The following is a 444,354-nucleotide window of genomic DNA, read 5'->3' on the forward strand; positions in this document are numbered from 1 at the left end:
CTTGCCCGGGTCGCCCCGCTCGCGATCCCGGCCCCGCACGGGACGATCCCCGCGCGCATCTACGTGCCGAAGCAGCCGCGCCAGCACGACGGTCTGTCGCCCGCTTTGGTGTTCTTCCATGGCGGCGGCTGGGTCATCGGCGATCTCGACTCCCACGATGTCGTCTGCCGCCAGCTCGCCGACGCAGGCGCCCTGGTCGTGATCTCGGTCGATTACCGCCTCGGCCCCGAGCACAAGTTTCCTGCCGCCGCCGATGACGCGGTCGCCGCAACCCAATGGATCGCCGAGAACGCACGCAAGCTCGGCATCGACGCGTCGCGCCTGTCGATCGGCGGCGACAGCGCCGGCGGCAATCTCGCCGCCGTCGTGGCACTCGCTGCGCGTGACACCGGCGGCCCGGCGATCGCCGGCCAGGTGCTGATCTATCCCGCGACCGATTTCGCCATGACGCACGGCTCGCACCGCGAGCCCGAGACCAGTGTGCTGCTGACGCATTCGGTGATCCGCTGGTTCCGCGATCACTATCTCAATGGCACCACCGACATCCACGACTGGCGCGCCTCGCCGGCGCGCGCGCAAGATCTTGCCGGCCTGCCGCCCGCCTACGTGCTGACAGCCGGCGCCGATCCGCTGCGCGACGAAGGCGACGAATATGCCGCGCGCCTGAAACAGGCCGGCGTGCCCGTGGCCTACAAGCACTTCCCCGGCCAGTTCCACGGCTTTTTCACCATGGGCAAGCTGCTGCCACAGGCCAATGTCGCAGTGAACGAGATCGGCGCGTGGTTGAGGACCCTGTAGCCCGCATGAGCGATAGCGAACTGCGGGACCGCTCTCGCCATCCGCAAACATTCGTCCCGGATATCGCTGCGCTCATCCGGGCTACGGACCTTCACTGACGCTAGATCGAGATGCCGTCCTTCCTCAACACCGCCTTCGCCCTCCCACTGCGCGCTCTCACCTGGCTCGGCAGCCAGGGTACGCGCGGAGTGGCCGCTATCGTGTTCGTCGCGGCCGCCGTGCCGCCGCTCGGCGCATTGCTGCGTCCCTATCTCACCGAGGCGATCCTCTGCCTGCTCTGCATCTCCTTCATGCGGGTCGATCTGGCCGCGCTCTACAGCCATCTGCGACGGCCGGCGCTGGTCGCGACCGCGACGGCCTGGACGACGATCGGCGTGCCGCTGATCGTCGGGCTGATCGCGCACGCAACGGGCCTGACGACACGCGCGCCCGGGCTTTCGCTCGCCCTGATGCTCCAGAGCATGGCCTCACCGATGATGGCCTCGCCGGCCCTCGCCGCGCTGATGGGGCTCGATGCCACGCTCGTGCTGATCACGCTGGTGACCTCGACCGCGCTGGTACCCTTCACGGCCTCGCTGTTCGCGGGTCTCTTCCTTGGCGACATGCTCAGCATCACGCCGCTGACGCTGGGCCTGAAGCTGCTCGGCATTCTCGCAGCATCGCTGCTGGCCGCGACCGCCATCCGATGGATCTTCGGCGCGGCGGCGATCCAGCGTCACAAGGCGCCGATCGACGGCCTCAACATCATCATCCTCTTCGCCTTCGCTGCGGCGATCATGGGCGACGTCGTCAGCGACCTCCTGGCCCAGCCGGTGTTCACCATCAGCCTCGCGGCCCTGTCCTTCGCGATCTATTTCGCGCTGCTCGCCATCACCACGCTGCTGTTCCGCCGCATCGGCTATGAGCGCGCGCTGGCGCTTGGGCTGATGGTGTCACAGCGCAATCTCGGCCTGATGCTGGCGGCAACCGCCGGCGTGCTGCCGCCTACCACCTGGCTCTATTTCGCGATGACGCAGTTTCCGATCCACCTTGCGCCCTACATGCTGACGCCGATCGCACGGCGGCTAAGGGCGCGCGGCGACACGTCTGCCGCGACGGCGGCGGGCAGCACGAACTAGGGCGCTCTCATGCCTTCGCACCGGCAGGTTTCGACGCCCTGAAGATGTAGCGGCTGGTGCTGAAGAAATATTGCCCCGCCGCGGTTAGACGCTCGAACTCGCCGTGCCACTCCCGGAGATCGTCGGCTGGGATGCCGCCGGTGCGGCTGAGGAAATCTCGGATCCCCTGCGCCAGTCCCTTGCTGTAGCCCTCGTCATCGTAGCGCAAATTCAGGATCGGAAAGACGGATGCGCCGTCCAGATGAAATCCGCACCTGATCAATCTGGAGGCCATCGATCTGGGCAGGCGCGGATGGGCGCAATGCGCCTCCCATGCTGTCATGACGGCGGCCATGCGCGCCCGGTTATCGGAATGCCAGACCACGCCGTCCCAATCCGTCGCAACGAAGATTGTCCGGCCGCCCGGTTTGAGGACACGAAATGCCTCACTGAGGACACGGTCGACATCTGGGATGTACTCGGCGACCTGGGTGCACACGACTGCGTCGAACGATGCATCGCTCGGGCCCAACTCCGTCGCGTTGCCGATGGCATAGGAAATCCACGCATGAGCCTTCTGCCGGTTGCAGAAAGCGATCAGGTCGGTCGACACATCGATACCGACGACAGCTCCATCCGGCCCGACGAGCTCGGCCATGCTTTCGCAGAGATAGCCCGGTCCGCATCCGATATCGAGAACGCGCTCGCCGGCGGACAGGTCGAGCTGCCGGATCGTCTCCGCACGTTGGGCCTTCACGTCGCCCGTGAGATAGAGCCGCTGCAGCCGCTTGGCGTTCTCATCGCTGTAATCCCATCCGCTCATCGCCGCCTCCATGGTCGCATGGCAACTGAGATGCCCTACCCCGCCCGCGCCGCGCGCCGCAGCGCCTGTGGCGGCTGACCGTAGGCGCGAATGAAGGCGCGCCGCATCCGCTCGGGGTCGCGGAATCCGGTCGTTTCAGCAACGAGCTCGATCGCCTCGCGCGAGGACTGCACGCGCTCGCGCGCGACCTCCAGTCGGAGCCGCTCGATCGCCTTGGAGGGCGTCGTGCCGGTCTCGGCGGCAAAGGCGCGGGCGAAGTGCCGCGCGCTCATGCCGGCGCGATCGGCGAGGTCCTCCACCGTGAGCGGCGCGTCGAGATTTTCGCGCGCCCAGGACAGCAGCGCGCCGAAGCGGCCGTTCGGCGTCTTCAGCTCCAGCAGCGAGGAGAATTGCGACTGGCCGCCGCTGCGGCGATGATACAGCACGAGATGGCGCGCGGCCTCTTGCGCGATCTCCTCGCCGTGATCCTCGGTGACCATTGCGAGCGCGAGGTCGATGCCAGCGGTGATACCGGCCGAGGTCCACACATTGCCGTCGCGGGTAAAAATCTGGTCCGGCTCGAACTTGACCCTGGGATAGCGCGCGACGAAATCACGCGTGCGCCCCCAATGCGTGGTGGCGCGGCGGCCGTCGAGCAGGCCCGCTTCGGCCAGCACATACGCGCCGGAGCAGACGCTCGCGACGCGCACGCCGCGCTTTGCCAGCCGCTGCACGAAGGCGCGCGTTGCCTCGCAGCGCGCGGCGTCGGTCACGCCTGCGCCGCCCGCGATGACCAGCGTCGTGATCGCATTCGCCGACTTGAAATCTCGCGCCATCATCTCGACGCCCGACGAGCTGCGCACGGGTCCCGCATTCAGCGCCAGCACCCGCAGCGCAAGCGGCTTGCCGGCACAGCGCGCGGCGACCTCGAACACCGAGATCGGGCCGGACGCATCGAGCAACTGGAAATCCGGGAAGATCAGGATGCCGATCATGGGCCAGGTCCTTTTGAGATGTCCGAAAGTGAGGGAATTACGCCATTTTGGACAGCAGGGCATCATGCCAGTTTGCCGGCGTCAAGCTCTTCATTGGAGGTTCTCATGTCGGCACCGCTCCAGATCGGTCTCTTGGTGTTCCCGCGCGTCACCCAGCTCGACTTCACCGGCCCCCTGCAGGTATTCGCCATGCTTCCCGGCGCCCAGCTGCACCTGATCTGGAAGCGGATCGAACCTGTGCCGAGCGATTCCGTGCTCACGCTGACGCCGACCACGACCTTTGCCGATTGCCCGCAGCTCGACGTGATCTGCGTGCCCGGTGGCGGCGGCACCAACGACCTGCTCAATGACGAGGAAGTGCTCGGCTTCCTGCGGCGGCAGGCCGAAGGCGCGCAATATGTCACCTCGGTCTGCACGGGATCGCTGGCGCTGGGTGCCGCCGGCCTGCTCAGAGGTTATCGCGCCGCCACCCATTGGAGCGCGATGGAGATGCTCACCCAGTTCGGCGCGACGCCGACCAAGACGCGCGTCTGTATCGATCGCAATCGCATCACCGGCGGCGGCGTCACGGCAGGCATCGACTTCGCGCTGACGCTGGTGTCGATCCTGCGCGACCGCACCACCGCCGAAGCGATCCAGCTCCAGATGGAATACAACCCCGCTCCGCCGTTCAATTCCGGCTCGCCCGACACCGCGTCCCCCGAGGTGCTGGCGCTGCTGCGAGAGCGCGGCGCCCAGAATCAGGCCCGGCGGCTCGAAGCTGTGAAACGCGCGGCCGAGAGGGTCGCGTAATCCCCGCATCCGTGTCCCGGACGCGGTGCGGCACGCGGTGACGCTCCGCAGAGCCGGGACCCAGGAGGCTACACGGATCACTGCACCATGGGCCCCGGCTCTGCAGCGCACCGCTGAAGCGCTGCGCTGCGTCCGGGGCACGAGACTCCGCGCCACAACAGAAAAAGGCCGCTCGGTTTCCCAAGCGGCCTTTCCTGTCTTACGGCGGCTGCACATTCACATCGGGCGATTTCGGAGCTTCCAGACCGGGGGCCTATCTCCCGATCGAGTCCTTATCGGCGGCCGCTGCATTTCGGGACAGTCGCGAACTGTTGCCCGAACCGAACGCGATGGTTTCCCATCTCCGTAAGATGCGATCATTGAGCCGCATCGCCCTGATCGGCGCAACGGACGCGCAAGCGCGATCCCCGCTGTTCCCGTTGTCCACAGCGGCGTGAGCGGATGCGGATGCATCCAGTCGAAGAAGGGACGGTGGCTAGCCGGGCGTCCAGGGCTGGTAGTCGCCGGTCGCCTTGGGACGCTTGCCGCTGGCAAGCGTCGAGCCCGAGGGCCGGTAGGCCATGGCCGTGCCGGTGAGATTCGGCTGGTGCGGCTTCTCCCACTCGCGGGGCTGGTAGTTGGTCTCGGTCGGCGGGGTGTCGACGACGTGGTGGATCCAGCCGTGCCAGGCCGGCGGGATGCGGCTCGCCTCGGCGTAGCCGTTATAGACCACCCAGCGCCGCTCGAAGCCGAGTGTCGGGTCGATCGCACCGCCGCGGGTGCGATAATAGAGGTTGCCCTGCTCGTCCTGGCCGACCAGCTCGCCATAGCGCTTGGTCCAGAGCTGGGTGCCAAACGTCTGGCCATTCCACCAGGTGAAGAACTTCAGAAAGAACTGTTTCATGCGGCAAGGGCCCTGCTTCGTGGGGTCCTGATGCCATCCGGGCGGCAAAATGTCCAGTTCGCCGGGGTCCGGCTGCGCCTTCCATAAACGCAGGGCCGCAGGCGGCCTGCCCGCCGCAAATCGGACGTGATCCGTTCATGCCGGGTACAGCGGTCCGGTGAGACCGTGCGATCACGCAACGCAAACCGGCGTGATCCAGGAACCACCACGCCGTCGTCGTGTTGGCTTCCGGGAAAAGGAGTTTGATCATGAAAAGTCTGAAAGTTTTGAGTGCCGCGGCTGCGATGGCGCTGGTTCTCCCGTTGGCGACACCGAGCTTCGCCCAGGGCCATGGCGGCCGTGGTGGCGGCGGCGGTGCGCATTTCGGCGGCGGCGGTGGCGGCGCTCACTTTGGTGGCGGCGGCGGCGCGCATTTCGGTGGCGGCGGCGCAGCGTTCCGGGGCGGCGGCGGCAATTTTGCCGCAGGTGCCGTGGCCCGTCCGAGCGGCGGCGGTTTCGCCGCAGGCGCGGTGGCCCGTCCCGCCCTCTCCCCGTCCTTCAGCGGGACCCGTAGCGTCGCAACGGCTGGCAACTGGCAGGGCGGTGGCGGCAATTGGAGCGGTCGCCACTGGCGCGGCCACCGTGGCGGCTTCTGGCCCGGCTTTGCGGCCGGCGCCGCGATCGGCGGTCTCGGCTCCTACGCCTATTACGGCGGCGGCGACTACTATGACGACCCCTACTACTACGGCGACAGCTACTATGATGAGCCGTCAGTGGCGGTGGTGCCGGACGGCGGCGGCGACTCCGCGGCCTACTGCGCGCAGCGCTACAGGTCCTATGACCCGGCCTCGGGCACGTATCTCGGCTATGACGGCCAGCGCCATCCCTGCCCGTAAGCCGACCTGACACGTCACAGGAAAAGGCGTCGCAGCGATGCGGCGCCTTTTTTTCGCGAGTGTCATACCCGTCACCTGTTTGGCGTGTATCGGCATGTCGCCGTCAAACGTTGTGTACAATTTGAGGTAACCGGACCCCAATTCACCGCACCGTGCATATCTACCCTGATCCAATCCAAAATTGACCCGACCCACGATTCGCGGATATCACCAATGCGGGGACTTCGATCTACTGGGAAATGTCATGCCGCGTATCCTCGTGGTAGATGACGATCCGATGGTCGGCGCGACCATCGAGGTCCTCCTCCAACGTCAGGGCTTCGACGTCACGCTGGCTGACGGCGGCGAAACGGGATTGGCTGCACTGGAAACGCAAGCCTATGACGTGATGCTGGTCGACATCTTCATGCCGCACATGCGCGGCTTCGAATCCATCCGCATCTTTCACGAGCGCGCGCCGGCGATCCCGCTGATCGCGATGTCCGGCTATGCCTTCGCCTCGTCCGCCTCGCCCTCTCCCGATTTCCTGCGCATGGCGCTGGAGCTCGGCGCGACGCGCTGCCTGCGCAAGCCATTCACGCCGGACGCGCTGCTGACCGCGATCCGGGACTGCCTCGGCGAGGCCGCACTGCCGAAGGACAAGAAAGAAGCCCCTTGATTCCCACGCAGCGCGTCATTCTCGGTGCTGGACTTGCAATCCTCCTGATCATCACCGCCGCCTCGATCGGGCTCGACGTCAAGTCGCGGTCCGACACGGCCTGGATCAACCACACCGTCCAGGTCCAGAAGAAGATCTCCGATCTGCGTGTCCTGCTGCGCCGTGCCGAGAGCGCCGCGCGCGGCTACGAGATCTATCGCAGCGCCGCCTTCAGCGAGGAATTCCAGGCGGCTCACGCCCAGATCGCGCCGGCCCTCGCCGACCTCAAGCGCGGCGTGCGCGACAATCCCGATCAGGTGATGCTGCTGGAGGGCACCGAGTCGCTGGCGCTGCGCCGGGTCGAGATCGCCGCCGAAGCGATGCGCCTGCGGGCCGCGAACGACGAGGCCGGCATCGCCGCACTCCAGGGCAAGGCCGAGGGCCGCGGCCTGATGGACACGGTGATGGGCAATCTCGACCGCCTGAGCGAGGAGGAAGAACGCCTGCTCGCCGCGCGCTCCCAGGATTCGCGCCGCACCAGCATCGTGCTGCTAGGTATCGATGTCGCCGGCGCGCTGGTGATCCTGCTGCTGCTCGTGATGGTGATGCGCGAGAGCCAGCGCGCGCAGACCGCGCTCAAGAGCACGCTGATGGAGGCCACGGCCGCCAAGGCGCAGCTCGAGGCCGCGGTCGCCGAGGGCACCGAGCACCTGGTGACCGCCCATGACGAGCTGCGCCTGTCGATCAACGTGCTCCAGAGCACCTTTCGCAGCATGGCGGAGGCGGTGCTGGTCATCGACGCCGAAGGCACCGTCCTGCTGTCCAATCCGGCCGCCGAGCGCATGCTGCTGCATCGTGCCGGCATGAACCTCCGCAATCTTCGCGCGCTGTCGGATGTCTTCCATGGCGACGGCGTGACACCGCTGCGGACCGACGAGCTGCCGTCGGTGCGAGTCTTGCGCGGCGACCAGTTCGAAGACCTCGAGATGATCGTCCGCCCGCACAGCGGCAATTCTCCCCGTCATCTCATGATCAGCGGCCGGCCGATGCTGGACGGGCAAGGCCGGATCTCGGGTGCGGTGCTGGTCTATCACGACGCGACCACTTCGCGCGAAACCGAACGCCAGCTGCACCAGTCGCAGAAGTTGGACGCGATCGGCAAGCTGACCGGCGGCGTCGCGCACGACTTCAACAACATGCTGACCGTGATCTCAGGCAACACGGAAACGCTTGTGGCCGAGCTGAAGCAGCAGCCGGAGCTGCAGCGCGTGGCGCGCCTGATCGACGATGCCGCCGAGCGCTGCGCCGAGCTGATCCAGCATCTGCTCGCCTTTGCGCGCAGGCAGCCGCTGCAGCCGCGCGACGTCGAGATCAACGCGGCGATCTCGGACATCGCAAAGCTGCTGCGCCCCACCCTCGGCGAGCAGATCCAGATCGAGACTGTGCTGCAACAGGGGCCGATGACGGCGCATATCGATCCGTCCCGGCTCACCAATGCCGTGCTCAACATGGCCATCAACGCCCGCGACGCCATGCCGAACGGCGGCAAGCTGCTGCTGGAGACCCATCGCGTCGTGCTCGATGAAGCCTATGCGCAGGCCAACGCGGACGTGAGGCCCGGCGCCTACGTGATGCTGGCGGTCAGCGACAGCGGTACCGGCATGTCGGCCGATACCCAGCAGATGGCGTTCGAGCCGTTCTTCACCACCAAGGAGGTCGGCAAGGGATCCGGCCTCGGCCTCTCCATGGTCTATGGCTTCGTCAAGCAGTCCGGCGGCCACATCAAGATCTACAGCGAGGAAGGCCACGGCACCACGATCAAGCTCTACCTGCCGCCGGGCGAAGGCGCGAGCGAGGTGGCGGCCAGCGTAGCGCCGCAGGCCGAAGGCGGCGCCGAGACCATTTTCGTGGTCGAGGACGATCCGCTGGTGCGCAGCTTCGTCACCGCGCAATTGCAGAGCCTCGGCTACCAGACCATCGCCGCGCCCGACAGCAAGGTTGCACTGGAGCTGATCGAGGCCGGCCAGGAATTCGACCTGCTGTTCACCGACGTCGTCATCCCCGGCGGGATGAGCGGGCGCGAGCTCGCCGACAAGGTGGCGACGCTCCGCCCCGGGCTGAAGGTGCTCTACACCTCCGGCTACACCGACAACGCCATCGTCCACCACGGCAAGCTCGACGACGGCGTGCTGCTGCTGACCAAGCCGTACCGGCGCAACCAGCTCGCGGAGATGATCCGGAAGGCGCTGGGCGGCTGAGATCGTAGGATGGGTAGAGCGAAGCGAAACCCATCGTCTCGCCGCGCGGCCAGGATTGATGGGTTTCGCTGCGCTCTACCCATCCTACGCGCTGTCGCGCCTCATCGCGTCGCCAGCACCACCGCGGTCAGCGTGAACACCAGCGCGGCGATTTGCCCTGCCCCGAGCGGCTCGCCGAGCGCGATCGCCGAAGCCACCACGCCGATGACGGGCACCGCCATGGTGCCGATCGCGGCGACGGAGGCCGGCAGGCGCGCCAGCGCTGCGAACCAGCTGACATAGGCGATGCAGAACTGCACCACGGTCGAATAGACCAGCAGCCACCAGCCGACCGGCGTCACCTTGTCCAGATGCGTGGTCTCGATCAGGAGGCCGATGAGCGAGATCGGCAGGCAGCCGATCCCGATCTGCCAGGCCGCGGCCGTGATCGGCGGCAGATGGATCGGGTACTTCTTGGAGAACACCGTGCCGACGGCAAAGCCGAGCGCGCCGGCGAGCGCCATGACGATTCCCGGCAGCTTCTCGGCGCTCGCGGCGATGCCGTTGCCGCCCATGATCGAGGCGAGGCCGGCAAAGGCCATCACCAGCCCCAGCGTGCGCAGCACGGTCGGCCGCTCGCCCAGCACCGGCCAGGCGATGATCGAGGCCCAGACCGGCATGGTGTAGGCGATCAGCGCCGCCTCGCTCGCCGGCAGCCAGAGCAGCGCCAGCCCCATCAGCACCATCCAGCCGGTGACGTTGAGCATGGCGGCGGTGACAAGGCGCGGCCAGATCGCCGGATCGACCTTCAGGCTCTGGCGGCGGATGACCGCCAGCGCCGCCAGCAGCAACGCCCCGAGCACGCCGGTGACGCCGCGCAGGGTCAGCGGCGGCAGCTCGGCGAGCAGGAATTTCGTGACGGGCCAGTTGAAGCCCCAGCCGATCGAGGTGATCGCAAGGAACATCAGGCCGGCCGGGGCGATGCGCGATCGCTGCACCGGCCGAGTCGAATCAAGCATGTGGGTGTCCGGCAAAATCAGGCGTCAGCTTGGCCCGGATTCGCCCCCCAGACCACCACCTCGGCGGGCATGCCAGCCCTCACCTTCCGTAGGGCTACGTGAGTCTTGCTGACGCAATCCCGTCGCCCAAAAATATACCTGCCCTGTGAACAGCGGGATGAAGGGTCCGCATCCACACAAGATGCAAATTTTTTCGGTTGGGAATCCCTGAGGACTCACTGATACTTGGCTCAACAACAGGTGATGGCTTGCCCCCTGTTATCCCCCGCAATCCACCATATTTAGTATTTGATTCAGGAACTCGCACTAGTTCTTGACGGGCGCAACGGAGAGTCCTAGCTTTCGGACCGTTCGGCGCGAGTGAGTTTGCGTCCCGCCGGCACTCCCCCAAAGGGTCCGCAGAACTGCACTCCGCCAGGCCAGACGAAGGCAGCGGGATGTGGGCTTGTCTGCCCGCGAAAGCGGACTTTTTGGGGCGCCAGAACGGGCCGGCAAAAGGCTCGAATGGCATCGGTAAAAAGTGACGTTGTGGGGCGTTGAACGCATGTCGCGCACATCCCGTTGGGGCGGATGGGTGTGGACATGCCGGCGGATGATCGATGCACGCATCGAATAGTCGCGTCGGGAGAACAAGGGCCGGGTCCACCGGCTGAACTGCGTCGCCCGAGGGCTCTGATGGCCGGACGGCAACGCGAAGCGAAATGACGACCCGGAACGCCTGAACGGAGGCGGGACCGGTCAAAGAAAAGGACGGGGCAAGACCATGCGGATTGAGCGGCGCCACACCACTTCGGGACAGTCACCTTACGCCGGGATCGAGTTCCGGCTGACCACGTCGGAGATTCGCAATCCCGACGGCTCGGTCGTGTTCAAGCTGGATAACGTCGAGGTCCCGACCGAATGGTCGCAGGTCGCCTCCGACGTGCTCGCCCAGAAGTATTTCCGCAAGGCCGGCGTTGCCGCGCGCCTGAAGAAGGTCGAGGAGGAATCCGTCCCCTCCTTCCTGTGGCGCTCCGTGCCCGACACCGATGCCCTTAGCCAGCTCCCTGAGAAAGAGCGCTTCGTCAGCGAACTCAGCGCAAAGCAGGTGTTCGACCGCCTCGCCGGCTGCTGGACCTATTGGGGCTGGAAGGGCAAGTACTTCACGACCGACGAAGACGCCCAGGCCTTCTACGACGAGCTCCGCTACATGCTCGCCATGCAGATGGTCGCGCCGAACTCGCCGCAATGGTTCAACACCGGCCTGCACTGGGCCTATGGCATCGACGGCCCCGGCCAGGGCCACTATTACGTCGACCCCTTCACCGGCAAGCTGACCAAGTCCAAGTCGGCCTACGAGCATCCGCAGCCGCACGCCTGCTTCATCCAGGGCGTCGGTGACGACCTCGTCAACGAAGGCGGCATCATGGACCTCTGGGTCCGCGAAGCCCGCCTGTTCAAGTACGGCTCCGGCACTGGCTCCAACTTCTCGCGCCTGCGCGGTGAAGGCGAGAAGCTGTCCGGCGGCGGCCGCTCGAGCGGCCTGATGAGCTTCCTCAAGATCGGCGACCGCGCCGCGGGCGCAATCAAGTCGGGCGGCACCACGCGCCGCGCCGCCAAGATGGTCGTCGTCGACGTCGATCACCCCGACATCGAGACCTATATCGACTGGAAGGTGAAGGAGGAGCAGAAGGTTGCTGCGCTCGTCACCGGCTCCAAGATCAACCAGAAGCACCTCAAGGCGGTGCTGAAGGCCTGCGTGAACTGCGAAGGCTCGGGCGACGACTGCTTCGACCCCGAGAAGAACCCTGCCCTGCGCCGCGAGATCAAGCTCGCGCGCCGTAGCCTCGTGCCTGACAACTACATCAAGCGCGTCATCCAGTTCGCCAAGCAGGGCTACAAGGACATCCAGTTCGACACCTACGACACCGACTGGGACAGCGAAGCCTACCTCACGGTTTCCGGCCAGAACTCCAACAACTCGGTCTCGCTGAGGGACGACTTCCTGCGCGCCGTGGAAACGGATGGCGACTGGAACCTGAACGCCCGCACCTCCAAGAAGGTGACGAAGACGCTGAAGGCGCGCGACCTCTGGGAAAAGATCGGCTACGCCGCCTGGGCGTCGGCCGACCCGGGCCTGCACTTCAACACCACCATGAACGACTGGCACACCTGCAAGGCGTCCGGCGACATCCGCGCGTCGAACCCGTGCTCGGAATACATGTTCCTGGACGACACCGCCTGTAACCTGGCGTCCGCGAACCTGCTGACCTTCTACAACACCGAGACCAAGCGCTTCGACGTCGAAGGCTACGAGCACCTCTGCCAGCTCTGGACCATCGTGCTCGAAATCTCCGTGATGATGGCGCAGTTCCCGTCGCGCGCGATCGCCGAGCTCTCCTACGAGTTCCGCACGCTGGGCCTCGGCTACGCCAATATCGGCGGCCTGCTGATGACCATGGGCCTGCCTTATGACTCCAAGGAAGGCCGTGCGCTCTGCGGCGCGCTGACCTCGGTCATGACCGGCATCACCTACAAGACCTCGGCCGAGATCGCCGCCGAGCTCGGCACCTTCCCCGGCTACAAGAAGAACGCCGCGCACATGCTGCGCGTCATCCGCAACCATCGCCGCGCCGCGCACGGCGAGGCTAGCGGCTACGAGGCGCTCTCCGTCAACCCGGTGCCGATGGACCTCGTCTCCTGCCCGCAGGCTGATCTCGTCAGCCACGCCCAGGCGGCCTGGGATGCGGCGCTCCAGCTCGGCGAGCAGCACGGCTATCGCAACGCCCAGACCACGGTGATCGCGCCCACCGGCACGATCGGCCTCGTCATGGATTGCGACACCACCGGCATCGAGCCCGACTTCGCGCTGGTCAAATTCAAGAAGCTCGCCGGCGGCGGCTACTTCAAGATCATCAACCGTGCGGTGCCCGCAGCGCTGCGTGCGCTCGGCTATCGCGAGAGCGAGATCGCGGAGATCGAAGCCTACGCCGTCGGCCACGGCTCGCTCTCCAACGCGCCCGGCATCAACGCCTCGACCCTCAAGGCCAAGGGCTTCACCGATGAAGCCATCGCCAAGGTCGAGAAGGCGCTGCCGACCGCCTTCGACATCAAGTTCGCCTTCAACAAGTGGACCTTTGGCGAAGACTTCATCCGCGACCAGCTCGGCATCGGTGCCGAGGCGATCGCGGCCCCCGGCTTCGACCTGCTCCAGGCCGTGGGCTTCACCAAGCGCGAGATCGAGGCGGCCAACGTCCACATCTGCGGCGCGATGACGGTGGAAGGTGCCCCGCACCTCAAGGCGGAGCACTATCCGGTGTTCGACTGCGCCAATCCCTGCGGCAAGATCGGCAAGCGCTATCTGTCGGTCGAGAGCCACATCCGCATGATGGCGGCGGCCCAGCCCTTCATCTCGGGTGCGATCTCCAAGACCATCAACATGCCGAACGACGCCACGGTCGAGGACTGCAAGTCCGCCTACATGCTGTCGTGGAAGCTCGCGCTGAAGGCCAACGCGCTCTATCGCGACGGCTCCAAGCTCTCCCAGCCGCTCAACTCGCAGCTCATCAGCGACGATGAGGACGAGGACGATGCGGTCGAGAGCCTCTACGAGAAGCCGATGGCGGCGCGCGCCACCCAGGTTTCCGAAAAGATCGTCGAGAAGCTCGTCGAGCGCATCATCGTGATGCGCGAGCGCGAGAAGATGCCGGATCGCCGCAAAGGCTACACCCAGAAGGCGGTCGTCGGCGGACATAAAGTCTATCTCCGCACCGGCGAGTATGACGACGGCCGTCTCGGCGAGATCTTCATCGACATGCACAAGGAAGGCGCGGCGCTCCGCTCCTTCATCAACAACTTCGCGATCGCGGTCTCCCTCGGTCTGCAATACGGCGTGCCGCTCGACGAATATGTCGACGCCTTCACCTTCACCCGCTTCGAACCGGCGGGCCCCGTGCAGGGCAACGACAGCATCAAGTACGCGACCTCGATCCTCGACTACGTCTTCCGCGAGCTCGCGGTGAGCTACATGTCGCGCTTCGATCTCGCCCACGTCGATCCCAACGAGACCGGCTTCGACGCGCTCGGCAAGGGCGTCGAGGAAGGCAAGGAGCCGGACGAGCATGACCACTCGCACACGACCGCAAGGTTCGTTTCGAAAGGTCTCACTCGCTCTCGAACTGACCGATTAAGTGTGGTCGCACGCGCACCTGGCGCTCCAGCCGTAGCACATGCGGTAGCTTCTGCAGTAGCCGAACCCGAGACTTCTCCGGTCAAGCTCGGATTCACACGCCTAGATACTAAAACGGCAGCTCGAGAAGAAGCTCGGGCTAGAGGCTACGTCGGAGAAAGCTGCAGCGAGTGTCAAAATTTCACGATGGTGAGAAACGGCACTTGCCTCAAATGTGAGACTTGCGGAAGCACCACCGGCTGCTCCTAACAGGATGGTAAATGGAGTTTACCGACCATAAGGTACCGTTCCGAAGCGAGGATTTCATCGCGGCAATTGCGATGAAGTGCTGGCACATCGGAACGGTGCCTGGGTCGAAGCAAGTCGACTTAAAGGTCATCCTAACTGAACTCGAAGCACACGGCGTAGAAAGCCTCGTCCAAATCCGCGGAATGAAGCGGAAAGGCCGCCTGCGCATCGAGATAATTGACGACGACGCCGGAAAGTATCCGGCGTATGTCACGTTCAGCCCGCGCTTGACTCTGCATGTTAAGCGCACCGTCTGGACAAGATTCCAGCAGGGCTACAGCGAGGAGCGGGTCATAATTGCTCACGAGATCGGGCACATCTTACTTCACAGCGATGACGCAAAGCCGTTCTTGAGAGACCCAAGCCTACAGATTCAATTTGCCGAGAACGAAGATTCGGCGGAAGGCCAGGCAAACCTCCTTGCTGACCACCTGTTAATCCCCAATCACATCGGGCGGTCAATTCCAGACCCAGCCCGACTCGCGTTCGCGTGCAACGTTCCCGACCGCTTCGCATTTGAACGGCTAGATTCGATCGGGCGCATCAAAGAGCGACTTTCCGTCGTCGACAATTGCGAACCATGCCCCGCCTGCGGCGACTTCGCCGTCACCACCGAAGGCGGAAGAAAGAAATGCAAATCCTGCGAACGACAGCGAACCCCGCACGATCGCTTCGGCCAATAACAATATCGGCACAGCAAGCACAGCCCCGAATGAGCGCGCGGACATAGAAGCTTTCGGTGGATAACTGCCGCTTGGACTGCCGACCTAGGTTACGCTACTGCCCTCCAAGATGATTCGCCAATTTGGAACTCCGGTGATGGCCATAGCTGCGCTGACTTGCGCCTCTCGAAGGCAAACGGCACGACGCTCTGTCCTGAGTCGCGCAACTAAAACCACATGGTGGAAGCGTCCAAATGTCGCCCCCTCGCTCACTCGCAAGAAATGACGCGACCCTTCTCGACTGGTCCCTGGTCGAGAAAGGCATTTCGAATCGGCTCGACTCATCCCCAAGTCGCGAACACGCGTTTCATAGCTATTTGCTAGAGAACGTCTTCAACATACTTCCCGACGCTGCCGATGACTACATTATAGACGGCGGCTTCGACCGTGGGATCGACTTCATAATTGTCGACCACGAGAGTCGAACAATTGATTTAGCGTCAACCAAGGTTGTCGCAAGCTTCAAGAAATCTCAAAACAACTTTCCCGGCGCAACAATCGACAAGGTCATCTCTTTCGTTGACGACCTACTCCACCGCCGTGACACACTGCTCACCGATTGCAATCCTCTTCTCCGCCTCAAGGTGGAGGAGATTTGGGATGCGCTTGAGCACGACACTTACGAAATTCGGGTTCATCTTTTTTCGAATCAGCGACCGTTGGGTGGCCCCGAAAGGGAACGGCTAGAGACTCACCTATCCCGCTGCAATGTTGGACTCTTTGAGAGGCACCTCTACGAACTCTCTCACGGAGCGATTCGCGCATCGAAACCTCGCCTTGTAAAAACCATCAAGGCGAATGCCGAGAATAGCTTCGAATATAAGGAGGAGCGTGCCCGCGCATTCGTCGCCAGACTTGACCTTACAGAGCTGCACGAATTTCTCACCGACCCCAACGGTAAAAACTTCGACGAACGCTTGGTTGCTCAGAACGTACGTTACTTTCTGGGTAGCAGCATTCCAGTTAATCGCGAGATTCGAGAAACTCTTGTTGGCGGACGGGCGAGCGAATTTTCCCTTCTAAACAACGGCATGACCATAGTCTGCGATCAAATGATCATGACCGCAGGAGGGTGCTTCCCAATAAGGTTAGTAAACCCTCAGATCGTCAACGGTGGACAGACCGCGGTTGTGATTCACTCTGTCGGAACGTCTCCTCCTCGAAACTTCGCTGAAGGCTCGATAAACATCAAGATTGTTGAGACCTCAGATGCGGATCTCATCGAACGGATCGCGATCGGAAGCAATACACAAAATCGAATATTCGGGCGCGACTTGCGCGCAAATGACGATGTCCAGCTACGGCTCGCTTCGTCGCTTAGCGCTCACGGATATTTCTATCGACGCAAACGCGGTGAGCAAGCACCCCATCCACGCATGCGAATAATCGACGCGATAAGGGCTGGCCAACTTATCTTGGCTTACGCGATCGGCGAGCCATCAAAAGCGAAGACAGGCACGAATGAGCTTTTTGGAGATTTGTATGAGGCGATATTCAATCCGAACAAGATTTCGGCCGATCTCGTAAAAGCTGCCTACGTTTGCTTCGAGAAGATTCAAGATCGAAAGCGGACCGCGCTGGCATATCAGCGGCAGATCACTCGCCGTTCATTTGACGAGGCTTGGATCATCGAGGGCGCATTTCATGTCCTGTTCGTCGTTGGTGAATTGATCCGCCGCAAAGGGCTAGACCTAGCTGACGCCGACTTGGCGATAGCGGAGATCGATTTCGCATTCGATGTAGTCGAGCAGTTGGTGCAACTTCACCCGAAGACTTCTGCCTATCGGCTATTTCGGCTTGCCTCGTCAAAAGAGCATCTTTTGGCTCTGCTGCCTAATATCCATGGCCGGCCAATTGTGCCACATCAAATGAACCTACCGTTGTAGAAGTCCCGACCCTAGTGAACGGACCAGATGACTCTTGATCAAATACTAACGATAGGCGTGGTCGGATTTTCTATTGCAGCGGGTGGGGCGTGGCTGCGTTCGGCAACCGGAAAGATCAAAGCACCGCGAGCGGAGGACGGAGCGGTGAGCTTCCAAGCGTCGCTTGGAGATGGGCCCCGCGAATACCAAATGATAGTCGATGGCGTCGATCTATTGCCAACTATTGCACTGCAATCTCGCTGGAACGCACGCGCCGCCGCGGCGGCGTGCGCGGCTGCGCTTCTCCAAGCTTGCCAAGCAACTATGCACTGGATCTGACCTGTGGGCTCGAGCCCGTACCCCATCACCCGTTGCATGCTGAATTTCGCAAGGGTACGACGCTCGACCTAGTCTCCAAGCTCCATGCCAAGCAAACGCAGACGCCTTCTCCGTACCCTTCGCAGCGTTCGACGAGGTATTCGATGGGCACGAAGAAAGTTCGCGCAAGGTCCGCGCGTGGTTGGGATGGCGACAAGCGCCGCGACTTTGCTCGCAGCCGTCTCCCTCCTGAACATCACCTATCACTTCATCCGCAAACCAACCGAACTCTTCGTCCTCCTCGGCAACGCTCTCGACAAGGAGCCCGCCGAGACCTGGCGACAATACGCCCCCCTCTTCCGCACCTATTCCACCGCGACGATCTCGCCCGAATTGCTGGCCGCGCTGACGCAGGTGGAGAGTTCTGGCAATCCGGTGGCGCGGACCTATTGGCGCTGGCGGTGGAGTTTCAATCCGCTGGCGATTTACAAGCCCGCCTCCAGCGCTGTCGGGCTCTTTCAGATGACCGATCCGGCCTTTGCCGAGGCCGCGCGGTTCTGTGTCCGTGGCAATGCGGTCACGCAGACCGGCTGCGGGTCGAGCTTCCTCTACATCCGCGTGATCCCGAGCCATGCCGTCGAGCTGGCCTCGGTGTATCTGGACCGACAGGTGGCCATGGTTCTCACGCTCGCGGGCGACGTGAAGGCGGGCGCGCAGCAGAAGCAGGATCTGGCGACCTTCATCCATCTCTGCGGTGCCGGTCCCGCGGCGGCCTATGCGCGGCGCAAGTTTCAGATGATCGCGGGCGAACGCTGCGGCGATCACCTTGTCGCGGCCTATGTCGCCAGGGTCAACACGATGAAGCGGCAGTTTGTGCGGCTGGCGGCGGAGGATTCGTAGGGTGGGTTAGTCCGGCAGATGCGCGAAGCGCGTCTGGCGGCGTAACCCACCTCTTTCGTTTCTGCAGAAACAGAAGTGGTGGGTTACGCCTTCGGCTAACCCACCCTACGCGCTTTCGCGCAGTCGCGGGGCTAACCCACCCTACGTGCTGCGCCGCGCAGCAAACACCTCCTTGGCGGCGAACAGGCCATTCAGCGCCGCGGGGAAGCCCGCATAGACGGCCATCTGCATCATGATCTCGGTGATCTCGTCCCTGGTCAGCCCGACATTCAGTCCCGCCTCGATATGGACTTTCAGTTGCGGCGTTGCGGTCCCCATCGCCGTCAGCGCTGCGATGGTTGCGATTTCGCGGGCGCGCAGGTCGAGGCCGGGGCGGCTATAGATGTCGCCGAACGAAAACTCGAAAATGTAATTGGCGAAATCGGGGGCGATGTCCGCCAGCGCGGCGATGACGTTGTGGCCGGCCTGGCCGTCGATGTCAGCGAGCGCCCGCTTGCCGCGTTCCAGCCGGCTTTCGCCGGCGCTCGGGGATTGATGCGTCATAGTCCTTCATCCTCATTTTCACGCCGGCGTATCCGGCGATCTTGGTGTCGAGGACGACAAGGCAGGCTTGCAGATCGGCCAATTGAGCGCGAACGCGCTCGCGGTGCTGCTCGAGCAAGACGCGGCGTTTCGCTTCCGTGCCGGCGCCACGCTCCCGCAGGGCCGCATATTGCAGCATGTCCCGAATGGGCATTCCGGTCGTCTTGAGACGGCCGAGAAATTCCATCCAGGTCAGGATCGATGCGTCGTAGTCGCGTTGGCCCGATGGGTCCCTGTCGGCGTGGGGAAGCAACCCGATCCGCTCATAGTATCGGATGGTGTAGGTCGTCAGTCCCGAACGCTTTGCCAGTTCGCCGATCTTCATGAACGCCCTTCTTTCGTCACGACGCACGGGAAGCTACTGGTTAGAGCGCACTCTAAGTCAATAGGGAAAAATGCTGCGGCTCGCGAGCGTTTGCGGCGGACGATGACAACTCAAACGTGAGGAAGGAGCGTAGCCCGGATGGAGCGAAGCGAAATCCGGGGTCGTGCCTCGAGCGGCGCTGGTCCGGATTGCGCTTCGCTTCATCCGGGCTACAGGCGTCTCCCCTCCCCGCCATAATTTTACCTCTGCACACGCGTTGTGTCTGATGGCGGCGAGACCTATCCTTCCCAAGATCGGACTGCCTCTCATTGACGCCCGACCGGATGGAGAGCGCATCGGTGCCTGAGACGAACGACCCTAAAGCTGATGCCGGCAAACCTGATGCAGGCAAGCCCGAGACCCCCAAGCCGGACGAGACGCGCGCCGACGGCGCGCTGGCGCGGGCCCTGGACCGGATCAAGAGCACTCAGGAAGACCTGGCGCGGCTGGACCGGCTGGTTTCCGGCATGGAACACGACAGCGAAAGCAAACCGGCTGCGCATGCAGGTGCCGGCGCAACGGCTGCCGCCGCTTCCGCGCAGAAAGACACCAGACTTCCGGATACCAAGCTCGTGGCCGTCCGCGCTCGCGATCAAGGCTTGCGGAAAGATCCGGCCATGATGCGCGCACTGGTCATTCTCGTGCTCGCGATCGGCCTGCTCGGCGCCGCCGTCGCGTCGCAATATCGCGACGAGGCCAAGTCGATCTTCGCGCGATTGGCTCCGCCGCCCGCGAGCGAGCCCCCAAAAGCCACCGCGGTGGAAACCCCGGCGCAGCCGCAGGCCGTGCTGCTGGCTGCCGCGGACGGGCCGAGCCCGGTGCCGGCGCCCCCGGTCGCCAAGGACACCGACGCCGCTCCGAAGCCTGCCGCCACCGCGCCCGACCCGTCATCGTCCGAGCTCGCGCAATCGCTCAAGGCCATCACGGGCGAGCTTGCCAACATCAACGGCAAGCTCGAGCAGCTGAAGAGCCGCAACGAGCAGACCCAGCGCGAGCAGGCCGACACCATCCAGCAGCTCAAGGCGGCGCAGGAGAAGGAAGCAGCGGACAATGCCCGCCTCGCCGCGCAGGTGCAGTCGCTGCAAACCCAGCTCACCAAATCACCCGCGCCTGCAGCAGCGGCCGCGCCTGCAGCGGCCGCAAAACCCGTCGTGCGCAGCGTGAACAGCGAACCGGCCGCGCGGCCCCGGCCGCCGCCGTACATCCCGGAGGCCGCCCCCCGTCGTCCCAGGCCGCCGCCGCGCTGGATGCCGCCGCCCTATATGGGCGACCCCTACGAGGATTGGTGAGCCCGCGAGGCTCGGGCGTTGAACGCGCGCCTCCTCCTTCGAGACGACCGCGGGGCCTGTCATCGGGCCGCGCTTAGCGCGGACCCGGTGGCGGTCTCCTCAGGATGGGGCCAAGCGGCATCGGCGCTCGTTGAAACTGCTGCCGCGAACTAAGTCCTCATCCTGAGGGCCCGCCAACGGCGGGCGTCTCGAAGGATGGCCACAGCCAGCGTAGCCTGGATTACGCTTCGCTTATCCGGGCTACGGGCATTAACGGCGACGCGTGCCGAGATGCCGTAGGGTGGGCAAAGGCGCGCCAGCGCCGTGCCCACGAAATCGTCCCGATTTAGCTTTGGTGGGCACGCTTCGCTTTGCCCACCCTACGATTTCTGAATCTGAACTGCCGCTGGATGCAGGGCTACCGCACGTGACATTTTGCGCCACTTGAACGCGCGCCTCGTCCTTCGAGACGACCGCTTTGCGGTCTCCTCAGGATGAGGCTAAGTGGCATCGTCGTTCGTCGAAACTGGTGCCGCGAACTCGACCCTCATCCTGAGGGCCCGCCAACGGCGGGCGTCTCGAAGGATGGCCACAGCCACCTGGTCAGCTCACCACCAATACGGCCAGCGCCACGCTTCGTAGCGGATATACGACGGCACCAGCGGCGGGCCGTTGGGATCGACGCGGTCGTCCTCGGGGCGATAGCGATAGCGCGGAACGATGTAGTAATCCCACGGCGTCGGCCGCAGCACGGGCGCCGTGACGATGAGCCTCTCCTGCGGTGCGCGAACGACGACGACCTTCCGCGTCCGGGCTTCGGCACCTGACGTTACGAGGCTGCTCAGCGCCAGGGCCGTTCCGAGCGCACAGGCGAGCGTGAGTTTTGTCATGCTTCGGTCTCCTTCGCCGAAAGAGTGCTCAAGGAAGCCTTGTTAGGCAAGTCATTTCGTTTTCGATTTGCCTGAATGAACGCTGCCGGCTTCATGCGGATGCGCCCGCCGCGCAATCCGCCAATGCGCTACTCGCGCTGAACTTTTTTGGTCCCCGGCCGTTCTCTGTGACAATGGAGGACGGCGACAATGTTCGATCTGCGGGCTGTGGTGATCGCGGCAAGTTTCATCCTGGCGTCCATCGCGGTGGCGGCCGCCGACAGCGCGCAGGACCAGCCCGCGAGGGTGAGCGTACCCGCGGCCGGCACGCCCAGCGAGGCGCGCCCGATCCGCGTCGTGCTGCCGGCGCCCTGGGAGCCGGCCCCGGCCTCGTCAGGCACGCAGGCGATGGTTCAGAAATAAGCTCTGCGCTTACTCGCCGCGCTCCTCCCCGAGCAGCGCGAGCGCGCGCGGAACCTGATCGCGGTCCGCAACCAGCACATATTCCTGCTTCGCAAGGCTGGCGCCGCTCGCGACCACGACCGCCCGTTTCGGGCAAAGTCCAAAACACCCGGTCATGACAAGCTTGGCCGGCTTGGTGCCGTCGCGCCGCGCCGCCTTCAGTTCGGACTTCAGCGCGCGCCTGACATCGCTGCCTTCGTCGCTGCGCTTGAGGCACTTCCGGCACACCAGGACCGGCGCCGCGCGGCGCGGGCGCACGACCATGGGACTTCCAGTCTTCGGGGACTTTTTGGGCATCGCGGACCTATATGGGATTGCTCTCATATAGGGATGGAACCGCGATCCTGCCGCCGCGTGCGACGCCGCAGCGTGAATGAACATGCCTTACGGGCGCCTTACGCGCGCGACTTGCGCAGCGCCTGCTCGAGCTTCGTCCTTTGCTTGTCCCAACGCGCCTGCTCGGCCTCGGCGCGGTCATCGAGCGCGGCGCGCGCGGCCTCGATCGCCTCCGCCCGCATCTCGTGCTCCCGCCTCGCCTTGTCCAGCGCAGCCTGCGCTGTCGCGACCGCCTTGTCCCGGCGCGCGCGCTCTGTCGCGCGGGTGGCCTCCTCCTTCCGGCGCTCGGCCTCGCGGCGCCGCTCTTCCTTCTCGAACGCAGCGGCGGCCTCGCGCGCCTGCTTGCCGTCGGTCTTGCGCGATGCTTGCGGTGCGGGCTTGGCCGCCCGCCGCTTCGCGCGCGGCCGGGCATCGCCCTCGGCGAGATCGGTCGGCAGCTCCGCGCTCTCGGTGAACGCCTTGTTCGACCCGACCGGACGCCTCAGCACGATTCCGGGCTTGGCCATGGTCGCGGCGACCACGTCGGGATCGTCGGTCTCCTTCGCAACGCCCTGGTGAAACAGATTGGAGCTGGCGCCCCAGGCCGCAAGCGCCGCCTTCATCGAGGGCGCGGCGACGGCCTGGTCGTAGAAGCCGAGCGAGGTCTGGTAGGTCTTCAGCTGTCTCGTGGATGTCTTCGGCATCTCGCCCCGCGGCCCAGCGACGCTGTCTGCTCCCCGCCGTCGCACGGGCGCCATCCTGTCAACATACCCCTGTTTTGCCCGACAGCGCAAATGCCGTTCGGTATCGCCGAAGTCGGCCCGACGGGCAGGCGCGACTCCCCGGGATTCCGACTGACCCGACGGGTCACCATTTCGGACTCGCCGAACTTTGAAATCCCTGGGGTTTTCTACTGTGCATGGGGTTGTTTTCGACGTTTTGGTTTGGACGGTACCTTCGCACTACGCCGGAAATATCTTGCAGCATCGCCCGATACCTTCCGCGGAACTTTCGCTTGCTTTGCGCCGCAACGAACCTACGGTGCGGCGCGCTCCGGACGGCGGGGCAACGAAGGCGAAGCGATGACCGATGCGATGAAATGCCCTGCGTGCAGCTCCGAGCACGCCTATCAGGACCGCGGCCTCTGGGTCTGCCCGGAATGCGGCCACGAATGGAGCGGAGCGGCGGAGCTGGCTGCCGACGCGGCGCAGGAGGCCGGCGTGCGCGATGCCAACGGCAATGCGCTCACCGACGGCGACAGCGTCATCGTGATCAAGGATCTTAAGATCAAGGGCTCGTCCTCGGTGGTGAAGGGCGGCACCAAGGTACGCAACATCCGCCTCCAGGACGCCAGCGACGGCCACAACATCGCCTGCAAGATCGACGGCATCGGCGCCATGAACCTTAAGTCGGAGTTCGTGCGGAAGGCCTGAGCCGAGGGGTTAACCAGGCGAGGTAACTCTAATTCGCTGTTCCTGTCCCGGAACACAGAATTCATTTTGTCGATCGGGAAAAATATGCAAGGCTGTCTTTGCCGGGCTCGCCTTTGTAGTGCGTAGCAATTGTATCAACCCGGGGCTGGCTTATTTGAAGACGCGTTTGATTGCATCACACCTTGAGACTTGAATGGCCGCCCTTCGGGGCGGCCTTTCGTCTTCTGGGGCGGCCTAACGCTGCCGCTGCGCCAGGTAGAAGCCGCACAGCACCGTCACGAGGCCAGCCGTCTGCAACAGCGTCGGCGCCTCGCCGAGCAGCACCCAGCCGGTCAGCAGCGTCAGCGCCGGCACGCAGGCCGGGAACACCGCCGCGCGCGCGACGCCGAGGCGCTGCACCGAAACCGCGAACAGATAGAGCGCGGCGGGACCTGCGAGCACGCCCTGCGCCAGAGCCTGGATCGCATTCTCCCACACGCCGATCGCCGCGACATGCGCAAGGCCGACGATCGCGATGTAGAGCGGCAGCAGCAGCAGCGACAGCACGTTGATGACGAGCGCGGCCGACACCGCGGAGACGCGCCAGTGCCGCAGCGCCGCGCCGAAGCCTGCGAACATCAATCCGGTCAGCACGAAGATCAGGTCGCCCTGCACGCCCTCGGCGCCGATATGCCCGATCGATTCCGCGCCGATCACGCCGAGACCGCCGACGATGACGAGCGCGCCGATCAGCCGCGAGGCCGAGATCTTCTCCTTCAGGACGATCGCTGCGAGCAGCAGCCCGCCGAGCGTGGCGCAGGAGGGCTGGATCACGCTGCCATGGCCGAGCGGCACGAACAGGAAGCCGGTGTAGGAGATCAGCGACATCACGGGGCCGCCGAGCACCATCAGCACGAGGCCCCTGCTCCAGCCGATGCCGCAGAGGTCGGAGATTCCGGCGCGCAGCACCAGCGGCAGGAACGCGATCCCCGACCAGACGTAGCGATGCACCAGGAGATCGACCGGCGTGAAGCCGACCTTCAGCCCGTGCCGCGTGCCGGCAAAGCCGAGCGCCCAGAACAGCGCCGCCGACAGGCCGCAGACGACGCCGAGAAGCGCCGGTGCAGAATCGTTCTTGTGAATGAGAGCGTCAGCGCCGCTCGTCCGCTGATCCATGGATCAAGCCTTATGTCAGGGCGCGCATCGCCTCAACCCACGCCGCCGCAGGGCTGGCACGCGGGCTCATGCCCCCTCCCCGAACACCATCCGCCATCCCTTGCGCGTGTCCATGTATTCCCTGACCTCGCGGATCCGGTCGCCCGCCACCGTGAACACGAAACAATAATCGTTCTCGTATGGCTTGCCGCCGGGCAGCGTCGCGCGCATCCGCTCCTCCACGATCACGACATCGCCGTCGGCATGGACGCCGCGGAAGGCGATGTCGATCTCGGAAAACAGCCTGTGCATCTCCTGTGCGATGAAGCGCGCGATCTGCGTTGCTCCGACCATGTGATCGGTGTGATCGAGCGCGACCGCGGTGGCGTTGCCCTTCGGCGCGATCCATTCGGCATCGTCCGTGAACAGCGCGGCGATGCGCGCGGCATCGCGCGACGAAAAGGTCTTCCAGGCGTTAAGTACGATATCCCTCGGGCTGGTCACGGCAGGCTCTCCGGTTGCGTTGGATTGAGAGCCGCGTTCTAGGCTGCGATGCGAATTGCGGCTCGCCGCATTCGGACTCGGTCATCCCGCGGCTCTTCCGCATCCCCGGCTCTGCGCTATCATCAGGCCATGCTGAGCTTCGAGACTTGCAACGCCGCCCGCCTGCGCCGCGATCCCCGCTATGACGGTCGCTTCTTCACCGCGGTGAGGACGACCGGCATCTATTGCCGCCCGGTGTGTCCGGCCAAGCAACCGCTGACGCGCAACGTCGCCTATTATCCGACCGCTGCGGCGGCGGAGGCTGCGGGCTTCCGGCCCTGCCTGCGCTGCCGTCCCGAGACCGCGCCGTTCTGCCCGGCCTGGAACGGCACGCGCTCGACCGTGGCGCGCGCGGTGAAGCTGATCAACGGCGGCGCGCTCGATGAATGCTCGGTGGTGACGCTCGCAACGCGCCTCGGCATCTCCTCGCGGCATCTGGCGCGGCTGTTCGAGCGGCATGTCGGCGCGAGCCCGCAGCAGCTCGCCAAGACGCTGCGCGTCCAGCGCGCCAAGCGCCTGCTCGATGCCGGCGATCACAACATGACGGAGATCGCGTTCCAGGCCGGTTTCGGCAGCCTGCGCCGTTTCAACGCCGCCTTCGCCGAGCTCTACGGCCGATCGCCGTCGAGCCTGCGCGCGAGACGCGCATAGTCCTCAGAAGAATCCGGGGCTGAGATCGAGGCCGTAGGTCAGGCTGAGCACGAACACGAACAGCGCGGCGGCGGCGAACAATGCGAGATGCCTGACGATGAATTCACGCGGCGACGTAGTGGCAACAACGGCTTTTTGTGCAACGGGCATGACGGCTCCGGTTATGATTCCAGAATTGGCCGCTCAATATGCGGCCCGCGCATCAGGCGCCGCGATCTGCAAAACAACTATTAAGAGGATCACACTCGTCTTGAACGGCCGTACATAACGCGCAGCGTTCGCGATTCTTTTTTGCTTCCGGATTCTCGTTCCGCGCACACAAGGAAAAACCGCGCTCCGAATGGGAACGCGGTTCGAGAATGACGCGAATTCGCAAGCGGCGAATTCACGCCAACGTTCGGTATCGCTGGCTTAGCGGGCCGAGCCCACGGTCGCGGTCTTCACCTTGCGCGGGGCGAGGACGCTGGCCTGCAGCGCGGTCACGCTGGTGGCGGGCGCCGAGACCTGCTGCTCGACATGGGCGGCACCGAGCACGCGGACCTGCAGGGGCGATGCCGGAATGCCGTTGGCCTCATAGGCCGGCAGCTCGGCGGCGAAGGCGGCAGTCGAGCCCGCGATGACGAGGGCGGCTGCGATCGACAAAGTCTTCTTGTTCATTGGTGATGCTCCAGAAGGAAGGTTCGGAGCACATCTAAGCCTGATTTGCTGCATTGCGATATGCACTACCGCAACGCAACATCGCGCCCCGCGCATGGCGATATGTTTAACGCGCCCAAGGTCTTGGCTGGATTCCCTGATTCCGGGCGGGTCAGCCGCCGAGAACGTTGCCCCACCCGTCGAAGACATAGGTCTTCCAGGCCACGGTTCCATCGCCCCGCAACCGGCCGGTGCGGCGATAGTCGTCGGCCTGCTCGGCGGTCCAGGTGATGATCCTGCCGGAAACACGATCGTGCAGGATGGCGGGCTCGGTGGGGTCGAAGGCGTCCATCGGACGCAGCGAGGAATGCGTGGTCATGGCCCACCCAACGCGCCGCCGCCGGCGAAGGTTGCCGCGGCGCGCAGAATTCTCCTTTACCGAATAATGAGCTCCGGAACCCCTTTGGAACCCGCGTTGCCCGCAGGCCACACTCCTCGGAAAAGCCGATTTTCGCCGATTTGCGCCATTGCGCCGCCACACGGTCCCCCGAACAATTGACGCGCTGCGTGCCTTTCTGTGCAAGACTGTTCCAACGAGACTGGTTCGAACAGAACCGTTTGGAGGCAGGGATCATGAACGATCGGCGGTCTCTTCTGGTGGCAGTCTCCTGCCCTTCGGCTGTGATGGCCGGCTGGCTCGCGCTCTCTCTCTCCGCTTACGCCCCGGCCCTGATCGAGAACAGCGGCGCCAATGCGGCCGCCGTCACGCGTGCAAAGGATCTCGGCCGTCTCGAGCTCGCCGACGTCCCGCGCGCGGTGACCACCGAGGACGGCATCGCGCTGACCGCTGAAATCGCCGCCGCTGTTGCTGCCACCCCGGTTCCGGCGCCAGTTGAGGCCGCGGCGCCTGAGGTGCCTTCCATCAAGCTTGCTTCCGCCGATCCGGCCGAGATCCTGCCGGCCGAGCCGCCGCGCACGCCGCAACTGCTCCCTGAACCAGCGCCCGTCGCCAGCGAGGCTGCGCCGGCAGCGGAACCCGTCAAGCCCGAACCCGTCAAGCTCGCCTCCGCCGATCCCGCCGAGATCGTGACCACCGACGCCTTGTCGCCCGCGTCCCTCGCGACCGGGCCGGCGCCCGCGGTGAGCAAGGCCTCGCCCCCCGCCGACACCGTTGCCGTACTCGACGAGTGCTTCATCGTGGACGCCTGCATCGACCGCTATCTCTGGGCGCTCTATCAACGCACGCCGAAGGAGGACTCGATCAAGGTGCAGGAGCGCCGCGCCGTTACCATCAAGCGCAGGGGCAAGATGGTGACCGTGATGCGCAGCTTCACCAAGCTGGTCGACGAGGATTTCGGCTGGAAGGACCCGAAGGCCGCCGAGCACGCCAACATGTCGATGATGGACTACGTCATCGGCGGCATGGACAAGAGCTTCAAGCGCAAGCTGTTCCGCACCCTGCTCGCCGCCGAGGCTGCAGGCCTTTCGCCGGGCATCACCAGCGCGTTCCGCGACGACTATCGCCAGTCGATCGCGAGCGGTCTGAAAGCGGCGTCCGATCGCTCCTATCACGGCGGCAGCACGCGCGGCGGTTATGGCCACGGCATGGCCGCGGACATCGTCTCTACCGCCGGCAACAACCGCGCGCAGCGCTGGGTCTCGACCGAAGTGCTTTGGAAGTGGGTAGACGCGAACGGCAAGGCGCTCGGCATCGGCCGGCCCTATCTCGGCCGCGATCCGCCGCATGTCGGCCCGATCGACGGCGCGGAATACGTCTCCAAGCGCGGCACCTCCGATCGCAAGGACGTCGCCAGCGCCAAGCCGAAGAAGCCGCGGGCGGTTGCCAGCAGCAAGCCCCCAAAAGCGCAGGCCGCGCGCGAGCAGAAGAGTTCGGCCAGGCCGCAGAAATCGGCGCAGTCGACCAGCAAGCGCGCCACCTGACCGGTTACGGCTTGCGTCCCGCCGTCGGTAGCGGCACGAGCCGCATCTCGGCCGTACCGGCCTCTTGCGTACGCACCAGCACGGCAAAGATGGTCTCGACCGCGAGCCGCACCGCCGCCTCCATCGCCGCACCCTTGGCCAGATGCGCCGCGATCAGGCCGGTAAGCAGATCACCAGTCCCATAGGGTCGGATCGGCAGGCGTGGCGTCGCAAAGCGCGACAGCAGGCCGTCCGCGCACAGGATCGTCTCCACCTGCCCGTCAGGCGTGTCGGAGAGCGTGCAGCCGGTCGCAACGACGTCGATGCGGCCCTCGCCCGCGAGCGCCGAGCAAGCCGCGCGCAGCCCCTGCGTATCCGCAATCTTGATGCCGGACAGCAGCTCGAGCTCGAACTGGTTCGGCGTCGTCAGGTTCGCGGCCGGCAGCAGGCGGTGCCGCACCACGTCCAGGATGCCGTCGGCAACGTAGACGCGGCCGTCATCGCCGATCACGGGATCGCAGAGATAGACGAGCTTCGAATTCCGCGTCAGCGACCGCTCGACGAAATCGGCGACGACAGCCGCATTGCCGGGCGAGCCGAGATAGCCGGTGACCAGCACCGCAGCCTCGTCGACGAGGTCGCGCTCCTCGACGCCCCTGAGCAGATCGGCCACGAGCTCGGTCTCCAGCACCCGCCCGCGCAGGCTCGGATAGCGCGGATGGTTCGACAGCAGCGTCGTCGGCACCGCCGCGACGTTCACGCCCTCCGCCTGCATCGCATAGGCGGCCGCGCTGTTGCCGACATGGCCGTGGACCACCTGGCTTTGAATGGAGATGACGAGCATGGGGAGGTCCGTAAGGTCAATCGCGGCGCAAGGCAAGCATAGCGCGCTATCCTGGCTACGGGACCTCGTAATTGAGTCCCGGCCGCAATGCCTGCATCTTCCGCGCCAGCCGCCGGTGCCCGCTCTCCTCCGAGCGCGCAAGGCGGCCCGCGACTGCGACGTGATCCGCATCGCTCTTGTGCTGGTTGAGCTTGGCTTGCCCCTCGACGCTATCGACCATGAGATCGATGACTCGGATCGCCGCCAGCATGCTCTCGCGCTTGCCCGGCTCCATCTGCGCGAGGTCCCATGGCGGCTTCGGCAGCCGCGCCTCGGCGACCGCGAGCAGCGCATCGCCATGGCCGCGGTTCTGGTCCATGTCCCTGAGATGAGCGACGCCCGACAGATGCACGGCGTCGTAGAGCCAGGTCGAGACGTTGTCGCGCGAGGCGTACCAGTCATTGGAGATGTAAGCATCGTCGCCGGCGACGATCAGCAGAAAGCGCCGCGAGCCGTCGGCGAGCGGCACCAATGGATTCTTGGCTGTGAGATGGATCTGCACCATGGCGCGGCCGTCGCGTTCGCCCAGCACGAACGGCACATGCGAGGCGCGCGGCCCGCGCTCGTCCGCCGCCACGATCGTGCCGAAGCCGCGTTGGCCGGCGAATTCCAGTGCGCGCTGCTCCTCGATATGAAACTGGGGCCGAAGAACATGCATGCGCGGCGCTCGATGGCTGGACGATGGACGGATTGAAGCTAGCGCATCATGCGCCGGAATCGGAACGATATCGGCCTGCAAAGGCGGATGTCAGGAATGTTTCCGGCGCCGCGCAAGCGCACCGAGATAGGCGCAGAGCATGTCGGCCAGCCCGTCGGCATGGCGAGCGATCTCCGCCTCGCTGCGCGGCGTCTCCGAAAACCGCTTGCCGACCTCGCTCAGCGTCGTCGTGATCAGCTCGGAGGCTAGGACGCGCGTGGCATCCGGGGCTCTCGGCAGTGCCTCCCGCATGAAGGCCGCGACGATCCCCTTGCCGGCTGCCCGGGCCTCCTGCGCCTCGGGCGCATCGCGGTAAAGCGGCGCAGCGTCGTCGAGCGCGGTGCGGATCGCAGCCTCCTCGCATTCGGAGCGGACGAAGGCATGAACCAGCGCGCGCAGCCGCGCCGGCGGCGGCCTGGCACCATCAGCGAGAATTCCGCGCAGCATATCGCTGGTGCGCCGCCATTCGTCGCTTTGAAGGCGGAACAGGATCGCCGCCTTGTTCGGAAAATATTGATAGAGCGATCCGACGCTCACCCCGGCCCGCTCGGCGACGCGCGCGGTGGTGAAGCGCTGCGCGCCCTCCTTCGCCAGGACCTGAATAGCCGCGTCGAGAATGGCCGCAACCAGCTCGGTGGAGCGCGCCTGCTGCGGCTGTTTTCGTGAGGAAACTGAACGGCTTCGACGGTCGGCCATGGCGTCCCCGGGGGATGTGAAGGGAATGCGAATAGGAAATGCGACGAATTAGTCGTATTTCAGAATCCGCGCAAGCCCGCGCTTCTTCGCGACCGCTTGTAGACTTCTTGGAGACCTCACATGACCACCCCGACCATCACATCGCTTGCGCCGCTGCTGGAGCGCCTCTTTGACGAAGCCGAGGCTGCGAATGGCGCAATCCACGCCGCAATCGCCGACCTGTCCGACGCCGAGCGGGCACGGATGATGCGGAGCAAGACCGCTTACCGCGATCTCTATGGGCGCCTGAAGGACGTCCCGCTCGCGGTCTCGCGCGAGACCGGCCTGCTGCTCTACATGCTGGCGCGCAGCTCCCGCGCCAAAGCGATTGTCGAGTTCGGCACCTCGTTCGGCATTTCGACCCTGCATCTTGCCGCAGGCTTGCGCGACAATGGCGGCGGCCGTCTCATCACCAGCGAGTTCGAGCCGTCCAAGGCGGCACGGGCGCGCGACAACCTCTCGGCAGCCGGGTTGATCGATCTCGTCGACATCCGCGAGGGAGACGCGCTGAAGACGCTGAGCACGGATCTGCCCGATACGGTCGATCTCGTGCTGCTCGACGGTGCCAAGGCGCTCTACCCCGAGATCCTCGATCTGGTCGAAGGCCATCTCCGTCCAGGCGCGATTATCGTCGCCGACAACGCCGACGACAGCCCCGACTATCTGGCGCGGGTGCGGGCGCCCGGCAGCGGCTACATGTCGACGCCCTTTGCCGAAGACGTCGAACTCTCTGTCCGAATCAGCTAGCGCGGCATTGGAACCTGCGACAATCGAAGCCGCCGTGCGATTCATCGCATGGCGGCTTCCTGCTGCGGTCCGGCCTGTCGCAGGCTCGTCACCGATACGTGATAGCAGCGTCTGGCAAAGGCCATGTTCGGCGTGCTAAACATACCTACCGCGCGGTATCTTTCGCGCCTATATGAGCTTGCCATGACGTCCGCCTTCAACGCCTACGCCGCGCTCGCCCTCGCCATCGTGCTCGAGGTCACCGCATCCGCCTTCCTGCAGCAATCCGCGCAGTTCACGCGGCCGTGGCCGACGCTCGCCATGGTGCTGTTCTATGTCGCCTCGTTCTATGCGCTGTCGGTCGCGATCCGGGTCATTCCCCTCAGCATCGCCTATGCGATCTGGGGCGGGGTCGGCATCATCCTGACGGCGACCGTCTCCTTCGTGCTGTTTCGCCAGATGCTGGATGCGGCAGCGTTCGTCGGCATCGGCTTGATCGTGTCGGGGGTCGTGGTCATCAACCTGTTCTCGCAGACGACGGCGCATTGATGCCGGCGAGCGCCTATACCCGCGCCAAGCAGCCCGAGCAGGTGCGGCGCGCCCTGCTCGACCACGCCGCGGCCATTGCCATGGACCACGGCGTCTCCGGCGTCACGGTGCAGGCCGTGGCGGCGGCGGCCGGCGTCACCAAGGGCGGACTGTTTCATCACTTCGGCAGCAAGCAGGCCCTGATCGAGGGCCTGTTCGCCGATCTGCTCGGCCGCGTCGATGCCGAGATCGACGCCGCCATCGAGGCCGATCCAAAGCCGCGCGGCAGCTTCACGCGGGCCTATGTCAACGCCGTGTTCACCGGCAAGGCTTTCGGCTTTACGACGCCCTGGGCGGCGCTCAGTATGGTCGTCGTCACCGATCCGTCATTGCGGCAGCTCTGGAACGACTGGATCAAGGCCCGGCTCAAGCGCCACCGCGCAACCGACGCGACGCCCGAGCTTCATGTCGTCCGCCTCGCCGCCGACGGAGCCTGGCTGACCTTCGTCACGACGGGACAGACGCGCATGAGCGCCGAGCTGCGCACCGTGCACGACCGGCTGATCGCGCAGACCTATCGGCGCGGTAGCTGACCGCCGCTCCGTAGCCCGGATGAAGCGAAGCGCAATCCGGGGCAACTGCCGCCGCGGCCAGAGATGTCCCGGATTTTGCTGCGCTCCATCCGGGTTACGAGCTCTACGAACTACGGCGCCGTTCTGATCTTCGCGCGCAGCGATGCCGGCTCCACGATTCCCGGCAGGAAGCTGAAATTCGCCGAGGTCTTGCCATCGACCAGCGTCGCGAAATTGTGGCAGCTGACGCATGAGCCCGGACCCGCGGCCCCATTGCTCAGATAGTTCTGGATGTAGGTCTCGAGCGTCATGTTGGAGAGCATGCCCGGCACGGCGTTGGACGGAACAGGATTTGGCGGGGTCGGCGGCTCGACATTGCCGCCCCATTGCGTGCCGACCAGCATGTAATTCTGGAACACGCTCTTGAGCGACCCAAGCGCCATTCGCCATTGCGCGTTGAGCACCTCCGTCGTCGGATAGATCCGCCAGCAGCGCACCGCCTGCGGCTGCGCCGTCGCGCTCGTCGTGCTGCCCTGCGCGTACGGCTTGCGCGGATTCCAGGGAAACGCCGTCTTGGTGCCGCCGGGCGATTGCGGCGAGATATTGGTACCGAGGCCCGACGTGGTGGGGTTGAAGAACGAGAAATGCGCGCCCGGCGCCGGGCTCGCCGGTCCGCAGCTCGGCTGGTTGATCCAGTTCGTGGCCTTGTCGGTGCCGCAGCCATCCGCGACGTTGCAGGGCGCGTTCGCGAGCGGCGCGTTGTCGACATGCTCGAAGGTCGCCCATATCCATTGCGGCCGCAGCGCGGGATTGGTCTTGTCCAGCGGATTGCGCTGGAGAATGTGCATGCCGACCAGCCCTACCCGCTCGCTGCGGCAGAACGGGCGGCCGTCGCGCACGAGATCGCCGGATACCGCGAGCAGGATGTTCTGCGTGAAGAATTTCGACGGATCGTCCTTCGACGGGTCGAGGATGCGCCAGGATGCCTTGATCTCGATCGAACCGTTGGCGCCGTCGGGCACCGTGGCCGACGATGTGAACGCGGCACCTCCAGGGTTGTTCTTGATGAACTCGAGCTGGCCCGCCCTGGTCGTCAGCGTCTGCGACTTCTGGCCGCCCGGCGCCCTCAGATATTGCGCCTCGATGTCGTTGACGCGCCGCTCGAACAGCGTCCAGTTGCCGTTGATGTCGATCAGCGGCTTGTTGGTCGCCGCCTGCAGATATTCCTCATTGTTCGGCATCGGCTGGCCCTTGCCGTTCGAGCCGATATGGAAGATGGGGAGAGCCAGCGCCTGCGGGCAGCCGGCGACGACTGGCGCGTTGCCGAACAGCGACGAGACGGTCGGATAGGTCTGCCAGACCCGCCGTCCCGGCTGCGTCAAACCTTGCGCCGCCGGATCCTTGACACCGCTCGCCACCCAATTGAGCGCGACGAACATCTGCCACGACATGTTGTCGAACGGCGATTGAACGTCTTCCTTCTCGTTCTGCGGCGGCTGGCCATAAAGGCCGTTATAGCCCTGGGTTTGCGCCAGGCCCTGATCGGGACCGATATAGGCCGGCACGATGGAGCACAGTCCGCCCGTGCCATTGGCGCAGAACTTTGCCTGCGGAAGATAGGGCGGTGCTGCCGGCTGCGATTGCTGCGCCTGCGCCTGCCGATGTGGCGGCACTGCCAGCACGACCGCGGCGAACGCCAGCGACGTCAGGGCCAAAGACGTCCAATGCTTCATGGGAGGTCCTCACTGGATGCGAGCTCAACCGCCCCGTCCTCGCCCGAGCTCAAAATGAGATGTTCGACAAAATCCCGAAACCTGCCCGACAGGACATCTCGGTTGCTTTCCAGATCAAAGCTACTTTAGGTTTAATACCACCTCACGACGGATCGTACAATCATTCTATTTCTGATTGAGACGATGGGCGAGGAAACGGGACGCAGCAGATCGCCGCGACCGCGACTAGTTGCTCGTCACCGGCTTGGGCGGACGCGGCGCTGATTTGGAGGGCTTTGCACCTGGCTTGGCCGCGGCGCGCGGCGGCGGCGTATCGACGGACACCAGATACGCGGCGAGCGCCTTGGCGGAGTCGGAACTGGTGGCGTAATGGTCTTTCAGGAACCAGGACAGCGTCAGGCTGAAGCGCCCCTTGGCAAGGCCGCGCGGGCTGCGGTGGCAGGTCGCGCAGCCGTCGGCAAACAGCCGCTCGGCCGACTTGCCGGCATCGAGATTCTGCGCGAACGCGACCGTTGCCGTCAGCGCGGCGGCCGCCACGATCATCAGGGGCGCGATCAGGCCGCGCCCCGGTCGGAATAGCGATATCAACGTCATCCCCCGGAGCGTTTTCGAGCGAAGCGGATAGACCGCCTCGCGTCAAGAATACGCCTCAAACCAGAGCCTGTCGTGCGGTCAAGCCGCCAGCAACTGATCGAATTCGGGCGGCGCGTAGGCCTTGCCGTCCTGGTCGGTGATGACGACCTGCCATCCCTCGCTCGCCCACACCCTGGCCTTCGCCACAATCAGCAGCCGGCTCTCGCGGTTGAAACTGTACTTCTCATTGTCGCGTTCTGCGACCATCTTGTAGGCCAATGCGCATCCCCTTGCGTCGCCCGCACCCACATTCCCAGTGGCAGCGGGCTTTGGCGGCAATTCGCCGGGAGCGTGGCAATTTGGTGCCATCCGAGGCAGCATTGTGCTGGGCTCCGGCCGAACCACGGAGGTCGATCTTGCGCCCGATCATGAATACGATTCAGCTTGTCGCGGGCTTGCTTGGCATCGCTTTGCTTGGCATCGCTCTGGCCGGCGCGCCCGCAGCGGCGCAGACCTACGACCCCCGCTATCCCGTCTGCATCGAGGTCTACACGATCGACGGCAGCTCGATCGATTGCAGCTTCACCTCGATCGCGCAATGCGCTGCGACCGCGTCCGGTCAATCCGCGCAGTGCTATGCCAATCCCTATGCCGCGCAGGGCCGGCAGCAAGGCCTGGCCTCGTCGCCGCCGCGACGAAACCGATAGCCGGAGCGTCCGATCAGTGGACGCGGATAACGTGGGGACGGCCGAGATCGATCAGCCCCTGCACTGCCGAGAGGCGGTCGTCGAGGGCCGCGATCGTCAGCAGAAGATTGTTGCGGCGCTCGTCGAGCATTCCCATTTCAGCGCCGGAAAGTTTCGTGCTCGTCCGTTCCTTTTGGATCCCTTCGAGGGATTTGCGCAGTCCGGCAATCAGGCCGGACAGTTGCTTGGCCTCTTTGGTCATTGACCGCTTCGCGACATTTTGGCGGCGCGTCTCCGCCTGGCTCTGTCTCATCACATCCTCCCGTGCCCCGCTGCCCCGAGTGGATGCTTACATCTTTGGGTACACATCTTACGATCGATGAAATCTGCCGGCGAAGAACTTTCTTAAATTGTACGCGCAGGGAACCGGAACCGGCCGCAGTGAAAAGCCCGGCGCGAAGGCCGGGCTTTTCTTGGGATCTTAGTGCTTCTCGTGGCCGCCGCCGGGGCCACCAGCGGGCGCGCCACCACCGCGCGGCGCGGCATTCATGTGCGGAGCGCCGCCGCCACCACCGTGCGGCATCGCAGGCGCGGCGGCACGCGGCGCCGGCATCTGCGCGCGGGCGTTCATCGGCGAGCCGTGGCTCACATTGGGCTGCGCAACATGCGGCATCGCAGGCCGTGCGGCAGGTGCAGCGGACACGCGCGGTGCTTCATGCGCACGTGCCATCGGCGGCGCATGCGCGGCCGCGCGGTTCGCAGGCTGCTCGCGCATCATCCGTGCCTGGGCATCGCGCGGATTGCGGATCTGCGCATTGGTCCGCTCATGAGCGATGCGCTCGCTCCGGCCCGCACGGGTCCGGTCGGCTGCAACAGCAGCATCGCGCTTGGTGATCGCTGCGTCACGCTTCGTGATCGCTGCGTCGCGTTTCGCGATCGCTGCGTCGCGTTTGGTGGTCACAGCATCACGGTTCGTGATCGCTGCATCACGTCCGGAGATCGCAGCGGGACCCTTGCCACGCACGCCTTCGCGGCCCAGCGCGATCGCCGCATCACGCGTCGCCGCGCGGCCGATACGGGCCGCACGCGGATCAATCGTCATCCGCGTCGCGACGTTCTGATGCGAGGTCCAGTAATTATTCCAGTAGGCGTGGCGGCGATACCAGGGCCGTCCCTCGTAATAGCTCGACCAGTACGAAGTCAGCACGAAGGGGACGACGGGCACGTCGATCTCGTCGACATAGTCCGGGAGATAGACGTAGTGATTGCGGTAGAGGTATTCGAGATATTGCGACGACACCCAGCCGCGATCATCAGAGAAGCTCACGTCGCACCAGGCATTGCCGCGCAGGCAGCCATGGATGTTGACGCGGGCGCCTTCGGGGATGCGATCGACCATTGGAAACCCCGAACCCGGTCCGGCGCGCAGGCCGGTCGAGACGGTGACGATGCCCGGCGCGGCCAGTGCGGCCGTCGGGGCGAGCAGCAATGCTGCAACCAGAACGCTTTTGAGTCTCATTGTGTGTTCCTCCTCTGCGAGTCGGAACGCGCAGGCGGAACGAGCGTTCCGCGTGCAGAGGTCGCATCCGTCGAAAGATTGAGATGCAACCCGCACACGGTTCAATATTCATTCGCCGTTCATCGGCGCGGCGCGCAGAAGCACTGCGAGCGCGTCAATTCGCCGGCTGCATGAAGCCGTCGAAATACGACGCAAGCGCAGCAAACTCGCCAATCGGCAGCACGCATGCGACGTACTGATCCGGCCGCACCACGACCACGCAGCCGGCGGCGCGATCGATGCCGCGCATCGCAAAGACGTCGTCGCCGCCCTTGAGGTCCGGACAGAACATCTTCTCGTAGTCGATGAGGCCATAGCGGCCCTTGCGCGGCAGCAGCAGCGCGGGCATCGCCTCGACGGCGAGCGCGCGATGATCCTGCTGGAAGACCGCGCGCAGATCGATCACGCTGTCGATGTCGGCGCCGGCGGGCGTGTAGCGCCGGAGCGGCGATCCCCTCGCCTCGCTGAGGAAATCGCACAGCGCGCGGATGGCCGAGCCCGAGGCAGCAGGATCTTCCGCCGGCGCGAACGCGTAGATGCGGAAGCGGCCATCGGCCTGCGATGAGTGGCCGAGATGGACCGGCTTGGCATCCCCGAGCCGGATGACCGGCGCGGAATGGAAGCGCTTGCCGATGACGAAGCCTTCGGCGAGATGCTGATGAGTCGTCACACCGGTAAGCAGCGATGGCTTATAGTGCGTCGCCGTGCCCGCGGTGTAGCGGCCGTGCCGGACGAAATAGTCCTGCGTCCTCGCCGCATCGGCGCCACCGGCCTTGGCGGCCGACGCCAATATCCCCGCCCACTCCCGATCGAAATCGATCAGCTCCTTCGCGACCGCCTGGCGCTCCGCCGAATAGGAATGCAGAAGGCTCGGCGCGCACCGCCCCCGCAGCACGGCCGCGAGCTTCCAGCCGAGATTGAAGGCGTCCTGCATCGAGACGTTCATGCCCTGCCCGGCCTTCGGGCTGTGGGTGTGGCAGGCATCGCCGGCGATGAAGATGCGCGGCTGGCGCGAGACGATCTCGGCTTCCGGCACATCGTCGAACTTGTCGGTCAGTCGCTGCCCGATCTCGTAGACCGACCACCAGGCGATCTCCTTCACGTCGAGCGTATGCGGCTTCAGTATCCGCTGCGCCTTCGCGATCACGTCGTCGGCGGTGATATTGCGATTGGCGACGCGCTCACCGACATCGAGCTTGGCGAGCTCGACATAGATGCGGACCATGTAGCCGCCTTCGCGGGGAATGATCAGCAGGCTGCCGTCCTTCGCCGACTGGATCAGGGCCTTGAAGCGGATATCGGGAAAATCGGTCACCGCCAGCACGTCCATCACGCCCCAGGCGTGGTTGGCGGAATCGCCATGCAGCTCGCGGCCGATCGATTTGCGCACCGTGCTGCGCGCGCCGTCGCAGCCGACGACGTAGCGCGCCTTGATCGTCTCGACCTTGCCCTCGTGTCCGGCATCGACGCGATCGAGCCGCACAGTCACGGCATGGTCGGAAGGGCCTGCGGCCGGATCGACCTGGAGGTCCAGCAGGCGGCGGCTGTAATAGGGCTCGAGCTTGGCAGGCGCCTTGCGCATGACGTCGAGAAAGCCGTCATGGATGCGCGCCTGGTTGAGGATGACATGCGGGAATTCGGACAGCCCGTCCTCGACGTCCTGCACCCGGCCGCTGCGCACGATCCTGTCCGGCGCCGCTTCGTCCGGCTTCCAGAACGTCGTCTCGTTGACCCAATAGGCCTCCTTCAGCACGCGCTCGCTGAAGCCATAGGCGTGAAACATCTCCATGGTGCGGCAGGCGATGCCGTCGGCCTGCCCGACCTGCAGCCGGCCCGGCTTCTGCTCGACGATGCAGGTCTTGATGTCGCCGAACTGCGCGAGCTGTGCCGCGTGCGTGAGGCCCGCGGGCCCGCAACCGACGATGAGGACATCGACCTCGGCCGGGACAGTGCCCGCCGCGCCGGAAGCCTGAACGCGCTCCGCGGGATCGGCGATCTCGGGGTCGCCGGGCTGAAATCCATTCAGATGGAATTGCATGAGCACCTCTCCCGTCAACGTCTTCTTCGATATTGCTCAGTATGCTGACTATCAGTATACTTGTCAATAATTCCCGCCGTCCCCGCTTGCTGAGGAGAATTCGGTGAAAGACAACAACGACATGCCCGGGCACCTGGCGCGCCGGTTCCAGCAGATCGCAGTCGCGGTGTTCCTGGCCGAGGTCGGTGACGCCGGCTTCGACCTGACGCCGGTGCAATACGCCGCGCTTGCGACCATCAAGGCCAATCCGGGGCTCGACCAGGTGACGCTGGCCGGCCTGATCGCCTACGACCGCACCACCATCACAGGCGTGATCGACCGCCTGGCGCAGAAGGGTCTGATCGAGCGCCGCGCCAGTCCGCGCGACCGCCGCGCCCGCGAGCTCGAAATCACCGACGAGGGCCGGCGCACGCTGCGCAAGATCACGCCCGCGGTCGAGTCCGCCCAGCGCCTCATGGTGCGCGGGCTCAGCGCGAAGGAAGCCGAGGATCTGATGCGGCTGCTGCGCAAGGCCATCGCCGCCGGTAACGAGCTGAGCCGCGCGCCGCTGCGCGAATAGGCGTGTTTTGTCCGTAATTGCCGCAGGCCCGCGAAACCTGGAACTAACCTTCGGCTGTTACGGTCGGCAACATTCGGCGCTTAACGCGCGATTAACTTTGCCGTTTCGGGAGTTTTGGATGTCCAGATTCATCATTGCCGCGGCGGCCATCGCGCTCTCGGCCGTCCCTGCGCTCGCGAACGGCCATGGCGGCGGCGATGCCCCTCCTCCGCCCAAGCCGGAAGCTACGACCGCGCCGGCCAAGGTGGTCCTGACCAAGCAGGGTCCCAAGCTGGTCGATCTCAAGGGCATGACGCTCTACACTTACGAGCGCGACACCACCGGCAAGTCATCGAACTGCAACGGCAAGTGCACCGAGGCCTGGGTGCCGCTGCCCGCGACCGCCGACGCCAAGGCCGTCGGCGACTTCACCGTGATCAGCCGCAACGACGGCAGCAAGATGTGGGCCTATCGCTACCGCCCGCTCTACACCTCGCCCGCCGACAAGGCGCCGGGCGATGCCAACGGCAACGCGACGACGCTGCAATGGCGCATTGCACGGCCCGAGGAGTGAGCAAGGCGCGGCGCGCGAGCTAGCCGCGCCAGTTCCTGCTTGCCGAGACCTGCGCGCTCTGTCCGGGCGGCAGCACCACGACGGTCGAATTGAGCTTCACCCGGTCGTAGAGATCGATCACGTCCTCGTTGCGCATCCGGATGCAGCCTGACGAGATCGCCTGCCCGATATATTCGGGCTGGTTGGTGCCGTGGATGCGGTAGAGCGTGTCCTTGTTGCCGGCATAGAGATAGATGCCGCGTGCGCCGAGCGGATTGGCGGGACCGCCGGGAACGCGTGCCGGATAAGGTCCGAGCCGCGCCTGGATGTCCGCCGTCGGCACCCAGTCCGGCCATTCCGCAAGGCGGCCGACGCGCGCGACGCCGGAGAAGGCCATCGCCTCCTCGCCGACCGCGACGCCATAGCGGATCGCCTTGCCGTCAGGCAGCACGAAATAGAGATAGCGCGCATCGGTATCGACCAGGATCGTGCCCGGCATCTCCTTGCGCGGATAATCGACGATGTGACGCAGATATTGCTCGGGCACGCTCGCCTGGGCGTAAGGCGTATGCGCGAGCAACTGCCGGTCGCGCGGCGTCATGCTCGCGTCCGTAGATGGCGAAAGCGTCGTCTGCATGCAGCCGCCGAGCGGCAACAAGGCAACGACGAAAAAAGCGAGAACAGATTTTGGCACCACCGGCCCCCCGATAGCGGATAGCAGCGCCCCCAGCGCTTCGAGATACTGCCCAAATCGTGCTGAAAAAAAGGCAGGCTGGAACACGTGCCCGTGTTCGATAATCCCGGTTCCATCACCACAAACGGCGGAAGAGCGTCGCACCATCTCCATCCTCGCGCCTTGCTTTGGTCAAACGCGGCTGGACTCGTGCGTCATTCGCCCGATGACGGGGCTTCACCTGGCTCGCGCCAATGCGAACGACCAGTCTCGAAACACCTGGGCTTCAACACCCGGGCCTCTAAAGGAGCTGCGATGCTCGCCACGCTGAACAGCAAGCAAATCGTCGATGAGATCGTGAAGGACACGGTCAAGGACAACGATCCGCACGACGCGATACAGATTTCGCCGGAGATCGTGCTGGCCTCGCGCCCGATCAGCGTCGCGCCCGCGCTGGCGCCCGAGATCACGCCACGTCCGGAGCCGAAGTTCGCGCCGGAGCCGAAAATCGATTCCGAGCCCAAGATCGATTCCGAGCCAAAGCTCAGTTCCGAGCCGCGGTTCAGCCCCGAGCCGAAATTCAGCCCGCATGCGGAGCCACCCGCTTCAGTGTCCTCGGTGGCCACCGAAGTGCGCGTCACGGCCGACGATGGTCACGGTCGAAAGAAGCGCTCCTCTGCCGGCAGATGGATGCGCGGCGCCTTCGTCACGTTCCTGTTTGCGGGCACCAGCGCGGCCGCCACGGTTGCGTGGGAGAAGCACGGTGATACCGCAAGGCAGAAGCTCGCGGAATGGACGCCGGTATTGGCTTCGCTGCTGCCGTCGACATCGCAGACTGCGCCGGTCGCCGCTGCACAGGCCGCCCCGCCCGCGCCGCAAGCCGCAGCGGATCAGCCGATCGATCAACCCGCGGCGCAGGCCATGGCCGATCAACCTGCGAGCCCGCCTGCGGTTCAGGTTGCAGCCGCCGCGCCCGTGGCAACGCAGACCGATGCAACGCAGTCCGTGCAGTCGATGACGCGCGATATCGCGGCGATGGCGCAGCAGATCGAAGCGCTCAAGGCCAACATCGCCGAGCTGAAGGCCGGGCAAGAGCAGATGGCGCGCGAGATGGCGAAGCCGCCCGCACCGAAGCCGGTCGTCGAAGCAAAGCCGCCCGTCGATCCGCGCGCACGCGTGTCTGCGCTGCCGCCGCGCGCACCGGTGCCGACACCGTCGCCGGTTCGCAAGCCGAAGCCGGTCGTGTCGCACACCTACATGCCGGCCTATTCGCCCGCGCAGGTCGCACCTCCGCCGCCGCCATCGCAGGCTGCGGCGGTCCCGCCGCCTCCGCCGGTCACGACGACACAAGCGGTTGCGGATGACGACGGACCTGTCGTGCGTCCGCCGATGCCGCTGCGCTAGAGCGTGACGCGGAGCCGAAGGGCCGCGTTGGCGCAAAGCGCGACGCGGTCTTTCGCAAAGATCATCCGAGTCGATGTGATGCGTTGAGTCCGGGTGACTACGGGAAGCGATGCTTCGATCGCTTTCTTCAATGAGAAAAGGCCGTCGGGATCTAAGCCGCCGGCCTTCTCTTGCAGCTGCCGGTTCCCGGAGCCCGGTTCTGCTGCAATTCCATGCCTTATGATCACGCCGGTATATTTAATAAACTCTTAACGAGCTTTCATGCTGCACATCATTTCTGCGCCATAGGCACAGAGATTGTGCGGCTCGTTCATTCGATAAAGACAGACTCAGTGGTATCATCCGCGATGTGTCGGGACTTCCGTTGAAGACTTGATTTCAAGATTTGAAATGAGACTTGAAATAGAGACTTGCAACTGAAACTTGGGTCGTCACACCGGGGAATTCGGATGCCTTACTACTCCTTCGATCTTGTGGTCGGTGAAGAGTTCAAGAACCAGGGTGGAATCATCCTCGAGGACATTGAGGTTGCTTCCGACCGTGCCGATCAGCTGGCGTGCGAGCTGTCGCAGGTGAAGCCGGAACTGCAGCAGAAGGGCTGCGCCGTGCGCGTCACCGACCGCGATCAGAATGAGGTCTATCGCACCCCGCTCGATCCCGTGCCGGCCTGGCAGCGCTAGCTACTCATCGAGCACCGGCGCTTCGAACCAGTTCGTCAGCGACAAGCCGCCGTCGACGACGAAGGCTGCGCCGGTGACGTAACCCGAGATCTTGTTCGACAACACGCTCAGCGCCATCGGAGCGAGGTCGTTCGCCTCGCCGAGCCGTCCGAGCGGAATGTGCCGCGCCAGCGAGGCGTCGGCGACGAACCCGCCCGCTGCGATCGCACCCGGCACCAGCGCGTTGACGCGGATGTTGTGGCGGCCAAAGCTCTTCGCAAGCTCCTTCACCAGCATCGCCATGCCCGCCTTTGCCGTCGAGTAGTGCGGCAGGTTACGCGGCGTGCCGGCGTGCAGCGAGGTGAGGAACAGGAACGAGCCGGGTCGCTTCGCTGCGATCAGTCCTTTGGCAAGCTCGCGCGCCAGGTGAAAGCCGGCATCGAGATTGACCGCATGCATCTCCTGCCAGGTCCTGCGATCGACCGCGAGCGCATGATCGGCCTCGCGCCGCGGCGGCGAGGCGCTGTGCACGAAATGCGTCACCCCGCCCAGCGCCGCGCGCGAGGCGGCCAGCAGCGCATCGCAGGCTTCCAGCTTCGCGAGATCGCCAACCCAGGGCACGGCCAGCTCGGGCCTCGCGCTCGCGGCGATCGCGGCACTCACCCGTTCCGCACTGACATCGGCGAACACGGTCCGGACGCCCTCGCCGACCAGCGCCTGCGCGATGGCGCGGCCGATGCCGTTGCCCGCGCCGGTGACGAGCGCGGTGTCGGCTGCGGGATCGAACGGGGCGCTGAACAGGCTCATGTCGTTCTCCGGGGTCCTCTGGCGCCAGTCTAGTGCACCGCACCGCGATGCGACAATTGCGTCCCGGCACCATTGCGGAGCAGCGCCCTGGACGCTAGCCTCCGCAAAAATCGAGGAGGATACCAAGGATGCGCACCGGTTTTCTGATTGCGGGCCTGCTGCTGCTGACCGCGCCGGCCCAGGCGGGCGACGCGCCCATACGTTCGACCTACGTGACGATGGTCCTGCAGGCCTTCGCCGCCAAGGTCGAATGCCCGGGCACCGATCTCGTCTATCAGGACCTCGTGCAGAAGGCCCAGCAGATGCAGCTGCCCGACGGCACCACCGAGAAGGTGCGCAAGGCGATCGCATGGATGCACACCGGCGGCAAGATGGGCGAAAAGCAGGACGACGATCTGATGGCCGAGGTCGCGGTCGCGACCCAGGCCACCGACATGGACCAGCGTCGTCTCGGCATGCCCGGCTGGTGCGAGGCGCAAAAGACCAACCTCGCCGGCCTGATCCGCAGCAAGGGCGGCTAACCCGGTCTTTCCAATCGGGCGTTAAGCACGCCGCGGCGGAACCGACGCCGTGGCAAATAATCGTCACATTCCTCGCGAGCATGCGGCTCTTCGAACAGGAGACCTCCATGCGGATTGCGCATTTCGTCTTGGCCGCCGCGCTTGCGGCGAGCGCCGCGATGGCCGCCCCGGCCCTCGCCAGGAACAACGACGCCCAGAAAGGCGAGGACAAATCGATCTCGTCCTCCACCTGCAGCGCCTATCAGCAGGCGGCAGACGGATCGTGGGAACAGCTTCCCTGCAAGGAGACGGGCGAGCGCGGCCAGCCGCAGACGCAGCAAAAGAGCGGCCGGCAAGGCACCGATCAGGGCGAGCACTGAGCCGCCGAGGAAACGGGAACCTTCGGGTTCCATCCGCGTTGAGCGGGTGGCATTGGTGGGATGCCCATTGGATTGGCATGGGCGGGACCGCCAAGGCGGCCTCTGGAAACGCAAACCCTGCGAGCGGGCGTGGCTTCGATCGAGTTTGATGACCTTCAACACCGTCTGAAGGCGCTGGAGGAGGAAAACGCACGCCTTCGCGCGCTCGGGATGGCTGACCAGACCGGGCGCCGCAGGGCAGAATCCGCACTGGCCGAGAGCGAGGAGCGCTACCGCACGCTGTTCAACTCGATCGACGAAGGCTTCTGCATCATCGAGTTCTTCGACGGCCCGCACGGCCCGCTCAGCGACTACGTCCACGTCGAGGCCAATCCCGCCTACACCCAGCACGCCGGCATTCCCAACGTGGTCGGCCAGAAGGTCCGCGAGATGGTCCCGGCCGAGGCCGACGGTTGGGTCGAGCTCTATGGTGGCGTGCTCAGGACCGGCCAGCCGATCCGCTTCGAGCGCGAGCTGGTCGCGACCGGCCGGCATCTGGAGCTCGCCGCCTTCCGTGTCGAACCCGCCAGCCGCAAGCAGGTCGCCGTGCTGTTCCAGGACATCACGTCGCGCAAGCGCGCCGAGCGGGAATTGCAGCAGCTCAACGAGACGCTGGAAGCGCGCGTGATCGCCGCCCTGGCGGAGCGCAAGCTGATGGCCGACCTCGTCGAGGGGACCGACGCCTTCGTCCAGGTCGTCGCCCCCGATTTCCGCTGGCTTGCGATCAACGGCGCCTCGGCGCGGGAATTCCACCGCATCTACGGCATCTTGCCCAAAGTCGGTGACAACATGCTCGAACTGCTTGAGGATCAACCCGAGCATCGCGACGCCATTCGCGCCGTCTGGTCGCGGGCCCTCTCCGGTGAGGCCTTCGTTGAAATCGCCGAGTTCGGCGAGCCCGGCCGGTCCCGCCGCTGCTACGAGATGCGTTTCAACGGCCTGCGCGACGGCGAGGGCCGGTTGCTCGGCGCCTACCAGTTCTCCTACGACGTCACCGATCGCCTGAGGGAACAACAGCGGCTGCGGGAGGCCGAAGAAGCGCTGCGCCAGTCGCAGAAGATGGAAGCCGTCGGGCAGCTCACCGGCGGCATCGCGCACGACTTCAACAACCTGCTCACCGGGATCATCGGCTCGCTGGAATTGCTGCAGACCCGGCTCGGCCAGGGCCGCGTCAAGGAGATCGACCGCTACGTGACGGTGGCGCAAGGCGCCGCCAAGCGTGCCGCGGCGCTGACGCACCGGCTGCTGGCATTCTCCCGGCGGCAGACGCTCGATCCCAAGCCGACCGACCTGAACCGGCTCGTCATGGGGATGGAGGACCTGATCCGCCGCACCGTCGGCCCCGAGATCGCGCTGGAGGTCGTCACCGCCGGTGGCCTGTGGCCGACCCTGATCGACGCCTCGCAGCTGGAGAACGCCCTCCTCAACCTCTGCATCAACGCGCGCGACGCGATGCCGACCGGCGGCCGGCTCACGATCGAGACCGCCAACCGCTGGCTCGACGATCATGGCGCCGGCGAGCGCGATCTGGAGCCCGGCCAATACGTCTCGCTCTGCGTCACCGATACCGGGACCGGCATGCCCCCCGACGTGGTCGAGCGCGCGTTCGAGCCCTTCTTCACCACCAAGCCGATCGGCCAGGGCACCGGGCTCGGCCTCTCGATGGTCTACGGCTTCGTCCGCCAGTCCGGCGGCCAGGTCCGGATCTATTCCGAGGTCGGCCAGGGCACGACCATGTGCCTCTATCTGCCTCGGCATTACGGCAAGGACGCTGACAAGCCGTCCGCGCTGACCACGAGGAGCGCGGCGCGGCAGAAGGCGAGCCACACCATCCTCGTCGTCGACGACGAGCCGTCGATCCGCATGCTGCTGACGGATGCACTGGAGGAGCTCGGCTTCAGCGTGCTCGAGGCACATGACGGCCCGACCGGCCTGAAGATCATGCAGTCGGATGCGACCATCGACCTGCTGGTGACCGATGTCGGCCTGCCCGGCGGCATGAACGGCCGCCAGCTCGCGGACGCCGCGCGCACGACGCGGCCTGCGCTGAAAGTGCTGTTCATTACCGGCTACGCGGAAAACGCCATCATCGGTAACGGCCAGCTGTCCCCCGGCATGCAGGTGCTGACAAAGCCGTTCGTTGTCGAGGCGCTGGCGAGCCGCGTCCTCGACATGATCAAGGATGGAACCGGACGAAGCTAAGCGCGCGTCAGCTGAGGGCCGGCCCGCGCATGATCTTCATGGCATCCTCAATGTGACGCCATTCCTTGGCCTCATCGGCCTCGCCGCGCCCCTCGCAGGCCTGCGCCTGTTCGGCCGCCTTCGCGATCGCCGCAAAACCGTGCCGCTCCAGCATCTGGCGCGCAACGGTGTGGACCTGCAGCTCGGACATCATGGGCGCTCTCCCTTTATGAGGACACCGCGGCGCCCGGCTCGGCGCTTCCCGCGGCTCCGGGATAACGATCTCGCCGTGATCCCCGTTCCGGCCGATGCCGATCACATCCGCAGCCCCTGGAACTTGAGCCGCCAAAACGAAGAAGGCGGCCCGCCATGCCCGGCGGACCGCCTTCTCACCCACCCCAAAGCTGAAATTCGCTAGCCGCGTCCCCTACGCGACCGCCGCTTTCTTGCGCTCGAAGTCATTGGGCACCTCGATATCGACCTCGAGGGTCGAGACCTCGTCGCCGCGCTCGAGCCGGACGATGACCTTGGTCGGGTCCAGCGTCACATGCTTGGACACGACGGCGAGAATTTCCTCACGCAGCACGCCGAGCAGATCGGGCTGGCCGCGCATTCCGCGCTCATGGGCCAACAGGATCTGCAGCCGTTCGCGCGCGACCGGTGCAGTGGCCTTGTTGCCACGGAGAAGCCGGAGCAGACCCATGCTCATGCAGCCCTCCGTCGCAGCAGACGATCCATGAAGCCCTTGCGCTCGGTCGGCACCTGCATGGCGATGGTCTCGCCGCACAGCCGCCGCGCCGCGTCCATATAGGCCCGCGCGGGCGCACCGTCCGCGTTGGACAGCGTGACGGGCGTGCCGACGTTGGAGGCCTTCAGCACGTCCTGGCTCTCGGGGATGATGCCGAGCAAGGGCGTTGCGAGGATCTCAAGGATGTCGTCGATGGTCAGCATCTCGCCGCGCGCGGCGCGGGAGGGATCGTAGCGGGTGATGAGGATGTGCTTCTCGACCCGCTCGCCCTTCTCGGCCCGCACGGTCTTGGAATCGAGCATGCCGATGATGCGGTCGGAATCGCGCACCGAGGAGACTTCCGGATTGGTGACGATCACGGCCTCGTCGGCGAAGCGCATCGCCATGGAGGCGCCGCGCTCGATGCCGGCCGGGCTGTCGCAGATCACCCAGTCGAAGCGGCCGCGCAAGTCGTCGATGACCTTGCCGACGCCCTCTTCCGTCAGCGCGTCCTTGTCGCGGGTTTGTGAGGCCGGCAGCAGCCAGAGATTCTCGAGCCGCTTGTCCTTGATCAGCGCCTGCGGGAGCTTTGCCACGCCCTGCACCACGTTGATGAGGTCGAACACGACGCGGCGTTCGGCGCCCATCACGAGGTCGAGGTTGCGCAGGCCGACGTCGAAATCGACGACGACGACCTTGTCGCCGCGTTGCGCCAGCGCGGCCCCCAGTGCGGCGGTCGTCGTCGTCTTGCCGACGCCGCCCTTGCCTGATGTCACGACCAGTACCTTGGCCATCTCAAATATCTCCTTCTGGTCAGTTCAGCGCGGTAATTCGCATGGTGTTGCCTTGCAGCCAGGCCTGCGCAGGCCGGCCGCGAAGCGCGGCGTCGATATCGTCGGCGGTCTGGTAAAACCCATCGATTGCAAGCAGTTCAGCTTCGATCTTCTGGCAATAGATGCGCGCGCTGGTGTGACCGTTCACGCCGGCCATGGCGCGGCCGCGCAGCGCGCCGTAGATGTGGATGGAGCCGCCGGCAACGACCTCGGCGCCGGAGCCGACCGAACCGAGAATGGTGACGTCGCCTTCCGGGAAGATCACGGTCTGGCCGGAGCGCACGGGCGCCTCGAGCAGCAGCGAGGTCGGCTTGGCCTCGACCTTCGCTTCGGACTTCTTGGGCGCGGTCGGCTCGACCACGCAGCTGCGGCCGCCCGAGAGCAGCGGCGGCATCATCGGCGTCAGCCGTCCCTCTTCCACGCCCTCGATGCCGAGCACGCGGATGTTGCGGTCCTGCAGGCTGGTGAGCAGATGACCGATGCCGGCCTGGCTGAGGTCGACCGAGGACAGGTCGATCACCACGGGACGGCCGGCGAAGAAGCCCGGCGAGCGGGCAATCGTGGCGTCGATCTCGGCCAGCCAGTCCTGGATCGGAACCGTCGGCACGAACACGAAGGCCACGTAGGATCGCCCGCGCAGGCGCACCATCTGGCGTTGGACTTTTGCTGCAGCCTCCATAGCGGCCGACTCGTTCCCTGTTATTGAATGGTTAACGATGCGGCGGATATGGTTAACGGCCGGTTAATTTCTCCGTGGGGTTACGTAAGCGCGTGGATGAGCCTGGCTGGCCCTGCTCTCGTGTCGCGGACGCGGTGTGGCGCGAAGCGCCGCTCCGCAGAGCCCGGACCCAGGAGCGGCACGGACAACGCGGAGAGATGGGCCCCGACTCTGCAGCGCACCGCCGAAGGGACGCTGCGCTGCGTCCGGGGCACGAGAGCGGAGCGAGTCGCGCCCCCTCACCCCACCCTCCTTGTGATCGCAGTCCCGATTGACACCGTCGCGCCAACTGGTTTCGATCCGCCTCCCCTGAGGACGGAGCCGATCATGTCAATTCAGTCGTCCATCAAGCGCAAGACTGCGCCGGACATCCGGGCGCGCAAGCGCGGCGAGCCGATCGTCATGCTGACCTCGTATCATGCGCACACGGCGGCGCTGGTGGATCGACATTGCGACGTGATTCTGGTCGGCGATTCCCTCGGCAACGTCATGCACGGCTTCGAGACGACGGTGCCTGTTACGCTCGACATGATGATTCTCCAGGGCGCTGCCGTGATGCGCGGCTCCAGGCAGGCGCTGGTCGTGGTCGATATGCCGTTCGGATCGTATGAAGCCTCCAGGGAGCAAGCGTTCAACGCCGCAGTACGGATCATGAAGGAAACCCAATGCGGCGCGGTCAAGCTTGAAGGCGGCGTCCGCATGGCCGAGACGATCGCATTCCTGTCCGGGCGCGGCATTCCGGTGATGGGCCATATCGGCCTCACGCCGCAATCCATCAACACGCTCGGTTCGTTTCGTGCCCAAGGGCGCAATGAGGCGGATTGGGGTCCGATCGTCGACGACGCCAAGGCCGTCGCCGAGGCCGGTGCCTTCTCGGTCGTGGTCGAGGCCGTGGCCGAACCGCTGGCGCGCAAGATCACGGAGACGATCGCGATTCCCACCATCGGCATCGGCGCGAGCGGGGCCTGCGACGGCCAGGTGCTCGTGCTCGAAGACATGCTCGGGCTGTCGCCCCGAACTCCGAAATTCGTCCGGCGGTACGGCAATCTCGGTCCGGCCATTGAAGCCGCGATCGAAAGCTACGCCGCCGACGTCCGGTCACGCGCCTTTCCCGGCCCCGAACACGTCTACGACATGAAGAAGAACTGACGGCAGCAAGCCGTCAGGCGCCGCTGACCTCACCGCTACTTCTTCACCTTGCTCGCATCCATCTTGATGGCGGGATCGAGCATCTTCGTCGTGAACGCCGTGGTCACGTCGAACGGCTTCTCCATGCCGAGATAGGTCTGGACCAGGTCGTAGTCCTTCTTCATCCGCTCGCCGTCGATCCAGCCGAGGCCCTTGGTGGTGGTGAACTCGTCAGTCATCAGGAACTTGATGCGCTCCCACTGCCGCTCCTGGTTCTCCTTGTCGAGGCCGGAGACCTGGTCGAGCAGCGCCTTCAGGCACGGCGCGGCATCGGCGACGCAGGCCGCGAAGGCCTTCTGCGTGACCCGGACGAAATCCTCGACCACCTTCGGGTTCTTCTGCAAATACGCGCCGTTGACGATCAGCGAGTTGCCGTACGGATTGAGGCCGATGTCCTTCCAGTTGACGTAGCCGAGGTCCTGGCCGAACTCGATCACCTTGAGATCGTGCTCGTTGTAGAAGTCGCTGATGATGTCGACGGTGTGGCTCTTCAGCGCCGCGATCTTCGCGGTCGGTCCGACATTGACGAAGCCGACCGCATCGGGTGCGATCCCCGCGGCCTTGGCGAAGGCCGGCCACATCACGCGCGAGGCATCGCCCGGCGGATTGCCGATCTTGTGGTTCGGGAAGTCCTTCACCCCGTTCACGCCGTAGCTCTTCAGCCAGTAGAACGTCTGCCCGGTGTTGGCGTAGACGCTCATCACCGCGACCGTGTCGGCGCCCTTGCTCTTGGCCACCAGCATGGTGGCGAGGTCGGCGACGCCGAACGGCGAGCCCCCGGACCCGACCTTGGCCGCGGAGACGCCGGAGCCCTTGCCGGTCTCGATCGTGAGGTCGATCCCCGCCTTCTCGTACCAGCCCTGCGCCTTGGCGTAATAGTACGGCGAATGGTCGGCCGTCGGCGTCCAGTTCAGGATCAGGTTGACCGCCTCGCCCGCGCTCGCCGGCACCGCCGGCAAACCGAGCGCCAACGCCACAACAGCCGCCTGCAAATGCTTCATCGCATCTCTCCTCATTCCCGCGACCCGGCTTGTCGCTCTCCCCTTGTGAGGATACCAATGCAACAAGCCTGCCCTCCACTTGTCAACTGTTTGGTTGGAAATGCCCGCAAAGCGATCTGGCGACACCGTGCCGCAGCGCCGCGATCCCGTCGCGACCCGCAAGAAGCTGCTCACCGCGGCGCGCCTGGAATTCGCCCGGCACGGCCTTGCCGGCGCCCGCGTCGACGAGATCGCGGAGCGCGCCGCCGTCAACAAGCAGCTGGTCTACCACTATTTCGGCGACAAGGACGCGCTGTACCTTGCCGTGCTCGAATGGGTCTATGAGGACATCCGCGAGCAGGAGCGGAAGCTCAATCTCGAAGGCCTGCCGCCGGACAAGGCGATCCGCAGGCTGATCGAGGCCTCGTTCGACCACCTGGCGGCAAACCCTGATTTCATCGTGCTTCTGAACGACGAGAACCGCGGCGGCGCGCCTCATGTCCGCGGTTCCACGCGGCTCGAGGCGATGCATTCCCCGCTGGTCAAGAGCGTCTCCCACATTCTGCACGAGGGCGTGCGCAGCGGGCTGTTCCGCAAGGGGATCGACCCCGTGCAGCTCTATATCTCCATTGCAGGCCTTTCCTATTTCTTCTTCTCCAACACGCCGACGCTGTCGGCGATCTTCGGTAAGGACCTGTCGAGCCGCGCCCAGCGCCGCGCCCGCCGCCGCCATGTCGTCGATCTCGTGCTGCAGTCGCTCCGGCCGTAATCAACCAACTGGTTGAAACTTGCCCCGGAGGCGTCTAGGCTGACCGCGGCGGCAGAGAGGCCGCGGGCAACAGGGAGCAGACGGTGGCAGCTGACGGCGCAGGCACTGCACGCAGTTTTGCGATCATCCTGATCGCGCACCTCGCCGTGCTCGTGCTCTGGCAGGTCCTCGTCGACGCCTTCCACGTCCCGAAATTCATCCTGCCCTCGCCGCTGGCGACGGTGCAGACGCTGGGCACCGCGAGCTATGCCTGGGGCGCCAACACGCTGGTGACGGCGATCGAGATCCTCGGGGGCTTTGCCCTCGGCGCCTTCGTCGGCGTCACGCTGGCCGTGATCTTCAGCTGGGCGCCCCTGCTCAGCCTCGTGCTGCTGCCGCTGTTCGTGACGCTGAACATGATCCCGAAGGTCGCGCTCGGGCCGCTCTTCATCGTCTGGTTCTCCTACGGCATCGTGCCGAACATCCTGATCGCCTTCAGCATCTGCTTCTTCCCGATCCTGCTTACCACCGCGCGCGGCCTGCGCGAGGTCGAGCCTGATCTGCTCGACCTCGTGAAATCGCTGCGCGGCTCGCGCTGGACGCTGTTCCGCAAGATACAGCTGCCGGGATCGCTGCCTTACGTCTTCTCGGGCATGAAGGTCGGCGCCATCCTCGCGGTCGCCGGCGCCATCGTCGGCGAGTTCATCGCCTCCGAGCGCGGGCTCGGCTACCTCATGATCCAGGTGCAGTCCTCGCTCGACACGCCCGCGATGGTGATGGCCGTGGTGCTGCTGACCCTGCTCGGCGTCGCCCTCTACGGCCTCGTGCTCGCCCTCGAACGCACGTTCGTGGTCGGCGATGCGAGACAGACCTGAAGACCAAGGACGAAATCCATGCTCCTCACCCGCCAGACCCTGCCGAAGACGATCCCCGATATCGCGGCGCTCGACGATCTCCTGTGCCGGCCGACCCAGGCGCTGATCGACGACCTCAAGAAGGTCGAGGGCGACATCATGATCCTCGGCGTCGGTGGCAAGATGGGCCCGACGCTGGCGGGCCTTGCGAAGGCGGCCGTGCCCGATCGCCGCGTCATCGGCGTCGCCCGCTTCAGCGAACCCGGCGTGAAGGACCGGCTGCACGCGCGCGGCGTCGAAACCATCAACTGCGATCTGATGGACGAGAAGGCGATTCAGGCGCTGCCGAAGGCGCCGAACATCGTCTTCATGGCCGGCCGCAAATTCGGCGCCGAAGGCGATCTGTCGCTGACCTGGGCCATGAACGCGCATGTGCCGGCGCTGGTCGCGCAGGCCTTCCCGTCCTCGCGCATCGTGGCGTTCTCGACCGGCTGCGTCTATCCCTTCGTGCCCGTCGACGGCAAGGGCTCGACCGAGGACATGGCGCCGAACCCGCCCGGCGAATACGCCCAGTCCTGTGTCGGCCGCGAACGCATGTTCGAGTATTTTTCGCGCAAGTCCGGAACGCCCGGCCGGCTGTTCCGGCTCAATTACGCGATCGACATGCGCTATGGCGTCCTGCACGACATCGCGACCAAGGTGCTCACCGGCGCGCCGATCGACGTCAGCCTCGGCCATGTCAATTTCATCTGGCAGGGCGATGCATCCGCACAGGCGTTGCGGTGCCTGGCGCATTGCACGGCGCCGACCTCGCCGATCAACGTCAGCGGCCACGAGATCCTTGCGGTGCGCGATCTCGCGCAGAAATTCGGCGCAAGGTTCGGCCGCGCACCGGTGCTGGTCGGCAAGGAGGAGCCGACCGCGTGGCTCACCGACACGTCCCAGGCCGTCGCGCTGTTCGGCCTGCCGGTGGTCGACACCGAGCAGTTGATCGCCTGGACCGCGGACTGGGTCTCCCGCGCCATGCCGAGCCTCGGCAAGCCCACCAAATACGAGGTGCGCGATGGACGATACTGACACAACGCTCATCCTCAAGCTCGGCGCCAGCGACGCGATTGCCGGGCTCGCGCTATCGACGGAGGCGCACTGGAACCAGACCGAGGAGGACTGGCGCATCTTCCTGCGCGACGGCGTCGTGTTCGGCATCCGTGACGGCATGCGGCTGGTCGCGACCGCGGCGCTGCTGCCCTATTCCGGCAACAACGCCTGGATCAGCATGGTGCTGGTCTCGGCCACGCACCGCCGCCGCGGCTTCGCCACCCGCCTCGTCGATACCTGCCTGGAGACCGCAAGCAAGAACGGCCTGACGAGCTGGCTCGACGCCACGCCCGACGGCGCCGCCGTCTACGGGCCGCTCGGCTTCACGCCGACGCTGCAATTGCGCCGGCTGAAGCTGGCGAAGCCCGCGCAGACCGCGGCGCCGGCGCCCGCAATCGCTACGCTCGAGGCCCTGCGCGCGCGGGACCGGCGCGTCACCGGTTTCGACCGCACGGCCCTGCTCACCGCCTTCGCGCAGCGCTCAGGCTCGCGCCTCGTCACCGCGAACGGCAGCATCGCGCTGATCCGCGACGGCCGCACCGCGCGCCATATCGGCCCCTTGTTTGCCGACAATGCCGCTGAAGCGCTGAGCCTCGTTCACGCCGTTGCGCGCTCCGAGACCCGCCCCCTCCTGCTCGATGCGATCGCCTCGCAAGGTCCGTTCCTGGAGGGATTGACCGCATCAGGCTGGACCGTCGAGCGCCCGTTCCAGCGCATGCGGTTCGGCCCCGCCACGAGCGCGGGCGACGAATTGCCGTTCGCCGTCGCCGGTCCCGAATTCGGATAGGACATCATGCACCACAGCCAGATCAATGCCGACATCCGCAAGCTGATCGCCGACGGCACCGTGCTGCCGGCGCATCCGCTCGCGCTCACCGCCGAACGCCAGCTCGACAAGACGCATCAGCGCGCCCTGACGCGCTATTACATCGACGCGGGCTCGGGCGGCCTCGCCGTCGGCGTCCACACCACGCAATTCGCGATCCGCGATGTCGGCCTTTACCGGCCGGTGCTGGAGCTCGCGGCCGAGACCGCCGCGAACTGGACCAAGCGTCCGCTGGCGATGGTTGCGGGCCTCGCCGGCCCGACCCGGCAGGCCGTCACCGAGGCCCGCACCGCGCGTGACATCGGCTATCACGCCGGCCTGCTCAGCCTTGCCGCGATGAAGAGCGCCTCCGAGGACGAGATCATCGCGCATTGCACGGCGGTCGCCGCCGAGATTCCTCTGGTCGGCTTCTATCTCCAGCCGGCCGTCGGCGGCGTCATCCTGTCGAGCCGGTTCTGGCAGCGCTTTGCGTCGATCGACAACGTCATCGCGATCAAGATCGCGCCGTTCAACCGCTACCGCACGCTCGACGTGCTGCGCGGCGTCGCGGCTGCCGGCGCGCTCGACCGCGTCGCGCTCTACACCGGCAATGACGACCACATCCTGCTCGACCTGATGCTGCCGTTCGACCTGCGCGACAAGGGCGTCACGACGCGCACCTATTTCAAAGGTGGTCTGCTCGGCCATTGGTCAGTCTGGACCGCGAGCGCCATCAAGCAGTTCGAGCGCTGCAAGCAGGCGCGACACAAGGACAGCGTGCCGGCCGATCTGCTCGCGCTCGATGCCCGCGTCACCGACTGCAACAGCGCCTTCTTCGACGTCGCCAACAATTTTCACGGCTGCATCGCCGGTTGCCACGAGATCCTGCGGCGCCAGGGCCTGATGCAGGGCCTGTGGTGCCTCGATCCCAACGAAGGCCTCAGCCCTGGGCAGAAGGACGAGATCGACCGCGTCTGCCGCGAGCATGCCGACCTCAGCGACGATGACTTCGTCGCCGCCAATTTGAGCAAATGGCTGGCATGACGGACGAGCCCTTCATCAGCCTGCGCGGCGTCCGCAAGGTCTATGGCAGCGGCGGCACGGAGTTTCTCGCCGTGTCCGACGTCACCATGGACGTGCAGGAAGGCGAGCTGGTCTCGCTGGTCGGTCCCTCCGGCTGCGGCAAGACCACGGTGATGAAGATCCTGGCCGGCCTGCACGGCGCCGACGGCGGCACCGTCAAGATCGGCAACGCCAAAAGCCCGTTCGATCCGACCCGCGACATCGGCATGGTGTTCCAGCAGGCGCTGCTCTTGAAGTGGCGCACCATCCTGGACAACGTGCTGCTGCCGGCGGAGATCGTCGGCCTTCCCATGAAAGCCGCACGCGAGCGCGCGCGCGACCTGTTGAGGCTGGTCGGGCTTGCCGGCTATGAGCAGAAATATCCGCAGCAGCTCTCCGGCGGCATGCAACAGCGCACCGCCATCGCACGCGCCTTCATCCACGATCCCAAGCTGATCCTGATGGACGAACCGTTCGGCGCGCTGGACGCGCTGACGCGCGAGCAGATGAACCTTGAGATGCTCAGGATCTGGCGCGAGAGCGGCAAGACCATCATCTTCGTCACGCATTCGATCCAGGAAGCGGTGTTCCTGTCCTCGCATTGCGCGGTGCTGACGGCGGGTCCTGCGAAGATGGCCGACTACTTCCCGATCGACCTGCCCTTCCCGCGCGACCTGCCGCTGAAGACGACGGACGCGTTCGGTGCCTATGCCAGGCGCATCTATGCAAGGCTGGGGCTTGCTTCGTAGCCCGGATAAAGCGAAGCGCAATCCGGGCTACGCACCACGAACTCAGGTCCCGTAGGGTGGGCAAAGCGCAAGCGTGCCCACCATCTGCCCATGAAGCGAGAGAACGTGGGCACGGCGCGAGGGCGCCTTTGCCGCCCCTACGAGAGCCGGGCGCGGCGTGAACACCGCGCCCTCCTCGTCATCAGGTCTTGTTGCGCATCTTGCTGAGCAGATAGTTGTCGTAGAAGTTTTCCGCGATCTGCGTGTAGAACAGCAGCTCCTTCATATACGCGTCGTGGCTTTCCTTGGTGCGCTTGAACAGGTCGCTCTTGGCGGCGAGCTCGTTCAGATGCTCCTGGGTCGCGTTGTAGCAGGCTTCCATCACCGGCTGCGGGAATGCCTTGAGCTCCGCGCCGTTGGCGATCAGCCGCTTCAACGCCGCCGGGTTCACGCTGTCGTACTTCTCGAGCATCCAGGCGCCTGCCGCGGACGCAGCCTGGTTGACGACCGCCTGGTACTGCTTGGGCAGGCTCGCCCATTTCTCGTCGTTGACGATCATGTGCAGCATGGCGCCGCCTTCCCACCAGCCGGGGAAGTAGTAGTACTTGGCGACCTTCTGGAAGCCGAGCTTCTCGTCGTCATAGGGGCCGACGAACTCGGCGGCGTCGATCGAGCCCTTCTCCAGCGCCGCATAGACGTCGCCGCCGGCGAGCTGCTGCGGCACGATGCCGAGCTTGGCCAGCACATGGCCCCCCATGCCGGCGATGCGGAATTTCAGGCCCTTGAGGTCGTCGACGGTCTTGATCTCCTTGCGGAACCAGCCGCCCATCTGGGTGCCGGAATTGCCGCAGAGGATGGCGTGCGTCTTGAACGGCTTCAGCGCCTCGTTGGTCAGCTCGGCGCCGCCGCCGAAGTACCACCAGGACTCCTGATGACGATGGTTCATGCCGAACGGCGCGCCGGTGGCGTAGGCCAGCGCCGGCTCCTTGCCGATGTAGAAATACAGCGGCGTCTGCGCCATCTCGACCGAGGCGACGCTGACGGCATCGAGCGCCTGCAGGCCCGGGACGAGCTCGCCGGCCGCGAAGGTCTGGATCTGGAACTTGTTGTCGGTGGCCTCGGCCACGTATTTCGCGAAGGTCTGCGCCGTGCCGTAGATGGTGTCGAGCGACTTCGGGAAGCTCGACGTCAGGCGCCATTTGATCTCGGGCGCGCTCTGCGCGATCGCAGGTGCAGCAACCAGCGTCGTCGCGCCGGCGACCGCGCCGCCCTTGAGGAATGTACGGCGTTTCATGATCGGGTCTCTCCCTTGATGCAAAGCTTCGAAACGGGTGGCTCTGTGACCCGGCTGGCCACGGCCTTGGCCGACCGTTTGCCTGTTCCCGGCGCAGAGTTCAAGTTACGAGAACGCATGGCGCCGCTTCCATCGGCCGCCAAAAGGGCTTAACCAACCAAGGGCTTGATCAAAGACCTGCGAAAGGCGGCTCAGGCGTCCTGGAGAAAGACCGACAACGCCCGCTGCAGCTCCTTGAACGCGCGCGGTCCGATCTTGGCCGCGAGCGTCTTCTCGCTCTCGGCGATCGCCGGGCGGAGGCGGCCGAGCAGCGCGGCGCCGGCCTCCGTCAGATACAGCACGTAATAGCGGCGGTTGATCGCTGAGGCCGAACGCTGCACCAGCCCCCGCCGCTCCAGATGATCCACGAGGCGCCCGAGCCCGGCCCGCTCGATCGAGAGGGATTGCGCAATGGCGAGCTGATTGACGCCCGGGTTGGCATCGATCACCGACAAGACCGAGAACTGCGCCGCGCTGATATCGAAGGCGGCGAGCCGGCGGCTGACGTCCTTGAAGACCCAGAGCTGGGCCCGCCGGATGCGATAGCCGAGCGAACGGGACAGGTCGTCGGAGGCGAGCAGCCTGGGCCGGCCGGTCTTTGCGGCCGGCGCGGGGCGCGGCGCGGATCGCTGCGGCTTCGTGGCGGGTGCCCGGCGCTGTGCGCCCTTGGACGATCGCTTCCTGACGCCCGCCTTCTTCGGCTCCATCGACGATGATCTCTCGCAAGCCGGCGCTGCGGCATCCACCCCGGCCATCCGGGATTCGAACATCGAGACTATCGCAGCCGGCCCGGATCGAGAAGCCGGGCCGCCCCGCGCGCTTCGCGAGCACAGCTTCTACGACAGGTTGCACCGCATGATCGCGTGCCGCGTCATGTTGACACGGCAACATCGCGCGCCCTAGGATCGCGACATCCCGCCGCAACACGAGCGGGACCAAGGGGGATGACGTCCGTGCTTCCATCAGAGATGGGCAACGAGCCGCGCGCGCTTGCGCGTCGCGGCGCGATCTATGCGCGCAGTAGGCCGGCGCGCGATTGGCGTCCCGCCCCCCGCTTCGGCAACGACATCGTCAACGACACGATCTGAACGAACGCGCCTCCGCGGCGCGCTTTCGCTCGACCATGGTGGATGAAACTGGGAGGGACTGACATGAAACGCCTATTTCTCGCATCGACGATCATGGCCGGCTGTGCCGCTGTGGGCACGCAGGCCATCGCGCACGGATTTCCGCCGAGCGGGGTCGCGCCGCGCGCGTCCTGCACGGCCCTCACCGGCCTCACGCTGCCGAACACGCAGATCCTGAGCGCGACGCAGAAGTCGGGCTATTGCAACGTGATCGGCATCATCAACAAGCGCGTGTCGACGCAGGACCCCGATCATTTCACCTACGGCATCGGCTTCGCGCTCAACCTGCCCAACACCTGGCACGGCCGGTTCGAGATGATGGGCGGCGGCGGCACCGACGGCAGCCTCAATGCCGATCCGCAAGGCGCCGCCGGTGTCGAACTCGGCCAGGGCTGGGCCGTCGCGGCCAATGACGGCGGGCACGAGGACAACGCCAACAATGTTGTCGGCGGACATCAGGACGACGATGTCAATGCCGGCGGCTCCGCGCATTTCGCGATCGACGCGCAGGCGCGCAGGGACTACGGCTACAACGGCATCGAGAAGACCGCGACGATCTCCCAGAAGATCATCTCCTATTTCTACGGGCTCGACACGGTCTATTCCTACATCATGGGCTGCTCGAACGGCGGCCGCGACGCCATGATGGCCTCGCAGCGCTTCCCCTGGCTGTTCGACGGCGTCATCTCGCAAAATCCTGGTTTCAACCTGCCGCAGGCGGGCCTTGCGGAAGCCTGGAACGAGCAGGTGCTCGGCACGCTCTCGACCAGCACGGACGTCAACGGCCAGCCGTTCATTCCCGACACGTTTCCCGTGCAGGACCTCCAGGTGGCCTCGGCCGCGATCCTGAGCGCCTGCGATGCCCTCGACGGATTGGTCGACGGCATCATCGACAATTATCACGCCTGCACGGCGAAGAAGGTGTATCCGGCGCTCGCCAAGTACACATGCGGCACCGGCTCGCACGGCAACACGCCGCATGGCGGCACTTGCCTCACCACCGGGCAAGTGGACGCGCTCAAAAAGATCTATGCCGGCCCGGTCAACTCCAGGGGACAACGGCTCTATTCGAACTGGTTCTGGGACGCCGGCATCTGGACGCCGCCGACCGCGCCGGGCGCGGGCTGGCAACTCTGGAACGTCGTCACCGCGCCGGTGCCTGGGGTCAACACCGCGATCAACCTGACGCTCGGCGCGGGCGCTATCCCGATGATCTTCCAGACCCCGCCGGTCGTCACGCCCGTGAACGGGCCGAACGGCCAGGAAGCCTTCGTGTTCAAATTCAACTTCGACACCGACGCGCCGAAGATCTTCACGAAGACGGCCGCCTATCCCGAGAGCAGCATGGACTTCATGGCGGCGACCTCGACCGATCTGCGTCCGTTCAAGTCGCGCGGCGGCAAGCTGATCATCTCCTCCTCGGTCAATGACGGTATCTTCTCTGGCGCTGCGATCGCCCGCTGGTACCGCAACATGGACCGGCGCATGAGCGGACGCGCCGAGGATTTCGCGCGGCTGTTCATGGTGCCGAACATGGCCCATTGCGGCGGCGGCGCGGCCACCGCGAGCTTCGCCGGAAACGAGCTCAAGGCCCTCACCGACTGGGTCGAGAAAGGCATCGCGCCGGAGCGCATCGTCGCGGCCAACACCAATGCCACCTCGCCCTATCCGGCCGGCGGGCTGTTCGATCCGCGCATTGCCCAGAACTTCCCGGCCAGCGGCACGCGGCCGCTCTGCGTCTATCCGAAGATCGCGGCCTACAAGGGCAGCGGACTGACCAACGACGCCGGCAGTTTCGCCTGCATCGACCCCGGCTTCAGGCCGGGCGGCGACCACGACTTCCACGATGACGACGACGGGCGCGGCGACGACAGGCATTGAGGCGTCGTCTGTCCCTCTCGTGCCCCGGACGCAGCGCAGCGCCCTCTTCGGCGGTGCGCTGCAGAGCCGGGGCCCATGCTTCCACGTTGTACCGTGCTCGCTCTGGGTCCCGGCCCTGCGCGGCAGCGCAAGAGCGCTGCAGCGCGTCCGGGACACGAGATCGATCACGCGCGTGCGCTCATCTGTCCTTGCGAAATGTCCTAAGCCCTCACGCGTCGTCGGCCCGCGCGTACAGCCCGGCCATGAACTCGCCGAACGTCGGCGCCAGCGGCAGCACGTAGCCCCATTGGTCCGACATCGCCTGCGCGAGCGTCCAGCCCTCGTCGTAGCTGGCGACCTCGTGATCGATGAACCAGATCCTGCCGAAATGCGCCTCGTCGATCGTCATGCAGATCGGGTTGCCGCCATGATCGCTCATGATCCACAGCAACTCGTCGATCGTCGGCCATTGCGGCGTCTTGCGCGTGCGGACCAGCGAGCAGACGTCGCGCCGCAATCCCAGCACCTCCTGGACCGCGCCGGCCCAGTGCCCTTGCGGCCAGTTGAACCGGGCCCAGCCCTGGAAATAGCCGCCGGCGCAGGCCAGCAGGAACGAACGATACTCGTCCGGCAAGCGGCAGCCGATCGACTTCTCAAACGACTCAAGCGCCGCTGGCGTCGGCCGCTTGGTGCCGGCGCGATCGACGCCGGCAATGAATTCCGGGATATCCATGCGATCCTGTGTCCTTCGCGCGAAACGCGTCCAGGCTTGGTCGCAGCCCAGTAAGGACAGGTTCGGTGAGATGGCCGGAGCCCGGATGGAGCAAAGCGCAATGCCGGACGGACTATCGCGCAGTGAAAGCTACCAGAGCGCTGCTCAGAGCAGCTTCGCGCTCACGAACAGCGCGCGCACGGCGTTGGTTGCCTGCACTGCCAGCATGGCGTTTCCGGCCGCGCCCTCGAGGGCCGCAACCGCGTCCTCATGCAGCGAGCGGAATTCCATCCACTCCACCGATTTGAAATTGGTCAGGAATTGATAGGCCTGGCCGACGGTCGCAATCGCCAGCGTGTCTCCGTTCAGCTTGATCTTGAACGTCGTGCGCAGCGGGGTTTCGGAGTTTGCTGGATCACTCATGAGCTGCTTCTGGACGATGACGACTTAACGAAGGGGAAACGGCAGCCCCGCCGCAGCAGGCAAATGTCGAACATCGAATATCAGGAGTCGGTGCTGGCGCGCTGCGAGGCGGTCGCCGATCCGCTCAGGCTCGGCACCACGACCAGGCGGTTGAACTCGCCATTGTCGTAGGACTTCAGGAAGCGATCATAGTCCTTGATCGAGACGCAGCCGTTGGAATCGCCGCGCGGGCCGAGCATGTAATTGTGGGTGAGCAGGCCGACGCGGCCGAGAGCGCTGGTGCCGTCGGTCGGGGTCATGCGCAGCGCGCGGACGCCATGGAACGGCTTTTCGCGGGGCTTCAAATCGTAGGTCGCCGGCGGGGTCGCACCGACCATGCGCTGGTCCACATGCTGCGGGTCGTCCATCAGCGCGCCCATGCCCGAATGGGCTTCCAGCGCGATTCCGCTCGGCAGGTAGAGCGCCTTGGCCGAGATGTCGTAGACCGCGGTACGCGAATCATAGCCGAGCGCGGCGAGATCAGGCGCCTTGGCGAACAGGCCGTCACCGGGCGTCAGCGAGGCCAGCTTGATCTTGTCGGTGAATTTCTCGAAGAAGTTGCGGTTGTCGACCCTGGGATTGGTCTCGGCATAGGACTGGCTCGAGGCGATCTGGGCGGAGAAGTCGGCCTGGACCGGACGCGAGCGCGGCATCGGGACAGCGGCGTCGGCGCGCTGCGAGGGCTTCGCCTCCTCGGCCACATGGCGGTCGTCCTCGGTCAGGGTCGAGCGCCACTCGTCGCCCTGGAGCTTCTGGGCCAGCATCGCCTTGGCATCGCGCAGCTTGAGCTGGACCGCGTTCACGGCGGAGCGCTCCAGCGACCGCAGGCCGAGCTCGCGGGCGGGCGGGTTGGCCGACGCCGACGCGAAACGGTCCTCGAAGGACGGTGAATTGGCAGGCGGCAGCGCGGCGGTGACGAGCGGGGTCGAATCGCCGATATCGGCGACCCAGGCGGCAGCGCCGAGCGCCAGCGCGACGGCCGCCAAGGACAGCATTATCGTCTCCGCTCGCCCAATACGGCGGCGCGACAACAGCCTCTCGGCGCGTGCGCGGTCGGAAACCATCAGATCCCCAAATCGACCCCCGGGGGGCCCAACCCCCGCCCGGAGACTCTATACCAGCTACCACATTGGGAGCCAAAAGTTAGGCATAATCGCGGCCGGATAGGCGGCACCAAGGTATCCCATGACCGATCCTTTCGACCTAGATCGCTTCGTCCGGGCCCAAGACCCGGTTTTTCGCGACGTCCAGGGGGAGCTGGCAAGGGGCCGGAAGCAGAGCCACTGGATGTGGTTCGTTTTCCCGCAGATCGCCGGCCTCGGCTTCAGCACCATGTCGCAGCGCTATGCCATCGGCTCCCGCGCAGAGGCCGTGGCCTACCTCGCCCACCCCCTCCTCGGCCCGCGGCTGATCGAGTGCACGCGACTCGTGCTTGGGGTCGATGGCCGGACCATCAACGCGATCCTCGGCGCGCCCGACGACGCCAAGTTCCGCTCGTCGATGACGCTGTTCGGCGCCGTGTCCAATGAGCCCGTTTTCGATGAGGCGCTCGCCCGGTATTTCGCGAGCGAGCGTGACGCCGCGACGCTGGAGATCCTCGCAAGGCTCGATCGGCCGGCGTAGCGCCTGCGATCAGCGCCCCTGGAAGACGGCCGCGCGACGCTCGATGAAGGACTGGATGCCCTCCTTCGCGTCCGCGCTGCCCAGCACGCGATCGCGGATTTTCGGGATATGGGCGATCGCAGCCGCCTCGCCGGCTTCGACATATTTCGCTGCCGCTTCCTTCGTCACCTGGATGCCGAGCGGTGCGTTGCGCGCGATGATGGCGGCGAGCGCCATCGCCCGTTCGATCTGCTCACCCGCCGGCACGACCTCCTGCACGAGGCCGATCGCATGCGCGCGCGGCGCCGAGAACTCGTCGCACAGGAACAGATGATACATCGCATCGCCCCAGCCGGCGCGCGACAGGAAGCGGAAATGCGCACCGCCGAGCGGCGCGATCCCGCGCTTGGCTTCCATCTGGCAGAAGCGTGAATCGTCGGCCGCGATCACGATGTCGCCGGCGAGCATCAGCTCGATGCCGATGGTGAAGACGATGCCCTGCACCGCCGTGACAACGGGCTTTCGGCAACGCTTGTTCAGCCCGAACGGATCGACATTGCCCGCCTTGATGTTGCGCTTTTCCGCGGTGGGTCCGAAGAATTTCGGCATGTCGAGACCGGCGGTGAAATCCTTGCCTTCGGCGCAGATCACGCCGACGCGGTAGGCCTCGTTGTCGTGCAGCTCGGTGAGTGCATCGGACAATCGCTCCATCATCGCCGGGGTGAACGCGTTCTTCTTCGCGGCATTGTCGATGATGATCTTGAAGACGTGGCCGTGCACCTCGGTGCGGATCTGACCTTCGCTCATGTGTTTCTCTCCGGATTGTTGGTGTTGGCAGAACGTCAGGCCGGCGACTTGATCGCCGCGCGGATCGCATCGGTCCGCGCCGGCGTGAATACGCCGGAGTCCAGAAGCTGAAGGATCGAGAGCACCCCGCCGCGCGATCCCCAGCTTCCCTCATCGATGATCTCGAAATTGACCCACCAGGTCGGCGACGGCGCCGGCATGCAGCAGGCCTCCGCAAGCCGCGCCAGCACGTTGCGGATCACCTCCGCACGCAGCTGCGCGGGCCACGCCGCGTTCATCACCGCGATATTCACCGTGATGATGTCGCGTGGTGGATCCTGGTCGCACAGCAACCGGCCGCCGATCGCCATGCAGTCGGCCGGCAGGTCATGGAAGTGCACCTGAAAACCCATTCGCGCCGCCGGCGCGTGCTGGCCGACCTCCGGCTCGAGCACGGCGTCGGTCAGGCTTTCCGCGAGACGCCGGCGCTGCGGCAGGCCGAGCCGCCCGGCCGGCGCGGTCACGGTGATGATGGTCAAATCGGCCCTCCTCCGCGGATATGACGATCGTCATATTTCAGGACGACTTGCCTATGTCAAGCGTCATAGTCTAGATGGAGGCAACCAATCGTGGGACTTCCGATGACCGCCACCACACGCGACAAGATGATCGCCGGCGCTGCCGACCTGATGAGCCGCCGCGGCGTCAACGCCACCAGCATGCGCGACGTCGTCCGCCACACCGCGACGCCGCGCGGCTCGATCAGCCACCACTTCCCGGACGGCAAACCGCAATTGATCGCCGAAGCCGTGACCTTCGCCGGCCGGCAGGTGTCCATCCCCCTGGAGAGAGCCATGAACGAACGCGGCGTGATCGGCGGTCTCAAGGCTTTCGTCGCATCGTGGCGCCGCCAGTTGGCCGCAACCGGCTTCGAGGCCGGCTGCCCCGTGCTCGCCGTCGCCGTCGACCGCTATGTCGGCGAGCCCGGCGACAAGGACGACGCGGCTGCGCAGCAGCATTTGCTCGATCTCGCCGACGGCGTGTTCGCCGATTGGCGGCAGATCATGCACGCAGCCTTGTTGCGCGAAGGACTGGCTGCCGGCCGCGCCGAGCGGCTTGCAACGCTCGTCGTCGCCTCGATCGAGGGCACGGTCGCGATGTGCCGCGCCAGCCGCAGCGCCGATGCGCTCGATCAGGTTCAGGAGGAGCTCGAGACAATCCTGTCCGCCGCCCTCGCCCATACCGCCAAATAGATTGGATGCACGCCGATGGATCTGTCCCGACAGCGCGAACTCGCGCGCCATCTCGCCAGCCTGCGCCGCGAGAGCCGGCAGCAAAGCGGTCTTGATGCGCATCTTGTGCCGCCGGATGCCGACACCGCGTATCGCGTCGCGCAGATGGTGGAAGAGGAACTGGGTTGGGATGTCGTCGGCTGGAAGATCGCCGGCATGAAGCCTGGGCTGCAGCGCCAGCTCCGCACCTCCTCGCCGATCTACGGGCGGGTGTTCGCGCCGCTGATCGAGGTCTCGCCCGCGACTGTCGAGCACGCCAGGCAGTGCAGCCCGATTCCGGAGGTCGAGTATCAGGCACGGCTCGGCGCAGACCTGCCGCCACGCGCCCTGCCCTACACCGTCGAAGAGATCGGCGATGCCGTTGCCTCGCTGCACCCCGGCATCGAGCTTGCCGAATGCCGCTTCGTCCACGACGCGGCGTTTCCACCGATGGCGGCGATCCTGGCCGACGGCGCGGGATCGGGGACCATCGTCCTCGGCGAGGCGATCGCCGACTGGCGCAGCCGCGACATCGCGAATCAGGCGGTGGTGTTGAACTGCAACGGCGTGGAAAGGCGCCGCGGCAGCGCCGCCGAGGCCATCGATCACCCGCTGGTGCCGCTGACCTGGCTCGCCAACGAGCTGTCGCGGACCGGCATCGGTCTCAAGGCCGGGCAAACCATCAGCACGGGCACCCTGACCGGCATGCTGCGGCCGAAGGCCGGCGAAACCTACCTCGCCGATTTCGGTCCGTTCGGAACCGTAAGCGCGACCTACGCCTAGACGAATGGACGCATGCAGGCGGGGCATGCCGGGCGGCAGCGTAAACCCCCGATTAATACCGGCTGCCTATCGTTCGCGCAGAATAATTTTCTCCCGCGCCAATTGCCGGACAGATCATGAAAATCGGAACGCTGCTGACCACCGCCATCGTCTCGCTCTCGACCGTGGGCGGCGGCCTCGCCGTCTACGTCGCCGTGACGAAGTACCAGACCATGGAGCGGATCACCGAGGCGCAGGGCAGGCTCGCGATCGTCCGCGCCGTCAGCGACATCCCGCGCTATCTCAATCCCGAACGCGGCTTCTCCACCAACATCCTCTACGGGCCCGCAACCATCGACCCCACACTGATTGCCGAGCAGAACAAGCTGCGTGGGCAGACCGACGGTGCCCGCGACAAGATGAATGCGCTGCGCAAGGAGCTGCCCGGCCCGTTCGACGACGGCACCACCATCGGCAGCAACATCGACGGCATCAATGCGAAGTTCGCGGCGCTGCGCGAGGCCATCGACAAGGCCTTGTCCGGGCCGGCCGAGGCGCGCAAGGACGCAGCCAAGAAGATCGTTTCCGACAATGCCGTGCTCAACGGCGGCGTGACCGCCCTGCTCAACGAGCAGGTCCGCCGCATGGCGATCCTCAACGGCGATGCCTACCGGCAGGCCAGCTACGCCAACATCGCCATGACGCTGCGCGACGTCGGCGGCTTCAACTCCAGCCTCCACAAGAACCTCGTCGGCGGCAAGAAGCCGGCGACCGATACCGAGAAGGCCGACATCAGCCGCTCGCAGGGCCGCAACGACCAGATCGTGATGTCGCTGCAGGAATTGCGCGGCAATCCGGCAACTCCGGCGAATGTCGCCGCCGCGCTTGAGAAGTTCAACGCGATCTATGTCGAGGAGTTCGGCCGCGAGCTCAAGCTGGTCAAGGACGGCGCGGTCACCGGCAAGTACGAACACGACATGGACACCTACTACGCCTCGACGCAGCGTGGTCTCAGCACCATCATCGAGGTCCGTGACGCCTTCTACGACAATGCCGAGCAGATCCTCGCCGGCGCATCCTCCGCCGCGCGCACCAGCTTCACGATCGCGCTTGTCGGCCTCCTCGCCGTGCTGATCGCCAGCGCCGGCCTCATCGTCATGGTCCGCCGCCGTGTCTGCGCCCCGATCGTCGGCCTGACGAACCGGATGTCGCGGCTGGCCGACGGCGACCTCGCCGACGAGATTCCCGGCGCCGAACGCTCCGACGAGATCGGCGCGATGGCCGCGGCCGTCCAGGTCTTCAAGGACAACATGATCCGGGCCGACCGCCTTGCGGCGGAGAAGCAGGCCGAGAACGACGGCAAGATGCGCCGCGCACAGGCGCTCGACGAGCTCACCCGCGCCTTCGAGGCCAAGGTTACCGAACTGGTCGGCGGGCTGTCCCGCGCCTCCTCCACCATGGAAAGCACGGCGCAGTCGATGACCTCGACGGCGGCCCAGACCAACAGCCAGGCCGCGGTCGTCGCCGCCGCCTCGGAGCAGACCTCGACCAACGTGCAGACCGTCGCCAGCGCCACCGAGGAGCTGACCTCGTCGATCGCCGAGATCGGCCGTCAGGTCGCGCAGAGCACCGAGATCGCGGCCCGCGCAGTCGACAATGCCCGCCGCACCGGCGACACCGCGCGCGCCCTCGCCGATGGCGCGCAGAAGATCGGCGACGTCGTCACGCTGATCCAGAGCATCGCGGAGCAGACCAACCTCTTGGCGCTGAACGCAACCATCGAGGCCGCGCGCGCCGGCGATGCCGGCCGCGGCTTCGCCGTCGTCGCGTCCGAAGTGAAGTCGCTGGCCGGCCAGACCGCCAAGGCGACGACCGAGATCTCCGAGCAGATCACCGCGATTCAGTCGGCGAGCGACGAGACCGTGGCCGCGATCCGCAACGTCGCCGACGTCATCGCCGAGATCGACCAGATCGGCACCGCCATTGCGGCCGCGATCGAGGAGCAGGGTTCGGCGACGCGAGAGATCTCCCGCAGCGTCCAGGAAGCCGCCCGCGGCACCCAGGAGGTCAACAGCAACATCACCGGCGTGCAGCGCGCCGCCGACGACACCGGAGCCGCCGCGAGGGAGGTGCTGGGCGCAGCCGAGCAGCTCTCAACCCAGTCACGCGATCTCGCCGGACAGTTCGACCGGTTCCTCGGCGAGGTCAGGGCGGCGTAAGCGGAAATTCGTAGCCCGGATGAAGCGAAGCGAAATCCGGGAAAGTCTCACCGCGGATGCACCGCCCCGGATTGCGCTACGCTTCATCCGGGCTACGGGACTGTCCTTGCGGTAACGGATCTCAATACGGCGGCGCCTTCCGCGCCCGCTGCGCCTTCGCCGCCTCGATCCACCACAACAGATCATCCGCAAAGCGCGGGAACGCGCGCTCCAGCGCCTTGCCCCCCTCGCCGATCGGCTCACCCTCCGCAGACAAGGTCTGCGCGATCGGGCCGACGCCGATGGTGCTCGACACCACCACCATGCCCATCTCCGACAACGTGCCGTGCCAGGCGGTCGCCGCGCGTGCGCCCGAGAAGCGGCCGGCGGAATAGCTCACGATCGCGGCCGGGCGCCAGAACCATTCTTCGAGGAAATGGTCGGTCAGGTTCTTCAAGCCGGGCTGAATGCCCCAATTGTACTCGCCGGTGACGAAGATGAAACCGTCGGCGCCGCGGATCTGCTCCGCCAGCTTCTCGAGCGCCTCGGGCGCGGCGCCCTTGGGATGTTCCTTGTACATGCGATCGAGCATCGGCAGGCCGATCGCCTTGGCGTCGATGAACTCGACGTCCTCGCCGCGGCTGCGCAGGCGATTGATGACGAAATTCGCAAGGCGGATGCCCATGCGGTCGGAACGGTAGGAACCGTAGAGGACGAGGATGCGATTGCTCATGGCGGCAGGCTAGCACGAAAGCCGGCGGCGAATCCTGTCGATTTATCGCGTTAGCGCCCGCGGCCGCGGTCGAGCGTTTGCGACGGCGCCTCGCCGAACTGGTCCCGGTAGCTTCTGGAGAAGTCGCTGAGATGCCAGAAGCCGAAGGCGAGCGCGACCGCCTTGACGCTGTCGGCGCCGGCGAGCAGGCGCTGGCGCACCAGCCAGAGCCGGCGCAGCCGCAAATAGCGATGCAGGCTCATGCCGCGATAGCGGCGCACGACGTCGTGCAGGGTGCGCACGGACAGGCCGAGCTTGCGTGCGATCTCCTCGCTGTAGATCGGCTGCGAGAGATCCTCGGACAGCAGCGCGCGGATGTCCTGGAACACCCTGAACTGCCGCCCGTCGTTCGGCCGCCTGGTCCATCGCGCGGCGACCAGATTGGCAAAGACGTCGTCGACCGCGCCGAACAGCGACTCCTTCATCGCAGCGCCCTTCAACGGCACCTCGGCCGGCTCGATCGGCCCGGACGCGGCCGCTACCACCTCCCGAACCAACTTCCGCAGCCGGAGCAGTGCCGGCATGCTGGTCTCGAAGATCTTGAAGCTGGACTGCGTCTCGGGCCAGCCGCGGCCCTTCACTTCGGGGTGAAACACGATCGAGGCGATCTGCCGCTGGACCTCCTCGATGGTGTTGTAGGCCGCGCCGTTGCTGCCGATGACGATGACCGCGCGGTCGCGCTGGGCACCGTTGAAGCGGATGGGAACCTCGAGATCGTCCATCGCAAAGCCAACGGCCGTGCAATCGGCCACCAGTTGCGCGTCCACCACGCGCGGAAACGCACGCGTGACGTTCACGTCGCAGCCGGGCAGGCGCAGGATCACCTGCTCGGCCGCGATGCGTCGCACGAACGGCGTAAACTCGACGTTCAACCCGCGTATCGAACTGCGAAACTCGTCGACATCGGAGAAACGAAATATCTTTGGCGCCAACCCCGGCGCATCATCAATGTTGCTCATGACAAATAAAAAGCCGCGTCGCGAAATGACGCGTCCGGCAAATCTGCCGATCTCAATATCCCCCTTTCGGTAGCGCCTGGACCGAAAGAATCACCCTAGCCTGTTCGGGCCAGTTGGCGAGGGTCTGTTGCAAAGGACAAGCTGACGGTTCGCGTCCTGCCAAATTTCGATAGCGTTTCAAATGCGAACGACGGTGTGGTGATACCCGAGACGCCTCGCCCAGAATCCCGCGCCGGCGCTTCCAGAGAGTTCCACTGGGATCGCAGTCGCACAAGTCACGGCAGATGATGACTGCGAAGGCCCTGTCTTCGCCGGCGGGTCGACGATGTGGTCGCGCCCTCGACAGGAACGCGGCGGTCTAATGCGTCGCGCGGTATCTGGCGCGGCGCGGCATCGAGCGGCATGCCAGACCTTCGGCCAGCAGCTTCATGTCCTCGGGTCTGCCGCTTCGGATCAGCCGGCCGAACTCATCAGGTGTGAAAGGAAGATTGGGATCATCGTCGATCGGGCGCCGCGCTCGCGGGCCGAACAACCGTCGCACCAGGCTAGCCAGCCGCCGCATATCAATTCCCTCGCGCCAGCAACAAACCTTTCAGTCCGCATATTGTTCCTCCCGCACGTTGGAGATTGCAAGAGGCCGCCAGCCGGTCCGCACCAAAAATTTCGGGAATAGAATTTTCTCCTCCGCGCAGCGCCGATCGACTTACACGCGCTAATCGGCAAAGCCGACATAGCGCACGAAATCGTCGTTGTGCTCGCGATCCGAGCGCACCGCGTTCGCGGCGAAGTCGTCGTCGGGATAGCCCATCGCGACGCAGGTCATGATCACCTCGTCCTCCGGAATCTTCGCGACCTCGCGCACGATGTCGGAGCGCATGATGCCTTGGCCGTTGATGACGGAGCCGAGGCCACGGTCCCACGCCGCGAGCACGATGCCGTAGCAGAGCGCGCCGAGATCGAAATGACAGACCGCGCCAGGATCGAGCACGCGATCATAGGTCAACACCAGCGAGACCGGCGCGTCGAACTGGCGGAAGCCGCGCAGCACCCAGTCCTGCCGCATCGGCTTGTCGTCGCGCGCGATCCCCATCGCGCCGAACAGCTTCTTGGCGATGTCGACCTGCCGCGTGCGATGCACGCCCTGATACTCGCCGTGGCTGATGATGTCGCGCTTGACCTTGGCGCCGCCGATCATCTCCTCCATGTTGCGGCGGCGCACCTCTTCAAGAGGATGACCGGTGAGCACGTGGACATGCCAGGGCTGGGTGTTCATCGACGACGGCGCGCGCTTGGCGCTTTCGATGATCGCCTCGATCACCGTGCGCGGCACCGGCTTCTGCTTGAAGCCGCGCACGCTGCGGCGCGACTGGATCAGCGTTTCGAATTCCACCTGTTTGGCCTCCCTGCCCGTTTATTTCGTAGCATCGCACCACGGTTGCCGGTGCGGCGCGCAAAATCTATGCTAACCCGCAAGCAAGACCAAGAACCCTGGAGGACTGCCCATGGCCGCGCCGCTCGATCCCGTCATCGCCCAGATCATTCCGCTGATGCCGATGCGGGATACCACCACGATGACGCCACAGAGCGCCCGCGATTCCTTGCGCGCACTGGCTGCCTCTCGCGCGGCCATTCCCCCGCCGCCGGTCGATAGCGTGCAGGATATCAAGGTGAAAGGCGGTGCGGGCCCGCTCGATGCGCGCGTCTATCGGGTCGGCGCCACGCCCGCGCCGACCGTCGTGTTCTTCCATGGCGGCGGCTGGGTCGCGGGCGATCTCGAAACCCATGACAGGCAGGCGCGCAATCTCGCGATCGAGACAGGCGCGGTCGTCGTCTCCGTCGACTACCGCCGTCCGCCGGAGACGCGCTTTCCCGGCGCCTTCGAGGATGCCTTTGCGGCGGTGCGCGACATCTTTGGCCGTGTCGCGGAATTTGGCGGCGACGCAAAGCGCTTCGGCGTTGCCGGCGACAGCGCCGGCGGCAATCTCGCGGCAACGACGGCGCTCGCCTGCCGCGACGCCGGCATCAAGCTCGCCGCGCAGCTCCTGGTCTATCCCGTCACCGACGTCGTCGGCGGTTACGCCGATGCGGGCGAGAACGCGCGCTTTCCTTCACGCGCCGAGAATGCCGATGGCTACTTCCTGACCCGCGCCACGATGGAATGGTTTTGCGGCCACTACCTCGCCGACCCCGCTCACGCCGGCGACTGGCGTGCTTCGCCGCTGCGTGCGCCGTCGCTCGAAGGCCTTGCACCCGCGATCGTCACCACCGCCTGGTTCGATCCCCTCCGCGACGAGGGCGCCGCCTATGCGCGGGCGCTGGAGGCGGCCGGCGTGCGGGTCAAGCACCATGAAGGCCCCGGCCTGATCCACGGCTATTTCGGCATGGGCGACGCCTCGGACGTCGCGCGCGCCGAGGCGCAGCGCGCGCGGGCCGACTTCAAGGCACTGCTCATGCGAGGGGTGTAACGGCCAGCTAGGCGCCGGGCGCCCGCTGCGCGGCCGTGTGCCCCCAGGCCTCGTCCCAGTCCTGACCGGAGGCATCGACCACGCGGCCGTCGGCCTCGAAGAACTTGTTCGGCACCTGGAAGATCGCAAGGATCAGCGCGCCGTCGGGGCACCAGGCGGCGTGCCGGCTCCCCGCCTCGCGCCAGATGAATTCGCCGGCCTTGCAGGCGATGCCGCGGGCGGGCCCCTCCTTGTCGACGAGCGCACCTTCGATCACGTAGCTCTGCTCGATGCCGACATGCTCGTGGTCGGGCAGCACCGATCCCGGTGCGAAGCGCATCAGGGCCGTCATCAGGCCGGTGCTGCGATCGAACAGCAGGGTCTTGGCCTCGCAGCCGGGAAAGCGCGTCTTCTGCCATTCCATCGCCTGGGGTTGAACCAGATGGGAATGCTGGTCGGCGGCCTCAGGGTTCGTCACGGCGTCCATGGCAACGCTCCGTTCCTGCTGCAATGGGATCAGCCTAACAGGTTCGCATCGCACGGTCTGCGCGCAGTGCAGCAAGCGCCCGCGAATCCTGAAGCAGCCCGCGGGCTGCGTGCGCGTCAAGGTAAGACGCATTCAGCGCATGCGGGAAAATTTGCGCAGGCCGGGCCCGCCACGCTGCGATCCTGCTTGATTGCGCCACGATTTGCGGCTCCAATCCGCCCGCCATTTCTGGTTTAGGAGACACCCATGATGAAGCGGATTTTCCTGGCTGCGATCGTTGCCACCTTTGCAGCCGGCTCGGCCTTCGCAGAGGACACCTGCGAGAGCAAGGCGGTCGGCAAGGACGGCAAGCCGCTGGCCGGCGCCGCCAAGACCTCGTTCATGAAGAAGTGCAAGGCCGACGCCTGCGCGCCCAAGGCCGTCAGCGCGGACGGCAAGCCGCTCGCCGGTGCCGCCAAGAACAGCTTTATGAAGAAGTGCGAAGTCAGCGCGTAAGGCGCGGCAATTTCGTTGCCCCTTTGCCGAAGCATCGCTCCACGAATTCGTCATGCCCGGGCTTGTCCCGGGCATCCACGTTCTTCGTGGGCGTGTGACAAGATCGTGGATGGCCGGGACAAGCCCGGCCATGACGGCAGAGAACCTCACTCCCGCCTGAACCGATAATCGAACGCCGCACCAAGCGGCTTGATCACCCCTACCGTCGGCGCCGGAAAATGAACCGGCAGGATTAGCGTGTCCGTGTCCGCCACGGACGCAAAGAACTTTCGCCGTGAGGTCGCCGACTGCTTCGGATCCCAGTCCGGCTTTGCCGACCAGTCCGGCTCGCGGCACTGGATCTGGTGATGCATGAGGTCGCCGGCGACGACCGCGCGCTGCCCCTTCGAGACGATGTTCACGCAGCAATGGCAGGGCGAATGGCCCGGCGTCGGCGTCAGCGTCACGGTGTCGTCGAGCGCGTAATCGTCGTCGACCAGCAGCGCCTGCCCGGCTTCGACGACCGGCAGGCAATTGTCGCGAAACACGGTGCCGGGCGGGTTGCTGCCCTTGGCATGCTCGGCCTCCCAGGCCGCATACTCGCCCTTGTGGAAGACGTATTTCGCGTTCGGGAACGTCGGCACCCAGCGCCCGTCGCGCAAGATTGTGTTCCAGCCGGTGTGGTCGATGTGCAGATGGGTGCAGAACACGTAGTCGACCTGCTCGAAGCCGATGCCGAGCGCGAACAATTCGTTGCGCCAGCGCTCCTTGCCGGGGAAATCGAACGGCGGCGGGTGGCCCTTGTCCTCGCCGGTGCAGGTGTCGACCAGGATGGTGTAGCGCGGCGTGCGCACCACGAAGGTCTGGTAGGTGATCACCATCATGCCGCGCGCGGTATCGAACACCTCGGGCTCCATCGTCGGCAAATGGCGCTTGAAGACGCTGTCGTCATAAGCCGGGAAAAAATCTTGCGGCCGCCGCCACGGCCCCTCCCGCTCGATCACCGCATCGATGGTGATGTCGCCGATCCTGAGCTGCTTCACGCATCTCCTCCTGGTTTTTCTCAAGCGTAGCGAACGAGTTCGCACCGTTCAAGGCGCATGAGCGCGTGCATGCACTGGTGCGAGTTCCCAGCGCGAGCGCGACTGCTCGTCATTCGGACTCCGGCGACAGCATTCCACGGCTGCGCACATGCGTCGTTCAAGCGTCACACGCGCGTCGTCAGCCGCGCTCGATAATCTCCGTGTCATCTCGGGTTAAGCGCGCACAGATTGCGCAACAAAAATCATGGGGCATTCACGTGAAAAAGCTCTTCTCCCTGATCTCTTCGCTGTCACTCGCCGCAACGCTGACCGGTGTTGCAGCGACGGCATACGCCGATCAGGATGACAACGGCCGCGACCGCGGCTCCGACAATTTCCGCGATCGCGATGATCGGGGCCATCACCACGGCCGCAAATCGCCCGTCATCCTCATCTCGCTCGACGGCGCAAAGCCCGATTTCATCCAGCAATTCATCGACGAAGGCGTGCTACCGCGCGATGGCGGGCTGGCGCGGCTGAGCCGCCATGGCGCCGTGGCCTTGCAGAACATCACGGCCTCGCCGTCGCTCACCGCGGTCTCTCATATCGAGATCGCCACCGGCTCGACCTCCGTTCACAACGACATCCCCTCCAACACCTTCCAGGCGATCGTCGGCCCGATCACATCGAGCCTCAGCGGGTTTGCAGCGCCGATCGGCGGCTATCGCGAGAGCCCGCTTGGACCCTCGCCGCGGCCCTCGGCATTGCCGCTCTGGGTGCAGCTGCGCCAGCAGGGCAAGAAGGTCGTCACCGCGACATGGCCGGGCGGCGACGGCGCCGATATCTCGATCAACGGCACCGTGGTGCAGCCGGCGCAGCCGATCCGCGTCACCGACTACACGGTGCCGTTCGGCGCGTTCGGCGGGCTTAGCGCGCAGGGCTTCTCGTTCACGCAGTCCAATTTCATCCCCGATCCGGCGGTGGGCGCGGCGCTGCAGGCCGCGGGCCGCTTCTCGTTCAGCCCGGTGATGGCAACGCCCACGGCGATCGAGACGTTCTCATGCGCATCGGTGCCGACCGCGACCTGCACCAATGCGGCGACACAGGACGTCAAATACGCGATCCGCGTCGCGGCGCTCGACACCACCAACGACAACAAGGTCAATTACGACACCCTCGTCTTCTTCGACGCCACGCGCGGCATCGCGGCCGGCCCGTTCGCGCCGCCGTCGACTGGCCCCGCCTACGCGAAGATCGGCGGCGAGAATGCCCCGTTCTTCTTCGAGGGCAGCGGCGCCAAGGTCGGCGCGGCCTATTTCGTCTCGCAGCTCGCGCCCGACCTGTCGGTGGTGCACTTTGCCCGCTACGGCGCCAACTATATCCCGCGCAACACGCCGGTTCTTGCCGACGTCGACGACATCAACAACAGCGTCGGGTTCTGGCGCCCGCAGGCCGACTTCCGCATTCCGGAGCGGCTCAGCCCGGGTTTCACGGGCTTCCCCGACATCGAGATCGAGGCGATGTTCGAGGACATGGTCAAGACCTTCGTGCGCTACCAGGCCGATATCGGCGAGCGCGCCATCAAGAACAATCCCGATGCCGATCTCGTCATGATCTACATCGAGCAGCCGGACGGCTCCGAGCATCAGTTCCTGCTCACCGATCCCCGCCAGGGCACCAATCCCAGGGATCCGAACTCGATCGGCGCCGGCCAGGACGCCGCCAAGGTCGCCCGCTACAAATCCTACATCCGCTTCGCCTACCAGACCGCCGACAAGGCGGTGAAGCGGATTGCGGACGCGGCCGGGCCGGACAGCAATATCATCGTGGTGTCAGACCACGGCTTCGCGCCGTTCCACACCTCGGTCAGCATGACCAACATCCTGAAGAATGCCGGCATCGACACCAGCAAGGTGGCGATCCGCACCTCGGGCCCGGCGGTCAACATCTACGTCAATCTGCAGCAGCGCGAACAGGGCGGCACCGTCGATCCCGCCACCTACACCGCGCTGGTGACGCAGATCACCGATGCGGTGAAGAACGCGGTCGATCCCAACCCGAAATTCAACGGCTCGCTCGAGGGTAGCAGGCTCTTCACCGTGGTGGAGACCCGTCCGCTCCAGTGCGAGGCCGGGATCGGGCAATGCACCAGCAAGACCATCGGCCAGGATTTCGGCGATGTGTTCGCGCTGATGGCCCCGGGCTACAATTTCGACGGCATCCAGAACCCCGGCGTCGCACGCCTCGGCGACGCCCCGTTCAACGCCACGACCACCACGCTGTCGATGCCGAACTTCTACGGCGCCCACGGCCACGATCCGAAGCTGCCGGTGATGAGCGCGACCTTCATCGCCGCCGGCCCGCAGATCCGCAACAACACCACGATCCGCCGCATGCGCAATCTCGACGTCGCCCCGACCGTCATGCAGATCCTCGGCGTCAGGCCGCACCAGGTCGACGGCGAGGTGCTGCGCGAGATTTTGCGGTAGCGACCGAAGGCTCTGACGGATGGGCGCCAGTTTGGTGCCCATCCCGGCTCGTAAGCTTGTGGCTCAGGGCCGCTAACATCTTTGGGGATTGCGCCGCTTGGCAAATTCCATACGAAGGCTACCATGGCGCAACTCCTCGGAGAGATGCTGTGGTGATGACGGTCGAATTGGTAGCCCGGTTGATCGGCTCGCTACCGGCAAGCAAGGACACCGAGGCGGCTCTTGGTTTCCTGAAACAGCCCGACATCATCAGAATCGCTCCGTCGGGAAGCGAAGTCAGCTTCGGGCCGGCAGAAGCGTCCTTGCGAATTTGCCGAATTAGGCAGCAGGTCACCACGGAGGCCGGCGTTACCACATACGGCTTTCCCTCACTGTTATCCGCACTTGCGAAATTGCATCCCGCAGAGCTCGTGACCGCCGCGGCATTCACCACCGCTGACTGGTACGGCACCTTCTTGTTAGACAACACCGATCGGCTTGTGGGATTTGTGCTCGTGAAGCGCCGATCTCCCGAGGAAGAGCAGGAGCGCCTGGACTGGTTTCGGCGAAACCTGACGTAGCTGACTACGACCGCAACCCCGGCGCCTCCTGCCCGGTGCGGGCGACGTACTCCGTGTAGCCGCCGCCGTACTGGTGGATGCCTTCCGGCGTCAGCTCGAGCACGCGGTTCGACAGCGTCGCAAGGAAGTGGCGGTCATGCGAGACGAACAGCATGGTGCCCTCGAAATCCGACAGCGCCGTGATCAGCATTTCCTTGGTGGCGAGGTCGAGATGGTTGGTCGGCTCGTCCAGCACCAGAAAGTTCGGCGGATCGAACAGCATCTTGGCCATCACGAGCCGCGCCTTCTCGCCGCCCGACAGCACGCGGCAGCGCTTCTCGACGTCGTCGCCGGAGAAGCCGAAGCAGCCGGCGAGCGCGCGCAAGGACCCCTGCCCCGCGGTCGGAAACTGGTCCTCCAGCGACTGAAACACGGTGCGCTCGCCGTCGAGCAGGTCCATCGCGTGCTGGGCGAAATAGCCCATCTTGACGCTGCCCCCCAGGGCCACCGTGCCCTGGTCCGGCTCGCTCGCGCCGGCAATGAGCTTCAACAGCGTCGACTTGCCGGCGCCGTTGACGCCCATCACGCACCAGCGCTCCCGGCGGCGGATCATGAAGTCGAGGCCGTCATAGATCCGCTTGCTGCCATAGCCCTTGTGGACACCCTTGAGCGCGACGACGTCCTCGCCCGAGCGCGGTGCCGGCAGGAAGTCGAAGGCGACGCTCTGGCGGCGGCGCGGCGGCTCGACGCGCTCGATCTTGTCGAGCTTCTTGACCCGGCTCTGCACCTGCGCGGCGTGCGAGGCGCGCGCCTTGAAGCGCTCGATGAACTTGATCTCCTTGGCGAGCATGGCCTGCTGGCGCTCGAACTGCGCCTGCTGCTGCTTCTCGTTCTGCGCGCGCTGCTGCTCGTAGAACTCGTAGTCGCCGGTGTAGGTGGTGAGCGAGCCTGAATCGATCTCTATCACCTTGGAGATGACGCGGTTGATGAACTCGCGGTCATGCGAGGTCATCAGCAGCGTGCCTTCGTAATCGTGCAGGAACTTTTCCAGCCAGATCAGGCTTTCGAGGTCGAGATGGTTGCTCGGCTCGTCGAGCAGCATGACGTCGGGACGCATCAGGAGGATGCGGGCCAGCGCCACGCGCATCTTCCAGCCGCCGGAGAGCTTGCCGACGTCGCCGTCCATCATCTCCTGGCTGAAGCCGAGGCCGGACAGCGCCTCGCGCGCACGGCCGTCGAGCGCGTAGCCGTCCAGCTCCTCGAACCGGTGCTGCACCTCGCCGTAGCGGGCGATGATCTCGTCCATCTGGTCGGCCTTGTCGGGGTCGGCCATATCGGCCTCGAGCGCGCGCAGCTCGGCCGCGACCTCGCTGACGGGACCGGCGCCGTTCATCACCTCGGCCACGGCGCTGCGGCCAGACATCTCGCCGACGTCCTGGTTGAAATAGCCGATGGTGATGCCGCGATCGGTCGAGACCTGCCCCTCGTCGGGCAGCTCCTCGCCGGCGATCATCCGGAACAGGGTGGTTTTGCCGGCGCCGTTCGGCCCGACCAGGCCGATCTTCTCGCCCTTGTTGAGGGCGGCGGAGGCTTCGATGAACAGGATCTGGTGGCCGGCTTGCTTGCTGACGTTGTCGAGGCGGATCATGGGGTCATTTTGGGGGATTTTTGCGTTGCAGCGTCATAGGCCATGCGGGCCGCCAGGGGAAGCCCGGCGGGGTACGGACTGCCCCGCCAAGCGCAGATTCCTCCCGATTGGCCCGATGTTTACGCCCGTGCAGGGCTTCTGCGGGCCGGTGGCCGGCTCGCTGCCCATCCCCTGGAGCCTTGGCGACCCAATGCGAGCTGTTTCCCTGAAGGCAGCCTAGGCGAAGAAGGGATGCGGCGCGTCGCCGGTTCCCTTCGCCTTCATCACGGCGACGCACGCGTCGATCTCCTGATCGGACAGGTTGAGCCCGAATTCGCCGCGCAGCACGTCCCTGAATTCGTTCTCCGTCGCCAGCCGGCGTTTCTCCGCGTGTCCGTCCGCGTCGCGGACGGTGACACGCGCATTGTACATGGTGATCCGGCTTCTGTTCGGTCCCGGCTTCGCCACGATGATGTTGCCCTGATAGGGCGTATCCGGATGGGTCGCGGTGTACCAATTGGTGATCTCGTATTCGCCGTCGTAGCGGGGATATGGGATCACCCGGTAGATGTGCTGCCAGCCATGCCTGAGCCGTGCCTGGAGCGTCAGCTCGCCGCCGACATCGATGAAGCGCATGACCTCATGGGGCGTCTCCTGCTCGATCTCGGGCACGAGCATGAGCGCGGAGGTCGGCGCCAGATTGCCGAAGCCGACATCCGCAAGATAAGTGCCCTCCGGCAAGTCCACCTTCAGCAACATGTGGATCGCCGGGCGCGGTGCGTCGATCTCCAGTCCGCGGACGACCCGCCCCTGCAGGCTTGTGATGCTGTAGCCGAGCGAGCGAAGTCCGGCCCGGAACAGCATGTTCTGTTCGAAGCAGTATCCGCCACGCCTCCTCTCGATCATCTTCCGCTGAAGCGTCGGCACGTCGAGCCTGGGCGGCCGCCCGAGCATGATGTCGAGCGTCTCGTAGGCGATCGCATGCGCGTGCGCGAAGATCAGTTGGTTCAGCGTATCGAGCGTTGGCGTGAGCGGCCCGGCATAGCCAATGCGCGAGAGCCAGGCCTTCCGATCGAATTGCGTGTCGGACATCTCACCCGCTCCAGACGACCAGGGCCGACCATATTGCCATTCTCCCGCCCGGCGTCCAGCGCCCGCCGGGGTGCGCCCGACCGGCGTTTTGGGTGGCGACATCAGGCGTATTGATCTTGATCAAAGCTCTTCGATGATCATGGCGGAGCCTGTGGCGTCGGCTTGAATTTGGGCTGCTTGGCCCCGGCGCTGCGCGCGCAGCAAAACCGTGCAATGAAACATTGCGCACCTCAGGACGATTGACTGCAGATTGCCGGAAACGGCGCCGCGTGCGGGAGTGACGTTTGATGAAGCAATGGCTGCCCGGACTGGATACGCTTCGTCGCTATGAAGCCGCCTGGCTTCCGCACGACGTCTTCGCCGGCGTGGTGCTGGCGACGATGCTGGTGCCGGTTGGAATTGCCTATTCCGTCGCATCGGGATTGCCCGGCATCTATGGCCTGTACGCCACCATCGTGCCGCTGCTGGCTTACGCCTTGTTCGGCCCGAGCCGCATCCTCGTGCTCGGCCCGGATTCCGCGCTGGCGGGAATATTGCTCGGCGTCATCACGCCGCTGGCTGCCGGCGATCCCATGCGCGCCGTGACGCTCGCCGGCATGATGGCGATCGTCTCAGGGCTGGCTTGCATCCTGGCCGGTGTCGCGCGTCTCGGCTTTGTCACCGAGCTTCTGTCCAAGCCGATACGCTATGGCTACATGAACGGAATTGCGTTGACCGTGCTGATCAGCCAATTGCCAAAGCTCTTGGGTTTCTCCATCGAGGGCGAAGGACCGCTGCGAAGCCTGTGGGCGATCGCCAAGGCGATCCTTGACGGGCAGATCAATTGGGTCGCGTTCGCGATCGGCTTCGCGACGCTGGCCACGATCATCCTTCTCAAGAACACCAAACTGCCGGGCATCCTGATTGCCGTCGTTGCGGCGACCATCGTCGTCGGGATGCTCGGCCTCGGGACGGGATACGGCGTCAAGGTGTTGGGCCCGCTGCCGCAGGGGCTGCCGGGTTTCGCGGTCCCATGGATCACCCAAAGCGACATCATCCCGGTGCTGCTCGGCGGCTGCGCGATCGCAATGGTGTCGTTCGCCGATACGAGCGTGCTGTCACGCTCCTACGCCGCGCGACTGGGGATGCGGGTCGATCCCAACCAGGAGATGGTGGGGCTCGGCGCCGCCAATCTGGCGACCGGCTTTTTCCAGGGCTTTCCGATCAGCAGCAGCAGCTCCCGCACGCCCGTGGCCGAAGCCGCCGGCGCCCGCACCCAGCTCACGAGCGTCATCGGCGCGCTGGCCATCGCCCTGCTCCTGCTGGTTGCGCCAAGCCTGCTGGAGCATCTGCCCACCGCCGCATTGGCCGCCGTCGTCATTGCCTCGGCGATCGGCCTGTTCGAGGTTGCCGACCTCAAGCGGATCTATCGCATCCAGCGCTGGGAGTTCTGGCTCTCGATCGTCTGCTTCGTCGGTGTGGCAGTGCTCGGCGTCATTCCGGGGATCGGCCTTGCGATCGCGCTCGCGATCATCGAGTTCCTGTGGGACGGCTGGCGGCCGCACTCCGCGATCCTGGGGCGCGCCCAGGGCGTCAAGGGTTACCACGACATCACCCGATATCCGGCTGCGCGCCGCGTGCCGGGACTGGTCCTGTTCCGGTGGGATGCGCCGCTGTTCTTCGCCAACGCGGAATTCTTCCGGGAGCGTGTGTTGGATGCCATCTCGACATCGCCGACGCCCGTGCGCTGGCTGGTCGTCGCCGCCGAGCCGGTGACGAGCGTGGACGTCACCGCCTGCGATGTGGTCGCCGAACTCGACCAGACGCTGACCGCGCAGGGCATCGAGTTCTGCTTTGCCGAGCTCAAGGACCCCGTGAAGGACAAGCTGAAGCGATTTGGCCTGTTCGCGCAGCTTGGCGAACATTATTTTTTCCCGACCATCGGCGTGGCCGTCTCCCGCTATCTCGAGATCAACAACGTCGAGTGGAACGATTGGGAGGATCAAGCCGAGGACGGCATCGAACCGCTCGCGGGCCGAAATCTCAAGGCTGGCCCCTAGGCGGGATTTCAATCTCGCTTCCCGACATAAGCCGACGCGGCGTCGATGAGCCCAGGCTTGCGCCCTTCACGTCAAAATCCTGCACGATCGCCAAACCGCATGTCGCCTTGCTACCTCACCGCAAACGGCGCCTGATAAGGCCGGCCGAACGGCACGCCGTTGATGACCGTCTGGACCGGCTTGAGCTGGGCCTTTCCGTCTCGCTTGTTGTTGCGGGTGTCGAGGAAGCTGACCGGCCCCTCCACCAGCTCCATGATGGCGACGTCGCCGGGCGCACCGACCTGCAGCGTGCCGATCTTCGGCGCGCGACTGATGATCTTCGCCGGGGCTGTCGTGGCCATGGCCACCACCTGCTCCAGCGTGAAGCCGAGCACCATGAACTTGCTCATCACGTTGGGCAGGAACGGAATGCCGGGCGAATTGCCGGAGAAGACGTGGATGTCGGACGAAATGGTGTCCGGCGTGCATCCACCGGGAATCGCCACTTCCGCCACGGTGAAATCGAAGCTGCCGCCGCCATGACCGACATCGAACAGGACGCCGCGCTGCTTGGCCGCCAGGGCCGCGGGCAGCAGCTTGCCCTCCTGGACGATATTGGTGAAGACGTTGGACATGTTCGGGGCGCCCGAATAGGCATGCGTCAGCACGTCGCCCGGGCGGAGCAGATCGAGGATCTGCGACATCAGCTCCTTGGACTCGACGCCACCGATATGCACCATCATCTTCGCCGGCCAGCCGCACATCTCGCAGGCCTGGATGCCGCGCTTCAGCGGCTCGAGCCCGTGCTTGTAGATCACGTTCTCCGACATCCGCACCTTGACCCCGAGGAGGAAGTCCTGGTTCTCGGCGAGCGCCATCGCGCAGGCTTCGGTTTGCGCGGAGTCGATATTGTAGAGCTCGGCGACGGGGAATGCCGAAAGGCCGTTGTTGGCGATGTGGACAAAGGCGTACATCCGCGCCCGCGTCTGGGCCACGATGAAGCGGCGCAGCGCCGCCAGATTGTTGACGCCGGCATCGCCGGCCGACACGACGGTCGTCGTGCCCTGGAATTGCACCAGCTCGTCGGCGGGAATGCCGATGGCCGAGCCATAGGGATAGACGTGACAATGCAGATCGATGAGGCCGGGCATCACGAGCTTGCCCGACGCGTCGATGCTCTTCAGGGCGCGCTCGGCGGGGATCGTCTCCTGGACGGTTTCGATCACGCCCCAGCGGATGCCGATATCGCGTTTGGCGCGCAGCGACTGGCTGGGGTCGAGGACCTCTCCCCCGCGGATCACCAGATCGTACTTGTCATTCGGTCCCATCGCGGCGCGCGCCGGCGCGGCGAGGCTGATGGCTGCGGCTGATGTGGACAATGCAAGGAAATCGCGGCGTGACAACGCGGACATGATAACCCCCCTGTGCTTTTATTCGCCGGTGCGGCCGGCTTTGACGAGCGATCCTACGGCGCCACTTCCGCGTTCAAAACGAACACGTTGAAACTGACGCCCGTTCGCTCGGGTGATCCGATCCTATGACGACAAACGCACGCTGAGAAGTCGCGAAATCATTCCAGCGTCGGTGGACCTTCCGGGACAAGCGCCGACCAGGCGAGCCCCGGGCCCTTGCTTCGAATGCCGATCAGCTCGGGGGTCACTCGGGCAACCCCGCCTTCCGGAGACCCTCGATCAATCGCTTCGCCTTGGCCTGACCACCGCGGCCGATATAGGTCGATATCGTAAAGGTGGGATCGTGCTCGATCACGCCGGCCGCCGCCTCGCGCGCCTGCGCGTCATGGCCGAGATGCGCAAAAGCGCTCGCCAGGCACCGGTACGACGCCGCATGAGCGGGATTCTGACGAACAGCTTTCTTTGCTGCCATGACCGCCTCGTCAAAACGGCCGAGTTCGATAAGGGCCATCGCCATTCCGATGAGCGACCGGTGCAGTTGCGGATCGACCGGGCTCAAGCGAAAGGCATGTTCGAAGTTTCTGATCGCCTCTTCCGGCTGCCCCGCAATCCGGTACACCCAGCCTCTGGCATGCCATGCGACAAATGAGTTCGGGTTGAGTGCGACCGCACGATCCGCCATCTCGATCTCGCTTTCCCAATCGCCGACCATGAAGGCCGAGACGACGGCAGCGTGAGCCAGCGTTGCCGGGTCGCTGTCGTCGATATTCAGCGCCAGGCGAAAATGGCGAATGGCTTCCCTGCGATCGAATTGAGGATCGACGGAGTAGCCCATGGTCACATTGAGCGAGTGGCAGGAAGCTGCCAAACCAGCCGCCAAGGCGAACCGGGGGTCCTGCTCCAGGGCATTGTGCGTGAGCCTTATCGCCTCTGCGATCCCTTCGCGGGTGGAGGCGGAATAATGCGGCAAAGCCCGCAGATAGAAATCATAGGCCGTAAGGTTCTCCGGCCGCCGCCGCGTCGCCAACGCGATTTCAGTTTGAAGCAATTTCGGCTCGATGGCCGAGACCACGGCAACGGCGACCTCGTCCTGAAGGGCGAACACGTCCGTCAGGTCGCGCTCGAACCTGTCGGCCCAGATGTGTGCGCCCGTCACCGCATCGATCAACTGCCCGGTGATGCGAACCTTGCCCGGCGACTTGCGAACAGACCCCTCGAGAACATAACGCACGCCGAGGCTGCGGCCGACCTCCTTGATGTCGACTGCCCTGCCCTTGAACGTGAAGCTCGAGTTACGCGCGATGACGAACAGCCATTTGAACCGCGACAGCGCGGTGGTGATCTCTTCGACCATGCCATCGGCAAAGTACTGCTGCTCGGGATCGCCGCTCATGTTCTCGAAGGACAATACGGCGATCGAAGGCTTGTCTGGCAGCGCAAGCGCGGCCTTTGACGAATCCGCGTCACCGGAGTGAGCCGTGGCGGCAGGCGGCCTGTCCTCCTCGCGAACCACGCCGACGAAACGAAAGCCCTTTCGCGGCAGCGTCTTGATCAGGCGTTGCTCCTCGCCGGAATCGCCGATCGCGCTCCGGGCCGCGTTGAGGCGGGTCGTCAGGGCGACGTCGGACACGATACGTCCGCTCCAGATGGCGTTGACCAAATCGTCTTTGCTGACGACGCGCTCCCTTTGCCGGATCAGGTAACCGAGCAGGTCGAAAACCTGCGGTGCGGTCGGGACGATATGGGACCCACGGCGGAGCTCGCATCGGTCGGTGTCGAGATCGTAGTCCTCGAAGAAATAGCGCACGCTACCGCTCCCTCGTCACCTCACGGGTCGCCTCACACGCTCCGGCACTGTCGGGAAACGAAAGAATATGCCGCCGGTAAGGAAAATGTAAGCCGGATGTCAAGCGCATCCCGGAGCGTCCGGGCATCCTTGCCTTGTCGAGGCAGATACCGGGGAGATTTCAGATGGCTACAACCTTCGATATGTCCACGTCGCGCCGGACGCTCACGCCAGTTCGACTTGGGTCGGCTCGCTTTGGGCTGGTTCGCTTTGGGCTGGACCTGCTCACCAATTGCCGCGCTGCTCTTCGCGAAAGGCACGAACGCCGGCGGGTCACGGCCCGGCTGGACGGCCTGAGCGACATGGCGCTCCACGATATCGGCATCTCGCGCGGCGAGATCGACTACGTCGCCGCGAACCGGGCTGTCGATCCAAGAGGCGCCCGATCCGCTCCCTAAGCCCGCCGCATCAGCTTGAGCGAAGCCGCAAGGCGCAGGCTGCGCTTGCCGGCGAGCGCGATGCCTTCGAGCTCGCCGCTGTCTTCCGTGCAGGTCCCGGAGAAGCCGATCCCGACCTCGAAGCCGCCGAACACGGGGTTCTCGCCTTTGGCCGGCGTGTGCTCCTGGTTCAGCATCTCGCCCTTCCAGCGGCCGTCCGCCGAGGAATAGGAGCCGAGATAGTAGAAGAACGCATCGCCGCCGAGGATGCGGCCGTCGATCAGCAGCATCACGCCGGACAGCCCGGCATCGACCCCGTCGAGCGCCCGCAGGCTCATCCCGTAGAGCCCGTTGGCGATGCCGCCCTGCCCGATCGCGCCGCGCGGCGGCAGCGCCCCATCGTCGAGCCGGGTCAAATTGGCCCAGAAATGGGCGCCCGGCATCGTGTTCGCACCGCCCTGCAGGCGGATCTCGTTGCCGTGCAGCCGGCCCCGCGCCCCGATCGAGGCGACGTCCGCTCCCATCAGCGGCTTGTAGCCGGGATCGAGGTTATGCCGCTCGGTGATGACCTCGGCGACGATCTCGCCATCCTGCTCGGAATAGGTACCGAGATGCGCAAAGCCCGAATTGCCGCCCAGCATCTTGCCGTCGTGCAGGCACATGATGCTGCGGCCGAACGCATCGTTGACGCCGTATTCAACCTTGTAGAGTCCGTCCAGCAATGCAATGCGCCCGCAAATCCAAAAAGAATCGCCGGCTACCTAGCATTGCTGCCGCAGCGATTCCACCCGGCTTTTCCGCGCAGGGCCCTTCAGGGCTCGCTTCGAGGCTCCCTAGGGCCGCGCTCTGCCACCTCGCCATTATGCCCCTGTTTTGCCCGACGGGTCAAATCGGCTTCGTAAAATCAGCAGAACGGGATTTCGCTGTAATGTCAGGGCCCCGGCTACTGTGCATGGGGTTGTTTTCGGCATTTTGTTTTGGCGGGCCGTCCGGGCGCTTCAGTGCCGCTTGAAATACTGCACCTCACGCTCGTGCTTCTCGGCCGCCGCGCGGCTCCTGAAGGTGCCGAGGTTTCGGCGCTTGCCGGTCTTCGGGTTCACCTTGCGTGAGTAAAGGCGGTACTCGCCGGATGCCAGCTTGCGGATCATGGTCACCTCTCCCGCTTGTCGGGGTTCAACGGTCCTTGCTGGAGCTGGTTCCTCCTCCCCGAGGCGGCTTCGAACCATCAGGCGCAGGCGCGCGACCAAGGGGCATGAACCAGACGTCGAACCAGACAGAGCCATCCCCCGAAGAGCAGATCGCGGAATTCGTCGCGAGCGCAGCGAAGCAGCCGCTGCTCGATGCCGCCTTCGAACTCTGGCGCTGGCGCTACCGATTGAATTCGATCGAGGGACGCCCGACCGCCGAGGAGGTCCGCATCAATCGCACCCTCACGCCGCAGCAGATGGGCGAGAAATACCGCTATGACCGCGACCACGCCCATGAGGGGCCGATGTTCGGCTATCTCAAGCGCGCCCATCCCCGCGCCGATGACGATGCGATCCGCAAGGCCATCATCACCGCCGTCAAGTTCGAGGGCGCGACTGAGGCGCATTTCAAATGGGATGGCGACTTCTGGGCCTGTGTCGTGCGCGCCGTCTCGCAGGCCGCCGCGGAGTATCCGGACTTCCTCGAGACGACCTATCGCGACGCCCGCAACAATCTCGCCTACTACATGAAGTGAGCTGAGACAGCGTCGCCCTCGCCTCTGTCGAAGCGAGAGCCGGCTCAGAAGCACAGCGTGGTGACGAGCTTGCCCTGCTTGTCCTTGATCGCATAGGGGCAGCGAAGCCGCTCCAGCGCCTTCTTGGCGTCCTCGTCGCCGAGCGCAGCGGCGCGCTCGTAATAGGCCTTCGCGGCGTCCTTGTCCTTGGGACCGCCGCGGCCTTCCTGCGTGAAGGCGCCCATCCGCTCCAGCGCAGCGGGATGGTTCTGCGCCGCCGCCTTCTCGAACAGCGCGCGTGCCGCGACGTCGTCCTTGGCGCCGCCAGTGCCTTCGGACAGCATCAGGCCGAGCTGATATTGCGCCTCCGCGTTGGTTTCTGCGGCTTTGCCGAGCAGCGCACGGGCCTGCGCGGGATCGGCCGGTGCCGCGCCACCTGCGCCGCCGAGCGCGGCAAGGTTGCTGACGCCGCGGGGATTGCCCGACTGCGCCGCCTTCTCGAACAATTTGCGCGCCTGCGCTTCGTCCTTGGCAACGCCGGCGCCGGTGCCGTAGAGCACGCCGAGCTCGACCATCGCCGCGCTCGATCCCTTGTCGGCCGCCTTGCGCCAGGCGGCGATCGCCTCCGCCGTCTGCCGGTTCGCCGCGTAAGCGCGCCCCAGCTCGAACATCGCACGGCGCGAGGATGATGCTGCCTGCTTGCAGAACTTGATGGCGGTCGCAACGTCGGACGCCGCGATCTCCGCAACGCCTCTCACGTCGGCCGGCTTGTCGGGATCGCTGGGGTCGGCGGCGACCCGGTCGCACAGGACGAGGTCGGCCGATTGCGCATGCGCCGCGAGGGGCGCGGCGAGCGCGAAGACGATGGCAAGGAGATAAGTCCGCATGGCCGCCACGTTGCGTCCCCGCTCCGGCAAATTCAAGGCTCGAGTCCCGATTGGCGCAGCACGGGCACGACGTCCGGAGATGCGAGGTAGCGCAGCAGCCGATCGGCCGCGTCGGCATGCTTCGCATTCGCCATGCGCCCGGCGGAGAACACCGCCGGCGTCTGCAGCTCGTGCGGGACCGGGCCCACCACCTCAATGCCACCGACCTGCTTCAGCTCGCTGATCTGCTGCACGGCAAGGTCGGCCTCGCCGCTGACCAGCCGCTCGGCCGTAAATCCCTGCTCGACGACGGTGGCCTTCGCGTTGATCTCGGCCGCGATCCCCATCCGCACGATCAACTGGGCGAAGTACACGCCGCTCGCACCAAGCCGCGAATAGGCGACGGACCGCGCCGCAAGCAGCGTCTGGCGCAACGCGGCCTCCGTCGCGATATCGGGATGCGCCTGCCCCGCAAGCACGGCGATGCCGACATAGGAGCGCGCGAGGTCGGCCGCGCCGTCCGCGATCACGCGGCGCTCGGCGATCATCTCATCTAACCCCTCGCGGGTGAGGATGACGAGATCGGCGGCCTCCTCCGCGCGTAGCCGCTTGAGCAGCGCCAGAGTCGGCGCGTAGTCCGCATCGACACGAATGCCGCTGGCGGCCTCGAACGCGGAGGACAGGCTCCGCATCGCGCCCATCAGGCCGAGCGTCGAGAGCATGCGAATGGTGTTGGTCATGTGGATTCCCGAAAGTGCGATCAGGCGCGGTGGATCAGCTTGAGCGCGGCAGTGAGGCGCAAGGATCGCTTGCCGGCCAGCGCCGTCGCCTCCAGCACCGCCTCCTCCGCATCATACGAGCCGGAGAAGCCGATGCCGACCTCGTGGCCGCCGAAGATCGGATCGTCCTTGGCCGGCGTGTGCTCCTGGTTGAGGATCTGGCCCTTCCAGCGGCCCTTCGCGGCGGTGTAGCTGCCGAGATAGTAGAACGCCGCATCGCCGCCGAGGATGCGGCCCTGGTTGAGCAGCATCACGCCGCTGAGGCCGCCGTCGACGCCGTCGAGCATGCGCAGGTGGATCGAGTAGAGGCCGTCGGCAATGCCGTCCGCACCGACGCTGCCGGCGATCGGCACTTCGTCTTCGGTGATCGGCGTCATCAGCGACTGGAACGGCACGCCCGGCAGCTCCTTCAACTCGCCCTTGAGGCGATAGAGATCGCCGTCGGCCCAGCCCTTTGCGATCAAGGTCGCATCATCCGTGCCGGCCATGGCGCGGTAATTCGGATCGGGGTTGTGGCGGACGGTCTTGATGACGATGTCGACGCCGGCTTCGGTTCGCTCATAGGTGCCGATATGGGCGAACGCCGTATTGCCGCCCAGCAGCTTGCCGTTCGCCACATGCATCACGCTCCGGCCGACCGCGTTGCCGAGCTGAAATCTCGTCTTGTAGAAACCCTCAAACACCAGCCGTCCCCGGCCCCGCGCGTATCCTGGCAGCACTCTATCCCGCTTTGGGCGGCGATGGACAGGCTTTGGGCCAGCATGGCCGGCAGACCCACAACAACGGCTGTCACCAGAATGCAAAAATCCGCCGGAGCGTTGCCGCTCCGGCGGATTGAGATCCAACCCAGGCCAGCCCCCCAGCCCGGGCCGGGAGGATCTTAGGCCGCGGCCTTCTTGTCAGCCGGGACCGACGCGATCGTCTTCAGGATCTGCGAAGCGATCTGGTATGGGTCGCCTTGCGAGTTCGGACGGCGGTCTTCCAGATAGCCCTTGTAGCCGTTGTTGACGAAGGAGTGCGGAACGCGGATCGAGGCGCCGCGATCGGCAACGCCGTAGCTGAACTTGTTCCACGGCGCGGTCTCGTGCTTGCCGGTCAGACGCTTGTCGTTGTCCGGGCCGTAGACGGCGATGTGGTCCATCAGGTTCTTGTCGAAGGCGGCCATCAGGGCCTCGAAGTACTCCTTGCCGCCGACCGTACGCATGTACTCGGTGGAGAAGTTGGCGTGCATGCCCGAGCCGTTCCAGTCGGTGTCGCCGAGCGGCTTGCAGTGGAACTCGATGTCGATGCCGTACTTCTCGGTGAGGCGCAGCATCAGGTAGCGGGCCATCCACATTTCGTCAGCGGCCTTCTTGGAGCCCTTGCCGAAGATCTGGAATTCCCACTGGCCCTTCGCGACTTCCGCGTTGATGCCTTCGTGGTTGATGCCGGCCGCGAGGCAGAGGTCGAGATGCTCTTCGACGATCTTGCGGGCGACGTCGCCGACGTTCGAATAGCCGACGCCGGTGTAGTACGGACCCTGCGGGGCCGGATAGCCGGCCTCGGGGAAGCCGAGCGGACGGCCGTTCTTGTAGAAGAAGTATTCCTGCTCGAAGCCGAACCAGGCGCCGGCATCGTCGAGGATGGTGGCGCGCTTGTTGGAGGCGTGCGGGGTCTTGCCGTCGGGCATCATGACTTCGCACATCACCAGCACGCCGTTGGTGCGCGCGCCGTCCGGGAACACGGCGACGGGCTTCAGCACGCAATCGGAGCTGTGGCCTTCGGCCTGCTGGGTGGAGGAGCCATCGAAGCCCCAGAGCGGAAGCTGCTCGAGCGTCGGGAACGACGCGAATTCCTTGATCTGAGTTTTGCCGCGCAAGTTCGGAGTCGGCGTATATCCGTCGAGCCAGATGTACTCGAGCTTATACTTGGTCATTGAGCCTCTCTGTAGATGATGCGAAAGGTGGGGTTGAGAGCCCCGCACGTTTGTACCCGGCCATCATCGGCCAGCCCCCTACAAGCATTTTACGTGCCAAAAGGACGCAGCCTGGGAGGTTTTCCACCGCGGCCGATCCGGCCGGCTCACGGCCGATCGTCCACAGCGGCCTGCGTCATAGCCGCGCACCTTCGCGTGAAGCTGCACCGCAAAAATCCCGCGGAAAACGCCTGATTCTGGAGCAGGCCAGCGGGTGCCGGAAGTTGCCGATGAAACGCGCATCAACGTCCGGCAATTTTCGCAAAGCATCCGCCCCCTGCCTAGCAACCTTTGGAATGGCCCAGGCGTTAGCCACTCAGGCGGTGCCTTGGGGGGTGCAGCCACTCGCTTGCTCAAAAATTGGGCGGAAACTGATTTCCTTTTCAGCACTTCCCAATCCGGGAGCCGCGGCCGATATGGGGATTCCAGTAACCACAATCGAACGAGTCGAGCGCACCATGGAGGCCAAGGCGCTTCGACCAAGGAGAATCGCAATGATGAACAATGGTCTGAGTCACGGATCTGCGAAGATCTACCAATTCCCCGTCGGGGGCCGCGCGGCTCTCGCCGGACGCCGCTATGGCGAGACCCGCCTTCCCGCCGATCAGCTTTCGCTTCCCGCGAACGTCTCGATCTGCAGCGATAGCTGGTACCACCAAGACGCGGTCGACGAAGCCAAGCCCAAATGGGAACGATGATGCCAGTTGCCGGTTTGGTACCGCCCCGCGCTCGCAAGCGGCCGGCGGCAGTTTGAAAAAGGGTCGAAACAACGGTGTTTCGGCCCTTTTTGATTCCAGGATTCCCTCCCGGCTAGATCCCGGGCTTCTCGACCGTCGTACAGGTCGTGACCGGCCGCTTCAGGTGCTTCACCGTGATGGGCCCGGTCTTGGGAATCCTCAGCGTGACCCCCGCCCCCGAATAGCGCGCACCTGAGACCGCCAGCCGCTTGGCGAGCGTGACAGGCTCGCCGTCGATCTGGAGGAACGCGCGCTTGTCGTAGTCATAAAACCCCACGATGAACTGCGTACCATCGGCACAGCGGTAGGTCTTGAAGGTCTGCGCATCGGCCTGCCACGCACCGGAAATTCCGCCCGCCAGCATGATGGTCGCTAAAACAATGGCCTTGTGCCGGCCCATGATCGCCCCCTGTAATAGACCTCAAGGACGCCAGACGTGCGTCCGGTGGAACCATAACCCAAGCTGAGCCCATGCAAGACTCTTCCCTGAAAGACTCCCCTGCCCGTCATCTCGCCCTTCAAGGCGCCAGCAATTTCCGCGACCTCGGCGGCTACAAGACCGTCGACGGCCGCACCACGCGCTGGCGGCACATCTTCCGCTCCAACCATCTCGGCCAGCTCACCGCAGCCGATGTCGAGATCGTTCGCGCGCTCGGCGTGCGTAGCGCCTTCGATTTCCGTGGCGTCGAGGAGCGCACGTCCGGCGTCTGTGTCGTGAACGAGATCACCGTGCATTCGCTGCCGATCGAGCCGACGGTGGTGGTGGCGCTGCGCGCCGAGCTCGCCGGGGGGACGCTGACCGCAGCGGTCGCGCTCGAGCTCATGCGCGAGTCCTATCGCAACTATGTCCGCCACAACACGCACAGCTTCCGCATGCTGTTCGGCCATCTGCTGGAGGACCGCGCGCCGCTTGTGATCCACTGCACCGCCGGCAAGGACCGCACCGGCTTTGCCAGCGCGCTGATCCTGCATGCGCTCGGTGTGCCCGATGACGTCATTGCCGAGGACTATCTGCTGACCAACCGGCACTACAAGCGCGACGCGACGGCGGCCACCGACCTTCCCGAGGACGTCCGCAACGCCATCGGCAATGTCGAGGCGTCGTATCTTGCGGCCGCATTCGAGGCCGTCGGCAAGGAGTATGGCGATCTCGAAACCTATCTGCGCGACGGGCTCAAGCTCGGCACCGCGGAGCGGACCGCGCTGAAGGAGCGTTACCTGCAGGCGTGATCCGCGGCGGCAGCCTCAGGCCATCGGCCCGAGGGCCTTGATGATGGTGTTCTTGAGCGCCAGGGACACTTGTTGGGTGCTCCAATCGTTCTGGTGCAGCTTGTCGGGATCACCCGTGTCGATCAATTGCTCGAACGAGACATTGTTCTGCACGTGCCAATGCCGCATCAGCGACCAGCGCTGAAACAAATTCACTTCGGCCTCGTTGGCGGCTTCGCGGATCAGCCGGACCATCTTGTCAGCGAGCTCAGCGCGGTCGTCCCAAAGCATCTTCGTCACATATTGCGGATCGATCATCAGAACCTCGAAGCCGCGCGCGCGTAGTTGCGCCAGGCCCTTCCTGATGTTCCCGGCGACCACATCCACGTCGTATTTGTCGTTGTGAAAGACCGCGTTGGTTCCGACCTGCCAGATGACCAATGCCGGATCGTCACGAAAAATATCGGCCTCGAAGCGTCCGAGCTCCTCGTTTGCCTCTTCGCCGCCCTTGCCCCGGTTCAGCACGTCGATCCGGATGTCCGGCCGCTGCACCACGTCCTTGAAGTACTGCCGCAAATACATCTCCAGCCGATACGGATACGGGACGACATCGGCCCGTCCAGCCGTTGACGACGAGCCCATGGCGACGATGCGCACGGGTCCCTTGCCGTCCAACGCCTGTCGAAGCCGCATCAGCGGATATTTGAGGTCGACGATCGCAGCGGGAAATTCGATGGTCGGCAAATTGTCGGGCATGAAATGGCCTCCTCGACGATCTAAAGTTGCATTTATAGCCCAGTCCTGGAGTTGCCGCCATTGCAAGCGCAATTCACCCCGCGCAATAGTCGGTGAAGGTTCAAATGACGGAGAGCACCGTGCAGGGAAAAGTCATTGTCGTGACCGGCGCGCTCGGCGCGCTCGGCAAGGTGGTCGCCGAGACCGCGCAGGCACGCGGCGCGCGCATCGCCGGTATCGACCATGCGCCCTCGCAAATCCCCGCAACGACAGAGCGCATCGAAATCGGCGGTGTCAACCTGTCCGATGCAATACAGGCGAAGAACGCCGTCGATGCGGCCGCAAAGCATTTCGGTCGGCTCGACGCATTGATCAACATCGCCGGCGGCTTTGCCTTCGAGACGGTCGGCGACGGCGACATCAAGACGTGGCAACGCATGCATGCGCTGAACGTGCTCACCGCGCTCAACGCCTCGCACGCGGCACTGCCGCACCTCGCCGCCTCCAAGGCCGGCCGCATCGTCAATATCGGCGCCATGGGTGCGCTTCAGGCCGGCTCCGGCATGGGTCCCTATGCGGCTTCGAAGGCCGGCGTGCACCGCCTCACCGAGGCATTGGCGAGCGAGTGGAAGGGCAAGGTCACGGTCAACGCCGTGCTGCCGTCGATCATCGACACCAAGGCCAACCGCGCCGACATGCCGAAAACCGACTTTTCCAAATGGGTGACGCCGCAGGAGCTCGCCGAGGTCATCCTGTTTCTTGTCAGCGACGCCGCAAGCGGCATCACGGGCGCGCTGATCCCGGTCGGCGGGCGGGTGTAATCAATCCGGCACCAGCAGCCGTAGATTACCCTTGAAACGAATGCTCTGCTTGCCCGCGAGCGCAATGCCTTCGCCGTACGCGGTCTCGTCATTGTAGGTGCCGCTGAAGCCGATGGTCACGACCTTGCGGCCCCATACCGGGCGCTCGTCGAACGAAGGCGAGTGCTCCTCGTTGGTCAGTTCGCCTTTCCATTTGCCGTCGGCCGAGGTGTAGCTGCCGTAGGCGAAGAAGAATGAATCGCCGCCCCGCATGGTACCGTCGCGCAGCACCATGACGCCCTGGTTGCCGCCCTGGACGGCGTCCAGCATCTCGATGCGGATGTGATAGAGCCCATTCCTGATCGTCATCTTTGCAAGGTGCCCGACTGTCCCGTTCGCAGGATAGCCGCACCATCGGTTCCCGGGCAAATGCCGGGGGAGCCCGAAGTCCGATCCGGGCTAGACTGCCCGCAACTGATTCTCCGATCGGACCACCCGTGGAAACCGCGCTTTATCTACCCGTCAAACGCTTCCTCGAAGAGCTCGGCTTCACCGTGAAAGGCGAGATCGGCGGCTGCGATCTCGTTGGGCTCAGCGCAGGCGATCCGCCCGTCGTGGTGATCGGCGAGCTCAAGCTCGCCTTCAATCTCGAGCTGATCCTGCAGGCGGTCGACCGCGCGCCGGCCGGCGACGAGGTCTGGATCGCCGCGAAAATGTCCGTGCGCGGCAAGGGACGCGAGAGCGACGCGCGCTACCGCAATCTCTGCCGGCGGCTCGGCTTCGGGATGCTCGGGGTCACCGACCGCGGCCAGGTTGAGGTGCTGGTGAAACCGCCGACGGCGGCCCCGCGCCGCGAGCCGAAGATTCGCTCGCGACTCGTGGCCGAACACCAGCGCCGCCAGGGCGATCCGGCGCTCGGCGGCAGCACCCGGGCACCGATCATGACGGCCTACCGGCAGCAGGCGCTCGCCTGCGCCGCGGCACTCGCCGAGGGACCGCAGCGCGTGCGCGATCTGCGCGAGCGCTGTCCCGATGCCGGCAAGATCTTGCTTAACAATGTGTATGGTTGGTTCGAGCGGGCCGAGCGGGGAATTTACGGGCTGACCGCGGCCGGACATGCCGCCCTGAAACGCTGGCCGCAACAAAGCGTTGCGATCGCTGCGGGTGCGGCGTCACCGCCCTGACACCCGACCGGTGCATAGCTGTGATGCCACATTGATTTCATATTGCAATGCAACATCTCCAGCACTAGGTATCCCGGCATCGAAACGAGGCCGTTATGAGCGCAGACTGGAATACCAAATATGGCACGCGGCGCGTGCGTCACGATCCGCCCACCCTGGACGAGGCGATCTTCGCCGCCGTCGGTATCACCGACGACCAGGAGCAGCAGGCCGAGATCGCCGCAGCCCTGATGGGCATGCCGCTCGATGTCGTCCAGGCCGAGGTCAAGAAGCAGGCCCGCACCAACAGCCGCATCACCGCGACGCGCGTGATCGCCGGCGAACAGGGCGCCCAGCGCTCGGTGGTGGTGGAGCGCCGCGTCGTCCGCCGCTTCAGCACCGCGACGCGCACCGGCACCTGAGCTCTCATTTCGCGATCCCAATACAAAAGCGGACCGGTTTTGCCGGTCCGCTTTTTGATTCCAATATCCGCTTCTGAATTCAGGCGGCGCGATTGCCGTACATGCTGGAGATGATCTTCCAGCACGTTGAGTTGAAGCTGAGCAGAGCACGACCAGCCTTGAAGGGCGAGGCCGCGAGATCGGCGAGCTCGTCTTCGGTGGTCTTGACCAGATCGATCGTGCCGGTCGATTCGCCATGCCGGAACTGCAGGTGCGCTCCGAACTTCCTGGCGAGCGCCCGCATCGCGTGGTTCTCGGCGCCGGTGGTGATGCGCAGGCGCTTGTAGCCCTTCCAGCGCGCTTCCGCGATCAGCCGGCTGAACAACACGGTGCCGACGTTCTGGCGGCGCGCGGAGGCTTCCACGCTGAAGGCCACCTCGGGCAGCGAATCGCCCTCCGGCGGATGCAGCTCGGCCGCACCGCGGACCACGCCGTCGACGATATAGGCGACGATTACGGTGCCGTCCTCGGCGCAACGCGCGGCGTAGCGCTCGATGAAGCTGTCGTCGAGAAAGCCGTTGAAACGGTCGTGCCGGCTTTCGGCATCGAGTCTGAGCAGGTGATCGCGCAGAAGCGGCAACTCTTCCTGCTGGCTCAGGGTCCGCACATAGCCCTGGACGGACGGCGCGCGAACGGTGTCTTCAAGTACCACGTCAAAACTCCTCTTGGTGTCCCTCGAGGAGGCGTTCGAATCCCTAGGCTCCCTATATTGTGCATCGCAACAAGGTTTTCAAGGCGGGAGCCTGCCCAACTTAGCGGCACCGGAAGCGACTAATTCGTTAACAAAATCAAAGCCCCGTAATCTTACAGGACCAGCTGCGTCTGGGTCACGACGGCGACCAGCTTGCCGTCCTCGGTCTCCAGCCGGGTGGTCCAGACCTGGGTCCGCCGGCCCCGGTGGACCGGGGTTGCAGTGGCGATCACGGTGGTTCCCTCCTTGGCGCCGCCGATGAAGTTGGTCTTGCTCTCCAGCGTTGTCGTGCCCTTGGCGTCCTCCGGCAGGTTGATCACGGTCGCCGCCGCGCCGACGGAGTCGGCCAAGGCCATCACCGCGCCGCCATGGATGGTGTGGTGAAGGGTACAGAGGTCCGGCCGGACCATCATCCGCGCCACCACGCGGTCCTTCCCGGCCTCGACGAATTCGACGCCCTTGAGCTCGGCGAACGGCATCTTCATCGCTTTAAGTTTCTCGAGCGGCGTCATCGGATCTCCTCCCAAATCATTGTTGTCTCAACGTGAATGGCTTCGCGCCGCAAAGCAATGACGTCCGAGGTAATGCTCGCCGTGACATCCGCCGCGGCATCAGCGCATATGGTCCATCATGCGCCACTACCCGCCCCGCCGCATCGTCTGCCTGACCGAAGAGACGGTCGAGACACTCTATCTGCTCGGCGAGCAGGACCGCATCGTCGGCGTCTCCGGCTACGCCGTGCGCCCGCCGCAAGTGCGGCGTGAGAAGCCGCGGGTGTCGGCCTTCGTTTCAGCAGATATCCCAAAGGTCCTGGCGCTGGAGCCTGACCTGGTGCTGGCCTTCTCGGACCTGCAGGCCGGGATTGTCGCAGACCTCGTGCGCGCCGGCGTCGACGTCCACGTCTTCAACCAGCGCGACGTCGCTGGAATTCTTGCAATGATCCGAACGCTGGGCGCACTGATCGGTGCCGCCGGGCGCGCGGAGGAACTCGCTCAAGGCTTGGAGACGCATCTCGCCGCGATCGCGGCAACACCACGCCCCTCGCCGCGCCCAAGAGTCTATTTCGAGGAATGGGACGATCCGCTGATCTCGGGCATCGGCTGGGTCTCCGAGTTGATCGAGATTGCCGGCGGTGAGGACGTGTTTCCGGAGTTGCGACATCGGCAGGCGGCAAAGGATCGCATCATCCCGGCGGAGGCGGTGCGCGAGGTCGCACCCGACGTAATCCTCGCCTCCTGGTGCGGCAAGAAGGTCGTCCCTGCCCGCATCCGCGCGCGCGACGGCTGGAGCGAGATTCCCGCCGTCCGCGCGGACCGCATCATCGAGATCAAGTCACCGATCATCCTGCAGCCGGGACCGGCAGCGCTCACGGACGGGCTCGATGCAATCGTTGCGGCTTTGTGGGGATAGCACTCCCGATCTCTCCGCCGTCATTGCGAGCAAAGCGAAGCAATCCAGACGGCCTCTGCAGAGAGATTCTGGATTGCTTCGTCGCAAGGGCTCCTCGCAATGACGCCGCGAGAAATTGCCTTCCTCACGTCACGGCGTTCACGACCTGATACTCCGGCCTACGCCATATCTCGTCTTTGATCACCTCCTCGATGATCTCCGCCGCCCGCACGATCTCGGCTTCGCCGATGTACAGCGGCGTAATGCCGAACCGCATGATGTCGGGCGCGCGGAAATCGCCGATGACGCCGCGGGCGATCAGGGCCTGCATCGCGGCGTAGCCGCCCTCGAAGGCGAAGGAGACCTGCGAGCCGCGGCGCTCATGGGCGCGCGGGGTGACGAGCTTCAAGGACGGGCAGCGGCGCTCGAGCTCGGCGATCAGGAGATCGCCGAGCGCCAGCGATCGCGCCCGGACTTCCGCGATATCGACGTGGTCCCAGATGTCGAGCGAGGCCTCCAGCGCCGCCATGGCCAGCACCGGCGGGGTGCCGACGCGCATGCGCTCGACGCCGCCGGCGGCGGCATAGGCAAGCTCGAACGCAAAGGGTTTTGCGTGGCCCATCCAGCCCGACAGCGCGGCGCGTGCGGTATCGGCATGGCGCGGCGCGACGTAGAGGAAGGCCGGCGCGCCGGGACCGGCGTTGATATATTTGTAGGTGCAGCCTGCGGCGAAATCGGCGCCGCAGCCGGCGAGATCGACCGGCAGCGCGCCGGCCGAATGCGCGAGGTCCCAGACGGTGACGATGCCGAGCGCATGCGCTTTCGCCGTCAACTTCGCCATGTCGTGGCGGCGGCCGGTGCGGTAGTCGACCTCGGTGATGTACAGGACAGCGACCTCCTCCGACAGCGCAGCCTCGATCTCCTCCGGTGCCACCAGGCGCAATTGATGGCCGCGCCCCAGCGTCTCGATCAGACCCTCTGCCATGTAGAGATCGGTCGGGAAATTGCCGGTGTCCGACAGCACGACCTTGCGCGATGCGTTCATGTCGAGCGCAGCCGCCAGCGCCTGGTAGACCTTCAGCGACAGCGTGTCGCCGACCATCACGGAGCCGACTTCCGCCCCGATCAGCCGGGCGATGCGGTCGCCGACATGGCGGGGCTGCGCGTACCAGCCTGCGGTGTTCCAGGCGCGGATCAGCTCGTTGCCCCACTCGGTGGTGATGACGCGGCTGACGCGCTCGGCAACGCCCAGCGGCAGCGCGCCGAGCGAATTGCCGTCGAGATAGATCACGCCGTCAGGCAGATGGAACAGGGCCTTGGTGTCGTCATAGACGCGATATCTGGTCATGGACATTTCTACAGGATGGTGCGGACGCGCCAGAGCTCGGGAAACAGCTCGACCTCGAGCATGCGCTTGAGATAGCTGACACCGCCGGTGCCGCCGGTACCGCGCTTGAAGCCGATGACACGCTCCACCGTCGTCACGTGGTTGAACCGCCAGCGCCGGAAATAATCTTCGAAATCGACGAGCTTCTCGGCGAGCTCGTAGAGCATCCAGTGCGTCTCCGGCGCCTCGTAGACAATACGCCAGGCCTGCAGCACGCCCTCGTTGAAGCTGTGGGTCTCGCGGACGTCACGCGCGAGCACGGCCGCCGGCATCTTGAGCCCGTTGCGGTCGGCAAGCCTGAGCACCTCGTCATAGAGGCTGGGCGTCGCCAGCTCCGCCTCGAGCAGTTTTGTCGTTTCCGCATCGTGCGCGTGCGGCTTGAGCATCGCATGATTGCGATTGCCGAGCAGAAATTCGATCAGCCGGTACTGGCGCGACTGGAAACCCGAGGACTGGCCGAGCTGAGAGCGGAAGCGCGTGTACTCGCTCGGCGTCATCGTGCGCAGCACGTCCCAGGCGTTGTTGAGTTGCTCGAAGATGCGCGACATCCGCGCCAGCATCTTCATCGCGGGGGCAACCTCGTCTTTGGCGATGGCGCGGCGCGCGGCGCTGAGCTCGTGGATGGCGAGCCGCATCCACAGCTCCGTGGTCTGATGCTGGATGATGAACAGCATCTCGTCATGCGCTTCCGACAGTGGATGCTGCGCGCCGAGGATCGCATCCAGCGCCAGATAATCGCCGTAAGACATGCGCCGGGCGAAATCGGTCTCGGCGCCTTCTTTGGTGGGATCGTAATCGCTGGACGTCATGGCTGGCCCTTTCGATCGATCGTACCGTGCCTAGTCGAGGCCGATCAGGCGCGCGGTGATCGGCGACGACGGATCCTTCAGTCCGTCGATGACGGTGAAATGGTTCAGCCCGGGATCGACGACCAGACTCGTCGGCACGTCGAAACCGGTCCAGACATTGGCCATCAGGTCGGACTGGCGGATGAATTCGGGCCGCTCGCTGCCGCCGACCCAGGCGGTCACGGGCGAATGTCCGCGCGGCAGATGCAGCGCGGCGCTTTCGAGCGTCGCCTCCTCCATGGTCATGCGCAGCGTCTCGTTCATCTTCGTCTTCAGCAGCGGCCGCAAATCGTGCAGGCCGCTGATCGAGAGCGTGCCGGCAACGCGGTTGAACACGGCAGGCTCGAGCCGGCTGTCGTCGCACAGCATGCGCGTCACGAGATGGCCGCCGGCGGAGTGTCCGGCGAGCCGGATCGGGCCGGCGGAGATCGCGGCCGCCTTCGCGATGGCGGCCGCGATCTCCGCCGTGATGTCGGAGATGCGTGCGCCAGGCGTCAACGTGTAACTCGGCAACGCCACCGTCCAGCCATGGTGCCGGGCGCCTTCGGCCAGATCGGTCCAGGTCGATTTGTCGAAGCGCATCCAGTAGCCGCCATGGACGAACACGACCAGCCCCTTGCTGTCGCCGTCGGGCAGGACCAGGTCGAGCCGCTGCCGCTCACCGGAGCCGTAGGCGATGTCGGCGCGAAGATCCTCCAGCCCGGCACGGTAGGCCGCCGCCCGCTCCGCCCATTGCGCGGGCATCTTGTCCGAGCCCGGGATATGGGCCGAATTGGCGTAAGCATCATCCCAATCGCGCATCGTTCATTCCTCGGCGGACTCAAGGCCCCGCGACCACGCGCCAGTCTGCCACCGGGAGGGCCGGCATCCTAGTCTTTATTTTAAGCTTAAAGGATTTGGCGAGCCGGTGGATTGGGCAGCGGAGCGGCAAGATATTTCCGCCGTCATCGCGAGGAGCGCACCGACGAAGCAATCCAGGCTTCTCCTGCGGAGGAAGCTGGATTGCTTCGCTGCGCTCGCAATGACGACGGATACAGTGCCGTAGGGTGGGCAAAGCGAAGCGTGCCAACGCATCTGGTCATGTCGGAGAAAAATCGTGGGCACGGCGCAAGCGCGCCTTTGCCCACCCTACGGCACCGCGGACGGAGCGCCCCTTACGCCTTCTCCACCCCGCACCATTCCGCGATGAACAGCGCCATCGCCTTGGTGCTCTTCTTCAGCGAGTCCAGGTCGACATACTCGTTGAAGCCGTGCATCTCGCCGCCGCTGGCGCCGAAGCAGAGGCTCGGGATGCCGTGGTTCAGGCCGTAGAAGCGGGTATCAGTCAGCGCGGTGAAGACGAGATCCTCCGGCATGCCGCCATAGACCTTGTTGAAGGCCTTGCCGAACGCCGCCTCAGGCTCCGCCGCATTGGTCAGCTCATAGCCTTCCGACAGAAAGCCCGACCATTCGATCTCGGGCGGATTGTTGGCAAGGAAGCGGTGATTGCGCGAGGCCGCCGCGACGCACGCCGCAATCTCCTTCTGGTGATCGGCGACCGACCAGCCCGGCAACACGGCGATGCGGCAATCGACGTCGCACCAGGCCGGCACGCTGGAGGCCCAGTCGCCGCCCTTGATGATTCCGGGGTTGAAGTTGATGGGATGGTTCAGCGTCTTGAAATGCTTGTCGGCCTTGGCGCGCTCGTTCCATTCGATCTCGAGCTTCTGCAGCGCGTGGACCAGATGATAGGCCGCCATGATCGCATTGGAGCCCGAGCCGGCAAAGGCGACATGGGTCGGATGCCCCTTCACGCGCAGGCGGAACCAGATCACGCCGACCTGCGAGCGCACCATCTTGCCGCCCGTCGGCTCCGGGATGAAGCAGGCATCGGCGCGATAGCCGCGCTGCAGCGTCGAGAGCGCGCCGACGCCGGTGCTCTCCTCCTCGATCACGGACTGGAAGTGAATCCGCGCCGTCGGCTTGAGGCCCGCGGCCTTGATCGCATCGAGCGCATAGAGCGCGCCGATGGTGCCCGACTTCATGTCGCAGGCACCGCGGCCGAACATCTTGCCGTCCTTGATCACGGGCGAGAACGGCGGCGTCTCCCACAATTCCAGCGGACCCGCCGGCACCACGTCGCAATGGCCCTGGAGGATCAGCGATTTGCCGGCCTCGGTCGCGGGACGGTAGGTGCCCACTACGCTGCGCGCCTTCGAGAAATCGTGCTCGATCGGGCCGAAGCCGCGCAAATCCTTGAGATCGTCGACCTTGATGTGCCAGTCGTCGACCTCGTAGCCGCGCGCGCGCAGGAGGTCGCCGATCATGTCCTGGCACGGCCCCTCCGCCCCGCGGGTCGAGGGGATCGCGACGAAATCGCGTGTGGTCGCAAGCTGGGCTTCGAAGCCGGCGTCGACGGCGTCCAGAATCCTTTGCTGCGTTTCGGCATTCATCAGGGCAACTCCAGGCATTTCATTCCTCAGGGAGCGCGCAAGCTAGCCGATTTCAGCCGTTCGGGTACTCCACAAAATAAGCATCCCGCAATGCATCTTCGAGCAGGCGGCCTTCGGAATAGCCATCGAGCGTCGCAGGCCGGCGCACGCCGTCGAGCAGGCGCGTGCAAGGTTCCGGCGCGCCGAGCACGGTGCGCACCGGAATGCGCTCGGCATAGATCGGCAACGCGTAATCCTCGTCGTCGTCGGCCACACCCTTGGCGCGGATTTTTGCCGAGGCCTCCTCGATCTCCATGGCGATAAAGGAGGTCGCCTTGATCTCCTGCGTGCTGCTCGCCCGCAGGCTCGCGGTGCGGTCCGGGAAGAAGCGGTCGACCATGGCGATCACCGCCCGCTCCTTCTCGGCGGGGTCGGTGACGAGATAGGCGGTGCCGAACGCCATCACCGCGCGATAGTCGGCGGAATGATTGAAGCCGCAGCGCGCCAGCACCAGGCTGTCGAGATGGGCGACCGTCAGGCAGACGCGCTCGCCTTTGGTCTGGTTGCGCAGCATGCGGCTGGCGCTCGAGCCGTGCCAGTAGAGCCGCGTGCCCTCGCGCCAGAAGAAGGTCGGCGTGCAATAGGGCTGGCCGTCGATCGCATAGGAGACGTGGCACAGCATCGAGGAATCCAGGATGCGGTGAACCGTCTCATGATCGTAGAAGCCCCGGTCGTGACGGCGCTTGACCTGGTTGCGCGCTGAGGTCGGATAGGAATTTGGGCTCTCGGTCTGGCTCACGGCCGCTCCTGTCGGGATTGGAACAATTCCTGAGCAGTTGTAGCCATGGATTTGGTCTGCGATAGTTCCAATTCCATGCGAAAAATTCCGACCAATTCTCCGGCCAAATCGCCCGCGCCCGCCAAGGCCGAGCTGCCGCTCGATCTCAGCGGCCCGCACATCACCGCCGGCGCCTCTTCGGCGCATCGCCTCTATCAGGCGCTGTGCGAGACGATCGTCTCCGGCCTCGTCAAACCCGGCGAGCCGCTGCCGCCGTCGCGGACGCTGGCAGCGCAAACCGGCTTTCGGCGCAACGCCGTCGTCACCGCCTATGAGCGCCTCATCGCCGACGGCTTTGCCGACGCTACGGTCGGCTCCGGAACATTCGTCGCCGCGCGGATTCCGGCGCGCACGGCCGGGCCGAAGCAGGCGAAGGTCGTGGTCGACGCGCCCCGGCAAGGCGCGTTCTCGCTCGGCTGCACCCATATCGACGAGCGCGCAGTGCAGCGCTTTCGCGCCTTCGTCGGCCGCCGCATGCGCGCGTTCGGCTCCGAGCACCTGCACTATGGCGATCCGCGCGGCAGCCGCGAGCTGCGCGCGGCGATCGCCGACCACCTGCTGTCGGCGCGCGGCCTGCGCTGCGATCCCGATCAGATCATGCTGACGTCAGGCACCCTGCATGCGCTGCGCATCGTGCTGAGTGCGATCCTGAAGCCCAACGATCAAGTGTGGTGCGAGGACCCCGGTTACCCTGCCGCGCGAAAAACCATCGCGCATTGCGGCTACCGTGCCGTGCCCGTTCCCGTCGACGAGCACGGCATGCGCGTCGCCAAAGGACGAACTGCGGGGCCGAATGCCCGCGCGGCCTATGTGACACCGTCGCATCAGTTCCCGCTGGGCGTGCAGATGTCGATGCCGCGGCGGCTGGAGCTCTTGGACTGGGCGAGGCAAGCCGGCGCCTTCGTGCTGGAGGACGATTACGACAGCGAGTTCCGCTATGACGGCGCGCCGCTGATGTCGCTCGCCGGCATCGATCATCTCCAGCGCGTGATCTACATGGGCACCTTCGCCAAGACCCTGTTTCCGGGCCTGCGCATCGGCTATTGCGCCCTGCCCGAGCGGCTGATCGGCGACGTCACCGACGCGCGCGCCGCGCTCGACCGCTTTCCCGGCACGCTGATGGAGGGCGCGGTCGCCGACATGCTCAATTCCGGCGCGTTCGCCGCAAACCTGAAGCGCGTCCGGAAGCTCTATCGCGAGGCGCGCGATGCGCTGGCCGGAACGCTGGAAGCGGTATCCGACGGCGCGCTGTCCGTGCCGGTGCCGTCACAAGGCCTGCATCTTGTCGCCCGGTTCGATCCATCGGTCGAACTGTCGGTCGCGGCAGAGGCCAAGCGGGCCGCGGGCGCTGAGGGCTGGCTGCTCGCCGACACCTATTCGCGGACGCGCCCACTGCCCGGCTTCGTGTTGGGATTTTCGGGGCATGCGGTTCCCGGGCTCGTGGCTTCCGCCCAGCGGCTCGCGCGGGAATCGCGGATCGCGTTGCGCGCGAAAGGCAGGCCGGCCCGGCGGGCGTAACCAACTTCCCTATCAGAATCGCCGATCGCTCCCTACATTGCGGCATCCAGTTCGGGAGCCTTCACGATGTCACTGCGCCGCGCGGCCTGCCTTTCGCTTCTGATCTCCATCGCGCTTGCCTCGACGGCGGGCGCAGCCACTATCGGGCGCGAGCAGGACATCGTGGATCTGAAGCTCGGCCAGCGCGTGCTCGTGGATGACGGGACCTGCCCTGCCGGTCAGGTCAAGGAAGTGCGCGGCGCGAAGATGACCGACAAGGGCGTTGCGCGCACGGCCTCCTGCGTGCCGCGGCACGGGCCGAAAACGAAATGATGATCTGAGAAGTTACTTCGCCGGATCGAACATGCACTGAAGCGTCGGCTTGGCGATCTTGGTGAAGGTCGGGCCGATCTCGCTCTGCTTTGAGGTCGGCACCCAATCGGTCTCGATCGTGGGCACGCCGGTCTCGCTGATGCCGCGCAGCAGCGCTTCGCGCAGGTCGCGGTCCTCGACGACGGCGGCGGCGTGGTCATGCAGGCAGCCGCACACCTCTTCCGGGTGCTCCCAGCGCCCGAGCATGCGCGGCGCACATTGACGGACGAATTCGCTGCGTGGATCGGGCAGACGCGAGGGCGCGCGTACCTGCGCCTGCACGGAATTGAATGTCAGAAGGCAGATGAACGCTGCGGCGCTGAAACGAAGCGACATGATGGTGCTTGCCGGCTGATTTCTTGCGGGATCAGAAACGCGCGGCGACGACGATCGGCTGCTGCGCCGGCGTCATGACCGGCGTACCGCTGTACTGGAAGGTGCCGACACCCGGCAGATTGCCGTCGGGCATGCCCGCGAACGAGGAACCGGCCAGCACGAAGCCGAAAGCAAGGATGAAGCTGAGCGCGCGCATGGTCTTGTCCCTCAATTCCGCAGCCGACGATCCGCCGTCGTCGTTGCGAAGCTGATAACCATGGGCGGTTTCGCGCGTGATGCGCCAAAAGCCGAAAATGGTTTCATCTTCCTGCGAATTGTTTCGTCCGCCTCGAGCCGACGAAACAATTCTCGGAAAATGCCAATCATTTCAGAGAGGGGACCCGACGGCTCAAAACCGCCCGCCGGGTCCGGATCAGCGCGAAACGGCGCCGGCGCGCAGGCGCCGTCATGCGCCCGCCTTACACGCTTCACATGCGTTTTACGTTTTTCTGCTGAAGAGAAGCCAAACGAAGGCTGGATCCTGTCGAACCGGGAACGCTTCGGCCGCGACCCAAGCCATCGAAACCGAGACGCCTGGGATCACCGGGCGCATTCACGTGAGGAATGGCCATCATGATGGCACGAGATCGCGCAACGCCGCGCGAGGCGGACCAGCGGACGGACCGCGGAGATCAACCGCCGGTTCGCAGCGGCGCCACTTCGGGGAGCGAAATGGCGCTGCAATCGAGTCGCGGCTATGAGGCCACGCCGCAAATGTTCGTACGGTTGACCGGCTCGCATCTTGCGACACCGCGCGCCGGTCGCACCGTCGTTACTGAGTGAACGGAAGCGCGTCACTGAGTAAAGAACTCACCGCATTTCTGGACGTTGGCGTCGGTCGGCCCCCACGGCATGATTGGCACGGTCGAGGTCGAATTCTTTGGCGAGCCTTCGATCAGCTTGTCCGAATAGACCATGTAGACCAGCACGTTGCGCTTGGCGTCGCAGCCGCGCACGATCTGCATCTTCTTGAAGAACAGCGAGCGGCGCTGACGGAACATGTCGTCGCCCTGCTCCATCTTGTTCTTGAACTTGATCGGGCCGACCTGGCGGCAGGCGAGCGAGATGTCCGAGACCTCCTCGGCAAGGCCGAGCCAGCCCTTGAACCCGCCCTTCTCCGGCACCGTGAAATGACAGGCGACGCCCTCGACCTCGGGGTCGTCGAGGCCATAGGTCGCAAGCTTGTCGTTCGGGCTCATCCATTTGAACACGGTGGAGCGGCGGAAGATCAGATCGGGCTCGTCGGCAGCTTGGGCAGACATTGTGGGCAGAGCCACGGCCAGGAGGAATAAAGCGAGGCCTTTCAAGCGGATGCCCGAAAGACCGGGGAAACGAGATGACATGAAGTTCTCCGGTAACAAGTCCTGGCAATGTAGGTATCGTCTGGCGGGTCAGGAAGACGACGGGGAGCCGGGCACGGCCGCCGTTTACCGCTCCGTGAGGCTTTTTTGCTACGTCTTGGACAAAAGTAGCTGATGGCAGAACCGCCTTGCTGGTGAACGCGTATCCCCTCTGCGAGACTAACGTCTGATTTGGATTATGGATTCGAGGATGAACAGCGTGAACGGGTCCGGTTTTGCTGCCAAGCCGACGCGGCTCTGGCAGGTCGCCATTCTGACGGCGGCGGGTGTGCTCGGTACGGCGAGCCAGGCGGACGCGGCGTTCTACTACTGGACGGATTATTCCGACGGGTCCTACGCCTCCCGGCAGGATCGGCATCCCGACTTCCCGCGCCAGAAGCCGCCGCAAAAGCGCGGCGCAGCGGGCAAGAAGGCGATCGTCCCCGAGAAGGAAGCCGGCACCAAGCCGCAAGGCCCCCTCGTCATCGTCGTCTCGATCGAGCGGCAGAAGGTCACTGTCTACGATACCAACGGCGTGTTCGCGGAATCCCCGGTGTCGACCGGCATGAAGGGCCATTCGACGCCGATGGGTGTGTTCAGCGTCATCCAGAAGCACAAATTCCACCACTCCAACATCTACAGCGGCGCGCCGATGCCGTACATGCAGCGGATCACCTGGTCCGGCGTCGCCATGCATGCCGGCGTGCTGCCGGGCTATCCCGCCTCGCACGGCTGCATCCGCATGCCGATGGCATTCGCGGTGAAGATGTGGAATTGGACCAAGATGGGCGCGCGCGTCATCGTCTCACCCGGCGAGATGACGCCGCACAGCTTCCAGCATCCGCTGCTCGCTTCGGTGCGCGTGCCGCCGCAGCCCGCGGCGAGCCTCGAGCCGCAGACCAATGTCGACGACAAGAGCGACAAGGGTGCCCCCGCCAAGGTCACTGAGGGCAAGCCAGTCGAGACCAAGACCGCCAGCGCCGACGCGGTGCTGGAACTGCGCTCGTCGGTCGGCCACACCGTGATGTCGGACGTGACCACGGGTAACGCGCCGGCGCGCGATGACGTGGCCGCAACGGCTGACAAGGTTGACGCGCCCGCGAAGTCCGAGTTGAAGACCGCCGAGGCATTGGACGCGGCCAAGCCGGCGAACGCCGAAGCCAAGCCCAGCGAGACCGCGGAAGCGCCCAAGGCGCCCACACAGACCGATGACAAGGTCGAGACGGCCAAGAGCGACACGCCGAAGTCTGACGCGCCAAAATCGGAGCCTGCGAAGACTGAAGCTGCCGATGCCGCCAGGAAGCCCGATGCGGCAACTGCCTCGCCCGACCCGAAGAAAGACGAGACGCGCATCGCCGATCCCGCGCCGGCGGCAAAGCCGGACGCCCCCAAGCGGGCCGGCCAGATCGCCGTCTTCATCAGCCGCAAGGATTCCAAGGTCTATGTGCGGCAGAACTTCGCGCCGCTGTTCGAGGCGCCCGTGACGATCGCCGCCAGCGACCGCCCGCTGGGCACGCATGTCTTCACCGCCGAGATCGACAAGGCCGACGCCAATGCGCTGCACTGGTCGGTGGTGTCACTGCCCGTCACCGCCCGCTCCGCTGCGCGCGAGGACGACGGCCGCGTGACGCGCCGCAAGGGCGGCGCCGCCGTGATCCCGGTCGCCGCAAAGCCGGTGGTGACGCCGGACAGCCCGGCCGAAGCGCTCGACCGCATCTCCGTGCCCGCCGACACCATGGCGAAGATCAACGAGATGCTGACCACCGGCGGGTCGATCATCGTCTCCGACCAGGGCATCAACCAGGGTGAGACCGGCGAAGGCACCGATTTCATCGTCCGTCTGTACTAACCGTTTTCGAGCGACGTCAGCACTGACGTCCCATCGCTCCCGATAACGCGGTGTTGACGAGGCAGGTCGCAGCCGCGGAGTAACATGCGCCCCGGATCATTTCGGGGGACACCGTCATGATGAATCGCAGGACCATGCTCGTCGCAGCGCTCGCAGGCACTGTCGCGCCGGTGACGCGCGCATTCGCCGATGGCGGCATGAGCCGGGTCTCGGCCTACGCCTTCTCCTTCCCCGCGCTGTCAGGCGACGACATCCGCCTCGCCGCATTCACCGGCAAGCCGCTATTGGTGGTGAACACCGCATCGCTCTGCGGCTACACCCCGCAATATGCGGGCCTGCAGGAGCTCTGGGGCGAGTTTCGCGCGCGCGGGCTTACCGTGATCGGCGTGCCCTCCAATGATTTCGGCGGACAAGAGCCCGGCGGCACGAGCGAGATCACGGAGACCGCACACCACCAATATGGCGTGACCTTCCCCATCGCAGCCAAGGCCGTCGTGGTCGGCGCGAAGGCGCATCCGTTCTACAAATGGGCGGCAGAGGCGCGCCCACGGGAAGTTCCGCGCTGGAACTTCCACAAATACCTGATCGGCCGTGACGGCTATATCGCCGAGGTATTTCCGTCCGCGGTCGAGCCGGCCGACACACGGATCAAGACGGCCGTTGCCAAAACCCTCGCCGATACGTGACGCACGCTGGCCCAATCCGGTTGGGCACAATTGTGGCGGGATGCCAAACAGGCGTTGCCATGGCGATGGCCCACCATCTAGGCTAGGATCGTTTGGGGCAGGACGGTTTTGCCGGAGGCAAAAAGCCACGGCGGAACAACGGGATCAATCTCGAGGACAACACCATGCGTGTGGCGGCAGGACTGATTTTGGCAAGCGCGATGTCCGTTGCGATGACGGGCGCCGCATGGTCGCAGACCCCGGCCGCAAAGCCCGCGGCCGCAACGCAAGCCGCACCTGCGGCAGCGCCGGCCGCCGCCGCACCGCCCGCTGCAGCTCCGGCAGCTGCGCCCGCCGCCGCTGCCGCCGCGCCGGCAGGCTTCGTCAATCCGCCCCCGCCGAAGCAGGCGCCGCAGCCGGCGCGCGCGGCCTGCAACACGCAAGGTGCGCTCGGCGTTGCCCGCACCGTCGAGATCGACACCACGGGCGGCCCGGGCTTCGGCTTCGAGCATTTCAAGGAGCTCGACTTCCTGCGCGACAAGGAGGTGGTGCTGACCTTCGACGACGGCCCCTGGCCGAAGAACACGCCCGCCGTGCTGAAGGCGCTCGCCGACGAATGCACCACCGGCATCTTCTTCTCGATCGGCAAGCACGCGACCTACGAGCCCGAGATCCTGAAGCAGGTCTACGCGGCCGGCCACACGGTCGGCACCCACACCTGGTCGCACGCCAATCTCAACAACAAGAAGCTCACCGAAGCCCAGCGCAAGGAAGAGATCGAGAAAGGTCTTTCCGCGGTGAAATGGGCGCTCGGCGGCATCTCGCCCTCGCCGTTCTTCCGCTTCCCGGCGCTGCAGCACCCGCCGGAGATGGTCACCTATCTCGGCAACCGCAACACGGCGATCTTCTCCTGCGACATCGACTCCTTCGACTTCAAGGCCTCCAAGCCCGAGAAGGTGGTGGAGACCGTGATGAAGAAGCTCGACAGCAAGGGCAAGGGCATCATCCTGATGCACGACTTCCAGAAGCACACGGCCGAAGCCCTGCCCGAACTGCTCAAGCGCCTGAAGGCCGGCGGCTACAAGGTGGTGGCGATGCGCGCAAAATTCCCGGCCTCGACACTGCCCGAATACGACCAGGAGCTGATGAAGGACATCAAGCTGCCGACGGTGAGCAGCCGCCCGGTCAATTCCGTGGTGACGACCGTTTCCGAATAGCCGGCACTTGTCTCTTCGTCTCGAAGGCTACGTCATCGTCTCTGCGGACGGCATGCTCGCCGACGCGAGCCATGTCATGCCCGACACCCTGAAGTTCGAAGGCGACAAGCTGTTCTTCGAGCAGGCGCTCGATCGCGCCGCATTGATCGTGCACGGCCGTCGCTCGCACGAGCAGCAGCCGAACTCGCCGAAGCGCAGGCGCCTGATCCTGACGCGCAAGATCAAGGCCCTCACCGTCGATCCCGAAATGCCCAATGCGACGTTGTGGAATCCGGATCACGCGAGCTTCGAGGAGGCCTGTGCCTTCGCCGACGTCGCGTCCGGCATGGTCGCGATCATCGGCGGCCCCGTCGTGTTCGACATGTTCATGGACCGCTACGACACGTTCTGGCTGTCGGAAGCCCCGCACCTGCGCCTGCCCGGCGGCGAAGGCTGCTTCGTCGGCGTTCCCGAGCGAACGCCGCATGAGGTGCTGGCCTCACATGGAATGAAGCCGGGCGAACCATACCTGCTCGATGCGGCGCATGAGGTCACCGTGACGCCGTGGCGGGCGGCGCGAGGCGCCACCTGAACTTCTAAAACAACCCCATGCACAATACGGGTATCAAATTACCCATTTCTATCGCCTCGTCTACCACGCATATCGGACGACGCCTTTTCCCGTATAGGCCCGCGTCACGCTCGAAAACTCGCCCTCGAGGGTCGCCGCGGCTGACCAGCCGCTCTGCCATCGCTTTTCAAGAGCGGCCGTGAGAAGCGCGGAGTCCGCGGCCTGCGCAGCGCCGTTGACGACGAAGCTGGCATCCGGCAGCGCCTGAAAGGTCGCAGCGATCGCCCGGTTCGGATTGAAATCATGCGCCCAGGCGAGACGTCCGCGCAGCGTGAGGACGCCATTGGTCGCGGCAACCACTCTGTCGGCGCGGAAGCCGAGCTCGGCACGGGGATCGGTGACGCTCTTCGAACCATAGGCGAGCGCAAACGCGTTGCTTCCCGACAGCACAGCCTCGGCATAGCCGGGCAGCGCGATGGTGGTGAACTGCCCCGCCGCGTAGGGCGTCAAGCCGACATTCATCCATGGCGGCGCGAAGCGATGGCCGGTCTCGACCCGACCCGACCAGGCGTTGGCATTGAACTCGGCCCGCAACCGGTCCGAGCCGGAGATGGTCACCGTGCGGTCTGTGGTGACGTCCTGCCAGCCATAAGCCAGCGCCGCGGCGACATAGGCCGGGCCGTTCACGTGGCGCAGATACGCGCCGGCCTGGAACAGGTCGGAGCGTCCTCTGCCAAGCCCGTTCACGGCAAAATTGGTCCCGCCGCCGGCCAGCGCAAAGCCGGCTAGCGTATCGGCCGAGAACCGGTAATCGGCCCCGACGGCGGTCCCAAACACGCGACTCGTCGCATCGTTCGATCCGAGCGCGGCGTGTCCGTTACTTTCCTGCGCCCCGCCAAAGCCGGACGCCCACACCGACCAACGTGCAGCCTCAGGGCACAGGCGCGGCTTGCCGCGCTGCTCCGGCACGGCGCAATCCGGTACGCTGCGATCGGCGAGCAAGTTGACGAACTGCCCCATCGCCTCGAACGTCGTCTGCTGCACGCGCGTTGCAAGCTCGCCGGAGGCTTGCGTCAGGCCTCCAGCCGACAATGCGGCATAGACGCCGGGAATGCCGCCATTCCGGTTGAACGAGTTCGTCAGCCCGTTACCGACATTGCGCTGGTTGACGTTGAGGTGCGGCGCGATCGCGAAATCGAGCGCGAGGTTGAGATAGACGTTGTTGGCGTCGTAGCTCAGGCTGCTGTGGACGTTCGACGGCAGACCCGTGTTGAGGAGCGACGCAAACGTTCCGGACACACCGCCCGCTGCGCTGAGGATCGTATAGGTCTTCGAGACGTAGCTGCCCGCAGCAAACACCGCCTTCACGGTGGCACCGCCGAGATCCGCCGTTCCCGTGACCGTCGTCGAGGCGGCAACGGACGGGTTCACCTGCACGAGGTAGAACGCGCCGGACGCGAAGGCGAGACTGCCGTCGAGCGTCAGCACCGTGCCGGCGCTGCCATTGCCCGGCGCCAGCGTGCCGCCGCTGTCGACCGAGACGATCGGCGAGACGATGCTGCCAGTCCCCATCAGCACCGCGCCGGACTGCACGGTCGCCGACGAGGTCCCGTTGAGGGAGCCTTCGACGTCGAGCACGCCGCCGGCAACGATGGTCCCGCCGGTGTAGGTGCTCGTGCCGGTCAGGACGAGCGTGCCCGTGCCGACCTTGGTCAGCGAGCCGCCCGAGCCCTCGCCACTCCCGCCGTCCTGCAACACGCCGGCATAGGCGGTCGAGAGATTGTTGCCGCCAACCTCGAGATTCGTCGAACCGAGATAGATCGTGCCGGAGCCCTCGATCGAGCCCATCGTGACGCTGGGCGCGGTGCTGGACGATATGTCGACATAGGCATTGTTGATGAAGCGCGCCGTACCGCCGCTGCTGCTGTCCTGGAGGTAGATGATGCCCGAGCCGGAATTGGTGATCGTGGCATTGCCGGCCGTAGCCCCGCTCATGAACGTGACGGTGCCGAAATTGTTGATGCTGGAATTGCCGGCGGTGCTGGTGTTCTTGAACGAGATATCGCTGTCGCTGTCGTTGTTGATCACGGCGCTGCCGGCCGTGGCACTCTGGGTGAAGGAGAGCGAACCATTGTTGACGTTGATGGTCGCGGTCCCCGCGGTACTGCTGTTTCCGAACCTGACACCGCTGACATCGATGTTGAGGACAACGCTGCCACCGTTGACGACAATGCCGGCGCCGAGAAATCGCAATGACACCTCACCATCAACGGTGATGACGTAGTTTCCCGCGTCGGAGTTGAAGGTCCATCCGCCGACCGATTGAATCGTCATAATGCTGAGATTTGTGATGGTGGACGCCCCGAACGAGGCGGTGCCGTCAGGAACGCTGCCGCCGCTCCAGTTCGATCCCGCCGCATAGACGTCCGAGCCGGGCGTGGCGAGCCAGGTCGCATCGATCGCTTTCGCGGGGGATGCGACCATCACCAGCGCCGCCGTCACCAGAGCCGAAGTGCCGAGCAAGGTGGTCAACGACCGCGCCGATGCACGCACCCACCCGTCAGCGGACCGGGCTCCGAAGACCGTCCCGAGATCACCACGCAACACCATTCCAGCCCTTAACCCCGCCTTCGGCATCATGCCGTCGTGGACCCGGTCTCCCGCTGCCCTGGGGCGCTATTCGAGCCTCCACGAGGTAGCGTCAATGCGAGCAAGCGGCCTGGAAACGCCGCATCAATAGACTGAGACAAACGAGCAAGAGCCCCGGGGGCTTCGGGGCGTGACGGGCACGCGGATCGGACGCTGAGTACCCAACGATACCGGCGGGATTCGCATACAAATGATCCGCTTTCCCTCTGCCGGAGATCGCCCTATACCCCGGAGCCGGCTTCCCCGGCTGCCCCTCCCAAGACGATCGATACGCGACCACGACCACCATGAGCGACAACGGCACAACCACACGTCCGAAGGACGCCTCCGGACTGACGGGCGATGCTGCCCCGGCCTCATCCCAGCTCCCGGCCTTCGGCTTCACGGCCGACCTGATGGATCCAAGCGCGAACATCGCGGCCTGGCGGGAGGCCATCGCGACGCTGTTCGACGTCGACGAATTGGCTGCCGACGAGCCCGGCCCGTTCCGTGCCGACGTCAGTTCCTACGCCATGGGGCCGGTGCTGATCGGGCTGAGCCGTGCCAGCGGCCAGCGTTTCCGCCGCACCCCCGAGACGATTGCGCGCAGCGGCGTGGACCACATCATCCTCCAGCTCTATGTGGCGGGTGGCTTTGACGGCGTTGCCGGCGCCCGGCCGGTTCGCGTGCGCGCCGGCGACATCTGCCTGTTCGACCTTGCCCAGACGCTGGAGACCAGGGCGACCGCCTTCGAGAATGTCACCTTGGTCGTGCCGCGCCCGATGTTCGGCACGCATCTGCTGCGGGTCGACGATTTGCACGGCCTCGTCCTGCCCGCGAGCGGCGTGATCGCAAGGCTGCTTGCGGGGCACCTCAGCGCCCTGTTCGAATTTGCGCCGCGCATGACGCTCGACGAATGCCAGTCGGTGGTCGAGGGCACGGTCTCGCTCCTTGCTGCATGCTTGCGCAACGAGCTCGAACGCGTCGAGGCCGACGCGGAGCAGCCCGTCACCGCGGGACCGTCCCTGATGCGCATCCGCCAGCATATCGAGGCCAGCCTTGGCAGCGACGATCTGTCGGCCAGTTCGATCGCAACCCGCTTCGGCTTGTCACGGGCCTCGCTGTACCGGCTGTTCGCGCCGGTCGGCGGCATCGCCGATTACATCCGCAGCCGCCGGCTGCACCGCGCCTTCTTCGACCTCGCCAATTCCGATGCGCGCAACTTGAGGATCAGCGAGGTCGCGCGGCGCTGGCAGCTCGGCACCGACGCGCATTTCACGCGCTCCTTCAAGGCAGCCTATGGCATCACGCCGCGGGCAGCCCGCGAGGCCGCACTGCTCGGCGTGCAGCGCGGCAGTGATGGAGCGGGCGGCGCGACAATTTCCCGCTGGATGCGCGAGATCGCGCCACCGAGCCCGGACTGATCGCTCGTCCTCCCCGCGCAACAGGACCTACGGCGTCGGCAAATGATAGACCAGCGATCCGCGCAGCGTGTGGATCGTGCCGCCCGCGCTGACGCTGGTGAACAAGCTGTCCGTCAGATCGTCGCGCGTCTCGACATGCGTCAAGCGATATTCGGCACGGGCCGAGATCCTGTCGCTGAAGAAGCGCTCGAAACCGCCGCCAACAGTCGCGCCGTGATATTCACGCTCGGGGCTGGTGCTGACAAATCCCAGCAGATTGTAGGTGACGCCGCGTGCGGTCGACCCGCTATAGCCGCCCAGCACATAGACCAGCGTCTCTGGCGAGACGAGATAGCCGGCGCGCCCACCGACGGTCCAGGCCCACTTCACCGACGCGAGATCCGACGTGATCGTCGCGCCTCCGCCCGTTGCCGTGACGCTGGCCCCGCCGTTCGTCGCAAGATCGATCAGGCCGAACGCACCAATCACCCATTTCGGTGCGATCTGTCGATCATAGCCGATGGTGAAAGTGCCGCCCACATCGGCGCCGCCGAGACCCTCGGCGTTGAAATCCAGTGCCCCGGGAATCGATGCCGCCACATGCGGCGTGATGGCATCGCCACCGATGCCTGCGCCGACATAGACACCCGTCCAGGCCGGATTGAGCGCCGGCGCGGCAGCCGTGGTCGCAGGACCGCCGAATTGACCAAAGCGGTAGGCCGCACCGATCCGGATCACGTGCTCCGACAGGTCGGTGGTCCAGACCGCGCCGAGCGGATCGACCGTCGTGTTGCGGCCGAGCCCGACATAGCGATACTCACCGCGCAGCGACACGTTGCCGGCAAGACGATACTCCACGCCCGCGCCGACCGTATAACCATGCGAGGTCTGTGCCGGCTCCTGCACCGTTAGGGAGGGGCCGCCCCCGAGGATCACGTAGCTCAGATTCCAGTTGTTGATGCGCATCTGGCTGTAGCCGGCGAGCCCGTAGAGCAGGATATCGGGTGTCGCCAGAAATCCGGCGCGGCCGCCGATGGTCCAGCCCTGGTCGAGCGACGGCATGCCTGCGGTCACGTTCAGCCCCAGGCCATTGCCCCCGACGTTCACAATCGTCCGCTGCCGCGACCAGTCGTAATCGACGAAGCCGCCGACCACGAAGCGCGGCGCAACCTGGACGTCGAAGCCGGCGAACGCCGACAATCCAAGATCAGCACCCTGCAAGCCGTCGAGGCCGAACAACGAAGGGCCGCCGCCGACCGGCGTCAGGTTCGAGCGCCCCGACATGAAGTCGAAACCAAGTCCTGCGCCGATATAGAACTGGGTCCAGTTCGCCACCGGAGCAAGTCGTGACGGCGCCTTCACGGGCAAGTCGGCTGCGCGTGCGGCCGTTACGGCAAAGGCGGCGACCTGCGCGGCTCCGAGCAAGGTCACCGCACGTACCAGCCGTCGCTTCGAATGTACCAAGTCTCGCCCCTGTCGCCCCGTGCCGGTCGCGCCCATGCAACCGGTCGAGCCGTCGTATTCGGTTCCGGGAGAGTCCGACAAGGCTAGAAACGCGCGCGCTCCTCAACGCCCGCCATTTTGCGGAACCGCTGTGATCTCAAAGCCATAACGTGTGAATGAAGGTTCACGCCACGCGCATCTGCGCGTGCGGAGGATGCCTCGTCGGCTACACGTCGCCGTAAGCCGCCTCGGCCGGACGCGTGGTGCGGCCATAGCCGATGATCATGCAGAGCGCACCGATGATCGAGAGGTTCTTGAGCGCGTCGACCAGCATCTTGGCGTTGTCGGGCGGCACCTGATTCCAGAAATCGTAGAACAGGACAGTCGCAACGGCGACGTAGACGATCAGCAGCATCGCGAAGAAGCGCGCGCCGAAATTCAGCGCGATCATCAGCCCGGCGATGATCTCGAGCCCGCCGACCGCAATCGCCAGCAGCTGCGGCGTGGTCATGGCGGTCGCCGTCTCGACCTGCTTGGCGTAGGGCGCGATCGCGTCGGGCACCACGACCTTGGTGGCGATGTAATCGGCCGTTGCCTGGATGGTGAAGAGCTTGGTGGCGCCCGTGTAGATGAACAGCACGGCGAACAGGATCCGCCCGAAAGTCACGAACGCTGGCATGATCGGCCTCTTGGCTCAGGCTTTTTGAAATCGGAACTTGGACTACGCGATTATGGAGAGTCCGTTTGCGGTTTTCAAACGGGGAAATGGAAAACTGCGAGCAATTCAAAAGTTGGCGGCGCGGGTGTGTCCCTCTCCCCTTGTGGGAGAGGGTGGATCGCCGCGAAGCGGCGAGACGGGTGAGGGGTTTCTATCGGCATGGGCAACTCTCGCGATCGCGGCTCGCGGAGAGATACCCCTCATCCGGCGCTACGCGCCACCTTCTCCCACAAGGGGAGAAGGATTTGCACCTCCCGCGCGGCGACAGCTCGCCCTTACGTGAACAACGTCGGCTGCTGCCTCGCCGCGCGCTCCTGCGCTTCCACGACTGCCACCGCGGTCATGTTGAGGATGCCGCGCGCGGTCACCGAGGGGGTGAGGATGTGCGCCGGGCGCGCCGGGCCGACCAGGATCGGACCGACGGGCAGCGCGTCCGCCAGCGACTTGATCATCTGGTAGGCGACGTTGGCGGTGTCGAGCGTCGGCATGATCAAGATGTTGGCCTCGCCCTCGAGCTTGGAGTGCGGCAACACCATGCGGCGCGCGGCGGCGGAGAGCGCGGTGTCGCCCTGCATTTCGCCGTCGGCCTCGATCTCCGGGTGCTTCTCCTTCAGGAGCTGCGTCGCCCGGCGCATCTTGCGCGAGGATTCAGTGTCGTAGCTGCCGAAATCGGAGTGCGAGACGAAGGCGATCTTCGGTTTGATGTTGAAGCGCTGGACGTGGACCGCGGCGAGCGAGGCGATCTCGGCGAGCTCCTCCGCGCTCGGATTGGGGCGGACCTGCGTATCGGCGATGAAGAAGGCGCCCTTGCTGGTGATCAGCAGAGCCAGCGCGGCGTAGTCGCTGATCCCCGGCGAGAAGCCGACGATCTCGCGGACGTGGCGCAGATGGCTCATGTAGCGCCCCTCGACGCCGCAGAGCATCGCATCCGCCTCCCCGCGCGTCACCGCGAGCGCAGCGATGACCGTGTTGTTGGTGCGCACCACCGTGCGCGCCGCATCCGGCGTCACGCCGCGGCGGCCGGCGACCTCGACATAGGACTGCACGTAGGAGCGGTAGCGCGGATCGTCCTCGGGATTGACCAGATCAAAATCCTTGCCCGCCTTGATCGACAGGCCGAAGCGCTTGATGCGCGCCTCGACCACGGAGGGACGGCCGACCAGGATCGGGCGCGCCAGCTTCTCCTCCAGCACGACTTGCGTCGCGCGCAGCACGCGCTCGTCCTCGCCTTCGGCATAGATCACGCGGACCGGCTGGGTCTTGGCCTTGGCGAACATCGGCTTCATGACGAGGCCGGAGCGGAAGGCGAAGCGCTCGAGCAGCGCGGTGTACTCGTCGAAATTGGTGATGGGCCTCGTCGCGACGCCCGATTCCATCGCAGCCTTCGCCACGGCCGGCGCGATGCGGAGGATCAACCTGGGATCAAAGGGGCTTGGGATCAGCGAGCCCGGGCCGAAGCCCTGCGTCTCGCCGGTGTCAAACCCTTGCGCGACCGCATCGGACGGGGCCTCGCGCGCGAGCTGCGCGATGGCTTCGACCGCGGCATGCTTCATCTCCTCGTTGATAGCGCTGGCGCCGACGTCGAGCGCACCGCGGAAGATGAAGGGGAAGCAGAGGACGTTGTTGACCTGGTTCGGATAGTCGGAGCGGCCGGTGCAGATCATCGCGTCGGGGCGGACCTTGCGCGCCTCCTCCGGCATGATCTCCGGCGTCGGGTTGGCGAGCGCCATGATCAGCGGCTTGTCGCCCATCGCCTGCGCCATCTCCGGCTTGAGCACGCCCGGTGCCGACAGCCCGATGAAGATGTCTGCGCCGCCGATGACGTCGGCGAGCGTGCGCTTGTCGGTCTTCTGCGCATAGACCGCCTTCCAGCGGTCCATCGAGGTGTTGCGGCCCTCATGGACGAGGCCGTCGATGTCGCAGACCCAGATGTTCTTGCGCTGCGCGCCCATCGACACCAGCAGGTTCAGCGTCGCGATCGCCGCGGCCCCCGCCCCCGATGCCACGATCTTGACGTCGGACAGCTTCTTGCCGTTCAGCCGGAGGCCGTTGGTGATGGCGGCGGCGACGATGATGGCGGTGCCGTGCTGGTCATCATGGAAGACCGGGATCTTCATGCGCTCCTTCAGCCGCGCCTCGATCTCGAAGCACTCCGGCCCGCGGATGTCTTCCAGATTGATGCCGCCGAAGGTCGGCTCGAGCGCCGCCACGGTCTCGACCACGCGGTCGATGGTGTCGGCTGCGATCTCGATGTCGAACACGTCGATGCCGGCGAATTTCTTGAACAGGACGGCCTTGCCCTCCATCACCGGCTTGGAGGCCAGCGGGCCGATATTGCCGAGGCCGAGCACCGCGGTGCCGTTCGAGACCACGGCGACCAGATTGGCGCGGGTGGTCAGCGTGGCGGCCTCGGCCGGGTTCTTGGCGATCTCGGTGCAGGCGGCGGCGACGCCGGGAGAATAGGCAAGCGCGAGGTCGCGCTGGTTGGCAAGCGGCTTGCTTGCCTGGATCTCGAGTTTTCCGGGGCGCGGCAGACGATGGTAGGCGAGCGCCGCCTGGTGGAGATCATCAGAATAGGACGACATGCGGTGTCTCGCTTCGCGTTACCGGCCTCAAAATGCACGATCCGGAGCGGTCGTCCAAGCGGGCGATATTTCCGGGTCGTGGAAACGGGATGAAGCACGGCCGCAGGCCCGGTGGCAACATCCGATTGCGCCCCCATCAACAGGGCGCATGGTCAAATATCTGATAGCGCTAGCTTTCCGCTAGCTTTCTCTGGACCGCGCCGCGCTTCCCGAATATGGCAGGTTGCGCGGTGCGAAACGAGCAACTGGAGCTGGGAATGAAGCGGATCCTGATCGGCCTGGTCGTGGCAGCCGCGCTCGCCGCCGGCGGATGGTTCGGCTTCAACCTCTACGTCCAGCACCGCGCCACGGCCGAGGTCGAGGCCGCCTTCGAGCGGATGCGCAGCGGTGGCGGCAAGGCAAGCCATGGCAAGATCACGTTCGAGCTCGCCACCCGGACGCTGACGATCGAGGATATCGCGGTCGAGCCGACCCAGCCCGAGCTGGCCAACGTCAAGGTCGCAAAGGTCACGGCCGTCGGCATACGTCAGCCGGACGAGGCCCATTTCTCGGCCGACAGCATCGAGCTATCCGGGGTGGAAGCCGCCTTCACATACACAGAGCGGACGAAGCTGAAGGCGAGCTACAAGATCCCCGAGATCACCGCGCGCGACTTTTCCGGTCCCACCCGTGCGGCCAGCGCTCCGCTGTCCGGCACGGTCATCGACATGTACCGCTTCATCCTCGCCCAATACGCGACCATCTCGGCGTCCTCGATCGTGGCGCCGACCATCGCGGCGACCGTCGATGCGGGCGCCGGCAAAGCCGGCAGCGGAGACTTCCTCTATTCCGGTCTGGAGGTCCGGAACATCAATCGCGGGAAGGTCGAAACGGCGAAGACGGACCGTATCACCTACTCGCTCGATGTGACCCAGCCGGGCAAGCCCGAGAAAATGAAGGGCGAGCTGTCCGGTCTGGCTGTCTACGATTTCGACGGCCACACATTGGCGGCTGCGCTCGATCCGCAAGGGTCGAGCGACGACAGTTTCCGCAGGATCTATCGACGCGTCGCGGCCGCTTCCTACGCGGTGACAATGGCGGCAGGCGTGCGCGTTCAAATCGCCGATGTCGGCATCGACGACATCGCGATCCGGCCCTCGAAATTCCGGCCGGCTGAAATCATGGCGCTGGTGCCGGCTGACGGCTCGATCCCGACGCCGGCGCAGTCGCGCGACATGATCGAGAAGGTGGCCGAATTCTTCGACGGCTTTCAGGTCGGCAAGGCCGAAATCGGCAAGCAAACCATCGAGACGCCGCAAGGGACGGCGAGGCTCAACGCCGTCAAATACGATCCGGAGAAGATCGCGCTGGAAGGCCTCGACATGCCGATGCCGCAGGGGCAGCTCAGGATGGAGCGCTTCGCGCTGAAGTCCTTCAGCGCGGCCAATCTGATGCGCTGGGCGGCAAGCCTCAGGACATCCGGCCAGACGCCCTCTCCGGACCAGATGATGGGCCTGTTCCGCGTGCTCGAAGGCGCCGAGATCAAGGGTGTGGTCTCGCCTTACAAGAACACCCGGCAGCTCATCACCATCGACACGATCAGCCTGAATTGGGGGCAGCTGGTCGGCTCGGTCCCGACCAAGGCCAACCTCGTCGTGAAGATGGTGACGCCCACCGATCCCGCCAATCCGGCGCAGCGGCCGCTGATCATGGCCGGCGTGGACAAGCTCGCGATCGACCTCGATCTCGGCGCCGCATGGACGGAGTCATCGGGCGCTTTCGCGCTCGCGCCGGCCACGCTCGATCTCGGCAATCTTGCGCGGGCGCAGGCGAGCCTGGCGCTCGCCAACGTGCCGCGCGGCCTATTCACCACGACAGATCCGCGGGAGGCCATGGGTCATTTGGCGGAGGCCGAGACCGGCGCGATCGAGCTCTCGCTGCACGACAGTGGCGTGGTCGATCTCGTGGTGTCGCAGTTCTCGCGGATGCAGAACCTCAGTCGCGACGCCGCGCGCAGCAAGATCGTCGAGATGATCCGCGCCCAGGGCGAAAGGATCGCCGCCTCCAATCCCGACACCAGGGTTGCGGTGGACGCGCTCGCCGGCTTCGTCGAGACCCCGGGGCAGAAGCTGACCATCAGGCTGACGCCGCTCGGCAAGGTGCCGGTGATCCAGCTCTTGGACGCGCTGAGCGACGAGCCGATCGTGGCGCTGGCGCAGTTCCGGATCGAGGCGTCGACGGGGCTCTAGGGAGAACGGCCTCGTGTCCCGGACGCGCTGCGGCACGCAGTGACGCTGCGCAGAGCCGGGACCCAGAAAGCTGGTTGCTCGCGGAGACATGGGCCCCGGCTCAGCAGCGCACCACTAACGTGCTGCGCTGCGTCCGGGGCACGAGCAACCGGCTCGCCTCACTTCTGCGGCAGATTCACCCGCACATGCAGCTCGCGGAGCTGCTTTGCCGTGGCTTCCGACGGCGCGCCCATCAGCAGGTCCATCGCCTGCTGGTTCATCGGGAACAGCGAGATCTCGCGCAGGTTCGTGGTGCCGCAGAGCAGCATCACGATGCGGTCGACACCCGCGGCCATGCCGCCATGCGGCGGCGCGCCATACTGGAACGCGCGGTACATGCCGCCGAAGCGGTCGACGACTTCCTGCTCGCCGTAGCCGGCGATCTCGAACGCCTTCACCATGGCTTCCGGCACGTGGTTGCGGATGCCGCCCGAGGCGATCTCGTAGCCGTTGCAGGTGATGTCGTACTGGAACGCCTTGATGGTCAGCGGATCCTGGCCCTTCAGCGCGTCCAGGCCGCCCTGCGGCATCGAGAACGGGTTGTGCGAGAAGTCGACCTTCTTGTCGTCCTCGTTGTACTCGTACATCGGGAAGTCGACGATCCAGGCGAGCTCGAACCGCTCCTTGTCGGTGAGGTTCAATTCCTCGCCGACCTTGTTGCGGGCAAGCCCTGAGAACTTCCAGAACTTGTCGGGATCGCCGGCGACGAAGAAGGCGGCATCGCCTTCCTTGGTGCCGATCTGCGCGCGGATCGCCGCGGTGCGCTCCGGCCCGATGTTGTTCGCAAGGGGACCGGCGCCCTCGCCGCCCTCGCGCCACATGATGTAGCCGAGGCCGGGCTGGCCTTCGCCCTGCGCCCACGAGTTCATGCGGTCGCAGAACGCGCGGCTGCCGCCGCCCGTGGCCGGGATCGCCCAGACCTGGTTCTTGGGATCTTCGAGCATGCGCGCGAACACCTTGAAGCCGCTTCCGCGGAAGTGCTCGGAGACGTCCTGCATCTCGATGGGATTGCGCAGGTCCGGCTTGTCGCTGCCATACTTGCGCAGCGCCTCGGCGAACGGAATGCGGCGCCAGTTCTTGCTCACCGGCTTGCCCTTGGCGAACTCCTCGAACACGCCGGTGATCACGGGCTCCATCGCCGCGAACACGTCTTCCTGCGTGACAAAGCTCATCTCGACGTCGAGCTGGTAGAACTCGCCCGGCAGACGGTCGGCGCGCGGGTCCTCGTCGCGGAAGCACGGCGCGATCTGGAAGTAGCGGTCGAAGCCGGACATCATCAGCAGCTGCTTGTACTGCTGCGGCGCCTGCGGCAGCGCGTAGAACTTGCCGGGATGGATGCGCGAGGGCACCAGGAAGTCGCGCGCGCCTTCCGGCGAGGACGCGGTCAGGATCGGCGTGTTGAACTCGAAGAAGCCCTGCCCCTCCATGCGCCGGCGCATCGACTTGATGATCTCGACGCGGGTCATGATGTTCTGGTGCAGCTTCTCGCGACGCAGGTCGAGGAAGCGGTACTTCAGGCGGATGTCCTCGGGGTATTCCTGGTCGCCGAACACCGGCAGCGGCAAATCGCCGGCCGGGCCCAGCACCTCGATCTCGCTGACATAGATCTCGATCTTGCCGGTCGGCAGCTCGTCATTGTCGGTGCCGTCGGGCCGGCGGCGGACCTTGCCGTCCATCTTGACCACGAATTCCGAGCGCAGCTTTTCGGCCAGCGAGAACGCCGGCGAGTCCGGGTCGACCACGCACTGGGTCAGGCCGTAATGGTCGCGCAGGTCGATGAACAGCACGCCGCCATGGTCGCGAACGCGATGGACCCAGCCCGAGAGGCGGATGGTCTCGCCGATGTTGCTCTCGCGGAGCGCGCCGCATGTATGTGACCGGTAGCGATGCATGGTCGTCCCAAAATCAATGTCGGAGGAAGCGAATCGGACGGCCTGAAACGACCGGTCCGAAGTTGCGGCAGGGTTTACCCGACGAGGCGGGGGGCGGCAACCAAGGGAACGGCCCGATTTGGGCTAGAAGCGCCCATTTTTGGCCGATCTGGCCTCAAGGCTTTGCCATCAGGTGTTCCCCGCCTATCTTTACCTCCATGACCGTCCATTTCCCCTTCCAGAACTCGTATTCGGCCCTGCCGGACAGCTTCTTTGCCCGCGTCGCGCCGACCCCCGTCGCCGCCCCCCGGCTGATCAAGCTGAACCGCCCGCTCGCGGTCCAGCTCGGGCTCGATCCCGACCTCCTGGAGACCCCGGAGGGGGCCGGGATCCTGGCCGGCAAGACGGTCCCTGCCGGGGCCGATCCCATCGCCATGGCCTATGCCGGCCACCAGTTCGGCCAGTTCGTGCCCCAGCTCGGTGACGGCCGCGCCATCCTGCTCGGCGAGGTCATCGACCGGGACGGCGTCCGCCGCGACATCCAGCTCAAGGGAGGCGGCCCCACCCCGTTCTCCCGCCGCGGCGATGGCCGCGCGGCGCTCGGACCGGTCCTGCGCGAATACATCGTCAGCGAGGCGATGTTCGCATTGGGCATCCCGACCACGCGCTCGCTCGCCGCCGTCGTCACCGGCGAGCACGTCATCCGCGAGACCGCCCTGCCCGGCGCGGTCCTGACCCGCGTCGCCTCCAGCCACATCCGCGTCGGCACCTTCCAGTTCTTCGCCGTCCGCCGCGACACCGGGGCGATCCGCCGCCTCGCCGATCACGTCATCGCCCGTCACTATCCGCACCTGCTGCATGCGGCGCGGCCCTATCACGACCTGCTCGCGGCCGTCGTCGCGCGCCAGGCCGATCTCGTCGCGCGTTGGCTCTTGGTCGGCTTCATCCACGGCGTGATGAACACTGACAACTCGTCGATCTCGGGCGAGACCATCGATTACGGTCCCTGCGCCTTCATGGACGCCTACAACCCTTCGCAGGTGTTCTCCTCGATCGACGAGATGGGCCGCTACGCCTACGCCAACCAGCCGCGCATCGCCCTGTGGAACCTGACGCGGCTCGCCGAATGCCTGCTGCCGCTGTTCTCGGACGATCAGGAGAAGGCGATCGCCGAAGCCCAGGACATTCTCGGCGCCTTCGGCGAAATCTTCAGCGACTCCTATCAGGCCGGTCTGCGCAGGAAAGTCGGCCTGTTCACGGAGCGCGACGGCGACGAGGCGCTGATCCAGGACCTGCTCGATGCCATGGCGAAGAACCACGCGGACTTCACCCTCACCTTCCGCAGGCTCGGCGACGCCGCGGCCGATGACGGCACTGATGTGCGCGCGCAGTTCATGGAGCCCGCCGCCTTCGACGAATGGGCCGGCCGCTGGCGCGCGCGCATCGCGCTGGAGCCGCAGGGCGCAACCGAGCGGCAGGCCGCCATGCACGCCGTCAACCCGGTCTTCATCCCGCGCAACCACCGCGTCGAGGCCGTGATCCAGGCCGCGGTGAACAACGACGACTACGCGCCGTTCGAGGAGTTGGTGAAGGTGCTGGCGAAGCCGTACGAGGACCAGCCGGACTACGCCGCCTACGCCGATCCGCCGCTGCCGGACCAGCGGGTGTTGCAGACGTTTTGTGGGACGTGAGCCACAAGCGCAGTGCGTAGGGTGGATTAGCCGAAGGCGTAATCCACCACCTCTCTCAACCAGCGGAAAGTGACGTGGTGGATTACGCTCCGCTAATCCACCCTACGGACCGGCGCAACCTTCACGCCCGCTCGCCAAACTCGCCGACAGCCTTCACGTCGCCGCCCCAATCCGCCGGAAACAATCCCGCGCGGACGTCGCGGTGAAACGACGAGTACGGCCAGTCGCCTACCTTCGAGACATAACCGTGCTTGACGGGATTGTAGTAGCAATACTCGACATGGCGCGCATAGTCGGCTTCGTCACGAATGAGATGCTCCCAAAACCGACGTTGCCAGATGCCGCGCTCGTTGCGTGCTGCACGAACCGCGCTCAGCCGTTCGGTCGACGGTAGCGACTTGGCGAAGCGTGTCTTGATCAAGCGCCAACGCACCGAAAAATTGGAGTCGCCTGGCGGCAATTGCCAAATCGCGTGGAGATGGTCCGGAAGAACCACGAAAGCGTCGATCTCGAAGGAATAGCTTTGACGTGTTGCGGCGACTGCGGCCCGCAAGATTTCGATCTGGTCGGTCAAGAGAGCCTTGCGCCGATCGAGCAGATTCACGGTGAAGAACCAGCATCCTCCGGGGACGAATACTCGGCGATAATCGGACATCTGCAACCGATAGCACAACTTGAAGTTGGCTCACAGTGGTGGATTACGCTTCGCTAATCCACCCTACGGACCTCCTCCTACTTCGTCGCCTTCCTCACCCCGCCGAATGAGCTGCATCGAACTTCTGGGGATCGACGGGCTCGTATCGCGACCACTCCATGCCGGGCACGCCGGCGCAGCGCTCTGTCCACACCCTAGGACCGCCCGCGGGAACCGCTGTCATCAAACTGAAACACACGCGCTCTAACGGGCTGGCAGGGCCGCCTTGCCGGAGGCGCCCATCCTCCAACTGTCCCGACAAAGCGTGCCATGCCCTTCAAATTCATCCACATCACCGACACGCATCTCGCGAACCCCGGGCTGAAGCTCTATGGGCTCGATCCGCGCGCCCGGCTGGATGCGGCGATCGCCGACATCAACAAGCACCAGTCCGATGCCGCCTTCACAGTCGTGACCGGCGATCTCACCCATTGGGGCGAGGCTGAATCCTACGCCAATTTCGCCGACGCGATGGCCGCGCTGAAAATCCCGTACATCGCCATGGTCGGCAATCACGACAAGCGCGTCGCCTGCCTCGACGGTCTCAAGTCCGCGCCGCGCGATCCCAACGGCTTCGTGCAGGGCACCCGCACCACCGAGCACGGCCTGTTCGTCTTCCTGGACACGCTGGACGAGACCAGCCACGCCGGCGAGATGTGCGGAAAGCGCCTCGGCTGGCTCGCGAGCACGCTGGCTGCCGCGTCCGCCGACCAGCAATTCGTCGTGTTCATGCACCACCCGCCCTTCCCGGTCGGCGTCCACGCCATGGATGAGATCGCGCTGAAGCAGAGCGCCGAATTCGCCGAAGTGATCGCGCCCTATCGCGCCCGCATCCGCCACCTCTTCTTCGGCCATGTGCACCGGCCGATCTTCGGCAGCTACGGCAAGATCCCGTTCTCGACTCTGCGCGGCACCAACCACCAGGTCTGGTTCGAGCTCGACGCCAAGGTCACCGATCATCTGGCGAGCCATGAGCCGCCGGCCTATGGCGTCGTCCTGATCGACGATCAGAACCTCGTCGTGCACAGCCACGATTTCCTCGACACCAGTCTGCGCTTCCCCTTCGAGCCACCGGCAGGAGTGGATGGCCGCGACTATGCGCTCAATTTCCCGGCGCGATGAGATGAGCCTCGCTGAACCCGCGGCTCTCCCGGTCGCGGCATCAGTGGCACCGCGTCTGCACGTCCTGAAGCGGTTTTCGAGCCGATTCAAAACCTCGCTGCCGGCCTATCTGCTGCTCCTGCCCTCGCTGATCTTCCTCGCGCTGTTCACCTATGGCGCGATGGGGCGCGTGTTCATCGATGCGCTCTACCAGCGCGCCACGCCCAAAGCGCCGGTTCGCTTCGTCGGCCTCGACAACATCAACGCCGTGCTCGCCGACCCCGCCTTCATCGGCGCCGTCGTCAACAATTTGATCTATGCCGTCGGCACGGCGATCCCGAGCATCGGACTTGCGCTGCTGTTTGCGCTGGCGCTGTCACGCACCCATGCCGTGAACAGTGCGCTGCGCGCCGCTCTGTTCCTGCCGGTACTGATCCCGATGGTCGCGGCGTCGTCGCTGTTCCTGTTCATCTTCCTGCCCAATGTCGGCCTGCTCGACCACTACATCGGCCGGCTGCTTCCGGTGCTGCCGAACTGGCTCGGCGATCCCGACATCGCGCTCTATGCGATCATGGTCATCACGATCTGGAAGAATGCCGGCTATTACATGCTGTTCTTCCTCGCCGGCCTCCAGGCCGTGCCCGAGGACGTGATGGAAGCCGCGCATCTCGACGGCGCGGGGCCGTATCCGCGCTTCCGCCACATCATCCTGCCCGAGCTCAAGCCCACCTTCCTGTTCGTCATCGTGGTCGCCACGCTCAACGCGGTGACGCAGGTCGACCACGTCTTCGTCATGACCAAGGGCGGCCCGTCCAACTCGACCAACCTGGTGCTGTTCTACATCTACCAGCAGGCGGTCGAGCACTACGACATCGGCAAGGCGTCCGCGGCGACGCTGCTGACGCTTGCCGCGCTGATGGGCCTCACCGCGCTCTCCTTCCGCACCATGGCCAACCGCGAGGGCGGGCCATGAAGCTGCTCGATGCGCTCTGGAAGGACGCCCCGCTCGCCACGCGCGGCGAGATCACGCCCAAGCTCGGCTTCCTGCTGACCGTGCTGCTCGCGATCGTCTGGCTGATCCCGCTCCTCTGGATGGGCGTTGCGACGCTGCGCCCGGCCTCGGACGGCATCAACGCCATGGCCGAGCTGATGCCGAGCCTGAAGCCGACGCTCGACAATGTCAGGGATGCCTGGGAGATCGGCGACTTCCCGCGCTACGCCCTCGACACCACGTTCATCTGCGCGGGCATTCTCCTCGTGCAGTTCGTCACGATCACGCTGGCGGGTTTTGCGTTCGCGCGCCTGAGCTTCGCCGGCAAGACGCTGATCTTCTACATGTTCCTGATGCAGCTGATGCTGGTGCCGGTGCTGCTGATCGTGCCGAACCTGAAGCTGGTCGCGCAGCTCGGCCTCTACGACACGCTGACCGGCGTGATGATGCCGTTCTTCGCCTCGGCCTTCGGCACCTTCCTGATGCGCCAGGCGTTCGAGGCGATCCCGACCGAGCTGGAAGACGCCGCGCTGATCGACGGCGCCAGCCTGTTCCAGCGCATCCGCCACATCTACGTGCCGCTGTCGATGCCGAGCTTCTCGGCCTTCGCCATCATCTCCGTCACCAGCCACTGGAACGACTTCCTGTGGCCGCTGATGGTGATCAATTCGCCGGACAAGCGGCCGCTCACGGTCGGGCTCTCGGTGTTCACCGCGACCGCGGAGGGCACCCAGGCCTGGGGCACCATCGCCGCGGGCACGCTGATGGTGATCGCGCCCCTGCTCGTCACCTTCCTGATCTTCCAGAAGCGTTTCATCAGTTCTTTCGTCACCTCAGGCATCAAATAGGAGAATTTTCGATGCTGTTTACCCGCAGGCTCATGCTTGGCCTCGCCATGGCCGGCTCAATGGCAGGCGCCCTCGCCGTCCCCGCGATGGCCGAAGGTCCGACCGAGATCGACCTGTTCTTCCCCGTTCCCGTCGACGGCAAGCTCGCCCGCGACATGGGCACCTTGATCAAGGAGTTCAACGAGACCCATCCCGCGATCAAGGCGACCGCCGTCTACACCGGCTCCTATGACGACACGCTGATCAAGACGCGCGCATCGATCAAGGCCGGCAAGCCGCCGGCCGCCGTGATCATGTCAGCCAACTTCCTGCTCGACATGCAGATCGAGAACGAGCTCACCAATCTCGATCCCCTGATCGCCGCCGACGGCACCACCAAGGACCAGTTCCTGGGCCAGTTCTTCCCGGCGCTGCAGGGCAACGCGGTGATCAACCGCTCGGTCTACGGCGTACCCTTCCACAATTCGACGCCGCTGCTCTACATCAACGCCGACAAGGCCAAGGAAGCCGGCCTCGATCCGAACAAGCCGCCGCAGACATGGGCCGAGCTCACCGACTGGGCCAAGAAGCTCACCAAGCGCGACGGCGACAAGGTGACCCAATGGGGCATCGCGATCCCCTGCGCCTATGATTATTGCGGCTGGATGATGGAAACGCTCACCATGAGCAATGGCGGGCGCTACTACAACGAGGAGTTCGGCGGCGAAGTCTACTACGACACGCCCTCGATGCTCGGCGCGCTGACCTGGTGGAACGACCTCGTCACCAAGCACAAGGTGCATGCGCCCGGCGCCACGCCCGGCCCGGCCGTCAGCACCTCCTTCATCTCCGGCAATGCCGCGATGATGATGCTGTCCACGGGCTCGCTGACCTATGTGCGCGACAACGCCAAGTTCAACTACAAGGTCGCCTTCATCCCGCGCAACGTCCGCAACGCGGTGCCGATCGGCGGCGCCTCGCTGATCGTGCCGGCAGGCCTCGAGGCCGACAAGCAAAAGGCCGCCTGGACGCTGATCAAGTGGATGACCTCGCCCGAGAAGAGCGGCTGGTGGAGCCGCGCCACCGGCTATTTCGCGCCCAACATGGCCGCATACAAGACGCCCGAGATGGTCGACTTCCTGAACAAGAACCCGGACGCCAAGACCGCCGTCGAGCAGCTTGACGTCGCAAAGCCCTGGTTCGCGACCTACAAGACCGTCCCCGTCCGCAAGACCCTCGAGGACGAGGTGATGCTGGTCCTCAACGGCAAGAAGCAGCCGAAGGAAGCCCTCGTCGCCGCCCAGAAGGCCGCAGATGAGACGCTGAAGCCGTACAATGCGGAGACGTCGCTGAAGCTGCCGTAAGGCCTCCAGCTCATCGCATGAACGACCATCGGCGCTCCGCCATGCGGGGCGCCGAAATCGTTTGAGCCCCCAAATCCATTAACCCCTCGTCCACCATTCCACCCGCCCCTCCGCCGGTAACCATCGCAATTAACAGACCATCAACGCCCCGCCGACAAATCTACCGATGTTTCTGGAGATTTCCGCCGTGGATCTGTTGGTTTTCGAGTTCCTGGGGCTGGCACTTGTGGCCATGTGCGTGGTCGTGGTGGCGCTGCCCTGCGCCCGCAAATCCTCGCACCGGATCCGCTACGAATAGGAATTTCGTCGGAAACAGGCGATTCCGGCCCGATGCAAGGCTCGAATTCGCTTAGAGCCCCTTGACATCACAGCACTTTCGGCAGAACGGCTGATACCAAGTGTCATGGGCCGTTCATGGATTTGATTACCACCACCGCTGACCTCGCGGCTGCCTGCAGCCGGCTGGCCAAGCACCCCGTCATAACAGTCGATACCGAGTTCCTCCGCGAAACCACCTACTACCCGCTGCTATGCGTGGTGCAGATGGCGAGCGCCGAGGAAGCGATCGTCATTGACGCCCTCGCCGAGGGCATCGACCTCAAGCCGTTCTTCGAGCTGATGGCCAACGAGGGCGTGCTGAAGGTATTCCACGCCGCCCGCCAGGACATCGAGATCATCTGGCACCAGGCCAACATCATCCCGCACCCGGTGTTCGACACCCAGGTCGCCGCCATGGTGCTCGGCTATGGCGACAGCATCGCCTACGACCAGCTGGTCGAGAAGGTGACCGGTCACCGCCCCGACAAGACCCACCGCTTCACCGACTGGTCCCGCCGGCCGCTGACCAAGGAGCAGATGCATTACGCGGTGTCCGATGTCACGCATTTGCGCGATGTTTTCGCCGCCCTCGACGCCGACCTGAAGAAGCGCCGCCGCAGCGAGTGGGTCTCCATCGAGATGGAGATCCTGACCTCGCCGCGAACCTACGACTTCCACCCCGAGCGGGCCTGGGAGCGGCTGAAGACGCGCGTGCGCAAGCCCAAGGACCTCGCCGTCCTGATGGAGGTCGCCGCCTGGCGCGAGCAGGAAGCGCAGAGCCGCGACGTGCCGCGCGGCCGCGTGCTGCGCGACGAGGCGATCACCGACATCGCCACCCACGCGCCAAACACGCTGGAGAAGCTCGCGAACCTGCGCTCCGTGCCGAAGGGTTTCGAGAAGTCCAAATGGGGCGCGGACATCGTCGCCGCGGTCGAGCGCGGCCTGGCGCGGGATTTCTCGACGCTGCCGAAGCTGGAGAAGCCGCGCAACAATTCCAACGGCGCGGCCATCGTCGAGCTCCTGAAGGTGCTGCTGCGGATGACCGCCGAGCGCCACGCGGTGGCAAGCAAGGTGATCGCCACCGTCGACGACCTCGAAGAGATCGCAGCCGACGATGCCGCCGACGTCCCCGCCTTGCGCGGCTGGCGCCGCGAGCTGTTCGGCGAGGCCGCCCTGAAGCTCAAGCGCGGCGAGTTGGCGCTCGCGATCGAGAAGGGTCGCGTGATCGGGGTTCAGCGGGCCTAGGTCCGCGATCCCTCCCCGGCGTCGTCCCGGCCTAGTGCGCAATTGCGCACGGGGGCCGGGACCCATAACCCCAGGGACAGGTTTGACGAAGATCCGTCGTTCGGTACTCCGACCGCCACCAACCGACAGATCACGCGGTATGGGTCCCGGCCTTCGCCGGGACGACACCGAAGATGTGGCGGCAGGTCCGCCTGGAATGCCCCCTACGCCGGCGTCAGCTTCGCCACTTCCGGCTTCATGTCGTTCAGCACGCCCGCGATCGCGGCGACCAGATCGTCGATCTGGGCCTTGGTGGTGATCAGCGGCGGGCAGATGGCGATGGCATCCAGCATGTTGCGCGAGATCACGCCGCGCTCCTGCAGCATGCGGCTGGCCATGCCGCCGACGGCGCCGGGCGTCGCCGCGGCCGTCTTGCGGGTCTTGTCGAGCACGAGCTCGAGCGCTGCGATCATGCCGACGCCGCGGACCTCGCCGACCAGCGGGTGGCTGGTGAGCTCGCGCAGCTTGCCCTGCATGTAGCCGCCGAGCTCGGCGGCATGCGCGACCAGGCCGCGCTCCTCGATGATCTTGAGGTTTTCCAGCGCGATCGCCGAGCCGACCGGATGGCCGCCGGCGGTGAAGCCATGGCCGAGCACGCCGATCTTGTTGCTCTCGTCCGCGATCGGCTCGAACATGCGGTCGTTCATGATGATCGCCGAGAGCGGGAAATAGCTCGAGGTGATCTGCTTGGAGACCACGATCGCGTCCGGCTTGATGCCGTAGGTCTCGCAGCCGAACATCTTGCCGGTGCGGCCGAAGCCGCAGATCACCTCGTCGGCGACCAGCAGGATGTCGTACTTCTTCAGGACCGCCTGGATCTTGTCCCAATAGGTCGCCGGCGGCACGATGACGCCGCCCGCCCCCATCACCGGCTCGCCGAAGAACGCGGCGATCGTATCCGGCCCTTCCTTCTGGATCAGCGCATCGAGCTCCTCGGCCCGGCGCGTGGCGAACGCCTCCTCGCTCTCACCGGGCGCGCCGTCCTTGTAGAAATGCGGCGAGCCCGTGTGCAGGATGTTCGGCAGCGGCAGGTCGAACGAGCGGTGGTTGTTCGGCAGGCCGGTGAGGCTCGCCGAGGCGATGGTGACGCCGTGATAGGCGCGCATCCGGCTGATGATCTTCTTGCGCTGCGGCTGACCGAGCGCATTCGAACGATAGGCGATCAGCTTCAGCACGGTGTCGTTGGCTTCCGAGCCGGAATTGGTGAAGAAGACCTTGCTCATCGGCACCGGCGCGAGCGCCACCAGCTTCTCGGCGAGATCGATCGAGGGACCGTGCGATTTGGCGGAGAACGTGTGGTAGAACGGCAGCGCCTGCATCTGCTTGTGCGCCGCTTCGACCAGGCGCTTCTCGTTGAAGCCGAGCCCGACGCTCCACAGCCCCGCCATCGCCTCGAAATAGCGCTTGCCCGCTGCGTCGAACACGTACGGACCATCGCCGCGCTCGATCACCAGGGGACCGGCCTGCTGATGGGTACGGGCATTGGTGTAGGGATGGAGCTGGTAGGCCACATCCCGGGCCTCTTGCGAATTGGGCAGCATGGACATTGCGGGATTCCTTGAAGTCGTCACGTCGCAGGCACAGCCAGCGATCATCACGCGATGATCGGATTGCTTGGGTAGTTACTTGGCTATTGCGACAGCGCAGAACTTGCAACGTCAATTCGTCGGCAGCAAGCGCTCGGCAGCGTTGCACAAAGCCGCATGCGGGGCCGGCCCTCAGGCCGCGCTGTCGTCGTCCCCGTCATCGGAGGCGGCTACGGCCTCCCTCACCTCGACCAGCGCCATCGAAAGCAGGTAGACCGTCGTGGGCAAGCCGACGCGGCGCGCCGCTTCGACGGCACGCGACAGGTCGCTCGCCAGCTCCTTGAGCTTGTCTCCCCGTGACAATGTCCAACCCCATCCGCCGGTCGCGGCCGCCTACACCGCGACGGCGCCGCTGGTTCTGATCAGTTCGGCGCTGGATTGGATTGTAGCAAAATTCCCGACGACATTCACTACCGCCTGCTTGTAGGCGGCAGCATCGCCCACGCCCGGTTTCCGGCAGGCCACGGCATCGGCAGCCATCTGGTAGCGATGGCTGCGGTGAAACCCGTCAACGGCGGTGGCCAGGATGGTTTCGTCCAGAGAGAAGCCGATCAGCACGCAGCGCACGTTACGGATGTTGGACATGTAGTCCACGAACCGGGACGAGCTATAGGCCGAGGGCAGCGGATGTTCGAACGTCATCTCGCCCGGCCGCGGCTTCGCCTCGGCGATCCAATCGGTCAGCCTGGATGCCGGATTGAACCAGGCCGCCTGCGCGATGCGCTTCAGATGCATCACCGGCCAGAGATTCTGGCGCCACATTGCAAGGAGTTCCAGGCAGCGCACGGTGGCCGCCTCGCCGTCGAGGATGACGTGGCGGCGACCAGGGGTCAGATATTCGGCCTGGAGATCCGCACAAACCAGGATCGGCGGATCATCGGTGATGGATGCCAGCATTATCTTGCGTTTGACTGCACCAGTTTCAACGATCGGCGAGCGCGAGGTCCCGCAGCGGCGAAGTCACCGCCCGCCCCGCGGAGGCATCGAGCACGCCCGGCCGGTCCCAATCGCCCTCGGGACGGATGATCACGTAAGGATCGCTGTCCAGCGTGATGGCATCCGGCCCCGGCTCGATCTCCAGCAGCATCTCCGTGTAGGAGAAATCCGAGAAGGTGATCTTGCGGTTGTGGCCGAGCGGCTTGGCGCCGAAATGTGCCCAAAAATCGACCAGCCGGTCCTGCGCCTGGCCGTAGATCTTGCGAAACCCCTTGCGCTTCACGTAGTCGACGCTCGCCTGCACCAGCTTGAACGAGACCCGCGAGCGCCGGTACTGGTGCCGCACCGCGAGCCGTTCCACCTTGGCGAAATCGCCGAAGAAGCGCACCCGCAGGCAGCCGGCCGGCTCGTTGCCGACATAGCCGATGAAGTGCGCGGCAACCATGTCGTTGCCGTCGAACTCCTCCTCGAACGGACAATCCTGCTCGGCGAGATAGACTGCCGAGCGGATGGCGGTCACCAGCATGAGATCGCTGGGATCGCGCGCGAGGCGGATGGTGATGGCGCGGGAGTCGGGCTTCGCGAGAGGAATCCTAGTACCGTGCATCTGCAAAACTCCTTGCTTGGATCATCACGCCCGGCATGCGCATCGGCTGCCGGTGCCAGGGGCGCTCGTAGCACCACAGGTCGGGTTGGAAGCTCGGGACCGGTTCGAACCCGGTCGCTCTCATGATCTCGCGTCCGGCCACGGTTGATGGCTGCGCATAGCAATCCGCGCCGCGAAATCTTACCTGCCGCAGATGAGCCGCCGCCTTGCCGAGACCTGCGATGCCCCGCCCCGTTGCGGCGATCGCCCAGATGTAGATGGCTGCAACGTCTTCCCTCGCGGAAGCGAGGTACTCAGTCTCGGGCGCGGTGAGGCAGATCTCGTCGAGCAGCAGCGCATCGTGCCCGCGGTCGTTGAGGAACAGGAAGGCCATGCCGCCGAGCAGACGGCCCTTCCGGCTGAATGTCAGGATGCTCTCGGGATCGAATGTGTAGTATTTCGCGAGGTCCGCCGTCCCGATCCGCACGCCCGGCACCAGCCGGCGCGCCATGTCGGAAAGCGTCGCAATTTCGGAAAATTGCGCACAGCGGACATCGACCTCCGGACTGAGCGGCAACGCGTCGAAATCATGCCTTGCGGCAAACGAGCCCCTTTCCATACCCGGATCGCCCCTCTATCGTTCGCGGCTTTCATGCCCCGCTATATCGAGCTTAGCGGCTGGGGATCAGGAGTATGCAGCAGTTATTGCACCGGGGTGCTGCGATGATGCAGCACCGTGAAGAAGCCCTGGGCGCGTCCTGGGATGATTTGAAGCTGTTTTTAGCGTGCGCAAAATATAAAAGTTTCCGCAACGCTGCCGAAGAACTCGGCCTCACCTCGACGACGCTGATGCGCCGGATCGACCGGCTAGAGGAGAGCATCGGCTGCAAGCTGTTCTTGCGGGACCAGAGCGGGCTCACGCTCAGCGACGAAGGCACCGCGATGATTGCCGACGTCGCGCACATGGAGCGTCACGCCTTCAACGTCTTCCGCCGCGCCTCGCGCTCGTCGAACGATACGTCGGGCACCGTGCGCGTCGCGGTGACGGAAGGTCCCGGCAATTTCTGGATCCTGCCGCGGCTGATCGATTTCCAGAAGACCTATCGCAAGATCACCGTCGACCTGCGCTGCGCGATGGAGCAGGCCGATGTCGCACGCCTGGAGTCGGACATCGCGATCCAGCTCGAGCCGCCGACCAATCCCGACCTGATCGTGGCCAAGCTCGGCCGCCTGCACATCTATCCGTTCGTCTCCAAGGAGTACGAGAACCTTTACGGCCTGCCCGCAAACCTCGCCGACTTGAAGAACCATCGCATCATCAAGCAGAGCGCGCCGCAGGTCGACGATAGCGCCTATGCCCGCGTGCTCGGGCTGAAATCGCTCGAGGGCATCGTCGGCATCAAGACCAACTCGTCGGTCGGCGTCCTCTATGCGGTGGAGCGCGGCGCGGGCATCGGCTTCCTGCCGACCGTCTCGATCGCGCTCGGCGCGCCGCTCGTCGCCGTCGATCTCGGCGTGAGCCATCACGCCGATCTCTGGCTCACCTATCACAAGGAGTTTCGCGGCTCGGAGCGCCACAAGATCGTGGTCGATTGGCTGAAGAAGATCTTCGATCCAAGGGTCCATCCCTGCTTCCGGGACGAATTCATCCATCCAAACGAGCTGGTGTCGATGATGACCGCCGCGCGCGAGGGTTTTGGATTGACCGGCTACGTCGCGGCAACGCCGGTTTAACCTGGTTCGCCGGACGGGTCCGGCTGCATGCGATGCATCAGCCGAAGCGCACGCCGATCCGCTTCGGCTTGCGCCAGACCACGGTGCAGTGCCGCTCCGCCGATTCCATTTCGATCACCAGACGGAAATTGTCGGGAACCAGCGCAAGATTTGCATCCTCGATGGAAGCGCCGCCGGCGGAAATATCGCGGACCATGCAGGTCAGCCTCTTCCCGGGAAAACTGATCTTGGCAGCACGTCTCACGGCGCGCCGCGGTAACCCGCGATTGTCGCGCGCGCTGGTCGCCTCCCTCTTGCCTCGCGCGCAGTTCGATGCGGCGATGTCCGGCTGCTTCGCGGCCTCGCTCGACCTGATCAGGCCCGAGAAGACAGTCGTGGCCTGCATCTTGAAATCGCCGACCACCTGGCGACGCGTGTTGACGTTGGTCAGCTGCAGCGACGCCAGGATTTGTTCGACGACGCCATCACGACCAAACGGCAGCAACAGCCGGTGACAATCCACGCGTTGACCGTTGGGGCCAATGGTCGAGATGATCGCGTAAACGGCGCCCCCCTTGCTCGTGCAATGCTTCGCGGCATCCAGTGTCACGCGCCGCAGCGACATCGGCACGACCTCTTCCATCGTCTTGCCGGCCCAATCCGAGTTGAAAGCCTGCGATACGTTCTCGCCCTGATACAACGCGCGGAATTTCTGGCGAGGCCGCTGGCCCTCGACATTCCAGACGACGAGTTGCTTTGGATCGTGCGGCAACGCCATTGCGTCGAGCTCAGTGAAAGCCGGAAAACGCCGGCCGTCCGCCAGCCGATCCCAATAATCGGTGAGCGCGCGCTGGGAGGGCGATTTGATCGCCCCAGGCGAAATGAGCTTGAGCGTCATCCGGTTGATCCGACCTGCGTGAGGCTTAAACACTGCAGGAAGTGACTTAAGGATGGCTGAAAACGGCCCTCGAACCGCTCGTCATGCCGATACCGTTTCCCGATCCTAGGGAGCCAGTCGACCTACCAAGATACCGCGCCGAGGCCGCTACGCTCTTGCCGTCTTCTTTAGGCGCGTGCGGATGATGCTTCGCCTCACCATCGGTATTCGAAGCCGAGCGTGCCTTGGTGCGACGTCAGCTCGTTGCGGAACTTGCCGTCGTAGTTGACGTAGAGCCGCGCGGTGTTGGTCAGGCTGAGCGAGGCCGAGGCGCCGGCATCCATGCCGTAGCGGCTCTCGCCGATGCCGGGGACGATGATGCTCTGGGTCCCGAGACTGACCTGCACCGATCCAAGGTCCTGATAGAAATTGTCGACGAACTTGCCATAGGCCGACAGGTCCAGGATCTTCTGGTCGAAGATGAAATAGCGCCCGATCTCGGCACCGACCATGACACGTGCGCGCGCGAGCGTCGTCGAGCCGACGTTGAGCGGATCGAGCCCACCGGCCTCCTGGAACGCGACGCTGGTGGCGCGCACATATTCGAGCGCGCCCTTGGGCACGACGCGCATCTGGTCCTTGGTCCAGTAATAGCTGATCTCGGTCAGCGCGCCGTCGACGGCGGCACGATAGCCGGCGGTCGCGAGGCCAAAGCCGGTATCGCGGCTGGAGTGGACCTTGCCGAAGCCATGAACCACCGCGAAGGCCCATGTCCACGGCCCCTTGTCGACCGAGCCGTTGAAGCCGAGCTGGGTCAGGTCGAGCGTGGCCGACTGCAGCGCCAGCGGCACGTCGATGTCGGTGTGGCTCTGATCGATCGAGAAACCGAGATTGACGCCGGGCGCAACCCGCGCGCCGAAACCGGCGACGCCGCCGAACGTCCTGCGCTTGTCGCCGACGAAGTCGCCCTGGGCGTCGGTGCGGACCGAGATGCCATAGCCCTCGAACCAGGTCCGGTAGCGAGGATCTTCGGTGGCGGCGGCCGCACCACCGCCGCCGGGGTTGGTCCGGAACGACCGGTCGAAACCATTGGAGGCCTGGTTGCCGAGCCGCTCCAGGAATCCCGACCCGAAATTGAGCATGCTGTTGCCGGCCGACTGATTGAAGTTGGTCGAGGTGGGCATCGGGATAGGGGTCGGCGACGGCGTGGGCGTCGGGGTCGGAGTGGGCGTCGGGCTTTGAGCAAGGACGGGCGCAGCCGCAGCCATCGTCACGACCAGCGCAAGCGCGATGACTGCAAAAGTCCTCGCGACCGCAGCCCTCACCCGGACGCGGCCCAGCCCGATCATCTGCCGTGTCCCGAAGGGCTGCGAGGCGCAGCGCATGACGACCAATCCCGAAGCAAATCGCGGCCCGCAAAAATGCAACATGGGCGGCTCGCGCATGCGGCGATTTGTGCCGAACTGCCACGGAGGGTCAACCGGTTGGCACGCCATCACCGAGGCTATTGCCTCGATTGTGGTTCCTCGGCCACAGGTCGCAAATAGCAGACGATGGCACCCGCCCCGGTCTTGAAATTCGCGCGCTGCTTGCTAACGCGCGATTTTCGTGTTGCAATATCCGACACAATCGGAATTGGCCGCTCGACTGTGCGTTTCGCGACGATGAGACTCGAACAGACTTCCGGAAGCCCGTTTGTGGCGTGGCACGCGAAAAAGCGGCCGCGTCTTTTTTCTGTCTAGTGGAGGAGACTGAGGATGCCACAAAAGGGCACCGTCAAATGGTTCAACCCGACCAAGGGCTATGGGTTCATCAAGCCGAACGGCGGCGACAAGGACGTGTTCGTCCATATCTCGGCCGTCGAGCGCGCCGGACTCTCGACCCTCAACGAAAATCAGGTGGTTGAATACGACCTCGTGGAGAACCGCGGCAAGTCGTCCGCGGAGAACCTCAAGGTCTCCTGATTTTCTCTCAACGACACGCGAGAGATCATGACGTTGCCCCCGGCTCTGCCGGGGGATTTTGTTTGGGGAGACGAAACGTTTCGGCGCTTCAGCTCACGACAGGCGCAACCAGAAAATTCTCCGACGCTGCGCTCCCCGCCGTCCTGCACACATCGCCCTCGATGCGGATCTTGCCGGTGGCCAGCAGCCGCAACGCTTCGGGATAGATGCGGTGCTCGACTTCGAGAATGCGCTCCGACAGCGTGTCCGCGGTGTCGTGGTCGCCGACGGGAACCGCGCCCTGCATCACGATCGGGCCGGCATCGGTCTCGGGGATCACGAAGTGCACCGTCGCGCCGGACAATTTCACGCCGGCGCGCAGGGCCTGGCCGTGCGGGTCAAGGCCCGGGAACGAAGGCAACAGCGAGGGATGGATGTTGAGCATCCGCCCGTACCAGGCCATCGTGAACTCGGCCGTGAACAGGCGCATGAAGCCGCCGAGACAAATCAGCTCGATGCCGTGCTGGTCGAGGGCTGCCTGCAGCACCTTCTCGAAGCCGGCACGATCCTTGCCGAACGGCTTGCTCTCGATCACCAGCGTGTTGACGCCGCTCGCCCTGGCCCGTTCGAGCCCGAGCGCGTCGGCCTTGTTCGAGATGACGAGCGAGATCTCCGCCGGGAAATCCGCGGCAGCGGCGGCCTTGATCAGCGCGGCCATGTTGGAGCCGCGGCCGGAGATCAGGATGGCGACACGGCGCTTCATCACAGCGCCAGTCATCACAATGCCATGTCGAGATGGCCGTTGTAGACGACGCGATGCTCGCCCTCGGCCGGAATCACGGTGCCGAGCTGCGCCACGGTCTCGCCGGCGTCGGTGAAGACCCGGACGACCTCGTCGACCTTGTCAGGCTCGACGATCGCGATCATGCCGATGCCGCAGTTGAAGGTCCTGAGCATCTCGAGCTCGGCGATGCCGGCCTGCGCCGCCAGCCATTTGAACACCGGCAGCACCGGCAGGCGCGCCAGATCGATGCCGACGCCCAGATCCTTCGGCAGCACGCGCGGGATGTTGTCGGTGAAGCCGCCGCCGGTGATGTGGGCGAGCCCCTTCACCGCCCCTGTCTCGCGGATCGCGCGCAGGCAGGATTTGACATAGAGCTTCGTCGGCGTCAGCAGCGCGCCGCCGAGCGTCATGACCGGCGCGAACGGCGCAGGTGCCTCGAAGCCGAGGCCGGACTGTTCCACGATCTTGCGCACCAGCGAGAAGCCGTTGGAGTGCACTCCCGACGAGGCCAGGCCAATCACGGCATCGCCCGCGGCGATGTCCTTGCGCGGCAACAGCGTGCCGCGCTCGGCGGCACCGACGGCAAAGCCGCCGAGATCGTAATCGCCATCCTTGTAGAGGCCGGGCATCTCGGCGGTCTCGCCGCCGATCAGCGCGCAGCCGGACTCGCGGCAGCCCTCGGCAACGCCGGCGACGATCGAGGCCGTGGCCTCCGGATCGAGCTTGCCGCAGGCGAAATAGTCCAGGAAGAACAGCGGCTCGGCGCCCTGCACCACGAGGTCGTTGACGCTCATGGCGACGAGGTCGATGCCGATCCCGCCATGCAGGCCGGTCTCGATCGCGATCTTCACTTTGGTTCCGACGCCGTCGGTGGCGGCAACCAGGACAGGGTCCTTGAATCCGGCCGCCTTGAGGTCGAACAGGCCGCCGAAACCGCCGATTTCGGCATCGGCGCCCGGCCGCGCGGTGGCGCGCACCATCGGCTTGATCAGGTCGACCAGGCGGTTGCCCGCGTCGATATCGACGCCTGAATCGGCGTAGGTAAGGCCGTTTTTGCGGTCGGTCATGCCGGATTTCCAGTGGGTTTGCGGCTGGTTACGTCGAATTCCGGGGATGCGCAATGGCTCGCATGGCGCTCCCGGCCGTACTATGTAGATATCAACCGGTTCAGCCTCCCAGGGGGCCGGATTCGAGGTCAGACCGGGTGCCGGGAAGCGCTTTCGTGAGTATTCCGAACATCATCACGCTGGGCCGCATCATGCTGGTCCCGATCATCGTCTGGGCCATCGTGTCGAGCCAAATGGAGGTGGCATTTGCCGTCTTCCTGATCGCGGGCATCAGCGACGCCGTCGACGGCTTCCTGGCCAAGCGCTTCAACATGCGCAGCGAGCTCGGCGCCCTCCTGGATCCGCTCGCCGACAAGGCGCTTCTGGTCTCGATCTACCTGGCGCTCGGCATCTGGGGCGACATCCCGCGCTGGGTCGTGATCCTGGTGGTGTCGCGGGACATCATGATCGTCACGGCCGTGATCGTGTCCTGGCTGTTCGACAAGCCGGTCGAGATGAAGCCGTCGAAAGTATCCAAGCTAAACACAGCCGCCCAGGTCGCCTACGCCGCCCTGGTGCTGGCGTCTCTTGCCTTCGGCTTCAAGCCCGCGCCCTATGATATTATCCTGATGGGCTTCGTCACGGTCTTCACGCTCTCCTCCGTGTCGCTCTACCTCGTCGAGTGGCTGCGGCACATGAGCACCATCGAGGCCAAATGAGAGGCGACGCGGCCCCGCAAAAGGCCAACTCCCGCTCGATACGTCCGATCTCTTCAAACGAGCCGGCCCGCCGGCATGGAGCACAGCAAGCGTGGCAGGCCGCGTTCATCCCCGACAATTGGCGTTCGCGCTTCCGCATGCGGAGAGCCTCAGCCGGGACAATTTCCTTGAAGGCCCCGCCAACGCGGCCGGTCTCGGCCTGATCGAAGGCTGGCCGGAATGGCCGAACCGGATCATGTGGCTGGCCGGCCCCGAAGGCAGCGGCAAGAGCCATCTCGCCGCGATCTGGGCCGAGATATCGGGCGCCCGCTCGACCACGGCCAATGCGCTGACCGCCGCCGGCGTGCCCGGCGCACTCGCAACCGGCGCTCTGGTGGTCGAGGACCTCAAGGCCGGGGATTTCGACGAGCGCGCCCTCTTCCACCTGATGAACCTCGCCCGCGAGGACGGCGCCTACATCCTGTTCACCGGCCGCGAGGTCCCGGCCTCGCTCGAGATCGACCTCCGCGACCTGCGCTCGCGCCTGCGCGCCGTGCCTGTGGTGACGCTGCTGCCGCCGGACGACCAGCTGTTCCGCGGCCTGATCGTCAAATTCTGCGCCGACCGTCAGCTTGCGGTGGACGAGAGCGTGGTCGGCTACCTCGCCACCCGCCTGGAACGGTCCTCGGCCGCCGCGCGGCAGGCCGTGGAGCGGCTCGACAGCGAAGCCCTGCGGCTCGGCCGCCCCGTCACGAGGGCGCTGGCCGCCGAGTTGCTGCGGGACGCCTGACCCCCGTCCGCGCCGATCCAGCAACGCCGCTTGACGCCGCACGGCGGCGGAACATCAATGTCATCGAAACGTCATCGCTCTAACACATGCTCCCGCCGATTTTGCGCGTAAGCCGCAAAAGGGGGTGAACTGGATGGATCGACTTCTCATGGACTCCGCGCAAGCTGTTGAAATCAAAGACAAAGCCCCGGAGACCGAGGTGCTGCCGGCGATCGCATCGAGCCCGGAGCGATTCATCAACCGCGAGCTCTCCTGGCTGCATTTCAACCGCCGTGTCCTGGAGGAATCGGTCAATCCCAGCCATCCCGTGCTGGAGCGGGTCCGATTCCTGTCGATTTCGGCAAACAACCTCGACGAATTCTTCATGGTCCGCGTCGCCGGCATCAAGGCCCAGGTGCGCGAGGGCATTGCCGAGCGCGCCCCCGATGGCCTGACGCCGTCCGAGCAGCTGGCACTGATCAACCGCACCGTCTCCCAGCTCGCCTCCGACCAGCAGGCGATCTGGCGCGACCTGCGCGGCACGCTGGCCGACGTCGGCATCGTGCTGGTGGACGGCAAGGACGTCACCAAGGCCGAGCGGACCTGGATCGAGGAATACTTCCTCAACAACGTGTTCCCGCTGCTGACGCCGCTTGCGATCGACCCGGCGCACCCCTTCCCGTTCATCCCGAGCCTCGGCTTCACCATCGCGCTCCAGCTGACGCGCGCCGCCGACGGCAAGCAGATGAACGCGCTGATCCGCATGCCCGGCAAGATCGACCGCTTCATCCGGTTGCCGTCCGAGGGCAAGGTGGTGCGCCTGATCACGCTGGAGCAGGCGACCGGCCTGTTCATCAATCGCCTGTTCCCCGGTTATAACCTCCATGGCCAGGGCGCCTTCCGCATTATCCGCGACTCCGAGCTCGAAATTGAGGAAGAGGCCGAAGACCTCGTCCGCCTGTTCGAGACCGCGCTGAAGCGCCGCCGCCGCGGATCGGTGATCCGCCTCGAGATCGACGCCAAGATGCCGGAGGAGCTGCGCAGCTTCGTGCAGCACGCGCTGTCGGCTGCCGACGACGAAGTGTTCCTCGTCGACGGCGTGCTCGCCATGAACGAGCTCTCGCAGCTCACCCGGCTGGATCGTCCCGATCTCGAATTCACCCCCTACGTGCCGCGCCATCCCGAGCGCGTGCGCGAGCATGGCGGCGACATCTTCGCCGCGATCCGGCAGAAGGACCTCGTCGTCCACCACCCCTACGAATCCTTCGACGTCGTCGTGCAGTTCCTGCAGCAGGCCGCACGCGACCCTGATGTCGTCGCGATCAAGCAGACGCTGTACCGCACCTCCAACAACTCGCCGATCGTGCGCACGCTGGCGGAGGCCGCGGAAGCCGGCAAATCCGTCACCGCGCTCATCGAGTTGAAGGCGCGCTTCGACGAAGAGGCCAACATCCGCTGGGCCCGCGACCTCGAACGCGCCGGCGTGCAGGTCGTCTACGGCTTCCTCGAGTTGAAGACGCACGCCAAGCTGTCGATGGTGGTGCGCCGCGAGGGCGGCAACCTCACCACCTACGTCCACACCGGCACCGGCAACTATCACCCGGTCACCGCGCGTATTTACACGGACCTCTCCTACTTCACCTCGGACCCGACCATCGGCCGCGACGCGGCGCGCGTGTTCAACTTCATCACGGGCTACGCGGCGCCGAGCGATCTGGAGAAGATGGCGGTGTCGCCGCTGACCCTGCGCAAGCGCATCATCGAGCACATCCAGGGCGAGACCGCGCATGCGCGGCACGGCCGTCCCGGCGCAGTCTGGATGAAGATGAACGCGCTGGTCGACCCCGACATCATCGATGCGCTGTACGAGGCCTCGCAGGCCGGCGTGCAGGTCGAGCTCGTGGTGCGCGGTATCTGCTGCCTCCGTCCGGGCATCCCCGGCCTCTCCGAGAACATCCGCGTCAAGTCGATCATCGGCCGTTTCCTGGAACACGGCCGAATCTACTGCTTCGGCATGGGCCAGGGCCTGCCGAGCGCGAAAGCGGCTGTGTATATCTCCTCGGCCGACATGATGCCCCGCAACCTCGACCGCCGCGTCGAGGTACTCTGCCCGCTGCAAAATCCCACGGTGCATCAGCAGGTTCTCGAGCAGATCATGGTCGCGAACCTCAAGGACAATGAGCAGAGCTGGCAATTGTTGCCGGACGGGTCCTCAACGCGTATGAAGGCCGCGAAGGGCGAGGAGCCTTTCAACGTCCACAACTACTTCATGACAAATCCGAGTCTGTCTGGCCGTGGAAAGTCGCTCAAGGAATCCTCGCCGCGTCGTCTCACGCGCCGGAATGAACGTCACCAGTCCTGATCAGGGATCTGCGACGTGACGCGGCCGCGCAAGCGCGGCGCCAGCGTCGCGGTCATCGACATCGGTTCCAACTCGGTTCGTCTCGTCGTTTACGAAGGGCTGGCGCGGAGCCTCATTCCGATCTTCAACGAGAAGACGCTGTGCGGCCTCGGGCGCGAGGTGCAGAGCACGGGCCTGCTCGCGCCCGATGCCGTCGACAAGGCGCTGACCTCGCTCAAGCGTTTTCGCGCGCTGTGCCGCGTCATGCAGGTCGGTCGTGTGTTCGCGATCGCGACCGCGGCCTGCCGCGACGCCTCCAACGGCCCCGACTTCATCGCCAGGGCCGAGCGCATCTGCGCGGTCAAGATCGAGATCCTGTCGGGCCCGCGCGAGGCACGGCTGTCGGCGCTCGGCGTGATCTCCGGCATCCATCATCCCGACGGCATCGTCGGCGACCTCGGCGGCGGATCGCTGGAGCTGATCGACGTGCGCCGGAACAGCGTGCGCAGCGGCGTGACGCTGCCGCTCGGCGGCCTCGCGCTGCAGGACCTCGCGCATAAATCGCTCAAGCGCGCCGACCGCATCGTGCGCGAGGAGATCGACGAGGTCGAGCTGCTCGCCGCCGGCCGCGGCCGCACCTTCTACGCCGTCGGCGGCACCTGGCGCGCGCTCGCGCGCATCCACATCATCCAGAGCGGCTACCCGCTCCAGGTCATGCACGGCTATTCGATTTCCGCGGCCGAGGCGCTCGACTTCTCACGTCGGTTGCGACGCCTCGCTGCCGCCGACATGCTCGCCGACATCGAGATCGTCGCCGATGCCCGCCGCCCGCTCCTCACCTATGCGGCGCTGGTGCTCGAGCACATCATCCGCGTCGCCAAGCCGAAGACCATCGTGTTCTCGACCTTCGGCGTGCGCGAGGGCCTGCTGCACGAGAAGCTGCCGGAATCCGAGCGCAACAAGGACGGCCTGATCTGCGCCGCCGAAGAGCTCAACCAGCTGCTGTCACGTTCGGCCAAGCACGCCCGCGAGCTGATCGCCTGGACCGACCGCCTGGTGCGCGTGGTGAAGCTGCGCGAGACCGAGGAGGATCGCCGCCTGCGCCATGCCGCCTGCCTGCTCTCCGACATCGGCTGGCGCGTGCATCCCGATCATCGCGGCGAGCAGACGCTGAGCCTCGTCGTCAACGGCAATTTCGGTGCGATCACCCACACCGAGCGCGCCTTCGTCGGCCTGTCCGTATTCTATCGCTATGCGGGCCTCAGCGAGGAAAACCAGCCGCCGGTCACCATGCAGGAGCTGCTGACGCCGGCGCAGCTCGAGCGCGCCCGCCTGCTTGGCGCTGCGTTCCGTGTCGCTCATCTGATCTCGGCGGCGCGGCCGGGCGTCCTGCCCGCCACGCATTTCCGCAGCCAGGGCCGCAAATTGATGCTGGTGTTCGAGCACCGGCTCGTCGATCTCGTCGCCGACCGCGTCGGCAGCCGCTTCAAGCAGCTCGCCCGCCTCGTCGGCCGCGCCGGCTCGATCGTCCGGCGCTAAAGCCCATCCGCAAAACGGCGCCGCGATTTTCCCGCGCGGATCGCTTGCGTAGTGATCGCGCTTGAACAGCAAACTGAAGTGCGCTGACGTTTGAACCGATCGCGCCGCGACAGTTGCGAGCACGAGGCATTTGCATCGACATCTACTTTGCGACGAACCGGCTGCCATTCCAGCGCAACGTTCGGCTGCTGCCATGGCCATCGAGCAGCTCGACGAAAGCCTGATTGTTGGCGGACGACAATCGAATGTCATGGGCGCGCACGGCGAGCACGCGGCGGTATCGACCGCCCGTCGCGATATACACTTCGTGCGGACATCCCGCGGAATCGCAATGAACGGCCCCGCTGCGGCATTGAAACTCGTCGAAGTGAAGGGCCACGAACTCCGCGCCCGGCACGGTCAGATAGAGCGCAAAATACCGAGCGGCCGCAATGGAGCCTCCGCACGCGGCGCTCCATTTCTGCACGTCTGCACGGATTTCGGCCGGGAGCATGTCAATGCGCGCCCGGCTCCAAGGATGCTGCGCCGTTCCGCTATAGGAAAGCGCTGGCTGCAAGAGAACGAGCGAGGCCATCACACCGCCTAGCAGCGTGCATGTGAGTTTGCTCAATTTCACGACCCTGCTCCTGCATATTCCACGACCGCCGGAGGCCATCGCGCCCGGCAGTCACCTCCGACGGCCGAACAAAAATATGCTCCGCAAGCGAGGCGCACTTGATGCACATCAACCCACCGGCGTCGCGCCGGGGTATTTGAAGCATCGAAAGCGGCGCTTCGGACGACTTCCGCCATGCAACTGCACCATGGGATTTTCCTTCTGAGCCACGCTCGGAACACGACTGCCCGTGTTCTGCTTGCGCTCGCGTTGACCTCGTGGCCGTCTGCACCGAACGCACAGGATGAAGTAAAGCTAAGCGATGCTCAGGCGCGCAATCTCGGCGTGCGCGTGGTCCATCCGGTCGCGAGCCGAACCGATCTCACGCTGCCCTATCCCGTTCAAATCGTGATCCCCACGCAGCAATTGTGGGTCGTCAGCGCGCCGGTCGCCGGCATGGTCGCCAATCTCCTGGTTGGGCGCGGTGACCGTGTCTCGGCCGGCCAACCTCTGGTCACCCTGGAGAGTCCAAGCTTCGTCTCGCAGCAGCGCGACTATTTGCACGCGATCGCGCAGGAGCTTCTCACCGGCCAGCAGCTCAAGCGGAACGTCGATCTGTTCGAGGGCAAGGCCGTGCCGCAGCGCGTGCTGGAGGCCAGCCAGGCCGAAGCGCGACAGGCTGCTCTCGTGGTCGCCGAACGGCGACAGATGCTGCATCTGAGCGGGATGTCGGACGAGGCAATTTCCCGGCTGGCCCAGGAAGCTGCGATCAGCGCGACGCTCACGGTCAATGCGCCGCAAACCGCATCAGTGGTCGACATCACGGTATCGCCGGGGCAGCGGCTCGAACAATCCGCACCGCTCGTCAAGCTCGCGCGGCTCTCGCCGCTATGGGCCGAAATCGCGGTTCCCGCGGACAATATCCGGGTGATCCGGACCGGTGCGAAAGTGGAGATCGAAGGCTATTCCACGCCCGGCAAGGTCGTGCTGGTTTCCGAGACGATCGACCCTGCCACCCAGACCATTCTGGTTCGCGCGGAAGTCCCCAACGACGGCGGGCTGCATCCCGGCCAGACGGCGGCTGCCCGCATCGGCTTTCTTTCCGCCGGCGAAAGCGCCTGGGAGATTCCCTACAGCGGGCTGGTACGGCGGGGCGAGCAAACCTCGGTCTTCGTCGCCGTCGACGGCGGCTTCCGGCTGGTACCGGTCAAGCTCCTCGCCGAGGATCAGGACCACGTCGTCGTGTCGGGTCCCATCACAGACCAGGACGATATCGCGATTGGCGGCATCTCGGCGCTTCGCGGCATTCTCTCCGGACTGGGGCAGTAGATGCTCCGGCGCCTGGTTGCGTTCGCGTTGTCGCAGCGACCGTTCGTCATGCTGGGCGTGTTGCTGGTGATCGGCGCTGGCGCCGTTCTCCTGCCGAGCCTGCCGATCGACGCGTTTCCCGACGTCTCGCCGATTCAGGTGAAGATCATCATGAAGGCGCCGGGCCTCACTCCCGAAGAGGTCGAGCAGCGCATCACGGTCCCCGTCGAGCTCGAGCTGCTTGGATTGCCAAACAAGAAGGTGCTTCGTTCGACCACCAAGTACGCCTTGGCCGATATCACCGTGGATTTCGAAGACGGCACCGACATCTACTGGGCACGTAACCAGGTCTCGGAGCGACTATCGAATATCTCGCGTGATTTCCCCGACGGGGTGAGCGGCGGTCTTGCGCCGATCACAAGCCCTCTCGGCGAAATGTTCATGTTCACGATCGACAGTCCCGAGCTTTCGCTCGCAGAGCGCCGTACCCTCCTCGATTGGGTGATCCGTCCTGCCCTGCGCACGGTCGCCGGCGTTGCGGACGTCAATGCGCTCGGCGGTTACGTACGCGCCTTCGAGATCGTGCCGCGCAACGATGCACTTGCCGCCCGCGGTATTTCCTACGACCTGTTTCGCCGGGCTATCGAAGCCAACAGCCGCAATGACGGCGCCGGACGGGTGAACCAGGGCGAGGACAGCGCCCTGGTTCGGATCGAAGGCAGCATCCGTTCGATCGAGGACATCAAGGCCATCGTCATCGATACCCGCGAGGGCGTGCCGATCCTGGTCAACGACGTGGCGAGCGTCAAAGTCGGTACGCTGACGCGCTATGGTGCAGTGACGTCGGACGGCCACGGCGAAACCGTCGAGGGGCTCGTGCTCGGCTTGCGCGGCGCGAATGCGGGCCAGCTCGTCCGCGACGTGCGGGCTCGGCTTGCCGAACTGCAATCCTCGCTGCCCAAGAGCGTTTCGATCAACGTGTTCTATGACCGCAGCCGCCTGGTCAATCGCGCCGTCGGTACCGTGGTGCGAGCGCTCGGTGAGGCCAGCGTCCTCGTCATCGTTCTTCTCCTGCTCTTCCTCGGCAACTGGCGCGCCTCGCTGGTGATTGCGCTCAGCCTGCCGCTCGCCATCGTCATCGCACTGATCGTCATGCGCGTCGTGGGGATGTCGGCCAACCTCATGAGCCTCGGTGGACTTGCGATCGCCATCGGCATGCTGATCGACGCACTGGTTGTCGTGGTCGAGAACATCGTCGGCAACCTGAGCAAGCACGAATCGAGCCAGGCGCTTCCGCCGATCCATCTGGTGTATCGTTCGGTTTGCGAAGTCCTGGAGCCGGTCGCCTCGGGCGTCCTCATCATCATCATCGTGTTCGTCCCGCTGCTGACGCTGCAGGGGCTGGAAGGCAAGCTGTTCATCCCCGTCGCGCTGGCAATCATTTTCGCGCTGGCCGGCTCTCTGCTGCTCGCGCTCACGGTGATCCCGGTCGCAACGTCCTACGTGCTCGCGTCTGCGTCCCATCGCGAGCCGCTGCTGGTTCGCGCGGCACAACGGGTCTATGCGCCTGCACTGGACTGGGCCCTCAACAACGAGCGCAAGGTGATGGCTGCGGCACTCATCGGCCTGCTCGCCGCGGGCTTCGCCTATACGAAGCTCGGCAAGACGTTCATGCCTACCATGGACGAAGGCGATGTCATCGTCAGCGTCGAGACGCTTCCGTCCGTCAACCTCGACGAGTCGCTTGCCATGAATGCAAGGCTCCAGGCGGCGCTCCTGGCCGTGCCTGATATCGCCGGCATCGTCGCGCGCACCGGATCGGACGAACTCGGCCTCGACCCCATGGGGCCCAACCAGACCGACACGTTCCTCGTGCTCAAGCCGGCCTCTGAGAGACAGACGGATAATCGCGAGGCGCTGCTGCAGAATCTGCGCGAGGTCCTGGCCGGTTTTCCCGGTATCTCGCTCAGCTTCACCCAACCCATCGACATGCGCGTGCAGGAGATGATCAGCGGCGTTCGCGGCGACGTCGCCGTCAAGATTTTCGGCCCCGACATCGCCAAGCTGAACGAAACCGCCGCGAGGCTGTCGGCCATCCTCTCGAGCATCGATGGGGCCGAGGACGTCTACACCACGCTCAACGAAGGCGCGCAATACTACACGGTGGCCGTCAACCGGATGGAGGCTGGCCGCCTCGGCCTGACGGTGGACTCCATCGCCAGCTCGCTCCGCACCCAGATCGAGGGCCGAACGATCGGGACCGCCCTCGAGGCAGGACGCCGCACGCCGATTCTCGTCCGGGGCAGCAACACGACACGCGAGGCGCCGACGCTTCTGGCGAGCCTGCCGCTGACCCTCGCTTCCGGACAGCACGTTGCGTTGTCGCAGGTCGCCCGGATCCAGCGCGTGGATGGCCCGGTGAAGATCGACCGCGAAGACGGCGCACGAATGAGCGTGGTGCGCGCCAACGTCCGGGGGCGCGACATGGTCGGCTTCGTCGAAGCGGCCCGCCAGAAAGTCATCGCCGGCCTCCCGCTTCCCGAAGGCTACCGTCTGACCTGGGGCGGGCAGTTCGAGAACCAGCAACGTGCCGCCACGCGCCTGTCCGTCGTGGTGCCCGTTGCGATCGGCCTGATCTTCGTGCTGCTCTTCACCACGTTCGGCGCCATCCGGCAGGCCTTGCTGGTGCTCGTCAACATTCCCTTCGCCCTGATCGGGGGCGTCTTCGCGCTGGTCCTGACTGGTGAGTATCTGTCGGTGCCGGCGTCGGTCGGATTCATCGCGCTGCTGGGCATCGCCGTCCTCAACGGCGTCGTCCTGGTCTCTTACTTCAACCAGCTCCGGGCCCATGGCCTGAGCCAGGATCAGATCGTCGTCGAAGGCGCCATGCGCAGGCTTCGGCCGGTGCTGATGACCGCGAGTATCACCGCCCTGGGCCTGATCCCGCTGCTGTTCGCCTCGGGCCCCGGGTCCGAAGTTCAGCGCCCCCTCGCCGTCGTCGTGATCGGAGGGCTCGTGTCCTCCACCGTGCTCACCCTGATTCTCCTGCCGATCCTGTATCGCCGCTATGGCGGACCGCCGAAGGGAGCCAAATGATCGAGCAGCCGGTCTGCCTCACGCTCATCGTGCCGCGCCAGCTCCGCGACGAGGTATTCGATTATCTCGCCGAGCGGGCCGACCTGATTTCGGGATTCTCGGCGTCGGCCGGTACCGGTCACGGCGCCGACGTCCGATTGCACACGGCCGCCGAGCGCGTGAAGGGTCATGCCGACCAGGCCATCGTGCAGGTTATCCTGACGGGAAGCGATGCCGGCCGCTTGCTTGAAGGTCTGCGGGTCTCGTTCGCCGGCACCAGGCTCGTCTATTGGACGACGCCGGTTACGGAATTCGGCAGGATCGATTGATCCTATTCCGCCGAGGCCTTGGCGTGATGCTCGGAGGACTCGAGCGCGGCCGCGCTCAGGCTGCGCCGGCGCCAGATGGTGCCGACGACCAGCACCACGACGACACCGAGCGCCGCGCAGAGATATTCGCCGCCCGAGCCGCCATGGCCGAACTGCAGCGGGATGTGCAGGCCTGACAGCATCTTGTCCAGGGAGACGCCGAGCGGGCCGTCGAACAGCGTGTGCAGCCTGGGCGCGACGCCGGGATCGGTCGCGATCACTTCGCCCGCGATCCAGCCGAGCAGCGCCGCACCGGCCCACACCAGCACCGGCAGCTTGGCGAGCAGCGCCATGATCAGCGCCGCACCGGCAACGATCAAGGGAACGCTGATGGCGAGGCCGAGGATCAGCAGCGGCACGCTGCCATTGGCGGCGGCGGCCACCGCAATGACGTTGTCGAGGCTCATGACGATGTCGGCGACGACGACGATCTGCACCGCCTGCCACAGATGCGAGGCGGACTCGACGTCGTCCTCGTTCTCGTTTTCCGGCACCAGCAGCTTGGCCGCGATCACGATCAGCGCGAGACCGCCGACGAGCTTCAGATACGGCAGCTCCATCAGGCTCGCGACGATGCCGGTGAAGATGATCCGCAGCAGCACGGCTGCGCCGGCGCCGAAGATCATGCCCCACAGCCGATGCCGCGGCTTGAGGCCGCGGCAGGCGAGCGCAATCACCAGCGCGTTGTCGCCGGAGAGGAGGATGTTGATCCAGATGATCTTGCCGACCGCGATCCAGAAGGTCGGCTCGGCCATCTCATTGCGGAACTGGGTGAAGAATGCCCCGATCGTAGCGGGATCGAAGATCTGCCAGAGCCAGTTCACAATGAGTCCTTTCCCCCGTCGGTATTAACTGATCGGCTGACGGATCAGCCGACGATCTCGTTACCCGAGAAGAACTGCGCGATCTCGATCGCGGCGGTCTCCGGCGCATCCGAGCCGTGAGCCGAGTTCTCGCCGATCGACTTTGCGTAGAGCTTGCGGATGGTGCCCTCGGCCGCCTTGGACGGATCGGTCGCGCCCATCGCGTCGCGGTACTTGGCGATGGCGTTCTCGGCTTCCAGCACCTGGACCACGACCGGGCCCGAGGTCATGAACTCGACCAGTTCGCCGAAGAACGGGCGGGCCTTGTGGACCGCGTAGAAGGTCTCGGCCTGTTCCTTGGTCATGCGGATGCGCTTCTGCGCGACGATGCGCAGGCCCGCCTTCTCGATCACGGCGTTGACCGCACCGGTCAGGTTACGCGCGGTCGCGTCGGGCTTGATGATCGAGAAAGTGCGTTCGATGGCCATAATCTTGTCCTTGGAAGAAAGCGGTGGTTCGGAGTTGCGGCGCTTATATCGGCGCCTACGCGCTACGGCAAGCGACCCCCGAAACGGCCCGCACAGGCGCTTCGCCGCAGGCCGGCCCGCCCTGCCCCGGCATGGATTACCGAGATTTCACCCAGATGAACCCAATCTGAAGGCCCCATTCAGCCTTTGGTTCAGCCTTGGCGGCGTAAGGTCGGGTCCATCGAAACCGAAGCCCGATCATCAGGCGGACCGTTTCGGCGGCCTTTCCATCGACGCGATAGCCCCGCGCCGGCAGTTTTGAGGAGATCACCATGTTGAGGAAACTTTCGCTTGCCGCTGTCGCCGCGGTTGCGCTGGGTGCCGCGCTGGCCCCGACCTCGGCCTCCGCGCACTGGCATGGCGGCGGTTGGGGCTGGCACGGTGGTGGCGGCTGGCACGGCGGCGGCTACCGCTGGGGCGGACCGCGCTTCTACGCCCCCGTCGCCTACGGTTATGGCGGCTGCTACGTGCGCCGGCTGGTCCCGACCCCCTGGGGACCCCGCTGGCGGCTGATCAACCGCTGCTACTGAGCCCGACAGCACATTTCCAAGGGTACCTATGCCCCCCAAAGGTACCTTCCAAGCGAAGCCCCGGCGTTCCCCTGCGCCGGGGCTTTGTCTTTGGGCGGAAGCGGCCATTTCATACAATTTTTACTAGAATGCCGGGCGTTCCCCACGGTCAGCGAAACCATTTTGGGGGGCAAAGACTTGGTACCGTGTCTTTACTTTGAGAACACGGAACCCAGCGATGGCCGGCCTTTTTGCCAATGACAGCGAACAGATCGACCGGCGCACGAGCCGCTCCATCTGCGATGCCGTGGGCGAACGGCTGCAGCAGAGCCTCCGCCCCGAATCCCGCCTCCCGACCCATCTGGAATCTCTCCTGAACGAGCTCAGGAAGCGCGATCGGGATGGCGATGCGCACTGACTGAGGCACACAAAAACGGGTTGCGTTCGAGGCGCCTTGCGGTGACAAGGCCGCATGCTGTCCATTACCGACCTCTCCATCCGCCTCGCCGGACGCCTTCTCATTGACCAGAGTTCCGTGCAGATCACGCCGGGCTCGCGCGTCGGCATGGTCGGACGCAACGGCACCGGCAAATCGACCCTGTTCAAGGTGATCCGGGGCGAGCTGGCGGCTGAGCATGGAACGGTGACCCTGCCGCCGCGCTGGCGCGTCGGCAGCCTCGCGCAGGAAGCCCCGAACGGCCCCGAAAGCCTGATCTCGGTCGTGCTCAAGGCCGACCTCGAGCGCGACGCATTGCTTCACGAAGCGGAGAGCGCGACCGATCCGCATCGCATCGCCGAGATCCAGACCCGGCTGGTCGACATCGACGCGCATTCGGCGCCCGCGCGCGCGGCGGCGATTCTCTCCGGCCTCGGCTTCTCCGCAGCGGATCAGCTGCGCCCCTGCGCCGAGTTCTCCGGCGGCTGGCGCATGCGCGTCGCGCTGGCTGCGACGCTGTTCGCAGCCCCCGACCTTCTGCTGCTCGACGAGCCCACCAACTATCTCGACCTCGAAGGCACGCTGTGGCTGGAGGATCATCTCGCGCATTATCCGCGCACGGTGATCGTGATCAGCCACGACCGCGACCTCCTGGAAAGCTCGGTCGATCAGATCCTGCACCTCGAGCGCGGCAAGCTCACGCTCTATAAGGGCAGCTATTCCTCCTTCGAGGAGCAGCGCGCCGCGCGCGAGCTGCTCGATGCCAAGGCGGTCAAGCGGCAGGAAGCCGAACGCGCCCGCTTGCAGGCCTTCGTCGACCGCTTCAAGGCCAAGGCTTCGAAGGCGCGGCAGGCACAATCACGTGTGAAGATGCTGGAGCGGCTGAAACCGATTACCGCGCTGGTCACCGAGGACGTGCGCGAGATCAGCTTTCCCGCGCCCGAAAAGATCCTGTCGCCGCCGATCATCGCGGTCGACAACGCCGCCGTCGGCTACGATCCGGCAACCCCGGTGCTCGGCCGTGTCACGCTTCGCATCGACAACGACGACCGCATCGCGCTGCTCGGCGCCAACGGCAATGGCAAGTCCACGCTGGTCAAGCTGCTGGCCGGACGCCTCGCGCCCTTCTCCGGCAAGGTGACGCGCGCGGACAAGCTGTCGATCGCCTATTTCGCGCAGCACCAGCTCGACGAACTGAACGAGGATGCCTCGGCCTACGACCATGTCCGCAAGCTGATGGGCGATGCGCCTGAAGCAAAGGTACGGGCGCGCGCCGGCGCGATCGGCTTCTCCGGCAAGGCCGCCGACACCAAGGTCGGAAAACTGTCGGGCGGCGAAAAGGCGCGCCTCCTGCTGGGGCTTGCGACCTTCTTCGGCCCCAACATGATCATCCTGGACGAGCCGACCAACCATCTCGACATCGACAGCCGCGCCGCGCTTGCGGAGGCGATCAACGAATTCCCCGGCGCCGTCATCATGGTCTCGCACGACCGCTATCTGATCGAGGCCTGCGCCGATCGGCTCTGGATCGTCGCCGACCGCACCGTCACCAATTACGACGGCGACCTCGACGAGTATCGCCGCCTGGTGCTGTCCACGCGCAACGCCGAAGCGCCGCGCGAGCGAAGTGCGCCAAGCGAAAAACCGCAGCGCCCGAAGTCCGACAACCGCGGCTCGCTCAGGAAGCGCATCGCCGAAGCCGAGGCCGAGATCGCCCGCGTCACCGACATCATCGCCAAGATCGATACCGCGCTCGCCCTGCCCGACATTTTTGCCCGCGATCCCAAGCAAGCCGCGCAACTGTCAAAGGCCCGCGCCAATGCCGCCGACGCGCTGACGCGCGCAGAGGAGCAATGGCTGGAGGCGAGCACGCAGTTCGACGAGGCGGCGGGTTAGTTCTGGGGCCGAGACGTCCATCAGAAACAACCCCACGCCTTGTACCGGTATTATATAACCATCTTCCATCATATGACGTTCTCTGATGTAAATCCCGTCCGTGACCGTTGCGCGACGGTCACGCCCCGATCGGATTGAAGACCTCGCGAGTCCGCTGGCGGGTGATGCGTACGCCGCGCCGGGTCAGATCGCGCAGCTGCACGAACATCATCGCGGTCATCAACGCGTCGTTGAAGGCATCATGCTGCCCGAGGGGCGGAATGCTGAGGTCGCGGAGAATCGCGGCGAATGACAGATCGACCGAGGTGTTTGGAGGCGCATCGCCGTATTTGCGGTCGTAGTAAAGGCGCGACACTTCGATGCGTTCGTTGGGCAGCTCGATTCCCACCAGCGGCAGAATGTACTTATCCAGCATGGCGACGTCGAAATCGACATAGTAGCCGATCAACGGGCGCGGCCCGATGAAGTGCAGAAAGCTCGGCAGCACCTTCCAGACGATCGGCGCAGCCTCGACGTCGGAGCGGCGCAAGCGATGAATTCTGATCGCCTCTGCCGCCAGTTCGCGGTCAGGGTGGATGATGGCTTCGAAACGCGCGCTGGTCAGAATCCGGTTGCCGCGGATCTTGATGGCGGCAATGGCGACAACGTCGTCCGTTCGCACGTTCAGACCGGTGGTCTCGCAATCAATGACGACGAACTCGTCGTCAGGCGCGCGGCCGAACATAAAGCGGTAGGACTGGTCGCTCAGGGTTGCCTGGTGCAACAGTCGCTTGAACGCGCGAGGCAGCATTCTAGAACATGCCCAGCTTGAAATGATGACCGACGATCTCGCGAAGCTTCTTCACCACCTGGAGTGCATCGCGCAGGAGATGGCGTTCCATGCTGGACAAGTGCGCCGGTCTCACCAGCGTCCCCGATGCGCCGGCGGACGCCGCCAGTTGCCCGTCGAGGCGAAGCATCAGTAGGAACCGGAAGGCCTGTTTCAGGTCGCGTCCGAAATCCGCTTGCAGCACGCCGAGGTCACATAGCCGGGAGATGCGCTTGTCGGTAGAGGTCTCGCGCAGCCCCTGCTCGAGCGCCAGGCTGCGAAGGCCGTGCACGATCGGAAAGATGCCCCCCTTCTTGAGGTCAAGCGCGTCGCCCGTGCCTTCGGACGTGATCAAATTGTTGAACAGGCCGATCGGCGTCTCGAACGCGTCGACCGCGCGCGCGAAATGCGCCATGAACGCCTGCTCGCCCCGGGTCATGTCGATCAGCGCCGTCTTGGCGTCGTCCAGGAGCTGCTGATCGCCCGCGATCGCCTGTGCATCGTAGATGATGGCCACATTCATGTGTCCGGCCTGGTCGGGAAGCACGATCCAACGGCGCAGGTCTGCGAGATAGTCGGAGAGCGGCCTGGACCACGCCGGATTGCGCACCATGATATCGCCGGGACAGGGTGGAAAGCCGAAGCTCTGGAGAGCGTCGAAGAAATCGTGACGGAACACCTCCACGACTTCGCCCTGCAGCGGGCCGGCCAGGATGAGGCCGTTGTCCTGGTCGGTACGGACGGTCTGCTCCCCTCGTCCCTCGCTTCCCATCACGATCAGACAGCTGCCGGTGCGCAGCTCGGCCGGCGCGACCATGTCGAACAACCGCGACAGCAGGCGACGGTTGAGATCGGAGACGATCTCCGCAATGACTTCCACCTTGACGCCTTGCCGCCGCAGCACGCGCGTCTGCGTCTCGATCTCGCGCGCCGCGGTGGCAAGATCCTGCCGGCTCGAGGCGCGGTCGATGCGACCGGCCGTGACCTGGGCGCTTCCCGCCAGGAACCCCAGCAGATCGATCTCCTCCAGGATTCCGACGAATTCCTCATCTTCACGTACGACAAGCCGCCGCTTGTTGTGCTTCGTCATCAGCAGGAGAGCGGAGGATACGAAATCTTCGCGTCGCAAGGACACGATATCGTAATTCGCAAGCGTGCCCACCGGGGTCTGGATCGACTGGCGCCTCAGCACCACCGCCTTGGACAGATTCATGCCTGTCACGATGCCGACCCGCTCACCGTCCCGGACGAACAGCGCGTTGCTGTTGATCTCGCGCATCAGGTGACCGGCGGCCTCGATCGTATCGCTGGCCGCCAGAAATACCGGCGGATGCAGGAACAATTCGCCGACCTTGGCGTGCATCAACGAGCCGTAGCGTTGCGCCTCCTCGTCGTTGGCGAGCTCGTCCAGCTTCTGGGATATCTCGCGGTAGAAGAACGCGGCAAAGCGCGGATTTGCCTTGATCAGATCGAGGGCGACCTTCTTGGGGATCACATAGCAGAGCGTCTCCTCGCGGGCGACAAACCGGTGGCCGTTGTGATCGTGAACGAGCGCGCGACTGTCGAACGTGTCCTTGGGGCCCAGCAATGCGAGCAGGTCGAGCTCGCTCCGCTCCTCGACGATGCCCTTGATCACGACATAGAGCGCCTCCGCCGGAGCGTCCCGCCTGATGATCGCTTCTCCCGGACTGAAGTAGGCGATGTCTAGCGCGGCCCGCAACGTCTCGGCCTCGCTCGGCGTCAGGCGGTCGAACGGCGGATTGCTGATATCGAACGCCTTCGGCATTTCGACCTTTCGAAGATGCGGATGATCCAGGCCCCCGTCGATCGACCATCGAACGAGTAGGCACCGGCAGGGCCAACTGACCCGGCCGGTGCCGAACCGACGTCCCTGGACCCTCGTTCAGTGAGCCGTAGCCGAAGCAGCTCCGATACCAGTCTGGGACCGGACATATTGCGCATCGAAGCCATCGCGGTCGACCGCGGCACGCTTGCTGCGATCCAGGATCGAGACCAGCCAGATCCCCGCAAAGGCGATCGCCATCGAGAACAGCGCCGGATTGTCCAGCTTGACCGGAGCAGACCCCTTGGCGAAGCCGAGCGTCACCTCCCAGACGGCCGGCGAGAGCACCACACCCACGACCGCGCTGAGCAAACCGAGGAAGCCGCCGACCACGGCTCCCCGCGTCGTCAGGCCCCTCCAGAAGATCGACATCACCAGCACGGGGAAATTGCAGGACGCCGCGATGGCAAAGGCAAGGCCCACCATGAAGGCGACGTTTTGGTTCTCGAACACGATGCCGAGGAAGATCGCGAGCACGCCAAGCACCAGTGTCGCAATTTTCGACACGCGGATCTCGTCCTGCTCATTCGCGTTCCCGCCCTTGATCACCATGCCGTAGAGATCGTGGCTAATGGACGATGCTCCCGCCAGGGCCAGGCCAGAGACGACGGCGAGGATCGTGGCGAAGGCAACGGCCGAGATGAAGCCAAGGAACAGATTGCCGCCCACGGCGTTCGCGAGATGAATCGCCGCCATGTTGGAACCGCCCTTGATCGCCGCGATTCCGCTCTTGGTCTTCTCGAGGATGCTCCCGTCCAGGAACATCGCGTCGGTCGAAACCAGCGTGATCGCGCCGAAGCCGATGATGAAGGTCAGGATGTAAAAATAGCCGATGAAACCCGTGGCGTAGAAGACCGACTTGCGGGCGGCCTGGGCATCTTTCACGGTGAAGAAGCGCATCAGGATGTGAGGCAGGCCCGCCGTTCCGAACATCAGCGCCAGGCCGAGCGAGATCGCCGAGAGCGGATTGGAGATCAGCGTTCCGGGCTCCATGATCGCGAGCTTCTTGGGATGCACTTCGGTCGCCTTGGCGAACAGAGCCTCCGGGCTGAATCCGAACTTGTAGAGGACGGCGCCGGCCATGAACGTCGCCCCCGAGAGCAACAGCACCGCCTTGATGATCTGCACCCACGTCGTCGCTTTCATGCCGCCGAACGTCACGTAGATCATCATCAGGCCGCCGACCAGGACGACCGCGATCCAGTAATCAAGACCGAACAACAGTTGGATCAGCTTGCCGGCCCCGACCATCTGCGCGATGAGGTAGAATGCAACGGTCACCAGCGAGCCGCATGCCGCCAGGATACGGATCTCGGTCTGCCCTAACCGAAACGACGTGACGTCGGCAAAGGTGAACTTTCCGAGATTGCGCAACTGCTCGGCGATCAGGAAGGTGACAATCGGCCATCCCACGAGCCAGCCGACCGAGTAGATCAGGCCGTCGTAGCCCGAGGTGTAGACGAGGCCCGAGATGCCGAGGAACGATGCTGCCGACATGTAGTCGCCGGCGATCGCAAGCCCGTTCTGGAAGCCCGTGATTCCGCCACCTGCCGAGTAAAAGTCCGCGGCCGACGCGGTCCGTTTGGCGGCCCAATAGGTGATGACGAGCGTCAGGCCGACGAACCCGACGAACATGCCGATCGCTGACCAGTTGGTCGCCTGCTTCGAGCCACCCTCGACGGCGCCTGCGGCAAGCGCGATGGTGGGTAGGCTTGCGAGCAGAATTGCCGATAACCAGGCGAATTTCTTCACGAGCGGTTCTCCTCGACGATTTTGCGGATGAGTACGTCGTAGCTAGAATTCGCCCGGCGGACGTAGATTCCCGTCAGCACGAAGGCGAGCACGATGACGGACAGTCCGACCGGAATGCCGATCGTCGTCACACCGCTGCCCAGCGGTATTCCCAGAAACTTGGGAGCGTAGGCTACCAGCAGGATGAAGCCGAAATAGATGACAAGCATGACCGCCGACAGCAGCCAGCCCAGCGACGATCGTCGGCGCACGAGTTCCTGGTAATTCGGATCGCGTTCAATCTTTGCGAGGCTGCTCACATCAATCATCCCTGGAATGTTTCTCTGAAATTCTTGCCATGACGGCAGCCCCTTCTCTCGGGGAACTGATCTAGGATGCCCGCACGGCCGACGGAGCTCCATGATCCAGATCAAGAACGATCAATCCCGCACGAATGTCGTGCGGGGCCGAACGGCGATGGCCTGAGGCGAGCACACACCTGACGCGCAGATTGCAGCGGCACGCGCAAAGCTATCAGCGCGGTCGAAACCACCGAGCTGGTCGTTGAACGAGCGTTCGCGATTTCCGATGACTACTGGCCGTCGACGGTCGTCACCAGCTTGGCCTGCGTATTGGCAAAGCTGTCGGAGACCGAGAGCGCGGAGCTCAAGCGCCGGATGCAAGATTGCCGGCGAGCGCGTGCGGAGAGATCATGGTTCATACCGCCGCCACCGCAATCAAGGGACGCAAAGCCGCTTGATGATCCGGCTGCTCACGAGCGGCTGACCGTATTGACAGCCGCGACCGGCTCCAGGGCGGAAGGCCGACGACGTGTTACGCCTGCTTCTTCTTCGGCTTCGGCTTGGTCGCCTTCGGCACCACCTGCGGCTCGGGATTGCCCTCGATCGAGGACAAGCGGCCGGACGTGAAGGTGTAGATGCCGGCACGCGGACCGGTGCTCCAGGTGACCACCGCGACACGTCGGCCGGCAGGATCATTGGAGAGGTTGACGTTCGAGGGCGCGCCGATGCCGCGCACCACGTCGCATTCGGTGTGGCCGAGCGCGACCGTGCCGCCCACCGGCGCTTGTGCCGTGGTCGACGCATTGGCATCGGCCGGCCCGGGCGACGGCGCCATGCCGGGGCAAGCGCCATCGGCGCTGACGAGATCCTCAGCTGCCACAGGCTTGTCCGGGGTCAGCGGCGGCGATTCGATCGAGATGTTTCTGATGAAGACCCGGCCCGGCCGCTGGAACCATTCGGTGTCCTTCGACAGCAGATCGGGGGCACCGCCCGAGCAGCCCGCGACCAGCGGTGCTACGGCAGCCAACGCAACTATGAGCGAGCTGGGAAGCTTTTGATGTCGCACGATAAACTAAATTCCCCGCATGAAGGACGAGCCCTAAGCGTTTGTCCCAACACCACTTTGCGGCACGAAGGTGACAGAAGCCAGCATCGCCCGAAAAGTGCAAATTATCATTAATTGCGGTCGGCCGCTAATTCCGGCGCTGCCACCGCCCCCGCTCGTCGGCCTGCCAATAGGTGACATCAAATCCCCGCGCCTTGCAATCCGTCCAGGCGCTCCGGGCCAGTGCCAGCGCATCCGGATCGTCGCCGTTGAACAAAAGCACCATGCGCTCATAGCCCTGCGCGTCCGGCGGCAGTGCGGCGTTGTCGACCAGGAACCGCACATTGGCGCCGTTGGGATTGCCCTCCTCGATCGCCAGCACGATCGGCTGATCGGCCGCGTCGTTCACCCGCCACGTCGCGTGCGGCAGGAAGGAATCGTCGCGGTAGGTCCACAAGTGCGCGTCGAGCGCATCGGCGCGCTCCTCCGACGTCGACTGCACCACGACGCGCCAGCCGCGCTCGAGCGATTTCTCGAGAAGCGGCGGCAACACGTTCTCCACCGTCATGTTTTGCAGATGGTAGAACAGGACTTCAGTCATCTCGGCTCATTTGCGCTCGTAGTGATCTGCGACCAGACGATCAAGAAGCCGGACGCCGTAGCCGCTGCCCCAGCTCTGGTTGATGTCCGTCTTCGGCGCGCCCATGGCGGTGCCAGCGATGTCGAGATGCGCCCAGGGCGTGCCGTCGACGAAACGCTGCAGGAACTGCGCCGCCGTGATCGAGCCACCATGACGCCCGCCGGTGTTCTTCATGTCGGCGAACTGGGAATCGATCAGCTTGTCGTATTCGGGACCGAGCGGCATGCGCCAGACCTTCTCGCCGCTCTCGATGCCGGCCGCCAGCAGGCGCTCGGCCAGCTCGTCATTGTTGGAGAACATGCCGGCATGATCGGTGCCGAGCGCGACAACGATCGCGCCGGTCAGCGTCGCCAGATCCACCATGAATTTCGGCTTGGCCTTCTTGGCGACGTACCAGAGCACGTCGGCGAGCACGAGGCGGCCTTCGGCGTCGGTGTTGATGATCTCGATGGTCTGGCCCGACATCGAAGTGACGATGTCGCCCGGCCGCTGCGCATTGCCGTCGGGCATGTTCTCGACGAGACCGATGGCGCCGACCACGTTGGCCTTGGCCTTGCGGGCTGCGAGCGCGTGCATCAGGCCGACGACGCAGGCGGCACCGCCCATGTCGCCCTTCATGTCCTCCATGCTGCCGGCCGGCTTGATCGAGATGCCGCCGGTGTCGAAGCAGACGCCCTTGCCGACGAAGGCGACCGGGGCCTCGCCCTTCTTGCCGCCGTCCCAGCGCATGATGACGGTGCGGCTCGGCCGCGCCGAGCCCTGGCCGACACCGAGCAGTGCGCCCATGCCGAGCTTGTCCATCGCCTTGACGTCGAGCACCTCGACCTTGACGCCGAGCTTGCGGAGCTGGCCAGCGCGGCGCGCGAACTCCTCGGGGAACAGCACGTTCGGCGGCTCGTTGACGAGATCGCGCGCGATGATGACGCCGTCGACGACGTGGCCGGCCGAGGCAAACGCCTTCCTCGCCGCCGTGGGATCACCAACTGCCAATGAGATGTCGGCGCGCGAGCCGCCCTCCTCGCCGTCCTTCTTCTTGGTCTTGTAGCGGTCGAACTTGTAGGCGCGCAGGCGCAGGCCCGAAGCGATCTCGACCACCTGCTCGCTCGTCATGGCCCCATTGGGGAGTTCCGCCATGATGGTCATGGCCGCGGCTCCCGCGGTGAGCTTGCTCGCCGCCACGCCGCCGAATTTGAGGAAATCGTTCGCTTTCAGGTTCGCGGCCTTGCCGGCCCCGATCACGATCAGGCGAGTCGCCTTCACCCCCTCCGGCGCCAGGATGTCCAGCGCCGCCCCGCTTTTGCCCTTGAAGGCGGCCGCCGAGGCCGCGCGCTTCACCAGGTCGATGGCGCCGCCCAGCGCCTTGGCGGTCGCCGGGCCGACCTTCAGGCTGTCGTCACAGAACACAACCAGAATGCCACGGGCGGCGGCAGACAACGGGACGAAGCCGACCTTGATGGCATCGGACATGGCTAACTCCTCAAAAACATGGGGCTTTCCGTCATTCGGCGGTCCCGGCCATGGGCCGGAGCTGAACGGCGATTCACTGGACTTCCCCTACTATGGGCCACCGGCCCGGCAGATGCCAAGCACCGCCCGTGGCCGCGAGGCCACAAGAGGGAAATATTAACCATATATTGATGGTGCCACGGGGCAGCCATTTTGTTGACGGATCAAAGGGATGGTAGTGAGAAAGTAAGCTGGCGGACGAGGTGTTCGCCCGACCTTGGGGATCCCATATCGGGATTGGTTGGGCAGCTGGAGTTCCGGCTGGGATTTGGGACTTGGTGGGATTCGTGCGGTAGCGCATGGGGTCAATCGATAGGTATATCTTCCGCACGACGCTGGCGTCGTTTGCGCTCGTCCTGGTCAGCCTCACCGGCGTGATCTGGATTACGCAGGCGTTGCGCGGCATCGACCTGATGACGAGCCAGGGTCAGACCATTCTCACCTTCCTCGGCATCACCAGCCTCGTCATTCCCGCGCTCGTCCTGATCATCTCGCCGATCGCGCTGATGATCGCTATCTCGCACACGCTGAACAAGCTCGCGACCGATTCCGAGATCATCGTGATGAATGCCGCCGGCTTCTCGCCGTTCCGGCTGTTCTATCCGTTTTTCTACGCCACCTGCGTGGTGGCGGCGCTGGTCGCCTTCATCGCGGCCTATCTGGCGCCCGACGGCATGCGGCGCATCAAGCAGTGGGACGCCGAGATCACCGCGGACGTGCTCACCAACATCCTCCAGCCCGGCCGCTTCGCCCAGCTCGACAAGAACCTGACCATCCGGATCCGCGAGCGTCAGCCCGGCGGCATCCTCGCCGGCATCTTCATCGACGACCGCCGCGACCCCAACGAGCGCGTCTCGATCGTCGCCGAGCATGGCGAGGTCGTGAAGAACGAGACCGGATCTTTCCTGGTGCTGGAGACCGGCAATCTCCAGCGCTTCGAGGCGGGCAAGCGCGATCCTGCGCTGGTGGCGTTCGGCCGCTACGGCTTCGACATGTCGAAATTCTCCGGCCAGGGCCGCGACGTCACGCTGGGAATTCGCGAGCGCTATCTCTGGGAGCTGTTCTCGCCGGCCGAGGACGATCCCGTCTACAAGCAGATCCCCGGGCAGTTCCGCTCGGCCCTGCATGACAGCCTCCTGGCTCCGATTTATCCGTTTGCCTTTGCCGTGCTGACCTTCGCCTTCCTCGGCGCGCCGCGCACCACCCGCCAGAGCCGCAACTTCTCGATCGGCGGCTCGGTGCTCGCCGTGTTCGGCCTGCGCATGGCCGGCTTTGCCTGTTCGGTGATGGCAGTGAAGTCGCCGGGGGCCGTGCTGGTCCAGTACGCGATGGTGTTCGGCGCCATCGGCGTCGGGCTGTGGATGATCATCGGCGGCATCGTGGTCGAGCCGCCGCCCCGCCTCATGGAGGCCATCAACAGGTCCAACGCGCGCATCGCGCGGCTGTTCGGACGGCCGGCCACCGCATGAGCATGCTCACCAACACACTCGGGCGCTATTTCGCCGGCCGCTTTGTGGTCGCGGCGCTTGGCGTGTTCGCCAGCATCTTCCTGCTGCTGGTGCTGGTCGACTACATCGAGATGGTGCGCAAGACCTCCGGCCTCGCATCCGCCTCCGCGATCATGGTGGCCGAGACCTCGCTGTTCCGGGTGCCGCAGCTGCTGGAGAAGCTGACGCCGTTCTGCATGCTGATCGGCGCCATGACCTGCTATCTCGCCCTCTCCCGCCGGCTCGAGCTCGTGGTGGCGCGCGCCGCCGGCATCTCCGCCTGGCAGTTCATCTCGCCGGCGCTCGGCAGCGCGTTGCTGATCGGGGTCATCGCCACCGTCGCCTACAATCCGATGTCGGCGAACCTGCGCGAGCTCTCCAAGCGCATGGAGGCCGAGCTGTTCGGCTCGGCGCCCGGCGGCGGCATCCAGGATGCCTCCGGCTTCTGGCTCAATCAGGTGACCAGCGACGGCCAGACCATCATCAATGCGGCGCGCAGCGAGCAGCAGGGCATCCGCCTCACCGGGCTGACGTTGTTCCGCTTTGATACAGAGCAGCACTTCGTGGAACGCGTCGAGGCGCGCGAGGCCGAGCTCGAACCCGGCCAGTGGATCTTCAGGGGCGTCCGCCGCTACACGCTCAACGGTCCGCCGGTGGAGCAGGCCGGCTTCTCGATTCCGACCACGCTGACCGAGGCGCAGGTCCGCAACAGCTTTTCCACACCCGAGACTGTGTCCTTTTGGCAACTACCGAGCTACATCCGCTCGTCCGAGAGCTCAGGCTTCGCGACAGCCGGATATCGACTCCAGTATCACAAGCTGTTGGCACAGCCGTTTTTGCTGGCCGCCATGGTGATGCTCGCGGCCTCCGTGTCGTTGCGCTTCTTCCGGATGGGCGGCGTGCAGAAGATGGTTTTGAGTGGCGTGGGCGCAGGCTTTCTGCTCTACGTTCTGTCGAAAGTGACTGAAGACTTGAGCAAGGCTGAGTTGATGCATCCGATCGCTGCGGCGTGGTTGCCCGTGGTGGTGGGCGGCCTCACCGGCTTTTTGGCCTTGTTGTACCAGGAGGACGGTTAGTGACTGCCGTCCGTCGAGGACCCGTGTCTCGTTTGGCGCGGCGCACCGTGGTGCGCGCGAACGGGTGCGGCTTGTCTGTTCGCAGGCTCCTGCTGGCCGTGGCCGCCGTGGCATCGCTCGGCGCCGTGATTGACGTTGCGGCGGTGACGCCCGCCTCCGCCCAGAGCTTCACCTACAATCCGCTGCCGCCGCGTCCGAAGCCGCCGAAGGTCGCCAACGACAACCAGATGCTGGTTCAGGCGACCGAGGTCGATTACGACTACAACAATTCGCGTGTCTCTGCGGTCGGCAACGTCCAGCTGTTCTACAACGGCACCAGCGTCGAGGCCGACCGGGTCATCTACGACCAGAAGACCAAGCGGCTGCATGCCGAGGGCAACATCCGCATGACGGATGCCGACGGCAAGATCACCTATGCCGAGATCATGGATCTCTCCGACGACTACCGCGACGGTTTCGTCGATTCGCTGCGCGTGGACACCGCCGACCAAACCCGCATGGCCGCGAGCCGCGCCGACCGCTCCAGCGGCAACTACACGGTGTTCGAGAACGGCGTCTACACGGCCTGCGCGCCCTGTAAGGACGATCCGAAGAAGCCGCCGCTGTGGCAGGTCAAGGGTGCCCGCATCATCCACGACCAGCAGGAGAAGATGCTGTACTTCGAGACGGCGCAGCTCGAATTCTTCGGCGTGCCGCTCGCCTACATGCCCTATTTCTCGACGCCCGACCCGACCGTGAAGCGCAAGACCGGCTTCCTGATGCCCGGCTTCACGTCCTACACGACGTTCGGCTATGGCGTCGAAGTCCCGTTCTACTGGGCGATCGCGCCCGACATGGATATGACCTTCAGCCCGCGCATCACCTCCCAGCAGGGCGTGCTGTTCCAGACCGAGTTCCGCCAGCGCCTGATGGACGGCGCCTACCAGATCCGCCTCTACGGCATCGACCAGCTCGACCAGAAGCAGTTCGCGGGCCTGCCCGGCGACCGCCAGTTCCGCGGCGGCGTCGAGACCAAGGGCCAGTTCGCGCTCAACGACAAATGGGTCTGGGGCTGGGACGGCGTCCTGCTCTCCGACTATTACTTCATGTCGGACTACCGCCTCGCGCAGTACCGCGATCCGCTCGGCTCGTTCCTGAACCTGCCGACCGACGCGCTGTCGCAGCTCTATCTGACCGGTGTCGGCAACCGCAGCTTCTTCGACGCGCGGACGATGTACTGGCTGAGCTTCTCCGGCAACCAGGACAAGGTCCCGGTCGTCTACCCCGTGATCGACTACTCGAACGTGCTGAACTATCCGGTGTTCGGCGGCGAGTTCAGCTACAAGACCAATTTCGTGAATCTGTCGCGTGAAAACGCGGTGTTCGATCCGATCACGACGCTGGCCAACACCAACAGCCTGTGCGCCACCGCATCGGCCGATCCGCTCGCGCGCACGCCGTCGCAGTGCCTGCTGCGCGGCTTCCCCGGCACCTATACCCGCCTCACCGCCGAGGGGCAGTGGCGCAAGTCCTTCACCGATCCGCTCGGCCAGATCTGGACGCCGTTCGCGAGCCTGCGCGCCGACGCGATCAACTCCTCGGTTTCCAACCAGCCGGGCGTGTCGAACTATCTGCCGGTCGGCGACACTCAGGCGTTCCGCCTGATGCCGACCGTCGGCCTCGAATATCGCTACCCCTTCATCAACGTTCAGCCGTGGGGCTCGACCACGGTCGAGCCGATCGCGCAGATCATCATCCGCCCGAACGAGACCTATGCCGGCAAGCTGCCGAACGAGGACGCGCAGAGCCTGGTGTTCGACGCCTCGAACCTGTTCAACGTCGACAAGTTCTCCGGCTACGACCGCGTCGAGGGCGGCGGCCGCGCCAATGTCGGCGTGCAGTCCACCACGCAGTTCGACAAGGGCGGCGCCGTCAAGGTGCTGTTCGGCCAGTCCTACCAGCTGTTCGGCATGAACTCCTTCGCGGTCCAGGACTCCATCAACACCGGCCTCGATTCCGGCCTGGACAAGCCGCGCTCCGACTACGTGGCGGGCGCCAGCTACTCGCCCAACCGCACCTATACGTTCAGCGTCCGCTCCCGCATGGACGAGCAGACCTGGAACGTGCAGCGCTTCGAGGCTGAAGGCCGCGCCAATTTCGATCGCTGGTCGGTCAGCATGATGTACGGCAATTACGCGCCGCAGCCGGAACTCGGCTATCTGACGCGCCGCGAGGGCATCCTGACCTCCGGCTCGCTGAAGGTCGCCACCAACTGGGTGGTCACCGGCTCGGCGCGCTGGGACCTCGAGGCCAACAAGCTGAACCAATATGTGCTCGGCGCCGGCTATGTCGACGATTGCTTCGTGCTGGCCGCTAACTATGTAACCTCGTATAGCTACTCAGCGGGCTCGACCCCGCCCGTGCTGAGCCATGCGTTCATGTTCCAGATCGGCCTGCGCACGCTGGCGACCTCGTCGACGACCAGCAGTTCAGCCGGCCTCCAGTAAACGGTTTGAAGTGTCGGCCGCTCGTTCCCGATCGCAGGTTCACCGCGGCTGACATCCGAGCGATAAATCCATGACGATTGCCTTGTCCTCGTTCCGCCTCCTCCTCGTCCTCGCCGCCCTGGCCCTCGCCGGCGCGCCGGTGCACGCACAGAACATCGTCGTCATGGTCAACGGCGATCCCATCACCGACTACGACATCGAGCAGCGCTCCAAGCTCGACCAGCTGACCACGCAGAAGACCCCGAGCCGCCAGGAGGTCATCAACGAGCTGATCGACGACAAGGTGAAGCTGAAGGAAGGCAAGAAGTACGGCGTCGACCCCGGTGTCACCGACATCAACCAGTCCTTCGAGGGCATGGCGCAGCGCATGCGCATCACGCCGGACCAGCTCGCCAAGTCGCTGGAATCCAAGGGCGTGCGTCCCGAGACCCTGAAGGGACGCATGAAGTCCGAGATGGTCTGGACCAGCCTCGTGCGCGGCCGCTTCAAGGAGAAGCTGCTGGTCGGCGAGCGCGACGTCGCGCAGGCCGTGCAGGCCCAGACCGGCGACAAGCTCCAGATCGAGGGCACCGAGTACAAGATGCAGCCGATCGTGCTGATCGTGCCGCGCGGCTCGTCCTCGGCCTTCCAGGAGACGCGGATGAAGGAAGCCGAGCAATATCGCTCCCGTGTCGGAAGCTGCGAGGAAGCCAATTCGCTGTTCCGCTCGACGCCGAACGCCACCATCCGCGAGAGCGTCACCAAGACCACGGCGGACCTGCCCGAGGCGCTGCGCAAGGTGCTCGACGACACCCCGATCGGCCATCTGACCGCGCCTGAAGTGACCAAGGCCGGCATCGAGATGGTCGTGCTGTGCTCGCGCAAGCCGACCATGATCGACACGCCGAAGAAGCGCGAGGTCCGCGAGAAGATGTACCAGGAGAAGTACGAGAAGACCCAGAAGGCCTATCTCGACGAGCTCCGCAAGGCGGCGATGATCGAATATCGCAACCGCTGATGGCCAACGCCCCGATAAAGCCCCTCGCCCTGACTCTGGGAGAGCCCGCCGGCATCGGCCCCGACATCACCATCGCAGCGTGGCTCCGCCGCCGCGAGCTGAACCTGCCCGCCTTCTACCTGCTCGGCGACGAAGCCTTCATCGCGCAGCGCGCCAAGGCGATCGGCGCCGATGTCAGGATCGCCGCGGTGAGCGCGAGCGAAGCCGTCTCCGCCTTCGCCGAGGCCCTGCCGGTGGTCGCAACCGGCGAGCGCGCGACGGCCGGGCCCGCCAAGCCTGATGCATCCAGCGCGCCGGCCGCACTCGCCTCGATCCGCCAGGCGGTCGATGACGTACGCATGGGCCGCGCCGGCGCCGTCGTCACCAATCCGATCGCCAAGAGCGTGCTCTACCGCGCCGGCTTCCGCCATCCCGGCCACACCGAATTCCTCGCCGAGCTGGCCGCACAAAACGGCCGCGTGCCGCAGCCGGTGATGATGCTGTGGTCGCCGCGGCTCGCCGTGGTGCCGGTGACCATCCACGTCTCCTTGCGCGAGGCGCTGAACCAGCTCACCAGCGATCTGATCGTCTCGACCGTGCGCATCGTCGCGGCCGAGCTGAAGGCGCGCTTCGGCATCGCGCGGCCGCGCATCGCGATCTCCGGCCTCAACCCGCATGCCGGCGAGGACGGCTCGCTCGGCCATGAGGAGCAGACGGTGATCGCACCGGCGCTCAAGGTTCTGCGCAATGACGGCATCGAGGCGAAGGGCCCGCTGCCCGCCGACACCATGTTCCACGAGGCCGCGCGCGCCGGCTATGATTGCGCGGTCTGCATGTATCACGACCAGGCGCTGATCCCGATCAAGACGGTCGCCTTCGACGACGCGGTCAACGTCACGCTCGGCCTGCCCTTCATCCGCACCTCGCCCGACCACGGCACCGCCTTCGACATCGCCGGCACCGGCAAGGCGAACCCGTCGAGCCTGATTGCCGCGCTCCAGCTCGCGGGCCGCATGGCCGCGACCCAAAGCTGATGAGCGCGATCGACGACCTCCCGCCGCTGCGCGAGGTCATTCGCCAGCACGCGCTGTCGGCCCGCAAATCGCTCGGCCAGAATTTCCTGCTCGACCTCAATCTCACCGCGCGCATCGCGCGTGCGGCCGCGCCGCTAGACGACTCCACCATCGTCGAGATCGGCCCCGGCCCCGGCGGACTGACGCGCGCCCTGCTCGCGCTCGGCGCCCGGCGCGTCATCGCCATCGAGCATGACGAGCGCACGATCCCGGCCCTGCAGGATATTTCCGCGCGCTACCCCGGCCGGCTCGAGATCGTGCACGGCGACGCCATGACCTTCGATCCAGGGCCGCTGCTCGCCGGCGAGCGTGCCAAGATCGTCGCCAACCTGCCCTACAACATCGCGACCCAGCTGCTCATCAACTGGCTCACGACCGAGCCCTGGCCGCCCTGGTACGACATGATGGTCCTGATGTTCCAGCGCGAGGTAGGCGAGCGCATCGTCGCGCACGAGGACGAGGAAGCCTATGGCCGTCTCGGCGTGCTCGCCAACTGGCGCTGCGAGACGAAGATCCTGTTCGACATTGCGCCGTCCGCTTTCGTGCCGCCGCCGAAGGTCACCTCCTCCGTGGTGCGCCTCAAGCCGCGCGCAGAGCCGCTTCGTTGCGATCGCAGGCTGCTCGAGCAGGTCGCAGCCAGCGCCTTCGGCCAGCGCCGCAAGATGCTGCGCCAGAGCCTGAAATCGCTGGGCGTCGATCCCGCGCGGCTCGCGCAAGCAGCCGGCGTCGATGCGACGCGGCGCGCGGAGACCATTCCGATCTCGGGCTTTGTTGCCATGGCGCGTGAATTGGCGGATATACGCAAGCAAGCTGAGTAGAGCATGATCCGGAAAGGTGTGAAGCGGTTTTCCGACGAGATCATGCTCAAATAACAAAACCAAAGCGCGCTAATGGCGCTTTGGTACAAATTTCGGAGGAAGGAATATGGCGTTGATGCGTCGGCAGTCCCTGGTCAAGTTCGATGCGCCGCTGTGCGAGACCATCGTCGACACGCCCAAGCCGCAAGGCCGCGAAGTCCTCGTCCGCATCGAGCGCTGCGGCCTCTGCCATTCCGACCTCCACATCCAGGACGGCTACGCCGATCTCGGCGGCGGCAAGAAGCTCGACACCACGCGCGGCATGACGCTGCCCTTCACGCTCGGCCACGAGATTGCCGGCGTCGTCGACGAGGTCGGCTCCGACGTTCCGACGAGCCTCGTCGGCACGAAGAAGGCGGTGTTTCCCTGGATCGGCTGCGGCCAGTGCCGCGACTGCAAGAACGGTGACGAGAACCTCTGCGCCAAGCAGCGCTTCCTCGGCGTCTCCATCGACGGCGGTTTTGCAACGCACGTGCTGGTCCCCGACGCCAAGTATCTGCTCGACTACGATCCGCTGCCCGTCAACCAGGCCGCGACGCTGATGTGCTCCGGCGTCACCGCCTATGGCGCGCTCAAGCGCCTGGTCGACCGTCCGCGCCAGCGCAATCTGCTGCTGGTCGGCCTCGGCGGCGTCGGCATGATGGGCCTGTCGTTCGCGCAGGCCATGTTCAAGCAGCCGATCACGGTCGCCGATCTCTCGCCGGCCGCGCGCGAGACCGCGCTGAAGAACGGCGCGTCCGCCGCCTACGACCCGTCCGAGCCAGACGTGATCAAGCGCATCCTGAAGGAAACCGACGGCGGCTTCGACGAGGTCGTCGATTTCGCCGGCAACGAGAAGTCGATGGCCTTCGCGGTCGCCGTTGCCGCGCGCGGCGGCAAGGTCGTGGTCTCCGGCCTGATGGGCGGCCAGTTCACGCTGCCGATGGTGCAGTGGGTCTACAAGCGCCTGACCGTCGAAGGCTTCATGGTCGGCACGCTCACGGAGGCTCACGAGCTGATGGCGCTCGCCCGCGCCGGCAAGATCAAGCCGACGCCGATGCGCGAAGAGCCGATGGGCGATGTCCAGAAATGGATCGACGAGCTGCGCGCCGGCAAGGTCGTCGGCCGCATCGTGCTGAAGAACTGATACGCGAGGAACCGGTCAGCGCCGGCGAGATCGCAAGATCTTGCCGGCGTTCGTTCTCGCAATCCGGTGCGGAACGCCGGAGGGCTGCGCTGCGTTGGCAGCGCATGTCGATACGTTGCACCGTCGAGAGCGCTTTCTTCATCGCCTGGAGCTGCCTTGAGCAGGGCGGCGAGCTCGGCGATCCCGACCAGACCGCGAACTTCCTTCTCGACGCCATCGAAGCCCAGCTCAGGCGCGGCGAACGCCGGCAGTTGATGCTCGCGAACCGGGCGATCGACGCCTGGCGCGCGCACGCCGCCGTGAGCCGACCCTCGCGGGACGCCCGCTTCGGATAACCCGGCGAAGCCCTCGGACCCGCCGGCCCGGCGGCGTTGGTGATCGTATGGGCCGGCGGTCGTCGGGCGGAGCGCACGGGGTGCGCGCTTTCGCAAGGCAGACGTTACGCCGATCCGCTGCCTCTTGTGTTCACTCCTGAACAGAGCGCGGCACGCCCGCCCCGCCGACTTTTCGACGCTCCGCAATTCCTTGTGTGCACTTTGGAACCGTCGGTTCCGCCGCGGAAACGTAGGGTCTCGCCTGGCGCCGATTCCCGGCAAAGACCAAGCGACAAGAGAAAACGACGTGACCGGTCGGCCCCAGAACGATCTTCTCCAGCAGCTCAACGCCGCCGATTTCGAATTGCTTGCCCCGCATCTTCAGCCGGTCGACCTCGCGGCGGGGCACATCCTGCATCATGCCGGCGACGAGGTGACGGCCGTTCATTTCCCCTGCGGCCCGGCATTGGTGTCGTTCGCCGTGCCGGTCGAGGACGACCGCGAGGTCGAGAGCCTGCTGGTGGGCCGCGAAGGCGCCGTGGGCATCGCCGCCGGCCGCCGCCCTTCGCCGGCCTATACGCGCATCGTCGTCAAGCTCGGCGGCACGCTCGTCCGCCTGCCGCTGCGCGCGCTCGAGCAAGCGCAGCAGAGGTCGCCCACGCTGCAAGAGGTCCTGTCGCGCTATGCCGACTGCCAGTTCGCACAGCTGCTGCAGACCGCGGCCTGCAACGCCGCGCATTCCATCGAGCAGCGCGCGGCCAAATGGATTCTCTCCGCGCATGAGCATCTCGGTGAAGTCGAGATTCCCCTCACCCACGAGCAGCTCGCCGGCATGCTCGGCGTCTCGCGCAGCTATGCCAGCCGCGTCATCCAGATGTTCAAGGCAAGGCGCATCCTTGCCACCCGCCGCGGCGCGATCCTGATCCTCGACACGCCGGCGCTTGAGGCCAGATCCTGCTCCTGCAACGACTCCATCAGGAAGCATTTCGGCGAAGCGCTGGGCGGCGCGGCCGACGGATAGCCTCGAGCCCCGTGCGCTGCTCCGTCGGAACATTCTCCCGCACGCCGCATTGCCCGACATGCCGCAGTACTTCTTCCATTTCGAAGGCCACAAGCCACACACCGACACGACCGGTGAGATACTGGCCGGTGACGAGGCCGCCTGGCGCGAAGCGGTGCGGCTCTCCCGCGACGTCGAGCACGCGCTCCGCCCCGGCGACAGTTGGACGCTGGGCGTCTACGAGGAGGACAAGCCCGTGTTCGTGCTGGCCATGGTGACGCGGCGGTTTCGCTGACCCGTCCACGGGCCGGCTCCGCGCCGGATGACACCAACGATCCCGCGCCCTTGGACCTGCCGAATTCCGATAGTGATTTCGTCGCGCGTCTCTCGACACTGTCCGTCGGGACAATCTTGCATCGGCCTGCGAATGGCCGTTCAATGCCGGTTTGGATCGGCTCCGCGTTATTTTGTGATTCTTTGGAATGCGAACCTTTTTCATTATTCTTGGCATCTGGCTGCTGATCAACGTCCTCTTCGTCGTCGTCATGATGCCGCCGCGCAAGCCGCGGAAGCCCGACCATCCGCGCTCATCGGCCGGACTTGCACCGGCAGCCATCGAGCCCGGCGCCTATCGTCCCGTCGAGGACGAGAATGTCTCGTTTCGCCACGCCATCATCGCCATCGCGATGGGCGCGCTGCTCTCGCTGACACCGCCGCTGCTCGAAGCGATCGATGACGTCAAACGTCTGATCGGGAAGTACCGCAGGTCCGGGCCACCGCCTGAAGCCGAGGGCGACGAACGAGCAAGGCCTCCCCAGGACATCGGCACGCGCGAGAAACGTCAGCCGGACGTTGCCCGCTCGTCCGATGAGAGCAACGCACCGAAGCGCTAGCGCCCGGATTCTCCCCGCAAGTTCCGCCTCTTGCGAGACGTTGGAACGTCGCGCGCCTTCCGCGCGTTGGCTTTCCGTCACGGCAACGACAGGGGGGATCGAACAGAGGAGAAGCGCGTTGATCAATCTGGGCAAGTGGTACGATCCCATCTCCGAGCGCTGGATCACACCGCGCGAACCGCGCAGGGAGACATCAGCGTCGCAGATGAGCGCGAACCACGTGCTGGAGTTCGAAAGGACAGTCGAGATCCAGCGCATCTGGCGAGCATTACTCGATTGCTGCGCACGCGATTGATGTTTCTCCGCCCGCGCGCAAACTGGAACGAGCGGCCGGCAGCTCCGTTCTCAATCGCATGAGCGATCCCGCACTCCCCACAAGACCAATCGCAACCGCGCTACGCTATCTCGCAATCATCGTCGGCTGCGCCTGCCTGCTTCTCGCCGCCTTTTGCTTGGCCATCGCGGCACAGGTTTTTGTGCAGACCGGCGTTTTTGCGCAGTCATACGCAATGGTGGGTCTCATCAGTGCCGTTCTGGGTGTCCTGGCGCTGATGCTGGCGTGGAAATAGGTCGCCCCATCAGCCGTCCGCGAACAAAATCACCACCACAGCAGGCGCGACCCGTCGGGCAAAACACCGTCAACCCCATACGGCAAAAATATTCCACTTTCCCGAATTTCGGATTTGTGGCATACCCCGCGCATCCCGGCCCTGCCAAAGGGGCGTTCGCGACCGTCACGAGATGCGGGCCGGGTGGCGGTGGACGCGGCAGCGCCGGCGCGCAACGTGTGGGACAGGGCGGGAAACCGTGAGTCCTGCGCGACGCGGTACGACACGGCGCGGTCACAGCGGTTGGGTTGGTCGTCGTGGGCGAGCACACGCAAGCCCGTGATGATCCGGCAAAGCCGTCCGCGGACGGAGAAGTCGTGTGGTCCTGACGCCCGGGGTTTGTGCGTCAAGGCTTGCGGTGGTGCGGCGGCCAACCGGCGCGCGCATCGATCATCTGCAAGGCGACGGGGGCAATAGTGCATCGCTCCCCGGGGAGAGCACGAAGGACACCGTTAAAACCATCCGCGCAGGGAAGGCCAAGCGATCGGCATCACCTGTGATCCACCCCGTGTGCATTCTTCGCAAGCGCACGGATCTGCGGGTGCCGCCGGCGCCCGGCCTTCCCTGCGCCCTTTGGCATCCAACGGGGCGACGAGCGACAGCAAGCCACGGGCAGAACCTGCCGCGGGAAGGATAATGCGTGGTCTCTCGCCTGATAGCTTGACGACTTGGGTCCCATTGTTTCCGCACCGTCATGGCCGGGCTTGTCCCGGCCATCCACGCCTTGCCGGGTCGCACGAAGAACGTAGATGCCCGGGACAAGCCCGGGCATGACGATCTCGCGGAATACCAATAGCCAGACCGTGGCACCGCTTTTCGGCCGCGCACCTAGCTGGTAGATTAGCGCCATTATTTTGGGGAATTTTTGATGCGCGCGAGGTTTTTCAATCGCGTTGTGGGGCTGGCGGCGCTGATCGCGGCCGCTGCCGTGACGCAGCCTGCATCGGCCGAGAAGCGCATCGCGCTGGTGGTCGGCAACTCCGCCTACAAGAACATCACGCCGCTGGACAACCCGTCCAAGGACGCCAGCCTGATGGCGGAGACGCTTGGGCTCCTCGGCTTCGCGCTGGTCGGCGGACGCGCCCAGCTCGATCTCGACAAGGCCGCGATGGACATCGCGGTGCAGAGCTTCGGCCGGCAGGTCCAGGGCGCCGACGTCGCGCTGTTCTATTATGCCGGCCACGGCGTGCAGGTCGCGGGCTCCAACTATCTGGTGCCGGTCGGCGCCAACCCGACGCGCGAGGCCGATGTCGATTTCCAGATGACCGACGTCAACCTCGTGCTGCGCCAGATGCAGGGATCGGGCACGCGGCTCAACCTCGTGATCCTCGATGCCTGCCGCAACAATCCCTTTGGCTCACGCGGCCTGCGATCCTCCGACGGCGGCCTCGCGCAGATGCGCGCGCCCGAGGGCACGCTGATCTCCTACGCGACGCAGCCCGGCAACGTCGCCCAGGACGGCAGCGACGGCCACAGCCCCTACACCAAGGCGCTGGCGACGACGATCCGGGTCGCCGGCCTCGACGTGTTCCAGACCTTCAACCAGGTCGGCCTCGCCGTGAAGCGCGCCACCGCAGGCGCACAACAGCCCTGGGTGTCGTCCTCGCCGATCGACGGCACTTTCTATTTCGTGCCGCCGACGCAAGCAGCGCCGCCGCAGGTCGCGGCGATGCAGCCCGATCCCGTCCCTGCGGATCGCCTGCGCGCCGATCCCGACCGCGTGCCGCTGCGCGATGCCGCGCTGCTCAGCGAGCTGAGCGAGCGGCTCTACGAGCTCAATTTCGATCCCGACACGCCCGACGGCCTCACCCGCGCGATCACGAAGCTCCAGCAGCGCATCGCCATGGCGCCGACTGGAGAGCCGACCGAAGGCCTGCTGCTGCGGATGCGCAAGATGGAGGATCTGAAGCCATGGGGCTCGATCGTCTACGGGCCGGACGGCAGCAAATGGGGCATGTCGTGGAATCACGCCTCGCGGCGCGCGGCGGTGGCCGATGCGCGCGGCAATTGCGGCGGCGCCAAGTGCCCGATCGAGCTGTCCTTCTACGGCAAGAGCTGCGGCGCCTTCGCGATCTCGGACAAATCCTGGTCGCTGGTCCAGCGCGAGGGCGTGCAGCGCGCCAGGGACGCCGCGCTTGACGAATGCGGCAAGGCTGGCAAAGCTTGCCGCATTATCGGAGCTGTCTGCGCCGACGGCTCCGGCCGCTGACATCCTTTTTCATTTTCGGATTTTTGCCCATGCCCAAATCCGCTCACGCGATTGCCCTCGCCTTGCTCCTCAACATCGCCCTCGCCGCATCGCCCGCCGTCGCGCAGTCCGGCAGCGCCGGCGGCTCGATCGGCAACGACGAGAAGTCGCTGTCCGGCTCACGCCAGGATTCCTCGTCGGGCCGTTCGGCGGAGCCCGCACCCTCGGCGCGCCGGAGCAAGCCGGCGGCGGAGGAGCGCTCGGCGCTGCGGCGAAACGGCGGCGGTGGTGGAGGCGGCGGTAGTTTTGACGGCGCCTGGGTGGTCACCAGCATCGGCTGCGGCGGCACGACCACTGGCGCAACCGTGGTCACCTCGGGCCGCGTGATTGCCGAAGGCGTCACGGGGACCGTCAGCGCGAACGGCGCGGTGCGCACGTTCGGCCGTGGCGAGGGCGGCATTACCTACACCGGCGCCGGCCGGCTCGGAACCCGCAGCGGTTCCGGAACGTTCCGCCGCTCCGACGGCTGTGGTGGAACCTGGACCTCGGTCAAGCAATAGGAGGCGACATAGCCTGATAACGCGGCGGAACGAACGTGCCGCAGGCCCAATTCAAGCCACATCCTCTCCGGAATTGCGGCTCATTGCCACCCAAGTCTTTGACGAGAAAGGGCTGGTTAAGAGTTGCGTTGTGCGTAACCGGGAGACCAGGATGGGCAACCGAACCGCGAAATTCGTATCTGCGCTTGTTGGCAGCATCATTGCCGGCGCGCCACTCGCCGCCGTATCGCAGAACGCGCCGAGCGTATCCAGCACCGCCGCGAGCGATTGCCTGCCCTCGCCGAAGGGCGCCGCCCCGCAAGGGCAGCACTGGTACTATCGACTCGATCGCGCCAGCAAGCGGCAGTGCTGGTATCTGCGTGCCGAAGGTGGCAAGGTCACGCAGACCGCGCAGGCCACCGGCGATGCGCAAAGTGCCGATACTCCGGCGCAGCCCTCCGTGCAGAATGCGCATGCCGAATACATCGCGCCGCAGACTACCGCCGCACCGGCCATGACTGCGCCCGCCCCGGCTGCAGCGAACGCAGCGCCGGCCGCACAACGGCCGTCGATCAGGATTGCCGACGCCAGCCCGCAGCCCGCCGTCGCCGCGCCCTGGCCCGATGCCTCGACTGACACCGCCTCGCCTGCACCACAAGCCGCGCCCGCGCCTGTCGCTGCAGCCCCGCAGCCGGGCGCCAAGCCGGCGAAGCCGCAGGCTCCGGGGGCGCTCGCCGCGGCTGAAGCTCCCGCCGACAAGCCGACCGGCTCGCTGCAGACGCTCATGCTCGTCATCGGCGGCGCGCTGACGCTCGCCGGCCTCCTCGCGAGCGTCATCTACCGCTTCGCCGGCGCGCGCGCTCGCGTCAGGACGAACGACCATCGTCACGTGAACTGGGACGACCGGGAGCCCCACGAGCAGGATCGCGCTCCATGGCTCAACGAGATGCCGAACACGCCGCGCACCCAGCAGCCGGGCCCGATCGACTTCGACGCCATCCGTCCGCAGCCGCCGCGTCCAGAAGCCCCGCAACTCGCAGCCTTCAGCAGCGAGATCGGCCGGATCGCGGCACAGTCCCGTTCAACGCGCAACGAGATCGCGGATCTCGACGAGGCCGACATCTTCAACGGTGAATTCGAAATCGAGGCAGCGGCTCCGCGGCTCGCGGTCAACGATGCCGGCAACGATAGCGCTGAGAAGGATGAAGAGCCGGCTGCGCGCGTCGAGGACAGCGTCGACATCGACGTCATCACGGCGATGCTGGAACGGCTGGCGCAGGAAGGGCCGCGGCTGGCGCAGCCTAGCCCTGAAGCTGAGCTTGCAGACCTCGCACGAAGCCGACGAGGCCAGTCCGCCGCTCGCGCTTGAGGCGCTCGGCCTTCAGGATCGACTGCACCTCGGCGAAGGCGTCATCGACATTGTGGTTGATGACGATGTAGTCGTACTCGGCCCAGTGGCTCATCTCGTGGCTGGCCCGGCTCATGCGCTTGCGGATCACCTCGTCGGAATCCTGCGCGCGCGAATGCAGCCGCTTCTCGAGATCGGCGGCTGACGGCGGCAGGATGAAGACGCGAACCACGTCGATGCTTGCTTTCTGGTGCAGCTGCTGCGTGCCCTGCCAGTCGATGTCGAAAAGCACGTCCTGCCCGGCCGATAGCGCCGCTTCCACCGGCGCACGCGGCGTTCCGTAAAGATTGTCAAATACGGTGGCCCATTCGAGCAGTTCGTCCTGCTTCACCATCGTCTCGAACTTGGGCTTGGTCACGAAAAAATAGTCGCGCCCCTCGACTTCGCCCGGCCGCATCTGTCGCGTCGTCGCCGATACCGACATCTTGAGGCCCGGCTCCCGCTCGAGCAACATCCGCGACAGCGTCGTCTTGCCTGCGCCCGAGGGCGAGGACAGCACGAACATCAGGCCGCGCCGCTCGACACCGTCAGTTCCGTGACCGCCCGTCGTCATCGATCACTCCAGATTCTGGACCTGTTCGCGGAACTGCTCGACCACGTTTTTCATGGCGAGTCCCGTATTGGTCAGCTCGATGTCGTTCGACTTCGAGCAGCAGGTGTTGACCTCGCGGTGAAACTCCTGCGCCAGGAAGTCGAGCTTGCGCCCGATCGGGCCGCCCTTGCCGATCAGCTCGCGGGCCTGCGCGACGTGCGAGGCGATGCGGTCGAGCTCCTCGCGGATGTCGGCCTTGGTGGCGATCAGGATCGCCTCCTGCATCAGACGGTCGGAATCGAAACGGTCGGAAGTGTCGAGCAGCGCGGCAATCTGGTCGGCGAGCCTCGCCTTGATCGCCTCCGGCTTGCGGCCGGGCGAGCTTTCAGCTTTTTTCGCGAGCTGCTCGATCTCGTCGACCCGCTGGGTCAGGATCTGCCCGAGCGACGTCCCCTCGCGCTTGCGCATCGCGACCAGCTCGTCGAGCGCCTTGTCGAAGGCCTCGGCTGCGGCGGCACGGGCGGCCTTGTCCTCTTCCTCGTCGCCCTCGGGCTCGGCGACCTCGACGACGCCCTTAATGGCGAGCAGGCCGTCGATGCTCGGCGCAACCGCGTCGACCTTGCCCGCGATCACCGCGGCGGCCTTCAGCACGGCGTTGAGCACGTCCTCGTTGACGCGGACGGTGGCGGCCGCATTGGCGCGCTTGACGTTGAGATTGGCGTAGACGGTGCCGCGCGACAGAAGCTCGCCGGCGCGTTTCTTGGCATGGGCCTCGAGCTCGTCAAACCCCTGCGGCAGCCGCACCCTGAGATCGAAGCCCTTGGCGTTGACCGACTTCAATTCCCATTCGAACGTATACGGCCCGCTCGCGCCGTGGCTTCGAGCAAAGCCGGTCATGGACGACAGCGCCATCAGGTCAGATTCTCCAGGAACAAAAGGATTCGCGAGGCATCAAGCCACGCGAATCTTAAGACTATTTTGCAGGAAAGTGGAATCCGCAAAGTCCCGTAGGCAGGTCTGGGCTGCGCTAGCGCTGGACCACCGGCGGCGACGACTGCACTGCGCCCTGCCGGGCCGGCGGCGGATTGGCGGGATTGGCCGGGCGCGCCGCCGGCGGCTTTTTCTGCTGGTTCGGGCGGGCCGGCGTGGTCGCGGTCGGCGTATCGGCGGCGCCCGGCGCGGCGGCAGCCGGCGGCGGCGCGTCCTCGGCCGGCTCGACCGTGTCGTTCTGGATCTGCTTTTCCATCGCGCGCAGCTTGGCGACGTTTTTCTGATGCGCGTCGTAGGTCTCGGTGAAGGCGTGCCCGCCGGTGCCGTCGGCGACGAAATAGAGGTCGCGGGTGCGGGCCGGGTTGGCGGCGGCCTCCAGCGAGGCGCGGCCGGGGTTGGAGATCGGGCCCGGCGGCAGGCCCTCGATCACATAGGTGTTGTAGGGCGAGGGCTGCGTGATCTCGCTGCGCTTGATCGGACGGCCGAGCGTGCCCTTGCCCCCGACGAGGCCGTAGATGATCGTGGGATCCGACTGCAGCTTGATGCGCTGCTTGAGGCGGTTGACGAACACGGCGGCGACGCGGCTGCGCTCGTCCGGCTTGCCCGTTTCCTTTTCGACGATCGACGCCAGCGTCACCAGCTGCTCCGGAGATTTGACCGGAATGTCCTGGCTGCGGCGCTCCCAGATCTCCGCCAGCACGCGCTTGTGCGCCTGCTGCATGCGCTGGATCACCTGCTCGCGCGTGGTGCCGCGCGGGAATTTGTAGGTCTCGGGCAGCAGCGTGCCCTCGCGCGGCAGCTCGCGCACGCTGCCGGTGAAGATGTCGTTGTCGGACAGCCGCGCCACGATCTGCTCGGAGGTCAGGCCCTCCGGAATCGTCACGGCGTGCTGCACCACCTTGCCCTCGACAATGGTGGCGATGACGTCGCGCAAGGAAGCATTTTTCTGGAAGGCGTATTCACCCGGCTTCAGGTCCGAGCTCGCCTTCAGCGCCGCGACGCTGGCGATGAACACCCACGGATTGACGTCGGTGACGCCTTCCTTGTTCAGCGTCTCGGCGATGTCGCGCTTGCCGGCGCGCTGAGGGATGTTGACGATCTTGTCTTCCTTCAGCGGCCCCGGCGCTTCCAGCACCTGCCGGCCGTAATAATACACGCCGCCCGCGCCGAGCATGGCGATCAGCAGGAGGGTGATGATGGCATTGCCGACGACCACAAAGGGATTGCGCGCGCGGTCCGATCGCTTCGGCGGCGGCGGAACCTGCTCGGGCTCGAGCGCTGCCCGCGGGCTCCGGGGCGAAATGGGCGGCCTTTCACTCATCGAAGCAACCTGAATCCTGCCGGTTCAATCGCGGCCTGACAATCGCTTGCCACGCCAAATGCACGCGCCCACTTCTATGACTATCGCCGAATACGGCAAAACGGTGGATTCGTCTCAAACGCAAACTAACTGGCCAAACGCCGGACGATTACCGACGCATTGGTGCCGCCAAAACCAAAAGAGTTCGACAGGGCGACGTTGACCTCGCGCTTCTTCGCCTTGTGCGGCACGAGATCGATCGCAGTCTCGACCGACGGGTTGTCCAGGTTGATGGTCGGCGGCACGACGTTATCGCGAATCGCGAGGATGGCGAAGATCGCCTCGATCGCGCCGGCCGCACCGAGGAGATGGCCGGTCGACGACTTGGTCGAGGACATCGCGACCTTGGAGGCGGCGTTGCCGAGCAGGCGTTCCACTGCGCCGAGCTCGATCTCGTCGCCGAGCGGCGTCGAGGTGCCGTGGGCGTTGATGTAGTCGAGATCGGACGCCGTGAGGCCGGCGCGCTTCAGCGCCGCCGACATGCTGCGGAAACCGCCATCGCCATCGGGCGACGGCGACGTGATGTGATAGGCGTCACCCGACAGGCCATAGCCGATCACCTCGGCATAGATCTTCGCGCCGCGGCGCTGCGCGTGCTCGAGCTCCTCGAGCACCAGGACGCCGGCGCCCTCGCCCATGACAAAACCGTCGCGGTCCTTGTCGTAGGGACGCGAGGCCTTCTCGGGCGTGTCGTTGAAGCCGGTGGAGAGCGCGCGTGCGGCGTTGAAGCCGGCAATGCCGATGCGGCTGATCGGCGATTCAGCACCGCCGGCGACCATGACGTCGGCATCGCCGAGCGCGATCAGGCGGGCGGCGTCGCCGACCGCATGCGCGCCGGTCGAGCAGGCCGTGACGACCGAATGGTTCGGCCCCTTCAGCCCATGCGCGATCGAGACGTAGCCGGAGGCAAGATTGATCAGGCGGCCCGGAATGAAGAACGGCGACACCCGGCGCGGTCCGCGCTCCTTGAGCAGGATCGCGGTGTCGGCGATGCCGTTGAGGCCGCCGATGCCGGACCCGATCATGGTGCCGGTCGCGCATTTGTCCTCTTCGGTCTCGGGATGCCAGTTGGCATCGTCGAGCGCCTGGCCGGCCGCGGCCATGCCGAAGATGATGAAGTCGTCGACCTTGCGCTGGTCCTTCGGCTCCATCCACTTGTCGGGATTGAACGTATCGTTGCTGCCATCGCCGCGCACGACGGTGCAGGCGTATTTGGTCTGCAGATCGGAGACATCGAAGCTCTCGATCGGGCGCGCACCGCTCTCACCGTTGAGGATGCGCTTCCAGGTCGGCTCGACACCGCAGCCGAGTGGCGACACCATGCCGAGACCAGTGACGACGACCCGTCTCATATCCGAAAACTCCGCATCGAAAGATTCACGGCCAATAACAAGAAACCGGCTGACCGCCAGTCAGCGGCCCGTCCGGTTTCAATGTTGTCCCCGCGAAAATGAAGAGCCTTAGCTCTTCGCGTTCTTCTCGAGAAACTTCGTGGCGTCGCCGACGGTGAGAATCGTTTCCGCGGCGTCGTCCGGAATCTCGCAACCGAATTCTTCTTCGAACGCCATCACCAGTTCGACGGTGTCCAGACTGTCGGCGCCGAGGTCGTCGATGAAGCTCGCAGCGTCGACAACCTTCTCGGGCTCAACACCAAGGTGTTCGACCACGATCTTCTTAACCCGCTCGCCAATGTCACTCATTGCATAACCTCGTGTTGTTCCCTGTAGACCCGACCCCCCGGGACGATACGAGCCGTCGTGGTCGTTTAGTGCCTTCGCTTACGAACTTTGATTTGGCCCCATCCTAACCGATGCAGGGCCCGGCGAACGACGGCCAAGGCTCCGCATCGCCAATATACAGGGTTTCAAAAACCTGCAATGGCGTTCTTTGCCCATCCGTTGAGGGTCCGGTTATCACACTTCAACTGCCTTGACTACAAGCCTCATTTCGCTCCGGAAACGGCCGTTTGCCGCATCCCGCGCCGCCGCTGTGGGCAGTGCGGGACGGGGGCCTCAGATCATGGCCATGCCGCCGTTGACGTGGATAGTCTGGCCGGTGACGTAGGCTGCTTCGTTCGAGCTGAGATAAACGGCGGCGGCCGCGATGTCCTCGGGCGTCCCCAGGCGGGCGGCCGGAACCTTGGTCAGAATCGTCTCGCGCTGCTTGTCGTTCAGTGCATCCGTCATCGGCGTCTTGATGAAGCCGGGCGCGATGCAGTTCGCGGTGACGCCGCGCTTGGCGTATTCGGCACCCAGGGTCTTGATCATGCCGATCAGGCCCGCCTTCGAGGCGGTGTAATTGCCCTGCCCGGGATTGCCGGTGACGCCGACCACCGAGGTGATCGCGATGATGCGGCCGAAGCGCTTGCGCATCATCAATTTGGTCGCGGCGCGCGCGAGGCGGAAGGTCGAGGTCAGGTTGATGTTGATGACCTCCTCCCAGTCCTCGTCGCGGAGCTGGACGAAGAGATTGTCGCGGGTGATGCCGGCATTGGCGACGAGGATGTCGACCTGGCCCATCGCGGCTTCCGCGGCGGGCACCAGCGCCTCGACCTCGTCGGCCTTGGAGAGATTGCAGGGCAGCACGTGAGTGCGCTCGCCGAGCTTGCCGGCCAGCTCATCCAGCACTTCCTTGCGCGTTCCGGAAATCGAAACGGTGGCGCCCTGCGCATGCAGCGCCTGTGCGATCGCGCCGCCGATGCCGCCGGTCGCGCCGGTGACGAGCGCCTTTTTGCCAGTCAGATCGAACATCGAAAAACTCCTCCAAGGCACGATCCGGAAAAGTGCGCAGCGGCTGTCCGAAAGATCGTGCGTAAACTGAAAAACTCAAGCGCGACGAGAACTCATCGCGCTTCAGGCCTGCTTTGCAGCGGCCAATGCATCCTTGGCGGCGGCGATATCGTTCGGACCGCCAACCGATACGCCGACGGCGCCGTCAGCAATGCGCTTGACGAGACCAGAGAGCACCTTGCCGGCGCCGATCTCGAAGAAGCGGGTGACACCCTGCCCGGCCATGTAGGCCACCGACTCGCGCCAGCGTACGGTGCCGGTGACCTGCTCGACCAGACGGCGGCGGATCTCGTCGGGATCGGTGATGGCGCTCGCCAGCACGTTCGACACCAGCGGCGCCGCCGGCGCCTTGATCGTCACCTTGGCCAGCGCTTCCGCCATGGCGTCAGCCGCGGGCTGCATCAGCTTGCAGTGGAACGGTGCGGACACCGGCAGCAGCATCGCGCGCTTGGCACCCTTGGTCTTGGCAATCTCCACGGCGCGATCGACCGCCGCCTTGTCGCCCGAGACCACCACCTGCCCGCCGCCATTGTCGTTGGCAGCCTGGCAGACCTGGCCCTGGGCCGCCTCGGCGGCGACCTCCATGGCGGCTTCATAATCGAGGCCGAGGAGCGCAGCCATTGCACCGGCGCCCACGGGTACGGCCTTCTGCATCGCGAGACCGCGGGTGCGAAGCAACCGCGCGGTGTCGGAAATCGTCAGGCTGCCGGCCGCGGCCAGCGCCGAATACTCACCGAGCGAGTGCCCGGCAACGAAGGCGGCATCCCGCGCCACGGAAAAACCGGCTTCCGCCTCCAGCACACGCAGGGTGGCGATGGACACCGCCATGAGCGCCGGCTGTGCGTTCTCGGTGAGCTGGAGGGTCTCGGCCGGGCCGTCCCAGATGGTGGCCGTCAGCTTCTCCCCAAGCGCGGCATCGACCTCGTCGAACACCGCACGCGCCACCGGAAAGGCGTCCGCGAGGGCTTTGCCCATGCCGACGGCCTGGGACCCCTGCCCCGGAAATGTGAATGCTGCCGTCATCGGCGCTCCCCTGGATCGCGTGAGCCGTTGTGTCGAGAGCCGGCAGCCGACTACGTCCGGCACAAGCCTTGGTTCCCGATCAAGCTTCAAAGGGGGCCGTAGACAACGACCGGGGCTGCGCTGTCAAGCCGCGATGGGTATGTCGGGACAGGTAACCCGCCTCAGAACCCGCTCGCTGCCCTGCAGCAATCGGGTTGGCGGCGCCGCTTCGCTGCAAAGCGTTTACGCTATCGGGAACTCGGTTCCCGAACKTAAGCGGCCTTAAATGCCGTCCACCTAGGTTGCGGCCATGGCAACAATGGTCCCACAGAGATTGACGGCCTCAACGTCTGCCGGGCGCACAGGGCAACCGTGGGCTCCATTGCAGGCCTGCGTCGACTGGCTGCTCGCGGGACCACGCCCCCAGCCTGACGACATCCACAACGAATTACTGCAGCAGCGGACCAACAAGACCAGGACGCTGGTGGTGGCCGTGGCCGCCTCCCTGCTGATCGCGTCGCTGTCCGCCGCTCTCACCGGCGCGCCCTGGGCCTATGCCTGGGTGCTCGCCGAAATCGTGCTCGGCAGCACGCGCATCTGCCTGATGATGAAGGCGCTCGCGAGGGCGAAGCGAGACCGGCGGGCGCCGGTGAACGTTTCGCCGATCTGGGCCGGGCTCGCCTCGGTCGTGCTGATTTCCGCAGGCTGCTATCAATGCGTCGCCTCCGGCGTCATGCCGCTGATCCTGATGGCCGGCATTGGCCTCGCCAACCTCGTCGGCGGCATCGCCTCGCGCAATGCGGGGACGCCGCGCTACGGCATTCTCCTGATCTGCATTCTCACGCTGCCCTTTGCCGCGGCCACGATCCTGTCGCCGGTGCCGTTCCTGTTCATCATCGGCCTGCAAACCCCCGTCTACACGGCCGGAATGATCTTCCTGCTGCTGGAGAACCACAAAATCCTGCTCGACCTCCATCATTCCGAGCGCAACAACCGCCTGATGGCGCATCACGACCTGCTCACGGGCCTGCCCAACCGCGCCCTCAACCAGAAACTGTTTGCCGAGATGCTCGACGGTCCTTGGCCGGATGCGGCGTCGGGTCCCTCGAAGCTCACGGTGTTCTGCGTCGATCTCGACGGCTTCAAGGGCGTCAACGACAGGTTCGGGCATGCGACGGGTGACGCCGTTCTCGTCACCGTGGCGAAGCGCCTCTGCGCAAGCGTGCGGGACGCCGATGTCGTGTGTCGCATTGGCGGCGATGAGTTTGTCATCCTGCTGCCGGACATCACCGACGGCGGGGCTGCTGCCGTGGCGCGACGCATCATCGCGCGCGTGGCGGAGCCGTTCGAATTCGAGCCGGCGGCGCGGGTCGGCGCCAGCATCGGACTTGCGTCGGCACCGCGCGACGGCGTCACCGCCGACGAATTGCTGAGCGCCGCCGATCGCGCCATGTATGAAGCCAAGCGCCGCGGCAAGGGCGCCTTCGTGATCCACCGTGGCGCAGCCGATGCCGCCACGCTCGTCCCCGATGCGGCCGCCTTCCTTCCCGCGCCGCGTGTTACCGCACTGGCCGGCTAGAAACCGCCCGCCTTCTGGTCCGCACCGACCTCGGCGCCGGCCCGCGCCCGGCGGGCGCTGCTTGCCAACTGGCCCGGCCGGTCGTCGTGGTTCGGCTTTGCCGTGGCAAGCCGCAGCACGGCGGCATAATTCGGCTGCACCTCCATGCGGCCGGCGTGCCGGCTCTCGCTGAGCAGGCGATGCACCTTCGGCAAATTGTAGCAGGGCACGTAGAACAGCAGATGATGCTCGAGGTGATAGTTCACGTAATACGGCGCGATGAACAGGCGCTCGAGGAAATTCGCGTGCGTGGTGCGGGTGTTGCGCAGCGGATCGCTGCTGTCGGGGACGACGGCGTGCTCCGCGATGTTGCGGATGCGGGTGATGACCATCTGCCAGGTGAGCAGCGGTACCAGCCATAGCAGCGGATAGGCCCACCACACGCCGACCGCCGCTAGCGCGGCAAACATCGCGGCATTGGTGAGACATTGCGGGCCGAGCTTCTCCCAGAAATGCGCGGCGCGCTGCCGCCATGGCCAGTCCTTCGGCCCGAGCGCATTGAGCAATTGCGCCTTGCGCTGCTGGTAGCCGGTCTGTCCGGTAATGTCGCGAATGAACTTGCGGCGGTAGCTCAGCCCTGTGATCGGAAACGGCGCGGACAGCACCAGATCGGGATCGTCCTCCTGCTGGGTGCGCGCGTGATGCTGCAGATGATAGCGGCGATAGGCGCGCGTCTCCGCAAAGATGGGATAGGCGCAGAGCCATTGGCTCAGCGTCAGATTGGTCTTCTCGTCGGCGGACAGGCAACCATGCGCGCCGTCATGCATGAGGATCGCAAGCCCGAGCTGGCGCGAGCCGATGGTGGCGACCGCAAGAATGTAGGTCAGCGGATTGGGCCACATCGCGACCAGCGCAACCGCAGCGACGATCAGCGCCCAGGCATGTGCGATCAGCGCAACGCCCTTCCAGGTCACACGCTGGCGGACGTCGGCCAATTGGTCGTCGGTCAGGAAATCACGGGCACGCATGCGAAGCGCGGTCATGGCCTAACTCTCCTCGTCCGAAGGGGGCGATGCATTGCGGTCATCGACAAGACGCAGGCGCGCGGCCTCGCCGCCGGACTTCGCCTGCTCACCAAGCACACGAAGCATCTCGCCGCAGAGTTCATCCGGCGATCGGCCCATGGCATAGCCTTCGAGGATGACGCCGATGGCGACAGCCCAGAACCGCCGCGAGCTTTCGTCGGGAGCGCGCAGGGAGCGCCAACCGTGGCGCGCGACCTGGCTGGCATAGGCGCGTGCGCCCTCGCTGTGGAGGCGTTCGATGGTGCGCTCGACCAGCGGCGCGAGATCCTGGCGCCGCCGCGTCAGGGTCAGGGCTTCGGCGAAGAAGGCGACCGAATCGCTCGCCGTGACCGTCTCGGCCAGCGCGTGGGTGTAGTCCCCCGGCGTGCGCGCCTTCAGCGCGGCCTGCTCGGTCGTGCGCGCCAGATACAGCAGCTCGCGGCAGGCGCACTCGACGAACAGCGCCTCCTTGGTGCGGAAGTAATAGGTGATCTGGCTCGGGAAGGCGTTCGCGGCGGCCGCGATGTCGGTGATCGAAGCACCCGACAGTCCCCGCTCCCGGAACAGCGGGCTTGCCGCATCCAGCAGCAGCGAGCGCATCTTGCGGCCCGCCGAGCGCGTGGCGCGCGCCGCATGCTTGGGGTCGCCGGCGCCCGGTTCCGATGCCGCATGGGCAGGCTTTTCTGCCATTGGATGCTCCCGTTGATTTATTTGTATGCTATACAAACAAATAAATCAAGCCGGTACCCCGAGACGGTCGGTCCTGGCCATGCCCCGCAGGCACCCAAGGGCCGAAAATTGGCCCCCAACCTTGCAAAGCCGGTCAAAATCCGTATAAGGCGCGCATCCGCAGACCCCGGCCGGGAGCTGAACGGACGGTCTCAACAAATCATTCGTGATTTTGGTGTGGCAGGGCCAGTCGGCCCGTCGTCCCGTGTTTCCGCCTTCTGAGCTTAATCCCAGAGTCCTTTCCGAAGGCCTCTTAAGGGCTTGACGCCGGGCGATGCGCCAACATGAGGAAAGGACCACCATGGCTCTCTATGAGCATGTCTTTCTCGCGCGTCAGGACGCGAGCCCGCAGCAGGTCGAAGAGCTGACTGCGCAGATGACCGGTATCGTCGAGGGTCTCGGCGGCAAGGTCACCAAGACCGAGAATTGGGGCGTACGCTCCCTCACCTACCGCATGAACAAGAACCGCAAGGCGCACTTCGTGCTGCTCAACATCGACGCGCCCGCTGCGGCGATCGCCGAGATCGAGCGCCAGGAGCGCATCAGCGAAGACGTGATCCGCTATCTCAGCGTCCGCGTCGAAGAGCTCGAGGAAGGCCCGTCCGCGATGATGCGCAAGGCGGATCGTGATCGCGAGCGTGACGACCGTGGCGGCGGCTTCCGTGATCGCGAAGGCGGCGGCGGTTTCCGTGGCGACCGTGAAGGCGGTTTCCGTGGTGGAGATCGTGACGGTGGCGGCTTCCGCGGTGATCGCGGCCCGCGCCGTCCGCGCGAAGACGCAGAAACCACCACGACGGATGGGGAGTAAGATCAATGGCTGAAGCTGGTGCACGCCGTCCGTTTTTCCGTCGTCGCAAGAGCTGCCCGTTCACGGGCGCCAATGCTCCGAAGATCGACTACAAGGACTCCAAGCTGCTGATGCGCTACGTCTCCGAGCGCGGCAAGATCGTGCCGAGCCGCATCACCGCGGTGTCCGCGAAGAAGCAGCGTGAGCTCGCCCGCGCCATCAAGCGCGCGCGGTTCCTGGGCCTGCTGCCCTACGTCATTCGCTAAGACGAATTTCGACCGGCGGCGGTGACGTCGCCGGTCGTGACTTTCTGAACTCATAAGGCTTCCGGGTCGTCCGGTCGCCGATGGTTGGGGCGAGACGCCTCTAACCGCTCGAAGGGAGCGGGACAGCTGATGATGGCATTTGCACTCATAGCCTTGATCGCCGGCGCTGCGTCGGCCCTGATGTTCGCCTCGATCGTGTCGGGCGCGCTTATCTCGCTCGTCCTGTTCTATCTCGCTCCGCTCCCCCTGATGGTCGCCGCGATCGGCTGGGGACCGCTCTGCGCAAGCGTCGGCGGCATCGCTGCTGCGATCGGCCTCGGCGCCCTGTTCGGCCTGCCCTACTGCATCGCCTTCGCCGTCACCGTCGCACTCCCGGCCTGGTGGCTCGGCCATCTCGTCCTGCTCAGCCGGCCGGTATCGGCCGCCGCGCCAGCCTCCGCCACCGAGCCGCCAGTCGAACCCGAGCTCGAATGGTATCCGGTCGGCCGCCTGCTGCTATGGATCGCCGGTTTCGCCACGCTGACCACGATCGCCGCCCTGCTCACACTCGGCACCGATGCCGAGACCATCACCGGCATGCTGAAGCGCGGCCTGATGCGCATCCTGCGCAGCACCGATCCGCAGACCTCCGGTGAAACAGGCCAGTTCGTCGATGCGCTGGTGCGCATCGCTCCGGCCGCCGCCACCATCGTCGCCATGATGACGCTGACGCTCAATCTCTGGCTCAGCGCCAAGGTCACGGCGACGTCGGGCCGGCTCCGCCGTCCCTGGCCGGATCTGATGACCGCGGAGCTGCCGCCGATGACGCTGGTGGCGCTCTGTGTCGCGCTCGCCTTCTGCTTCACCGGCGGATTGCTCGCGATCGTGGCGCAGATCACCACGGCCGCGCTGATGATGGGCTACGCGCTCACCGGCTTTGCCGTGCTGCATACGCTGACGCTGGCACTGAAGAGCCGCACTTTCTGGCTTGGCTCGACCTATGCCGTCGTGGTCGTGTTCGGATGGCCCGTCATCGCGATGATCATCCTCGGCCTTGCGGACGCCGTGTTCGGCTTCCGCGAGCGCTTCCTGCGCAGCCGCCAGCCACCGCCGCTGCCAACCCCTTAAGTCCAACCCCGAAACCGAAACTCAAGAGCACTTCAAAGGAGAACGAATATGGAAGTCATTTTGCTGGAACGCGTCAACAAGCTCGGCCAGATGGGCGAAGTCGTGAAGGTTCGCGACGGCTATGCCCGCAATTTCCTGCTCAAGCGCGGCAAGGCGCTGCGCGCCACCGCCGACAACCGCGCCAAGTACGACGGCATGAAGGCCGATCTCGAGGCTCGCAACCTCGCCTCCAAGGCCGAGGCGTCCAAGGTCGCCGAGAAGATCGAGGGCAAGAACATCGTCGTGATCCGTCAGGCGTCGGAAGCCGGCCAGCTGTTCGGCTCGGTCAACGTGCGTGACATCGTCGTCGCGTTCGAAGCCGACGGCGTTTCGCTGGCCCGCCCGCAGATCCAGCTCGACGCGCCGATCAAGACCATCGGCAAGCACGCGATCACCGTTGCCGTGCACCCCGAGGTCGAGGTCGAGATCACCGTCACCGTCGCCCGCAGCCAGGACGAGGCGGAGCGCATCAACCGCGGCGAGGACATCTCGACCCGCAACGAGGACCGCGACGCGGCCGCCGAGGCGATCGCCGCCGCCGGCGAGTTCTTCGATCCGGAAGCCCAGCACGACGACGTCGAGCCGGCTCCGGCTGCGGAAGAGAAGTAAGCCTCGCACTCATACGCGAAGCGAAGCCCGGTCGCTTCAGGCGGCCGGGCTTTTCGTTTTGGCGCCGACGTCCTCGCTCAGCATCGCGATCGAGGCGAGCGCCGTTGCCGTATGCTTCTCGACACCGTCGCTGACACAGAACACGTCGGCGGCGACCACCGAGACCTGGCGGCCCGGCTTGATCACACGGGCACGGCAGATCAGCTTCTCGCCGACCGCGGGCGACAACAGGTTGAGCTTGTATTCCGCCGTGAGCGCCGGCTGGCCGCGTGACGTTGCCGCGGCGATGGTCGTGGCGTTGTCGACCAGGAAGGCGGTGACGCCGCCGTGGAAGAAGCCGTGCTGCTGCAACAGCTCCGGCCGGCGCTCCACCGCGATGGTGCAGGTGCCGCGCGTTAGCTCTGAGAGCTCGGCACCGACCAAATTCATGAAGCCCTGGCGGCCGACATTGGCGTGAATGTGCGCGGCGATCGGCTCAAACTCGGGATCGGATTCGGCTCGCATGAAACCTCCTCTCATTGCTTGTTGATGCGATCGGGCGGCACCAGCGCGCGAATGGCGCAGGCGATCAGCGTAGCGCTCTCGGCCCGCGGATCGGCGCGGTCGCGGCCCGACAGGAAGGCCCGGCAAAAAATCTGCGCCGGGCCGATCAGCTGGCTGACGAACATCACCGGCGTCATCGGCAACAGCTCCCCGCGCGCGACCAGCGGCGCGCGCCAGCGTTCGATACCTTCGGCAAGCCGTGCATTCTGCGCGCGCTGGGCATCGCGGACGTCGTCGCCCCATTCGCTGCGCGAGATCTCGAAGAGATAGCGAGCCTCGCGGCGGCTCGAGACGACCCAGTCCAGATGCGCGTGGATCAGTCTTCCGATGCCCTGCTCTGCATCAGGGACCGGATCGAGCACGGCCAGCACGGCGGCGTGATAGTGCCTGAGCACTTCCAGGAACAGCGCGCCGGCGAGCTCCTTCTTCGAGCCGAAGGCGTGAAAGAAGCTGCCGTTGGACGCCCGCGCCCGGGTGCGGATCGCGGCCACCGTCGCAGCTTCGAAGCCGACGCGGTCGAACACGGCCAGACCCGCCGCCAACAGATCGTCACGCACACTCGCCGCCATCGACACCTCCTAGAGCGTTACTCTAGAGCATCACTCTAATTGAGGTCAAGACGACGCGGAGGCCGCGATGAACGCGGCCTCCGCAGGTCGATCAGGACAATACGGGATTTACCGAGAGATCGGCGGCGTCGGCGGGCCTGAGGATTCCGCCGGTGACGGGGCCGCAGCGGTCGCGGGCGCCGGCTCCTGCGGCTTGGCCGCCGGTTCGGAGCTTGCGGCCGGAGCAGCGGGCTTGGGCGCCGGTTCTTCCACCACCTTCGGAGCGGCCGGCTCGGCAGGCTTTGCTGCGGCCGGCGGCGGGGCCGGCGTCACCTGCGGCACCGGGTCGGACCGCAGCGCCGGAGCTTCGCTGCCGCGCGGCTCGACCTTGGCGCTCTCCGGCTTGGCCTCGGCGGGCTTCTCCGATGCCTTGCCGTTGTCGGGTTTGGTCTCGGGCTCGGCCTTGGCGCTGTCGGGCCGCGACTCCGCCTTCAGCTCGGTCTTCTTGTCTTCAGTCGCCGGCGCTGCGGCATCAACCTTCGGCGCCTCTTCGGTCCCGGGCTTGGCGCGACGCTTTCCCTTGCGCCCTTCGGGGGCTGCCTGGCCCTCGGGCCTCGCGCCCTCTTCGCTCGGACGCGCCGCGCGCTTTTGGCGACCCTCGGCCGGCGGCGCTGCGCCCTCGGCCTCCGGCTTAGCCTCCTGCGAGCGCTGGCGGCGGCCCTGGTGCTCGGGGGTTTGGCCGGGCGCCGTGGCAGCTTCCTTTTCCTTGGCGCCGTCCTTCTTGCCGTCCTTGGCCTGATAGCGCGTGTCGGTGGCGCCGTTGGAGACGAGATAGGAGGCGAGAATGCCCGCCATGTCCGAGCTGGTGGTGTAGTGCTGGCGCAGGTAGCCCGGCAGCGAGCCCGGCGCCACGGACTTCAGCAATCCGCGGGGGCTCTTGTGGCAGGCATTGCAGGTCTGCGCGAAGAGCTGGGACGGGCTTTTGCCGGCTTCGAGGTTTGTCGCCTGCGCAAGAACGGTGTCGGCCGCGCCGAAGCCGATCAGAAGCAATACCGTCGCGAGGCTGAGCGCTCGGCTCGACATTCCCATCATCTCCATTGATTTTCCGCGCATGCAGCCGGCATCCGGGTGCGGCGGCGGGTCACCTTTTAGCGGATTGAGCCGCGAATGGAAGCAGGCTCCACGCGCAAGGATGTGATTAAGCGCTTTTGGAATATCCGCTTTGAACACAGCGCAATAGCGGCGCCGGAGCGCCGTTCCTAGATTTAGATGCAAACGCATAGGAACCGGAGCGGGACCTGAGCGTCAGATGTGGAGGCCGGGTTAGTCGCATCTCTTCGGGTTCGCTCGAGAGGAAGGTGGCGATGGACCGATTGTTACGTCGATTTCTGTCTCACTTCGTCCGCCGCGGGTCGCTGACGGTGACCACCGCAGCGGGATCGAGGTTCACCGTCGGAGACGGCTCGGGTGAACCGGTCGCAGTCCGTTTCGTCACGGCGGACGCCGAACGAAAGATCCTCGTCAATCCCGAGCTGGGGCTTGGCGAGGCCTATATGGACGGCGAGTTCGTGGTCGAACGCGGCACCATAGCTGATGCCCTCGCGATCCTGCTCGATCAACCCGACCTATTGCCGCAGTGGGCAAAACCCTGGTGGCACCTGCGCTACCTCACGCGGCGCCTGAAGCAGTTCAACCCACGCTCGCGCTCCCGCGCCAATGTCTCCCATCACTACGATCTCGACGCGCGGCTCTATTCGCTCTTCCTCGACGCCGACAAGCAATATAGCTGCGCCTATTTCGAGACGCCGGACACGACGCTCGACGACGCGCAGCTCGCCAAGAAGCGGCACATCGCCGCAAAGCTGCTCGTCAAGCGCGGCCAGCGCGTGCTCGACATCGGCTCGGGCTGGGGCGGGCTCGGGCTCTATCTCGCGGAGGTCGCGGGCGCCGACGTCACCGGCGTCACGCTGTCGACCGAGCAGTTGCAGATCGCCAATGCGCGCGCAGCCGAAAAGAGGCTGAGCCGAACTGCCAGATTCCTGCTGCAGGACTATCGCGACATCGACGGGCCGTTCGACCGTATCGTTTCGGTCGGCATGTTCGAACATGTCGGCGCGCGGTTCTATGATGCCTACTTCCAGCGCTGCGCCGAGCTCCTGACGGATGACGGCGTCATGCTGTTGCACTCGATCGGCCGTTCGCAAGGGCCGGATTCGACCAATCCCTGGATCGCCAAATACATATTCCCGGGCGGCTACATCCCTGCACTCTCGGAGGTGCTGCCGGCGATCGAGCGTGCGGGCCTCTTGGTCTGCGACATCGAGATCCTGCGCCTGCATTACGCCGAGACGCTGAAAGGCTGGCGCGAACGCTTCATGGCCCGCCGCGAGGAGGCGGTGCAGCTTTATGACGAGCGCTTCGCGCTGATGTGGGAATTCTATCTGGCGGCCTGCGAGATGACGTTCCGCAAGCAGGCCATGATGAACTTCCAGATCCAGCTCACCAGGCGTCAGGGCGTGGTGCCGATCACCCGCGACTACATCGCGCGGAGCGAGACCCGCCTGCGGGCCATCGAAGGCGGCGCCAGGACGAGGCTGAAGCTTGCAGGTGAATAGGTTCTAGTGACGCAGCGTCGATATCGGGGACGTGCGGTAAGACGCCGTTAACGCCAGTTGCGCCCGCACTTCGGCCAGAATCTCGGGTGCAATCGGCTGGCGACGTATTTCGGGGCGCTCGGCATGCTGCATGGCCGCGATCAGCCCGGACAGCCAAAGCCGGCTGCCTGCCTCGCTCCGCCAAATCTGCTGCTGCCGTTCTGGCCGCATCGCCTGCCTCGTCTTCCCGTTGCGGGTTGGGACAATCCCCTGCCCGCCTGCCTGTTCCCGCCCTACCCCGAAAGAATCCGGGGAGATGTGATCTGCTTCACATAAGTCTGGTCGGGCCTGGCTTAGACCGTCGCCATGAGCAAAGAGACCCGAACCTCATTCGACGTGCAGGACGACCTCCGCACCGATTACGCCCTGATCGTCACGGGCGTTGGGGCGGCGCTGGCTGCGCTGGTCTACCTCCTGCTGGTCTGAAACCGAGCCGAAAGCGGCCGGCGTGCGTCATTTCGCGCGCCTCCAGATGAGTCTGCGCGCCAATCCATTAGGTTCACAGTTTCCGGATTTTTCCGCGGCGCGGCCGAAGCCAAAGTTGGCGCGGACGAGTTCCGCGAAAATCCGTCAAGCGCGGCGCATGCTGCGGCTGCTAATCATCCACCATTTTAACTGAGCGGTTGATAGCGGTCAGCTTTTGCTTCCGCTTTGGAGCGAGGCGGCGCTTTATCCCGGCCCCGCATCTGCCAAAGAAAATTGCTAAGCACGTCCGACCATGGCCCTGACTGATTCGAACGTCCTCAAACTCGCGCCCGAGCCCGGAACTCCTGCCTACCGGAGTGCGCCGCATAATATCGAGGCGGAACAGAGCCTTCTGGGCGCGATCCTGGTCAACAACGATGCCTTCTACCGTGTCTCCGACTTCCTGGAGCCGAAGCATTATTTCGAGCCGCTGCACCAGACCATCTACGAGACCGCCGGCAGCCTGATCCGGATGGGCAAGATCGCGACGCCCGTCACGCTGAAGACCTTCCTGCCCGCCGATACCGACGTCGGCGGCATGACCATCGGGCAATATCTTGCGCGACTCGCGGCCGAAGCGACGACCATCATCAACGCCCAGGACTACGGCCGCACTGTCTATGACCTCGCACTGCGCCGCGACCTCATCGGCATCGGCGAGGACATGGTCAATGTCGCCTATGACGCGCCGGTCGACTTCGCCCCGCGCGCGCAGATCGAGGATGCCGAGCGCCGCCTCTACGAGCTCGCCGAATCCGGCCGCTATGACGGCGGCTTCCAGAAATTCTCGCAGGCGTTGGCGGTCGCGGTCGATCTCGCGGCCAAGGCGTTCCAGCGCGACGGAAAGCTGTCGGGCATCTCGACCGGCATGCGCGACCTCGACACCAAGATGGGCGGCCTGCAGCACTCCGATCTCATCATCGTCGCGGGACGTCCCGGCATGGGCAAGACGTCGCTGGCGACCAACATCGCCTACAACGTCGCCAAGGCCTATATTCCCGAGGTCCAGGCCGACGGCACCACGAAGGCCGCCAACGGCGGCGTGATCGGCTTCTTCTCCTGCGAAATGTCGGCCGATCAGCTCGCCACGCGTATCGTGGCCGAGCGCACCGGCGTTCCCTCCTCCCACATCCGCCGCGGCGGCATCTCGGAGGCCGATTTCGACAAGATCCGGGAGGTCTCGATCGAGCTGCAATCGCTACCGTTCTATGTCGACGCGACCGGCGGCCTGTCGATCGCGCAGCTGATGGCGCGCGCGCGCCGGCTCAAGCGCCAGAAGGGTCTCGATCTGCTCGTGATCGACTACATCCAGCTGCTGTCAGGCTCGGGCAAGCGCGCCAGCGACAGCCGCGTACAGGAAATCACGGAGATCACGACCAGCCTGAAGGCACTCGCCAAGGAACTCAACGTTCCCGTGATCGCGCTGTCCCAGCTCTCACGCCAAGTTGAGTCCCGCGACGACAAGCGGCCACAGCTATCCGACTTGCGTGAATCCGGATCAATCGAGCAGGACGCCGACGTCGTGCTGTTCGTGTATCGCGAGGAATATTACCTCGCGATGAAGGAGCCGCGCCCGGGCACGCCTGAACACGAGAAGTGGCAGCTCGACATGAGCCTTGCGCACGGCAAGGCCGAAGTCATCATCGGCAAGCAGCGCCACGGCCCGACCGGCACCGTGGACCTCGCCTTCGAAGCCTCGGTCACGCGGTTCGGCGACCTCGCGCCTGACAGCCAGATGCCGGCGCGCAGCAGCAACGATTACTGACTTCCTTGAACCAAGGCTGCCTCTTGCGTAAAACGGCGCCATGACAATGGCGTCCGACCCGAAAATGATCCCGCAATCAGGCCTTCTCTCCGCGGAGGCCAATCAGGCTGCCGCACTTGCTGCCTTCGGCGGCGTGCTCACCGTCGATCTCGACGCGATCATCGCCAATTGGCGCAAGCTCGAGAAGACGGCGGTGCCGGCCGAATGCTCGGCGGTGATCAAGGCCGACGCCTATGGCTGCGGTGCCGAGCAGGTCGCGCGCGCACTGAGCAAGGCCGGCTGCAAGACCTTCTTCGTCGCCACCATCGAGGAAGCGCGCAAGGTGCGCGCGGCCGTGCCGGAGCCGACGATCTACGTGCTCGGCGGCTATTTCCAGAACACCGGCGAGCACTACGCCCAGATCAACTGCCGGCCCGTGATCGGCGATCTCAACGAGCTCGCCGAATGGGACGTGTTCTGCCGCCGGACGGGGTGGAACGGCGGCGCCGCCATCCACATCGACACCGGCATGAACCGGCTCGGCCTGACGCTGCAAGAAGCTCAGGCGATCATCCCCCGCATCAACGCCGGCGATCACGGCATCACGCTGGTGATGAGCCATCTGGTCTCGGCCGAGCAGCTCAACAGCCCGGTCAATGCCAAGCAGCTCGCCGCCTTCCGCGGCATCGCCAGCGAATTCTCCGGCGTGCCGGCCGCGCTCGCCAATTCGTCCGGCATCTTCCTCGGCGCGCCGTTCCAGTTCGACCTGGTGCGGCCGGGCGCGGCGCTCTACGGCGTCAACCCGACGCCGGAGGCCGACAATCCGATGCAGCCGGTGGTCGATCTCAAGGCACGCATCGTGCAGATCCGCAATGTCGAGCGCGGCGAGAGCGTCGGCTATGGCGGCACCTGGACCGCGCGGCGGCCGACCAAGCTCGCGCTCATCGCGGTCGGCTATGCCGACGGCTATTTCCGCGCTGCCAGCTCGAACGACGGCACGCGCGGCGCCGAGGTGATCGTCGCCGGCAAGCGCTGCCCGGTCGCGGGCCGCGTCTCCATGGATCTGATCGCGATCGACATCACCGATCTGCCGCCGAACGCCGTGCGGCGCGGCCACATGGTGACGCTGCTCGGCGAAGGCATCACCGTCGACGAGCTCGCGCATCATTTCGGCACCATCGGCTACGAGGTGCTGACCAGCCTCGGCCACCGCTACGCCCGCGTCTACAAGGGCGGCAATGTGGTCGAGCCGCTGACGAAGCCGGAGCCGGCATCGAGCGCCGCCCAGCCGCCCTCGCCGCCGCCGGCCGAGGAGCCCGCGGCCCCGCCGCCGCTGCCGGGCTAAGGGACCACTCTCGTGCCCCGGACACAGCGCGGTGCGCCGCGCTTCGCGGCGTCATGCGCTGCTGAGCCGGGGCCCATTTCTCCAAACTGTCCCCCGTCGCCTTCTGGGTCCCGGCTCTGCAGCGCACCGCTTACGCGCTGCGCCGCGTCCGGGACACGAGCGAAGGACTACTTCTTCTTCCGGCTGTCCAGCGCTGCCTTGCAGGTGGTGCTGAGCTGGTCGCGCTTGGCGTTGAGGCAGGCGACGATGCCGCCGCCGGGCGCGATGCCGGCGCAGAATTTGTCGTAATCCGCCTTGCATGCGCCGCGCGTATCGGCTGACTGTGCCGAAGTGGCCCCGGAGAACGCGACGACGAACGCAATAGCGGCAAAGCTCAATCTGGACATTGTATCTCCGGAAGACGAAAGGCGAGAGCCGGTAGCTCTACATGAAGATCGCGACATTCAACATCAACAACGTCAACCGCCGCCTGCCCAATCTGTTGGCATGGCTGCGCGCCGCAAAGCCCGATGTGGTCGCGCTTCAGGAGTTGAAGGCAAGTGATGGCGAATTTCCGGCGGCGGCGATCGAAAAGGCCGGCTATGGCGCGGTGTGGTGTGGACAGAAGACGTGGAACGGCGTCGCCCTCCTCGCGCGCAACGCCGAGCCCATCCTCACTCGCGACCGCCTGCCGGGAAAGCCTGGCGATCACGAAGCCCGCTATATCGAGGCCGCCGTGCGCGGCATCATCGTCACCAGCATCTACCTGCCGAACGGCAACCCGCAGCCGGGGCCGAAATTCGACTACAAGCTCGACTGGTTCGCGCGGCTCAGGCGCCACGCCAAGACTTTCATCAAGCAGGACCTGCCCGTGGTGCTCGCCGGCGACTACAACGTCGCGCCGACCGGGATCGACATCTATCCGACGCGCTCATGGGACAAGGATGCGCTGATTCAGCCGAAGAGCCGCGCGGCCTTTGCTTCCCTGGTCGAACAGGGCTGGTGCGATGCGATCCGCGAGCTGCATCCGGAGAAACGCATCTACACGTTCTGGGACTACAAGCGAAACCGCTGGCCGCGCGATGCGGGACTGCGGCTCGACCATCTCCTGCTCAGCCCTGCCCTCGTCTCGCGGCTGGCAAAGGTCGGGGTAGACAAGAAGGTCCGCGGCGAGGACGGCGCGAGCGATCACGCGCCGGCGTGGGTGGTGTTGAAATAGCCTCGATGACGGTGCCGTAGGATGGGTAGAGCGTAGCGAAACCCATCGCTGTTCGCGCGTGTGATGATGGGTTTCGCTACGCTCTACCCATCCTACAAGATCAGCGCCCGTAATAGTCCTGCACCGTGTCCCACGCCGCTTTCTGCAGCAGCTCCACTGTCGGTGCATCCAGCCCCGTCGTGTAGGTATTGCCGACGGGCGAGCGCCCCGTCAGCGCGGCGAATGTCACGCAGGCCGCCAGATACGTGCCCGCCAGACTCGGGTGCCGCTTGTCCGGCGCATAGAGATTGAGCTCGGGCTGGAGCTTGCGCACGCGCGCGAAGGCGAGACCGGCGGGAATAACGAGCGCGTCGTTGGCGTTGCCGGCGACCGTATAGGCCTCGGCCAGTTGCTCGGTCATTTCCGGCTTGTCGGCATAGGCCCACGACATGAAGAACACCGGCCGCATGCCATGGGCGCGGACGATCTCGCTGTCCTTCTTCGCGAAGGTCGCGAACGCGTCCTTCAATTGCGGATGGATCGGGCACTGGCTGCAATCCATCATCACGACCACGTCGTACTGCCTCCCGGGCTTGTTGAAGATCACGACGTTCTGCTCGTCAAAGGAATAGGCGCCAAGGCCGCCCGGCCGCAGCAGGTTCTCCATGTCGTGCCAGTCGAGGCCGGAGCCGCCGATGGTCGCCATGGTGTTGCGATAGGCCGCCTTGTTCTCGGGGTCGGCCGCCCGCTCCATGAAGGTGAGATGCCCGGGCATGCCGTTGTTGAAGTAGAAGAAGCTGTTGCCGACGAACAGCGAGGCCTTGGGGAAATCCGGTCCGAGCGAGGTGACCTTCGGCCTGGTCTGCGCCTGTGCATTGAAGCCGATTGCAACGGCCAGACACATCGCGACCATCACTCGCGCAAAAAGACGCATCATGGGTTTCCTCCCCTTTTTCTAGGCCGGAAACAAATCAGCTTTTCAAAATGGCCTCAAGAGGACGAGCGTGCTGCAGCCAAGCGCGCGCCCTCATCGCTCACCACAAATTCCTGCCGTCGATCATGTTCACCGGCACCGCTTCGAGATCGAAGTCGTCGAACAGGCGCGCGTTGACCGCGACCTTGGGATTGTCGAAGTCCGGCTTGCCGCTCGACCAGTCCGGCGATTCCGAATAGGTGCCGCAGCCACAGCTGGCGCAGAAATGATGTTTGACCGTGCGGCTGCCCCAGAGATAGGTCGCGACGTTGTCCGGCGGTGACAGCAGGCGAAACTGCGCCGGCCTGTAATAGGCCCACAGCGCGCCGCGCTTGGAGCAGAGCGTGCAGGTGCAGCGTGTCACGCTGGCGGGCGCCTCCGTCACCTCGAACACCGTCTCACCGCAATGACAACTCGCCTCGATCCGCATGTCCCGTTCTCCCCGTTTGTCAGGAGATGGTCGTAGCCAGCCCCTGCTGCCAACATGCTGTCAGCAGCGCGTTCGTACGCAACGTCGGCGGACGACGTTCCAGGGTCGCCCAAACAAAAACACCAAAAAACAACCCCATGCACAGTAGCCGGCCCTAATCGATTCAAGACCTTAGCGGACGCCCCGCCGAAGACGCCTTTGCCCTCCCCAGTCGGACCCATCTGAGCCCCCTTGACCTCCGCGTCTTGGTTAGCATACTGGTCTGACCAAGATCAGACCAAGCGGGACAGGGATGGAGCTCAAGCGCACAGCCGACGGCGAAAAAGGCTTCGAGAAGGTGTTCGCCTTCCTGCGCGAGCGCCTGCTCGCGGGCTCGCTGAAGCCGGGCGACCGCCTGATCTCCGAGCGCGAGCTCGCCACCCTCCTCGGCGTCAGCCGGCCGATCGTCCGCGAGGCGCTGCGTGCCCTCACCGTGCTCGGCATCGTCGAGATCCGCGACCGCATCGGCACCGTGGTGACGCGGCCGGATGTCTCGGTGCTGAACGACTTCTTCACCTTCGCGCTGGCCCAGCAGGCCGACATGCTCGACGACGTCATGCAGGCGCGCGTCGCGATCGAATGCCAGGCGATCCGCCTCGCCTGCGAACGCGCCAACATCACCGATTTCGAGCGCCTGCAGCGGGCACTGGCCAGGATCGGCGAGACGATCGACGAGGCCGACGCCGGCGGCATGGCCGATTTCGACTTCCACCGCGCCATCGTCGTGGCCTCGCATTCGGAGACGCTGACGGTGCTGCACTCATCGATGGCGGGCCTGCTGACGCATTCCCATCGCAGCCGCCGCGAGCTGGTGCAGGCCTTCCCCTCGATGAAGACCTATCTGATCGACGACCACCGCCGCATCTTCGAAGCCGTCATCGCGCGCGATCCGGAGCGCGCGGACGCGACGCTGCGCAAGCATTTTGCCATCGGCGACGAATACCGCAGGCGCGCCCTCGTCGGCGATATCGACAGGACCAGCGCCTCGGGCTGATCACGGCACACCAGACACCAAGACGCCAATCAATCAAGAAACGGACTGATCGCATGGGACGGAATGACAAGGGCAGCGTCGGCTTCATCGGCATCGGCACGATGGGCCGCGAGATGGTGCGCAACCTGCTGAAGGCCGGCCACGCGGTACGCGTGTTCGATCTCGACGAGGCGGCATTGAGCACCAGCGTCAACGAAGGTGCGGTTCGCGCCAAGAGCCCCGCCGAAGCCGCGCAAGGCGCGGACATCGTCATCACCATGCTGCCCGACACGCCCCATGTCGAAGCGACCATCTACGGCGAGCAGGGACTGCTGAAGTCTCCCCCATCAGGCAAGCTCATCGTCGACATGAGCACGATCTCGCCGGTGGCGGTCCGCCGCATCCATGCCGACCTGCACAAGATCGGCGTCGGCTTCATCGACGCGCCGGTTTCGGGCGGTCCCGTCGGCGCCAAGAATGCCGCGCTCTCGATCATGGCCGGCGGCGATGCCGAGGCCTTCGCGCGGGCCGAGCCGTTCTTCCGCGCGATGGGCACGACCATCACCCATGTCGGCGCGGCCGGCGCGGGCCAGACCGTCAAGCTCTGCAATCAGCTGATCTGCGGCATCAACATCCAGGCAATCTGCGAGGCTCTGGCGCTCGGACGCGCGTTCGGCCTCGATCTCAATCTGCTGCGCCGCGTTCTGCTCGGCGGTTCCGCCGCCTCCTGGATGCTCGACAAGCTCGGCCCCGCGATGATCGCGGGCGATGCCTCCGCCGGCTTCCGGATCGACCTCCAGCTCAAGGACCTCCGCCTGGTGCAGGAGCAAGCGCAGGCGCTGAGCGTGCCGCTGCCGGCCACCGCGCTCGTCACCAGCCAGTACGTCGATGCGCGCGCCCATGGCGAAGGCAGCAACGGCAACCAGGCGCTGTTCCGCGTCTATGACCGCATGACCAACCAGACCACGGGCTGAAGACGCGGCGATGAGCCTCCAACTCGACTTTCCCGCAGTGCTGGAGCGTTGGCCGAGCTTTCTCGCCGGCGCCGTCCTCACGCTGGAGCTTGCGGCCTTCGCGACTGTGCTGGGCGCCCTGCTCGGCACGCTCGCGGCGGTCGGGCGCGGCACGCACAATTCGCTGATCGCGGGCGCCTGCAAGATCTATGTCGAGACCATCCGCAACACGCCCCTCCTGGTGCAGATCTTCCTGGTCTATTTCGGCCTCGCCAGCCTCGGGCTGAAATTCTCCGCCTTCACGGTGGCAGTGACCGCGCTGACCATCAATGTCGGCGCCTACACGGCCGAGATCATGCGCGCCGGTTTCGAGGCGATCCCGCGCGGACAGATCGAGGCGGCCGAAGGGCTGGCGCTGTCGCGGCTCCAGATCTACTGGCACATCATCCTGCTGCCGGCGGTCGAGAAGGTCTATCCGGCGCTGACCAGCCAGTTCGTGCTCCTGATGCTGGCGTCCTCGGTCTGCTCGCAGATCTCGGCCGAGGAGCTCACCGCGGTCGCCAACTACATCCAGTCGGACACCTATCGCGCGTTCGAGACCTACATCATCGTCGCCGTGCTCTACGTCATCCTGTCGCTGGTGATGCGCGCCGGCTTCTGGGGCCTCGGCCTCGTGCTGTTTCCGCGCCGGCGCCGGCTCGGCACACCGCTGTGAGATGAGCATGGGCGGACATCTCAACATCAACCATCTCATGTTCCTCGGCCAGGGCGCGCTGTGGACCATCGGCCTGTCGGTGATCGCGCTGATCGGCGGCGGCATCGTCGGCTTCGTGATCGCGCTCGCGCGGATCTCGCCGCTCAAATCCGTGCGGCTCGCCAGCGCGGTCTATGTCCAGCTCATCCAGGGCACGCCGCTGCTGGTGATCCTGTTCCTCGGCTATTTCGGCCTCGCCGCCATCGGCCTCAAGGTCTCGCCGCTCACGGCCGCAAGCGCCTCGCTGACGCTCTACGTCGCCGCCTATCTCGGCGAGATCTGGCGCGGCTGCATCCAGTCCGTGCCGAAGCCGCAATGGGAGGCCGCCGAAGGCCTCGCGCTGACCCGGACCCAGCGCATGATCAAGGTGATCCTGCCGCAGGCGATCCGCATCGCGACGCCGCCGACCGTCGGCTTCATGGTGCAGATCATCAAGAACACCTCGCTCGCCTCGGTGGTCGGCTTCGTCGAGCTGATGCGTTCGGGCCAGATCGTCAACAACTCGCTGTTCGAGCCGTTCGCCATCTACGCCATCATCGCCGTCACCTATTTCGCCATGTGCTATCCGCTGTCGCTGTTCAGCCAGCGGCTGGAGCGGCGGATGGGGCGCGGCAGGTCCAACCTCGCACCGGCCTGACATGCAGCAGAACTCCTCCTCCGAACCGATCGTGTCGCTCCGCAACGTGCGGAAGAGCTTCGGCCCGCTCGTCGTGCTCGATGGCGTCTCCTTTGCGGTCGAGCGCGGCGAAGTGTTGGCGCTGATCGGCCGTTCCGGCTCCGGCAAGAGCACGGCGCTGCGCTGCATCGACCGCTTCGAGAAGGTCGACGACGGCGAGATCGTCGTCTGCGGTCACCGCGTCGATCGCCCCGACGTCGATCTGCGCGCGCTGCGCCAGGACGTCGGCATCGTGTTCCAGAGCTACAATCTGTTTCCGCATCTCACGATCGAGCAGAACATCACCCTCGCCCCCTGCGCGGTGAAGGGCATGGCCACAGCCGAAGCGAAGGACCTCGCGCGAAAAGTGCTGGTGCAGGTCGGGCTCGAGGAGAAGCTGCACGCCTATCCCGAGCAGCTCTCGGGCGGCCAGCAGCAGCGCGCCGCCATCGCGCGCTCGCTGGCGATGCAGCCGAAGGTCATGCTGTTCGACGAGGTCACCTCCGCGCTCGATCCCGAGCTCACCGCGGAGGTGCTGAAGGTGATCGAGCAATTGGCGGCGGACGGCATGACCATGGTGATGGTCACGCACGAGATGGGCTTCGCCAAAGGCATCGCCGACCGGATCGTGTTCATGCATCGCGGCAAGGTCCACGAGACCGGACCCGCCTCGATCCTGACGTCGCCGACCACACCCGAGCTCACCCAATTCGTGGGAACGGGAAACTTAAAATCATAACAGGGAGAGGAGAACCAAGAATGACCAACAAGACATTGCTGGGCACCGCCGCCGCGCTTTGCGGTCTGATGATGATGGCAATCACGCCGGCATCGGCCGATCTGCTCGACGATATCACGCAGGCCAAGAAGATCCGCATCTCGACCGACCTCGCCATCCCGCCCTCGGGCATGATGGATTCGAGCATGAAGCCGACCGGCTCCGACGTCGAGGTCGCGCAGCTGCTCGCCAAGGATTGGGGGCTCGAGCTCGAGTTCGTCCAGACCACCGGCGCGACCCGCATCCCCAACGTCCTTACCGGCAAGGCCGACATCATCATCTCGACCCTGTCGGTGACGCCCGAGCGCGCCAAGGTGATCGACTTCACCAAGCGCTACGCGACGCTGCAATCCGACATCGGCTGCCTGAAATCGCTCAACGTCAAGGACTGGCCCGACCTCAAGGACAAGGCGATCGGCGTCTCACGCGGCACCACGCAAGACACCACCCTGTCCAATATGAAGGACAAGGAGCTGAAGATCTCCCGCTATGACGACGACGCCACGGAAGTGACGGCGGCCGTGTCCGGCCAGGTCGATTGTGTCGGCACCTCGGCGACGATCATCAACCAGATCGGCGTCAAGAATCCGGCCCGCATCTTCGAGTCCAAAATTCCGCTGGCGACCTTCGACCTCGCCATCGGCCTGAAGAAGGGCGAGCAGCGGTTGATGGACAAGCTCAACGCCTGGATCGCCGAGAATGTCAAGAACGGCAAGCTCAACGCCATCTACAAGAAATTCCACGGCGTCGACCTGCCGGCGGACATGCGTAGCTGAACAGAAGAACGCCGTGACAGTCGCACGCGACTGTCACGGCTATTGCCACATCAAGAAGGACATCACATGCGTCTCGTCATCGGATCCGACCACGCCGGCTGGCCGCTCAAGCAGACCGTCATCGACCACATCCGCAAGCTCGGCCACGACGTCATCGACGTCGGCTCCCATGACGACAAGCCGGTGGACTTCCCCGACATCGCGCGCGCGGTGGCGCAGAAGGTGACCTCGGGCGAAGCGGCGCGCGGCATCATGGTTTGCGGCACCGGCGTCGGTGCCTCGATCGCCGCCAACAAGATGAAGGGCATCCGCGCCGCGGTGTGCCACGACGTGCATTCGGCGCATCAGAGCGTCGAGCATGACGACGTCAACGTCATGTGCATCGGCGCGCAGATCGTCGGCGCCTGGCTCGCCGTGGACCTGGTCTCGTCCTACCTCTCCGCAGAATTCTCCACCGACGAGGATTTCCGCCGCCGCGTCGAGAAGCTGCGCGTCATGGACGAGCACGGCTGACGTCCCGCCCATGATCCTGGTGTTCGGGTCACTCAATATCGATCTGGTCGCACAGGTCCCGGTCATTCCGGGGCCCGGCCGGACCGTGCTCGCCCCGTCCTACCAGACGCATTTCGGCGGCAAGGGCGCCAATCAGGCCGTCGCCGCCGCACGCATCGCCGGACCAGGCCAGGTCCGCATGGCCGGCCGCGTCGGCCGCGATGGATTTGGCGACAGCGCGATCGAGAACCTGCGAGCCAACGGCGTCGATGCGGGCCTGGTTGTCAGGGCCGACGAGCCGACCGGCTGCGCTTTCATCACGGTCGATCAGGCCGGCGAGAATGCAATCACCGTGGCCAGCGGCGCCAATCTGGCGGCGAGCGCGGGTGACCTGCCCGCTTCGCTGTTCGGCGCCGACACGGTGCTGGTGCTGCAGATGGAAGTGCCCTTTGCGCAGGCGCTGGACGCGGCGCGCCGAACGACCGCGGCCTCCGGCACCGTCATCTGGAATCTCGCACCGGTGCCGGCGAGGATGAACAGCGAGATGGTGACCGAGCTTCTCGCCGCCACCAGCTATCTTCTCGTCAACGAGCATGAGGCGCTGGACGCCGCCGCCGCCATCGACTTCGCCGCGTCGGACTATGAAGCAGCGGCTGCGGCACTCGCGAAGGCCGGCAACCTCGTCTGCATCGTCACCGCGGGCGCACATGGCGCAGTGGCCGTCACTGCGGACGGAACCCGTTTGCGCGCGCCCGCGCCACAGATCACGCCGGTCGACACGACCGGGGCCGGCGACACCTTTGCCGGAGCGCTCGCGGCGATGATCCACGAGAAGGTTCCGCTGCAAACCGCTCTTGAGGTCGGATGCGAGGCCGCGGCGCAAAAGTGTCTCAAGCCGGGTGCGCAGGCCGGTATGCCGCTGCGGGGCGCGATCGCTGCGTTGGCGGGGACAGCTTAAGCATCGCCTTCCGCCGTCGTCCCGGCCTTCGCCGGGACGACGGCGGAACAAGTCGCACCACACCGTTCCTCCGGCTACACTTGTCCGATTCCCGGAGCCCCTGCCCTTGGCCTTTGTCTTCGTCCTCACCGTCGGCCTGATCGCGGGCACGATTTCCGGCATCGTCGGCACGGGGTCGTCGATCATGCTGATGCCGGTGCTGGTCTATGCCTACGGGCCGAAGGAGGCCGTGCCGATCATGGCGGTCGCCTCGGTGATGGCGAATTTTTCGCGCATTTTGGCGTGGTGGCGCGAGGTCGACTGGCGGGCCTGCGCGGCCTATTCGATCACGGGCATTCCGGCGGCCGCGCTCGGCGCGCGGACGCTGCTGGCGCTGCCCTCGCATGCCGTGGATCTCGCCATCGGCAGCTTCCTGATCGTGATGGTGCCCGTGCGGCACTGGCTGGCCAGGCACGACCTCAAGGCCAATCTCTGGCATCTCGCCGTCGGCGGCGCCGTCATCGGCTATCTCACGGGCATCGTGGTCTCGACCGGCCCGCTCAGCGTGCCGCTGTTTTTGTTTTACGGCCTGTCGAAGGGCGCTTTCCTCGCCACCGAAGCCGCCTCCTCGCTTGGCCTCTATTTCGCGAAGTCGGTGACGTTCGAACGCTTCGGCGCGCTCACCGGCGACGTGTTCATCAAGGGACTGATCGCGGGTGCCTCGCTGATGTCAGGCGCGTTCATTGCCAAGCGCTTCGTGCTGCACCTGAAGCCGGACGTGTTCCGCCTCTTGATGGACGCGATCATGATCGCGGCCGGGCTGTCGATGCTCTGGAACGCGGCGCAGCCGTAGTTCGCCGCGCTCAGGCGGCGAATTCGGGCGCGATCGACGGACTTTCCGCAACGACGCGGCTCTCGGGCACAGCCTGCCCTTCGAGCCATTGCAGCACGTCCCTAAGCGGCTGCGGCCGATGGTAGAGATAGCCCTGCCCCAGCGTCACGCCCATCTCGCGCATGGCCGCGGCCTGCTCGGCCCGCTCGATGCCTTCGGCGACCAGCGTCAGGCCCAGCGTGCCGGCGAGCGATGCGATGACGCCGACGATCGCCTTGTCTTCCGCGCTATCGGGGATCTCGCTGATGAAGGCCTTGTCGATCTTGACCCTGTCGAGCGGAAACCGCCTGAGATGCGCCAGCGAAGAGTAGCCCGTGCCGAAATCGTCGAGCGCGATGGTGGCGCCGAGCCGGCGCAGGCGCTGCAGCGTCTCGGAAGCGCTGGCGATGTTGTTGATCAGCGAGCCCTCGGTGATCTCGAGCTCCAGTGACGAGGCCGCGACGTCGAAGCGCGCGCAGGTCGCGCGCAGCTCGGCCGCAAGCGAATGATCGGCGAGCTCGGACGGCGGCAGGTTGATCGCAATCCTGATGTCCGGCCTGCCGGCGGCCGCCAGATGCTGCAGCGCGCGGCAGGCGTCGGTCAGCACATAGCGCGTCAGCCGTGCATTGTTGCCGCTGCGCTCGACCAGCGGCAGGAATTCGCCGGGACCGATCACGCCATGTTCGGGGTGACGCCAACGGATCAGCGCCTCGAGGCCGACGACGCCCTGACTCTCGAGGTCGATCTGGCCCTGATACCAGACCTCGAACTGCCCCTCGGCGAAGCCTGCGGGAATGGCCAGCTCGAGATCCCTGCGGCGGCGGTAGTCGCGCTGCAGCGCTTCGTCCAGCACCGCGACCGTACCGGGCGCCTTGCTCTTGGCATGGTAGAGCGCGATGTCGGCCAGCGCCGGCAGATGCGACAATTCGGGATCGCCGGCGCGGCGCACGGCAAGGCCGATGCTGGCCCGCGGCGCGACCTGCTTGTCGTGCAGCCGGATCGGCTCGGAAATCGCATCCAGCAGCTCGCGCGCGAAAGCCTGCGCGGCGGCCGCGTTGCTGACCTCGGGACGGATCACGACGAACTCGTCGCCGCCGAGCCGCGCGACCCAGTCCTGCGGCTCGACCGCTTCGCGCAGGCGTTCGGAAATGTGGACCAGGAAGCGGTCGCCGGCGTCGTGGCCGAAGGTGTCGTTGATGCCCTTGAAGTCGTCGAGGTCGATGAAGCAGAAGGCGATCAGGGAGTCCGGCGAGCCGGCATCGCCGCTCAGGGTCACGAGGCGCTCCGACAGCGAGCGCCGGTTGGGCAGGCCCGTGAGCGGATCGTGCGAGGCCATGTGCCCGAGCCGGTCGAGCGCGCCCGAGGTCGTGTGCTGCATGGCGTTGAAGGCCTGCGCGAGCTGGCCGAATTCGTTGGGCGAGCTGATCTCGGCCGGATAGGCGCGGCCGTCCTGCTTGCTGCGCTGGATCGCCGACATGATCGCCGCGAGCGGCTTGCCGATGAAGATGTTGGCCGAGATGCGCAGCGCCACCACGGTGGCGAGCGTTGCCAGCACGCCGACGACGAGAAGCAGCATCAGCCGGCCGCCGGTGTCGGCATAGACGGGCGCATAGGAATAGGCGATGGCGATGCGTCCGGCCTGCACGGCGATGTTGCCGTTGCTGTACCGGATCGGACGCGAGATTTCCGCGACCTGATCCGAGGGGCGCGCCACCACGCGGGCGATCGCCGCGCCCGTGTCGTCATAGACGGCCGCCGCCGCGATGGTCTCGTCGTGCATGATCTCGTTGAGCACGCCCGTGACCTGGTCGTAACGCATCTTCCAGAGCGGCTCTGCGATCAGCTCGGCGCGGCTCTCGGCGGTGCGGGCAATGCGGGCATCGAGCTGGCGGATCTGCGACCAGAAGCTCGTGGCCTCGACGCCGGCGGAGGCGAGCAATTGCACCAGCAGCAGCACCGGCACCGTGGCCCAGATCATCGCGCGGACGACCGAGCGCAAGCGCCGAGGCGCAGCCTGCGCGTCGCGATCGGGTGTCATTGGCTCACCCTCACGCATCATTCGCCGGCACCGTCAGCACGAGCCAGCGACGAGATGAGCGCATCGAGGGAGAAATCATAGCGGCCGCAGCGCCCCGCTTTGGCCCTGAACCGCGTGAAGTCGATCCGGTCGAAGCGGCGCGTCTTGATGAGGTCGCCCACCGACGCGAGGTTGTCGCGCGTGATCGCGGACGTCCTGGCCTCGACGCGGGGCGAGGCATCGGCGAAATCGCAGCCGTCGGCGTAGTCGCGAAGCAGGACGATGGACCAGCCGCCTAGCAGGAAGTGCCCGCCATCGCTCAGCAGCAGGCGGCCGGCCTTGATCTCGCGCAGCGCATCTTCCGACCAGTTCAGCCCGACCACCTCGATGTTGCGGCCCGGCACGAGGCCGGCCGCGGTGATCGCGCGCAGCGCACCGAGCGCCATCGGATCGTTTCCGGCCCAGACACCTGCGGGGCGGATCTCCTTGCGGGCAGCCCAGCTCAGATAATTCGCGGTGACCTGCTCGGCCTCGGACTGCGTCCAGTTGGCGTACAGCATCCGGTCCACCACGACGTCGGGCGCGGCGTCGACCGCAAGCTTGAGGCCGGCATTGCGCGCGATCGAAGCCGGCGTGATCTCGTCGCCGCCGATGCCGAGAATGTGGATCTTGCCGTCCGGGCTCTGCCATTTCTCGGCGCGCGCCGTGGCGATCAGGGCGTTCGCCATCCGCGCGCCCGCGGTCTGAAGATCGGTCGTGATGTCGCCGAGCCAGGTCGCGAGCTTCGCGCGCGGCGGCCCGAGACGCTTCGCGTCCTCGCCGATCAGCGTGTTCGACAGCAGCAGCGTCTTCACCCCGGCGGCCTCGGCCGCCTCCAGGATCGGAACGGCGGCGGATTCCTCGTTCGAGAGGATGAGGAAGTCGGGCTTGTCGGCGCGTGCCACCACGCCGTACCCGAGCTCCTGCATGATGCGGTAGTTGCGCTCGCTGGTCAGCACCTCGACATGCGCATCGAGCTTGCGGCCGGCGGCCTGCATGGTCTGCGCGACCATGTCCCAGTAGACCTCGCCGGTCTTGCCGGGGCTGACGAAGACGATGTTGAGGGCTTTGGCGTCGGCCGCGACGATATGGCCGGGCGGCGCCAGGACGGCGCAAGCCATGCCCGCGGCGAGCCAAATCCGCAAAAATATCGTCATTAATCGCGCCATCCCGTATCGGTTCCGAAACTGGACCCGTGTCCGCTAACATTTGGCAAAGTCCGGCGGGGCACTGCGACCTAGAGCTAACAAAGGGTGTATCGGCTGCGATGAATTGGGGGCGGCGCCGGGCCGAGGGGCCTCGGGGCGCGCCATTCCATGCTATCAGCGAAGCCCTGAAACCCCCGACTCAACCGTCCCCATGGCCAAGAACACGCTTTCCTTCGTCTGCCAGAACTGCGGCGCGGCCTATAACCGCTGGCAGGGCAAGTGCGAGTCCTGCGGCGAGTGGAACACGCTCGCCGAAGAAGACACCAGCGGCAGCGTGCCGGTCTCGATCCGCTCCAAGCGCAAGGGGCGGACCTTCGCGCTGGAGAGCCTCGCCGGAAAGAGCCCGGATGCGCCACGGCTGTCGTCGGGCATGACCGAGCTCGACCGCGTCACCGGCGGCGGCTTCGTGCGCGGCTCGGTGCTGCTGGTCGGCGGCGATCCCGGCATCGGCAAGTCGACGCTGCTGACGCAGGCCACCAGCATGATGGCACGCGCCGGCCACCGCATCGTCTACATCTCCGGCGAAGAGGCGGTTGCGCAGGTGCGGCTGCGCGCCGAGCGGCTCGGCCTGTCGGATGCGCCGGTGCAGCTTGCCGCCGAGACCTCGGTCGAGGACATCGTCTCGACGCTGTCGGAGGGCGCGGTGCCGCGCCTGATGGTGATCGACTCGATTCAGACCATGTGGACCGACACGGTGGAATCCGCGCCCGGCACGGTGACGCAGGTGCGCGCCTCGGCGCAGGCGCTCATTCGTTTTGCCAAGAAGACCGGCGCGGCGATCATCCTGGTCGGTCATGTCACCAAGGACGGCCAGATCGCCGGTCCCCGCGTGGTCGAGCACATGGTCGACGCCGTGCTGTCGTTCGAGGGTGAAGGCTCGCAGCAATTCCGCATCCTGCGCGCGGTGAAGAACCGCTTCGGCCCGACCGACGAGATCGGCGTGTTCGAGATGACGGGCCTGGGCCTGCGCGAAGTCACCAATCCGTCCGAGCTGTTCCTGTCCGAGCGCGACCTCGGCACGCCCGGCACCGCAGTCTTTGCGGGCATCGAGGGCACGCGGCCCGTCCTGGTCGAATTGCAGGCTCTGGTGGCCCCGACCTCGCTCGGCACCCCGCGCCGCGCCGTGGTGGGCTGGGATCAGAGCCGGCTCTCGATGGTGCTGGCGGTGCTGGAGGCCCATTGCGGGGTCAAGCTGTCCGGCCACGACGTCTATCTGAACGTCGCCGGCGGCCTGCGCATCCACGAGCCGGCCGCCGACATGGCCGCCGCGGCCGCGCTGGTGTCGTCCCTGGTTAATGCACAGTTACCCACCGATGCGGTCTATTTCGGCGAGATTTCGCTGTCCGGCGTGATCCGCCCGGTGGCGCAGACCCCGGCCCGGCTCAAGGAAGCGGTCAAGCTCGGCTTCAAGCGCGCCGTGCTGCCCGAATCGGCCCGGGGCGATGCCGGCGGTGACGCCGGGCTGTCCCTGAACGCGGTCAACAGCCTGACGACATTGGTGGCCGAAATCGCCGCCAAGGGCTCCCGCCGCGGCGAATCCAGCGCGCCGGCGGAGAAAAATGCCACACCGGCAAGATTCCGCCGTGGAGAGGGTTAGCTGGAGGTGACGTTTCCGGCCCCTACCGCTATACAGCCGTCACAAAAGCAGCATGGGATTGCGTGGTTGCGGCCTTGCCGGGAACGCCGTCTGCCCCTCTTTTAGGGCGGCGGCCAAACACCGATTCGCTGAGCACCTTTGAAGTACGAGCGGACCAGACCAGCCGATGCCAGTAACACTCCTCGACCTGATCCTGCTCGGTGTGATGCTGATCTCGGGCCTGCTCGCGATGGTTCGCGGCTTCATGCGCGAGATCCTGTCGATCGCGGCCTGGGGCGCCGCCGCGATCGTGACGCTGTACTCGTTCTCGAAGCTGCTGCCGACCGCAAAGACCTATTTCAACAACGACACCGTGGCGAGCGTGGTCGTGGTCGCCGGCGTGTTCGTCGGCACCCTCGTCGTGGTCTCCGTGATCACGGTCCGGATCTCCGACATGATCCTGGATTCGCGGATCGGCGCGCTGGACCGCACCCTCGGCTTCCTGTTCGGCCTCGCTCGCGGGCTTTTGATCGTCGTGGTCGCCTTCCTGTTCTTCACCTGGCTGGTGCCGGACAAGCAGCGCCCGGACTGGGTCACGGGGGCCAAGTCCCGCGTGGTGCTCCAGGGAACCGGGGATTGGCTGATGGCCCTCTTGCCTGACGACCCCGAGAACACCATCTTGAAGAGATTCAAGAAAAACAAACCAGATGATGACCAAGCTGATTCCGAGCAGCAGCCTTCGGGCAGTGGCGACGGATACAGTAAACCGGCTCGTGACAGTTTGAAGAAACTGATCGAGAAACCCGCGGCACGTTGACTTGGGCTCTAAAGGACTTGAGCCCTAAAGAGAGGCGCGAACGAGATGCGAAACCCTGACCAGGACGCTGAACTTGATCTCGACGCCAGGGCCGGTTCGGGCCCGTCCGCGCTAGAGCTTCAGGACGACCTGGAAGGGGACACGCTACGCGAGGAATGCGGCGTGTTCGGCATCTACGGTCACCCCGATGCTGCCGCCATCACCGCACTCGGTCTCCACGCCCTTCAGCATCGCGGCCAGGAGGCCGCCGGCATCGTCTCCTACGACGGCAGCCGCTTTCACTCGGAACGCCGCCTCGGTCTCGTCGGCGACACCTTCTCCCGCCGCGAGGTGATCGACCGCCTGCCCGGCAACATGGCCGTAGGCCATGTCCGCTACTCCACCACCGGCGCCACCATCCTGCGCAACGTGCAGCCGCTGTTTGCCGAGCTCAATGCCGGCGGCCTCGCGGTCGCCCATAACGGCAACCTCACCAATGGCCTGACGCTGCGCCGCGAGCTCGTGAAGCACGGCGCGATGATGCAGTCGACCACCGACACCGAGGTGATCCTGCACCTGGTCGCGCGCTCCAAGCGCGCCCGTTTCATCGAGCGCTATATCGACGCGCTGCGCGAGATCGAGGGCGCCTATGCGCTGGTCTCGCTGACCAACAAGAAGCTGGTCGGCGCGCGCGATCCGCGCGGCATCCGCCCGCTCGTGCTCGGCGAGCTCGACGGCTGCCCGATCCTGACCTCGGAGACCTGCGCGCTCGACATCATCGGCGCGCGCTTCGTGCGCGACATCGAGCCCGGCGAAGTCATCGTGTTCGACGAGAACGGCCAGGACATCCACAAGCCGTTCCCGCCGATGGCGCCGCGCCCCTGCATCTTCGAATACATCTACTTCTCCCGGCCGGATTCCATCGTCCATGGCCGCTCGGTCTACGAGGTGCGCAAGGCCTTCGGCGCGCAGCTCGCGCGCGAGAGCCACGTGCCGATCGACGTGGTGGTGCCGGTGCCGGATTCCGGCGTGCCCGCCGCGGTCGGCTACAGCCAGTATTCCGGCGTGCCGTTCGAGCTCGGCATCATCCGCAACCATTATGTCGGCCGCACCTTCATCCAGCCGACGCAGGCGATCCGCGAATCCGGCGTGCGCATGAAGCACTCGGCCAACCGCGCCGCGATCGAAGGCAAGCGCATCATCCTGATCGACGACTCGCTGGTGCGCGGCACCACCTCGAAGAAGATCGTGCGCATGATGCGCGATGCCGGCGCCAAGGAAGTCCACTTCCGCCTCGCCTCGCCCCCGATCCTCTATCCCGATTATTACGGCATCGACCTGCCGGATCGCGGCGGCCTGCTGGCCGCGACACATTCGCTGGAAGAGATGCGCGAGATCATCGGCGCCGACTCGCTCGCCTTCCTGTCGATCGACGGCATGTACCGCGCCATGGGCGAGCCCGGCCGCGACCCCGCCAATCCCAAGTTCTCGGACCACTGCTTCACCGGGGCCTATCCGACCCACCTCACCGACCAGACCCAGACCGAGCAGCAGCCGCGGCAGCTGTCGCTGCTGGCGGAGGCGAGCTGACGAGGGATCGTCCCCGCCGGCCCGTCCCAGTCAGAGGCTGCCTTTTTCGTCATGGCCGGGCTTGTCCCGGCCATCCACGTCTGTAATACCCGCCACAAAGAACGTGGATGCCCGGGGCAAGCCCGGGCATGACGGAAGTATTCGACGATGACAAAACCCCTCACCTCCCGCATCGCTCTCGTCACCGGCGCCTCGCGCGGCATCGGCTACGCCACCGCCATCGCGCTGGCGAAGGCCGGCGCACATATCGTTGCGACCGCGCGCACGCAGGGCGGGCTCGAGGAGCTCGACGACGAGATCCGCAAAGTCGGCGGCAGCGCTACCCTGGTGCCGCTCAACCTCACCGATTCCGACGGCATCGCGCGGCTGGGCGCCGGCCTGCACGAACGTTACGGCAAGCTCGACATCCTCGTGGGCAATGCCGGCGTGCTCGGCCCCTCCTCGCCGATCGGTCATATCGAGCTGAAGGCCTTCAACGACGTGATGGCCGTGAACGTCTCCGCGAACTTCCAGCTGATCCGCTGCATGGAGCCGCTGTTGAAGCAGTCCGACGCGGGCCGCGCCGTGTTCGTCACCTCGGGCGCCGCCAACAAGGCGACCGCCTATGTCAGCCCCTACGCTGCGTCCAAGGCCGCGCTGGAAACGCTGGCGCGCGCCTGGGCGCAGGAGACCGCGAACACGCCGTTGCGCGTCAATCTGTTCAACCCGGGCCCGATCCGCACCCGCATGCGCGCGACGCTGATGCCGGGCGAGGATCCAGCGACGCTCGACACGCCCGAGCAGGTCGCCGAGTTCATCGTGCCGCTCTGCGCGCCCGACTGGACCGAGACCGGCAAGTTCTACGACTACAAGACCCGCAGCCTGATGAGCTTCCGCTCGCCAGCGTAACTGCCTTGTCTGATTGCCTTGCCTGATTGACTCGGGTGCCTCCCCGCGATTGACTGCCGCTGCTCAAGCGGCAGCAAGCCGCAAGCCAACAAAATGGGAGGTTGCCATGGCGCCATGGCCTGATCGCGCAGGGTTTTCGCGTGCACTCGCAAACGTCTCTCACGTCTTCTCCATCCTGATCGCGGCCACCGCATTCGCGCTTCCGGGCGCAGCGAGCGCCGGCGACGTCCCGACTTTCGCAGTCGATTCCTCCTGGCCAAAGCAACTGCCGAACAACTGGATCCTCGGCCAGGTCGGCGGCATCACCGTCGACTGGCAGGGCCATATCTGGGTGATCCATCGCCCCCGTTCGCTCACCGACGACGAGAAGGGTGCGAGCCTCACCCCGCCGCGCTCGAAATGCTGCGTGTCGGCCCCGCCCGTGCTCGAATTCGACAGCGACGGCAATTTGCTGCGCTCATGGGGTGGTCCCGGCGAAGGCTATGAATGGGTCGGCCGCGAGCACGGCATCGAGGTCGACGAGCGCGGCTTCGTCTGGGTCGGCGGCAATGCCGACAACGACAACGCGATCCTGAAGTTCACGCTCGACGGCAAGTTCGTCGCCCAGATCGGCAAGATCGCGCCGAGCCTCGGCAGCAACGACACGACGCAGCTCGGCAAGCCCGCGGAGACCGCACTCGACAAGGCGGCGAACGAAATCTACGTCGCCGACGGCTATGGCAACCGCCGCGTCATCGTGTTCGATGCGACGACGCTCGCCTACAAGCGGCACTGGGGCGCCTATGGCAACAAGCCCAACGACGACAAGCAAGGTCCCTACGATCCCAAGGCGCCGGTGTCGCAGCAATTCGGCAACCCGGTCCACTGCGTGAAGCTCGCCAATGACGGTCTCGTCTATGTCTGCGACCGCATCAACAACCGCATCCAGGTGTTCAAGAAGGACGGCAGCTTCGTGAAGGAGTTCTTCTTCGAGAAGAACACGCTCGGCAACGGTGCGGTGTGGGACATCGCGATCTGGCCCGATCCGAAGCAGACGTACCTGCTCAGCGCCGACGGCGAGAACAACGAGATCAGGGTCATCAAGCGCGACGACGGCAGCGTGGTCGGCAGCTTCGGGCACAACGGCCGCAACGCCGGGCAGTTCCACTGGGTGCACGCCATGGCGATCGACGCCAAGGGTAACGTCTATACCGCCGAGGTCGATACCGGAAAGCGCATCCAGAAATTCAAGCTGACGTCGGACGCGCTCAAATAGCGTCTCAACGCATTTTGCCCAAAAGTTAACCGACGGATGACGCTACGACGCAGCGTCATCCGGCTTTAGGTGCATTGCCGACGGCCGTGGGACACGGTAGAGCCATCACCGGAACAAGGCTCCGCAAGAGAGCTGTCCGCATATTTGACAATGGAGGAAACCTTTTATGACGACGACGTTCGCGCGCCGCTCCGCGGCCCTTCTGGCCTGTGCCGCTTTCGGTTTTGCCACATCCGCCTACGCCCAGGACAAGACCGTCACGATCGGCGTGCTCAACGACATGTCCAGCCTCTACGCCGATATCGGTGGGCCCGGCTCCGTGCTGGCGGTCAAGATGGCCGTGGAAGATTCCGGTCTGGCTGCCAAGGGCTGGAAGATCGAGGTCGTCAGCGGCGATCACCAGAACAAGCCCGACGTCGGCGTCAACATCGCCCGGCAGTGGATCGACACCCAGAAGGTGGACATGATCACCGACACGCCGAACTCCGGCGTCGCCCTGGCGGTCAGCAACGTCGCCAAGGAAAAGAACGTCGTCCTGCTCAATAATGGCGGGGCCAGCGCCGACCTTACCGGCAAGGCCTGCAACGCCAACACCATCTCCTACACCTACGACACCTACATGCTCGCCAACGGCACCGGCAAGGCGCTGACCAAGGCCGGCGGCGACACCTGGTTCTTCCTGACCGCCGACTACGCCTTCGGCGCGGCGCTCGAGCGTGACACCAGCGCGGTCGTCACCGCGAGCGGCGGCAAGGTGCTCGGCGGCGTCAAGCATCCGCTCAACACCTCGGACTTCTCGTCGTTCCTGCTGCAGGCCCAGAACTCCAAGGCCAAGATCGTCGGTCTCGCCAACGCTGGCGGCGACACCACCAACTCGATCAAGCAGGCGGCCGAATTCGGCATCGTCGAGGGCGGCCAGAAGCTTGCAGCCCTCCTGCTCTTCATCAACGACGTTCACTCGCTCGGCCTGAAGACGGCGCATGGCCTGACCTTCACCGAGTCCTTTTACTGGGACCTGAACGACAGCACCCGCGCCTGGTCCAAGCGTTTCCAGGAAAAGATGGCCAACAAGGCGATGCCGTCGATGACGCAGGCGGGCAACTATGCCGGCGTGCTGCATTATCTGAAGGCGCTCGAGGCCCTCGGCGGCAATCCCCATGACGGCGCAAAGGTCGTCGCCAAGATGAAGGAAATCCCGACCGACGACCCGCTGTTCGGCAAGGGCCCGCTGCGCGAGGACGGCCGCCGCATCATCCCGGCCTATCTGTTCGAGGTGAAGAAGCCCGAGGAATCGAAGGGCCCGTGGGACTATTACAAGAAGATCGCCACGATCTCGGCGGAAGACGCGGCCAAACCGCTCAAGGACAGCGATTGCCCGCTGGTGAAGAAGTAAGCGCGTAGCGGCTTCACACGGCCTCAAGAGCGTGATGCCCGGGCTTGGCCCGGGCATTTGCGTTCTGGGCTCGGGAAACAGGTGTCGTCGGGTGGGCAAAGCGAAGCGTGCCCCCATTTCTTCGTGTCATCGACCGATCGTGGGCTCGGCGCTAACGCGCCTTTGCCCACCCTACGAGGCCGTCCTTGTGGCCGCGAGCGCGCGCAGCGCAATCGCCACGCATATCACCATCAGCACCGCCGCGAGCAGGAACGGTGCGCCGGGCAGATGCAGCGGCGCGCCGGCGCTGATGAAATATGAAAACGTCAGCGTGAACAGGAACGGGCCGACGAGCTGCGACACGCTCTGCACGCTCGCGGTTGCGCCCTGCAATTGGCCCTGCTGATCGGGCGCGACCAGCCGCGTCATCAGCGACTGCATGGCGGCGCCCGAGATGCCCCACAGCGACATCACGGGAATGCCGATCCAGAACAGCGGCCCGGTCGGCGCGGCCCCGAAGATTACAAAGCCGATCGCGCCACAGCACAGGCCGAGCATCAGGGCCTTTCGTTCGCCGAGCACGCGCACGATCGGGCCGATGGCGAGCCCCTGCACCACCATGGCGCAGATGCCGACCATCGCGAGCGTCAGTCCGACCGTCTTGGAATCCCAGCCGTAGCGATAGGTGGCATAGAGCACGAAGGTCGAGGGCAGCACGACATGCGCGACCTGCGCGATGAAGTTGACGATCGAGAGCCCGGCCAGCACCGCGTTGCTGCGGAGCAGACGCAGTGCGCCGATTGGATGGGCGCTGGCCCAGCGGAACGGCGCACGCCTCTCCTGCGCCAGCGATTCCGGCAGCACCAGCAATCCATAGAGCGCATTGGCGAAGCTCAACGCCGCCGCTGCCCAGAACGGCAGGCGCGGATCGATGTCCCCCAAAAGGCCGCCGAGCGCCGGACCCAGGATGAATCCGGCGCCGAAGGCTGCGCCGATCCTGCCGAAGATCGCCGCACGCCGCTCCGGCGGCGTGATGTCCGCGATATAGGCAAAGGCGGTCGAGATGCTGGCCGAGGTGATGCCGGAGATGACGCGGCCGATGAACAGCCAGACAAGCGAGGGCGCCAGCGCCATCAGCACGTAGTCGGCGGCGAGCCCGAAATTCGACAGCAGCACCACCGGCCGCCGTCCGAAGCGATCGGAGAGCGCACCCAGCACCGGCGAGAACACGAACTGCATCAGCGCCCAGGCGGTGCCGAACAGGCCGAAGATACGGGCCGCGTGCGCGGTGTCGTTGTCGACGAAGCCCTCGATCAGCTTCGGCAGGACCGGCATGATGACGCCGAGCGCGACCATGTCGAGCAGGATCGTGACGAAGATGAAGGCCACCGCGCCGCGCCGGACCGGCGCAGCGCCCTGCGCCACCGCCTCGCCGGCGCCGTCGCTCATGACGGGCGCTTGCGCTTGTGCGCGAAGGGATTGGCCTTCTCGCGCAAGGTGATGCGCACCGGCGTGCCCGGCAGGTCGAAAGTCTCGCGCATCGAATTGGTCAGATAGCGCAAGTAAGACTGCGGCACCGCATCCGCCCGCGAGCAGAAGAGAACAAAACTCGGCGGACGCGCCTTGTTCTGCGTGATGTAGTTCAGCTTCAGCCTGCGGCCGGACACCGCCGGCGGCGGATTGGCCTGGATCGCCTGCTCGAACCAGCGATTGAGCGCGGAGGTCGGCACGCGCCTGTTCCAGACCGCGTAGGCGTCCTGGATCGCCTGCATCAGGCGGTCAATGCCCTCGCCCATCAGGCCCGACACGGCGACGATCGGCACGCCCTTGACCTGCGGCAGCCAGTGATCGGCGTCGCGGCGCAGGTTCGAGATCGCGCCGCCGCCCTTGGTCTCCATCAGGTCCCATTTGTTGGCGGCAAGCACGATCGCCCGGCCCTCGCGCTCGATCAGGTCGGCGATGCGCAGGTCCTGCTCCTCGAAGCGGTTCTGCGTGTCCATCATCAGCACGACGACTTCGGCAAAGCGCACCGCGCGCAGCGCGTCGGCGACCGAGAGCTTTTCCAGCTTCTCCTCGATGCGCGAGCGCCGGCGCAGGCCCGCGGTATCGAACACGCGGAAATCGCGGCCCTTCCAGTTGATCTCGACCGCGATGGAATCGCGCGTGGTGCCGGCCTCCGGGCTGGTCAGCAAGCGCTCCTCGCCGAGCAGATGGTTGATCAGCGTCGACTTGCCGGCATTGGGCCGGCCGACGATGGCGACCCGGATCGGGCGCGTCGCGGCCTCTTCCTCGGTCAGCGGCGCGTCGTCCTCGTCCTCGTCGTCCTCGACGGGCTCCGGCATCAAGGGGGCGAGCGCATCGTAGAGCTCGCCCATGCCCTCGCCGTGCTCGGCCGAAATCTGGATGGGATCGCCGAGGCCGAGCGCAAAGGATTCCATCGCGCCGATGTCGCCATGCTTGCCTTCGCTCTTGTTCGCGACCAGCAGCACCGGCTTGTTGGCCTTGCGGGCGAAATCGGCGAAGGCGCGGTCGTTTGGCGTCAGGCCCGCGCGCGCATCAATCACGAAGAACAGCGCGTCGGCCTGCGCGATCGCGGCCTCCGTTTGCTCCTGCATGCGCGCGGTCAGGGAGCCCCTGGGGCCCTCGTCGAGGCCGGCGGTATCGATGATTGTGAATTCGAGATCGCCGAGCCTGGCCTCACCCTCGCGGCGGTCGCGGGTGACACCCGGCAGGTCATCGACGAGCGCGAGCTTTTGCCCAACCAGTCGGTTGAACAGCGTCGATTTGCCGACATTGGGCCGGCCGATGATGGCGATCGTGAAGGACATCGGTCATTCGTGCGCTGCGAAGGCTGCGCCTGTCAATGTAGTGGAAAAATCAGCGCGAGAAGCCGCCGCTCGGGAGCGGCGCCGGGAAAGCGCCCTGCGATTGCTGCTGCGTGGTCTGGGTCGGTTGCGCCTGCTGGACCGGCTGGTCCGGCGGCGGCGCGGTGGTACGCCTGCGTACGATCTTCTGCTTGGGCGCGGGAGCCGCCGTGGGCGGCGCGGCCTCGGGCTGAGCCTCGCCATCAACCTCGCCGGCGGGGGCTTCAGCCGGTGCTGCCGCAGCGGCCGGCTGCTTGGTCTTCTTCGCCTTGGCACCCTTGGCCGGGTGTGCCGGCTCGGGCGGCGGCTCGGCGGGCAGCGCCGCGACGGCAGGCGTATTCGGATCCGGCTGCTGCGCGCCCTTGTACATCTCCCTCGGGACACCCTGCTCCAGGCCCGGCACGCCCTCGGGGAAGACCGGCTTGCGGTCGCCGGGCAGCTTCTTCTTGGTATCGAGGAAGTCGAGCATGTCGCTTGGATCGAAGCTCGAGCAGCCGCCCAGCACGCCCGTGAAGGCGATCAGGACGGCGGCTGCGATCAAGCGTGGCGTACGGCGCATATCGTGTCTCGTCAGGTCAGAGAGCCCGAAGGTCCAGCTCTTGGTCAGCTTTTCGCAACGGGCGGCAGCAAAGCGGCGAGCGCCTCGGCGCGCGAGCGCAGGCCGGGCGGCGTCTCGCCGTCCTCGGCGATCGCGTCGAGCCATTTGCGGGCCGCGGTCGTGTCGTTGTTGCGCCAGGCCGACAGCGCCAGCAGCTCGCGGGCGGTATGGCGGAACGTCGATTTGGGAGCGGCGGAGGCTTCCAGCCGCTGCAGCATGTCGGCATAGGACGCGCTGTCGACCAGGAGGCCGGCGGCGCGGATCCGGGCCAGATCCTGCCACTCGCCACCCACGCTGCGGTCGGCGGCCAAGTCGTCATACAGCTTGGCAGCCGCCTTGGGGTCGCGGCTGGCGGCCTCGGCCGCAGCGCGCAGCCGCGCCAGCGTGCGATAGCCGGAGGGAGCCTTGGCGGCGAGGTCGGTGAAGGCCGTCTCGGCCTCCGCGTGCTTGCCCTGCTCGGACAGCTCGACGGCCTTCTCGAAGGCGGCGCCGGCCTCGGCGGCCTTCTTGGCCTCGAAATACTGGTAGCCGCGCCAGCCGCCGACGGCGGCCACGATCAGCACCATCAGGGCGATGAAGTAGATCGAATACTTGTCCCACAGTTTCTTGAACTGTTCGCGACGTACTTCCTCGTCGACTTCGTCAAATAATTCAGACACTTATGCTAATCCCATGCCCGTCCGGGTGCGCGCGCCAAGGCGTCCGCGTCAGGAATCCCGTCCCCCGTGTGGCGGCGAGGTACCCTAACGATATGGCGCTGGCAAGGCAAAGCGAGCCCGATCAAGGCGTTAACGACCCGGCAGAAGCCCGGGGGCCGCCTGCCCGGCTCAGGTTCCCAGCAGCTCCCGCAACTGCCGCTTCAGCACCTTGCCGTTGGCGTTGCGAGGCAGCGGCTCCGATGTGATCGCCATGGTCTCGGGCACCTTGTAGTCGGACAGCCGCTCGGCGCACCACGCCCGCAGATCGGTGTCGGCAACGGGTGCGCGCGTCACCACCACGGCGTGGACGCGCTCGCCCAGCACCGGGCAGGCCCTGGCGATGATCGCGCTCTCGATCACGGCGGGATGGCCCGCGAGCACGGATTCGACCTCGGCCGAATAGATCTTCAGGCCGCCGCGATTGATCATGTCCTTCTGCCGGTCGAACACGCGGACGAAGCCTTGCGCGTCCACCGAGCCGAGATCGCCGGAGTGCCAGAAACCGCCCGTGAAGCTCTCGGCGGTGGCCTTCGGGTTATTCCAATAGCCCTTGATGACGGAGGCGCTCTGGATCCAGAGCTCGCCGATCTCGCCGGGGGCAAGCTCCTGCCCGTCCGCTCCCACCGCCATGATGCGCGCGCCGGGACACGGCAGGCCGACGCTGTCGATATGGCTCGCGGTCAGCTCGCCCGGCATGATCGTCGAGGGCGACGTCGTCTCGGTCGCGCCGTAGCAGTTCGCAAGCTTCAGGCCGGGGATCGTCGCCTTGAGCTTCTCGATGGTGGCGACCGGCATCGGCGCGCCGCCGAAGCCGCCGATGCGCCAGCTCGACAGGTCGTAGCTGTCGAAATCGGGCTGCAGCAGGCACAGATTGTACATCGCCGGCACCATCACCGTGTAGGTGACGCGCTCGCGCGCGGCGAGCTTGAGATACTCGGCGGCCTTGAACTCCGGCATGATGATCAGCGCGCCGGCACAGCGGATCATAGTGGTGATGTTGGCGACGACGCCGGTGACATGGCCGAGCGGCACGGCCGCGATCGAACGGTCGGCCTCCGTCAATTGCAGGCAGGACACGAACACCATCGAGGAATGCACGATGTTGCAATGGGCCAGCATCGCGCCCTTCGGCTTGCCCGTCGTGCCGGACGTATAGAGGATCATCGCGGTGTCCTCCTCGCTCGTCTCGACCGGCGCCGAAGCCGGTGCGTGATCTGCGAGCACGGCGAAGCGCGAGCTAAGTGGATCGTCGTCGACGGCGATGCGGTGAACGAGGTCGGGAACGTCCGGCGTCTCGGGCAGCCGCTCCGCGAGCGCCGCTTCATGGATCAGGATCTTCGCACCGCAATCGGCGAGGACATAGGCGATCTCGGGCTTCTGCTGGCGCGTGCTCAGCAGCACCGTGACGAGGCCTTCATGCGCGGCAGCGAACAGCAGCAGCGGAAATTCGATGCGGTTGCCGAGCAGGATCGCGACGCGATCGCCGCGCTGCAGGCCGAGCTTGCGAAAGCCCGCTGCGATCCGCGCGGCCTGCTCCACCGCCTGCCGCCAGCTCAGCCGGGCATGGCCTGCGATCAGCGCTTCGCCCTCGGGGTTGCGGGCACAGGCGTCCGCGATCATCGCCCATAGGTTCGCCGGCCGGTCGGAGAACGCCGGGACCACCCGATCGCCGAAGCGGGCCTCGAGGCGCATCGGCGGGATCTGAGATTGCGACCAGTCCATCGGAATGCCTCGGCTTCTTGCTCTTGTTACTTTCCGCGCACGGACATGCTGAGCCGTCTTGCGCCGATCGGCTAGACTCCCACGACGGGAACCCCGATCACGACGGGATGGAACGCAAAGGCCAGCGCCAGATAAGCGACGATTCCCACCGCGACCGCGATCAAATCGTTGGTGACGCCGCCCACGGGGATCGGTGGTCCGCCGCCGTCGGTGCGATGCTTCAGCGAGATGCGATCATACACCGCCCAGCCCAGGAACGAGCCGAACAGGATGATGGAGCCGAGATCGCCGTTGGCGAGCAGATGCGCCGCCGCCCACAGCTTGATGCCGGCCAGCATCGGGTGCTTCAGCGTCGCATAGATGCGGCCACGCAGATAGGACGCCACCACCAGGATGACGGCGGGCAGCATCAAGGCGAGCGTGATGTGCTTGAGCGCCTTGGGCGGATACCAGACATCGATCCAGCCGGAGCTGCGATAATGAACAAAGCCCCAGATGATCAGCGCCAGCCCGGCCAGCGAGACCGCGGAGTAGAGGAGCTTGTAGGTCCCCTCGCCCAGCCGCGCGATCGCATCCGCGCGCGCCTTCCGTTTCGTCGTGAAAACATGGGCCGCAAAGAACAGCACCAGCCCCAGGATCATGACCAGCAGACCCACGACATCCTCCCCGCAAAGCAGCCCCTGCCTCTGAGGTATCATCGATTGGCCGCGGGTCGCAACTCCATCCCCTCATCCTGAGGAGCGCGTTCTTCACGCGCGTCTCGAAGGATCAGGGCCGGTCCGCAAGACGCGGGCCTGCATGGTTCGAGACGCGCGCAAAAGCGCGCTCCTCACCATGAGGGGACAGAGGAGCCCGCGCAGCTACTTGCCCAAATCCCTGTTGTCGACATAGCGGATCGCGATCGGCCGCCCGGCCAATGCGCCGCCGAGACCGCCAGTAAATTTCAGCGGCAGGCAGGCTTTCAGCGACGAATTAATCGCATTGAGATAGGTGGTCCGGATGTCTGCCGGCACGCCTGAGGTTGCGTAGGTCAGGCGCGGCGGGCCGATCAGGCCGCCCGCCTTGTTGAAGCTGAAGCGCACCGACATCTGCATGCCCGCCCGCGCGTTGTCAGACGGCGGCGACCAGCAGCTGCGCAGCTCGGCGAAGAGGTCGCCGATCGTGTCGAGGTCGTGATCCGGCCTCTGATATTTGGCGCGATCGGCCTCGGACGGAACGCTCTCGATGGTGAGCTGGAGATTCTGGCCGTACGGGTAGTCCATCTCGGGAATGCAGGGACCGGGCTCGAGCGGGCTGCAATAGGACGGCGTGCAGGGCCGGCCGTCGAGCACGCTGCACGGCTCGTGCGAAAATGGAATCGGGTTGATCTGCCGGCGCTGCGCATCGGCAGCGATGGTTGATACCGCCAGCAGGATGAAAACGAGAAGGCCGCGCCACATGATGCGAGCTCGCAAGGTCACTTCAGGGAACGTGGCACGGCCTCGAACAAGATCAAGCCTGCGATCGTTCACATGCTTGCGTTCAGCCCCGCTGTCGTCGTCCGGCTTGACCGGGCGACCCAGTATTCCGTGACGGTTGCGATTGAATCGATGGGCTGCGGCGTACTGGATGCCCCGCCCCCGTGCGCAATTGCGCACTAGGCGGGGCATGACGGCTGAGGGCGGCGACGCGCGGAGAACGCCCCGCCTACCCCTTCTTCTTGACGTCCTTGACGTTGGTGAACTCGATGCCCTCGGCACGTTCCCTGGTGTAGCCGAGATAGAACTCGTTTCGCGCCAGATACACGGGATCGCCGTCGACGTCGTCGGCGATGCTCGACGTGTTCGCGGCAAGGAAGGTGTCGAGCTTCTTGCGATCCTCCGACGAGACCCAGCGCGCCAGTTGGAATTCGCTGACCTCGAACTCGACCGGCAGCGAATATTCGGCGTCGAGGCGCGCCTTCAGCACGTCGAGCTGCAGCGCACCGACCACGCCGACCAGCGCCGGGGCGCCGTCGCGCGGCCGGAATACCTGCACGACGCCTTCTTCCGACATCTGCTGCAGCGCTTCCTTCAGCTTCTTCGCCTTCATCGCGTCGGTGAGACGCACGCGGCGGACGATTTCCGGCGCAAAGCTCGGCACACCGACGAAGGTGAAATCCTCGCCCTCGGTCAGCGTGTCGCCGATGCGCAGCGTGCCGTGGTTGGGAATGCCGACGACGTCGCCGGCGAAGGCTTCGTCCGCGACCGAGCGGTCCTGCGCGAAGAAGAATTGCGGGCTCGACAGCGGCATGCTCTTGCCGGTGCGCACGAGCTTGGCCTTCATGCCGCGGCTGAGCTTGCCGGAGCAGAGGCGCGCAAACGCGATGCGATCGCGATGGTTCGGATCCATATTGGCCTGGATCTTGAACACGAAGGCGCTCATGCGCGGATCGATGGCCTCGACCTTGCGCTGGTCGCTGTCCTGCGCGCGCGGTTCGGGCGCGAACTTACCGAGGCCTTCGAGCAAATCGCCGACGCCGAAATTGCGCAGCGCGCTGCCGAAATAGACCGGCGTCAGGTGTCCCTCGCGGAACGCGCCGAGCTCGAACGGCTTTGACGCTGCGGTGACGAGCTCGAGCTCGTCCTTCACGGCAGATGCATCGAGATTGGCGTTCAGCTTGGCGAGCTCCGCGATCTCGATCTGCTGCGCAGCGCCGGTCTTGGCGCCGCCGCCTTCGAGCAGGCGGACGCCGCCGTTGATGACGTCATAGGTGCCGAGGAAGTCGCGGCCGCGCCCGACCGGCCAGGTCATCGGCGTGGTGTCGAGCGCCAGCGTCTTCTCGATCTCGTCGAGCAGCTCGAACACGTCGCGGCTCTCGCGGTCCATCTTGTTGATGAAGGTGATGATCGGGATGTCGCGAAGACGACACACCTCGAACAGCTTGCGGGTGCGCGCCTCGATGCCCTTGGCGGCGTCGATCACCATCACGGCGGAATCGACCGCCGTCAGCGTGCGGTAGGTGTCTTCCGAGAAGTCCTCGTGGCCCGGCGTGTCCAGGAGGTTGAAGACCAGGCCCTCGAACTCGAAGGTCATGACCGAGGTCACGACCGAGATGCCGCGCTCGCGCTCGATCTTCATCCAGTCCGAACGCGTGTTGCGCCGCTCGCCCTTGGCCTTGACCTGGCCGGCGAGGTTGATGGCGCCGCCGAACAGCAGCAGCTTCTCGGTCAGCGTGGTCTTGCCGGCGTCGGGGTGGGAGATGATCGCAAAGGTCCGCCGCCGCGCCACTTCGGTGGCAAGCGGGGAACGGGCCGGCGATTCGGCTGCGGTGGTGGCGATGTCGGACATGGCGGGAGCGTTTGGCAGGGAAAATGGGCCTGATCAAGCCTCATTTGGTGATTGCGGAGCCCCTCGGCCAGCCCCATATCGCCCAACGGGAGGGACGGCCCTCCTATCCACCAGCATATCTGCCCGCGGGGACGACCCTGCCTTGAATGGAGGGTCGTCATGGCCTGGAGCATCCTGTTCGTCGCCGGTCTTCTCGAGATCACCTGGGCGATCGGCCTGAAATACACCGAGGGTTTTAGCCGGCTTGTTCCCTCGGTGATCACGCTGGCGGCCATGGCCGGCAGCGTCATCCTGCTCGGGATCGCGCTCAAATCGCTGCCGGTCGGGACCGCCTATGCGGTCTGGACCGGGATCGGGGCGGTCGGCACCGCCACGCTCGGCATCTTCCTGTTCGGCGAGCCGGCCACCGCGTTCCGCCTCGCCAGCATCGGACTGATCGTCGCCGGCATCGCCGGGCTGAAATTCGTCACCTGACGAAAATCTGGACCGCCCACCAGGTCAGCGCCGCCACGATCGCCGAGGCCGGGATCGTGATCACCCAGGCATAGACGATCGAGCTCGCCACGTTCCAGCGCACCGCCGAGACGCGGCGGGCGGCGCCGACGCCGACGATGGCGCCGGTGATGGTGTGGGTGGTCGAGACGGGAACCCCGAGGAAGGTGGCCATGAACAGGGTCGCCGCGCCCCCGGTCTCGGCGCAGAACCCCTGCATCGGCGTCAGCTTGGTGATGCGCAGGCCCATGGTGCGGACGATGCGCCAGCCGCCCATCAGCGTGCCCAGCGCCATGGCCGCCTGGCACGACAGCACCACCCAGAACGGCACCGAGAATTCGCCGCCGAGATGGCCCTGCGAATAGAGCAGCACGGCGATGATGCCCATGGTCTTCTGCGCGTCGTTGCCGCCATGGCCGAGCGAATAGAGCGAGGCGGAGGCGAATTGCAGGATGCGGAAGGCGCGATCCACGGCAAAGGGCGTCGAGCGCACCGACAGCCACGACACGATGGCCACCAGCATCATCGCCAGCAGGAAGCCCACCAGCGGCGAGAGCACGATCGCCAGCACCGCCTTCGACAGGCCGCTCCACACCGCCGCCGAAATGCCCGCCTTGGCCATGCCGCCGCCGACGAGGCCGCCGATCAGCGCATGTGAGGACGACGAGGGAATGCCGAGCGCCCAGGTCACGAGGTTCCAGACGATCGCACCGACGAGCGCCGCGAAGATCACTTGCGCATCGACGACGGCGGGATCGATGATGCCCGTGCCGATGGTCTGGGCGACGTGCAGGCCGAACACCATGAAGGCGATGAAATTGAAGAACGCGGCCCAGAACACCGCGAATTGCGGCCGCAGCACGCGGGTCGAGACGATGGTCGCGATCGAATTGGCGGCGTCGTGCAGGCCGTTCAGGAAGTCGAACAGCAGCGCGACGGCGATCAAGCCGACCAGGACGGGAAGACCCAACGCAGCATCCACGGCGCGGCCCTGCCCTAAACTTGCTCGATGACGATGCTGTTGATCTCGTTCGCCACGTCGTCGAAGCGGTCGGCGACCTTCTCGAGGTGGTCGTAGATCTCGACGCCGACGATGAAGTCCATCGCGCTGCCGTCGCGATGCTTGAGGAACAGCTCCTTCAGCCCGATGTCGTGGAGATCGTCGACGCGGCCCTCGAGCTTGCCAAGCTCTTCCGTGATCGCCGTCAGCATGGCGACGTTCTTGCCGATCTCCTGCATCAGGGGCAGCGCACGGCCGACCAGATTGGCGCATTCGATCAGCAGCCCGCCGATCTCGCGCATCGGCGGCTCGAAGGCGCGGACCTCGAACAGCATCACCGCCTTGGCGGTCTGCTGCATCTGGTCGATGGCGTCGTCGAGCGAGGTGATCAGGTTCTTGATGTCGCCGCGGTCGAACGGGGTGATGAAGGTGCGGCGCACCGCCGTCAGCACCTCGCGGGTGATGTTGTCGGCATCGTTCTCGAACTGGTTGACGCGCTGGCAATAGACCGGCGTCTCCTCACCCCCGTTCAGCATGCCCTGGAGTGCGACCGCGCCCTGGATCACGGTCTGGGCGTGGCGGTCGAACAGGTCGAAGAACCGTTCTTCCTTGGGCAGGAAAGCGCGAAACCATCGCATCATGGGGAAAGGCTACCGGTTGGAAAATGGTCTGGCCCGGACGGGCCGTCATGAAACTGTCATAGACCATTTTCGATCCGCGCGCGTGTCATCTCCCGCGCGCGGAGCCGGATCATCCACCGCTTTCACGCACCAATGAAATTGGTGCGATATCAATGATTTACAGCGACCGCCGGAAGTAATGGGCGATTTCGCCGATGACGCCTCGGCGGAAGGCGAGCACGCAGAACACGAAGATCGAGCCCTGGATCACCGTCACCCATTGGCCAAACCCGGCCAGATATTGCTGCATGGCGATGATCACGAAGGCGCCGACTACGGGGCCGAAGATGGTGCCGAGACCGCCGACCAGCGTCATCAGCACGACCTCGCCCGACATCGACCAGTGCACGTCGGTGAGCGAGGCGTTCTGCGCCACGAACACCTTGAGCGACCCGGCAAAGCCGGCCAGCGTGCCCGACAGCACGAAGGCCAGGAACTTGTACTGGTCGGTCCGGTAGCCGAGCGAGATGGCGCGCTGCTCGTTCTCGCGGATCGACTTCAGCACTTCGCCGAACGGCGAATTGATGATGCGGAAGATCAGCAGGAAGCCGGCGAGGAAGCCGACCAGCACGACGTAGTAAAGGATCGTCGGCTTGGAGAGATCGAGGACGCCGAACATGCGTCCCTGCGGAATGCCCTGGATGCCGTCCTCGCCGTGGGTGAACGGCGCCTGGAGGTAGATGAAGTACAGCAGCTGCGACAGCGCCAGCGTGATCATCGAGAAATAGATGCCCTGGCGGCGGATCGAGATGTAGCCGGTGATGATCGAGAGCCCGAACGCGGCGACGACGCCGACGAGGATGCCGAGCTCCGGCGGCAGCGCCCACACTTTCAGGGCATGCGCGCTGCAATAGCCCGCCGTCCCCAGGAACATCGCGTGGCCGAACGACAGCAGGCCGCCGTAGCCGATCAGAAGATTGAAGGCGCAGGCGAGCAGCGCGAAGCACAGTGCCTGCATCACGAAGAACGGATAGACGCCCGTGAATGGCACCGAGGCCAGCAGCAGCGCCATTATCACGAATACGATCATCTCGTCGCGCACCGCGCGCGGGGTCGCAGGCAGCGTATCGTCTGTCAGGGTTGTCATATCAGGCCGCCCTTCCCGTCAATCCCGTTGGCTTCACCAGCAGCACCAGCACCATCAGCACGAACACGACGGTGTTGGAGGCCTCGGGGTAGAAATACTTGGTCAGGCCCTCGATCACCCCAAGCGCGAAGCCGGTGATGATGGAGCCCATGATCGATCCCATGCCGCCGATCACGACGACCGCGAACACCACGATGATGAGGTCGGCGCCCATCAGCGGCCGGACCTGGTTGATCGGCGCCGAGAGCACGCCGGCGAGCGCGGCAAGGCCGACGCCGAGACCGTAGGTCAGCGTGATCATGCGCGGCACGTTGATGCCGAAGGCGCGCACCAGCGTTGGGTTTTCAGTGGCGGCGCGCAAATAAGCGCCGAGCTGCGTCTTCTCGATCAGGAACCAGGTGGCAAGACACACCACCAGCGAGAACACGACGACCCAGCCGCGATAGATCGGCAGGAACATGAAGCCGAGATTCATGCCGCCCTTGAGCTGGTCCGGAATGGCGTAAGGCAGGCCGGAGGAGCCGAAATAGTTCTGAAACACGCCCTGCACGATCAGCGCGATGCCGAAGGTGAGCAGCAGGCCGTAGAGATGATCGAGGCCGGTCAGGAACTTCAGCATGGTCCGTTCCAGGATCATACCGAAGATGCCGACGATGATCGGCGCCAGCAGCAGCGCCCACCAGTAATTGATGCCGCCGAGGTTGAGCAGGAAATAGGCGACGAAGGCGCCCATCATGTAGAGCGCGCCATGGGCGAAATTGATGATGTTGAGCATGCCGAAGATCACGGCGAGCCCGAGACTGAGCAGCGCGTAGAACGAGCCGTTGATCAATCCCACCAGTAGCTGAGCGTAAAGAGCCTGCATCGATCCCGCACCCGGTCCCTTCGGCGTTCCCCTGAAAGTCACCCGCAGGCCTCATCGGCCTGCGGGCCGTTATCTTACTTCTTCAACAGCGCGCACTTGCTTTCGGACAGCGGCGTGAAGGCCTGGTCGCCCGGCACCGTGCCGACCAGCTTGTAGAAGTCCCACGGGCCCTTGGACTCCGAGGGCTTCTTCACCTCGAACAGATAGGCGTTGTGGATGGTACGGCCGTTGGGCTGGATCTCGCCCTTGCCGAACAGATCGTCCTCGGTCGGCATCGACTTCATCTTCTCGACGACCTTGACGCCGTCATGAGGATTGCCGCCCAGCGCTTCCAGCGACTTGAGATAGTGGCGCACGCCCGAGTAGACGCCCGCCTGCACCATGGTCGGCATCGCGCCGTTCTTCATCTTCTCCGAGAACCGCTTGGAGAAGGCCCGGGTCTTGTCGTCCATGTCCCAGTAGAAGGTCTCGGTGAAGTTGAGGCCCTGCGCCGTCTCCAGACCGATCGCCTTGACGTCGGTGAGGAACAGCAGCAGCGCCGCGAGCTTCTGGCCGCCCTTGACGATGCCGAACTCGGCCGCTTGCTTGATCGAGTTGGTGGTGTCGCCGCCGGCATTGGCAAGGCCGATGATCTTGGCCTTGGAGGCCTGCGCCTGCAGCAGGAAGGACGAGAAGTCCGGCGTGTTCAAGGGATGCTTGACGCCGCCGACCACCTTGCCGCCGTTGGCGGTGATGACGGAGGTGGTGTCACGCTCGAGCGCGGCGCCGAAGGCGTAGTCCGCGGTCAGGAAGAACCAGGTGTCGCCGCCGGCCTTCACCAGCGCCTGGCCCGTGGTGTGGGCCAGCATGTAGGTGTCGTAGGTCCAGTGCACCGTGTTGGGCGAGCACTGCGCGTTGGTGAGATCCGAGGTCGCCGCGCCCGAGTTGATGTAGACGCCGTTCTTTTCCTTGATGACGTTGTTGACGGCGAGCGCCACGCCGGAATTCGGCACGTCGACGATGACGTCGACCTTGTCCACGTCGAACCACTGCCGCGCGATCGCGGTGCCGATGTCGGGCTTGTTCTGGTGATCGCCGGAAATGATGTCGATCTTCCAGCCCTTCGCCGCCAGGCCGGAATCTTCCACGGCCATCTGCGCGGCGAGCGTCGAGCCGGGGCCGCCGAGGTCGGCGTACAGGCCCGACTGATCGGACAGCGCGCCGATCTTGACGGTCTTGTCCTGCGCGGACGCAACGCCTGCTGCGGCGAAGGTGAGCGCGGTGGTCAGCAGCAATGACGCAATCGACCTGGTCTTCATGCAACTTTCCTTTTTCAATTTTCTCGTTGGCAGTTCGTCAGCTCGAGCACGATCTCTTCGGAAAACCGACGATGCCCTAAACGCCGAGATAGGTGTGGAGCTTATCCATATTGGCGGCAAGCTCCGAGTTGGAAAATCCGTCAATGATCTTGCCGTGCTCGACCACGTAATAGCGATCGGCGACGGTCGAGGCGAAGCGGAAGTTCTGCTCGACCAGGAGGATCGTGAAGCCTTCCTTCTTCAGCCGCGCAATGGTGTGGCCGATCTGCTGGATGATGACCGGAGCAAGGCCCTCGGTCGGCTCGTCCAGCATCAGGAAGCTTGCGCCGGTGCGCAGGATGCGCGCGATCGCGAGCATCTGCTGCTCGCCGCCGGACAGCTTTGTGCCCTGGCTGTTGAGCCGCTCCTTCAGGTTCGGAAACAGGTCGAAGATCTGCTCGAGCGGCAGCCCGCCTGCGCGGACCACCGGCGGCAGCATCAGATTCTCCCGCACGTCGAGGCTGGAGAATATCCCCCGCTCTTCCGGGCAGAACGCAATGCCCATGCGCGCGATCTTGTCGGAGGTCGCGCGGATGATCTCCTGGTTGTTGAACTTCACCGAGCCGGTACGCTTGCCGATGATGCCCATGATCGACTTCAGCGTGGTCGTCTTGCCTGCGCCGTTGCGCCCGAGCAGGGTGACGACCTCGCCCGCGTTCACGTCGAAATTGATCCCGTGCAGGATGTGGGACTCGCCGTACCAGGCCTCGAGGTTGCGGACCTGGAGGATGTTGCCGCCGGTCGCGGCCTTTGCCGGAGCCTCGGCGATCGCAGTGTCAGGCATGACCGGCTCCCAGGTAAGCTTCCTTGACGCGCTCGTCCTTGGTGAGCTCGCTGTAATGACCTTGCGCGAGCACCTGCCCGCGCGTCAGCACCGTGATGATGTCCGAGAGATTGGCCACGACGCTCAAATTATGCTCGACCATCAGGATGGTGTATTTCGCGGAGATGCGCTTGATCAGCGCCGCGATCTTGTCGATGTCCTCGTGACCCATGCCGGCCATCGGCTCGTCCAGCAGCATCATCTCAGGGTCGAGCGCGAGCGTGGTTGCGATCTCAAGTGCACGTTTGCGCCCATAGGGCATCTCGACCGCGGGCGTATTGGCAAACTCGCTGAGGCCGACATCGTTCAGCAATTCACGCGCGCGATCGTTGAAGCGGTTGAGCACCGTTTTCGAGCGCCAGAAATCGAACGAAGAACCGTGCTGGCGCTGGAGCGCGACACGGACGTTTTCCAGCGCGGTGAGATGCGGAAATACCGCCGAAATCTGGAACGAGCGAACCAGCCCCAGGCGGGCCACGTCGGCCGGCGCCATCGCGGTGATGTCCTGTCCCTTGTACAGGATTTTTCCGGCGGACGGCTTCAGGAACTTGGTCAGAAGATTGAAGCACGTAGTCTTGCCGGCGCCATTCGGGCCGATCAACGCGTGAATGCTCCCACGGCGAACCTTGAGCGCAACGTCGCGGACGGCGAAGAAGCCCGCGAACTCCTTGGTCAAGCCTTCCGTTTCGAGAATGAACTCATCGGCCAAACAGATTTCCCCCTGCCCGCGACGCGCGTGGCTATCCTTGTTGCTTCGGCTTTCCGGAGGCCCTGGAGCCCGTCCGGAACGCCGCCTCCGGGCGCGGAATATGCCGGAGGTGACGGGGGTTAGGCAAGGCGGAAAGCTGAGCAGATCAGGTCTCCGGCTGGGATACAAATGCTCCCTTAGTCGGAGATGTTTCGATGTCACGCCTGCCCGGCCTCCCGGCTCGCACAAGCACCGGTCATCAAGCCGTCGTTAACGGTCTTTGGTCCCTCGCGCCAGCCTTCATAGAAAATTTTCCCGCAAGCGGCATGATGCGCGGGTTCGGTCTGCCGGGAATATTGTTTTGGATTTCGCAAGCGCCGCTCCCTCCGTCGTCAAGTCGATCAGGCAGCGTGATCTGCTGAACACGTGGCTGCGACTTTATGCGCGCGAGCAGATCGTACCGGCGATCTGGGAGTACCAGCCGGCACGGCTCGAGGAAGAGCTGTCGGATCTCATCTATTATACCGTGGACAATTCGGCGCAGATCCCGCGGCTCGTCATCCAGAGCGAAGGCACGCGAATCTCCCGCGCTTACGGGCACACCGGCAAGGGCGTGCCGCTGGACGACTATATCGGGCCGCGGCTCGCGCCCCTTGTCATGCCCGTCTATCATGAATGCGTCGCGCGCGGGCTTCCGGTCTACAGCGTTGCCGACGTCGACGACATCTATGGGCGCGTCGTCGCCTATGAGCGTCTGCTGCTGCCGTTCCTGACCGACGGCAAGGTCTGTCATGTCATCGCCTCGCTCAAGACCTTCTGCGAGGACGGCGGCTTCGAGATCAAGAATCTGATGCGCGGAAATGACGCGCTACCGCGTCCCAAACTGTGCGCCGTGATCGACCGCGACCTCTTTCATCGCGCGCCCGGCCGCATCGCGGCCGCCGACGTCGTCGAGTTTGCCGACCAGCCCGACATCCCCACCGAGACCATCGAGCTGAACTAGCGTCCCGGCCTACTTGGTCTTGACTTCCTTGGCATAGATGTCCGGCTTGAAGCCGACCAGCAGCTTGCCGCCCATTTCCAGCACCGGCCGCTTGATCATCGATGGTTGCGCTAGCATCAACGCCAGCGCCTTCTTCTCGGTGAGCCCTTCCTTGTCGGACTCCGGGAGCTTCTTGAAGGTGGTGCCGGCGCGATTGAGCAGCGTCTCCCAGCCGACCTTGTCGCTCCAGTGCTTGAGCTTGTCCTTCTCGACGCCCACGGCCTTGTAATCGTGAAACTCGTAAGCCACGCCGTGGCTGTCGAGCCATGTGCGCGCCTTCTTCATGGTGTCGCAGTTCTTGATGCCGTAGATGATGTTGGGCAAGACAACTCCTCGCGCATGCGTGCTGCTTCGGCTGCGGCGTTGTACGAAACTCTCCTTCGCGCGACAATATTGCAAACGAAGCCCGCTCTCCAAAACGGTCACATCATGCACGTTACCCACGACCCCGCCGCGGCGGCCTCGCCGACCATCGACTTCAACAGCTTCCTCGCCGTCGACATCCGCGTCGGCACCATCGTCGACGCCAAGCCGTTCCCCAAGGCGCGCAAGCCGGCATGGCGCCTGTGGATCGACTTCGGGCCTGCGATCGGCGTGCGCAAGAGTTCGGCGCAGATCACCGAGAACCATCCGCTCGAGACGCTGGTGGGGCAACAGGTCGCCGCGGTCGTCAATTTCCCGCCGCGGCAGATCGGGCCTGTCGTCTCGGAGGTGCTCACGCTCGGCTTCCCAGATGCCGACGGCAAGGTCGTGCTGGTGCAGCCGAGCAAGCCCGTGCCGAACGGCGGGCGGCTGTTCTAGCCTCGGGCGGTACGCAGCGACACTCCTCGACCGCGCCTCCAACGGCCAGGACTTGACCAGAATCCGCTTTGGCAATAAAACTGACTGACTGATCGTTTTTTATTTTCACGGGCCAGATTGCGGCCGCAACATGCCCTGATTTGAAAACGATCGACCGGTCAGCTATTTAGGGACAGCCGAATGCCCAAGATCAGCGACAAGCAGCGTGAAGGCCGGCGGCAGCAGATCCTCGAGGCCGCCCTCGCCTGCTTCGCCGAGAACGGATTTCACCAGACCGGCATGGCCGACATCGTGAAACGATCGGGGCTCAGCCACGGCGCGGTCTATCTTTATTTCCAGAGCAAGGACGATCTGATCGAGGCGCTCGCCGACGACCGGCATCGGCGCGAGGCCGTGCTGAACTCGGTTGCGCAGGGATCGGGCGATCCGATCGAGGGACTTCACGCGCTGGTCCGCGTCTATGCGCAATGGCTCACCGATCCCGCCGGGGAAGCGCGGCGGCGCGTCGGCATCCATGGTTGGGCCGAAGCGCTGCGCAACCGCCGCGTCCGCACCAACGTCGTCGAGGGCATCGATATGCCGCGCGCGCTGATCGTGGCGCTCGTGGAGCGTGGCCAGCATGACGGCCTGATCCGGCAAGCCCCCGGCGCCGAAGCGATCGCGCGCATGCTGATCGCGATCTTCCAGGGCTTCGTGCTGCAGAAGTCCTGGGGCGAGGATTTTGACGTCGCCGCCTGCATGGCGGCCGTCGATGCCGTGATCGACGGACTGCGCACGTCGAAGCCGGGCGTGAAGCGACGGACCAGGACGGAACGATGACCTGGATTCATGACATCCTCGCCGGCGCCGGCGTCGGTCTTGTCGCGGGGTTGGCATCGGGCTTCACGGGCACGAGCCCGGGTGGCGGCCTCGTCATCTTCTCCGTGCTGCTGCTCGGGGCCGAACAGCACGTCGCGCAGGGCACCTCGCTAATCACGCAGATCCCTCCGACCGGCCTTGCCGGCGCGCGCCGCTACTGGCAGAGCGGCAATCGCAGCCCGTTGCCGTGGATCGTCTGGATCGGTCTCGGATTTCTCCTCGGCGGCGCGGGTGGCGGGTACGCCGCGGCCGCGGTGTCCGATGCCGTGCTGCGCTGGACCTATGTCGTCTATCTCGTCGCGCTGATCGCGATGTTGCTTCTGCGCAGCGAGCGCAAGGACGCAGGCACCGAGGCCGCCAGTCGAGACGAGCTGCCCTGGCCGCCGCTTGTCCTCATCGGCACGCTGGCCGGATTTTCCTCGGGCTTCATGGGCATCGGCGGCGGGCTCGCCATCACCGTCGGCCTCGCCGCGGGCCTGCGCGTGCCGCAGCATCAGGCGCAGCTCGTCAGCCTGATCTTCTCGGTGATCCCGACCAACATTCCGGCCGCCTGGATCTACTGGAGCAAGGGGCTGATGGTCGGCTGGCCGGCCATCCTCGGGATTCTCGCCGGCCTGTGGATCGGCACCGACCTCGGTGCGCGCGCGGCCAATGGCGTCAGCAAATCGGCGCTGCGCAAGGCCATGATCGCCCTCGTCTCGCTGATGGCGCTCTACATGACCACGAAGGCGCTGAGCTGATCTTACGGCCGCGCCGGAATGTTCAGCCCGCGCTGCACCGCCGGCCGTGCCAATCCGCGCTCGAGCCAGGCACCGACGGACTTGAACTGGCTGAACTCGACGAGATCGCCCGCGCCGTAGAAGCCGATGAGGTTGCGCACCCAGCCGAGCATGGAGATGTCGGCGATGGTGTAGTCGTTATCCATGAACCACTGGCGGCCGGAGAGATGCGCCTCCATCACGCCGAGCAAGCGCTTGGCTTCGGCGACGTAGCGATCGCGCGGCCGCTTGTCCTCGAAATCCTTGCCGGCGAATTTGTGGAAGAAGCCGACCTGGCCGAACATCGGCCCGATGCCGCCCATCTGGAAATGCACCCACTGGATGGTTTGATAGCGGCGCGCAGCATCCTGCGGCAGCAGCTTGCCGGTCTTCTCCGCAAGATATTGCAGGATAGCGCCGGACTCGAACAGCGGCAGCGGACGGCCGCCGGGACCGTTGGGGTCGAGCATCGCCGGGATCTTGCCGTTGGGATTGAGCGACAGGAATTCCGGCGTCTTCTGGTCGTCCTTGCCGAAATCGACGAGGTGAACTTCGTAAGGCAGCCCGATCTCTTCCAGCATGATCGAGACCTTGACGCCGTTCGGCGTCGGCAACGAATAGAGCTGGAGCAGCTCGGGATGCTTGGCCGGCCAGCGCTTGGTGATGGGAAAGGCGGACAGATCGGACATTAGGACCCCGGCTGCGTTCGTGAGATTCGCCCTAATCTAGGGGAGCAGGCGAACGACGCAAGGCCGGGCACTCTTCACGCATCATCTGCGGCTAGATCGGCCGGAGCAAGTGCGTGGTGGCGTACACGATATCGCGCTGGGCGCGCTGCTCGATGAAGAGCTGCCCGGTGACGAGCAGGCCTCCGGTGAAAACAAGCGCGAGCATCGCGGTCGCGAATTGACTGGTATCGTACATCGCGGAAGCATCCCTCTGATCGGTTCGCACGGGGAACGCGGGGCGACCATCGGCAGTTCCTGCAACCCTCAAATATTTTGCCGTTTTTTCCCGAACTGAAGTTCGCTGGGCCACGACCTCAATAGTTGATCTCCATGCGCAATCCGCGCGGATCGATCTCGTCGCCACCGACCCGCTGCACGCTATCGCGTGCCGCGATCGCGCAGGCGCAGGCATCGACGAGATCGTCGCGGCCGATCCCGGTGCCGTGACGCAGCGTCAGCCAACGCTCGATCCCGGTGAAGCCACGCGCGCGCAGCAGCTCGATGCGCTGCCCGCGGCCTTGCGCCGACGTCTTCTTTGCCAACCGCACGCGCCCGGCGAGATTCCAGAAGATCAACTCCGGATGCGCTTCGCCGATCGTCGCCTGCCGCGCCGGCGTCATGATCTCGTCGGCCTCTCTCATCTTGTCCCTGATATTCCAGAGCTGCGCCGACACGCCCCTGCCCTTGCCCTCGCGCTCCCAGTAATGACGATTGGCCGCGGCCATGTCCGGGAACGTCCAGAGGTCGCGGCGCGCACCGAGAAACACCGCGGGCCCGATCAATTCGCGCGCACGCAGATCGCATTCGCGATAGCCACTGTGCTTCAATCCGATCGGCATGTCGATCATCGCGCGCGCATGCGGCATCGCGAGCAGGCGCGTTAGGCCCGGCGAATAGTCGAAGCCGTGATCGCCGCGCGCGTCGATCCAGGCAGCGACCCAGCCGAAACGAAATCCGTCGAGACCGAGATAGTTCGGCACGTCATGCATCCGTCATTTCAACTTTCGTGCGCGTGCCGCTTGACACCCGCAAGTTGCAGGCGTATTTCCCGCGGCCTCACGAACACTTCCGTTCGCGACAGAGACCATGAACCGAGCGATGTCGCACTGCTACGAAAGATTTGCCCGCATGCCGAATAGCTACAAGCTATTCGATGTCGCATGCCCGGCTCATGGGAGCGATCTTGCCTGACCGCAAGATCGACAGTCCGCTTCTCACGGACCCTCCCGAGCCTGCCGCTCCGGAGGGTTTTTTGTTGCCTTCCGCGCGGCCCCATCGAACGACCCGGCCATGGCCGGAACGAGAGACCCGGATCTCGGGGCTCGCGCAGACGATGCGCGCGCCCAAGCGCGCGGGGCCTGCCGGAGGGAACGAGGCGATGAGCCGGACACCGATGGCAGAGCGAACCCCGATGGTTCGCAAGATGCGGCGCGTCGACAGCGCCGCGATAGAATTTTTCCAACTCGGTTTGCCGCGATGATCGCGGCTCAACCGACGCTGGTGGTGAGAATATCGAATACTTCGCACGATGGAAGAGCGGGTTCGAATTCCGCCTTTGACGAACGCGCCTTGCGCGGCTGTCAGTGGTGGAAGGAGACTTGGTTGCCATCCCAGAAAGCCGATATCGCCCGTTCCCCAGCGTACCCATCAACGGCCGCTGCGAAAGCGTCGGCCTGGCGGTGGTGAAGATGTCTGTTACTTCGGACCGCGCAGGTTCGACTCCTGCAAGTGCAAGGAACGGTCGGTCGCCCGCGAGGGCAGCAACAGCATCGCTCGTTCCCCGCCACCCCCATCACGGTCCGTGGTGAAGATAGCTGCTACTTCGAATCATAATCGAGAGGTCGCGGGTTCGAATCCCGCCCGGTGTACCGTGCACCGGTAGCTCAGCGGATAGAGCGCTACCTGGCCTGCAGGGTAAGCTGCTGGCCGGGGTCTCAGCATCGCCTGTTCCCGGATCGTGTCTGTCTCGTCCCCACCGCCGGTGGTGAAGAGCGCTGTTACTTCGTGATCGCAACAGCAGCGTCTCGACTCTCTTCGGAGGTTGGGCCCGCTCTGCGAAGCCCCGAGAGGGGCGGTGCAGCCTCGCCTGTTCCCCGGCACCGATTTTCATTTCCCCACCACCACAGAGGAGGCCGTCATGGTCAGGCTCAACAAGATCGTTCGCGCCTTCACGCATGAGGGTGCCCGCGCCGTTCGCTTCACGCCCGAGATGGAGCTGAAGCGCGCGCTGATGAACTGCCTTCTCTGGGAGAAGCAGTTCTACGAGGACGGCGTCGCCATCGCCGACCGCATCGCGGCGCTCGTGCCCAAGGTCGCTCCCGCCCGCGTGGCGCAGCTCGCGATCGAGGCGCGCGAGGTGATGAAGCTGCGGCACGCGCCGCTGCTCGTCATCCGCGAGATGGCGCGGAGCGAGAAGCACCGCGCCCTCGTTGCCGATACCCTCGCCCAGGTGATCCAGCGTCCCGACGAGATGACGGAGCTGCTCGCGATCTACTGGGCGGATGCGCTCGGCCCGCAGCAGCAGCGCAAGCTTCAGCCGGTCTCCGCGCAGGTCAAGAAGGGTCTTGCCCGTGCGCTGACCAAGTTCGACGCCTATCAGCTCGCCAAGTACGACCGCGACGGCGCGGTGCGGATCAGGGACGTGCTGTTCCTGGTTCACGCCAAGCCCAGGGATGCCGACCAGGCCAAGGTGTGGAAGCAGCTCGTCGACGGCGAGCTCGCCTCCCCCGACACCTGGGAGGTTTCGCTCTCGGCGGGCAAGTGCAAGCGCGAGACCTTCGAGCGGCTGATCGCCGAGAAGAAGCTCGGCGGCCTGGCGCTCCTGCGCAATCTGCGGCTGATGCAGACTGCGCAGGTCCCGCGCGAGACCATCGCAGGCGCGATCGAGGCGATGCGGACGGATCGTATCCTTCCCTATCGCTTCATCACGGCGGCGCGCTATGCGCCGGACTTCGAGCCCGAGCTCGAGGCTGCGATGCTCAAGTCGGTCAAGGACCACGTTCGGTTTTCGGGCCGTACGCGGCTCCTGATCGACGTGTCGGGCTCGATGTTCACGGCCCTCTCCGCGCAGTCGGAAATGACGCGCGCGGAGGCGGCGTGTGGCCTTGCCATCCTCGCGCGCGAGATCTGCGACGAGGTCGAGATCTTCACCTTCAGCAATGAGGTCGTGAAGGTCCCGCCCCGCCGCGGCTTCGCGCTCAGGGATGCGATCATCAACTCGCAGCCGCATGGCGGAACGTATCTCGGCAAGGCGGTGGCGGAGATCGACCGCAAGGGCGATCGCCTCGTCGTCTTCACCGACGAGCAGAGCCACGACCAGGTGCCCGAGCCCAGGGCGCGCGGTACCATGGTGAACGTGGCCTCGTATCAGCACGGTGTCGGTCACGGCGCCTGGACCCGCGTCAACGGCTTCTCCGAGGCCGTGGTCGCGTGGATCGCGGCGTCGGAGACGGCATTGAACTGACGCGCAACGACAACGGCCCCGGACGCGAAGCGCGCCCGGGGCCCTCAAACTCTTTGAAATGTTCCGCCCGCGCCTTCTATGGTGCGGGCGGAATGCAACGCAGGACATACGACCATGCGACGATCCGATCCCTACATGGAACGCGCCCGCGAGCTCTGCCTCGCCGCCGGCGTCGATCCCGAATCGCGCGTCGGCGAAGGACGCGGCCAGCCGGCCTGGTGCCTGTACAAGGACGCCGCGCGCAAGGAGCACCTCGCCCGCGAGGCCGAAGCGACCGCAAGCGCGATCGCCCAGCTCCGTCCGCAGGACGCCCGCTTCCAGAATGCGCCGCTGAAGATCTTCGGCCCGCATGAGGACGCCACCATCGCGCAGATGCGTAACTGCATGGCGGTCGGCAACGTCGTCTCCGGCGTGATCTGCGCCGACGGCCATCTCGGTTACGCCCAGCCGGTTGGCGGGGTCATTGCCTATGAGAAGCAGATCAGCATCTCGGGCGTCGGCTTCGACATCGGTTGCGGCAACATGGCAGCTCGGCTCGACACCCGCTTCGACGACATTGCGGCGATCGTGCCCACGATCATCCGCGACGTCGCCAAGGTGATCTCGTTCGGTGTCGGCCGAGCCAACGCCGAACGGGCCGAGCACGCGCTGTTCGACGACGGCGATGCCTGGCGCGAGAGCGACATGGAGGCCTACCGCCAGAAGGCGGTGAGCCAGCTCGGCACGGTCGGGTCGGGAAACCACTATGTCGACCTCATGCGCGACGAGGAAGGCTTTGTCTGGATCGGCGTCCACTTCGGAAGCCGCGGTCTCGGACACACCTCCGCGACGCGCTACCTCAAGGCCGCCGGCGGCAAGGACGGCATGAACGTCCCGCCCGCCGTGGTCGATGAGGATTCCGAGCTCGGCCGCCGCTACATCGCGGCGATGCAGCTCGCCGGGCGTTATGCCTATGCGGGCCGCGAGTGGGTCGTCGAACGCGTCCGCCAGATCATCGGCGGCAGCGTGACCGAGAGCGTGCACAACCACCACAACTATGCCTGGCGTGAGACCCACGACGGGCGGGATCTGTGGGTGGTGCGCAAGGGCGCGACGCCGGCGTTTCCCGGCCAGAAGGGATTCGTCGGCGGCTCGATGGGCGACGACGCCGTCATTCTCGAAGGCGTCGACAGTCCGGAGGCCAAGGCTTCGCTCTACTCGACCGTGCACGGCGCAGGCCGCATGTTCGGACGAAAGGAGGCGAAGCGGCGCTTCTCGCGCGCGGAGATGGACCGCTGGCTCAACGAGCGTGGCGTCACCTTGATCGGTGCCGACCTCGACGAGAGCCCGATGGCCTATCGCCGCCTGCCCGACGTGCTTGCCCAGCACGCCGGCACCGTGCGGGTGCTGCACACGCTGCGGCCGTTCGCCGTCGCCATGGCCGGCGAAGGCGAGTTCGATCCGTGGAAGGACTGATGCAAACAGCGGGCGGGAGGTCATGCCTCCCGCCCGCAACTCCTATGTCTCTGTCGCGCCGCGATGCCGCTCGAACAGTCGCTGTGCCAGCAGCGCGTGGCCGAGCGTGCCGCCGGCGCGCACGGCTGCCGCAATCAATGCGGCCTCTGCCACTTCTTCGCGCGTCGCTCCGGCCCTCGCCGCCTGCGCGGTATGGACATCGAGGCAATAGGCACATTGCGTGGTGAGCGCGACCGCGAGCGAGATCAGCTCGCGATATTTCGGCGGGATCAAGCCGTCCTTGCGTTCGACCGCATGGTTGAACGCAAGGAACGCGTTGGCTTCGACCGGCGCGAGCGTAATCAGGGCCGGGATCGCTTTCAGATCGTCAGGGCTTTGATAGTCGCTCACGGCTCACCTCATGAGATATTCGCGCATCAGGGCGCGGGCGCGATGCAGGCGCGCCTTCACGGTCTGCCTGGTCGCGCCGAGTGCCTCGGCGATCTCGTCGATGGTCATTTCCTTGACATCGCGCATCAACGCGACATCGCGATAATGCGGCGGCAGCGCCTCGAAGGCGGCGGCCACGTCGAGCCGGAGGTCAGCTTCGGGGCGCGCAAGCAATGCGCCCTCCGCCTCGCTCTCATCGACATCAGGCGCGAGGCCCGCCTTGCGCGCGAGCCGCAGGCATTCGCGGCGGACCACGCTGAACAGCCAGGCCGACAGCGCCAGCAGCGAGCGTATCGTGCCGACATGGCGGGAGAGGATCCACAGCGCTTCCTGCGCCGCATCCTCGGCGTCCGCCGAGCTGCGGCAGGTCGCGCGGGCGTAGCGGCAGATATCCGGCTGGGCCGTGGCGAGCAACGAGGCGATCGCCTTGGGATCGCCGAGCCGCGCCGCCTCGAACAGGTTTGGCGAGAGCGCGGCCGCGTTCACGACACGCCCCCGCGGCCGATTCCGGCCATCGCGCACATCGGGCAATAGCCGACGAGGCCCGTCAGCGCGAAGCCGGCGCCGCTGAGCGCCACCAGCCACGCCGTGGCACCGGCGAGATAGACGAATGCCGCAATCGCCACCGCAATCCCCGCGGCAAGCCGCACCGCCTGGTGCAGGCCGCCGATATTCTTCCTGTAAAATGCCATAGCATCCTCCGAGATGAGCCGAGGCTGATTGCCTCGACCACAAAGAGGACGCGACGGCCGGAAAGGATTCGCGGTCGCGCGCAATTTTTTCGCGGTCAGCTCCCGACCGCCTGATAGGCCAGACGCTTGAACTCGAAGAAGAATGGGTTCCAGAAACCCATATGGCGCTGGGCCATCAGCACGCCTGCGGTATTGGCTTGCGGGCAAACCCACCAATGGGTACCCGCAAGGCCACCCCACTGGAACTCGCCAGTCGAGTTCGGCGGATCAAGCGGCGTCGGCGCGAAGGTGACCGCGCCGCCAAGGCCAAAACCCTTGCCGGGCATCGGCCCGAGATTGGCAAATCGGATGGTCCCGCCCGCGGGCAGCTGGTTCGTCATCATCTGCCGCAGCGTGTCGGGCTTGAGGAGCACATCCGATCCCGGCACCAGGGCCCGCGCAAGCGCCAGCATGTCAGGCAAGGTCGAGACCAGACCACCGCCGCCCGACTGGCGCGGGAATGGCTGACGATACGCTCCCGGATAGGGCAGATTGTCGGCGCGCTTGAGACCCGGCTTCATGGGATCGAGCACATCGGTGCCGGTGTAGAGCGCAACCAGCCTGCCCTGCTGCGCTTCCGGCACATAGAAGCCGGTATCGGTCATGCCGAGCGGATCGAAGATGCGCGCCTTGAAGAAGGCATCGAGGGTCTTGCCCGAGACGACTTCGACGACGCGGCCGAGCACGTCGGTGGCCACCGAATATTCCCAGGACGTGCCGGGATGATAGGACAGCGGCAGATCGGCGAGCTTGTCGATCATGTCGGTGAGCGGCGTCAGCGGATTGAGCACGCGCGCTTCATTATAGCCTTTGAACAGCACCGTGCCGGGATCGAAGATGCCGTAGCTGAGACCCGAGGTGTGCGTCAGAAGCTGGCGGATCGTGATCGGGCCTTTCGCCGGCTCGACATCGGCAAGGCTGGAGGCGCCCTGCTTGAGCACCTTGCGATTGCCGAGCTGCGGCAGGAATCTCTCGATCGCGTCATCGAGCCCGATGCGGCCCTCCTCGACCAGCAGCATGATCGAGCATGTGACGAAGATCTTGGTGTTCGAATAGGCGCGGAAGATGTGGTCGGGCTGGAGCGCCGTCTTCGCCTCGCGGTCGGCAAAGCCGACGCATTGCTGATCGACCACCTCCCGCCCGCGCAGCACCGCCCAGGACACGCCCGGAATGATCTCCTGATCGACGTAGCGCTGCATCGCCGTCCGCGCGGCGGAAAAATCTGTCACTCTGGCGTCCATGTGTTTCCCCCAATTATGGTTGGGATCGATATAGCGCGAATTCACGGGATATGAAGCCCGCCGCGCAGCCTACCCCTGCTTCATGAACGCCGTCACATGCAGGCGGCGCCGGATCGTCATGCCCTGCCGCTGATACAGCGCGATCGCGGACGTATTGTGCGAGAACACGTGCAGGAATGGAATTTCGCCCCGCGCCTCGATCCGGCGCGCGACCGCCGCAAGCAGCGCCTGCGCATAGCCGCGCCCGCGATAGTCCGGATGCACGCAGACGGCCGTCATCTCGACGAACTTTCCCGGTTTCATCCGCTCACCCGTCATCGCGACCAGCTCGCCGCCGACGCGGATGCCGAGAAACGTGCCGAGCTGATGCGTCCGCGCGGCAAAGGGCCCGGGCTTGGTCAGCTCCGTCAACGCCATCATCGCGGGCACGTCGGCCGCTCCGAGCGTGACAATCTCGGCGTCGCGAAGCGGACTGTCGGCGGGCGAGCCGATCATCTGCTCGCCCGTGTCGGCAAGAACGACCTTGAAGCCCGCGGGCACGTTGACCGGCTCCGGCGTGAACAGCGCCGCGACCTGCGAGGGCTGCAGCAAATCGCCGAGCGTCGCAAAGCTTGCCGCGGACATGTCGACCATGTCGGCAAAGGGCGTCATGTCCACGGGATAGCGCAGCGCGACCGGGCCCCCCTCAGCCAGATGCTTCTGGCTCGTTGTCAACGCGCTCCAGATCGGACGATCCAGCAGCGCCACATCGCTGTCGGACACCGCACTAGTCCTTGTCGAAGCTGACGATGACGGCGGCGTTGGCGATGAGGATGGGATCGTTCGCCACTTCCGTGGCCGAAGGAATCTCCAGCCCGCCCTTGACCGCTGTCACGGTCACCGTGCCGTAAGGCAGCTCCTTCGCGACCGCTTCCTTGTCCACCGCCTCGGGGTTGGGCACGCCGATCGTCACATCGACGAACATGTCGTTCGCGGTCTTGCCGATCATCCGGAAGAAGCCGAGACTGGAATGCCTGATGGCATCGGATACCGCGCGCTTCGCCGCCTTGGTGGCGTCCCTGCCGTGGACGTCGACGCCCATGCCCATCTCGGTGACACAACGAACGCGAGTCATATTTTATTCCTGTGGTTGTTAGGTGAGAGAGTGTGGGCGATCGGGGAGCGCGACACAAGTTTTTGTCGTGATCGTGATGAGCATAGAGCACGGGCTGCCCATGGCCCGCATGAAGATCAGCCCGACATCGGTCTGAGCCGCGTTGGCCAACCGATCCTGACAAGTGTCTCGTCCGGCCCGTTGAGTGCGAACTCGTACATGCCCCAAGGCTTGTCTGTCGGACCTTCGGGTTCGATCATCTCCCCCGCAAACGCCGTCGCAAGCTCATCGACATCTTCGCGGTAGAGATATAACCCGAAGGGGTTTCGGCCCGGCACCAGCCAGCCGTCCACCGCCGCCTGGAGATGAATGTCGCCACCGCGGCCGTCACTCATCATGCGGTAGTCATCCGGCCCGCCATCGACCTTGAAGCCGAGTCGCTCAAAGAACCTTTGGGCAGCATCCAGATCGTTGCAGGGCAGGATGGCTGTAAGGCGTTGATTCATCCGCGCACCGATTCCAATTGCTCCGCCTCTCCTATTTCTGCCGCGCGCGCAGCTCGTCCACGAGCACCCGCACGTTCTCCGAATAGTCGATCGGGATCGAGACCAGATGCACGCCGCCCTCCCCAAAGGCCGCATCGAGCGTCGGCGCAAAACGGTCGATGCTCTCGATGCGATGTCCCTTCGCCCCGTAGGCCTTCGCGTACATGACGAAATCGGGATTGCCAAACGTCATGCCGAAATCCGCAAAATGGTCGACGGCCTGCTTCCAGCGGATCATGCCGTAGGCGTTGTCCTCCAGCACCAGCACGACCAGATTGAGCTTGAGGCGGACGGCGGTTTCCATCTCCTGGCTGTTCATCATGAAGCCACCGTCGCCGGCGACCGCGAGCACGCGGCGGTCGGGATAGAGCATCGCGGCCATCATCGCCGACGGCAGGCCGGCGCCCATGGTCGCCAGCGCGTTGTCGAGCAGCAGCGTGTTGGCGACACGGGTGCGGTAGTTCCGCGCGAACCAGATCTTGTACATGCCGTTGTCGAGCGCGACGATGCCGTTCTCCGGGATCACCTGGCGGATGTCGTGCACGATGCGCTGCGGCGTCGGCGGCCAGCGCGCCTCGGTGGCGCGGTCGGCGATATGGCCGAGAATTTCATCGCGGAGCGGCAACAGCGCCGCAGCATGCGGCAGCTTGCCTTCGAGGCGGTCGGCGAGCAGCTCCAGGCTCGGGCCGACGTCGCCGAGGACCTCGGCGTCGGGGAAATAGACCTGCTCGACGCTGGCCGAGGTGTAGCTGACGTGAATGACCTTCGGCCCCGACGGTCCCATGATGAAGGGCGGCTTCTCGATCGGGTCATGACCGATCGCCACGATCAGATCGGCGGCGTCGATCGCGTCATGGACATAGTCGCGCTCGGACAGCGCAGCGGTGCCCATATAGAGATTGGTGCCGCCGGGCACGGTGCCCTTGCCCATCTGCGTGGTGAAGAAGGGAATGCCGGTGCGCCGAACGAAGCTCGCGATGCCGTGCGTCGAGCGCGGCCGGCTGGTTGCAGCGCCCATCATCACCAGCGGGTGCCGTGCGGCCAAAATCATCTCGGCTGCGCGGTCGAGCGCGGCGCGATGGGCGACCGGGATCTCGATCGGATGGATCGGAATCACGGGAACCGCGGGCACCTCGTCGCCGGCGATGTCCTCGGGCAGTTCGAGATGCACCGGACCCGGCCGTTCCTCCATCGCCACGCGAAACGCATCGCGCACCACGGTCGGGATGCTGGAGGCGCTGACGATCTGCCGCGACAGTTTTGTCAGCGGCTTCATGGTCGCAACCACGTCCACGATCTGGAAGCGCGCCTGCCGGCTGCTCATGATCGCCTTCTGCCCGGTGATCAGGATCATCGGCATCGCGCCGAGATGCGCATAGGCAGCGCCGGTTGACAGATTGAGCGCGCCGGGACCGAGCGTCGACAGGCAGACGCCCGGCTTGCCGGTCAGCCGCCCGTGTGTCGCCGCCATGAAAGCGGCGGCCTGCTCGTGACGGGTCAGGACCAGCTCGATCCGGGAGTTGCGCAGCGACTCCACGAGATCGAGGTTTTCTTCGCCGGGCACGCCGAAAATGCGGTCGACACCCTCGTTCTCAAGCGCCGCGACGAACAGGTCCGATGCTTTGACTTTCCGTTCCTGCCCGCTCATGTCGCCTCCCGGTCGATGCTGGCTCCCGTGTGCCGGGAGCACGCGCATGGTAGCGGTCTGCGGCGCAGGTACAACTCACAAAGAGGGGGGCGACTGCATCATTCTCGTCATTGCGAGCGCAGCGAAGCAATCCAGAATCCTTCCGCGGATGCAGTTATGGATTGCTCATCGCATCAGCGCAAAATTGCTACGCAACTTTGTCGCGAGCTCCTCGCACTGACGGAGTGCGAGACGACGGCATCGCAGCCCGTTACAGCTTCGCCTCGGCAAAAATTCCTGCGACCCAGTCGAGGAAGACGCGCAGGCGCAGCGCGAGCTGGCGGTTTTGCGGATAGAGCGCCGAGAGCGGCGTCGGCGACGGCGGGTGGTCGGCCAGGACTTCGACCAGTGCGCCGTTGGCGAGATCGTCGGCAAAGCGATAGCGCGGCGCCTGCACGAGGCCGAAGCCGAGTCGGGCGAGATCGGCCATTGTGTCGGAATTGTTCACGCGCAGGCGGCTCGGCAGCACGATGTGGCGCAGCTTGCCTGCGACGGAGAATTCCAGCGGCAGCACATCGCCGGTTCGCGAGGAGACGAAGGCCACCATCTGGTGGCCGTCGAGCGCATCCGGCGTCGCCGGCATGCCGTGCCTGGCGAGATAGGCCGGGCTTGCCACCGTGATCTCCGCGATGGTGCCGAGCCGGCGCAGGATCATGCCGCTGTCTTCCGGCTCGCCCGACCGGATCACGCAGTCAATGCCCTCGCGCACGAGATCGACGAGGCGGTCGCCCTGCCCGATCTGCAAATCGAGCTCGGGATAGCGCGCGAGGAATTTTGGCAGATGCGGCAGGATGAAGGTGCGGGTCAGCAAGGGATGCGCGTCGATGCGCAAAAGGCCGCGCGGCCTTGCATCGCGCATCGAGGCCTCCGCTTCCTCGACCTCGGCGAGGATGGCGACGCAGCGGCGATAATAATCCTCGCCGTCGAGCGTTGCCGTGACATGACGCGTGGTCCGTTCCAGCAGCCGCGCGCCGAGATGGGCCTCGAGGCCGCGCAAGACCTCGCTGGCGGTCGAGCGGGGAATGCCGAGGTCGGCCGCCGCGGCCGTAAAGCTGCGCCGCTCCACGAGGCGGACAAACAGGCGCATGGCGTCAAAGCGATCCATCGTCGATTGTTCAGCATAGCCGACAAGTGATGGCAAGCCCTGCTCGATTATCCGGCCATGGCGATCAGCTATGTCTGGGGTCGTCCAACACCAAGGAGACCCCGCCATGACCACCCAATCCCAACGCGCCGCCATCGTGACAGGTGGTTCCCGCGGCATTGGCGCCGCCATCACCCGCCGACTGGCGCAGGACGGAATTGCGGTTGCGATCAACTATGCCAGCGGCCGCGACGCCGCCGACGCGCTCGTGGCCGAGATCGAGGCTGCCGGCGGACACGCCATCGCGGTGCAGGCCGACCTTGCCGATCCCGCCACCCCGGCCCGGCTGTTCGATGCGGCCGAGCGCGCCTTTGGCGGGGTCGACATCCTCGTCAACAATGCCGGCGTGATGGAGCTGGGCCCGCTCGCTGAGGTGACCGATGAGGCGTTCGCGCGGCAGACGTCGATCAACCTCGACAGCGTGTTCCGGTCGTTGCGCGAAGCGGCGCGGCGCCTGCGCGACGGCGGCCGCATCGTCAGCTTCTCGTCGAGCGTGATCGGCCTCTATCAGCCCGGCTACGGCGTCTACGCCGCGACCAAGGCCGCGATCGAAGCCATGACCCATATCCTCGCGAAGGAGCTCGGCAGCCGGGGCATCACCGTCAATGCGGTCGCACCCGGGCCGGTCGAGACCCGGCTGTTCCTCGAGGGCAAGAGCGAGCAGCAAGTGCGCGCCATTGCCGCCATGAATCCGTTCGGCCGGCTCGGCCAGCCCGGCGACATCGCCGGCATCGTCGCCTTCCTCGCCGGCAGCGAGAGCGGCTGGGTCAACGGCCAGATCATCCGCGCCAATGGCGGCGTGGTCTGACGCATCACACGGAGAGAACCACCATGCCATTCGTCAACATCAAGATCCCGCAGGGCGCGCTGTCGCGGGCGCAAAAGGCCGAGATCGTGCATAGTATCACCGGGCTGTTCGTCCACTATTTTGGCGAAGCCGCGCGTCCGCACACGATGGTGCTGATCGAGGAAGTCGGCGACGGCGGCTATGGCCGCGCCGACGAGGTGTTCGTCGTCCCCGACGCCTATCGCGCCAGGGACTCCCTCACCTGACCTTGAGGCTGAGCTCGGTGCCGCGCTTGATCGGCAGCGTCATCGAGACGAAGCCGTTTTGGGGATCGCGGATGAAGGCGAGATAGTCGGGCTCGGCGTTGTCGTTCATGACGTAGCCGCCGACCAGCAATTGCGGGGCGACGATCTCGATCACCTCGCGCGCCAGCGAAGGCCCCTCCTCGCGCGGCCAGCCGTCGACCAGGATGAAGTCGACGGGACCGCCGAGATCGCGCAACGTCTGCCGGGCGTCGCCCTCGCGGATCTCGGCGTAGTCGACAAGGCCGGCTTCGGCAAGATTGCGTTTGGCGGCCTCGACCTTGGCCGGCACGATTTCCGAGCCGATCACGGTGCCGCCGCCATTGTCGCGCAGCGCCGCCGCGAAATAGAGCGTGGACATGCCGACCGAGGTCGCAAATTCCGCGACGCGCGTGGCGCGCAGGCCGCGGCAGAGCAGATAGATCAACTCGCCCTGCTCGGGATGGATCGAGAATCCCTGCTCGGCGTAAGCGTGGGGATCGCGGCCGTCGAAAGCGCCGCGCGACCCGGCCGGCCGCTGCCGCGCGCCTTGCAGGCGCGCGATCACGGCGTTGACGCGGGGATCCTGGATCGGACCGTGGGGCCGATCATTCATGCGTTGCGCCCTCCGTCACTTGCCGAGGATTTCCGCAGCGGCGCGATCCAGGATCGCAGCGATGCGGCGCGTCTCGGCGGAGTCGCCGCTGTGCCTGGATCGCAACGCGCGCTTGAGGTTGTGTCGGGCACGGTGCAGCTCGTCGGAAGCATCCGCATCGAGATCGCTGACGCCGGCGAAAGCCTCGCGCACCTCGTCCATGCGGCGGCCGATCCGCGACAGCGCCTGCAGGATCGCATCCGCGGTGGCGCGGTGCTCGGCAAGATGCGCCTTGCCCTCGGGCGTGATGCTGTAGAGCTTCCTGCCGCCATCCTGCTCGACGCGCGCCTGGCCGACCTCTTCGAGATAGGTCAGCGCCGGATAGATCACGCCGGGGCTCGGCGTGTAGAAGCCGTCGGAGCGCTCCTCGATGATCTTGATCAGCTCGTAGCCGTGCGCCGGCTTTTCGGCGAGCAGCGCCAGGATCACCAGCTGGAGATCCTGCGACGACAGCCGCCGCGCGCCCGGGAAATCGCCGCCCGGGCCGCGCCCGAAAAAGCCATGCCCGCCGCGGCCGAAGCGCCGTCCCCCGCCGTGCCGGCCCATCGCGAAATGGGCAAAGTGCCCAAAATGGAAGTCTTTGTGGTCTCGTCCGTGGTGCATATCGTAAGTTCCTCTGTAAGACATATCGTACGATATAATTTGCGATAGTTCCGGCGCAACCCACTATTCCGTGATTGGCCCCAAGGGCCCCGTCCCCGTCCGCGATGGATCTGCCGGCCGCTACTCGGCGGCCTGGCTCTGCGGCACGCCCTGCTCGACCTCGAGCTGAAGGATGTCATTGAAGCGGTTGAAGGCCCCGCACAGCGCGATGCGCCAGGTCAGCTCGACGATCTGGGCTTCCGAGAAGTGCGCGCCGAGGCGGGCAAAGATCTCGTCGCGCGTCTTGTTCCAGTTGTTGGTGACGGCAATGGAGTATTCGACCACCAGCTTGTCGAGCTCATCGAGCTCGGGGTGATCCTTGTAGTCGACGAGACGCGCGGCGCCCTCTTCCGAGACGCCCTGCACCGCCAGCTTTGGCGCATGATGGGAAACGCAATAGTCGCATTTGTTGAGCAACGAGACCGTGACCAGCGCGAGCTCGAGATGGCGCTTCGACAAATTGCCGTCCTGGGCGAGATCGACCAGCAGCGACCACATGTGCTTGAAGATCGGCAGGCGGTGCGCCATGACACCGGCCTGGTTCTCGAACGCACCATAGGTGGTCATCTTGTCCCACAGCGGTCTCAGCGCCTCCGGCAGGTCGTCCCTGGTCTTGATCGAAACGCGCGACATGGCCATTCATCCCTGGTTGGAGCGCGCATGCTGCCACAAAGGTCCGGCCCGCGCCTCGGGTGCGATCGCATGACACCCAAGACATTTGAAGCGCGCTGCCTGCGCCTGCCCGCCGCCACCAAGGTGGTGCAGTGGGAGGGCACCTCGGTGTTCAAGGTCGGTGGCAAGATGTTCGCGCTCAGCGGCGGCTATACGGCCGAAAGCGGCGGCTACATGTTCAAGGTCTCGGACATGGCCTATGGAATGCTGATCGAGCACGGCTTGGCGCGACCCGCGCCGTATCTTGCGCGCGCCAAATGGGTGCAGCTCGTTGGCAACAACGCGCTGCCGGACGCCGAGCTCACGGCCTATCTCGTGCAGGCGCATGCGCTGATCGTGGCGAAACTTTCGAAGAAGCTGCGCAAGGAGCTTGGGCTGGCGTCGCCGCAGGCTGGCCCGGCATGATGATCTCCGCGTGCAGCCGATCGGCGGCGCGCGGCGACATTGAGCTTTCATCCTGCCCCGATATACTGACCATCCTGGATTCGAATTAGGAAGCCGGCGTGGCGATTGATCTGAAGGCGGTCGAGCAACTCGCTACCGATCAATCCTCGCTCAAGGCGGCCGCTGGGCTCGCCAAGCCCGCGAAATGGTCCGGCGTCGGCGGCAGCGAGGATGGCGCGCTGATCTGGGGCGAATGCGCGGGCTCCGGCGCGAACCCTTACAGGGTGATGGCGGACCTGCGCGACCTCGGCAACAAGTGCACCTGCCCGTCGCGCAAATTCCCCTGCAAGCACGTGCTCGGCCTGTTGTGGCTCAACGCGGAATCGATCGTGCCGTTCGCGCCGGCCACGACGCCCGCCTGGGTCAGCGATTGGCTCGGTCGCCGGCGCGGCACATCCGCCGGCAAACCGGCAAGCCCCGCCGCGCCGGCCGGCGAGAAGGATCTGCGCGCCGCGCGCGCCACCGAGCCCGAAGCCATCGAGGATCCAAAGGACGCCGCACGCCGCGAGGCACAGGCTGCCAAGCGCAACGAGGAGACCGAGCGCGCCATCCTCGATGCGCTCGACGCGCTCGAGCAATGGATCGGCGATCAGCTCCGCCTCGGCTTGTCCGGTTTCATCGACGATGCGACCGCGCGATGCCGGCGCATCGCCGCGCGGCTGGTCGACGGCAAGGCTGCAGTGCTGGCAGGACGCATCGATGAACTGCCGGCCCGTCTGCTCGCGCTCGCCGCAGGCGACCGCGCGCGCGGCGCAGCCGTGGAGCTCGGCAAGCTGGTTCTGCTGGCGCGCGCCTTTCGCGCGACGCCACGCGATGCCGAGATCCGGCGCGCCGTCGCCACATCCGAGACGCGCGAGACCGTCCTCGCCGATCCGCAGGCACCGCGCGTGAACGGACATTGGGAAGTGCTGGCCGAGCAAGTGCAGACGCGGCGCGATGGCCTCGTCTCGCAAACGACCTGGCTGCTCAATCTCACCGCACACGGTCCGCGCTTTGCCATGCTGCTCGACTTCTTACCCGCGAGTGCCGGACGGCGTGGCTCGGTGTTCACGCCCGGCGAGCGCTTCCAGGCCGAGCTCGTTTTCTATCCGTCGCAGCAGCCGCTGCGCGCCCTGCTCTTGCGGCGCGACGCCGCCGACGAGACGCTGACCGACGAATGGCCTGCGCCGGACGGGCCAATTTCCGATGCGTTGACGCGCCCCCTGCTGACAGAGCCCTGGACGATCGACATTCCGCTGCTGCTGCCGCGGGGACGGATCGCACGCGATGATGCCGGGCACGCATGGTGGCGCGCGGCCGATGACACGGCCACGCTGCCCATCGCCGGCAGCGTGGAGGGCCTGCTGGCCGGCACGGAGGTGATGGGCGCCGCCGCGATCTGGTCGGGCAACCGCCTCACCATCCTCGCCGCGCAGACCCCTTGGGGCAGGATCGCCGGCCATGACTGAAATCATCGAGCCCAATGCGATCAAGCCCGAAGCGATCTTCGATGCGATGGGCGCGGTCGTGACGCGCTGGACCATGGGCGCGGCCGCCGCCTCCGCCGCCTCGTTCTGGCGCGCCGAGCTTGGCGACGATCCCGTCGAGGCCGAGCTGCGGCTGCTCGCTTTGTCGAGCCAGTTCCTCGGCGCGACCGTGATGACCGAGCCGCCGTCCGCGCTGCGTGTGCTGCCCGACATTCCCGCGCTCGCGCTGCCGATCGTGCCGGAGACATTGCGGCCGCTGGTTCGCCGGATCCTTGCGGCGGGCAAGGACGCGGCTTCCAAAGCCGAGCTTGTCCACTTCCTCGCCGCGCGCGGCTGGACCACGCATCCCGCCGACTGGATGCCGGATGCGAGCGACGAAGACGCGCCCGACGTCTATGCCGCCTGGCGCGATTGGGCCGCGTTCGCCGCAGCCGGCGAGCTGACGCCGCGGCAGAGCAGCGATCAGCTCACCCAAGGCAATTGGGATGATTTCTGGCCGGCCGCGCGCAAGGCCGCGTTGATCGGGCTGAGGCGGCGCGATCCATCGGCGGCTCGTGCACTGCTCGAAGCAAAGTTCGGCGGCGAGAACGCCGATGCGCGGCTGCGCCTGTTATCCCTTCTTTCGGAGCGACTGTCCGGCGACGATGTCGCCTTTCTCGAAGGTCTGGTGGCGAACGACCGCGCACCGAAAGTCAAGGCGCTCGCAACATCGATGCTCGCACGCCTCGGCCGCGGTCCCGCCGCCGGCGAGGACATCGCGGAGCTCGCCGGCTTCTTCGCGGTGAAGACGAAAGGATTGCTGCGCCGCTCCCGCGTGGTCCAGATCGAAACGCCGAAGACGCCGGCACAATGGCAACGGCGGAAAGCCCTGCTCGACGGCACCGACCTGACGTCGTTCGCGAGCGCACTCGGCCTTGCCCCACAGGACCTGATCGCGGCCTGGGACTGGAACGTGGACCCGGCCGCCGATGCAGCGCTGATCAGGCTGATCTCGGAGACCGGCACCGATGCGCAGCTTGCGCAGGCAGCCGGGATCATCAGCGAGCATGATGCGACCGGTCTCATCGTGGCGCTCGCACCGCGGCTTGCGCCCGCCGAACGCACGAGGTTTGCCGCCGCAGGTTTGCGCGCGCACGGCATCGGCTTCGAGATGGCGCAACTGATCGCCGGCCCGGCCGCGCGCCTCGACGATCCGCTGTCGGCCCCTGCGGGCGCCAAGCTGCTGGCCGAGCTTCGGCGCGACGATGCAAAGCCCTCCGACTATGCCGCGGAATTGCATGCACTGGGCCTGCTCGCCGCGCAAACGGCGGCACGGCAGGCTTTGCAGGGCCTGACCGGCGCGGGCCTTCTGCAGGGCGATCCGCGCCTCGACATGCTGCGGCTCAACGCCGCGTTGGACGACAAGGGAGAGAAGCCATGAGCGAGAAACTGCGGTTGCCCGCCGAGGACAACTTTGCGTCCGAGCTGAAGGCGCTCGCTGCCGGCGACGGACACCGCCCGCCGGGCTGGGCGCTCACGCCGCGCCAGGTCGTGACCTACCTGATGGGCGGCAAGGCGGCCGACGGCACCGCGATCACGCCCAAATATGTCGGCGACAAGCGGCTGATCGAGACCGCCGTGGCGACGCTAGCGACCGATCGCGCGCTGCTCCTGCTCGGCGTACCCGGCACGGCCAAGTCGTGGGTGTCCGAGCATCTTGCCGCCGGCATCACCGGCGACTCCACGCTCGTCATCCAGTGCACCGCCGGGACCGACGAGAACCAGATCCGCTACGGCTGGAACTATGCGCAATTGCTCGCCCACGGCCCGAGCCGCGAGGCGCTGGTGGCGACACCCCTGATGCGTGCGATGGAAGGCGGCAAGCTCTGCCGGTTCGAGGAGCTGACGCGGATGGGCAGCGACGTGCAGGATACGCTGATCACCGTGCTGTCCGAAAAGATGATGCCGATCCCGGAGCTCAACACCGCGGTCTATGCACAGCGCGGCTTCAACATCATCGCGACCGCCAACAATCGCGACAAGGGCGTCAACGAACTGTCCTCCGCGCTCAAGCGCCGCTTCAACGTCGTCGTGCTGCCGCTGCCCGACAGCGCCGCCGAAGAGGTGTCGATCGTGGTCAAGCGCGTCGGCGAGATGGCGCAGAATCTCGATCTGCCGGCGCCGAAGAACGTCGCCGACGAGGTGGTGCGGGTGGTCGCGATCTTCCGCGAGCTGCGCTCCGGCTCGACCGAGGACGGCAAGGTCGCGCTGAAATCTCCGTCCGGCGGTCTGTCGACCGCCGAGGCCATCGCGGTGATGGTCGGCGGCATCAGCCAGGCGACCTTCTTCAACGACGGCAAGCTGACGCCGGAGACGCTCGCCAGCAACATGATCGGCGCGGTGATCAAGGATCCCGTGCAGGACACCGCCGTGCTCGGCGAATATTTGGAGACCGTGCTGAAGAAGAAGCGCGGCTTCGAAGGCTATTATGCTTCCCTCACCGATCTGATCTGACGCCATGCCCGGCGACGTTCATCTGTTCGGCATCCGGCACCACGGGCCGGGATCGGCGCGGCGGCTGGTCGAGGCGCTCGACGCGCTGAACCCGGTCGCGGTGCTGATCGAAGGGCCCTCGGATGCGTCCGAACTGCTGCCCATGCTCGCCGACCCCGAGATGGTGACGCCGGTGGCGCTGCTGACCTATGCCGAGGACAATCCGGCCAATGCCAGCTTCTTTCCCTTTGCGGAGTATTCGCCGGAATATCAGGCCGCGCGCTGGGCGGTTCGTCACGGCGCAGCACTGCGGTTCATCGACCTGCCGGCGTCCGACCGGCTGGGCGTCGCGGCGAGCGAGATCGCGGAGGAGACCGCGACGAAAGCCGAAGACGATCCCATCAGCTACGACCCGATCGGTGCGCTCGCGACCGCTGCCGGCTATGACGACGGCGAGTCCTGGTGGTCCGACGTCATCGAGGAAAATCCTGCATCGGGACCGGTGTTCACCGCCGTCGCGGACGCGATGACTGCGTTGCGCGCCGAGACGAAGCTGCTCACCGCCCGCGAGGCCGCGCGCGAAGCCCATATGCGGATCGAGATCGCCAAAGCGGCGAAGGATTGCGAAGGTGCTGTCGCCGTCGTCTGCGGCGCATGGCACGTACCGGCGCTCCTTGAGCGTCGCAGCCTTGCGGCCGACCGCGAATTGCTCAAGGGCCGGCCGAAGACGAAGATCAAGGCGACATGGGCGCCATGGACTGCGCCGCGCCTGGCGCGCGCCAGCGGATACGGCGCGGGCGTGGTCGCGCCCGGCTGGTGCGCGCATCTGTGGGAAACGCGCGAGGGTGACCGCATCGCGCTCTGGCTTGCCAAAGTGACGCGTGTGCTGCGCGAGCGCGGCCATTTCGTCTCGACCGCCTCGGTGATCGAGGCGCAGCGTCTCGGCATCGCGCTCGCGGCGCTACGCGAACGGCCCTCGCCCGGCTTCGAGGAGCTGCGCGAGGCGGCGATCGCCTGCCTGTGCAACGGCGAGCGCGCGATGTGGAACGATGTCGCCGCCGAACTGCTGGTCGGTGCGGGTGTCGGCTCGATCCCGTCGGCGACGCCGCTGGCGCCGCTGCTGGAAGATCTCCAGCGCCAGCAGAAAGCGACGCGATTGAAGCCGGAAGCGCTGGAGCGGCCGCTGACGCTTGATCTGCGCAGCGAGAGCGGGCTGATGCGCTCCACACTCCTGCACCGGCTCAATGCGCTCGACGTGCCCTGGGGGCGGTTGACCGACGCGGGCCGCAGCCGCGGGACGTTCCGCGAGAACTGGCAGCTCCGCTGGGAGCCGGAATTCGCGGTGCGGCTGGTCGAGAACCTGCTCTACGGCTCGACCATCGCGGAAGCCGCCGCCGGCCGCCTGATCGAGGCGATGGGCAAGGAGACGGAGCTCGGCGCGCTGGCGGGCCTCGTGCGCAATGCCATGATCGCCGATCTGCCGCGCGCAACCGAGACCGGCATCGCGGCGCTGGAGACCAAGGCCGCTCTCACCAGTGACGGCCAGTCGCTGCTCGAAGCGCTGCCGCCGATGGCGGACATCCTGCGCTATGGCGAGGCACGTGCCGGCACCGTGGAGCATCTGGCTGCCCTCATGCCGCGGATCGTGGTGCAGGCCGCACTCGCTTTGCCCTATGCCGCGCGCAACCTGGATGTGCCGGCAGCAGCCAAGCTGCGCGGGGCGATCCTCGCTGCCGATGCCGCCATCCAGCTCGCTCAGCTCGAGGCTGACATCGTCGCCAAATGGCGCGAGGCGCTGACGGCCCTGCTGCACGACGACCAGGCCACTCGATTGATCGCCGGCACGGCCGCGCGTCTGCTTTACGAGGCCGAGCTGCTGGCCGCTGATCACACCGCCGATCTGCTCGCACGCATGCTGTCGCCCGGCACGCCGGTCGCCGAGGCCGCGGGGTTCTTCGAAGGCTTCTTCGAGGGCGCAGGCCAGCGGCTGATCCATGACGCCGCTTTGCGCGGCGCGGTGGATGCCTGGCTGCTGTCGCTCGACGACGAGGCCTTTACCGGCAGCCTGCCGCTGTTCCGTCGCGTGTTCTCGGCACTGGACCGCCACGAGCGCAGGCGGTTGATGGATGCGCTGTTCGCGCGCAGCACCGGCGCGAAGGGATATCGGTTGATCGCAGATGCTGCCGCGATCTGGCCGGAGCACCAGGCGCGCGTGCTCGCGCTGCTCAACGCAGGGAGCGCGCGATGAGCGAGACCGACGAGCGCAACCGCCGCTGGACGCTGGCTCTTGGCGTCGATACCGAAGACGGCGGAGCCGGTGCATCCTTGTCCGACAGCGACCGCCGCATGTCCGAGGCCCTGACGGCGCTCTATGGCAACGGCGACGAGGCGCCCAAGAAGGGCCGCGGCGGTCTCGGCGGCTCGGCGCCGCGCGTTGCGAAATGGCTCGGCGACATCAGGGAGTTCTTCTCTGCCCCCGTCGTGCAGGTGATCCAGAAGGACGCTTTCGAGCGCAAGGGATTGCGCCAGATGCTGCTCGAGCCCGAATTCCTTGCGACCGTCGAAGCCGACGTGAACCTGATCGCCGATCTTGTCGCGCTGCGCGGCGTGATGCCGGAGAAGACCAAGGACACCGCACGGATCGTGATCGCCAAGGTCGTGGCCGAACTGATGGAGCGGCTCGAGCGGCGCACGGCAGACGCGGTCCGCGGCGCGCTGAACCGCTCGCTGCGCACCAATCGTCCGCGCTTTGCCGACATCGACTGGCCGCGCACCATCAAGGCCAATCTGCGCCATTACCAGCCGGAGCATCGCACCGTGGTGCCGGAGCGGCTGATCGGCTTCCTGCGCCAGCAGCGCCGCATCGTCGATCTCGACGAGGTGATCCTGTGCGTCGACCAATCGGGATCGATGGCGACTTCCGTCGTCTACGCTTCGATCTTCGCGGCGGTGATGGCCTCGCTGCCTGTTGTCGCGACCAAGCTCGTCTGCTTCGACACCGCGATTGTCGACCTCACCGAGGAGCTCGCCGACCCCGTCGAGGTGCTGTTCGGCGTCCAGCTCGGCGGCGGCACCGACATCAACAGCGCAGTTGCGTATTGCGAGGAGCGCATCGAGCGCCCCTCCAAGGCGCATCTGATCCTGATCACCGACCTCTACGAAGGCGGCAATGCGGATGCGCTGGTGGACCGGCTGGCCCGGCTCGCGACGCGCGGGATCAACGTGATCGTGCTGCTGGCCCTGACCGACACCGGCCGCCCCTCCTACGACCCCGTGCTGTCGGCGAAGGTCGCGAGCCTCGGTATTCCCGTCTTTGCCTGCACGCCGGACCAGTTTCCGGATCTGATGGCGACCGCGCTGAAGCGCGAGGACGTCGCCGGATGGGCCGCCGACCGCGACATCAAGCTGGTCCGGCCCGAAACCTAGTCCGACCGCAGCGCAAGGCCTCTCCGCAACGTGATGAGATGATCGTCATCCTCCCACTGGCGCTTTGCTGCACCGCACCTAACTCAATGGAAAGTTCATATCAGATGGAGACTTTCCATGACCAAGTCCAACACTGCATCCGTCAAGACTTATCGCTATGAACTCGTGCACGGCGAAGGCGCTGATTTCGTCGCCTACCAGCGTCGGCGCGACGACGGGAACTGGCAGACCTTTTCGACGTGGATGATTCCGCGCGCAGTCTGCTAGGTCGCCACGTCCCCTCTCCCATCCACGCGTCGGAGGCAATCACTGCCTCCGACCGCGCGTGGTGATCAGCGCTTCTTCTCGTCGCCCGCTTGCGTGTTGCGCAGCAGATTGTCGCGCAGACGGCTGACGGTCTTCTGCACAACCGGAAACTCGTCGCCGAGACCGCTTGCCTCGCGCAAAGACTCACCGAGATCCTGCTCGATCAGCTTGCGCCCTGCCGGCGTCAGGCTAATTCGCACCTGCCGCTCGTCGGCGGGATCGCGGTGGCGCTTGAGATAGCCCGTCTGCTCGAGCTTCTTCAGGATTGGCGTCAGCGTGTTGGATTCCAGGAACAGCTTCTCGCCGAGCGCACTGACGGTCTGCTCGTCCTCGTCCGACAGCGCCACCAGGGCGATGTACTGGGTGTAGGTCAGCCCGACCTTGTCCAGCAGGGGCTTGTAGGCCCGACCGAAGGCGAGATTGGCCGAGTAGACTGCAAAGCACAGGAAATTCGAGAGATTTCGCCCCTTGTCGGCAGCTTTGAGGGAACGGGCCACGGGAACCTCCGCAATTCGTGATCTCGCCATCTATATAAATCGCATCCGATTAAATCGGAAGAGCTTGACCGGTGGGCTCGGCAGGATTACTAAAAACGCATCCGATTAGATCGGATACGATTTATTTTCTGCCAAATGGGATACGATCATGACCTCCGCTGCCAAGCTTCTCTTCACCGGCAAGACCCACGTCACGTCGGGCGCCGACGGTGCCGCGCACTCGGCCGACGGCTCGCTCGACATCAAGCTGGCCCAGCCGCATCCGGCCGCCGAAAACCTGTTCGCCGCCGCCTGGTCGGCTTGCTACCTCGGCGCGCTCGGCCTCGCGGCCGCCCAGCGCAAGGTCAAGCTGCCGAGCGAGCCGTCGGTCGACACCGCGATCGACCTCAACAATGCCGGCGGCGCCTTCTTCCTTCGCGCCCGTCTCGACGTCAGCGTCCCCGGCGTCGACCGCGCGGTCGCACAGGAGTTGATCGAAGCCGCGCATGGCATCTGCCCCTACTCCAAGGCGGTGCACGGCAACATCGAGGTGACCACCACCCTCGCCTGAAACCGCACGACGCGGACCGGCCGGCATCGGCCGGGCCCGCGGCGCGGACAAGCCAACGACCACAAGGAGCCGACCATGAGCCCTCGTCATCTGCGAACCCTGCGCGTGCTGTCGAGCGCAGTGCTGCTCGCGGCGAACCTGTTCACACTGCCTGCCGCGGCGGCGCAGACGGGCGTTACGCGCACCGACCTGCAGCGCCATGATCTCAGCGCGCCTGGGCGTGAGGCTGTGCAGGTACGCGTCGACCTCGCCCCGGGCGTCGCGTTCGGCCGCCACAGCCATCCGGGCGAAGAGATCATCTACGTGCTGGCGGGCGCCATCGAATACGATGTCGAAGGCAAGCCGCCGGTGACGCTGAAGGCCGGCGACGTGCTGTTCATCCCCGCCGGCACGGTGCACGCGGCGAAGAACGTAGGAAACGAGGCCGCCAGCGAGCTTGCGACCTATATCGTCGCCAAGGACAAGCCACTGCTGACTCTGGCGAAGTGAAGACGGTCCCTCGGATTGACTTGCAGATGATATCTGACTAAAGTCAGACATCATGCTCGATCCCGTTTCCCGCGTCCGCCGCTTCAACCGTGCCGTCACCTCCGCCGTCGGAGCGCTCGACAATTCGTTTCTTGGGCGCGGACGGCCGCTGGGCGCGGCGCGTGTGCTCAATGCGATCGGGCACGGGCGTTCGGACGTTGCCGAGATCCGCGACTATCTCGGGCTCGATTCCGGACTGATGAGCCGGCTGCTGCGCACCCTCGAGGACGAAGGACTGGTCGAGACCACTGCGCATGCGGACGATGCCCGCCGCCGCGTGGCGAAGTTGACGCGCACGGGCCGGCGCGAATTCGCCGCCTATGAGGCGCTGTCGAACGCGCAGGCCGAGGGCTTCCTCGCCCGGAATGCGCAAGCCGAGGCCTTGCTGGCAGCAATGGACATGGTCGCCTCCGCGCTGACGCGCGAACGTGTCGTACTGGACGAGATGGATCCGCAATCCGAAGAAGCGCGCTACTGCCTCGGCGAATATTATGCCGAGCTCGGCCGCCGCTTCAAACAAGGTTTTGACGTTTCGCTGTCGCGCGACCCCGACGCCAAGGACATGCGCCGCCCACGCGGCACATTCATCGTCGCGATGTCGGACACGTTGCCGATCGGATGTGTCGGGCTCAAGGGAACCGATCGCGGCTATGCCGAGATCAAGCGTCTCTGGGTCGCGCCCGCCGCGCGCGGGCTACGGCTCGGCCGGCGCCTGATGGACGCAGCCGAGGCCGCAGCGCGCGAGCTCGGCATCGCGCTGCTGAGGCTCGACACCAACAGCGCTCTGCCCGAAGCCGGCCAGCTCTACCGCACCACCGGCTGGCGCGAGATCCCCCGCTTCAACGACGACCCCTATCCGGATTTGTTCTTCGAGAAACGCATCTGATGCGGCAGGCCGTCGTCATCTCGTTCGTGTCGGTCGCACTACGATCTCGTTGACGTCGACATCGTCGGACTGCTCGACGGCGAAGCGCACGGCGCGCGCGATCGCGTCGGGCAGAAGCGCAATGGCGCGATAGGTCTTCATCGCCTCCGCGGCCACGGGGTCGGTGATGGTATCGGCGAGCTCGCTCTCGACCACGCCGGGATGGATGCAGGTGCCGCGAATGTTGTCGTGCTCCTGGCGCAGGCCGTCTGAGATCGCCCGCACCGCATATTTCGTCGCGCAATAGACCGCCGCCGTCGGCGACACGCTCAGGGCGCCGATCGAGGCGATGTTGATGATGTGGCCCGACCCGCGAGCCACCATGTCCGGCAGCACCGCCGCGATGCCGTAGAGCACGCCCTTGATGTTGACGTCCACCATCCGGTCCCACTCCGCGACCTTGAGCGAGGCCATCAGCGACAGCGGCATCACGCCGGCATTGTTGACGATCACGTCCACGCGGCCCCAGACGCCGCGTGCGGCATCGGCGAAGGCGGCGACGCCGGCGCGGTCGGTGACGTCGAGCGGGTGCGCGAGCGCCGCTCCGCCGGCGCTGTTCAGCTCGGCGGCGAGATCCTTGAGGCGATCGGTGCGGCGCGCGCCGAGCAGGACCTTCGCGCCGGCCGCCGCCAGCTCGCGCGCGATGCCGGCACCGATGCCGCTGGAGGCGCCGGTGATGAGAATGACCTTGTCGATTGGCATGAAGACCTTCCCGCTGCTTTCGCTGTGATTGCGGGAAGATGGACCGGCGCCATCGTCGTGATAAGACGACGATCCCTTACCAATCCGGCAAGCTGATCTAACCAATGGAACCCGACCTCAACGCCCTCGCCGTCTTTGCGCTGGTCGCCGAAGAGCGGAATTTCCGGGCCGCCGCCGAACGTCTCGGTGTGACGCGCTCGGCCGTAAGCCAGACCATCCGGCGGCTGGAGCAAACGCTTGGCATCGCACTGGTCCAGCGCACGACCCGCAGCGTCAGCCTGACCGAGGCCGGCGAGCGACTGCATGCGGAGATCGCCCCCGCCATTGCCGACATGCGCGCGGCGCTCGGCAACACAGAGGCATTGGGCGGTCGGCCGCGTGGCGTGTTGCGGCTCGCGGTCTCCTCGATCGCCGAGCGTTTCCTGTCCGGCTCGTTTCTCGCCGCCTTTGCGGAGGCCAATCCGGAGGTGCACCTCGACATAACCGTCACCGACGCCGAGTTCGACATCGTCGCCGCCGGCTATGATGCCGGGGTGCGGCTCGGCGAGGTGATCGAGCAGGACATGATCGCGCTTCCGATCGCCGGCGACGAACGGCAGCTCGCGGTCTGCGCGCCGGCCTTTCGTGACCGTTTCGGCGTTCCCTCGCACCCGTCCGAGCTGGCATCGTTTCGCTGCATCGGCTGGCGGCCGGCACCGAACGTCGTGCCTTATCGCTGGGAGTTTTCCGACGGCGGCAAGGAATTCAGCGTCGCGGTGGCGCCTGAGATCACGACCAACGACATGGCGCTGATGATCAAGCTGGCGGTCGCCGGTGCTGGCATCACCTTCGGCATGGAGGCGAGCTTCCGGCCCGCAATCGCGCGCGGCGAGCTGGTTCCCATCCTGGAAGACTATTGCCCGTTCTTCGCCGGCTTCTATCTCTACTATCCGAGCCGCCGCAACGTTGCGCCGAAACTGCGCGCGCTGATCGAGCACGTGCAGCGGCGCGTGTAAGCCGCAAGGAATTTGCCGTGACCGGAGACGACCTCGCCAATCTCTACCGCGCTTACATCGCCTGCCTGAACCGGCAGGACTGGCCGGCGCTTGGGCAGTTCGTGCATCACGACGTCGCCCACAATGCGCGGCCGCTCGGGCTCGCCGGCTATCGCACGATGCTGGAGCAGGATTTTCGCGAGATTCCGGATCTGCGGTTCAACATCGAGCTGTTGATCTCCGAATCGCCCCGTATTGCCGCCCGGCTGAAATTCGATTGCACGCCGGTGGGGACGTTTCTGGGACTCGCCGTGAACGGAAGACGGGTGTCGTTCTGCGAGAACGTGTTCTACGAATTTCGCGAGGGAAAAATCCGGCAGGTGTGGTCGGTGATCGACAAGGCCGCGATCGAGGCGCAGCTCTGACGCTGCGCCTCGCTTCTTGTCCTCACGCCGCCACCGGCGCCGCCTCGCCTTGCGGCTTGGCGAACGGCCTGAACGTCATCGCCATCAGGAAGGCGCCGAGCCCCATCGCCCACGAGACGATGTAGAGCCAGGCGTAGCTGGAGAACGCGTCGTAGATCAGCCCGCCGGCGAGCGGACCGGTCGCCATGCCGAGGCTGCCGGCCATCGCCGTGCCGCCGATCACCGTGCCCATCATCTTGAGCGGAAAGTTCTCGCGGATCAGCACGGCATAGAGCGGCATGGTGCCGGCATAGATGAAGCCGAACACGGCACCGACTGCGTAGAAGGTCGCAAGCTGGTGCGCGAAGACATAGGCCAGCGCGCCGAACGCCTGCAGCAGCAGGCCCGACACCAGCACCCGCTTGGCGCCGAAGCGGTCGCCCATCAGGCCGAAGGCGATGCGTCCGCCGAGGCCGGCAAAACCCTCGATGCTGTAGATCGTGACCGCCGCGACCAACGGGATGCCGCAGCTCACGGCATAGGAGACGGTGTGAATGATCGGGCCGGAATGGGTGGCGCAGCAGAAGAAGTTGGTGGCAAGCAGGATGAAGAATTGCGGCGAGCGCAGCGCCTCGCCCATCGACATCTCGCCCTGCGCAGGCCCTGCCTGCACTGGCGCGGCCGCGGCCTGCGCAAGCGCGGGCGGACGGCGCACCAGCAGCGAGACCGGGATCATGATGGCGCCGACCACCAGCGCGATGATCTGCATCGAGGTGCGCCAGTCATGGCCCGAGACCAGCCAGGCCGCGAGCGGCGACATCGTCATCGGGGCCATGCCCATGCCCGCGGAGACCAGCGACACCGCAAGGCTGCGGTTGGTGTCGAACCAGCCGGTGACGGTCGCCATCATCGGCGCGAAGATCGCCGCGCAGGAGGCGCCGACCAAGAGGCCAAACACGAACTGGAACACGATGAGCGAGGTCGCATGGCTCGCGGCGAACAGGCTGAGCGACAACACGGTCGATCCGGTCAGCACCACCGGGAGCGGCCCGAACCGGTCCGACGCCGTGCCCCAGGCCATGCTGGTGAAGGCCATCGCCAGAAAGCCGATCGTCATCGCGCTGGAGATACCGGTCACGGACCAGCCGGTGTCCTTGGTGATCGGCTGCAGGAACACCGGCAGCGAAAACATGCCGCCGATCGCGACGCAGCCGAGCAGGCCGCCGGCGGCGACGATCACCCAGCGATAGTTGGAACGAAGCATCTTTTGGTCTCCCGTCAGATCTGTCTGGGTGGAAGACGAACAGGAACTGCGCCAGCCGACAGCAGCGCGTCATTTTTGCCGCACGTATTTGTGACCCGCCAGTCGAAAGTGCGAAAACAACCCCATGCACAGTAGCCGGCCGCAGCGGGATCAATGACTTGCGAGGCCGGCGGCCGGCGTGGCCCGGAAACGGTTGCTCCGTCGGGCAAAACACTGGCAGAATGGCATCATCCCACCAAACACGAACTCGTCACGGCCTCGGTCTGTCGATCGCGGTACGCGACCGATCCATGGCCGCGTCGCTCAGGCTTCGGCCAGAGCTGGCATCGGACTGGGGCGTCGATCAGCTCGCGACGCAAGGCGAGACAAGGGCGGAAGCCGAAGCTTGTGCGGCCTTACTCACATCGAGAAGATCGACGCTCCAGTTCTCTAAACCCTCAAAGCAAGCGCACCGGAGTTTAGTGCGGGCCTCGCTTGCACCATCGAGCAGGGCTGGATGGCAACACGTGGCAGCTACATCCGGCTACTGGCTCCGGGCCAAGGTCGGCTCGAACAATCGAGCCAAGCTTGCACTACCAGCAGACGTTCACTGGCACGACCCGCCAATTCCAGCCGGTCCAGACCCGACGCCATCGCGTGCAATCATCCCAGCTGGCATAGCTCCAGCCGGGAGCACCCCAGCCGGGCCCCCACCCTGGGCCCCAGCCGGGTCGTCCCCATGCCGCCGCGCTGGCGATCCCGAGGCCGATACCGAGGCCCACCGCTGGTGCTCCCCAGCCGCCGCCCCGCCAGCCGCCACCGCGCCAACCACCTCCCCAGCCGCCACCGTGCCATCCTCCGTGAAAGCCGCGTTGGGCGGACGCTGCACCAGGCGCCAGGGCGAGCGCCGCTGCAATGCCGAGAGCGAAAAACGCCTTCTTGATCATGACAACCTCCAGTTCGAGCTGCGCGACCTAAACGTTTTGCGGTCCCCTTGGTTCTTGTTGAGCCCATCACGATGCACGAGCCGTTCGACGTACGCCGTGGGTCCTGGTGGATGAAGGAACCCATCCGGCCTGTTTCTTTAGAAATTGATTTTCGTTCTTTAGCAGCCGGGACCCACGCGAGGCCCGGGCGCTTTGCCAAATGCGTCCGCAAGTTAATTCGAAGGGTCCCACATCTGTCGGCGTCCCGATTGAGTTGGAGGCGGAGGATATGCACGCTGGCTTGCCGCCGAGCCGGCAGAGCGGTCGCCGTCTCTCGGCCAGTCCCGCTGCCGAGCAGCGGGAAGCAATCTCCGCTGGCACAGCCGGCCTGCCCCACATAGGTTCGACATGAAATTCTCGGGGACGCGTCCATGCCAAAGATCGACATCGCCATTGTCCCGGCCCGCAAGGGCGCGCCCTACCCCGCACCTTTCGACGCCCCGTGCGCCGAGCGCATCCGCAAGAGGCTCGGCAATGCCGGCGGCCTTGCCGATTTCGGCGTCAATCTGATGCGCCTGCCGCCGGGCAACTGGTCGAGCCAGCGGCACTGGCATTCGCATGAGGATGAGTTCGTCTATCTGCTCGAAGGCGAAGTGGTGCTGGTCGAGGACGGCGGCGAGACCGTGCTGCGCGCCGGCGATTGCGCCGCCTTCCCGAAGGGCAGCGGCAACGGCCATCACATGATCAACCGGTCGGATGCTGTGGCCGTCTATCTCGAAGTCGGCTCGCGCGCTCCGGACGATCTCACGACATGCTCTGACATCGACATGATGAGCGCCAACTCCGACGGCCGGTTCGTGCACAAGGACGGCACGCCCTATCCGGACGGCTAGTTCGCGTCCGCATCAATCTGCGCCGATGTCCGGTTACCGCGACACTGGCTCATGGAGCGCCCCTCGGCAGCTCCTGCTGCGCAACGATCCGCACCGGAGGAAACATGACGCAATCGACCACGTCGAAAACGGTTTCAATGCGGCGGTCGAACGACTGTGCAAATGCGATGGCGTCCTGGCTTCGTTCATTGGCAATGCGTGTGCCGAGCGTGCAATGGGGCGTCCAGGCGCCGGGGCGATAATGTGGCCGGCAATGAATCGGGTCGATGGCCGCGCTGATCGAAGCGTGCCATCGTCCGAGAATCTCGTTCGTTTCAGGCTCAGCCCACAGGATCAGCGGCGGGCCTGCGAACCACCGAATTCGCTTGAAGGCCAGGGTCAACCGTGTTGCGCCCTCCGTTGCGCGCAGCATTGCTTTCCAGGCGATCTCCTGCTCGATTTGAGGCGAGTCATAGATCGCAAAGGTCAGGTGTGGCCGGTACGCCAGAACGCGCATTGACGGCTCGTCTTCAAACGCCGCAACCTGGTCCCACAACCGTTCGATCTCGTGTGCGGAAGCGTTGTCGGCTCGGATATTGATCGCGATCGCCATCGGCGCCCTGTTCAAGCCTCGAGAGTTCGCCATTGTGATCAGTCGGGCAAGCGTCTGCAATGGATCGTTTTCGACGGCTTCAGCGGAGATGGCCGGCTGGCAATATCCGGGTCATCCCGACGCCGATCGCCCTTGTGCACCATGCAGCCGATGAAAAAGGAGGGGTCGCCTTGCGAATGCCCCCTCCTGCGTGCGCGGCAATACAATTCGGAGCGCACTGGCGGTCTGGGCCGCCCTTAAACCTCGCTTGCGCCGGTTATCGGAAATCAGCAGGCTTGCTACCATCTTGTCATCGTCGGCACGTTGCGCGGTATTGTCGTGCCGCGAGCCGCGGCCGTCGACTCAGCCTAAGCCGAACGAACTACGGATGGGGCAACAACCAACTGATCTATCCGCTCCCGGGCGGTCTCGATCAGCGCCTTGATCTCGTGTGATTGCTTGATCAATTGGTTGATCGCCGGCTCTTTGCCGAAATCCGACAAGACGATCCGAATACACGCGTTGGCGGTATCGAAAACCCGCAAAATTCTTTCCATCTCATCCGGGGTGAGATGTTCCAGCTGCATACGAGAAACAAAGCTCTCGACTTCGGTCGAGATACCGCGCAAGCGCTCCATTGCGACAGCGACGGTCGGCGCTGCGCATTTGTTGAACGGCACAACGTTGGACATCCGGCGTTTCCCTCTTCAACGAATATATTGATAGTATGCTGTCAATCATATAAACGACAACGAACGCGCTTATCGGAATTCGGTCGAAATTGATCCCGCTCTACAGCCCAGTGCAAACTCGTGCCATTTTCGAAGCTGAAGCAATCCGCTCATCTCAGACTGCAACGCGTCTCGAGCCCCGACGAATTTAGGGCAATCGGATTCTTGGAGCTGGAGCGCTACGCTTTGCTCGGTCCGTATTTCTACGGCCGCGCGATTACCGCGCTGCCTGGCATGCTACTGATGCTCGAGCAGACATCGCCTCGCAACCTTTCGGGAATGATGAATGCGATGGGTTGCACCGTGGTCGTGCCGATGAGCAACGAGACACACGCCGTCTTCAACGGAAGCACCTGGAGCTCGTCCGAGATCGGATTGCTGCGAAAGGAGGTCCTGGTCGACCTTCGAGAGCCGTCGCCCAACACGTTCGCTGTCATCCGGTTTTCTTCCGACATGCAGAATCGTGGATGGAACGAGTCGGAAGGGAGATTGCATTTGCACAATACGAGCGGCGAGCACCTTTCACGCCTGCAGCATGCTATTCGAAATGCCTTGGCGTTGTCGTCCGCGCCAATGCATCATCAGCAATTTGCGTTTGCTGCCGAATCGCTTCGGCATGAGTTGATAGATGCCTTGGATGATGTGCTGACTCCCAGAAGCGCGCGACCTTCGGGCTCACGCGCTTTCGAAGGGTATCGCAAGCTGGTTTCGAAGCTGGATGATTTTGCGCATTCGCATCCCGAGATTCCTCTATACAGCGAGGCCCTGGCTCGAGAGCTGGGAACGTCGGTCCGAACACTGCAACTTGCCGTCCAGGCCGTTCACGGAGCGAGCTTGCATCAGCATCTCCGCAGCAAGAGGCTTTGGTGCTTGCGCGCACAGCTCGCGAAGGGCAAACCGGCGACGTCCGTATCATCCGCCGCTTTCGCAAACGGCTTTACGCACATGGGGGAACTGTCGCAACTCTATAAGGTCACGTTTGGCGAACTGCCATCGGAGACGCTTTTGCGCAGTAGGAGCGCCTGAAAAGAGCGGACATCAGGCAGCCAGCCGCTAACGAGTCCGCGGCCCCAGTCTCCTCCCCCGCTGCCCGATCCAGTCGTGACTAGCCTGGCGGCGTCGTCCGGATTGCAGCCCATGAAAAAGAGAGGTCGCCTTGCGAGCGACCCCTCCTGCGTGTCCGGCAACGTCAGCTGATTGCGATCAGCGCTTTTGAACGGCAGCGACAGCCTTGCGGATGACGTCGATGACAAGGTCAGGCTGCGAGAGCATGATCACATGGCTGCTGTCGGCCTCGATCGTGATCGCCTTCATGCGCTTCGAAAGGAAGCGCTGAAGGTCAGGGTGCACGGTCTGGTCATTCTTTGCGAGAATGTACCAGCTCGGCTTCGACTTCCAGGCGACCTCATCGAGGTTTTGCTGCTCGAGCAGTTGGGCCGCGGGCGGATAGTGGGTCGCCCACACCAGCTTTTGCTCCTGCTCGGAAAGGTCTCCCGCGAAATACTTGACGCCCTCCGGCTTGATCCAGATGCGCCGGCCGGCGACCTCGATCTGCGAGAAGATCTCGGTGGGATATTTGTCCAGCTCGCTCTGAACGGTCTCATGAACGTCCGGAACGACAGCGGCGATATAAACCAGGGCAGCAACACGCGGGTCGGTGCCGGCGCCGGTGATGGTGGCTCCGCCGTAGGAGTGACCGACGAGGATGGCCGGGCTGTTGACCCGACCCAACGTGCGCCTCACGGTCTCGACGTCGTCCCCGTAGCTGTTGAGTCCGTATTGAACGGCGATCACTTCATGGCCATCGGCTTGCAAGGTCGGGATTACCTTGCTGAAGCACGAACCATCAGCCCAGAGGCCGTGGCAGAAAACGATCGCCGGTTTGGTTTGCGCAGACATACTGCATTCCTTTTTTGTAGCAGGTTGAGCGCCGGCGGCATGTTGGAAGCCTCAACCCGGCTCCAGCGACCCCCATTGCTCGGCACAACCTATTCGGTCATAAATGGCCGAATAGCCGTATTCCGTTCGGTTCTTTCGTTCTTGGAAGTCGCGAATGACAACGATCCTGGAAAGAACAGCCGGCCTGCTGGCCTTCGTGCGGACGGTCGATACGGGCTCCTTCGCCGGCGCCGCGAGGCTGATCGGCGCCAGCCCGTCGGCCGTATCGAAAAGCGTGGCGCGCCTCGAACATCGCCTCGGCGTCCGCCTTCTGCAGCGCTCGACCCGCACTCTCAGCCCGACGTCGGAAGGCGCCGCTTACTATGAGCACGTGGCGCCCCATCTGCGCGCGATCGAGGAAGCCGATGACGTCGTTCAGGCTCCGGGCAACGTCCGCGGCGTGCTTCGCGTCACCGTGCCGAGCACGTTCGGGCGCCCGTTGATCTCGGCATGGGCGGGCTCGTTCCTTAAGCGCTACCCCGACGTCAAGCTCGATCTCAGCGTCACGGACCGCCGTGTCGATCTCATTCGCGAGGGCTTCGACCTCGCCGTCAGGATTGGCGAACTGGAAGACACGAACCTGATCGGCCGCTCGTTAGGCGTCCTGCAATATGTTCTGGGCGCATCGCCGGACTACCTTCAGCGCCACGGAATTCCGCGATCGATCGACGATCTCAAGCAGCATGCCTGCCTCCGCCATTTGCTTGGCGGCCGCCCGCAGGCCTTCACCTTTGCGGACGGCACCCGGGTCATCCCCAATGGCCCATTCGACAGCGACGATGCTCAGTCGTTGATCGAGGCCGTCGTCAAGGGCGTCGGCATCACGCAGTTCATGCGCATCGCCATCGAGGACGATCTCGCCGCCGGACGACTAAATGTCGTGCTGCCGGAGATACCGATGTTCACCACGCCGGTCTATGTCCTGCACGCGTTCGGACGGCAGCTTCCCCTGCGAGCGCGCCTGTTCATCGATTTTCTGGTCGAGACCCTGGGCGTGCCGCGAACCCTGTGCGATGAATTCCGGACGTGACGAAAATGAGTGTCTTCGTGCCACCTCTTCCCCGAACGCATCAGGTGGCGTAGAATGTCACTGCCCTGAAAGCGGGACGTGCCGAAATCACCGTCCGGGCAAACAAGCAGCGCTGGCGCTATCGGCAGGCACGTGCTCTCTTGACCGTTATTTTTTCGGTTTCATACCCACCGTTCACCACGAAGTTTGCGCGCTGCTTATGTGGCCGCTCGTTCGGTAATGTCGGGAGAAAGCGATGAGCAAGGTCGATCGAAGGTCCGCACTGGGAATCGGGTTGGCAGCGGCTTCAGCTGCCTTGATCAAGCCAGCCGCCGCTCAAACCACGGGCTACAAGGATACGACGCCTTGGCCAGGTGTCGTGGTGCGTGAATACGAAGGCGAGACACCATCCCTGATCCCAGGCTTCAAGACCGTCTCAATGCGCGATGTCATTATACAGCCGGGGTCGAAGACCATGGGGCCGCCGATGATGAATGCCATGGTCTGCCATGTCACCGAAGGAGAGCTTCGACTTGAGCAAGACGGAAAGTCCTTTACGGGCAAGAAGAATTTCGTGTGGACCTGCAACAAGGAGACAAAAGAACAGGCGTACAACGACGGCAATGTGGTCGCGATCATGCGGATCACGGACCTGAAGGCTTAAGGCTCGTTGCTTGATGGGATGTCGGTTTTAGGAGCGGGTCGCGCACGCGACAACGCGCCCTCCGCGCGCGACACGGCCGTTGAAAATCGGGACGGCGAATCTGCCTCTAGAGAGGCGGTCGCGGCATGCCGAGTGACCTGCTCTGCGAAGCGCTTCGTGTGAGCAGATCTAGACCTACCGGTTCCTCAGCTGTGGCAGGCGATCTGCAGGGGCGACCAAACCGCCATCAACAATGAAAAATTCGCCGTCCGCCGCACCGTCTCTGTGCTGCTTTGCCGTTTGATAAGCCGGACTTTCGTACCAAGCCCTGGCTGCTGCCATATCAGGAAATTCAATCAGAACGATACCTTGCAGCGGCCCCATTCCAGTGCGGTGAACGGAGTATAGACGGAAAGAACTTTGGCACCCCGGCCCGCAAGTGTCGGGCCGGACGCCTTCCAGTACTCTTCGCCCCCCCGTCCCGCATCCTAGTTCTCCAGCCCCTGCTTCCCGATCCAGTCGTTGACCAGCTTCGCGACATCGTCCGAATTGCGGTCCATCATCAGCATGTGGGTGTTGCCCTTGATCCCCATCTTCGGCAGCTCGAACGTATCGACCTTGCCGCCGGCGGCCGCGACCGCCTGGCTCCACTTGGTCGGATTGACCACGAGCTTCGACCACACCGGGACCTTGTCGATGAAATCGCCCCACACGATCAGGTGCGGCACGCCCTTGAGCCTGGCTGCATCGGCCTTGCCGGGATCGGGCGCGCCCGACGGCTCGACGGCGATCAGCGCCTTGACCTTGTCGGGTGCATTGAGCGCGGCGGTGAAGCCGAAATTGCCGCCCTGGCTGTGAACGATGATGATGCACGGGCAGACCTTCTGCACCAGCGCGTCATAGGCCTTTTGCGTAGCGGCGTCGTTCGTCGCCCAGCGTGGAATGCCCTGCTTGGCGAACTGATCGAACGCCTCGATAGGGAATTGCTCGCCCTCGAACGCCTCGCGCTTGCCGCCAACCTCGTAAGCAGGCCCGATCCGGAACAGCTCCCAGGCCTCCTTCTTGGGCCGGAAGAACGGCTCGCTCTTGAAGATTTCTGGATAGCGCGCCCAGGACGCACGGCCGCGCTCGACGGCATCCGAAACGTAGACGTCATAGCCGGCGTTGAGGAAGAACTGCTGCCAGCCCGGCTTGCCGTCGGGCTTGGTCTCCCAGGTGACGCCGGACAGACCGCCGCCATGCCAGAGCAGCAGCGGCAGCTTCGACTTCGGCGCGGCCTGCTTGACGAACTGGACGTACATCTGCTCGACCTCGAACTCGCCGTTCGGATCGACCTTGATCGGCGGCGCGCCGGGCGAGAACACGATCTCCTTGGACGGAAGCCCATTCAGTGTCTCGGTGTGTCCGCCGACGTGAAAGCTGCCGACCTCCTTGACGAGGTAGTCGGCCGCGGCGGGCGTTGCCGCCGCAAGAGTTGCCACCAGGGCGATTGCGATCGTGCGCATGTAGTTGTCCTCCGCCTTCGACTTTTGTTGTTGGCGGCAACGTTAGGCCACGCATCGATGCAGGGCAATCGCCAGAGCGTAATTTGACTGGCCGGGCACGACACCGGGATGATGTCATCATCCCGGCATTGCCGTCGCATCATCCGAGCTGAGCACTTCTGGCGCGCTGGCGCCATTGACTGACCGTGAGCCAGATGGCGGAGACCAGGAAGTAGAGTGCTCCGACCCCGGCATAGCCCGTGACAGTTGCGATGGATGGAGACATCGGCGTCGTGGCCTGAAAGACGAAGAAGCCGCCGGCCAGGGCCGACTGGCCACCGCTGAGCACCATCGCCCATTGCGCGCCATAGCTTTTCCAGCGCCGCACCGCCGTGCCCAACTGGAGCAGCCCCGCAAGAATTGCCCAGGCGCCGAACACGCCAAGCACCCAGTTCATACTCACTTGCAACGCAAGGAGGACCGCGACGGCGGTCACAAGACTGGCCACAACGTTCAACGCCTGCGTACGATTTTGGTTGAGTCCGCCGCTACGCAAGCCGTCGACAAAATTGGCCGCGGCGTCCCATGCCGGATAGAGCACGAGCAGGACGCCGGCAATCGCCGCGGACGACCGCCCGGCCGCAAGCGCGGCAACGACCCAGGCGACGGAGAATGCCGCGCGCAGGAAATAGTATTGCTTCAGCCATCGTTCGCGATCGGCACGAACCAGATCCAGTTGATGTTGCGCCATTGCCGTCTCCTTTACCTACTAGTTGGTAGTTTACGCACACAGCAAGCCGCCCTCGCCCGGCTCGCCTGCGCGGGCGGTCATCGTCTCGCCGATGTCTTCAGTGCTTCGTGGAAAGCCGGTCCAGCAGCGGGCCGGTGATCACGCCGAACATTTTGGGATCGCCATAAGCGCGCGCCGACAGCATCGCGCCGTGAATCGTTGCCATGAATGCTTCAGCTTCGACCTTGGCAGAGCTGGAGACGTGAAGCCGCCCCTTCCGTTTTCCCCGTTCCATCACCGATGTCAGCCAGGACGCGAGCGCGCGGAAATGCGCGCGGACCTCGAGGGCCACCTCCTCCGGAAGCATCGGAAGCTCGCTGGCAAGCAGCGCGCAGACGCAAAACGGCGCGGTTGCGTCCGCAATGCACGCCTCCCAATACGCAACGTAGCTTTTGAGCTGGTCGCGCGGATCGGGGACATTGCGCTCCAGCGCAGCCAGTCCCGCCTCGGCCTCTTCGCGATAGCGCGACACGAGGGTGCGGACCAGATCGACCTTGCTGGCGAAATGGTGGTGGATGCTCGGCTTGCGGATGCCGACGACGTCGGCGATGTCGGCATAGCTGAAGCCGTTATAGCCGCCCGCAATGATCAGGCCGCGCGCGCAGGCCAGAATGTCGTCGGCGGTCGAGGAAACGTTGGTCATGGCCAGCTAACTACCTTCCAGTTGGTAGATCGTCAAGAATGGGGTGCTTCAACCATCCGTGAGTGATAGGAGGCCTGCCATGACCATTCGTCCGATCGTCCGCTTCCCCGACCGCCGCCTCGCAATGCCGGCCCGCCCGGTCACCGCCTTCGACGATTCCTTGCGCGAGCTGGCGGCAGATCTGCTCGACACCATGCGCGCGGCGCCCGGCATCGGCATCACCGCGCCGCATATCGGCGTGCCCTTGCGCGTCGTCGTGCTCGAGCTCGATGCCAAGGACGGACCGAAGACTTACGTCAATCCGGCGATCGAATGGGCCTCGCCGGAGATGATCATGCACAGGGAAGGCAGCGTCTCGATGCCCGGCGTCAACGACGAGGTGCAGCGTCACGCCCGCGTGCGCATCAGCTACCACGATCTCGACGGCAACATGCAGACCGAGGAGTCGGAGGCTTTGCGCGCCGTCTGCCACCAGCACGAGATCGACCAGCTCGACGGGATGTTCTGGATCCAGCGGCTGTCGCGGCTGAAGCGCGAGCGGCTGGTGAAGAAGTTCGAGAAGATGTCGCGGAATTCGTAGGGTGGGCAAAGGCGCGCTTGCGCCGCGCCCACGATCTCTCTCGGTCGCGAAAGATGCGTGGGCACCCTTCGCTTTGCCCACCCTACGAGGCAGTGCCTCCCCTTCGCGCAGCCGCGGACTAATCCACCCTACGCCCTCTTCCCGCCCCGCTTGGTGATCGGCGCGTTGCGGCGCTCGCGCTTGCCGCGCGCGATCTCGGTCGCGAGCGCGTCGAGCTTCGGCTCCCAGAAACTCCTGAACCGGCCGATCCACGCATCCACCGCCTGCAGCCCCGCGGCGTCGACCGAATAGAGGCGCCGTTGTGCCTCGGCGCGGACCGTCGCAAAGCCGCTCTCGCGCAGCACCTTGAGGTGCTGCGACACGGCGGCCTGGGTGATCCCGAACTCGGCCCCGATCACCTCGACGACCTCGCCGGACGCCATCTCCCCGGGCGCGAGCAGCTCGAGGATGCGGCGGCGCACGGGATCGGCGAGGACCTCGAAGGCGTGCATCAGCTGCCCGTGCCCGGATGCGCGACGCCGGGCGGCATCTCGCCGCGATAGAACGCGATGGTGCGGTCGGACCGCTCCTTCGCCGAAGCCGGGTCCACCCCGCTCGCCACATGCGCCGCGCGCCAATATTCGCCGCTTGTCGTCATGAAGTCCTTGCCCTCTGGCGAGACCATCCAGGCCTCGGCCGTCTCGTGGTCGACCGATGCTCCGGTCGCAACGTATCGCTCGAGCCCCGCAAGAGCGAGGTCCCAACCGATCCCCACCGCGCCCGGGCCGAACTGATTCCAATGATCCTCGATGAGGGCGGTGTGCTCAAGCGTCAAGCGCGCCTGGTTTCGCTCCGCCGCCAGCTTGACGTCGATCCAGCTCGTCGCGCCACCGAATTCCCAGGTCGCGGCAAACCGGGTCGGCGGCGTGCACGCCGTGATGGTGCCGCCGGCATTGCCCTTGACCTGGTACCGTCCCCCGAGCTCGAGCTCGCCCTCGATCGGCGCAAACCAGCGCGGAATACGCTGCTTGCTCGTCACGGCGTCCCAGAGATCGTCGACATCGGTCTCGTAGAGACGCGTCAGCGTCACCGTGCTGGCCGGTCTTCCGTCCTTCTCGAAATTCTTCACCGACCGCGCGACAAGCCCCAGGACCCTGGCGACATCGATCTGCATTGCAGTCCTCCCTTTTGTTTGCGCTGGGAGAAATATCGGCCTTCACTAATATAAGTCAACTCTTATATTCAGGCAGGCGTTCGGCGGCGGCCGGTGCGTTTCTTCGCACGGGCCGCCGCCGGAAGTCGTCACTTCAGCGGCAGGAAAAGTTCCGCGACCGTCTCGTGCTCCGGAACTTCCGGAAAGAAGCTCAGCCGCTGGCAGTAGATCGGGAAGTCACGCACCTCCTCGCCGCTGGCCGGAAGCCAGTCGCGGTAGAGATAGAGCGCGGCCGGCTCCAGATTGTCGGTGTAGCCGACGACGCGCAGCACGGCACAGCGCCCGCCGGGGATCTCGCCGGACTTGATGTCTTCGCCGTTGGCCACGATCGGCTGATCGGTCCCGACACAGAGGTCCGCGCTGTAATCGGCGGGCTGCGCCGGTCGCCGTTCCGAGCGCCAGACATTGAAGGTCGGGCTCGTGCTGGGATGAAGACCGGCGGATTTGCGCCAGGCGATGAAGCGCTGGATGGTGGCGCCAAGCATCGCGGGGTCGCCGCGGTGCTCCATGATCGCCACCTTGATGGTGGGCACGTTGCGGATCGTCACGTCGTCAGGGGTAAAATTCGTCTGCATGAGCTTGCTCCTCGCGATATCGAGAGGCCCGAAGGCCGCAAGCCACGGTTCCCACACGGGCGATTTCCGGAACGACGACGGCGATTGCCCGAACCGTTGCCGAAAGGCGCGGGCGAAGGCATCCGGTGCGTCATAGCCGGCGTCCATCGCAATGTCCGTGACGCTTTGCGCGTCACTGTAAGCCAGCCGGTAGGAAGCGCGCTTCATACGGGCGAGCTGGACATAACGAAGCACCGACAACCCGAAGGTCGCCGAAAACTGCCGATGGAAATGGAATTTCGAGAAGGCCGCGACACCGCTCAAGCTGTCCAGGTCCAGATCCGTGTCGAGATGCCGGTCGATATGCTCCAGCACCCGCCGCATCCGCGCCTGATAGTTTTGCAGTGCCGCCGTCATCGTCCCTCCTCCGTGGCGGCTGCAGTTAGGCGAAGGCGGCGACGATGCGCTCGACCGATCTTGCGGTTTGGCGGTCCGTAGGATGGGTAGAGCGAAGCGAAACCCATCGCGTTCGTGTGGAGGAGCGATGATGGGTTTCGCTGCGCTCTACCCATCCTACGGCTGCCTCAACCGCCCGCCATCAGCGCCTTCGCCAACGCCATGTAGGCGGGCAGCGTCACGGGATCGTTGGCGGCATTGCCCGCCATGGGATGCGAGGCGTAGCGCGCGATCACCATCTCGGCCCTGGGATCGATGTAGATGCCCTGGCCGTGAACGCCGCGCGCCATGTAGGCGCCGTGCGCGTTGTGCGTGACCCACCATTGATTGCGGTAGGAGGCACCCGGCAGCGTGGTGTAGCCGGCCGGCTTGAATTTCTCGGGATCGCCGCCGCGCGCGATGTCCTCGACCACCTGCGACGGCACGATCTGGCGGCCGTTGAAGCGGCCGTGATTGCGCATGGTCTCGCCGAAGCGGGCGAGATCGCGCAAGGTGGTGGAGAGGCCGCCGCCGCCGCTTTCGGTGCCGATGCGGTCGACATGGTAATGCGCGTCCTCTTCCGCGCCGATCTGCGTCCAGATGCGCTCGGAGAGCAGGTCCGACAGCGTCAGGCCGCTGACGCGCCTGACGATCCAGGCGAGCACGTCGGTGTTGACGGTCTTGTAGGCGAAGGCCTTGCCGTGCTCGCCCTGCTTCTTCTGCGCGACGAGGAAATCGAAGATGGTGGTGGCACCATCATAATCCGGCGGGATCGGCGCCATGCCGTTGGCGCGCCTGAGGCCCCAGACGTGCGAGTTCCTGTCGGTGTAGACTTCCGTGTATTCGAGCCCGGTGGTCATATCCATGACCTCGTGCACGCGTGCATCGGTGAATGCGCTGGCCTTCAGCTCGGGCACGTAGTCGGTGACGGGTGCCTGCGGATCGATCTTGCCCTCGGCGACCAGCATGCCCGCGAGCACGCCGGTGAACGATTTCGTCACGGACATCGCAATGTGCGGCTTGTGCGGCTTCAACGCGCCGAAATAGCGCTCGTAGATCAGCTTGCCCCGATGCAGCACGGCGATGCCGTCGGTGTAGGTTTCCTCCAGCATCTTTGCGAAGGTCATGGGCCGACCGTCCATCGTGGTCGAGGCGACCGCGCCGATGTCATGGTCCTCGCGCGGCAGCACCGACGCCGGCCCTGCCCCGCGCCAGACATTCACGGTCGGCACCAACTGGCGCACATTGCTCCAGGCCCAGCGCAGCTCGGGGAAGCTGCGGAACGAGCCGTTCTGGAAGGTGATCGTGCGCTCGGGCGCCGGCGGAAAGCCGCGCATCCAGCCGAGGGCTTCGGGGTCGGTTTCGGCGGCGGGAGGATGGGCGGCGACGTTCACGGACATTGACACGAGCTCCAGAGGATGGAGCTCGTGTCGTAGCATGGGTCCGCGCAACGCACATCTTGCCGATATGCTGGGCTGCTGCGCGGGCGGCTGCGTCGTTAGCCCTTCCGCCCCGTGCGCTTCTTCGCCTTCGTCGCGCGCTTGCGGCCGGGCGCTGCGGCACGCGACGGTGCGCCGGCTGCGCGACCGGTGCCGGCGGTCAGCTCGGGCCGCAAGCGGGCGAGCTTGGCGCGGTCGGGCAGCAGATCGGCAAAGCCGTCGATCGCGCGCGGTGCGGCAGGGCCGTCGCCGGGAGCGGCCCGCGTGACCGTCTCGGTCTGGCTGAGCGCCTGCAGGCGCCGGCAGGCTTCGCCGAGGTGATAGGCATCGCCGCCGAGCGCCACCCATTTGCCGACCTCGGGATGCAGCACGAGATTGGCCGAATGGTTGTCGGTCGAGCTGGTCGGATAATCGACGAACACGTCGAGGCCCGACTGCACGCCCACCATCACGCCCTGCGCCGACCACGAGACCGCGACGTCGACGCGATAGCGGCCCGGCTTCTCAAAGGCGAAGCCCGCCGTGCTCCAGAACACTTTCGCCGACGCCGTGACGCTCTGGCCGGGCTCGAGCTCGGCCACCTTGGCGTGCTCGCACAGGATCACGAAGGGCCGCACCGGCCGCTCGCGCCCCTCGCCGTCGGTGACGGTGATCGACGCGAACAGCGCCTCGACGCTGACGTCGTTCGGCGCGCGCAGCGACACGCCGCTGGTGTTCGTCATCGTCCAGGTCAGGTCCAGCGGCTGGCCGAGCGCGACGCGATCGGTCGTGGCCGTGACCGTCAGCGACAGCTCCGACGGCTCGAAATCGTGCCGGTCGGCGGCCTGCGGCGCGCCCGTCGGGAACCAGCTTGCGAACGGCCATCCGCCCGGACGGATGACGGGATCGGGCATGTGGTTAAGGTGATGCCGCACATTGGTGTTGTGCGCGAGCTTGATCTGGTCCGGGAACACGCCGGGCGCGCCGGTGGCGGGACCGCCGAGCACGTCCGCGACGCTCGGCGTCGTGGTCATGATCGAGTTGTCGGCCGCCGTCTCCTGCTCCTGGTGGATCTGGTTCAGCGTGTGCGTCAGCTCGTGGGTGGCGCTGCGCAGGAACGCACGCGGCACGTCGCGCTGCTTCTTGTTGGCGGCAAGGCCGAAGTTCGAGGAGTCCGAGACCGGATAGCCGTCATCGGAGAAGCTGGCGCAGCCCTCACGGGGCACGCCGATCTGGTCGTACATGATGCCGCGCGAGCAGCCGAGCTTTGCCGGCACGACGATCATGTGCACGCGCCATTCGGTGTCGAGATTGGTCGCGGGATTGCGCACCGTGGTCATCAGCGCGTGCAGGTCCGCCGAGCTCCAGCAATTGGTCGGCACGACGCCCGCAGGGACAGGCACGTTGAGCTGGTCCTGCACGACGGTGAGCTGCCAGCCGGTCTTGGCGAAGACCGTGTCGAAGAACTCCGTGCCGCCGGCACCATCGGGCACCGGCGCGGGCCTGACAGCACCGACCAGCGTGTCGATCTCCAGCGTGCAGCGGCGGAAGAATTTCGACACCCAGGCGAGCGTGATGCTGCCCTTGTCCACGCCGCCCTCGAACAGCCGGCCCTGGTAGAACGGCCCGCCGGTCAGCGAGAACGGGAACGGCGCCGGCACCTTCGACAGCTTCAAGGTCACGGTGCGCGACGGGGTTGCCGGGAACGAGCCCTTGAACTGGCCGGACGGCGGCTGCGTGTAATTGAACTGCTCGGCGACGATGGTCAGCTCGCATTTCTTCGGAAACGGCACCGCGACCGGCGCGGACACGCTGGTGACCCTGAGATAGGAGTGATAGCGCGCGCGGGGGAATATCGGGATCCGCGGCCGCAGGATCGGATGCGGAATGACGGGCTCGTCGACCGCGCTGAGCGAGGCGGCAAGGCTCGTCAGGCCGGGGTCCGCTGCCGCGTCATCTTCTTCGTCCGTACCACCCACAGGCGGCAGCGGATGGGGGAGCGGATCAATCACCAGCCGCTTCGAGTAGAGATCGCCACTGACGATCAGATGATCCGCGCCGCCGTCGGGCGCCGAGCGATCGACGCGCAGCGTGCCTTCGAACGTCACAAGGCTCGCCGTCGGCCTGAAGTTGATCTGGTAGCAGCCCTCGCGGAAATCGAGCTTGCACAGCCTGAACGGCGGTATCGGCTGCAGGTCGGTCGCGGCCGGCTGGTCGCCGGGCTCCTCATCGCCAAAGCTGATCTGGCGCGACAGCGGCACGAGCGGCTTCATCGCCGGCTCGACCGATGCATCGGTCATCTTGGCCAGGCTTCCGCTCGATCCATGCTCTGAACAATTGCACATGTCGTAATCTCCTCGTTGAGAATGGCGAGGCGATCGACGTGAGACGCGGGATCATTCGCGGGTAACCCCGCGTTATTCTGGTCGGCCAGGGCTTGCTTGAATCCTACGCGCGCCGATAGGTCACAAGGCACCCTTCTGAATCCGTGAACTCAAACCGGTCGGCCTCGAGTGAAATGCGATAGGTCACAAGTTCATCGTTCGCCGTCCCGACGACGAGTGTGCTGGAGTCTTCGAGACGGTAGATGCCCGCATCCCACCACACCATGCCCTGCCCTTTGCCGCGCACGCCGCGGTAAGTGCCTGTCTGGAATGTGAGGGTTGCGGGATACTTGTCCGCACACGCGGCCGCCGTGGTTTTGGTCCACGTCCCAACCATGCTCTGTCCGTGTTTGTCAGCCATAGTGTCTCCATAGCTTTCATCGGCCGGCGCGAGGCCGGTCGGTGGCTATTTCAACATGTCGTTCTGACGTGTGCAGCTCGTTTGAAGCTGATGTGGTGGGAAATTACCACGCACAATCACAGCAGGTGTTTTGTCGCATAGTGGAGGGGAGCGTGCGTGTGAAGGGGTTCACAGGATGGGTGCGACAAATTGGGCGGTGGGGCATCTAAGGGATGAAGCGCCAGGACGACAAAGCCTAGGCCCGTTCTCGCCGACGCGAGTTTCCTCGGCCAGAACGAGACTAGGAGGAATTTCCGCGCGGCCGTCGCAATTTGTGCTTGGTCATCGCGATCTATTGTCGCTTCTCGAAATCGCGATCGAGGATCGATCTCATCAGCTCCAAGACCTCTAGAGCAACTCGCCACCGCTTGTATTGCCACAGGATACTTCACATCCCGTCAGTGATCAGGAAAGCGGTGTCCAGTCCCCCCGAGCCGAGCCGACACAGGCTCAATCGATCGGAGCGCGCCGGGTATGCCAGTCCGTCGCCGACTGGAAGGCATGCCCGGCGCGCGCGAGCACATCCTCCGACAGATGCGGGCCGACGAGCTGCATGCTGAGCGGCAGGCCGTCCGACGCCATGCCATTCGGTAGCGTGATGGTCGGGTTGCCCGAGAAGTCGAACACTGCGGTGAAGCGCAGGATGCTGAGCAGCACGTTCGGATCGGCGCCGTACTCTCCCATCCTGGTTAGTGTCGGGATCGGCACGGGCATGGTGGGGATCAGCAGCAGGTCGATATCGCCAAACAGGGCGGCCAGGCTGCCGCAAAATTTCAGCCGCTCGTGATGGATCTGCGCGATCTCGACGCCACTCATCGACCTGCCCTGCTCGATCAGCTGCGCCAGGTCCGGGCCGTATTCCGACTTCCGCGACGGATAGGTCTCAAGATGCGCCTCAGCGGTCTCGATCGAGCACATCGGAATCCACATGCTCACGAGCTTCTCATAGGCCGGGAACTTGACCTCGCGGATGTCGGCCCCGAGCGCGGCGAGCGTCCGCTCGGCTTCGAGCAACGCGGCGACCACTTGCGGATCGATGCCGTTCTGGGTGTAGCTGCGGTCGACGCCGATCCGCAGGCCGCGGACCCCGTCACCGATCCCCGCGAGATAGTTCGGCACGGGCGCCTGCAGGGCGGTGGGATCGTTGACATCCGCCCCTGCGATGACGCCGAGCATGGCCGCCGCATCGGCTGCGCTCCGGCACATCGGCCCGACATGGTCGAGCGAGTCGGCCAGCGGAAAGACGCCATGGCGGCTGACGCGTCCCCAGGTCGGCTTGATCCCGGTCAGCCCGCAGGTTGCCGATGGAAACCGGATCGAGCCGCCGGTGTCGCTGCCGATCGAGCCGAAGCAGAGCCCCGCCGAGGTCGCCACGCCCGATCCGCTGGAGGACGAGCCGACCCAGTAATCGACGCCCCAGGGATTGAGCGGCGCCTGATCGTTGGGATGATGGCTGGTGTAGGCCCCCTCGGTCATCTTCAGCTTGCCGAGCGTGACGGCGCCGGCCTGCTCGAGCCGGTCCACGATCGTCGCGTTGAACGACGGGACGAACTTGGCGTGGATCATGGTGCCGCCTGCCGTCGGCGCGAAGCTGGTGTAGCAGAGGTCCTTCAGTCCGATCGGCACGCCGTGCAGAGGCCCGCGCCAGATGCCACTGGCAAGCTCGGCGTCACAGCGCTTCGCCTGCGCCATGGCGCGCTCGGCAAGGACGAGTGCATAACCATGAAATTTTCCGTCGAGCCTGGCGATCCGGCTCAGCATGGCCTCGGTCACCTTCGAGGGCAAAAGCTCGCCGCGACGGAACAGCTCGGAGAGCTCGGTGATCGACTTGTAGTGGATTGGATCTGCTGACATCTGACAGCCCTGTTGTTGTCGGAAACGGCTTCGCTCACCGGCGCCGCGACGGCCCGGTCTCGTCATGGCGCGATGCTGGATACGTCTAGAACTGTACCCCGCGCGTGAGCGCACCATCGACGACGAGGTTGGTGCCGGTGATGAAGCTCGCCGCCTTGCTGGCAAGAAACACCGCGCCATTCGCCATTTCCTGCGGCGTGCCCATGCGGCCGGTCGGATTCAGCGCCAGGGCGGTCTTGTACAGCTCGGGATTACCGTCCTTGATCTGGTTCCAGACGCCACCCTCGAAATAGGTGTTGCCCGGCGAGACCGAGTTGGCGCGGATGCCCTTGCCGGCAAGCTGGAAGGCAAGTCCTTGCGTGTAGTGGATGATCGCGGCCTTGAATGTCCCGTAAGGACCGCTGGCGAAATCGACTTCGCGGCCCGACACGCTGGAGATGGTGACGATCGCGGCCGCCTTGCTCTTCTCCAGATACGGCATCGCCGCATTGACCAGCCGCACCGTGCCCATCATGTCGGTTGAGAACTCCTTCTCCCAGCTCTCCTCGTCCTGCCCGATCGAGAGCGCACTGACATTGGCGACGACGATGTCGATGCCGCCAAGCTTGGACGCCATTTCCTCCACCCAGGCCTTGAGCGCCGGACCGTTGGAGACGTCCACCGGGCTGCCGAACGCGGCGACGCCCTTCGCCTTGATCGCGGTGACCGCGCTGTCGACGTCGGCCTGGTTGCGCGCGCAGATGCCGACATTGGCGCCTTCGGCTGCAAAGGTGTCGGCGATCGCCCTGCCGATGCCCTTCGTGCTGCCGGTGACGAGAACCTTTGCGCCCTTGAGTCCGAGATCCATGTTCATTCCCTCCCTATTGACGACTTGAAAGCATGCCCGAGGCCGTTCAGAGCAGAAGCTGTTCGCGCACATTGTCCTCGTTGACCTCGCCGCCGGCGAGCGACCGCGTGATCTTGCCCTTCTCCATGATGTAACAGCGCTCGGCGATCGCCAGGATCGTGTCGAGGTTCTGCTCGACGAAGATGACGGTGGTTCCGAGCTCGTTGCGGAACGACCGGAGCGCTTCGCAGATGTGCTGGACGATAGAGGGCTGAATGCCCTCGGACGGCTCGTCCAGGATCATCAGGGACGGATTACCGATCAGTGCGCGGCCGATGGCGAGCTGCTGCTGCTCCCCGCCCGACATGGTGCCCGCGGCCTGGCGCCGACGCTCCTTCAGCCGCGGAAAATATTCGTAGACCAGCTCCGGCAGCTTCTTGCCGCCGGGACCGCCGATCAGCTCGCCGACCTGAAGGTTTTCCTCGACCGTCATTTGCGGGAACACGTCGCGCCCTTGCGGGATGTAGCCGAAGCCCGCCCTCGCCCGTGCGTCTGCCTCCAGCGCGGTCACGTCCTGCCCCATGAAGCGGATCGTGCCGCGCCAGGTTTGCAGCAGCCCGATCAGGCAGCGCATCAGGGTCGATTTGCCGACGCCGTTACGGCCGATCACGCCGACGATCTCGCCACGCGAGACCGACATGGTGACGCCCTGCAGGATCGGCGTCGCGCCGTACCCCGCCCACAATTCGGCGACGTCGATAATCCGCTCTGAGGACGACGGTTTAGTGAGCATGGGTCTTACCCAGATAGATTTCCGCGACCTTCTCGTCCTGCAGGATGCTGTCAAGCGTGCCGCGCGCAAAAATCCTGCCGAGATGCAGCACCGTGACGCGCTGGGCGACCTGGCGGACGAAAGCCATGTCGTGCTCGACCACGAGCACCGTCATGCCCTCGGCATTGAACGACCTGATCAACTCGCCGGTCCTGAAGGTTTCCTCGGGCGACATGCCCGCGGTCGGCTCGTCCAGCAGCAGGAGCTGCGGCTTCAACGCCAGCGCCATCCCGATCTCGAGCCATTGCTGCTGGCCGTGCGACAGCACGCCCGCGAGCTTGTCGCTATCCGCCGCAAGATTGAGCAGCGTCAGCAGGCGATCTTCCTCGGCGATGCGCTCCGAGCCGGACAATCGCTCCTGCAGCGCGGTCTGGATGTTCTGCCGGACCGGCAGTTCCTTGAATACGCTCGGGGCCTGCATCTTGATGCTCATGCCCCGCTGCACGCGCGCGTAGGGGCGCTCGGCCGTGATATCGACGGTGCCGAACAGGATGCTGCCCTCGGTCGGCGGATAGAGGCCGACGATCAGCTTGAACAGCGTGCTCTTGCCGGCGCCGTTGGGGCCAATCAGGCAGTGGATCTCCCCGGCGTTGACCGCGAGGTCGACGCCGGAGACGGCGGTCAATCCGCCGAAGCGCTTCGATACGCCTTTGACTTCGACCAGCGACATGATCAGGACTCTTCCGGTTGCAAGCGGCCGGCGTCTGCCACGACGTCGCCGCGTCGCCGGCGTCCCTGCCACCAGTCGGCGGCGAGCTTGCCGATGCCGAGCACGAAGCCCTGCGGCGCCAGCATCACGGTCGCGAGCAGCAGCGCGCCCATCAGCACGAGCGCCGCCTGCTGGCTGTAGACCGTGATGGTCTGGAAGCCGAACAGCAGCAGGAACGACCCGACCAGCGTCGCGGTCAGATCGCTGCGCCCCGAGAACGCCACCCACACGATGGGCATCGCGGCGGCCGGCAAGCCGATACTGGACGGGGTGATGAACTGTCCCCAGGACGTGTACAGCGCGCCGCTGAGGCCGGCGAGACCGCTGCCGATCACGAAGGTCAGCAGCTGATATTTCCTGACGTCGTAACCCAGCATCTCCGCGCGCTGCGGATTCTCCCGCGTCGCCACGATGACGTTGCCGATGCCCGAATTGACCAGCATCCGCAGCGCGAGATAGACGATCACGATCAGCGCGACCATGACGTAATAGAGCGCCGAGCCCTCGATGTAGAAGTCGCCGACTGTCAGCGGGTCCATGCCCTTCATGCCGTTGAAGCCGTTCAACCGCGCCGGCCCGATATGCCATTCCGGCCCGGCCGTCTGGCCGAGGAAGAAGGCGAGCACGAGCGTCGCGGACAGCGTCACGATTCCGAAGAAGATGCCGTTGATTCCGCCCCAGATCATGAAATATCCGAGGATGCCGGCGGCGATCATCGCCAGGACCACGGAGAGCACGAGCGCGGCGATCGTCGCGCTGCCGCCGCCCATGTTGATCGCGAGCACGCCGTAGCCGTAACCGGCGATGCCGAAGAACAAGGTCTGGCCGAAGGACAGCATGCCGCCATAGCCCCACATCAGGCAGAGGCCGAGCGCCATGAAGATCCAGATCAAGAAGTAGGCGAAATTGCCGACATCGTAGGAATCGGCGAACAGCGGATAGGCCAGCGCGCCCGCGAGCACGACCAGGAAGCACGACCAGAACATCTTGCCGCGTCCGAGCGTCTGTGGGCCTTCGAGCAGCTTGAACATCACAGATTCCCTTTAGCGTCCACGGCGAACCAGCACGCTGGAGAGTCCCTCGGGCAAGACGCGAATGATCAGGATGACGGCGACCAGCATGCCGATCTGTCCGATGATCTGGCCGTAGCTCGCGTTCAAGGCCATCCGGATCATCGCCAGGAACACGGCGGCCGGCGCCGTTCCGAGCAGCACGTTGGCTCCGCCGATCACGACGGTGACAAAACTCTCGACCACGAAGGTCGCGCCCATGGTCGGGATCAGCGTCATGGTCGGCGCGTAGAGCGCGCCGCAAAGCCCGGCAAGGCCGGTTCCGATCCCGAAGCTGATCGCATAGATGCGGCCGGTGCGTGCGCCCAGCGCCTTGGCCATCGCCGCATTCTGCATGGTCGCGCGGGCGATGACGCCAAAACGCGTCTTCATGAAGATGATGTAGAGGCCGGCCAGCACCGCCACGGCGCAACCGAACAGCACCAGGCGGTAGGTCGAGAACGTATAGCCGCCGATCGCAAAGCTCCCCTCGGGCGTCCCGATGCCGCGCACGGCGGAGCCGACGATCAGTAGCATCGACTGCGTCACGATCAGGCTCAGCCCCCAGGTCGCGAGCAGCGAATCCAGGGGGCGCTTGTAGAACCGCCGCACGACGAGGAATTCAACGAGGACACCGATGAGCCCGGCCGTCAACGCGGCCAGGATCTGGGCAATCGCGAGCGGCACGCCGAGATTCACCAAGCCGACGGTCACATAGGCGCCACACATGATGAATTCGCCATGCGCCATGTTGATGACACCCATCATGCCGAACACGATGGCGAGGCCTGCGGCAGAGAGAATGAGGAACGCGAAGACGTCGGCGAACTGATAGAACAGCGAGAACAATTCAGCCGACATCTTGGTCCCCTTGCCGATCCCGACGCCGCGTCGTTGCGGCGCCGGTCTTGTTCAGAAACGTGACATCAAACACGAGCAAGATCCGTGCCCGCCTCAAGACTTATTGGGGAGATGGCTCGGCGTGTACTGGTCCTTGTCGTTCTTCTTGGTGAGATCGCAACCGATCTCGCCAAGCCAGTAAGGCTGGATCGTGCCGTAGTCCTTCTCGACCTTCACCTCGTGCTTCGGCCCGACCGAGATCAGGCGCATGCGGTGAGAGGTGTGCTGACTCTTCGGGTCGATGCAGACCTTGCCCTCGGGCGCGTCGATGCAGGCATCGCCGGTCGCGATCACTTTCCGCATGTCCTCGAGCTTGATCGATTTCGCCTTCTCGACCAGCGCCTTGTACATGTAGAGCGCGTTATAGGCGTTGTACCCCATGTCGTTGATGTAGAGCTCGTCGGGGAACTTCGCGTGCCAGCGCTTCTTGAACTCGGTGGCCTCGGGCGTATCGATCTCCTCGAACCAGTTCGCGGTCGCGTGCATGTTGTTGAGCGCCGGCGGCTTGAACCGCTTGTGCTCGAAGCCGAGCATGACCTTGATCGACGAGCCCATCGGCAGGTTGAGATTGGCCGCAGCCGCCTGCTCGAAGAACGAGTCCTGGGCAGCGCCCACATTGATCGTCAGCAGCCAATCCGGCTTGGCCTTCTGGATGTTCTGGATGGTCTGCGCGAACTGCGACACGCCGAGCGGGATGAACTCCTCGCCGACGACCTCGCCGCCGAGATCCTTCATGATCTTGCGGTTCCACTCCGCCGATATCTGGCCGAAATTATAGTCGGCCGCGATGACATAGACCTTCTTGCCGAACTTCTCGACCATCCAGGGGATCAGAGTCGAGAATTGCTGCTCGGGCACCGCGCCCATACTGATCATGCTGGCGTCGCAGACACCACCCTCGTATTGGTTGGTGTAGAAATACGGCGTCGTGGTGCGATCAACGATCGGACGCAGCGCCTCGCGCGAGGCCGAGGTGATGCCGCCGATCAGCACGTCCACCTTGTCGCGATTGAGCAGGCGCCGGCCGAATTCCTGGTAGCGTGCGTTATCGCCCTGGGGATCGAGGTGGATCAGTTCGATCTGCCGGCCCAGAATGCCGCCGCTCTTGTTGATCTCCTCGACGGCGAGCTGCGAGCCGTGCAGCTTCGGCATGCCCATGAAGGCAAGATCGCCGGACACGTCTTCGAGCAGGCCGACCTTCAGTGGCGGCTCCGCGGCGCTGGCAAGATTCATCGACGCCGCGGTGCCGAGCATGGCGCCGAGCAAAACCATCCGTAACTTGCGTCCCGAATTCATCGTGATGTCCCCTCTATGGAAAGCGGCTGGGTGTCATGGCTTGAGGTAATTCTTCAGGATGGACGCCCCCATCGTGTATTTGGGGTCGACCATGTTGCCGAGGCGCATGCGGCCGGCCTGGCTGAGCAGCATGTAGGCGTCGATCTCGTCGAAGCCGTAATCGGCCGCCATCCACCGCACCAGTTCGCGATAGGCGATGCGCGCCGCATCCTCGAGCGGACGCGCGCTGCCGATTGTCATGATGAAGTCCTTGGTCTCGAGCCGAGGCCAGGCGAAGCTCCAGTTCTTGATCAGGTCCACCTGGAGCGTGACGGTCGCGCGCTGCTCGAGCGCGACGCCGGAGAGCTCGCCGTCGCCCTGCGTCGCGTGGCAGTCGCCGACATAGAGCATCCCGCCGTCGGTATGCACCGGGAAATAGATGATCGCCCCTGGCGCGACGTCGGGCAGGTCCATATTGCCGCCGTGATAGTCCGGCTGCAGCGACGAGATCGCCTCGATCTCCGGCGAGACGCCGATGGTGCCGATGAAGGGCTCGTAGGGCAGCGTGAGCTTGTCGTTCCAGCGCACGCCGTTCCTGTCGACATGCAGCTTCTTCACGCGCTCCGGCAACGGCGGATTGAGCAGCGCCGTCGACCCGGTCCCGACCAGCCCGCCGAACTCCGGAATGATGCAGGTTGTGCCGGCCGGCTGCTCGCCCCGTGTCTCGACGTCGCGGATATAGATCGCGAGGCAATCGCCCTTCTTGGCGCCCTTCACCGCGATCGGCCCGCATTGCGGATTGAGATAGGGGAAGTTGAGCTTGGCGGTGGGGCTGTCGGTCTCCTTGGTCAACACGCCGCCGAACGCATCTTCGGTTTCGACGACGACCACCCCGCCCGGGTCGATCGACAGGGTCGGCTTGGCATAGGGACCGTAGACGTAATGGAAGTCCCCCTGCTGCTCGATGGTCAGGCTATGGGTCGCGCCGGTCGCGCCCTTGGCGACGGCGCGCTTGGCCATGATGGATGTCTTCAACCAGTCTTCGGACATGAGATCGGCTCCTCGGCTCAGATCGCGGGATGACGCTTGTGCCAGTCGGTGACGCGCTGGAACGCATCGCCTGCGCGAACGAGGCCGGCCTCGTCGAAATGACGGCCGACGAACTGGAAGCCGACCGGGCCGCCATTCGCCGCGAAGCCGCCGGGCAATGTCACGGTCGGGCTTCCCGTCATGTCGAACGGACACGTGAAGCGAAGCAGGCCTCCAATCAGCGAGGCGTCCTCACCGAGCGCTGCCATCTTGGCAAGCGTCGGCGCCGCGAACGCCTGGGCTGGGATCGCGAGGAGATCGACGCTCTCGAACAGCGCCCACACAGCGCCGCGAAACGCTTCGCGGCGGAGCACGATCTTCTGGTAGTCCATGCCGGACTGTTGCCGGCCGAGATCGAGCAGGCCCGCCAGTGCCGGGCCGTACTCGTCCTTGCGTGCCGGATAGGTCTCCTCATGCGCGACCGCGACTTCGATGCCGCAGAGCGGGAACCAGTCGTCGATGATCGCCTTGGGGTCAGGAAAGGAGATTTCCTTGATCTTCGCACCGAGATCGGCCGCCACCCGCACCCCCTCGGCCAGCACCTTGGCCGCATCGCCGTCGGTGCCTTCGCTGGTCCAGCGCCGGTCGACGCCGATGGTCACGCCGCGCAGATCGCCGGTCAGGCCGGCGAGATAATCGGGTACCGACAGCGGAACCGCCGTCGTGTCCTTGGGATCTTGCCCGGCGATCACGCGAAGGATCGCGCCGCAATCGACCGCGCTCCGCGCCATCGGGCCGATGTGATCCAGCGTCGCTGCCAGCTCGAACGCGCCGTAGCGGCTGACCCGTCCCCAGGTCGGCTTGAGCCCGGTCACACCATTGGCCGCGGACGGAAAGCGGATCGACCCGCCGGTATCGGTGCCGAGCGAGCCGAAGCAGAGGCCGGCCGCGGTCGCGACGCCGGAACCGCTCGACGATGCGCCGGGCCAGAGATCCGCGTTCCACGGGTTCTTCGGCGGGTCGATCTTCGGATGATGATCGGCATAGGCGCCCTCGGTCTGCTGCAGCTTGCCGAGGATGATCGCGCCGGCCTCCTTCAGCCGCGCAACCACCGTGGCGTCCTCGGTCGGGCGGAAGTCGCGATGGATCGTCATGCCATGCGCGGCCGGCGCGCCCTTGGCCCAGCAGAGATCCTTCACAGCAACCGGCACGCCGTGCAGCGGTCCCCTGATCTTGCCGGAAGCGATCTCCTTCTCGGCCGCAGCCGCTTCCGCGAGCGCCGAGTCGGCCATCACATGCGCAAAGCTCTTGAGCTTGCCGTCGAGCTTGTCGATCCGGCCGAGCATCGCCTTGGTGACTTCGACCGGCGACAGCTCCTTCGCATGGATCTTCCGTCCGACGTCGACGAGACCGAGATAGTGGAGATCTGTTGCCGCCATCGTTCCTATCCTCCCACGCGATGTGACGCACGCTCGCGCGCGGACATGCGTCACCGTTCTGGCGACGCGGACGCATCGCCAGCTGTCCTGGCGGCAAAACGAAAAAAGCCACCCGCCCCTCCCGAATGAGGTGACGAATGGCTCAAATGCCGCGGCTATGATCTATCGCTCAGGGGCCGTGATCGAACGAAGCACTTGGTTAGCAAAGAGCTGGACGTCATCGGCCAGATCAGCGCACGCGAGGTTCGACAGGTCGCCCTGTAGGAGAAAAGTCTAAGTAACTGCCCATCGTGTTGTCAACGATGCTCCCTGCCTAAATTTCGAGAGTGCTGCGCAGCAAAACGGCAAGCCGACTGTAAGCCCCTTGCGCTCTCATCGGCGATGATGATTTCATCTTCGCGTTTCGCGATCGAAAGCCGTCAATGACAAAGCCGTCTGTTCCCGTTGGCATCATCTGCTCGCAGTCCGGGCCCTATCAGGCAATGGGCCGCGAGATCCTCAAGAGCGCGATGATGGCGGTCGACGAGATCAACACGCAGACCGAGTTCGACTTCTCGATCACGCCCCACATCCGCGACCCCCGCGGCATCGTCTCCGAATATCACACGGTCTGTGACGATTTGATCCGCAATGTCGGCGTCGAGCACATCATCGGCTGCTACACCTCGGCCTCGCGCAAGCAGGTCCTCCCCATCGTGGAGCGCACCGATCGCCTGCTCTGGTATCCCGCCCGCTACGAGGGCTTCGAGTGCTCGGACAACGTGATCTATGTCGGCGCCTCGCCCAATCACAACGTGTTGCCGCTGGTCCGCTACGTGCTCGACAATCTGTCGCGGGAGTTTTTCTGCGTCGGCTCCAACTATGTGTGGACCTGGGAGACCAATCGCGTCACCCGTGAGCTGGTCAGCGCGGCAGATGGCCACATCCTCGCCGAACGGCTGCTCGAGCTCGGCGAAAGCGCCGTCGGTCACATCGTCGACGAGATCGTTCGCCGCAAGCCGCCGATCGTGTTCAACACGCTGGTCGGAAGCTCGAGCTACGACTTCATCCGCGCCTTTGACGCCGGCACCAAAGCCGCCGGCCTCGAGATACCCATGCTGAGCTGCAGCCTGTGCGAGCCGGAACTGGCGATCGTCGGGCCGGCATCGGCCGGCTGCATCACCTCGTCGGCCTATTTCGAGAGCATCCGCCTGCCGGAGAACCGCGCCTTCGTCGCGCGCTGGAAGGCGCGCTACGGCGCGGACAGCAGTCCTTCGGTGGACGGGCAGTCCGCCTATGTCGCGGTCTATCTGCTGGCGCGCGCGCTGCAGCGCGCGGGGACGTCCGACATTGCCGAGGTGCGGCGCGCCGCGGCGGGCTATCGCTACAATTCGCCGCAAGGACCGGTGTGGATCGACGGCGGCAACAATCATTGCGTCCTTACACCGCGGCTTGCCATATCCAATCCGCAAGGACAGTTTGATATCTTCTGGGAAGCCGACGCGCCTGTTAAGCCTGATCCCTACCTGACGCAGCTCGACGTTGCCGTCAGCCCGTCGAAAGACACCTCGGCGGGCGGCGCATTGCCGAACGCGCCGCATTTGCGGGTTGTGAAATGAGCAGACCGTCTTCATTTTCGCTACGCGGACGCAAGGCGCTCGTCGCCATCAAGGACGAGCGCGACTCAACCATCGTGCGACGGCAGTTCGAACGTCTCGGGATCGAGGGTGTCGCATGGACGCCGGCGGATCCCGTCAGCTTCGCCCCTGATCTATCGCTGATAGACGACGAGTTCCTGCCCCTGCTGCAACCGGCGCAACGCGCGTACCTGGCGCGATCGCCCGTCATCGCCCTGCTCGGCACCGAAACGCCGAGCCGCCTCAAGCTGGTGTTCGAGCTCGATCCGGCATCGTTCCTGATCAAGCCGCTGCGGTCCGCCGGCATCTACGCAGCGCTCGTGATGGCATTCGAGCGCAACGAACGCACAGGCGAATTGAAGCAGCAGATTCTCAAGCTCGAGCAGCGCCTGCGGTCGCGTCGCGTCGTGCTCGCCGCCGTTCTCCAGGTGATGCATTCGCATGCGCTCGCCGAACCTGCCGCCTTTGCCCTGATCCGCAGAACCGCGATGGAGCAGCGCAAGACGATCGAAGAACTCTCGGCGGAGATCACGGCCAGGGGCATGCTCCCGCGCGCAACCGGTTAGACTGCCTGTACTGCTCCGCACAGCGAACAGCCAGGCCCTCGCCTATTTCGGAAACAGCTTGTCGCGAATGTAGCGTGAGGTTGGGGTCAGCTTCAGTCCGCGCGGCTTGCGCCATTCCGCCCGGTCGAGCTCCTTCTTGTCGCCGATCTTCAGGGGACCCGAGGCCTTCTTGCCCAGGAAGATCGCATCGCTCATCCTTCGGCCGGACCTGCGGTTCTTGCCGTTGACTTCCTTCCACAGCCTCAACTCGCCAAGCCTGAGCTTTGGCAGCTCCTCCATGATCTCACGATGGAGGCACTTTCTCTCACTCTCGCCGGCACGCCTGCGGCCGCCCGGAAACATCCAGCGCTTGTCGCGCCGCCGCCTGACGAGGAGCACCCTGCCCTTCCTTGCAACGACAAGCTTTGATGACTTCGCCATTCTCTAGTCCGCCAGCTCGATCCCGAGGGGTTGGTGGTCGGACGCATCGGTTGCTGCGTTGACCTCGATGCTGCGCACGCGACTGACTAGATCCTCCGTGACGAAGATGAAGTCGCGACAGTCCGGCCCGTCGGCCCATTGTGCGCGATCAAAGATGCCGCATGTCGGCGCCCGCGGGCGACCCGGGCGATTGGCGGTCCACGCATCCCGATAATTCAAGCCGGGCCTGCTGGCGCGGTCGATCAGGGCGTGTTGGGGATCGGCGACGTCGAAATTGAAATCGCCGCACATCAGGCTCGACGCCGCGACGGTCTGGCTCCCATATGGCTCATCGTGCCGGGAGCTGGCCTGCCTGGGGCTCCCCGACGCGTCCTGCTGCAGGTCGAGCAGCCGCGTGATCTGCGCCTGACGCTGATCGGCCGAATGAAACTCGAGATGTGTGTTGACGATGCGAACCGCGCCAAACGAGGCTTGAACCGTGACCTCAAGAGCGTGACGGCGCATGCTGCGCACCCCACCCGCGCCCGGAAACGGCAGGAGGTGATTGGCGATCTGCAGCACCGGCAACCGCGACAGCGTCATGTTGCCGAAACAGTGGATACTGCCCGCGCGATCCATCGTCTCGATCGCCGGCCGGAATATCGCGGAGTAGCCGGGCAGCAAGGCTGCGAGCTGAGCGCTCTGATCCGCGCCATCGCCAAATCTCGAAAAATTGGCGCTGACCTCCTGGAAGCAGAACACGTCCGCATCGAGCGTCTGCCTGGCGACGGTAACGATCCTGGAGAGATCGGTGACTCCGTCGCACCCCTTGCCGCACTGTATGTTCCAGGTGAGAAGCCGCATTACCGGATACCCGCGCGCATGAATGACTGAACGAACTGACGCTGGAACAGCAGAAACGCGATCAACAGTGGCGCCATCGTCATCACGGTCGCGGCCGTGATCACCGACCAATCCACGCCGGTCTCAGGCGCGCCGAACACGGCGAGGCCCACCGTGAGCGGCCGCGCTTCCACCGAATTCGTGACGATCAGCGGCCACAGGAAGTTGTTCCAGTGATAACTGACGGAGACGAGACCGAAGGCGACGTAGGTGGGCCGGGCCAAGGGCACATAGACCCGCCAAAGGATCACGAGCGGGCCTGCTCCCTCGACGCGGGCGGCCTCGACCAGCTCCTGAGGCACGCTCTTGAACGTCTGCCGCAGCAGGAAGATGCCAAAGGCGCTCGCGAGATAAGGCAGCGCGATGGCAGGAATGGTATCGAGCAAGCCCAGCTTGGCGATCGCACGATAGTTCTCGACGATGAGGACGTCGGGCATGATCATGAGCTGGAGCAGCACGAGGGCAAACGCAATGCCGCTGCCCCTGAATCTGAAGCGCGCAAAGGCATAGGCGGCCAGCGTCGACAGGATCAGCTGGCCGACCAGGATGAACGTCACCAGCAAGACCGTGTTGAGGTAGTACCGGCCGAACGGCGCCTGCTTCCAGGCCCGGGCAAAATTCTCCAGCGTCCAGGGCGCGGACAGGCTGAACGACGTGGCATAGGCCGCCGGATGCAGCGCGCTCCAGAAGGCATAGGCCAAGGGGGCGAGCCAGATCAAAGCCAGGAGCCATGCTGCGACGGCCTCGACGGGGTGTGTCCGGCCTCTCATTGGTAGTGGATCCTGCGATCGAGATAGCCGAACTTGAGCAGCGCAATCGCGCTCAGCAGCATCAGAAGCACGACTGTCAGCGTTGCCGCGTAGGAGGAGTCCTGAAACGTGAAGGCGACCTCGTAAATGTAATAGAGCAGCAGCGTGCTGGCGTTGTTCGGACCGCCCTTTGTCATGATGACCAGATGGTCCACCAGCTTGAACGAGTTGATGACGGCGTTGATGGCCACGAACAGCGTGGTCGGCATCAGCAGCGGGAACGTGATGCGGCGGAACGTGTACCACCGGCTCGCGCCCTCGATGGAAGCGGCTTCATCGAGGTCCGGCGAGAGCTGTTGCAGCGCCGCCAGATAGAAGATCATGAAGAAGCCGGCTTCCTTCCAGATCACCATGACGATCAGGCAGCCCATCACCGTCGAGGGATCGCCGAGCCAGTTCCAGCCGCCGAGGCCGAACAGCCCGCGCAGCTGATCGAGCGCGCCGTAATCCGGCGTGTAGAAGAACAGCCAGATGTTGGCGACAGCGATCATCGGCAGCACCGTCGGCGTGAAGTACGCCAGCCGCAGAAAGCCGCGGCCGCGCATGTTGCGATTGACCCAGACCGCCATGATCAGGGCGAGCGCGATCGACGTCGGGATCGTGCCGAGTGCGAACCAGAAATTGTTGACCAGCGCCTTCCAGAAGATCGGATCGACCGCCATGGCCCGGTAGCTGTCCGTCCCGACGAAGACCTCGCTGCCGTTCCGCTTGGTGATGAACAGCGAATGCCGGATCGTCGCCAGGATCGGCCAGTGCGTGAAGGCAACCAGCAGGACCGCCGCCGGCAACAGCAGCAGCCACGCATTCACGGCATTCCACCAAGCCTGCGACCGGGCGCGGCGTTCGGGGATTGGCGACGAGGCGGCGAGATCGGTCATCCTGGAGCCGGCCGGATGGCGGCGAACCGCCACCCCGCCACGTCCCTTACTTTGCGATTACTTGGCGGCGCGCAGCACGCGGTCGGACTGCGCCTGCGCGGCGGCCAGCGCTTCCTGCGGCTTCTGCGAGCCCGTGACCGCGGCCTGCACGGCATCATTCACGAACTTGTAGATGCGGCCGTTTTCGTGGACGGACAGCTCCGGCACGGCATGGTCGAGCTGATCGCGCGCGACGGTCGCCTGCGGGAAGCCCTTGGCGTAGTCTTCCATCGCCTTGGTCTTGTAGGCGGCCGGCGACACCGCGACGTAGCCGGTCTTCATGCTCCATTCCGCCGCACGCTCGGGCGCCGTCATCCACTGGATGAACTTGACGGCGGCCTTCTGCTGCTCGGCCGAAGCGTTCTTGAAGATGTAGAAGCTGCCGCCGCCGGTCGGCGATCCCCGCCTCTCCTTGGCCGGCAGCATGGCCACGCCGAACTGGAATTTTGCGGCGTCCTTGACGGCCGTGAGGTTACCCGTCGTGTGCCACATCATCGCCGTCTTGCCTTCGAGGAAGTCGGTGCGGAGCGTCGCCCAGTCGATGCTGCCGGTCGGCATGACGTTGTGCTTGCGCGACAGGTCGACCCAGTAGTCGAGCGCGCCGACCGTCTTCGGCGCGGTGAGGTACACCTCGGTGCCGGCCTCGTTCATCATCTTCTGGCCGTTCTCGATGGCGAGCGCCTGCAGCATCCAGTAGCCGTAGCCGGTCGTCGGGATCTCGACGCCCCAACGCGTCGTGTTGGCGCCCTCCTTCTTGACCAGCTTCTTCGACATCTCGACCATTTCGTCCCATGACGCCGGCGCCTTCTCGGGATCGAGGCCGGCTTCCTTGAAGGCGTCCTTGTTCCAGTACAGCACGATGGTCGAACGCTGGAACGGGATGCTCCAGGTCTTGCCGTCCACTTGGCCGTTGGCCATGAACGCGGGATAGAATTCCTTGAACCAGGCCTTGTCGCCGACGAGGTCGTCAAACGGCACGATCGCGTTTTCGTCCATCAACGTGAAGACGTCGGTCGACAACAGCACCGACAGTTGCGGCGGCTGCCCGCCCTTCATGGCGGTCATCGCCTTGGTCATCGTGTCCGTGTAGTTGCCGGCATAGACTGCCGTCACCTTGACGTCCGGATTGTCCTTCTCGAAGCGCGAGACCATGTCGTCGATGATCTTGGTGACGGGACCGCCGACCGCGACCGGATAGTACATGGTCAGATCCACCGCGGCAGCGGGACGTGCCCCCATCGAGAGCACGGCAAGTGCGGCTGCCATCAACATCGTTCGTCGCGCAAACATCTCTCTCTCCCTCTGTAATCCGCCGAGCGCCTGAAGCCACCGCTGCTATCCAGCGGAGGTCGCCAGCCGGCCCTCTCTGGCTGAAGTCTCCAATCGGCATTCCGTCGCCGGATCGAACCGATGCTCGTGACCGGCCTCCCAGGCCAGGCGGACATCCTCGCCGGGCTGAACCTTGCTGAACCCGTCGAGCCGCACCGAGATCGGCTGGCCGTCGACGTCGCACAACACGATGCTGTCGGCCCCGAGATGCTCGACGGCCTTGACCCGCGCGGCATGATCGCCACCGGGCACGATGCGAATGTGCTCGGGCCGGACGCCGATCAGATGATCGCCCTGACGCACCAGGTTCATCGGCGGCGTGCCGATGAAACGCGCCGTAAACGCCGTGGCCGGCCTGTTGTAGAGCTCTTCCGGCGAGCCGTTCTGCTCGATACGGCCATCGCGCATCAGGACGACGCGGTCCGCCATCGTCATGGCTTCGGTCTGATCGTGGGTCACGTAGACCATCGTCATGCCAAGGCGCTGCTGCAACGCGCGGATTTCCGTTCGCATCTCGTGCCGCAGCTTGGCGTCCAGGTTGGACAGCGGCTCGTCCATGAGACAGACCCGCGCCTCGGCGATGATGGCGCGTCCCAGCGCGACGCGCTGGCGCTGCCCTCCCGACAATTGCGACGGCTTGCGATCGAGCAGATGCGCGAGACCAACGATGTCGGCGACGCGACGAAGCCGGGCGTCGCGTTCGGCGCGCGACACCCGCCGCACGCGCAGGCCGAAAATGATGTTCTCGGCCACGCTCAAATGCGGGAATAGCGCATAGGACTGGAAGACCATGGAGATCTTCCGCTCCGCCGGCGACAGGCGGGTCACGTCCACGCCGCCGATGGCGATCGTGCCGGCATCGGCCTCCTCGAGCCCGGCGATCAGCCGCAACGTGGTCGACTTGCCGCAGCCGGACGGCCCCAGCAGCACCAGCAGCGAGCCCTCGTCCGCCGTCAGACTGATGTCATCGACGGCGCGCATCGCGCCCCACGACTTGGAGACATGATTCAGCGTAATCGCCGACATGGCCGGTTCGCTCTCAGCATGATGCAGCTACGCTGATGGCGGCTCGCTCCAACGGAGCAGCACAGTGCCGGTCAAAGACCAGTACGTGCGTCCTCCCTTGAGCCACGCGCATTCATCGGCGTAGCGACTATTATGTTCATATGAACATAGTGTGACACCATATGAAACAGAAAATTGCGTCTTGGCCGTTCAAATGATACTTTTGTCGCGAACGGAGGGCTCATGGTCAGGAGCACCACGACACGTCAGGTCCACATACTGGAGATCGTGCGCGAGCAAGGCTTCGCTTCCATCGAGCAGCTTGCGGCGCGTTTCGAGGTGACCCAGCAGACCATCCGCCGCCTTGTGAATGCGCTCTGCGACCAAGGATTGCTTCGGCGCGTGCATGGTGGGGTCAGCCTCCCCGTCCAGAATCAGAACCTCGCCTACAGCAGCAGACACAGGCTGAACGCCGAAGCCAAGCGGCGGATCGCGCATGCGACCGCCAAACTCATTCCCGACGGGACGTCGCTGATGATCGGGCTTGGCACGACGCCCGAATATGTCGCGCAGGCACTTTCCCGTCGACGGGATCTGCGGGTGATCACCAACAGCCTGAACGTGGCCGCAGCCTTCTCGCATAATCCGGACGTGGAGATCACCATCGCCGGCGGCACGCTGCGGCCGCTCGACCGCGACATCATTGGCGAGGCCGCCGTGCATTTCTTCTCGGGATTTCGCGCGGACTTCGGAATCTTCGGCGTCGGCGGCGTCGATGCGGACGGCTCGCTGCTCGACTTCCATGTCGATGAAGTCAAGGCACGCCAATCCATCGCCGCCAATTCACGAACGTCCGTGCTCGTGGCCGACATCACCAAATTCGGGCGCAATGCAACGGTTCGCGGCGGTCACCTCGACGAGTGCCACCATCTCGTTATCGACGACCGATTGCCGGCAGCGTTCGAGCTGAGCGCACAGCGATATAGCGGCCAGATCCATACGGCCGGCGACGCTCGCGCAGATTTCGAGCTCCTCGGCGACATCTAGCCGGCAACTCCATCTCATCGCTCCTCGTCCCGATCGCGCCTCCCCGGAGGCGAGGTCCGCGGTCGTTTCACACTCCGCGCCAAACGGCCGGAGGACACCCAATTTGTCGCGGTTGACTTGTTATAACATTTGGGCAAATGTCCTAACTAACCGGAAGTATAAATCCGGATTTTCGGGAGGACAGCATGACGTCATTCAAGCCGACGCGACGAACGCTACTCAAGACCGGAACCGCCGCCGCCGCTTTCGCGACACTTGGCCCGGCCTTTCTCCGGCAAGCTGCCGCGCAGGACGCCGACCTCGCGCCCTACAAATCCGCTCAGATCGACTGGCAGCAGGTTTCCGGCGAGACCATCACGGTCGCCGTGATCCCGGCGAGCTATTTCGAAAACCTCATTGCATTGGCGCCGCAGTTCAAGGCGCTCACCGGCATCGACGTCCGCTTCGAGAAGATTCCGCCGGCGCAGATCCGGCAGAAGAGCGTCATCGACCTGACCTCGAAGACCGGGACCTACGCGACCCATGCCGCGGACCCCATGTATTACGCGCTCTATGCCGCGAACAAATGGGTCGAGCCGCTCGACACTTACCTCGCCGACAAATCGTTGACCGATCCGGCCTGGTTCAAACTCGACGACATCATCCCGGCATGGCGCAGCGCCAACGGCATCGACGGCAAGCTCTACGGCATGCCCTATGACGGTGAAGTCACCATTCAGGTCTATCGCAAGGACCTCTATGACGCGAAAGGCCTGAAGCCGGCCGACACGCTAGAAGCCTACATGTCCAATGCTGCGGCGTTGAACACACCGAACGATCGCGTCTGGGGCGCAGCGCTGCGCGGCGTCGCCGGTGCCGGCCAGAACATGTACATCTATCCGTCGATCTTCCGCGAGTTCGGCGGCGACTGGATGAAGGGCGGCAAGCTCACCGTCAATGGCCCCGAGGCCGAGGCGGCACTCGCCTGGTACGTCGACATCATGAAGAAGTACGCGCCGACCGCGGCGGCGAATTGGAACTGGCCCGACATCGCCGACGCCTTCTCGCAAGGCACCGTCGCCAGCTACATCGACGCGCATTCGTCGGCTTCGGTCATCAACAATCCCGAAAAATCCAAGGTGATCGGCAAGGTCGCCTATGCGCGCTGGCCCAAGGGGCCCTCGGGCAAGCGCACCACGTCGATCTGGAACTGGGGCTTTCCGATCAATTCCGCGCTGCCGGAGAAGAAGCGCAAGGCGACCTGGCTGTTCATCCAGTGGGCCGCGAGCGCCGAGACCCAGGCGCGCACCGCGCATAAGTTCGCCGGTCCCACCAAGCGCTCGGGTGTCAACCGCACCTCGGTCTGGAAGGACCCCGACTACATCAAGCTGATGAACGGCTTTGGCGAGAACTTCGTCGAGGCCACGATGGGCGCCCTGCAGGAGGACACCGACGTCGACTGGCGTCCGCGCGTGCCGCAATGGCCGGCGATCGGCGACACCATGGCGACCGCGATCCAGTCGGCCCTCTCCGGCCAGGCCTCGATCAAGGCCGCACTGGACGATGCGCAGCGCCGCATCGAACCGATGATGCGCGGCTGAACCATGGCGACGACAGCGGTGACATCGGCTGAGATCGCGAGCGAGGCGCCTCGCAGCGACTTCGGCCGCGTCCTGGCGCAGCGCGAACGCCGGTTTGCAGCGGCCCTGCTTGCACCGGCGTTTCTTGCGCTGCTCGCCACGACGACGTTTCCGCTGCTCTTCCTGGTCTACACCAGCGCATTCCGGATGGATCTGGCGATGCCGTTCACCAATGGCTTCGTCGGCTTCGAGAACTACCAGGTACTGCTCTCCGACGAGCGCTTCTGGACCTCGCTGCTGGTGAGCCTCGTTTATACCGGCTCGACCGTCGCGCTGCAGGTCATCATTGGCCTGGCGCTCGCCTTGCTGGTCATGGACATGAAGCGCGGCCAGGGCTGGTTCAGGGTCATCGCCATCCTGCCTGTGGTCCTTTCCCCGGCCGTGGTCGGCATGATCTGGCGTACCTTCATGCTGGCGCCGGAATTCGGCATCGTCGACTTCCTCGCGATAAATGCAGGGCTCGGCAGCAAGAACTGGCTCGGCGATCCCACGCTTGCGATGGTCTCGGTGATCGCGATCCACACCTGGCAGTGGACGCCGTTCGCGTTCATGGTGCTGCTGGCCTCGCTCGCCTCGCTGCCCGAGGACATCTACGAGGCGGCGCGGCTCGACCGCGCCTCCGCCTGGCAGCGCTTTCGCCGCATCACCCTGCCCCTGTTGCGCCCGGCCATCGTCATGGTCATCATCATGCGGACCATGGTGGCGCTGACCGCGTTCGCGGCGATCTTCACCGTCACCGCCGGGGGCCCCGGCACGGCGACCGAGATCCTCAATCTCTATGCCTACCGGAAATCCTTCACCGAGCTGTCGATCGGCTACGGTTCGGCGCTCGCTGTCGCGCTCCTGATCGTGACCATCATCATCTCCGGCATCCTTTTTGCGATGCGGAGGGCGAAATGACCGCAAAGCGCCTCCGCATCATTGCCCTGCTCGCGATCTCCACGGTCTTCCTGCTCGCCTGGGCGTTTCCGATCGTCTGGAGCGTCATGAATTCGCTCAAGACCGATTCCGACGTGCTGGCCTATCCGCCCAAGCTGGTGTTCACGCCGACGTGGGAAGCCTATCGCGACGTGTTGTTCGGCTCGGGATCGATCCTGCCGAACCTGCTCTCCAGCGTTATCATCTCCGTCGGCACCACCGTGGTCACCATGCTGATGGCGGTGCCCGCGGCCTATGCGCTGGCCCGCCTGCGCTTTCGCGGCAAGAAATTCGCGGGCTTCTACGTGCTGGCCACGCAGATGCTGCCGCCGGTCGGCATCATCATCCCGTACTTTCTGGTGCTGCGGAACATCGGCTGGATCGACACCTATCAGGGCATCATCCTGATCTATCTGTCGTTCTCCCTGCCCTTCGCGATCTGGCTGCTGGTCTCCTATTTCGAGGACATTCCCTTCGAGATGGAGGAAGCCGCCTATCTCGATGGCGCCAGCCGATTGAAGACATTGTGGCGGATCATCATTCCGCAGGTCCGTGGCGGCATCGCCGTGACAGTCGTGTTCGTGTTTCTCAATGCGTGGAACGAATTCTTGTTCGCCGTCGTGCTGAGCGGCAACACGGTGCGCCCGGTCACGGTCGCCATGTTCAATTTCGTCTCCGTCGAGCAGACGCTGTGGGCCAAGCTCGCCGCGGTCTCGGTTCTCGCCATGCTGCCTGTCGTCGTCCTCGGCGTGGTCGCGCAGAAGCATATCGTGAAGGGCCTGACGGTCGGTGCAGTCAAGGGCGGAGGACGCCGATGAGCGGCCAGGGTCAGGTCAGTTTTCGCAACATCGTCAAGATGCACGGCGAGTTCGCCGCGCTGAAGGGCGTCAATTTCGACATCAAGCCGGGCGAGTTCTTCGCGCTGCTCGGCCCGTCCGGCTCGGGCAAGAGCACGACGCTGCGCATCCTCGCAGGCCTCGATGCGCCGACCGCCGGTCGCGTGCTGATCGACGACAAGGACGTCACCTCGACCGATGCGCGGGACCGCGACATCGCCATGGTATTCCAGAGCTACGCGCTCTACCCGCACATGACGGTGGCCGAGAACATCGCCTTTCCGCTGGAGATGGCCAAGCTGCCGAAGGCCGAGATCGCGCCCGCTGTCAAAGACGCCGCGCGCAAGGTGAAGATCGACCATTTGCTCGACCGCAAGCCGGGCCAGCTCTCGGGCGGCCAGCAGCAGCGCTGCGCGCTGGCCCGCGCCATCGTGCGCAAGGCTCGCCTGTTTCTGCTCGACGAGCCGCTCTCGAACCTCGATGCGAAGCTGCGGCTGGAAACCCGCGCCGAGTTGAAGAAGCTGCAGCGCTCGCTCGGCGTCACCGCGGTCTACGTCACCCACGACCAGGAAGAGGCCATGACGCTTGCGGACCGCATGGCGGTGTTCATGTCGGGCGAGATCCAGCAGGTCGGCACGCCCGCGGAGGTGTTCGCCCGCCCGAACTCGATCGACATTGCCGGCTTCATCGGCAATCCCCCGATGAACCTCGTCCCCGCCCGCTACGTGGACGGCGACGTCATCATCGCCGGCCACCGTTTGAAGACGACGACCACGACTGCGGGTGAGCGGGACGTGGTGGCCGGCCTTCGCCCCGGCGCCCTGCGCATGACGGAAGGCGGTCTCGGCGCGCGCGTCGACCTGATCGAGGATCTCGGCGATACCGCCGCGCTCGACCTCGACTGCGCCGGCACCATGATCCGCATGCGCGTCGCCGACGGCAACATTCCCGGCGAGGGCGACACGATCTCGATCACGGCCCGACCGCAAGACATTCATCTGTTCGATCCAGCAACACGCATGCGGCTCTGACACCATGGCTATTCAAACACGCAAGAAGAAGCCCGCGCCGCTCGGCAGCGATGTCGTTGCGGAGGGATCGACGCCCCTGCATATCCAGATCCGTGAATCCATTCGCAGCCAGGTGCGCGACGGCAAGTTGATCGACGAGACCGGCCGCCTGATGACCGAGGCCGAACTCGGCCGCCATTTCGGCGTCAGCCGCATCACCATCCGCAACGCCATAGCCCCCCTCGTGAACGAAGGCATGTTCGACCGCTCGCGCGGCCGCGGCACCTTCCTGCGCTCGAACCAGCCCGAGAACTGGGTCGGCCACCTCATGGGCTTCTCGGAAACCATCCGCGATGCCGGCTACCAGGCCGGCGCCACGATCCTGCAGCAGGGCATGACCAACCGGCACGACGCCGCCGTTCGCGAGCAGCTGCGCGAGCGCGCCGTCTGGCAGCTCCGGCGCTTGCGGCTCGCGGACGACACGCCGATCGCCATCGAGCACGCCTTCTATCCCCCGGATATCGGTCTCGAGCTCGAGAAGCGCGATCTGGTCTCGATCATCATGTACCGCGTATTCGAGGACGAGCTTGGCCTCGCCATCAAGGACGCCCAGCAGACCATCAGCGCCGACCTCGCCGACGCCGGCAGCGCCAAGCTGCTGGGGGTCAAGGTCGGCTCGCCCCTGCTCTCCATCGAGCGCGTCACTTTCGGCAAGGACGGACGGGCGCTCGAGCTGCTGCGCGCCGTGTACTTGCCGAAATATTTCCGCCTCAGCATCAGCCTGACGCGCCGCCACTAGCAACGCCACACGTCAATCACGAGGACAAGAACATGCCGAATGGCGCAAAGACCCCTGACAGCCCCAACATCCTGCTCATCCTCAACGACGACATGGGCTTTTCGGACATCGGCTGTTACGGCGGCGAGATCCAGACGCCGAACCTCGACCGCCTCGCGGCGAATGGCTTGCGCTATTCGCAGTTCTACAACACCGCACGCTGCAGCCCGTCGCGCGCCTCGCTGCTCACCGGCCTGCATCCGCACCAGACCGGCATCGGCATCCTCACCTACAGCAACGGCCCCGAGGGCTATGCCGGCAATCTGAACAAGAGCTGCGTGACGATCGCCGAGGCGCTGAAAAGCAAGAACTACACGTCCTACCTCAGCGGCAAATGGCACATCGCCAGCAGCCTGACGGAGCCGACCGACGCATGGCCGATGCAGCGCGGCTTCGACCACTTCTACGGCACCATCATCGGCGCCGGCTCCTTTTACCATCCCAACACGCTCACCCGCGGCAACGACAATATCGAGCACGAGGCGGTGAAGGATCCCTCGTTCTTCTACACCGATGCGATCAGCGATCAGGCTGCCGCCTTCATCCGCCAGCACAAGGCGCAGAAGCCCGACGCGCCATTCTTCCAGTACGTCGCCTATACGGCGCCGCATTGGCCGCTTCATGCCCATGACGAGGACATCGCCAAGTACAAGGGCCGCTTCGATGCGGGCTGGGACAGGCTGCGCGAGGAGCGCCTCAAGCGCCTGGTCGACGACGGCATCATCCATCCGAACTGGCGCCTGACCGATCGCGATCCGACCCAACCGCCGTGGACCGATGCGGAGCAGCGCGAATGGACGCTGCGCTGCATGGAGGTCTACGCGGCCCAGATCGACCGGATGGACCAGGGCATCGGCCGCATCCTGAAGGCGCTGGACGAGACCGGCCAGATGGACAACACGCTGATCATCTTCCTCTCCGACAACGGCGCCTGCGCCGAAGACATTCCGGAAGGCGTCACGGCAAAGGAGCTGGTAGACCAGCTCATGATTGCGCAGGCGAAGACGCGCGACGGCAGACCGGTGCGCTTCGGCAATGACCCGACCCTGATGCCCGGCGCCGAGGACACCTACCAGAGCTACGGCACCGCCTGGGCCAACCTCTCCAACACGCCGTTCCGTCTCTACAAGCACTGGATCCACGAAGGCGGCATCGCAACCCCGTTCATCGTGCACTGGCCGCGCGGCATTTCCGAGAGAGGCGGCCTGCGGCACAATCCGAGCCAGCTCACCGACGTGATGGCGACCATCCTCGACGTCACCGGCGCCACCTATCCCAAGGAGTATAACGGCAACGCCATCCTGCCCTGCGAAGGCGAGAGCCTGGTGCCGTCATTCGCCTCGGCCTATGGCAACCGTGGCCCGCTGTTCTGGGAGCACGAGGGCAACGCGGCCGTTCGCGTCGGCAAGTGGAAGCTGGTGCGGAAGTATCCCGGCCCCTGGGAACTCTACGACATGGAGACGGACCGCACCGAGATGAACGATCTCGCCGCGCAGCATCCGGATCGCGTCCGCGAGATGACGGCGCAGTATCAGCAATGGGCCAATCGCTGCGGCGTGATCCCGCGCGAGAAGATTCTGGAGTTGATGAAGGCGGAAGGCGGCACAGCCTTCTGGGAGGAAGAGAAGCAGAAATAGGACATGACCGGGGATCGCTCACACTGTTGCACCCAGCGCGCCGCCGGCAGCGGGCCGGCGACGGGCGAGGATGCGCAAGCGGCGATCACTCCCAGTTCAACTCCGATCCCGCGCCGCTGGAGCTCGCTGATCGGCGGAACCTTCCACATGGGATCCGCCGGCATCGGCTTCGTCGAGGACGGCGAAGGCCCGGTACGGCTGGTGACGTTGTCGCCGTTTGCCATTGCCTGCCACGCCGTGAGCAATCTGCAATTCGGCGACTTCGTCCGGGCCACGGGCTACACGACGGATGCCGAACGCTACGGCTGGAGCTTTGTCTTCGACGGGCTGTTGCCGGAAGAGACACGTGCGGCCCGCACGACACGCGCTCAGGAAACGCCATGGTGGGTCCCGGTGACGCGCGCCTATTGGGCGCAGCCGGAAGGACCTGCGAGCAGCATCCTGGACAGGCTCGATCATCCCGTCGTCCACGTCTCCTGGAACGACGCACAAGCCTATTGCCGATGGTCCGGCACGCGCATGCCGACCGAGGCGGAATGGGAGATGGCCGCGCGCGGCGGGCTGGACCGGGCCACCTACCCCTGGGGCGACGAGCTGAAGCCCGGGGGCGAGCATCGCTGCAATATCTGGCAGGGCAACTTCCCCGACCGCAACACAGTGGATGATGGCTATTTCGGTACGGCGCCGGTTCACAGTTTCGTGCCCAACGGATATGGCCTGCACAATGTCGCCGGAAACGTCTGGGAATGGTGCGAGGACTATTTTTCGCCGAGCTATCACCGCCTCACGCCATCGCGAGATCCCTTGAACCGCGAGCCTGCTCCCAACCGATCGATGCGCGGCGGATCCTTCCTCTGCCACGACTCCTACTGCAATCGCTACCGCGTCGCGGCGCGCAGCTCCAACACGCCCGACTCCGCGTCCAGCAATATCGGCTTCCGCGTCGTGCGCACCGAACCGCTGCGGGATCCGGCCTAGGATGGAGCCGGCATCACATCCTGCGAAGCCGGCCGCGGCTCCCGGCATCCGCCTGCTGCCGTTGTTCCTGCGCAACTTCGTGCGCAATCGCGAGACCGGCCTCGTGCTGGTCGCCATTGTCGTCGGACTGCTCAGCGGCGTTCTCGTGGCCGCGATCTCGAGCCTGAGCCAGATCTCTCACGCGCTGTTGTTCGATATTCCTTTTGACGCACATCTCAGCGCCACAGGCGTGATCTCCTGGCAGCGCACGCTGCTGATCCCGACGCTCGGCGGCTTGGTGCTTGCGCTGATCGGGCTTTACTTCGCAAGGCGCGTAAAGGGACAGCAGCTCGCCGACGCGATCGAGGCCAATGCGCTCTATGGCGGCCGGGTGTCCTTTCGCGGCAGCCTGCTGATCTCGATCCAGACGCTGCTGTCCAACGGGTTCGGCGGATCGGTCGGTCTGGAGGCCGGCTATACCCAGATCTGCTCGATGTTCGGCTCCCATGTCGGCCAGCGCCTGGCTGCCCGTCGCAACGACATGCGGCTGCTGGTGGCCTGCGGCGCCGCGGGGGCGATCAGCGCCGCATTTTCCGCACCGCTCGCGGGCGCCTTCTACGCCTTCGAGGTCGTGCTCGGCGCCTATACCTCCGCCGGTCTCGTGCCGGTCATCGCCAGCGCCGTCACCGCATGGCTCGTCGCTCGGCAATTGACGCACCAGTCCTTCCTGATGGTGCCCGGCTTCCCCTCGCCGGTCTCCGTCGAGATGATCGGGCAGACCGTGCTGATCGGCATCATCTGCGCTTTCGTCAGCATCCTCGTGATGCTCGCCGTCGCATTCTCCGAGCGCTGCTTTCAGCGCATCACGGTGTTCAAGGGCTTCCTGCGCCCAATTCTCGGCGGCCTCCTCCTCGGCGGCCTCGCCTTGCTGACGCCCACTGTGCTCGGCGCCGGTCACGGCGCGATGCAGATCCTGCTGGTCAGCAATCCGACCTGGCTTCTGCTCACGACCACGATCGTGTTCAAGATCCTGGCCTCCGCCATCTCGCTCGGCTCCGGGTTTCGCGGCGGTCTGTTCTTCGCGTCGCTGTTGCTGGGCGCGCTGATCGGGCAGCTCTACAGCATCGTGCTGACGGGCCCTCTTCCCACGCTGGCGCTTCAACCCGGCACGGCCGCCATCGCGGCGCTCGCCGCACTTGGGACGGGCGTCCTTGGCGCGCCGTTCAGCATGGTATGTCTTGCGCTCGAGATCACCGGCGATTTCTCCGTCACCGTTGGAGCGGTGGTCGCGTCGTCGGTCTGCGCGCTGATCGTGCGCGAGCTGTTCGGCTACAGCTTCGCCACATGGCGCTTCCATCTGCGCGGCGAGGTGATCCGCGGCCCGCAAGACATCGGCTGGGTCCGGCAGATGAGCGCGGCTTCGCTGATGCGCACCGACTTCGAGAACGCGCTGACGACGATGCCGATCGGCGAGGCGCAAAAGCTGTTCTCGCCGGCACAGGTTCGCCAGATCGTGCTCCGCGATCCCAGCGGCATCTATGCGGGCATCGTGCCCGCCGCGACGCTGCATTCCGTCGCCAACCAGGACGACGAGCAGCTCGGGTCACTGGCCCAGCAACAGGATGAGTGCCTGCTCCCGACCACGCCGGTGCGCGAGATCCTGAAGGCCTTTGAACGCAGCGAGGCCGATGTGCTCGCGGTCGTCGATCGCACCGATCATCGCGCGACGATCGGCACCTTAAGCGAAGCCCACGTCCTGCGCACCTACGGGGAGGAGCTCGAGCGCCGGAACCAGGAACTGTTCTCGCGTTGAGAGGGCTAGGGCCGCAGATCCATGTCGATCCGCACGAAGTCGCCGCGATAGGTGACTTCGCCGAGATAGATCACGGTGCGGTCCGCGGTCGTGAAGATGCGGCGGACTTCTGCTACCGGCGAATTCAGCGGCACGCGCAGCAGCCGCGCGGCTTCGATGTCCGCGGCACCTATCGTCAGGGTCTGGCGCGCGCTGGCGATGGCGGGATCCCTGAGATCGTTCAGGATCGGAATCACGGTCTCGTTGCGAAAACGCTTCGGTGACCTGCGGAAGATCTTCTCGTCGAGATAGATGGAAATGACGCAATACGGCTGCTTCTCCCGCGAATGCAGCCGACGCATGAAGACATATTTTTCGGCCGGCTTGCCGTCGCCGGGAAGCAGCGGCGCATTGGTGCGGCTTTCCGAGATATTGATGATCTCGGGCGAAGTGTCGCGGTACATGTCGGCGAGATCGGACAGCGTCGTCTCGACCTTGAGCCAGCGATCCTGCCGCACGGTCCCCGTGACGAAGGTGCCGCGGCCCTGTTGCGCCTCAATCACACCGTCGCGGGCGAGCAGCTCCACGGCCTGCCTGATCGTGACGCGCGACACGCCGAACTCGGCCGCCAGCTCCTCGTTGGCGGGCAGGCGAAAGCCTTGGGTCCAGACGCCGCGCGCGATGCGCTGCCGGAAGATGTCGGCGATCTGCGCGTATTTGGGGACGTGACTATCGGAACTCAATTCCATCTCGCCCTCCGGAATTCAGGCCGCGCGATCAAGCCATAACCTGCGCGGCACCGCGTTCGCCGATCATCAGGCTGGTCGCGTTGGTGTTGGCCGACGTGATCTGCGGCATCACCGAGGCGTCGATCACCCGCAGCCGCTCGACGCCGCGCACGCGCAGCTGCGAATCGAGCACGGCCTGCGCGTCGCCGCCCATGCGACACGTCCCGACGCAGTGAAACACCGTGCCCCCGGTATTGCGTGCAAAATCCCACAGCCCGGCATCATCTCTTGCCGCCTCGCCCGGCACCATCTCGATGTCCCAGAGCGGGCGAAACGCCCTCTGCTGATAAATCTCGCGCAGAATCTTCAGACCCGCAACAATGGTCTTGCGGTCGATCTCCTCGGCAAAATAATTCGGCTCGATACGCGGCTGCTCGAACGGATCGGTGGAGCTGATCGCAAGCCGGCCGCGCGACTTTGCGTGGCACTGCCAGACCGAGGCGGTGAAGCCGGAATAGCTGTGCAGGGGCTCTCCGGGCTTGTCGACCGAGAGCGGCATCACGTTGAACTGCACGTCCGGCCGTCCGCCGACCGCGTATTCCGTGCAGGCTGCGCCGCCCACCTGCCCTGCGCCGACCGTCAGCGGGCCGCTGCCCGCCAGCATCCACTGCAGGCCCATCTTCGCAAGCTCGACGGGATTGCGGACCTGGTCGTTGAGCGAGATCCGCTCCTTGAGGCGGACGATCAGCCGGGCCTGATAATGGTCCTGGAGATTGGCGCCGACCTCCGGAGACTCGGCAATAATGGGAATGCCGAGCTTGCGCAGCAGATCGGCTGGACCAACGCCGGAGAGCTGGAGGATCTGCGGCGACTGCAGCGCGCCGCCGGACAGGATGATCTCACGATCAGCCGTCGCGCTGTGGACCTGCCCCTTGCTGATCCACTCGACGCCGGTCGCGACGCGACCTTTGAAAACGACCCTGCTGACCTGCGCATGGGTGATGATGGTGAGATTGGGACGGCCGGCGACGGGGTGCAGAAACGCAGAGGCCGAACTGGTCCGCCAGTGCCGCCCGATGCCGAGCTGGTAGGTGCCGACGCCCAGCGTCGTGGCGCCGTTGAAGTCGGGATTGCGCGGCAGGCCGAACTCTACACCCGCCTCGACCCAGGCCTTCGATGCCGGATTGTCGTTGCGAAGGTCCGAGACTTCGAACTCCCCGAGTCCACCGTGAAACTGGCTCTCGCCGCCGCGATAGCGCTCGTAGCGGCGGAAGTACGGCAGGAGTTCACGATAGCTCCAGCCATCGGCGCCGAGGCGTTGCCAATCGTCAAAATCCTCGTGCTGGCCCCGGATGAAGATCAGACCGTTGATCGAGGACGAGCCGCCGAGCACGCGGCCCCGCGGCCAGACGATGGCACGACCGCCGCTTCCCTCCGAGCGCTCGGTCCTGAACAGGCGCGAGAATCGCTCGTTGTAGATGGTCCGGTAGTAGCCGACCGGAAGCTTCAGCCAGAAATTCCGATCCGATCCGCCGGCCTCCAGCAACAGCACGCGGCAGGACGGATCGGCCGACAGCCGGTTGGCAACGACGCAGCCGGCCGAGCCCGCGCCGACGATGATGTAGTCGTAGCCGCGTGCTGGCATCAGATCGTCCGGTATTGTTCGATGGCGGCAAGATCGGGCGTGATGCCGAGACCTGCCTCGTCGCCGAGCGTGATCATGCCGTCGTGGACATCGAGCACGGGACCGCAGAAGCGGTCGCGCAGCGGGTTTTCATTGCAGTCGACTTCGAGCAGCCCGTCGCCGCCGACGCCGGCGAGAAGATGCGCGGATGCCAGGAGGCCGATGCCGGCGCCGAGATAGTGCGGGCAGAACATCTTTCCCGACGCAAGGATATCGCGCGCGATGCCAGCGCAGGCCGACAGCCCGCCCCATTTGGCGATGTCTGGCTGGACGACACCGAGCACCGGCTCACGCAGCACCTCGGCAAAGCCGGCATGGCTCGCGATGTTCTCGCCGGCCGCGAGCGGAAAGCGGATGGCCTCGCGCAATTGCGCCCATTCCCGCCGGGGACGATCGGCGCGGATCGGCTCCTCGAGCCAGGCGAGACCGAAGTGCTCCAGTTGCGGCGCGAGCTCCAATGCCTGCGCAATCGTCCAGCCCTGATTGACGTCGGCGGCCAGCAGACCTTCGCCCACAAGACGGCGCAGCGCGGCGAGATTGGCGCGGTCGGTTGCCGGATCGAAGCCGATCTTCAGCTTCAACGCGCGGTAACCGCGGCCGAGCGCAGCTTCAGCCGTCCGCTCGGAGCCGACCGGGTTGATGCCGCTGGCGTAGACCTTGATCGTGCGCACCGCCCCGCCGAGCAGCTTCCACAGCGCAACGTTCTGACGGCGCGCGTGCAGATCCCAGACGGCGAGATCGATGCCGGCGATCGCCTGCGCAAACGGGCCGGCCTCGCCGGATTGCAGCGCAAGCACCGAGGTTCCCTGCGTCAGATGCTCGAACGCGGCGGACGGCTCCGAGGCGGTGAATCCGACCAGAGCCGGCGCAAGCACCTCGTTGACGAGCCGAACACGATGTTCGGCTCCAGGTGCTGGAAAATTGCACCACACTTCACCCCAGCCGACATTGCCGTCGCCGTCCTCGACGCGGACGAAGACGGCAGGCCGATCCTTCATCCGCCCGAAGGACGTGATGACGGGCGCGGTCAGCGGGTAGCGATAGCCAAAGGCCTGGACGCTTCGGATGGTGAAAGACTGCGATGTCATGCGGGAAAGCCTGCGACGCCTACGACCAAAGGCGCCACTTGTATGGTCATCCTATTTATAATATGACCTCTGAAAACATCAACCGCAATCTGGGTGGACGCGTCGAATGAACGGAGCTGGCCTGAGACGCCTTGGTCTCGGATTGATACCGTGGATCGGTGCAATCCTGCTCTGGTACGCCGTGCGCTGGAGCGGCTTCGTCAACGTCTCGCTGATCCCCGCGCCGCACCAGGTCGCCGCCAAATTCTTCGAGCTTCTCACCAAGGAAGGCCTGCTGATCGACATCTTCGCCTCGACCCGGCGCGTCTTTCTCGGCGTCGCGCTCGGCATCCTGGTGGCCGTGCCGGTTGGATTTCTGCTCGGGTGGTATCGCCCCGCCCGCACCTTCGCCGACCCCATGATCAACTTCTTTCGCGCGCTGCCGCCGATCGCACTGATCCCGCTGGTGATCGTCTATTTCGGTGTCGACGAGCTCGCAAAGCTCGTCATCCTGTTCTACGCCTCGTTCTTCTCCGGCGTGATCGTGATGTATGAGGGCGTCTCCCAGATCACGCCGCTCTACATCCGCGTGGCGCAGACGCTCGGCGCCAACCAGACCGAGATCTTTCGCAAGGTCATCATTCCCCTCACCGTCCCGCACATTCTCACGGCGCTGCGCGTGGCGCTGGGCGTCGCCTGGGCGACGCTGGTCGCATCCGAGCTGATCGCGGCGCAGCGCGGGCTCGGCGCCATGATCCAGAATGCCTCGACCTACTTCCTGCTCGACGTCATCTATGTCGGCATCATCTGCATCGGCCTGATCGCGCTGATCATGGATTTGATCCTGCGCAAAATCACCGCGCGGCTGTTGGTTTGGCAGGATCGGGCCATCGCATGAAAAAGCGCGCTCAGTTCGACAAGGTGTCGCTGTCCTTCGAGACGCCGAAGGGTCGTCTCAACGTCGTCGAGGACGTCAGCTACGACATCAACGACGGCGACTTCATCGCGGTGATCGGGCCGTCCGGCTGCGGCAAGACCACGATGATGAGCATGCTCGCCGGCTTCCAGAAGCCGACGACCGGCAAGGTCCTGTTCGACGGCCGTCCCGTCGCCGGCCCCGGCCCCGAGCGCGGCGTCATCTTCCAGGAATATGGCGTCTTCCCCTGGCTGACGGTGAAGCAGAACATCGCCTTCGGCCTGACGCTCAACGCCAACCACGTCCCGACCGCCGAGCGCGACGCGATCTGCGATCACTATCTCGGCCTGATGGGCCTGTCCGACTTCGCCAATTCCTATCCGAAGCATCTGTCCGGCGGCATGCGACAACGCCTCGCGATCGCGCGTGCCTATGCGGTGAAGCCCCAGTTTCTCCTGATGGACGAGCCGTTCGGGGCGCTCGACGCCCAGACCCGCTCCAACATGCAGAACCTGCTGCTCAAGGTGCTGGAGACCGAAGGCAAGACCGTCATGCTGATCACCCATTCCGTCGAGGAGGCGATCTACCTCGCCTCCCGCATCGTGGTAGTGACGGCGCGGCCGGCGCGGATCAAGGAGATCATCGACGTTCCCTTCGCTTACCCGCGCGACGAGTCGATCCAGGAGCGGCCAGAATTCGCGGAGCTGCGCAGCTATATCAGGCAGCTGGTGATGGACGAATATCGCGCCCAGCAAGCGCAGATGCGTCCGGTCTCATTCTCGGAATAACAAGCAAACGGAGGACACATCATGGATCGGCGGCAATTTCTGACCACGACGGCAGGCCTGGCGCTCAGCACCTTCACGGCCTCGGCACCGGCGATCGCGCAAGCGAAAACGAAGGTCCGCGTCGGCTATCTTCACACCGTCGCCGTCGACGGCCAGATCTGGACCGGCATGGACCGCGGCTCCTTCGAAAAGCAGGGCCTCGATCTCGAACTGCGGCAGTTCAACACCGGCCTCGAAATCTTCCAGGCGCTGATCGGTGGCAGCCTTGATGTGCTGGCAACTGGTGCGGTCCTCTCGAATTTCCCGGCGCGCGGCCAAGGCAAGGTATTTCTCATCAACGACATCGAGGTGGCGACGGCCCAGCTCTGGGTCCGCGGCGATCAGGGCATCAAGTCGTTCGCGGATCTGAAGGGCAAGCGCATCGCGACCGCGACCGGCACGACGGCGCACGTGTTTCTCGATACCGCGCTCCGGGCCAACAAGGTCGATCCAAAGGAGGTCGAGCTCGTCAACCAGACCATGCCGGCGGCCGTGACCGCCTTCATCTCCGGCGCAGTGCCGGCCGTAGCGCTCTGGGTGCCTTTCAACGTCACGGTCCGCGACAAGGTCCCCGGCGCGACCATGCTCGCGGATGCGTCAGCCTATTATCCAAAGGCGGCCATCATTGGCGGCTGGGCTGCGGCGAACGACTATTATGAACCCAACAAGGAAACCCTGGCCAAGCTGATTCGCGGCTGGGCTGATGCCAACGACTATATCGTCGCGAACAGCAACGAGGCGATGGAGAAGCTGCAAAAGGGGCATTACAGCCAGACGCCACTGTCCGACATCAACGAGTCCTTCAAAGCTCAGAAAATGTTCACATCCAAGGACTGGAAGCGGATGTACTCGGACGGGACCGTCACCAACTGGCTGCAGCAGTCGACAGACTTCTTCATGGCTAATGCGGGCATCAAGGACTTCACGCCGGCGAGCAAATACTTCGATCCGGGCCTGTATTTGAAGACGATCGCTTAGATACCAAAGCACTGAGGGACTGGGTGTTCGCGCCGGACGCTTCATCCGTGCGGCGCGCTCCGACGTACCAAGCATGTATTGAGCACCGAAGCGAACACCCGTCCCTTCCGAACGCTCAACTGCGCTGCTGCACTTCCCTGTTCAGAGCGGCATGGATCGTCGCTCCAAACAGGCTAAGCTGGTCTCAAGGTCCTTTGGTCGCAGTCTCTTGGAGGCGAGAGACATTCCTACGCCTGCGCCAAGCTACGCGATAGCTGCCTGCAGCACTACTCCCACTCTATTATTTCGGACAACGTATCGTCGTTGATTTGCTGGCAGAATTCTTCAAGTCTGACGGACAAATTCCGACGGTATGCCCGCCGAAATTTTGCGGTCGTGAACTCACAGAAAGATTTGAGCCGTTTACGCTCTCGCCGATTTCACCACCTATCGGCGTCAATCCACTGATCAGCGCTGCCGGCATGGTCAAGACCGCCCTGGTTCGACGTATGCTCAAATTCCGTCCGAGATCATGAGGGCGCTGGTCCGTCGCCAGGCATTCTGCTGCCCCCCGTTAGCCTCCCAAGAGGCACTACCGAAATTGCCGTTCATCCCTTATATCACTGCGCCAGTGCGTTTGACGGCTGGCGGATGGATGCTATTGAAGACGGCAGATGGGCAAGGCCGAATGAGCAAGACAGACACGCGCGCGCTGGAGCGGCAGGCCAAGGAGGTGGCTGCCCTGATGCGCATGCTCGCGAGCGAGCAGCGGCTGCTGATCGTCTGCAAGCTGGTCGAATATGGTGAGGCCAGCGCCGGCACTCTCGCCGAGGAGGTCGGCCTCTCCGCCTCGGCGCTGTCGCAGCACCTGGCCAAGCTGAAAGCGGAGCGCGTGGTCGCCGCCCGGCGCGATGGTCAGGTCATTTGGTACCGCATCGCCGACCGGCGGGTCGAAGAGCTGTTCTCGACCCTGCACCGTCTGTTCTGCACTCCGCGCAAGCGCTGAAGCTAGCCGCGCGTCTGCTTCGCTTCGGCGGATTCAACCCACCAGAAGAACAATCCGGCGCCGAGCGCAAGCGCTGCGAACCACGCGACATCCGGAATGTTCGTGACGTCCGGAAGGCGAACCTTGCCCAACGCCCACACGTTGAGGACATGGGCCTTCAGCCAGTCGAAGCTCAGCGCGTAGAGGATGGCGCCGGCGACCATGCCGAGTGCGCCAACCAAGGCATGGACGCTGCCGGTGGCGATGGCGCCGAGCGCCGTTCCCGGACAATAGCCGTAGACGACCATACCGACACCGAACAACGCGGCGCCGAGCGCGACCGCGAGCATGTTGGCATCCTTGACGTAGTACTTGGTGTTGCCGGTATCGACGAGCAGCAGCACACCGAGCCCACCGACCACGATCGCAGTGCCCATCACCTTGAGCACGGTGAAGTCGCGCAGGCGGAACTGGTTCTCGATCACGTCGCAGTTCGTCACCTTGCCGCGCTGGAGCAGAAAGCCGAAGGCTGCGCCCATCAGCAGCGGCCCGAGGATCGTCATCATCGCAGTCATCTCCGTTGCTCCCTTCATCGCTTGCGGAACATGAGCGCGGAGATGCCGAGCCCAGTGGTGAACATCACCGCGAGGAACAGCCAGCTCGACACCGCGAGCTGCAATCCACCGGAGATGCCGTGGCCGCTGGTGCAGCCGCCGGCGAGCCGTGCGCCATACATGATGACGGTGCCGCCGAGGAATGCGCCGACGAACCGCTTGGCGATCGACGGCCCGAACCGCTCCTTCCAGACCTCAGGCACGAGCTCGAGCCGCCACGTGCCCGACATCACCGCCGCGATGAACGCACCGGCGGGAATGCCGACGAGAAACCAGACGCCGTAGTCCCATTTGAGCGGCATGCTCTTCCAGTAGGAATTCTCCGCTACCGCCTCGGGCCCGATCACCGGCACCGCGAACAGCGAGGCGATGCGCGAGAACGCGGTGGTGACGCCGAGCGGGTCGCCGAATACCGCAAAGGCGATCCAGCTCAACAGCCCGATCCCGGCGCCGACGAGATAAGGTGACCAGTCGATCCGCGCGGTGCGCGGCGCTTCGCGAACATCGCTTTCCGTGATGGTGGTCATGTGCGTTTCCCTGGATCAGCGTCGCTACCGGCCCGCATCGGAGAAAATCATATTCAAGAATTATAATTTAGTAATATCTAAATTATCAGGTGCCCGGCGAACCCACCGCTTGCTGCGGGTGCGGCATGCCGGCGCGGTCGACGACCAGATCGGTGAGCCCCGCCCCGAGCCACATGCCGCCGAGCACCAGCCAGGCGGTGAGCGCGAATACCGAAGCTCCGGTCACACCGGCGCCGACCGCGCAGCCGCCGGCTAGCATCGCGCCGAACCCCATCAGCACCGCGCCCAGCAGGTAGCGGCGCATACCGAGCCCGTCGGAAAACCCCTCGAGCTTCAACTCATGCGCGGTGGCCGCGGCGACGAACGAGCCGATGAACACGCCGGGGATGATGCCGAGGTCGAATCCGAGACGAAGCTGCAAGCTGTTAAGCACGAGCATCAGCAGTTCGGCCGACGGCCCGCTGAAGGTCAGGCTCTTCAACGTCACGGGTGCGAAGGAGGCCTGCGAGAGCTGATAGGTCAAGAGCCAGCCCGCAACCACTGCCAAGCCCGCGGCCAGCGCGGACAAGATCAGCCGGCGCGGCAAATGGCTGCGAAAGGCGAAGGCGAGCCCCGCGATCAGCCATAGTCCGCCGAAGGCGAGCTTCTCGGGCGTGCCACCGCCGAACACCGCCATGATGTCGCGCGACGGCCCGCCGTCGACCAGCCACAGGTTCGTCACCCATTCGCGCGCGGGCGACAGCAAACCGCGATAGGAGGCCTGCGCAGTGACCGCAAACACCAGGCCCGACAGCAGCGCCCTCAGATTGCCGTTGGCCGAGAGCACGAGCAGCCGGCTGGCGCAGCCGCGCGCCAGGATCATGCCGCAGCCGAACATCACGCCGCCGACGAGCGCGCCGGAGATGCTGCCCTGCTGCGCGAGCTGGCGCGCCTCGGAGACGTCGAGCAAGCCGAGGGCGACAAAGGCCTGCGTGCCCACCAACGCGGCGGCGAAGGTCAATAGCCAGACTGCGAGGCGCGGGCCGCCCTCGCCGCGGGAGAATTCAACCGCTGCGGCGCGCAGGCAAAAGCGGCTGCGCTGGGCGAAGAATCCGAAGAGGCCACCGACCAGGAGGCCGCCCAGCCATGACAGCCGGTCTTCCCCCAGGAGATCGATGAGTGTCGTCAGCACGGCCGTCTCGGTGTTCCCTAAAGCGCGATGAGGTCATCGCGCTTTCTGTTTGTCGTTTGAGCATGATCTTTTCGGAGAACCGCTGCGCACTTTTCCGGATCATGCTTGAGATCTGCCGTCCTATCGCGCCGCGAGGCGCCGCCCCATGAGCCAGATCAAGGTTCGCGTCGTGGTTCAGGGGCGCAGATAGGCATATCCCTGCTGTTGCAGCTCGGCGAGCCGCACCACGCCGCCCTTCTCGGCCACCACGAAGCCGGGCGTGAGGTCGTCGAGCTTGACGCCCTGCGCCTTCATGGTGTTGGCGCAGGCGTCGAAGCCGACGCCGGCATCGGCAAGCTTCTTCATCATCTCGATGGTGTGATCATCGGCGGCGAGCGCGTGGAAGGCGCGCAGCGCCGGCCCATGCACGACCAGCCGGATATCGGCCTTGCCGGGCCCGCCGACGCCATCAACATGATTCTGGAGGTTGCCGAGCACGAAGACGACACGATCGGCGTCGGCGAGGTGATAGACGACGCGCTGTCGCGTGGGCATTTCCGTCGCAGCATTCGCCTTACGCATGGCGAAGGCACCAAACAGTCCGGCAAGGCTCGCGCGAAGCATGGATCGGCGCTGCATGGTCCCTCCTAGCGGGTCTGCTTGATGAAATCGGCGATGCGGTCGGCTACGTCTTCCGCAAACAGGTCACGGAAGAAATGATCGGCGTCCTCGATCTTGTCGAGCTGCACTCTGCCGCCGCTCGAATCGGCGACCGGTGCGAAAGACGCTACCACATCGGGCACGACCGTATCCTTGGTTGCGGCGAGCACCAGCACCGGCAGCTTCATGCGCGCCACCAGCGCCGCAGTGTCCTGCGCGGCGTCGGCGGCATAGAAGGACGCAAAGGCGCGCGCGGTCACGACGGCGTTGCGACAATAGATGAAGCCCGGGGCATCCATCCATTCGCCGCCGCGTCCCGCCGCCACGGCTTTGGTCGCCTTCTCGAGCAGCGGCTCGAGCGGCTTGCCATAGGTCTGGGCGTAAGAGGCGCGCAAATCAGCCTCCGCTTTTGCGGTTACCGGCGCCAGCAGCACCGCGCCCGCGACCGGCGAAGCTTCGCCCGCCGCCAGATAGCGCGCCACCTGGTTGCCGCCGCGCGAATGGCCGAACGCAACAACGAGCCGGGACATGCCCTTCGCCTTCGCGACCCAGGCACCGATCTCGGCAACCGCGTCCCCGGCGACATAGTCGTGCCGCGTCGCGCAGTCGTACATGCCCTTGCGACGATCGAGCCCCAGCGACAGCGTGTGCGCGAGCGACGCGATGCCGCGCTGCTCGAGCGCCTTCGCGATACCCTGGATGACTTCCATGTCCTTGTGCGCGAGCGTACCGTGGGTCATCACGACGAGCGGCGTGTCCGGTCCCATCGTGGTAGGCGTGCGCAGCGTCGCGAGCGTCGTGCGGCCGTCGATCGACAGTTCGAGCTCCTGCTCGGCGGCGCCGACAGGCCGGGCGAGAAGCAGCAAGACCACCAGTCCCATCAACCATCGCATCGGCGGCTTCTCCTCAGGGACGGACAATCGTCCAGTTCTTTTCGGCAAGATCCATCAGCATGGCAACCCCGACCTGGGTGACGCTGACACCCTCGATCAGCGGCGGCCGCCTGCCCTCCTTCACGGCGAGCGTCTCAAGCGTATTGCCGCAGCCGATGAAGCTCACATTGGGCATCGATTTCAGGAAGTTCACCAGGCGCTCCCTCACCGGCGAGCGGTCATCGAGCAGCATGTCGAGGCCGCCATTGAAGGCGACCACCATGATCTCGACGTCCTCGCCCTGCCCGGAATAATGCCGCGAGACGTTAGCCGCAACATCGAGGACGGCGCGCATCTTGACGGGGTCGTCGTCGCTGATCTGCAGCGCAAGCCGGTGCGACTCCGCTGCCCGGGATGGGGAAGCGAAACCGGTCACGATGAAGGCGGCGAGCAGTCCGCAAAGCAATCCGCGGCGGCTCGCCCGTCCGTTCCTCACTCCACGCCCCGCGGCTTTCCGTCCTTGCCGTCCTCAGGCGTCACATCAATGACGGCAGCGCGCGCAGTGATCTTCACCGGCGCGATGCAATCCTTCATGCAGGGGTCCTTCTGCCAGAACGACTTCTCGGTGGTGGCACGATCGTCCATCACAAAGCCCTGCTCGTTCGGCATCTTGATCTTGGCGAGGTTCTTGTTGTTCAGCTCGAAATTCTGATCGGTAACGACATCGTTCAGGTAGAGAACGTAGGCGACCAGCGCATAATATTCGTCGACCGAGAACGACTCGGCATTGCCGTAAGGCATGGCGTGACGGACATAGTCGAACACCGTCGAGGCGTAGGGCCAGTATGAGCCCACCGTCTTGACCGGATTGTCCGAGGTCAGTGAGCCCTTGCCCCCGGCCAGCACCGGCCATCGGCCGTTGCCTTCGCCGAACTCGCCGTGACAGCTCGAGCAATTATCCATGAACAGCTTTTCGCCCTGGGCGACCGTGCCCTTGCCTTCCGGCAGGCCCTGGCCGTCGGGCCGGACGTCGATGTCCCAGCCGCGGATCTCGTCCGCTGTCGGCGCGCGGCCGATGTGGTAGCGCGATCCGGCTTTGACCTCGGTCTTCTGTTGCGCGAATGCCGGCACGCTGAGGGCGCAAGCGATCAGCGCGAGAGCAATGAACTTAGGCGACTTCGACATTCTCGACCTCACCATTGGCCTGCACATGCCAGGTCTGGATGCCATTGTTGTGATAGATGGAGTTGACGCCGCGGATCTTGCGCAGCTCGGCCTTGCTCGGTTGCACATAGCCGGTCTCGTCCTGCACGCGCGATTGCAGCAGCAGCGGCTCGCCGTTCCAATCGAATTCGTAGTAGAAGCGCGTCAGCGCCTTGTCGAGAACGGGACCATCGAGCCGCGCCGGCCACCAGTTGCGGCCGCCATCGAGCGACACGTCCACGCGCTTGACCTTGCCGTTGCCGCTCCAGGCGAGCCCCGAGACGATCGTAAAGCCCTTGCCGTGCTTGATCGGCGCCTGCGGGCTCGGGCTCGTGATGACAGACTTGGCGTCCATCGACCAGGTGAAGCGGCGCGCCTTGCCGTTCGGCATGAGGTCCGTGTATTTCGACGTCTCCTCGCGGGTGTGCCAGGGCTGATCACCGACCTTGATGCGGCGCAGCCACTTGACCCAGAGATTTCCCTGCCAGCCCGGCACCACGAGTCTCATCGGGTAGCCCTGCTCCGGATAGAGCGCCTCGCCATTCATCTTGTAGGCGATGATGCAGTCGTCGAGCGCCTTCTCGATCGGCAGGCTGCGATCCATCGCCGCCGCGTCGGCGCCTTCGACCAGGAGCCACTTGCCGTTGGTCTTGACGCCGGCTTCCTCCAGCAGCGTGCGCAGCGAGACGCCGGTGTACTGCACGCAATGGATCATACCATGGGTGAACTGGCAGCCATTGAGCTGCGCGCCGCGCCACTCCATGCCCGAATTCGCCGCGCATTCCATGAAGTGGATGCGGTTGACGCGCGGATAGCGCTTGAGCTCGTCCAACGTCAGGATCAGCGGCCGCTCGACCAGGCCATGGATCATCAGGCGATGATCGGCCGGATCGATCTCGGCGATGCCGCCGTGGTGCCGCTCGAAGCACAGACCGTTCGGCGTGATGATGCCTTCGAGCTCATGCAGCGGCGTGAAGCTCACGGAGGACTCGCGCGAGGCGGTCAACCATTCGACGTCGCGCCGGATGACATCCTTCTCGAACTTTGACGGCTTGCCGTAAGGGCGCACGGCGACACCCTCTCCGAGCGATTTGGTCCACTCCGGCACGTTTGGCGGTTGGTTCGCCGGATTGCCGCCGGCCAGGGCGGGCCTCGCGAGCACCGACGCCGCAACGCCGGCGCCAGCGGCCAGGAAACTGCGTCGGGATTGCCGGGGACTGTCCATCTTCGACATCGCTTCTTACGCTCCGGTGACTTTGACGGCTCTATTGGGTTCGAGGCGAACCGTCTTCTGTCGGGTCAGATAGTTCGAGACGACCTCCCAGATCGGCGGCCCCTCGGTTCCTTCGTTGACGCTGGCCCAGCCCGCGACCTGATATTCTCTGTTCGGGTCGATCGGCGCGCCGGTCTTGGCCATCTGCATGTCCGAGATGCGGCTACCCTGCGGCTTCGCGACATCGATCGCGTAGGACAGTCCGCCGATCCGCACCATGTCGCCGCCCTGCTGGTAATAAGGATCGACGTTGAAGAGATTGTCGGCGACGTCCTCGATGATCTCCTTCAACCGCGAACCCGTCATCCCCATGCGGTAGACGGCCGGATACGTGATCGCGGTCGCATTGGTGACGTCCTCGAAGGTGATGTCCTGCCCCGGCAACACGCTGGTGCCCCAGCGGAAGCCGGGCGAGAGTGCGATCTCGGCGTCGCGCTCCTGCATCAGCGCCTGGCAGATCAGATCGTCGAATGTTCCGTTGAAATTGCCGCGCCGGTAAAGCAGCGAGTCGGTCTTGCCGAGCACCTTGGCCAAGTCGGACGCAAATGGCTTGCGTACTTCCGCGATTTTCGCGGACATCTCGGCGTCCGCCGTGATCACATCGGAAAACAGCGGAATGAGCTTATAACGGTAGGCCTTGACCTCTCCGTCGCGGACATCGAGATCGAGCCGCGACACGAACTTGCCGGACGAACCGGATGCGATCAGCAGCGTCTTGCCGACCTTGACCGCCTCGGGCAGCGCGTCGTGCGTGTGCCCGGTCAGGATAACGTCAATACCCTTGACCCGGCTCGCAAGCTTGCGGTCGACGTCGAATCCGTTGTGCGAGAGCAGCACGACCAGCTGCGCGCCGTCCTTGCGCACCTTGTCGACCTGCGCCTGCACGTCCTCTTCGCGCACGCCGAACGACCAGTTCGGAATCATCCAGCGCGGATTGGCGACCGGCGTATAAGGGAAGGCCTGGCCGAGCACTGCGATCTTGACGCCGCCGCGCTCGATCATGCGCGAGGCATCGAAAGCCGCCTCGTTCCATTCGGTGTCGCGGATGTTAAGGCCGAGGAACGGGAAGCCGAGGCCTTCGATCGCCTGCTTGACGCGCTCGGTGCCGTAGGTGAACTCCCAATGGCCGGTCATGGCGTCGGGCTTGAGCAGCGCCATGCAGTCGATCATGTCCTGGCCGCGCGTCTTCAGCGACGACCATGACCCCTGCCAGGTGTCGCCGCCGTCGAGCAGCGCGACCTTGTCGCCGCGCTCGGCGCGGATCGCCTTGATCACGGTCGCGGCGCGATCAAGACCGCCGATCCGGCCGTAGCTCTTGGCGAGCGCTTCGAAATCCTCCGACGTCAGCGCGTAGGCCGCCGACGAGCCGGGTGCGATGCCGAAGCGGGCGAGAAACTCCTTGCCGGTGATGTGCGGCGGCAGCCCCTTCGCCTCGCCCACGCCGAGATTGGTGGAGGGCTCACGGAAGTAAAGCGGCATGAGCTGGCCGTGCATGTCGGTCACGTGAACCAGCGTGACGTTGCCGAGCGGTTCGAACGCCAGCAATTCCTTCTCGGTCAGGCGCTGCTGGGCCACCGCCCGCGTCAGGCCGGAGCCAACACCGGTCGAGAGTGCCGCCGTTGCCGCAGCCACCTGGATGAATTCGCGGCGCGAGATCATGCGCAATGCTCCTGCATGCTCGTCGTTTCAGTTACGGACCGACGGCGTCTCGACGGGCAAGCCGATGCCGCGCCAGGCGACGTAGAGTTCGAGAGCCAGGAACTCGTCCGAGAGCGGCTTGAACGGCTCGGCGCGCACGTCGAACATGCAGCCTTCGAAGCGCTCATGAAGCGGCACAACACGCTGATCGCGCAGCCGATAGGTCGGAAAGCCGTTGGTTTGACCCTGGCTCAGAAAATCGGCGCGCATGAACTTGCCGTTGTTGCGCTCGTGGCAGGAGGCGCAGGCGAGATCGAGCTGGCCGTATCGGGTGTAGTAGGTCTGCTTGCCACGCTCGAACCACGGCGACATCGGGCCGTCGGTCTTCACCGCTACTGGCATGCCGTGCGACTGGTATTTCACGAAGGTCGTCATGTCGGTCAATTCCCTGGATTTGAATTTCCAGGGCTCCGCCTTCATGTGCTCGACACGACAGATATTGATGCGTTGCTCGAGATTGACCGGCTTCTTGAGCTTGTCGTCCCATTTCGGCATGGTGGCGCCGACGCCCTTCATGCTCGTCTCGGGCTGACCGTGGCAGCTCATGCACGACTTGCCTTCGCTGCCCTCGGCCTTCTTCCAGGCGTCGGCGGCACGCTCCACCGCGAGGAAGCCGGGATTTTCCAGGTCGTCGTCCTGCAAGGCGCGCGTCTCCTTGCTGCGGAACTGGTAGCCGGAAATAATGGTGTTGAAGACGTGGCCGGGCGGCGCCGGGATGCCCTTGCGCTCGGCGTCCTGTGCAAGGGCGGCCGTTGCAACCGACGCGGCGAGCGCAATTGCCGCGGCTAACCCAACATATCGTGGCGCCATCCGAGCCTCCCTCAATGCGCGATGCGCATCACGCCTTGAGCGCAATCTTCTCTTCGGCGGTGATCACCGTGCCGTCGTCGTCCGTCCAGGCGAATTTGAACGTTCCCGCCTCGTCGATCTTGGCGTCGAACTGGATGTAGGGATTGGCGGAGATCGCCGGTTCAAGCGCGCAAGCGAATACCGGTTTGCCGTTGAACTCGCAGGCGAACTTGTTGATGATCTTGCGCGGAATGGTCTTGCCCTGCGCGTCCTTGCGCTGGCCGGATTCCATGACATGCGAGACCAGGGTCTTGATCTGGATGATTTCGCCCTTGGCGGCTTCCTTCGGAAGCTTGATGCGCGGTTTGTCTGCCATCGTCTATCTCCTGCCGTTAGCCGCCGCAGCCGCCGATTGTGACCTTCACTGTCTTCTGTTCCGAGAACAGCGACCTGTCGCTCATCTTCGCGATCGCGACCACGTTCTGCGTGGCGGCGAGCCGGATGCGGATCGAGGCTTCCGCCTTGCCCGACAGCGGCGTGAACGACAGCGTCGCGACGCCCGCATTCGGGTTGCCGTCGGCAAGGATCATGACTTCCTTGACATGAGAGTCTACGGTCATCGGGCTCTCGATGTTGATCGACAGCGGCACGGTGTTGCCGTTCTCCGCGATCTCCGGCAGGTCGAGCGAGATCTTGCCCTTGGCAGGTTTCTTGCCGCCGGTGAACTTCTCGATCCACGTTGCGGCATCGTTCGTCACTTCGGCATCGGCCGCCATGGGCAACACGGTCAGCATGACGAAGCCGCCCCCGAGCGCAAAGGCCTGCCGTCGATTGATGGCTTTCATTCCTGGTCCTCCCCGCCGTCAGTTCAGCGTCTTGAGAAAAGCGATGACGTCCTCGACCTGCGCGGCCGTCAGGATCGACTTGCCGACAAATTCCGGGCGCACCCGGCTCAAACCATCGTTCTTGAAGAACGCGGGCATGACCGTGTCGGTGAAGACGCGCTTGGGGTCGGCGACGATGAGGCGCAACTGCGCCTCGGTGTAACGGCCGGCGACGCCGTCAAGCGACGGACCGAACTCGCCGTGGAATTCCTCGGATTTCAGACTGGTGACTTGATGGCAGGCCAGGCAATTGCCGAGCGTGCGCGTGAGGAACACTTTCTTTCCGGCCTCGGCATTGCCGGGCGTGGCGGTCAACGACTTCGGCAGCGAGTCATTGACGACGTCGAGCTTGATCGGCTCCGCGGCCGGCAATTTCGCCGGCTCCTGGGCGCGAACGCCTCCGGCCGACAGACACAGTGCAAACGCAGCTACGAGCGAGCGCCGCATGTTTCCTACCCTCATGACGGGTGACGCCCCGTCTTTGATCGCGACGGACTTACAATCCATCAAATTCAGTTATTATGATATGTTCATATAAGAGGCGCCGTCAAGCGAAATTCGCGGAAACGCTCTCAGCTAACCGTTTGCGGCGAGGAAATCCCGGAACGAGCCGCGCTCATAGGCCCGCTCCCGCACGAAACGAAACATCGAAAGGAAGTGCGGCGGCTTGAGATAGCCGGGCGCCCGCGCCACTTCCCGCGCCATCGCTTCTTTCGTTTCGATGCCGTCGGATGACGGCGGAAAGAACTGAAACGTCGGGGTGAACCTGATCCCGTATTTCTGGGCGAGGTCCTTCTCGGTCAATTCCTGGCGGTCGAAATCCGTAACCTTGCGGGAGCCGATCAGATTGAGCTGCAACACCTCGAAATTGTCGCGGATATACTTGGTGATGTCGGCATCGGCAAAGTTCACCAGATGCGTCTCTCGGCAATAGGGACAGCCGCGCAGCTCCCACATGATGGCGAGGCGCTTGCCGCCGGCGGCCGCGCTGTCGAGATCCTCGCGCAGATCGAGAAAGCTCTGCAAGAACCAGGGCTCATGATAGATCCCGTCTTCACCAAGCGCGGGCTCGGCAGCCGCCGCGCCGCGGCCCGCGGCAAGGGCAGCCCCCGACGCCAGGGCGAGAAAGCCGCGCCGCGTCTGTGTGCGAGGCGACATCAGGGATTTGTGCTTCGGAGGATCTTGCGCATCGGTCATTTTCATTATGATATTCAAATACACGAATGTGACAAGGATTTCCGATCTTGCGCTGCATCATCGCCCTGCTGGCATGGCTGGCTTCGACCGTGCTCATTCTCGGCGCCGAGGCCGGCAAATCTGCTGACTTTGCATCGGCAATGGCGCCGATCATGGCCAATCTGCGCACCGCCGCGAGCTATGCACGCACTGGAAACATCGCGCTGGCCCAGATGGAAACCGACGAGGCGGTGGCCGCGTGGAAGCGACTTGCGCCAACCGCGTCCGGCTCCCTGCCCGTTTATGCCGCGGCCGCGCTGGCGGAATTTCTCGATCGCGGCGGCGAGCGGCTCACCACAGCAACGCGCGCACTGGATGGCGGAGACAATGTCGCCGCCGGCCGCGAGCTGCTCGCACTTCGCCAGTCCTTTCATGAGCTGAGGCGTCGTGCGGGCCTCTACGATCTCGGCGACTGCGTCTTCGAGGTCGCGCCGTCAATGGAGAAGCTGCGCATCGCGGCCACGCGGTATGGTGGGCAGACCGCGCCGGCGAACGCCGAGGACACCGTTGCCGCCGCAGGCGCATTTCGCGACCGTCTGCAGCGCTGTAACGATTGGGCAAGCCCCGAGATCGCGGAGAAGAGCGAATTCCGTCGCCTGATCGATGGCGCGATCGCCAGCAGCGGCGCAATCGCGCATGCGGCGATGGCCGGCGACGGGCCGCTGGTGCATCGCTACCTGATCGAGCTGCAGTCCTATGCCCAGCTGCTCGATTTCCGCTACGGCTAGCCGATACTGGTCAGCCCGGGGAATCGCTCCAGCAACCATTCCGAGACCACCGGCATCAGGCCGGTGAGAAACATCAGACCGGTCGCGACCAGAAAGGCGCCCATAGTCTTCTCGACCAGGCCGAGATGCCGGCGCACGCGGCCGAGCAGCGCGATAAATCTGCCGGTAAAGGCGGCCGCGATCAGGAACGGAATGCCGGTTCCGATCGAATAAGCGAACAGCAGCAGCGCGCCGCGTCCAGTGGTGTCCTCCGATCCTGCCATCAGCAGGACGGCGGCGAGGATGGGGCCGGCGCAGGGCGTCCAGCCGAACGCAAATGCCAGGCCCATGACGAAGGCCCCAGCCACGCCGGCCGGCCGATGGTCGACCTGTACGGTCGCGCTGCGATAGAGCAGCGGAATCCGCAGCACGCCGAGGAAGTGCAGGCCCATGACGATGATCAGGCCGCCGGCGACCATGCCGAGCGTCGACAGATGTGCCGAGATGAAGCGTCCCGCGATCGACGCGGTCGAGCCGAGCGCGACGAAAACCAGCGAGAAACCGGTCACGAAAGCCAGGGCGGAGACAAGGACGCGCGGCCGCAGATCCGGCCTGTCGCCGGACAGATCCGTGACGGAGACGCCGGCCATGTAGCAGAGGAAGGGCGGCACGAGGGGCAGGATGCAGGGCGACAGAAACGACAACAGGCCAGCGACGAAAGCCGCGCCAAGCGTGACGTCCAAGGTCATTGCGCCTCATCCCTATTACATATACGAATTTAATGATATAAACCGTCGAGGAAGTCCAGAGGACCGTTACCGGAATGAACCGAATCATCACCCTGCTCGCGCTGACTATGGCGTTCGCGCTGCCGGCCGCGAGATCGCGCGCTGCGGAGCTCGTCATGTTCGAGCGACCCGGCTGCGTCTGGTGCGCGCGCTTCGACGCCGAGATCGCGCCGATCTACGCCAAAACCGAGGAAAGCCGGGCCGCGCCGCTGCGCCGGGTCGACCTGAACGGCCCCCTGCCGGCCGATCTCGCCGGAATCGATCCCGGCGTCTTCACGCCGACCTTCGTCGTGGTAAAAGACGGCCGTGAGATCGGACGCATTCGCGGCTATCCGGGGGATGCCTTCTTCTTCGGCCTCTTGGACCGGATCCTGTCCAGCACAGGATCCGAACCGGCCAGGTTGTGACCGCTCTTACGGATTTTGCTCAGAGGACTTTGACGCAATGCCGTTGCCAAAGCTGAAGGAGATCGAGGGCTCCGCCGAACTCGAGCAGATGATCGAGAAGGCGCGCGAGGCGAGCGACATGCTCAAGGCGCTGTCGCACGAGTCCCGCTTGCTGCTGCTCTGCATCCTCGCCGAGGGCGAGAAATCCGTGACCGAGCTCGAACAGTTCCTCGGCGAGCGGCAGTCGACCGTCTCGCAGCAACTCGCGCGGCTGAGACTTGATCGGCTGGTCACGACCCGCCGTGACGGCAAGACAATCTACTACAGCCTCGCCAACGAGGATGTCCGCAAGATTCTGACGGCCATCTACGACGTGTTCTGCGAGCCGGTCCGCCGGCGGCGCCGGTAGTTTTCCGCGCTGGATTTTCGCACCCCTCCGGCGCAGACTGCCCCAAGAGACAGAACAAGCATCTTGCGGGAGGAATGCTGAGCCCTTCGACCATAGCGTTCGCATGCGGGCTTGCCGCCGGCGCCGTGCTCGGCGTTGCCGGCCGTGCCGGTCGATTCTGCACATTGGCGATGCTCGAAGACGCGTTCTTCGGCGCGGATTTGCGCCGGCTGAAATCTTTTGCACTGGCTGCGGCCGTAGCGCTGCTGGCGACCCAGACGCTCGTTGCATTTGGCATCGTCGATCTGTCGCGGTCGATCTACCTGACATCGTCGATCGGGCTTGGCGGAGCGATTATCGGCGGGCTGATGTTCGGCATCGGCATGGCGCTGGTCGGCACCTGTGGCTTCGGCACGCTGGTGCGTGTCGGCGGCGGTGACCTGCGCGCCATCGTGGTCTTTCTCGTGCTCGGCCTGTCGGCACTTGCCACCATGCGCGGCATAACCGGCATGCTCCGCGTGGCCCTGATCGAGCCATTGTCTCTGCAGCTTCCCGAGGGAAACACGCAGACGCTGACGTCCCTGCTTGGCGCAGGTGGCACGGCGCGTGCGATCCTCGTCGTGGCCATCGCCGCCGCGCTTGCCTTCTGGGCGCTCGCAGACGGCAAGCTGATCCGCTCGCCGCGACTGCTCGCTTCCGGCCTTGCCGTCGGCGCTGCAATCGCGTTCGGGTGGTTCGCAACGGGGTGGCTTGCGGACGACGAGTTCGATCCGGTGCGGGTCTCCTCGCTGACCTTCGTGGCGCCTCTCGGCGATACCATCCTCTATATCGCCACCTTCTCCGGGGCGCGGCTGAACTTCGGCATCGGCTCGGTCGCCGGCGTCATCGCGGGCTCGTTTGCCGCGGCGATGCTCGCGCGCGGCTTCCGCTGGGAGGCCTGCGACGATGCCCGCGAATTGAAGCGTCACATGATCGGGGCGCTGTTGATGGGCATTGGCGGCATCATGTCGATGGGCTGCACTATCGGTCAAGGCCTCAGCGCGTTCTCGACGCTTGCGATCTCGGCTCCGATGACAATGCTCGCGATCGCCTGCGGGGCGCGGCTCGGGCTGGAGTTCACGATGACCGGAGAGTGGCTGCCCGCGGTGCGCAGGCTGTTCGGCGCCTCGACTTGACGGACCGGCACTTCGTTTTGGCAGGCGCACTCAATTGCACCGCGGCTCCCACTCCGTATCTCGCGACCGTAGCTCCTCGCTCGAGCTTGAGGCTGGATAGGCGAATATGGCTGATGCTCTAATATCATCGCCAATCCAGTTTGGAGGGGCGATGATCAGTCGCGAACTAAAAGGATCTGCTGCTCGGACATGACCGCCCGTGTCCGCTTTGCCCAAAACCTAGTGGTACGGGCTCTAAGCGCTCGGCCCTGCTGTACGATCGTGCGCGCTGCAATACTCCAACAATGACGTCGCAATGGATTTCGGATTTCTGCTGCGATAAGCCAAGCTCACCATGCGATCAGAATTCTCAACGCGATGGACGAGGAAAAGTCGACTAAACTATGCGAAGCTGCGAGGTACCGTCCGGCAGCACTACTCCCACTCAATCGTCCCCGGCGGTTTGCTCGTCACGTCGTACACCACCCGGTTCACGCCCTTCACCTCGTTGATGATGCGCGTCGCGGTCTCGCCCAAGAACTTCATGTCGAACTGATAGAAGTCCGCGGTCATGCCGTCCGTTGACGTGACGGCACGCAGGCCCACGACGTAGTCGTAGGTGCGGCCGTCGCCCATGACGCCGACCGTCTTCACCGGGAGCAGCACCGCAAAGGCCTGCCAGATGTCGTCGTAGAGGCCGTGCTTGCGGATCTGGTCGATGTAGACGGCGTCAGCTTTGCGCAGGATGTCGAGCTTGTCCCGGGTGATGTCGCCGGGGCAGCGGATGGCGAGGCCCGGGCCCGGGAACGGGTGGCGGCCGACGAAGATTTCGGGGAGGCCCAGCTCGTAGCCGAGCTTGCGGACCTCGTCCTTGAACAGCTCGCGCAGGGGCTCGACGAGCTTCATGTTCATGCGCTCGGGCAGACCGCCGACATTGTGGTGCGACTTGATCGTCACCGAAGGGCCGCCGGTGAAGGAGACGCTCTCGATCACGTCGGGGTAGAGCGTGCCCTGCGCCAGGAAGTCGGCGCCGCCGAGCTTCTTGGCCTCCTGCTCGAACACCTCGATGAAGAGGCGGCCGATTGTCTTGCGCTTCTTCTCGGGGTCGGTGACGCCTTCGAGCTCGCCGAGGAATTGCTTGGAGGCATCCACGTGCACGAGCGGGATGTTGTAGTGGTGGCGGAACAGATCGACGACGGTCTTGGCTTCGTCGAGGCGCAGCATGCCGTGATCGACGAAGACGCAGGTGAGCTGGTCGCCGATGGCTTCGTGGATCAGCACGGCCGCGACGGCGGAATCGACGCCGCCGGAGAGACCGCAGATCACCTTGCCCTTGCCGACCTGCTGGCGGATCTTCTGGATCTCCTCCTCGCGGAAGGCGCGCATGGTCCAGTCGCCGGTGAGGCCGGCGATCTTGCGCACGAAGTTGCGGATCAGCTTTGCGCCGTCGGGCGTGTGCACCACTTCGGGGTGGAACATCAGGCCGTAATATTTGCGCTTCTCGTCCTGGATGATCGCGAAAGGCGCGTTCGGCGAGGTGCCGGCGACCGAGAAGCCCGGCGGCATCTTGGTGATGCGGTCGCCATGGCTCATCCAGACCTGGTTCTTGCTGCCTGACGACCAGACGTCCTCGAACAGCTTGCTGTCGGCCTTGACCTCGACATCGGCGCGGCCGAATTCGCGGTGATGGCCGCCCTCGACCTCGCCGCCGAGCTGGGCCGCCATGGTCATCTGGCCGTAGCAGATGCCCATCACGGGCACGCCGGAAGCGAAGATGAGCTGCGGGGCGCGGGGCGAGCCGGCTTCGTGCACCGACTCGGGGCCGCCGGAGAGGATCACCGCTTTCGGCTTCATCTCCTTGAAGGCCTCTTCGGCCTTGTTGAACGGGACGATCTCGCAATAGACGCCGTCCTCGCGCACGCGACGCGCGATCAGCTGCGTCACCTGGCTGCCGAAGTCGACGATGAGAATCTTGTCATGCGCCGAGGCCACCGAGGGCGTCGACGCGGAGCGGTCGTTCTGTGCTGCTGTCATGGCAAGCAGATACGCGATGAGCCCCCTGCCCGCAACCGCGCTCGCTCGCGCGCCCACATGCTTCTTTGGGCATGGACAAACGGATATAGGTAAGTATTATTGACCTAATTTGCCCCGCCAGCAAACAGGGGCCGATCAGGGAGGAATGCCATGTCTTCGCATCATCAGCCATCGACGCTTGCCGCGCTCGGCCGGACCTGGGTCGAGGCCTGGAACGCGCGCGATCTCGAGCGCGTGCTGACGCTTTACGACGAGGCCGCCGTGATGACCTCGGACCGGATTCCGGCGATGGGGTTCGATGCCACCGGCACGGTGCGGGGTAAGGAGGCGCTGCGGGCCTATTGGAGCAAGGCGCTCGGGCTGCTGCCGGGGCTGCACTTCACGCTGATCGATGTGTTCGTCAGCCCTGACAGCGTGGTGGTGTTTTACGAGAACGAGCGGGGGAAGACGATCTGCGAATATCTGCGGGTGAATGAGGCGGGGCTGATCGTGCAGGGGTCGGCGAACCATTTGCCGCATTGATATTTGCGATCTTGCGCCGCGCCGCCACTCGCTCTCCGTCATCCCCGCGCGACAGCGAAGCCGTCGTCGCCGGAGGTGCGAGTGGCGCGATGCCAAAGCATCGCGCCGGGAGCCTCGAAGGATGCACGGCCGAGCTGGCAGCCGAGGCTGTCGCCTTCGAGGCTCGCCCTGCTTCGCAGGGCGCGCACCTCAGGGGTGACGGTCAGCTAGTTGGGCGCGCTATTTCCGCAGGCGTCATTGCGAGGAGCCCTTGCGACGAAGCAATCCAGACTGCTGCCGCGGATGCATTTCTGGATTGCTTCCTCGCTTCGCTCCTCGCAATGACGGCGGCGCGGGCCTGCGCTAACACTGCCCGCCGGCTCTGACACAGGACACCCCGATGAAACTCCCCACCTCCCCCTTCACCGTCACCGACTGGAGCAAGGTCGAGGCCACCACGCACGCCGGCGAGACCGGTCAGGCCAAGTGGCGCACGCTCAATATCGGCGATCTCCGGGTGCGGATGGTCGAGTATTCGCCGGGCTATCTCGCCGACCATTGGTGCGATCGCGGCCACGTGCTCTACGTGCTCGCGGGTGAGCTCGATTCAGAGCTGCGCGACGGGCGCAAGTTCAAGCTGACGGCGGGGATGAGCTACCAGGTTTCGGACTTCGGCGACGCCGCGCACCGGTCCTCGACGGCCACCGGTGCCACGCTTTTCATCGTCGATTGAGGTGCGCCAGGACGGTTAATTTGCACCGCAAAATAGCAAAGTTTCGCGGCATCCCGAGCCACGGGTGGTGCCTTGAAGTGGCCCCAAATTCTCGCTATATTGTGATCATCGATACTTGGCCGAACGACTGGGCCGCTTCGCTTCGTTTCAGACGGGCGCGCACGTTTCCAGATGAATTCTCCAAACATCGACTCATCAGGGCTATGGGCGCAATGCTGCGCACCGGCCCACGTGCGTAACCTCATCTAACTAACTAAAGGAAATTCCCATGGCTATGGGCACCGTGAAGTGGTTCAACACCCAAAAGGGTTATGGTTTCATCCAGCCGGACGACGGCCAGAAGGACGTGTTCGTGCACATCAGCGCCGTCGAGCGCGCTGGCCTCTCCTCGCTCAACGAGGGTCAGAAGGTCTCGTTCGACATCGTCGCCGACCGCCGCAGCGGCAAGTCGTCGGCTGACAATCTCCGCGTCGGCTAACGCCTGCGCAACGTTCTGACCGCGGACGTACCGGCAGAACGCTAGAAAACGAAAGCCCCGCGACCGGGACCGGTCTGCGGGGCTTTTGCTTTTGGGCCCGGATGACAACGTCGATCAAAGATGGTGTCGCCTGGATGGCGGTGCCGTAGGGTGGGCAAAGGCGCTCTTGCGCCGTGCCCACCATCTCTGCGCAACGGGCAAATCGTGGGCACGCTTCGCTTTGCCCACCCTACGCGAGCCGCGCGAGAAGCTACGCCTTCTTCAGCACCGAGACGAAGAACCCGTCGGTCCCCGTCCGCCGCGGCGTCATCAGCCACCCCTCCGGCGACTGCAGCGCTGCGTCCGCAAACGCCTCGGCCTTGTCCCAGAGCACGCTCGCGGTCTGCTCGGGCGGTACCACCGAAAACTCCGGATGGCGAGCGACGAACGCCCTCACCTGCTCGCCGTTCTCTTCCGCCAGCACCGAGCAGGTGATGTAGGCGATGCGACCGCCCGCCTTCACCAGCGGAACCGCGCGCTCCAGCACCTCGGCCTGGTCGCGCAGGCGGATCTCCAGCGCGCCCGGGCGCATGCGCCATTTGGCGTCGGGGTTGCGGCGCCAGGTTCCCGTGCCCGTGCAGGGCGCGTCGATCACGACGAGGTCGGCGCTGCCGCTAATGTCCGAAAGCGGATCGACCTCGCCCTTGGGCGTGCGGATATCGGCATTGTGGACGCCGGCGCGCGACAGGCGCTCGTGGATCGGGGCGAGCTGGCGCTTGTCGCGGTCGGTCGCGATCAGCCGGCCCTTGCCCTGCATCAGGGCAGCGAGCGCCAGCGTCTTGCCGCCGGCGCCGGCGCAGAGGTCGATCACCTGCTCACCGGGCTTTGCCGCGGCGAACTGGGCCGCAAGCTGCGATCCCTCATCCTGCACTTCAACGCCGCCCTTGATGAAATCCTCTTCGGCTTGGATGCCGGGATTGCGCGCATCGGCGGAAAGCTCGATGCGAAGGCCCGTTGCCGACCATGGCGACGGTTTCGCATGAAGATGAGCAAGCGCCTTCAGCACCTTGTCGCGATTGGATTTTAGCGTGTTGACGCGCAGATCGAGCGGAGCGCGGCTCGCCATCGCGGCGGCTTCCGCGGCGCGGTCCTCGCCGAACACCTTTGCGAGATACGGGTCGAGCCACTCGGGATAGTCGCCCGCGACGGGCGCCGGTGCGTCCTTGAGGGAGCGATGGCCGAGCGCCGCCTGCTCGGCCTCGGTCAGCGGCGACGGCGCAAAGCGGCTGCCGTCGAACATGGCGGACATCGTCGCCGCGTCCATCTCGCGCTCGAGGCGGAGCATGCCGATCAGCCTGGCGCGCGCGGTGTCGGCGTCCATCAGCCAGGCGCTCGAGGCGTAGCGGCGCAGCACGTCCCAGACGAGGCCGGCGATCGCGGCGCGGTCGCCGGAGCCGGCGAAGCGGTGCGCGGTGCCCCACTCCTTCAGCGCCTTGGCCGCGGGCACGCGGTCCTTCTCGATGGTGTCGATCAGTTCAATGGCTGCGGACAGCCGGGCAGCGGGGGTCATTTGAATCTTTCAGATTAGATTGAGCGTATAAGGCTCAGATCACCAACAGCATTCTCAGCGCGAAGTAGATCCACATCGCGAGCAGCACCAGCACGCCGGCGAGCCAGATCGTGGAGCGGCGGCCGAGATCGTTGGAGGAGACGAACACGCCGGCATGGGCAAACCGCGTCACCACGAACACCCAGGACATCAGCACGATGAAGAGATCGGCATGGCGCAGCGGCAGCGCCAGCGCGATCAGGACGTAGAACAGCACCGGCAGCTCGAACTGGTTGCGATAGCAATTGCCGATCTGGGTGGCGCCCTGGGGCCAGTTCGGCTCGCCGAGCGCGATGTCGCGGGCCTTGGTCTCGCCCGAGACCAGCGAGCGGCGGCGCGCGAAGGCCATGCCGAGCAGGAGCGCGAAGGTGAGACCGACCTGCACGAAGACAGGCAGCAGGACCATTTGGACGGACATCGGAACTTTCCCGTAAGGCGTAACGCCGCGACCGTCATTAGCCGCGACTCCTGACGCTGACAATCAGCCAGTTGAACCGGTGTTCCCGCTTCTGCGACCAACCTGCGATTGTCTAAGCAATTTCCGCCCCTTTTCGGGGCACAAGGCGAGAGACCGCCATGAACGGCTTGTTTGGCTCTTCGATCGGCTCCTGGGCAGAATCCGCTGACGGCCAGCTCGGCATCCTGATGTCGGCGCTGGCGGGCATCGCCACCGCGCTCGCGGTGGCGATGGCGATGACGGTCTATTTCCGCCTGAGCTACCGGAGCTGGCGCGACGTCGCCAGGCACGGTCTTGCCACGCTCGCCGCGCTCGTCCTGCTCGTCTTTGCCGCCTACGACATGCGCCACGCCGCGCTCGCCTATCTCGGGCTCAATCCGTCCAAGCCGGCGGTCGAGTTCGAGATCCGCATGCCCCGGGAAACGCTGACGACCGTCAACGACAGCCAGATCGAGCTGCACACCGACCGCAACCAGACGCTGGCGCTGGTGGACGGCGTGCGGGACCTCAACGACGGACGCGCGGTGCTGCGTGGCGCGGTCGCGCTCAACCACCGCACCGCGGACCGCGTACTGGTCGTGAACCTGCCCGGCAAGGGCACCTTCGAATTCCGCCTGCGCCTCGCCGCCGAGCCGCATCGCACCGTCGAGTTCGGCCCCTGGCACCTCGCCGACCGCATCGCCTCGCCGGCGGCCGGCAGCATCGCGCCGCAGGATGCCTACACGATCCGCTATCGCGTGCTTTGACCAATGCCCCCTGGCAGATCCGGCGCGGCAACGGCGTTTGCCTTCGCGGCCCTCCTTTGCTCCACAACGCTGTCGGCCATCGCCGCGCCAGCCGATATCGCCGCCTGTGACCGACTTGCGGCCCATCCGACCGATCCGGACAGGCCGGCCGATGTGAAGGGCACGCTCGACATCGCCGACGTCCCCGCCGCGCTGAAGGCGTGCAAGGCGGCGGCAGCTGCGTCCGATTCCCCACGCCGCATCTGGACCGAGCTCGGCCGCGCCCATGAATTCAACCGGCAGACCATCGAAGCCGCAAACGCCTATCGCAAGGCGGCCGACGCCGGCAGCTCCACCGCGATGGCCGGCCTCGGCGTGCTGCTGATCAACGGCAACGGCATCAGGAAGAACATCGCCGAAGGACGGACGCTGATCGAGAAGGCGGCGAATGCCGGCGATGTCGAAGGCATGATCAATCTCGGCTCGCTCTACGGTGCCGGTGTCGGCGGAAAGGCCGATGTCGCGATGGCGCGCAAATGGTACGCCAAAGCCGTCGAGGCGAATTCGAGCGAGGCGATGTATCAGCTCGGCTTGATGACGCAGGACGGCGACGGCGGGCCGAAAGACGATGTCGCCGCCAGGGCGCTGTTCGAAAAAGCCGCCGCGCTCGATCACGCGGATGCGCTGGAGCGGCTGGGTGCCTATGCCGAAGCCGGCCGTGCCGGCGAGAAGGACGCCAAGGCCGCCATCGCCTATTACAGGCGCGCTGCCGCGCTCGGCAATGAGGATGCCGGCAAGGCGCTGGAGCGCCTGCGCTGTCCGTACGTGCTCAAAGACCTCCGCGATGGCAAACGCGCCGGGCGGATTTGTTTCGACGGCGGATAGATTCCTCGTCGCCTGCTTCAGACGTTGTCTGCTTTAAACTTTGTTCGAGCGCGGATGACGCGCGCGCGTCATCGTTCCGACAAGCGAGCACGGATATGCTGATGCCATGTCCGAATTTCGCCTCACGCAGATTTCCGACACGCATCTCGGCCGGCGCTTTCCCGGCCTGATCGCAAACTGCCACGCGGTCTGCGAGTACATCGACACGGAGCGGCCCGATCTCGTCGTCAACACCGGCGATGTCTCTTTCGACGGGCCGAGCGGCCGCGACGATGTCGTCTTCGCGAAGGGCCTGCACGACGCCCTGCCCGTTCCCTGCCGCTACCTTCCCGGCAATCACGACATCGGCGACAATCCGACCGCGATCGGGCCGGCGCCGAAGCCGCCGGTCACGGAAGCGCACCGAGCGCAGTTCTGCGAGATCATCGGCGAAGATCATTGGTCGTTCGAGGCCGCCGGCTGGTGCTTCATCGGCCTCAACACGCTGGTGATGAATTCAGGCCTCGCCTTCGAGGCCGGGCAATTCGACTGGCTGTCTCAGGAAATCTCGCGCGTGAACGGCAGGCCGGTCGCGCTGTTCCTGCACAAGCCGCTATTCCTCAACCTCCCCGACGATCCAGAGACGCCCGAGACCTCGATCCGCTACGTGCCGCAGCCGGCGCGCGCGCGGCTGATCGAGATGTTCGCGCCTATCGACCTGCGCCTCATCGCCAGCGGCCACGTGCATCAGCGGCGCGACTTCACCTTCCGCCACACCCGCCACGTCTGGGCGCCGTCCGTTGGCTTCAGGATCAACGACGCGCGTCAGGACCGCATCGCGATCAAGGAGACCGGCTTCGTCGAGTATCGCTTCCGGCCCGACAGTCTCGAGGTCCGCCACCTCAGGGCTGCAGGTCAGGCCGATATCGACATCGAGGAAGTGCTCGCCCAGATGGGCGGCGAGCACTAGCTCGATCCGCGACCAGCTCAATCTGGCGGCAGATACCCTTATCTAATTACCTATTTGCATCGAACTTGTCCCCATACTGGTTAGATTTGGCTGATGACAACGTTGTCATTCAGACATATCGTGACCTGAGCGGTCAAAAGGCCGCCGAGGGAGCGACGATGCAGTTCTTGTCCCCAAGGGATAGCCGCCTTTCGACGACCACGCGGGGCATCCCCCTGGTCGATGGCCTCGCCACCGAGGACGTCGGCAGCCAGCGCTGGTCACCGTCGCGCGGCGATCTCGCGCTGCCCGCCCTTACCCTCGATGAAGCCGCCTTCGGAGCCAACCGCGACCTCTTCCTGAATTGGTGCAGGAGCGCCGGCGTTGCCGTCGCGCCGCACGCTAAGACGCCGATGTCGCCGGAGCTGGCGCGCTCGCTGCGCGCAGCCGGCGCCTGGGGCACGACGGTCGCGAACATCCAGCAGGCCGCGGTGCTGCTCGCGAGCGGCGAGCGCCGCCTGTTGCTGGCCAACCAGATCGGCGGGCTCGCAGCCGGCCGGCGGCTCGGTGCACTGCTGAGCGCCTATGGCGATGTCGACTTTCACGCCTTCGCGGACTCGCCCGCGGCGGTCGCAGCGCTCGCCGAAGCCGCGCGCATCGCCGGACGCAGCGAGCTCTCCGTGCTGGTCGAGCTCGGTGCGGGCCGTGCCGGCGCGCGCGATCCCGCCGCGGTCGCGGCCACGATCGCGGCCATACTGAGCGCCGACCGGCTCGTGCTCGGCGGCGTCGCGACCTATGAGGGCGCAGCCGCAACATCCGATGCCGAGGCGACGCTGCGCGCGATCGCGACGCTGCTGGAGCGCACCGTCGAGGCCTTCGCGCTGGTACGTGCCACCGTCCCGCAACGGCCGCTGATCATCAGCGCCGGCGGCTCGGCCTATTTCGACATCGTCGCGCGCGCGCTGGCGCCGGTCGCCCAGGCGGACGGCAACGCCATCGTCCTGCTGCGCTCGGGCGCGCTGTTCTTCGCCGATCACGGCATCTATGCCCGCGCTTTCGCCGACATCGATCGGCGCGGCGGCCTGCTCGTCGACGGCCTGCACCACTCCGCCGCCAAAAGCTTTCGTCCCGCGCTGACGCTCTGGGCCGAGGTGCTGTCGCGGCCCGAGGCCGGGCTTGCGATCGCGGGCTTCGGCATGCGCGATGCGTCGTTCGATCAGGGATTGCCCCTGCCCTTGCGCGTCTTCCGCGACGGCGTCGAGCAGCAGGGGCTCGCCGCTCAGCTGGCCGTGACCCGCCTCAATGATCAGCATGCGTTCCTCTCCGTTGCGCCCGAAGCCGCGCTCGCTGTCGGCGACATCATCGCCTTCGGCATCTCGCATCCCTGCACCTGTCTCGACCGCTGGAGCGTCGTCCTCGGCCTCGACGCCGACGGCGTCGTGACGCGCGCCTTCCCAACCCAGTTCGGCTGAAAGCGGGCGCGATGAATTTCCTGCCGCTGTGGCGCTATCAGAACCAGCTCATCGACGGCGCCATCGTCACGCTGGAGTTGACGGTGATCTCGGCGCTGGCCGGCCTCGTGATCGGCATCGCCGGCGCGGTCGCGCTAAAGGGGCGCATCACGCCGCTGCGCTGGCTGGTGCGCGGGTATATCGAGCTGTTCCGCAACACGCCGTCGCTGATCCAGATATTCATCGTCTTCTTTGTGCTGCCGAGCTTCGGGTTGAAGCTGCCGGCGTTCGAAGCCGCTTGCGTCGCGCTGTCGCTTTATTTCGGGGCCTATTCGGTCGAGATCATCCGCGCCGGCCTCGATTCCATTCCGCGCAGCCAGATCGAGGCCGGCCAGTGCCTCGGGCTCTCGGGCTGGCAGGTGTTCCGCCACATCATCTTGCCGCCGGCGCTGCGCAACGCCTATCCCGCCGTGACCAGCCAGTTCGTGCTGCTGCTGCTCGGCACCTCGCTCGCCTCCCAGGTCGCCACCGATGAGCTGTTTCACGTCGCCGGCTTCATCGAGAGCCGCACCTATCGCAGCTTCGAGGTCTATGCGGTGATCTGCGCGGTCTATTTCGCGATGGCGATGTCGTTCAAGGCGCTGTTCGCCATCATCAGCCTGGCCGCCTTCCGCTGGCCGCGGCGGCGCTGAGGGACAGGCCATGCGATCCTTCTCCCTCATCGATTTCGTCTCGCTATTCACAGCACTGCGCTGGACCGTCGCGCTCGTCGTGCTCGCGCTGCTCTTCGGTGCGCCGCTGGCGCTCGGGCTCGCCATGGGCCGCATCAGCCGCTTTGCCGGGCTGCGCTGGACGATGGCCGCACTCATTCAGGTGATCCAGAGCGTGCCGCTGCTCGGCCTCCTGTTCTTCTTCTATTTCGGCATGCCGGTGTTCCTGGGAATCCAGGTGCCGGCGCTCGTTGCCGTGACCGTCGCCTACACGCTCTACACCGCGGCGTTCCTCGGCGAGATCTGGCGCGGCGGACTGGAAGCGGTGAAGCAGGCGCAATGGGAGGCCGGCGCCTGCCTCGGCCTCTCCGCCTGGCAGCAGTTCCGCCACATCATCGCGCCGCAGGCGCTGCGGCTGTCGCTGCCGCCGACCGTCGGCTTCCTGGTGCAGCTCATCAAGGGCACCTCGCTCGCCTCCATTCTCGGCTTCGTCGAGCTCGCCCGCGCAGGGCAAGTGGTGAGCGCGGCGACGTTCCAGCCGCTGCTCACCTATGCGCTGGTCGCTGCGATCTATTTCGCGCTGTGCCTGCCGCTCACGCTCTGGTCCCGCTCCCTGGAGGCCCGCCTCGATGGCTCTCGTTGAAATCCGCGACGTGCACAAGACATTCGGCAAGGTCGAGGTGCTCAAGGGCGTCTCGCTCGATGTCGAGGAAGGCGAGATCGTCACCATCATCGGCCGCTCCGGCTCGGGCAAGTCCACGCTGCTCCGCTGCATCAACGCGCTGGAGAGCGTCGACACCGGCGAGATCCGGGTCGAGGGCCAGAAGGTCCACGCCAAGATGCCGGACCTGAAGAAATTCCGTCAGCGCGTCGGCATCGTGTTCCAGGCCTTCAATTTGTTTCCGCATCTGAAGGTCGAGCGCAACATCACGCTGGCCCCCCTCCTCACCGGCCGCATCGACAAGGCGAAAGCACGGGCGCTGGCAGAGGACGTGCTGACCCGGGTCGGCCTCGCCGACAAGATCGACGCCTGGCCGGAACAGCTCTCCGGCGGCCAACAGCAGCGTGTCGCCATCGCGCGATGCCTGGCCATGGCGCCTCACCTCATGCTGTTCGACGAGGTGACCTCGGCGCTCGACCCCGAGCTCGTCGGCGAAGTCCTGAAGGTGATGGAGGCGATGGCGAAGCAAGGCATGACCATGATCCTCGTTACCCACGAGATGGGCTTTGCCCGCAACGTCGCCAACCGCATCGTCTTCATGCACCAGGGCCGCGTCTGGGAACAGGGACCGCCGGCCAAACTGTTCGCCAATCCTGAGACACCCGAACTCGCAAGCTTCATCGCATCCGCCAAGTAACCACTTCCCCCTTCAAGGAGAGCGTCATGAGACAATTGAAGTCCCTCTTCACCATCGCGGCGACGGCCCTCGCCGTCCTTGCCGCGCCAAACCTTGCCAAGGCCGACAAGCTCCAGGACGTGCTCGGCTCCGGCAAGATCCGCGTCGGCATTCTCACCGATGCCGCGCCCTGGGGCTTCAAGGACGACAAGGGCGAGATCGCCGGCCTCGACGCCGATCTCGCCAAGCTGATCGCCGCCGACATGGGCGTGAAGCTCGAGCTGGTGCCGGTGACGGGCGCCGCGCGCATCCCGAGCCTGCTCTCCGACAAGATCGACATGCTGATCGCCGGTCTCGGCGCGACGCCCGAGCGTGCCCAGCAGGTGATGTTCTCGCAGCCCTATGCGGTGGTGAATCTCGGCGTCTATGGCGCGAAATCGCTGCCCTCCGCCACCGGAAAGAAGCCGGACAATCTCGACGGCCGCAGCGTTGCCGTCGCCAAGGGCTCGACGCTCGACGTCTGGCTCACCGACAACGCGCCGAAGGTGAAGCTGGTGCGCTTCGAGGACACGCCGGCCGCACTTGCCGCGTTTCTCGCAGGACAAGCCGACACCTTTGCGGAGAACAGCGCCATCGCGCTGAAGGTCCAGGACCAGAATCCGACCAAGGAGGTCGAGCTGAAGTTCCTGATCCGCCAGTCGCCAGCCCATGTCGGCGTGCGCCAGGGCGAGCAGAACCTGCTCAACTGGATCAACACCGACATCTTCTTCAACAAGCTGAACGGCAAGCTCGGCGCCCTGCAGCTGAAATGGTTCAAGGAAGAACAGTCGCTGCCGACGCTGTAGGCCGACATGCTCCCGCGCTTGTCGCGGGAGCACTCACGAGGAGACTTTCAGATGATCAAACGTTACGTCGTCGGCTCGCGCATGAGCCAGGCCGTCGCCGCCGGCGGCATGGTGCACATCGCAGGCCAGGTCGCCGATGACCGCAAGGCCGGCATCGTGTCGCAGACCCAGCAGGTGCTGGCCAAGATCGACGCGCTCCTGAAGGAAGCGGGCTCCGATCGCTCCAGGCTGATCGCGGTCAACGTCTTCCTGCCGCATATCACCGACTTCGACACCATGAACTCGGTCTACGACGGCTGGATCGATCCGGCCAATCCGCCGGCGCGCGCCTGCGTCGAAGCCCGTCTCGCCGATCCCGATCTGCGCGTCGAGATGACCGCAGTCGCGCTGCTGTAGCAGCATCGCTCTTCCTTCAACTTTCGGCCGGCGTCGGCAACGACGCGGCCCCGAGGCAAGCCATGCATACCGGACTGTTTCACGAGATCGACTTCGAGAAGGACCAGAAATGGTCCGGCCATCTCGGCATTCCCTTCTCGATCGACCGCTCCCCCTATTTTCAGGTCAAGATCCCGATCTTCCGGATCAAGAACGGCGCCGGCCCGAAGCTGCTGTTGATGGCCGGCAATCACGGCGACGAATATGAGGGCGAAATCACGCTGACGCGGCTCTATCGCCGCCTCGACGCGAAGGACATCAAGGGCGAGATCACCATTCTTCCTTTTGCCAATTTCCCCGCCGTGATGGCGGCGCGCCGCCGCTCGCCGCTCGACGAAGGCAATCTCAACCGCGCCTTCCCCGGCGATGAAGCGGGCACGCCGACGTTTCGACTCGCACACTTCCTCGAGCACGCGCTGTTTCCGCGCCACGACGTCGTGTTCGACATCCACTCCGGCGGCACCTCGATGGCGCACGTGCCGTGCGCGCTGATCGAGCGCCAGGGACCGCCCGAGATGTTCGGCCACGCGCTGCGCCTGATGGAAGGGCTCGGGATGCCCTTCGCCTTCGTCGCCGAGAACGGTGCGACTGCGCCGACCTCGATGGCGGCCGCCGCCCGCGCCGGCGCGATCGGGCTGTCAGGTGAATTCGGCGGCGGCGGCACCGTCACGCCGCAGACGATGGCGTTCACCGCGCGTGCCGTCGACCGGCTGCTGCTTGCCCTCGGCCTCGTTCAGGCCCCGGTGCTGGGGCCGCACGCGCCAGTCGAACGCGCCACTGAGCTGCTGGCGCTGCAAAGCCATGCCCAGGCGGTGTTCGCGACGCGCCGCGGCTGGTTCGAGCCCGCCGTCACCGTCGGCGCGCGGGTCAAGGCGGGCGACGTCGCGGGCTGGTACCACGACTTCGAGCGTCCAGAGCTTGCCGAAGAGGTGCTGCGCTTCCCCGCCGACGGCATCGTGATCTCGCAGCGCCTGCACACCGACAGCCAGAGCGGCGACTGCCTGGTCCAGGTCGGCCGCGCGCTGTCGCGTGACGAGCTGCCTGCGCGCTGAGTTTTGGAGACGATACCAACTTCGACTAAAGCGCGATGAGATTGGGATAAATCGTCATCGCGCTTTAGGTTTTTTATTTGAGCATGATCTTTCCGGGAAACCGCTTCACACTTTTCCGGATCATGCTCTAGCCTCGGGATTCGATGACCGATCCGGCAAAGCCAGGTTATGACGACGTCGTGCGCATTCCGGCGCCGCCCGGCCGCAGCAATGCGACCGGACGGCCGCCGCGCATCGAGGAGGTCGCCGAGCGCGCCGGCGTCGCCCCGATCACGGTGTCGCGGGTGCTGCGCCACCCCGAAAAGGTCAATCGAGAGACCCGCGAGCGCATCCTCGGCGTGATCGAGGCGACCGGCTACGCCTCCAACCCGCACGCCCGCGCGTTGCGCTCGGGCCGGTCGAACGTGGTCGTCGCCTTTGTTTCCAACATCCTCAGCCAGCAGTTCGGCCTCGCCGTGCGGAGCTTCGCCGCGACGCTGGAGCCGGAAGGCTTCGAGGTGCTGGTCGGCCAGACCTCCTACTCCTATGCCAAGGAGGTCGCGATGATCCAGTCGCTGCGCGGCATCCGTCCCGCCGCGGTGATGTTCACCGGCGTGATCGAGCTCGAGGAGAACCGCGCGGCGCTGGCCGAGCTCGGCATTCCCGTGATCGAGACCTGGGCGTTCCCACGCGATCCCATCGACATGCTGGTCGGCCTGCCCAACGCGGATGCCGGCGCGATGGCGGCGAAGAGGCTCGCCGAGGCCGGACATCGGCGCCTCGCCTTCATCGGCCGCAGCAGCGGCCGCGGCGCGCTCCGCCGCGACGGGTTTCGCGCGGCAGCGGCACAGCTCGGCCTCGAGATCGTCCACGAGATCGGCGTCGGCGAGATCAGGGGCCTCGTCGACGGCCGCGCCGCCTTCACCACCCTGCTCGATCGCGGCGGCAAGGTCGATGCCGTGTTCTGCGCCAACGACCTGCTGGCGACCGGCGCATTGATCGAGGCGCGCGCCCGCGGCATCTCCGTGCCGCGCGACCTCGCCGTGCTCGGCTTCGGTGACAACGACGTTGCCGATCAGATCACGCCCGGCCTCACCACCATCTCGTTCGACGCGGCAGCCGTGGGACGCATTGCGGGCGAATTGCTGCTGGCGCGGCTCGCCGGCGCACCTGCGGCCGAGCAACGGCTCGCGGTCGAATTGTCCCTGATCGAGCGTGGCAGCGTCTGAGCGCTTGCGGCTTACGCGACGCTCTTGAGATCCTGCTGGATCGCGGCGAGCAGGGATTCCAGCGCGGCGCTGTTCACCGGCCTCGCTTCGGCAATCGGAGGCTGGATGCTCGTGGGCTGAACGCCGGCAGGCTGCACAGCCTTTACCGGGCGCTTCGGAAACGGTGGCCGCGTCGGCATGGCGCTTTGCGTGAACTCGCCTTCCTCCTCGGCATGAACGAACTTGCCGTGGATGACGTCGTCACGGCGGCCCATGACGAACATCGTCGCCCAATAGCCGGCAGCCAGGAGGATTACGCTGAAAATACCAATCTCTAACATCGCAGCACCTGAAATATGCGCGATGATTCAATGCCTTCGCCGGTCCGTCAATGAACAGGGGGTCACACCTGCGGCTTTTGCGGGCAGGTGTGACCATTTGGTGACTCTTTCTTAACTATCCCCAGCCGCCATGTGGCTGTAGTGCAACGGGAGTCCTAGTCCCTGTCGCGCTAGGCCTTGTCGGGCCCGACCCGCACCAGCTGCTTGCCGAAATTGGCGCCCTTCAGCAGGCCCATGAAGGCGCCGGGGGCGCTCTCCAGGCCCTCGGTGATGAACTCCTTGTACTTGACCTTGCCGTCGCGGACCCAGCCGGACATGTCGCGCAGGAAGTCGCCATGGCGGGAGGCGAAGTCGGAGACGATGAAGCCGCGGAAGGTCAGCCGCTTGGTCAGCGTCGCACGCATCATCGCTGCGGCCCATTTCGGCGGCTTGGCCTCGGTGTCGTTGTAATGGGCGATCAGGCCGCAGACCGGCACGCGCGCGAACGGATTGAGCAGCGGGAACACCGCCTCGAACACCGCGCCGCCGACGTTCTCGAAATAGACGTCGATGCCCTTCGGGCAGGCATCCTTCAGCTTGGCGGCGAGATCGGGATCGCGGTGATCGATGCAGGCATCGAAGCCGAGCTCCTTCACCACGTAGTCGCACTTGTCCTTGCCGCCGGCGATGCCGACTGCGCGCGCGCCCTTGATCTTCGCGATCTGACCGACGGCCGAGCCGACCGCACCGGAAGCGCCGGCAACGACGACGGTCTCACCTTCCTGCGGCTTGCCGATGTCGAGCAGGCCCGTATACGCGGTCATGCCGGGCATGCCGAGCACGCCGATGGAGGTCGAGATCGGGCCGAGCTTGGGATCGACCTTGATCAGGCCCTTGCCGTTCGAGATCGCATTGGTCTGCCAGCCGGTCCGTGCGCGGACGATATCACCCTTGGCGAAGTCCGGATTGTTGGAGGCCGCGACCTCGCTGACCGCCTCGCCTTCCATCACGCCGCCGACCGGCACCGGCGCGGCGTAGGACGGACCATCGCTCATGCGCCCGCGCATATAGGGATCGAGCGACAGCCAGATCGTGCGCAGCAGCACCTCGCCTGCGCCGGGCGTGGGGACAGCGAATTCCTCCAGGCGAAAATCAGACGATTTGGGTTCGCCGACGGGACGCGCGGCGAGAACGATGCGTTTGCCTTGAGACATGGCTTCCTCCGAATTGTTTCGGCGTGAACGGAAGCGGAGGCAGGTAGCTACGTCAATACAAAAGCGGTGGAGCGCTTAGACGCAGAGGCGAACACAGCTCTCGTGCCCCGGACGCGCTGCGGCACGCAGTGACGCTGCACAGAGCCGCGCCCCAGAGAGCTACGTCGCAATATGCGGCGACATGAGCCCCGGCTCTGCAGCCCACCGCTGAAGAAGCGCTGCGCCGCGCCCGGGGCACGAGAGCGAAGGTGACTGGCGCTCTTCCCTAGAATTTTAAGTACCGGATTAAAGCCGTGATCAGCCCACCAGTCTAGGCTGCATCAAGACGAACGCCTCGCCTCTGCCGTGCGCCGTTTGGCGGAAGTGGCTGCGATACGGCAAACAAGGTTGGACTGGGAATGGCGTTGTTGAGGCAGCACGTCGGGCGAATGGGACTCGCAGCTCCAAAGAGCACGGCGTGGCAAATAACGTTGGTCGTAGCCGGCTTCCCGCTATTCCTCATCGCCGGCCCCACGCTCATTGCGTGGCTCGCAGGCTTCTCCTCAGACTTCCTTTTGGCGGCAGGCGGTATTGCCGCCTGGATGCTCATCTTCCTGCCGACGTGGATCGCACTGTTTCTCAATCATCGCCGCGTCGCTTATATACTCGTCGCAAATTTCCTCTGCGTATTGCTGGCCGTCCTCTGTTGGCTGGCGGACATGTCCGTCATCAGTTGGGCCGGCTTCGGCGGAGACTTTTGGGTGGCGTTCCTGGAGTGGCAGGTTGTGCTGATCTGGTCTCTCATCAAAAGCAAGCGACCGGATGCGGCAAAGCTGGATCACCCCGCTCCGCCGATCCCATCACCTGACCTTGCGTCGGCGTAACTAGCCCCCGCCCGGATAGTTCGGGGCTTCGCGCGTGATCGTCACGTCGTGGACGTGGCTTTCGCGCAGGCCCGCGCCGGTGATGCGGACGAACTGGGCCTTGTCGTGCAGCTCCTTCATGTCGCGTGCGCCGACATAGCCCATGGCGGCGCGCAGGCCGCCGGCGAGCTGGTGCATGACGTTGCCGACCGGGCCCTTGTAGGGCACCTGGCCCTCGATGCCTTCAGGCACGAGCTTGAGCGTGTCCTTGATGTCCTGCTGGAAGTAGCGATCGGCCGATCCGCGCGCCATCGCGCCGACCGAACCCATGCCGCGATAGGCCTTGTAGGAACGGCCCTGCCACAGGAACACTTCTCCCGGGGTCTCGTCGGTGCCTGCGAGCAGCGAGCCGACCATGGCGATGTCTGCACCGGCGGCGAGTGCCTTGGCGAGGTCGCCCGAGAACTTGATGCCGCCGTCGGCGATGACAGGGATATCGGCCTTCTTCGCCGCTTCCACCGCATCCATGATCGCGGTGAGCTGGGGAACGCCGACGCCGGCGACGATGCGTGTGGTGCAGATCGAGCCCGGGCCGATGCCGACCTTGATGCAGTCCGCGCCCGCATCGATCAGCGCCTGCGTGCCCTCGGTGGTGGCGACGTTGCCGGCGACGACCTGCACGGAGTTGGAGAGACGCTTGATGCGGTTCACCGCATGCAGCACGTGGCGGGAATGGCCGTGCGCGGTGTCGACGACGACGAGGTCGACGCCGGCATCGATCAGGCGCTCGGTGCGATCGAAGCCGGTATCGCCGACCGTGGTGGCGGCGGCTACGCGCAGGCGCCCTTGCGCGTCCTTGCAGGCGAGCGGATGAGCGACCGCCTTCTCCATGTCCTTCACGGTGATCAGGCCGACGCAGCGATATTGCTCGTCGACGACGAGCAGCTTCTCGATGCGATGCTGGTGCAGCATCCGCCGCGCCTCGTCCTGGCTGACGTTCTCGCGCACCGTGACGAGGCCTTCATGCGTCATCAGCTCGGAGACTTTTTGCCGGCGGTCGGTGGCAAAGCGGACGTCGCGGTTGGTGAGGATGCCGACCAGCTTGCCGGGCGTATTCTTGCCGGCGCCGGTGACGACGGGAATGCCGGAGATGCCGTGATCGCTCATCAGCTTGAGCGCATCGTCGAGGCTCGCCTCGGGGCTGATGGTGAGCGGGTTCACCACCATGCCCGACTCGTAGCGCTTGACCTGCCGCACCTGGGCGGCCTGCCCCTCGGGGTCGAAATTGCGATGGATGACGCCGAGGCCGCCGGCCTGCGCCATGGCGATCGCCATGCGGGCTTCGGTGACGGTGTCCATGGCGGAGGCCATGATCGGGATGTTGAGCGGGATGGCGCGGGTGACGCGGGAGCGGATGTCGACCTCGCCAGGCATCACGTCCGACAGGCCCGGCTTCAACAGCACGTCGTCGAACGTAAAGGCTTCGCGGATGCCTTGTTGCACCGTGGCCATGTGCCAACTCCTTCCTGCGGCCCTGCCGCAAATAGCAATGGATGAGCGCCGCCCTCGGCGTACCTTGCGGCATCGCCGTCGAATCGGAGCCCATCGGTGGGGTTGACGCGGGTCGATAGCATGCCCGCGTGACGAATCAAAGCAATTCGGCCCGCTGGCCAGCCATGCACAGGCTTTTTATGTAAATTCGGCGTGGATAGCCCATGCTCGTCGTCATTCCCCGGCGCGCGCCAGCCGGCGCGCCCGGGAATGACGAGAGGCGAGACGGCGTGTCCCGCCCTCCGGCGCAACCTGGAAGTGAGGGTCACACCGTTGTTACGCAGGATTTAGGTGCTATGCGTCGATCCGCAATGGTCCGCACAAGGCGACGGTGATAAGCCGCAAGTCCACCCCTCCTTCTGATTTTCATTACCAATCCGTCATGGTCGACAAGCAACGCGTCATCCCGCTGATCGTGGCCACCGCGCTCTTCATGGAAAACATGGATTCCACGGTGATCGCCACCTCGCTGCCGGCGATCGCGGCCGACATCGGCACCAGCCCGCTGACGCTCAAGCTCGCGATCACCTCCTACCTGCTGTCGCTCGCGGTGTTCATCCCGGCGAGCGGCTGGACCGCCGACCGGTTCGGCGCGCGGATGGTGTTCGCGATCGCGGTCGGCGTGTTCATGGTCGGCTCGATCGGCTGCGCGCTCTCGACCTCGGTCACCGACTTCGTGTTCGCGCGCATCCTGCAAGGCATGGGCGGAGCGATGATGACGCCGGTCGGGCGCCTCGTGCTACTGCGCTCGGTCGACAAGAGCGCGCTGGTCAACGCGATGGCGTGGGTGACCATCCCTGCCCTGATCGGCCCGGTGATCGGGCCGCCGCTCGGCGGCTTCATCACGACCTACGCTTCCTGGCACTGGATCTTCCTGATCAACATCCCGATCGGGCTGCTCGGCATCTTCATGGCGCTGAAGTTCATCGATCCCATCAAGAGCGAGACGCAGGAGAAGTTCGATCTCTACGGCATGGTGCTCGCCGGGCTCGGCCTCGCCGGCATTGCGTTCGGCCTGTCGGTTGCCGGCCTCAATCTACTGCCGTGGAGCACGGTCGCGGCCCTGGTCGTGGGCGGCGCGATCTCGATGACGCTCTACGTCATCCACGCGCGGCGGACGGGATCGCCGGTGCTGGACTTTTCGCTTTTGAAACTCCCCACGCTGCGCGCGGCGATTTTGGGCGGCTTCCTGTTCCGCCTCGGCATCGGCGCCCTGCCCTTCCTGCTGCCGCTCTTGATGCAGATCGGTTTCGGGCTGTCGCCGTTCCATTCGGGCCTCGTCACCTTCGCCTCCTCGCTCGGCGCCATGGGCATGAAGACGCTGGCTGCGCGTCTCATCCGCACCTTCGGCTTCCGCAATTTGATGACGGTGAACGCGATCGTCAGCGCGTTCTTCCTCGGCGTCTGCGCGCTGTTCACGGTGACGACGCCGCTGCTCATCATCATGGTGATCCTGGTGGTCGGCGGCTTCTTCCGCTCGCTCGAATTCACCGCGATCAACACGGTTGCCTATGCCGACGTCGAGAGCCCGCAGATGAGCCGCGCCACCACGCTCGTCAGCGTCAACCAGCAGCTCGCGGTCTCCGCCGGCGTTGCCGTCGGCGCCGCCTCGGTGGAGACGACGATGTGGCTCAGCCATGTCAGCGAGCTCAACGCCGCCGTGTTCATGCCGGCCTTCGTCGTGGTGGCGCTGACCTCGGCGGCCTCGAGCTGGTTCTTCTGGCAGATGCCGGCCGATGCCGGCCACGAGATCTCCGGCCGCAAGGCGGTGGAGATCGCCAGCCGCAAGGGCGCCGGCAAGGGCGCGGAGAAGGCAGCCGTGAAGGCCGCGACGGAAGATACGCAGAACGTGCGGGATCAGCGGCTGGGGTGAATTAAGCGAGCCATCGCCCTACGCTCGGTGTCGTCCCGGCGAAGGCCGGGACCCATACGCCGAGACGGTAGCTTGGCGCGAGACGGCCATTGGTGGTCTTCGCCAAATGCAATTCGGTGGTTATGGGTCCCGGCCTTCGCCGGGACGACCGCGGAATTTTTACTACGCCCCGCCCCGAAACCCCGTCGCGAGCACGTAACGCTCCGAGGAATCCTGCCGGCTCGCGGCGGGCTTGACGTGCCGCACCGTGGCAAAGTCGCGCTTGAGCCGGGCGAGCAGATCGGCGTCGGCGCCGCTCTGGAAGGTCTTCGCCAAAAACGTGCCGCCGGGCTTGAGCACGTCGCAGGCAAACGCGGCGGCGGTCTCGACCAGGCCGACGATGCGGAGCTGGTCGGTCTTGCGATGGCCGGTCGTGTTGGCGGCCATGTCGGACATCACGATGTCGGCGCCGCCGCCGAGCATCGCGGTGAGCTTGTCAGGGGCGCCGTTGTCCATGAAATCGAGCTGCGCGAAATCGACGCCGGGAATCTCGGGCATTTCCAGCAGGTCGATCGCGACGACCTTGCCCTTGCCTTCGACCGATCCGACGCGCTTGGCGGCGATCTGGCTCCAGCCGCCCGGCGCGGCGCCAAGGTCGACCACGGCCATGCCGGGCTTCAAGAGGCGGAACTTGTCGTCGATCTCCAGCAGCTTGAACGCGGCGCGCGAGCGATAGCCCGCGGCCTTGGCCTTGGCCACATAGGGATCGTTGAGCTGCCGCTCCAGCCACAGCTTCGACGACAATTTGCGCTTGCCGCCGGTCTTGACCTGGACGTGCAAGCGGCCGGTGGTGTCTTTGGCCATCTCACCAGCTCCTGAGCGCGCCGTCCTCGCGCATCATCTCGACCAGCATGCCCTCGCGCAGGCCCCGGTCGGCGACGCGCAGGCGCGGCAGCGGAAAGGCGCGGCGGATGGCATCGAGAATGGCGCAGCCGGCGAGCACGAGATCGGCGCGCTCGACGCTGATGCAGCTGTTGCCGGCGCGTTCCTCGTAGCTCATGCCGAGCAGCTTGTTGATGGTCGCGGTGATGTCGGCATCGTTCATCCAGATGCTGTCGATGCGGCGGCGGTCGTAGCGCGGCAGGTTGAGATGGATGCCGGCGAGCGTCGTCACCGTGCCTGATGTGCCGAGCAGGTGCATGTCCGCGAGATCGCGACCGTGCTCCGCCGCGAACGGGGTGACGTGGCTGGCCACTTCCCGCTCCATCGCGGCGTAGATCTCCGGCGTGACATCGCGGCCGCCGAACTGCTCGGCGAGCGTGACCACGCCATACGGGATCGACATCCAGGCTTTGATGCGCGGCTCCGGATTTTGAGCGTCGCGCTCGATCCGCACCAGCTCGGTCGACCCGCCGCCGATGTCGAACAGGATGGCGCCCCTGCCCCTGGGATCGACCAGCGGCGAGCAGCCGACCACGGCGAGCGCGGCCTCGGTCTCGCGGTCGATCACCTCGAGCTCGATGCCGGTTTCGGCCGCGACGCGGCTGCGGAAACCTTCCGCATTCGAGGCCGCGCGGCAGGCTTCGGTCGCGATCAGCCGCAGCCGGCGCGCCTTGCGCAGGTTGATCTTGTCGCGGCAGATGCTGAGCGCGGCAATGGCCCGCTCGATCGCGGCCTCGCTGATGCACCCGGTCGCCGAGACCCCCTCGCCGAGCCGGATGATGCGCGAGAAGGAATCGACCACGCGAAAGCCGTCCTGGGTCGGACAGGCGATCAGCAGCCGGCAATTGTTGGTGCCGAGGTCCAGCGCCGCATAGACGCCGGTTCCCAGCGCCTGCGCGGGGACGGCCGGTTCGGTGGCCAACGCCACCGCCGCCATCGACCCCTCCAGCTCACCGTGCGGCGCATGGCCGTCGCGGAGCCGCGTGTGGTCATTCATACAAACTGTCTTTCCGAGGCCGCTCGGGCCGGTCAGGAATTGCTTTTTCGCCTGAAACATTAGCAGCGCGGCAGGCCTGCGCAACAACGCATCACATGGGACCATGTCCATTCGTGCGTTGTCGTGAACGGAGCCGTGGGTTATCTCAATGGGGTCCGGCCCCCCACCAGGCGCCCCGCGAAATCGCGCAAATGCCGGCTTTTCAGGTCGATTCCATGCAAGAACACACCAAATCGTCCACGCTCGAAAACGCTATTGCACTGCAAAAATACGGTGTCGGTCAGCCGGTCCGCCGCAAGGAGGACGACACCCTGGTGCGCGGCAAGGGCCGCTACACCGACGATTTCAACCTGCCCGGCCAGGCCTATGCCGTGGTGGTCCGCTCGACCCATGCCCATGGCGTCATTCGCGGCATCGGCCTCGATGCCGCCAAGGCGATGCCGGGCGTGCTCGGGGTGTGGACCGGCAAGGACCTCGATGCCGCCGACTACGGCCCCTTCACCTGCGGCCTGCCGCTGAAAAGCCGTGACGGCTCGCCCCTGCTCCAGACCAACCGCCAGCCGCTGGCGACCGACAAGGTCCGCTTCGTCGGCGATCCCGTCGCCTTCGTGGTGGCCGAGACGCTGGCGCAGGCGCGCGACGCGGCCGAAGCGGTCGAGCTCGACATCGAGCCGCTGCCGGCGGTGACGGACCCCGAGGAAGCCGCCAAGCCCGGTGCGCCGCAGCTCTACGACCACATCCCGAACAACGTCGCGCTCGATTACCATTATGGCGACATGGACAAGGTCAACGCAGCCTTTGCCGGCGCCGCCCACGTCACCAAGATCGACATCGAGAACACCCGCGTCGCCGTGGTCTCGATGGAGCCGCGCGTCGGCCTTGCCTCGTTCGACAAGAAGTCCGAGCGCTACACGCTGCAGGTGCCGACGCAGGGCGTCGCGGGCAACCGCGCCAATCTCGCCAAGAACCTGAAAGTGCCGAACGAGAAGGTGCGCATCCTCACCGCCAATGTCGGCGGCTCCTTCGGCATGAAGAACATCAATTACCCCGAATACATGTGCATCCTGTATGCGGCGAAGGAATTGGGAAAACCGGTGAAGTGGCTCGACGAGCGCTCCACCAGCTTCCTCTCCGACAGCCACGGCCGCGCGCAGAAGATCCACGCCGAGCTGGCGCTCGATTCCGAGGGGCACTTCCTTGCGGCGAAGCTGTCCGGCTACGGCAATCTCGGCGCCTACATCACCGGCGTCGCGCCCGGCCCGCTCTCGCTCAACACCGGCAAGAACTTCTCGAGCGTCTACCGCACGCCGCTGATGGGCGTCGACATCAAGACGGTGCTGACCAACACCACGCTGATGGGTGCCTATCGCGGCGCCGGCCGGCCCGAGGCCAACTACTACATGGAGCGGCTGATCGACCGCGCCGCCGACGAGATGGGCATCAACCGGCTCACCTTGCGCAAGCGCAACTTCATCAAGCCGAACCAGATCCCGTTCGCGGCCTCCTCGGGCGTCACCTATGACAGCGGCGACTTCCAGGCCGTGTTCAACAAGGCTCTCGACATCTCCGACCACGAAAACTTCGCCAAGCGCAAGAAGGAGAGCAAGAAGGCCGGCAAGCTGCGCGGCATCGCCGTCGGCTCCTATCTCGAGGTCACCGCGCCGCCGAGCCCCGAGCTCGGCAAGATCGTGTTCGACGCCGACGGTACCGTGCAGCTGATCACCGGCACGCTCGATTACGGCCAGGGCCATGCCACGCCGTTCGCGCAGGTGCTGTGCGAGCAGCTCGGCGTGCCGTTCGAGAGCGTGAAGCTGGTGCAGGGCGACAGCGACATCGTCCACACCGGCAACGGCACCGGCGGCTCGCGCTCGATCACAGCGAGCGGCCAGGCCATCGTCGGCGCCGCCAAGCTCGTCATCGAGAAGGGCAAGCGCGCCGCCGCGCACATGCTGGAGGCGTCCGAAGCCGACATCGAGTTCGAAGGCGGCAGCTTCACCATCGCCGGCACCGACCGCAGCATCGACATCATGGAGCTCGCCAAGAAGCTGCATGACGGCAAGACGCCGGACGGCGTGCCCGACTCGCTCGACGTCGATCACACCAGCGACCCGGTCGCCTCGGCGTTCCCGAACGGCTGCCACGTCGCGGAGGTCGAGATCGATCCCGATACCGGCGTCGTGCAGATCGTGCGCTACAGCGCGGTCAACGATTTCGGCACGGTGATCAATCCGCTGCTGGTCGCCGGCCAGCTCCATGGCGGCGTCGTCCAGGGCATCGGCCAGGCGCTGATGGAGCACGTCCGCTACGACGAGAGCGGTCAGCCGATCACGGGCTCGCTGATGGACTACGCCCTGCCCCGCGCCGAGGACGTGCCGAACATGACGGTCGGCGATCACCCCGTGCCCGCCACGACCAACCCGCTCGGCAGCAAGGGCTGCGGCGAAGCCGGCTGCGCCGGCAGCCTGTCGACGGTGGTGAACGCGGTGCTCGACGCCTTGTCGGACTACGGCATCAAGCACATCGACATGCCGCTAACCCCGGAGCGCGTGTGGCGCGCGATCCAGGACGCGAAGGGCAACGCGGCGTAAGGGACGCTCGCTCTCTCCTCCGTCATGGCCGGGCTTGTCCCGGCCATCCACGCCTTCGTGCACCAAGAACGTGGATGCCCGGGACAAGCCCGGGCATGACGATGTGGTGACGATGTGCCTCTTTCCACCTACGCCGCCGCCTGTTCGCGCGGCTGGTAGATCGCGGTGTGCTGGCAATGCGCGAGCGGCGTCGTGCCGTTGGCGACCACCAGCGCATCGAGCTCGACAAAGCGGTGGCCCTTCTTCTCGTAATTGGCGGTGACTTTTGCGCGTGCCGTGATCTCGTCACCGGCGCGCGCGGCGGACAGCAGCTGCATGCGGCTGCCGACATGGATCCACGGGCCCAGAATGGTGTTGTCGACGAGGAGGCGGTTCATGACGCGCTGGATCAGGCCGGGATGGCCGAGGCCCTCGCGCGCGAAGATCGGATCGGTTTCCCTGATGTCGGCGAGATAGTCGGCGGCGTCCTGCCCGGCCCAGCGGCGGGGTGTCGTGCCCAGCCATTTGCCGGTCTCGAACGTTGCCGGGCCGACCGGCTTGCGCTCGGCCACGGCAGGCACCGCCACATAGTCGCCCAGCGAAACCGCGGGCACCGCCGCCGGCAGCGAGGCCGTCCCGGTGGCGCACAGCTCGGTGCGGCTGAAAACCTCGATCGTGAGCAGGCCGTTGTGCTCGGTCGCGTCGACATCGGCGGCCTCGCCGTCATAGACCGGTTTGATGAAGCGGGCCTCGACCAACCCCCGGGAGAGGAAATCACGGCCCCAGCGCGCCAGCGGCACGTGCATCATGTAGGCGAAGACATCGACCCCCGGGACCAGGCCGCCCGAGAAGCCGAAGCGGCGCGCCACCGTATCGTCGTGCATCTTGTTTTCGGACTGTTTGGCGGTGTTGTAGGCCTCGACGCGCCAGGTTTCGAGCCGGTTCGGCATGGGTCATCTTCCCCGTATTTTTGTTGTTTCGGGGGTGATCGTAGGGCCCGGGGAACAGCGGTCAATCCCCTCGCCTTTGCAGCCCGAATGCGGTACCACGCGGCGGAATGACTGAGACCCCCACCCGCATCTATGTCGACGCCGACGCCTGCCCGGTGAAGGACGAAATCTATCGCGTGGCGCTCCGGCACGGCGTGCCCGTCAGCGTCGTCGCCGGCAATTTTATCCGCGTGCCGCAGGACCCGTTGATCGAGCGCATTGCCGCAGGCAGCGGCATGGACGCGGCCGACGACTGGATCGCGGAACGCGCCCGGCCCGGCGACGTGGTCATCACCTCCGACATTCCGCTGGCGAGCCGTTGCGTCAAGGCCGGCGCCGACGTGATCGCGCCGAACGGCAAGCCGTTCACGGAAGAGTCGATCGGCATGACGCTGGCGGTGCGCAATTTGATGACGGATCTGCGCTCGGCCGGCGAAGTGACCGGCGGGCCGCGCTCGTTCTCGCCGCGCGACCGCTCGGCCTTCCTCTCCGCGCTCGACCAGACGCTGCGCCGGATCCAGCGCCGCCGCGCCGACCAAGCTGCAACGAGCCAAGGTTAGTCATGGCGCCGCCCCTGATCCAGCTCAAGGACATCACGCTGACCTTCGGCGGCACGCCGCTGCTGTCAGGCGTCGAGCTCAATGTCGCACCAGGCGAGCGCGTCTGCCTGATCGGCCGCAACGGCTCCGGCAAATCGACGCTGCTGAAGATCGCAGCCGGCCTCGTCGAGGCAGACGGCGGCACGCGCTTCGTACAGCCCGGCGCCACCGTCCGCTATCTGCCGCAGGAGCCCGATTTCGGCGAGCACAAGACCACGCTCGCCTATGTCGAGGCCGGCCTCGCACCGGGCGACGATCCCTATCAGGCGCGCTATCTGGTCGAGCAGCTCGGGCTCACCGGCAACGAGAACCCGGCCAACGTCTCCGGCGGCGAAGCCCGCCGTGCCGCGCTCGCGCGGGTGCTGGCGCCCTCGCCCGACATCCTGCTGCTGGACGAGCCGACCAACCATCTCGATTTATCCACCATCGAATGGCTGGAGCAGGAGCTCGACGGCCGCCGCAGCGCGCTGGTGATCATCAGCCACGATCGCCGCTTCCTCACCAATCTGTCGCGCTCCACGGCGTGGCTCGACCGCGGCAGGATCAAGCAGATCGACCGCGGCTTCGCATCGTTCGAGAGCTGGCGCGACGAGGTGCTGGCGGAAGAAGAGCGCGACCAGCACAAGCTCGACCGCAAGATCGTCGACGAGGAGCACTGGCTGCGCCACGGCGTCTCCGGCCGGCGCAAGCGCAACGTCAAGCGCCTCGCCAATCTGCATGCGCTGCGAGACCAGCGCCGCAATTATCGCGGCACGGCCGGCACCGCCAGTCTCGCCGCGGCGGAAGCGGATGCCTCCGGCAAGCTGGTGATCGAGGCCAAGGGCATCTCCAAGGCCTATGGCGAGCGCAAGATCGTCGAGAACTTCTCCACCCGCATCCAGCGCGGCGACCGGCTCGGCATCATCGGGCCGAACGGCGCCGGCAAGACCACGCTGGTCAACCTGCTCACTGGCGGGACGCAGCCAGACTCCGGCACCGTGCGGCTGGGTGCCAATCTCGAGACGGCAACGCTCGACCAGCACCGCGAAAGCCTCGATCCGAAATCGACGCTGGCGGAAGCGCTGACCGGCGGCCGCGGCGACCACGTCATGGTCGGCGGTAAGCCCAAGCACGTCGTCGGCTACATGAAGGACTTCCTGTTCGCCCAGGAGCAGCGCGGCACGCCGGTGGAGGTGTTGTCGGGCGGTGAGCGCGGCCGGCTGATGCTGGCGCGCGCGCTGGCCAAGCCCTCGAACCTCCTGGTGCTGGACGAGCCGACCAACGATCTCGATCTCGAAACGCTCGACGTGCTCGAGGAGATGCTCGGCGACTACGAGGGCACGGTCATCCTGATCAGCCACGACCGCGACTTCCTCGACCGTGTCGTCACCTCGGTGATAGCGCCGGAGGGCAACGGCAAGTGGATCGAATATGCCGGCGGCTACAGCGACATGCTGAGCCAGCGCGGCGCGGACCTGAAGCGCGAGACCGCGAAGGCGCAACCGGCTTCCGAGAAGAAGGAAGAGCGCGCTACTCCCCCCTCGTCCGCGCCGAAGCGGAAGCTGAGCTTCAACGAGAAGCACGCGCTGGAAACGTTGCCGAAGAAAATGGAAACGCTCCAGGCCGACATTGCAAAATTGCAGCGCGTGCTCGACGATCACAACCTCTACGCTCGGGATCGCAAGAAATTCGACGATACGTCAGCCGCCATCGCCAAGGCGCACGAAGAACTGTCCGCCGCCGAAGAGCGCTGGCTCGAACTCGAAATGCTCAGAGAAGAAATCGAGCAGGCATAAATTCGTAGGATGGGTAGAGCGCAGCGAAACCCATCGCCACACGGGAATTGGTTCCGATGGGTTTCGCTTCGCTCTACCCATCCTACAGGGCCGGAAATAGAGAGATCACATGACCACTCCCCTCGCCGCAAAAATCGCCCGTGAATACGGTACGCCCTGCGCCGTCATCGACATGGACAGGGTCGAGCGCAACATCGCGCGGATCCAGAAGGCCTGCGACGACGCCGGCATCGCCAACCGTCCCCACATCAAGACGCACAAGAACCCGACTATCGCCAAGATGCAGGTCGCGGCCGGCGCCAAGGGCATCACGTGCCAGAAGATCGGCGAGGCCGAGATCATGGCCAATGCCGGCATCGACGACATCCTGATCAGCTACAATCTGCTCGGCGAGGAAAAGATGGCGCGGCTCGGCGCGCTGAATGCCAAGGCCAACATGACGGTTGCGGCCGACAACTCCACCGTCGTCGCGGGCTTGCCCAAGGCCGCCGCGGCGTCGGGCCGTCCGCTCTCGGTCGTGGTCGAATGCGACACCGGCCGCAAGCGCGCCGGTGTCGAGACGCCGGCGGAAGCGATTGCGCTGGCGCGCGAGATCGCAGCATCCAAGGGGCTGCAGTTCGCCGGCTTCATGCTCTACCCCACCGAGACCGGCTGGCGCGATGCGCAGAAGTTCTTCGACGAAGCATTGGCCGGCGTGCGCGCGCACGGGCTCGACGCCAAGATCGTCTCGACCGGCGGCACGCCGAACCTCGTCAACATCGGCAAGCTCAAGGGTGGCACCGAGCACCGCTTCGGCACCTACATCTACAACGACCGCATGCAGGTGGCGGCCGGCTCGGCCACCTGGGACGACTGCGCGCTGCACATCTATTCGACGGTGGTGAGCCGCGCCGCGCCCGAGCGCGGCATTCTGGACGCCGGCTCGAAGACGCTGACCACGGATACCGGCGGCCTCGACGGCCACGGCCTGATCCTGGAGCACCCCGAAGCCAAGATCGCGAAGTTCGCCGAGGAGCACGGCTTCCTCGACCTCTCCCGCAGCAACACCAGGCCGAATGTCGGCGATGTCGTCCGCATCGTGCCGAACCACGTCTGCGTCGTCGTCAACATGATGGACGAGGTGGTGATGGTGCGCGGCGAGGAGATCATCGGCACGCTGCCGGTCGCGGCGCGGGGGAAGCTACGGTAACCGCTGCCGTAGGATGGGTAGAGCGAAGCGAAACCCATCTCTACTTGCGAAAGGCTTGAAGTGATGGGTTTCGCTTCGCTCTACCCATCCTACAAGTTGAGCCACCTCAGCACGCCCCGGCCCGCCGCAGCTCCCGTCGCAAACGAGGCTTGCAGCAGATACCCGCCCGTCGGCGCTTCCCAGTCGAGCATCTCGCCGGCGGCGAACACGCCGGGCAGCTTGCGCAGCATGAAGTTCGCGTCGAGCTCGTCGAAAGACAGTCCGCCCGCCGTCGAGATCGCCCGATCGATCGGGGCTACGCCGGTGAGCTGAACCGGAATGGCATTGATCAGGGTCGCAAGCTCGGCCGGCGACAGCGCCGCCAGCGTCCGGCCGGATGCAATGGCCGCCTCCTGCATCAGGCCGATGCCGACCGGCGACAATTGCGCGGCCTTGCGCAGGAAGTTCGCGAGCGACTGCTTGCCGCGCGTCCCTGATAGCCGCGTGGTCAGCCCTGATGTGTCGAGGTCGGGCCGCAAGGCGATGCTCAGCGTGGCCTGCCCGAGCCCGAGCACCGCCTCGCGCAGCTCCGCCGAAAGCGCGTAGATCGCTCCGCCCTCGATGCCGCTGCGGGTGATCATCGCCTCGCCGCGCACTGTGTGCGTGCCGATGGTCAGCGCCACGCCCTTGAGCGGCTGGCCCTCGAAACGGTCGCGGAACACATCGGACCATGCGACCGTGAAGCCGGAATTGGCCGGCCGCAGCTTTGAGATGGCCACGCCCTTCGCCGTGAGAATATCGGCCCAGCCGCCATCCGATCCGAGCCGCGGCCAGCTGGCGCCGCCGAGCGCGAGCACCGCAGCACTCGCTGTAACGGCGGCGTTGCCGCTTGGCGTCTGAAACTCCAGCCGCCCTTCCGCGTCCCATCCGGTCCAGCGATGGCGAAAGGCAAAGCGGACTCCGGCAGCATCGAGCCGCCGCAGCCAGGCGCGCAGCAGAGGCGATGCCTTGAACGCCTTCGGAAACACCCGCCCGCTGCTGCCGACGAATGTCGGCTCGCCCAGCGCCTCGCTCCAGGCGCGCAGCGCGTCGGGCGAGAAGGCGTCGATTGCCTGTTGCAGCTTCGGTGCAGCCTCGCGGTAGCGCGCCATGAACTGCGGCAGCGGCTCGCTGTGGGTGAGATTGAGTCCGCCGCGGCCCGCCATCAGGAATTTGCGGCCCGCGGACGGCATGGCGTCATAGACGGTGACGCGGGCGCCACCCGACGCGAGCACCTCCGCCGCCATCAGCCCGGCGGGGCCGGCACCGATGATGGCGATGTGAGTGTCCGTTGTGGTCATGATGAGAATTTAGAGCACACCCGCGCCGCGGAACAGGTCGTCATGCCCGGGCTTGTCCCGGGCATCCACGAGAGCCGCGCGGGCGGTGCCAAGAATGTGGATGGCCGGGACAAGCCCGGCCATGACGGAGAGTACTGTTCGGGTCGTCGCTTTGCGACGGTCAGAGCTTGATCCCTGCCCGTGCCGCGGCCTGCGCCACGTATTTCTGCGTCTGCTCGAACGCGCCCTGCAGCGCCCTGGCCTTCGACATGTCGCTGATCTCGGCGAAATGCGCGGCGACCGCGTCGGGCGTCCATTCGGACTCCGGCAGGTTGATGCCTTCGCTCTCCAAAATCTTGATCACGGCGAACGAGCCGGCGCCGGCGCCCATGATGGTGCGGGTCGGAGCGTCCTCGCTCAGCATGTACTCGACCGCGGGCGTGATCGCATTCGGCTTCATCAGCTGCAGCGCCTGCGGCGGCAGCAGCTCTTCGGTCATGCGGGTCGCCGCCGTCGGCGAGATGATGTTGACGCGGATGTTGTTCTTGCGGCCTTCCTCGGCGAGCACGTTCATCAGGCCGACCATGCCCGATTTTGCCGCGCCGTAATTGGCCTGGCCGAAATTGCCGTAGAGACCGGAGGACGACGTGGTCAGCACGATGCGGCCGTAGTTGCGGTCGCGCATGCCGGCCCAGGCGGCCTTGCAGCAGTAGAAGGTGCCGACGAGATGCACGTCCAGCACCTTCTGGAAGTCGGCCGCTTCCATCTTGCCGAACGACTTGTCGCGCAGGATGCCGGCGTTGGCGCACACGAGGTCGACGCTGCCCCACTCCTTGGTGGCACGCTCGACCATCGCGGTGACCTGCTCGAAGTTCGATACGTCGGCGCCATCGGCCATCGCGGTGCCGCCGGCTTTGCGGATCTCCTCGACGACGGCTTCGGCCGGCGACAGCGAGCCGCCGGTGCCGTCACGCGCGCCGCCGAAATCGTTGACCACGACCTTGGCGCCGCGGCTGGCCAGCCCCAGGGCGTGCGCCTTGCCGAGACCATTGCCCGCGCCGGTGACGATGGCGACGCGTCCGTCGAACCTGATTGCCATTGTGCAGTTCCTGCTTCTTCTTCCTTCTCCCCTTGTGGGAGAAGGTGGCGCGAAGCGCCGGATGAGGGGTCTCTCGCCACAGATGTGCTCGCGGAGAGAGACCCCTCACCCGGCTTCGCTTTCGCGAAGCCACCCTCTCCCACAGGGGGAGAGGGTCCGAGCGCACCGATTTGGACAGCTTTTGAGCAGCGATGGATGGCCGGGTCAAGCCCGGCCATGACGGCCGCGTTCAGGCGAAATAGGTCAGGCCGAGCCATTCCGCGACCAGCGCGGGCTTGTCCTCGCCTTCGATCTCCACCGTGACGTTGGTGCGAGTTTGAAATTCGCTGGGCTTGCGCAGTCTGGCTTCGGCGAGCACGAAACGGCCGCGGACACGCTTGCCCGAGCGCACCGGCGAAATGAAGCGCAGCTTGTCGAAACCGTAGTTCACACCCATCGTGGCGCCCGCAACCGCCGGCATCACCTCGTAGGACATCACCGACAGCAGCGACATCGTCAGGAAGCCGTGCGCAATGGTGGTACCGAAGGCCGTCTCCTTCGCCTTTTGGGGATCGACGTGGATGAACTGATGATCCTCGATCACGTCGGCGTAGGTGTCGATGCGGGGCTGATCGATCAGGTGCCACGAGGACACGCCGATCTCCTTGCCGACCATGGCCTGATAGGCCTCGAGCGCAATCGGCGGCTTCTTCCAGACTTCGTTCACTTAGGTCTCACTCCGTGTTTTCGGCAGTTCCGGAAAATCCTCCTCGCGGAATTCCCGGCCGCGCAGCGGATCGTTGCGATCATCGTCGCGTTCGAGCCGTCGTAGCTGCACGCGGCGGATTTTGCCAGAGATCGTCTTCGGCAGCTCGGTGACGATTTCGAGGCGGCGGATACGCTTGAACGGCGCAAGGCGCGTATGCAGGTGCTTGAAGATGGAGAGCGCGGTTTCCCGGCTGCGCTCCGCGCCCGAGGTCAGCAGCACGAAGGCCTTGGGGACGGCGAGCCGGATCGGATCGGGGCTGGGCACCACCGCGGCTTCGGCGACGAGCTCGTGCTCGAGCAGCACGCTTTCGAGCTCGAACGGGCTGATGCGGTAGTCCGAGGATTTGAACACGTCGTCGGAGCGGCCGACGAAGGTGAGATAGCCGTCCTCATCCGCGAACACGACGTCGCCGCTGCGATAAAGCTTGCCCTCCGCGCCCGAGAGCTTGCCGTCGTCGCCCTGATAGCCCTGCATCAGGCCGGCGGGGCGGTCGGCACCCAGCACCAGGGCCACCTCGCCCTCCCTGGCAGGATGGCCGTCGGCATCGCTGACCTGGACGCGGTAGCCGGGCAGCGGCCGGCCCATCGAGCCGATCTTGATCGGCTGTCCCGGCGAGTTGCCGGCGAGCGCGGTCGTTTCGGTCTGGCCGTAGCCGTCGCGGATGGTGAGGCCCCAGGCGGCCTGCACCTGGTCGATCACCTCAGGATTGAGCGGCTCGCCGGCGCCGCAGACTTCGCGCAAGGCCACCTTGAACGAGGCGAGGTTCTCCTGGATGAACAGCCGCCACACCGTCGGCGGTGCGCACAGCGTCGTGACGCCGCAGCGGCCGATGGTGGCGAGCAGGCCTTTCGCATCGAAGCGCGGTTGGTTGACCACGAACACGGTGGCGCCGGCATTCCACGGCGCGAAGAAGCAGCTCCAGGCGTGCTTGGCCCAGCCGGGCGACGATATGTTGAGATGGACGTCGCCGGGCTTCAGCCCGATCCAGTACATGGTGGAGAGATGGCCGACGGGATAGCTGCGCTGGCTGTGCCGCACGAGCTTCGGCTTCGCGGTCGTGCCCGAGGTGAAATAGAGCAGCATCGGGTCGTCGGCGTTGGTCACACCGTCGGGCGCAAAACTCTCCGGCGCTTTCGCCGCCTCACCATAGGCGAGCCAGCCTTCGGCGGCAGCGCCGACCACGATGCGCACGATATTCTCGGCGCCAAGGCTTGCGAATTTCGCGACCTGATCCTCGGCGGCCACCACCGCCTTCGCCTTGCCGCGATCGAGCCGGTCGCGGAGCTCGTCGGCCGTGAGCAACGTCGTGGCGGGGATGACGACCACGCCGAGCTTCATCGCCGCCAGCATCGTCTCCCACAGCGGTACCACGTTGCCGAGCAGCAGCAGGAGATGGTCGCCGCGCTTCAGGCCCTGCGCGCGGAGGAAGTTCGCGACCTGGTTGGAGCGCTTCGAGAGCGCCGCAAATGACAGCTTCGTCTGCCTGTCCTGCGCGGCATCGACGATCCAGAGCGCAGGTCGATCCTTGCTGTCCGCATTCGCCGCCAGCTCGGCGTCGAACCAGTCGAGCGCCCAGTTGAAGGGAACCGGATCGGGCCAGCGGAACTCCCGGACCGCGGTCTCGTAGTCCGTTCGGTTATGAAGCAGAAACGCGCGCGCTTCCAAAAATGTCGTCATGATCCGGGCCCGTCGAATTGGTCTTCGAACGTAGCCCGGATGGAGCGGAGCGCAATCCGGGGCCRGTCGCGCCAGTCGAGGGGATTGTCCCGGATTTCGCTTCGCTCCATCCGGGCTACGAAGCCTCGCTATTTTCCGGCGAGGCTGCGAACGTGCTTGATAATTCCGGAAAAATCCACCCCGCCTTGGCCTGCTGCGTCGAAAGACTGATAGATCTCCTGCGCATGCTTGCCGAGCGGCGTCGCCGCGCCAGCGGCCTTGGCGGCGTCCTGCGCCAGCGTCAGATCCTTCACCATCAGCGCCGACGCAAAACCCGGCTTGTAGTCGTTGTTGGCCGGCGAAGTCGGCACCGGGCCCGGAACCGGACAATAGGTCGTGAGCGACCAGCACTGGCCCGACGAGGTCGAGGCAACGTCGAACAGCGCCTGATGCGAGAGGCCGAGCTTTTCGCCGAGTGCAAAGGCCTCGCTGACCGCGATCATGGAAATGCCCAGGATCATGTTGTTGCAGATTTTTGCCGCCTGCCCCGCGCCGGCGCCGCCGCAATGCACGATCTTCTTGCCCATCTTCTCCAGCACGGGTTTTGCCGCCGCGAACGCCCCCTCCTCGCCGCCGCACATGAAGGTGAGCGTCGCGCCCTTGGCCCCGCCGGTGCCGCCGGAGACCGGCGCATCGACCGAGAGCACGCCGCTCTTGGCCGCAAGCGCATGCGCCTGGCGCGCGCTCTCGACGTCGATGGTGGAGCTGTCGATGATCAGCGCGCCCTTGGTCATGGCAGGCACGACCTCGTTCCAGACGCCGAGCACGTGCTTGCCTGCGGGGAGCATGGTGACCACGACATCGGCGCCCTTCACCGCGCCCGCGGCGCTGTCGGCAATGCCGGCGCCGTCGGCCTTGGCTTGTGCGCGCGAGGCCTCGACGAGGTCGAACGCCACCACCTTGTGGCCGGCCTTGACGAGGTTGGCCGCCATCGGACCGCCCATGTTGCCGAGACCAATGAATGCGATCGTGGCCATTGTCGTTTCCTCCGCTGTCGTGTTGTTAGTTGAACTTCAATTCGTCGGCGCCGATCTCTGCGAGATATGGCGCCAGCATTTGCGGCGTCACATCCTCGATGCGCGGCGGCGACCAGGTCGGATTGCGGTCCTTGTCGATCACGGCCGCGCGCACGCCCTCGCGAAAATCGTCGCTGCGGAAGACTTCAAGCGCGGCGCGATATTCGCGCACCAGACACTCTTCCAGGTTTGAGGCCGCACGCGCGAGACGCAAGAGCTTCAGCGTCACGACCATGCCGCGCGGGGACTTTTCGTTCAGCGTCTTCAGCGTCGCCAGCGCGAACTCCGAGCCGTCGCGCTTCAGAGCAGCGAAAATATCTTCCATGCGATCGAAGCCGAACAGAGCATCGATGAGCGGCTCCTTCGCCGCCACCGGCCCCGCGGTCTCACCGGTCGCAAAACCGCTAATGAGCTTGCTGACATCGGCCGCAGTCGCGCCCGGACGAGCCTTGGTCAGCGCCTCGCGCAGCTCCGGCCATTTGGCCGCCTGCACCACGCCATCCGCAAACTTGGCGTGGACCGCGTCCGGACCATTCATGGTCTGGCCGGTCAGGCCGAAATAGGTGCCGATCTCGCCGGGCGAGCGTGACAACAGATAGGTGCCGCCGACATCGGGGAAGAAGCCGAGGCCGACCTCGGGCATCGCCAGCTTGGTGCGGTCGGTGACGATGCGGTGGCTGGCATGCGCCGAAAGGCCAACGCCGCCGCCCATCACGATACCGTCCATGAAGGCGACATAGGGTTTTGGGAATTTCTTGATGCGGGCGTTGAGGATGTATTCCTCGCGCCACAGGATCTTGCCGAGGTCACCGTTGACCTTGGAGCTTTCCCAGAGCGTGCGGATGTCACCGCCGGCGCACAGGCCACGTTCGCCGGCGCCTTCCAGCACGATCACGGCCACGGCCGGATCGGCCTCGAAGCGGTCGAGCGCCTTGTCGATGTCGCGAAACATCTCCAGCGTCACCGCATTGATGGCCTTGGGGCGGTTGAGCCTGATGATGCCGGCCGCGCCCTCGACGCGGGCGACGAGGTCGCCCTCTTCCGCTCCGCTCATCGCGCGCCCTCGATCAGTTTGCGCGCCACGATGAGCCGCATGATTTCATTGGTGCCTTCGAGGATCTGGTGCACGCGCAGATCGCGCACGATCTTCTCGATGCCGTATTCGCTGAGATAGCCGTAGCCGCCATGAAGCTGCAGCGCGTGGTTGGCGACCTCGAAGCCGACATCGGTGCCGAAGCGCTTGGCCATCGCGCACAACATGGTGGCATCAGGGTCTTTCCGGTCGAGCGCGGCGGCGGCGCGCCACAGGAACGTGCGCGCGGCTTCCAGCTCGATCGCCATGTCCGCAAGCTTGAATTGCAGCGCCTGGAATTCGTCGAGGCGCTTTCCGAACGCCTTGCGCTCCTTCATGTAGGCGCGCGCCTTGTCGAGCGCGGTCTGGGCACCGCCGAGCGAACAGGCCGTAATGTTGAGGCGTCCGCCGTCGAGGCCGGCCATCGCGATCTTGAAGCCGACGCCCTCCTCGCTCAGGCGATTGGCCACGGGCACGCGGGCGTTCTCGAACATGACGGCGCGGGTCGGCTGCGCGTTCCAGCCCATCTTGCGCTCGTTGGCGCCGAAGGAGACGCCGGGCGTTTTGCCGTCGATGACGAGGGTGGAGATGCCGCCGGGACCATCGCCGCCGGTCCTGACCATCGCGACCAGCAGATCGGTGCCGCCGGCGCCGGAGATGAACTGCTTCTGGCCGTTGAGGATGTAGTGGTCGCCGTCACGCACGGCGCGAGTGCGCAAGGCCGCGGCATCCGAGCCTGCGCCCGGCTCGGTCAGGCAGTAGCTCGCGATCAGCTCCATGGTGCAGAGCTTCGGCAGCCATGTGTGGCGCTGGGTGTCGCTGCCGAAGGCATCGATCATCCAGCTCGCCATGTTGTGGATGGAGATGAAGGCCGAGGTGGTCGGGCAGCCCGTCGCCAATGCCTCGAAGATCAGCGCCGCGTCGAACCGCGACATCGCCGATCCCCCGACATCGTCGCGGATGTAGATGCCGCCCATGCCGAGGCTTGCCGCCTCGCGCATCACGTCGACGGGGAAGTGCTTCTCCTCGTCCCAGCGCAGCGCGTGCGGCGCGATCTTCTCCGCCGCAAACGCCAACGCCATGTCGCGAACCGCGACCTGATCCTCGTTCAGAGCGAACTGCATGTGAGCCTCGCTCTCAGGAGGATTACTTCATCAGCGGGATCGAGAACTCCGCACCTTCCTTGACGCCGGACGGCCAGCGCGAGGTCACCGTCTTGGTCTTGGTGTAGAAGCGGACCGAGTCTGGACCGTGCTGGTTGAGATCGCCGAAGCCCGACTTCTTCCAGCCGCCGAAGGTGTAATAGGCGATCGGCACCGGGATCGGCACGTTGATGCCGACCATGCCGACGTTCACCTTGGCCGCGAAGTCGCGCGCGGCATCGCCGTCGCGGGTGAAGATGGCAACGCCGTTGCCGTAGTCATGGTCGGACGGCAGCGCCAGCGCTTCCTTGTAGTCATGCGCGCGCACGACCGAGAGCACCGGGCCGAAGATCTCTTCCTTGTAGATCCGCATGTCCTTGGTGACGTTGTCGAACAGCGAACCGCCAAGATAGAAGCCCTTCTCGTAGCCCTGCATCTTGAAGCCGCGGCCGTCGACAGCCAGCGTCGCGCCTTCCTTGATGCCGAGGTCGATGTAGCCCTTGACCTTCTCGACCGCCTCGCGCGTCACCAGCGGACCGTAATCGGCCGACGGATCGATCGAGGTGCCGATCTTGAGGGACTCGACGCGCGGAATCAGCTTTTCCATCAGGCGGTCGGCAGTGGACTTGCCGACGGGAACGGCGACGGAGACGGCCATGCAGCGCTCACCGGCCGAGCCGTAGCCCGCGCCGATCAGCGCGTCGACGGCCTGGTCCATGTCGGCATCCGGCATGATGATGGCGTGGTTCTTGGCGCCGCCGAAGCACTGGCAGCGCTTGCCGGTCTGGGCGGCGCGCTCGTAAATGTACTGCGCGATCGGCGTGGAGCCCACGAAGCCGACGGCCTTGATATCGGGGTCGTCGAGGATGGCGTCGACCGCTTCCTTGTCGCCGTTAACGACATTGAGGATGCCGGCCGGCAGGCCCGCCTCGATCATGAGTTCGGCAAGCAGCATCGGCACGCCGGGATCGCGCTCGGACGGCTTGAGGATGAAGGCGTTGCCGCAGGCAATCGCCGGGGCGAACTTCCACATCGGGATCATCGCCGGGAAGTTAAACGGCGTGATACCGGCGACGACGCCGAGCGGCTGACGCATCGAATAGATGTCGATGCCGGGGCCGGCGCCTTCGGTGTACTCGCCCTTCATCAGGTGCGGAATGCCGCAGGCGAACTCGGCGACCTCGAGGCCGCGCTGGATATCGCCCTTGGCGTCGGGCACCGTCTTGCCGTGCTCGCGGGCGAGCAGCTCGGCGAGCTTGTCGTAGTCGCGCTGAACCAGCTCGACGAATTTCATCATCACGCGGGCGCGGCGCTGCGGGTTGGTCGCGGCCCATTCGGGCTGTGCGGCGCGCGCATTCTCGACGGCGGCGCGGACCTCGGCCTTGGACGCCAGCGCGACCTTGGCCTGAACGTCGCCGGTCATCGGCTCGAAAACGTCGGCAGTGCGGCCCGAGGTGCCCTTAACTTCCTTGCCACCGATGAAATGTCCGACTGAACGCATGGAATGATCTCCTTGAGGTCGAGCTTGAACGCTTTGACAAATCCTATCGACCTGCATTTATTGGGATTCAAGTCTGAGATAATGCACCATAGATGTGCGAAAATGCTGGATCAAGGTACCATCGACTGGGACGACTTTCGCTTCGTGCTGGCCATCGTCAGGGGCGGCTCGGTGTCGGCTGCGGCAAAACAGCTCGGCGTCGATCATGCCACCGTGATCCGCCGCGTGGACCGGCTGGAGAAGCACCTTTCGGCCAAGCTGTTTGACCGGCGCAAGACCGGCTATTTGCTCACCGAGGCCGGCCAACGCGTCGCCGACAGCGCGGAAGCCATGGAATCCACCATCGTCGCCAACCAGGAGCAGGTCGGCGGCTCCGTGGCGCGGCTGACCGGGACGGTGCGGATCGGCGCACCCGACGGGTTCGGCACCGCCTTCCTGGCGCCGCGGCTGGCGCCCTTCGCGGACCGCTACCCCGATCTCGATCTGCAACTTGTCGCCACCGCGCGGCTGTTCAGCCTCTCCAAGCGCGAGGCCGATATCGCCATCAGCCTGACCATGCCGAAGGAAGGCCGCATCGTCGGCCGCAAGCTGCTCGATTACCGGCTCGGGCTCTACGCTTCTCCTGCCTATCTCGACCGCTTCCCGAAGATCGCCTCGAAGCAGGACCTGCCCCAGCATCGCTTCGTCGGCTACATCGAGGAGCTACTGTTCACGCCGGAGCTCGATTATCTTCCGCAGGTGTCGCCGCGGATCTCCGCGCGCTTCCGCAGCGCCAATCTGATCGCGCAGCTCAACGCCACCCTCTCCGGCTTCGGCATCGCGGTGCTGCCGCATTTCATGGCGAGCGACTATCCGCAGCTCAAGGCGGTGTTGCCGGAGGAGATCTCGATCACGCGAACGTTCTGGATGCTGATGCACGCCGACAGCAAGGACCTCGCACGGATCAGGGCGGTAGCGGATTACGTCAGTGAGATCGTGGAGCGCGAGCGGGCGCTGTTTGCAGGCCGGTAGCACCGGTCTCGTAGGGTGGGTTAGCGAAGCGTAACCCACCACTGTGCTTATCGCGGAGAGAAATGAGGTGGGTTACGCCTTCGGCTAACCCACCCTACGGCCTCCCGGCCTAGCTCAGCTTCGCCTTCTTCGCGGCAGCCGCCTTCGGCTCCCGCTTCGCCCCTTCCAGCGCGCTGTCCTTGCCGGCCTTCAACACCTCGTCGGACAATTCGCTGGAGCCGGCGATGCGTGCCAGCAGCATGGTGCCGGCCATGGTCGCGAGCGTCGCGATCGCCTGTTTGCGGGCGGCCTTGCGCGGGACGTTCGGGATGTAGTCGGTCATCATCTCGATCATCTCGTCGAGCTTGCCGGCGAAGGCCTTCCGCGTCTTCGGGCTCTCGCGGGCAATCTCGGCACCGAGCGCAGGGATCGAGCAGCCATGGCCGGGATTGTCGCGATGCAGAACGGAGAGGTACGCCTCGGCGATCAGCGCCAGCCGCTTCTCCGGCGAGGTCTCGCCGGTGATCTTGCGCCAATGCTCCATCGAGCGGTCCATGGCGTAGCCAAATGCCTCGATCACCAGCGCCTCGCGCGAATCGAAATGGGCGTAGAAGCCGCCATGGGTCAGACCCGCCTCCTTCATGAGGTCGGCGACGCCGATGCCGTGGGCACCCTTCTCGCGCAGCCGCACCGAGGCCTTTTTCACGATGCGATCGTGGGTTTCCTGCTTGTGTTCCCGGGAATAGCGCATGGACGTCTCATTGAATGTCGGAGATCATCTCATAACACAGAAATGGACCAGGCAGTGAATTAATTCGTGTTCAGCCGTTTCCGATCATGGAGAAGGTTGCAGTTGCATGGACCGCGAGCGCGCCCTTGCCGTCGCGGACGAAACCCTCGGTGTAGCTGGTCTGGCGCCCCAGCTTGATGATCTTGCCCTCGGCCGAGATCAGCCCGGAACGAACCGACAGCGGGCGCAGGAACGTCATTTTCAGGTCGAGAGTGACGGACGATTGCCCGGCCTCCAGCCGCGTCGAAATCGCGCAGCCCATCGCAGTGTCGATCAGCGCCGCCGCGGTCGCCCCATGCAGAAGGCCGATGGTATTTTCGAGATCCTCGCGCGGTTCCAGCTCCATGACGATCCGGCCTGGCTCGACCACCGCCATGGTGAAACCGATCAGCTTGGCGAAGGGCGGCGGCGGCAACCGGCCATCACGGATGCCGAGCATGGCATCCATTCCCGACAGTCCCATTGCCACTTTGGCAACTGGTGCAGGCACCTGCCAGTCCACCAGGCGTTCGCGCCGTTGCGCAGTCGAAAACAGGTCGAGTTGATCGTGACTGGTCATGGCGGCCTCATTGAATGATGATCGTCATACTATGTCACGGACTTCGCGCTGGCAACTCCGCCTGTCTTGCCCGCTTGACAAGGAAGGCGTTTCGGCCCGGAAGTGATGGCGACCGGCGCGCCTCGCGCCGGTCCACGAAACCTCCGAGATCCCAAATGGAAATGCTCAATAATCACTGCGGCATCACGCGCGATGCGCGCGGCGTCGTCCATGTCGCGATCTGCAATGCCGGCTCGCTGAATATTCTGGGCTCGCCCGTGACCGACGCGGTGCGCGAAGGCCTGCAGAAGCTCGCAACCGATCGCAGCATCCGCGTCGTGGTGCTGCGCGGGCAGAGCGAGAAGAGCATGATCGGCGGCGCCGACATCAAGGAGATGGCGAAACTCGACCAGAAATCCGCAGAGGCCTTCATCAGCCGCCTGCGCGATCTCTGCGAGGCGGTGCGCCAGTTCCCGGCGCCCGTGATCGCGCGCATGCCCGGCTGGTGCCTCGGCGGCGGGCTCGAGGTTGCCGCGGCCTGCGATTTCCGCATCGCCGCGCAGGACGCCCATTTCGGCATGCCCGAGGTTCGCGTCGGCATCCCCTCCGTGATCCATGCCGCCCTGCTCCCGCGCCTGATCGGCTGGGCCCGCGCACGCTGGTTGGTGATGACGGCGGAGAACATCGACGCTCCCACCGCGCTGGCCTGGGGCCTCGTGGACAGGGTCGCGCCGGCAGGCGGATTGGACGCAGCCGTCGAGCACCTCGTGACCGCGCTGCTCGAATGCGGCCCCGAGGCGCTGCGCTCGCAGAAGGCCCTGCTGCGGCAATGGGAGGAACTGCCGCTGACGGAATCGGTGAACCTCAGCGTGAAGGTGTTTGGCGAGTCATTCCTGACGGACGAGCCGACGCGGCTGATGGGCGCATTTGTGAATCGGAAGCGGTAGCGCCGAGGTGAAGCCTCCGTATAACTGAGCCGCCGCCCCACCGCAGGTGTCATGCCCCGCGAAGGCGGGGCATCCAGTACGCCGCAGCGCCAATGGTGAGAGCGAGGTCGCCAACGCAGGCCTCTGGAATACTGGATTGCCCGCCTTCGCGGGCAATGACAGTGTGCTGTGGGCGGCACCTCCCCAGCTCGCACGAGCAAATCTCATGCGAACGGCAAGATTTTCTCATCCCTGCCGCGGTTGCATTTTTTGCGCCGCATCATATGATGACTATCATCTTACACGTCATCGCCAGGGAGCCCCGTCATGGCCGAAGCCGCCGATCCCGTCGTCATCGTCTCCGCTGCCCGCACCCCGCTCGGCCGTTTCATGGGCGAGCTCTCGCCACTTGCCGCGCACAAGCTCGGATCGCACGTGATCGGCGCGGCGCTCGAGCGCGCCAAGCTCGCCCCGGAAAAGGTCGACGAGGTCTTCATGGGCTGCGTGCTGCCGGCAGGCCAAGGTCAGGCACCGGCACGCCAGGCTGCGCGCGCTGCCGGCCTGCCCGACGCGACCGGCGCCACCACGGTCAACAAGGTCTGCGGCTCCGGCATGAAGGCAACGATGCTGGCGCACGACATCATCCGCGCCGGCTCGGCCGACATTGTCGTCTCCGGCGGCATGGAGAGCATGAGCAACGCGCCCTATCTGCTCGCAAAGGCGCGCGGCGGCTACCGCGCCGGCCACGACCGCATCATCGACCACATGATGATGGACGGCCTTGAGGACGCTTACGAAACCGGCCGTTCCATGGGCGATTTCGGCGAAGCCACTGCGGAGGCCTATCAGTTCACCCGCAAGGACCAGGACGCCTATGCGATGGAGACGCTCAGCCGCGCGCGCAAGGCTGTCGAGGGCGGCGCCTTCAAGGCCGAGATCGCGCCGATCACTTTGACCGAGAAGGCGGGTCCCCGCATTATCGCCAATGACGAGCATCCGCTGAAGGTTGATCCCGCAAAGATCCCCGGCTTGAAGCCGGCGTTTCGCGCCAACGGCACCATCACGCCGGCGGCTTCCTCTGCCAATGCCGACGGCGCCGCCGCGCTGGTGCTGACGAGGCGCTCGCTCGCGGATCGTAATGGCCTTCCGGCCATCGCCGAGATCAAGGGCCACGCCACGCACAGCCAGGAGCCGCAATGGTTCACCACCGCGCCGATCCCGGCGATCAGAAAACTGCTCGACAAGGTCGGCTGGAGCGCCGGTGACGTCGACCTGTTCGAGATCAACGAGGCGTTCGCCGTGGTGGCGATGGCGGCGCAGCGCGATCTCGGCATTCCCCGTGAGAAGCTGAACGTCAATGGCGGCGCCTGCGCGCTCGGCCATCCCATCGGCGCGACCGGCGCGCGGCTGATCGTGACGCTGCTGCACGCGCTGGAGGCGCAAAACCTCAAGCGCGGTGTCGCGGCGCTCTGCATCGGCGGCGGCGAGGCTACCGCGATCGCGGTGGAGCGCCTCGCGCACTAGCGCTAATGTCCGAAATTGAGGGAAGTCTGGCATTTTAGACTTCCCTTCTCTGTGTCAGATTGCAACGATGACGCGGGCCCCAGATGCTCGCCAACAACATTGAGGCCCAATGATCTCGAACTGGCTCGCGGCAGCGCTTTCCCGCCGTAACATTCACTACGGCTGGGTGATGGTCGGCGTCACTTTCCTCGCCGCGCTGATCAGCGCCGGCACGGTCGGCGCGCCCGGCGTGTTCATCGTTCCCCTGCAGAAGGAGTTCGGCTGGAGCACGGCGCAGATCTCGTCCGCGCTGTCGATCCGCTTCATCCTGTTCGGGCTGATGGCGCCGTTCGCTGCCGCCCTGCTCAACCGCTACGGCCTGCGCAACGTCACGCTGACCGCGCAGCTCATCGTCGTCTCGGCGCTGGTGCTTTCGCTCGGCATGACCGAGATCTGGCAGCTCATCGCGCTGTGGGGCGTCGTGATTGGCATCGGCACCGGCATGACCGCACTGGTGCTGGGCGCCACCATCGCCACGCGCTGGTTCGCGGCGCGGCGCGGCCTCGTGATCGGCATCATGACCGCGAGCGTCGCCACCGGCCAGCTCGTGTTCCTGCCGCTGCTGGCAAGCCTCACCGAACGGTTCGGCTGGCGCCTTGCGCTCGGCTTCGTCTGCATCATGCTCGGCGTCTCCGCGCTGGCGGTGCTGCTCGCAATGCGCGACCGGCCGAGCGATCTCGGTCTGCGTCCGTTCGGTGACGAGGGCACCGAGCCCCTGCCCGCGCCGCCCGTCAGCCACGGCTCGATTACGGCGGTGGCGCTCGGCACGCTGCGCGATGCCTCCAGGTCGACCGCGTTCTGGATCCTGTTTGCCACCTTCTTCGTCTGCGGCGCCTCGACCAACGGCCTCGTCCAGGTCCACTTGATCCCGATGTGCCTCGATTTCGGCATCCCGCAGGTGCAGGCCGCGAGCCTGCTCGCCGCGATGGGCATCTTCGACTTCTTCGGCACCATCATGTCGGGCTGGCTGTCGGATCGATACGATAACCGCTATTTGCTGTTCTGGTACTACGGCCTGCGCGGGCTCTCGCTGATCTTCCTGCCGTTCAGCGATTTCTCGTTCTACGGGCTCTCGATCTTCGCGATGTTCTACGGCCTCGACTGGATCGCGACGGTGCCGCCGACGGTGCGGCTCACCGCACAGAAGTTCGGGCCCGAGCGCGCCAATCTGGTGTTCGGCTGGATCTTCGCCGGCCATCAGCTCGGCGCGGGTACCGCCGCGTTCGGCGCCGGCTTCTCGCGGACGGTCTACCAGAGCTATCTGCCGGCCTTCTTCATCGCGGGGGCGCTCTGCGTGTTCGCCGCGCTGATCGTGCTGGCGCTGTCCCGGCAACCGAAGCCGCAAGCAAAGCCTGCGATGGCTTAGTACTTGATCGTGGTGGTGACGCCGAACACTGCGGCGTCACCGATCCGCGACACGCCGGTCGGATCGTTCGGGTTCGGGATGCCGCCGGAGGGACGCCATACGTACTGGAAGTACGGCGCGATCAGCCAGCCCGGCTTGATGTGCGCTTCGTAGATCATCTCAAACAGCGTCTCGTTGCTGCGCACCGGCCCCTGCACGCCGGTGTACACATTCGTGTCGAGATCGAGCGCGCGGGCGGTGTTGGAGATCCGCATGTAGGCCATCGCGACGCCGAAGCGGTCGAGGGGACGGCCGGGCGTGAAGCCGACGAAGCCGATGCCGCCGTCCACATAGAGGTCGATCAGATTGCGGTCAGGCGGGCTGTAGGCGATGCGGCCGAACGCCGTGATGCCCGGCAGCGAGGCCGAAGTGCTGTTCTCTCTCACCTCCGGCGGACGGTAGAGCACCTGCTCGATCACGGCAAAGATGCCGTAATTGCCTTTGAGCTTTGCCGCAATGCCGCTGCCTGAGGGATCGGCGATCGACTGGCCGTCCGCCGTGAACCGCTGGCTGTCGAACGAGCCGTAATGCTTCCAGGCGCCCGGCGTGAAATTGCCGGCGAGTGGACGTCCCCCGACATCGATGTCGTAGCTAAAGCGGGCCTGCCCGATCAGCCAGGGCGGATCGTTGACGCGAAACGCGAGGCCATGATGGTCGCGAATCTGCGGGTCCTGATCGCCCGAACCCGAGGGATCGCCATTGAAGACAGCGCCAAACAGCGTAACCTGGTCCGACAGCGTGGTCTTGACGCGGATACCCGGCACCGCGATCGGCGGCGCCGGGCCGCCGGCCGGAAGGTTGCTCGCCTTGATCGCCGGCCAGCCGAAGGTGCCGTTGATGAAGAGGTCGTCGGTCTGGCTGTCGAAGAACTCGACGTCCGCGGCCTGCTGGCCGGCCCTGATGTTCAGGCGGTCGCCAAAGAAGCTCTGCTCGAAATAGGCGTTGTAGAGCCGCTGGTCAGGCAGCGCCTCGATCTCGCTGATGGTGGCAAGGTTCAGCACGTAGTTGCGGGAGAGCCCCTGTCCATAGATCACGAAGGCATTGGCGTAGAAGCGCCCGCCGGTCCAGCCGACCAGCTTGTCGAGATCGGCATCGACGGACAGGTCGAGCCGGCCGAAATGGATCGCGCCCCGCTTCGCGCCGCCGGAGACGTTGGCGATGTTGTCGGCGATGTAGGTGGCGCCGAAGTTGAGGCCCTTGTTGGCGAGCCCGTCATGCCATTCGTTGAACCATTTGGGCGCCAGCCATTCGGCCGCGCTCTCGTCCTTGGCGCCGGCGAACGCACTCGTGCCTGCCGACGTGCTGACCAGCGCGATCGCGGCCGCCAGGGATTTTCGGGTACTCCAACTCACGATCGGCGCGCGCTATTTGAAGATGCCCGTGCGCCGCATGAAGAGATAGGCCGCGCCGACGGACGAGGCCATCAGCACCGCCGCCCACAAAAATCCGCTCTCGACGTCGGTGAGCGGCAGGCCTTTCGTGTTCATACCAAAAATGCCGGTGATCAGCGTCGGCGGCAGCAGCAGCGAGGTCACGATCGAGAGCGTATGGAGGTGGTGATTGCTCTCCTCCTCGTTCTTGAAGCGCAGCTCCTCCTCGAGCAGGCGGCTGCGCTCGCGCAGCTCGACGATGTCGTGGTCGAGCCCGTCGAGCCGCTGCGCAAGCTTGCCGGCGTGGATGCGAAGCGCGGGCGAGAGGTGGTCGGTGTTCTTCTGGTCGAGGCGGTGAAACAGCACGCGCAGGCCCGTGAGCTGGCGATGCAGCCGGACGCAGGTCCGGCGCAGGCGGCCGAGGTTGCGGCGCATCTCGGGCTTGGCGTCGTCGGCCAGGATCCGTTCCTCGGTCTCGTCGATCTCCTGGCCGAGCTTGTCCACCATCCTGTCGAGTGTATCGGCGACCTCGTCGACGATCTTCTCCAGGAGATGGGCGACATTGTCGACGCGATAGCCGCCTTCCAGCACCCGGCGCGTTGCGTCCGCCGAGCACAGCGCCTGATGACGGCCGCTGACCAGAAGCCGCTCGGTCATGGCGAAGCGCAGGAACGCGGTCTCCTCGGTCGCGCTGTCGATCTCGCGCACGAGATCGGAGAACACGCCGTAGACGCAATAGTCGATGACGTGGAGCTGCTGGAAGGTGTCGTTCGAGAGCAGCAGATCGCGCGCCAGCGGCGGCAGGCTCGACGCCGCGATCCAGGGACGCACGCGCGCGTCCGTCAGGTTGAAGTGCAGCCAGAGCCGGCCGTCATGGCTGAACTCGATCGGCTGGTCGATCGGCAGCGGCTCGGCGCTGCCGTCGCCGTGCAGGCGGAACGCCCACACGAGGCCCGGAATGGCAGGCACAGCCTCCGATATCGCGCTGACAAGCTTCGCCGGCTCAGCCATGCGGACCCTCACGTCCATGCAGCCCATGTCCGGAGGGGGCCATTGGCGGCCTCTTCCGGATATCTCGCGGATACTCAATTACGCCAGTGTTACAGTTTGATGATGACGCCCTACTCTGCGGCCATCCCCGTCGCGGCGATCGCTTCCGCCTCCTTGACGTAGTCGTGCACGACGCGGCCGAACGGCAGCGTCAGGTCGGCGATGTAGTGATGCGCGCCGAGGCAGCGGCGGACCGGGAAGTCCGCGACCGGTGCGTTGACGTGCGGCACCAGATGCAGCCGGCCGGGTCCCATCCAGGAGCCCTTCGGCACGATGTCGATGAGGTTGATCGCAACGAGCTGGCAGACCTCGAGACGGCCGTCGACGCCCGGGATCATCTTCAGATTCACCTGCGTCTTCGACAGCGTGGCGCGGGTGAGATCGCCGTTGCCGGCCATGCTCTCGTGCTTGTAGCCCATGGTGCCCATCGCGACGAGCTGGCCGGCATATTCCAGCGTGCCCGTCAGCGTGTCCTTGACGATCTCGAGCTTGGGATGGGCGTACTTCTTGGGGAAGCCCCAGATCTCGCGGCCGGCCGCGATCGGCGGATCATCGTCGAGATACATCTGCGAGACGAAGTTGACCTCCTCGCCGTTGAGGCGCGCGGGGATGACGAGGCCGGACTCGGTGTAGCTGCCGAAGCCGGAGGAGTCCGGCATCTTGATCCATTCATAGTGCACGATGGGCTGCTCGATCGGCTCCAGCGGCTCGGGCAGGCCGGCGCGGATCAACTCCGGATCGGTCTCGTAGGTGATGACGAGGAATTCGCGGTTGACGAAGCGATAGGGCCCGGCCGGATAGCTCGGCCCCGCCGCCGGCATGGACGGAAGTCTCAGCACGTCTTCCCTGCGCATCGCTACTCTCCTGTGTGATGTCTGTGATCTCGGCCCGGCAGATCAAGCGTACTGCAAATTGCTAGCCGCCGTCATTGACTACGATGTGACCGATTTCAGTCAGCGCAACGACCTCCCTCATTCCCGCCGCGGCCACCCTGCATGCGGGCGATGCATCCGCGCTCACTTTGTCATCACGCCGTCACCGCGCGACGCAATCGTTCAGGATAGGCAGGAGGCATCGCCATGGACGCCCGCACGTCGCAACCGACCTATCAGAGCCATCAGCCACCCGCGCGCGGATGGCGCCCGGAGCGCTGCGACCGCGTCGCGCTGGTGCTGCAGGGCGGCGGCGCGCTCGGCGCCTACCAGGCCGGCGTCTACCAGGCGCTGCACGAGGCCGGCATCGAGCCCGACTGGGTCTGCGGTGTTTCGATCGGCGCCATCAACTCCGCCATCATCGCCGGCAACAAGCCGGAGAAACGGCTGGAGGCGCTGCGCATCTTCTGGGAGCGCATCACCAACCGCAAGATCTGGCACTACACGCCCGACGGCGACGTCTTCCGGCAGTGGCGCAACCTCACCAGCGCGTGGATGACGTCGGCGATGGGCCAGCCCGGCTTCTTCACCCCGCACCAGGTCAATCCCTGGTTCAGCCCGGTCGGCGCCAGGACCGCCACCAGCTATTACGACACCATGCCGCTGAAGGAGAGCCTGCGCGAGCTCGTCGACTTCGATCTCATCAACGAGAAGAAGGTCCGCTTCGCGGTCGGCGCGGTCAACGTGCTCTCCGGCAACTTCATCTATTTCGACAACGCCCATGACGAGATCGAGCCGGAGCACATCATGGCCTCCGGCGCCCTGCCCCCGGCGCTGCCGATGGTGCGGATCGGCACTGATCATTTCTGGGACGGCGGCATCGTCTCCAACACGCCGCTGCAGCACCTGCTCGACCAGGAGGATGCGCTCAACTCCCTCGTCTTCCAGGTCGACCTGTTCAGCGCACGCGGCGTGCTGCCGCGCTCGATCCAGGACGTGATGGCCCGCCACAAGGACATCATGTATTCCTCGCGCACGCGCCACAACACCGACGTCTATCGCCGCACCCACAATCTCAAGGTCCTGCTCTACAAGGCGCTGGCGAAGCTCCCCGACGAGCAGCTCTCCGACGAGGAACGCAAGCTGAAGGCGAGCCTCTGCCACATGCCGGAGATCGCGATCCTGCATCTGATCTACCAGCAGAAGGCCTACGAGGGCGACGCCAAGGACCACGAGTTCTCGGGCACCTCGATGCGCGAGCACTGGACAAGCGGCTATGAAGACACCAAGCGCACGCTGAAGCGCCGCGACTGGATCAAGATGCCGGACGAAGGCATGGGCCTCGTGGTGCACGACGTGCACCGGGAGACGGAGAGCGCGTAGCGCTCTCAAACAAAAAGTTCGAAAACAACCCCATGCACAGTAGAGCGGGCGTGGCGGATCAATGGCTTAGTGCGTGCGCCCTGGTCATTTGACCCGTCGGGCAAAACACCTGCCCTACTCGCCCGTGATGCCGAGCGTGCGGACCAGTTCGCCCCGTTCCTTGTAGTCGATATCGATCTGGCGCTTGAAGTCGTCCTGGCTGCCGCCCATTGCGATCATACCCTGCTTGTCGAGCCATGTGCGCATCGTCTCGGTCGCCAGGATCGTGTTGATCTCCTTGTTGAGAGCGGCGATCACCGGCGCCGGCGTCTGCTTCGGCAGCATCAGCCCGATATAGCTGATGATCCTGAAGCCGGGATAGGTCTCGCTGATGGCCGGCACGCCCGGCAGCAGCGGGTAGCGCTGTTCGGAGGTGACGCCGAGCAGCTTGATCTGGCCCGCCGTCGCCAGCGGCTCCACGGCCGTTGGCGCGCCGAAGATCAGGGGGATCTGCCCGGCCAGCAGGTCGTTCACCGACGCCGCCGTTCCCTTGTAGGGAATGTGGGTCATGGTGAATCCGCCGGACTTCTGCAGCATCTCGCCGGCGAGGCGATGCGGCGTCGAAGCACCGGAGCTGCCGAAGCTGAGCTGCTGCGACTTCTGCTTGCCGAGAGCGACGAGCTCGGTGACGGAGTTGGCCGGCACGTCCTTCGCAGCGGCCAGCAGTAGCGGCGACCAGGCGACACTGACGACCGGCTCCATCGCCTTCGAGAGATCGAAATGATTGCTGGAGGCAAGGTGCGGATCGATGGTGAGCATCGCATCCGTCACCATCAGAACCGTGTATCCGTCAGGCTCCGCCCGCGCCGCCGCCTGCGCGGCGATCATGCCGTTGGCGCCGGTCTTGTTCTCGATCACGACGGAGATCTTGAAGGTCTCGCCGAGCTGCTTGCCGATGATCCGCGCCAGCGCGTCGGCCTGGCCGCCCGCGGAATAGCCGACCAGGATCGTGATGGTCCGTGCGGGATAGGCTTGCGCCCCCGCGGGCCCGACCATCGCAACCAGCCCAAGCAGCGCGATCGCGACTGCCGGAATACGCGCCGTCCAACGAAGCAGCATGTGGGACATCATGATCCCTTCCCTCCCTGTTACAGACGGTGGCTGGGCCACACTTGTTGCTAGGCAGACACGTTCGCGGTCGCGCCCAATATGCCGGCGGCGCGGAGATCGGCGATCTCGCGGGCCGAATATCCGGCCGCACTCAGGATGTCGTCGGTGTGCTCGCCGACGCGAGGCGGCTGGCGTTCGAGGCCGGGCCGGTCGCGCGCGTCGCCGAACTCGACGGGCAGCGCCGGAATTCCAACCAGCGGTCCGCCGCCAAATCCGGCGACGGCCGTCGCAAGCAGGCCGCCATTGGCGAGGAGATGCGGATCGAGCGACAGCTCGTCCGGCCGCCCCACCCGCGAATAGGCCACGCGGGCCGTTTCGCATCTGGCGAGAATCTCATCGAGAGGCAGTCGCGTGATCCGCCGCTCCAGCTCGGGAAGCATCCATTCACGCGCCTCGCAGCGATTGGCGTTGCCGAGGAGCCGCGGATCATCGCGCCAGTCGTCGAAGCCGAACGCGTCGCAGAAGCGCTGCCAGTGTCCGTCGGAGGTGCATCCGATGAAGACCTGGCCGCCATCCGACGCGGTGAAGACGTCGTACACGCCCCAGGCGTTCTTGCGGGCCGGCATCGGCGGCATCGGCCCGCCGATCACCGCACTGCCGACCACGACCGCGCCGAGCATGAAGGTCGCGCTCTCGAACAGCGAGCTCGAGACCTTCTGCCCCATGCCGGTGACATCGCGCTCGCGCAGCGCCGACAATGCGGCCACGACGCCGAACACGCCGCCGAGGATGTCGATCACGGGCGCGCCTGCGCGCAGCGGCCGGCCCGGCGGCCCGGTCATGTAGGCGAGGCCCGATTGCATCTGCACGACTTCGTCGAGCGCGCCGCGGTTCTCGTAAGGGCCTTTCAGGAAGCCCTTCATCGACAGGTACACGAGCCGCGGATTGACCTTGCGCAGATCGTCCCAGCTGCACTTCAGCCGCTCGATCGTCCCGGGTCCGAAATTCTCCAGCACGATATCGGCGTCCTTCACCAGCCGGTGCAGGATCGCCTGCCCCTCCGGTCGCTTCAGATCGATCGCGATCGAGCGCTTGTTGCGGTTGTAGGTCGCGAAGAAGCCGGCTGCGAAGCCCGGCAGGCGGCGGGTCGGGTCGCCGTCGACCGGCTCGATCTTCACCACGTCCGCGCCGAGATCGGCGAACAGGACGCCCGCGCACGGCCCCATGATGGTATGGCCGAAATCCAGCACCTTCAGCCCGGCGAGCGGCTTTGCGGAGGTCATGCGCCCGCCCTCCGCCGCAACGCCGCGAGCGTGCCCGAGCGCAGCGCGGCACTCGGCAGCCGGTGTCCGACGATCCGCTCGGCAAGCCGCCCGGCCTCGATCAGGGCCTCGATGTCGATGCCGGTCGCAATGCCCATCTCCTCGCACAGCAGCGCCAGCTCTTCGGTAGCGATGTTGCCGGGCGCACCCGGCTGGCCGGCGAACGGGCAGCCGCCAAGCCCTGCCACCGCGGCATCGAAGGCGGTGACGCCAAGCCGTAGGCCCTCATAGGCGCAGGCGATGCCCTGGCCGCGGGTATCATGCAGATGCAGCGCGATCCGCAGATCGCTCCAGCGGTCGCGAACGGCCCCGACCGCCTCAGCCACCCGCCGCGGGGTGGCCCACCCCATGGAATCCGCGAGCGAAACCTCGCGTACCTCGACGCCGGCTTCGCGCGCAATCGCGAGGCCATCAGACACGGTCTCGACCACCTTTGCCGCCGGCACGTCGCCGCCGAAATTGCAACCGAACGCGGCCATGACGATGATCTTGGCAACCGGCACATCCGCCTGGCGGTGCGCGCGCACATAGTTTCGCATCGCCTCGATCTGCCCGGCGCGATCGCGGTTGAGATTGCGCAGCGCGAACGGTTCGGAGGCGCTCAGCGAAATGAAGCCCGCAAGCGCGAGCCGGTCCTTGAACGCCAGGGCACGCTGCAGTCCGCTGTCGTTGAACCAGAGCGCCGAATACGCAACGCCCGCACGCGGATTGAATCCCGCAACCACCGCCTCGGCGTCCGCCCAGCCCGGCACGTGCTTGGGATTGACGAAAGAAGCCACCTGAATGCGCGTCAGGCCGGTCGCCGACAGCGCATCGATCAAGGCAATCTTGTCCGCGGTCGCGATCGGCCCGGGCTCGATCTGGAAGCCCTCGCGCGGTCCCTCCTCGGTGATGACGATCCTGCTCGGCAGGTCCATGCCGCAACACTCCCGGAGCCGCTCTTGTTGGTTCTGGCCGGAGCTTGCCGGGCAAGCCGACATCTGACAAATATAATATGAAGATCATTATCATCTGATAATTAGATCGATCAGGGAGCAGCACCATGGCGCTCGGATTGCGGCAGATCAGATATTTCATCGCGATCGCCGACGCCGGCGTGTTGTCGCGGGCGGCGGAGACCCTCAACATCGCGCAGTCCGCGCTCAGCCATCACGTCGCGACGCTCGAAGCCGACCTCGGCGTGAAGCTGCTGGAGCGGCGGCCGCGCGGCATCGCCCTGACCCCGGCCGGACGCCGGCTCTACGAACATGGCAGCGCGGTGCTGGCGAGCCTCGGCAAGGCCGAGGAGGATGTGCGGACCTATAACGAGGCGGCGACCGGACCGGTCAGCCTCGGCCTCAGTCACACCGCGATCGCGATGGTGGCACTTGACCTGATGAAGGCAGTTCGCAAGCACTCCCCGGGGGTGCATCTGACGATCATCGAGGCGCTGTCACCTGCGCTGATCGAGCGCGTCCTCTCCGGCACGGTCGACCTCGCGCTGGCCTATAATCCGCCGCGTGATGCCCGGCTGGACGTCGAGTGGCTGCATGAGGAAGATCTCTTCCTCGTCGGGCATCCCAGCCTGATCGGCCGATCCTCCGGTCCGATTGCCTTCTCCGCCATTCCACAGAAGAGCGTGCTCGGGCTGACGCCGCTACCGGCCTCGCGCGCCATCATCCAGACCCAGGTTCTGCGCAACCAGATCGTCCCGAGCCCGACGCTCGAGGTCGACTCGCTGTCGGCACTGCGCATGGCGCTCGAAGCCGGACTCGGATGCGCCATCCTGTCCCGCGCCACGGTGCTTGCCGACATCGCTGCGGAGAAATATCACGCCCGCCGCATCGTCGATCCCGCGCTGTCGCGTTCGCTCGCGCTGGTCGCTCTCGCGGACCGGCCGCAGACCAAGGCCTTCCTCGAAGTCCGCAACACCGTGACGGAGGTCGTCCGCGCAGCCGTGAACGAACGGCGATGGCCCGCGAAAGGGAGCGAACGGCAACGCAGACGCCCCGGCCCCGCCGTCTGAGGATTGTTTCCGGATCGCGCCCTAGCAGGTCTTCTGCTGCAGATGCTGCGTGCAGGTGCACGTCGCCGTCGCCGGATACTTCACGTCATAATAGGGAAAGCTGGACGTGGCCGGACTGTTGGTCGAGCAGCGCGGGAAGAGATAGTAGCTGTCGCTCAGCTTCACGGTGCCGCTGATGGTGTAGCCGAGGTTCGGCGTATAGTCGTAGGACACCTCGCTCAGGATCAGCGAGATGTTGGCGTTGGTGGGGTTCTTCGGGTCGGCCGTGAAGGACGACAGCGTCATCTGCTGCCCCTTGGTCCTCGCCGCCGACGAGTTGGTCGACGTGCTCCACTGAACCGTCGCGTTGCCGTTGCTGTCGGTGGAGACCTCCGAGACCGTGATCGTGATCAGCGAGTTGCTGCCGTTCTTGACGGGGTACGGCGCCATGATGGAGCTCGCCGCCGCGAGAATACCGGTCATCTGCGCGGCGGTGACCTGCGTGTTCTGCGAGACCATATCGGCGACACTGTGAGCGGTCGCCGTGACCTTGACGTTCATCGCCATCCCGTTGCCGAGCTCGACGCCGCCGATGTAGAGCACCAGCATGAACGGCGACACGATGGCGAACTCCGTCGCTGCAACGCCGCGAGCGTCGGTCCACAGGTGCCGCAGGCGAGACGACAGGCCGGCAATCATCACTGGCTCCTTTAAGAGGATGGCTCGTTCTGGAACGCGGCGGATGCCATGATCAGCCGGTTGCCATTCGACAGGTTCGACAAATTGAAACCGAGCGGCCCGAGGACCACCGGCCAGACATACATCACCCGGAGGATGACGATATCGCCCGCATCTCCGGGGCTGAATTGCCAGGTGTTGGTGACGTTGCCCGAGGCGTCGAACGCCAGGGTCGGCACACCCGTGTTCGCCGTGGACCAGGACGTGGCCACCTGCAGGTCGACCATCATGCCGCTGCAGTTGAAGAAGATCGTGATCTGATCGCAGACCTTCTGCTTGAACGCGGCCTGGTTCATCTGCGCCGACTGCACCTGGCCGGTCATGACCAGCCGCGCGGATTGACGCACGACGGATTCGAGCAGCTCCTGGGCGAAAAACACCAGGAAGGTCTGGATCAGCGCGATGATGAGGGCGAGGAACGGCGCCGCGACCAGCGCGAACTCGACGGCCGTGGCGCCCTTGCTGTCCCGGGCGAATGCGGCGAAGCGGCTGCGGCGTCTCTTCGTCGTTGCGGCGTGCGGTGCGGTCATGGCGGCTCCTTACTGCACGAGGCTGGCCGTACTGGACGCAACCTTGATGAAGAGGTTGGTCAGCGCCGCGGAGATGTCGCCGCCCGTCTGCACGCTCGCGTACAGGCCGGGCGATGCGCAGGATTGCAGCCGTGTCGCGATCGTGCCGGTCGACGAGGACGGATTGTTGAATTGCGCGATACGGCTGTTGTACCAGCTGTCGGTCGGCAGTTGCAGATACTCGGTGTAGAGGACCGCGATGCGGATGCCGCGGTTCTTGATCGTGGTGCAGATCGTCGTGTCGAGCGGCTGCTGGCAGCGCACGGTCGAGGTGCTGCCCGTCGGGAGCGGATAGGTGGCGGCCGAGTCGCAGGTGCCCGGCTTCGGCATCAGCTTGTCCTCGACGCCGTCGGTGACGAGGAAGACCACCTCCTGCGGCGTGTCGCCCGCCTGGTTGGTACCTGTGCCCGGCGCCGGCATCACGGTGTTGACGCCCGTCAACCCGCCCGAGATATCCGTGCCGTAGTCGGTCGAGTAGACGCAAGCGCCCGAGCTGTTGGTCAAGATGCAGTTCTGGTGGTCGACCGTCATCAGCTGGATGTTGGAGATCTTCGTGCCGGCGGTGGTCGGAGTGGTCAGCGTCTGGATCGTGTTCAGGCCATAGTCGAACGTGTAGATCGCGGCCTTGTAGGTGGTGTTGTTGAGCGCGGCCATGCACTGCATGACGCCGCCCGTCACACCCGACTGCGGGCACGTCCAGGGTCCGACCATCAATTGCGTGACGGCATTCTGCACGAGGTCGATGCGCAGCGTGATGTTGTTCGCGCGCGCGATCGCAAGGTTGTCCTTGGTCGAGGATGTCGCGCCGCTGTCCTTCGACGGGTTGGTCTCGTGGCAGGCGAACGCGCAGTTCTTGGACCCCGAAGGCTGGTTCTTCGTGGCCGTGATCATGTTGTTGATGTCGGTCTGCGTCGCAGCGATCGCCATCGACGGCGAGTCGTCCAGCAGCAGGTAGAAATTCATGTTCGGCGCGCTCGACGCCTTGGCCGTCGCGGAGCCGCCGATCTTCCAGGTCTGCTGGCCGAGAACGCCGGGGAAATTGTTGACGGACAACGCGGTGTAGGAAACCGTGATGCTGCGCGCGAGGCCCGTATCGGTGACGGTGACCGTCGGCGTCGGCGTCGCCGACAGGCCCGGAAGGTTGGCCTTGGCGGCGAACACGGCTTCTGCGGTGGCCTTGACCACGGCGGTGTCGGTCTGCGTCAGCATGGCCGGCCGGACGGCCGCGATCGCCGCGGCGTCGGCGGCCGCGTTCAGCTGCTCGCGCTGGCGCATCGCCAGCGTATAGTCGAGCGCCATGCCGAGCAGGAAAATGGTGGGGACCATCACCAGCGCGAAGATGATGGCGACGTTGGCGTTCCGGTCTCTCGCGAAACGAAACACTGCGCGGCGGAGCATGGCCCTATCCTGATTGCCGTCGTTGCGGCAGCGACACTTTCCCTGAACTCGTGTGATCGGGGCGATTTGCGGGATTTTCGGCCCATTCCACGCCTCGTCACGGGCGGAATATGAGGAGGGGCTTCTTAATCAACGCTTACGGGCAACCCATAAACATGGACCGCAACAAATTGAGACGTGTCTTATTGGGGGGGCATCATTAACGCGAAATAAACGGGTTCCCGGAGATTGCAGCGATGGGTGCTGCACTCCCGGGAAAACCCGGAAAAGGGCCGGAAGCGTGGGTGAAATCGGGAACGGCCGCGAGCGCCGCCCTTACGGCCGGATCGTCATGTTTTCCGGCGGACCGGCCTTTCGCAGCGGCTCGGCCAGACGCGCGAACTCGCACAGCAGCGAGCGCGTCTTGCGGGGATCGATGATCTCCTCGACCCAGAACTTCTCGGCCGAGCGGAACGGCGAGCGCAGCTTGTTGAGGCGATCCTGGATCTCCTCCAGCTTCGCCGCCTTGTCCTCGGCCGCATCGATGTCGGCACGGTAGGCAGCTTCGATGCCGCCTTCCAGCGGCAGCGAGCCCCAATAGGCCGACGGCCAGGCGTAGCGGATCGAGAAGCGGTCGGCCGGCTGATGCACGACGCCGGCGACGCCAAAGGCATTGCGCAGGATCACGGTGCACCAGGGCACGGTGGTCTGGTTGACCGCGGCCATGGCGCGGACGCCGTGGCGGATGGTGGCGGCCTTCTCGGCATCGAGGCCGATCATGAAGCCGGGGCAGTCCATGAGATAGACGACCGGCAGATGGAAGGTCTCGGCGAAGTCGACCCAGCGCACCACCTTCTGGCAGGCATCCGCCGTCCAGGAGCCGCCATAGTGGAAGCTGTCGCTGGCGAGCACCATCACCGCCCGGCCCTCGAGCCGCGCGAGACCGACAATGATCGGCTTGCCGAAATTCTTGGCGACCTCGAAGAACGAGCCCTTGTCGACGACGGACTCGATGATGGGCCGCATCTTGTAGACTTGCTTGCGGTTGCGCGGCACCGCGTTCATCAGCGCTTCGTCGCTGCGCTCGGGGTTGTCGGCGCACGGCAAGGTCGCCGGCAGCTCGTAGACCGACGACGGCAGGTACGACAGGAAGCGGCGGGCGCAGGCGAAGGCTTCTTCTTCCGTATCGACGGCATGATCGACCGCGCCGGCGCGGGTCTGGATGTCGGCGCCGCCGAGCTCCTCCTTCGACAGGTCCTGCCCCAGCGCCTTCACCACCGGCGGACCCGCGACGAACATCGCGGACTTCCGCGTCATGATGGAATAGTGGCTGGCGGCGAGGCGCGCGGCGCCCAATCCCGCGACCGAGCCGAGACCGAGCGCGACCACCGGGACGCGCGACAGGTTCTCCGTCGTGAAGCGATACCAGCGCGTGCCGCCGATGCCGCCCGGCAAATTCGCCGCGCCCTTGGTCTCGATGGTCTTGACCGAGCCGCCGCCGCCGGAGCCCTCGATGATGCGGACGATCGGCAGGCGGAAGTCGTGCGCCATCTCCTCCGCCATGAGCGGCTTGGCCGAGATGGACGCATCGGCCGAACCGCCGCGTACCGTAAAATCGTCACCGACCACGACGACGGTGCGGCCGTCGACGCGCGCGCGGCCGAACACGCAGTTCGCGGGCGTCAGTTTCTTCAGATCGCCGCTGGTATCGTACTCACCGATGCCGGAGACGGCACCGATCTCGTGGAAGCTGCCTTTGTCGATCAGCTTGTCGATACGCTCCCGAACAGTCAGCCGGCCCTGGTCATGCTGTCGCTTGACCTTGTCAACGCCGCCCATCTCCCGCGCGAAGGCTTCGCGCCGGGCGAGCTCGTCGAGTTCCGGCTTCCAGTTCATTCACTCCCTCCGAATTGATCGGCTTGTTATTGTTGTGCACGGCCATTGCGACCGGCTTGCGCGAGATGCGGTTGCTGAAGACATCGCCTTCGGCGCCCTCCATCAGGCTGCCCAGCGAGCGGCCGAGCGTAAGCATCAGCGGCGCGACCTCGTCATGCAGGCGCTGCTCGTCATACATCGCCGAGAGCAGGCCGATCGTGATGACAACGAAGGTCTGGTACTGCGGCGACCAGATCGGCACCGCGAGGCCGTTGATGTGCGGGCTCCACAGGCCGCAGGCCACGACATAGCCGCGCTCGCGCAGCGACTGCCGGTTGGCCTCGATGCGGGGCTTGAGGATCTTCGCAGCTTCCGGCGCTTCGCGCTCCATCTCCGCGATGAAGGCATCGCCGAATTCCGGCGCCAGTGCCGCGGTGTAGGCCGCGCCCGCCGCAGTCGACGCCATCGAGATGCGGCTGCCGGTGCCCTCGTGCAGGCCGAGCGCAGAGGCCGAGCGCGCGAACTGGAGATAGACCAGATGGAAGCGGTCGGGCACGACGAAGCCGACGGTGCCGGGCAATTGCTCGGCGACTTCCTGCAGCCGCTGGCGGATCATGCTGCGCAGCTGCGCGCCCTTCATCATCGAGGCGCTCATCGCCACCGCGCTCGGGCCAATGCGATACTTCTGGTCACGCGGCAGATAAACGAGCTGCCCCATGCGCGTCAGCGTGTGCGTGAGCCGCGACACCGTCGAACGCGGCAGCCCGCAGCGGTTCGAGATCTCGAGATTGCCGAGCCTGCTGTCGTGGCCCTCGAAGCATCGCAACACGTCGAACGCGCGCGACACCACCTGGATGACATCGCCCTCGCCGGCTTCGCCAGCGAGCGCACCTTGCCTACTCAACCGCTCCGAACGTCGTCCCATGATCCCTACCGTTTGTTCCGCTCTGCGGAATTAAATTCCACTTGCAGACGACGCTACCTCAGGCATTTTGCGACGACAACAAAAAGGCGATGGCATGCCAGAAATAAAGATCGTCACCGAAGTCGCGGGGCGCATCTGCGCAACTCCCGTGCAAGTTGGAGGAACCGTCGCGGATGGTGACGACGTTGTGGTCGTCGAAGCGATGAAGATGGAGATACCCGTGCCCTCGCCCGCGAACGGCACGATCACATCGCTGCTCGTCAAGCTCGACGACGTCGTTGCCGAGGGACAGGCGATCGCGATCGTCGCGAACTGAGCATGCATATGTCGCAGCCTTGGTTGCGCAATCTTTGCGTCGCCCTCCGCGGGCTTCTCAGGATGAGGACTGTTCTTGCGGCGCGTCTCGAACCATGGGCCAGGCGCTCCATCGTCGCCAGGGCACGCGACAATCTGTCTGGCTCATTGCCCTGTTCGAGGTACGGCGTTGCCATGGCTTGATGGCGATGACATGATCTGATTCAACAAAACCTGTTTCAAACAAAGAATGAAAATCTTCGCGGCAAAGCGAGGATCATGGGAGGGAAACATGCTTCGTGGGCTGCTCGTGCTCGCGCCTGCCTTGGTGGCGGGCATTTCTTTTGCGTCTACACGCTATGCGCTCGCCGAAGACGTCAAGCTGCCGGCGACGTTGACCTTCACTGCCTATGACACCGGCACCGCCGGCTTCAACATCGCGGTCGGCGTTGGCAAGATGATGAAGGACAAGTTCGGCACCGACGTGCGCGTGCTGCCCGCAGGCAACGACGTCGCCCGCCTCGCGCCGCTGCGCGCCAAGCGCGCGGCCTCCTCCGCAATGGGATCGGGTACCTATTTCGCGCAGGAAGGCGTGTTCGAGTTCGGCTCCAGGGAATGGGGCCCGCAGCCGCTCCAGATCCTGCTCTCGACGGTCGATTGCAATTGCGGTTCGCTTGGCGTCGCAGCCGACACCGGAGTGAAAGACCTGAAGGACCTGAAAGGCAAGCGCGTCGGCTTCGTGGTCGGCTCGCCCGCGCTGAACCAGAACTCGCTCGCGGTGCTCGCCTTCGCCGGCCTGACGCAGAAGGACGTCAAGGCGGTCGAGTTCGCCAGCTACGGCGCGATGTGGAAGGGCCTCGTCAACAACGACGTCGATGCCGCCTTCGGCACCACCATCACCGGGCCCGCCAAGGAAGCCGAGACCTCCCCGCGCGGGCTGATCTGGCCGCCGCTGCCGGCCAAGGACAAGGAGGGCTGGGCGCGGATGCAGAAGGTCGGCTCGTTCTTCTTCCCGCAAACAGCAACCTGCGGCGCCGGCATCTCGCCGGAGAAGCCGGTCGAGCTCGGCAACTACCCCTACCCGATCTTCGTCGCCTATGCCGCGCAGCCGGCCGACCAGATCTATGCGATCACGAAAGCGATGATCGTGAACTACGACGCCTACAAGGACTCCGCGCCCGGTGCCGGCGGCCTTGCCGCCGACCGCCAGACCAAGAACTGGGTGGTGCCGGTGCATCCCGGCGCGGTGAAGGCGCTGAAGGAAGCCGGCCAATGGTCCGATGCGCAGGAGACGCACAATAACAATCTGATCAAGCGGCAGGAGGTGCTCGCTGCCGCGTGGGCCGATTACGGCAAGTCCAATCCGCCCTCGGATGACAAGGCCTTCCTCGACGGCTGGATGAAGGCGCGCGCCGCTTCGCTCGCCAAGGCCGGCATGCCGAACGGCTTCGAGGACTAGCCCACCAATTGTTGCCAGCCCACGCGCGGGGTCGATGATGTCGTCTGTTTCCACCTCCACCGACTCCCAGAACGAGCCCAAGCGGGTCGTGTTCGATGACCCGCACGGCGCGGCCGGCAACATGCAGGAGGCGGAGGTCACGCGCGTCCGCACCCTGCGCGGCGCCTGGCGCTGGACACTGATCGCGGCAACGGCAGCGACGATCCTGCTGTGCATCAACCAGCAATTCTCGCTGCGCTTCTTCATCGGCTACACCCAGCTCAACACGGAGTATTTCTATCTCCTGATCGCCTTGATGCTGCCGTTCACCTTCCTGATCTTCCCCGGGACCGAGCGCGCGCCGCTCGATCGCATTCCCTGGTACGACCTGTTGTTCTTCGCCGTGACGTTTGCCGCGGCGTTGCTGTTGATGTCGAACGTGCGCAAGGCGGCAGAGGCCGGCTGGGAGTTCGGCGGCGCGCCGAACACCGTGATCGCGGCGGGCCTCGTGATGTGGGCCATGCTGATGGAGGCGCTGCGGCGTACCGGCGGCTGGAGCCTGCTGCTGAGCGTGCTGCCCTTCACCGTCTATCCGCTGTTTGCGGAATCCAGCTGGCTCGGTCCGTTCCGCGGCACGCAGTCGACCATCGAACAGGCCACCGCCTATCACGTGCTTTCCGGCGAGAGCCTGCTCGGCATCCCCATCCAGGCCTTCGCCGACACCGTGATCGGCTTCCTCGTGTTCGGCACCGCGCTGATGATGACCGGAGCCGGAAAGTTCTTCATCAACCTCGCCTTCGCGCTGTGCGGCACGTTCCGCGGCGGCGCGGCCAAGGTCTGCATCTTTGCCAGCGGCCTGCTCGGCATGATGTCGGGATCGATCATCTCGAACGTGCTGACCGCGGGCACCATGACCATCCCCGTGATGAAGAAGAGCGGCTTTCGCGCCTCCTATGCCGGCGCGATCGAGGCCTGCGCCTCCACCGGCGCGGTGCTGGCGCCGCCGGTGATGGGCGCGACCGCCTTCGTGATCGCCCAATTCCTCAATGTCAGCTATGCCGACGTCGCGGTCGCCGCGATCATTCCGGCCGCGCTCTATTACATCGGCCTGTTCATGCAAGTCGACGCCTATGCCGCGCGCCATGGCCTCAAGGGCATTCCGCGCGCCGAGCTGCCGCGGATCATGGATACGATCAAGGACGGCTGGTACTATGTCTTCGTCATCGCGCTGCTGATCGTGATGCTGCTCTACTTCAAGCGCGAGAGCCATGCGCCGTTCTATGCCACCGCGCTGCTGCTGGTGCTCAACCAGTTTTTCTCCAAGGACACGCGCTGGACGCTCGCCACCATCGGCAAGTTCCTCGAGGTCAACGGACGCACCTTCGTCGAGCTGGTCGGCATCCTCGCCGGCTGCGGTCTCCTGATCGGCGCGTTCTCGATGACCGGCGTGGTGTCGAGCCTTGCCAACGACCTCCTGCATATCGCCGGCGACAATCCGTTCCTGCTGCTCGGCATGTGCGCCCTCACCAGCCTCATCCTCGGCCTCGGGCTGACGACGACGGCCTGCTACATCTTCCTCGCCATCCTGGTCGCGCCCGCGCTGGAGAAGCTCGGGCTGAACAAGATGGCCGTGCACATGTTCATCTTCTACTGGGGCATGCTGTCCTCGATCACCCCGCCGGTCGCGATCGCTTCCTTCGCGGCGGCCGGCATTGCCGGCTCGCCGGCGATGAAGACCGGCTGGGAATCGATGTGGGTCGGCAGCATCATCTATTTCATCCCGTTCTTCTTCGTGCTCAATCCGGCGCTGGTGCTGCAGGGACCGAGCCCCTATCTGGCGGGCCTCGGCCTGATGGGCCTTGCCGCGTTCGGCACGCTGTTCATCTGCGGCGGCATCCAGGGCTATCAGCCCTTCGTCGGCGACCTGCGCGGCACCGGCGCGCTGGAATGGCCGATCCGCATTCTGCTGGTGATCGGCGGTTTCGTGGTCGCCACGCCCGGCGGCGGCATCATGCCGTTGTCACAGATGCAGGTGACGCTGCTGGGCCTCGCCATCCTCGTGCCTACGGTCCTGATCGCCCTGCTGCTGGTGCGGCGACAGGCCATCGTTCCTGACGGGTTGCGCGCGCCCTGATTGCGATGCACAACAGACGCGATGAAACCGCTCTCGCTTTCGCCCGCTGCCACGGCCTGGACCCGCTCGAAGCCGCCTTTGTTGCGGTTTCTGGACAATTGCCTCAATGAGTTCTCTGCCGAAACTTCGGGCAGCGTCGCGGACTACATCCCCGAGCTGAGCAAGGCCGATCCTGCCTATTTCGGCATCAGCCTCGCGACGCTCGACGGCCACGTCTACGAGGTCGGCGACTCCCGGGTGCCCTTCACCATCCAGTCCATGTCGAAGCCGTTCGTGTTCGCGCTGGCGCTGGATCTTCTGGGCGCCGGCAAGGTGGAGAGCGCGATCGGCGTCGAACCCTCGGGCGATCCCTTCAATTCGATCCGGCTCAATTCCGAAAACCATCCGTTCAACCCGATGGTCAATGCCGGCGCAATCGCCTGTACCGGGCTGATCTATGACAGCAAGGGCGCGGACGCCTTCGAGCAGATCCGCCTCGCGCTCAGCCGCTTTGCCGGCCGCGATCTCGCCGTGGACGAAGCCGTCTACACCTCGGAGAGCCAGACCGGCGACCGCAACCGCGCCATCGGCTATCTGCTCAAGACCAATGCGGTGATCTCCGACAATGTCGCTGGCGTCCTCGACGTCTATTTCCGGCAATGCGCAGTGCTGGTCACCGCGCGCGACATCGCGGTGATGGCGGCAACGCTGGCCAATCGCGGCGTCAATCCGGTGACGGGCGAACAGGTGCTGACGCCTTACGCGATCTCGCGCACGCTGTCGGTGATGACGTCGTCGGGCATGTACGACTATGCCGGCGAATGGATCTACCGGATCGGCATTCCCGCCAAGAGCGGCGTCGGCGGCGGCATCCTCGCAGCGCTCCCTGCCCGGCTCGGGCTCGGCAGCTATTCGCCGAAGCTCGACAAGCACGGCAACAGCGTGCGCGGCATCAAGGTCTGCGAGGCGCTGTCCTCCCATTACGACCTGCACATGCTCAACCGCAGCGACGATGCCCGCAATGCCGTCATCGCCGACTACGACATCGGCAAGAGTCCGTCCCGCCGCGTACGCCGGCCGCAGGAGCGCGAGATCCTCGCGGCTCACGAGCAGGAGGTGCGGGTCATCGAGCTGGTCGGCACACTCTCTTTGTCGGCGGTCGACTACGTCTCGCGGCGCCTTGCCGGGCGGCCACGGCCGCAAATCGTGATCTTCGATCTGCACCGCGTCACGTCCACGACCCGCGCCGGGGCGCGGCTCGTGGCCGAAGCGTTCGCGGAGCTCGCCGCGCTGAACGTCACCGTGGTGATCTCAGGCGTCAGGCGCGCCTCGAAGGAATGGGATACGCTGCGGGAGTGGACGGCGGAGCTGAAGAACGTCCGCGACTTCTATCTGCTCGACACCGCGATCGAATGGGCCGAAGACCAGATCGTCTACCGCTATGGCGGATCGATCGATTTCCACGAGACTACGGAGCTTGCCGAACAGCCGCTGCTATCGGGCATGAGCGAGGAAGAGCTGACCGACCTCGCCTCGATCTGCACGATCAGGACCTTTCCCTCCGGCGCAAAGATCATCACGACCGGCGATCCCGCCGATGCCCTGTTCTTCCTGCGCAGCGGCGCGGTGCACGTCACTCTGCCCGACGGCGTCAGGCTGGCGACGCTCACCGCCGGCATGGCGTTCGGCGAGATGGCGTTGCTGGAGCCGACCCGCACGGCGGACGTTTTCGCCGACATGGCGGCGACCGCTTTCGAGGTGCCGCTCAGGGATTTCGAGCGCTTCCGCAAGCAGCACCCGCGCGCCAGCGAGCGCGTCATGCGTAATTTGGCGCAACTATTGGCGGACCGCTTGATCGTCGCCAATGCGAAGGTGGATATCCTGACGTCGATGTGAGCGCGCGCCGCGATTCACTCAAGAAGGGTCGTCATGCCCGGGCTGTCCCGGGCATCCACGTTCTCTGCGCTGCGTGAAAAGGCGTGGATGGTCGGGACAAGCCCGGCCATGACGCTGTGGAGACAATCGGTGCCCCACAACGTACGTCTGTTGCCTCAGCGGCTCGCCGCCTCGCCCAACCGCCGCTTGATCTTCTTCGCGCTCGCGTCGAGCAGTTCGGACGGCTTCTGGCCGGTCGCCGCGCACAGGCAGGCCCAGTAGTAGATGACATCGCCGAGCTCGTCGACGAGACCCGCCTGGTCGAGCCAGTTGTCGCGCAGCAGCTTCTTGATGTGGTCAGCGACCTCGCCGGATTCACCGGCAAGGCCGAGCCCGAGATAGGACAGCCGTTCGTTGGACGGATGCTCATCGACCTTGGCAATGCTCGCGGCCCAGACCGCATATTCATCGATCGTCATCGGCGTCCCTCGCCGCTAAAGCATGATCCGGAAAAGTGCGCATCGGTTTTCCGAAAAGATCATGCGCAAACACTACCTAAAGCGCGATGACGATTCATCCCGTCTCATCGCGCTTTTGTGCCGGATCAACCTACCACTTCGGTGACGGGCTGCAGGTCGATCTCGAATGTCTCCAGGAACTTTGACGTCATGATGTAGAAACCGACGGAGAGCTGCAATTCCACCAGCGCGGCCGGCGTCAGCTTCGATGCGACCGCCTTGAAGGTCGCGTCCGTCGGCTTGTTCAGTTTCACGATCTCGTCGGTGAAGGCGAGCGCGGCGCGCTGGACCTCGTTGAAGCAGCTCGCGCCTTGCCAGTTCTCGAGCGCCTCGTTCTGCTCGTCGGTGACGCCGACATTCTTGCCGATGCGCTTGTGCGCGACGATCTCGTACGGCGCCTGGCACAGAATGCCGGTGCGCGTGATCGCGAGCTCGCGCACGACAGGATCGAGCTCGCCCTTGTGACGGATGGCGCCGCCGAGACGGCAGTACTGCTCGAAATAGCTCGGCGAGTGCGCCATCATCCGGAAGATGTTGGCGTGGCGGTTCTTGTCGAGAATTTCGCGGGTGCGGTCGGATGCCTTGGACGGGTCGCTGTACTGAATGCGGGCCATGATTTTCCTGAAGTTTTCCCTGAGCCTTTGATGCTTTTTGTCGTTACCGGCGAGAGTTCCCTGAAACTGTAATTGCGCGCGGACGCGGGAGCAACATCATCGAGTCAAAATGCCGCCGCATTGCTGATCGACCTTGGCACAGTCGATATTCGCCGCGTGGGGACAAATCGCGGCGGATACTCGCAAGGGGTGTTCCGAGTAAAAATAATTGACCGTTGTGTGCGCTCACCGCGCCACGATGAGTCACGCCCAAGTCTAGGGAGAAAAAGGCATGAAGGAAGCCACCAAGGGGGCGGCCTCGGGAGCGCTCGCGCATATGCTGGCGGTGACGGCGATGCTCGTCATCGCCAGCATCTTGTTCTACGGGCGTTGAGTTGGAGTTTTAGAGTTTTCGTCATTCCGGGGTGGCTCTCGCACAGGCCAGACCCAGAATACCCGTTCCAGGTTCGGTCCCAGGACCGCCCCCGAATGACGAATCCCTCCCCTCGCATCTGGCGGCCGTAGGGCAATTCCGGAAAATCCGTCCGCGAGGTGAGCCCCCCGGATTTCGCTTCGCTTCATCCGGTCTACGAGGCCGAATCGCAACCGCGCTATTTCTCCCTGGCAAAGAACGGCACGAGCTTGCCGGCGAACGGCTTGAAGCTCGCGACAACCGAATCGCCGATGGTCAGTCCGTTGTCGCCGTGCGCCATCATACGAAAGCCTTCGGCGCAATCGACCAGCAGAATATTGTAGGGCACGTGTGCGCGCGTCTCGGGCGTGGCGGCCCGGCAGACCAGCGAGGTCGCATAGACCCTGCCCTTGCCGCTGGCGCGCGCCTCGCGCAGATCGGACGCGCCGCAGGCCGCGCAGAAGGCGCGGTGGAAATACTGCACGTGACCGCATGAGGTGCAACTCTGATAGGTGATGGCCTGTTCGCCCTTGGTCCAATCAGCCAGACGCTCGCTCATGCGATCTGCTCCAGGAACATGCTGACATGGGACGACAGCACGCCGCCGTCGCCATGCAGCAGCGCGATCGAGGCGTCGCGCACCTGCCGGTTCGCCGCCCGTCCCGTCATCTGCAAATGCGTCTCGACGAGGTGCGCCATGGCGCCGCCGACGCCGCAATGGCCGTAACTGAGCAGGCCGCCATGGGTGTTGAGCGGCATCGCCCCGTCTCGGCCGAAGTGTCCCGATCGCACGCGGGCTGCCGCCTCGCCGCGGCCGGCAAGCCCGAGGTCTTCCAGCAGCATCGCGAGTGTGATCGTAAAGCTGTCGTAGATCGCGGCGTAGCGCACGTCGGAGATCGCAAGGCCCGTGGCCTCCTTGGCGCGCGCGATGGAAATCTCGGCGCCGAGCTCGCTGAGCGCGGGCGCAGCCGTGACATGCTGATGGGTATGGGCCTGGGCGCAGCCACGAATGCGCACGCCCGCCTTGCCGGTCCGCTCGCGGCTGACGACGAACGCAGCGCCGCCATCGGACACCGGACAGCAATCGAGCAGTTTTAGCGGCATCGCCACCGGCTTCGACGCCATGACGTCGGCAACGGTGATGGAATCGTGGAATTGCGCGCCGGGATGGGTGCAGGCGTGGTCGCGCATCAGCACGGCAAATTCGGCGAGGTCCTGTTCGGTCACGCCGTATTCGTGCATGTAGCGCGTTGCGACGAGGCCGTAATAGGCAGGAATGGTCGGCCCGAGCGGCACCTCGTAGTCGGGATGGCCGACCTGCGCCAGCGCCTGGATCGAGGCATCGCGGCTCTGCCCGGTGAGGCGGTTCTCGCCAGCGACGACGAGCACGTTGCGGCAGACGCCCGCCTCCACGAGGTGATGGGCCAGCATGGTCATTGCGAGGCCCGTTGCGCCGCCGACCTGCACGGCGTGGGCGTAGGACGGGCGGATGCCGAAGTGCTCGGCGAAGACGGTGGCGAGCATGATGTGCGGCGAGACGGTGGAGTAGCCGCAGAGAATGCCGTCGATCTCAGCGCGCCTCAGGCCCGCATCGTCGAGGGCGAGTTGCGCGGCCTTGCTCATCAAATCGAGCGAGGATGAACCCTCGTGCTTGCCGAACGACGTGAGGCCGACGCCGGTGATGAAGCTCATGGTGCGCTCTCCTCCGGCGCCGAGCGCGTGACGCCGTCGCGGACCATGGCGGCGATCTCGTCGACCGAGTATCCGATCTCGCGAAGAATCTCCGCGCCGTGTTCGTTGAGCCGCGGCGCCAGCCGCACCGGGTCGGCTTCGGTCTCCGACCAGGTCGCGGTCACCTTCATGCTGCGGATCGCGCCCTCGGTCGGATGCTCGACGACCGGGAAGAAGCCGGTCGCCTCCAGGTGCTCGTCGTGGAGGATCGACGCGAGGTCGTGCATCGGCATCACGGGCACGTCGGCCTTGGTGAGAAGGTCGATCCACTCTGCTGTCGTGCGCGTCTCGAAGATGCGGGCGAGCTCGGCATAGACGACGTCGATGTTGGCGGCGCGCCCGGCGAAGGTTGCGAATTTGGGGTCGGCGCGCAGATCGTCACGGCCGGTTGCCTTGAAGAAGTTTTCCCACTGCTTGTCGTTGTAGACGATGACGCTGAGATAGCCGTCCGAGGTCTTGTAAGGCCGGCGGTCACGCGAGAGGTGGCGGGCGTAGCCGCCCTTGTCGAGCGGCGGCTCGTAAGTGAGCCCGCCCATGTGGTCGCCCATGACGAAGCCGGCCATGGTCTCGAACATCGGGATGTCGACGCGCTGGCCGCGGCCGGTGCGATCACGATGCACGAGGCTGGCGCAGATCGCGCCGACCGCAGTGAGGCCGACGATGCGGTCCACCAGCGCGTTCGGCACATAGCGCGGCACGCCGTCGCCGGTCTGCGCCATCAGCGCAGGCAACGCGGTGGCGCCCTGGATCAGGTCGTCGTAAGCGGGCTTTGCTGCATAGGGCCCGTCCTGGCCGAAGCCGAACACGCCGGCATAGACCAGGCGCGGGTTGATCGCGGAGACGACATCATAGCCGAGCTGCAGCCGCGCCATCGCCTGCGGACGGACGTTGTAGACGAGAACGTCGGCGTCCTTCAGGAGGCGCAGCACGGCTTCGCGCCCCGCAGGCTTCTTCAGGTCGAGGCAGATCGAGCGCTTGCTGCGGTTGGTGTTGAGGAACACCGGGCCCATGCCGGGATGGCGCGTCGGGCCGATCAGGCGGGTGACGTCGCCGTCGAGCGATTCCACCTTGATGACGTCGGCACCGTAATCGCCGAGCATCTGGGTCGCATAGGGACCCATCAGCACGGTGGTCATGTCGACGACCTTGATGCCCTTCAGCGGCCCCATTCGTTCGCTCCCGATGGCGCGGGCTCTGGAAGCGGCCCGGCGATTTCGGTCCAGCTAACGGCAGGGTCGCCGCGCGCGCAAGGGCGGCCGGCGTATGGCCGCATGCATCGTGCGGCGATATCGGCCGCTATTTCTTCTGGCGGGATTCGCGGATCTTGATGAGGCGGTCGAGCTCGTCGTTCTGCTGATTGATGCGATCGGCGATCCGCGACTCGTTCTGCTCGCCGGATGCGGCGGCAGCCTGCTCGATCAGCTGGCGGATATTGTCCTCGAGGATCGCAATGCGATCGTTGAGTACGTCGAGGGAAAGGGATTCTTCGTAGGCATTGCTCATGATGCATTTCTCGCAAATCAATCAGGAGCCGTAGGGTGGGCAAAGCGAAGCGCGCCCACCATGATCTAACGCAAAGAACGTAGGGTAGATTAGCCGAAGGCGTAGTCCACCAACGCTGCCTCCGCGGAGGCCGAAGTGGTGGGTTACACCAGCGCCTGCGCTTTGCGCAGGCGCCAGCCAACCCACCCTACAAAGGCTTACTTCAACGGCTCCAGCACGGAGACGTAGTTCGCGACGGCCGCGCCGCCCATGTTGAAGATGCCGCCGAGTTTTGCATTCTTGAGCTGCATGCCCTCGGGCGCTTGCCCGGCGAGCTGCATCGCGGTCATCACGTGCATCGAGACGCCGGTGGCGCCGATCGGATGGCCCTTGGCCTTGAGGCCACCGGACGGATTGACCGGCAGCTTGCCGTCCTTGAGCGTCCAGCCTTCCTTGATGGCGCGGGCGCCCTGCCCCTTCGGCGTCAGGCCCATGGCTTCGTACTCGATCAGCTCGGCGACGGTGAAGCAGTCATGGGTCTCGACAAAGGAGAGATCGCTCAGCGTGATCCCGGCCTGCTCCAGCGCGCGCTGCCAGGCGACCGTGCAGCCTTCGAACGCGAGGATGTCGCGCTTGGACATCGGCAGGAAATCCTGGGCGTGCGCGGTGGCGCGGAAGCCGATCGACTTGCTCATGCCCTTGGCGGTCTCGGCATCGGCCAAAACCAGCGCGGCCGCGCCGTCGGAGACCAGCGAGCAATCGGTGCGCTTCAGGGGGCCGGCGACATAGGGGTTCTTCTCGCTCTCGGCGCGGCAGAAGTCGAAGCCAAAGTCCTTGCGCATCTGGGCGAAGGGATTGGCGACGCCGTTCTTGTGGTTCTTGGCCGCGATCAGCGCCAGCGCATCGGACTGGTCGCCGTATTTCTGGAAGTAGGAGCTGGCGATCTTGCCGAACACGCCGGCGAATCCGCCGACCGTGTCGCCGTCCTCGGGCAGATAGGAGGCCTTGAGCAGGTTCTTTCCGATCTCAGGTCCCGGCGTGCGCGTCATCTGCTCGACGCCGACCACGAGCACGACCTTGGCGGCGCCTGCGGCGATCGCACGCAGGCCCTGATGCACCGCGGCAGAGCCGGTGGCGCAGGCGTTCTCGACGCGGGTCGCCGGCTTGAAGCGCAGCTTCGGGTCAGCCTGGAGCACCAGCGAGGCGGTAAAATCCTGCGGCGAGAAGCCGGCGTTGAAATGGCCGAGCACGATCTCGTCGACGTCGGAGGCGGAGATGCCGGCATCCGCCAGCGCTTCGTTGGCGACGCGGGTGACGAGGCTTTCGACGGTTTCGGTGTCGAACTTGCCGAACGGCGTATGCGCCCATCCGACGATGCTGGCGGTCATGGTCTCTTCTCCCTGGGGGTCTCTTCCTGACCTAAGTCTTAGCCCAGCGATGACAAGACTTCACGCGGGTTTAAGCGCCTGGAGCGTGCGCTGGCAGATGGCAGTTATGCCGGCCCAGTTCCCGGCCCTGATCTCCGCCGTCGGGCACAGCCAGGAACCGCCGACCGCCACCACGTTGGGCTCGGCCAGCCAGGTCGCCGCATTGGCCTCGCCGACCCCGCCGGTCGGGCAGAACCGCACGTTCGGGAACGGCCCGCCGAGCGAGCGCAGGCCCTTGATGCCGCCGGCCTGCTCGGCCGGGAAGAACTTTGCGACGTCGAAGCCGTGCGCCAGCGCCAACATCAGCTCGGACGCGGTGGCGATGCCCGGTGCGAACGGCAGGGAGCTGTGGGCGGCGGCCTTGAGCAGATCCGGGGTCAGGCCCGGGCTGATGCCGAAGGCGACGCCGAGCTTCTCGACACGGGTGAAGTCGGCCGGATTGAGGATCGTGCCGATGCCGACGACCGCATCGGGGACCTCGGCCATGATCGCCCGCGCCGCCTCGATTGCGACGGGGGTGCGCAGGGTCACCTCCAGCGTGCGGACGCCACCGGCGACCAGCGCATGCGCCAGCGGCACGGCATCCTGGATCCGCTCGATGGTGAGGACGGGAATGACGGTCGCAGCCTTGAACAATGCGACGAGGTGGTTCTGTTGGGCGGCGGTGGGCATGGGGGCTCGATTTCGCTGGGTCGCGGTTATTTGGTGGCCTGGCGGGAGGCCGCCGGCCGATGCCGTTTCTTCGGCGGCATGGCATAGCCCGGAATGATGGCGCCGGGATAGCAAATCACGAGGCTGGCGAGGCGATGGCCGGCCTGGGCCGCCTCGACCGGCTCCGACCCGGCGAGCCGCGCCGCGATATAGGCCGCGGCGAAACTGTCGCCGGCGGCGGTGGTGTCGACCACGGGCTTGGTCATGGGCTCGGCGCGGACCTCGCTGGTCCCGCCCGGGAAACGCAACAGGCTGACGGGCTCGGCGAGGCGGAACACCAGCTCCGGGGTCGGGATGCGCGCCATCAGCTGCTCCTGGCTCTCGCCGGGATAGAGCGCGAGCAGGTCCTCGGTCGAGGTCAGCACGATGTCGGCGGCCGCGAACGCAGCCGCAAACACCTCGCGCGCGACATCGCGGTCCGGCCATCCCCGTGCGCGAAAATTCGTGTCGAACACGAAGCGGGTGCCGAGCAGGCGCGCACGCTTGATCGCCGCGAACAGGCGCTCGCGCCCGGCCGCATCGTAGATCGAGAGCGTGATCGCGGAGAGATAGACGATGTCGTAGCTCATCAGCGAGTTGAGCAGCTCGTCGGTCTCCGGCAGGCTCATGAGCTGGCGCGCCGCCGCACTGTCGCGCCAGTGGAAGAACTGGCGCTCGCCCTTGGCATCCGTCTGGATCATGTAGAGGCCGGGCAGCTTGCCCGGCAGCCGCACGACACGCCGGGTGCCGACGCTTTCCGCGTTCCAGGCCGCGATCATCTCGTCGCTCAGCGCATCGTCGCCGAGCGCGGTGAGATAATCGACCTTGACCTCGAGCCGGGCGAGATACACGGCCGTGTTCAGGGTATCGCCGCCGAAGCCGCGCGAGTAGAGGCCACCGCCCTGCCCGGCCTGCCCAGAGGAATGTCCCCCTTGGGCCTGCCGGAGCTCGACCATGCATTCGCCGATGCAAGCAACGCTCGCCATCGTCATATCCACGCTGTTCATCGGTTGGATCAGGCGACGAAGTTGCCGCCGAGCTCGTCTTCGATGTGAATGCGGATGATATCGTCGAAATTCTTCTCGGCGGTGGTGAATCCGAGCTCGAGCGACCGCTTGGCGTTGAAATTGCGCGGCCAGCCGCCGACGATGCCGACGATGAAGGGATCGGGCTCGCGCTTGATACGGGCGGCGACCTTGTCGCCCGCCACGCGCTTCAGCGCGGCGATCTGTTCGCCGACCGTGGCCGACAGGCCGGGCATGGTCAGGTTGCGGCGCGGGCCGACCGTGGCGAGGTCCATGGTGCCGGCGTGCAGCAGGAAGCCGACGGCGGAGCGCGGCGTGGCGTGCCAATGGCGGACGTCCTCGGAGACCGGAAGCACCGCTTCCTTGCCCGCCAGCGGCTCGCGCAGGATGTTGGAGAAGAAGCCGGATGCCGCCTTGTTGGGCAGGCCGGGCCGGATGCAGATGGTCGGCAGGCGGATGCCGATGCCGTCGAGGAAGCCGCGGCGCGAATAGTCGGCCAGCAGCAACTCGCCGATCGCCTTCTGGGTGCCGTAGCTGAGCAGCGGGGTGTGGAAGAACTCGTCGCCGATCGCATCCGGGAACGGGGCGCCGAACACGGCGATCGAGGATGTGAACACCACGCGCGGCTTGTAGCCGCCGCCGGTGAGCCTGATGGCATCGAGCAGCATCCGCGTGCCGTCGAGATTGATGCGATAGCCCTTGTCGAAATCGAGCTCGGCCTCGCCCGAGACGATGGCGGCGAGGTGGAAGATCACGTCGGGGCGGCCGGCGATCAGCTTCTCGGCCGCGTCCGGGACGGCGAAATCGCCCGAGACGGTCTCGACGGGGAAGCCGGCCTTCTCCGGCTTCTTCGGCTCGACCACGTCGTGCATGGTCAATTTCGTGATGTCGCTCTTGCCGAGCCGGCCGTCGCGCAGCAGCCGTTCACAGAGTTTGCGGCCGACCATGCCGGCGGCGCCGAGAACCAGAATGTGCAAGAGCCTACTCCTTCTTATTGGCCGGAACGCGCCGCTCTTGAATCGTCTTGGCGCGTTCTCAGACGGACGGCGCGGTCATTCCTTCACGGCGCCGGTCATCGCCGAGACATAATGCTCCACGAAGAAGGCGTAAAGGATGACGAGCGGCAGCGAGCCGGCCAGGGCCCCCGCCATCAGCGAACCCCAGCGGTAGATGTCGCCGTCCACGAACTCGTTGACGATCGCCACCGGCACCGTCTTGTTGCTGGTCGATTGCAGGAACGTCAACGCGTAGATGAACTCGTTCCAGCACAGGGTGAAGCAGAAGATAAAGGCCGAGATCAGGCCGGGGATCGCCAGCGGCAGCACGATCTTGATCAGGATCTGCCAGCGGCTCGCCCCGTCGATCAGGGCGCATTCCTCGAGCTCGAACGGGATGGTCTTGAAGTAGCCCATCAACAGCCAGGTCGAGAACGGGATCAGGATGGTCGGATAGGTCAGGATCAGCGCCAGGGGCGAATCGAACAGGCCGTACTGGAACACGACGGTGGCCAGCGGAATGAACAGGATCGACGGCGGCACCAGATAGGCGAGGAAGATCAGCCCGCCGACGAGATTGGCGCCCTTGTAGCGCAGGCGCACGATGGCATAGGCGGCCAGCACGCTCGCGATGATCGACAGCACCGTCGCGCAGACGGCCACGTACATCGTGTTCCAGAGCCAGTGCGGGTAGTAGCTCTCGAACAGCAGCTTGTGGAAGTGCTTGAAGGTCGGGTTCCAGGTCCAGAACGGATTGTACTTGTCGAGGTCGAGCAGTTGCTCGTCGGGTTTCACCGACGTCAGCGCCATCCAGTAGAACGGGAACAGCAGGACGATGACGATGATCGCGAGCGGCAGATAGAGCGTCACCATCCGGCGCGGCACCGACTGCAGATAGCTCATGCCCTCGCTGTTATCGACGCGCGCCGGCGTCGACAGCACGCCCTTCAGATCGACTTTCGAGGCAGGAAGATCAGTCATTGCTTTCTCCCTGTTGCCATTTGCGACGCTGCAGACCGAACCAGGAGACCATGATTGCGGCGAGCAGGAACGGAATCATGGCGCTGGAGATCGCGGCCCCCTCGCCGAGCTGCCCGGCGATGATCGCGCGCTGGTAGGAGAGCGTCGCCATCAGGTGGGTGGCATTGACAGGGCCGCCGCGGGTCATTGCCCAGATCAGCTGGAAGTCGGTGAAGGTGAACAGCACCGAGAAGGTCATGACGACGGCGATGATCGGCGTCAGCAGCGGATAGGTGATGTAGCGGAAATTCTGCCAGCGCGTGGCACCGTCGAGCGTGGCGGCTTCATAGAGCGAGGGCGACACCGTCTGCAGGCCCGCGAGCAGCGTGATCGCAACGAACGGCACGCCGCGCCAGATATTGGCGAAGATCACGCAGATGCGCGCCCAGGTCGTGTCGCCGAGGAAGTTGATGTTCTGGCTGATCAGGCCGAGATGCTTCAGCGACCAGGAGATGATGGAGAATTGCGAGTCGAAGATCCACCAGAACGCCAGCGCCGAGAGCACCGTCGGCACGATGAAGGGAATCAGCACCATCGCGCGCAGCATCGCCTTGAACGGCATGTTCTCGTTCAGCAGCAGCGCGAGATAGAGCCCGATCGCGAATTTGAGGGCGCTGGCGACGAAGGTGTAGAGCAGCGTGTTGAACACCGACAGCCAGAAGATGGAGTCGTCCCACAGCCACTCATAGTTCTCGGTGGCGATGAAATGCCCGACCCTGCCGATGCGGGTGTCCGTGAAGGACAGCCAGATGCCGAGCCCGAGCGGATAGGCCAGGAAGAAGATCAGGAACGCCATGGCCGGCACCATGAACCAGAAGCCGAGCCAGTTGCGATTGTGTTTGAGCTGGGTCCAGGCGCTGTCCTCGCTCATCTGAGGCTTGGCCCGGGGAATTGCGACATCAGCCATGCCCGATATCCCTGATCGAAAGGTTGACGAGCGGGCGGCCGGAAGGCCGCCCGCCCCGTGACCGTCAGCGGTAGATACGCTTCAGCTGGCGCTCGGCTTCCGCCATCGCGCCCTTCGTATCCTTGGCGCCGGTGCAGTAGTTGGCGAACATGTCGACGACGATGAAGTCGGCGATCGCAGTCGCCGCCTTCTCGCCGACCGTGCCGATGCCGGACGCCGGCAGCGTGCGCTTGGAGGCCTGCGAGAAGACGTAGTTCTTGGGATCGGCCTTCCAGATCGGCGCCGTTTCGTAGGCGTTCAGGGTCTGCGTCAGATAGCCCTGCGCGCCGTCCAGCCACTTCTCGTAGTTTTCCTTCTCCAGCATGAAGGCGATGAAGGCCTTCGACGCGTTCGGATATTTGGTGAAGTTGAAGGCGAGGATCGGCAGCGCCAGCTGCAGCTCGGTCGGCTTGCCGACCGGGCCGACCGGCCAGAGCGCGTGGTAGGTGTCCTCGGCCAGCTCCTTCTTGGTCGGGTCGGTCTTGGCGGCGACGTAGATCGAGATGCCGTTCGCCGTGCAATAGAGCTCGCCGGCGAGGTAGGCCTTGTTGTTGGAGGAGTCGTTCCAGGACGGGGTGCCCGGAATGAAGGCGTCATAGAGCGCCTTGCAGTACTCCAGCGCCTTCGCCGTCTCCGGCGAGTTGATGATGATCTTGTCGTTCTGGTCGACCGTGTAGGCGCCGTGGCCCCAAAGCACCCAGTGCAGCCACGAATTGCCGTCACCCGAGGCGTGTCCGAGCGCGAAGCCGGCCGGCGTGTTGTTGGCCTTCAGCGCCTTGCACATCTCGAGGAAACCCGGGAAGTCCTTCGGGAATTCCTTGAAGCCGGCCTTGTCGAGTGCCGACTTGCGGTAGGTCATGTAGCCGCCGTTGGTCGCGACGGGAATGCCGAGCCAGTCGTCGCCGAGCTTGCAGGTCTTGGCGGCCGCATCGGTCCAGCCGCCGTACTTCTTGCCGAGGTAATCGGCGACGTCGTTCATCTTCAGGACTTTGGTGGGGAAGAGCTGCGGCAGCGTGTGCAGACCCCAGGCGAGATCGAGACCCGAGCCGGTGTTGGCCGCAACCGAAGCCTTCGGCTGCACGTCCTCGAAGGACTCGCTGAACACGTTCATCTCGGTGCCGGTCGCGGCCTTGAACGCCGCCACCATCGCGTTGAATGCATCGTCTTCCGCCGGCACGAAACGCTTCCAGCGCATCACGGTCAGCTTGGCACCGGGCTCGGCCTTCCAGGGCGCGGTCTGTGCCCAGGCCCTGGCGAAGTCGAACAGTGCCGGCCCGGTCAGCGCACCGGTGGCAGCCAGAGCCGTTCCGCCTTGAAGCAGAGCCCGGCGGGTAAAGTCTTGCATGTCGTCCTCCCTGTAATGTTTTTTGTTGGCTTATGCCTTGTCGTCTTATGCGCTAGGCGTTCATGCGCTTGCCCGTCGCGTCGTCGAACAGATGGACAAGTGACGGATCGGGCTTCAGCCGGACCTTGTCGCCCGGATTGAACTGGTGCCGCTCGCGGAACACCGCGACGACCTGCTCGCCGCCGACCTTGGCGAACACCTGCGTCTCCGAGCCGGTCGGCTCGACCACGATGATCTCGGCCTCGGCGCCGTCATCGGCGATGGTGAAATGCTCGGGCCGCACACCATAGACCGCCGGGCGGCCGTCGGAGCCGGCCGGCGCGCTCTTGAGCGGCAGCTTCACGCCGTTCGGACCCTCGAAGGTCGCGACGCCGTTGACGCGCACATGGCCCTTGAGGAAGTTCATGGCGGGCGAGCCGATGAAGCCGGCGACGAACTGGTTGTCGGGCTTGTCGTAGAGCTCGAGCGGCGTGCCCATCTGCTCGACGATGCCGTCATGCATGACGACGATCTTGTCGGCCATGGTCATGGCCTCGATCTGGTCGTGGGTGACGTAGACGGTGGTGGTCTTCAGCCGCTGGTGCAGCTCCTTGATCTCGGTGCGCATGGCGACGCGCAGCTTGGCATCGAGGTTCGAGAGCGGCTCGTCGAACAGGAAGACCTGCGGATCGCGCACGATGGCGCGGCCCATGGCGACGCGCTGGCGCTGACCGCCCGAGAGCTGGCGCGGATAGCGGTCGAGCAGCGGCGAGAGCGCGAGGATCTCGGCGGCGCGCTTGACGCGCTTGTTGATCTCGTCGGAGCCGGCATTCCGCAGCTTGAGCGAGAAGCCCATGTTGTCCGCGACCGTCATGTGCGGATAGAGCGCGTAGTTCTGGAACACCATCGCAATGTCCCGCTCCTTGGGCTGGACATTGTTGACGACGCGGTCGCCGATCGAGATCGTGCCGGAGGTGATGTTCTCGAGGCCGGCGAGCATGCGCAGAAGCGTCGACTTGCCGCAGCCGGAGGGACCAACCAGAACGACGAACTGGCCGTCCTCGATCGGAATCGAGACGCCGTGCAGGACTTCAAAATTGCCGAACGATTTCCGCACGTCGCGGATTTGCACAGACGACATCTAGCTCCCTCCTCCGACTCAGGCGACGCAACCCTGGCGCCGCCACCGTCTTGTTTTTCTGAACTTCGCCGAACGAAGCCCACCCATAGCAGGCTACATTGTCGGCAGTTTGCGCGGCTTTGGCAATTTGTCTTTGGTTAGTCGTTGCTGGTAGCGCTGTCAACGATCCTTTGTTTGCGGCAATGGCTATGCTATGAGCAGCAAATGGGTCGAAAACGCACCAAGTCAGGCAAAATCCGACTGGCGGAAGTGGCCGAGCTCGCCGGCGTGAGCCCGATCACCGCGTCCCGTTTCTTCCGCAATCCCGAAGCGCTGTCGGTGGCCAAGCGGACGCGGGTCGAAAGCGCGGCCAAGGAGCTCGGCTACGTGCCCAACCTTGCGGCACGCGCCCTCGCCTCGCAGCGCACCGAAGTGATCGGTGTCTTGATTCCGTCACTCACCAACAACGTGTTCTCCGACGTGCTGCGCGGCATCTACGACGCGTCCGAAGGCAGCCGCTACTCGATCCAGTTGTCCAACACACGCTACAGCATTCTCCAGGAGGAGAAGCTGCTGCGGCTATTTCTCGCACAGAAGCCGGCCGGCCTGATCGTCACCGGCATCGACCAGACCGCGGAATCGCGCGCGATGCTGGAGGCGGCCGACTGCCCGATCGTGCAGATCATGGAGATCGGCCCCAATCCGGTCGATATGATGATCGGCTTTTCCCACTATGATGCAGCGCGCGCGGCGGTTGCGCACCTGTTCGCGCAGGGCCGCCGCAGGATCGGCTTCGTCGGCGCGCGCATGGATCCCAGGGTGCAGCGCCGGCTGGACGGATATGTCTCGGCCATGAAGGACGCCGGCCTGTTCGAGCAGCGCCTCGTCGTCACCACGGGGACGCCGACCTCGGTGACGCTCGGCGGCGCCCTCTTCACCGATCTGCTGGCGCGCGAGCCGGACCTCGATGCGGTGTTCTGCGCCAATGACGACCTCGCGCTCGGCGTGCTGTTCGAATGCCGGCGCCGCGAGTTCGAGGTCCCCGAGCAGATCGCGATCGTCGGCTTCAACGATCTCGAGTTCATGGCCTCCGCCGTCCCCACCCTCACCAGCGTGCGCACCAACCGCTACGAGATGGGCAAGACGGCCGCCAGCATGCTGATCGAGGCGATCGAGGGACGGCGCCCGGAGCAGCCGGTGCTCGATCTCGGCTTCAAGGTGATCGAGCGGCAAAGCTCGACATCCCGGCCGTCGGACAACAGGCCGGCCCTGACCGGCGGCGGCGCACCGAACAAAATGGTAGCGTTACCAAGTAGCCATGACTAGTATCGCGCTTGTGAGGAAACGCCCCGCCAGCGGGCAGGCAGACCATTGCTCACGCCGTTGGGCAGCGCACAAGCCGACAGCCCAGTATCCACGCCGGTGACCGACGCCGGTGCGTTTGCATTGCAGGAGACAACAATGACAAAAAAGCCAACCAATGGACACGCGCCCGCCGGCAACGGCGCCCGCCGTCACCTTCGCTCGCAGGAATGGTTCAACAACCCGCATAATCCGGGCATGACCGCGCTCTATATGGAGCGCTACCTGAATTACGGCCTCACCCGTGCCGAGCTGCAGTCAGGCAAGCCGATCATCGGCATCGCCCAGACCGGCAACGACCTCTCCCCCTGCAACCGCCATCATATCGAGCTCGCCCACCGCGTCCGCGAAGGCATCCGCGAGGCCGGCGGCATTGCGATGGAATTCCCGACCCACCCCATCCAGGAGACCGGCAAGCGCCCGACCGCGGCGCTCGACCGCAACCTCGCCTATCTCGGCTTGGTCGAGATCCTCTACGGCTACCCGCTCGACGGCGTCGTGCTCACCACCGGCTGCGACAAGACCACGCCGGCCTGCATGATGGCGGCGGCAACCGTGAACCTGCCCGCGATCGTGCTGTCGGGCGGCCCGATGCTGAACGGCTGGCATGCCGGCGAGCGCACCGGCTCCGGCACCATCGTCTGGAAGTCGCGCGAGCGGCTCGCCGCCGGCGAGATCGACTATGAAGAGTTCATGGAGATCGTGGCCTCCTCGGCGCCCTCGGTCGGCCATTGCAACACCATGGGCACCGCCTCGACCATGAATGGCCTGGCCGAGGCGCTCGGCTTCTCGCTGCCGGGCTGCGCGGCGATCCCCGCCCCCTACCGCGAGCGCGGCCAGATCGCCTACGAGACGGGCAAGCGCATCGTCGAGATGGTCTGGGAAGACCTCAAGCCCTCGGATATCCTGACCCGCAAGGCGTTCGAGAACTGCATCGTGATCAACTCGGCGATCGGCGGCTCGACCAACGCCCCGATCCACATCAACGCGCTGGCCCGTCACATCGGCGTCGAGCTGTCGATCGACGACTGGCAGAAGGTCGGCCACGACGTGCCGCTGCTCGTCAACATGCAGCCGGCCGGCTTCTATCTCGGCGAGGAATTCCACCGCGCCGGCGGCGTGCCGGCCGTGGTGCGCGAGCTGATGAAGCACAAGCGCATCCACGAGGATGCGGTCACGGTCAACGGCCGCGGCATCGGCGAGAACTGCAAGGACGCGCCCAAGCCCGACAACGACGTGATCTGGGCCTATGACAAGCCGCTGGTGAAGGACGCCGGCTTCCTGGTGCTGAAGGGCAATCTGTTCGATTCCGCGATCATGAAGACCAGCGTGATCTCCAAGGAATTTCGCGACCGCTATCTCAGCAACGCGAAGGACCTCAACGCCTTCGAGGGCCGCGCCATCGTGTTCGAAGGACCTGAGGATTATCACGACCGCATCGACGACGCCTCGCTCGGCATCGACGAGCACTGCGTGCTGTTCATCCGCGGCACCGGCCCGATCGGTTACCCCGGCGGCGCCGAGGTCGTGAACATGCAGCCACCGGCGGCGCTGATCAAACGCGGCATCCTGTCCCTGCCCTGCATCGGCGACGGCCGTCAGTCCGGCACATCGGGCTCGCCCTCGATCCTGAACGCCTCGCCGGAAGCCGCCGCCAATGGCGGCCTTGCGGTCCTCAAGACCGGCGACAAGGTGCGCATCGACCTCAACAAGGGCAGCGCCAACATCCTGATCTCGGACGAGGAGCTGAAGAAGCGCCACGCCGAGCTGAAGGCCAGCGGCGGCTTCAAGCATCCGCCGAACCAGACGCCGTGGCAGGAGATCTATCGCAATACCGTCGGCCAGCAATCGACCGGCGCCTGCATGGAGCTCGCTACGCGCTACCAGAACGTCGCCGGCACCTTTGGTGTGGCGCGGGATAATCACTAGCAGCCACACCGTCATTGCGAGCGAAGCGAAGCAATCCCGTCTGCCTCCGCGGGGAGTCTCTGGATTGCTTCGTCGCACTAGCGCAAAATTGCTCCGCAATTTTGTCGCGGGCTCCTCGCAATGACGTGCGGTTGGCATTTGAATGAACACAAGGGAGAAGAAAATGGCAGACCGCCTCAAGGGAAAGCGCGCCGTCATCACGGCAGCGGCAGCAGGCATCGGGCGCGCATGCGCACTCGCGTTCGCGCGTGAAGGCGCAACCGTCATCGCCACCGACATCAACGAGGCCGGTATCGCCGGCCTGACCAAGGAAGGCATTGCCGAGGTCGCCAAGCTCGACGTCCGCAACACCGCCGACGTCAACGCCTTTGCCAAGCGCGTCGGCAAGATCGACATCCTGCTCAACGCGGCCGGCTTCGTGCATCACGGCACCATCCTGGAATGCTCGGAAGAGGATTTCGACTTCTCGTTCGACCTCAACGTCAAGTCGATGCACCGGACCATCAAGGCCTTCCTGCCCGACATGATCGCGGGCGGCGGCGGCAGCATCGTCAACATCTCGTCCTGCGCCGCCCTGAGGCCGCCGGCGAACCGTTACGTCTACAGCTCGTCGAAGGCTGCGGTGTCGCTGCTGTCGCGCGCGGTTGCGCTCGACTTCATCACCAAGGGCATCCGCTGCAACTCGATCTGCCCCGGCACCGTCGAGACGCCGTCGATGCTCGACCGCGCCGCGGCGCAAGGACCGCAGGGCAAGGAGATGTTCATCTCCCGCCAGAAGATGGGCCGCCTCGGCACCGCCGAGGAGATCGCGTCCATGGCGGTCTATCTCGGCAGCGACGAGAGCGCCTTCACCACCGGCGTCGACCTCGTCGTCGACGGCGGCTACATGCTCTGATCAACGCCTCATCCCGAGGAGGCGCGAGCGCGCCGTCGCGAGGGATGGGCCACGGGCTACATGGTTCGAGACGCGCGCCGGGTGCGCGCTCCTCACCATGAGGGACAGGGAGGGTTTCGCGATGAACAAGATCGATCTCCAGGGGCGCGTCGCCATCGTCACCGGCGGCGCCCAAGGTTTTGGCCGCGCCATCACCGAGCGCTTCGTCGGCTCCGGCGCCAAGGTCGCGATCTGGGATTTTGACCAGGGGCTGGCCGAGAAGACGGCCAAAGAGGTTGGCGGCGAGACCAAGGTTTTCAAGGTCGACGTCACCGACACCGCGGCCGTCGAGCAGGCCCGCGATGCGACGCTGGCTGCGTTCGGCAAGATCGACATCCTCGTCAACAACGCCGGCATCGCCGGCGTCAACAAGCCGGTCTGGGAGACCGACCTCGAGGAATGGCGCAAGGTGCTGCGCATCAACCTCGACGGTCCCTTCATCGTCAGCAAGGCGATCGTGCCCGAAATGCTCAAGCAAAAATACGGGCGGATCGTGAACATCGCCTCGATCGCCGGCAAGGAAGGCAATCCGAACGCGGCGCACTATTCGGCGTCCAAGGCCGGCCTGATCGCGCTGACGAAGTCGCTCGGCAAGGAGCTCGCCGCGCACGACATTCTCGTCAACGCGGTGACCCCGGCGGCCGCCAAGACCGCGATCTTCGACCAGATGACGCAGCAGCATATCGACTTCATGCTGTCGAAGATCCCGAAGGCGCGCTTCGTGCTGGTGGAGGAGCTGGCCGCGATGGTGGCGTGGCTGTCGTCGCAGGACTGCGCATTCTCGACCGGCGCCGTGTTCGACATCTCGGGCGGCCGGGCAACCTATTGAGGGCGTCATGATCCGGGAAGGTGGATGCCTCTGCGGCGCGGTGCGGTTCAAGGCGGAAGGCGAGCCGCTCAACGTCCGAATCTGCCATTGCCGCATGTGCCAGAAGGCGATGGGCTCGCCCTACTTCGTCCGCGCGCAGTTCGACCAGCGCGCGCTGACCGTCGAGGGCGAGACCGAGCGCTATGCCTCGTCCGAGGCGATCGACCGCGTGTTCTGCAAGCGCTGCGGCACGCGCCTGTTTTCGTGGCGCCGCAACGGCACGCTGGCGGGCGTCTCGCTGACCACATTCGACGATCGCAACGCCTTCACGCCGACCGAGCACATCTGGGTGAGCGAGAAGGTCGCCTGGCTGAATATCGACGACGGGCTGGTTCAATACCAGGGGACGATCCCGGCGTGAGATCAGGCTTGCTGTGACGCGGTCGCAGCACGCCGGCCTGTCGTCGTCGCGATCCAGATCCCCGCAAACACCGCGACGATCCCCGCGGCGAGATTCCAGCGCAGCGGCTCTTGCAGCAGCCACGCCCCGACCAGCGATGCAGTGATCGGATTGACCGTCACCGAGATCGCGACGCGCGTCGGCGTCGTCCGCTCCAGCGCGAAGGCCCAGAGATAGAAGGTCAGCGCCGCGCCGAAGGCGCCGAGATAGAGAGCTGCCAGCCATTGCGGCGCGCCGAAGACGGCGACGGGCGCAAAGCTGCCGCGAACACTCGAGAGCAGGATGAGGCAGGCTGCACCGGCCGCCATGCTCATCGTCGTGAACGCGATCGGGCTGGAGCGACGGATCAGCGGCCTCGACCAGATGCCGTACAGCGCCATGCACAGCGCCGCCGCCATCATCAGGAGATCGCCGCGCCAGGCGCCTGACGGTGCCGAAATGAGATCGGAGAGCAGTGCGACCGCGACACCTGAGGTCGCGATCACGACGCCGATCGATTTGCGCCAGGTCAGGGCTTCGGCACCGAGCGCAGCCCCGATCAACAACGAAAGCAGCGGCAGCGTCGACAGTGCGAGCGCGCCGCGCGCGGCGGTCGTGAAGATCAAAGACGCGTTGAACAGGATCGGAAACACCGCGAAGAAGAGCAAGCCGAGTCCGAATGCGGCCGCCCAGTCCCCTCGCCCCGGCCATCGGTCGCCCCGCAGCAGCGTCAGCGGCAGCAGGAGAAGAAAGCCGATGCCGAACCGGAACGAGCCGATCGCGAGCGGATCGAGGCTGCTCACGAGATAGCGCGTGGCGCCGATCGACGTGCCGCCCAGCGCGCTCGACAGCACAGCGGCCAGAACGCCCAAAACCTCACCCACGATTCCTCCGTCGATGCTTTGCAAACAGCATACGAGGCACGCCGAAACAGGGAATGGAATTTCCGTCATGGCAGGATAAGTTTTCATCATGACCGCGCCGCCCCTCGATCCCGATCTGCTGAAGGCCTTTCTCGCCGTTGCCGAGCATCGCTCCTTCACGCGCGCGGCGGCGACGCTCAACCGGACCCAGTCGGCCGTCAGCGTCCAGATCAGACGCCTGGAGGAGCGGCTCGACACCAGGCTGTTTCAGCGCACGAGGGCCGGCGTCGCGCTGACCGCAGCGGGCAACGAGTTCCTCGTCTATGCAAGGCGGCTGCTCGACCTCAATGCAGAGGCCGTCGACGCGCTGCGCAGGCGCAAGCGCGACGACGTCGTCCGCCTCGGCGTGATGGACGATTACGGCACGCTGGTCATTCCGCCCCTGCTGGCGCGCTTTGCCCGAAACCATCCCGAGATCCGCGTCGAGATCGAGACCGGACTGACCGCGACGATGCCGGCGCGGCTCGGGGACGCCTATGACCTCGTCATTGCCATGCATCCGGAGGGACGCGGAAGCGGCGAACTGCTGCGACGCGAGCAGGCGGTGTGGGCCGCGGCGAAGTCATATCCGGTCGCGGCGCAGGCCACGCTGCCCGTCGCGCTCTATCCGCCGGGCTGCCTGTTCCGGCAATGGGCCGCGGAGGCACTCGATGCCGGCGGCCGCCCGTGGCGGCTGGCCTTTGTCAGCCGGACGCTTGCCGCGGTCGAAGCAATCGCAGCACAGGGCCTTGCGATCACCGTCGTGAAAGCCGGCACTCTGCCCGCTCGCCTCCGCGCCTTGTCGGAGCGCGACGGCCTGCCCCCGCTGCCGGCCGCGGACATCCGCCTCCACCGTGCGCGCAAGCTGTCGCGCGCGGGCGGCCTGCTGGCGGATCATTTACAGCTTGGGATTTCGGAACAAGCGTCCCATATGCTGACCTGACGCGTTGCCCCACCACCGGATTGGCCGGGTTGGCTGCAAGGCCGCGAGCCAATACGGGACGGACGAGCCGTGAACATTTCCCTTTATGACCTCTCGGTGTGGGTGCTGCCGCTTGTGCTCGCCATCACCTTCCACGAGGCCGCGCACGCTTTCGTCGCCTACCGCCTCGGCGACAACACGGCCTGGCAGCTCGGCCGCGTCAGCTTCAACCCGTTCAAGCATATCGACCCGTTCGGCACCGTGATCCTCCCGGCGATGCTGCTGTTCGCGCATTCGCCGTTCCTGTTCGGCTATGCCAAGCCGGTGCCGGTGAATTTCCGCAAGCTCAACCACCCCAGGCTCGACATGGTCTGGGTGGCGCTGGCCGGGCCCGCCACCAACATCCTGCTGGCGCTTGTGGCGGCTCTCGCCCTGCACGCCCTGCCCTTCGCGCCGGCGGGGGCGGCGCAATGGATCTTCGACAATTTGAAGAATGCGCTGCTCATCAACGCCGTCCTGGCCGTCTTCAACATGATGCCGATCCCGCCGCTGGACGGCGGGCGCGTCGCGGTCGGGCTGCTGCCGCGGCCGCTCGCGCTGCCGCTGGCCCGGCTGGAGCCGTTCGGTATGTTGATCCTGATCGGCCTGTTGATCCTGCTACCGCTCGTGGGCTCGCAGTTCGGTCTAAATCTTGATGTTATTTCAGCAATACTGCGGACGTTGACCGGTTATGTGATTCAGGCTGTTCTCTTCCTGACCGGCAATGGGTAGTTGAAGCGAACATCCGAACACGAGCCGAAGGGCCAGAGGCCGACTTGGTCAAAGCTGCCGATATGCTGATCGCGCGACGCGCGGACACCCGTGCCCGCGCCGATTTCGCCACCTGGAAGATGATGGCCAAGCTCAACGGGTCGTCCGCGCTGCCCCCGGAGGCCCAGGAGTTCCTCTCGAGCTACAAGAACCTGCTGGCGCAGATGAGCGAGGGCGAGGCCACCGAGGCGACCATCGGCGCGATCTACAAGGCCTATTATGCCGAGATGGGCGGCGCGGGAACTCCGCCCGACGTCCGCCCCCGCCACTCCGAGCCGGCAGCGGACAATGTTACCGCCTTCCGTCGTCCCCCGCCGAAGCCGAAGACATCAGGCTTTTTCGGGACCGGCGCGGCCGCGGGAACCCAGAAACGGCCTCTCCCGGTGGCGCTGATCTTCGCCTGTCTGGTCGTGGTCTATGTCGGGATCCGGCTCTACTGGCGCTGAGCCTGCTTCTTCTTTTTCTTGTCGTCCGGCGGCTTGAACATGATCTCGACCGTGCGCTCGTAGCGATCCTCGGTCAGCGCGGCCGGCGGCGTCGGGAACGGATCGGATTTGTGGACCATGGAGATCGCGGCCGCATCGTAGGCCGGATCCCCTGACGACTGCACCACGTCCACCGACAGCACATTCCCACGCCGGTTCAGCGCGAAGCTCACCTTAGCGGTCTGGTTATTGGGCTCCTTGCCTTCCGGATTGACCTTGTGCGCCGAAAGATGCGCGCTGATCTTCCGGTTCCAGTCGGCCGTCAGCTTCAGCAGGTCCTTGCCGATGCCGAGCACGGGCGCCATCGCCTTCTCGGCCTCGCGCGTCGCGTCCTCGAAGGTCTGCCGCTCCATCGCGACCGACTTCTGCGACGCTTCCATCGCGGGCGTTTCGACGGCGGCGATCTTCGGATCGTCGTCCTGTTCCTTCTTCGGCTTGTTCTCGGTGACGATCCGATCGGCCTCCTCGACCTGCTGCGGCCGGTCCTGCGGCAGATCCGTCTCCTTGACCTCGGCCTTCTGCTCGGGCAGCGCCGGGCGCTCCTCCTGCTCTTCCGAGTCCGTGGGCCCCGGCGGCATGTCGGTCTCGCGTGCGGGCGGCGACGTCATCTCGACCGCGAACTCCGCCCCCGCCGCGCCCAGACCTTCGTCGCCGTCGTCGGCCTGCAGATTTGCCAGCGCGAGCGCAGCGCCACCCACGTGGAGCGCGACTGCAGCGATCGCAGCCAGGATCCACAGCTTCCGGGATGATCTGGGTTCGAGCTCAGCGTCGGACATGACGATCCTCTAGGGCTGCGCTGCGCCTGCGGCAGGCGCGCCCGCCGCCGAAGGAGGCCCTTCGAGCGCAACCAGCTTCACCCGTGTGTAGCCGCCGGAGCGCAACAGCTCCATGACGCCCATCAACTCGCCATAGGGCACGGACCGATCGGCACGCAGGAACAGGTACTTGTCCTTGCTCATGTCGGACATCGCATCGAGCGTCATGATCAACTCGGCGCGGTGCACGGAGTCCTCACCGATGGCGAGCGTCAGGTCACGCTTGATGCTGAGATAGGTCGGCTTGTCCGGCTTCTTCTGCGGCGTCGCGCTCGAGGTCGGCAGGTCGATCGGCAGATCGACCGTCGAGAGCGGCGCTGCGACCATGAAGATGATCAGCAGCACCAGGATGACGTCGATGAACGGCGTGACGTTGATGTCATGCGTTTCCGAGAAATCGTCGTCGTCATCGTTGTCTGCAAGCGAAACGGCCATGGTTCACTCCGCTGCGCGCGAATGCACGCTGCCGTGGCTGCGATCGAGATCGCGCGACAGCAGACGGGCGGCCGCGCCCGAGGCACGGCTGACCAGTTCGAGATAGCTCTTCGTCACGCGCGAGAAGTGATTGTAGATGATGACGGCGGGAATGGCGGCGACGAGGCCGATCGCGGTGGCGAGCAGCGCCTCGGCGATGCCGGGCGCGACCACGGCAAGGTTCGTGGTCTGCGACTTCGAGATGCCGATGAAGCTGTTCATGATGCCCCAGACCGTGCCGAACAGGCCGACGAAGGGCGAGGTCGAGCCGATGGTCGCGAGCACGCCCATGCCGATGCGGATGCGCCGCGCCTCGGCGCGCACGATCTCCTGGAAGCTTGAGGCCGCGCGCTCCTTGATGCCGGCATCGCTGGAGAGCCCAGCCGACATCCGCGCCTCGCGCAGCGCCGCCGCCAGGAAGGACGGCAGGATGCCCTGCTTGGCGCCGAGCGCCATCTGCGCCTCGGCGAGCGAGCGCGCCTCGGCGATCTTCTTCAGCGCCGAACGCAGCTTGCCGGAGGCGACCGACAGCTCGATCGACTTCGCGATCAGGACCGTCCAGGTCATGAGCGATGCAAAGGCGAGCCCGATCATCACCGCCTTCACGATGACGTCCGCCGACATGAACATCACCCAGGGCGACAATTCCTTCATGGACGGCGCCATGGAGACAGCCTCCGCCTTGGGGGCGGCCGGTGCGGCAGCCGTCGGAGCCGCGGTGACCGAGGGAGCCGTGGGCGCAGCCGCGGCCGGGGCTGCAGGCGCCGGAGCCGGAGCGGCGACCGGTGCCTGGGCAGCCGGCTGCTGGGTTTGTGTCTGGGCCGAAACAGGCGTTGCGAGCCAGGTGGCCACCAGTACGGCGGCTGCGGCAAGACTGGCTTGGAGATTTGTGATCTTCATACTTCGGCCCAGTAGCGAATGAGATTGTGATAGATACCCGTCAATTTGACCGTTTCGGGATCGTCACGCCCGAGCCGTTCCACCAGCGCCTGTATCGCGGTGTCGAGGTCAAAGATCATGCTCCGGGCTTGATCGTCCCGTATCATGCTCTGAAGCCAGAAGAAAGACGCAACCCGCGTTCCCCGCGTCACCGGCGTGACGAGATGGAGGCTGGTCGAGGGATAGAGCACGCAGTCGCCGGCTGGCAACTTGACTTCGTGCGAACCGTAGGTGTCCTCGATCACAAGTTCGCCACCGTCATATTCTTCCGGCTCGGCGAGGAACAGCGTGACCGACAGGTCGGTGCGGATGCGAAGGCCGGTCAGGCGGTCGCCGCGGATCGCATTGTCGACATGCAGCCCGAAATGGTGGCCGCTATCGGCCGCATAGCGGTTGAACAGCGGCGGGAAGATCTGGAGCGGGATCGCCGCCGCGATGAAGCGCGGGTTTGACGTCAGCGCCGAGATGATGCGGTTGCCGAGCTTGCGCGCGACCTCGCCATCGGGCGGCAATTGCTCGTTGCGCTTGACCATGGCCGACTGCGACCCTGCGGTCGAGCGGCCATCCTCCCATTCGCAGGCATCCATGATGCGGCGGAAATCCGCCACATCATCTTTGCTCAGGATGCCAGGCAGGCACGTCAACATGATCAGAACTTCGCTGTCGTGACGATGTAGAACGCCCGCCCCGGCGCGACCGCCACGAACGGCACTGCGCTGCGATAGAGCGTATCGTAGTACAGCTTGTTGGTGAGGTTCTGGGCGTAGAACTTCATCGTCCAGTTCTTGTCGATCTTCTTCTCGACGAACGCGTCGAAGCGCCAGTAGGCCGGCAGCTCGTTGCCGGTGTTGGCCGCGAACGTGCCGCCATAGACCTTGGAGCGGTACACCGCCTGCCCGCCCAGCTCCCAGCCGCCGTCGAACTTGTACTTGGTCAGCATGCTGAACGACTGGTGGGCGACGTTGGCGAGCTGCAGGCCGATGTTGGAGGCAATGCCGCTCTGCGTGACCTTCGACTGCATCAGCACGAGGCCGCCGAAGATGCTCCAACGGTCGGTGATCTTGCCTTCGGCCTCGATGTCGATGCCCTGGATCCGGTAGGCCGCGCCCGAGGTCAGCGTCTGCACGCCGTTCACGGGCACCGTCTCTCGCGCATTGTCCTTCGTGGTCTGGAACAGCGCAGCGCTGACCAGCAGGTGACGATCCGCCAATTCCCACTTGGTGCCGACCTCGGCAGCCTTGTTGCGCTCGGGGCCGAGCAGGATGGCGGTATTCGCCGGAACGCCACCGTAATCGGTGCCCGTCGCGTCGAGCTCCGACCCGAACGGATTTGCCGAGGTCGCATAGGCCACATAGACGCTGCCGATCGACATCGGCTTGTAGACCGCGCCGACGTTGTAATTGACGAGATCGTTGTTCTGCTTGAGCCAGGCCGAGTTGGTGGACGAGCTCTGGCTGTAGCCGTCATAGCGGACGCCGCCGTTGAGGATGACGGTGTCCTGCCAGTTCGCGGTGTCCATGACATAGACGCTGCTGGTGTTGACGCCATAGCGCGTCGGATTTCCAACCAGCGAGGGCAGAGTGCTGAAGGGAATGTAGGTGTATTGCGGCGCGTAGAGATTGACGCCCGTGACCGCGCCGTTGCTGGTCGAGCCGCCGCCGAACAGCTCGGACGAGAGGCCGGTGTAGCGGTCGATCGAGATGTTCTCGTTGGTGTATTCGACGCCGAGCACCGCGGTGTGCTTGACCCCGCCGGTGTCGAGCTTGAACGTGGCCTCGTTCTGGTTGGCCCACACGTCCACGTTCTGGTAGCGGCTCTGTGCGCTCGCCGTCGTGGTCCAGAGCATCGGATTGCCGGCGATCGTGTTCGGGTTCTGCGGCAGCGTGCCGATGTAGTTCAGCACCGAGTGCTCGCCGCGCACCTTGCTGGTCAGCGTGATGGCCTCGTTGACCTTGTACTCGATCGTACCGGTGCCGAAATCCTGCCGCGCGGTCTGGAAGTCGCGATTGAGGAAGCCGTACCAGTTCTGGCGCGGAATGCCGGCCGAGGTCACCGGCACGTTACCCTGCTTGTAGTAGGGTACGCCGAAATCGGGATAGCCGCTGAGGTCGGTGTGGACGTAGTTCGTCGTGATCTTGATGTCGTTGGTCGGGGTGTACTTGGTCGAGACGAAGCTGCCCCAGCGATTGTCGGTCACGTAGTTGCGCCCGGCGACGTTGGCGTCCTGGAACAGACCGCCGGTGCGCACCGAGAACGAGGGATCGATGACCTGGTTGACGTCGAGCGTGACGCGCTTGGTCATGTCGGTGCCGAACTCGGAATCGATGCGCTGGAAGTTGCGATCGCCCGCCTGCTTGGTGACGATGTTGATGGCGCCGCCGGCGGTGCCGCGGCCGGCATAGGACGACGCCGGGCCGCGCAGGATCTCGATCTGCTCGGTGAAGAAGTTCTCGCGAATGGAGACCGCGGGATCGCGAATGCCGTCGATGAAGACGTCGTTGCGCGCGTCGAAGCCGCGGATGAAGAAGCGGTCGCCGAACGCATTGCCGCCCTCCCCCGAGCCCAGCGTCACGCCGGCGGTCGAGCGGCCGATCTCCTTCAGCGTCGTGGCGTTCTTGTCCTCGAGCACTTCCTTGCTCAGCACCGTGATGGTCTTCGGCGTGTTCAACAGCGGCTCGGGAAACTTGCCCGAGGCCTGGACGTGGTCGACCTTGTACGGCGCGGCCGGATCCGAATAGGGATTGCGGTCCACTTCGCCGGCCGGTGCCGCGGGCGCGGCGGCCTGCTGGGCCGCCTGCTGCCGCTGCGCCGCACGGCGCAGCGCGTTGCGGGCGCGGACCTGATCAGGCGTCGGCTTCGAGGCGGTCGGACGCGGACGCGCGACGGGAGCATCGACCGTTACCGGCGGCAGGTTCGACTGCTGCGCCTCTGCGCCGCTCGACACCGACGCCACCGCGATCAAGCTCGCGACGGCCGAGACCTTCTTGCCGGAAATGCCCGAAGACTTTTCGTCAACCGGATCGAATGCTGCGACCGAACGCAACGACTTCGGTGCGACCACCTGCCCCATTACAACACGCCCCATCTTCATGTTCGCTCGTTCACTTCGACGAGCGATTGGGCTGTTGGTATCGGCGGCAAAATAGTGGGTCAATGCGGGCAAGCCGCGAGAACCCTTGAATAAGTCCAGATCAAAACGATTCTAAACTGTAGTTTGAAACGGTTCTAAACAAAGATTGGACTCGTTCTAAAACAGCTACGAAAAATGCCGCGAAATCGACGATTGGCGCAGCGATATCAATCGCTGCTCGGCGGCTTCATCAGCGAGAACAATTCGTCGACGGTCTTCTGCGCAACGGCGCGCACACGATCGGTGTTCTCCATGCCGGCGATGTTGACGCCGTTGACCACGGCTTTGATCTCGTCGCGGAAGTCGGTGAGAAAGCGCAAGGGGTCGCGCTGCTCGTTGGCGACGCGCGCAATCAACCCCGTGATCAGAATCTGACACGCGATCAGCTTGCCGTTCAGTTCATCCATGATGCACTCCCCCTCGTGGAGGCGCCGATATGGACGATGCCGATTTTCCTGACAACCGAAACGCGGCTCGCGCGATTTAGAACCGTTCTTGCGATGCGTCCTGCCGCGATTCCGGTCAGCGCACCCATCGGCCTCGGCACACCGTTTCCGATCATTGCACAAGGTTTGCACGCTGATCGGTTCGGCTGGGAAAATGCAGCACTGCACACCGGCGCGCCAGCGAGTTGCCCAAGCGGTGCAAAGCTTTCCAATTGTTTAGGATTCGCTGCCGATAGTGCTGTTTACACTGGAACTTGGCGTGTATTATACAAGCGCGCTGGAACCCTACGATTGCCCCAAAATTCGTAAAGCTAGGGCATAAGAAGCCGACACGAGCCGATATGAAAAAAACACGGCCGATCCTCTGGATTCTGATCCTCGCGGCCGTGGCCTCCGCGGGTTACTACGGTTGGCACAAATACGGCTCGCCGGACGCCGGAAAAGCCCAGACAGCTCAAAAGGGTCCGCCCCGCGCGCCCCCCATTCCCGTCAGCGTCACGCCGGTCCAGAAGGTTGATTTTCCGGTCTATCTGACCGGTCTCGGCACGGTTCAGGGCTTCAACACGGTCCAGGTCCGGACCCGGGTGGATGGACAAATCGACAAGATCGCCTTCACCGAAGGGCAGATCGTCAAGGAGGGCGAGCTTCTCGCCTCGATCGATCCCCGCCCCTATCAAGCCACGCTCGACCAGGCCAAGGCCAAGAAGGCCCAGGACGAAGCGAATCTCGCCAACGCCAATCTCGAGCTCCAGCGCGCCATGAAGCTCGGCGAGTTCGCGACCGCGCAGCGGGTCGACTCCCAGCGCTCGACCGTCGCCCAGCTCACCGCCCAGATCGCCGCCGACGAGGCCGCGATCGCCAACGCCCAGACCCAGCTCGACTACACCCAGGTCAAGGCGCCGATCACCGGCGTCGCAGGCCTGCGCCAGGTCGACGTCGGCAACATCGCCACCGCCTCCTCGCAGACGGGCATCGTCACCATCACGCAGGTCGAGCCGATTTCGGTGATCTTCACCGCGCCGGAGGACCAGCTTCCCTATATCAGCGAGGGCCAGAAGGCCGGGGCGCTCAAGGTCATCGCGTTCACCACCGACGGCAAGAAGACGCTGGCGGAAGGCAAGCTTGCCGTCATCAACAACCAGGTCGACACGACCAGCGGGACGATCCGGCTCAAGGCGGTGTTCGACAACAAGGACCATTCACTGTGGCCGGGACAGTCGGTTTCGACCCGTCTCCTGGTGCGCACGCTGAAGGACGCGACCGTCGTGCCGGATGACGCGGTCCAGCATTCGACCAACGGCCTCTATGCCTATACCGTCAATCAGGACAACAAGGCCGAGGTGCACAAGATCAAGGTCAGCTACGCCATCGACGGCCATTCCGTCGTCGACGAAGGGCTCACGCCCGGGCAGCAGGTGATCACTGGCGGTCAGTTCAAGGTGCAACCCGGAAGCCTCGTCTCGACGGCGGTGGCAAGTTCAGAACCGGGACAGAATAAGGTACGACGGGAATGACCGAGGGCGGGATTTCGGCACCTTTCATCCGTTATCCCATCGGCACCTCGCTGCTGATGGCCGGAATCCTTTTCGTCGGTCTCGTCGCCTATCCCCTGCTGCCGGTCGCACCGCTGCCGCAGGTCGACTTCCCGACCATCCAGATCACCGCCAACCTGCCGGGCGGCAGCCCCGAGACGATGGCCTCGTCGGTTGCCCAGCCGCTGGAGCGCCAGTTCGCCCAGATCCCCGGCATCGCCCAGATGACTTCGACGAGTTATCTCGGCACCGCGTCGATCACCATCCAGTTCGACCTCAACCGCAGCATCGACGGCGCCGCCAACGACGTGCAGGGCGCCATCAACGCCGCCAGCGGCCAGCTGCCGAAGAACCTGCCTTCGCCGCCGACCTACCGCAAGGTCAACCCGGCCGACGCTCCGATCCTGCTGCTGTCGGCGACCTCGGAGACGCTGCCTCTGACCACCGTCAGCGACGCAGTCGACGCGCAGCTCGCCCAGCAGATCAGCCAGCTCTCGGGCGTGGCCCAGGTCTTCATCGGCGGCCAGCAGAAACCGTCCATCCGCATCCAGGTCGACCCGGCGAAGCTCGTCGCCAAGGGCCTGTCGATGGAGGACGTCCGCAGCCAGATCGCGATCACCACGGTCGACAGCCCCAAGGGCAATATCGACGGCGAGAAGCGCGCCTACACGATCTACGCCAACGACCAGCTCACCCAGTCCAAGGACTGGAACGACGTCATCATCGCCTACCGCAACGGAGGCCCGTTGCGAATCCGCGACATCGGCCAGGCGGTCAGCGGCGCCGAGGACGCCAAGCAGGCGGCCTGGGCCAATGGCAAGCGCGGCGTGTTCCTGGTGATCTTCAAGCAGCCGGGCGCCAACGTCATCGAGACCGTCGACAGGATCAAGGCGACCCTGCCCCGTCTCGTGGCGGCGATCCCGCCCGCGATCAAGATCGAGCTGATCAGCGACCGCACCACCACCATCCGCGCCGCGGTCGAGGACGTCCAGTTCACGCTGCTCTTGACCATCGCCCTGGTGGTCATGGTCATCTTCATCTTCCTGCGCAGCTTCTGGGCCACCGTCATCCCCACCATCACGGTTCCACTGGCGCTATTGGGCGCGTGTGCGCTGATGTGGGTGGTCGGCTATTCGCTCGACAATCTGTCGCTGATGGCGCTCACCATCGCGGTCGGATTCGTCGTCGACGACGCCATCGTGATGCTCGAGAACATCACGCGCTATATCGAGGAGGGCGAATCTCCGATGGCGGCGGCCTTCCGCGGTTCCAAGGAAATCGGCTTCACCATCGTGTCGATCAGCATCTCGCTGGTCGCGGTGCTGATCCCGCTGCTGCTGATGGGCGGCATCATCGGCCGCCTGTTCCGGGAATTCGCCGTCGTTCTGGCCATGACCATCTTCGTCTCGATGTTCGTGTCGCTGACGCTGACGCCGATGATGGCCTCGCGCTTCCTGCGCGCCCATGGAGAAGTGTCCCACGGCAAGTTCTACCAGTGGAGCGAGCGCGCCTTCGACAGCATGCTGCGCGGCTACGAATATGTGCTCGACCATGCCCTTGCCTGGCGGCGCACCACGCTCACGATCTTCTTCGCGACGCTCGGCCTGTCGATCTACCTGTTCATCCTGATCCCGAAAGGCTTCTTCCCGCAGCAGGACGTCGGCCTGATCACGGCGACCTCCGAAGCCTCACAGGACATCTCGTTCAAGGAGATGCAGCGCCGTCAGGTCGAGCTCGGCAAGATCGTGATGGAAGACCCCGACGTCGCCACGATCGCGATGAACATCGGCGGCAGCGGCCGCGCCGGCAACAACGGCAACATGTTCATCACGCTGAAGCCGCGCAACCAGCGTGAGGCCTCGGCGCAGCAGATCATCGCGCGGCTGCGTCCCAAGCTCGAGAAGGTGTCCGGCGCCCGTCTCTACATGCAGGCGGCCCAGGACGTCCGCCTCGGCGGCCGGCCGACCCGCACGCAGTTCGAGTTCACACTGCAGGATGCCGATCTCGCCGAGCTCAACGACTGGGCGCCGAAGATCCTGGCCAAGATGCAGACGCTGCCGGAGCTGCGCGACGTCGCCACCGACCAGCAGACCCAGGGCACCACGGTCCAGCTCAAGATCAACCGCGACACCGCCTCGCGCTACGGCATCCAGCCGCAGCTGATCGACGACACGCTGTACGACGCCTTTGGTCAGCGGCAGGTGACGCAGTATTTCACCCAGCTCAACACCTACAAGGTGATCCTCGAAATCCTGCCGGAGCTGCAGGGCAATCTCGACAGCCTGAACAAGCTCTATCTGAAATCGCCGCTGACCGGCGACCAGGTGCCGCTGTCGACCTTCGCGACCTGGACCACCGATCCGGTCCGCCCGCTCTCGATCAGCCACCAGGGCCAGTTCCCGGCGATCACGATCAGCTTCAACCTCGCGCAGGGCGTTGCGCTCGGCCAGGCCACCGAGGCCGTGCAGAAGGCGATGGCCGATCTCGGCGCGCCGCCGACGCTGAACTCGAGCTTCCAGGGCACCGCACAGGCGTTCCAGCAATCGCTCGGCACGGTGCCGCTGCTGATCCTCGCCGCGCTGGTCGTGGTCTATCTGATCCTCGGCATCCTCTACGAGAGCTACATCCACCCGATCACGATTCTATCCACGCTGCCCTCGGCCGGCGTCGGCGCTCTCGCGATCCTGATGGCGGCCGGATTCGACTTCAGCCTGATCGCGCTGATCGGCATCATCCTCTTGATCGGCATCGTGAAGAAGAACGGCATCATGATGGTCGACTTCGCCATCGCCGCCGAGCGCGACGAGCACAAGACGCCGGCGGAATCGATCCGCCAGGCCGCGCTGCTGCGTTTCCGCCCGATCATGATGACGACGATGGCCGCCCTGCTCGGCGGCGTGCCCCTGATGCTCGGCCACGGCACCGGCGCCGAAATCCGCCAGCCGCTCGGCTACGCCATGGTCGGCGGCCTGATCGTCAGTCAGGCGCTGACGCTGTTCACCACGCCCGTCGTCTATCTCTATCTCGACGAGCTCAACAACTGGTTCTCGAGCTGGGGCCGTTCCGGCGACGGCGAAGGCCACGAAGCATCCGAGCACAGCACCGTCAAGGAAGCCGCCGAGTAAGCTTGCGCCGTGCGCCTCGCAACGCTACAGCGAGGCCTCGGTTCACGCCAACGCGGTTTCGCCATGTCCATGCAATCCAGACTTGTTGCCCTCGCCGCTGCTGCCCTGCTGTCGACGGGCGCCGCGTACGCCCAGCAGGGCGCCAAGAAGAACGCAGCGCCCCCTGCTCCCGCCGCACAGCCCGCGCCTGCACCGACGCAAGCGCAGGCCGACGGCGCTCCCGGCCAGCCCGGCTGGATCGTCCGCTGCACCAGCGCCAGCCGCGACGCACCGCTCGAATGCGCGATGGAGCAGAACGCGGTGCTGACCAAGACCGGCCAGACCGTCGTCCTGATCAACATCCGCATCGCGCCCGACACGCGCACGCCCGTGGCGCTGCTGCAATTGCCGCTCGGCCTCAACCTTCCCGTCGGCGCCAAGCTCCAGGTCGACGAGGGCAAGACGTTCGACCTGCAGATCCAGACCTGCGAGAACCGCGGCTGCTACGCCTCGACGCCGATCGCGGCGGACCTGCTCACGGCCCTGCGGTCGGGCAAGCAGCTCAAGGTCTCCTTCCAGAACATGGCGAAAGAGACGATCGCGATCCCGATGCCGCTCGGCGATTTCGCGGCGGCCTACGACAAGATCAAGTAACTACTGCTCACCAGGTTTTCTGCCGGCGCGCCGCCCCTCTCACCTCGTCATTGAGAGGAGCCCTTGCGACGAAGCAATCCAGGCTGCCTCCGCGGAACGTTTCTGGATTGCTTCGCGGAGCCTGTCATCGGGCCGCGCTTCGCGCGGACCCGTTGGCTCGCAATGACGGCGTGGATGCAGCGCGTTCACTGCCGCGCCATCTGCGCGTTGCCGACGGCATTGCCGTCGAGCTTCTGATCATTGTGCATGGTGACGGAGACGCGCAGCAGCCGGCCCTCGAATTCGAACGGCGCCTCGTAGTGCGAGACCGGGCTGCCGCGGTCGCGACCGATGTCGAGGCCGGACCACGAAATCAGCGTGTGGAAGCCGAGCTGGGTCTGGAGCGAGCCCGCCGGCTCGCCGTCGATGAGCAGCGTGTATTCGGTGACGCCGGTGCGCGAGCCCTTGGCCGGCGGCTCCTTGCGCACCAGGCGCTCGACGTGAACGCCGAGCCGGCGCGCACCTGACGGCACTTTCCGATCCGAGCGCACGACCTGATGGCTGCCGCCGATGTTGAGATCGTGCACGAGGTGGCCATCCCTGACGTACAGGCTGTACCCCGATGTCGCATCGCCGTGCGAGATCAGCACGCCGTCCGCTCCGCACTCTTCGATCTCGACATGGGCCTCGATCGTGTAGCTGCGGCTGCGCACATCGGGCGCGACGTCGGTCGGCACGTGACCCATGCCGGCGTGAAAGACGAAATGATGGCGCGCGCCGTGAAAGCGCGCGGCATTCTCCGCAAAGCGCGGGCCGAAGCGGTCATCGAGCGGCAGCACCTTGTGCTTCTCGGCCTCCGTCCACCATGTCGCGATCATCGCGGCCAGACGCTCCGGCTCCCGTGCGGCGAGGTCATTGGTCTCCGAGAAATCCTCGTCGAGGTGGAACAGCTCCCATTTGTCGTTCTCGAACGGCGTGCCCGACGGATGGAACGCGACCGCCTTCCAGCCCCCCTGCCAGAGGCCGCGATGGCCGAACATCTCGAAATATTGCGGCGAGCCCTTTGAGGGTGCGGACGCATCTGTGATCGAGCGCGCAAAGCTCTCACCCTCGAGCGGCATTTGCGGGCAGCCGGCAATCGTGTTCGGAGACTCGATGCCGATCAGCTCCAGCAGCGTCGGCGTGAGATCGCAGGCGTGCACGAACTGATGCCTCAGCTCGCCGCTCGCAGCGATCCGCTTCGGCCAGTTGACGACGAAGGGATCGCGGATGCCGCCGCCATGGGTGTTCTGCTTGTAGCGGCGCAACGGTGTATTCGACGCCATCGCCCAGCCATGCGGAAAGTTGCTGTGGGTGTCGGGGCCGCCGATGTCGTCGATGCGGGCGAGCTTCTCAGCTATCGGCTCCGGCTTGAAGTTGAACGGCCCCATCGCGTTGACGAAGCCGAGCGGCCCGCCCTCCTGGCTCGCACCGTTGTCGGACATCACGATGATCACGGTGTTGTCGCGGATGCCGGCCGTCTCCAGGAATGCGACGAGCCGCGCAAGATGGCGATCGGAATGGTCGAGCATGCCGGCGAACGCCGCCTGCAGGCGGGTGAAGACGCGGCGCTCGTCGGGCGAATGATCCTCCCACGCCTTCACGCCGTCGTTGCGCGGCGGCATCCGCGTGTCCGGCGGCACCAGTCCCATCGCCTTCTGGCGCGCCAGCCGCTGCTCCCGCTCGACGTCCCAGCCATGCGCGAAGGCAGCGTCGTAGCTCCGGATGATGTCGGCCGGCGCCTGGTGCGGCGCGTGACAGGCGCCGAGCGCGACCCAGGTCAGCCAGGGAACATCAGGGCGGTCGGCGACGTGGTCGCCAATGAAGCGGATCGACTGGTCGATCAGATCCTCGGTCAGATGGTAGCCGTCGGCGTAAGTGCCCGGCGGATCGATATGCGTGTTGTCGGAGACGAGCTCCGGCGCGTATTGATCTGTCTCCGCGTCGAGGAAGCCGTAGAAGCGATCAAAACCGCGGCCGAGCGGCCAGCCGTCGAACGGCCCGGTGGCGCCGCTCTCGGTCAGCGGCGTGACATGCCATTTGCCGATCATGTAGTTGCGATAGCCGTACACGCGCAGTATCTCGGCGAGCGTCCCCGCCTCGCGCGCGATCTTGCCGCGATAGCCTGGATAGCCGGAATCGAAATTGGCGAGGCAACCGACGCCGACGGAATGGTGGTTGCGCCCGGTCAGCAGCGCGGCGCGCGTCGTCGAGCACATCGCGGTGGTGTGGAAGCCGGAGTAGCGCAGGCCTTCGGCCGCGAGCCTGTCGATGGTCGGCGTCCTGATCGCCGAGCCGTAGCAGCCGAAATCGGAGAAGCCGACATCGTCGAACAGCACCACCAGGATGTTCGGGGCGCCCTCGGGCGGATTCACGGCGTCGGGCCACCAGGGCTTTGAATCCGCGACCGTCTTGCCGACGGTGCCGCGGAACGGCGCGGTGCTGCCTGCGCTCATCTGCTCCTCCCTGCTCGCTGCCTCGGGCTTGGTTGCCTTTGGCTTGTTGCCGTGACCGTCACGGTTGACCCGCGATCAGCCGCCCTCTAAATTATAATCCGAATTATGATTATGATTTACGGCGGATGCAAGCACGGATGCAGTCACGTTCGGAGCCCGGGTTTCGCGACTTCGACCTGCCCGGGGTCGCCCCGTCGCGGCAGAAGCGCAGCCACCAGACCACGCTGGCTCTGCTGCGCGCCGGCGCCGACATGCTGCGCAGACGCAACCTTGCCGAACTCTCGATCGAGGCTCTCTGCACCGAAGTCGGCGTCACCGTCGGCGCCTTCTACAGCCGCTTCGAGAGCAAGGAGGCCTATTTCAACGCGCTGATGGCGCTGGCCGCGCGCGACGGCGAGCAGCGGCTCGGCCACATCAGGCCGCCGTCAGCCGATACGAGTCTCGACAAGCTCTGCCATGTCATCGTCGGCGGCGTCATCGGCTGGATGCGTGACCACGAAGGCGTGCTGCGCGCCGCGCTCCAGCACGACGACACCCGTCCGGACAAATGGACGCCGTTCAAGGCGCTCGCCCAGGCCACCACGGCGCGCGCCACCCCTCTCCTGCTCCCGGCCATGGGCAAGGGCCGCAAGGCCGCGAAGACCCGCGCGATCGCCTTCGGCTTCCAGGTCGTGCTGGGCACGCTGGTGAACGCGATCCTCAACGATCCCGGACCGCTGTCGCTATCGTCGAAGGAGATGGAGTCGCGGCTCGCCGGCTGCCTGCTGTTGTTGCTGCAGGCGGAAGCCGGTCAGTCCACGCCGAGATAGGCCTTCTGCACCTGCGGGTCCTGCGCGAGCGCAGCCGCCGTGCCCGACAGCACGCTCTTGCCGACCTGGAGCACGGTGGCGAAGTCGGAGACCTCGAGCGCGAGTTCGATCGACTGCTCGGCAAGCAGGATGGTCAGGCCCTCGCGGTGCAGGCGGCCAAAGGTCTCGTACATGGACTCGACCACCGCCGGCGCGAGGCCGAGCGAGGGCTCGTCCAGCATCAGAAGCTTTGGGTCGCTCATCAGCGCGCGGCCGACCGCCAGCATCTGCCGCTCGCCGCCGGACATGGTGCCGGCGCGCTGGTCGCGACGCTCCTTCAGGCGCGGGAAGATCTCGTAGACGCGTTCGAGCAGCGCGGCCTGCTTCGACTTGTCGTGCAGCGGCGTGGCGCCAAGCATCAGATTGTTCTCGACGCTCTGCTGCACGAACAGGCGCCAGCCCTCCGGCGACAGCGCCAGACCCTTGCGCACGATCGCAAAAGCCTTCTGGCCGGCGATCTCCTCGCCGCGAAAGCTGATCGAGCCGGAATGGACGGGGATGAGACCGGCAATCGCGTTCAGCGTCGTGGTCTTGCCGCCGCCATTGGAGCCGAGCAGCGCGACGACGCTGCCCTCGGGCACTTCCAGCGAGACGTCGGAGACGCCGATCAGGTCGCCATAGCGCACCTCGAGGTGCTCGATCCGCAGAAGCGCCCCGCTCATAGGTCCGGCCCGCCCATCAGCTCGACCGGAGTATGGCCGGCGGCGGCCTTCGCCGCGCGAGTGCCGAGATAGGCCGCAATCACCGCCGGATTGGACGTGACCTCCCGCGGCGAGCCGCGCGCGATCTCCTTGCCCTGGTGAAACACCATCACGCGGCTCGCCAGCGACATGATCACTTCCATGATGTGCTCGACGATGACGAGCGTGATGCCGGAGCGGTGGATGTCGCGGACGAGATCGATCGCGAGCTTCACCTCATGCGCGTTGAGGCCGGCCATGGCCTCGTCGAGCAGCAGCACCTTCGGCTCGGTCGCAAGCGCGCGGGCGATCTCGAGCCGCTTGCGGCCGGGCGTGCCGAGCGAGCGTGCCGGCGCATCCGCCAGCCTGCTCATGCCGACCCGCTCCAGCACCGCATGCGCCTTGGCCTCGGCCTCCTTGCGATGCGAGGAGCGCAGGAACGCGCCGATCATCACATTCTCGAGCACCGTCATACCTTCGAAGGTCTGCGGCACCTGGAAGGTGCGGGCGAGCCCGAGTTCGGCGCGTAGCTCCGGCGTGAAGTCGGTGATGTCGGCCCCTTCGAACAGCACGCGGCCCGAGGTGGTCTTGAGGTCGCCGGTGAGGCAGTTGAAGAAGGTCGATTTTCCGGCGCCGTTCGGACCGATCAGGCCGAGGATGTCGCCCTGCTCCAGCGTCACGGAGGCATCGTCCACCGCCTTGAAGCTGCCGAACGCCTTGGTGATGTTGCGCGCTTCAAGGAGCATGGCCGGCTCCCGTGTCCGTCTTCGGCTTGCCGCGCCGGATGAACAGGCTGAGCAGCCCGCCCGGCTGGAAGCGGGCGATCAGGACGATGATCGCACCATAGACCACGAAGGTGAGGCCCGCGCCCTTGCCGCCGAGCCAACTGTTGGAGATTTCCTCCAGCGGCACGAGGATCGCGGCCCCCACCAGCGGGCCGAACAGCAGCCCTGCCCCGCCCAGCGCGGCCATGATCAGGATCTTCACCGAGATCAGGATGCCGAGACCGGACTCGGGATCGACGAAGCCGAACATCATCGCATAGAGCGCCCCGGCAACGCTGGTCAGCGCCGCGCTCAGCATGAAGGCGTAGAGCTTGGTGCGGCTCGCGGGCGCGCCGAGCGAGCGTGCGGCGCGCTCGGAATCCTTGATCGCGCGCAGGTAAAATCCCATCCGGCTGTTGGTCATCCACCAGGTGATCGCAAGCGTGATCGCGAGGACGGCGAGGAAGAGATAGTAGTACGGCAGCGACGACAGGAACGAGAGATCGAAGACGTTGCGCGGCACGGTCGGGCCGGAGAGACCGACGGCCGCACCCAGCCATTCGGTATTGGTCACGATCAGCCGCATGGTCTCGGCCACCGCGATCGTCGCCATGCTGAAATAATGGCCCGACAGGCGCAGCGTCGGCACGCCGATGATCGCGGCAAGCCCCACCGCCAGCACGATGCCGCCGGGAATGCCGATCAGCGGCGACAGGCCGAATTTTGCGTAGGAGCCCATCGCGGCATAGGCACCGCAGCCGAAGAACACGACGTGCCCCACCGAGACCTGCCCGGCATAACCGCCGACGATGTTCCAGGCGGACGCCGCAATGGCATAGAGCAGCACCAGCGCGCCGAGGCGCTGCTGGAACGGCGAGGACAGCAGCAACGGATAGGCGATCGCAAGGGCTGCGACGACCGAGAGCCAGATCCAGCGCCGCATCACATCTTCCCCATCAGGCCCTGCGGCCGGAACCAGAGGAAGAACAGGAACAGGACGTAGACGACGATGTCCTTGTAGATCGCGCCGATCAGATAGCCGGACAGCGACTCGATGACGCCGATCAAGAGGCCCGCGACCAGCGCGCCCGGCACGCTGCCGAAGCCGCCCAGCGACACCGTGACGAAGGCGACGATGCCGAGCGTCTCGCCGACGGTCGGCACGATGTAGAAGAAATTGGCGATCAGCGCGCCGGCAAGGCCGGTGGCGCCGGCCGCGATCGCCCACGCGATCGCCTGCATGGTGTCGGGCCGGATGCCCATCAGCTGGGCCGCGGTCTGATCCTCTGCCACCGCCAGCATTTTGGAGCCGAGCGAGGTGCGCGTCAGCAGCAGGTGCAGGCCGAGCGTCACCAGCAGCGCGACGATTCCGGCCAAGAGCCGCGAGGCCTCGATGCGCAGGCCCGCAAAGGCATAGGTGCCGCCGACGATATCCTGCGGCATCGACAGGAAGTTGGCGCCGAACCACCAGAACACGGAATAGCGCAGCAGCAGCGCCAGCCCGAAGGTGCCGAGGATCTGCGCCAGCATCGGCCCCTTCATGATGTCGCGGATCAGGGCGAAATAGACCACGACGCCGAGGGTTGCGAGCACCAGCGTCGCCAGCGGTGCGCCCAGGATCGGCCCGCCCCCCATCAGGGTGTAGACGACATAGGCGACGTACATGCCGAGCATGACGAAGTCGCCATGCGCGAAATTGACGATGTTCATCATGCCCCACACCAGTGTGAGGCCGGAGGAAAACAGGGCGTAGACGGCGCCAAGCAGAAGCCCGCCGACGATCACCTGCACGAGGACAAAGGACATGAGCCGCGTTGCTCTAAATCAAATCACCCTGGGAATGGCGGGGCCACGTGGCCCCGCCTTCAAAAACGCTCACCAACCCTTGTAGGGCAGCACCGGCGCCTTCTCGGCGTTGGCTTTCGGCCACACCGAGACGTAGTTCTCGCCGTCCTGAAGCTGGATGATGGCGCCGGACGCCAGGACGTTCTGGCCCTTGTCGTCGAACTTGACGCCCTTGTAGCCGATCATGAGCTGCTCGGGCTTCAGGTCCGTCGCCTTCAACGCGGCCTGGATCTTGGCGGGCTCGGTCGAGCCGGCGCGATCGATCGCATCGGCCAGCACGAAGAAGCCCTGCATCTGGCGGGCGACCGTGTCGTCCATCTCCTCGCCGCTCTTCTTCTTGTACATATCGGCGATGATGGCCGACGGCGAGCCCGGCGGGCCGACGACCCAGGACGAACGGTTGAACACGCCTTGCGAGATCTTGCCGACCGCCTTGGTGAAGGACGGATCGGAATAGCCGGCATCGTCGGCCAGCAGGACCGCCGGCTTGTAGTCGAGCGACTGCATGGTCTTGGCGAAGAGGATCGCGTCCGACGTGTAGCTGATCATGATGACGACGTCGGGCTTCTTGTCCTTGAGCTGAAGCACCTGCCCCTGCAGGTCGGTCGCGTTGACGGGATAGGCGACGTCGAGTGCGATCGGCTGGCCCTTCTCCTTGAAGGCGCCGGCGATCGTGTTCGCGACCGAGGTGCCGTATTCGGTGTTGTCATGGACCAGCGCGATCGCATCGGTCTTGGCGCCCGCCGCCTTCATGTCCGCGAGGAATTCGGTGTAGATCTTGGCGAAGTCGGTGGCGATCGGCGTGGTGCGGAAGAACC

At 65.3% G+C, this 444,354-nt stretch carries 451 protein-coding genes and 1 pseudogene (2 of these 452 only partly in view); 206 read left to right on the plus strand and 246 right to left on the minus strand.

Annotated features, from left to right (window positions below):
- Together A7X65_RS08405 and A7X65_RS08410 are read left to right on the plus strand one after the other, a co-directional pair.
- Positions 1 to 798 carry the 3' portion of an alpha/beta hydrolase gene (locus tag A7X65_RS08405; RefSeq protein WP_063683781.1) on the plus strand. It extends 147 nt beyond the left edge of the window, so 798 of the gene's 945 nt are visible here — the last part of the coding sequence; its start codon lies off the left edge, out of view; the stop codon is at positions 796 to 798.
- A 110-nt stretch (positions 799 to 908) separates the two neighbouring features.
- Positions 909 to 1,916 (plus strand): hypothetical protein, encoded by a 1,008-nt coding sequence (locus A7X65_RS08410; RefSeq protein WP_063683783.1) that lies wholly within the window; start codon positions 909 to 911, stop codon positions 1,914 to 1,916.
- A gap of 7 nt (positions 1,917 to 1,923) precedes the next feature.
- Here the strand turns inward: A7X65_RS08410 and A7X65_RS08415 are convergent, their stop codons facing one another.
- Together A7X65_RS08415 and A7X65_RS08420 are read right to left on the minus strand one after the other, a co-directional pair.
- A complete protein-coding gene (locus A7X65_RS08415; RefSeq protein ID WP_063684872.1) occupies positions 1,924 to 2,718 on the minus strand; it encodes a methyltransferase domain-containing protein in 795 nt (264 codons plus the stop codon).
- A gap of 35 nt (positions 2,719 to 2,753) precedes the next feature.
- Entirely contained in the window at positions 2,754 to 3,692 is a 939-nt protein-coding gene (locus tag A7X65_RS08420) for a GlxA family transcriptional regulator (protein ID WP_063683785.1), read from the minus strand.
- Between the two features lie 105 nt (positions 3,693 to 3,797).
- Here A7X65_RS08420 and A7X65_RS08425 point away from each other — a divergent pair, with 105 nt between their 5' ends.
- A complete protein-coding gene (locus tag A7X65_RS08425) occupies positions 3,798 to 4,484 on the plus strand; it encodes a DJ-1/PfpI family protein (protein ID WP_063684873.1) in 687 nt (228 codons plus the stop codon).
- Positions 4,485 to 4,959: 475 nt separating this feature from the next.
- Here the strand turns inward: A7X65_RS08425 and A7X65_RS08430 are convergent, their stop codons facing one another.
- Entirely contained in the window at positions 4,960 to 5,367 is a 408-nt protein-coding gene (locus A7X65_RS08430) for an NADH:ubiquinone oxidoreductase subunit NDUFA12 (protein ID WP_063683787.1), read from the minus strand.
- A 248-nt stretch (positions 5,368 to 5,615) separates the two neighbouring features.
- Between A7X65_RS08430 and A7X65_RS08435 the strand changes: the two genes are divergently transcribed.
- The 3 genes from A7X65_RS08435 to A7X65_RS08445 all read left to right on the plus strand — a co-directional run bounded on the left by A7X65_RS08435 (position 5,616) and on the right by A7X65_RS08445 (position 9,137).
- Entirely contained in the window at positions 5,616 to 6,242 is a 627-nt protein-coding gene (locus A7X65_RS08435) for a BA14K family protein (protein WP_063684874.1), read from the plus strand.
- A gap of 244 nt (positions 6,243 to 6,486) precedes the next feature.
- The gene (locus A7X65_RS08440) at positions 6,487 to 6,900 is read left to right on the plus strand and encodes a response regulator (protein WP_063683789.1); all 414 of its coding nucleotides are present in this window, start codon (positions 6,487 to 6,489) and stop codon (positions 6,898 to 6,900) included.
- Complete coding sequence (locus A7X65_RS08445) at positions 6,897 to 9,137, plus strand: CHASE3 domain-containing protein (protein WP_063683791.1); 2,241 nt, start codon at positions 6,897 to 6,899, stop codon at positions 9,135 to 9,137. The genes A7X65_RS08440 and A7X65_RS08445 overlap by 4 nt, the downstream gene beginning before the upstream one ends.
- A gap of 101 nt (positions 9,138 to 9,238) precedes the next feature.
- Here the strand turns inward: A7X65_RS08445 and A7X65_RS08450 are convergent, their stop codons facing one another.
- Complete coding sequence (locus A7X65_RS08450; RefSeq protein WP_063684875.1) at positions 9,239 to 10,135, minus strand: DMT family transporter; 897 nt, start codon at positions 10,133 to 10,135, stop codon at positions 9,239 to 9,241.
- Between the two features lie 763 nt (positions 10,136 to 10,898).
- Between A7X65_RS08450 and A7X65_RS08455 the strand changes: the two genes are divergently transcribed.
- The 4 genes from A7X65_RS08455 (at position 10,899) to A7X65_RS08470 (ending at position 18,396) form a co-directional block, all read left to right on the plus strand.
- A complete protein-coding gene (locus A7X65_RS08455; protein WP_063683793.1) occupies positions 10,899 to 14,552 on the plus strand; it encodes a vitamin B12-dependent ribonucleotide reductase in 3,654 nt (1,217 codons plus the stop codon).
- A gap of 11 nt (positions 14,553 to 14,563) precedes the next feature.
- Positions 14,564 to 15,274 carry an ImmA/IrrE family metallo-endopeptidase gene (locus A7X65_RS08460; protein ID WP_063683795.1) on the plus strand — a complete coding sequence of 237 codons (711 nt, stop codon included), beginning with the start codon at positions 14,564 to 14,566 and terminating at the stop codon, positions 15,272 to 15,274.
- A 233-nt stretch (positions 15,275 to 15,507) separates the two neighbouring features.
- Positions 15,508 to 17,199, plus strand: a complete 1,692-nt coding sequence (locus A7X65_RS08465) for an AIPR family protein (RefSeq protein WP_082884861.1) — start codon at positions 15,508 to 15,510, stop codon at positions 17,197 to 17,199.
- A gap of 402 nt (positions 17,200 to 17,601) precedes the next feature.
- Entirely contained in the window at positions 17,602 to 18,396 is a 795-nt protein-coding gene (locus A7X65_RS08470; protein ID WP_063683798.1) for a transglycosylase SLT domain-containing protein, read from the plus strand.
- A 141-nt stretch (positions 18,397 to 18,537) separates the two neighbouring features.
- Here A7X65_RS08470 and A7X65_RS08475 read toward each other — a convergent pair whose 3' ends face one another.
- Positions 18,538 to 18,939, minus strand: a complete 402-nt coding sequence (locus tag A7X65_RS08475; protein WP_063683800.1) for a carboxymuconolactone decarboxylase family protein — start codon at positions 18,937 to 18,939, stop codon at positions 18,538 to 18,540.
- The gene (locus A7X65_RS08480; RefSeq protein WP_063683802.1) at positions 18,875 to 19,303 is read right to left on the minus strand and encodes a MerR family transcriptional regulator; all 429 of its coding nucleotides are present in this window, start codon (positions 19,301 to 19,303) and stop codon (positions 18,875 to 18,877) included. Before A7X65_RS08480 ends, A7X65_RS08475 begins: the two co-directional genes overlap by 65 nt.
- Positions 19,304 to 19,611: 308 nt before the next feature.
- Between A7X65_RS08480 and A7X65_RS08485 the strand changes: the two genes are divergently transcribed.
- The gene (locus A7X65_RS08485) at positions 19,612 to 20,631 is read left to right on the plus strand and encodes a hypothetical protein (protein ID WP_347336374.1); all 1,020 of its coding nucleotides are present in this window, start codon (positions 19,612 to 19,614) and stop codon (positions 20,629 to 20,631) included.
- Between the two features lie 587 nt (positions 20,632 to 21,218).
- On the opposite strand, the gene A7X65_RS08490 is transcribed toward A7X65_RS08485, so the two are convergent.
- Positions 21,219 to 21,500 carry a hypothetical protein gene (locus A7X65_RS08490; RefSeq protein ID WP_063683805.1) on the minus strand — a complete coding sequence of 94 codons (282 nt, stop codon included), beginning with the start codon at positions 21,498 to 21,500 and terminating at the stop codon, positions 21,219 to 21,221.
- Between the two features lie 189 nt (positions 21,501 to 21,689).
- Between A7X65_RS08490 and A7X65_RS08495 the strand changes: the two genes are divergently transcribed.
- Positions 21,690 to 21,902 carry a hypothetical protein gene (locus A7X65_RS08495; protein ID WP_063683807.1) on the plus strand — a complete coding sequence of 71 codons (213 nt, stop codon included), beginning with the start codon at positions 21,690 to 21,692 and terminating at the stop codon, positions 21,900 to 21,902.
- A 9-nt stretch (positions 21,903 to 21,911) separates the two neighbouring features.
- Here the strand turns inward: A7X65_RS08495 and A7X65_RS08500 are convergent, their stop codons facing one another.
- Positions 21,912 to 22,205: a hypothetical protein gene (locus A7X65_RS08500; RefSeq protein ID WP_347336375.1), complete on the minus strand. Its 294-nt coding sequence runs from the start codon at positions 22,203 to 22,205 to the stop codon at positions 21,912 to 21,914.
- Between the two features lie 131 nt (positions 22,206 to 22,336).
- On the minus strand, positions 22,337 to 22,960 hold the full coding sequence (locus tag A7X65_RS08505; protein ID WP_063683811.1) for a hypothetical protein: 624 nt from the start codon (positions 22,958 to 22,960) through the stop codon (positions 22,337 to 22,339).
- A 378-nt stretch (positions 22,961 to 23,338) separates the two neighbouring features.
- On the opposite strand from A7X65_RS08505, the gene A7X65_RS08510 reads away from it, so the two are divergent.
- Complete coding sequence (locus A7X65_RS08510; protein ID WP_063683812.1) at positions 23,339 to 23,689, plus strand: zinc ribbon domain-containing protein YjdM; 351 nt, start codon at positions 23,339 to 23,341, stop codon at positions 23,687 to 23,689.
- A 234-nt stretch (positions 23,690 to 23,923) separates the two neighbouring features.
- On the opposite strand, the gene A7X65_RS08515 is transcribed toward A7X65_RS08510, so the two are convergent.
- Positions 23,924 to 24,844 (minus strand): DMT family transporter, encoded by a 921-nt coding sequence (locus A7X65_RS08515; protein WP_063683813.1) that lies wholly within the window; start codon positions 24,842 to 24,844, stop codon positions 23,924 to 23,926.
- Between the two features lie 66 nt (positions 24,845 to 24,910).
- On the minus strand, positions 24,911 to 25,327 hold the full coding sequence (locus A7X65_RS08520) for a nuclear transport factor 2 family protein (protein ID WP_063683814.1): 417 nt from the start codon (positions 25,325 to 25,327) through the stop codon (positions 24,911 to 24,913).
- Between the two features lie 129 nt (positions 25,328 to 25,456).
- Here A7X65_RS08520 and A7X65_RS08525 point away from each other — a divergent pair, with 129 nt between their 5' ends.
- On the plus strand, positions 25,457 to 26,017 hold the full coding sequence (locus A7X65_RS08525) for a bifunctional transcriptional activator/DNA repair enzyme AdaA (protein WP_063683815.1): 561 nt from the start codon (positions 25,457 to 25,459) through the stop codon (positions 26,015 to 26,017).
- 3 nt (positions 26,018 to 26,020) lie between these two features.
- Here the strand turns inward: A7X65_RS08525 and A7X65_RS42570 are convergent, their stop codons facing one another.
- The 3 genes from A7X65_RS42570 to A7X65_RS08535 form a co-directional block, all read right to left on the minus strand.
- Positions 26,021 to 26,167 (minus strand): hypothetical protein, encoded by a 147-nt coding sequence (locus tag A7X65_RS42570; RefSeq protein ID WP_167358219.1) that lies wholly within the window; start codon positions 26,165 to 26,167, stop codon positions 26,021 to 26,023.
- Between the two features lie 261 nt (positions 26,168 to 26,428).
- Complete coding sequence (locus tag A7X65_RS08530) at positions 26,429 to 26,674, minus strand: hypothetical protein (protein ID WP_063683816.1); 246 nt, start codon at positions 26,672 to 26,674, stop codon at positions 26,429 to 26,431.
- 151 nt (positions 26,675 to 26,825) lie between these two features.
- Positions 26,826 to 27,032 carry a hypothetical protein gene (locus A7X65_RS08535; protein ID WP_063683817.1) on the minus strand — a complete coding sequence of 69 codons (207 nt, stop codon included), beginning with the start codon at positions 27,030 to 27,032 and terminating at the stop codon, positions 26,826 to 26,828.
- 254 nt (positions 27,033 to 27,286) lie between these two features.
- Between A7X65_RS08535 and A7X65_RS08540 the strand changes: the two genes are divergently transcribed.
- Positions 27,287 to 28,594: a hypothetical protein gene (locus A7X65_RS08540; protein ID WP_063683818.1), complete on the plus strand. Its 1,308-nt coding sequence runs from the start codon at positions 27,287 to 27,289 to the stop codon at positions 28,592 to 28,594.
- Positions 28,595 to 28,598: 4 nt separating this feature from the next.
- Here A7X65_RS08540 and pdxY read toward each other — a convergent pair whose 3' ends face one another.
- The 3 genes from pdxY to A7X65_RS08555 all read right to left on the minus strand — a co-directional run bounded on the left by pdxY (position 28,599) and on the right by A7X65_RS08555 (position 30,849).
- On the minus strand, positions 28,599 to 29,417 hold the full coding sequence (pdxY, locus tag A7X65_RS08545) for a pyridoxal kinase (protein ID WP_063683819.1): 819 nt from the start codon (positions 29,415 to 29,417) through the stop codon (positions 28,599 to 28,601).
- 55 nt (positions 29,418 to 29,472) lie between these two features.
- The gene (locus A7X65_RS08550) at positions 29,473 to 30,114 is read right to left on the minus strand and encodes an FMN-binding negative transcriptional regulator (protein WP_063683821.1); all 642 of its coding nucleotides are present in this window, start codon (positions 30,112 to 30,114) and stop codon (positions 29,473 to 29,475) included.
- Between the two features lie 90 nt (positions 30,115 to 30,204).
- Positions 30,205 to 30,849 (minus strand): TetR/AcrR family transcriptional regulator, encoded by a 645-nt coding sequence (locus A7X65_RS08555; protein ID WP_063683823.1) that lies wholly within the window; start codon positions 30,847 to 30,849, stop codon positions 30,205 to 30,207.
- Positions 30,850 to 30,969: 120 nt separating this feature from the next.
- Between A7X65_RS08555 and A7X65_RS08560 the strand changes: the two genes are divergently transcribed.
- From A7X65_RS08560 to A7X65_RS08570, 3 genes are all read left to right on the plus strand, one after another.
- Positions 30,970 to 31,635, plus strand: a complete 666-nt coding sequence (locus A7X65_RS08560; protein WP_063683825.1) for an O-methyltransferase — start codon at positions 30,970 to 30,972, stop codon at positions 31,633 to 31,635.
- A gap of 183 nt (positions 31,636 to 31,818) precedes the next feature.
- A complete protein-coding gene (locus A7X65_RS08565; RefSeq protein WP_063683827.1) occupies positions 31,819 to 32,163 on the plus strand; it encodes a DMT family transporter in 345 nt (114 codons plus the stop codon).
- Complete coding sequence (locus A7X65_RS08570) at positions 32,163 to 32,735, plus strand: TetR/AcrR family transcriptional regulator (protein ID WP_063683829.1); 573 nt, start codon at positions 32,163 to 32,165, stop codon at positions 32,733 to 32,735. The genes A7X65_RS08565 and A7X65_RS08570 overlap by 1 nt, the downstream gene beginning before the upstream one ends.
- Before the next feature lie 110 nt (positions 32,736 to 32,845).
- Here the strand turns inward: A7X65_RS08570 and A7X65_RS08575 are convergent, their stop codons facing one another.
- The 3 genes from A7X65_RS08575 to A7X65_RS08585 all read right to left on the minus strand — a co-directional run bounded on the left by A7X65_RS08575 (position 32,846) and on the right by A7X65_RS08585 (position 35,299).
- Positions 32,846 to 34,447, minus strand: coding sequence for a hypothetical protein (locus tag A7X65_RS08575; RefSeq protein WP_156527700.1), 1,602 nt, complete (start codon positions 34,445 to 34,447; stop codon positions 32,846 to 32,848).
- Between the two features lie 225 nt (positions 34,448 to 34,672).
- Positions 34,673 to 34,990 carry a hypothetical protein gene (locus A7X65_RS08580; protein ID WP_063684876.1) on the minus strand — a complete coding sequence of 106 codons (318 nt, stop codon included), beginning with the start codon at positions 34,988 to 34,990 and terminating at the stop codon, positions 34,673 to 34,675.
- Between the two features lie 129 nt (positions 34,991 to 35,119).
- Complete coding sequence (locus A7X65_RS08585) at positions 35,120 to 35,299, minus strand: hypothetical protein (RefSeq protein WP_063683832.1); 180 nt, start codon at positions 35,297 to 35,299, stop codon at positions 35,120 to 35,122.
- 137 nt (positions 35,300 to 35,436) lie between these two features.
- Between A7X65_RS08585 and A7X65_RS08590 the strand changes: the two genes are divergently transcribed.
- Positions 35,437 to 35,727 carry a DUF3551 domain-containing protein gene (locus A7X65_RS08590; RefSeq protein WP_082884862.1) on the plus strand — a complete coding sequence of 97 codons (291 nt, stop codon included), beginning with the start codon at positions 35,437 to 35,439 and terminating at the stop codon, positions 35,725 to 35,727.
- Between the two features lie 13 nt (positions 35,728 to 35,740).
- Here the strand turns inward: A7X65_RS08590 and A7X65_RS08595 are convergent, their stop codons facing one another.
- The 3 genes from A7X65_RS08595 to A7X65_RS08605 form a co-directional block, all read right to left on the minus strand.
- The gene (locus tag A7X65_RS08595) at positions 35,741 to 36,019 is read right to left on the minus strand and encodes a hypothetical protein (RefSeq protein WP_063683834.1); all 279 of its coding nucleotides are present in this window, start codon (positions 36,017 to 36,019) and stop codon (positions 35,741 to 35,743) included.
- Positions 36,020 to 36,187: 168 nt separating this feature from the next.
- On the minus strand, positions 36,188 to 37,225 hold the full coding sequence (locus A7X65_RS08600; protein WP_063683836.1) for an SH3 domain-containing protein: 1,038 nt from the start codon (positions 37,223 to 37,225) through the stop codon (positions 36,188 to 36,190).
- 154 nt (positions 37,226 to 37,379) lie between these two features.
- Positions 37,380 to 39,302 (minus strand): FAD-binding monooxygenase, encoded by a 1,923-nt coding sequence (locus A7X65_RS08605; protein ID WP_063683838.1) that lies wholly within the window; start codon positions 39,300 to 39,302, stop codon positions 37,380 to 37,382.
- Between the two features lie 103 nt (positions 39,303 to 39,405).
- Between A7X65_RS08605 and A7X65_RS08610 the strand changes: the two genes are divergently transcribed.
- A complete protein-coding gene (locus tag A7X65_RS08610) occupies positions 39,406 to 39,861 on the plus strand; it encodes a MarR family winged helix-turn-helix transcriptional regulator (protein ID WP_063683840.1) in 456 nt (151 codons plus the stop codon).
- Positions 39,862 to 39,979: 118 nt separating this feature from the next.
- Complete coding sequence (locus A7X65_RS08615; RefSeq protein ID WP_063683841.1) at positions 39,980 to 40,414, plus strand: COG4315 family predicted lipoprotein; 435 nt, start codon at positions 39,980 to 39,982, stop codon at positions 40,412 to 40,414.
- A gap of 19 nt (positions 40,415 to 40,433) precedes the next feature.
- On the opposite strand, the gene A7X65_RS08620 is transcribed toward A7X65_RS08615, so the two are convergent.
- Positions 40,434 to 41,030, minus strand: coding sequence for a L,D-transpeptidase (locus tag A7X65_RS08620; protein WP_063684878.1), 597 nt, complete (start codon positions 41,028 to 41,030; stop codon positions 40,434 to 40,436).
- Between the two features lie 351 nt (positions 41,031 to 41,381).
- On the opposite strand from A7X65_RS08620, the gene A7X65_RS08625 reads away from it, so the two are divergent.
- Both A7X65_RS08625 and A7X65_RS08635 read left to right on the plus strand, forming a co-directional pair.
- Positions 41,382 to 42,470, plus strand: coding sequence for a hypothetical protein (locus A7X65_RS08625; protein WP_063683842.1), 1,089 nt, complete (start codon positions 41,382 to 41,384; stop codon positions 42,468 to 42,470).
- Between the two features lie 449 nt (positions 42,471 to 42,919).
- The gene (locus A7X65_RS08635; RefSeq protein ID WP_063683845.1) at positions 42,920 to 43,150 is read left to right on the plus strand and encodes a DUF6894 family protein; all 231 of its coding nucleotides are present in this window, start codon (positions 42,920 to 42,922) and stop codon (positions 43,148 to 43,150) included.
- On the opposite strand, the gene A7X65_RS08640 is transcribed toward A7X65_RS08635, so the two are convergent.
- A complete protein-coding gene (locus A7X65_RS08640) occupies positions 43,151 to 43,936 on the minus strand; it encodes an SDR family NAD(P)-dependent oxidoreductase (protein ID WP_063683847.1) in 786 nt (261 codons plus the stop codon).
- Positions 43,937 to 44,064: 128 nt separating this feature from the next.
- Between A7X65_RS08640 and A7X65_RS08645 the strand changes: the two genes are divergently transcribed.
- The 3 genes from A7X65_RS08645 (at position 44,065) to A7X65_RS08655 (ending at position 47,057) form a co-directional block, all read left to right on the plus strand.
- On the plus strand, positions 44,065 to 44,457 hold the full coding sequence (locus A7X65_RS08645) for a hypothetical protein (protein ID WP_063683849.1): 393 nt from the start codon (positions 44,065 to 44,067) through the stop codon (positions 44,455 to 44,457).
- Between the two features lie 107 nt (positions 44,458 to 44,564).
- Positions 44,565 to 44,816 carry a hypothetical protein gene (locus tag A7X65_RS08650; RefSeq protein WP_063684879.1) on the plus strand — a complete coding sequence of 84 codons (252 nt, stop codon included), beginning with the start codon at positions 44,565 to 44,567 and terminating at the stop codon, positions 44,814 to 44,816.
- A gap of 129 nt (positions 44,817 to 44,945) precedes the next feature.
- Entirely contained in the window at positions 44,946 to 47,057 is a 2,112-nt protein-coding gene (locus A7X65_RS08655; RefSeq protein ID WP_063683851.1) for an ATP-binding protein, read from the plus strand.
- 7 nt (positions 47,058 to 47,064) lie between these two features.
- Here A7X65_RS08655 and A7X65_RS08660 read toward each other — a convergent pair whose 3' ends face one another.
- From A7X65_RS08660 to minC, 4 genes are all read right to left on the minus strand, one after another.
- Positions 47,065 to 47,250 carry a hypothetical protein gene (locus A7X65_RS08660; RefSeq protein WP_063683853.1) on the minus strand — a complete coding sequence of 62 codons (186 nt, stop codon included), beginning with the start codon at positions 47,248 to 47,250 and terminating at the stop codon, positions 47,065 to 47,067.
- A gap of 213 nt (positions 47,251 to 47,463) precedes the next feature.
- The gene (gene minE / locus A7X65_RS08665) at positions 47,464 to 47,745 is read right to left on the minus strand and encodes a cell division topological specificity factor MinE (protein ID WP_063683855.1); all 282 of its coding nucleotides are present in this window, start codon (positions 47,743 to 47,745) and stop codon (positions 47,464 to 47,466) included.
- The gene (minD, locus tag A7X65_RS08670; RefSeq protein ID WP_063683857.1) at positions 47,742 to 48,557 is read right to left on the minus strand and encodes a septum site-determining protein MinD; all 816 of its coding nucleotides are present in this window, start codon (positions 48,555 to 48,557) and stop codon (positions 47,742 to 47,744) included. The genes minE and minD overlap by 4 nt, the downstream gene beginning before the upstream one ends.
- A gap of 19 nt (positions 48,558 to 48,576) precedes the next feature.
- On the minus strand, positions 48,577 to 49,275 hold the full coding sequence (gene minC / locus A7X65_RS08675) for a septum site-determining protein MinC (RefSeq protein WP_063683859.1): 699 nt from the start codon (positions 49,273 to 49,275) through the stop codon (positions 48,577 to 48,579).
- A 366-nt stretch (positions 49,276 to 49,641) separates the two neighbouring features.
- Between minC and panB the strand changes: the two genes are divergently transcribed.
- Positions 49,642 to 50,463, plus strand: coding sequence for a 3-methyl-2-oxobutanoate hydroxymethyltransferase (gene panB / locus A7X65_RS08680; RefSeq protein ID WP_063683861.1), 822 nt, complete (start codon positions 49,642 to 49,644; stop codon positions 50,461 to 50,463).
- Positions 50,464 to 50,498: 35 nt separating this feature from the next.
- On the opposite strand, the gene A7X65_RS08685 is transcribed toward panB, so the two are convergent.
- Positions 50,499 to 51,503 carry an ABC transporter substrate-binding protein gene (locus A7X65_RS08685; protein ID WP_063683863.1) on the minus strand — a complete coding sequence of 335 codons (1,005 nt, stop codon included), beginning with the start codon at positions 51,501 to 51,503 and terminating at the stop codon, positions 50,499 to 50,501.
- Between the two features lie 100 nt (positions 51,504 to 51,603).
- On the opposite strand from A7X65_RS08685, the gene A7X65_RS08690 reads away from it, so the two are divergent.
- From A7X65_RS08690 to A7X65_RS08715, 6 genes are all read left to right on the plus strand, one after another.
- Positions 51,604 to 52,251: a TetR/AcrR family transcriptional regulator gene (locus A7X65_RS08690; protein WP_063683865.1), complete on the plus strand. Its 648-nt coding sequence runs from the start codon at positions 51,604 to 51,606 to the stop codon at positions 52,249 to 52,251.
- Between the two features lie 83 nt (positions 52,252 to 52,334).
- Positions 52,335 to 53,105 (plus strand): ABC transporter permease, encoded by a 771-nt coding sequence (locus A7X65_RS08695; protein WP_063683896.1) that lies wholly within the window; start codon positions 52,335 to 52,337, stop codon positions 53,103 to 53,105.
- A gap of 18 nt (positions 53,106 to 53,123) precedes the next feature.
- A complete protein-coding gene (locus tag A7X65_RS08700; protein ID WP_063683898.1) occupies positions 53,124 to 54,161 on the plus strand; it encodes an NAD-dependent epimerase/dehydratase family protein in 1,038 nt (345 codons plus the stop codon).
- Positions 54,148 to 54,969: a GNAT family N-acetyltransferase gene (locus A7X65_RS08705; protein WP_063683899.1), complete on the plus strand. Its 822-nt coding sequence runs from the start codon at positions 54,148 to 54,150 to the stop codon at positions 54,967 to 54,969. Before A7X65_RS08700 ends, A7X65_RS08705 begins: the two co-directional genes overlap by 14 nt.
- Positions 54,970 to 54,975: 6 nt before the next feature.
- Entirely contained in the window at positions 54,976 to 56,031 is a 1,056-nt protein-coding gene (locus A7X65_RS08710) for a dihydrodipicolinate synthase family protein (RefSeq protein ID WP_063683901.1), read from the plus strand.
- Positions 56,019 to 56,798 (plus strand): ABC transporter ATP-binding protein, encoded by a 780-nt coding sequence (locus tag A7X65_RS08715; RefSeq protein ID WP_063683903.1) that lies wholly within the window; start codon positions 56,019 to 56,021, stop codon positions 56,796 to 56,798. Before A7X65_RS08710 ends, A7X65_RS08715 begins: the two co-directional genes overlap by 13 nt.
- A 181-nt stretch (positions 56,799 to 56,979) precedes the next feature.
- On the opposite strand, the gene A7X65_RS08720 is transcribed toward A7X65_RS08715, so the two are convergent.
- Positions 56,980 to 58,071 (minus strand): TRAP transporter substrate-binding protein, encoded by a 1,092-nt coding sequence (locus A7X65_RS08720; RefSeq protein ID WP_063683905.1) that lies wholly within the window; start codon positions 58,069 to 58,071, stop codon positions 56,980 to 56,982.
- A 191-nt stretch (positions 58,072 to 58,262) separates the two neighbouring features.
- Complete coding sequence (locus A7X65_RS08725) at positions 58,263 to 58,880, minus strand: MarR family winged helix-turn-helix transcriptional regulator (RefSeq protein ID WP_245323350.1); 618 nt, start codon at positions 58,878 to 58,880, stop codon at positions 58,263 to 58,265.
- A 174-nt stretch (positions 58,881 to 59,054) separates the two neighbouring features.
- Between A7X65_RS08725 and A7X65_RS41595 the strand changes: the two genes are divergently transcribed.
- Together A7X65_RS41595 and A7X65_RS08730 are read left to right on the plus strand one after the other, a co-directional pair.
- Positions 59,055 to 59,198, plus strand: coding sequence for a hypothetical protein (locus A7X65_RS41595; RefSeq protein ID WP_156527704.1), 144 nt, complete (start codon positions 59,055 to 59,057; stop codon positions 59,196 to 59,198).
- A 63-nt stretch (positions 59,199 to 59,261) separates the two neighbouring features.
- Positions 59,262 to 61,118 (plus strand): tannase/feruloyl esterase family alpha/beta hydrolase, encoded by a 1,857-nt coding sequence (locus tag A7X65_RS08730; RefSeq protein ID WP_063683908.1) that lies wholly within the window; start codon positions 59,262 to 59,264, stop codon positions 61,116 to 61,118.
- A gap of 208 nt (positions 61,119 to 61,326) precedes the next feature.
- On the opposite strand, the gene A7X65_RS08735 is transcribed toward A7X65_RS08730, so the two are convergent.
- The 3 genes from A7X65_RS08735 to A7X65_RS08745 all read right to left on the minus strand — a co-directional run bounded on the left by A7X65_RS08735 (position 61,327) and on the right by A7X65_RS08745 (position 63,266).
- Positions 61,327 to 61,830, minus strand: coding sequence for an SMI1/KNR4 family protein (locus A7X65_RS08735; protein ID WP_063683910.1), 504 nt, complete (start codon positions 61,828 to 61,830; stop codon positions 61,327 to 61,329).
- Between the two features lie 144 nt (positions 61,831 to 61,974).
- Positions 61,975 to 62,232 carry a hypothetical protein gene (locus A7X65_RS08740; protein ID WP_063683912.1) on the minus strand — a complete coding sequence of 86 codons (258 nt, stop codon included), beginning with the start codon at positions 62,230 to 62,232 and terminating at the stop codon, positions 61,975 to 61,977.
- Between the two features lie 80 nt (positions 62,233 to 62,312).
- On the minus strand, positions 62,313 to 63,266 hold the full coding sequence (locus A7X65_RS08745) for a DUF2778 domain-containing protein (RefSeq protein WP_063683913.1): 954 nt from the start codon (positions 63,264 to 63,266) through the stop codon (positions 62,313 to 62,315).
- Positions 63,267 to 63,456: 190 nt separating this feature from the next.
- On the opposite strand from A7X65_RS08745, the gene A7X65_RS08750 reads away from it, so the two are divergent.
- A complete protein-coding gene (locus A7X65_RS08750; RefSeq protein WP_063683915.1) occupies positions 63,457 to 63,894 on the plus strand; it encodes a DUF1810 domain-containing protein in 438 nt (145 codons plus the stop codon).
- Positions 63,895 to 63,903: 9 nt separating this feature from the next.
- Here A7X65_RS08750 and A7X65_RS08755 read toward each other — a convergent pair whose 3' ends face one another.
- Together A7X65_RS08755 and A7X65_RS08760 are read right to left on the minus strand one after the other, a co-directional pair.
- Positions 63,904 to 64,680 carry a crotonase/enoyl-CoA hydratase family protein gene (locus A7X65_RS08755; protein WP_063683916.1) on the minus strand — a complete coding sequence of 259 codons (777 nt, stop codon included), beginning with the start codon at positions 64,678 to 64,680 and terminating at the stop codon, positions 63,904 to 63,906.
- A 35-nt stretch (positions 64,681 to 64,715) separates the two neighbouring features.
- Positions 64,716 to 65,198, minus strand: coding sequence for a tautomerase family protein (locus A7X65_RS08760; protein WP_063683918.1), 483 nt, complete (start codon positions 65,196 to 65,198; stop codon positions 64,716 to 64,718).
- Between the two features lie 102 nt (positions 65,199 to 65,300).
- Here A7X65_RS08760 and A7X65_RS08765 point away from each other — a divergent pair, with 102 nt between their 5' ends.
- The 3 genes from A7X65_RS08765 to A7X65_RS08775 all read left to right on the plus strand — a co-directional run bounded on the left by A7X65_RS08765 (position 65,301) and on the right by A7X65_RS08775 (position 68,911).
- Complete coding sequence (locus A7X65_RS08765) at positions 65,301 to 65,912, plus strand: TetR/AcrR family transcriptional regulator (RefSeq protein ID WP_063683920.1); 612 nt, start codon at positions 65,301 to 65,303, stop codon at positions 65,910 to 65,912.
- Positions 65,913 to 65,927: 15 nt separating this feature from the next.
- Complete coding sequence (locus A7X65_RS08770) at positions 65,928 to 66,713, plus strand: 2-keto-4-pentenoate hydratase (protein ID WP_063683922.1); 786 nt, start codon at positions 65,928 to 65,930, stop codon at positions 66,711 to 66,713.
- A gap of 116 nt (positions 66,714 to 66,829) precedes the next feature.
- Positions 66,830 to 68,911, plus strand: coding sequence for a methyl-accepting chemotaxis protein (locus A7X65_RS08775; protein ID WP_063683923.1), 2,082 nt, complete (start codon positions 66,830 to 66,832; stop codon positions 68,909 to 68,911).
- A 121-nt stretch (positions 68,912 to 69,032) separates the two neighbouring features.
- On the opposite strand, the gene A7X65_RS08780 is transcribed toward A7X65_RS08775, so the two are convergent.
- From A7X65_RS08780 to A7X65_RS08795, 4 genes are all read right to left on the minus strand, one after another.
- Positions 69,033 to 69,623 carry an NADPH-dependent FMN reductase gene (locus A7X65_RS08780; protein WP_063683925.1) on the minus strand — a complete coding sequence of 197 codons (591 nt, stop codon included), beginning with the start codon at positions 69,621 to 69,623 and terminating at the stop codon, positions 69,033 to 69,035.
- Between the two features lie 50 nt (positions 69,624 to 69,673).
- Positions 69,674 to 70,621, minus strand: a complete 948-nt coding sequence (locus tag A7X65_RS08785) for an AraC family transcriptional regulator (RefSeq protein ID WP_063683927.1) — start codon at positions 70,619 to 70,621, stop codon at positions 69,674 to 69,676.
- Between the two features lie 358 nt (positions 70,622 to 70,979).
- The gene (locus A7X65_RS08790; RefSeq protein WP_063683929.1) at positions 70,980 to 71,183 is read right to left on the minus strand and encodes a hypothetical protein; all 204 of its coding nucleotides are present in this window, start codon (positions 71,181 to 71,183) and stop codon (positions 70,980 to 70,982) included.
- 150 nt (positions 71,184 to 71,333) lie between these two features.
- Positions 71,334 to 72,011 (minus strand): nitroreductase, encoded by a 678-nt coding sequence (locus A7X65_RS08795; protein ID WP_063683930.1) that lies wholly within the window; start codon positions 72,009 to 72,011, stop codon positions 71,334 to 71,336.
- 112 nt (positions 72,012 to 72,123) lie between these two features.
- Between A7X65_RS08795 and A7X65_RS08800 the strand changes: the two genes are divergently transcribed.
- The gene (locus A7X65_RS08800) at positions 72,124 to 73,086 is read left to right on the plus strand and encodes an alpha/beta hydrolase (RefSeq protein ID WP_063683932.1); all 963 of its coding nucleotides are present in this window, start codon (positions 72,124 to 72,126) and stop codon (positions 73,084 to 73,086) included.
- Positions 73,087 to 73,093: 7 nt separating this feature from the next.
- On the opposite strand, the gene A7X65_RS08805 is transcribed toward A7X65_RS08800, so the two are convergent.
- Positions 73,094 to 73,552 carry a cupin domain-containing protein gene (locus A7X65_RS08805; protein ID WP_063683933.1) on the minus strand — a complete coding sequence of 153 codons (459 nt, stop codon included), beginning with the start codon at positions 73,550 to 73,552 and terminating at the stop codon, positions 73,094 to 73,096.
- Positions 73,553 to 73,798: 246 nt separating this feature from the next.
- On the opposite strand from A7X65_RS08805, the gene A7X65_RS08810 reads away from it, so the two are divergent.
- A complete protein-coding gene (locus tag A7X65_RS08810) occupies positions 73,799 to 74,047 on the plus strand; it encodes a hypothetical protein (protein ID WP_063683934.1) in 249 nt (82 codons plus the stop codon).
- Between the two features lie 146 nt (positions 74,048 to 74,193).
- On the opposite strand, the gene A7X65_RS08815 is transcribed toward A7X65_RS08810, so the two are convergent.
- Entirely contained in the window at positions 74,194 to 75,069 is an 876-nt protein-coding gene (locus tag A7X65_RS08815) for an MBL fold metallo-hydrolase (RefSeq protein ID WP_063683936.1), read from the minus strand.
- A gap of 257 nt (positions 75,070 to 75,326) precedes the next feature.
- Here A7X65_RS08815 and A7X65_RS08820 point away from each other — a divergent pair, with 257 nt between their 5' ends.
- Both A7X65_RS08820 and A7X65_RS08825 read left to right on the plus strand, forming a co-directional pair.
- Positions 75,327 to 77,537, plus strand: a complete 2,211-nt coding sequence (locus A7X65_RS08820) for an alkaline phosphatase family protein (protein ID WP_156527705.1) — start codon at positions 75,327 to 75,329, stop codon at positions 77,535 to 77,537.
- A 155-nt stretch (positions 77,538 to 77,692) separates the two neighbouring features.
- The gene (locus A7X65_RS08825; RefSeq protein WP_063683938.1) at positions 77,693 to 78,097 is read left to right on the plus strand and encodes a hypothetical protein; all 405 of its coding nucleotides are present in this window, start codon (positions 77,693 to 77,695) and stop codon (positions 78,095 to 78,097) included.
- A 4-nt stretch (positions 78,098 to 78,101) separates the two neighbouring features.
- Here A7X65_RS08825 and A7X65_RS08830 read toward each other — a convergent pair whose 3' ends face one another.
- Both A7X65_RS08830 and A7X65_RS08835 read right to left on the minus strand, forming a co-directional pair.
- Positions 78,102 to 79,724 carry an ABC-F family ATP-binding cassette domain-containing protein gene (locus A7X65_RS08830; RefSeq protein ID WP_063683939.1) on the minus strand — a complete coding sequence of 541 codons (1,623 nt, stop codon included), beginning with the start codon at positions 79,722 to 79,724 and terminating at the stop codon, positions 78,102 to 78,104.
- Positions 79,725 to 79,940: 216 nt separating this feature from the next.
- Positions 79,941 to 80,795 (minus strand): arylamine N-acetyltransferase family protein, encoded by an 855-nt coding sequence (locus A7X65_RS08835; protein ID WP_063683940.1) that lies wholly within the window; start codon positions 80,793 to 80,795, stop codon positions 79,941 to 79,943.
- 287 nt (positions 80,796 to 81,082) lie between these two features.
- On the opposite strand from A7X65_RS08835, the gene A7X65_RS08840 reads away from it, so the two are divergent.
- Positions 81,083 to 82,834, plus strand: a complete 1,752-nt coding sequence (locus tag A7X65_RS08840; RefSeq protein ID WP_063683941.1) for a SulP family inorganic anion transporter — start codon at positions 81,083 to 81,085, stop codon at positions 82,832 to 82,834.
- A 110-nt stretch (positions 82,835 to 82,944) separates the two neighbouring features.
- Here A7X65_RS08840 and A7X65_RS08845 read toward each other — a convergent pair whose 3' ends face one another.
- Together A7X65_RS08845 and A7X65_RS08850 are read right to left on the minus strand one after the other, a co-directional pair.
- A complete protein-coding gene (locus tag A7X65_RS08845; protein WP_063683942.1) occupies positions 82,945 to 84,225 on the minus strand; it encodes an amidohydrolase family protein in 1,281 nt (426 codons plus the stop codon).
- A 244-nt stretch (positions 84,226 to 84,469) separates the two neighbouring features.
- Positions 84,470 to 86,032, minus strand: a complete 1,563-nt coding sequence (locus tag A7X65_RS08850; RefSeq protein ID WP_063683943.1) for a winged helix-turn-helix domain-containing tetratricopeptide repeat protein — start codon at positions 86,030 to 86,032, stop codon at positions 84,470 to 84,472.
- 164 nt (positions 86,033 to 86,196) lie between these two features.
- Here A7X65_RS08850 and A7X65_RS08855 point away from each other — a divergent pair, with 164 nt between their 5' ends.
- A complete protein-coding gene (locus tag A7X65_RS08855; protein WP_063683944.1) occupies positions 86,197 to 86,469 on the plus strand; it encodes a DUF1127 domain-containing protein in 273 nt (90 codons plus the stop codon).
- Here A7X65_RS08855 and A7X65_RS08860 read toward each other — a convergent pair.
- Complete coding sequence (locus A7X65_RS08860) at positions 86,466 to 87,170, minus strand: hypothetical protein (protein WP_063683946.1); 705 nt, start codon at positions 87,168 to 87,170, stop codon at positions 86,466 to 86,468. The genes A7X65_RS08855 and A7X65_RS08860 overlap by 4 nt on opposite strands.
- A gap of 276 nt (positions 87,171 to 87,446) precedes the next feature.
- Positions 87,447 to 87,596, minus strand: coding sequence for a hypothetical protein (locus A7X65_RS41600; protein WP_007591825.1), 150 nt, complete (start codon positions 87,594 to 87,596; stop codon positions 87,447 to 87,449).
- A gap of 104 nt (positions 87,597 to 87,700) precedes the next feature.
- Here A7X65_RS41600 and A7X65_RS08870 point away from each other — a divergent pair, with 104 nt between their 5' ends.
- A complete protein-coding gene (locus A7X65_RS08870; RefSeq protein ID WP_063683948.1) occupies positions 87,701 to 88,171 on the plus strand; it encodes a hypothetical protein in 471 nt (156 codons plus the stop codon).
- 44 nt (positions 88,172 to 88,215) lie between these two features.
- Here the strand turns inward: A7X65_RS08870 and A7X65_RS08875 are convergent, their stop codons facing one another.
- The 4 genes from A7X65_RS08875 to A7X65_RS08890 form a co-directional block, all read right to left on the minus strand.
- Positions 88,216 to 89,037: a tetratricopeptide repeat protein gene (locus A7X65_RS08875; RefSeq protein WP_063684881.1), complete on the minus strand. Its 822-nt coding sequence runs from the start codon at positions 89,035 to 89,037 to the stop codon at positions 88,216 to 88,218.
- A gap of 32 nt (positions 89,038 to 89,069) precedes the next feature.
- Positions 89,070 to 89,756 carry a substrate-binding domain-containing protein gene (locus tag A7X65_RS08880; protein WP_063683949.1) on the minus strand — a complete coding sequence of 229 codons (687 nt, stop codon included), beginning with the start codon at positions 89,754 to 89,756 and terminating at the stop codon, positions 89,070 to 89,072.
- Between the two features lie 20 nt (positions 89,757 to 89,776).
- Positions 89,777 to 90,478 (minus strand): GrlR family regulatory protein, encoded by a 702-nt coding sequence (locus A7X65_RS08885; protein ID WP_063683951.1) that lies wholly within the window; start codon positions 90,476 to 90,478, stop codon positions 89,777 to 89,779.
- Between the two features lie 197 nt (positions 90,479 to 90,675).
- Positions 90,676 to 91,710, minus strand: a complete 1,035-nt coding sequence (locus A7X65_RS08890; RefSeq protein WP_063683952.1) for a glutamine synthetase beta-grasp domain-containing protein — start codon at positions 91,708 to 91,710, stop codon at positions 90,676 to 90,678.
- A 533-nt stretch (positions 91,711 to 92,243) separates the two neighbouring features.
- On the opposite strand from A7X65_RS08890, the gene A7X65_RS08895 reads away from it, so the two are divergent.
- Positions 92,244 to 92,447: a DUF2735 domain-containing protein gene (locus A7X65_RS08895; RefSeq protein WP_063683954.1), complete on the plus strand. Its 204-nt coding sequence runs from the start codon at positions 92,244 to 92,246 to the stop codon at positions 92,445 to 92,447.
- A gap of 112 nt (positions 92,448 to 92,559) precedes the next feature.
- Here A7X65_RS08895 and A7X65_RS08900 read toward each other — a convergent pair whose 3' ends face one another.
- Positions 92,560 to 92,886: an MliC family protein gene (locus A7X65_RS08900; RefSeq protein WP_063683956.1), complete on the minus strand. Its 327-nt coding sequence runs from the start codon at positions 92,884 to 92,886 to the stop codon at positions 92,560 to 92,562.
- An 86-nt stretch (positions 92,887 to 92,972) separates the two neighbouring features.
- On the opposite strand from A7X65_RS08900, the gene A7X65_RS08905 reads away from it, so the two are divergent.
- On the plus strand, positions 92,973 to 93,716 hold the full coding sequence (locus tag A7X65_RS08905; protein WP_063684882.1) for a tyrosine-protein phosphatase: 744 nt from the start codon (positions 92,973 to 92,975) through the stop codon (positions 93,714 to 93,716).
- A 15-nt stretch (positions 93,717 to 93,731) separates the two neighbouring features.
- On the opposite strand, the gene A7X65_RS08910 is transcribed toward A7X65_RS08905, so the two are convergent.
- Entirely contained in the window at positions 93,732 to 94,451 is a 720-nt protein-coding gene (locus A7X65_RS08910; protein WP_063683958.1) for an SGNH/GDSL hydrolase family protein, read from the minus strand.
- 119 nt (positions 94,452 to 94,570) lie between these two features.
- Here A7X65_RS08910 and A7X65_RS08915 point away from each other — a divergent pair, with 119 nt between their 5' ends.
- Positions 94,571 to 95,251, plus strand: coding sequence for an SDR family oxidoreductase (locus A7X65_RS08915; RefSeq protein ID WP_063684883.1), 681 nt, complete (start codon positions 94,571 to 94,573; stop codon positions 95,249 to 95,251).
- Here A7X65_RS08915 and A7X65_RS08920 read toward each other — a convergent pair whose 3' ends face one another.
- Positions 95,252 to 95,599: a GrlR family regulatory protein gene (locus A7X65_RS08920; protein ID WP_063683960.1), complete on the minus strand. Its 348-nt coding sequence runs from the start codon at positions 95,597 to 95,599 to the stop codon at positions 95,252 to 95,254.
- A gap of 128 nt (positions 95,600 to 95,727) precedes the next feature.
- Between A7X65_RS08920 and A7X65_RS08925 the strand changes: the two genes are divergently transcribed.
- Both A7X65_RS08925 and A7X65_RS08930 read left to right on the plus strand, forming a co-directional pair.
- Positions 95,728 to 96,414: a DUF2161 domain-containing phosphodiesterase gene (locus A7X65_RS08925; RefSeq protein ID WP_063683962.1), complete on the plus strand. Its 687-nt coding sequence runs from the start codon at positions 95,728 to 95,730 to the stop codon at positions 96,412 to 96,414.
- A 95-nt stretch (positions 96,415 to 96,509) separates the two neighbouring features.
- Positions 96,510 to 96,815 (plus strand): hypothetical protein, encoded by a 306-nt coding sequence (locus tag A7X65_RS08930; protein WP_063683963.1) that lies wholly within the window; start codon positions 96,510 to 96,512, stop codon positions 96,813 to 96,815.
- Positions 96,816 to 96,894: 79 nt separating this feature from the next.
- On the opposite strand, the gene A7X65_RS08935 is transcribed toward A7X65_RS08930, so the two are convergent.
- Both A7X65_RS08935 and A7X65_RS08940 read right to left on the minus strand, forming a co-directional pair.
- Positions 96,895 to 97,506 (minus strand): GNAT family N-acetyltransferase, encoded by a 612-nt coding sequence (locus A7X65_RS08935; protein ID WP_063683965.1) that lies wholly within the window; start codon positions 97,504 to 97,506, stop codon positions 96,895 to 96,897.
- Positions 97,507 to 97,658: 152 nt separating this feature from the next.
- Entirely contained in the window at positions 97,659 to 98,057 is a 399-nt protein-coding gene (locus A7X65_RS08940) for a PaaI family thioesterase (RefSeq protein ID WP_028144953.1), read from the minus strand.
- Positions 98,058 to 98,175: 118 nt separating this feature from the next.
- Here A7X65_RS08940 and A7X65_RS08945 point away from each other — a divergent pair, with 118 nt between their 5' ends.
- On the plus strand, positions 98,176 to 98,955 hold the full coding sequence (locus A7X65_RS08945; protein ID WP_063683967.1) for a cobalamin-binding protein: 780 nt from the start codon (positions 98,176 to 98,178) through the stop codon (positions 98,953 to 98,955).
- A 124-nt stretch (positions 98,956 to 99,079) separates the two neighbouring features.
- On the opposite strand, the gene kynU is transcribed toward A7X65_RS08945, so the two are convergent.
- The 5 genes from kynU to A7X65_RS08970 form a co-directional block, all read right to left on the minus strand.
- Positions 99,080 to 100,282 carry a kynureninase gene (kynU, locus tag A7X65_RS08950; RefSeq protein ID WP_063684884.1) on the minus strand — a complete coding sequence of 401 codons (1,203 nt, stop codon included), beginning with the start codon at positions 100,280 to 100,282 and terminating at the stop codon, positions 99,080 to 99,082.
- A gap of 8 nt (positions 100,283 to 100,290) precedes the next feature.
- On the minus strand, positions 100,291 to 101,130 hold the full coding sequence (gene kynA, locus A7X65_RS08955) for a tryptophan 2,3-dioxygenase (RefSeq protein WP_063683969.1): 840 nt from the start codon (positions 101,128 to 101,130) through the stop codon (positions 100,291 to 100,293).
- A gap of 30 nt (positions 101,131 to 101,160) precedes the next feature.
- On the minus strand, positions 101,161 to 101,970 hold the full coding sequence (locus tag A7X65_RS08960) for an alpha/beta hydrolase (protein ID WP_063683971.1): 810 nt from the start codon (positions 101,968 to 101,970) through the stop codon (positions 101,161 to 101,163).
- A gap of 353 nt (positions 101,971 to 102,323) precedes the next feature.
- The gene (locus tag A7X65_RS08965; protein WP_063683973.1) at positions 102,324 to 103,601 is read right to left on the minus strand and encodes an ArgE/DapE family deacylase; all 1,278 of its coding nucleotides are present in this window, start codon (positions 103,599 to 103,601) and stop codon (positions 102,324 to 102,326) included.
- 52 nt (positions 103,602 to 103,653) lie between these two features.
- Positions 103,654 to 104,379, minus strand: a complete 726-nt coding sequence (locus A7X65_RS08970) for a pyridoxamine 5'-phosphate oxidase family protein (RefSeq protein WP_063683975.1) — start codon at positions 104,377 to 104,379, stop codon at positions 103,654 to 103,656.
- Between the two features lie 75 nt (positions 104,380 to 104,454).
- Between A7X65_RS08970 and pdxR the strand changes: the two genes are divergently transcribed.
- Both pdxR and A7X65_RS08980 read left to right on the plus strand, forming a co-directional pair.
- Entirely contained in the window at positions 104,455 to 105,936 is a 1,482-nt protein-coding gene (gene pdxR, locus A7X65_RS08975) for a MocR-like pyridoxine biosynthesis transcription factor PdxR (RefSeq protein WP_063684885.1), read from the plus strand.
- A 66-nt stretch (positions 105,937 to 106,002) separates the two neighbouring features.
- A complete protein-coding gene (locus A7X65_RS08980; RefSeq protein WP_063683977.1) occupies positions 106,003 to 106,248 on the plus strand; it encodes a DUF6719 family protein in 246 nt (81 codons plus the stop codon).
- 12 nt (positions 106,249 to 106,260) lie between these two features.
- On the opposite strand, the gene A7X65_RS08985 is transcribed toward A7X65_RS08980, so the two are convergent.
- From A7X65_RS08985 to A7X65_RS08995, 3 genes are all read right to left on the minus strand, one after another.
- A complete protein-coding gene (locus tag A7X65_RS08985) occupies positions 106,261 to 106,623 on the minus strand; it encodes a hypothetical protein (protein WP_063683979.1) in 363 nt (120 codons plus the stop codon).
- A gap of 31 nt (positions 106,624 to 106,654) precedes the next feature.
- Entirely contained in the window at positions 106,655 to 106,819 is a 165-nt protein-coding gene (locus tag A7X65_RS42575) for a hypothetical protein (protein WP_167358220.1), read from the minus strand.
- A gap of 637 nt (positions 106,820 to 107,456) precedes the next feature.
- Positions 107,457 to 108,005 carry a CreA family protein gene (locus tag A7X65_RS08995; protein WP_063683981.1) on the minus strand — a complete coding sequence of 183 codons (549 nt, stop codon included), beginning with the start codon at positions 108,003 to 108,005 and terminating at the stop codon, positions 107,457 to 107,459.
- Positions 108,006 to 108,213: 208 nt separating this feature from the next.
- On the opposite strand from A7X65_RS08995, the gene A7X65_RS09000 reads away from it, so the two are divergent.
- The 4 genes from A7X65_RS09000 to A7X65_RS09015 all read left to right on the plus strand — a co-directional run bounded on the left by A7X65_RS09000 (position 108,214) and on the right by A7X65_RS09015 (position 112,304).
- Positions 108,214 to 109,851 carry a L,D-transpeptidase gene (locus tag A7X65_RS09000; protein WP_063683983.1) on the plus strand — a complete coding sequence of 546 codons (1,638 nt, stop codon included), beginning with the start codon at positions 108,214 to 108,216 and terminating at the stop codon, positions 109,849 to 109,851.
- Between the two features lie 116 nt (positions 109,852 to 109,967).
- A complete protein-coding gene (locus A7X65_RS09005; protein ID WP_063683985.1) occupies positions 109,968 to 110,537 on the plus strand; it encodes a glutathione peroxidase in 570 nt (189 codons plus the stop codon).
- A 164-nt stretch (positions 110,538 to 110,701) separates the two neighbouring features.
- The gene (locus A7X65_RS09010; protein WP_063684887.1) at positions 110,702 to 111,733 is read left to right on the plus strand and encodes a polysaccharide deacetylase family protein; all 1,032 of its coding nucleotides are present in this window, start codon (positions 110,702 to 110,704) and stop codon (positions 111,731 to 111,733) included.
- A gap of 7 nt (positions 111,734 to 111,740) precedes the next feature.
- Positions 111,741 to 112,304: a dihydrofolate reductase family protein gene (locus A7X65_RS09015; protein WP_063683987.1), complete on the plus strand. Its 564-nt coding sequence runs from the start codon at positions 111,741 to 111,743 to the stop codon at positions 112,302 to 112,304.
- Between the two features lie 60 nt (positions 112,305 to 112,364).
- On the opposite strand, the gene A7X65_RS09020 is transcribed toward A7X65_RS09015, so the two are convergent.
- The gene (locus A7X65_RS09020) at positions 112,365 to 114,893 is read right to left on the minus strand and encodes an autotransporter outer membrane beta-barrel domain-containing protein (protein WP_063683988.1); all 2,529 of its coding nucleotides are present in this window, start codon (positions 114,891 to 114,893) and stop codon (positions 112,365 to 112,367) included.
- A gap of 326 nt (positions 114,894 to 115,219) precedes the next feature.
- Here A7X65_RS09020 and A7X65_RS09025 point away from each other — a divergent pair, with 326 nt between their 5' ends.
- Positions 115,220 to 116,335, plus strand: coding sequence for a helix-turn-helix domain-containing protein (locus A7X65_RS09025; RefSeq protein WP_063683990.1), 1,116 nt, complete (start codon positions 115,220 to 115,222; stop codon positions 116,333 to 116,335).
- A 27-nt stretch (positions 116,336 to 116,362) separates the two neighbouring features.
- Here A7X65_RS09025 and A7X65_RS09030 read toward each other — a convergent pair whose 3' ends face one another.
- From A7X65_RS09030 to A7X65_RS09040, 3 genes are all read right to left on the minus strand, one after another.
- Complete coding sequence (locus A7X65_RS09030) at positions 116,363 to 117,745, minus strand: outer membrane protein (protein ID WP_245323356.1); 1,383 nt, start codon at positions 117,743 to 117,745, stop codon at positions 116,363 to 116,365.
- Positions 117,746 to 117,983: 238 nt separating this feature from the next.
- Positions 117,984 to 118,436: a DoxX family protein gene (locus tag A7X65_RS09035; protein WP_063683992.1), complete on the minus strand. Its 453-nt coding sequence runs from the start codon at positions 118,434 to 118,436 to the stop codon at positions 117,984 to 117,986.
- A gap of 314 nt (positions 118,437 to 118,750) precedes the next feature.
- Positions 118,751 to 121,060 carry an NADP-dependent malic enzyme gene (locus A7X65_RS09040; RefSeq protein ID WP_063683994.1) on the minus strand — a complete coding sequence of 770 codons (2,310 nt, stop codon included), beginning with the start codon at positions 121,058 to 121,060 and terminating at the stop codon, positions 118,751 to 118,753.
- A gap of 257 nt (positions 121,061 to 121,317) precedes the next feature.
- Here A7X65_RS09040 and A7X65_RS09045 point away from each other — a divergent pair, with 257 nt between their 5' ends.
- Positions 121,318 to 123,288, plus strand: a complete 1,971-nt coding sequence (locus tag A7X65_RS09045) for a hypothetical protein (RefSeq protein WP_063683996.1) — start codon at positions 121,318 to 121,320, stop codon at positions 123,286 to 123,288.
- Between the two features lie 158 nt (positions 123,289 to 123,446).
- Here the strand turns inward: A7X65_RS09045 and aspS are convergent, their stop codons facing one another.
- Positions 123,447 to 125,219, minus strand: a complete 1,773-nt coding sequence (aspS, locus tag A7X65_RS09050; protein ID WP_063683997.1) for an aspartate--tRNA ligase — start codon at positions 125,217 to 125,219, stop codon at positions 123,447 to 123,449.
- Between the two features lie 197 nt (positions 125,220 to 125,416).
- Here aspS and A7X65_RS09055 point away from each other — a divergent pair, with 197 nt between their 5' ends.
- A complete protein-coding gene (locus tag A7X65_RS09055; RefSeq protein WP_063683999.1) occupies positions 125,417 to 126,889 on the plus strand; it encodes a protein adenylyltransferase SelO in 1,473 nt (490 codons plus the stop codon).
- A gap of 121 nt (positions 126,890 to 127,010) precedes the next feature.
- Here the strand turns inward: A7X65_RS09055 and A7X65_RS09060 are convergent, their stop codons facing one another.
- Positions 127,011 to 127,544: an REP-associated tyrosine transposase gene (locus tag A7X65_RS09060; RefSeq protein ID WP_063684000.1), complete on the minus strand. Its 534-nt coding sequence runs from the start codon at positions 127,542 to 127,544 to the stop codon at positions 127,011 to 127,013.
- A 309-nt stretch (positions 127,545 to 127,853) separates the two neighbouring features.
- On the opposite strand from A7X65_RS09060, the gene A7X65_RS09065 reads away from it, so the two are divergent.
- The 6 genes from A7X65_RS09065 to rnd all read left to right on the plus strand — a co-directional run bounded on the left by A7X65_RS09065 (position 127,854) and on the right by rnd (position 133,429).
- Entirely contained in the window at positions 127,854 to 128,705 is an 852-nt protein-coding gene (locus A7X65_RS09065; RefSeq protein WP_063684002.1) for a phosphodiesterase, read from the plus strand.
- 1 nt (position 128,706) lies between these two features.
- Positions 128,707 to 129,657, plus strand: coding sequence for a carbohydrate ABC transporter permease (locus A7X65_RS09070; protein WP_063684004.1), 951 nt, complete (start codon positions 128,707 to 128,709; stop codon positions 129,655 to 129,657).
- The gene (locus A7X65_RS09075; protein ID WP_063684006.1) at positions 129,654 to 130,523 is read left to right on the plus strand and encodes a carbohydrate ABC transporter permease; all 870 of its coding nucleotides are present in this window, start codon (positions 129,654 to 129,656) and stop codon (positions 130,521 to 130,523) included. Before A7X65_RS09070 ends, A7X65_RS09075 begins: the two co-directional genes overlap by 4 nt.
- Positions 130,524 to 130,534: 11 nt before the next feature.
- The gene (locus A7X65_RS09080; RefSeq protein WP_063684007.1) at positions 130,535 to 131,866 is read left to right on the plus strand and encodes an ABC transporter substrate-binding protein; all 1,332 of its coding nucleotides are present in this window, start codon (positions 130,535 to 130,537) and stop codon (positions 131,864 to 131,866) included.
- A 166-nt stretch (positions 131,867 to 132,032) separates the two neighbouring features.
- Positions 132,033 to 132,164, plus strand: coding sequence for a hypothetical protein (locus A7X65_RS43535; protein WP_283806135.1), 132 nt, complete (start codon positions 132,033 to 132,035; stop codon positions 132,162 to 132,164).
- Between the two features lie 116 nt (positions 132,165 to 132,280).
- Entirely contained in the window at positions 132,281 to 133,429 is a 1,149-nt protein-coding gene (rnd, locus tag A7X65_RS09085) for a ribonuclease D (protein WP_063684009.1), read from the plus strand.
- A gap of 203 nt (positions 133,430 to 133,632) precedes the next feature.
- Here rnd and A7X65_RS09090 read toward each other — a convergent pair whose 3' ends face one another.
- The 5 genes from A7X65_RS09090 to A7X65_RS09105 all read right to left on the minus strand — a co-directional run bounded on the left by A7X65_RS09090 (position 133,633) and on the right by A7X65_RS09105 (position 137,195).
- Complete coding sequence (locus A7X65_RS09090; RefSeq protein WP_063684010.1) at positions 133,633 to 135,015, minus strand: aspartate aminotransferase family protein; 1,383 nt, start codon at positions 135,013 to 135,015, stop codon at positions 133,633 to 133,635.
- 171 nt (positions 135,016 to 135,186) lie between these two features.
- The gene (locus A7X65_RS42580) at positions 135,187 to 135,357 is read right to left on the minus strand and encodes a hypothetical protein (protein ID WP_167358221.1); all 171 of its coding nucleotides are present in this window, start codon (positions 135,355 to 135,357) and stop codon (positions 135,187 to 135,189) included.
- 30 nt (positions 135,358 to 135,387) lie between these two features.
- Positions 135,388 to 135,951, minus strand: coding sequence for an isochorismatase family protein (locus tag A7X65_RS09095; protein ID WP_063684012.1), 564 nt, complete (start codon positions 135,949 to 135,951; stop codon positions 135,388 to 135,390).
- A gap of 25 nt (positions 135,952 to 135,976) precedes the next feature.
- Entirely contained in the window at positions 135,977 to 136,597 is a 621-nt protein-coding gene (locus A7X65_RS09100) for a GNAT family N-acetyltransferase (protein WP_018645421.1), read from the minus strand.
- Positions 136,584 to 137,195 carry a hypothetical protein gene (locus tag A7X65_RS09105; RefSeq protein WP_063684014.1) on the minus strand — a complete coding sequence of 204 codons (612 nt, stop codon included), beginning with the start codon at positions 137,193 to 137,195 and terminating at the stop codon, positions 136,584 to 136,586. The genes A7X65_RS09100 and A7X65_RS09105 overlap by 14 nt, the downstream gene beginning before the upstream one ends.
- 74 nt (positions 137,196 to 137,269) lie before the next feature.
- On the opposite strand from A7X65_RS09105, the gene A7X65_RS09110 reads away from it, so the two are divergent.
- On the plus strand, positions 137,270 to 138,310 hold the full coding sequence (locus A7X65_RS09110) for a LysR family transcriptional regulator (RefSeq protein WP_063684015.1): 1,041 nt from the start codon (positions 137,270 to 137,272) through the stop codon (positions 138,308 to 138,310).
- Between the two features lie 37 nt (positions 138,311 to 138,347).
- On the opposite strand, the gene A7X65_RS41610 is transcribed toward A7X65_RS09110, so the two are convergent.
- Complete coding sequence (locus A7X65_RS41610; RefSeq protein ID WP_156527709.1) at positions 138,348 to 139,187, minus strand: PilZ domain-containing protein; 840 nt, start codon at positions 139,185 to 139,187, stop codon at positions 138,348 to 138,350.
- Positions 139,188 to 139,381: 194 nt separating this feature from the next.
- Complete coding sequence (locus A7X65_RS09120) at positions 139,382 to 140,551, minus strand: autotransporter outer membrane beta-barrel domain-containing protein (protein ID WP_063684890.1); 1,170 nt, start codon at positions 140,549 to 140,551, stop codon at positions 139,382 to 139,384.
- A 372-nt stretch (positions 140,552 to 140,923) separates the two neighbouring features.
- Between A7X65_RS09120 and A7X65_RS09125 the strand changes: the two genes are divergently transcribed.
- The gene (locus tag A7X65_RS09125; RefSeq protein ID WP_008551638.1) at positions 140,924 to 141,130 is read left to right on the plus strand and encodes a cold-shock protein; all 207 of its coding nucleotides are present in this window, start codon (positions 140,924 to 140,926) and stop codon (positions 141,128 to 141,130) included.
- 88 nt (positions 141,131 to 141,218) lie between these two features.
- Here the strand turns inward: A7X65_RS09125 and purN are convergent, their stop codons facing one another.
- Both purN and purM read right to left on the minus strand, forming a co-directional pair.
- Entirely contained in the window at positions 141,219 to 141,872 is a 654-nt protein-coding gene (gene purN / locus A7X65_RS09130) for a phosphoribosylglycinamide formyltransferase (RefSeq protein WP_063684891.1), read from the minus strand.
- Positions 141,873 to 141,886: 14 nt separating this feature from the next.
- Positions 141,887 to 142,960, minus strand: a complete 1,074-nt coding sequence (purM, locus tag A7X65_RS09135) for a phosphoribosylformylglycinamidine cyclo-ligase (RefSeq protein ID WP_063684017.1) — start codon at positions 142,958 to 142,960, stop codon at positions 141,887 to 141,889.
- 155 nt (positions 142,961 to 143,115) lie between these two features.
- Between purM and A7X65_RS09140 the strand changes: the two genes are divergently transcribed.
- The 4 genes from A7X65_RS09140 (at position 143,116) to ppx (ending at position 148,286) form a co-directional block, all read left to right on the plus strand.
- Complete coding sequence (locus tag A7X65_RS09140) at positions 143,116 to 143,658, plus strand: CDP-alcohol phosphatidyltransferase family protein (protein WP_082884913.1); 543 nt, start codon at positions 143,116 to 143,118, stop codon at positions 143,656 to 143,658.
- A gap of 91 nt (positions 143,659 to 143,749) precedes the next feature.
- On the plus strand, positions 143,750 to 144,427 hold the full coding sequence (locus A7X65_RS09145; protein WP_063684019.1) for a P-loop NTPase family protein: 678 nt from the start codon (positions 143,750 to 143,752) through the stop codon (positions 144,425 to 144,427).
- A gap of 148 nt (positions 144,428 to 144,575) precedes the next feature.
- Entirely contained in the window at positions 144,576 to 146,768 is a 2,193-nt protein-coding gene (locus A7X65_RS09150; protein ID WP_063684020.1) for an RNA degradosome polyphosphate kinase, read from the plus strand.
- A 15-nt stretch (positions 146,769 to 146,783) separates the two neighbouring features.
- A complete protein-coding gene (gene ppx / locus A7X65_RS09155; protein WP_063684022.1) occupies positions 146,784 to 148,286 on the plus strand; it encodes an exopolyphosphatase in 1,503 nt (500 codons plus the stop codon).
- A 142-nt stretch (positions 148,287 to 148,428) separates the two neighbouring features.
- On the opposite strand, the gene A7X65_RS09160 is transcribed toward ppx, so the two are convergent.
- Positions 148,429 to 148,902: a hypothetical protein gene (locus tag A7X65_RS09160; protein ID WP_156527711.1), complete on the minus strand. Its 474-nt coding sequence runs from the start codon at positions 148,900 to 148,902 to the stop codon at positions 148,429 to 148,431.
- A gap of 174 nt (positions 148,903 to 149,076) precedes the next feature.
- On the opposite strand from A7X65_RS09160, the gene A7X65_RS09165 reads away from it, so the two are divergent.
- The 3 genes from A7X65_RS09165 to A7X65_RS09175 are packed head-to-tail and all read left to right on the plus strand — an operon-like array spanning position 149,077 to position 153,593.
- Positions 149,077 to 150,210, plus strand: coding sequence for an efflux RND transporter periplasmic adaptor subunit (locus A7X65_RS09165; RefSeq protein WP_063684025.1), 1,134 nt, complete (start codon positions 149,077 to 149,079; stop codon positions 150,208 to 150,210).
- Positions 150,211 to 153,285 (plus strand): efflux RND transporter permease subunit, encoded by a 3,075-nt coding sequence (locus tag A7X65_RS09170; protein WP_063684026.1) that lies wholly within the window; start codon positions 150,211 to 150,213, stop codon positions 153,283 to 153,285.
- Entirely contained in the window at positions 153,282 to 153,593 is a 312-nt protein-coding gene (locus tag A7X65_RS09175) for a DUF3240 family protein (RefSeq protein WP_063684028.1), read from the plus strand. The genes A7X65_RS09170 and A7X65_RS09175 overlap by 4 nt, the downstream gene beginning before the upstream one ends.
- 2 nt (positions 153,594 to 153,595) lie before the next feature.
- On the opposite strand, the gene A7X65_RS09180 is transcribed toward A7X65_RS09175, so the two are convergent.
- Both A7X65_RS09180 and ndk read right to left on the minus strand, forming a co-directional pair.
- Complete coding sequence (locus tag A7X65_RS09180) at positions 153,596 to 154,456, minus strand: TerC family protein (protein ID WP_063684030.1); 861 nt, start codon at positions 154,454 to 154,456, stop codon at positions 153,596 to 153,598.
- Positions 154,457 to 154,500: 44 nt separating this feature from the next.
- Positions 154,501 to 154,923 carry a nucleoside-diphosphate kinase gene (ndk, locus tag A7X65_RS09185; protein ID WP_018645406.1) on the minus strand — a complete coding sequence of 141 codons (423 nt, stop codon included), beginning with the start codon at positions 154,921 to 154,923 and terminating at the stop codon, positions 154,501 to 154,503.
- 311 nt (positions 154,924 to 155,234) lie between these two features.
- Here ndk and A7X65_RS09190 point away from each other — a divergent pair, with 311 nt between their 5' ends.
- From A7X65_RS09190 to A7X65_RS09200, 3 genes are all read left to right on the plus strand, one after another.
- Positions 155,235 to 155,492, plus strand: coding sequence for a hypothetical protein (locus A7X65_RS09190; protein WP_063684032.1), 258 nt, complete (start codon positions 155,235 to 155,237; stop codon positions 155,490 to 155,492).
- 217 nt (positions 155,493 to 155,709) lie between these two features.
- Positions 155,710 to 155,889, plus strand: a complete 180-nt coding sequence (locus A7X65_RS09195; RefSeq protein WP_063684034.1) for a hypothetical protein — start codon at positions 155,710 to 155,712, stop codon at positions 155,887 to 155,889.
- Between the two features lie 54 nt (positions 155,890 to 155,943).
- Positions 155,944 to 157,803 (plus strand): ABC-F family ATP-binding cassette domain-containing protein, encoded by a 1,860-nt coding sequence (locus tag A7X65_RS09200; RefSeq protein ID WP_063684036.1) that lies wholly within the window; start codon positions 155,944 to 155,946, stop codon positions 157,801 to 157,803.
- Positions 157,804 to 157,921: 118 nt separating this feature from the next.
- Here A7X65_RS09200 and A7X65_RS09205 read toward each other — a convergent pair whose 3' ends face one another.
- From A7X65_RS09205 to A7X65_RS09235, 8 genes are all read right to left on the minus strand, one after another.
- Positions 157,922 to 158,593, minus strand: a complete 672-nt coding sequence (locus tag A7X65_RS09205) for a 3'-5' exonuclease (protein ID WP_063684037.1) — start codon at positions 158,591 to 158,593, stop codon at positions 157,922 to 157,924.
- Between the two features lies 1 nt (position 158,594).
- Complete coding sequence (locus tag A7X65_RS09210) at positions 158,595 to 160,397, minus strand: putative nucleotidyltransferase substrate binding domain-containing protein (protein ID WP_063684038.1); 1,803 nt, start codon at positions 160,395 to 160,397, stop codon at positions 158,595 to 158,597.
- A gap of 117 nt (positions 160,398 to 160,514) precedes the next feature.
- Positions 160,515 to 162,206: a cation acetate symporter gene (locus tag A7X65_RS09215; protein ID WP_063684040.1), complete on the minus strand. Its 1,692-nt coding sequence runs from the start codon at positions 162,204 to 162,206 to the stop codon at positions 160,515 to 160,517.
- Positions 162,203 to 162,514 (minus strand): DUF485 domain-containing protein, encoded by a 312-nt coding sequence (locus A7X65_RS09220; RefSeq protein ID WP_347336377.1) that lies wholly within the window; start codon positions 162,512 to 162,514, stop codon positions 162,203 to 162,205. The genes A7X65_RS09215 and A7X65_RS09220 overlap by 4 nt, the downstream gene beginning before the upstream one ends.
- Before the next feature lie 263 nt (positions 162,515 to 162,777).
- A complete protein-coding gene (locus tag A7X65_RS43540; protein ID WP_283806136.1) occupies positions 162,778 to 162,906 on the minus strand; it encodes a hypothetical protein in 129 nt (42 codons plus the stop codon).
- A gap of 113 nt (positions 162,907 to 163,019) precedes the next feature.
- Positions 163,020 to 163,514: a hypothetical protein gene (locus A7X65_RS09225; protein ID WP_186467289.1), complete on the minus strand. Its 495-nt coding sequence runs from the start codon at positions 163,512 to 163,514 to the stop codon at positions 163,020 to 163,022.
- A gap of 166 nt (positions 163,515 to 163,680) precedes the next feature.
- Positions 163,681 to 164,133 (minus strand): DNA polymerase III subunit chi, encoded by a 453-nt coding sequence (locus tag A7X65_RS09230; protein WP_063684043.1) that lies wholly within the window; start codon positions 164,131 to 164,133, stop codon positions 163,681 to 163,683.
- A gap of 6 nt (positions 164,134 to 164,139) precedes the next feature.
- Positions 164,140 to 165,639, minus strand: coding sequence for a leucyl aminopeptidase (locus tag A7X65_RS09235; protein WP_063684045.1), 1,500 nt, complete (start codon positions 165,637 to 165,639; stop codon positions 164,140 to 164,142).
- A gap of 338 nt (positions 165,640 to 165,977) precedes the next feature.
- On the opposite strand from A7X65_RS09235, the gene lptF reads away from it, so the two are divergent.
- From lptF to A7X65_RS09310, 16 genes are all read left to right on the plus strand, one after another.
- Positions 165,978 to 167,147 (plus strand): LPS export ABC transporter permease LptF, encoded by a 1,170-nt coding sequence (lptF, locus tag A7X65_RS09240; protein ID WP_063684046.1) that lies wholly within the window; start codon positions 165,978 to 165,980, stop codon positions 167,145 to 167,147.
- On the plus strand, positions 167,144 to 168,241 hold the full coding sequence (lptG, locus tag A7X65_RS09245) for an LPS export ABC transporter permease LptG (protein WP_063684048.1): 1,098 nt from the start codon (positions 167,144 to 167,146) through the stop codon (positions 168,239 to 168,241). Before lptF ends, lptG begins: the two co-directional genes overlap by 4 nt.
- Positions 168,241 to 170,727 (plus strand): LPS-assembly protein LptD, encoded by a 2,487-nt coding sequence (locus A7X65_RS09250; protein ID WP_063684050.1) that lies wholly within the window; start codon positions 168,241 to 168,243, stop codon positions 170,725 to 170,727. Before lptG ends, A7X65_RS09250 begins: the two co-directional genes overlap by 1 nt.
- A 70-nt stretch (positions 170,728 to 170,797) precedes the next feature.
- Entirely contained in the window at positions 170,798 to 171,724 is a 927-nt protein-coding gene (locus tag A7X65_RS09255; protein WP_063684052.1) for a SurA N-terminal domain-containing protein, read from the plus strand.
- Positions 171,724 to 172,737 (plus strand): 4-hydroxythreonine-4-phosphate dehydrogenase PdxA, encoded by a 1,014-nt coding sequence (gene pdxA / locus A7X65_RS09260; protein WP_063684054.1) that lies wholly within the window; start codon positions 171,724 to 171,726, stop codon positions 172,735 to 172,737. The genes A7X65_RS09255 and pdxA overlap by 1 nt, the downstream gene beginning before the upstream one ends.
- Positions 172,737 to 173,594 carry a 16S rRNA (adenine(1518)-N(6)/adenine(1519)-N(6))-dimethyltransferase RsmA gene (rsmA, locus tag A7X65_RS09265; RefSeq protein WP_063684062.1) on the plus strand — a complete coding sequence of 286 codons (858 nt, stop codon included), beginning with the start codon at positions 172,737 to 172,739 and terminating at the stop codon, positions 173,592 to 173,594. Before pdxA ends, rsmA begins: the two co-directional genes overlap by 1 nt.
- A 106-nt stretch (positions 173,595 to 173,700) precedes the next feature.
- Positions 173,701 to 174,759 (plus strand): alcohol dehydrogenase, encoded by a 1,059-nt coding sequence (locus tag A7X65_RS09270; protein WP_063684064.1) that lies wholly within the window; start codon positions 173,701 to 173,703, stop codon positions 174,757 to 174,759.
- 104 nt (positions 174,760 to 174,863) lie between these two features.
- Positions 174,864 to 175,094 carry a hypothetical protein gene (locus A7X65_RS09275; protein ID WP_063684066.1) on the plus strand — a complete coding sequence of 77 codons (231 nt, stop codon included), beginning with the start codon at positions 174,864 to 174,866 and terminating at the stop codon, positions 175,092 to 175,094.
- 286 nt (positions 175,095 to 175,380) lie between these two features.
- The gene (locus tag A7X65_RS09280; protein WP_063684068.1) at positions 175,381 to 176,094 is read left to right on the plus strand and encodes a Crp/Fnr family transcriptional regulator; all 714 of its coding nucleotides are present in this window, start codon (positions 175,381 to 175,383) and stop codon (positions 176,092 to 176,094) included.
- A gap of 58 nt (positions 176,095 to 176,152) precedes the next feature.
- On the plus strand, positions 176,153 to 176,368 hold the full coding sequence (locus A7X65_RS09285) for a DUF6894 family protein (protein ID WP_063684069.1): 216 nt from the start codon (positions 176,153 to 176,155) through the stop codon (positions 176,366 to 176,368).
- Positions 176,369 to 176,555: 187 nt separating this feature from the next.
- A complete protein-coding gene (locus tag A7X65_RS09290) occupies positions 176,556 to 176,966 on the plus strand; it encodes a hypothetical protein (protein WP_063684071.1) in 411 nt (136 codons plus the stop codon).
- Between the two features lie 118 nt (positions 176,967 to 177,084).
- Positions 177,085 to 177,261, plus strand: coding sequence for a hypothetical protein (locus tag A7X65_RS42585; RefSeq protein ID WP_167358182.1), 177 nt, complete (start codon positions 177,085 to 177,087; stop codon positions 177,259 to 177,261).
- A gap of 58 nt (positions 177,262 to 177,319) precedes the next feature.
- Positions 177,320 to 177,535 carry a hypothetical protein gene (locus tag A7X65_RS09295; protein ID WP_063684072.1) on the plus strand — a complete coding sequence of 72 codons (216 nt, stop codon included), beginning with the start codon at positions 177,320 to 177,322 and terminating at the stop codon, positions 177,533 to 177,535.
- Positions 177,536 to 178,442: 907 nt separating this feature from the next.
- Complete coding sequence (locus tag A7X65_RS09300) at positions 178,443 to 179,783, plus strand: caspase family protein (RefSeq protein ID WP_063684073.1); 1,341 nt, start codon at positions 178,443 to 178,445, stop codon at positions 179,781 to 179,783.
- A 29-nt stretch (positions 179,784 to 179,812) separates the two neighbouring features.
- Positions 179,813 to 180,322 (plus strand): hypothetical protein, encoded by a 510-nt coding sequence (locus A7X65_RS09305; RefSeq protein ID WP_063684074.1) that lies wholly within the window; start codon positions 179,813 to 179,815, stop codon positions 180,320 to 180,322.
- A gap of 151 nt (positions 180,323 to 180,473) precedes the next feature.
- Positions 180,474 to 181,670 (plus strand): hypothetical protein, encoded by a 1,197-nt coding sequence (locus A7X65_RS09310; protein ID WP_063684075.1) that lies wholly within the window; start codon positions 180,474 to 180,476, stop codon positions 181,668 to 181,670.
- Here the strand turns inward: A7X65_RS09310 and gmk are convergent.
- The 7 genes from gmk to fabD all read right to left on the minus strand — a co-directional run bounded on the left by gmk (position 181,603) and on the right by fabD (position 188,403).
- The gene (gene gmk / locus A7X65_RS09315) at positions 181,603 to 182,262 is read right to left on the minus strand and encodes a guanylate kinase (protein WP_063684076.1); all 660 of its coding nucleotides are present in this window, start codon (positions 182,260 to 182,262) and stop codon (positions 181,603 to 181,605) included. The two genes, A7X65_RS09310 and gmk, sit on opposite strands and share 68 nt — an antisense overlap.
- A 3-nt stretch (positions 182,263 to 182,265) precedes the next feature.
- Complete coding sequence (locus A7X65_RS09320; RefSeq protein WP_063684077.1) at positions 182,266 to 183,153, minus strand: YicC/YloC family endoribonuclease; 888 nt, start codon at positions 183,151 to 183,153, stop codon at positions 182,266 to 182,268.
- 115 nt (positions 183,154 to 183,268) lie between these two features.
- A complete protein-coding gene (mltG, locus tag A7X65_RS09325) occupies positions 183,269 to 184,552 on the minus strand; it encodes an endolytic transglycosylase MltG (protein WP_063684079.1) in 1,284 nt (427 codons plus the stop codon).
- Between the two features lie 125 nt (positions 184,553 to 184,677).
- Positions 184,678 to 185,943: a beta-ketoacyl-ACP synthase II gene (fabF, locus tag A7X65_RS09330; RefSeq protein ID WP_063684081.1), complete on the minus strand. Its 1,266-nt coding sequence runs from the start codon at positions 185,941 to 185,943 to the stop codon at positions 184,678 to 184,680.
- Positions 185,944 to 186,051: 108 nt separating this feature from the next.
- On the minus strand, positions 186,052 to 186,291 hold the full coding sequence (locus A7X65_RS09335; RefSeq protein WP_008130699.1) for an acyl carrier protein: 240 nt from the start codon (positions 186,289 to 186,291) through the stop codon (positions 186,052 to 186,054).
- 312 nt (positions 186,292 to 186,603) lie between these two features.
- A complete protein-coding gene (fabG, locus tag A7X65_RS09340) occupies positions 186,604 to 187,341 on the minus strand; it encodes a 3-oxoacyl-[acyl-carrier-protein] reductase (RefSeq protein ID WP_063684083.1) in 738 nt (245 codons plus the stop codon).
- A 102-nt stretch (positions 187,342 to 187,443) separates the two neighbouring features.
- Complete coding sequence (fabD, locus tag A7X65_RS09345; RefSeq protein WP_063684084.1) at positions 187,444 to 188,403, minus strand: ACP S-malonyltransferase; 960 nt, start codon at positions 188,401 to 188,403, stop codon at positions 187,444 to 187,446.
- Between the two features lie 361 nt (positions 188,404 to 188,764).
- Here fabD and A7X65_RS09350 point away from each other — a divergent pair, with 361 nt between their 5' ends.
- Positions 188,765 to 189,961 carry a GGDEF domain-containing protein gene (locus A7X65_RS09350; RefSeq protein WP_063684086.1) on the plus strand — a complete coding sequence of 399 codons (1,197 nt, stop codon included), beginning with the start codon at positions 188,765 to 188,767 and terminating at the stop codon, positions 189,959 to 189,961.
- Here A7X65_RS09350 and A7X65_RS09355 read toward each other — a convergent pair.
- Both A7X65_RS09355 and A7X65_RS09360 read right to left on the minus strand, forming a co-directional pair.
- Positions 189,958 to 190,983 carry a fatty acid desaturase family protein gene (locus A7X65_RS09355; protein ID WP_063684087.1) on the minus strand — a complete coding sequence of 342 codons (1,026 nt, stop codon included), beginning with the start codon at positions 190,981 to 190,983 and terminating at the stop codon, positions 189,958 to 189,960. The genes A7X65_RS09350 and A7X65_RS09355 overlap by 4 nt on opposite strands.
- Before the next feature lie 3 nt (positions 190,984 to 190,986).
- Positions 190,987 to 191,694, minus strand: coding sequence for a TetR/AcrR family transcriptional regulator C-terminal domain-containing protein (locus A7X65_RS09360; protein WP_063684089.1), 708 nt, complete (start codon positions 191,692 to 191,694; stop codon positions 190,987 to 190,989).
- A 340-nt stretch (positions 191,695 to 192,034) separates the two neighbouring features.
- Between A7X65_RS09360 and rpsF the strand changes: the two genes are divergently transcribed.
- From rpsF to rplI, 4 genes are all read left to right on the plus strand, one after another.
- Complete coding sequence (rpsF, locus tag A7X65_RS09365; protein ID WP_063684091.1) at positions 192,035 to 192,541, plus strand: 30S ribosomal protein S6; 507 nt, start codon at positions 192,035 to 192,037, stop codon at positions 192,539 to 192,541.
- Positions 192,542 to 192,546: 5 nt separating this feature from the next.
- On the plus strand, positions 192,547 to 192,786 hold the full coding sequence (gene rpsR, locus A7X65_RS09370; RefSeq protein WP_007592020.1) for a 30S ribosomal protein S18: 240 nt from the start codon (positions 192,547 to 192,549) through the stop codon (positions 192,784 to 192,786).
- Positions 192,787 to 192,915: 129 nt separating this feature from the next.
- Positions 192,916 to 193,893 (plus strand): YybS family protein, encoded by a 978-nt coding sequence (locus tag A7X65_RS09375; RefSeq protein ID WP_063684093.1) that lies wholly within the window; start codon positions 192,916 to 192,918, stop codon positions 193,891 to 193,893.
- A gap of 48 nt (positions 193,894 to 193,941) precedes the next feature.
- A complete protein-coding gene (gene rplI, locus A7X65_RS09380; protein ID WP_063684095.1) occupies positions 193,942 to 194,541 on the plus strand; it encodes a 50S ribosomal protein L9 in 600 nt (199 codons plus the stop codon).
- Positions 194,542 to 194,577: 36 nt separating this feature from the next.
- Here the strand turns inward: rplI and A7X65_RS09385 are convergent, their stop codons facing one another.
- From A7X65_RS09385 to A7X65_RS09395, 3 genes are all read right to left on the minus strand, one after another.
- Entirely contained in the window at positions 194,578 to 195,045 is a 468-nt protein-coding gene (locus A7X65_RS09385) for a PaaI family thioesterase (RefSeq protein WP_063684097.1), read from the minus strand.
- Between the two features lie 11 nt (positions 195,046 to 195,056).
- Positions 195,057 to 195,653: a TetR/AcrR family transcriptional regulator gene (locus A7X65_RS09390; protein WP_063684099.1), complete on the minus strand. Its 597-nt coding sequence runs from the start codon at positions 195,651 to 195,653 to the stop codon at positions 195,057 to 195,059.
- Positions 195,654 to 195,761: 108 nt separating this feature from the next.
- Positions 195,762 to 196,715 carry a hypothetical protein gene (locus tag A7X65_RS09395; RefSeq protein ID WP_063684894.1) on the minus strand — a complete coding sequence of 318 codons (954 nt, stop codon included), beginning with the start codon at positions 196,713 to 196,715 and terminating at the stop codon, positions 195,762 to 195,764.
- 281 nt (positions 196,716 to 196,996) lie between these two features.
- On the opposite strand from A7X65_RS09395, the gene A7X65_RS09400 reads away from it, so the two are divergent.
- The 3 genes from A7X65_RS09400 (at position 196,997) to alr (ending at position 201,840) form a co-directional block, all read left to right on the plus strand.
- Positions 196,997 to 198,247, plus strand: a complete 1,251-nt coding sequence (locus A7X65_RS09400; protein ID WP_063684101.1) for a cyclopropane fatty acid synthase — start codon at positions 196,997 to 196,999, stop codon at positions 198,245 to 198,247.
- Positions 198,248 to 199,004: 757 nt separating this feature from the next.
- A complete protein-coding gene (locus A7X65_RS09410) occupies positions 199,005 to 200,516 on the plus strand; it encodes a replicative DNA helicase (protein ID WP_063684105.1) in 1,512 nt (503 codons plus the stop codon).
- A 64-nt stretch (positions 200,517 to 200,580) separates the two neighbouring features.
- Positions 200,581 to 201,840: an alanine racemase gene (gene alr, locus A7X65_RS09415; RefSeq protein WP_430642923.1), complete on the plus strand. Its 1,260-nt coding sequence runs from the start codon at positions 200,581 to 200,583 to the stop codon at positions 201,838 to 201,840.
- 167 nt (positions 201,841 to 202,007) lie between these two features.
- Here the strand turns inward: alr and A7X65_RS09420 are convergent, their stop codons facing one another.
- Positions 202,008 to 202,226 carry a cysteine rich repeat-containing protein gene (locus A7X65_RS09420; RefSeq protein WP_063684109.1) on the minus strand — a complete coding sequence of 73 codons (219 nt, stop codon included), beginning with the start codon at positions 202,224 to 202,226 and terminating at the stop codon, positions 202,008 to 202,010.
- 41 nt (positions 202,227 to 202,267) lie between these two features.
- Here A7X65_RS09420 and A7X65_RS09425 point away from each other — a divergent pair, with 41 nt between their 5' ends.
- On the plus strand, positions 202,268 to 203,038 hold the full coding sequence (locus tag A7X65_RS09425) for an exodeoxyribonuclease III (RefSeq protein ID WP_063684111.1): 771 nt from the start codon (positions 202,268 to 202,270) through the stop codon (positions 203,036 to 203,038).
- 100 nt (positions 203,039 to 203,138) lie between these two features.
- Here the strand turns inward: A7X65_RS09425 and A7X65_RS09430 are convergent, their stop codons facing one another.
- Both A7X65_RS09430 and A7X65_RS09435 read right to left on the minus strand, forming a co-directional pair.
- The gene (locus A7X65_RS09430; protein ID WP_063684113.1) at positions 203,139 to 203,954 is read right to left on the minus strand and encodes an SGNH/GDSL hydrolase family protein; all 816 of its coding nucleotides are present in this window, start codon (positions 203,952 to 203,954) and stop codon (positions 203,139 to 203,141) included.
- Positions 203,955 to 204,051: 97 nt separating this feature from the next.
- Positions 204,052 to 204,420, minus strand: a complete 369-nt coding sequence (locus A7X65_RS09435) for a GFA family protein (RefSeq protein WP_063684115.1) — start codon at positions 204,418 to 204,420, stop codon at positions 204,052 to 204,054.
- Positions 204,421 to 204,712: 292 nt separating this feature from the next.
- Here A7X65_RS09435 and A7X65_RS09440 point away from each other — a divergent pair, with 292 nt between their 5' ends.
- The 9 genes from A7X65_RS09440 (at position 204,713) to A7X65_RS09480 (ending at position 211,630) form a co-directional block, all read left to right on the plus strand.
- Positions 204,713 to 205,453, plus strand: coding sequence for a FadR/GntR family transcriptional regulator (locus A7X65_RS09440; RefSeq protein WP_063684116.1), 741 nt, complete (start codon positions 204,713 to 204,715; stop codon positions 205,451 to 205,453).
- A 53-nt stretch (positions 205,454 to 205,506) separates the two neighbouring features.
- Entirely contained in the window at positions 205,507 to 206,406 is a 900-nt protein-coding gene (locus tag A7X65_RS09445) for an NAD(P)-dependent oxidoreductase (RefSeq protein ID WP_063684118.1), read from the plus strand.
- 10 nt (positions 206,407 to 206,416) lie between these two features.
- A complete protein-coding gene (locus A7X65_RS09450) occupies positions 206,417 to 207,100 on the plus strand; it encodes an amino acid ABC transporter permease (protein WP_063684120.1) in 684 nt (227 codons plus the stop codon).
- A gap of 7 nt (positions 207,101 to 207,107) precedes the next feature.
- Positions 207,108 to 207,776 (plus strand): amino acid ABC transporter permease, encoded by a 669-nt coding sequence (locus A7X65_RS09455; RefSeq protein WP_063684122.1) that lies wholly within the window; start codon positions 207,108 to 207,110, stop codon positions 207,774 to 207,776.
- Position 207,777: 1 nt separating this feature from the next.
- Positions 207,778 to 208,533 carry an amino acid ABC transporter ATP-binding protein gene (locus A7X65_RS09460; protein WP_063684124.1) on the plus strand — a complete coding sequence of 252 codons (756 nt, stop codon included), beginning with the start codon at positions 207,778 to 207,780 and terminating at the stop codon, positions 208,531 to 208,533.
- 20 nt (positions 208,534 to 208,553) lie between these two features.
- A complete protein-coding gene (locus tag A7X65_RS09465) occupies positions 208,554 to 209,348 on the plus strand; it encodes a transporter substrate-binding domain-containing protein (RefSeq protein ID WP_063684126.1) in 795 nt (264 codons plus the stop codon).
- Between the two features lie 66 nt (positions 209,349 to 209,414).
- Positions 209,415 to 209,861, plus strand: a complete 447-nt coding sequence (rpiB, locus tag A7X65_RS09470; protein ID WP_063684128.1) for a ribose 5-phosphate isomerase B — start codon at positions 209,415 to 209,417, stop codon at positions 209,859 to 209,861.
- Positions 209,862 to 209,871: 10 nt separating this feature from the next.
- Entirely contained in the window at positions 209,872 to 210,798 is a 927-nt protein-coding gene (locus tag A7X65_RS09475) for a ribokinase (RefSeq protein ID WP_063684130.1), read from the plus strand.
- Between the two features lie 106 nt (positions 210,799 to 210,904).
- Positions 210,905 to 211,630, plus strand: coding sequence for a sulfite exporter TauE/SafE family protein (locus A7X65_RS09480; RefSeq protein WP_063684132.1), 726 nt, complete (start codon positions 210,905 to 210,907; stop codon positions 211,628 to 211,630).
- 10 nt (positions 211,631 to 211,640) lie between these two features.
- Here the strand turns inward: A7X65_RS09480 and A7X65_RS09485 are convergent, their stop codons facing one another.
- Both A7X65_RS09485 and A7X65_RS09490 read right to left on the minus strand, forming a co-directional pair.
- A complete protein-coding gene (locus A7X65_RS09485) occupies positions 211,641 to 213,704 on the minus strand; it encodes a putative bifunctional diguanylate cyclase/phosphodiesterase (protein ID WP_063684134.1) in 2,064 nt (687 codons plus the stop codon).
- Positions 213,704 to 214,861, minus strand: coding sequence for an ABC transporter substrate-binding protein (locus tag A7X65_RS09490; protein ID WP_245323361.1), 1,158 nt, complete (start codon positions 214,859 to 214,861; stop codon positions 213,704 to 213,706). The genes A7X65_RS09485 and A7X65_RS09490 overlap by 1 nt, the downstream gene beginning before the upstream one ends.
- 202 nt (positions 214,862 to 215,063) lie before the next feature.
- On the opposite strand from A7X65_RS09490, the gene radA reads away from it, so the two are divergent.
- The 6 genes from radA (at position 215,064) to A7X65_RS09520 (ending at position 222,410) form a co-directional block, all read left to right on the plus strand.
- Complete coding sequence (radA, locus tag A7X65_RS09495) at positions 215,064 to 216,509, plus strand: DNA repair protein RadA (protein ID WP_063684137.1); 1,446 nt, start codon at positions 215,064 to 215,066, stop codon at positions 216,507 to 216,509.
- Positions 216,510 to 216,675: 166 nt separating this feature from the next.
- Complete coding sequence (locus A7X65_RS09500; RefSeq protein ID WP_011086837.1) at positions 216,676 to 217,305, plus strand: CvpA family protein; 630 nt, start codon at positions 216,676 to 216,678, stop codon at positions 217,303 to 217,305.
- Positions 217,306 to 217,350: 45 nt separating this feature from the next.
- The gene (gene purF, locus A7X65_RS09505; RefSeq protein WP_063684139.1) at positions 217,351 to 218,874 is read left to right on the plus strand and encodes an amidophosphoribosyltransferase; all 1,524 of its coding nucleotides are present in this window, start codon (positions 217,351 to 217,353) and stop codon (positions 218,872 to 218,874) included.
- A gap of 147 nt (positions 218,875 to 219,021) precedes the next feature.
- A complete protein-coding gene (locus A7X65_RS09510; protein WP_063684141.1) occupies positions 219,022 to 219,762 on the plus strand; it encodes an SDR family NAD(P)-dependent oxidoreductase in 741 nt (246 codons plus the stop codon).
- A gap of 106 nt (positions 219,763 to 219,868) precedes the next feature.
- A complete protein-coding gene (locus tag A7X65_RS09515) occupies positions 219,869 to 221,017 on the plus strand; it encodes an NHL repeat-containing protein (RefSeq protein ID WP_063684143.1) in 1,149 nt (382 codons plus the stop codon).
- A gap of 166 nt (positions 221,018 to 221,183) precedes the next feature.
- On the plus strand, positions 221,184 to 222,410 hold the full coding sequence (locus tag A7X65_RS09520) for an ABC transporter substrate-binding protein (RefSeq protein ID WP_063684145.1): 1,227 nt from the start codon (positions 221,184 to 221,186) through the stop codon (positions 222,408 to 222,410).
- A 171-nt stretch (positions 222,411 to 222,581) separates the two neighbouring features.
- On the opposite strand, the gene A7X65_RS09525 is transcribed toward A7X65_RS09520, so the two are convergent.
- From A7X65_RS09525 to A7X65_RS09560, 8 genes are all read right to left on the minus strand, one after another.
- Positions 222,582 to 223,838, minus strand: coding sequence for a TCR/Tet family MFS transporter (locus tag A7X65_RS09525; RefSeq protein ID WP_063684147.1), 1,257 nt, complete (start codon positions 223,836 to 223,838; stop codon positions 222,582 to 222,584).
- Positions 223,835 to 225,217, minus strand: a complete 1,383-nt coding sequence (gene der, locus A7X65_RS09530; RefSeq protein ID WP_063684149.1) for a ribosome biogenesis GTPase Der — start codon at positions 225,215 to 225,217, stop codon at positions 223,835 to 223,837. Before der ends, A7X65_RS09525 begins: the two co-directional genes overlap by 4 nt.
- A gap of 49 nt (positions 225,218 to 225,266) precedes the next feature.
- Complete coding sequence (locus tag A7X65_RS09535) at positions 225,267 to 225,812, minus strand: hypothetical protein (protein ID WP_063684151.1); 546 nt, start codon at positions 225,810 to 225,812, stop codon at positions 225,267 to 225,269.
- Between the two features lie 44 nt (positions 225,813 to 225,856).
- Positions 225,857 to 226,510: a tetratricopeptide repeat protein gene (locus A7X65_RS09540; protein ID WP_063684153.1), complete on the minus strand. Its 654-nt coding sequence runs from the start codon at positions 226,508 to 226,510 to the stop codon at positions 225,857 to 225,859.
- Positions 226,511 to 226,678: 168 nt separating this feature from the next.
- Positions 226,679 to 228,271 carry a class I adenylate-forming enzyme family protein gene (locus A7X65_RS09545; RefSeq protein WP_063684155.1) on the minus strand — a complete coding sequence of 531 codons (1,593 nt, stop codon included), beginning with the start codon at positions 228,269 to 228,271 and terminating at the stop codon, positions 226,679 to 226,681.
- Positions 228,272 to 228,342: 71 nt separating this feature from the next.
- Entirely contained in the window at positions 228,343 to 228,927 is a 585-nt protein-coding gene (locus tag A7X65_RS09550; protein ID WP_063684157.1) for an NnrU family protein, read from the minus strand.
- A 204-nt stretch (positions 228,928 to 229,131) separates the two neighbouring features.
- Positions 229,132 to 229,710 carry a hypothetical protein gene (locus A7X65_RS09555; RefSeq protein ID WP_063684159.1) on the minus strand — a complete coding sequence of 193 codons (579 nt, stop codon included), beginning with the start codon at positions 229,708 to 229,710 and terminating at the stop codon, positions 229,132 to 229,134.
- Between the two features lie 247 nt (positions 229,711 to 229,957).
- A complete protein-coding gene (locus A7X65_RS09560) occupies positions 229,958 to 231,580 on the minus strand; it encodes a peptide chain release factor 3 (protein ID WP_063684160.1) in 1,623 nt (540 codons plus the stop codon).
- Between the two features lie 159 nt (positions 231,581 to 231,739).
- On the opposite strand from A7X65_RS09560, the gene sugE reads away from it, so the two are divergent.
- Positions 231,740 to 232,054 (plus strand): quaternary ammonium compound efflux SMR transporter SugE, encoded by a 315-nt coding sequence (gene sugE / locus A7X65_RS09565; RefSeq protein ID WP_063684161.1) that lies wholly within the window; start codon positions 231,740 to 231,742, stop codon positions 232,052 to 232,054.
- On the opposite strand, the gene A7X65_RS09570 is transcribed toward sugE, so the two are convergent.
- The 7 genes from A7X65_RS09570 to A7X65_RS09600 form a co-directional block, all read right to left on the minus strand.
- The gene (locus tag A7X65_RS09570) at positions 232,047 to 233,054 is read right to left on the minus strand and encodes an inorganic phosphate transporter (protein WP_063684162.1); all 1,008 of its coding nucleotides are present in this window, start codon (positions 233,052 to 233,054) and stop codon (positions 232,047 to 232,049) included. The genes sugE and A7X65_RS09570 overlap by 8 nt on opposite strands.
- Positions 233,055 to 233,068: 14 nt before the next feature.
- The gene (locus A7X65_RS09575; RefSeq protein ID WP_063684163.1) at positions 233,069 to 233,713 is read right to left on the minus strand and encodes a DUF47 domain-containing protein; all 645 of its coding nucleotides are present in this window, start codon (positions 233,711 to 233,713) and stop codon (positions 233,069 to 233,071) included.
- A 157-nt stretch (positions 233,714 to 233,870) separates the two neighbouring features.
- The gene (locus tag A7X65_RS09580) at positions 233,871 to 234,839 is read right to left on the minus strand and encodes a branched-chain amino acid ABC transporter permease (RefSeq protein WP_063684165.1); all 969 of its coding nucleotides are present in this window, start codon (positions 234,837 to 234,839) and stop codon (positions 233,871 to 233,873) included.
- Between the two features lies 1 nt (position 234,840).
- A complete protein-coding gene (locus A7X65_RS09585) occupies positions 234,841 to 235,704 on the minus strand; it encodes a branched-chain amino acid ABC transporter permease (protein WP_063684167.1) in 864 nt (287 codons plus the stop codon).
- A gap of 74 nt (positions 235,705 to 235,778) precedes the next feature.
- A complete protein-coding gene (locus A7X65_RS09590; RefSeq protein WP_063684169.1) occupies positions 235,779 to 237,002 on the minus strand; it encodes an ABC transporter substrate-binding protein in 1,224 nt (407 codons plus the stop codon).
- A 76-nt stretch (positions 237,003 to 237,078) separates the two neighbouring features.
- Positions 237,079 to 237,825, minus strand: a complete 747-nt coding sequence (locus A7X65_RS09595; protein WP_063684171.1) for an ABC transporter ATP-binding protein — start codon at positions 237,823 to 237,825, stop codon at positions 237,079 to 237,081.
- Entirely contained in the window at positions 237,818 to 238,573 is a 756-nt protein-coding gene (locus A7X65_RS09600) for an ABC transporter ATP-binding protein (protein WP_063684173.1), read from the minus strand. The genes A7X65_RS09595 and A7X65_RS09600 overlap by 8 nt, the downstream gene beginning before the upstream one ends.
- A 340-nt stretch (positions 238,574 to 238,913) precedes the next feature.
- Here A7X65_RS09600 and A7X65_RS09605 point away from each other — a divergent pair, with 340 nt between their 5' ends.
- The gene (locus A7X65_RS09605) at positions 238,914 to 239,555 is read left to right on the plus strand and encodes a PAS domain-containing protein (protein ID WP_063684175.1); all 642 of its coding nucleotides are present in this window, start codon (positions 238,914 to 238,916) and stop codon (positions 239,553 to 239,555) included.
- 9 nt (positions 239,556 to 239,564) lie between these two features.
- On the opposite strand, the gene A7X65_RS09610 is transcribed toward A7X65_RS09605, so the two are convergent.
- Positions 239,565 to 239,918: an ArsC family reductase gene (locus tag A7X65_RS09610; protein WP_063684177.1), complete on the minus strand. Its 354-nt coding sequence runs from the start codon at positions 239,916 to 239,918 to the stop codon at positions 239,565 to 239,567.
- A 105-nt stretch (positions 239,919 to 240,023) separates the two neighbouring features.
- Here A7X65_RS09610 and A7X65_RS09615 point away from each other — a divergent pair, with 105 nt between their 5' ends.
- The 3 genes from A7X65_RS09615 (at position 240,024) to A7X65_RS09625 (ending at position 241,993) form a co-directional block, all read left to right on the plus strand.
- Positions 240,024 to 240,395: a tRNA-binding protein gene (locus A7X65_RS09615; protein ID WP_063684178.1), complete on the plus strand. Its 372-nt coding sequence runs from the start codon at positions 240,024 to 240,026 to the stop codon at positions 240,393 to 240,395.
- Positions 240,396 to 240,575: 180 nt separating this feature from the next.
- Positions 240,576 to 241,214: a TetR/AcrR family transcriptional regulator gene (locus tag A7X65_RS09620; RefSeq protein ID WP_063684179.1), complete on the plus strand. Its 639-nt coding sequence runs from the start codon at positions 240,576 to 240,578 to the stop codon at positions 241,212 to 241,214.
- Complete coding sequence (locus A7X65_RS09625; RefSeq protein ID WP_063684180.1) at positions 241,211 to 241,993, plus strand: sulfite exporter TauE/SafE family protein; 783 nt, start codon at positions 241,211 to 241,213, stop codon at positions 241,991 to 241,993. The genes A7X65_RS09620 and A7X65_RS09625 overlap by 4 nt, the downstream gene beginning before the upstream one ends.
- Before the next feature lie 2 nt (positions 241,994 to 241,995).
- Here the strand turns inward: A7X65_RS09625 and A7X65_RS09630 are convergent, their stop codons facing one another.
- From A7X65_RS09630 to A7X65_RS09635, 3 genes are all read right to left on the minus strand, one after another.
- Positions 241,996 to 242,700, minus strand: coding sequence for a glutathione S-transferase family protein (locus A7X65_RS09630; protein ID WP_063684181.1), 705 nt, complete (start codon positions 242,698 to 242,700; stop codon positions 241,996 to 241,998).
- Positions 242,701 to 242,791: 91 nt separating this feature from the next.
- On the minus strand, positions 242,792 to 242,935 hold the full coding sequence (locus A7X65_RS42590) for a hypothetical protein (protein WP_167358222.1): 144 nt from the start codon (positions 242,933 to 242,935) through the stop codon (positions 242,792 to 242,794).
- Positions 242,936 to 243,053: 118 nt separating this feature from the next.
- Positions 243,054 to 243,719, minus strand: coding sequence for a DUF429 domain-containing protein (locus tag A7X65_RS09635; RefSeq protein ID WP_063684895.1), 666 nt, complete (start codon positions 243,717 to 243,719; stop codon positions 243,054 to 243,056).
- A gap of 1,157 nt (positions 243,720 to 244,876) precedes the next feature.
- On the opposite strand from A7X65_RS09635, the gene A7X65_RS09645 reads away from it, so the two are divergent.
- Positions 244,877 to 246,202, plus strand: coding sequence for a TROVE domain-containing protein (locus A7X65_RS09645; protein ID WP_063684896.1), 1,326 nt, complete (start codon positions 244,877 to 244,879; stop codon positions 246,200 to 246,202).
- 114 nt (positions 246,203 to 246,316) lie between these two features.
- On the plus strand, positions 246,317 to 247,657 hold the full coding sequence (locus A7X65_RS09650; RefSeq protein ID WP_063684897.1) for an RtcB family protein: 1,341 nt from the start codon (positions 246,317 to 246,319) through the stop codon (positions 247,655 to 247,657).
- A 42-nt stretch (positions 247,658 to 247,699) separates the two neighbouring features.
- Here A7X65_RS09650 and A7X65_RS09655 read toward each other — a convergent pair whose 3' ends face one another.
- The 9 genes from A7X65_RS09655 to A7X65_RS09695 form a co-directional block, all read right to left on the minus strand.
- On the minus strand, positions 247,700 to 248,047 hold the full coding sequence (locus A7X65_RS09655) for a carboxymuconolactone decarboxylase family protein (RefSeq protein WP_063684184.1): 348 nt from the start codon (positions 248,045 to 248,047) through the stop codon (positions 247,700 to 247,702).
- Positions 248,048 to 248,050: 3 nt separating this feature from the next.
- Positions 248,051 to 248,572 (minus strand): RNA polymerase sigma factor, encoded by a 522-nt coding sequence (locus tag A7X65_RS09660; RefSeq protein ID WP_063684186.1) that lies wholly within the window; start codon positions 248,570 to 248,572, stop codon positions 248,051 to 248,053.
- On the minus strand, positions 248,569 to 248,778 hold the full coding sequence (locus tag A7X65_RS09665) for a YgaP family membrane protein (protein ID WP_063684188.1): 210 nt from the start codon (positions 248,776 to 248,778) through the stop codon (positions 248,569 to 248,571). Before A7X65_RS09665 ends, A7X65_RS09660 begins: the two co-directional genes overlap by 4 nt.
- A gap of 95 nt (positions 248,779 to 248,873) precedes the next feature.
- A complete protein-coding gene (locus A7X65_RS09670) occupies positions 248,874 to 250,058 on the minus strand; it encodes a serine hydrolase (RefSeq protein ID WP_156527714.1) in 1,185 nt (394 codons plus the stop codon).
- Positions 250,059 to 250,127: 69 nt separating this feature from the next.
- Positions 250,128 to 250,820, minus strand: a complete 693-nt coding sequence (locus A7X65_RS09675; protein WP_063684192.1) for a GNAT family N-acetyltransferase — start codon at positions 250,818 to 250,820, stop codon at positions 250,128 to 250,130.
- Between the two features lie 4 nt (positions 250,821 to 250,824).
- A complete protein-coding gene (locus A7X65_RS09680; protein WP_018646107.1) occupies positions 250,825 to 251,172 on the minus strand; it encodes a Lin0512 family protein in 348 nt (115 codons plus the stop codon).
- 116 nt (positions 251,173 to 251,288) lie between these two features.
- Positions 251,289 to 251,657, minus strand: a complete 369-nt coding sequence (locus A7X65_RS09685) for a VOC family protein (RefSeq protein WP_063684193.1) — start codon at positions 251,655 to 251,657, stop codon at positions 251,289 to 251,291.
- A 31-nt stretch (positions 251,658 to 251,688) separates the two neighbouring features.
- A complete protein-coding gene (locus A7X65_RS09690) occupies positions 251,689 to 253,344 on the minus strand; it encodes an acetolactate synthase large subunit (protein WP_063684195.1) in 1,656 nt (551 codons plus the stop codon).
- A gap of 250 nt (positions 253,345 to 253,594) precedes the next feature.
- Positions 253,595 to 254,488: a LysR family transcriptional regulator gene (locus tag A7X65_RS09695; protein WP_063684197.1), complete on the minus strand. Its 894-nt coding sequence runs from the start codon at positions 254,486 to 254,488 to the stop codon at positions 253,595 to 253,597.
- A gap of 106 nt (positions 254,489 to 254,594) precedes the next feature.
- Here A7X65_RS09695 and A7X65_RS09700 point away from each other — a divergent pair, with 106 nt between their 5' ends.
- Together A7X65_RS09700 and A7X65_RS09705 are read left to right on the plus strand one after the other, a co-directional pair.
- A complete protein-coding gene (locus A7X65_RS09700; RefSeq protein ID WP_063684199.1) occupies positions 254,595 to 255,335 on the plus strand; it encodes an SDR family oxidoreductase in 741 nt (246 codons plus the stop codon).
- A 23-nt stretch (positions 255,336 to 255,358) separates the two neighbouring features.
- On the plus strand, positions 255,359 to 255,580 hold the full coding sequence (locus A7X65_RS09705) for a tautomerase family protein (RefSeq protein ID WP_063684201.1): 222 nt from the start codon (positions 255,359 to 255,361) through the stop codon (positions 255,578 to 255,580).
- Here the strand turns inward: A7X65_RS09705 and A7X65_RS09710 are convergent.
- The 3 genes from A7X65_RS09710 to A7X65_RS09720 all read right to left on the minus strand — a co-directional run bounded on the left by A7X65_RS09710 (position 255,573) and on the right by A7X65_RS09720 (position 257,525).
- On the minus strand, positions 255,573 to 256,211 hold the full coding sequence (locus tag A7X65_RS09710) for an O-methyltransferase (RefSeq protein WP_063684203.1): 639 nt from the start codon (positions 256,209 to 256,211) through the stop codon (positions 255,573 to 255,575). The two genes, A7X65_RS09705 and A7X65_RS09710, sit on opposite strands and share 8 nt — an antisense overlap.
- A gap of 15 nt (positions 256,212 to 256,226) precedes the next feature.
- Positions 256,227 to 256,853, minus strand: a complete 627-nt coding sequence (locus A7X65_RS09715; RefSeq protein ID WP_063684205.1) for a PadR family transcriptional regulator — start codon at positions 256,851 to 256,853, stop codon at positions 256,227 to 256,229.
- Positions 256,854 to 256,973: 120 nt separating this feature from the next.
- Entirely contained in the window at positions 256,974 to 257,525 is a 552-nt protein-coding gene (locus A7X65_RS09720; RefSeq protein ID WP_063684898.1) for a carboxymuconolactone decarboxylase family protein, read from the minus strand.
- A gap of 69 nt (positions 257,526 to 257,594) precedes the next feature.
- Here A7X65_RS09720 and A7X65_RS09725 point away from each other — a divergent pair, with 69 nt between their 5' ends.
- The 7 genes from A7X65_RS09725 (at position 257,595) to A7X65_RS42595 (ending at position 265,639) form a co-directional block, all read left to right on the plus strand.
- Positions 257,595 to 257,969 carry an MmcQ/YjbR family DNA-binding protein gene (locus A7X65_RS09725; RefSeq protein ID WP_063684207.1) on the plus strand — a complete coding sequence of 125 codons (375 nt, stop codon included), beginning with the start codon at positions 257,595 to 257,597 and terminating at the stop codon, positions 257,967 to 257,969.
- A 98-nt stretch (positions 257,970 to 258,067) separates the two neighbouring features.
- Positions 258,068 to 259,456, plus strand: a complete 1,389-nt coding sequence (locus A7X65_RS09730; RefSeq protein ID WP_063684209.1) for an SWIM zinc finger family protein — start codon at positions 258,068 to 258,070, stop codon at positions 259,454 to 259,456.
- Positions 259,449 to 260,894: a DUF5691 domain-containing protein gene (locus tag A7X65_RS09735; protein ID WP_063684211.1), complete on the plus strand. Its 1,446-nt coding sequence runs from the start codon at positions 259,449 to 259,451 to the stop codon at positions 260,892 to 260,894. The genes A7X65_RS09730 and A7X65_RS09735 overlap by 8 nt, the downstream gene beginning before the upstream one ends.
- The gene (locus tag A7X65_RS09740) at positions 260,891 to 261,967 is read left to right on the plus strand and encodes an ATP-binding protein (RefSeq protein WP_063684213.1); all 1,077 of its coding nucleotides are present in this window, start codon (positions 260,891 to 260,893) and stop codon (positions 261,965 to 261,967) included. Before A7X65_RS09735 ends, A7X65_RS09740 begins: the two co-directional genes overlap by 4 nt.
- A gap of 4 nt (positions 261,968 to 261,971) precedes the next feature.
- On the plus strand, positions 261,972 to 264,194 hold the full coding sequence (locus A7X65_RS09745) for a DUF5682 family protein (RefSeq protein ID WP_063684214.1): 2,223 nt from the start codon (positions 261,972 to 261,974) through the stop codon (positions 264,192 to 264,194).
- Entirely contained in the window at positions 264,191 to 265,372 is a 1,182-nt protein-coding gene (locus A7X65_RS09750; RefSeq protein WP_063684215.1) for a VWA domain-containing protein, read from the plus strand. The genes A7X65_RS09745 and A7X65_RS09750 overlap by 4 nt, the downstream gene beginning before the upstream one ends.
- Before the next feature lie 117 nt (positions 265,373 to 265,489).
- A complete protein-coding gene (locus tag A7X65_RS42595) occupies positions 265,490 to 265,639 on the plus strand; it encodes a hypothetical protein (RefSeq protein ID WP_063684216.1) in 150 nt (49 codons plus the stop codon).
- Positions 265,640 to 265,704: 65 nt separating this feature from the next.
- Here the strand turns inward: A7X65_RS42595 and A7X65_RS09760 are convergent, their stop codons facing one another.
- Positions 265,705 to 266,205: a MarR family winged helix-turn-helix transcriptional regulator gene (locus tag A7X65_RS09760; protein ID WP_208608603.1), complete on the minus strand. Its 501-nt coding sequence runs from the start codon at positions 266,203 to 266,205 to the stop codon at positions 265,705 to 265,707.
- Positions 266,206 to 266,323: 118 nt separating this feature from the next.
- Here A7X65_RS09760 and A7X65_RS09765 point away from each other — a divergent pair, with 118 nt between their 5' ends.
- The 3 genes from A7X65_RS09765 (at position 266,324) to A7X65_RS09775 (ending at position 268,139) form a co-directional block, all read left to right on the plus strand.
- On the plus strand, positions 266,324 to 266,725 hold the full coding sequence (locus tag A7X65_RS09765) for an Ohr family peroxiredoxin (protein ID WP_063684219.1): 402 nt from the start codon (positions 266,324 to 266,326) through the stop codon (positions 266,723 to 266,725).
- 75 nt (positions 266,726 to 266,800) lie between these two features.
- Positions 266,801 to 267,214, plus strand: a complete 414-nt coding sequence (locus A7X65_RS09770) for a cupin domain-containing protein (protein WP_082884869.1) — start codon at positions 266,801 to 266,803, stop codon at positions 267,212 to 267,214.
- Between the two features lie 52 nt (positions 267,215 to 267,266).
- The gene (locus tag A7X65_RS09775) at positions 267,267 to 268,139 is read left to right on the plus strand and encodes a bifunctional helix-turn-helix transcriptional regulator/GNAT family N-acetyltransferase (protein WP_063684221.1); all 873 of its coding nucleotides are present in this window, start codon (positions 267,267 to 267,269) and stop codon (positions 268,137 to 268,139) included.
- Positions 268,140 to 268,154: 15 nt separating this feature from the next.
- Here the strand turns inward: A7X65_RS09775 and A7X65_RS09780 are convergent, their stop codons facing one another.
- On the minus strand, positions 268,155 to 268,880 hold the full coding sequence (locus A7X65_RS09780; RefSeq protein WP_063684223.1) for an SDR family oxidoreductase: 726 nt from the start codon (positions 268,878 to 268,880) through the stop codon (positions 268,155 to 268,157).
- A 104-nt stretch (positions 268,881 to 268,984) separates the two neighbouring features.
- Between A7X65_RS09780 and A7X65_RS09785 the strand changes: the two genes are divergently transcribed.
- Both A7X65_RS09785 and A7X65_RS09790 read left to right on the plus strand, forming a co-directional pair.
- Positions 268,985 to 269,875 carry a LysR family transcriptional regulator gene (locus A7X65_RS09785; RefSeq protein WP_063684225.1) on the plus strand — a complete coding sequence of 297 codons (891 nt, stop codon included), beginning with the start codon at positions 268,985 to 268,987 and terminating at the stop codon, positions 269,873 to 269,875.
- A 17-nt stretch (positions 269,876 to 269,892) separates the two neighbouring features.
- Complete coding sequence (locus A7X65_RS09790) at positions 269,893 to 270,279, plus strand: ester cyclase (RefSeq protein ID WP_063684227.1); 387 nt, start codon at positions 269,893 to 269,895, stop codon at positions 270,277 to 270,279.
- Between the two features lie 22 nt (positions 270,280 to 270,301).
- On the opposite strand, the gene A7X65_RS09795 is transcribed toward A7X65_RS09790, so the two are convergent.
- Complete coding sequence (locus A7X65_RS09795) at positions 270,302 to 271,522, minus strand: MFS transporter (RefSeq protein WP_063684229.1); 1,221 nt, start codon at positions 271,520 to 271,522, stop codon at positions 270,302 to 270,304.
- 1,336 nt (positions 271,523 to 272,858) lie between these two features.
- On the opposite strand from A7X65_RS09795, the gene A7X65_RS09800 reads away from it, so the two are divergent.
- Positions 272,859 to 273,320: a cupin domain-containing protein gene (locus tag A7X65_RS09800; protein ID WP_063684231.1), complete on the plus strand. Its 462-nt coding sequence runs from the start codon at positions 272,859 to 272,861 to the stop codon at positions 273,318 to 273,320.
- Between the two features lie 49 nt (positions 273,321 to 273,369).
- On the opposite strand, the gene A7X65_RS09805 is transcribed toward A7X65_RS09800, so the two are convergent.
- Both A7X65_RS09805 and A7X65_RS09810 read right to left on the minus strand, forming a co-directional pair.
- A complete protein-coding gene (locus A7X65_RS09805; protein ID WP_063684900.1) occupies positions 273,370 to 273,912 on the minus strand; it encodes a 2'-5' RNA ligase family protein in 543 nt (180 codons plus the stop codon).
- Between the two features lie 347 nt (positions 273,913 to 274,259).
- Positions 274,260 to 274,583, minus strand: coding sequence for a hypothetical protein (locus A7X65_RS09810; protein ID WP_063684233.1), 324 nt, complete (start codon positions 274,581 to 274,583; stop codon positions 274,260 to 274,262).
- Between the two features lie 204 nt (positions 274,584 to 274,787).
- Between A7X65_RS09810 and A7X65_RS09815 the strand changes: the two genes are divergently transcribed.
- Positions 274,788 to 275,648 carry an AraC family transcriptional regulator gene (locus A7X65_RS09815; protein WP_145658897.1) on the plus strand — a complete coding sequence of 287 codons (861 nt, stop codon included), beginning with the start codon at positions 274,788 to 274,790 and terminating at the stop codon, positions 275,646 to 275,648.
- A 177-nt stretch (positions 275,649 to 275,825) separates the two neighbouring features.
- Here the strand turns inward: A7X65_RS09815 and A7X65_RS09820 are convergent, their stop codons facing one another.
- The gene (locus A7X65_RS09820) at positions 275,826 to 276,521 is read right to left on the minus strand and encodes an alpha/beta fold hydrolase (RefSeq protein WP_063684237.1); all 696 of its coding nucleotides are present in this window, start codon (positions 276,519 to 276,521) and stop codon (positions 275,826 to 275,828) included.
- A gap of 154 nt (positions 276,522 to 276,675) precedes the next feature.
- On the opposite strand from A7X65_RS09820, the gene A7X65_RS09825 reads away from it, so the two are divergent.
- Together A7X65_RS09825 and A7X65_RS09830 are read left to right on the plus strand one after the other, a co-directional pair.
- Entirely contained in the window at positions 276,676 to 277,590 is a 915-nt protein-coding gene (locus A7X65_RS09825; RefSeq protein ID WP_063684239.1) for a LysR family transcriptional regulator, read from the plus strand.
- A gap of 235 nt (positions 277,591 to 277,825) precedes the next feature.
- Positions 277,826 to 278,233 carry a hypothetical protein gene (locus tag A7X65_RS09830; protein ID WP_063684241.1) on the plus strand — a complete coding sequence of 136 codons (408 nt, stop codon included), beginning with the start codon at positions 277,826 to 277,828 and terminating at the stop codon, positions 278,231 to 278,233.
- A 174-nt stretch (positions 278,234 to 278,407) separates the two neighbouring features.
- Here the strand turns inward: A7X65_RS09830 and A7X65_RS40505 are convergent, their stop codons facing one another.
- The 4 genes from A7X65_RS40505 to A7X65_RS09845 all read right to left on the minus strand — a co-directional run bounded on the left by A7X65_RS40505 (position 278,408) and on the right by A7X65_RS09845 (position 281,129).
- Positions 278,408 to 278,596 carry a DUF1330 domain-containing protein gene (locus tag A7X65_RS40505; protein WP_082884871.1) on the minus strand — a complete coding sequence of 63 codons (189 nt, stop codon included), beginning with the start codon at positions 278,594 to 278,596 and terminating at the stop codon, positions 278,408 to 278,410.
- Between the two features lie 104 nt (positions 278,597 to 278,700).
- The gene (locus tag A7X65_RS09835) at positions 278,701 to 279,717 is read right to left on the minus strand and encodes an alpha/beta hydrolase (protein WP_063684242.1); all 1,017 of its coding nucleotides are present in this window, start codon (positions 279,715 to 279,717) and stop codon (positions 278,701 to 278,703) included.
- Between the two features lie 139 nt (positions 279,718 to 279,856).
- The gene (locus A7X65_RS09840) at positions 279,857 to 280,447 is read right to left on the minus strand and encodes a DUF308 domain-containing protein (protein ID WP_063684244.1); all 591 of its coding nucleotides are present in this window, start codon (positions 280,445 to 280,447) and stop codon (positions 279,857 to 279,859) included.
- 97 nt (positions 280,448 to 280,544) lie between these two features.
- Positions 280,545 to 281,129, minus strand: a complete 585-nt coding sequence (locus A7X65_RS09845; protein ID WP_063684246.1) for a TetR/AcrR family transcriptional regulator — start codon at positions 281,127 to 281,129, stop codon at positions 280,545 to 280,547.
- Positions 281,130 to 281,208: 79 nt separating this feature from the next.
- Here A7X65_RS09845 and A7X65_RS09850 point away from each other — a divergent pair, with 79 nt between their 5' ends.
- Positions 281,209 to 281,709, plus strand: a complete 501-nt coding sequence (locus A7X65_RS09850) for a peptide deformylase (protein ID WP_063684250.1) — start codon at positions 281,209 to 281,211, stop codon at positions 281,707 to 281,709.
- Positions 281,710 to 281,837: 128 nt separating this feature from the next.
- Here A7X65_RS09850 and A7X65_RS09855 read toward each other — a convergent pair whose 3' ends face one another.
- From A7X65_RS09855 to A7X65_RS09925, 15 genes are all read right to left on the minus strand, one after another.
- Entirely contained in the window at positions 281,838 to 282,200 is a 363-nt protein-coding gene (locus A7X65_RS09855) for an ArsR/SmtB family transcription factor (protein ID WP_063684252.1), read from the minus strand.
- The gene (locus A7X65_RS09860) at positions 282,200 to 282,862 is read right to left on the minus strand and encodes an SRPBCC family protein (protein WP_063684253.1); all 663 of its coding nucleotides are present in this window, start codon (positions 282,860 to 282,862) and stop codon (positions 282,200 to 282,202) included. The genes A7X65_RS09855 and A7X65_RS09860 overlap by 1 nt, the downstream gene beginning before the upstream one ends.
- Before the next feature lie 128 nt (positions 282,863 to 282,990).
- Positions 282,991 to 283,872, minus strand: coding sequence for an AraC family transcriptional regulator (locus A7X65_RS09865; protein WP_063684255.1), 882 nt, complete (start codon positions 283,870 to 283,872; stop codon positions 282,991 to 282,993).
- 167 nt (positions 283,873 to 284,039) lie between these two features.
- Positions 284,040 to 285,290 carry a serine hydrolase domain-containing protein gene (locus tag A7X65_RS09870; RefSeq protein WP_063684256.1) on the minus strand — a complete coding sequence of 417 codons (1,251 nt, stop codon included), beginning with the start codon at positions 285,288 to 285,290 and terminating at the stop codon, positions 284,040 to 284,042.
- A 98-nt stretch (positions 285,291 to 285,388) separates the two neighbouring features.
- Positions 285,389 to 287,608 carry a hypothetical protein gene (locus A7X65_RS09875; RefSeq protein WP_245323367.1) on the minus strand — a complete coding sequence of 740 codons (2,220 nt, stop codon included), beginning with the start codon at positions 287,606 to 287,608 and terminating at the stop codon, positions 285,389 to 285,391.
- 148 nt (positions 287,609 to 287,756) lie between these two features.
- Positions 287,757 to 288,053 carry a hypothetical protein gene (locus A7X65_RS09880; RefSeq protein WP_063684260.1) on the minus strand — a complete coding sequence of 99 codons (297 nt, stop codon included), beginning with the start codon at positions 288,051 to 288,053 and terminating at the stop codon, positions 287,757 to 287,759.
- Between the two features lie 489 nt (positions 288,054 to 288,542).
- The gene (locus tag A7X65_RS09885; RefSeq protein WP_063684261.1) at positions 288,543 to 289,946 is read right to left on the minus strand and encodes an amidase; all 1,404 of its coding nucleotides are present in this window, start codon (positions 289,944 to 289,946) and stop codon (positions 288,543 to 288,545) included.
- 85 nt (positions 289,947 to 290,031) lie between these two features.
- The gene (locus A7X65_RS09890) at positions 290,032 to 290,793 is read right to left on the minus strand and encodes an SDR family NAD(P)-dependent oxidoreductase (protein WP_063684263.1); all 762 of its coding nucleotides are present in this window, start codon (positions 290,791 to 290,793) and stop codon (positions 290,032 to 290,034) included.
- A 46-nt stretch (positions 290,794 to 290,839) separates the two neighbouring features.
- Positions 290,840 to 291,565: an ABC transporter ATP-binding protein gene (locus A7X65_RS09895; protein ID WP_082884872.1), complete on the minus strand. Its 726-nt coding sequence runs from the start codon at positions 291,563 to 291,565 to the stop codon at positions 290,840 to 290,842.
- A complete protein-coding gene (locus A7X65_RS09900; protein WP_063684265.1) occupies positions 291,555 to 292,274 on the minus strand; it encodes an ABC transporter ATP-binding protein in 720 nt (239 codons plus the stop codon). Before A7X65_RS09900 ends, A7X65_RS09895 begins: the two co-directional genes overlap by 11 nt.
- Before the next feature lie 2 nt (positions 292,275 to 292,276).
- Positions 292,277 to 293,344 (minus strand): branched-chain amino acid ABC transporter permease, encoded by a 1,068-nt coding sequence (locus A7X65_RS09905; RefSeq protein ID WP_063684266.1) that lies wholly within the window; start codon positions 293,342 to 293,344, stop codon positions 292,277 to 292,279.
- A gap of 12 nt (positions 293,345 to 293,356) precedes the next feature.
- A complete protein-coding gene (locus A7X65_RS09910; protein WP_063684269.1) occupies positions 293,357 to 294,223 on the minus strand; it encodes an ABC transporter permease subunit in 867 nt (288 codons plus the stop codon).
- Positions 294,224 to 294,316: 93 nt separating this feature from the next.
- On the minus strand, positions 294,317 to 295,534 hold the full coding sequence (locus A7X65_RS09915; RefSeq protein WP_063684270.1) for an urea ABC transporter substrate-binding protein: 1,218 nt from the start codon (positions 295,532 to 295,534) through the stop codon (positions 294,317 to 294,319).
- Between the two features lie 57 nt (positions 295,535 to 295,591).
- A complete protein-coding gene (locus A7X65_RS09920; protein WP_063684272.1) occupies positions 295,592 to 296,587 on the minus strand; it encodes an acetamidase/formamidase family protein in 996 nt (331 codons plus the stop codon).
- A gap of 17 nt (positions 296,588 to 296,604) precedes the next feature.
- On the minus strand, positions 296,605 to 298,005 hold the full coding sequence (locus A7X65_RS09925; protein ID WP_063684273.1) for an amidase: 1,401 nt from the start codon (positions 298,003 to 298,005) through the stop codon (positions 296,605 to 296,607).
- Positions 298,006 to 298,427: 422 nt separating this feature from the next.
- Between A7X65_RS09925 and A7X65_RS09930 the strand changes: the two genes are divergently transcribed.
- Both A7X65_RS09930 and A7X65_RS09935 read left to right on the plus strand, forming a co-directional pair.
- Positions 298,428 to 299,603, plus strand: coding sequence for a transporter substrate-binding domain-containing protein (locus tag A7X65_RS09930; RefSeq protein ID WP_063684274.1), 1,176 nt, complete (start codon positions 298,428 to 298,430; stop codon positions 299,601 to 299,603).
- Positions 299,600 to 300,187, plus strand: coding sequence for an ANTAR domain-containing response regulator (locus A7X65_RS09935; RefSeq protein WP_063684275.1), 588 nt, complete (start codon positions 299,600 to 299,602; stop codon positions 300,185 to 300,187). The genes A7X65_RS09930 and A7X65_RS09935 overlap by 4 nt, the downstream gene beginning before the upstream one ends.
- Positions 300,188 to 300,229: 42 nt before the next feature.
- Here the strand turns inward: A7X65_RS09935 and A7X65_RS09940 are convergent, their stop codons facing one another.
- The 6 genes from A7X65_RS09940 to A7X65_RS09965 form a co-directional block, all read right to left on the minus strand.
- Positions 300,230 to 300,607, minus strand: a complete 378-nt coding sequence (locus A7X65_RS09940) for an NUDIX hydrolase (protein ID WP_063684276.1) — start codon at positions 300,605 to 300,607, stop codon at positions 300,230 to 300,232.
- Positions 300,608 to 300,610: 3 nt separating this feature from the next.
- A complete protein-coding gene (locus A7X65_RS09945; protein WP_063684277.1) occupies positions 300,611 to 301,450 on the minus strand; it encodes an endonuclease/exonuclease/phosphatase family protein in 840 nt (279 codons plus the stop codon).
- Positions 301,450 to 302,259 (minus strand): carbohydrate ABC transporter permease, encoded by an 810-nt coding sequence (locus A7X65_RS09950; protein WP_063684278.1) that lies wholly within the window; start codon positions 302,257 to 302,259, stop codon positions 301,450 to 301,452. Before A7X65_RS09950 ends, A7X65_RS09945 begins: the two co-directional genes overlap by 1 nt.
- Complete coding sequence (locus A7X65_RS09955) at positions 302,256 to 303,176, minus strand: carbohydrate ABC transporter permease (protein WP_063684280.1); 921 nt, start codon at positions 303,174 to 303,176, stop codon at positions 302,256 to 302,258. Before A7X65_RS09955 ends, A7X65_RS09950 begins: the two co-directional genes overlap by 4 nt.
- 57 nt (positions 303,177 to 303,233) lie before the next feature.
- Positions 303,234 to 304,487, minus strand: a complete 1,254-nt coding sequence (locus A7X65_RS09960; RefSeq protein ID WP_082884874.1) for an ABC transporter substrate-binding protein — start codon at positions 304,485 to 304,487, stop codon at positions 303,234 to 303,236.
- A gap of 63 nt (positions 304,488 to 304,550) precedes the next feature.
- The gene (locus A7X65_RS09965; protein WP_063684283.1) at positions 304,551 to 305,570 is read right to left on the minus strand and encodes an ABC transporter ATP-binding protein; all 1,020 of its coding nucleotides are present in this window, start codon (positions 305,568 to 305,570) and stop codon (positions 304,551 to 304,553) included.
- Between the two features lie 222 nt (positions 305,571 to 305,792).
- Here A7X65_RS09965 and A7X65_RS09970 point away from each other — a divergent pair, with 222 nt between their 5' ends.
- The 9 genes from A7X65_RS09970 (at position 305,793) to A7X65_RS10010 (ending at position 316,224) form a co-directional block, all read left to right on the plus strand.
- The gene (locus tag A7X65_RS09970) at positions 305,793 to 306,596 is read left to right on the plus strand and encodes a DeoR/GlpR family DNA-binding transcription regulator (RefSeq protein ID WP_063684285.1); all 804 of its coding nucleotides are present in this window, start codon (positions 305,793 to 305,795) and stop codon (positions 306,594 to 306,596) included.
- A gap of 185 nt (positions 306,597 to 306,781) precedes the next feature.
- Positions 306,782 to 308,176, plus strand: coding sequence for an ABC transporter substrate-binding protein (locus A7X65_RS09975; RefSeq protein ID WP_063684286.1), 1,395 nt, complete (start codon positions 306,782 to 306,784; stop codon positions 308,174 to 308,176).
- 3 nt (positions 308,177 to 308,179) lie between these two features.
- Complete coding sequence (locus A7X65_RS09980; protein WP_082884875.1) at positions 308,180 to 309,115, plus strand: carbohydrate ABC transporter permease; 936 nt, start codon at positions 308,180 to 308,182, stop codon at positions 309,113 to 309,115.
- Positions 309,112 to 309,951 (plus strand): carbohydrate ABC transporter permease, encoded by an 840-nt coding sequence (locus A7X65_RS09985; RefSeq protein WP_063684287.1) that lies wholly within the window; start codon positions 309,112 to 309,114, stop codon positions 309,949 to 309,951. The genes A7X65_RS09980 and A7X65_RS09985 overlap by 4 nt, the downstream gene beginning before the upstream one ends.
- A complete protein-coding gene (locus A7X65_RS09990) occupies positions 309,948 to 311,000 on the plus strand; it encodes an ABC transporter ATP-binding protein (protein WP_063684288.1) in 1,053 nt (350 codons plus the stop codon). The genes A7X65_RS09985 and A7X65_RS09990 overlap by 4 nt, the downstream gene beginning before the upstream one ends.
- A gap of 4 nt (positions 311,001 to 311,004) precedes the next feature.
- Entirely contained in the window at positions 311,005 to 311,778 is a 774-nt protein-coding gene (locus tag A7X65_RS09995; protein ID WP_063684289.1) for a GntR family transcriptional regulator, read from the plus strand.
- Positions 311,779 to 311,810: 32 nt separating this feature from the next.
- The gene (locus A7X65_RS10000) at positions 311,811 to 313,454 is read left to right on the plus strand and encodes an arylsulfatase (RefSeq protein ID WP_063684290.1); all 1,644 of its coding nucleotides are present in this window, start codon (positions 311,811 to 311,813) and stop codon (positions 313,452 to 313,454) included.
- Between the two features lie 3 nt (positions 313,455 to 313,457).
- Positions 313,458 to 314,432 carry a formylglycine-generating enzyme family protein gene (locus A7X65_RS10005; RefSeq protein ID WP_082884876.1) on the plus strand — a complete coding sequence of 325 codons (975 nt, stop codon included), beginning with the start codon at positions 313,458 to 313,460 and terminating at the stop codon, positions 314,430 to 314,432.
- Position 314,433: 1 nt separating this feature from the next.
- Entirely contained in the window at positions 314,434 to 316,224 is a 1,791-nt protein-coding gene (locus A7X65_RS10010; RefSeq protein WP_063684291.1) for a chloride channel protein, read from the plus strand.
- Between the two features lie 5 nt (positions 316,225 to 316,229).
- Here the strand turns inward: A7X65_RS10010 and A7X65_RS10015 are convergent, their stop codons facing one another.
- The 3 genes from A7X65_RS10015 to A7X65_RS10025 are packed head-to-tail and all read right to left on the minus strand — an operon-like array spanning position 316,230 to position 319,703.
- On the minus strand, positions 316,230 to 316,952 hold the full coding sequence (locus tag A7X65_RS10015; protein ID WP_063684293.1) for a GntR family transcriptional regulator: 723 nt from the start codon (positions 316,950 to 316,952) through the stop codon (positions 316,230 to 316,232).
- A gap of 28 nt (positions 316,953 to 316,980) precedes the next feature.
- Positions 316,981 to 318,576, minus strand: coding sequence for a GMC family oxidoreductase (locus A7X65_RS10020; RefSeq protein WP_063684295.1), 1,596 nt, complete (start codon positions 318,574 to 318,576; stop codon positions 316,981 to 316,983).
- The gene (locus tag A7X65_RS10025) at positions 318,576 to 319,703 is read right to left on the minus strand and encodes a mandelate racemase/muconate lactonizing enzyme family protein (RefSeq protein WP_063684296.1); all 1,128 of its coding nucleotides are present in this window, start codon (positions 319,701 to 319,703) and stop codon (positions 318,576 to 318,578) included. Before A7X65_RS10025 ends, A7X65_RS10020 begins: the two co-directional genes overlap by 1 nt.
- Before the next feature lie 106 nt (positions 319,704 to 319,809).
- On the opposite strand from A7X65_RS10025, the gene A7X65_RS10030 reads away from it, so the two are divergent.
- The 4 genes from A7X65_RS10030 to A7X65_RS10045 all read left to right on the plus strand — a co-directional run bounded on the left by A7X65_RS10030 (position 319,810) and on the right by A7X65_RS10045 (position 323,388).
- Complete coding sequence (locus A7X65_RS10030) at positions 319,810 to 320,580, plus strand: ABC transporter permease (protein ID WP_063684298.1); 771 nt, start codon at positions 319,810 to 319,812, stop codon at positions 320,578 to 320,580.
- Complete coding sequence (locus tag A7X65_RS10035; RefSeq protein ID WP_063684299.1) at positions 320,577 to 321,386, plus strand: ABC transporter ATP-binding protein; 810 nt, start codon at positions 320,577 to 320,579, stop codon at positions 321,384 to 321,386. Before A7X65_RS10030 ends, A7X65_RS10035 begins: the two co-directional genes overlap by 4 nt.
- Before the next feature lie 21 nt (positions 321,387 to 321,407).
- On the plus strand, positions 321,408 to 322,403 hold the full coding sequence (locus tag A7X65_RS10040) for an ABC transporter substrate-binding protein (RefSeq protein WP_063684301.1): 996 nt from the start codon (positions 321,408 to 321,410) through the stop codon (positions 322,401 to 322,403).
- A 667-nt stretch (positions 322,404 to 323,070) separates the two neighbouring features.
- Positions 323,071 to 323,388: an ArsR/SmtB family transcription factor gene (locus tag A7X65_RS10045; protein ID WP_063684302.1), complete on the plus strand. Its 318-nt coding sequence runs from the start codon at positions 323,071 to 323,073 to the stop codon at positions 323,386 to 323,388.
- 2 nt (positions 323,389 to 323,390) lie between these two features.
- Here A7X65_RS10045 and A7X65_RS10050 read toward each other — a convergent pair whose 3' ends face one another.
- The 14 genes from A7X65_RS10050 to A7X65_RS10115 form a co-directional block, all read right to left on the minus strand.
- Entirely contained in the window at positions 323,391 to 323,942 is a 552-nt protein-coding gene (locus A7X65_RS10050) for a YeeE/YedE thiosulfate transporter family protein (protein ID WP_063684904.1), read from the minus strand.
- 14 nt (positions 323,943 to 323,956) lie between these two features.
- Positions 323,957 to 324,508 carry a YeeE/YedE thiosulfate transporter family protein gene (locus A7X65_RS10055; RefSeq protein WP_063684304.1) on the minus strand — a complete coding sequence of 184 codons (552 nt, stop codon included), beginning with the start codon at positions 324,506 to 324,508 and terminating at the stop codon, positions 323,957 to 323,959.
- 85 nt (positions 324,509 to 324,593) lie between these two features.
- Positions 324,594 to 325,679 carry a YeeE/YedE family protein gene (locus A7X65_RS10060; protein ID WP_063684306.1) on the minus strand — a complete coding sequence of 362 codons (1,086 nt, stop codon included), beginning with the start codon at positions 325,677 to 325,679 and terminating at the stop codon, positions 324,594 to 324,596.
- Positions 325,680 to 325,853: 174 nt separating this feature from the next.
- Entirely contained in the window at positions 325,854 to 326,297 is a 444-nt protein-coding gene (locus tag A7X65_RS10065; RefSeq protein WP_063684308.1) for a DsrE family protein, read from the minus strand.
- Between the two features lie 8 nt (positions 326,298 to 326,305).
- Positions 326,306 to 327,211 carry an alpha/beta hydrolase gene (locus tag A7X65_RS10070; protein ID WP_063684905.1) on the minus strand — a complete coding sequence of 302 codons (906 nt, stop codon included), beginning with the start codon at positions 327,209 to 327,211 and terminating at the stop codon, positions 326,306 to 326,308.
- Positions 327,212 to 327,224: 13 nt separating this feature from the next.
- Positions 327,225 to 327,656 (minus strand): DsrE family protein, encoded by a 432-nt coding sequence (locus A7X65_RS10075; RefSeq protein WP_063684310.1) that lies wholly within the window; start codon positions 327,654 to 327,656, stop codon positions 327,225 to 327,227.
- 26 nt (positions 327,657 to 327,682) lie between these two features.
- A complete protein-coding gene (locus tag A7X65_RS10080) occupies positions 327,683 to 328,420 on the minus strand; it encodes a c-type cytochrome (protein ID WP_082884877.1) in 738 nt (245 codons plus the stop codon).
- Positions 328,359 to 329,627 (minus strand): sulfite dehydrogenase, encoded by a 1,269-nt coding sequence (gene soxC, locus A7X65_RS10085; RefSeq protein ID WP_063684313.1) that lies wholly within the window; start codon positions 329,625 to 329,627, stop codon positions 328,359 to 328,361. Before soxC ends, A7X65_RS10080 begins: the two co-directional genes overlap by 62 nt.
- A 6-nt stretch (positions 329,628 to 329,633) precedes the next feature.
- On the minus strand, positions 329,634 to 331,325 hold the full coding sequence (soxB, locus tag A7X65_RS10090; RefSeq protein WP_063684315.1) for a thiosulfohydrolase SoxB: 1,692 nt from the start codon (positions 331,323 to 331,325) through the stop codon (positions 329,634 to 329,636).
- Positions 331,326 to 331,352: 27 nt separating this feature from the next.
- Positions 331,353 to 332,174 carry a sulfur oxidation c-type cytochrome SoxA gene (gene soxA / locus A7X65_RS10095; protein ID WP_063684317.1) on the minus strand — a complete coding sequence of 274 codons (822 nt, stop codon included), beginning with the start codon at positions 332,172 to 332,174 and terminating at the stop codon, positions 331,353 to 331,355.
- Between the two features lie 28 nt (positions 332,175 to 332,202).
- On the minus strand, positions 332,203 to 332,529 hold the full coding sequence (gene soxZ, locus A7X65_RS10100) for a thiosulfate oxidation carrier complex protein SoxZ (protein WP_063684319.1): 327 nt from the start codon (positions 332,527 to 332,529) through the stop codon (positions 332,203 to 332,205).
- A 16-nt stretch (positions 332,530 to 332,545) separates the two neighbouring features.
- On the minus strand, positions 332,546 to 332,998 hold the full coding sequence (soxY, locus tag A7X65_RS10105; RefSeq protein WP_063684320.1) for a thiosulfate oxidation carrier protein SoxY: 453 nt from the start codon (positions 332,996 to 332,998) through the stop codon (positions 332,546 to 332,548).
- Between the two features lie 18 nt (positions 332,999 to 333,016).
- Complete coding sequence (gene soxX / locus A7X65_RS10110) at positions 333,017 to 333,484, minus strand: sulfur oxidation c-type cytochrome SoxX (RefSeq protein ID WP_063684322.1); 468 nt, start codon at positions 333,482 to 333,484, stop codon at positions 333,017 to 333,019.
- Positions 333,485 to 333,613: 129 nt separating this feature from the next.
- On the minus strand, positions 333,614 to 334,195 hold the full coding sequence (locus A7X65_RS10115; protein WP_245323371.1) for a SoxW family protein: 582 nt from the start codon (positions 334,193 to 334,195) through the stop codon (positions 333,614 to 333,616).
- Between the two features lie 86 nt (positions 334,196 to 334,281).
- On the opposite strand from A7X65_RS10115, the gene A7X65_RS10120 reads away from it, so the two are divergent.
- Entirely contained in the window at positions 334,282 to 335,001 is a 720-nt protein-coding gene (locus A7X65_RS10120; RefSeq protein ID WP_063684323.1) for a hypothetical protein, read from the plus strand.
- Here the strand turns inward: A7X65_RS10120 and A7X65_RS10125 are convergent.
- Positions 334,998 to 335,729, minus strand: coding sequence for a cytochrome c biogenesis CcdA family protein (locus A7X65_RS10125; protein WP_063684325.1), 732 nt, complete (start codon positions 335,727 to 335,729; stop codon positions 334,998 to 335,000). The genes A7X65_RS10120 and A7X65_RS10125 overlap by 4 nt on opposite strands.
- A gap of 74 nt (positions 335,730 to 335,803) precedes the next feature.
- On the opposite strand from A7X65_RS10125, the gene A7X65_RS10130 reads away from it, so the two are divergent.
- From A7X65_RS10130 to A7X65_RS10140, 3 genes are all read left to right on the plus strand, one after another.
- Positions 335,804 to 336,175 carry a thioredoxin domain-containing protein gene (locus tag A7X65_RS10130; RefSeq protein ID WP_063684326.1) on the plus strand — a complete coding sequence of 124 codons (372 nt, stop codon included), beginning with the start codon at positions 335,804 to 335,806 and terminating at the stop codon, positions 336,173 to 336,175.
- 37 nt (positions 336,176 to 336,212) lie between these two features.
- Positions 336,213 to 336,563: an ArsR/SmtB family transcription factor gene (locus A7X65_RS10135; RefSeq protein ID WP_063684328.1), complete on the plus strand. Its 351-nt coding sequence runs from the start codon at positions 336,213 to 336,215 to the stop codon at positions 336,561 to 336,563.
- A 74-nt stretch (positions 336,564 to 336,637) separates the two neighbouring features.
- Complete coding sequence (locus A7X65_RS10140) at positions 336,638 to 337,717, plus strand: YeeE/YedE family protein (RefSeq protein WP_063684330.1); 1,080 nt, start codon at positions 336,638 to 336,640, stop codon at positions 337,715 to 337,717.
- 414 nt (positions 337,718 to 338,131) lie between these two features.
- Here the strand turns inward: A7X65_RS10140 and guaA are convergent, their stop codons facing one another.
- A complete protein-coding gene (gene guaA / locus A7X65_RS10145) occupies positions 338,132 to 339,730 on the minus strand; it encodes a glutamine-hydrolyzing GMP synthase (protein WP_063684907.1) in 1,599 nt (532 codons plus the stop codon).
- Between the two features lie 150 nt (positions 339,731 to 339,880).
- Here guaA and A7X65_RS10150 point away from each other — a divergent pair, with 150 nt between their 5' ends.
- The 3 genes from A7X65_RS10150 (at position 339,881) to A7X65_RS10165 (ending at position 341,442) form a co-directional block, all read left to right on the plus strand.
- On the plus strand, positions 339,881 to 340,252 hold the full coding sequence (locus A7X65_RS10150; RefSeq protein ID WP_063684331.1) for a nuclear transport factor 2 family protein: 372 nt from the start codon (positions 339,881 to 339,883) through the stop codon (positions 340,250 to 340,252).
- Between the two features lie 379 nt (positions 340,253 to 340,631).
- Entirely contained in the window at positions 340,632 to 340,964 is a 333-nt protein-coding gene (locus tag A7X65_RS10160) for a DHCW motif cupin fold protein (RefSeq protein WP_063684335.1), read from the plus strand.
- Positions 340,965 to 341,232: 268 nt separating this feature from the next.
- Positions 341,233 to 341,442: a cold-shock protein gene (locus A7X65_RS10165; RefSeq protein WP_008141931.1), complete on the plus strand. Its 210-nt coding sequence runs from the start codon at positions 341,233 to 341,235 to the stop codon at positions 341,440 to 341,442.
- Between the two features lie 250 nt (positions 341,443 to 341,692).
- On the opposite strand, the gene A7X65_RS10170 is transcribed toward A7X65_RS10165, so the two are convergent.
- Together A7X65_RS10170 and A7X65_RS10175 are read right to left on the minus strand one after the other, a co-directional pair.
- Complete coding sequence (locus tag A7X65_RS10170; RefSeq protein ID WP_063684336.1) at positions 341,693 to 342,991, minus strand: RsmB/NOP family class I SAM-dependent RNA methyltransferase; 1,299 nt, start codon at positions 342,989 to 342,991, stop codon at positions 341,693 to 341,695.
- A 34-nt stretch (positions 342,992 to 343,025) separates the two neighbouring features.
- Positions 343,026 to 343,448, minus strand: coding sequence for an MAPEG family protein (locus A7X65_RS10175; protein WP_063684338.1), 423 nt, complete (start codon positions 343,446 to 343,448; stop codon positions 343,026 to 343,028).
- A gap of 158 nt (positions 343,449 to 343,606) precedes the next feature.
- Between A7X65_RS10175 and A7X65_RS10180 the strand changes: the two genes are divergently transcribed.
- The 11 genes from A7X65_RS10180 to A7X65_RS10230 all read left to right on the plus strand — a co-directional run bounded on the left by A7X65_RS10180 (position 343,607) and on the right by A7X65_RS10230 (position 353,063).
- On the plus strand, positions 343,607 to 344,233 hold the full coding sequence (locus A7X65_RS10180; protein ID WP_063684339.1) for a hypothetical protein: 627 nt from the start codon (positions 343,607 to 343,609) through the stop codon (positions 344,231 to 344,233).
- Positions 344,234 to 344,236: 3 nt separating this feature from the next.
- Positions 344,237 to 345,097 (plus strand): tetratricopeptide repeat protein, encoded by an 861-nt coding sequence (locus A7X65_RS10185; RefSeq protein ID WP_063684341.1) that lies wholly within the window; start codon positions 344,237 to 344,239, stop codon positions 345,095 to 345,097.
- A gap of 106 nt (positions 345,098 to 345,203) precedes the next feature.
- Positions 345,204 to 346,046, plus strand: a complete 843-nt coding sequence (locus A7X65_RS10190) for a metallophosphoesterase family protein (protein WP_063684342.1) — start codon at positions 345,204 to 345,206, stop codon at positions 346,044 to 346,046.
- A gap of 158 nt (positions 346,047 to 346,204) precedes the next feature.
- Positions 346,205 to 347,497, plus strand: coding sequence for an alanine racemase (locus A7X65_RS10195; protein WP_063684343.1), 1,293 nt, complete (start codon positions 346,205 to 346,207; stop codon positions 347,495 to 347,497).
- Between the two features lie 11 nt (positions 347,498 to 347,508).
- Positions 347,509 to 348,168 carry an amino acid ABC transporter permease gene (locus A7X65_RS10200; RefSeq protein WP_063684345.1) on the plus strand — a complete coding sequence of 220 codons (660 nt, stop codon included), beginning with the start codon at positions 347,509 to 347,511 and terminating at the stop codon, positions 348,166 to 348,168.
- 10 nt (positions 348,169 to 348,178) lie between these two features.
- Positions 348,179 to 348,829 carry an amino acid ABC transporter permease gene (locus tag A7X65_RS10205; RefSeq protein ID WP_063684347.1) on the plus strand — a complete coding sequence of 217 codons (651 nt, stop codon included), beginning with the start codon at positions 348,179 to 348,181 and terminating at the stop codon, positions 348,827 to 348,829.
- Entirely contained in the window at positions 348,816 to 349,544 is a 729-nt protein-coding gene (locus A7X65_RS10210; RefSeq protein ID WP_063684349.1) for an amino acid ABC transporter ATP-binding protein, read from the plus strand. The genes A7X65_RS10205 and A7X65_RS10210 overlap by 14 nt, the downstream gene beginning before the upstream one ends.
- 26 nt (positions 349,545 to 349,570) lie before the next feature.
- Positions 349,571 to 350,368 carry a transporter substrate-binding domain-containing protein gene (locus A7X65_RS10215; RefSeq protein WP_063684350.1) on the plus strand — a complete coding sequence of 266 codons (798 nt, stop codon included), beginning with the start codon at positions 349,571 to 349,573 and terminating at the stop codon, positions 350,366 to 350,368.
- 51 nt (positions 350,369 to 350,419) lie between these two features.
- Positions 350,420 to 350,764, plus strand: a complete 345-nt coding sequence (locus tag A7X65_RS10220; protein ID WP_063684352.1) for a RidA family protein — start codon at positions 350,420 to 350,422, stop codon at positions 350,762 to 350,764.
- Positions 350,765 to 350,826: 62 nt separating this feature from the next.
- Positions 350,827 to 351,855, plus strand: coding sequence for a succinylglutamate desuccinylase/aspartoacylase family protein (locus tag A7X65_RS10225; protein WP_063684353.1), 1,029 nt, complete (start codon positions 350,827 to 350,829; stop codon positions 351,853 to 351,855).
- A 143-nt stretch (positions 351,856 to 351,998) separates the two neighbouring features.
- Positions 351,999 to 353,063: a LacI family DNA-binding transcriptional regulator gene (locus tag A7X65_RS10230; protein ID WP_063684355.1), complete on the plus strand. Its 1,065-nt coding sequence runs from the start codon at positions 351,999 to 352,001 to the stop codon at positions 353,061 to 353,063.
- An 11-nt stretch (positions 353,064 to 353,074) separates the two neighbouring features.
- Here the strand turns inward: A7X65_RS10230 and A7X65_RS10235 are convergent, their stop codons facing one another.
- Together A7X65_RS10235 and A7X65_RS10240 are read right to left on the minus strand one after the other, a co-directional pair.
- A complete protein-coding gene (locus tag A7X65_RS10235; RefSeq protein ID WP_063684356.1) occupies positions 353,075 to 353,383 on the minus strand; it encodes a hypothetical protein in 309 nt (102 codons plus the stop codon).
- Positions 353,384 to 353,553: 170 nt separating this feature from the next.
- Complete coding sequence (locus A7X65_RS10240; protein WP_063684358.1) at positions 353,554 to 354,576, minus strand: NADP-dependent oxidoreductase; 1,023 nt, start codon at positions 354,574 to 354,576, stop codon at positions 353,554 to 353,556.
- Between the two features lie 470 nt (positions 354,577 to 355,046).
- Here A7X65_RS10240 and A7X65_RS10245 point away from each other — a divergent pair, with 470 nt between their 5' ends.
- Positions 355,047 to 355,439: a hypothetical protein gene (locus tag A7X65_RS10245; RefSeq protein WP_156527719.1), complete on the plus strand. Its 393-nt coding sequence runs from the start codon at positions 355,047 to 355,049 to the stop codon at positions 355,437 to 355,439.
- Here the strand turns inward: A7X65_RS10245 and guaB are convergent, their stop codons facing one another.
- Entirely contained in the window at positions 355,440 to 356,930 is a 1,491-nt protein-coding gene (gene guaB, locus A7X65_RS10250; RefSeq protein WP_063684361.1) for an IMP dehydrogenase, read from the minus strand.
- Between the two features lie 421 nt (positions 356,931 to 357,351).
- Between guaB and A7X65_RS10255 the strand changes: the two genes are divergently transcribed.
- Positions 357,352 to 358,842 (plus strand): DHA2 family efflux MFS transporter permease subunit, encoded by a 1,491-nt coding sequence (locus A7X65_RS10255; RefSeq protein WP_063684363.1) that lies wholly within the window; start codon positions 357,352 to 357,354, stop codon positions 358,840 to 358,842.
- A 162-nt stretch (positions 358,843 to 359,004) separates the two neighbouring features.
- On the opposite strand, the gene A7X65_RS10260 is transcribed toward A7X65_RS10255, so the two are convergent.
- Positions 359,005 to 359,685, minus strand: a complete 681-nt coding sequence (locus tag A7X65_RS10260) for an RlmE family RNA methyltransferase (protein ID WP_063684365.1) — start codon at positions 359,683 to 359,685, stop codon at positions 359,005 to 359,007.
- A 1-nt stretch (position 359,686) separates the two neighbouring features.
- Positions 359,687 to 360,760, minus strand: coding sequence for a Ppx/GppA phosphatase family protein (locus A7X65_RS10265; protein ID WP_063684366.1), 1,074 nt, complete (start codon positions 360,758 to 360,760; stop codon positions 359,687 to 359,689).
- A 215-nt stretch (positions 360,761 to 360,975) separates the two neighbouring features.
- Between A7X65_RS10265 and A7X65_RS10270 the strand changes: the two genes are divergently transcribed.
- Entirely contained in the window at positions 360,976 to 363,348 is a 2,373-nt protein-coding gene (locus A7X65_RS10270) for a xanthine dehydrogenase family protein molybdopterin-binding subunit (RefSeq protein ID WP_063684908.1), read from the plus strand.
- 128 nt (positions 363,349 to 363,476) lie between these two features.
- On the opposite strand, the gene A7X65_RS10275 is transcribed toward A7X65_RS10270, so the two are convergent.
- On the minus strand, positions 363,477 to 364,277 hold the full coding sequence (locus tag A7X65_RS10275; protein WP_063684368.1) for a hotdog family protein: 801 nt from the start codon (positions 364,275 to 364,277) through the stop codon (positions 363,477 to 363,479).
- Positions 364,278 to 364,384: 107 nt separating this feature from the next.
- Between A7X65_RS10275 and A7X65_RS10280 the strand changes: the two genes are divergently transcribed.
- The 3 genes from A7X65_RS10280 (at position 364,385) to A7X65_RS10290 (ending at position 367,879) form a co-directional block, all read left to right on the plus strand.
- On the plus strand, positions 364,385 to 364,876 hold the full coding sequence (locus A7X65_RS10280) for a YaiI/YqxD family protein (RefSeq protein ID WP_063684369.1): 492 nt from the start codon (positions 364,385 to 364,387) through the stop codon (positions 364,874 to 364,876).
- Positions 364,877 to 364,878: 2 nt separating this feature from the next.
- Positions 364,879 to 366,690 carry an ABC-F family ATP-binding cassette domain-containing protein gene (locus A7X65_RS10285; RefSeq protein WP_063684371.1) on the plus strand — a complete coding sequence of 604 codons (1,812 nt, stop codon included), beginning with the start codon at positions 364,879 to 364,881 and terminating at the stop codon, positions 366,688 to 366,690.
- 109 nt (positions 366,691 to 366,799) lie between these two features.
- Positions 366,800 to 367,879 carry a D-TA family PLP-dependent enzyme gene (locus A7X65_RS10290; RefSeq protein ID WP_063684373.1) on the plus strand — a complete coding sequence of 360 codons (1,080 nt, stop codon included), beginning with the start codon at positions 366,800 to 366,802 and terminating at the stop codon, positions 367,877 to 367,879.
- Between the two features lie 89 nt (positions 367,880 to 367,968).
- On the opposite strand, the gene A7X65_RS10295 is transcribed toward A7X65_RS10290, so the two are convergent.
- From A7X65_RS10295 to A7X65_RS10330, 8 genes and pseudogenes are all read right to left on the minus strand, one after another.
- On the minus strand, positions 367,969 to 369,198 hold the full coding sequence (locus tag A7X65_RS10295; protein ID WP_082884879.1) for a BaiN/RdsA family NAD(P)/FAD-dependent oxidoreductase: 1,230 nt from the start codon (positions 369,196 to 369,198) through the stop codon (positions 367,969 to 367,971).
- A gap of 160 nt (positions 369,199 to 369,358) precedes the next feature.
- Complete coding sequence (locus A7X65_RS10300; protein ID WP_063684375.1) at positions 369,359 to 370,276, minus strand: SDR family NAD(P)-dependent oxidoreductase; 918 nt, start codon at positions 370,274 to 370,276, stop codon at positions 369,359 to 369,361.
- Between the two features lie 229 nt (positions 370,277 to 370,505).
- The gene (locus A7X65_RS10305; protein ID WP_063684377.1) at positions 370,506 to 370,982 is read right to left on the minus strand and encodes a MaoC family dehydratase; all 477 of its coding nucleotides are present in this window, start codon (positions 370,980 to 370,982) and stop codon (positions 370,506 to 370,508) included.
- Entirely contained in the window at positions 370,983 to 372,701 is a 1,719-nt protein-coding gene (locus A7X65_RS10310) for an AMP-binding protein (RefSeq protein WP_063684378.1), read from the minus strand. It abuts the gene before it with no gap.
- Positions 372,702 to 372,829: 128 nt separating this feature from the next.
- A pseudogene (gene mmsB / locus A7X65_RS10315) lies at positions 372,830 to 373,732 on the minus strand (3-hydroxyisobutyrate dehydrogenase); the annotation flags it as partial.
- 10 nt (positions 373,733 to 373,742) lie between these two features.
- Positions 373,743 to 374,810 carry an enoyl-CoA hydratase/isomerase family protein gene (locus A7X65_RS10320; RefSeq protein WP_063684380.1) on the minus strand — a complete coding sequence of 356 codons (1,068 nt, stop codon included), beginning with the start codon at positions 374,808 to 374,810 and terminating at the stop codon, positions 373,743 to 373,745.
- The gene (locus tag A7X65_RS10325) at positions 374,807 to 375,952 is read right to left on the minus strand and encodes an isobutyryl-CoA dehydrogenase (RefSeq protein WP_063684381.1); all 1,146 of its coding nucleotides are present in this window, start codon (positions 375,950 to 375,952) and stop codon (positions 374,807 to 374,809) included. Before A7X65_RS10325 ends, A7X65_RS10320 begins: the two co-directional genes overlap by 4 nt.
- Positions 375,953 to 375,974: 22 nt before the next feature.
- The gene (locus A7X65_RS10330; protein WP_063684382.1) at positions 375,975 to 377,471 is read right to left on the minus strand and encodes a CoA-acylating methylmalonate-semialdehyde dehydrogenase; all 1,497 of its coding nucleotides are present in this window, start codon (positions 377,469 to 377,471) and stop codon (positions 375,975 to 375,977) included.
- 102 nt (positions 377,472 to 377,573) lie between these two features.
- Between A7X65_RS10330 and A7X65_RS10335 the strand changes: the two genes are divergently transcribed.
- Positions 377,574 to 378,482 (plus strand): LysR family transcriptional regulator, encoded by a 909-nt coding sequence (locus tag A7X65_RS10335; protein ID WP_063684384.1) that lies wholly within the window; start codon positions 377,574 to 377,576, stop codon positions 378,480 to 378,482.
- Positions 378,483 to 378,591: 109 nt separating this feature from the next.
- Here the strand turns inward: A7X65_RS10335 and A7X65_RS10340 are convergent, their stop codons facing one another.
- Together A7X65_RS10340 and A7X65_RS10345 are read right to left on the minus strand one after the other, a co-directional pair.
- Entirely contained in the window at positions 378,592 to 379,212 is a 621-nt protein-coding gene (locus tag A7X65_RS10340) for a TetR/AcrR family transcriptional regulator (RefSeq protein WP_063684385.1), read from the minus strand.
- 70 nt (positions 379,213 to 379,282) lie between these two features.
- Entirely contained in the window at positions 379,283 to 379,810 is a 528-nt protein-coding gene (locus tag A7X65_RS10345) for a PaaI family thioesterase (RefSeq protein ID WP_063684387.1), read from the minus strand.
- A 155-nt stretch (positions 379,811 to 379,965) separates the two neighbouring features.
- Here A7X65_RS10345 and A7X65_RS10350 point away from each other — a divergent pair, with 155 nt between their 5' ends.
- From A7X65_RS10350 to A7X65_RS10360, 3 genes are all read left to right on the plus strand, one after another.
- Positions 379,966 to 380,736 (plus strand): enoyl-CoA hydratase, encoded by a 771-nt coding sequence (locus A7X65_RS10350; RefSeq protein ID WP_063684389.1) that lies wholly within the window; start codon positions 379,966 to 379,968, stop codon positions 380,734 to 380,736.
- A gap of 306 nt (positions 380,737 to 381,042) precedes the next feature.
- Complete coding sequence (locus tag A7X65_RS10355) at positions 381,043 to 382,239, plus strand: acetyl-CoA C-acyltransferase (RefSeq protein ID WP_063684392.1); 1,197 nt, start codon at positions 381,043 to 381,045, stop codon at positions 382,237 to 382,239.
- 109 nt (positions 382,240 to 382,348) lie between these two features.
- Complete coding sequence (locus A7X65_RS10360) at positions 382,349 to 383,644, plus strand: MFS transporter (RefSeq protein ID WP_063684395.1); 1,296 nt, start codon at positions 382,349 to 382,351, stop codon at positions 383,642 to 383,644.
- Here the strand turns inward: A7X65_RS10360 and A7X65_RS10365 are convergent.
- The 3 genes from A7X65_RS10365 to A7X65_RS10375 form a co-directional block, all read right to left on the minus strand.
- A complete protein-coding gene (locus A7X65_RS10365; protein ID WP_063684399.1) occupies positions 383,641 to 385,038 on the minus strand; it encodes a carbohydrate porin in 1,398 nt (465 codons plus the stop codon). The two genes, A7X65_RS10360 and A7X65_RS10365, sit on opposite strands and share 4 nt — an antisense overlap.
- Before the next feature lie 9 nt (positions 385,039 to 385,047).
- The gene (locus tag A7X65_RS10370; RefSeq protein ID WP_063684910.1) at positions 385,048 to 386,064 is read right to left on the minus strand and encodes a transporter; all 1,017 of its coding nucleotides are present in this window, start codon (positions 386,062 to 386,064) and stop codon (positions 385,048 to 385,050) included.
- Positions 386,065 to 386,174: 110 nt separating this feature from the next.
- On the minus strand, positions 386,175 to 386,957 hold the full coding sequence (locus A7X65_RS10375; RefSeq protein ID WP_063684401.1) for an acetoacetate decarboxylase: 783 nt from the start codon (positions 386,955 to 386,957) through the stop codon (positions 386,175 to 386,177).
- Positions 386,958 to 387,182: 225 nt separating this feature from the next.
- On the opposite strand from A7X65_RS10375, the gene A7X65_RS10380 reads away from it, so the two are divergent.
- Positions 387,183 to 388,358 (plus strand): patatin-like phospholipase family protein, encoded by a 1,176-nt coding sequence (locus tag A7X65_RS10380; RefSeq protein WP_063684403.1) that lies wholly within the window; start codon positions 387,183 to 387,185, stop codon positions 388,356 to 388,358.
- Between the two features lie 114 nt (positions 388,359 to 388,472).
- On the opposite strand, the gene A7X65_RS10385 is transcribed toward A7X65_RS10380, so the two are convergent.
- Genes A7X65_RS10385 through A7X65_RS10395 form a run of 3 tightly spaced genes read right to left on the minus strand, consistent with a single transcriptional unit; the run spans position 388,473 to position 391,686 of the window.
- Entirely contained in the window at positions 388,473 to 389,468 is a 996-nt protein-coding gene (locus A7X65_RS10385; RefSeq protein ID WP_063684405.1) for a Bug family tripartite tricarboxylate transporter substrate binding protein, read from the minus strand.
- A gap of 47 nt (positions 389,469 to 389,515) precedes the next feature.
- The gene (locus A7X65_RS10390; RefSeq protein ID WP_063684408.1) at positions 389,516 to 390,730 is read right to left on the minus strand and encodes a CaiB/BaiF CoA transferase family protein; all 1,215 of its coding nucleotides are present in this window, start codon (positions 390,728 to 390,730) and stop codon (positions 389,516 to 389,518) included.
- Entirely contained in the window at positions 390,727 to 391,686 is a 960-nt protein-coding gene (locus tag A7X65_RS10395) for a hydroxymethylglutaryl-CoA lyase (RefSeq protein WP_063684410.1), read from the minus strand. Before A7X65_RS10395 ends, A7X65_RS10390 begins: the two co-directional genes overlap by 4 nt.
- 125 nt (positions 391,687 to 391,811) lie before the next feature.
- Between A7X65_RS10395 and A7X65_RS10400 the strand changes: the two genes are divergently transcribed.
- Complete coding sequence (locus tag A7X65_RS10400) at positions 391,812 to 392,774, plus strand: LysR family transcriptional regulator (protein ID WP_063684413.1); 963 nt, start codon at positions 391,812 to 391,814, stop codon at positions 392,772 to 392,774.
- 21 nt (positions 392,775 to 392,795) lie between these two features.
- On the opposite strand, the gene A7X65_RS10405 is transcribed toward A7X65_RS10400, so the two are convergent.
- From A7X65_RS10405 to A7X65_RS10425, 5 genes are all read right to left on the minus strand, one after another.
- Complete coding sequence (locus A7X65_RS10405) at positions 392,796 to 393,452, minus strand: TadE/TadG family type IV pilus assembly protein (protein WP_063684416.1); 657 nt, start codon at positions 393,450 to 393,452, stop codon at positions 392,796 to 392,798.
- Positions 393,453 to 393,463: 11 nt separating this feature from the next.
- The gene (locus A7X65_RS10410; protein ID WP_063684419.1) at positions 393,464 to 394,021 is read right to left on the minus strand and encodes a TadE/TadG family type IV pilus assembly protein; all 558 of its coding nucleotides are present in this window, start codon (positions 394,019 to 394,021) and stop codon (positions 393,464 to 393,466) included.
- Between the two features lie 9 nt (positions 394,022 to 394,030).
- Positions 394,031 to 395,458, minus strand: a complete 1,428-nt coding sequence (locus A7X65_RS10415) for a TadE/TadG family type IV pilus assembly protein (protein ID WP_063684422.1) — start codon at positions 395,456 to 395,458, stop codon at positions 394,031 to 394,033.
- A gap of 315 nt (positions 395,459 to 395,773) precedes the next feature.
- Complete coding sequence (locus A7X65_RS10420; RefSeq protein WP_063684425.1) at positions 395,774 to 397,333, minus strand: acyl-CoA carboxylase subunit beta; 1,560 nt, start codon at positions 397,331 to 397,333, stop codon at positions 395,774 to 395,776.
- A complete protein-coding gene (locus A7X65_RS10425; RefSeq protein ID WP_063684428.1) occupies positions 397,263 to 398,237 on the minus strand; it encodes an IclR family transcriptional regulator in 975 nt (324 codons plus the stop codon). The genes A7X65_RS10420 and A7X65_RS10425 overlap by 71 nt, the downstream gene beginning before the upstream one ends.
- A 94-nt stretch (positions 398,238 to 398,331) precedes the next feature.
- On the opposite strand from A7X65_RS10425, the gene A7X65_RS10430 reads away from it, so the two are divergent.
- The 4 genes from A7X65_RS10430 (at position 398,332) to glsA (ending at position 403,978) form a co-directional block, all read left to right on the plus strand.
- Positions 398,332 to 398,553, plus strand: a complete 222-nt coding sequence (locus A7X65_RS10430; protein ID WP_063684430.1) for a biotin/lipoyl-containing protein — start codon at positions 398,332 to 398,334, stop codon at positions 398,551 to 398,553.
- 270 nt (positions 398,554 to 398,823) lie between these two features.
- On the plus strand, positions 398,824 to 399,990 hold the full coding sequence (locus tag A7X65_RS10435) for a TAXI family TRAP transporter solute-binding subunit (protein WP_063684433.1): 1,167 nt from the start codon (positions 398,824 to 398,826) through the stop codon (positions 399,988 to 399,990).
- Between the two features lie 37 nt (positions 399,991 to 400,027).
- Complete coding sequence (locus tag A7X65_RS10440; RefSeq protein WP_063684911.1) at positions 400,028 to 402,103, plus strand: TRAP transporter permease; 2,076 nt, start codon at positions 400,028 to 400,030, stop codon at positions 402,101 to 402,103.
- Positions 402,104 to 402,124: 21 nt separating this feature from the next.
- Complete coding sequence (gene glsA, locus A7X65_RS10445; protein ID WP_063684436.1) at positions 402,125 to 403,978, plus strand: glutaminase A; 1,854 nt, start codon at positions 402,125 to 402,127, stop codon at positions 403,976 to 403,978.
- 155 nt (positions 403,979 to 404,133) lie between these two features.
- Here the strand turns inward: glsA and A7X65_RS10450 are convergent, their stop codons facing one another.
- The 14 genes from A7X65_RS10450 to A7X65_RS10515 all read right to left on the minus strand — a co-directional run bounded on the left by A7X65_RS10450 (position 404,134) and on the right by A7X65_RS10515 (position 417,261).
- The gene (locus A7X65_RS10450; protein ID WP_063684438.1) at positions 404,134 to 404,436 is read right to left on the minus strand and encodes a nucleoside triphosphate pyrophosphohydrolase family protein; all 303 of its coding nucleotides are present in this window, start codon (positions 404,434 to 404,436) and stop codon (positions 404,134 to 404,136) included.
- Between the two features lie 125 nt (positions 404,437 to 404,561).
- Positions 404,562 to 405,089, minus strand: a complete 528-nt coding sequence (locus tag A7X65_RS10455; protein ID WP_063684441.1) for a carboxymuconolactone decarboxylase family protein — start codon at positions 405,087 to 405,089, stop codon at positions 404,562 to 404,564.
- 590 nt (positions 405,090 to 405,679) lie between these two features.
- Positions 405,680 to 406,039, minus strand: a complete 360-nt coding sequence (locus A7X65_RS10460; RefSeq protein ID WP_063684445.1) for a Zn-ribbon domain-containing OB-fold protein — start codon at positions 406,037 to 406,039, stop codon at positions 405,680 to 405,682.
- Positions 406,036 to 407,172, minus strand: coding sequence for a thiolase family protein (locus tag A7X65_RS10465; RefSeq protein ID WP_063684448.1), 1,137 nt, complete (start codon positions 407,170 to 407,172; stop codon positions 406,036 to 406,038). Before A7X65_RS10465 ends, A7X65_RS10460 begins: the two co-directional genes overlap by 4 nt.
- Complete coding sequence (locus A7X65_RS10470; protein ID WP_063684450.1) at positions 407,169 to 408,380, minus strand: CaiB/BaiF CoA transferase family protein; 1,212 nt, start codon at positions 408,378 to 408,380, stop codon at positions 407,169 to 407,171. Before A7X65_RS10470 ends, A7X65_RS10465 begins: the two co-directional genes overlap by 4 nt.
- 127 nt (positions 408,381 to 408,507) lie before the next feature.
- Complete coding sequence (locus A7X65_RS10475) at positions 408,508 to 408,714, minus strand: hypothetical protein (RefSeq protein WP_063684453.1); 207 nt, start codon at positions 408,712 to 408,714, stop codon at positions 408,508 to 408,510.
- 197 nt (positions 408,715 to 408,911) lie between these two features.
- Complete coding sequence (locus A7X65_RS10480; RefSeq protein WP_063684455.1) at positions 408,912 to 410,081, minus strand: acetyl-CoA acetyltransferase; 1,170 nt, start codon at positions 410,079 to 410,081, stop codon at positions 408,912 to 408,914.
- Positions 410,082 to 410,141: 60 nt separating this feature from the next.
- Positions 410,142 to 410,792: a bifunctional 4-hydroxy-2-oxoglutarate aldolase/2-dehydro-3-deoxy-phosphogluconate aldolase gene (eda, locus tag A7X65_RS10485; RefSeq protein WP_063684458.1), complete on the minus strand. Its 651-nt coding sequence runs from the start codon at positions 410,790 to 410,792 to the stop codon at positions 410,142 to 410,144.
- 26 nt (positions 410,793 to 410,818) lie between these two features.
- Positions 410,819 to 411,796, minus strand: a complete 978-nt coding sequence (locus A7X65_RS10490; RefSeq protein ID WP_063684912.1) for a sugar kinase — start codon at positions 411,794 to 411,796, stop codon at positions 410,819 to 410,821.
- A gap of 29 nt (positions 411,797 to 411,825) precedes the next feature.
- The gene (gene denD, locus A7X65_RS10495) at positions 411,826 to 412,812 is read right to left on the minus strand and encodes a D-erythronate dehydrogenase (protein ID WP_063684461.1); all 987 of its coding nucleotides are present in this window, start codon (positions 412,810 to 412,812) and stop codon (positions 411,826 to 411,828) included.
- A gap of 75 nt (positions 412,813 to 412,887) precedes the next feature.
- Positions 412,888 to 413,811 carry a carbohydrate ABC transporter permease gene (locus tag A7X65_RS10500; RefSeq protein WP_063684462.1) on the minus strand — a complete coding sequence of 308 codons (924 nt, stop codon included), beginning with the start codon at positions 413,809 to 413,811 and terminating at the stop codon, positions 412,888 to 412,890.
- On the minus strand, positions 413,804 to 414,721 hold the full coding sequence (locus A7X65_RS10505) for a carbohydrate ABC transporter permease (RefSeq protein ID WP_186467341.1): 918 nt from the start codon (positions 414,719 to 414,721) through the stop codon (positions 413,804 to 413,806). Before A7X65_RS10505 ends, A7X65_RS10500 begins: the two co-directional genes overlap by 8 nt.
- A 100-nt stretch (positions 414,722 to 414,821) precedes the next feature.
- Complete coding sequence (locus A7X65_RS10510) at positions 414,822 to 416,141, minus strand: ABC transporter substrate-binding protein (protein ID WP_063684466.1); 1,320 nt, start codon at positions 416,139 to 416,141, stop codon at positions 414,822 to 414,824.
- 52 nt (positions 416,142 to 416,193) lie between these two features.
- On the minus strand, positions 416,194 to 417,261 hold the full coding sequence (locus A7X65_RS10515) for an ABC transporter ATP-binding protein (RefSeq protein WP_063684468.1): 1,068 nt from the start codon (positions 417,259 to 417,261) through the stop codon (positions 416,194 to 416,196).
- A gap of 204 nt (positions 417,262 to 417,465) precedes the next feature.
- Between A7X65_RS10515 and gntR the strand changes: the two genes are divergently transcribed.
- The 5 genes from gntR to A7X65_RS10540 all read left to right on the plus strand — a co-directional run bounded on the left by gntR (position 417,466) and on the right by A7X65_RS10540 (position 422,694).
- Positions 417,466 to 418,566, plus strand: a complete 1,101-nt coding sequence (gene gntR, locus A7X65_RS10520) for an HTH-type transcriptional regulator GntR (protein WP_063684470.1) — start codon at positions 417,466 to 417,468, stop codon at positions 418,564 to 418,566.
- A 135-nt stretch (positions 418,567 to 418,701) separates the two neighbouring features.
- Entirely contained in the window at positions 418,702 to 420,531 is a 1,830-nt protein-coding gene (locus tag A7X65_RS10525; protein ID WP_063684471.1) for an IlvD/Edd family dehydratase, read from the plus strand.
- A gap of 163 nt (positions 420,532 to 420,694) precedes the next feature.
- Positions 420,695 to 421,426: an SDR family oxidoreductase gene (locus tag A7X65_RS10530; protein WP_063684472.1), complete on the plus strand. Its 732-nt coding sequence runs from the start codon at positions 420,695 to 420,697 to the stop codon at positions 421,424 to 421,426.
- A 121-nt stretch (positions 421,427 to 421,547) separates the two neighbouring features.
- Entirely contained in the window at positions 421,548 to 422,294 is a 747-nt protein-coding gene (locus A7X65_RS10535; protein WP_063684473.1) for an SDR family NAD(P)-dependent oxidoreductase, read from the plus strand.
- A gap of 7 nt (positions 422,295 to 422,301) precedes the next feature.
- Complete coding sequence (locus tag A7X65_RS10540) at positions 422,302 to 422,694, plus strand: GFA family protein (RefSeq protein ID WP_063684474.1); 393 nt, start codon at positions 422,302 to 422,304, stop codon at positions 422,692 to 422,694.
- A gap of 2 nt (positions 422,695 to 422,696) precedes the next feature.
- Here the strand turns inward: A7X65_RS10540 and A7X65_RS10545 are convergent, their stop codons facing one another.
- On the minus strand, positions 422,697 to 423,596 hold the full coding sequence (locus tag A7X65_RS10545) for a DMT family transporter (protein ID WP_063684913.1): 900 nt from the start codon (positions 423,594 to 423,596) through the stop codon (positions 422,697 to 422,699).
- Positions 423,597 to 423,684: 88 nt separating this feature from the next.
- Here A7X65_RS10545 and A7X65_RS10550 point away from each other — a divergent pair, with 88 nt between their 5' ends.
- The 3 genes from A7X65_RS10550 to A7X65_RS10560 all read left to right on the plus strand — a co-directional run bounded on the left by A7X65_RS10550 (position 423,685) and on the right by A7X65_RS10560 (position 425,792).
- Positions 423,685 to 424,557 (plus strand): LysR family transcriptional regulator, encoded by an 873-nt coding sequence (locus A7X65_RS10550; protein WP_063684475.1) that lies wholly within the window; start codon positions 423,685 to 423,687, stop codon positions 424,555 to 424,557.
- Between the two features lie 69 nt (positions 424,558 to 424,626).
- Positions 424,627 to 425,307, plus strand: coding sequence for a site-2 protease family protein (locus tag A7X65_RS10555; protein WP_063684476.1), 681 nt, complete (start codon positions 424,627 to 424,629; stop codon positions 425,305 to 425,307).
- Positions 425,308 to 425,369: 62 nt separating this feature from the next.
- Positions 425,370 to 425,792, plus strand: a complete 423-nt coding sequence (locus A7X65_RS10560) for a hypothetical protein (RefSeq protein WP_063684914.1) — start codon at positions 425,370 to 425,372, stop codon at positions 425,790 to 425,792.
- Here the strand turns inward: A7X65_RS10560 and A7X65_RS10565 are convergent.
- The 6 genes from A7X65_RS10565 to A7X65_RS10590 form a co-directional block, all read right to left on the minus strand.
- Positions 425,780 to 426,607 carry an energy transducer TonB gene (locus A7X65_RS10565; RefSeq protein ID WP_063684477.1) on the minus strand — a complete coding sequence of 276 codons (828 nt, stop codon included), beginning with the start codon at positions 426,605 to 426,607 and terminating at the stop codon, positions 425,780 to 425,782. The genes A7X65_RS10560 and A7X65_RS10565 overlap by 13 nt on opposite strands.
- A 9-nt stretch (positions 426,608 to 426,616) precedes the next feature.
- Positions 426,617 to 427,081 (minus strand): TonB system transport protein ExbD, encoded by a 465-nt coding sequence (gene exbD / locus A7X65_RS10570; protein ID WP_063684478.1) that lies wholly within the window; start codon positions 427,079 to 427,081, stop codon positions 426,617 to 426,619.
- 3 nt (positions 427,082 to 427,084) lie between these two features.
- Positions 427,085 to 428,020, minus strand: a complete 936-nt coding sequence (gene exbB / locus A7X65_RS10575; protein WP_063684479.1) for a tonB-system energizer ExbB — start codon at positions 428,018 to 428,020, stop codon at positions 427,085 to 427,087.
- Complete coding sequence (locus tag A7X65_RS10580; protein ID WP_063684480.1) at positions 428,017 to 428,706, minus strand: Fe2+-dependent dioxygenase; 690 nt, start codon at positions 428,704 to 428,706, stop codon at positions 428,017 to 428,019. Before A7X65_RS10580 ends, exbB begins: the two co-directional genes overlap by 4 nt.
- A gap of 2 nt (positions 428,707 to 428,708) precedes the next feature.
- Positions 428,709 to 431,129, minus strand: coding sequence for a TonB-dependent receptor (locus A7X65_RS10585; RefSeq protein WP_063684481.1), 2,421 nt, complete (start codon positions 431,127 to 431,129; stop codon positions 428,709 to 428,711).
- 227 nt (positions 431,130 to 431,356) lie between these two features.
- Positions 431,357 to 431,596: a hypothetical protein gene (locus A7X65_RS10590; RefSeq protein ID WP_063684482.1), complete on the minus strand. Its 240-nt coding sequence runs from the start codon at positions 431,594 to 431,596 to the stop codon at positions 431,357 to 431,359.
- Positions 431,597 to 431,976: 380 nt separating this feature from the next.
- Here A7X65_RS10590 and A7X65_RS10595 point away from each other — a divergent pair, with 380 nt between their 5' ends.
- The 3 genes from A7X65_RS10595 to A7X65_RS10605 all read left to right on the plus strand — a co-directional run bounded on the left by A7X65_RS10595 (position 431,977) and on the right by A7X65_RS10605 (position 436,925).
- A complete protein-coding gene (locus A7X65_RS10595; protein ID WP_063684483.1) occupies positions 431,977 to 433,149 on the plus strand; it encodes an efflux RND transporter periplasmic adaptor subunit in 1,173 nt (390 codons plus the stop codon).
- Positions 433,146 to 436,292, plus strand: a complete 3,147-nt coding sequence (locus A7X65_RS10600; protein WP_063684484.1) for an efflux RND transporter permease subunit — start codon at positions 433,146 to 433,148, stop codon at positions 436,290 to 436,292. Before A7X65_RS10595 ends, A7X65_RS10600 begins: the two co-directional genes overlap by 4 nt.
- Positions 436,293 to 436,355: 63 nt before the next feature.
- Positions 436,356 to 436,925 (plus strand): invasion associated locus B family protein, encoded by a 570-nt coding sequence (locus A7X65_RS10605; RefSeq protein WP_063684485.1) that lies wholly within the window; start codon positions 436,356 to 436,358, stop codon positions 436,923 to 436,925.
- Positions 436,926 to 437,110: 185 nt separating this feature from the next.
- On the opposite strand, the gene A7X65_RS10610 is transcribed toward A7X65_RS10605, so the two are convergent.
- Positions 437,111 to 439,399, minus strand: a complete 2,289-nt coding sequence (locus A7X65_RS10610) for an arylsulfatase (RefSeq protein ID WP_063684486.1) — start codon at positions 439,397 to 439,399, stop codon at positions 437,111 to 437,113.
- A 125-nt stretch (positions 439,400 to 439,524) separates the two neighbouring features.
- Here A7X65_RS10610 and A7X65_RS10615 point away from each other — a divergent pair, with 125 nt between their 5' ends.
- Positions 439,525 to 440,208: a TetR/AcrR family transcriptional regulator gene (locus A7X65_RS10615; RefSeq protein WP_063684487.1), complete on the plus strand. Its 684-nt coding sequence runs from the start codon at positions 439,525 to 439,527 to the stop codon at positions 440,206 to 440,208.
- On the opposite strand, the gene A7X65_RS10620 is transcribed toward A7X65_RS10615, so the two are convergent.
- The 5 genes from A7X65_RS10620 to A7X65_RS10640 all read right to left on the minus strand — a co-directional run.
- Positions 440,190 to 440,909, minus strand: coding sequence for an ABC transporter ATP-binding protein (locus tag A7X65_RS10620; RefSeq protein WP_063684488.1), 720 nt, complete (start codon positions 440,907 to 440,909; stop codon positions 440,190 to 440,192). The genes A7X65_RS10615 and A7X65_RS10620 overlap by 19 nt on opposite strands.
- Positions 440,906 to 441,673, minus strand: a complete 768-nt coding sequence (locus A7X65_RS10625) for an ABC transporter ATP-binding protein (protein WP_063684489.1) — start codon at positions 441,671 to 441,673, stop codon at positions 440,906 to 440,908. Before A7X65_RS10625 ends, A7X65_RS10620 begins: the two co-directional genes overlap by 4 nt.
- Positions 441,663 to 442,634, minus strand: a complete 972-nt coding sequence (locus A7X65_RS10630; protein WP_063684490.1) for a branched-chain amino acid ABC transporter permease — start codon at positions 442,632 to 442,634, stop codon at positions 441,663 to 441,665. The genes A7X65_RS10625 and A7X65_RS10630 overlap by 11 nt, the downstream gene beginning before the upstream one ends.
- Positions 442,634 to 443,497 (minus strand): branched-chain amino acid ABC transporter permease, encoded by an 864-nt coding sequence (locus tag A7X65_RS10635; RefSeq protein ID WP_063684491.1) that lies wholly within the window; start codon positions 443,495 to 443,497, stop codon positions 442,634 to 442,636. The genes A7X65_RS10630 and A7X65_RS10635 overlap by 1 nt, the downstream gene beginning before the upstream one ends.
- 69 nt (positions 443,498 to 443,566) lie before the next feature.
- Positions 443,567 to 444,354 carry the 3' portion of an ABC transporter substrate-binding protein gene (locus A7X65_RS10640; RefSeq protein ID WP_063684492.1) on the minus strand. Its footprint extends 466 nt past the window's final position, so the window shows 788 of its 1,254 coding nt (coding positions 467–1,254); its start codon lies off the right edge, out of view; it ends in the stop codon at positions 443,567 to 443,569.

Source organism: Bradyrhizobium stylosanthis (assembly GCF_001641335.1).
Taxonomy (GTDB): domain Bacteria; phylum Pseudomonadota; class Alphaproteobacteria; order Rhizobiales; family Xanthobacteraceae; genus Bradyrhizobium; species Bradyrhizobium stylosanthis.

Excerpts from the sequence above, each read along its gene's own strand:
- A7X65_RS08995 (WP_063683981.1), bottom strand. The coding sequence starts at position 108,005 with ATGTCATCTCGTTTCCCCGGTCTTTCGGGCATCCGCTTGAAAGGCCTC.
- rsmA (WP_063684062.1), top strand. The coding sequence starts at position 172,737 with ATGAGCGCGATCGACGACCTCCCGCCGCTGCGCGAGGTCATTCGCCAG.
- A7X65_RS09920 (WP_063684272.1), bottom strand. The coding sequence starts at position 296,587 with ATGTCCGAAGACTGGTTGAAGACATCCATCATGGCCAAGCGCGCCGTC.
- A7X65_RS08495 (WP_063683807.1), top strand. The coding sequence starts at position 21,690 with ATGTTCGATCTGCGGGCTGTGGTGATCGCGGCAAGTTTCATCCTGGCG.
- A7X65_RS09915 (WP_063684270.1), bottom strand. The coding sequence starts at position 295,534 with ATGGTTTTGCTCGGCGCCATGCTCGGCACCGCGGCGTCGATGAATCTT.
- A7X65_RS10505 (WP_186467341.1), bottom strand. The coding sequence starts at position 414,721 with ATGAGCGAGGACAGCGCCTGGACCCAGCTCAAACACAATCGCAACTGG.
- A7X65_RS10560 (WP_063684914.1), top strand. The coding sequence starts at position 425,370 with ATGCTGATCGCGCGACGCGCGGACACCCGTGCCCGCGCCGATTTCGCC.
- A7X65_RS08985 (WP_063683979.1), bottom strand. The coding sequence starts at position 106,623 with ATGTCGCTTCGTTTCAGCGCCGCAGCGTTCATCTGCCTTCTGACATTC.
- rnd (WP_063684009.1), top strand. The coding sequence starts at position 132,281 with ATGGATTTGATTACCACCACCGCTGACCTCGCGGCTGCCTGCAGCCGG.
- gntR (WP_063684470.1), top strand. The coding sequence starts at position 417,466 with ATGGGTCGAAAACGCACCAAGTCAGGCAAAATCCGACTGGCGGAAGTG.
- A7X65_RS10420 (WP_063684425.1), bottom strand. The coding sequence starts at position 397,333 with ATGAACTGGAAGCCGGAACTCGACGAGCTCGCCCGGCGCGAAGCCTTC.
- A7X65_RS08900 (WP_063683956.1), bottom strand. The coding sequence starts at position 92,886 with ATGGGCCGGCACAAGGCCATTGTTTTAGCGACCATCATGCTGGCGGGC.
- A7X65_RS09435 (WP_063684115.1), bottom strand. The coding sequence starts at position 204,420 with ATGCGGATCGAGGCGAGTTGTCATTGCGGTGAGACGGTGTTCGAGGTG.
- A7X65_RS09310 (WP_063684075.1), top strand. The coding sequence starts at position 180,474 with ATGGGCAACCGAACCGCGAAATTCGTATCTGCGCTTGTTGGCAGCATC.
- A7X65_RS10025 (WP_063684296.1), bottom strand. The coding sequence starts at position 319,703 with ATGACATCGCAGTCTTTCACCATCCGAAGCGTCCAGGCCTTTGGCTAT.
- A7X65_RS10405 (WP_063684416.1), bottom strand. The coding sequence starts at position 393,452 with ATGATTGCCGGCCTGTCGTCTCGCCTGCGGCACCTGTGGACCGACGCT.
- A7X65_RS08710 (WP_063683901.1), top strand. The coding sequence starts at position 54,976 with ATGCACCACAGCCAGATCAATGCCGACATCCGCAAGCTGATCGCCGAC.
- A7X65_RS10335 (WP_063684384.1), top strand. The coding sequence starts at position 377,574 with ATGCTGGATCAAGGTACCATCGACTGGGACGACTTTCGCTTCGTGCTG.
- A7X65_RS08735 (WP_063683910.1), bottom strand. The coding sequence starts at position 61,830 with ATGGATATCCCGGAATTCATTGCCGGCGTCGATCGCGCCGGCACCAAG.
- A7X65_RS10565 (WP_063684477.1), bottom strand. The coding sequence starts at position 426,607 with ATGTCCGACGCTGAGCTCGAACCCAGATCATCCCGGAAGCTGTGGATC.
- A7X65_RS08460 (WP_063683795.1), top strand. The coding sequence starts at position 14,564 with ATGGAGTTTACCGACCATAAGGTACCGTTCCGAAGCGAGGATTTCATC.
- A7X65_RS08890 (WP_063683952.1), bottom strand. The coding sequence starts at position 91,710 with ATGACCAAGTATAAGCTCGAGTACATCTGGCTCGACGGATATACGCCG.
- A7X65_RS08720 (WP_063683905.1), bottom strand. The coding sequence starts at position 58,071 with ATGAAACGCCGTACATTCCTCAAGGGCGGCGCGGTCGCCGGCGCGACG.
- A7X65_RS10590 (WP_063684482.1), bottom strand. The coding sequence starts at position 431,596 with ATGGATGAACTGAACGGCAAGCTGATCGCGTGTCAGATTCTGATCACG.
- A7X65_RS08855 (WP_063683944.1), top strand. The coding sequence starts at position 86,197 with ATGGCTACAACCTTCGATATGTCCACGTCGCGCCGGACGCTCACGCCA.
- A7X65_RS09390 (WP_063684099.1), bottom strand. The coding sequence starts at position 195,653 with ATGGCGGCGAGTGTGCGTGACGATCTGTTGGCGGCGGGTCTGGCCGTG.
- A7X65_RS08455 (WP_063683793.1), top strand. The coding sequence starts at position 10,899 with ATGCGGATTGAGCGGCGCCACACCACTTCGGGACAGTCACCTTACGCC.
- A7X65_RS10140 (WP_063684330.1), top strand. The coding sequence starts at position 336,638 with ATGCTGAGCCCTTCGACCATAGCGTTCGCATGCGGGCTTGCCGCCGGC.
- A7X65_RS10125 (WP_063684325.1), bottom strand. The coding sequence starts at position 335,729 with ATGACCTTGGACGTCACGCTTGGCGCGGCTTTCGTCGCTGGCCTGTTG.
- A7X65_RS10355 (WP_063684392.1), top strand. The coding sequence starts at position 381,043 with ATGGCCGAAGCCGCCGATCCCGTCGTCATCGTCTCCGCTGCCCGCACC.
- A7X65_RS08965 (WP_063683973.1), bottom strand. The coding sequence starts at position 103,601 with ATGAATGCCGAAACGCAGCAAAGGATTCTGGACGCCGTCGACGCCGGC.
- A7X65_RS09430 (WP_063684113.1), bottom strand. The coding sequence starts at position 203,954 with ATGATGCGTCTTTTTGCGCGAGTGATGGTCGCGATGTGTCTGGCCGTT.
- A7X65_RS08640 (WP_063683847.1), bottom strand. The coding sequence starts at position 43,936 with ATGAGCCTGTTCAGCGCCCCGTTCGATCCCGCAGCCGACACCGCGCTC.
- A7X65_RS10460 (WP_063684445.1), bottom strand. The coding sequence starts at position 406,039 with ATGAGCGAGCGTCTGGCTGATTGGACCAAGGGCGAACAGGCCATCACC.
- A7X65_RS08565 (WP_063683827.1), top strand. The coding sequence starts at position 31,819 with ATGACGTCCGCCTTCAACGCCTACGCCGCGCTCGCCCTCGCCATCGTG.
- A7X65_RS10015 (WP_063684293.1), bottom strand. The coding sequence starts at position 316,952 with ATGGAATTGAGTTCCGATAGTCACGTCCCCAAATACGCGCAGATCGCC.
- A7X65_RS08515 (WP_063683813.1), bottom strand. The coding sequence starts at position 24,844 with ATGGATCAGCGGACGAGCGGCGCTGACGCTCTCATTCACAAGAACGAT.
- A7X65_RS08560 (WP_063683825.1), top strand. The coding sequence starts at position 30,970 with ATGACCACCCCGACCATCACATCGCTTGCGCCGCTGCTGGAGCGCCTC.
- A7X65_RS10260 (WP_063684365.1), bottom strand. The coding sequence starts at position 359,685 with ATGGCCAAAGACACCACCGGCCGCTTGCACGTCCAGGTCAAGACCGGC.
- A7X65_RS09830 (WP_063684241.1), top strand. The coding sequence starts at position 277,826 with ATGAGCAAGGTCGATCGAAGGTCCGCACTGGGAATCGGGTTGGCAGCG.
- minD (WP_063683857.1), bottom strand. The coding sequence starts at position 48,557 with ATGGCCAAGGTACTGGTCGTGACATCAGGCAAGGGCGGCGTCGGCAAG.
- A7X65_RS09035 (WP_063683992.1), bottom strand. The coding sequence starts at position 118,436 with ATGCCAGCGTTCGTGACTTTCGGGCGGATCCTGTTCGCCGTGCTGTTC.
- A7X65_RS09335 (WP_008130699.1), bottom strand. The coding sequence starts at position 186,291 with ATGAGTGACATTGGCGAGCGGGTTAAGAAGATCGTGGTCGAACACCTT.
- A7X65_RS10535 (WP_063684473.1), top strand. The coding sequence starts at position 421,548 with ATGAACAAGATCGATCTCCAGGGGCGCGTCGCCATCGTCACCGGCGGC.
- A7X65_RS10310 (WP_063684378.1), bottom strand. The coding sequence starts at position 372,701 with ATGACGACATTTTTGGAAGCGCGCGCGTTTCTGCTTCATAACCGAACG.
- A7X65_RS10190 (WP_063684342.1), top strand. The coding sequence starts at position 345,204 with ATGTCCGAATTTCGCCTCACGCAGATTTCCGACACGCATCTCGGCCGG.
- A7X65_RS09770 (WP_082884869.1), top strand. The coding sequence starts at position 266,801 with ATGAGCCCTCGTCATCTGCGAACCCTGCGCGTGCTGTCGAGCGCAGTG.
- A7X65_RS09650 (WP_063684897.1), top strand. The coding sequence starts at position 246,317 with ATGCGACGATCCGATCCCTACATGGAACGCGCCCGCGAGCTCTGCCTC.
- A7X65_RS08595 (WP_063683834.1), bottom strand. The coding sequence starts at position 36,019 with ATGAGACAGAGCCAGGCGGAGACGCGCCGCCAAAATGTCGCGAAGCGG.
- A7X65_RS10135 (WP_063684328.1), top strand. The coding sequence starts at position 336,213 with ATGCCGTTGCCAAAGCTGAAGGAGATCGAGGGCTCCGCCGAACTCGAG.
- A7X65_RS41610 (WP_156527709.1), bottom strand. The coding sequence starts at position 139,187 with ATGACGCTCAAGCTCATTTCGCCTGGGGCGATCAAATCGCCCTCCCAG.
- A7X65_RS09090 (WP_063684010.1), bottom strand. The coding sequence starts at position 135,015 with ATGTCCATGCTGCCCAATTCGCAAGAGGCCCGGGATGTGGCCTACCAG.
- A7X65_RS09080 (WP_063684007.1), top strand. The coding sequence starts at position 130,535 with ATGCTGTTTACCCGCAGGCTCATGCTTGGCCTCGCCATGGCCGGCTCA.
- A7X65_RS10130 (WP_063684326.1), top strand. The coding sequence starts at position 335,804 with ATGAACCGAATCATCACCCTGCTCGCGCTGACTATGGCGTTCGCGCTG.
- fabD (WP_063684084.1), bottom strand. The coding sequence starts at position 188,403 with ATGACGGCAGCATTCACATTTCCGGGGCAGGGGTCCCAGGCCGTCGGC.
- A7X65_RS09825 (WP_063684239.1), top strand. The coding sequence starts at position 276,676 with ATGACAACGATCCTGGAAAGAACAGCCGGCCTGCTGGCCTTCGTGCGG.
- exbD (WP_063684478.1), bottom strand. The coding sequence starts at position 427,081 with ATGGCCGTTTCGCTTGCAGACAACGATGACGACGACGATTTCTCGGAA.
- A7X65_RS09485 (WP_063684134.1), bottom strand. The coding sequence starts at position 213,704 with ATGCGTGAGGGTGAGCCAATGACACCCGATCGCGACGCGCAGGCTGCG.
- A7X65_RS08810 (WP_063683934.1), top strand. The coding sequence starts at position 73,799 with ATGATGAAGCGGATTTTCCTGGCTGCGATCGTTGCCACCTTTGCAGCC.
- aspS (WP_063683997.1), bottom strand. The coding sequence starts at position 125,219 with ATGCATCGCTACCGGTCACATACATGCGGCGCGCTCCGCGAGAGCAAC.
- A7X65_RS08625 (WP_063683842.1), top strand. The coding sequence starts at position 41,382 with ATGCTCGCCACGCTGAACAGCAAGCAAATCGTCGATGAGATCGTGAAG.
- A7X65_RS09870 (WP_063684256.1), bottom strand. The coding sequence starts at position 285,290 with ATGTCCGTGAACGTCGCCGCCCATCCTCCCGCCGCCGAAACCGACCCC.
- A7X65_RS09305 (WP_063684074.1), top strand. The coding sequence starts at position 179,813 with ATGCCCAAATCCGCTCACGCGATTGCCCTCGCCTTGCTCCTCAACATC.
- A7X65_RS09645 (WP_063684896.1), top strand. The coding sequence starts at position 244,877 with ATGGTCAGGCTCAACAAGATCGTTCGCGCCTTCACGCATGAGGGTGCC.
- A7X65_RS10465 (WP_063684448.1), bottom strand. The coding sequence starts at position 407,172 with ATGAGCTTCATCACCGGCGTCGGCCTCACGTCGTTCGGCAAGCACGAG.
- A7X65_RS08430 (WP_063683787.1), bottom strand. The coding sequence starts at position 5,367 with ATGAAACAGTTCTTTCTGAAGTTCTTCACCTGGTGGAATGGCCAGACG.
- A7X65_RS09990 (WP_063684288.1), top strand. The coding sequence starts at position 309,948 with ATGAGCGGCCAGGGTCAGGTCAGTTTTCGCAACATCGTCAAGATGCAC.
- A7X65_RS09880 (WP_063684260.1), bottom strand. The coding sequence starts at position 288,053 with ATGGCTGACAAACACGGACAGAGCATGGTTGGGACGTGGACCAAAACC.
- A7X65_RS08475 (WP_063683800.1), bottom strand. The coding sequence starts at position 18,939 with ATGACGCATCAATCCCCGAGCGCCGGCGAAAGCCGGCTGGAACGCGGC.
- A7X65_RS08830 (WP_063683939.1), bottom strand. The coding sequence starts at position 79,724 with ATGATCCGCCTCGACAACGTCAGCAAGCAAGCCGGCCACCAGATCCTG.
- A7X65_RS08715 (WP_063683903.1), top strand. The coding sequence starts at position 56,019 with ATGGCTGGCATGACGGACGAGCCCTTCATCAGCCTGCGCGGCGTCCGC.
- A7X65_RS09000 (WP_063683983.1), top strand. The coding sequence starts at position 108,214 with ATGAACAGCGTGAACGGGTCCGGTTTTGCTGCCAAGCCGACGCGGCTC.
- A7X65_RS08740 (WP_063683912.1), bottom strand. The coding sequence starts at position 62,232 with ATGAGTGATCCAGCAAACTCCGAAACCCCGCTGCGCACGACGTTCAAG.
- A7X65_RS09705 (WP_063684201.1), top strand. The coding sequence starts at position 255,359 with ATGCCATTCGTCAACATCAAGATCCCGCAGGGCGCGCTGTCGCGGGCG.
- A7X65_RS09165 (WP_063684025.1), top strand. The coding sequence starts at position 149,077 with ATGCAACTGCACCATGGGATTTTCCTTCTGAGCCACGCTCGGAACACG.
- A7X65_RS10170 (WP_063684336.1), bottom strand. The coding sequence starts at position 342,991 with ATGACCCCCGCTGCCCGGCTGTCCGCAGCCATTGAACTGATCGACACC.
- A7X65_RS09465 (WP_063684126.1), top strand. The coding sequence starts at position 208,554 with ATGACCAACAAGACATTGCTGGGCACCGCCGCCGCGCTTTGCGGTCTG.
- A7X65_RS08420 (WP_063683785.1), bottom strand. The coding sequence starts at position 3,692 with ATGATCGGCATCCTGATCTTCCCGGATTTCCAGTTGCTCGATGCGTCC.
- A7X65_RS09765 (WP_063684219.1), top strand. The coding sequence starts at position 266,324 with ATGACCTCCGCTGCCAAGCTTCTCTTCACCGGCAAGACCCACGTCACG.
- A7X65_RS09490 (WP_245323361.1), bottom strand. The coding sequence starts at position 214,861 with ATGACGATATTTTTGCGGATTTGGCTCGCCGCGGGCATGGCTTGCGCC.
- A7X65_RS43535 (WP_283806135.1), top strand. The coding sequence starts at position 132,033 with ATGTTTCTGGAGATTTCCGCCGTGGATCTGTTGGTTTTCGAGTTCCTG.
- A7X65_RS09585 (WP_063684167.1), bottom strand. The coding sequence starts at position 235,704 with ATGCAGGCTCTTTACGCTCAGCTACTGGTGGGATTGATCAACGGCTCG.
- A7X65_RS09950 (WP_063684278.1), bottom strand. The coding sequence starts at position 302,259 with ATGAGAGGCCGGACACACCCCGTCGAGGCCGTCGCAGCATGGCTCCTG.
- A7X65_RS08600 (WP_063683836.1), bottom strand. The coding sequence starts at position 37,225 with ATGAGACTCAAAAGCGTTCTGGTTGCAGCATTGCTGCTCGCCCCGACG.
- alr (WP_430642923.1), top strand. The coding sequence starts at position 200,581 with ATGATCCCGCAATCAGGCCTTCTCTCCGCGGAGGCCAATCAGGCTGCC.
- A7X65_RS09535 (WP_063684151.1), bottom strand. The coding sequence starts at position 225,812 with ATGCGCCGTACGCCACGCTTGATCGCAGCCGCCGTCCTGATCGCCTTC.
- A7X65_RS09235 (WP_063684045.1), bottom strand. The coding sequence starts at position 165,639 with ATGTCCGATGCCATCAAGGTCGGCTTCGTCCCGTTGTCTGCCGCCGCC.
- A7X65_RS09065 (WP_063684002.1), top strand. The coding sequence starts at position 127,854 with ATGCCCTTCAAATTCATCCACATCACCGACACGCATCTCGCGAACCCC.
- A7X65_RS09005 (WP_063683985.1), top strand. The coding sequence starts at position 109,968 with ATGATGAATCGCAGGACCATGCTCGTCGCAGCGCTCGCAGGCACTGTC.
- A7X65_RS09575 (WP_063684163.1), bottom strand. The coding sequence starts at position 233,713 with ATGATGCGATGGTTTCGCGCTTTCCTGCCCAAGGAAGAACGGTTCTTC.
- A7X65_RS09255 (WP_063684052.1), top strand. The coding sequence starts at position 170,798 with ATGACGATTGCCTTGTCCTCGTTCCGCCTCCTCCTCGTCCTCGCCGCC.
- A7X65_RS09070 (WP_063684004.1), top strand. The coding sequence starts at position 128,707 with ATGAGCCTCGCTGAACCCGCGGCTCTCCCGGTCGCGGCATCAGTGGCA.
- A7X65_RS08750 (WP_063683915.1), top strand. The coding sequence starts at position 63,457 with ATGACCGATCCTTTCGACCTAGATCGCTTCGTCCGGGCCCAAGACCCG.
- A7X65_RS10235 (WP_063684356.1), bottom strand. The coding sequence starts at position 353,383 with ATGTTAGAGATTGGTATTTTCAGCGTAATCCTCCTGGCTGCCGGCTAT.
- A7X65_RS08650 (WP_063684879.1), top strand. The coding sequence starts at position 44,565 with ATGCGGATTGCGCATTTCGTCTTGGCCGCCGCGCTTGCGGCGAGCGCC.
- A7X65_RS10615 (WP_063684487.1), top strand. The coding sequence starts at position 439,525 with ATGCAAGCACGGATGCAGTCACGTTCGGAGCCCGGGTTTCGCGACTTC.
- A7X65_RS10055 (WP_063684304.1), bottom strand. The coding sequence starts at position 324,508 with ATGACCACCATCACGGAAAGCGATGTTCGCGAAGCGCCGCGCACCGCG.
- A7X65_RS10400 (WP_063684413.1), top strand. The coding sequence starts at position 391,812 with ATGGCGCTCGGATTGCGGCAGATCAGATATTTCATCGCGATCGCCGAC.
- A7X65_RS09320 (WP_063684077.1), bottom strand. The coding sequence starts at position 183,153 with ATGGCGCTGTCGTCCATGACCGGCTTTGCTCGAAGCCACGGCGCGAGC.
- A7X65_RS08770 (WP_063683922.1), top strand. The coding sequence starts at position 65,928 with ATGGATCTGTCCCGACAGCGCGAACTCGCGCGCCATCTCGCCAGCCTG.
- A7X65_RS10380 (WP_063684403.1), top strand. The coding sequence starts at position 387,183 with ATGGACGCCCGCACGTCGCAACCGACCTATCAGAGCCATCAGCCACCC.
- guaB (WP_063684361.1), bottom strand. The coding sequence starts at position 356,930 with ATGGCCACGGTGCAACAAGGCATCCGCGAAGCCTTTACGTTCGACGAC.
- A7X65_RS08500 (WP_347336375.1), bottom strand. The coding sequence starts at position 22,205 with ATGGTCGTGCGCCCGCGCCGCGCGGCGCCGGTCCTGGTGTGCCGGAAG.
- A7X65_RS09945 (WP_063684277.1), bottom strand. The coding sequence starts at position 301,450 with ATGCGGCTTCTCACCTGGAACATACAGTGCGGCAAGGGGTGCGACGGA.
- A7X65_RS09750 (WP_063684215.1), top strand. The coding sequence starts at position 264,191 with ATGAGCGAGACCGACGAGCGCAACCGCCGCTGGACGCTGGCTCTTGGC.
- A7X65_RS10350 (WP_063684389.1), top strand. The coding sequence starts at position 379,966 with ATGGAAATGCTCAATAATCACTGCGGCATCACGCGCGATGCGCGCGGC.
- A7X65_RS09940 (WP_063684276.1), bottom strand. The coding sequence starts at position 300,607 with ATGGCGAAGTCATCAAAGCTTGTCGTTGCAAGGAAGGGCAGGGTGCTC.
- A7X65_RS09810 (WP_063684233.1), bottom strand. The coding sequence starts at position 274,583 with ATGTCCAACGTTGTGCCGTTCAACAAATGCGCAGCGCCGACCGTCGCT.
- A7X65_RS10325 (WP_063684381.1), bottom strand. The coding sequence starts at position 375,952 with ATGCAGTTCGCTCTGAACGAGGATCAGGTCGCGGTTCGCGACATGGCG.
- A7X65_RS09425 (WP_063684111.1), top strand. The coding sequence starts at position 202,268 with ATGAAGATCGCGACATTCAACATCAACAACGTCAACCGCCGCCTGCCC.
- A7X65_RS09560 (WP_063684160.1), bottom strand. The coding sequence starts at position 231,580 with ATGTCCGACATCGCCACCACCGCAGCCGAATCGCCGGCCCGTTCCCCG.
- A7X65_RS08910 (WP_063683958.1), bottom strand. The coding sequence starts at position 94,451 with ATGCCCGACAATTTGCCGACCATCGAATTTCCCGCTGCGATCGTCGAC.
- A7X65_RS10290 (WP_063684373.1), top strand. The coding sequence starts at position 366,800 with ATGACCACTCCCCTCGCCGCAAAAATCGCCCGTGAATACGGTACGCCC.
- A7X65_RS09040 (WP_063683994.1), bottom strand. The coding sequence starts at position 121,060 with ATGTCGTCCTATTCTGATGATCTCCACCAGGCGGCGCTCGCCTACCAT.
- A7X65_RS10480 (WP_063684455.1), bottom strand. The coding sequence starts at position 410,081 with ATGACCGCCAGCATCGTCGGATGGGCGCATACGCCGTTCGGCAAGTTC.
- A7X65_RS10595 (WP_063684483.1), top strand. The coding sequence starts at position 431,977 with ATGAAAAAAACACGGCCGATCCTCTGGATTCTGATCCTCGCGGCCGTG.
- A7X65_RS08540 (WP_063683818.1), top strand. The coding sequence starts at position 27,287 with ATGAACGATCGGCGGTCTCTTCTGGTGGCAGTCTCCTGCCCTTCGGCT.
- fabF (WP_063684081.1), bottom strand. The coding sequence starts at position 185,943 with ATGAGACGGGTCGTCGTCACTGGTCTCGGCATGGTGTCGCCACTCGGC.
- A7X65_RS09665 (WP_063684188.1), bottom strand. The coding sequence starts at position 248,778 with ATGGCATTTTACAGGAAGAATATCGGCGGCCTGCACCAGGCGGTGCGG.
- A7X65_RS09620 (WP_063684179.1), top strand. The coding sequence starts at position 240,576 with ATGCCCAAGATCAGCGACAAGCAGCGTGAAGGCCGGCGGCAGCAGATC.
- A7X65_RS09935 (WP_063684275.1), top strand. The coding sequence starts at position 299,600 with ATGAGCAGACCGTCTTCATTTTCGCTACGCGGACGCAAGGCGCTCGTC.
- A7X65_RS09745 (WP_063684214.1), top strand. The coding sequence starts at position 261,972 with ATGCCCGGCGACGTTCATCTGTTCGGCATCCGGCACCACGGGCCGGGA.
- A7X65_RS08700 (WP_063683898.1), top strand. The coding sequence starts at position 53,124 with ATGCTCCTCACCCGCCAGACCCTGCCGAAGACGATCCCCGATATCGCG.
- der (WP_063684149.1), bottom strand. The coding sequence starts at position 225,217 with ATGTCCTTCACGATCGCCATCATCGGCCGGCCCAATGTCGGCAAATCG.
- A7X65_RS09795 (WP_063684229.1), bottom strand. The coding sequence starts at position 271,522 with ATGCTTCGTTCCAACTATCGCTGGGTGATCGTCGCCGCCGGCGGCCTG.
- A7X65_RS10180 (WP_063684339.1), top strand. The coding sequence starts at position 343,607 with ATGAACGGCTTGTTTGGCTCTTCGATCGGCTCCTGGGCAGAATCCGCT.
- A7X65_RS09170 (WP_063684026.1), top strand. The coding sequence starts at position 150,211 with ATGCTCCGGCGCCTGGTTGCGTTCGCGTTGTCGCAGCGACCGTTCGTC.
- A7X65_RS09100 (WP_018645421.1), bottom strand. The coding sequence starts at position 136,597 with ATGCACGGTACTAGGATTCCTCTCGCGAAGCCCGACTCCCGCGCCATC.
- A7X65_RS08875 (WP_063684881.1), bottom strand. The coding sequence starts at position 89,037 with ATGCGGACTTATCTCCTTGCCATCGTCTTCGCGCTCGCCGCGCCCCTC.
- A7X65_RS08490 (WP_063683805.1), bottom strand. The coding sequence starts at position 21,500 with ATGACAAAACTCACGCTCGCCTGTGCGCTCGGAACGGCCCTGGCGCTG.
- A7X65_RS09270 (WP_063684064.1), top strand. The coding sequence starts at position 173,701 with ATGGCGTTGATGCGTCGGCAGTCCCTGGTCAAGTTCGATGCGCCGCTG.
- A7X65_RS09195 (WP_063684034.1), top strand. The coding sequence starts at position 155,710 with ATGGCCGGCCTTTTTGCCAATGACAGCGAACAGATCGACCGGCGCACG.
- A7X65_RS08940 (WP_028144953.1), bottom strand. The coding sequence starts at position 98,057 with ATGACGCCGCTCGAGAAACTTAAAGCGATGAAGATGCCGTTCGCCGAG.
- A7X65_RS09955 (WP_063684280.1), bottom strand. The coding sequence starts at position 303,176 with ATGACCGATCTCGCCGCCTCGTCGCCAATCCCCGAACGCCGCGCCCGG.
- A7X65_RS10160 (WP_063684335.1), top strand. The coding sequence starts at position 340,632 with ATGAAACTCCCCACCTCCCCCTTCACCGTCACCGACTGGAGCAAGGTC.
- A7X65_RS08415 (WP_063684872.1), bottom strand. The coding sequence starts at position 2,718 with ATGAGCGGATGGGATTACAGCGATGAGAACGCCAAGCGGCTGCAGCGG.
- A7X65_RS08550 (WP_063683821.1), bottom strand. The coding sequence starts at position 30,114 with ATGCATGTTCTTCGGCCCCAGTTTCATATCGAGGAGCAGCGCGCACTG.
- A7X65_RS10150 (WP_063684331.1), top strand. The coding sequence starts at position 339,881 with ATGTCTTCGCATCATCAGCCATCGACGCTTGCCGCGCTCGGCCGGACC.
- minE (WP_063683855.1), bottom strand. The coding sequence starts at position 47,745 with ATGAGCATGGGTCTGCTCCGGCTTCTCCGTGGCAACAAGGCCACTGCA.
- A7X65_RS08765 (WP_063683920.1), top strand. The coding sequence starts at position 65,301 with ATGACCGCCACCACACGCGACAAGATGATCGCCGGCGCTGCCGACCTG.
- A7X65_RS09975 (WP_063684286.1), top strand. The coding sequence starts at position 306,782 with ATGACGTCATTCAAGCCGACGCGACGAACGCTACTCAAGACCGGAACC.
- kynA (WP_063683969.1), bottom strand. The coding sequence starts at position 101,130 with ATGACGTCCAGCGATTACGATCCCACCAAAGAAGGCGCCGAGACCGAT.
- A7X65_RS09690 (WP_063684195.1), bottom strand. The coding sequence starts at position 253,344 with ATGAGCGGGCAGGAACGGAAAGTCAAAGCATCGGACCTGTTCGTCGCG.
- A7X65_RS09710 (WP_063684203.1), bottom strand. The coding sequence starts at position 256,211 with ATGAATGATCGGCCCCACGGTCCGATCCAGGATCCCCGCGTCAACGCC.
- A7X65_RS09475 (WP_063684130.1), top strand. The coding sequence starts at position 209,872 with ATGATCCTGGTGTTCGGGTCACTCAATATCGATCTGGTCGCACAGGTC.
- A7X65_RS09905 (WP_063684266.1), bottom strand. The coding sequence starts at position 293,344 with ATGTTCAAGCTGCTCGAAGGCCCACAGACGCTCGGACGCGGCAAGATG.
- A7X65_RS10050 (WP_063684904.1), bottom strand. The coding sequence starts at position 323,942 with ATGACTGCGATGATGACGATCCTCGGGCCGCTGCTGATGGGCGCAGCC.
- A7X65_RS08880 (WP_063683949.1), bottom strand. The coding sequence starts at position 89,756 with ATGACCAACACCATTCGCATGCTCTCGACGCTCGGCCTGATGGGCGCG.
- A7X65_RS10320 (WP_063684380.1), bottom strand. The coding sequence starts at position 374,810 with ATGAGCGGAGCGGAAGAGGGCGACCTCGTCGCCCGCGTCGAGGGCGCG.
- A7X65_RS08580 (WP_063684876.1), bottom strand. The coding sequence starts at position 34,990 with ATGATCGTGGCGGCCGCCGCGCTGACGGCAACGGTCGCGTTCGCGCAG.
- A7X65_RS10635 (WP_063684491.1), bottom strand. The coding sequence starts at position 443,497 with ATGTCCTTTGTCCTCGTGCAGGTGATCGTCGGCGGGCTTCTGCTTGGC.
- A7X65_RS10515 (WP_063684468.1), bottom strand. The coding sequence starts at position 417,261 with ATGTCGTCTGTGCAAATCCGCGACGTGCGGAAATCGTTCGGCAATTTT.
- mltG (WP_063684079.1), bottom strand. The coding sequence starts at position 184,552 with ATGAGTGAAAGGCCGCCCATTTCGCCCCGGAGCCCGCGGGCAGCGCTC.
- A7X65_RS10200 (WP_063684345.1), top strand. The coding sequence starts at position 347,509 with ATGAATTTCCTGCCGCTGTGGCGCTATCAGAACCAGCTCATCGACGGC.
- A7X65_RS09695 (WP_063684197.1), bottom strand. The coding sequence starts at position 254,488 with ATGGATCGCTTTGACGCCATGCGCCTGTTTGTCCGCCTCGTGGAGCGG.
- A7X65_RS10030 (WP_063684298.1), top strand. The coding sequence starts at position 319,810 with ATGAACGGAGCTGGCCTGAGACGCCTTGGTCTCGGATTGATACCGTGG.
- A7X65_RS08790 (WP_063683929.1), bottom strand. The coding sequence starts at position 71,183 with ATGCGGCGGCTGGCTAGCCTGGTGCGACGGTTGTTCGGCCCGCGAGCG.
- A7X65_RS09850 (WP_063684250.1), top strand. The coding sequence starts at position 281,209 with ATGACCATTCGTCCGATCGTCCGCTTCCCCGACCGCCGCCTCGCAATG.
- minC (WP_063683859.1), bottom strand. The coding sequence starts at position 49,275 with ATGGAGGCTGCAGCAAAAGTCCAACGCCAGATGGTGCGCCTGCGCGGG.
- rpsF (WP_063684091.1), top strand. The coding sequence starts at position 192,035 with ATGGCTCTCTATGAGCATGTCTTTCTCGCGCGTCAGGACGCGAGCCCG.
- A7X65_RS09890 (WP_063684263.1), bottom strand. The coding sequence starts at position 290,793 with ATGGATCTCGGACTCAAGGGCGCAAAGGTTCTCGTCACCGGCAGCACG.
- A7X65_RS09580 (WP_063684165.1), bottom strand. The coding sequence starts at position 234,839 with ATGACAACCCTGACAGACGATACGCTGCCTGCGACCCCGCGCGCGGTG.
- A7X65_RS09450 (WP_063684120.1), top strand. The coding sequence starts at position 206,417 with ATGAGCCTCCAACTCGACTTTCCCGCAGTGCTGGAGCGTTGGCCGAGC.
- A7X65_RS08705 (WP_063683899.1), top strand. The coding sequence starts at position 54,148 with ATGGACGATACTGACACAACGCTCATCCTCAAGCTCGGCGCCAGCGAC.
- A7X65_RS10435 (WP_063684433.1), top strand. The coding sequence starts at position 398,824 with ATGCTTCGTGGGCTGCTCGTGCTCGCGCCTGCCTTGGTGGCGGGCATT.
- A7X65_RS08690 (WP_063683865.1), top strand. The coding sequence starts at position 51,604 with ATGCCCGCAAAGCGATCTGGCGACACCGTGCCGCAGCGCCGCGATCCC.
- A7X65_RS40505 (WP_082884871.1), bottom strand. The coding sequence starts at position 278,596 with ATGGGGCCGCTGCAAGGTATCGTTCTGATTGAATTTCCTGATATGGCA.
- A7X65_RS10255 (WP_063684363.1), top strand. The coding sequence starts at position 357,352 with ATGGTCGACAAGCAACGCGTCATCCCGCTGATCGTGGCCACCGCGCTC.
- A7X65_RS10610 (WP_063684486.1), bottom strand. The coding sequence starts at position 439,399 with ATGAGCGCAGGCAGCACCGCGCCGTTCCGCGGCACCGTCGGCAAGACG.
- A7X65_RS09715 (WP_063684205.1), bottom strand. The coding sequence starts at position 256,853 with ATGCACCACGGACGAGACCACAAAGACTTCCATTTTGGGCACTTTGCC.
- A7X65_RS08510 (WP_063683812.1), top strand. The coding sequence starts at position 23,339 with ATGACCGATGCGATGAAATGCCCTGCGTGCAGCTCCGAGCACGCCTAT.
- purM (WP_063684017.1), bottom strand. The coding sequence starts at position 142,960 with ATGACCGACCGCAAAAACGGCCTTACCTACGCCGATTCAGGCGTCGAT.
- A7X65_RS10410 (WP_063684419.1), bottom strand. The coding sequence starts at position 394,021 with ATGACCGCACCGCACGCCGCAACGACGAAGAGACGCCGCAGCCGCTTC.
- A7X65_RS10395 (WP_063684410.1), bottom strand. The coding sequence starts at position 391,686 with ATGGACCTGCCGAGCAGGATCGTCATCACCGAGGAGGGACCGCGCGAG.
- A7X65_RS08425 (WP_063684873.1), top strand. The coding sequence starts at position 3,798 with ATGTCGGCACCGCTCCAGATCGGTCTCTTGGTGTTCCCGCGCGTCACC.
- A7X65_RS09720 (WP_063684898.1), bottom strand. The coding sequence starts at position 257,525 with ATGTCGCGCGTTTCGATCAAGACCAGGGACGACCTGCCGGAGGCGCTG.
- A7X65_RS08660 (WP_063683853.1), bottom strand. The coding sequence starts at position 47,250 with ATGATGTCCGAGCTGCAGGTCCACACCGTTGCGCGCCAGATGCTGGAG.
- A7X65_RS08470 (WP_063683798.1), top strand. The coding sequence starts at position 17,602 with ATGCCAAGCAAACGCAGACGCCTTCTCCGTACCCTTCGCAGCGTTCGA.
- A7X65_RS09060 (WP_063684000.1), bottom strand. The coding sequence starts at position 127,544 with ATGTCCGATTATCGCCGAGTATTCGTCCCCGGAGGATGCTGGTTCTTC.
- A7X65_RS09200 (WP_063684036.1), top strand. The coding sequence starts at position 155,944 with ATGCTGTCCATTACCGACCTCTCCATCCGCCTCGCCGGACGCCTTCTC.
- A7X65_RS09800 (WP_063684231.1), top strand. The coding sequence starts at position 272,859 with ATGCCAAAGATCGACATCGCCATTGTCCCGGCCCGCAAGGGCGCGCCC.
- A7X65_RS08450 (WP_063684875.1), bottom strand. The coding sequence starts at position 10,135 with ATGCTTGATTCGACTCGGCCGGTGCAGCGATCGCGCATCGCCCCGGCC.
- A7X65_RS09630 (WP_063684181.1), bottom strand. The coding sequence starts at position 242,700 with ATGTCCGATCTGTCCGCCTTTCCCATCACCAAGCGCTGGCCGGCCAAG.
- A7X65_RS08435 (WP_063684874.1), top strand. The coding sequence starts at position 5,616 with ATGAAAAGTCTGAAAGTTTTGAGTGCCGCGGCTGCGATGGCGCTGGTT.
- A7X65_RS09805 (WP_063684900.1), bottom strand. The coding sequence starts at position 273,912 with ATGGCGATCGCGATCAATATCCGAGCCGACAACGCTTCCGCACACGAG.
- A7X65_RS08730 (WP_063683908.1), top strand. The coding sequence starts at position 59,262 with ATGAAACGCCTATTTCTCGCATCGACGATCATGGCCGGCTGTGCCGCT.
- A7X65_RS09835 (WP_063684242.1), bottom strand. The coding sequence starts at position 279,717 with ATGCGCACGATCGCAATCGCCCTGGTGGCAACTCTTGCGGCGGCAACG.
- A7X65_RS09515 (WP_063684143.1), top strand. The coding sequence starts at position 219,869 with ATGGCGCCATGGCCTGATCGCGCAGGGTTTTCGCGTGCACTCGCAAAC.
- A7X65_RS10275 (WP_063684368.1), bottom strand. The coding sequence starts at position 364,277 with ATGCCGAACCGGCTCGAAACCTGGCGCGTCGAGGCCTACAACACCGCC.
- A7X65_RS10000 (WP_063684290.1), top strand. The coding sequence starts at position 311,811 with ATGCCGAATGGCGCAAAGACCCCTGACAGCCCCAACATCCTGCTCATC.
- A7X65_RS08930 (WP_063683963.1), top strand. The coding sequence starts at position 96,510 with ATGAGCGCAGACTGGAATACCAAATATGGCACGCGGCGCGTGCGTCAC.
- A7X65_RS09395 (WP_063684894.1), bottom strand. The coding sequence starts at position 196,715 with ATGTCGAGCCGAGCGCTCAGCCTCGCGACGGTATTGCTTCTGATCGGC.
- A7X65_RS08920 (WP_063683960.1), bottom strand. The coding sequence starts at position 95,599 with ATGACGATCAGGAATGGGCTCTATCACATCCGCATCGAGATGCTGGAC.
- A7X65_RS08530 (WP_063683816.1), bottom strand. The coding sequence starts at position 26,674 with ATGAACAAGAAGACTTTGTCGATCGCAGCCGCCCTCGTCATCGCGGGC.
- A7X65_RS09300 (WP_063684073.1), top strand. The coding sequence starts at position 178,443 with ATGCGCGCGAGGTTTTTCAATCGCGTTGTGGGGCTGGCGGCGCTGATC.
- A7X65_RS09025 (WP_063683990.1), top strand. The coding sequence starts at position 115,220 with ATGAGCGACAACGGCACAACCACACGTCCGAAGGACGCCTCCGGACTG.
- A7X65_RS10265 (WP_063684366.1), bottom strand. The coding sequence starts at position 360,760 with ATGAATGACCACACGCGGCTCCGCGACGGCCATGCGCCGCACGGTGAG.
- A7X65_RS10040 (WP_063684301.1), top strand. The coding sequence starts at position 321,408 with ATGGATCGGCGGCAATTTCTGACCACGACGGCAGGCCTGGCGCTCAGC.
- A7X65_RS09020 (WP_063683988.1), bottom strand. The coding sequence starts at position 114,893 with ATGGTGTTGCGTGGTGATCTCGGGACGGTCTTCGGAGCCCGGTCCGCT.
- kynU (WP_063684884.1), bottom strand. The coding sequence starts at position 100,282 with ATGACCAGATATCGCGTCTATGACGACACCAAGGCCCTGTTCCATCTG.
- A7X65_RS41600 (WP_007591825.1), bottom strand. The coding sequence starts at position 87,596 with ATGATCCGCAAGCTGGCATCCGGCGAGTACCGCCTTTACTCACGCAAG.
- A7X65_RS10370 (WP_063684910.1), bottom strand. The coding sequence starts at position 386,064 with ATGGCTGAGCCGGCGAAGCTTGTCAGCGCGATATCGGAGGCTGTGCCT.
- A7X65_RS09925 (WP_063684273.1), bottom strand. The coding sequence starts at position 298,005 with ATGGCGGCAACAGATCTCCACTATCTCGGTCTCGTCGACGTCGGACGG.
- A7X65_RS08465 (WP_082884861.1), top strand. The coding sequence starts at position 15,508 with ATGTCGCCCCCTCGCTCACTCGCAAGAAATGACGCGACCCTTCTCGAC.
- A7X65_RS09740 (WP_063684213.1), top strand. The coding sequence starts at position 260,891 with ATGAGCGAGAAACTGCGGTTGCCCGCCGAGGACAACTTTGCGTCCGAG.
- exbB (WP_063684479.1), bottom strand. The coding sequence starts at position 428,020 with ATGAAGATCACAAATCTCCAAGCCAGTCTTGCCGCAGCCGCCGTACTG.
- A7X65_RS10625 (WP_063684489.1), bottom strand. The coding sequence starts at position 441,673 with ATGCTCCTTGAAGCGCGCAACATCACCAAGGCGTTCGGCAGCTTCAAG.
- A7X65_RS09285 (WP_063684069.1), top strand. The coding sequence starts at position 176,153 with ATGCCGCAGTACTTCTTCCATTTCGAAGGCCACAAGCCACACACCGAC.
- A7X65_RS09440 (WP_063684116.1), top strand. The coding sequence starts at position 204,713 with ATGGAGCTCAAGCGCACAGCCGACGGCGAAAAAGGCTTCGAGAAGGTG.
- A7X65_RS09960 (WP_082884874.1), bottom strand. The coding sequence starts at position 304,487 with ATGTTGATGGCAGCCGCACTTGCCGTGCTCTCGATGGGGGCACGTCCC.
- A7X65_RS10115 (WP_245323371.1), bottom strand. The coding sequence starts at position 334,195 with ATGTCGCCTCGCACACAGACGCGGCGCGGCTTTCTCGCCCTGGCGTCG.
- A7X65_RS08615 (WP_063683841.1), top strand. The coding sequence starts at position 39,980 with ATGTCCAGATTCATCATTGCCGCGGCGGCCATCGCGCTCTCGGCCGTC.
- A7X65_RS09670 (WP_156527714.1), bottom strand. The coding sequence starts at position 250,058 with ATGGACGCCAGAGTGACAGATTTTTCCGCCGCGCGGACGGCGATGCAG.
- A7X65_RS09995 (WP_063684289.1), top strand. The coding sequence starts at position 311,005 with ATGGCTATTCAAACACGCAAGAAGAAGCCCGCGCCGCTCGGCAGCGAT.
- A7X65_RS09190 (WP_063684032.1), top strand. The coding sequence starts at position 155,235 with ATGTTGAGGAAACTTTCGCTTGCCGCTGTCGCCGCGGTTGCGCTGGGT.
- A7X65_RS42595 (WP_063684216.1), top strand. The coding sequence starts at position 265,490 with ATGACCAAGTCCAACACTGCATCCGTCAAGACTTATCGCTATGAACTC.
- A7X65_RS09110 (WP_063684015.1), top strand. The coding sequence starts at position 137,270 with ATGCAGCAGTTATTGCACCGGGGTGCTGCGATGATGCAGCACCGTGAA.
- A7X65_RS08505 (WP_063683811.1), bottom strand. The coding sequence starts at position 22,960 with ATGCCGAAGACATCCACGAGACAGCTGAAGACCTACCAGACCTCGCTC.
- A7X65_RS09290 (WP_063684071.1), top strand. The coding sequence starts at position 176,556 with ATGCGAACCTTTTTCATTATTCTTGGCATCTGGCTGCTGATCAACGTC.
- purF (WP_063684139.1), top strand. The coding sequence starts at position 217,351 with ATGCGAAACCCTGACCAGGACGCTGAACTTGATCTCGACGCCAGGGCC.
- pdxA (WP_063684054.1), top strand. The coding sequence starts at position 171,724 with ATGGCCAACGCCCCGATAAAGCCCCTCGCCCTGACTCTGGGAGAGCCC.
- A7X65_RS10360 (WP_063684395.1), top strand. The coding sequence starts at position 382,349 with ATGATCTCGAACTGGCTCGCGGCAGCGCTTTCCCGCCGTAACATTCAC.
- A7X65_RS09355 (WP_063684087.1), bottom strand. The coding sequence starts at position 190,983 with ATGACCGCGCTTCGCATGCGTGCCCGTGATTTCCTGACCGACGACCAA.
- A7X65_RS42570 (WP_167358219.1), bottom strand. The coding sequence starts at position 26,167 with ATGCCCGTTGCACAAAAAGCCGTTGTTGCCACTACGTCGCCGCGTGAA.
- A7X65_RS09295 (WP_063684072.1), top strand. The coding sequence starts at position 177,320 with ATGAGCGATCCCGCACTCCCCACAAGACCAATCGCAACCGCGCTACGC.
- A7X65_RS09220 (WP_347336377.1), bottom strand. The coding sequence starts at position 162,514 with ATGATTGATGTGAGCAGCCTCGCAAAGATTGAACGCGATCCGAATTAC.
- A7X65_RS10580 (WP_063684480.1), bottom strand. The coding sequence starts at position 428,706 with ATGTTGACGTGCCTGCCTGGCATCCTGAGCAAAGATGATGTGGCGGAT.
- A7X65_RS09855 (WP_063684252.1), bottom strand. The coding sequence starts at position 282,200 with ATGCACGCCTTCGAGGTCCTCGCCGATCCCGTGCGCCGCCGCATCCTC.
- A7X65_RS09865 (WP_063684255.1), bottom strand. The coding sequence starts at position 283,872 with ATGACGGCGGCACTGCAAAACTATCAGGCGCGGATGCGGCGGGTGCTG.
- A7X65_RS10440 (WP_063684911.1), top strand. The coding sequence starts at position 400,028 with ATGTCGTCTGTTTCCACCTCCACCGACTCCCAGAACGAGCCCAAGCGG.
- A7X65_RS09125 (WP_008551638.1), top strand. The coding sequence starts at position 140,924 with ATGCCACAAAAGGGCACCGTCAAATGGTTCAACCCGACCAAGGGCTAT.
- A7X65_RS08555 (WP_063683823.1), bottom strand. The coding sequence starts at position 30,849 with ATGGCCGACCGTCGAAGCCGTTCAGTTTCCTCACGAAAACAGCCGCAG.
- A7X65_RS08895 (WP_063683954.1), top strand. The coding sequence starts at position 92,244 with ATGATGAACAATGGTCTGAGTCACGGATCTGCGAAGATCTACCAATTC.
- A7X65_RS08525 (WP_063683815.1), top strand. The coding sequence starts at position 25,457 with ATGCTGAGCTTCGAGACTTGCAACGCCGCCCGCCTGCGCCGCGATCCC.
- A7X65_RS10600 (WP_063684484.1), top strand. The coding sequence starts at position 433,146 with ATGACCGAGGGCGGGATTTCGGCACCTTTCATCCGTTATCCCATCGGC.
- A7X65_RS08535 (WP_063683817.1), bottom strand. The coding sequence starts at position 27,032 with ATGACCACGCATTCCTCGCTGCGTCCGATGGACGCCTTCGACCCCACC.
- A7X65_RS10540 (WP_063684474.1), top strand. The coding sequence starts at position 422,302 with ATGATCCGGGAAGGTGGATGCCTCTGCGGCGCGGTGCGGTTCAAGGCG.
- A7X65_RS10280 (WP_063684369.1), top strand. The coding sequence starts at position 364,385 with ATGACTGAGACCCCCACCCGCATCTATGTCGACGCCGACGCCTGCCCG.
- A7X65_RS08840 (WP_063683941.1), top strand. The coding sequence starts at position 81,083 with ATGAAGCAATGGCTGCCCGGACTGGATACGCTTCGTCGCTATGAAGCC.
- A7X65_RS10585 (WP_063684481.1), bottom strand. The coding sequence starts at position 431,129 with ATGGGGCAGGTGGTCGCACCGAAGTCGTTGCGTTCGGTCGCAGCATTC.
- A7X65_RS10080 (WP_082884877.1), bottom strand. The coding sequence starts at position 328,420 with ATGGCATCCAGACCTGGCATGTGCAGGCCAATGGTGAGGTCGAGAATG.
- A7X65_RS08755 (WP_063683916.1), bottom strand. The coding sequence starts at position 64,680 with ATGAGCGAAGGTCAGATCCGCACCGAGGTGCACGGCCACGTCTTCAAG.
- A7X65_RS09875 (WP_245323367.1), bottom strand. The coding sequence starts at position 287,608 with ATGACCGATGCATCGGTCGAGCCGGCGATGAAGCCGCTCGTGCCGCTG.
- A7X65_RS09970 (WP_063684285.1), top strand. The coding sequence starts at position 305,793 with ATGGTCAGGAGCACCACGACACGTCAGGTCCACATACTGGAGATCGTG.
- A7X65_RS10620 (WP_063684488.1), bottom strand. The coding sequence starts at position 440,909 with ATGAGCGGGGCGCTTCTGCGGATCGAGCACCTCGAGGTGCGCTATGGC.
- A7X65_RS42590 (WP_167358222.1), bottom strand. The coding sequence starts at position 242,935 with ATGTACGATACCAGTCAATTCGCGACCGCGATGCTCGCGCTTGTTTTC.
- A7X65_RS10455 (WP_063684441.1), bottom strand. The coding sequence starts at position 405,089 with ATGGCCCGCATTCAGTACAGCGACCCGTCCAAGGCATCCGACCGCACC.
- A7X65_RS10425 (WP_063684428.1), bottom strand. The coding sequence starts at position 398,237 with ATGGGACGACGTTCGGAGCGGTTGAGTAGGCAAGGTGCGCTCGCTGGC.
- A7X65_RS10225 (WP_063684353.1), top strand. The coding sequence starts at position 350,827 with ATGCATACCGGACTGTTTCACGAGATCGACTTCGAGAAGGACCAGAAA.
- A7X65_RS10390 (WP_063684408.1), bottom strand. The coding sequence starts at position 390,730 with ATGACCTCCGCAAAGCCGCTCGCCGGGCTGAAGGTGCTGGATTTCGGC.
- A7X65_RS08835 (WP_063683940.1), bottom strand. The coding sequence starts at position 80,795 with ATGTCCGACACGCAATTCGATCGGAAGGCCTGGCTCTCGCGCATTGGC.
- A7X65_RS08945 (WP_063683967.1), top strand. The coding sequence starts at position 98,176 with ATGCGCCACTACCCGCCCCGCCGCATCGTCTGCCTGACCGAAGAGACG.
- A7X65_RS09985 (WP_063684287.1), top strand. The coding sequence starts at position 309,112 with ATGACCGCAAAGCGCCTCCGCATCATTGCCCTGCTCGCGATCTCCACG.
- A7X65_RS08960 (WP_063683971.1), bottom strand. The coding sequence starts at position 101,970 with ATGCGCGATTGGGATGATGCTTACGCCAATTCGGCCCATATCCCGGGC.
- A7X65_RS10450 (WP_063684438.1), bottom strand. The coding sequence starts at position 404,436 with ATGACGATCGATGAATATGCGGTCTGGGCCGCGAGCATTGCCAAGGTC.
- A7X65_RS08845 (WP_063683942.1), bottom strand. The coding sequence starts at position 84,225 with ATGTCCGCGTTGTCACGCCGCGATTTCCTTGCATTGTCCACATCAGCC.
- rplI (WP_063684095.1), top strand. The coding sequence starts at position 193,942 with ATGGAAGTCATTTTGCTGGAACGCGTCAACAAGCTCGGCCAGATGGGC.
- radA (WP_063684137.1), top strand. The coding sequence starts at position 215,064 with ATGGCCAAGAACACGCTTTCCTTCGTCTGCCAGAACTGCGGCGCGGCC.
- A7X65_RS09420 (WP_063684109.1), bottom strand. The coding sequence starts at position 202,226 with ATGTCCAGATTGAGCTTTGCCGCTATTGCGTTCGTCGTCGCGTTCTCC.
- A7X65_RS09910 (WP_063684269.1), bottom strand. The coding sequence starts at position 294,223 with ATGTCGGCTGAATTGTTCTCGCTGTTCTATCAGTTCGCCGACGTCTTC.
- A7X65_RS10385 (WP_063684405.1), bottom strand. The coding sequence starts at position 389,468 with ATGATGTCCCACATGCTGCTTCGTTGGACGGCGCGTATTCCGGCAGTC.
- A7X65_RS09510 (WP_063684141.1), top strand. The coding sequence starts at position 219,022 with ATGACAAAACCCCTCACCTCCCGCATCGCTCTCGTCACCGGCGCCTCG.
- glsA (WP_063684436.1), top strand. The coding sequence starts at position 402,125 with ATGAAACCGCTCTCGCTTTCGCCCGCTGCCACGGCCTGGACCCGCTCG.
- ndk (WP_018645406.1), bottom strand. The coding sequence starts at position 154,923 with ATGGCCATCGAACGCACTTTCTCGATCATCAAGCCCGACGCGACCGCG.
- A7X65_RS10475 (WP_063684453.1), bottom strand. The coding sequence starts at position 408,714 with ATGAGCAATGCCTACGAAGAATCCCTTTCCCTCGACGTACTCAACGAT.
- A7X65_RS09095 (WP_063684012.1), bottom strand. The coding sequence starts at position 135,951 with ATGCTGGCATCCATCACCGATGATCCGCCGATCCTGGTTTGTGCGGAT.
- A7X65_RS10530 (WP_063684472.1), top strand. The coding sequence starts at position 420,695 with ATGGCAGACCGCCTCAAGGGAAAGCGCGCCGTCATCACGGCAGCGGCA.
- A7X65_RS09820 (WP_063684237.1), bottom strand. The coding sequence starts at position 276,521 with ATGTCTGCGCAAACCAAACCGGCGATCGTTTTCTGCCACGGCCTCTGG.
- A7X65_RS09785 (WP_063684225.1), top strand. The coding sequence starts at position 268,985 with ATGGAACCCGACCTCAACGCCCTCGCCGTCTTTGCGCTGGTCGCCGAA.
- A7X65_RS10005 (WP_082884876.1), top strand. The coding sequence starts at position 313,458 with ATGACCGGGGATCGCTCACACTGTTGCACCCAGCGCGCCGCCGGCAGC.
- lptF (WP_063684046.1), top strand. The coding sequence starts at position 165,978 with ATGGGGTCAATCGATAGGTATATCTTCCGCACGACGCTGGCGTCGTTT.
- A7X65_RS10415 (WP_063684422.1), bottom strand. The coding sequence starts at position 395,458 with ATGCTCCGCCGCGCAGTGTTTCGTTTCGCGAGAGACCGGAACGCCAAC.
- rpsR (WP_007592020.1), top strand. The coding sequence starts at position 192,547 with ATGGCTGAAGCTGGTGCACGCCGTCCGTTTTTCCGTCGTCGCAAGAGC.
- A7X65_RS10340 (WP_063684385.1), bottom strand. The coding sequence starts at position 379,212 with ATGCGCTATTCCCGGGAACACAAGCAGGAAACCCACGATCGCATCGTG.
- A7X65_RS09010 (WP_063684887.1), top strand. The coding sequence starts at position 110,702 with ATGCGTGTGGCGGCAGGACTGATTTTGGCAAGCGCGATGTCCGTTGCG.
- A7X65_RS09555 (WP_063684159.1), bottom strand. The coding sequence starts at position 229,710 with ATGTGGCGCGGCCTTCTCGTTTTCATCCTGCTGGCGGTATCAACCATC.
- A7X65_RS08575 (WP_156527700.1), bottom strand. The coding sequence starts at position 34,447 with ATGAAGCATTGGACGTCTTTGGCCCTGACGTCGCTGGCGTTCGCCGCG.
- A7X65_RS09725 (WP_063684207.1), top strand. The coding sequence starts at position 257,595 with ATGACACCCAAGACATTTGAAGCGCGCTGCCTGCGCCTGCCCGCCGCC.
- A7X65_RS09845 (WP_063684246.1), bottom strand. The coding sequence starts at position 281,129 with ATGACCAACGTTTCCTCGACCGCCGACGACATTCTGGCCTGCGCGCGC.
- A7X65_RS08745 (WP_063683913.1), bottom strand. The coding sequence starts at position 63,266 with ATGCTGTCCTTGGCGGCCGTCGCGCTGGCGCTCGGCGCTGCCGCCTGG.
- A7X65_RS10430 (WP_063684430.1), top strand. The coding sequence starts at position 398,332 with ATGCCAGAAATAAAGATCGTCACCGAAGTCGCGGGGCGCATCTGCGCA.
- A7X65_RS43540 (WP_283806136.1), bottom strand. The coding sequence starts at position 162,906 with ATGAACCATGATCTCTCCGCACGCGCTCGCCGGCAATCTTGCATCCGG.
- A7X65_RS09885 (WP_063684261.1), bottom strand. The coding sequence starts at position 289,946 with ATGTCAGCAGATCCAATCCACTACAAGTCGATCACCGAGCTCTCCGAG.
- A7X65_RS09520 (WP_063684145.1), top strand. The coding sequence starts at position 221,184 with ATGACGACGACGTTCGCGCGCCGCTCCGCGGCCCTTCTGGCCTGTGCC.
- A7X65_RS09860 (WP_063684253.1), bottom strand. The coding sequence starts at position 282,862 with ATGCAGATCGATGTCGCCAGGGTCCTGGGGCTTGTCGCGCGGTCGGTG.
- A7X65_RS08685 (WP_063683863.1), bottom strand. The coding sequence starts at position 51,503 with ATGAAGCATTTGCAGGCGGCTGTTGTGGCGTTGGCGCTCGGTTTGCCG.
- A7X65_RS10165 (WP_008141931.1), top strand. The coding sequence starts at position 341,233 with ATGGCTATGGGCACCGTGAAGTGGTTCAACACCCAAAAGGGTTATGGT.
- A7X65_RS10605 (WP_063684485.1), top strand. The coding sequence starts at position 436,356 with ATGTCCATGCAATCCAGACTTGTTGCCCTCGCCGCTGCTGCCCTGCTG.
- A7X65_RS09760 (WP_208608603.1), bottom strand. The coding sequence starts at position 266,205 with ATGGCGAGATCACGAATTGCGGAGGTTCCCGTGGCCCGTTCCCTCAAA.
- lptG (WP_063684048.1), top strand. The coding sequence starts at position 167,144 with ATGAGCATGCTCACCAACACACTCGGGCGCTATTTCGCCGGCCGCTTT.
- A7X65_RS08805 (WP_063683933.1), bottom strand. The coding sequence starts at position 73,552 with ATGGACGCCGTGACGAACCCTGAGGCCGCCGACCAGCATTCCCATCTG.
- A7X65_RS10240 (WP_063684358.1), bottom strand. The coding sequence starts at position 354,576 with ATGTCTCAAGGCAAACGCATCGTTCTCGCCGCGCGTCCCGTCGGCGAA.
- A7X65_RS09445 (WP_063684118.1), top strand. The coding sequence starts at position 205,507 with ATGGGACGGAATGACAAGGGCAGCGTCGGCTTCATCGGCATCGGCACG.
- A7X65_RS09685 (WP_063684193.1), bottom strand. The coding sequence starts at position 251,657 with ATGAATCAACGCCTTACAGCCATCCTGCCCTGCAACGATCTGGATGCT.
- A7X65_RS09895 (WP_082884872.1), bottom strand. The coding sequence starts at position 291,565 with ATGCTCACTAAACCGTCGTCCTCAGAGCGGATTATCGACGTCGCCGAA.
- A7X65_RS10010 (WP_063684291.1), top strand. The coding sequence starts at position 314,434 with ATGGAGCCGGCATCACATCCTGCGAAGCCGGCCGCGGCTCCCGGCATC.
- soxX (WP_063684322.1), bottom strand. The coding sequence starts at position 333,484 with ATGCGGCGCTCGCTCGTAGCTGCGTTTGCACTGTGTCTGTCGGCCGGA.
- A7X65_RS08605 (WP_063683838.1), bottom strand. The coding sequence starts at position 39,302 with ATGCAATTCCATCTGAATGGATTTCAGCCCGGCGACCCCGAGATCGCC.
- A7X65_RS08440 (WP_063683789.1), top strand. The coding sequence starts at position 6,487 with ATGCCGCGTATCCTCGTGGTAGATGACGATCCGATGGTCGGCGCGACC.
- A7X65_RS10295 (WP_082884879.1), bottom strand. The coding sequence starts at position 369,198 with ATGACCACAACGGACACTCACATCGCCATCATCGGTGCCGGCCCCGCC.
- A7X65_RS10375 (WP_063684401.1), bottom strand. The coding sequence starts at position 386,957 with ATGCGCAGGGAAGACGTGCTGAGACTTCCGTCCATGCCGGCGGCGGGG.
- A7X65_RS09105 (WP_063684014.1), bottom strand. The coding sequence starts at position 137,195 with ATGGAAAGGGGCTCGTTTGCCGCAAGGCATGATTTCGACGCGTTGCCG.
- sugE (WP_063684161.1), top strand. The coding sequence starts at position 231,740 with ATGGCCTGGAGCATCCTGTTCGTCGCCGGTCTTCTCGAGATCACCTGG.
- A7X65_RS10070 (WP_063684905.1), bottom strand. The coding sequence starts at position 327,211 with ATGCGATGGTTGATGGGACTGGTGGTCTTGCTGCTTCTCGCCCGGCCT.
- A7X65_RS09400 (WP_063684101.1), top strand. The coding sequence starts at position 196,997 with ATGGACCGATTGTTACGTCGATTTCTGTCTCACTTCGTCCGCCGCGGG.
- A7X65_RS41595 (WP_156527704.1), top strand. The coding sequence starts at position 59,055 with ATGACGTCCGTGCTTCCATCAGAGATGGGCAACGAGCCGCGCGCGCTT.
- soxA (WP_063684317.1), bottom strand. The coding sequence starts at position 332,174 with ATGGCGCCACGATATGTTGGGTTAGCCGCGGCAATTGCGCTCGCCGCG.
- A7X65_RS09840 (WP_063684244.1), bottom strand. The coding sequence starts at position 280,447 with ATGGCGCAACATCAACTGGATCTGGTTCGTGCCGATCGCGAACGATGG.
- A7X65_RS08775 (WP_063683923.1), top strand. The coding sequence starts at position 66,830 with ATGAAAATCGGAACGCTGCTGACCACCGCCATCGTCTCGCTCTCGACC.
- A7X65_RS10045 (WP_063684302.1), top strand. The coding sequence starts at position 323,071 with ATGAGCAAGACAGACACGCGCGCGCTGGAGCGGCAGGCCAAGGAGGTG.
- A7X65_RS09360 (WP_063684089.1), bottom strand. The coding sequence starts at position 191,694 with ATGGCAGAAAAGCCTGCCCATGCGGCATCGGAACCGGGCGCCGGCGAC.
- A7X65_RS10215 (WP_063684350.1), top strand. The coding sequence starts at position 349,571 with ATGAGACAATTGAAGTCCCTCTTCACCATCGCGGCGACGGCCCTCGCC.
- A7X65_RS10470 (WP_063684450.1), bottom strand. The coding sequence starts at position 408,380 with ATGGGGCCGCTGAAGGGCATCAAGGTCGTCGACATGACCACCGTGCTG.
- A7X65_RS10345 (WP_063684387.1), bottom strand. The coding sequence starts at position 379,810 with ATGACCAGTCACGATCAACTCGACCTGTTTTCGACTGCGCAACGGCGC.
- A7X65_RS08635 (WP_063683845.1), top strand. The coding sequence starts at position 42,920 with ATGCCTTACTACTCCTTCGATCTTGTGGTCGGTGAAGAGTTCAAGAAC.
- A7X65_RS09055 (WP_063683999.1), top strand. The coding sequence starts at position 125,417 with ATGACCGTCCATTTCCCCTTCCAGAACTCGTATTCGGCCCTGCCGGAC.
- A7X65_RS08480 (WP_063683802.1), bottom strand. The coding sequence starts at position 19,303 with ATGAAGATCGGCGAACTGGCAAAGCGTTCGGGACTGACGACCTACACC.
- soxC (WP_063684313.1), bottom strand. The coding sequence starts at position 329,627 with ATGTCGAAGATGGACAGTCCCCGGCAATCCCGACGCAGTTTCCTGGCC.
- A7X65_RS09175 (WP_063684028.1), top strand. The coding sequence starts at position 153,282 with ATGATCGAGCAGCCGGTCTGCCTCACGCTCATCGTGCCGCGCCAGCTC.
- A7X65_RS09150 (WP_063684020.1), top strand. The coding sequence starts at position 144,576 with ATGGACTCCGCGCAAGCTGTTGAAATCAAAGACAAAGCCCCGGAGACC.
- A7X65_RS09120 (WP_063684890.1), bottom strand. The coding sequence starts at position 140,551 with ATGCGCTGCGCCTCGCAGCCCTTCGGGACACGGCAGATGATCGGGCTG.
- A7X65_RS08825 (WP_063683938.1), top strand. The coding sequence starts at position 77,693 with ATGACGGTCGAATTGGTAGCCCGGTTGATCGGCTCGCTACCGGCAAGC.
- A7X65_RS09410 (WP_063684105.1), top strand. The coding sequence starts at position 199,005 with ATGGCCCTGACTGATTCGAACGTCCTCAAACTCGCGCCCGAGCCCGGA.
- A7X65_RS10550 (WP_063684475.1), top strand. The coding sequence starts at position 423,685 with ATGACCGCGCCGCCCCTCGATCCCGATCTGCTGAAGGCCTTTCTCGCC.
- A7X65_RS08645 (WP_063683849.1), top strand. The coding sequence starts at position 44,065 with ATGCGCACCGGTTTTCTGATTGCGGGCCTGCTGCTGCTGACCGCGCCG.
- A7X65_RS10020 (WP_063684295.1), bottom strand. The coding sequence starts at position 318,576 with ATGCCAGCACGCGGCTACGACTACATCATCGTCGGCGCGGGCTCGGCC.
- A7X65_RS08410 (WP_063683783.1), top strand. The coding sequence starts at position 909 with ATGCCGTCCTTCCTCAACACCGCCTTCGCCCTCCCACTGCGCGCTCTC.
- A7X65_RS08620 (WP_063684878.1), bottom strand. The coding sequence starts at position 41,030 with ATGCAGACGACGCTTTCGCCATCTACGGACGCGAGCATGACGCCGCGC.
- A7X65_RS09775 (WP_063684221.1), top strand. The coding sequence starts at position 267,267 with ATGCTCGATCCCGTTTCCCGCGTCCGCCGCTTCAACCGTGCCGTCACC.
- A7X65_RS10035 (WP_063684299.1), top strand. The coding sequence starts at position 320,577 with ATGAAAAAGCGCGCTCAGTTCGACAAGGTGTCGCTGTCCTTCGAGACG.
- A7X65_RS10510 (WP_063684466.1), bottom strand. The coding sequence starts at position 416,141 with ATGCAAGACTTTACCCGCCGGGCTCTGCTTCAAGGCGGAACGGCTCTG.
- A7X65_RS09460 (WP_063684124.1), top strand. The coding sequence starts at position 207,778 with ATGCAGCAGAACTCCTCCTCCGAACCGATCGTGTCGCTCCGCAACGTG.
- A7X65_RS10300 (WP_063684375.1), bottom strand. The coding sequence starts at position 370,276 with ATGGCAATCAGGTTCGACGGACGCGTCGCCATCGTCACCGGCGCGGGC.
- purN (WP_063684891.1), bottom strand. The coding sequence starts at position 141,872 with ATGAAGCGCCGTGTCGCCATCCTGATCTCCGGCCGCGGCTCCAACATG.
- A7X65_RS09210 (WP_063684038.1), bottom strand. The coding sequence starts at position 160,397 with ATGCCGAAGGCGTTCGATATCAGCAATCCGCCGTTCGACCGCCTGACG.
- panB (WP_063683861.1), top strand. The coding sequence starts at position 49,642 with ATGTCAATTCAGTCGTCCATCAAGCGCAAGACTGCGCCGGACATCCGG.
- soxY (WP_063684320.1), bottom strand. The coding sequence starts at position 332,998 with ATGAAAGCCATCAATCGACGGCAGGCCTTTGCGCTCGGGGGCGGCTTC.
- fabG (WP_063684083.1), bottom strand. The coding sequence starts at position 187,341 with ATGTTCGATCTGACTGGCAAAAAGGCGCTCGTCACCGGCGCGACCGGC.
- A7X65_RS09595 (WP_063684171.1), bottom strand. The coding sequence starts at position 237,825 with ATGCCTGACACTGCGATCGCCGAGGCTCCGGCAAAGGCCGCGACCGGC.
- A7X65_RS10330 (WP_063684382.1), bottom strand. The coding sequence starts at position 377,471 with ATGCGTTCAGTCGGACATTTCATCGGTGGCAAGGAAGTTAAGGGCACC.
- A7X65_RS09205 (WP_063684037.1), bottom strand. The coding sequence starts at position 158,593 with ATGCTGCCTCGCGCGTTCAAGCGACTGTTGCACCAGGCAACCCTGAGC.
- A7X65_RS10285 (WP_063684371.1), top strand. The coding sequence starts at position 364,879 with ATGGCGCCGCCCCTGATCCAGCTCAAGGACATCACGCTGACCTTCGGC.
- A7X65_RS09735 (WP_063684211.1), top strand. The coding sequence starts at position 259,449 with ATGACTGAAATCATCGAGCCCAATGCGATCAAGCCCGAAGCGATCTTC.
- A7X65_RS09375 (WP_063684093.1), top strand. The coding sequence starts at position 192,916 with ATGATGGCATTTGCACTCATAGCCTTGATCGCCGGCGCTGCGTCGGCC.
- A7X65_RS10270 (WP_063684908.1), top strand. The coding sequence starts at position 360,976 with ATGCAAGAACACACCAAATCGTCCACGCTCGAAAACGCTATTGCACTG.
- A7X65_RS10500 (WP_063684462.1), bottom strand. The coding sequence starts at position 413,811 with ATGACTGATCTTCCTGCCTCGAAAGTCGATCTGAAGGGCGTGCTGTCG.
- A7X65_RS10230 (WP_063684355.1), top strand. The coding sequence starts at position 351,999 with ATGACCGATCCGGCAAAGCCAGGTTATGACGACGTCGTGCGCATTCCG.
- A7X65_RS08980 (WP_063683977.1), top strand. The coding sequence starts at position 106,003 with ATGTCACTGCGCCGCGCGGCCTGCCTTTCGCTTCTGATCTCCATCGCG.
- A7X65_RS09525 (WP_063684147.1), bottom strand. The coding sequence starts at position 223,838 with ATGAGCGACGGCGCCGGCGAGGCGGTGGCGCAGGGCGCTGCGCCGGTC.
- A7X65_RS10210 (WP_063684349.1), top strand. The coding sequence starts at position 348,816 with ATGGCTCTCGTTGAAATCCGCGACGTGCACAAGACATTCGGCAAGGTC.
- A7X65_RS09615 (WP_063684178.1), top strand. The coding sequence starts at position 240,024 with ATGCACGTTACCCACGACCCCGCCGCGGCGGCCTCGCCGACCATCGAC.
- A7X65_RS08870 (WP_063683948.1), top strand. The coding sequence starts at position 87,701 with ATGAACCAGACGTCGAACCAGACAGAGCCATCCCCCGAAGAGCAGATC.
- pdxY (WP_063683819.1), bottom strand. The coding sequence starts at position 29,417 with ATGCTCGTCATCTCCATTCAAAGCCAGGTGGTCCACGGCCATGTCGGC.
- A7X65_RS08725 (WP_245323350.1), bottom strand. The coding sequence starts at position 58,880 with ATGTTCGAATCCCGGATGGCCGGGGTGGATGCCGCAGCGCCGGCTTGC.
- eda (WP_063684458.1), bottom strand. The coding sequence starts at position 410,792 with ATGCCCACCGCCGCCCAACAGAACCACCTCGTCGCATTGTTCAAGGCT.
- A7X65_RS10065 (WP_063684308.1), bottom strand. The coding sequence starts at position 326,297 with ATGCAGCGCCGATCCATGCTTCGCGCGAGCCTTGCCGGACTGTTTGGT.
- pdxR (WP_063684885.1), top strand. The coding sequence starts at position 104,455 with ATGCGAAAAATTCCGACCAATTCTCCGGCCAAATCGCCCGCGCCCGCC.
- A7X65_RS09700 (WP_063684199.1), top strand. The coding sequence starts at position 254,595 with ATGACCACCCAATCCCAACGCGCCGCCATCGTGACAGGTGGTTCCCGC.
- A7X65_RS09385 (WP_063684097.1), bottom strand. The coding sequence starts at position 195,045 with ATGCGAGCCGAATCCGATCCCGAGTTTGAGCCGATCGCCGCGCACATT.
- A7X65_RS09500 (WP_011086837.1), top strand. The coding sequence starts at position 216,676 with ATGCCAGTAACACTCCTCGACCTGATCCTGCTCGGTGTGATGCTGATC.
- A7X65_RS09075 (WP_063684006.1), top strand. The coding sequence starts at position 129,654 with ATGAAGCTGCTCGATGCGCTCTGGAAGGACGCCCCGCTCGCCACGCGC.
- gmk (WP_063684076.1), bottom strand. The coding sequence starts at position 182,262 with ATGACGACGGGCGGTCACGGAACTGACGGTGTCGAGCGGCGCGGCCTG.
- rpiB (WP_063684128.1), top strand. The coding sequence starts at position 209,415 with ATGCGTCTCGTCATCGGATCCGACCACGCCGGCTGGCCGCTCAAGCAG.
- A7X65_RS09965 (WP_063684283.1), bottom strand. The coding sequence starts at position 305,570 with ATGTCGGCGATTACGCTGAATCATGTCTCCAAGTCGTGGGGCGCGATG.
- A7X65_RS09545 (WP_063684155.1), bottom strand. The coding sequence starts at position 228,271 with ATGGACTGGTCGCAATCTCAGATCCCGCCGATGCGCCTCGAGGCCCGC.
- A7X65_RS08570 (WP_063683829.1), top strand. The coding sequence starts at position 32,163 with ATGCCGGCGAGCGCCTATACCCGCGCCAAGCAGCCCGAGCAGGTGCGG.
- A7X65_RS08780 (WP_063683925.1), bottom strand. The coding sequence starts at position 69,623 with ATGAGCAATCGCATCCTCGTCCTCTACGGTTCCTACCGTTCCGACCGC.
- A7X65_RS09625 (WP_063684180.1), top strand. The coding sequence starts at position 241,211 with ATGACCTGGATTCATGACATCCTCGCCGGCGCCGGCGTCGGTCTTGTC.
- A7X65_RS09230 (WP_063684043.1), bottom strand. The coding sequence starts at position 164,133 with ATGACTGAAGTCCTGTTCTACCATCTGCAAAACATGACGGTGGAGAAC.
- A7X65_RS09045 (WP_063683996.1), top strand. The coding sequence starts at position 121,318 with ATGAAGCGGATCCTGATCGGCCTGGTCGTGGCAGCCGCGCTCGCCGCC.
- A7X65_RS08785 (WP_063683927.1), bottom strand. The coding sequence starts at position 70,621 with ATGAGCAACATTGATGATGCGCCGGGGTTGGCGCCAAAGATATTTCGT.
- soxZ (WP_063684319.1), bottom strand. The coding sequence starts at position 332,529 with ATGGCAGACAAACCGCGCATCAAGCTTCCGAAGGAAGCCGCCAAGGGC.
- A7X65_RS09680 (WP_018646107.1), bottom strand. The coding sequence starts at position 251,172 with ATGACTCGCGTTCGTTGTGTCACCGAGATGGGCATGGGCGTCGACGTC.
- A7X65_RS10525 (WP_063684471.1), top strand. The coding sequence starts at position 418,702 with ATGACAAAAAAGCCAACCAATGGACACGCGCCCGCCGGCAACGGCGCC.
- A7X65_RS10205 (WP_063684347.1), top strand. The coding sequence starts at position 348,179 with ATGCGATCCTTCTCCCTCATCGATTTCGTCTCGCTATTCACAGCACTG.
- soxB (WP_063684315.1), bottom strand. The coding sequence starts at position 331,325 with ATGATCTCGCGCCGCGAATTCATCCAGGTGGCTGCGGCAACGGCGGCA.
- A7X65_RS10490 (WP_063684912.1), bottom strand. The coding sequence starts at position 411,796 with ATGGCGAGCGTTGCTTGCATCGGCGAATGCATGGTCGAGCTCCGGCAG.
- A7X65_RS09275 (WP_063684066.1), top strand. The coding sequence starts at position 174,864 with ATGTCGATACGTTGCACCGTCGAGAGCGCTTTCTTCATCGCCTGGAGC.
- A7X65_RS10195 (WP_063684343.1), top strand. The coding sequence starts at position 346,205 with ATGCAGTTCTTGTCCCCAAGGGATAGCCGCCTTTCGACGACCACGCGG.
- A7X65_RS09780 (WP_063684223.1), bottom strand. The coding sequence starts at position 268,880 with ATGCCAATCGACAAGGTCATTCTCATCACCGGCGCCTCCAGCGGCATC.
- A7X65_RS42575 (WP_167358220.1), bottom strand. The coding sequence starts at position 106,819 with ATGCGCGCGCTCAGCTTCATCCTTGCTTTCGGCTTCGTGCTGGCCGGT.
- A7X65_RS10220 (WP_063684352.1), top strand. The coding sequence starts at position 350,420 with ATGATCAAACGTTACGTCGTCGGCTCGCGCATGAGCCAGGCCGTCGCC.
- A7X65_RS10630 (WP_063684490.1), bottom strand. The coding sequence starts at position 442,634 with ATGCGGCGCTGGATCTGGCTCTCGGTCGTCGCAGCCCTTGCGATCGCC.
- guaA (WP_063684907.1), bottom strand. The coding sequence starts at position 339,730 with ATGACAGCAGCACAGAACGACCGCTCCGCGTCGACGCCCTCGGTGGCC.
- A7X65_RS08800 (WP_063683932.1), top strand. The coding sequence starts at position 72,124 with ATGGCCGCGCCGCTCGATCCCGTCATCGCCCAGATCATTCCGCTGATG.
- A7X65_RS09590 (WP_063684169.1), bottom strand. The coding sequence starts at position 237,002 with ATGAAGACCAGGTCGATTGCGTCATTGCTGCTGACCACCGCGCTCACC.
- A7X65_RS09455 (WP_063684122.1), top strand. The coding sequence starts at position 207,108 with ATGGGCGGACATCTCAACATCAACCATCTCATGTTCCTCGGCCAGGGC.
- A7X65_RS10185 (WP_063684341.1), top strand. The coding sequence starts at position 344,237 with ATGCCCCCTGGCAGATCCGGCGCGGCAACGGCGTTTGCCTTCGCGGCC.
- A7X65_RS10175 (WP_063684338.1), bottom strand. The coding sequence starts at position 343,448 with ATGTCCGTCCAAATGGTCCTGCTGCCTGTCTTCGTGCAGGTCGGTCTC.
- A7X65_RS09930 (WP_063684274.1), top strand. The coding sequence starts at position 298,428 with ATGACAAAGCCGTCTGTTCCCGTTGGCATCATCTGCTCGCAGTCCGGG.
- A7X65_RS09980 (WP_082884875.1), top strand. The coding sequence starts at position 308,180 with ATGGCGACGACAGCGGTGACATCGGCTGAGATCGCGAGCGAGGCGCCT.
- A7X65_RS09900 (WP_063684265.1), bottom strand. The coding sequence starts at position 292,274 with ATGTCGCTGGTCGAAGTCAAAGGCGTATCGAAGCGCTTCGGCGGATTG.